This is a genomic window from Mycobacterium sp. IDUB_9, from assembly GCF_055419505.1.
The window spans coordinates 297,590-644,356 of the sequence record NZ_JBVAXU010000004.1 but is presented as its reverse complement, the minus strand read 5'-3'; the positions used below and the strand labels follow the sequence as shown (position 1 = coordinate 644,356).

General features: G+C 66.6%; 327 protein-coding genes, 1 tRNA gene and 4 pseudogenes (1 of these 332 running past the window's edge). 141 read left to right on the top strand and 191 right to left on the bottom strand.

Features of this window, described 5'->3' with window-relative positions; translation table 11 throughout:
- Positions 1–127: 127 nt before the first annotated feature.
- The 16 genes from ACZY08_RS21155 to fadD1 all read right to left on the bottom strand — a co-directional run bounded on the left by ACZY08_RS21155 (position 128) and on the right by fadD1 (position 14,708).
- Positions 128–574, bottom strand: a complete 447-nt coding sequence (locus tag ACZY08_RS21155; protein ID WP_463746550.1) for a DUF2550 domain-containing protein — start codon at positions 572–574, stop codon at positions 128–130.
- Between the two features lie 15 nt (positions 575–589).
- Complete coding sequence (locus tag ACZY08_RS21150; protein ID WP_463746549.1) at positions 590–955, bottom strand: F0F1 ATP synthase subunit epsilon; 366 nt, start codon at positions 953–955, stop codon at positions 590–592.
- A 30-nt stretch (positions 956–985) separates the two neighbouring features.
- On the bottom strand, positions 986–2,413 hold the full coding sequence (gene atpD, locus ACZY08_RS21145; RefSeq protein ID WP_090428634.1) for a F0F1 ATP synthase subunit beta: 1,428 nt from the start codon (positions 2,411–2,413) through the stop codon (positions 986–988).
- 43 nt (positions 2,414–2,456) lie between these two features.
- Entirely contained in the window at positions 2,457–3,380 is a 924-nt protein-coding gene (locus ACZY08_RS21140; RefSeq protein WP_463746548.1) for a F0F1 ATP synthase subunit gamma, read from the bottom strand.
- Between the two features lie 7 nt (positions 3,381–3,387).
- Positions 3,388–5,037 carry a F0F1 ATP synthase subunit alpha gene (gene atpA / locus ACZY08_RS21135; RefSeq protein ID WP_463746547.1) on the bottom strand — a complete coding sequence of 550 codons (1,650 nt, stop codon included), beginning with the start codon at positions 5,035–5,037 and terminating at the stop codon, positions 3,388–3,390.
- A 57-nt stretch (positions 5,038–5,094) separates the two neighbouring features.
- Positions 5,095–6,432, bottom strand: coding sequence for a F0F1 ATP synthase subunit B/delta (locus ACZY08_RS21130; RefSeq protein ID WP_463746546.1), 1,338 nt, complete (start codon positions 6,430–6,432; stop codon positions 5,095–5,097).
- Entirely contained in the window at positions 6,433–6,948 is a 516-nt protein-coding gene (locus ACZY08_RS21125; RefSeq protein WP_463746545.1) for a F0F1 ATP synthase subunit B, read from the bottom strand. It abuts the gene before it with no gap.
- 9 nt (positions 6,949–6,957) lie between these two features.
- Positions 6,958–7,218, bottom strand: coding sequence for a F0F1 ATP synthase subunit C (locus tag ACZY08_RS21120; RefSeq protein ID WP_003888102.1), 261 nt, complete (start codon positions 7,216–7,218; stop codon positions 6,958–6,960).
- Between the two features lie 80 nt (positions 7,219–7,298).
- Positions 7,299–8,084 carry a F0F1 ATP synthase subunit A gene (atpB, locus tag ACZY08_RS21115; RefSeq protein WP_463746544.1) on the bottom strand — a complete coding sequence of 262 codons (786 nt, stop codon included), beginning with the start codon at positions 8,082–8,084 and terminating at the stop codon, positions 7,299–7,301.
- Between the two features lie 10 nt (positions 8,085–8,094).
- Complete coding sequence (locus ACZY08_RS21110; protein ID WP_463746543.1) at positions 8,095–8,541, bottom strand: ATP synthase subunit I; 447 nt, start codon at positions 8,539–8,541, stop codon at positions 8,095–8,097.
- 266 nt (positions 8,542–8,807) lie between these two features.
- Positions 8,808–10,052 (bottom strand): glycosyltransferase family 4 protein, encoded by a 1,245-nt coding sequence (locus ACZY08_RS21105; protein WP_463746596.1) that lies wholly within the window; start codon positions 10,050–10,052, stop codon positions 8,808–8,810.
- 10 nt (positions 10,053–10,062) lie between these two features.
- Entirely contained in the window at positions 10,063–10,725 is a 663-nt protein-coding gene (locus tag ACZY08_RS21100) for an L-threonylcarbamoyladenylate synthase (RefSeq protein ID WP_463746542.1), read from the bottom strand.
- A gap of 30 nt (positions 10,726–10,755) precedes the next feature.
- The gene (gene prmC, locus ACZY08_RS21095) at positions 10,756–11,601 is read right to left on the bottom strand and encodes a peptide chain release factor N(5)-glutamine methyltransferase (RefSeq protein ID WP_463746541.1); all 846 of its coding nucleotides are present in this window, start codon (positions 11,599–11,601) and stop codon (positions 10,756–10,758) included.
- Positions 11,598–12,680, bottom strand: coding sequence for a peptide chain release factor 1 (gene prfA, locus ACZY08_RS21090; protein WP_463746540.1), 1,083 nt, complete (start codon positions 12,678–12,680; stop codon positions 11,598–11,600). The genes prmC and prfA overlap by 4 nt, the downstream gene beginning before the upstream one ends.
- Before the next feature lie 87 nt (positions 12,681–12,767).
- Positions 12,768–13,010, bottom strand: coding sequence for a 50S ribosomal protein L31 (rpmE, locus tag ACZY08_RS21085; protein WP_463746539.1), 243 nt, complete (start codon positions 13,008–13,010; stop codon positions 12,768–12,770).
- Positions 13,011–13,133: 123 nt separating this feature from the next.
- The gene (gene fadD1, locus ACZY08_RS21080; RefSeq protein WP_463746538.1) at positions 13,134–14,708 is read right to left on the bottom strand and encodes a fatty-acid--CoA ligase FadD1; all 1,575 of its coding nucleotides are present in this window, start codon (positions 14,706–14,708) and stop codon (positions 13,134–13,136) included.
- Between the two features lie 142 nt (positions 14,709–14,850).
- Between fadD1 and ACZY08_RS21075 the strand changes: the two genes are divergently transcribed.
- Positions 14,851–15,456, top strand: coding sequence for a TetR/AcrR family transcriptional regulator (locus ACZY08_RS21075; RefSeq protein ID WP_463746537.1), 606 nt, complete (start codon positions 14,851–14,853; stop codon positions 15,454–15,456).
- A 61-nt stretch (positions 15,457–15,517) separates the two neighbouring features.
- Here ACZY08_RS21075 and rho read toward each other — a convergent pair whose 3' ends face one another.
- The 6 genes from rho to argS form a co-directional block, all read right to left on the bottom strand.
- Positions 15,518–17,620 carry a transcription termination factor Rho gene (gene rho, locus ACZY08_RS21070; RefSeq protein WP_463746536.1) on the bottom strand — a complete coding sequence of 701 codons (2,103 nt, stop codon included), beginning with the start codon at positions 17,618–17,620 and terminating at the stop codon, positions 15,518–15,520.
- Positions 17,621–17,933: 313 nt separating this feature from the next.
- On the bottom strand, positions 17,934–18,881 hold the full coding sequence (gene thrB / locus ACZY08_RS21065; protein WP_463746535.1) for a homoserine kinase: 948 nt from the start codon (positions 18,879–18,881) through the stop codon (positions 17,934–17,936).
- A gap of 5 nt (positions 18,882–18,886) precedes the next feature.
- Positions 18,887–19,987 carry a threonine synthase gene (gene thrC, locus ACZY08_RS21060; RefSeq protein WP_463746534.1) on the bottom strand — a complete coding sequence of 367 codons (1,101 nt, stop codon included), beginning with the start codon at positions 19,985–19,987 and terminating at the stop codon, positions 18,887–18,889.
- Positions 19,984–21,303, bottom strand: a complete 1,320-nt coding sequence (locus ACZY08_RS21055; RefSeq protein WP_463746533.1) for a homoserine dehydrogenase — start codon at positions 21,301–21,303, stop codon at positions 19,984–19,986. Before ACZY08_RS21055 ends, thrC begins: the two co-directional genes overlap by 4 nt.
- Positions 21,300–22,685, bottom strand: coding sequence for a diaminopimelate decarboxylase (gene lysA / locus ACZY08_RS21050; RefSeq protein WP_463746595.1), 1,386 nt, complete (start codon positions 22,683–22,685; stop codon positions 21,300–21,302). The genes ACZY08_RS21055 and lysA overlap by 4 nt, the downstream gene beginning before the upstream one ends.
- 35 nt (positions 22,686–22,720) lie before the next feature.
- Positions 22,721–24,370, bottom strand: a complete 1,650-nt coding sequence (gene argS / locus ACZY08_RS21045; RefSeq protein ID WP_463746532.1) for an arginine--tRNA ligase — start codon at positions 24,368–24,370, stop codon at positions 22,721–22,723.
- A 105-nt stretch (positions 24,371–24,475) separates the two neighbouring features.
- On the opposite strand from argS, the gene ACZY08_RS21040 reads away from it, so the two are divergent.
- Positions 24,476–24,548: transfer RNA gene (locus ACZY08_RS21040), tRNA-Arg, on the top strand.
- A gap of 34 nt (positions 24,549–24,582) precedes the next feature.
- Here the strand turns inward: ACZY08_RS21040 and ACZY08_RS21035 are convergent.
- Complete coding sequence (locus tag ACZY08_RS21035) at positions 24,583–24,996, bottom strand: YybH family protein (RefSeq protein WP_463746531.1); 414 nt, start codon at positions 24,994–24,996, stop codon at positions 24,583–24,585.
- 118 nt (positions 24,997–25,114) lie between these two features.
- On the opposite strand from ACZY08_RS21035, the gene ACZY08_RS21030 reads away from it, so the two are divergent.
- The 3 genes from ACZY08_RS21030 (at position 25,115) to ACZY08_RS21020 (ending at position 27,488) form a co-directional block, all read left to right on the top strand.
- Entirely contained in the window at positions 25,115–26,272 is a 1,158-nt protein-coding gene (locus ACZY08_RS21030) for an acyl-CoA dehydrogenase family protein (RefSeq protein WP_463746530.1), read from the top strand.
- 3 nt (positions 26,273–26,275) lie between these two features.
- Positions 26,276–26,947 (top strand): GntR family transcriptional regulator, encoded by a 672-nt coding sequence (locus tag ACZY08_RS21025; RefSeq protein WP_463746529.1) that lies wholly within the window; start codon positions 26,276–26,278, stop codon positions 26,945–26,947.
- A 196-nt stretch (positions 26,948–27,143) separates the two neighbouring features.
- Positions 27,144–27,488, top strand: coding sequence for a hypothetical protein (locus ACZY08_RS21020; RefSeq protein WP_463746528.1), 345 nt, complete (start codon positions 27,144–27,146; stop codon positions 27,486–27,488).
- 69 nt (positions 27,489–27,557) lie between these two features.
- Here ACZY08_RS21020 and ACZY08_RS21015 read toward each other — a convergent pair whose 3' ends face one another.
- The 6 genes from ACZY08_RS21015 to ACZY08_RS20990 form a co-directional block, all read right to left on the bottom strand.
- Positions 27,558–28,286 (bottom strand): ABC transporter ATP-binding protein, encoded by a 729-nt coding sequence (locus tag ACZY08_RS21015; RefSeq protein ID WP_463746527.1) that lies wholly within the window; start codon positions 28,284–28,286, stop codon positions 27,558–27,560.
- On the bottom strand, positions 28,262–29,143 hold the full coding sequence (locus ACZY08_RS21010) for an ABC transporter permease (protein WP_463746526.1): 882 nt from the start codon (positions 29,141–29,143) through the stop codon (positions 28,262–28,264). Before ACZY08_RS21010 ends, ACZY08_RS21015 begins: the two co-directional genes overlap by 25 nt.
- Positions 29,140–30,198, bottom strand: coding sequence for an ABC transporter substrate-binding protein (locus ACZY08_RS21005; protein WP_463746525.1), 1,059 nt, complete (start codon positions 30,196–30,198; stop codon positions 29,140–29,142). The genes ACZY08_RS21010 and ACZY08_RS21005 overlap by 4 nt, the downstream gene beginning before the upstream one ends.
- A 13-nt stretch (positions 30,199–30,211) precedes the next feature.
- Entirely contained in the window at positions 30,212–31,567 is a 1,356-nt protein-coding gene (locus ACZY08_RS21000; protein ID WP_463746524.1) for an LLM class flavin-dependent oxidoreductase, read from the bottom strand.
- 109 nt (positions 31,568–31,676) lie between these two features.
- Positions 31,677–32,048 (bottom strand): hypothetical protein, encoded by a 372-nt coding sequence (locus tag ACZY08_RS20995; protein WP_463746523.1) that lies wholly within the window; start codon positions 32,046–32,048, stop codon positions 31,677–31,679.
- 382 nt (positions 32,049–32,430) lie between these two features.
- Positions 32,431–33,312, bottom strand: coding sequence for an LLM class flavin-dependent oxidoreductase (locus ACZY08_RS20990; RefSeq protein WP_463746594.1), 882 nt, complete (start codon positions 33,310–33,312; stop codon positions 32,431–32,433).
- 42 nt (positions 33,313–33,354) lie between these two features.
- On the opposite strand from ACZY08_RS20990, the gene ACZY08_RS20985 reads away from it, so the two are divergent.
- Positions 33,355–33,777: a VOC family protein gene (locus tag ACZY08_RS20985; protein WP_463746522.1), complete on the top strand. Its 423-nt coding sequence runs from the start codon at positions 33,355–33,357 to the stop codon at positions 33,775–33,777.
- Positions 33,778–33,780: 3 nt separating this feature from the next.
- Here the strand turns inward: ACZY08_RS20985 and ACZY08_RS20980 are convergent, their stop codons facing one another.
- Positions 33,781–34,206 (bottom strand): DoxX family protein, encoded by a 426-nt coding sequence (locus ACZY08_RS20980; protein ID WP_463746521.1) that lies wholly within the window; start codon positions 34,204–34,206, stop codon positions 33,781–33,783.
- Between the two features lie 147 nt (positions 34,207–34,353).
- Between ACZY08_RS20980 and ACZY08_RS20975 the strand changes: the two genes are divergently transcribed.
- Genes ACZY08_RS20975 through ACZY08_RS20965 form a run of 3 tightly spaced genes read left to right on the top strand, consistent with a single transcriptional unit; the run spans position 34,354 to position 37,213 of the window.
- Complete coding sequence (locus tag ACZY08_RS20975) at positions 34,354–35,664, top strand: sensor histidine kinase (RefSeq protein ID WP_463746520.1); 1,311 nt, start codon at positions 34,354–34,356, stop codon at positions 35,662–35,664.
- Positions 35,652–36,296 (top strand): response regulator transcription factor, encoded by a 645-nt coding sequence (locus tag ACZY08_RS20970; RefSeq protein ID WP_463746519.1) that lies wholly within the window; start codon positions 35,652–35,654, stop codon positions 36,294–36,296. The genes ACZY08_RS20975 and ACZY08_RS20970 overlap by 13 nt, the downstream gene beginning before the upstream one ends.
- A 32-nt stretch (positions 36,297–36,328) precedes the next feature.
- Entirely contained in the window at positions 36,329–37,213 is an 885-nt protein-coding gene (locus ACZY08_RS20965; RefSeq protein ID WP_463746518.1) for a DUF4097 family beta strand repeat-containing protein, read from the top strand.
- Here the strand turns inward: ACZY08_RS20965 and ACZY08_RS20960 are convergent.
- Positions 37,210–38,235, bottom strand: a complete 1,026-nt coding sequence (locus ACZY08_RS20960; protein WP_463746517.1) for a nitronate monooxygenase — start codon at positions 38,233–38,235, stop codon at positions 37,210–37,212. The two genes, ACZY08_RS20965 and ACZY08_RS20960, sit on opposite strands and share 4 nt — an antisense overlap.
- Positions 38,235–38,759 (bottom strand): GNAT family N-acetyltransferase, encoded by a 525-nt coding sequence (locus tag ACZY08_RS20955; RefSeq protein ID WP_463746516.1) that lies wholly within the window; start codon positions 38,757–38,759, stop codon positions 38,235–38,237. Before ACZY08_RS20955 ends, ACZY08_RS20960 begins: the two co-directional genes overlap by 1 nt.
- A 225-nt stretch (positions 38,760–38,984) precedes the next feature.
- Between ACZY08_RS20955 and ACZY08_RS20950 the strand changes: the two genes are divergently transcribed.
- The 4 genes from ACZY08_RS20950 to ACZY08_RS20935 all read left to right on the top strand — a co-directional run bounded on the left by ACZY08_RS20950 (position 38,985) and on the right by ACZY08_RS20935 (position 41,578).
- Positions 38,985–39,287: a type VII secretion target gene (locus ACZY08_RS20950; RefSeq protein ID WP_463746515.1), complete on the top strand. Its 303-nt coding sequence runs from the start codon at positions 38,985–38,987 to the stop codon at positions 39,285–39,287.
- Positions 39,284–40,597, top strand: coding sequence for a C2 family cysteine protease (locus ACZY08_RS20945; protein ID WP_463746514.1), 1,314 nt, complete (start codon positions 39,284–39,286; stop codon positions 40,595–40,597). The genes ACZY08_RS20950 and ACZY08_RS20945 overlap by 4 nt, the downstream gene beginning before the upstream one ends.
- Positions 40,597–41,106 (top strand): hypothetical protein, encoded by a 510-nt coding sequence (locus ACZY08_RS20940; protein WP_463746513.1) that lies wholly within the window; start codon positions 40,597–40,599, stop codon positions 41,104–41,106. The genes ACZY08_RS20945 and ACZY08_RS20940 overlap by 1 nt, the downstream gene beginning before the upstream one ends.
- A gap of 88 nt (positions 41,107–41,194) precedes the next feature.
- Positions 41,195–41,578, top strand: a complete 384-nt coding sequence (locus tag ACZY08_RS20935; RefSeq protein ID WP_463746512.1) for a VOC family protein — start codon at positions 41,195–41,197, stop codon at positions 41,576–41,578.
- 6 nt (positions 41,579–41,584) lie between these two features.
- Here ACZY08_RS20935 and ACZY08_RS20930 read toward each other — a convergent pair whose 3' ends face one another.
- The gene (locus tag ACZY08_RS20930) at positions 41,585–42,055 is read right to left on the bottom strand and encodes an Rrf2 family transcriptional regulator (protein ID WP_463746511.1); all 471 of its coding nucleotides are present in this window, start codon (positions 42,053–42,055) and stop codon (positions 41,585–41,587) included.
- 71 nt (positions 42,056–42,126) lie between these two features.
- A complete protein-coding gene (locus ACZY08_RS20925; protein ID WP_463746510.1) occupies positions 42,127–42,723 on the bottom strand; it encodes a cysteine hydrolase family protein in 597 nt (198 codons plus the stop codon).
- A gap of 43 nt (positions 42,724–42,766) precedes the next feature.
- Between ACZY08_RS20925 and ACZY08_RS20920 the strand changes: the two genes are divergently transcribed.
- The gene (locus ACZY08_RS20920; RefSeq protein WP_463746509.1) at positions 42,767–43,237 is read left to right on the top strand and encodes a hypothetical protein; all 471 of its coding nucleotides are present in this window, start codon (positions 42,767–42,769) and stop codon (positions 43,235–43,237) included.
- A gap of 5 nt (positions 43,238–43,242) precedes the next feature.
- On the opposite strand, the gene ACZY08_RS20915 is transcribed toward ACZY08_RS20920, so the two are convergent.
- From ACZY08_RS20915 to ACZY08_RS20900, 4 genes are all read right to left on the bottom strand, one after another.
- Complete coding sequence (locus ACZY08_RS20915) at positions 43,243–43,986, bottom strand: 3'(2'),5'-bisphosphate nucleotidase CysQ (protein ID WP_463746508.1); 744 nt, start codon at positions 43,984–43,986, stop codon at positions 43,243–43,245.
- The gene (gene cysC / locus ACZY08_RS20910) at positions 43,983–45,827 is read right to left on the bottom strand and encodes an adenylyl-sulfate kinase (RefSeq protein ID WP_463746507.1); all 1,845 of its coding nucleotides are present in this window, start codon (positions 45,825–45,827) and stop codon (positions 43,983–43,985) included. The genes ACZY08_RS20915 and cysC overlap by 4 nt, the downstream gene beginning before the upstream one ends.
- 1 nt (position 45,828) lies before the next feature.
- Positions 45,829–46,767, bottom strand: coding sequence for a sulfate adenylyltransferase subunit CysD (gene cysD, locus ACZY08_RS20905; protein ID WP_463746506.1), 939 nt, complete (start codon positions 46,765–46,767; stop codon positions 45,829–45,831).
- Positions 46,768–46,860: 93 nt separating this feature from the next.
- Positions 46,861–48,195, bottom strand: coding sequence for an MFS transporter (locus ACZY08_RS20900; protein WP_463746593.1), 1,335 nt, complete (start codon positions 48,193–48,195; stop codon positions 46,861–46,863).
- 83 nt (positions 48,196–48,278) lie between these two features.
- Between ACZY08_RS20900 and ACZY08_RS20895 the strand changes: the two genes are divergently transcribed.
- A complete protein-coding gene (locus ACZY08_RS20895; RefSeq protein WP_463746505.1) occupies positions 48,279–48,692 on the top strand; it encodes a PaaI family thioesterase in 414 nt (137 codons plus the stop codon).
- 11 nt (positions 48,693–48,703) lie between these two features.
- On the opposite strand, the gene ACZY08_RS20890 is transcribed toward ACZY08_RS20895, so the two are convergent.
- The 6 genes from ACZY08_RS20890 to ACZY08_RS20865 all read right to left on the bottom strand — a co-directional run bounded on the left by ACZY08_RS20890 (position 48,704) and on the right by ACZY08_RS20865 (position 56,771).
- On the bottom strand, positions 48,704–49,195 hold the full coding sequence (locus tag ACZY08_RS20890; protein ID WP_463746504.1) for a beta-class carbonic anhydrase: 492 nt from the start codon (positions 49,193–49,195) through the stop codon (positions 48,704–48,706).
- Between the two features lie 122 nt (positions 49,196–49,317).
- On the bottom strand, positions 49,318–51,261 hold the full coding sequence (locus ACZY08_RS20885) for an ArnT family glycosyltransferase (RefSeq protein WP_463746503.1): 1,944 nt from the start codon (positions 51,259–51,261) through the stop codon (positions 49,318–49,320).
- Positions 51,258–52,544, bottom strand: coding sequence for a bifunctional glycosyltransferase family 2/GtrA family protein (locus ACZY08_RS20880; protein WP_463746502.1), 1,287 nt, complete (start codon positions 52,542–52,544; stop codon positions 51,258–51,260). Before ACZY08_RS20880 ends, ACZY08_RS20885 begins: the two co-directional genes overlap by 4 nt.
- A gap of 55 nt (positions 52,545–52,599) precedes the next feature.
- Positions 52,600–54,435, bottom strand: a complete 1,836-nt coding sequence (locus ACZY08_RS20875; protein ID WP_463746592.1) for an ArnT family glycosyltransferase — start codon at positions 54,433–54,435, stop codon at positions 52,600–52,602.
- Between the two features lie 55 nt (positions 54,436–54,490).
- Positions 54,491–56,089 carry a sensor histidine kinase gene (locus ACZY08_RS20870; protein ID WP_463746501.1) on the bottom strand — a complete coding sequence of 533 codons (1,599 nt, stop codon included), beginning with the start codon at positions 56,087–56,089 and terminating at the stop codon, positions 54,491–54,493.
- Positions 56,067–56,771 carry a response regulator transcription factor gene (locus tag ACZY08_RS20865; RefSeq protein WP_044521442.1) on the bottom strand — a complete coding sequence of 235 codons (705 nt, stop codon included), beginning with the start codon at positions 56,769–56,771 and terminating at the stop codon, positions 56,067–56,069. Before ACZY08_RS20865 ends, ACZY08_RS20870 begins: the two co-directional genes overlap by 23 nt.
- 190 nt (positions 56,772–56,961) lie before the next feature.
- Between ACZY08_RS20865 and ACZY08_RS20860 the strand changes: the two genes are divergently transcribed.
- Positions 56,962–57,369 (top strand): hypothetical protein, encoded by a 408-nt coding sequence (locus ACZY08_RS20860; RefSeq protein ID WP_463746500.1) that lies wholly within the window; start codon positions 56,962–56,964, stop codon positions 57,367–57,369.
- Here the strand turns inward: ACZY08_RS20860 and ACZY08_RS20855 are convergent.
- Both ACZY08_RS20855 and ACZY08_RS20850 read right to left on the bottom strand, forming a co-directional pair.
- Positions 57,366–57,605, bottom strand: a complete 240-nt coding sequence (locus ACZY08_RS20855) for a hypothetical protein (protein WP_463746499.1) — start codon at positions 57,603–57,605, stop codon at positions 57,366–57,368. The genes ACZY08_RS20860 and ACZY08_RS20855 overlap by 4 nt on opposite strands.
- A gap of 411 nt (positions 57,606–58,016) precedes the next feature.
- Positions 58,017–58,280 carry a hypothetical protein gene (locus tag ACZY08_RS20850; protein ID WP_463746498.1) on the bottom strand — a complete coding sequence of 88 codons (264 nt, stop codon included), beginning with the start codon at positions 58,278–58,280 and terminating at the stop codon, positions 58,017–58,019.
- A 162-nt stretch (positions 58,281–58,442) separates the two neighbouring features.
- Here ACZY08_RS20850 and ACZY08_RS20845 point away from each other — a divergent pair, with 162 nt between their 5' ends.
- Genes ACZY08_RS20845 through ACZY08_RS20830 form a run of 4 tightly spaced genes read left to right on the top strand, consistent with a single transcriptional unit; the run spans position 58,443 to position 63,945 of the window.
- Positions 58,443–59,420: an ABC transporter permease gene (locus ACZY08_RS20845; RefSeq protein WP_064879614.1), complete on the top strand. Its 978-nt coding sequence runs from the start codon at positions 58,443–58,445 to the stop codon at positions 59,418–59,420.
- Complete coding sequence (locus tag ACZY08_RS20840) at positions 59,417–60,370, top strand: ABC transporter permease (protein WP_463746497.1); 954 nt, start codon at positions 59,417–59,419, stop codon at positions 60,368–60,370. The genes ACZY08_RS20845 and ACZY08_RS20840 overlap by 4 nt, the downstream gene beginning before the upstream one ends.
- Complete coding sequence (locus ACZY08_RS20835) at positions 60,367–62,211, top strand: ABC transporter ATP-binding protein (RefSeq protein WP_463746496.1); 1,845 nt, start codon at positions 60,367–60,369, stop codon at positions 62,209–62,211. Before ACZY08_RS20840 ends, ACZY08_RS20835 begins: the two co-directional genes overlap by 4 nt.
- A 42-nt stretch (positions 62,212–62,253) precedes the next feature.
- Positions 62,254–63,945: an ABC transporter family substrate-binding protein gene (locus ACZY08_RS20830; RefSeq protein WP_463746495.1), complete on the top strand. Its 1,692-nt coding sequence runs from the start codon at positions 62,254–62,256 to the stop codon at positions 63,943–63,945.
- Here ACZY08_RS20830 and ACZY08_RS20825 read toward each other — a convergent pair.
- Genes ACZY08_RS20825 through ACZY08_RS20805 form a run of 5 tightly spaced genes read right to left on the bottom strand, consistent with a single transcriptional unit; the run spans position 63,938 to position 67,522 of the window.
- Complete coding sequence (locus ACZY08_RS20825; protein ID WP_463746494.1) at positions 63,938–65,188, bottom strand: alpha/beta fold hydrolase; 1,251 nt, start codon at positions 65,186–65,188, stop codon at positions 63,938–63,940. The genes ACZY08_RS20830 and ACZY08_RS20825 overlap by 8 nt on opposite strands.
- A 25-nt stretch (positions 65,189–65,213) precedes the next feature.
- Complete coding sequence (locus ACZY08_RS20820) at positions 65,214–65,480, bottom strand: cytochrome C oxidase subunit IV family protein (RefSeq protein WP_166905767.1); 267 nt, start codon at positions 65,478–65,480, stop codon at positions 65,214–65,216.
- 2 nt (positions 65,481–65,482) lie between these two features.
- Entirely contained in the window at positions 65,483–66,061 is a 579-nt protein-coding gene (locus ACZY08_RS20815; RefSeq protein ID WP_463746493.1) for a cytochrome c oxidase subunit 3, read from the bottom strand.
- On the bottom strand, positions 66,048–66,719 hold the full coding sequence (locus ACZY08_RS20810; RefSeq protein ID WP_463746591.1) for a hypothetical protein: 672 nt from the start codon (positions 66,717–66,719) through the stop codon (positions 66,048–66,050). Before ACZY08_RS20810 ends, ACZY08_RS20815 begins: the two co-directional genes overlap by 14 nt.
- A 44-nt stretch (positions 66,720–66,763) precedes the next feature.
- Entirely contained in the window at positions 66,764–67,522 is a 759-nt protein-coding gene (locus ACZY08_RS20805; RefSeq protein WP_463746492.1) for a hypothetical protein, read from the bottom strand.
- 122 nt (positions 67,523–67,644) lie between these two features.
- On the opposite strand from ACZY08_RS20805, the gene ACZY08_RS20800 reads away from it, so the two are divergent.
- Together ACZY08_RS20800 and ACZY08_RS20795 are read left to right on the top strand one after the other, a co-directional pair.
- Positions 67,645–68,256, top strand: a complete 612-nt coding sequence (locus ACZY08_RS20800; protein ID WP_463746491.1) for a TetR family transcriptional regulator — start codon at positions 67,645–67,647, stop codon at positions 68,254–68,256.
- 45 nt (positions 68,257–68,301) lie between these two features.
- Positions 68,302–69,546 carry an acyl-CoA dehydrogenase family protein gene (locus ACZY08_RS20795; RefSeq protein ID WP_463746490.1) on the top strand — a complete coding sequence of 415 codons (1,245 nt, stop codon included), beginning with the start codon at positions 68,302–68,304 and terminating at the stop codon, positions 69,544–69,546.
- 74 nt (positions 69,547–69,620) lie between these two features.
- Here the strand turns inward: ACZY08_RS20795 and ACZY08_RS20790 are convergent, their stop codons facing one another.
- Genes ACZY08_RS20790 through ACZY08_RS20780 form a run of 3 tightly spaced genes read right to left on the bottom strand, consistent with a single transcriptional unit; the run spans position 69,621 to position 74,954 of the window.
- Positions 69,621–71,117: a GMC family oxidoreductase gene (locus ACZY08_RS20790; RefSeq protein WP_463746489.1), complete on the bottom strand. Its 1,497-nt coding sequence runs from the start codon at positions 71,115–71,117 to the stop codon at positions 69,621–69,623.
- A gap of 37 nt (positions 71,118–71,154) precedes the next feature.
- Positions 71,155–73,797, bottom strand: a complete 2,643-nt coding sequence (locus ACZY08_RS20785) for an AAA family ATPase (RefSeq protein WP_463746488.1) — start codon at positions 73,795–73,797, stop codon at positions 71,155–71,157.
- On the bottom strand, positions 73,794–74,954 hold the full coding sequence (locus tag ACZY08_RS20780) for a metallophosphoesterase family protein (protein ID WP_463746487.1): 1,161 nt from the start codon (positions 74,952–74,954) through the stop codon (positions 73,794–73,796). Before ACZY08_RS20780 ends, ACZY08_RS20785 begins: the two co-directional genes overlap by 4 nt.
- A gap of 119 nt (positions 74,955–75,073) precedes the next feature.
- Here ACZY08_RS20780 and ACZY08_RS20775 point away from each other — a divergent pair, with 119 nt between their 5' ends.
- The gene (locus tag ACZY08_RS20775; RefSeq protein WP_463746486.1) at positions 75,074–75,595 is read left to right on the top strand and encodes a SixA phosphatase family protein; all 522 of its coding nucleotides are present in this window, start codon (positions 75,074–75,076) and stop codon (positions 75,593–75,595) included.
- Here ACZY08_RS20775 and ACZY08_RS20770 read toward each other — a convergent pair.
- Together ACZY08_RS20770 and ACZY08_RS20765 are read right to left on the bottom strand one after the other, a co-directional pair.
- Positions 75,592–76,134: a DUF3558 domain-containing protein gene (locus ACZY08_RS20770; protein ID WP_463746485.1), complete on the bottom strand. Its 543-nt coding sequence runs from the start codon at positions 76,132–76,134 to the stop codon at positions 75,592–75,594. The genes ACZY08_RS20775 and ACZY08_RS20770 overlap by 4 nt on opposite strands.
- Entirely contained in the window at positions 76,134–76,727 is a 594-nt protein-coding gene (locus ACZY08_RS20765; RefSeq protein WP_463746484.1) for a DUF3558 domain-containing protein, read from the bottom strand. Before ACZY08_RS20765 ends, ACZY08_RS20770 begins: the two co-directional genes overlap by 1 nt.
- 116 nt (positions 76,728–76,843) lie before the next feature.
- Here ACZY08_RS20765 and ACZY08_RS20760 point away from each other — a divergent pair, with 116 nt between their 5' ends.
- The 3 genes from ACZY08_RS20760 to ACZY08_RS20750 are packed head-to-tail and all read left to right on the top strand — an operon-like array spanning position 76,844 to position 82,680.
- Positions 76,844–78,589, top strand: a complete 1,746-nt coding sequence (locus ACZY08_RS20760) for an ABC transporter ATP-binding protein (protein ID WP_463746483.1) — start codon at positions 76,844–76,846, stop codon at positions 78,587–78,589.
- Positions 78,556–80,478: an ABC transporter ATP-binding protein gene (locus ACZY08_RS20755; protein WP_463746590.1), complete on the top strand. Its 1,923-nt coding sequence runs from the start codon at positions 78,556–78,558 to the stop codon at positions 80,476–80,478. The genes ACZY08_RS20760 and ACZY08_RS20755 overlap by 34 nt, the downstream gene beginning before the upstream one ends.
- 36 nt (positions 80,479–80,514) lie before the next feature.
- On the top strand, positions 80,515–82,680 hold the full coding sequence (locus tag ACZY08_RS20750) for a molybdopterin-containing oxidoreductase family protein (protein ID WP_463746482.1): 2,166 nt from the start codon (positions 80,515–80,517) through the stop codon (positions 82,678–82,680).
- Here ACZY08_RS20750 and ACZY08_RS20745 read toward each other — a convergent pair.
- Entirely contained in the window at positions 82,677–83,207 is a 531-nt protein-coding gene (locus ACZY08_RS20745; RefSeq protein ID WP_463746481.1) for a hypothetical protein, read from the bottom strand. The genes ACZY08_RS20750 and ACZY08_RS20745 overlap by 4 nt on opposite strands.
- Before the next feature lie 77 nt (positions 83,208–83,284).
- Complete coding sequence (locus ACZY08_RS20740) at positions 83,285–83,488, bottom strand: hypothetical protein (RefSeq protein ID WP_463746480.1); 204 nt, start codon at positions 83,486–83,488, stop codon at positions 83,285–83,287.
- An 86-nt stretch (positions 83,489–83,574) separates the two neighbouring features.
- Here ACZY08_RS20740 and ACZY08_RS20735 point away from each other — a divergent pair, with 86 nt between their 5' ends.
- Complete coding sequence (locus ACZY08_RS20735) at positions 83,575–84,429, top strand: AIM24 family protein (RefSeq protein WP_463746479.1); 855 nt, start codon at positions 83,575–83,577, stop codon at positions 84,427–84,429.
- Here ACZY08_RS20735 and ACZY08_RS20730 read toward each other — a convergent pair.
- The 6 genes from ACZY08_RS20730 to ACZY08_RS20705 form a co-directional block, all read right to left on the bottom strand.
- Entirely contained in the window at positions 84,410–85,615 is a 1,206-nt protein-coding gene (locus tag ACZY08_RS20730) for an MFS transporter (protein ID WP_463746589.1), read from the bottom strand. The two genes, ACZY08_RS20735 and ACZY08_RS20730, sit on opposite strands and share 20 nt — an antisense overlap.
- 53 nt (positions 85,616–85,668) lie before the next feature.
- A complete protein-coding gene (locus ACZY08_RS20725; RefSeq protein ID WP_463746478.1) occupies positions 85,669–86,754 on the bottom strand; it encodes a PLP-dependent cysteine synthase family protein in 1,086 nt (361 codons plus the stop codon).
- Between the two features lie 75 nt (positions 86,755–86,829).
- Positions 86,830–87,213: a putative copper homeostasis (lipo)protein LpqS gene (gene lpqS, locus ACZY08_RS20720; protein WP_463746477.1), complete on the bottom strand. Its 384-nt coding sequence runs from the start codon at positions 87,211–87,213 to the stop codon at positions 86,830–86,832.
- The gene (locus ACZY08_RS20715; RefSeq protein WP_463746476.1) at positions 87,210–89,426 is read right to left on the bottom strand and encodes a heavy metal translocating P-type ATPase; all 2,217 of its coding nucleotides are present in this window, start codon (positions 89,424–89,426) and stop codon (positions 87,210–87,212) included. Before ACZY08_RS20715 ends, lpqS begins: the two co-directional genes overlap by 4 nt.
- On the bottom strand, positions 89,423–90,238 hold the full coding sequence (locus ACZY08_RS20710) for a hypothetical protein (RefSeq protein WP_463746475.1): 816 nt from the start codon (positions 90,236–90,238) through the stop codon (positions 89,423–89,425). The genes ACZY08_RS20715 and ACZY08_RS20710 overlap by 4 nt, the downstream gene beginning before the upstream one ends.
- A gap of 14 nt (positions 90,239–90,252) precedes the next feature.
- Positions 90,253–90,459 (bottom strand): heavy-metal-associated domain-containing protein, encoded by a 207-nt coding sequence (locus tag ACZY08_RS20705; RefSeq protein ID WP_463746474.1) that lies wholly within the window; start codon positions 90,457–90,459, stop codon positions 90,253–90,255.
- Between the two features lie 99 nt (positions 90,460–90,558).
- Between ACZY08_RS20705 and ACZY08_RS20700 the strand changes: the two genes are divergently transcribed.
- Together ACZY08_RS20700 and ACZY08_RS20695 are read left to right on the top strand one after the other, a co-directional pair.
- Positions 90,559–91,275 (top strand): response regulator, encoded by a 717-nt coding sequence (locus tag ACZY08_RS20700; RefSeq protein ID WP_463746473.1) that lies wholly within the window; start codon positions 90,559–90,561, stop codon positions 91,273–91,275.
- Positions 91,272–92,375: a HAMP domain-containing sensor histidine kinase gene (locus tag ACZY08_RS20695; protein WP_463746472.1), complete on the top strand. Its 1,104-nt coding sequence runs from the start codon at positions 91,272–91,274 to the stop codon at positions 92,373–92,375. Before ACZY08_RS20700 ends, ACZY08_RS20695 begins: the two co-directional genes overlap by 4 nt.
- Here the strand turns inward: ACZY08_RS20695 and ACZY08_RS20690 are convergent.
- The 4 genes from ACZY08_RS20690 to ACZY08_RS20675 all read right to left on the bottom strand — a co-directional run bounded on the left by ACZY08_RS20690 (position 92,372) and on the right by ACZY08_RS20675 (position 96,650).
- Positions 92,372–93,028, bottom strand: a complete 657-nt coding sequence (locus ACZY08_RS20690; RefSeq protein WP_463746471.1) for a DUF305 domain-containing protein — start codon at positions 93,026–93,028, stop codon at positions 92,372–92,374. The genes ACZY08_RS20695 and ACZY08_RS20690 overlap by 4 nt on opposite strands.
- A gap of 33 nt (positions 93,029–93,061) precedes the next feature.
- Complete coding sequence (locus ACZY08_RS20685; RefSeq protein WP_463746470.1) at positions 93,062–94,189, bottom strand: adenylate cyclase regulatory domain-containing protein; 1,128 nt, start codon at positions 94,187–94,189, stop codon at positions 93,062–93,064.
- The gene (locus ACZY08_RS20680; protein WP_463746469.1) at positions 94,189–95,472 is read right to left on the bottom strand and encodes a GAF domain-containing protein; all 1,284 of its coding nucleotides are present in this window, start codon (positions 95,470–95,472) and stop codon (positions 94,189–94,191) included. The genes ACZY08_RS20685 and ACZY08_RS20680 overlap by 1 nt, the downstream gene beginning before the upstream one ends.
- A 122-nt stretch (positions 95,473–95,594) precedes the next feature.
- Positions 95,595–96,650, bottom strand: a complete 1,056-nt coding sequence (locus tag ACZY08_RS20675; RefSeq protein ID WP_463746468.1) for a 2,3-butanediol dehydrogenase — start codon at positions 96,648–96,650, stop codon at positions 95,595–95,597.
- 128 nt (positions 96,651–96,778) lie between these two features.
- Here ACZY08_RS20675 and ACZY08_RS20670 point away from each other — a divergent pair, with 128 nt between their 5' ends.
- The 4 genes from ACZY08_RS20670 (at position 96,779) to ACZY08_RS20655 (ending at position 104,061) form a co-directional block, all read left to right on the top strand.
- Complete coding sequence (locus ACZY08_RS20670; protein WP_463746467.1) at positions 96,779–98,608, top strand: flavin-containing monooxygenase; 1,830 nt, start codon at positions 96,779–96,781, stop codon at positions 98,606–98,608.
- Positions 98,609–98,688: 80 nt separating this feature from the next.
- Positions 98,689–99,186, top strand: a complete 498-nt coding sequence (locus ACZY08_RS20665; RefSeq protein ID WP_463746466.1) for a DNA-deoxyinosine glycosylase — start codon at positions 98,689–98,691, stop codon at positions 99,184–99,186.
- A gap of 140 nt (positions 99,187–99,326) precedes the next feature.
- Positions 99,327–102,494: an ATP-binding protein gene (locus ACZY08_RS20660; protein ID WP_463746465.1), complete on the top strand. Its 3,168-nt coding sequence runs from the start codon at positions 99,327–99,329 to the stop codon at positions 102,492–102,494.
- A gap of 55 nt (positions 102,495–102,549) precedes the next feature.
- Entirely contained in the window at positions 102,550–104,061 is a 1,512-nt protein-coding gene (locus ACZY08_RS20655) for an HNH endonuclease signature motif containing protein (protein ID WP_463746464.1), read from the top strand.
- Here the strand turns inward: ACZY08_RS20655 and ACZY08_RS20650 are convergent.
- Complete coding sequence (locus ACZY08_RS20650) at positions 104,037–104,873, bottom strand: AraC family transcriptional regulator (protein ID WP_463746463.1); 837 nt, start codon at positions 104,871–104,873, stop codon at positions 104,037–104,039. The two genes, ACZY08_RS20655 and ACZY08_RS20650, sit on opposite strands and share 25 nt — an antisense overlap.
- 27 nt (positions 104,874–104,900) lie before the next feature.
- On the opposite strand from ACZY08_RS20650, the gene ACZY08_RS20645 reads away from it, so the two are divergent.
- Genes ACZY08_RS20645 through ACZY08_RS20635 form a run of 3 tightly spaced genes read left to right on the top strand, consistent with a single transcriptional unit; the run spans position 104,901 to position 106,266 of the window.
- The gene (locus ACZY08_RS20645) at positions 104,901–105,371 is read left to right on the top strand and encodes a VOC family protein (protein WP_463746462.1); all 471 of its coding nucleotides are present in this window, start codon (positions 104,901–104,903) and stop codon (positions 105,369–105,371) included.
- Positions 105,372–105,380: 9 nt separating this feature from the next.
- On the top strand, positions 105,381–105,818 hold the full coding sequence (locus ACZY08_RS20640; protein ID WP_463746461.1) for an HIT family protein: 438 nt from the start codon (positions 105,381–105,383) through the stop codon (positions 105,816–105,818).
- 4 nt (positions 105,819–105,822) lie between these two features.
- Entirely contained in the window at positions 105,823–106,266 is a 444-nt protein-coding gene (locus ACZY08_RS20635; protein ID WP_463746460.1) for a nitroreductase family deazaflavin-dependent oxidoreductase, read from the top strand.
- Here ACZY08_RS20635 and ACZY08_RS20630 read toward each other — a convergent pair.
- Together ACZY08_RS20630 and ACZY08_RS20625 are read right to left on the bottom strand one after the other, a co-directional pair.
- Entirely contained in the window at positions 106,263–107,312 is a 1,050-nt protein-coding gene (locus tag ACZY08_RS20630) for an LLM class flavin-dependent oxidoreductase (RefSeq protein WP_463746459.1), read from the bottom strand. The genes ACZY08_RS20635 and ACZY08_RS20630 overlap by 4 nt on opposite strands.
- A 13-nt stretch (positions 107,313–107,325) precedes the next feature.
- On the bottom strand, positions 107,326–108,177 hold the full coding sequence (locus ACZY08_RS20625; protein ID WP_463746458.1) for a uracil-DNA glycosylase: 852 nt from the start codon (positions 108,175–108,177) through the stop codon (positions 107,326–107,328).
- 75 nt (positions 108,178–108,252) lie between these two features.
- Between ACZY08_RS20625 and tap the strand changes: the two genes are divergently transcribed.
- Entirely contained in the window at positions 108,253–109,482 is a 1,230-nt protein-coding gene (tap, locus tag ACZY08_RS20620) for a multidrug efflux MFS transporter Tap (RefSeq protein ID WP_463746457.1), read from the top strand.
- A gap of 17 nt (positions 109,483–109,499) precedes the next feature.
- Positions 109,500–110,846 (top strand): FAD-binding oxidoreductase, encoded by a 1,347-nt coding sequence (locus ACZY08_RS20615; protein ID WP_463746588.1) that lies wholly within the window; start codon positions 109,500–109,502, stop codon positions 110,844–110,846.
- Here ACZY08_RS20615 and ACZY08_RS20610 read toward each other — a convergent pair.
- Positions 110,843–111,715 carry a rhomboid family intramembrane serine protease gene (locus tag ACZY08_RS20610; RefSeq protein ID WP_463746456.1) on the bottom strand — a complete coding sequence of 291 codons (873 nt, stop codon included), beginning with the start codon at positions 111,713–111,715 and terminating at the stop codon, positions 110,843–110,845. The genes ACZY08_RS20615 and ACZY08_RS20610 overlap by 4 nt on opposite strands.
- Before the next feature lie 64 nt (positions 111,716–111,779).
- On the opposite strand from ACZY08_RS20610, the gene ACZY08_RS20605 reads away from it, so the two are divergent.
- Genes ACZY08_RS20605 through ACZY08_RS20595 form a run of 3 tightly spaced genes read left to right on the top strand, consistent with a single transcriptional unit; the run spans position 111,780 to position 114,487 of the window.
- Complete coding sequence (locus tag ACZY08_RS20605) at positions 111,780–113,018, top strand: cytochrome P450 (RefSeq protein WP_463746455.1); 1,239 nt, start codon at positions 111,780–111,782, stop codon at positions 113,016–113,018.
- On the top strand, positions 113,018–113,605 hold the full coding sequence (locus tag ACZY08_RS20600) for a TetR/AcrR family transcriptional regulator (RefSeq protein ID WP_463746454.1): 588 nt from the start codon (positions 113,018–113,020) through the stop codon (positions 113,603–113,605). Before ACZY08_RS20605 ends, ACZY08_RS20600 begins: the two co-directional genes overlap by 1 nt.
- 45 nt (positions 113,606–113,650) lie before the next feature.
- Positions 113,651–114,487, top strand: coding sequence for a DUF5995 family protein (locus ACZY08_RS20595; protein ID WP_463746453.1), 837 nt, complete (start codon positions 113,651–113,653; stop codon positions 114,485–114,487).
- 9 nt (positions 114,488–114,496) lie between these two features.
- Here ACZY08_RS20595 and ACZY08_RS20590 read toward each other — a convergent pair whose 3' ends face one another.
- The 3 genes from ACZY08_RS20590 to ACZY08_RS20580 are packed head-to-tail and all read right to left on the bottom strand — an operon-like array spanning position 114,497 to position 118,189.
- Complete coding sequence (locus tag ACZY08_RS20590; protein ID WP_463746452.1) at positions 114,497–115,207, bottom strand: siderophore-interacting protein; 711 nt, start codon at positions 115,205–115,207, stop codon at positions 114,497–114,499.
- A 52-nt stretch (positions 115,208–115,259) separates the two neighbouring features.
- On the bottom strand, positions 115,260–116,453 hold the full coding sequence (locus tag ACZY08_RS20585; protein ID WP_463746451.1) for an acyltransferase family protein: 1,194 nt from the start codon (positions 116,451–116,453) through the stop codon (positions 115,260–115,262).
- The gene (locus ACZY08_RS20580; protein WP_463746450.1) at positions 116,450–118,189 is read right to left on the bottom strand and encodes a DEAD/DEAH box helicase; all 1,740 of its coding nucleotides are present in this window, start codon (positions 118,187–118,189) and stop codon (positions 116,450–116,452) included. The genes ACZY08_RS20585 and ACZY08_RS20580 overlap by 4 nt, the downstream gene beginning before the upstream one ends.
- 111 nt (positions 118,190–118,300) lie before the next feature.
- On the opposite strand from ACZY08_RS20580, the gene ACZY08_RS20575 reads away from it, so the two are divergent.
- Genes ACZY08_RS20575 through ACZY08_RS20565 form a run of 3 tightly spaced genes read left to right on the top strand, consistent with a single transcriptional unit; the run spans position 118,301 to position 123,695 of the window.
- Positions 118,301–118,840, top strand: a complete 540-nt coding sequence (locus ACZY08_RS20575) for an LppP/LprE family lipoprotein (RefSeq protein ID WP_463746587.1) — start codon at positions 118,301–118,303, stop codon at positions 118,838–118,840.
- A gap of 46 nt (positions 118,841–118,886) precedes the next feature.
- Positions 118,887–122,315, top strand: a complete 3,429-nt coding sequence (locus ACZY08_RS20570) for a TM0106 family RecB-like putative nuclease (protein WP_463746449.1) — start codon at positions 118,887–118,889, stop codon at positions 122,313–122,315.
- Positions 122,316–122,327: 12 nt separating this feature from the next.
- Positions 122,328–123,695: an FAD-binding oxidoreductase gene (locus tag ACZY08_RS20565; protein WP_463746448.1), complete on the top strand. Its 1,368-nt coding sequence runs from the start codon at positions 122,328–122,330 to the stop codon at positions 123,693–123,695.
- On the opposite strand, the gene ACZY08_RS20560 is transcribed toward ACZY08_RS20565, so the two are convergent.
- Positions 123,673–125,358 (bottom strand): DHA2 family efflux MFS transporter permease subunit, encoded by a 1,686-nt coding sequence (locus ACZY08_RS20560; protein WP_463746447.1) that lies wholly within the window; start codon positions 125,356–125,358, stop codon positions 123,673–123,675. The two genes, ACZY08_RS20565 and ACZY08_RS20560, sit on opposite strands and share 23 nt — an antisense overlap.
- 79 nt (positions 125,359–125,437) lie before the next feature.
- Entirely contained in the window at positions 125,438–126,736 is a 1,299-nt protein-coding gene (locus ACZY08_RS20555; RefSeq protein WP_463746446.1) for a multidrug effflux MFS transporter, read from the bottom strand.
- A gap of 149 nt (positions 126,737–126,885) precedes the next feature.
- On the opposite strand from ACZY08_RS20555, the gene ACZY08_RS20550 reads away from it, so the two are divergent.
- The 3 genes from ACZY08_RS20550 (at position 126,886) to ACZY08_RS20540 (ending at position 132,937) form a co-directional block, all read left to right on the top strand.
- Entirely contained in the window at positions 126,886–127,629 is a 744-nt protein-coding gene (locus ACZY08_RS20550) for a hypothetical protein (RefSeq protein ID WP_463746586.1), read from the top strand.
- 193 nt (positions 127,630–127,822) lie between these two features.
- Positions 127,823–131,494, top strand: coding sequence for a multifunctional oxoglutarate decarboxylase/oxoglutarate dehydrogenase thiamine pyrophosphate-binding subunit/dihydrolipoyllysine-residue succinyltransferase subunit (locus tag ACZY08_RS20545; RefSeq protein ID WP_463746585.1), 3,672 nt, complete (start codon positions 127,823–127,825; stop codon positions 131,492–131,494).
- A 132-nt stretch (positions 131,495–131,626) separates the two neighbouring features.
- Positions 131,627–132,937, top strand: coding sequence for an MFS transporter (locus ACZY08_RS20540; RefSeq protein ID WP_463746584.1), 1,311 nt, complete (start codon positions 131,627–131,629; stop codon positions 132,935–132,937).
- Positions 132,938–132,946: 9 nt separating this feature from the next.
- Here ACZY08_RS20540 and map read toward each other — a convergent pair whose 3' ends face one another.
- Positions 132,947–133,708, bottom strand: a complete 762-nt coding sequence (map, locus tag ACZY08_RS20535) for a type I methionyl aminopeptidase (protein ID WP_463746445.1) — start codon at positions 133,706–133,708, stop codon at positions 132,947–132,949.
- Between the two features lie 69 nt (positions 133,709–133,777).
- On the opposite strand from map, the gene ACZY08_RS20530 reads away from it, so the two are divergent.
- The 3 genes from ACZY08_RS20530 to ACZY08_RS20520 are packed head-to-tail and all read left to right on the top strand — an operon-like array spanning position 133,778 to position 135,676.
- A complete protein-coding gene (locus tag ACZY08_RS20530; RefSeq protein WP_463746444.1) occupies positions 133,778–134,041 on the top strand; it encodes a helix-turn-helix domain-containing protein in 264 nt (87 codons plus the stop codon).
- Positions 134,042–134,044: 3 nt separating this feature from the next.
- Entirely contained in the window at positions 134,045–134,815 is a 771-nt protein-coding gene (locus tag ACZY08_RS20525; protein ID WP_463746443.1) for a class I SAM-dependent methyltransferase, read from the top strand.
- Positions 134,816–134,851: 36 nt separating this feature from the next.
- Entirely contained in the window at positions 134,852–135,676 is an 825-nt protein-coding gene (locus ACZY08_RS20520) for an SDR family NAD(P)-dependent oxidoreductase (RefSeq protein ID WP_463746442.1), read from the top strand.
- A gap of 2 nt (positions 135,677–135,678) precedes the next feature.
- Here ACZY08_RS20520 and ACZY08_RS20515 read toward each other — a convergent pair whose 3' ends face one another.
- Positions 135,679–136,518 carry a glycine betaine ABC transporter substrate-binding protein gene (locus tag ACZY08_RS20515; protein WP_463746441.1) on the bottom strand — a complete coding sequence of 280 codons (840 nt, stop codon included), beginning with the start codon at positions 136,516–136,518 and terminating at the stop codon, positions 135,679–135,681.
- An 8-nt stretch (positions 136,519–136,526) separates the two neighbouring features.
- The gene (locus ACZY08_RS20510) at positions 136,527–137,762 is read right to left on the bottom strand and encodes an NAD(P)-dependent malic enzyme (RefSeq protein ID WP_463746440.1); all 1,236 of its coding nucleotides are present in this window, start codon (positions 137,760–137,762) and stop codon (positions 136,527–136,529) included.
- 109 nt (positions 137,763–137,871) lie between these two features.
- Between ACZY08_RS20510 and corA the strand changes: the two genes are divergently transcribed.
- On the top strand, positions 137,872–138,975 hold the full coding sequence (corA, locus tag ACZY08_RS20505; protein ID WP_463746439.1) for a magnesium/cobalt transporter CorA: 1,104 nt from the start codon (positions 137,872–137,874) through the stop codon (positions 138,973–138,975).
- Here the strand turns inward: corA and ACZY08_RS20500 are convergent.
- The 6 genes from ACZY08_RS20500 to ACZY08_RS20475 form a co-directional block, all read right to left on the bottom strand.
- Positions 138,972–139,583, bottom strand: a complete 612-nt coding sequence (locus ACZY08_RS20500) for a suppressor of fused domain protein (RefSeq protein ID WP_463746438.1) — start codon at positions 139,581–139,583, stop codon at positions 138,972–138,974. The genes corA and ACZY08_RS20500 overlap by 4 nt on opposite strands.
- Positions 139,580–140,845 carry an ABC transporter ATP-binding protein gene (locus ACZY08_RS20495; RefSeq protein WP_463746437.1) on the bottom strand — a complete coding sequence of 422 codons (1,266 nt, stop codon included), beginning with the start codon at positions 140,843–140,845 and terminating at the stop codon, positions 139,580–139,582. Before ACZY08_RS20495 ends, ACZY08_RS20500 begins: the two co-directional genes overlap by 4 nt.
- Positions 140,846–140,849: 4 nt before the next feature.
- Positions 140,850–141,674 (bottom strand): carbohydrate ABC transporter permease, encoded by an 825-nt coding sequence (locus ACZY08_RS20490; RefSeq protein WP_463746583.1) that lies wholly within the window; start codon positions 141,672–141,674, stop codon positions 140,850–140,852.
- A gap of 43 nt (positions 141,675–141,717) precedes the next feature.
- Positions 141,718–142,608 (bottom strand): carbohydrate ABC transporter permease, encoded by an 891-nt coding sequence (locus ACZY08_RS20485; RefSeq protein WP_463746436.1) that lies wholly within the window; start codon positions 142,606–142,608, stop codon positions 141,718–141,720.
- Positions 142,605–144,002 (bottom strand): ABC transporter substrate-binding protein, encoded by a 1,398-nt coding sequence (locus tag ACZY08_RS20480; RefSeq protein WP_463746435.1) that lies wholly within the window; start codon positions 144,000–144,002, stop codon positions 142,605–142,607. The genes ACZY08_RS20485 and ACZY08_RS20480 overlap by 4 nt, the downstream gene beginning before the upstream one ends.
- Positions 144,003–144,183: 181 nt before the next feature.
- The gene (locus tag ACZY08_RS20475; RefSeq protein ID WP_463746434.1) at positions 144,184–144,690 is read right to left on the bottom strand and encodes a YflT domain-containing protein; all 507 of its coding nucleotides are present in this window, start codon (positions 144,688–144,690) and stop codon (positions 144,184–144,186) included.
- A 127-nt stretch (positions 144,691–144,817) separates the two neighbouring features.
- Here ACZY08_RS20475 and ACZY08_RS20470 point away from each other — a divergent pair, with 127 nt between their 5' ends.
- Positions 144,818–145,489 carry a DUF4190 domain-containing protein gene (locus tag ACZY08_RS20470; protein ID WP_463746433.1) on the top strand — a complete coding sequence of 224 codons (672 nt, stop codon included), beginning with the start codon at positions 144,818–144,820 and terminating at the stop codon, positions 145,487–145,489.
- A gap of 46 nt (positions 145,490–145,535) precedes the next feature.
- Here ACZY08_RS20470 and ACZY08_RS20465 read toward each other — a convergent pair whose 3' ends face one another.
- Positions 145,536–146,501, bottom strand: a complete 966-nt coding sequence (locus ACZY08_RS20465; protein WP_463746432.1) for an HpcH/HpaI aldolase/citrate lyase family protein — start codon at positions 146,499–146,501, stop codon at positions 145,536–145,538.
- 25 nt (positions 146,502–146,526) lie between these two features.
- Here ACZY08_RS20465 and ACZY08_RS20460 point away from each other — a divergent pair, with 25 nt between their 5' ends.
- The 4 genes from ACZY08_RS20460 (at position 146,527) to ACZY08_RS20445 (ending at position 150,989) form a co-directional block, all read left to right on the top strand.
- On the top strand, positions 146,527–147,813 hold the full coding sequence (locus ACZY08_RS20460; RefSeq protein WP_463746431.1) for a magnesium transporter MgtE N-terminal domain-containing protein: 1,287 nt from the start codon (positions 146,527–146,529) through the stop codon (positions 147,811–147,813).
- Positions 147,810–148,355, top strand: a complete 546-nt coding sequence (locus ACZY08_RS20455; protein ID WP_463746430.1) for a DUF1003 domain-containing protein — start codon at positions 147,810–147,812, stop codon at positions 148,353–148,355. Before ACZY08_RS20460 ends, ACZY08_RS20455 begins: the two co-directional genes overlap by 4 nt.
- A 146-nt stretch (positions 148,356–148,501) precedes the next feature.
- A complete protein-coding gene (locus tag ACZY08_RS20450; protein WP_463746582.1) occupies positions 148,502–149,797 on the top strand; it encodes a lytic transglycosylase domain-containing protein in 1,296 nt (431 codons plus the stop codon).
- A gap of 49 nt (positions 149,798–149,846) precedes the next feature.
- Positions 149,847–150,989, top strand: coding sequence for an Mrp/NBP35 family ATP-binding protein (locus ACZY08_RS20445; RefSeq protein ID WP_463746429.1), 1,143 nt, complete (start codon positions 149,847–149,849; stop codon positions 150,987–150,989).
- 11 nt (positions 150,990–151,000) lie between these two features.
- Here ACZY08_RS20445 and tatB read toward each other — a convergent pair whose 3' ends face one another.
- The 4 genes from tatB to sigE form a co-directional block, all read right to left on the bottom strand.
- Entirely contained in the window at positions 151,001–151,402 is a 402-nt protein-coding gene (gene tatB / locus ACZY08_RS20440) for a Sec-independent protein translocase protein TatB (protein WP_463746428.1), read from the bottom strand.
- A gap of 2 nt (positions 151,403–151,404) precedes the next feature.
- The gene (htrA, locus tag ACZY08_RS20435) at positions 151,405–152,901 is read right to left on the bottom strand and encodes a serine protease HtrA (protein WP_463746427.1); all 1,497 of its coding nucleotides are present in this window, start codon (positions 152,899–152,901) and stop codon (positions 151,405–151,407) included.
- Positions 152,902–152,979: 78 nt separating this feature from the next.
- A complete protein-coding gene (gene rseA / locus ACZY08_RS20430; protein WP_463746426.1) occupies positions 152,980–153,378 on the bottom strand; it encodes an anti-sigma E factor RseA in 399 nt (132 codons plus the stop codon).
- 77 nt (positions 153,379–153,455) lie between these two features.
- Entirely contained in the window at positions 153,456–154,235 is a 780-nt protein-coding gene (gene sigE, locus ACZY08_RS20425) for an RNA polymerase sigma factor SigE (RefSeq protein WP_463746425.1), read from the bottom strand.
- Between the two features lie 174 nt (positions 154,236–154,409).
- Between sigE and ACZY08_RS20420 the strand changes: the two genes are divergently transcribed.
- From ACZY08_RS20420 to ACZY08_RS20390, 7 genes are all read left to right on the top strand, one after another.
- Positions 154,410–155,054 (top strand): O-methyltransferase, encoded by a 645-nt coding sequence (locus ACZY08_RS20420; RefSeq protein WP_463746424.1) that lies wholly within the window; start codon positions 154,410–154,412, stop codon positions 155,052–155,054.
- A 118-nt stretch (positions 155,055–155,172) separates the two neighbouring features.
- Complete coding sequence (locus ACZY08_RS20415) at positions 155,173–155,841, top strand: TetR/AcrR family transcriptional regulator (protein ID WP_463746423.1); 669 nt, start codon at positions 155,173–155,175, stop codon at positions 155,839–155,841.
- Complete coding sequence (locus ACZY08_RS20410) at positions 155,838–156,731, top strand: ABC transporter ATP-binding protein (RefSeq protein ID WP_463746422.1); 894 nt, start codon at positions 155,838–155,840, stop codon at positions 156,729–156,731. The genes ACZY08_RS20415 and ACZY08_RS20410 overlap by 4 nt, the downstream gene beginning before the upstream one ends.
- Positions 156,728–158,320: an ABC transporter permease gene (locus tag ACZY08_RS20405; RefSeq protein ID WP_463746421.1), complete on the top strand. Its 1,593-nt coding sequence runs from the start codon at positions 156,728–156,730 to the stop codon at positions 158,318–158,320. The genes ACZY08_RS20410 and ACZY08_RS20405 overlap by 4 nt, the downstream gene beginning before the upstream one ends.
- Positions 158,321–158,339: 19 nt before the next feature.
- Positions 158,340–159,014 carry a methyltransferase family protein gene (locus ACZY08_RS20400; RefSeq protein WP_463746420.1) on the top strand — a complete coding sequence of 225 codons (675 nt, stop codon included), beginning with the start codon at positions 158,340–158,342 and terminating at the stop codon, positions 159,012–159,014.
- A gap of 10 nt (positions 159,015–159,024) precedes the next feature.
- The gene (locus ACZY08_RS20395) at positions 159,025–159,699 is read left to right on the top strand and encodes a methyltransferase family protein (protein WP_463746419.1); all 675 of its coding nucleotides are present in this window, start codon (positions 159,025–159,027) and stop codon (positions 159,697–159,699) included.
- A gap of 83 nt (positions 159,700–159,782) precedes the next feature.
- A complete protein-coding gene (locus ACZY08_RS20390) occupies positions 159,783–160,427 on the top strand; it encodes a DUF4126 domain-containing protein (RefSeq protein ID WP_463746418.1) in 645 nt (214 codons plus the stop codon).
- Between the two features lie 5 nt (positions 160,428–160,432).
- Here the strand turns inward: ACZY08_RS20390 and glgC are convergent, their stop codons facing one another.
- Complete coding sequence (gene glgC, locus ACZY08_RS20385) at positions 160,433–161,647, bottom strand: glucose-1-phosphate adenylyltransferase (protein WP_454791424.1); 1,215 nt, start codon at positions 161,645–161,647, stop codon at positions 160,433–160,435.
- Between the two features lie 100 nt (positions 161,648–161,747).
- On the opposite strand from glgC, the gene glgA reads away from it, so the two are divergent.
- On the top strand, positions 161,748–162,923 hold the full coding sequence (glgA, locus tag ACZY08_RS20380; protein WP_463746417.1) for a glycogen synthase: 1,176 nt from the start codon (positions 161,748–161,750) through the stop codon (positions 162,921–162,923).
- Between the two features lie 20 nt (positions 162,924–162,943).
- Here the strand turns inward: glgA and ACZY08_RS20375 are convergent, their stop codons facing one another.
- The 7 genes from ACZY08_RS20375 to ACZY08_RS20345 all read right to left on the bottom strand — a co-directional run bounded on the left by ACZY08_RS20375 (position 162,944) and on the right by ACZY08_RS20345 (position 168,781).
- Complete coding sequence (locus ACZY08_RS20375) at positions 162,944–163,111, bottom strand: DUF3117 domain-containing protein (protein WP_003885506.1); 168 nt, start codon at positions 163,109–163,111, stop codon at positions 162,944–162,946.
- 183 nt (positions 163,112–163,294) lie between these two features.
- Positions 163,295–163,870 carry a DNA-3-methyladenine glycosylase I gene (locus tag ACZY08_RS20370; protein WP_463746416.1) on the bottom strand — a complete coding sequence of 192 codons (576 nt, stop codon included), beginning with the start codon at positions 163,868–163,870 and terminating at the stop codon, positions 163,295–163,297.
- Complete coding sequence (locus ACZY08_RS20365) at positions 163,867–164,247, bottom strand: DivIVA domain-containing protein (RefSeq protein ID WP_463746415.1); 381 nt, start codon at positions 164,245–164,247, stop codon at positions 163,867–163,869. The genes ACZY08_RS20370 and ACZY08_RS20365 overlap by 4 nt, the downstream gene beginning before the upstream one ends.
- A 132-nt stretch (positions 164,248–164,379) precedes the next feature.
- Positions 164,380–165,330, bottom strand: a complete 951-nt coding sequence (locus tag ACZY08_RS20360; protein ID WP_463746414.1) for a glucosyl-3-phosphoglycerate synthase — start codon at positions 165,328–165,330, stop codon at positions 164,380–164,382.
- Positions 165,327–166,151: a dihydropteroate synthase gene (folP, locus tag ACZY08_RS20355; RefSeq protein ID WP_463746581.1), complete on the bottom strand. Its 825-nt coding sequence runs from the start codon at positions 166,149–166,151 to the stop codon at positions 165,327–165,329. Before folP ends, ACZY08_RS20360 begins: the two co-directional genes overlap by 4 nt.
- A gap of 197 nt (positions 166,152–166,348) precedes the next feature.
- Complete coding sequence (gene fadD6, locus ACZY08_RS20350) at positions 166,349–168,127, bottom strand: long-chain-acyl-CoA synthetase FadD6 (RefSeq protein WP_463746413.1); 1,779 nt, start codon at positions 168,125–168,127, stop codon at positions 166,349–166,351.
- Between the two features lie 93 nt (positions 168,128–168,220).
- Positions 168,221–168,781 carry an LOG family protein gene (locus ACZY08_RS20345; protein ID WP_463746412.1) on the bottom strand — a complete coding sequence of 187 codons (561 nt, stop codon included), beginning with the start codon at positions 168,779–168,781 and terminating at the stop codon, positions 168,221–168,223.
- Between the two features lie 163 nt (positions 168,782–168,944).
- Here ACZY08_RS20345 and ACZY08_RS20340 point away from each other — a divergent pair, with 163 nt between their 5' ends.
- The 4 genes from ACZY08_RS20340 to ACZY08_RS20325 all read left to right on the top strand — a co-directional run bounded on the left by ACZY08_RS20340 (position 168,945) and on the right by ACZY08_RS20325 (position 173,211).
- The gene (locus ACZY08_RS20340) at positions 168,945–169,628 is read left to right on the top strand and encodes a TetR/AcrR family transcriptional regulator (protein WP_463746411.1); all 684 of its coding nucleotides are present in this window, start codon (positions 168,945–168,947) and stop codon (positions 169,626–169,628) included.
- 67 nt (positions 169,629–169,695) lie between these two features.
- On the top strand, positions 169,696–170,067 hold the full coding sequence (locus tag ACZY08_RS20335) for an anti-sigma factor antagonist (protein WP_463746410.1): 372 nt from the start codon (positions 169,696–169,698) through the stop codon (positions 170,065–170,067).
- Between the two features lie 10 nt (positions 170,068–170,077).
- Complete coding sequence (locus tag ACZY08_RS20330) at positions 170,078–172,162, top strand: AAA family ATPase (RefSeq protein ID WP_463746409.1); 2,085 nt, start codon at positions 170,078–170,080, stop codon at positions 172,160–172,162.
- Positions 172,163–172,329: 167 nt separating this feature from the next.
- Positions 172,330–173,211 (top strand): type VII secretion target, encoded by an 882-nt coding sequence (locus tag ACZY08_RS20325; protein WP_463746408.1) that lies wholly within the window; start codon positions 172,330–172,332, stop codon positions 173,209–173,211.
- Here ACZY08_RS20325 and ACZY08_RS20320 read toward each other — a convergent pair.
- The 3 genes from ACZY08_RS20320 to dapE all read right to left on the bottom strand — a co-directional run bounded on the left by ACZY08_RS20320 (position 173,192) and on the right by dapE (position 176,446).
- Positions 173,192–174,814 carry an ABC-F family ATP-binding cassette domain-containing protein gene (locus ACZY08_RS20320; protein ID WP_463746407.1) on the bottom strand — a complete coding sequence of 541 codons (1,623 nt, stop codon included), beginning with the start codon at positions 174,812–174,814 and terminating at the stop codon, positions 173,192–173,194. The genes ACZY08_RS20325 and ACZY08_RS20320 overlap by 20 nt on opposite strands.
- Positions 174,815–174,986: 172 nt before the next feature.
- Entirely contained in the window at positions 174,987–175,352 is a 366-nt protein-coding gene (locus tag ACZY08_RS20315) for an RNA-binding S4 domain-containing protein (protein WP_463746406.1), read from the bottom strand.
- Positions 175,349–176,446, bottom strand: coding sequence for a succinyl-diaminopimelate desuccinylase (gene dapE / locus ACZY08_RS20310; protein ID WP_463746405.1), 1,098 nt, complete (start codon positions 176,444–176,446; stop codon positions 175,349–175,351). The genes ACZY08_RS20315 and dapE overlap by 4 nt, the downstream gene beginning before the upstream one ends.
- Before the next feature lie 10 nt (positions 176,447–176,456).
- On the opposite strand from dapE, the gene dapD reads away from it, so the two are divergent.
- Positions 176,457–177,437, top strand: coding sequence for a 2,3,4,5-tetrahydropyridine-2,6-dicarboxylate N-succinyltransferase (gene dapD / locus ACZY08_RS20305; RefSeq protein WP_463746580.1), 981 nt, complete (start codon positions 176,457–176,459; stop codon positions 177,435–177,437).
- Between the two features lie 440 nt (positions 177,438–177,877).
- Here dapD and ACZY08_RS20300 read toward each other — a convergent pair whose 3' ends face one another.
- Positions 177,878–178,225 carry a VOC family protein gene (locus ACZY08_RS20300; RefSeq protein WP_463746404.1) on the bottom strand — a complete coding sequence of 116 codons (348 nt, stop codon included), beginning with the start codon at positions 178,223–178,225 and terminating at the stop codon, positions 177,878–177,880.
- The gene (locus ACZY08_RS20295) at positions 178,216–179,622 is read right to left on the bottom strand and encodes an acyl-CoA synthetase (protein ID WP_463746403.1); all 1,407 of its coding nucleotides are present in this window, start codon (positions 179,620–179,622) and stop codon (positions 178,216–178,218) included. The genes ACZY08_RS20300 and ACZY08_RS20295 overlap by 10 nt, the downstream gene beginning before the upstream one ends.
- Before the next feature lie 78 nt (positions 179,623–179,700).
- Between ACZY08_RS20295 and ACZY08_RS20290 the strand changes: the two are divergent.
- The 3 genes and pseudogenes from ACZY08_RS20290 to ACZY08_RS20280 form a co-directional block, all read left to right on the top strand.
- Positions 179,701–180,171, top strand: a pseudogene (locus ACZY08_RS20290) (DUF309 domain-containing protein); the annotation flags it as partial.
- Positions 180,172–180,726: an NUDIX domain-containing protein gene (locus ACZY08_RS20285; RefSeq protein WP_463746579.1), complete on the top strand. Its 555-nt coding sequence runs from the start codon at positions 180,172–180,174 to the stop codon at positions 180,724–180,726.
- Positions 180,727–180,760: 34 nt separating this feature from the next.
- Positions 180,761–181,789: an isopenicillin N synthase family dioxygenase gene (locus ACZY08_RS20280; RefSeq protein WP_463746402.1), complete on the top strand. Its 1,029-nt coding sequence runs from the start codon at positions 180,761–180,763 to the stop codon at positions 181,787–181,789.
- Between the two features lie 7 nt (positions 181,790–181,796).
- On the opposite strand, the gene ACZY08_RS20275 is transcribed toward ACZY08_RS20280, so the two are convergent.
- Positions 181,797–182,756: a proline dehydrogenase family protein gene (locus ACZY08_RS20275; RefSeq protein WP_463746401.1), complete on the bottom strand. Its 960-nt coding sequence runs from the start codon at positions 182,754–182,756 to the stop codon at positions 181,797–181,799.
- Position 182,757: 1 nt separating this feature from the next.
- A complete protein-coding gene (pruA, locus tag ACZY08_RS20270) occupies positions 182,758–184,386 on the bottom strand; it encodes an L-glutamate gamma-semialdehyde dehydrogenase (RefSeq protein ID WP_463746400.1) in 1,629 nt (542 codons plus the stop codon).
- Between the two features lie 83 nt (positions 184,387–184,469).
- On the opposite strand from pruA, the gene ACZY08_RS20265 reads away from it, so the two are divergent.
- From ACZY08_RS20265 to ACZY08_RS20245, 5 genes are all read left to right on the top strand, one after another.
- On the top strand, positions 184,470–186,068 hold the full coding sequence (locus ACZY08_RS20265) for a PucR family transcriptional regulator (RefSeq protein ID WP_463746399.1): 1,599 nt from the start codon (positions 184,470–184,472) through the stop codon (positions 186,066–186,068).
- 76 nt (positions 186,069–186,144) lie between these two features.
- Positions 186,145–186,771 (top strand): TetR/AcrR family transcriptional regulator, encoded by a 627-nt coding sequence (locus ACZY08_RS20260; RefSeq protein ID WP_463746398.1) that lies wholly within the window; start codon positions 186,145–186,147, stop codon positions 186,769–186,771.
- A gap of 282 nt (positions 186,772–187,053) precedes the next feature.
- A complete protein-coding gene (locus tag ACZY08_RS20255) occupies positions 187,054–188,148 on the top strand; it encodes an alpha/beta hydrolase (protein WP_463746397.1) in 1,095 nt (364 codons plus the stop codon).
- A gap of 32 nt (positions 188,149–188,180) precedes the next feature.
- Complete coding sequence (locus ACZY08_RS20250; protein ID WP_463746396.1) at positions 188,181–189,050, top strand: phytanoyl-CoA dioxygenase family protein; 870 nt, start codon at positions 188,181–188,183, stop codon at positions 189,048–189,050.
- Between the two features lie 53 nt (positions 189,051–189,103).
- Entirely contained in the window at positions 189,104–190,354 is a 1,251-nt protein-coding gene (locus ACZY08_RS20245; protein WP_463746395.1) for a serine hydrolase domain-containing protein, read from the top strand.
- A gap of 28 nt (positions 190,355–190,382) precedes the next feature.
- Here the strand turns inward: ACZY08_RS20245 and ACZY08_RS20240 are convergent, their stop codons facing one another.
- Together ACZY08_RS20240 and ACZY08_RS20235 are read right to left on the bottom strand one after the other, a co-directional pair.
- Positions 190,383–191,519, bottom strand: a complete 1,137-nt coding sequence (locus ACZY08_RS20240; protein WP_463746394.1) for an alpha/beta hydrolase fold domain-containing protein — start codon at positions 191,517–191,519, stop codon at positions 190,383–190,385.
- 89 nt (positions 191,520–191,608) lie between these two features.
- Positions 191,609–192,274 (bottom strand): alpha/beta hydrolase, encoded by a 666-nt coding sequence (locus tag ACZY08_RS20235; protein WP_463746393.1) that lies wholly within the window; start codon positions 192,272–192,274, stop codon positions 191,609–191,611.
- A gap of 649 nt (positions 192,275–192,923) precedes the next feature.
- Here ACZY08_RS20235 and ACZY08_RS20230 point away from each other — a divergent pair.
- From ACZY08_RS20230 to ACZY08_RS20220, 3 genes are read left to right on the top strand one after another with little or no spacing between them, the layout of a single operon-like run.
- Entirely contained in the window at positions 192,924–194,420 is a 1,497-nt protein-coding gene (locus tag ACZY08_RS20230) for a carotenoid oxygenase family protein (protein ID WP_463746392.1), read from the top strand.
- 9 nt (positions 194,421–194,429) lie between these two features.
- A complete protein-coding gene (locus ACZY08_RS20225; protein WP_463746391.1) occupies positions 194,430–195,617 on the top strand; it encodes a sensor histidine kinase in 1,188 nt (395 codons plus the stop codon).
- The gene (locus ACZY08_RS20220; protein WP_463746390.1) at positions 195,614–196,231 is read left to right on the top strand and encodes a response regulator; all 618 of its coding nucleotides are present in this window, start codon (positions 195,614–195,616) and stop codon (positions 196,229–196,231) included. Before ACZY08_RS20225 ends, ACZY08_RS20220 begins: the two co-directional genes overlap by 4 nt.
- 37 nt (positions 196,232–196,268) lie before the next feature.
- Here ACZY08_RS20220 and dapC read toward each other — a convergent pair whose 3' ends face one another.
- On the bottom strand, positions 196,269–197,369 hold the full coding sequence (gene dapC, locus ACZY08_RS20215) for a succinyldiaminopimelate transaminase (RefSeq protein ID WP_463746389.1): 1,101 nt from the start codon (positions 197,367–197,369) through the stop codon (positions 196,269–196,271).
- Positions 197,370–197,398: 29 nt separating this feature from the next.
- On the bottom strand, positions 197,399–197,722 hold the full coding sequence (gene fdxA / locus ACZY08_RS20210; RefSeq protein ID WP_463746388.1) for a ferredoxin: 324 nt from the start codon (positions 197,720–197,722) through the stop codon (positions 197,399–197,401).
- Between the two features lie 265 nt (positions 197,723–197,987).
- Between fdxA and ACZY08_RS20205 the strand changes: the two genes are divergently transcribed.
- Positions 197,988–200,003 carry an FAD-dependent oxidoreductase gene (locus ACZY08_RS20205; protein ID WP_463746387.1) on the top strand — a complete coding sequence of 672 codons (2,016 nt, stop codon included), beginning with the start codon at positions 197,988–197,990 and terminating at the stop codon, positions 200,001–200,003.
- Between the two features lie 17 nt (positions 200,004–200,020).
- On the opposite strand, the gene ACZY08_RS20200 is transcribed toward ACZY08_RS20205, so the two are convergent.
- From ACZY08_RS20200 to ACZY08_RS20190, 3 genes are all read right to left on the bottom strand, one after another.
- On the bottom strand, positions 200,021–200,692 hold the full coding sequence (locus ACZY08_RS20200) for a helix-turn-helix transcriptional regulator (protein WP_463746386.1): 672 nt from the start codon (positions 200,690–200,692) through the stop codon (positions 200,021–200,023).
- Positions 200,693–200,827: 135 nt separating this feature from the next.
- Entirely contained in the window at positions 200,828–201,376 is a 549-nt protein-coding gene (locus ACZY08_RS20195) for a YceI family protein (protein ID WP_463746385.1), read from the bottom strand.
- A 254-nt stretch (positions 201,377–201,630) separates the two neighbouring features.
- Positions 201,631–204,222: a bifunctional FO biosynthesis protein CofGH gene (locus ACZY08_RS20190; RefSeq protein WP_463746578.1), complete on the bottom strand. Its 2,592-nt coding sequence runs from the start codon at positions 204,220–204,222 to the stop codon at positions 201,631–201,633.
- 202 nt (positions 204,223–204,424) lie between these two features.
- Here ACZY08_RS20190 and ACZY08_RS20185 point away from each other — a divergent pair, with 202 nt between their 5' ends.
- Positions 204,425–205,936: a hypothetical protein gene (locus ACZY08_RS20185; RefSeq protein ID WP_463746384.1), complete on the top strand. Its 1,512-nt coding sequence runs from the start codon at positions 204,425–204,427 to the stop codon at positions 205,934–205,936.
- A 1-nt stretch (position 205,937) separates the two neighbouring features.
- Here the strand turns inward: ACZY08_RS20185 and ACZY08_RS20180 are convergent, their stop codons facing one another.
- Both ACZY08_RS20180 and mshB read right to left on the bottom strand, forming a co-directional pair.
- Positions 205,938–206,360 (bottom strand): hypothetical protein, encoded by a 423-nt coding sequence (locus tag ACZY08_RS20180; RefSeq protein WP_463746383.1) that lies wholly within the window; start codon positions 206,358–206,360, stop codon positions 205,938–205,940.
- A 110-nt stretch (positions 206,361–206,470) separates the two neighbouring features.
- Positions 206,471–207,328, bottom strand: coding sequence for an N-acetyl-1-D-myo-inositol-2-amino-2-deoxy-alpha-D-glucopyranoside deacetylase (gene mshB, locus ACZY08_RS20175; protein WP_463746382.1), 858 nt, complete (start codon positions 207,326–207,328; stop codon positions 206,471–206,473).
- A gap of 79 nt (positions 207,329–207,407) precedes the next feature.
- Between mshB and ACZY08_RS20170 the strand changes: the two genes are divergently transcribed.
- The 3 genes from ACZY08_RS20170 to ACZY08_RS20160 all read left to right on the top strand — a co-directional run bounded on the left by ACZY08_RS20170 (position 207,408) and on the right by ACZY08_RS20160 (position 212,291).
- Complete coding sequence (locus ACZY08_RS20170; RefSeq protein ID WP_463746577.1) at positions 207,408–208,643, top strand: chloride channel protein; 1,236 nt, start codon at positions 207,408–207,410, stop codon at positions 208,641–208,643.
- 518 nt (positions 208,644–209,161) lie between these two features.
- Positions 209,162–210,472 (top strand): hypothetical protein, encoded by a 1,311-nt coding sequence (locus tag ACZY08_RS20165; RefSeq protein ID WP_463746381.1) that lies wholly within the window; start codon positions 209,162–209,164, stop codon positions 210,470–210,472.
- Between the two features lie 574 nt (positions 210,473–211,046).
- The gene (locus tag ACZY08_RS20160; protein WP_463746380.1) at positions 211,047–212,291 is read left to right on the top strand and encodes a hypothetical protein; all 1,245 of its coding nucleotides are present in this window, start codon (positions 211,047–211,049) and stop codon (positions 212,289–212,291) included.
- A 50-nt stretch (positions 212,292–212,341) separates the two neighbouring features.
- On the opposite strand, the gene ACZY08_RS20155 is transcribed toward ACZY08_RS20160, so the two are convergent.
- Complete coding sequence (locus ACZY08_RS20155; protein WP_463746576.1) at positions 212,342–214,222, bottom strand: ABC transporter family substrate-binding protein; 1,881 nt, start codon at positions 214,220–214,222, stop codon at positions 212,342–212,344.
- A gap of 283 nt (positions 214,223–214,505) precedes the next feature.
- Between ACZY08_RS20155 and ACZY08_RS20150 the strand changes: the two genes are divergently transcribed.
- Both ACZY08_RS20150 and ACZY08_RS20145 read left to right on the top strand, forming a co-directional pair.
- Positions 214,506–215,732 (top strand): hypothetical protein, encoded by a 1,227-nt coding sequence (locus ACZY08_RS20150; RefSeq protein WP_463746379.1) that lies wholly within the window; start codon positions 214,506–214,508, stop codon positions 215,730–215,732.
- Between the two features lie 644 nt (positions 215,733–216,376).
- Entirely contained in the window at positions 216,377–217,621 is a 1,245-nt protein-coding gene (locus tag ACZY08_RS20145) for a hypothetical protein (protein ID WP_463746378.1), read from the top strand.
- An 82-nt stretch (positions 217,622–217,703) separates the two neighbouring features.
- Here the strand turns inward: ACZY08_RS20145 and typA are convergent, their stop codons facing one another.
- On the bottom strand, positions 217,704–219,605 hold the full coding sequence (gene typA, locus ACZY08_RS20140) for a translational GTPase TypA (RefSeq protein ID WP_463746377.1): 1,902 nt from the start codon (positions 219,603–219,605) through the stop codon (positions 217,704–217,706).
- Positions 219,606–219,892: 287 nt separating this feature from the next.
- Between typA and ACZY08_RS20135 the strand changes: the two genes are divergently transcribed.
- Complete coding sequence (locus tag ACZY08_RS20135) at positions 219,893–220,159, top strand: hypothetical protein (protein WP_463746376.1); 267 nt, start codon at positions 219,893–219,895, stop codon at positions 220,157–220,159.
- Here ACZY08_RS20135 and ACZY08_RS20130 read toward each other — a convergent pair.
- From ACZY08_RS20130 to ACZY08_RS20100, 7 genes are all read right to left on the bottom strand, one after another.
- Entirely contained in the window at positions 220,156–220,593 is a 438-nt protein-coding gene (locus ACZY08_RS20130; protein WP_463746375.1) for a pyridoxamine 5'-phosphate oxidase family protein, read from the bottom strand. The genes ACZY08_RS20135 and ACZY08_RS20130 overlap by 4 nt on opposite strands.
- A gap of 121 nt (positions 220,594–220,714) precedes the next feature.
- Positions 220,715–221,440, bottom strand: coding sequence for a respiratory nitrate reductase subunit gamma (gene narI, locus ACZY08_RS20125; RefSeq protein ID WP_463746374.1), 726 nt, complete (start codon positions 221,438–221,440; stop codon positions 220,715–220,717).
- Between the two features lie 13 nt (positions 221,441–221,453).
- The gene (narJ, locus tag ACZY08_RS20120) at positions 221,454–222,059 is read right to left on the bottom strand and encodes a nitrate reductase molybdenum cofactor assembly chaperone (protein ID WP_463746575.1); all 606 of its coding nucleotides are present in this window, start codon (positions 222,057–222,059) and stop codon (positions 221,454–221,456) included.
- A 32-nt stretch (positions 222,060–222,091) separates the two neighbouring features.
- The gene (gene narH / locus ACZY08_RS20115; protein WP_463746373.1) at positions 222,092–223,741 is read right to left on the bottom strand and encodes a nitrate reductase subunit beta; all 1,650 of its coding nucleotides are present in this window, start codon (positions 223,739–223,741) and stop codon (positions 222,092–222,094) included.
- Positions 223,738–227,424, bottom strand: a complete 3,687-nt coding sequence (locus ACZY08_RS20110) for a nitrate reductase subunit alpha (RefSeq protein WP_463746372.1) — start codon at positions 227,422–227,424, stop codon at positions 223,738–223,740. The genes narH and ACZY08_RS20110 overlap by 4 nt, the downstream gene beginning before the upstream one ends.
- The gene (locus ACZY08_RS20105; protein ID WP_463746574.1) at positions 227,424–228,602 is read right to left on the bottom strand and encodes a nitrate/nitrite transporter; all 1,179 of its coding nucleotides are present in this window, start codon (positions 228,600–228,602) and stop codon (positions 227,424–227,426) included. The genes ACZY08_RS20110 and ACZY08_RS20105 overlap by 1 nt, the downstream gene beginning before the upstream one ends.
- Before the next feature lie 115 nt (positions 228,603–228,717).
- Positions 228,718–229,116, bottom strand: a complete 399-nt coding sequence (locus ACZY08_RS20100) for a (deoxy)nucleoside triphosphate pyrophosphohydrolase (protein WP_463746371.1) — start codon at positions 229,114–229,116, stop codon at positions 228,718–228,720.
- A 27-nt stretch (positions 229,117–229,143) separates the two neighbouring features.
- Between ACZY08_RS20100 and ACZY08_RS20095 the strand changes: the two genes are divergently transcribed.
- Positions 229,144–229,437, top strand: a complete 294-nt coding sequence (locus ACZY08_RS20095; RefSeq protein WP_441957819.1) for a 4a-hydroxytetrahydrobiopterin dehydratase — start codon at positions 229,144–229,146, stop codon at positions 229,435–229,437.
- Here the strand turns inward: ACZY08_RS20095 and ACZY08_RS20090 are convergent.
- On the bottom strand, positions 229,406–230,614 hold the full coding sequence (locus ACZY08_RS20090; protein ID WP_463746370.1) for a mannosyltransferase: 1,209 nt from the start codon (positions 230,612–230,614) through the stop codon (positions 229,406–229,408). The genes ACZY08_RS20095 and ACZY08_RS20090 overlap by 32 nt on opposite strands.
- A 225-nt stretch (positions 230,615–230,839) precedes the next feature.
- Here ACZY08_RS20090 and ACZY08_RS20085 point away from each other — a divergent pair, with 225 nt between their 5' ends.
- Both ACZY08_RS20085 and ACZY08_RS20080 read left to right on the top strand, forming a co-directional pair.
- Positions 230,840–231,496 (top strand): hypothetical protein, encoded by a 657-nt coding sequence (locus ACZY08_RS20085; protein ID WP_463746369.1) that lies wholly within the window; start codon positions 230,840–230,842, stop codon positions 231,494–231,496.
- Positions 231,497–231,549: 53 nt separating this feature from the next.
- A complete protein-coding gene (locus ACZY08_RS20080) occupies positions 231,550–232,533 on the top strand; it encodes an Rv1157c family protein (protein WP_463746368.1) in 984 nt (327 codons plus the stop codon).
- Between the two features lie 109 nt (positions 232,534–232,642).
- Here ACZY08_RS20080 and ACZY08_RS20075 read toward each other — a convergent pair whose 3' ends face one another.
- Together ACZY08_RS20075 and ACZY08_RS20070 are read right to left on the bottom strand one after the other, a co-directional pair.
- A complete protein-coding gene (locus ACZY08_RS20075; RefSeq protein ID WP_003882209.1) occupies positions 232,643–232,792 on the bottom strand; it encodes a DUF1059 domain-containing protein in 150 nt (49 codons plus the stop codon).
- 105 nt (positions 232,793–232,897) lie between these two features.
- On the bottom strand, positions 232,898–233,485 hold the full coding sequence (locus ACZY08_RS20070; RefSeq protein ID WP_463746367.1) for an HhH-GPD-type base excision DNA repair protein: 588 nt from the start codon (positions 233,483–233,485) through the stop codon (positions 232,898–232,900).
- Between the two features lie 98 nt (positions 233,486–233,583).
- Here ACZY08_RS20070 and ACZY08_RS20065 point away from each other — a divergent pair, with 98 nt between their 5' ends.
- From ACZY08_RS20065 to ACZY08_RS20030, 8 genes and pseudogenes are all read left to right on the top strand, one after another.
- Positions 233,584–233,880: a DUF732 domain-containing protein gene (locus ACZY08_RS20065; protein WP_463746366.1), complete on the top strand. Its 297-nt coding sequence runs from the start codon at positions 233,584–233,586 to the stop codon at positions 233,878–233,880.
- Positions 233,881–233,902: 22 nt separating this feature from the next.
- Positions 233,903–235,102: a sensor histidine kinase gene (locus ACZY08_RS20060; RefSeq protein ID WP_463746365.1), complete on the top strand. Its 1,200-nt coding sequence runs from the start codon at positions 233,903–233,905 to the stop codon at positions 235,100–235,102.
- On the top strand, positions 235,099–235,896 hold the full coding sequence (locus ACZY08_RS20055) for a LytR/AlgR family response regulator transcription factor (protein WP_463746364.1): 798 nt from the start codon (positions 235,099–235,101) through the stop codon (positions 235,894–235,896). Before ACZY08_RS20060 ends, ACZY08_RS20055 begins: the two co-directional genes overlap by 4 nt.
- 121 nt (positions 235,897–236,017) lie before the next feature.
- Positions 236,018–236,329 carry a hypothetical protein gene (locus tag ACZY08_RS20050; protein ID WP_463746573.1) on the top strand — a complete coding sequence of 104 codons (312 nt, stop codon included), beginning with the start codon at positions 236,018–236,020 and terminating at the stop codon, positions 236,327–236,329.
- A pseudogene (locus tag ACZY08_RS20045) lies at positions 236,326–238,040 on the top strand (sodium/solute symporter). Before ACZY08_RS20050 ends, ACZY08_RS20045 begins: the two are co-directional and overlap by 4 nt.
- Before the next feature lie 144 nt (positions 238,041–238,184).
- Complete coding sequence (locus ACZY08_RS20040; RefSeq protein ID WP_463746363.1) at positions 238,185–238,529, top strand: DUF485 domain-containing protein; 345 nt, start codon at positions 238,185–238,187, stop codon at positions 238,527–238,529.
- Positions 238,526–240,169, top strand: a complete 1,644-nt coding sequence (locus tag ACZY08_RS20035) for a solute symporter family protein (protein WP_463746362.1) — start codon at positions 238,526–238,528, stop codon at positions 240,167–240,169. Before ACZY08_RS20040 ends, ACZY08_RS20035 begins: the two co-directional genes overlap by 4 nt.
- A 131-nt stretch (positions 240,170–240,300) precedes the next feature.
- Entirely contained in the window at positions 240,301–241,644 is a 1,344-nt protein-coding gene (locus ACZY08_RS20030) for an acyltransferase family protein (RefSeq protein WP_463746361.1), read from the top strand.
- A gap of 30 nt (positions 241,645–241,674) precedes the next feature.
- On the opposite strand, the gene ACZY08_RS20025 is transcribed toward ACZY08_RS20030, so the two are convergent.
- Together ACZY08_RS20025 and ACZY08_RS20020 are read right to left on the bottom strand one after the other, a co-directional pair.
- The gene (locus ACZY08_RS20025) at positions 241,675–241,845 is read right to left on the bottom strand and encodes a DUF5302 domain-containing protein (protein WP_463746360.1); all 171 of its coding nucleotides are present in this window, start codon (positions 241,843–241,845) and stop codon (positions 241,675–241,677) included.
- Positions 241,846–241,887: 42 nt separating this feature from the next.
- On the bottom strand, positions 241,888–242,331 hold the full coding sequence (locus tag ACZY08_RS20020; RefSeq protein WP_463746359.1) for a PPOX class F420-dependent oxidoreductase: 444 nt from the start codon (positions 242,329–242,331) through the stop codon (positions 241,888–241,890).
- A gap of 31 nt (positions 242,332–242,362) precedes the next feature.
- On the opposite strand from ACZY08_RS20020, the gene ACZY08_RS20015 reads away from it, so the two are divergent.
- The 3 genes from ACZY08_RS20015 (at position 242,363) to ACZY08_RS20005 (ending at position 244,751) form a co-directional block, all read left to right on the top strand.
- Positions 242,363–243,193, top strand: a complete 831-nt coding sequence (locus ACZY08_RS20015; protein WP_463746358.1) for a class I SAM-dependent methyltransferase — start codon at positions 242,363–242,365, stop codon at positions 243,191–243,193.
- A gap of 68 nt (positions 243,194–243,261) precedes the next feature.
- Positions 243,262–244,218, top strand: coding sequence for an alpha/beta hydrolase family protein (locus ACZY08_RS20010; RefSeq protein WP_463746572.1), 957 nt, complete (start codon positions 243,262–243,264; stop codon positions 244,216–244,218).
- 17 nt (positions 244,219–244,235) lie between these two features.
- A complete protein-coding gene (locus ACZY08_RS20005; protein ID WP_463746357.1) occupies positions 244,236–244,751 on the top strand; it encodes a DUF1697 domain-containing protein in 516 nt (171 codons plus the stop codon).
- 4 nt (positions 244,752–244,755) lie between these two features.
- Here the strand turns inward: ACZY08_RS20005 and otnI are convergent, their stop codons facing one another.
- The gene (gene otnI, locus ACZY08_RS20000; RefSeq protein WP_463746356.1) at positions 244,756–245,541 is read right to left on the bottom strand and encodes a 2-oxo-tetronate isomerase; all 786 of its coding nucleotides are present in this window, start codon (positions 245,539–245,541) and stop codon (positions 244,756–244,758) included.
- A gap of 103 nt (positions 245,542–245,644) precedes the next feature.
- On the opposite strand from otnI, the gene ACZY08_RS19995 reads away from it, so the two are divergent.
- Positions 245,645–246,478: a class I SAM-dependent methyltransferase gene (locus ACZY08_RS19995; protein ID WP_463746355.1), complete on the top strand. Its 834-nt coding sequence runs from the start codon at positions 245,645–245,647 to the stop codon at positions 246,476–246,478.
- Between the two features lie 3 nt (positions 246,479–246,481).
- On the opposite strand, the gene ACZY08_RS19990 is transcribed toward ACZY08_RS19995, so the two are convergent.
- A complete protein-coding gene (locus ACZY08_RS19990; protein ID WP_463746354.1) occupies positions 246,482–249,637 on the bottom strand; it encodes a bifunctional cytochrome P450/NADPH--P450 reductase in 3,156 nt (1,051 codons plus the stop codon).
- A 47-nt stretch (positions 249,638–249,684) separates the two neighbouring features.
- Positions 249,685–251,190: a flavin-containing monooxygenase gene (locus ACZY08_RS19985; protein WP_463746353.1), complete on the bottom strand. Its 1,506-nt coding sequence runs from the start codon at positions 251,188–251,190 to the stop codon at positions 249,685–249,687.
- 100 nt (positions 251,191–251,290) lie between these two features.
- Between ACZY08_RS19985 and ACZY08_RS19980 the strand changes: the two genes are divergently transcribed.
- On the top strand, positions 251,291–252,520 hold the full coding sequence (locus tag ACZY08_RS19980) for an Rv1453 family transcriptional regulator (RefSeq protein ID WP_463746352.1): 1,230 nt from the start codon (positions 251,291–251,293) through the stop codon (positions 252,518–252,520).
- 38 nt (positions 252,521–252,558) lie between these two features.
- Here ACZY08_RS19980 and ACZY08_RS19975 read toward each other — a convergent pair whose 3' ends face one another.
- Positions 252,559–252,924: a GntR family transcriptional regulator gene (locus ACZY08_RS19975; protein ID WP_463746571.1), complete on the bottom strand. Its 366-nt coding sequence runs from the start codon at positions 252,922–252,924 to the stop codon at positions 252,559–252,561.
- Between the two features lie 36 nt (positions 252,925–252,960).
- On the opposite strand from ACZY08_RS19975, the gene ACZY08_RS19970 reads away from it, so the two are divergent.
- Complete coding sequence (locus ACZY08_RS19970; protein ID WP_463746351.1) at positions 252,961–253,689, top strand: NAD-dependent deacylase; 729 nt, start codon at positions 252,961–252,963, stop codon at positions 253,687–253,689.
- Here the strand turns inward: ACZY08_RS19970 and ACZY08_RS19965 are convergent.
- From ACZY08_RS19965 to ACZY08_RS19955, 3 genes are read right to left on the bottom strand one after another with little or no spacing between them, the layout of a single operon-like run.
- On the bottom strand, positions 253,686–254,321 hold the full coding sequence (locus ACZY08_RS19965; RefSeq protein ID WP_463746350.1) for a class I SAM-dependent methyltransferase: 636 nt from the start codon (positions 254,319–254,321) through the stop codon (positions 253,686–253,688). The two genes, ACZY08_RS19970 and ACZY08_RS19965, sit on opposite strands and share 4 nt — an antisense overlap.
- Positions 254,318–255,034, bottom strand: a complete 717-nt coding sequence (locus tag ACZY08_RS19960; RefSeq protein WP_463746349.1) for a TetR/AcrR family transcriptional regulator — start codon at positions 255,032–255,034, stop codon at positions 254,318–254,320. Before ACZY08_RS19960 ends, ACZY08_RS19965 begins: the two co-directional genes overlap by 4 nt.
- Entirely contained in the window at positions 255,034–257,352 is a 2,319-nt protein-coding gene (locus ACZY08_RS19955; protein WP_463746348.1) for an MMPL family transporter, read from the bottom strand. The genes ACZY08_RS19960 and ACZY08_RS19955 overlap by 1 nt, the downstream gene beginning before the upstream one ends.
- Positions 257,353–257,506: 154 nt before the next feature.
- Between ACZY08_RS19955 and ACZY08_RS19950 the strand changes: the two genes are divergently transcribed.
- Positions 257,507–258,043, top strand: a complete 537-nt coding sequence (locus tag ACZY08_RS19950) for a DoxX family protein (RefSeq protein ID WP_463746347.1) — start codon at positions 257,507–257,509, stop codon at positions 258,041–258,043.
- Between the two features lie 83 nt (positions 258,044–258,126).
- The gene (locus ACZY08_RS19945; protein ID WP_088305117.1) at positions 258,127–258,258 is read left to right on the top strand and encodes a hypothetical protein; all 132 of its coding nucleotides are present in this window, start codon (positions 258,127–258,129) and stop codon (positions 258,256–258,258) included.
- Positions 258,259–258,338: 80 nt separating this feature from the next.
- Here ACZY08_RS19945 and ACZY08_RS19940 read toward each other — a convergent pair whose 3' ends face one another.
- The 3 genes from ACZY08_RS19940 to ACZY08_RS19930 all read right to left on the bottom strand — a co-directional run bounded on the left by ACZY08_RS19940 (position 258,339) and on the right by ACZY08_RS19930 (position 261,356).
- Complete coding sequence (locus ACZY08_RS19940) at positions 258,339–259,352, bottom strand: NAD(P)H-dependent flavin oxidoreductase (RefSeq protein WP_463746346.1); 1,014 nt, start codon at positions 259,350–259,352, stop codon at positions 258,339–258,341.
- 104 nt (positions 259,353–259,456) lie between these two features.
- The gene (locus ACZY08_RS19935; protein WP_463746345.1) at positions 259,457–260,212 is read right to left on the bottom strand and encodes a 3-hydroxyacyl-CoA dehydrogenase; all 756 of its coding nucleotides are present in this window, start codon (positions 260,210–260,212) and stop codon (positions 259,457–259,459) included.
- Between the two features lie 52 nt (positions 260,213–260,264).
- The gene (locus ACZY08_RS19930) at positions 260,265–261,356 is read right to left on the bottom strand and encodes a CaiB/BaiF CoA transferase family protein (RefSeq protein WP_463746344.1); all 1,092 of its coding nucleotides are present in this window, start codon (positions 261,354–261,356) and stop codon (positions 260,265–260,267) included.
- A gap of 134 nt (positions 261,357–261,490) precedes the next feature.
- On the opposite strand from ACZY08_RS19930, the gene ACZY08_RS19925 reads away from it, so the two are divergent.
- Together ACZY08_RS19925 and tet(V) are read left to right on the top strand one after the other, a co-directional pair.
- The gene (locus tag ACZY08_RS19925; RefSeq protein ID WP_463746343.1) at positions 261,491–262,294 is read left to right on the top strand and encodes an enoyl-CoA hydratase; all 804 of its coding nucleotides are present in this window, start codon (positions 261,491–261,493) and stop codon (positions 262,292–262,294) included.
- Positions 262,295–262,416: 122 nt separating this feature from the next.
- On the top strand, positions 262,417–263,697 hold the full coding sequence (gene tet(V) / locus ACZY08_RS19920) for a tetracycline efflux MFS transporter Tet(V) (RefSeq protein WP_463746570.1): 1,281 nt from the start codon (positions 262,417–262,419) through the stop codon (positions 263,695–263,697).
- Here tet(V) and ACZY08_RS19915 read toward each other — a convergent pair.
- The gene (locus tag ACZY08_RS19915; RefSeq protein ID WP_463746342.1) at positions 263,694–264,281 is read right to left on the bottom strand and encodes a TetR/AcrR family transcriptional regulator; all 588 of its coding nucleotides are present in this window, start codon (positions 264,279–264,281) and stop codon (positions 263,694–263,696) included. The two genes, tet(V) and ACZY08_RS19915, sit on opposite strands and share 4 nt — an antisense overlap.
- 78 nt (positions 264,282–264,359) lie before the next feature.
- Between ACZY08_RS19915 and ACZY08_RS19910 the strand changes: the two genes are divergently transcribed.
- Positions 264,360–265,397, top strand: coding sequence for an aldo/keto reductase (locus ACZY08_RS19910; protein WP_463746341.1), 1,038 nt, complete (start codon positions 264,360–264,362; stop codon positions 265,395–265,397).
- Here the strand turns inward: ACZY08_RS19910 and ACZY08_RS19905 are convergent.
- Positions 265,369–265,890, bottom strand: a complete 522-nt coding sequence (locus tag ACZY08_RS19905) for a gamma carbonic anhydrase family protein (protein ID WP_463746340.1) — start codon at positions 265,888–265,890, stop codon at positions 265,369–265,371. The genes ACZY08_RS19910 and ACZY08_RS19905 overlap by 29 nt on opposite strands.
- A 110-nt stretch (positions 265,891–266,000) precedes the next feature.
- On the opposite strand from ACZY08_RS19905, the gene ACZY08_RS19900 reads away from it, so the two are divergent.
- Together ACZY08_RS19900 and ACZY08_RS19895 are read left to right on the top strand one after the other, a co-directional pair.
- Positions 266,001–267,308, top strand: a complete 1,308-nt coding sequence (locus tag ACZY08_RS19900; RefSeq protein WP_463746339.1) for an MFS transporter — start codon at positions 266,001–266,003, stop codon at positions 267,306–267,308.
- Positions 267,309–267,464: 156 nt separating this feature from the next.
- The gene (locus ACZY08_RS19895) at positions 267,465–268,172 is read left to right on the top strand and encodes a fasciclin domain-containing protein (RefSeq protein WP_463746338.1); all 708 of its coding nucleotides are present in this window, start codon (positions 267,465–267,467) and stop codon (positions 268,170–268,172) included.
- 90 nt (positions 268,173–268,262) lie between these two features.
- Here the strand turns inward: ACZY08_RS19895 and ACZY08_RS19890 are convergent, their stop codons facing one another.
- From ACZY08_RS19890 to ACZY08_RS19880, 3 genes are read right to left on the bottom strand one after another with little or no spacing between them, the layout of a single operon-like run.
- Entirely contained in the window at positions 268,263–269,405 is a 1,143-nt protein-coding gene (locus tag ACZY08_RS19890) for an acyl-CoA dehydrogenase family protein (protein WP_463746337.1), read from the bottom strand.
- A 3-nt stretch (positions 269,406–269,408) separates the two neighbouring features.
- On the bottom strand, positions 269,409–270,203 hold the full coding sequence (locus tag ACZY08_RS19885; RefSeq protein WP_463746336.1) for a crotonase/enoyl-CoA hydratase family protein: 795 nt from the start codon (positions 270,201–270,203) through the stop codon (positions 269,409–269,411).
- Positions 270,200–271,348 (bottom strand): thiolase family protein, encoded by a 1,149-nt coding sequence (locus tag ACZY08_RS19880; protein WP_463746335.1) that lies wholly within the window; start codon positions 271,346–271,348, stop codon positions 270,200–270,202. The genes ACZY08_RS19885 and ACZY08_RS19880 overlap by 4 nt, the downstream gene beginning before the upstream one ends.
- Positions 271,349–271,549: 201 nt before the next feature.
- Between ACZY08_RS19880 and ACZY08_RS19875 the strand changes: the two genes are divergently transcribed.
- Positions 271,550–272,341 carry a FadR/GntR family transcriptional regulator gene (locus ACZY08_RS19875; protein ID WP_463746334.1) on the top strand — a complete coding sequence of 264 codons (792 nt, stop codon included), beginning with the start codon at positions 271,550–271,552 and terminating at the stop codon, positions 272,339–272,341.
- On the opposite strand, the gene ACZY08_RS19870 is transcribed toward ACZY08_RS19875, so the two are convergent.
- The 3 genes from ACZY08_RS19870 to ACZY08_RS19860 form a co-directional block, all read right to left on the bottom strand.
- Positions 272,338–274,071, bottom strand: coding sequence for a DUF3556 domain-containing protein (locus tag ACZY08_RS19870; RefSeq protein ID WP_463746333.1), 1,734 nt, complete (start codon positions 274,069–274,071; stop codon positions 272,338–272,340). The two genes, ACZY08_RS19875 and ACZY08_RS19870, sit on opposite strands and share 4 nt — an antisense overlap.
- A 104-nt stretch (positions 274,072–274,175) precedes the next feature.
- Positions 274,176–274,700, bottom strand: a complete 525-nt coding sequence (locus tag ACZY08_RS19865) for a DoxX family protein (protein WP_463746332.1) — start codon at positions 274,698–274,700, stop codon at positions 274,176–274,178.
- A 22-nt stretch (positions 274,701–274,722) separates the two neighbouring features.
- Complete coding sequence (locus ACZY08_RS19860) at positions 274,723–275,487, bottom strand: SDR family NAD(P)-dependent oxidoreductase (protein WP_463746331.1); 765 nt, start codon at positions 275,485–275,487, stop codon at positions 274,723–274,725.
- Between the two features lie 24 nt (positions 275,488–275,511).
- Between ACZY08_RS19860 and ACZY08_RS19855 the strand changes: the two genes are divergently transcribed.
- Positions 275,512–276,114: a TetR/AcrR family transcriptional regulator gene (locus tag ACZY08_RS19855; RefSeq protein WP_463746330.1), complete on the top strand. Its 603-nt coding sequence runs from the start codon at positions 275,512–275,514 to the stop codon at positions 276,112–276,114.
- Positions 276,115–276,127: 13 nt separating this feature from the next.
- Here the strand turns inward: ACZY08_RS19855 and ACZY08_RS19850 are convergent, their stop codons facing one another.
- From ACZY08_RS19850 to ACZY08_RS19830, 5 genes are all read right to left on the bottom strand, one after another.
- Complete coding sequence (locus ACZY08_RS19850) at positions 276,128–277,348, bottom strand: WS/DGAT domain-containing protein (RefSeq protein WP_463746569.1); 1,221 nt, start codon at positions 277,346–277,348, stop codon at positions 276,128–276,130.
- Between the two features lie 25 nt (positions 277,349–277,373).
- Positions 277,374–278,279: an alpha/beta fold hydrolase gene (locus ACZY08_RS19845; RefSeq protein ID WP_463746329.1), complete on the bottom strand. Its 906-nt coding sequence runs from the start codon at positions 278,277–278,279 to the stop codon at positions 277,374–277,376.
- On the bottom strand, positions 278,276–279,013 hold the full coding sequence (locus tag ACZY08_RS19840; protein ID WP_463746328.1) for a hypothetical protein: 738 nt from the start codon (positions 279,011–279,013) through the stop codon (positions 278,276–278,278). The genes ACZY08_RS19845 and ACZY08_RS19840 overlap by 4 nt, the downstream gene beginning before the upstream one ends.
- Positions 279,010–279,639 (bottom strand): Mce protein, encoded by a 630-nt coding sequence (locus ACZY08_RS19835; protein WP_463746327.1) that lies wholly within the window; start codon positions 279,637–279,639, stop codon positions 279,010–279,012. Before ACZY08_RS19835 ends, ACZY08_RS19840 begins: the two co-directional genes overlap by 4 nt.
- A 127-nt stretch (positions 279,640–279,766) precedes the next feature.
- Positions 279,767–280,408, bottom strand: coding sequence for a TetR/AcrR family transcriptional regulator (locus ACZY08_RS19830; protein WP_463746326.1), 642 nt, complete (start codon positions 280,406–280,408; stop codon positions 279,767–279,769).
- 90 nt (positions 280,409–280,498) lie between these two features.
- Between ACZY08_RS19830 and ACZY08_RS19825 the strand changes: the two genes are divergently transcribed.
- Both ACZY08_RS19825 and ACZY08_RS19820 read left to right on the top strand, forming a co-directional pair.
- Entirely contained in the window at positions 280,499–281,371 is an 873-nt protein-coding gene (locus tag ACZY08_RS19825; RefSeq protein WP_463746325.1) for an alpha/beta fold hydrolase, read from the top strand.
- Positions 281,368–283,918 (top strand): annotated as a pseudogene (locus tag ACZY08_RS19820) (aminotransferase family protein). The gene ACZY08_RS19825 and the pseudogene ACZY08_RS19820 overlap by 4 nt, the downstream one beginning before the upstream one ends.
- On the opposite strand, the gene ACZY08_RS19815 reads toward ACZY08_RS19820, so the two are convergent.
- The 4 genes from ACZY08_RS19815 to ACZY08_RS19800 all read right to left on the bottom strand — a co-directional run bounded on the left by ACZY08_RS19815 (position 283,876) and on the right by ACZY08_RS19800 (position 293,091).
- A complete protein-coding gene (locus tag ACZY08_RS19815) occupies positions 283,876–286,716 on the bottom strand; it encodes a helix-turn-helix transcriptional regulator (RefSeq protein WP_463746324.1) in 2,841 nt (946 codons plus the stop codon). The pseudogene ACZY08_RS19820 and the gene ACZY08_RS19815 sit on opposite strands and share 43 nt — an antisense overlap.
- Positions 286,717–286,756: 40 nt before the next feature.
- A complete protein-coding gene (locus ACZY08_RS19810) occupies positions 286,757–289,585 on the bottom strand; it encodes a LuxR C-terminal-related transcriptional regulator (protein ID WP_463746323.1) in 2,829 nt (942 codons plus the stop codon).
- Entirely contained in the window at positions 289,582–290,214 is a 633-nt protein-coding gene (locus ACZY08_RS19805; RefSeq protein WP_463746322.1) for a sigma factor, read from the bottom strand. The genes ACZY08_RS19810 and ACZY08_RS19805 overlap by 4 nt, the downstream gene beginning before the upstream one ends.
- Positions 290,215–290,319: 105 nt before the next feature.
- Positions 290,320–293,091, bottom strand: coding sequence for a helix-turn-helix transcriptional regulator (locus ACZY08_RS19800; protein ID WP_463746321.1), 2,772 nt, complete (start codon positions 293,089–293,091; stop codon positions 290,320–290,322).
- A 128-nt stretch (positions 293,092–293,219) separates the two neighbouring features.
- Here ACZY08_RS19800 and ACZY08_RS19795 point away from each other — a divergent pair, with 128 nt between their 5' ends.
- Positions 293,220–294,884, top strand: a complete 1,665-nt coding sequence (locus tag ACZY08_RS19795) for an FAD-binding protein (protein WP_463746320.1) — start codon at positions 293,220–293,222, stop codon at positions 294,882–294,884.
- 3 nt (positions 294,885–294,887) lie between these two features.
- Here ACZY08_RS19795 and ACZY08_RS19790 read toward each other — a convergent pair whose 3' ends face one another.
- Positions 294,888–295,058: a hypothetical protein gene (locus ACZY08_RS19790; RefSeq protein WP_463746319.1), complete on the bottom strand. Its 171-nt coding sequence runs from the start codon at positions 295,056–295,058 to the stop codon at positions 294,888–294,890.
- Positions 295,059–295,099: 41 nt separating this feature from the next.
- On the opposite strand from ACZY08_RS19790, the gene ACZY08_RS19785 reads away from it, so the two are divergent.
- Positions 295,100–295,780, top strand: coding sequence for a guanylate cyclase (locus ACZY08_RS19785; RefSeq protein ID WP_463746568.1), 681 nt, complete (start codon positions 295,100–295,102; stop codon positions 295,778–295,780).
- 17 nt (positions 295,781–295,797) lie between these two features.
- Here the strand turns inward: ACZY08_RS19785 and ACZY08_RS19780 are convergent, their stop codons facing one another.
- Positions 295,798–296,196, bottom strand: coding sequence for a VOC family protein (locus tag ACZY08_RS19780; RefSeq protein WP_463746318.1), 399 nt, complete (start codon positions 296,194–296,196; stop codon positions 295,798–295,800).
- Between the two features lie 62 nt (positions 296,197–296,258).
- Between ACZY08_RS19780 and arr the strand changes: the two genes are divergently transcribed.
- On the top strand, positions 296,259–296,669 hold the full coding sequence (gene arr, locus ACZY08_RS19775) for an NAD(+)--rifampin ADP-ribosyltransferase (protein WP_463746317.1): 411 nt from the start codon (positions 296,259–296,261) through the stop codon (positions 296,667–296,669).
- 13 nt (positions 296,670–296,682) lie between these two features.
- On the opposite strand, the gene ACZY08_RS19770 is transcribed toward arr, so the two are convergent.
- Entirely contained in the window at positions 296,683–297,042 is a 360-nt protein-coding gene (locus tag ACZY08_RS19770; RefSeq protein ID WP_463746316.1) for a DUF1801 domain-containing protein, read from the bottom strand.
- Positions 297,043–297,060: 18 nt separating this feature from the next.
- Here ACZY08_RS19770 and ACZY08_RS19765 point away from each other — a divergent pair.
- A pseudogene (locus tag ACZY08_RS19765) lies at positions 297,061–297,390 on the top strand (P-loop nucleotide/nucleoside kinase family protein); the annotation flags it as partial.
- Between the two features lie 194 nt (positions 297,391–297,584).
- Here the strand turns inward: ACZY08_RS19765 and ACZY08_RS19760 are convergent.
- Genes ACZY08_RS19760 through ychF form a run of 4 tightly spaced genes read right to left on the bottom strand, consistent with a single transcriptional unit; the run spans position 297,585 to position 299,764 of the window.
- Positions 297,585–298,076, bottom strand: coding sequence for a pyridoxamine 5'-phosphate oxidase family protein (locus ACZY08_RS19760; RefSeq protein ID WP_463746315.1), 492 nt, complete (start codon positions 298,074–298,076; stop codon positions 297,585–297,587).
- 4 nt (positions 298,077–298,080) lie between these two features.
- On the bottom strand, positions 298,081–298,401 hold the full coding sequence (locus ACZY08_RS19755) for a HigA family addiction module antitoxin (RefSeq protein ID WP_463746314.1): 321 nt from the start codon (positions 298,399–298,401) through the stop codon (positions 298,081–298,083).
- The gene (locus ACZY08_RS19750; protein ID WP_463746313.1) at positions 298,376–298,657 is read right to left on the bottom strand and encodes a type II toxin-antitoxin system RelE/ParE family toxin; all 282 of its coding nucleotides are present in this window, start codon (positions 298,655–298,657) and stop codon (positions 298,376–298,378) included. The genes ACZY08_RS19755 and ACZY08_RS19750 overlap by 26 nt, the downstream gene beginning before the upstream one ends.
- Before the next feature lie 33 nt (positions 298,658–298,690).
- Positions 298,691–299,764, bottom strand: a complete 1,074-nt coding sequence (ychF, locus tag ACZY08_RS19745) for a redox-regulated ATPase YchF (RefSeq protein WP_463746312.1) — start codon at positions 299,762–299,764, stop codon at positions 298,691–298,693.
- Positions 299,765–299,848: 84 nt separating this feature from the next.
- Here ychF and ACZY08_RS19740 point away from each other — a divergent pair, with 84 nt between their 5' ends.
- Entirely contained in the window at positions 299,849–301,027 is a 1,179-nt protein-coding gene (locus tag ACZY08_RS19740) for a DUF6542 domain-containing protein (RefSeq protein WP_463746311.1), read from the top strand.
- A 77-nt stretch (positions 301,028–301,104) separates the two neighbouring features.
- Here the strand turns inward: ACZY08_RS19740 and ACZY08_RS19735 are convergent, their stop codons facing one another.
- On the bottom strand, positions 301,105–302,118 hold the full coding sequence (locus ACZY08_RS19735) for a 4-hydroxy-3-methylbut-2-enyl diphosphate reductase (protein ID WP_463746310.1): 1,014 nt from the start codon (positions 302,116–302,118) through the stop codon (positions 301,105–301,107).
- A 63-nt stretch (positions 302,119–302,181) separates the two neighbouring features.
- On the opposite strand from ACZY08_RS19735, the gene ACZY08_RS19730 reads away from it, so the two are divergent.
- From ACZY08_RS19730 to ACZY08_RS19715, 4 genes are all read left to right on the top strand, one after another.
- Positions 302,182–302,763, top strand: coding sequence for a lipid droplet-associated protein (locus tag ACZY08_RS19730; RefSeq protein WP_463746309.1), 582 nt, complete (start codon positions 302,182–302,184; stop codon positions 302,761–302,763).
- A complete protein-coding gene (xseA, locus tag ACZY08_RS19725) occupies positions 302,760–303,989 on the top strand; it encodes an exodeoxyribonuclease VII large subunit (protein ID WP_463746308.1) in 1,230 nt (409 codons plus the stop codon). Before ACZY08_RS19730 ends, xseA begins: the two co-directional genes overlap by 4 nt.
- A 12-nt stretch (positions 303,990–304,001) precedes the next feature.
- Positions 304,002–304,214 (top strand): exodeoxyribonuclease VII small subunit, encoded by a 213-nt coding sequence (locus tag ACZY08_RS19720; RefSeq protein ID WP_463746307.1) that lies wholly within the window; start codon positions 304,002–304,004, stop codon positions 304,212–304,214.
- Between the two features lie 63 nt (positions 304,215–304,277).
- Complete coding sequence (locus ACZY08_RS19715; RefSeq protein ID WP_463746306.1) at positions 304,278–305,366, top strand: 3-beta-hydroxysteroid dehydrogenase; 1,089 nt, start codon at positions 304,278–304,280, stop codon at positions 305,364–305,366.
- A 1-nt stretch (position 305,367) separates the two neighbouring features.
- Here ACZY08_RS19715 and ACZY08_RS19710 read toward each other — a convergent pair whose 3' ends face one another.
- A complete protein-coding gene (locus ACZY08_RS19710) occupies positions 305,368–305,643 on the bottom strand; it encodes a DUF1876 domain-containing protein (RefSeq protein ID WP_463746305.1) in 276 nt (91 codons plus the stop codon).
- 62 nt (positions 305,644–305,705) lie between these two features.
- On the bottom strand, positions 305,706–307,343 hold the full coding sequence (locus ACZY08_RS19705) for a fatty acyl-AMP ligase (protein ID WP_463746304.1): 1,638 nt from the start codon (positions 307,341–307,343) through the stop codon (positions 305,706–305,708).
- A gap of 373 nt (positions 307,344–307,716) precedes the next feature.
- Between ACZY08_RS19705 and ACZY08_RS19700 the strand changes: the two genes are divergently transcribed.
- The 4 genes from ACZY08_RS19700 (at position 307,717) to ACZY08_RS19685 (ending at position 312,787) form a co-directional block, all read left to right on the top strand.
- Positions 307,717–309,267: an arylsulfatase gene (locus tag ACZY08_RS19700; protein ID WP_463746303.1), complete on the top strand. Its 1,551-nt coding sequence runs from the start codon at positions 307,717–307,719 to the stop codon at positions 309,265–309,267.
- Positions 309,268–309,411: 144 nt separating this feature from the next.
- Positions 309,412–310,965: an arylsulfatase gene (locus ACZY08_RS19695; RefSeq protein ID WP_463746302.1), complete on the top strand. Its 1,554-nt coding sequence runs from the start codon at positions 309,412–309,414 to the stop codon at positions 310,963–310,965.
- Positions 310,966–310,968: 3 nt separating this feature from the next.
- Positions 310,969–311,868: an HAD family hydrolase gene (locus ACZY08_RS19690; protein WP_463746301.1), complete on the top strand. Its 900-nt coding sequence runs from the start codon at positions 310,969–310,971 to the stop codon at positions 311,866–311,868.
- Positions 311,869–311,899: 31 nt separating this feature from the next.
- Positions 311,900–312,787, top strand: a complete 888-nt coding sequence (locus tag ACZY08_RS19685) for a formylglycine-generating enzyme family protein (RefSeq protein WP_463746300.1) — start codon at positions 311,900–311,902, stop codon at positions 312,785–312,787.
- On the opposite strand, the gene ACZY08_RS19680 is transcribed toward ACZY08_RS19685, so the two are convergent.
- Positions 312,784–313,350 carry a TetR/AcrR family transcriptional regulator gene (locus ACZY08_RS19680; RefSeq protein ID WP_463746299.1) on the bottom strand — a complete coding sequence of 189 codons (567 nt, stop codon included), beginning with the start codon at positions 313,348–313,350 and terminating at the stop codon, positions 312,784–312,786. The genes ACZY08_RS19685 and ACZY08_RS19680 overlap by 4 nt on opposite strands.
- 165 nt (positions 313,351–313,515) lie before the next feature.
- Between ACZY08_RS19680 and ACZY08_RS19675 the strand changes: the two genes are divergently transcribed.
- A complete protein-coding gene (locus tag ACZY08_RS19675; RefSeq protein ID WP_463746298.1) occupies positions 313,516–314,715 on the top strand; it encodes a cytochrome P450 in 1,200 nt (399 codons plus the stop codon).
- A gap of 12 nt (positions 314,716–314,727) precedes the next feature.
- On the opposite strand, the gene ACZY08_RS19670 is transcribed toward ACZY08_RS19675, so the two are convergent.
- A complete protein-coding gene (locus ACZY08_RS19670; protein ID WP_463746297.1) occupies positions 314,728–315,003 on the bottom strand; it encodes a hypothetical protein in 276 nt (91 codons plus the stop codon).
- A gap of 397 nt (positions 315,004–315,400) precedes the next feature.
- On the opposite strand from ACZY08_RS19670, the gene ACZY08_RS19665 reads away from it, so the two are divergent.
- From ACZY08_RS19665 to ACZY08_RS19650, 4 genes are all read left to right on the top strand, one after another.
- Positions 315,401–316,480, top strand: a complete 1,080-nt coding sequence (locus ACZY08_RS19665; protein ID WP_463746296.1) for an NAD-dependent epimerase/dehydratase family protein — start codon at positions 315,401–315,403, stop codon at positions 316,478–316,480.
- Entirely contained in the window at positions 316,477–317,250 is a 774-nt protein-coding gene (locus tag ACZY08_RS19660; RefSeq protein ID WP_463746295.1) for an SDR family NAD(P)-dependent oxidoreductase, read from the top strand. Before ACZY08_RS19665 ends, ACZY08_RS19660 begins: the two co-directional genes overlap by 4 nt.
- Before the next feature lie 31 nt (positions 317,251–317,281).
- Positions 317,282–318,130 (top strand): SDR family NAD(P)-dependent oxidoreductase, encoded by an 849-nt coding sequence (locus tag ACZY08_RS19655; protein WP_463746294.1) that lies wholly within the window; start codon positions 317,282–317,284, stop codon positions 318,128–318,130.
- A gap of 65 nt (positions 318,131–318,195) precedes the next feature.
- Positions 318,196–319,434 (top strand): AI-2E family transporter, encoded by a 1,239-nt coding sequence (locus ACZY08_RS19650; RefSeq protein WP_463746293.1) that lies wholly within the window; start codon positions 318,196–318,198, stop codon positions 319,432–319,434.
- On the opposite strand, the gene ACZY08_RS19645 is transcribed toward ACZY08_RS19650, so the two are convergent.
- Both ACZY08_RS19645 and ACZY08_RS19640 read right to left on the bottom strand, forming a co-directional pair.
- On the bottom strand, positions 319,409–320,212 hold the full coding sequence (locus tag ACZY08_RS19645) for a dienelactone hydrolase family protein (RefSeq protein WP_463746292.1): 804 nt from the start codon (positions 320,210–320,212) through the stop codon (positions 319,409–319,411). The genes ACZY08_RS19650 and ACZY08_RS19645 overlap by 26 nt on opposite strands.
- A gap of 23 nt (positions 320,213–320,235) precedes the next feature.
- On the bottom strand, positions 320,236–320,874 hold the full coding sequence (locus ACZY08_RS19640) for a DUF4245 domain-containing protein (protein WP_463746291.1): 639 nt from the start codon (positions 320,872–320,874) through the stop codon (positions 320,236–320,238).
- Positions 320,875–320,929: 55 nt separating this feature from the next.
- Here ACZY08_RS19640 and glpX point away from each other — a divergent pair, with 55 nt between their 5' ends.
- Positions 320,930–321,958, top strand: coding sequence for a class II fructose-bisphosphatase (glpX, locus tag ACZY08_RS19635; protein ID WP_463746290.1), 1,029 nt, complete (start codon positions 320,930–320,932; stop codon positions 321,956–321,958).
- A gap of 18 nt (positions 321,959–321,976) precedes the next feature.
- Positions 321,977–323,392 (top strand): class II fumarate hydratase, encoded by a 1,416-nt coding sequence (locus ACZY08_RS19630; RefSeq protein ID WP_463746289.1) that lies wholly within the window; start codon positions 321,977–321,979, stop codon positions 323,390–323,392.
- 79 nt (positions 323,393–323,471) lie between these two features.
- On the opposite strand, the gene ACZY08_RS19625 is transcribed toward ACZY08_RS19630, so the two are convergent.
- From ACZY08_RS19625 to ACZY08_RS19580, 10 genes are all read right to left on the bottom strand, one after another.
- Positions 323,472–325,193: a sensor histidine kinase gene (locus ACZY08_RS19625; protein WP_463746288.1), complete on the bottom strand. Its 1,722-nt coding sequence runs from the start codon at positions 325,191–325,193 to the stop codon at positions 323,472–323,474.
- Between the two features lie 7 nt (positions 325,194–325,200).
- Positions 325,201–325,845, bottom strand: a complete 645-nt coding sequence (gene dosR / locus ACZY08_RS19620) for a hypoxia response regulator transcription factor DosR/DevR (RefSeq protein ID WP_463746287.1) — start codon at positions 325,843–325,845, stop codon at positions 325,201–325,203.
- Between the two features lie 10 nt (positions 325,846–325,855).
- Positions 325,856–326,302, bottom strand: coding sequence for a universal stress protein (locus ACZY08_RS19615; protein ID WP_463746286.1), 447 nt, complete (start codon positions 326,300–326,302; stop codon positions 325,856–325,858).
- A gap of 9 nt (positions 326,303–326,311) precedes the next feature.
- Entirely contained in the window at positions 326,312–327,292 is a 981-nt protein-coding gene (locus ACZY08_RS19610; protein WP_463746285.1) for an Acg family FMN-binding oxidoreductase, read from the bottom strand.
- Between the two features lie 77 nt (positions 327,293–327,369).
- Positions 327,370–328,254: a polysaccharide deacetylase family protein gene (locus tag ACZY08_RS19605; protein ID WP_463746284.1), complete on the bottom strand. Its 885-nt coding sequence runs from the start codon at positions 328,252–328,254 to the stop codon at positions 327,370–327,372.
- A 72-nt stretch (positions 328,255–328,326) separates the two neighbouring features.
- The gene (locus ACZY08_RS19600; protein WP_463746283.1) at positions 328,327–329,640 is read right to left on the bottom strand and encodes a PhoH family protein; all 1,314 of its coding nucleotides are present in this window, start codon (positions 329,638–329,640) and stop codon (positions 328,327–328,329) included.
- Positions 329,641–329,840: 200 nt separating this feature from the next.
- Positions 329,841–330,668 (bottom strand): acyl-ACP desaturase, encoded by an 828-nt coding sequence (locus ACZY08_RS19595; RefSeq protein ID WP_463746282.1) that lies wholly within the window; start codon positions 330,666–330,668, stop codon positions 329,841–329,843.
- A gap of 76 nt (positions 330,669–330,744) precedes the next feature.
- A complete protein-coding gene (locus ACZY08_RS19590) occupies positions 330,745–332,208 on the bottom strand; it encodes a glycine hydroxymethyltransferase (protein ID WP_463746281.1) in 1,464 nt (487 codons plus the stop codon).
- Between the two features lie 71 nt (positions 332,209–332,279).
- Positions 332,280–332,603 carry a hypothetical protein gene (locus ACZY08_RS19585; RefSeq protein WP_463746280.1) on the bottom strand — a complete coding sequence of 108 codons (324 nt, stop codon included), beginning with the start codon at positions 332,601–332,603 and terminating at the stop codon, positions 332,280–332,282.
- 251 nt (positions 332,604–332,854) lie between these two features.
- Positions 332,855–334,096 carry a DUF885 domain-containing protein gene (locus tag ACZY08_RS19580; protein ID WP_463746279.1) on the bottom strand — a complete coding sequence of 414 codons (1,242 nt, stop codon included), beginning with the start codon at positions 334,094–334,096 and terminating at the stop codon, positions 332,855–332,857.
- A 30-nt stretch (positions 334,097–334,126) separates the two neighbouring features.
- On the opposite strand from ACZY08_RS19580, the gene coaA reads away from it, so the two are divergent.
- Positions 334,127–335,065 carry a type I pantothenate kinase gene (gene coaA / locus ACZY08_RS19575; RefSeq protein ID WP_463746278.1) on the top strand — a complete coding sequence of 313 codons (939 nt, stop codon included), beginning with the start codon at positions 334,127–334,129 and terminating at the stop codon, positions 335,063–335,065.
- Positions 335,066–335,130: 65 nt separating this feature from the next.
- On the opposite strand, the gene ACZY08_RS19570 is transcribed toward coaA, so the two are convergent.
- From ACZY08_RS19570 to ACZY08_RS19555, 4 genes are all read right to left on the bottom strand, one after another.
- Positions 335,131–335,541 carry a hypothetical protein gene (locus ACZY08_RS19570; protein ID WP_463746277.1) on the bottom strand — a complete coding sequence of 137 codons (411 nt, stop codon included), beginning with the start codon at positions 335,539–335,541 and terminating at the stop codon, positions 335,131–335,133.
- 122 nt (positions 335,542–335,663) lie between these two features.
- Entirely contained in the window at positions 335,664–336,089 is a 426-nt protein-coding gene (locus ACZY08_RS19565) for a hypothetical protein (protein ID WP_463746276.1), read from the bottom strand.
- 134 nt (positions 336,090–336,223) lie between these two features.
- Positions 336,224–337,597, bottom strand: a complete 1,374-nt coding sequence (locus tag ACZY08_RS19560; protein WP_463746275.1) for a hypothetical protein — start codon at positions 337,595–337,597, stop codon at positions 336,224–336,226.
- 18 nt (positions 337,598–337,615) lie between these two features.
- The gene (locus ACZY08_RS19555; protein WP_463746274.1) at positions 337,616–338,407 is read right to left on the bottom strand and encodes a (2Z,6E)-farnesyl diphosphate synthase; all 792 of its coding nucleotides are present in this window, start codon (positions 338,405–338,407) and stop codon (positions 337,616–337,618) included.
- 56 nt (positions 338,408–338,463) lie between these two features.
- On the opposite strand from ACZY08_RS19555, the gene trhA reads away from it, so the two are divergent.
- A complete protein-coding gene (gene trhA / locus ACZY08_RS19550) occupies positions 338,464–339,207 on the top strand; it encodes a PAQR family membrane homeostasis protein TrhA (protein ID WP_463746273.1) in 744 nt (247 codons plus the stop codon).
- A 60-nt stretch (positions 339,208–339,267) separates the two neighbouring features.
- On the opposite strand, the gene ACZY08_RS19545 is transcribed toward trhA, so the two are convergent.
- The 4 genes from ACZY08_RS19545 to mca are packed head-to-tail and all read right to left on the bottom strand — an operon-like array spanning position 339,268 to position 342,811.
- Positions 339,268–339,642 (bottom strand): nuclear transport factor 2 family protein, encoded by a 375-nt coding sequence (locus ACZY08_RS19545; RefSeq protein WP_463746272.1) that lies wholly within the window; start codon positions 339,640–339,642, stop codon positions 339,268–339,270.
- A gap of 10 nt (positions 339,643–339,652) precedes the next feature.
- On the bottom strand, positions 339,653–341,683 hold the full coding sequence (locus tag ACZY08_RS19540; RefSeq protein ID WP_463746271.1) for a thioredoxin domain-containing protein: 2,031 nt from the start codon (positions 341,681–341,683) through the stop codon (positions 339,653–339,655).
- Positions 341,643–341,948, bottom strand: coding sequence for a hypothetical protein (locus ACZY08_RS19535; RefSeq protein ID WP_463746270.1), 306 nt, complete (start codon positions 341,946–341,948; stop codon positions 341,643–341,645). The genes ACZY08_RS19540 and ACZY08_RS19535 overlap by 41 nt, the downstream gene beginning before the upstream one ends.
- Positions 341,945–342,811 (bottom strand): mycothiol conjugate amidase Mca, encoded by an 867-nt coding sequence (gene mca / locus ACZY08_RS19530; RefSeq protein WP_463746269.1) that lies wholly within the window; start codon positions 342,809–342,811, stop codon positions 341,945–341,947. Before mca ends, ACZY08_RS19535 begins: the two co-directional genes overlap by 4 nt.
- A gap of 117 nt (positions 342,812–342,928) precedes the next feature.
- Between mca and ACZY08_RS19525 the strand changes: the two genes are divergently transcribed.
- The 3 genes from ACZY08_RS19525 (at position 342,929) to ACZY08_RS19515 (ending at position 344,793) form a co-directional block, all read left to right on the top strand.
- Positions 342,929–343,351: a DUF4307 domain-containing protein gene (locus tag ACZY08_RS19525; RefSeq protein ID WP_463746268.1), complete on the top strand. Its 423-nt coding sequence runs from the start codon at positions 342,929–342,931 to the stop codon at positions 343,349–343,351.
- Between the two features lie 240 nt (positions 343,352–343,591).
- Positions 343,592–344,086: a transcription elongation factor GreA gene (gene greA / locus ACZY08_RS19520; RefSeq protein ID WP_454791596.1), complete on the top strand. Its 495-nt coding sequence runs from the start codon at positions 343,592–343,594 to the stop codon at positions 344,084–344,086.
- A 35-nt stretch (positions 344,087–344,121) separates the two neighbouring features.
- Positions 344,122–344,793: a GOLPH3/VPS74 family protein gene (locus tag ACZY08_RS19515; protein ID WP_463746267.1), complete on the top strand. Its 672-nt coding sequence runs from the start codon at positions 344,122–344,124 to the stop codon at positions 344,791–344,793.
- A 9-nt stretch (positions 344,794–344,802) separates the two neighbouring features.
- Here the strand turns inward: ACZY08_RS19515 and ACZY08_RS19510 are convergent, their stop codons facing one another.
- The 3 genes from ACZY08_RS19510 to ACZY08_RS19500 form a co-directional block, all read right to left on the bottom strand.
- Positions 344,803–345,960 (bottom strand): cystathionine gamma-synthase, encoded by a 1,158-nt coding sequence (locus ACZY08_RS19510; RefSeq protein WP_463746266.1) that lies wholly within the window; start codon positions 345,958–345,960, stop codon positions 344,803–344,805.
- A gap of 25 nt (positions 345,961–345,985) precedes the next feature.
- A complete protein-coding gene (locus ACZY08_RS19505; protein WP_463746265.1) occupies positions 345,986–346,477 on the bottom strand; it encodes a TM2 domain-containing protein in 492 nt (163 codons plus the stop codon).
- Positions 346,478–346,622: 145 nt separating this feature from the next.
- Positions 346,623–346,767: the final stretch of a DUF2189 domain-containing protein gene (locus tag ACZY08_RS19500; protein ID WP_463746264.1), read on the bottom strand. 977 nt of this gene lie beyond the right edge of the window; 145 of the gene's 1,122 nt are visible here — the last part of the coding sequence; the start codon falls outside the window, past its right edge — the gene reads right to left on this strand; its stop codon occupies positions 346,623–346,625.

The following is a 346,767-nucleotide window of genomic DNA, read 5'->3' as shown; positions in this document are numbered from 1 at the left end:
CTTGCGCGAAGACCAAACCAACCGGATGAGCGCTTGCGCGAAGACCAAACCAACCGGATGAGCGCTTGCGCGAAGACCAAACCAACCGGATGAGCGCTTGCGCGAAGACCGAACAGCCCGCAGCGGATCAGTAATTCCGCCGCCGGGCCCGCGGCGAAGGCCGTGATTCGAGCCATGACGTGAACGCCGTCAAGGCTCCCCGATCCAGGGCGATCTCGTAGCCTTGCCGGCGTTCGGGGCTGATGTCGCGCAGTTCGAGAATCACGATCTGATCGGTCATGATGTCGAACTCGTCACCACGCGGTGGACGGCGCGACACCACTTCCAGCCCGCGTCGGCTCAACCGTCGATCAGGCCACCACCGCATGCTGGACAGGCGGTAGAACCCGGCCTCCCCGCCGCGGTAGCGCATCACTCCATGGCGCCAGCCGCTACCCCCGTCGGCGGGGAAATCACGCAGGATTGCGGCGGTTCCACCGACCTGACGCAACTTCCACAAGCGGTAGCTCAAGGCCCCGACCAATAGGAGTAGAACGCAGACGAGCGCGACCATGCCGATCATGGGCGCGCTCATCCGTCGTCTCTGTCGTCAGTCGATCTGGCCGACAGCGCGCAGCCGCGCCCGACCCCAAGCCGCTGTCTTCTCGTCGTCGGACTCAGCATCCCGCTTGGCGGAGTCGGCGTCGATTTCGGATTCGAACTGAGCGTTCTCCACCAGGATCCGAACCGTCTCCTCGGTCACCGACAGGAAACCGCCGTCAACGGCGATCCGCAGATCGTCCTCACCTTCGCGCTCGACCCGCACCATGGCGTCGTCGACGAGCTCCGCAACCAGAGGAATGTGCCGCGGCAGGATGCCGATCTCACCAGCGGTGGTCCGGGTGAAGACGAACGTAGCGGCGCCGGACCAGAGCTCACGCTCGACGGCAACGATCTCAACGTTCAAATCAGCCATTCCACACCACCTCTCGCCGAAGGACTACCGTCACAGCTTCGCGCCGAGGCTCTCGGCCTTCTTCGCCAGGTCGTCCAGACCACCGATGAGGAAGAACGCCTGCTCGGGCAGGTGATCGAACTCGCCCTTGGCCAGCTTGTCGAAGGCCTCGATGGTCTCCTTGAGCGGCACGGTCGAACCCGGCTGGCCGGTGAACTGCTCGGCCGCCATCATGTTCTGGCTCAGGAAGCGCTCGATCTTACGGGCGCGGTACACCAGAACCTTGTCCTCTTCCGACAGCTCGTCGATACCGAGGATGGCGATGATGTCCTGAAGATCCTTGTAGCGCTGCAGGATCCGGATGACTTCCTGGGCGACGCGGTAGTGCTCGTCGCCGACGACGCTGGGGTGCAGGATCGTCGAGGACGATGCCAGCGGGTCCACAGCGGGGAAGATGCCCTTGGAGAACACCGCACGCGAGAGCTCCGTCGTGGCGTCCAGGTGAGCGAACGTGGTGGCCGGTGCCGGGTCGGTGTAGTCGTCGGCGGGCACGTACACGGCCTGCATCGAGGTGATCGAGCGACCACGCGTCGAGGTGATGCGCTCCTGCAGCTCGCCCATCTCGTCGGCCAGCGTCGGCTGGTAACCCACGGCCGAAGGCATACGACCCAGCAGGGTCGAAACCTCGGAACCGGCCTGGGTGAACCGGAAGATGTTGTCGATGAAGAGCAGCACGTCCTGGTTCTGCTCGTCGCGGAAGTACTCGGCCATGGTCAGGGCCGACAGGGCGACGCGCATACGGGTGCCTGGCGGCTCGTCCATCTGGCCGAACACCAACGCGGTGTCCTTGAGGACGTTGGCGTCGGCGAGCTCGACCCAGAGGTCGTTGCCCTCACGGGTGCGCTCACCCACGCCGGCGAACACCGAGGTACCGCCGAAGTTGCGGGCGATACGGTTGATCATCTCCTGGATCAGAACCGTCTTACCCACGCCGGCGCCACCGAACAGGGCGATCTTGCCACCACGCACGTACGGCGTGAGCAGGTCGACGACCTTCAGACCGGTCTCCAGCATCTCGGTGCGGGGCTCCAGGTCGGCGAAGGCCGGCGGCTTGCGGTGAATCGACCAGTGATCGAAGTCCTTGCCGTAGCCGGGCTCGTCGAGGCAGTCGCCGAGGGCATTGAACACGTGGCCCTTGACGCCGTCGCCGACCGGCACCGAGATCGAGGCGCCGGTGTCGCGGACGTCGGTGCCACGCACCAGGCCGTCGGTGGGCTGCATCGAGATGCAGCGCACCAGGCTGTCGCCGAGGTGCTGGGCAACCTCAAGCGTCAGGGTCTTCGCGAGCGCGCCATAGGTGATGTCGGCGTGCAGCGCGTTGAACAGTTCGGGCACGGCACCGCGCGGGAACTCGATGTCCACCACCGGGCCGGTGATGCGGACTACGCGGCCCGCGGTCTTTTCTGCAGTAGCAGTCATTCTCTCTTCGCTTTCCTACGAGGCTCTGTCGTCTTTGGTCCGGCTAGCGCGCGTCGGCCAGCGCGTTCGCGCCGCCCACGATCTCGCTGATTTCCTGGGTGATCTGTGCCTGACGTTCGCGGTTGGCCGCGAGCGTGAGCGCCTTGATCAGATCGTCGGCGTTGTCGGTGGCCGACTTCATGGCGCGCCGGCGCGAAGCCGACTCCGAGGCCGCTGCCTCCAGCAGTGCTGCGTACACCCGGGTGGCGATGTAGCGCGGCAGCAGCGCGTCGAACAGGTCCTCGGCATTCGGCTCGAACGAATACAGCGTGTGCGGACCGGTTTCCGGCTCACCGACGTACTCGACGACCAACGGCGCAACCTGATGAGCCACCGCGGTCTGCGACAGCATGGACCGGAATTCCGTGGACACGATGTGCAGTTCGTCGACGCCCAAGATGCCGTCGGCTCCGGCGTCATCGCCGTCGTCGTCAGCGCCGGACATGAACGCCGACACCAGGGTGTCTGCGATCTCCTTGGCGTTCTCGTAGGTGGGCCGCTCCGAGAACCCGGTCCACGATTCGGTCACCGTTCGCTGCCGGAAGCTGTAGTAGCCCAGAGCTTTCCGGCCGACGACGTAGAGCACCGGGCTCTTGCCCTGGTCCCGCAGCAGCGAGAACAGTTCTTCGGCCCGACGCAGCACGTTGGCGTTGTAACCGCCGCAGAGGCCGCGGTCCGAGGACACCACGAGGACACCGGCCCGCTTGGGGTTCTCCCGCTCGACGAGCAGCGGGTGATCCAGCGCGCTGGCACCCGCAAGCTCGGTGAGCATGTTGGTGATCTCGGTGGAGTAGGGCCGGGCCGCATCGACCCGGGCCTGCGCCTTGGCGATCCGCGACGTGGCGATCAGCTCCTGCGCCTTCGTGATCTTCTTGATCGACGAGGCGGATTTGATACGTCCGCGTAGTTCGCGAAGTGTGGCTGCCATTGGTTACCTAGGCCTTCTTGGGAGCCGGCTTGCGGACCTTGACCGATTCCTTCTCCAGGTCCGCGGGATCCAGTGCGTCGGCATCGGCCTCGTTGACCACCACGGAGCTGCCGTCGGAGGCGGCGAAGCCCTTCTTGAACTCATTGATGACCGAGACCAGCTTCTCCTCGTTCTCCTCGGAGAGCTTCTTGGTCTCCTTGATGCCCTTGAGGATCTCGGAGTGGCTGGCCTTGACATGCTCCAGCAGCTCGTCGACGAAGCGTGTGACGTCCTCGGCCGGAACCGAATCCAGGTGGCCCTGGGTACCGAGGAAGATCGAGACGACCTGGTCCTCGACCGCCAGCGGGCTGTACTGCGCCTGCTTGAGCAGCTCCACCAGGCGCACACCACGATCCAGCTGAGCCTTGGAGGCCGCGTCCAGATCCGAGGCGAAGGCCGCGAAGGCCTCCAGCTCGCGGTACTGCGACAGATCCAAGCGCAGACTTCCCGCAACTTCCTTCATGGCCTTGATCTGCGCGGCGCCACCGACACGCGACACCGACACACCGACGTTGACCGCCGGTCGCACGCCCTGGTTGAACAGGTCGGACTCCAGGAAGCACTGGCCGTCGGTGATCGAGATGACGTTGGTCGGGATGAACGCCGAGATGTCGTTGGCCTTGGTCTCGATGATCGGCAGACCCGTCATCGAACCGCCGCCGAGTTCGTCGGACAGCTTGGCGCAACGCTCCAGCAGACGGGAGTGCAGGTAGAAGACGTCGCCGGGGAATGCCTCGCGGCCCGGCGGGCGGCGCAGCAGCAGCGAGATGGCGCGGTAGGCGTCGGCCTGCTTGGAGAGGTCGTCGAAGACGATCAGCACGTGCTTGCCGTCATACATCCAGTGCTGCCCGATGGCCGAACCGGTGTACGGCGCCAGCCACTTGAAGCCGGCAGGATCCGAGGCAGGGGACGCGACGATGGTGGTGTACTCCATCGCGCCGCCCTCTTCCAGCGCGCGCTTCACGCTGGCGATGGTGGTGCCCTTCTGGCCGATGGCGACGTACACGCAGCGCACCTGCTGCTTGGGGTCGCCGGTCTCCCAGGCCTCACGCTGGTTGAGGATGGTGTCGACGCAGACCGCGGTCTTGCCGGTCTTGCGGTCACCGATGATCAGCTGACGCTGGCCACGGCCGATCGGGGTCATGGCGTCGATGGCCTTGATGCCGGTCTGCAGCGGCTCGGACACGCCCTGGCGCTGAACCACCGACGGGGCCTGCAGCTCGAGGGCACGCCGCTCCTCGGCGGCGATGTCGCCCTGGCCGTCGATCGGCTGACCGAGCGGGTTGACGACGCGACCGAGGAAGGCGTCGCCGACAGGCACCGAGAGGACCTCGCCGGTGCGCTTGACCTGCTGGCCCTCTTCGATCTTCTCGAAGTCACCCAGGATGACGGCACCGACGCTGTGCTCGTCGAGGTTGAGCGCCACACCCAACACACCGCCCGGGAACTCGAGGAGTTCCTGGGTCATGACCGAGGGCAGGCCCTCGACGTGGGCGATGCCGTCACCGGCGTCGACGACGGTGCCGATCTCTTCACGCTCGGTGTCGGCGGAAAACGAGGATACGTAGTCCTCGATGGCACCTTCGATATCAGCAGCCGAGATTGTCAACTCTGCCATGGTTTTTCGTCTTCCTACCTTGATCTTTGGGGTGGTCCTGGGGGTTCGTGGCTCGGGTCAGTCGGGCAACTGGGTCGCAGCGGCGGCCAGTCGGGACGAGATCGAGCCGTCGATCACTTCGTCACCGACGGTGATCGACAGACCACCGAGCAGTTCCGGGTCGACGTGCAACTGCACCGACACCGGATGTCCGTAGATGCGGGTGAGCACCTCCGACAACCGGGTCCGCTGGGCATCGGTCAGGTCAGCCGCAGCAGTCACGTGCGCGACCACCTCACCGCGGCGGGACACTGCGAGCTCGGCGAGGTCGATGACCGCCTCGTCGGCACGCTCACCGCGAAGCAGTCCCACAGTCTGGGTCAGCAGCGCAGCTGCCGTCCCATTCGCACCCGCGTTGCCGCCGAGCACCTTGTCCAGCAAGGCAACCCGGCCGTCGATCGGGGCGGTGTAGTCACTGAGCAGAGCCGAGAGCTTGGGCTCGGCGTCGAGCAGGCGGCCGAACCGGAACAGCTGGTCCTCCACCTCGTCGACCTCGCCGGCAGTCTCGGCGCGCTTGAGCAGCGCCAGACGTGCGGTGTGTTCGATCGCGTCGACCAGGTTCGATTCGGTCGACCAGCGCTGCGAGACGGCAGTCCGCAGCACGTCCAGTGTGGTGCTGCCGACCTTGCCCGACAGCAGACGATCGACCAGCTCGGCCTTGGCGCCAGTCTCGTCCGTCGGCTCGGCCAGATGCCGGTTCAGCGTCGGCTCCGACAGCAGCAGCCTGGCGACGGAGGTCAGCTCCTCGGCCAGGGTGGTCAGGCCGTCGGCGTCCAGACCGCCCGCGACGGAGTCGAACTTTCCGACCACGGCCGTCAGCGACTCGCGGCTCGCCGCGCGCAGTTTCGCCGTGGCGGCGGTGTCGATCACCACTGCCGACGGCGCCATCTGGTCGAGCTCGGCGAGGAACCGGTCGACGGTGGCCGCCTGCGCAGCCGGGTCGGCGACGTGCGCCCGGACCAGAGCGTCGGCCTTGGCCACCGACTCTGATCCGAGACCGGTCCGAAGCTCGCGGATGAGCTGCTGGCGCATCAGCTGAACCTGCTGAGCGCCCTGGGCCTTGATCCGCTCGGCCTCGGTGCCGGCCTGCTCGGCCAGCTGAGCAGTGATCCGCTCGGAGTCCTGCGAGGCCTCGTCGGTCACCTTGGTCGATTCGGCCTTCGCGTCGGCGAGTGCCTTGGCATGCATCTCATCGGCATCGGCGAGCTTCTTGGCCGCATCGGCGCTCTCGGCGAGCGCGACCCGCACGGCCTCCTGCTGCTTCTGCATCAGGCTCCGCACCGGCGGCACAACCCACTTGATGATGATGAATGCGATGACAGCAAAGCCGATCAGCTGCCCGATAAATATCGACATCTACTGCGTCCCACCTGATTTCACGTCGACGCCCAAAATTCGGTTGGCCAGGGTCCGCGAGAGTCCGTCCACCGACGACTCCAGACCCGGCCGCACACCGGCACTCTGGGCAGCAAGCTGCTCATCGGCCTGGCGCACGGTTTCGGCCACTTCGGTGCTGGCTTCGGCACGCTTGGCGTCGACCACCTCGCGACCCGCCGAACGGGCCTCGTCACGGATGGCCGATGCCTGTGTGCGTGCCCCGGCCATCGCCTCGTTGTAATCGGCCTGTGCCGCGGCCACCTGCTCGGCCGATTTCCGATTGTCGGCGGCGGTCTTGGCCAGCATCGCTTCGCGCTCTGCCAGCACCTTGCCGACCGGCGGCACAACCCATTTCGCGATCACGGCGAGCGTGATCAGGAAAATGATCAGCACGGCGAAGAAGGTGCCGTTGGGGACCAGGAAGTTGCTCTGGCCCCCACCGCCTTCCTCGGCTGCCTGGCTCGCAGCCAGGATCGTTGCGCTCAGTTCACCCATGCTGATGGACTACTGCAGGCCCGGGGTGGCGAAGACGAACAGCGCCATGAAAGCCAGGTTGATGAAGTACGCGGCCTCCACCAGACCGACGGTGATGAAGAACGGGGTGAACAGACGGCCCTGGGCCTCGGGCTGACGGGCGATGCCCGAGATCAGCGCGTTACCCGCGATACCGTCACCGATACCTGCGCCGATGGCGCCGCCACCCATGATCAAACCGCCACCGATCAGCGCGCCGGCCGTGATGAGGGCGTTGGGGTCGAGTTCCATTCCTTTTATCCTCCTTGATAACTGGTGGCTGTGCCGCCAGAGGTTCGTGTTGTGTAGTTGTAGAGACTTATCGGATCAGGTCAGTGCGCATTGCCGTCTTCGTGGTCCAGCTCCATCGACTGGCTGAAGTACAGGATCGTCAGCAGCGAGAAGATGAATGCCTGGATCAGGCCGACGAACAGGTCGAAGGTCTTCCAGATCGCGTTGGGTGCCCACTGGATGTACCAGGGGAACATCGCGATCAGCGCGACCAGGATGCCGCCGGCGAAGATGTTGCCGAAAAGTCGGAGGGCCAGCGAGATCGGCTTGGCGATCTCTTCGACGATGTTGATCGGCGCCAGGAACGCGACGTGCCCCTTGACCACCTTGATCGGGTGCCCGATGATGCCGCGCCGCCAGATGCCTGCGGCGTGGTAGGCGAGGAACACGAACAAGGCGAGCGCCAGCACGAAGTTGATGTCGGAAGCCGGCGGCTTGTACCACTCGGCAGCGGCGCCGTCGGGCCCCCCGTACTGCAGCGGCAGCACCGCCAGCCAGTTGGAGATCAGGATGAAGGCGAAGATCGTCACCGACAGCGGCAGCACGAACGGGGCGACCTTCATACCGATCGAACCCTCGATCTGCTGGCGCATCTGGATGGTCAAGGCCTCCCAGAACAGCTGTACACCGCCCGGCACGCCGGTCGAGGTGACCTTGGCCCGCAGGACGAACGCCAGCGCGATCACGATCACCGCGGTGACCGCGGTGGCCAGGATGGTGTCACCGTTGAACGTCATCCCGAACAGCTCGAACACCATGGTGTGGTGGCCGACGTGGATGGCGGGGCCACCCTCTTCGGCAGCGAGCACGGTCGTCGTCTGAGTCATATAGGTCAGCTCAACCCTTCGATTCCGTATCCAAGACATCCAGGCCGTTCGAGCGGATCTTCCGCAGCACGGGGATGCTGGTGCTCATCACCAGCAGAGCCTGGAAAATCGCCAGCCCGAACAGCACCGCGATGCCGCCCGAGGTTTTGAAGACAAATGCGATGCCGAGTGCGATCGCAGTGATGATCAGCAGCCGTGTCGCGGAGTTCACGGCCATCTTCTTCTTGAGCGGGTGATCCTCTGCCGTGATCGATTCGACCGCCCGGCGAACCAGCAGGGCGTTGACCAGACCGAGGCCCAGCCCGACCCCGAAGAAAACTCCGAAGTAGATGTGTCCGGCGAATCCGGCGGCCACGATGGCCAGCGCGGACAGTGCCACGCAAACAATCAGGAGACGCAGCGGCCGGAAGGCCACCGACGGGAACACCAACGGCGCGTTCTGCGCTGGTGTCGTCACCGCTTCACCCCAATCCCGCCGTTACGGAAAGCTGTCCCCTCGGATGCGCCGGCGACGTGTAGCGCCTGGCAAAACCCTGTGCGTGCCCGACGAGAATATCGGAGGGCAACGGGCGGGCTGAAATCACCCACGGGGTAGCTCCCTTTGTCGGTCGTTGATCGGCACCTGACGGTTCGTCGAACCGAAGGGCCGGGCCGGCAACCCGCGAGGTTTTTCGGGTTCTGGCAGCACGGTACCACATGGTAGGCACCCTAAAACGGGGCCTACTACTTTTTGTCGTACTCCCCTTCGTGCTCGTCGTCGGACCCTTCATTCCCGCGTTGCAACAGCGGTATCAGCGTCACCACGATCGCCACCAGAATGGCCGCCACGACCACCGCTCCGGTGTAGCGCGGATCGAAGAAAATGGTCGCCGCAGCGCCGAAGGCGATGATGCCCACCCACAGGTAGATCAGCAGGACCGCACGGCGATGTGAGTGGCCGATCTGCAGCAACCGATGGTGCAGATGCATCTTGTCGGGGCTGAGCGGACTCCGGCCGGCCCGGGTGCGCCGCACGATGGCCAGCAACGTATCCAGGGCCGGCACCAGCATCACGGCGATCACCAGGAGGAACGGCGACATCAGCGCGAAAACATCGCGAGCGCCGTAGGCATTCTGCGAGATCGGCCCGGCCGCCGTCGTCGACGCCGCGCCCAGCATGAGGCCGATGAGCATCGACCCGGAGTCGCCCATGAAGATCTTGGCCCGGTGGAAATTGTGCGGGAGGAAGCCCAGACAGGCACCGGCCAGCACCACCGAGATGACCGCGGGCGGATAGAACAGGACGTCACCGCCGTGGTCACGCAGCAGTCCGACCGAGAACACGCAGATGGCCAGGGCGGTGATGAGCCCGAGGCCGGCCGCCAGACCGTCGAGTCCGTCGACGAAGTTCATCGCGTTGACGATCGAGACCGTGAGTGCGAGCGTCAGCAGTATCGACGAGACCTGGTCGAGCACGATGGTGCCCACTCCCCCGAACGGGATGTAGAGCACGCTCCAGGCCACACCCATCGTGACGAGCACGCTGGCCGCGGTGATCTGCCCGGCGAATTTCGTCAGGGCGTCCAGGCCCCAGCGGTCGTCGATCAATCCGATCGCCATGATCAGCCCGCCCGCCACCACCACTGCAGGCATGCCGGTGGAATAGACGAAACCCCGCGTGAGTGCCGGCAGTTGGGAGGCCAGCAGGACCGCGGCGGCCACCCCGATGTACATCGCCAACCCACCCATGCGCGGGGTGGGTTGCACATGGACGTCGCGCTCACGGGGGTAGGCAACGGCGCCGAGCCGAATGGCGATCACGCGCACCCAGCCGGTGGCGAAATACGTGATGATCGCGGCGGTCAGCCCGACCAGTGCCAGTTCACGCAGCGGTACACCGGCGCCCCGGTCCGACAGAGCGAGAAGCCCCGAATTGACCGCGGGCATCACTGCGTCACCGGCCGACATCACCGATGAACCGTACTGCAGCAAGCTGAGATCACTCCGTAGGTGTTGTTGTGAGCGTGGACGTTTCCACGCCGACGACCCGGGCGATGTCCGCCGCACTGATCGGGCCGGTCCGCAGGATGCGGGGGTGGACGCCAGTGAGGTCGACGATCGTGGACGCGGCCTGTTGTTCGGCCGGCCCGCCGTCGAGGTAGACCTCGACCTTGTCGCCGAGTTGCTCGTGGGCCGCAGCTGCGGTCGACGCGGCAGGGCGGCCCGAGACGTTGGCACTCGACTGGGCCATCGGGCCGACTTCCCGCAGCAGCTCGATGGCCACCGGGTGCATCGGCATCCGGAGCATGACGCTGCCGTTGGCGTCCCCGAGGTCCCACTGCAGGGACGGCGCCTGCGTGACCACCAGGCTCAGTGCGCCCGGCCAGAAGGCACGGATCAGTTCGCGGGCAGCGGGCGGCACCGAATAGACCAGACCGTCGATGGTGTTCCACGACCCGACGAATACACCGACCGGCATGTTGCGCCCGCGGCCCTTGGCGGCGAGCAGACTGCCGACAGCCTCCCGATCGAAGGCATCGGCACCGATCCCGTAGACGGTGTCGGTCGGTAGCACCACCAGCCGGCCACCCTTCACCGCGCTGATCGCCGAGGCGATACCGGCCGCACGCTGATCGGCGTCGGCGCAATCGAAGATGGTCATGTCGGCTCCCCGGTCGGTGCGCGCATCAACTCAGCTTCTCCCAATCCGGGTCGCCGTCACAAAGCGGGGTCGCCCTGCGAGGTCACGGCGCGCGGTGACCGCGGTGAAGTGCCCGTCCCGCGCGAATGACTCGACCGACTGCTCGGACGTGGTGTCGTCGTGCTCGACAGCGCACGACGCACCGTCGCGCAGCCAGCGCGCGGCCAGCGCGACGATCGGCCGGATCACCGACATCCCGTCGGGGCCGCCGAACAACGCGGCCGGCGGATCATGTTGGGCGACTTCGGGTTCCAGGACTGCGGCCTCGGGGATGTAGGGCGGGTTGGACACCAGCAGGTCCACCTTGGCATCGAGTTCGGGCAGCAGACCGGGCGCGGTGACGTCGGCGGCCAGTATTTCGACAGTGGATCCCGCCGCGTTGCGTCGGGCAAATTCCAGGGCCGCGGGCGAGTTCTCGACGGCGAGTACCCGGGCATCGGGCCACTGGGCGGCCAGCCCCAACGCCAACGCACCCGAACCCGTGCAGAGGTCGACGATCACCGGATTTTCGGGAAGTTGTCGTGCACAGGCCCATTCGAGCAGCGCCTCGGTCTCCGGGCGCGGGATGAACACACCGGGGCCGACACTGAGTGTCAACGGGCCGAACGGCGCGGTGCCGGTCAGATGCTGGAGGGGAATCCGGCGGGAGCGGGCGGCGACGAGCTCGTCGTAGGCCTGCTCGAACCGTTCATCGGGATCGTCGAGAGACAACAGTCGGCTGCGGTCGACACCCAGGACGTGTGCGGCCAGTAGTTCGGCGTCGATGCGCGGGGAGCCGATGCCGACGGCGGCCAACCGTGCTGCTGCCGCCGCGACGGCCTGCCGCAGGGGTGTCATGCCTGCTGCTGTAGCCGGGCCTGTTTGTCGGCGGCGCCCAGCGCGTCGAGCAGCGCGTCCATGTCTCCGTCGAGCACCTGGTCGAGATTGTGCGCCTTGAAGTTGATGCGGTGATCCGCGATCCGGTTCTCGGGGAAGTTGTACGTGCGGATCCGTTCGCTGCGGTCGACCGTACGGATCTGGCTGGCCCGGTCGGCCGATGCGTCGGCCGACGCCTGCTCTTCGGCCAGTGCCTGCAGCCGAGCGGCGAGCACGACCATGGCCCGGGCCTTGTTCTGCAGCTGGGAGCGCTCGTTCTGGCAGGTGACCACGATGCCGGTGGGCAGGTGGGTGATGCGCACCGCGGAATCGGTCGTGTTCACGCCCTGTCCGCCCTTGCCCGAGGACCGGTAGACGTCGATGCGCAGGTCGGATTCGTCGATCTGGACAGCCTCGACATCTTCGGGCTCCGGATAGACCAGGACACCTGCGGCCGAGGTGTGCACCCGGCCCTGGGATTCGGTGACGGGCACCCGCTGAACGCGGTGCACCCCACCTTCGAACTTCATCCGCGACCACACGCCGTCTGCCGAGTCGCCCTTGCTCGCGATGGTGATGGTGGCGTCCTTGTAACCGCCGAGGTCCGACCACGTCTCGTCGAGCACCGTGACGGTCCAGCCGTGACGCTCGGCGTACCGGATGTACATCCGCGCCAGATCAGCTGCGAACAGGGCCGACTCCTCGCCGCCCTCTCCGGACTTCACCTCAAGCACGATGTCATCGGCATCGTGGGGATCGCGGGGGGCCAGCTGGTCGGTGAGCTGCGCATCGAGTTCGGCGACCTTGGCGGTCAGCTCGTCCACCTCGTCAGCGAAGCTGGCGTCGTCGGCGGCCAGTTCGCGGGCAGCCTCCAGGTCACCGCGGGCGGTCTCCAGCTTGCGGTAGGTCCCGACGACAGGAGAGATCTGGGCGAAGCGCCGACCCACCTTCCGGGCGGCTGCGGCATCGGCGTGCAGGTTGGGGTCGGACAGTTGGCGCTCGAGGTCGGCGTGCTCAACCAGTAACGCCTCGATCGCCGGGGCCGTATCAGTGCCGGTCACTGTTCACTCCTTCCCGAAATCCGCCGTGAAACGAGAACAGCGCCCGGATCTGACGCAAATGCGACAGATCGGGCGCCGTTGACGTAGCTACTTGTCGGCTGCAGCAGCCTGATCGCCGGCAGGCTTGCGCTTGCCGTACCGCTTCTCGAAGCGGGCCACGCGACCACCGCTGTCGAGGATCTTCTGCTTGCCGGTGTAGAACGGGTGGCACTGCGAGCAGACCTCGACCACGATCTGGCCGGTCTGCTTGGTGCTACGGGTCTGGAAGGTATGGCCGCAACCACAGTGCACCGTGGTCTCGACATACTCGGGGTGAATGCCTGTTTTCATGGTTCCTCTTCAATCGTTGGCCCGGGTCGCCCGCAATTCGGATGGACGTGAACCGGGACCGAGGGTCGGCGGTCCATTATGCCAGGTCAACCGCCAGCATCCTAAACGCCGGATGACCGGCGCCTATTCCCCATCCGCGTCGGGCCGAACAACCGTGTAGGTCGTGCCGTCGCGCTTCCACAGCACCCGGCCAACCGGATCGGAACCGAGGGCGACCAGTTCACGCTTGAGAATCTTGTTTGTCGCCGTGCTGGGCAGGTCGTCGGCCAGCCACACGTACCGCGGCCAGGATTTCGGTGACAGGTCCCGCTGCTGCGCCAGGAATGCGCTGAACTCGTCGGGCGTCAGCCCCTGCCCGTCACGCAGCACGAGAGCGGCCATCACCTGGTCACCGACGAACTCGTCGGGCACCGGATAGACCGCCACCCGGCTGATCACCGGCTGCCGTAGCAGGATTCGTTCGATCGGGGCGGCAGTGATGTTCTCGCCGTCCACCCTCATCCAATCGGCGGTGCGCCCGGCCAGGTAGATCCAGCCGTCGGCGTCGCGGTAGGCAAGATCGCCCGACCAGTACATGCCGTGGCGCAGCCGCTCATCGGTCGCACCCTGGTCGTTGTGGTAGCCGCGGAACATCCCGCTGCCGTTGGTGTTGACCAGCTCACCGGTGGCGGCCTCGGCGTTGATCAGGGCCCCGGTGTCATCGAATTGCGCAGCCGGGCATTCTTCAAGAGTCTCCGGGTCGTAGATCGCCACGCCCGGGAAACCCTGGCCGACGCTGCCGGCCGGGGTGCCCTCGGAACGGGTGATGATGATCGCCAGCTCTGTCGAGCCGAATCCGTCCCACACGCTGCACCCGAACCGGCGGCTGAATTCGTCGATGTCGCGGTCGGCGGCCTCGTTGCCGAACGCCACCCGCAGGGTGTTGTCGTGGTCGTCGGATTGCTCGGCGGTGGCCAGGATGTAGGCCAGTGGCTTGCCGACGTAGTTCATGTACGTCGCGCCGTAACGGCGGATGTCCGGGAGGAACCCGGATGCGGAGAACTGTGCCGGCGCCATGGCCGCGCCCGAGCTGAGCGCCACGCCCCATCCGGCGTACACCCCGTTCGAGTGGAACAGCGGCATGGCCAGGTAGCACGTGTCCGCCTCCGTCAGGTCGTAGCGCTGCACCAGCGCGGCGGCTGAGAACAACACGATGGAGTGCGCCACCTGAACGGCCTTGGGCTCGCCGCTGGTGCCCGAGGTGAAGATCATCATGAAGGTGTCGTCGGGCCCGACCTCGCGGTGCGGGATGAGTTCCTGCGGTGACCAGGCGGTGTCCGATACATCGATGACGGTGACGCCCGGCAGGTCGAGGCCCTCGAGCAGCTGACGATGATGTTGATCGACCAGGACGACCTGACATTCGACCCGGGCGATGTCGCGGGCCAGCGCATCGCCCCGACGGGTGTTGTTGATGCCGCACAGCACATAGCCGCCGAGGCCCGCGGCCGCGAGCGCGGTCAGCATGTCGGGCGTATTGCCCAGAAGGGTGCCGACATGCAGCGGACGCTGCGGGTCGGCCAGCGCAATCAGGGTTGCAGCCTGGGCCTTCGCTTCGGCGATGTGCTCACGCCAGGTCCAGCTCCGGTCGCCGTACCTGATGGCGACCGTGTCGCCTCCTTCGCGTTCCCGGAGCAACTGCTGCAGCGTTTCGGCCATCGAAATGATCCCCAAAGCTCGGTGAAGGGTGAACAGATTAGAAAAACTGTCTACCATGGATGTGGCGCGACACGAAGCACCCTTGGCAGAATCATGTACCTAACTGTCCCGCAATCGCCCCGGAGTTCAGGAGACGCCACAGTTGACCAGCACCACGGCACCGCGCAGCGTGCGAGATCGACTGATCGACGCTGCCGAAGAATGCCTGCGGACCAAGGGTATTCGTGCGACCACCGTCTCGGAGGTCGCCGAGGCCGCCGGAGTGTCCCGCGGCTGGCTGTACCGCCATTTCCCGGACAAGGTGACGCTGCTGGGCGCCGTGATCGTGCGACTCAGTGACACGTTCTGGTCGGAAGCCCAGGCGATGCTCGGGCAGATCGAGGGGCTGGACCGTCAGATTGCCTGGGGTGTCGTCAACGGGCTCAGAGCGTATGACGATCCGGGCGCGGTGTTGATGAAACTCCGGACAGACGAGCCCGAGGAATTCGCGGCCTGTGCGGGCGCCGGCGTGCAGGGCATGATCCCCGACCTCGCCGAGTTCTGGTCGCCCTATCTGGCGGCCGCTCGCGACCGTGGCGAGGTCCGTGCCGACATCGACATTCCCGAAGCATCAGAATGGGTTGCGCGAGTGTTGATCTCGCTGGCAACGGTGCCGGGCAACACGCTGGATCCCAGTGACGAGGACGCGGTCCTCGCCCAGGTTCGGCGCTATCTGATGCCCGGACTGCGCCCGCAGACAACTTCCTGACGGCACGCAAAAGGCCCCCGCGGACGGGGGCCTTGCGCGTCGTTATCCGGTCAGGCCGGGATCAGTCGACATCCATGTTCCCCGGGGCAGTCTTGGAGACCTGCACCAGGAACTCGTAGTTGGTCTTGGTCTTGCGCAGCTGGCTCATCAGCAGATCGATGGCCTGGTGGCTGTCCAGCCCGGACAACACCCGGCGCAGCTTGTGCACGACGGCGAACTCGTCGGTGGAGAGCAGCAGCTCGTCCTTGCGGGTACCGGACGGGTTGACGTCGACCGCAGGGAACACCCGGCGCTCGGCGATCTTGCGATCGAGCTTGAGCTCGGCGTTACCGGTGCCCTTGAACTCCTCGAAGATCACGGTGTCACCCGTGGAGCCGGTCTCGACCATCGCCGTGGCGATGATGGTCAACGACCCGCCGTGCTCGATGTTGCGCGCGGCGCCGAGGAAGCGCTTCGGCGGGTACAGCGCGGTGGAGTCCACACCACCGGACAGGATGCGACCCGAGGCCGGGGACGCGTTGTTGTACGCACGCCCCAGACGGGTGATCGAGTCCAGCAGCACGACGACGTCCTTGCCCTGCTCGACGAGGCGCTTGGCCCGCTCGATCGCGAGCTCGGCGGCCTGCGTGTGATCTGACGGCGGACGGTCGAAGGTCGAGGCGATGACCTCGCCCTTCACCGAACGCTGCATGTCGGTGACCTCTTCCGGACGCTCGTCGACGAGCACCACCATGAGGTGGCATTCCGGGTTGTTGCGGGTGATCGCGTTGGCGATGTCCTGCATGATCGTGGTCTTACCGGCCTTGGGCGGTGACACGATCAGGGCGCGCTGCCCCTTACCGATCGGCATGATCAGGTCGATGACGCGGGTGGTCAGCCGGTCGGGCGTGGTCTCCAGGCGCAGCCGCTGATTCGGGTACAGCGGGGTGAGCTTGGTGAAATCGGGACGGTTCTTGGCCGCCTCGACGGGACCGCCGTTGACACTGTCCAAACGCACCAGCGGGTTGAACTTCTGCCGCGGGTTCTGCCCGCCGCCACCCTCGCCCTCGCGGGCAACCCGGACCGCACCGGTCACCGCGTCACCGCGGCGAAGACCGTTCTTGCGGACCATGTTCATCGACACATACACGTCGTTCGGCCCGGCCAGGTAGCCCGAGGTGCGGACGAATGCGTAGTTGTCCAGGACATCGAGGATGCCGGCCACCGGCTGGACGACGTCGTCCTCGCGCAGTTCGGTGTCGTTGCCACCCTCGGCGCCACGCTCACCACGACGGCGACGGTCGCGGTCACGGAACCGGCGGCCGCGACGGCCCTGACGGCCGTCCCCGTCCCCATCGTCATCGACGTTGGAAGAGGAGTTGCCGCCCCGGTTCTGCTGGTTGTCCTGCTGATCGGACTGCTCGCGACCCTGACCCCGGTCCTGCTTCTGGTCGCGGTCCTGCTTCTGGTCGCGGTCCTGCTTCTGGTCGCGGTCCTGCTTCTGGTCGCGGTCCTGCTTGTTGTCGCGCTTGTCGTCCTGCTTGTTGTCGGCCTTGTTGGCCGCGTCGGACTGCTCGCGCTTGTCGCGCCGATCCTGCCGGTCGCGCTTTTCCTGCCTGGCCGGCTTCTCCTGCGGCTCGGCGGCAGCCTCAGCGTTCTTGACGCCGGCCTCGGCCGCGGAATCGGCCTTCGCCTCAGCCTTGGCGGATTCACCGGCGGCCTCGCTACCAGCGTCTTTACCGGCGTCGTCCTTGACGGCATCGGCGGCCGGGGCACCGGCCTGACGCGTAGAACCGCGGCGCTCACGGCGACGCGTCGCCGGCTGCTCGGCAGCCTCGGCGCCGGCGTCCGGCTGGACGGCGGCGGGGGCCTGCTTGGCCTCGGTGGTGGCACCGTTGGATTCGCCACGGTGGGCGCGAATAGCTGCGATCAGCTCACTCTTACGCAAACCGGACGCGCCTTCAACGCCGATTTCCTTGGCCAGCGCTCGCAACTCAGGCAGCACCATGGTCGACAGCGCCGCGGGCCGGGCGCTCGAAGCGCGCCGCGCGGTGTCGGTTCCGGGCGCAGAGGCAGCAGCCGGCGTTGTGGCGTCAGCGGTCGCAGTGCTTTCAGATGTCACGGCGTTCTGTAGATCCCCAGCGCCATTTGCGCTGTCAGCCGTGAAGAGGTCCGTATCTGTCACGGATTTCCTTTCTTTCCCTCGCGCATCATGTGGTGCGAGGGTTCCCCAAAGGTCGATGCGCGTTCAGCTGAACCGCTGACCGCGTAGCTCACACCGTCGCCTGCGCAACGGCGATCGCCAGGATTCGCCGATATAAGGCGAACCGTCAGTCCACGAGTAGAACACAAGAAGATTGGGTGGTCGTCCTGGTGTCGACGCAGGCAGAGACCCTGCGAGTGCTGGACGAGAGCGAGAATATCTCGCTTTGGTGAAGTAATCAAGCAACGTGGACGCTTGGCGTGTGGCGTTTGCTTCTTCTCGCGCCGCTCAATCGTCAATTCCTGGCGGCCACACCCGACGTCCAGCGGACGCCTGCTCCGACCGACATCTCCCTGACGGTGAACCCGTTGGCAGTGCCGTAATCCATGGCCTCATCAGGCAATCCCACCTGAGAGCTGAGGCCCAGAACCGTAGGTCCGGCCCCGGACAGCACCGCTGCCACCCCACAACGCCGCAGGAGTCCCAGGTATTCCGCGGAGGCCGGCATTGCCGCTGCACGTTGTGGTTGATGCAACACATCCTGCGTGGCGGTCATCAACAGATCGGGCCGCTCGGTCAGCGCCACCACCAGTAGGGCGGCGCGGCTGAGGTTGAAGCGGGCATCGACGTGACTGACCTGCTCGGGGAGCACGGCCCGGGTCTCGGCGGTGGACGACCGCTGCTGCGGCACCGCGGGGAACAGGCGGATATCCGGATGCACCCGCACCGGCACGGCGCGGTACCTCGGCCGGCCGTCGTCATCGGTTTCGGTCCAGGACACCACGGCCCCGCCCAGGACGGCCGCTGCAGCGTTGTCCGGGTGACCTTCGAACTCACTGGACAGCTGGATCAGCTGATCTTCGGTCATCGGATCCGAACCAGCTTGCGCCACAAGGCCATTGACTACCGCCAGGCCACCGACTACCGCAGCGGCCGATGATCCGAGCCCACGCGAATGTGGAATTTCGTTGCGGCAGCGCACGATCAGGCCGGCGGCACGGTGGCCCGTGGCCTGCAACCCGGCCTCGATCGCGCGGACCACGAGATGCGTCGCGTCCAGCGGAACGTGCCCTGCGCCCTCGCCCTCAACCTCTAGCCGGAGGCCGGATTCGGTTGTCTCGACGATGATTTCGTCGTACAGACTCAGCGCCAACCCCAGGCTGTCGAAGCCTGGTCCGAGGTTGGCACTGGAGGCTGCGACAACGGCAGTGGCCGTGAGTCCGGCGGGCAGGGTCTGATTCACCAGGCTCAGACCAGTCCGAGTTTGGCGACGACGGCGACGGGATCGACGGGCACCGGGGTGACGGTGGGCATGTCCTTGAGTGCGGTATCTGGATCCTTGAGGCCGTTGCCGGTGACCGTGCAGACCACTGTCGAGCCGCGCTTGACCCAACCGTCCTCGATCGACTTGAGCAGGCCCGCCACGCTGGCGGCCGACGCGGGCTCGACGAACACCCCTTCGCTTCGGGCGATCAGGTGGTACGCGGCGAGGATCTCCTCGTCGGTGGCCGCCAGGAACCGGCCCTTGGACTGCTGCTGGGCCTCGACCGCACCGGACCACGACGCCGGCGAACCGATGCGGATGGCGGTGGCGATGGTCTCGGGCTCCTTGACCGGCTCACCCAGCACCAACGGGGCGGCACCGGCCGCCTGGGTGCCGAGCATGCGGGGCAACCGCTCCGACAGCCCATCGCGGTGGTACTCGGTGTAGCCCTTCCAGTACGCGGTGATGTTGCCCGCGTTACCCACCGGCAGCGCGTGCACGTCGGGGGCGACGCCCAGTGCGTCGACGATCTCGAACGCGGCGGTCTTCTGCCCCTCGATGCGGTACGGGTTGACGGAATTCACCAGCGCGATGGTCGGGAAATCGGCAGTGATCTTGCGGGCCAACTCCAGACAGTCGTCGAAGTTGCCGTCGACCTGGATGATCTTGGCGCCGTACATGACGGCCTGCGCGAGCTTGCCCATGGCGATCTTGCCCTGCGGGATCAGCACGGCACAGGTGATGCCGGCCTGAGCCGCGTAGGCCGCTGCCGAGGCCGAGGTGTTGCCGGTGGAGGCGCACAGGACGGCCTCCTGACCGCGGGCCAGTGCCTCGGTGACCGCCACCGTCATGCCGCGGTCCTTGAAGGACCCGGTCGGGTTCAGCCCCTCGACCTTGAGATGCACTGTGCAGCCGGTGAGTTCGCTCAGGCGCTTGGCATGGATCAGGGGCGTGCCGCCCTCGAGCAAGGTGATCGGCGTCCAGTTGTCGCCGATCGGGAGGCGATCTCGGTAGGCCTCGATCAATCCCGGCCAGGGCCGGTGCACCGGCCCTGCGCTGGTCTTTCCTTGCGTCCCGGGGTTCATGCGTTCGTTCCTTCCATACGCAGCACGCTGTTGATGGTCTGCACCACGTCGAGATCGGCCAGCGCCTCGACGGTTTCCGAGAGCGCGGCATCGGTGGCCCGGTGGGTGACCACCACGATGCGCGCACCACACGGCCGGCCCTCGTCGTCGACCATGCCCTCCTGGCGCACCTCGGCGATGCTGACCTCGCGCTTGGAGAATTCTGCTGCCACTGCGGACAACACGCCCGGCCGGTCCGAGACGTTCATGTTGACGTAGTAACGGGTGGGGATGAACCCGATCGAGGCGATCGGCAGCTTGGCGTACTTGGATTCCCGCGGACCACGGCCACCCTGGACGCGGTTACGGGCGGCCATCACGACGTCGCCCATCACGGCCGATGCGGTCGGCGCTCCCCCCGCACCCTGCCCGTAGAACATCAGCCGGCCGGCCGCCTCGGCCTCGACCACCACCGCATTGAAGGCGCCGTTGACCGCGGCGAGCGGGTGCGTCAACGGCACCAGCGCCGGGTAGACGCGTGCCGAAACACGTTGCTTGCCTTCATCAGTGGTGAGCCGCTCGCAGATGGCCAGCAGCTTGATGGTGCAGCCGAGCGAACGGGCGGACTCGAAATCAGCCGAGCTCACCTTGGTGATGCCTTCGCGGTAGACGTCGTCGGCGGTAACCCTGGTGTGGAATGCGATGGAGGCCAGGATTGCGGCCTTGGCCGCGGCGTCGTAGCCCTCGACGTCGGCGGTGGGATCGGCCTCGGCGTATCCCAAGGCACTGGCATCGGCCAGCGCCGAGCTGTAATCGGCTCCGGTGCTGTCCATCTCGGACAAGATGTAGTTGGTGGTGCCGTTGACGATTCCGGCCACCCGCAGCACGGTGTCACCGGCCAGCGACTGGGTCAGCGGGCGGATGACGGGGATCGCCCCGGCCACCGCGGCTTCGAAATACAGGTCGACGCGCGCCTTTTCGGCGGCCTGCGCCAGTTCGCCGGTGGACTGTGCCATCAGCGCCTTGTTGGCGGTGACCACTGACTTGCCCTGTTCGAGGGCGGCCAGGATCGCCTTGCGGGCCGGCTTCACCGGACCCATCAACTCGACCACGATGTCCACGTCGTCGCGCGACACCAGTTCGATGATGTCGTCGGTGAGCAGGTCCTCGGGCACGCCACGGTCACCGGAGACCTTGCGTACCCCGATGCCACGCACCTCGAGCGGGGCGCCGATGCGAGCGGCGAGATCGGTGGCGCTCTCGTTGATGATGCGCACCACTTCACTGCCGACGTTGCCCAGCCCCAGTACCGCTACGCCGATGGGCTTCTCACTCATTGACCACTCACCTCCAGGCTCAAAAGATCGTCGACGGTCTCCCGACGGAGCACCAACCGCGCTTTGCCGTCTTTCACGGCCACCACGGCAGGTCGGCACAACAGGTTGTACCGGCTCGACATCGAGTAGCAGTAGGCACCGGTTGCGGCAACGGCCAGTAGGTCACCGGGCACGACGTCGTCGGAGACCCAGGTGTCGCGGACCACGATGTCACCGGTCTCACAGTGCTTTCCGACGATGCGTGCCAGCGTCGCAGGGGCGTCGCTGGCGCGGGACACCAGGCGGGCGTCGTACTCGGCGTCATACAGCGCCGGGCGGATGTTGTCGCTCATCCCGCCGTCGACGCTCACGTAACGTCGCTGCGCGGTGGTGCTGATCGCCACGTCCTTGACGGTGCCGACCTCGTACAGCGTGATGGTCCCTGGCCCGGCAATCGCGCGGCCCGGCTCCACCACGAGCTTCGGAGTCGGCAGGCCGACGGCCTCGGACTCGCTGCGCACGATGGCCTTGAGTTTGTCGGCCAGTTCCTTCATCGGCGGCGGGTCGTCAGACGGGACGTACGAGATCCCCAGTCCCCCACCGAGGTCGATCACCGACATCTGCGAAGTCTTCTCGACACCGAACTCGGAGACGACGTCACGCAGCAGGCCGATCACCCGGTGGGCGGCGACCTCGAATCCGGCCACGTCGAAGATCTGGCTACCGACGTGGCAGTGCAATCCGACGAGACGCAGGTTGTCGGTGGCGAACACCTTGCGCACCGCTTCGATCGCCGCACCGCTGGCCAGCGACAGCCCGAACTTCTGGTCCTCGTGAGCGGTCGAGATGAACTCGTGGGTGTGCGCTTCCACTCCCGGCGTCACGCGGACCAGCACGTCCTGGACGATGCCCGCGGCGCCGGCGACACCGTCCAGACGCTCGATCTCGATCAGGGAATCGACCACCACATGCCCAACCCCGGCCTTGACGGCCATGGTGAGCTCGGCGACAGATTTATTGTTGCCGTGCAATGTGATTCGATCCGACGGGAAGTCGGCATGGAGCGCCACTGCGAGCTCTCCCCCGGTCGCGACATCCAGCGACAGGCCTTCGGCGTTGACCCAGCGGGCGATCTCGGTGCACAGGAACGCCTTGGCCGCGTAGTGCACGTGGTCGCCGCCACCGAAGGCTGCGGCGATGTCGCGGCAGCGCGACCGGAAATCGTCCTCGTCGATCACGAACAGCGGGGTGCCGTACTCGGCCGCCAGATCTGTGACCGCCACTCCGGCGATCGACACCACGCCGTCAGCGCCACGAATCAAGTTGCGCGGCCACACGTTCGGCGCCAACAGCAGGACTTCGTCGGGGCTCTGCGGTTTGACGGGAGCGCCGGGGTGATGGATCTCTTCGGCGTGCCGGGGTCCGGCGGGATGTGCGTTCACATCCGCTCCGGGGCGGTCACACCGAGGATGCCCAGACCGTTGGCGATCACCTGGCGGGTGGCCTCGCACAACGCCAGCCGGGCCGCGTTCAGATCGCCCGGGTCCTCATCGCCCTGCGGCAGCACACGGCAGGCGTCGTAGAACCGGTGGTAGTCGCCGGCCAGGTCCTCCAGGTAGCGGCACACGCGGTGTGGTTCACGCAGTTCGGCAGCAGTCTTGAGCACCCGGGGGAACTCGCCGAGGTTGCGGATCAGGATGCCCTCTTTGTCGTGGGTCAGCAGATCCAGGTGGGCGGTATCCGCGGTGACCCCCAGATCGGCGGCGTTACGGGCCAGCGCCGACAGCCGCGCGTGCGCGTATTGCACGTAGTAGACCGGGTTTTCGCTGGACGCACTGGACCACAGCGCCAGATCGATGTCGATCGGGGTATCCACCGACGAGCGGATCAGCGAGTACCGGGAGGCGTCGACGCCGATGGCCTCGACCAGATCGTCGAGGGTGATGACGGTGCCGGCGCGCTTGCTCATGCGCACCGGCTGGCCGTCGCGGACCAGATTGACCATCTGGCCGATCAGCACCTCGACGGTGTCCGGGTTGTCGCCCAGCGCCGCGGCAGCGGCCTTCAGTCGCGCGATGTAGCCGTGGTGGTCGGCGCCGAGCATGTAGATGCACAGGTCGAATCCGCGCTGACGCTTGTCCAGGTAGTAGGCCAGATCGCCGGCGATGTAGGCCGCGTTGCCGTCGCTCTTGATGACGACACGGTCCTTGTCGTCGCCGAATTCGGTGGTGCGCAACCAGGTTGCGCCGTCCTTCTCGTAGATGTTGCCGGTCTCGCGCAGCTTGGCGATGGCCTGCTCGACGCGGCCGGAGGTGTGCATCGAATCCTCGTGGGTGAACACGTCGAAGTCGGTGCCGAACTCGTGCAGCGATTCCTTGATGTGGGTGAACATCAGGTCCACGCCGATCGCGCGGAACGTCTCCTGCTGCTCGTCGGCGGGTAGGCCCATCACATCGGGACGCTTGGCCAGCACGGAGGCGGCGATGTCGTTGATGTAGGCGCCGGCGTAGCCGTCTTCCGGGGCCGGCTCCCCCTTGGCCGCGGCGACCAACGAGCGGGCGAACCGGTCGATCTGTGCGCCGTGGTCGTTGAAGTAGTACTCGCGGGTGACGTCGGCACCTTGAGTTGTCAGCAGCCGGCCCAGCGCGTCGCCCACTGCGGCCCAACGAGTGCCGCCGATGTGGATGGGTCCGGTCGGGTTGGCCGAGACGAACTCCAGATTGACCTTCTCGTTCAGCTCGGTGGAGTTGCCGTATCCGGCGGCCGCGGTCAGCACGTTCGTGACGATGACACCCTGCGCGGAGGCTTCGATCCGCAGGTTGACGAAGCCGGGCCCGGCGACGTCGGCGGCGGCGATGCCATCGGCCGCGGCCAGGGCGGTGGCCAGCCAGCCCGCCAACTCGCGGGGGTTGACGCCGACCTTCTTACCGAGCTGCAGCGCGAGGTTGGTCGCGTAATCGCCGTGCTCGAGGTTGCGCGGACGCTCGACCGTGACGGTGTCGGGCAGCGCGGCGGTGTCCAGGTCGTGTTCGGCCAGCACCGCGGCGGCAGTGGCCTTGAGCAGCTCAGCAAGGTCAGCGGGGGTCACGAGGGTCCATCCTATGGTCTGGGGTCCCCGCGCCCCGAATCCGTATTCGCTCCCCCATGCGCTACGCTATCCAAGCCCAATCGGCGCAGCTGATCTCCAGCCCGCGCCCCCGTAGCTCAGGGGATAGAGCGTCTGCCTCCGGAGCAGAAGGCCGCAGGTTCGAATCCTGCCGGGGGCACTCTTCAAAATCCGGCTCTACCTGGGTAAACGGGTCACGCGGGGCTATTACTGCCCTTCGACCACGCCCACGCTGTCAGTCGCCAACCGTCGTCACCGTTGCGGAGGGCGACCGTGAATACTCCCCCGTTCTGCACGATCTGTTGGCCCTTGAGGTCGAATGTCATCGTCGTCGGGACGACGACGTAGCCGCAGTCCCCGTTGACATCGACGTGCCGAGGCTCGCCGAGCGTTACGTAATAGCCCGACGCACCGACATGCTCACCTTCAGCAAGGACGTCACGCCACCATTCCTGACTGGCCGTCGACCCCTGCCATACATGCGGAGCCATTCCGTCGAGAATCTGCATCGGATCTGCGCATGCCGCTGCCAACGCATCCACGTCACCCCGATTGAACGCATCGATGTACTCGCCGACCGCCGCCATCGGTTCATTTGGTAGAGGCATCGCAGGTCCTCCTTGCGGTGGTTGCTACTTCAGGAACGCTAGGCCCCACCGTCCGCGGCCGCGTCGGAACAAGAGCTCTATAGAATATTTTCTATAGAATTTGAGGAAGGATGCCACATTGTTCACCTTGTCCGCCGAAGAGCAGGCCATCGTCGAAACCGTCCGCGACTTCGTCGACAAGCAGGTGCGCCCCGTCGTCCGTGAACTCGAACACGCCAACACCTACCCCGAAGACCTCATCGAGGCGATGAAGCAGATGGGCATCTTCGGCCTTGCCATCCCGGAACCGTATGGCTTCGCCGCTGTTTCGATGCCCTGCTACGCCCAGGTCACCGAGGAACTCGCCCGCGGCTGGATGAGCCTGGCCGGCGCGATGGGCGGGCACACCGTGGTGGCCAAGCTGCTGCTGCAGTTCGGCACCGAGGAGCAGAAGCAGCGCTACCTGCCTCGCATGGCCAGCGGGGAACTCCGCGCGACGATGGCCCTGACCGAACCCGGTGGCGGCTCCGACTTGCAGGCCATGCGGACGGTCGCGACGAAGGACGCATCCGGCTATGTGATCAACGGGTCGAAGACCTGGATCAGCAACGCACGCAAGGCCGGACTGGTCGCGCTGATGTGCAAAACCGATCCGGCTGCCTCCCCCGCCCACAAGGGTGTGTCGATCCTGTTGGTGGAGAAGGTCCCTGGTTTCACGGTGTCCAAGGACCTGCCGAAGCTCGGCTACAAGGGCGTCGAGAGCTGCGAGATCAATTTCGTTGACTGCCAGGTGGATTCGGATGCACTACTGGGCGGCGTCGAGGGACGTGGCTTCGCACAGATGATGAAGGGGCTCGAGGTCGGCCGGATCCAGGTCGCGGCCAGGGCAACCGGCGTCGCCCGTGCCGCCTTCGACGACGCACTGCAGTACGCCCAGGACCGGGAGAGCTTCGGGGTGCCGATCTGGCAGCACCAATCCGTGGGCAACATGCTGGCCGACATGGGCACCAAGCTGTACGCCGCACGCAGCCTGTTGCTCGACGCGGCGGAGCGGATCGACGCGGGCGGGCGGTGCGATATGGAGGCCGGCATGGCCAAGTTGTTCGCCTCCGAGACCGCGATGGAGATCGCGCTGAACGCGGTGCGGATCCACGGCGGCTACGGCTACTCCACCGAGTACGACGTCGAACGCTATTTTCGGGATGCGCCGTTGATGATCGTCGGTGAGGGAACCAACGAGATCCAGCGCGGCGTGATCGCGAAGCAGTTGGTCAAGCGCGGCGGAATCGACATCTGAGGCATGACCGCGAACGCGAAGAGACGTACGCCCATGCGGTTGTCCGACGTCGTCTCGGCCCACGTGCGCGAGCTCATCGTTTCGGGGCAACTGCATTCGGGAGAGTTCATCCGTCCGGAGGCGGTCGCCGACGAGCTCGGGGTCAGTGCCACCCCGGCGCGCGAGGGGCTGCTGCAACTTCAGACCGAAGGATTCCTGTCCGTCGAGCCTCGACGTGGCTTCATGGTCACCGCCCTGTCGAGCGACGACATCCGCGACATCTACGACGCCCAGGCGCTGCTGGGCGGGGAACTTGCCGCCCGCACCGCCACGACAATCACGCCGGAGACGGTCGACGAGCTCGAACGGATCCAGGATGCGCTCGAACGTGCCGCTGCTGCCAAGGATTTCGACGAAGAGGAACGGCTCAACCATCAGTTCCACGCCCTGATCTACCGGCTGAGCGGATCACGCAAGATGCGCTGGCTGATCAAGACGACACTGGCGTACGCGCCCCGCAAGTTCTTCGCCGCGGTGGACGGGTGGCCCGAGGCGTCCGCCCAAGATCACCGCGCCATCATCGAGCATCTGCGGGCAGGCGACCCCGAGAATGCCCGGGCCGCAATGGCCCAACACATCCGTAACGCCGGTGCACTGCTGGCCGAACACCTGTCGCAGAACGACGCCTCCGCCTGATCATCACTTCACCCGACAGTGCGGTTTTGGCAAACGAAAGTTTGAATCCATCGACACGCCAGTTTCGAGGGCCCTGCCTGCTGTGAACAGACTGCGGAACCGGTCGCCGAAGCAGCTGAACAAAAGCCTTTGGCAAACTGCCCCAAAGGTATACAGTTGCCGCAACGTTTCAGCATTCCATCGGGGGGACAACAGCATGCAGAAGCTCGTCGCAGCGGCGGTGGCCGCCGCAGCCTTGGGTGCCGGACTCGCACTCGCCGCGCCGGCCGCGGCCGCACCGAACTGCTCCGACATCGTCGACAAGATCAACAGCGAGGACGGCTACGCGCCCACCAGCGGTGAGAAGTGGTCCTGCGCCACCGAGATTCAGGCGAACAAGTGGGCTACCTTCCCGGGCAGCATCACCGGTAAGTGGAGCAACTTCCCCGCCAGCGCCGCCGATAAGTGGGCCAACGCCCCCGGCGACGTCGCCAAGAAGTGGAGCGACTTCCCCAAGAACCTTCAGGACAAATGGTCCGGTGGCGGCGACGAGGAGGAGTAAGCCTCCGAACACCGCCTCACATCAGTGGTGATCCGTTTACAGCGGGTCACCACTGATCTGTTTCGGCTCCTACCCCACTCCGAGTGCGGTGAGCAGTGCCTCGCGATGTGCGACAAACTCGGGGTTGCGGTAGGTGCGTGCGTCGGGCGTCTGAAAATCGAGATCGCGATCGACGACAAAGGATCCGCCGTCGAGCACGAGCACGCGGTCGGCCAGGGTCACGGCCTCGTCGACATCGTGGGTCACCAGCAGCACCCCGGGTTCGTACTTCGCGCACAGCTCTTTGAGCAGATGGTGCATGCGAACCCGGGTGAGGGCGTCGAGAGCGCCGAAGGGCTCGTCGGCCAACAGCAGCGCGGGATTGCGCACCAGTGACCGGGCCAGTGCCACGCGTTGCTGCTCACCACCGGACAGCTCGTACGGCCAGGCCTGCTCGCGCCCGGCCAAGCCGACATCGGCGAGCACCGAACTCGCCCGGTGTCTGATCTCGTGGCCCGACAAACCGAGCGCGACGTTGTCGAGCACCCGCGACCACGGCAGCAGCCGGGAATCCTGGAACACCACCGACACGTCGCGGGCGACGAACAGGTCCCCGGCGCCGGCAACGCCGTGGTCGAGGCCGGCCAGTGCACGCAGCAGCGTGCTCTTACCGGAGCCGCTGCGTCCCAGCAGGGCCACGAATTCACCCTTACGGATCGTCAGGTCAACAGCATCGAGAATCGTTGTGCCGCCGAATGATCGGCTCAGTTGCCGGACAACGGCAACTTCTTCGGTCAGGTTCCCAGTGCGCGCCGCCACGACAAGGCTCTCCTTTCGACGGCCCGAACCGCATAATCCCCGGTGAGCCCGAACACCGCGTAGACCAACAGTCCGACCACCACAACGTCCAGCTGCCCGTACAGCCGGGCCTGGGTCATCAGATAGCCGATGCCACTGGTCGCATTGACCTGTTCGACGACCACGAGCGCGGTCCACGAGATGGTTACCGCGAGCCGCAGTCCGGTGAAGAACCCGGGCAGCGCACCCGGGATCGCCACCTTGCGGATGAACTGACTGCGCGACAGCCCAACGGTTTCGGCCAATTCCACGTGACGCAGGTCGACGCCCTTGAGCTGGGCGGTGGTGTTGATGTAGACGGGGATCAACACACTGGTGGCGATGATGATGATCTTCATGGTGTCACCGATGCCGAACCAGATGATCGCCAGCGGGATGATGGCCAGGGTCGGCACCGCCCGTTTGACCTGGACCGGCCCGTCGACGATGGCCTCCCCGATCCGGCTGAGCCCGGAGATCAGCGAAAGTGCCAAGCCGAGTGTCACTCCGATGGCCAGCGAGATCGACGCCAGTTTCAGGGAAGCCAGGATGTTCGCCGGCAACCGGCCGTCCGACCACATCTCGCCGGCGGTGCGCAGGATGTCCAGCGGCGGCGGCAGGGTGCGAGGATCAAGGATGCCGAGTTGCGAGGTGGCGATCCAGATCGCCAGCAGCAGTAGCGGTCCGATCGCCAGCGACGCGGGGATCGCCCGACCTGGCCCCAACCGGCGCCGCCGCTGCGTTCCCGATCGGTGCTCCAGGTGCGGATAGTCATGGCGCTCGGCCGCATTCGGCTCTGACCTCACCGTCGAACCGGGGGCCGCCTGGACGGTGGTCACTGGTTGCCCGCCGTCGTCGCGTTGAGATGGGCGAAGCGGGAATCGAATTCGTCCTTGGCGTGCAGCTCTTTCCCGGGAAACGCGCCGGCTTGCTGGAGCAGGTCGATGGTCTCCTGCTGGGTGTTGATCAGCCCATCGGTGAATCCCGGCACCGAGGAGCGTCCGTCGGCTGCCGCGATGGCCTTGGCATCCTCCGGACTGACCTTCTGATCCTTGATCAGGTACTCGTCGATCCAGGTCTGCTTGTTGTCGTTGAGCCACTGCTCGGCGCGGTACCACGCGATGACGAACTCGCGGATGGCCGCGGCGCGGGCCGGATCGGACAGTGCTTCCCGGCTGGCGTACACGTAGTACAGACCGGGATAGGCGCCGGGAGCATTGGGGATTTCGATGCTCCCCTCCCCCTTGGTGGAGGCGAGGTAGCGGACGCGGTCCGGTTGCTTGAGCACCGCGGCATTGACCTGGTCGGCACGCAGGCCGTCGGCGAACTCGGCCAGGCCCAGATTGATCGGCTGCACGTCCTTGATGCTCAGGCCGACGGACTTCAGATTGCGCAGCACGACCGCCTGCTGCGCCGTGCCCTCGTTGATCGCGATCTTCTTGCCGGCCAGGTCTTTCAGCGATGCGATGCCAGAGCCCGGTGAAGTCGCCAACACCAGCCCGTTCCCGTCGTACTTCACCGCTCCGACGATCGGCACCCCAGCGTCCGAATACTGCGCGAGGATAGGCGGCACGTCGCCGACCCGACCCAATTGCGCATTGCCGGAACGGATTGCCTCCAGGCGCAGCGGCCCGCTGCTGAAGTTGGCGTAGGTGACATCGGCGCCGAGCCGGTCCTGCTCACCCGAGAGTTTGAACAGTGTCTTGAGCCGGTTCGCGTCGTCAGCCACCACCAGGCTGGTGCCCTTCGGAACCGCCACCGGAATCGGTGCGTCGGCCGACAGGCCGCCGGCACCCGAAGCACCGGATCCGGACGACTGGCAGGCGGCTACCACGCTCGCGACGAGGCCGGCGGCCAGAATCACCCGAGTCACACGGGTCAAGGGATTACGCATATCGGATTCCTTGTCAGCTCGCCGCCGACACGGCCGCATCCGTGTCGGTACTGAATCGGTTGGCGGGCCGGTCCAAACCGAGGTGATCACGGAGTGTGGTGCCGGTGTACTCCTCGCGGAAGATGCCGCGGCGCTGCAACTCTGGGACCACATGGTCGACGAAATCGGCCAGTGACGACGGCAACGCGGGCGGGATGAGGTTGAATCCGTCGGCCGCACCGGTGGCGAACCATTCCTCGATGGTGTCGGCAACCTGCTCGGGTGTGCCGGCGAACAGCCGGTGCCCGCGTCCGCTGCTGAGCCGCAGCAGCAGTTCACGGACGGTGAGGTTCTCGGTTTCGACCAGACGCTTCACCAGAGCGAGCCGGCTCTTGATGAACGTGTCGCCCGGGTCCTCGGACGGGAAGCTCAGTTTCCGTTCGAGATCGTCCTTGGTCACCGCGAAGCCGACGATGGCGCTGAGTTGATCCAGCCCGTAATCAGGCACGGTGAGATCCTCGAAATCGCGCTGACGCTGGTGCGCCTCGGCTTCGGTGCTGCCGATGATCGCCGACAAGCCGGGCAGGACGTGCACCTGGTCGGGGTTGCGACCATGGCGGCGGACGCGCGCCTTGACATCTCGGTAGAAGTCGCGGGCCTCTTCCAGCGTGGGCTGTGCGGTGAAGATGGCCTCGGCGTACCTGGCGGCGAGATCCTTACCGGGCTCGGATGATCCGGCCTGGAACAGCACCGGGTGCCCCTGCGGAGAGCGCGGCACTTCCAGCGGCCCGGCCACGTCGAAGTATGCCCCGGAATGGTTGATGGCATGGATCTTGGCCGGATCCACGAAGCGCGGCGCCACCTTGTCGCCGACGATCGCGTCGTCGTCCCAGCTGTCCCACAACTTCAACGCAACCTGAAGAAACTCGTCGGCACGCCGGTACCGCTCCGCGGGGTCGGGGTGACTCGGCACCCCGAAGTTGGCCGCGGCCGACGCGTTCGCCGTCGTCACGACGTTCCAGCCGGCCCGGCCGCGGCTCACATGGTCCAGCGTGGCAAATCGCCGCGCCAGGCCGTACGGGTCGTTGTAGGTGGTGGACGCCGTCGCGATCAGTCCGACACGCGTGGTGGCCCCGGCGAGCGCGGCGACCAGGGTGACCGGGTCCAGGGCATCGAACGGGCGAAACTCGGTCTGGTCCTTGAGCACTGGATGGTCGGCGAAGAAAACCGCGTCGAGTTTTCCGCGTTCGGCGATGCGGGCCAGTTCGATGTAGTGGGCGATGTCGGTGATGCCCGCCAGATCGGTCTCGGGAAGGCGCCAGGCCGCTTCGTGCTGGCCGATATTGCGCAGAAATGCGTTGAGGTGCAACTGCCGTACGGGCGCAGCCATGGCGACGAGCTCCTTTGGTCTTCCGAACCGGGCTGCGTCTATTTCAGGGGGCGGGCTGCGCTGCGAGAACAGTTAGGATCAGCGAAATTTCAGCTAACCCCGCCGCACATCAGCCCAGGCCGGTCCACTTCTTCAGAACCTTGCCCGGGAAGCCGCCCCACTTCTCGGCCGTCTTACCGGGGAAGGTCGCCCACTTCTCGGCCGTCTTACCCGGGAAACCGCCCCACTTTTCAGCCGTGTCACCGGGGAACTTCGTCCATTTGTCGACGATGGGGCTCTCCGGCAGGTCGACCCCGCCGGTGAGCGCACTCTTGGCGGCGTCGGTGACGGCATCGGTGACCGACGAGGACACGCGATCACACGGCGAGCACCCGACGGTGCTGTTGCCCTTGGAGTCGGCCGAAGCCGGTGCGGACAGCGTCACGGCGGCACCGACGGCCCCCGCTGCCAAGGCCGTGGCGATCAAGCTCTTCTGGATCATGAGTTCCCCAACTGTCGTATCCGCCGCCGCCCGACGGCGACGCCAATTTGACACGCTAGTCCCAGAACCCCGCGAACGCCGCGCCATGTCAGGCGCCCGAGATGGTTTGCTGTAGCTGACCGAACCCCGGGAGTCCGTCAGCTGCGGCCCGTCACACCCCGGCACACGGGCCACCGAAATCGAACAGCAGGTAACCGACAGGTGAACTACTGCTGGGCAAGCGTATTCACCATGTATTTCCCGAAGTTTCAGGGTGGCGCCCACAGCACTGCTCGAGGCCGGCAGCACCGGGAAGCTCCATGCACTTTCGAGACCCAGACCACGTGGCACGCCTCCGAATGATCTTGCTCACGGTTTGCTGAAACAGCCGCGACGGAAGAACTCAGGCGAAGGCTTTGGCCACCTCGGCCACCCGGCGCAGCTGGTCGATATCGGAACTGGTCGGGATCAGGTGCACCTCGTCGGTGCCGATGCCCTCGAACTTGCCGAGCACCTCGATCAGTTCCTCTTCGGTACCGGCCCACCCGGTCATGGGAGCCATGGCGTCGACGTACTCGGCCGGGATCCAGTTCATGTACCGGCGCAGGTGCCGGTGCACCTGGGCGCGGGCCTCCTCGGGCTTACCGATCGCGAACCAGAACGAGGTGGCCAGGTGCGGCTTGGGTTTACCGGCCGCCGCCCACGCGGTCCGGGCGACGTCGAACAACTCGGCCTGGCGAGCCAGATCCAGATCCAGTGTTGTGCCGGCCACGCCGTCCGCCCAGACCGCGGCATCCCGGATGGTCTTGGGCCCGATGGAGCCGATCTGCAGGGGTGGCCCACCGCTCTGAACCGGTGGCGGCCCGACCGGGAGCACCGATTCGGTCACCTTCTCCCCGGCCCACACCCGCTTCATCACCGCGACCCGCTCGGCCATGCCCCGCCGGGTCTGGGACTCCGGGTCGGCGCCGACCGCGTGATAGTCCTCGTGACGGCCGCCGACACCGATGCCCACGGTCAACCGCCCGCCGCTGAGCAGATCGCCGGTGGCCAGGCCTTTGGCCAGCATCACCGGATCGTGCAGCTGCGGCACCACCACCGTGGTGACCAGCCGCACCCGGTCGGTCCACGCCGCCAATGCGCCCAGCAGCGTCAGGCTGTCGGGATTGTCGAAGGCGATGCGCTCACCCCAGCACAGCGACGAGAACGGGCCTTCGTCGATGACACGCGCCCAGGAACGCAGCGTCGTCGCATCCAACTGAGGTTCCATGACCGGCATCGTCATACCCACGCGCACGCACGGATTCTGTCACGTCCGGGTGGCAGCATGAACCCCATGGCCATCACCACGTCCTCGGTCGCACATGTGCGGCTCACAGTCACCGATATCGAAAGGTCCCGGCAGTTCTATGAGAGCGTTTTCGGCTGGCCGGTCCTCATCGAGCTGCCCCAGGACGCCGACGTCGCCACCCGAGCTCGGCTGAGTTTTCTGTCCGGCGGGGTGATCTACGACGCCGGAGCAACGCTGATCGGCCTGCGCCCGGTAGGGCGCGATGCGTTCGACGAGAATCGAACGGGGCTGGACCATCTGGCCTTCCGGCTGAGGAGCCTCGCGGAACTGAACGATGCCGCGCTACACCTCGATGATCTGGCTATCGCGCACGAACCCGTCAAGGACATCGGCCCCTCCTACATCCTGGAGTTCCGCGACCCGGACAACATCGCGTTGGAGCTCACCGCACCCAAGTAGGCTTCAGCGCCGCAGCCCGGCGACCCTGAGCAACTCGGGGCATCGGAGCACCAGTCCGATCCACATCAGCACGCCGAGGTAGACCGCGAACAGCGTGTGGCTGAACAACGGTGCCTCGACCCGCATGTTGGCGGTGACCGCGCCGCCGAGGTAGGCCGTGATGCCAAGCGCGCCCAGCACCGCCGTGCGCGGGACGGCATAGACAATGACGCACGCCGCCAGGACGATTCCCATCACGAGAGCTTGTCCACTGGGAAAACCGAGAGCAGCAGTTCCGTCCTTGACCTGCTGGGGAAGTGTGAACTTGCCGAATGCGTCGAACACGAGAAAGGCGCCGACGAGCCCGCTGATCCCTATTCCGATCTTCCGGCTCAGCGACTTGTCGGCAGGGCCTTGGGCATGGGTGTCGGGAGTAGACAGAACGGCCATGGTTTGCTCCTCGGGTCTCAGGGGTGACAGCGGGTAGACCGGACCACCCGGCCAAACTCATCGCCGGAGAACAGGGGTGGTTATCCCCCAGCCGGCTCTGGGGAAAACGCTGTGTCGCCGGGCCGCACAACTTCGTAGGTTGGAGGCATGGTCGCAATCAGCGAAACCGCCCTGCCCGCACCTGTCCCGTCCGCGTCCGGGCCCGTTTCGAAATCGCGCAACATCGGTGTCGTGCCGACCGCGTCGATGATCACCGGTGCCGCCGTCGCGCTCGTCTGGTTCTGGATTCCGTTGTCCATCATGGTCATCGGGGTCTCATCGATTCCGTCGGTGATCGGATTCCTGCTCGCCGGGGTGGTGTTCATCTACCTGATGCGCGGGGTGGAACGGCTCGAGCGGACCCGCAGTGAAGCCGTGTTCGGTTTCGGAATCGGTATCCCACCCCGCCGACTCTCACCGCATACGGGCTTCCAGGGCTGGGCGCATCAGCTGTGGCTGGACGTCAGCAGTACCCGATTCTGGAAGGGCGTCTGCCACCACTACCTGCGGATGACCTATGACATGCTCGCCACCGGCCTCGCCTTCGCTCTGCTGTCCTTCGCCTTCCTGGGCCCGGCCGCCGCCGACGCCATCCGCCACAGCGACAACGATGCCGGTCTGGTTTTCCTCTCCCCACCGATCGCGTGGCTGCTGGCGATCGTCGCCGTCATCGCCGCGGTAGCCATCCTGGTGCTCGCCCCGGCCGTGGATGCCGCGATCGACCGATGGCTGCTGTCGCCGTCACCCACCGCGGCCCTGGAATATCAGGTGAACGCGCTGGCCGATGCCCGGCAAGGTGCGGTGTCCTCGGCACAGACCGAAAGGCACCGCATCGAGCGGGACCTGCACGACAGCGTGCAGCCCCGCCTGGTGTCCCTGGCCATGACGATCGGCCTGGCGCAGACAAAGCTGGATTCGGACCCGCCCGCCGCCAAGGCGCTGATCGCCGAGGCTCACGACGACGCCAAGGCCGCACTCGTCGAACTGCGCAACGTGGTGCGCGGCATCGCGCCGACGATCCTGTCGGACCGAGGTCTGGACGCAGCACTGTCCTCGGTGGTGCAACGTGCCGAAACCTCTGGGGTACCAACCACATTGCACATCGATCTACCCCGAAGGCTGTCCGATGAAGTCGAATCGGTCGCCTACTTCGTGGTGGCCGAGGCGTTGACCAACATCGCCAAACACGCCAACGCATCGGCGGCGGTGGTCACCGTGCGCCTCGACGACAGCGCCAACGTGCTGCACGTGTCGGTGTTCGACGACGGTCAAGGCGGCGCCGTCGTCGACGCCGGCGAAAATGCCACCGGCCTGCGCGGACTGGACGAACGCGTACGTGCCGCCGGCGGATCCTTCGCGGTGTCCAGTCCCACCACGGGTCCGACGATCGTGACGGCGGTGCTGCCATGCGCATCGTGATCGCCGAGGACTCGGCGCTGCTGCGGGCCGGTATCGAGCGGATCCTGGCCGACGCCGGGCACGAGGTGGTGGCCGGGGTGCCCGACGCCACCAACCTGCTGCGACTCGTCAACGAATACCACCCCGACCTGGCCATCCTCGATGTCCGGATGCCGCCGACGTTCACCGACGAGGGTATCCGGGCTGCGGCCCTGCTGCGCAGCCAGAATCCCGAGTCGCCTGTGCTGGTGCTCTCGCACTACGTCGAGGAGCGTTACGCGGCCGATCTGATCGCTTCGGACACAAGAGGATTCGGGTACCTGCTGAAGGACCGGGTTGCCGACGTACCGGCATTTCTCGACGCCGTCGAGGTGGTGGGTGGCGGCGGCACGGTGCTCGATCCAGAGGTGGTGTCACAAATCCTGGTCCGTTCGGCCCGACACAGTGTCCTGGACCAGCTGACGCCGCGCGAGCGCGACGTCCTGCAACTCATGGCAGAGGGCAGGACGAACTCGGCGATTGCCGCCGCATTGCACATCTCGGTCGGCTCGGCCGAGAAACACATCGCCTCGATCTTCACGAAATTCGACCTCGCTCCCGACGAGAGCGAGAACCGCCGCGTGCTCGCGGTGCTGCGTTACCTCGAGACCTAGACCGAACATCCCCACCGGGAAGGACTTTCATCGTGACCACCATCGCTCCTCCGCCACCGGTCAACCCGCCGCCTCAGCTGACCCCCGGCGGACGCACCGCCTTCCGTCTCGCCCTCATCGCCGCAGCGGCGCTGCTCGTGGCCGGTTCGGTGGCATCGCTGGGTGTCGCGGCGTGGGCCGTGAGCACCGTCCGCGTCGTCACCGATCACGAGGCCCTACCGGGCACGATGCGATCACTCGTGATCGACACCGCTCGAATCCCCTTCGCGATCCGGATCATTGCGGACCGCGAAACCCGGGACGCCGCCGCGGACCTGCGCCTGGTGAACACCACCCACAGTGGTGCACACCGGCTCGAGGTCACCACCGACGGCGACGAGACCCGGATCGCGGTAGTGGGCAACCCTTCCCGTGTCCTGGAATGGGCCCGGGGCGGCGAGATCACGGTCGCCGTACCGCCCGAGCAGGCCCGCCGGCTGACGGTGCGCACCGAGCAGGAGATCGGCGCGGTGATCGCACAGGCGGACCTGGACCAGTTGATCGCCCGCACCACCGACGGTCCGATCATCCTGCGGGGTGCTGCCCGCCGCGTCGAAGCCCACACTGTGAACGGTGAGATCTTCTCCCGCTCCCCTATCGCGGTCACCGAACAGTTCAACGCCACCACGTCTGACGGTGACATCGCCGTCGACTTCGGCGACGCGGCACCGCGGCAGGTCGAGGCGGTGAGCCGCACCGGTGATGTGACGATCGGTCTGCCCGGGCGGGGGCCGTATCTGGTGCATGCCCAGTCCGGGTCCTCGACCCAGGTGCGTGTGCCCGAGACGACCGTCCCCGATACTGCAGTCGCCGAGGTCACGGTGCGCTCCGATGACGGCGACGTGGTCGTCGAGGATGTCGGCCTCGGAGAACGCTAGCGGTCCGGGGTCAACCCTTCGATGATCTCGGCCACCGAACCCGAACGGGCCTGGCGCCACCCGGTTCCCGCCCACACATTGGTGGCCTGTGGATCGCCGGCGGCTACCGAGGCCTTGCGCACCGGGCTGGTCAGGTAATGGATCTCGGGGTAACCCAACGGGGCCTGCCCATCGTGCTCGGTGATGAACCGGTTGCGCAATCCGCGAGCATAGCGACCGGAAAAGGCGCGCGTCACAACGGTTTCAGTGAAATCGGGACTCTGCAGGGCAGCCCGGTGTACGGGGCTAGTACCGGATTCATCGGCCAGCAGGAACGCCGTGCCGAGTTGGGCCGCCACCGCGCCGGCTGCCAGAACGCCCGCAACGTCGCCGGCGCCGATCAGCCCGCCCGCGGCCGCGACCGGAATGTCCACCGCCGCCAGCACCTCGGCGAGCAAATGGTCCAGTGGTTGCGATGCGGGCGAGGCGCCCGGATCGAACGTGCCGCGGTGTCCACCGGCTGCGGGCCCCTGGACGGCGAGGGCATCGACCCCGCGGCTCACCGCCAGCCAGGCTTCGTCCAGCGTCGTCACGGTGCCTACGGTGCTGATCCCGGCGCTGCGCAACCGGGCGATCTCGGTCTCGCCCGGCAGGCCGAAGGTGAACGAGACCACCTGGGGCCGTAGATCGAATACCGCGTCCAACTTGGCGGCCCACGCGTCGTCGTCGTACCTCGGCTCACCGAGTGCCACCCCGTAGCGCCGCGCCTCTCCTGCCAATTCCCCGGCGTACGCCTGGATCTGCTCGGAGGTACCCGCACTGGGCTGGGGCGCGAACAGATTCACCCCGAGCGGTTCGGACGTCAAACCGCGTGCCGCCGTGACCCTCTCGGCGAGCGCGTCGGCCGTCAGATAACCGGCCGCCAGGAACCCGAGCCCGCCGGCGTTGCTGCCGGCTGCGGCCAATTCCGGCGTCGAGGGTCCGCCGGCCATCGGCGCCACGATCACCGGACGTCGCAGCCCGCGAATATCGAATGTGCCCATCACCGCACCGCCTTTCCGAACAACAGGACGTCCTGAGGTTCATCACTGATATTCGGGAACATCGCGTACCGCGCGAGCCTTCCCTCCAGTGACAGACCGCACCGGCGCAGTACGCCGGCCGAACCCGCATTGTCGACATGACAGTAGGCCGCGACCCGGTACACCTTCGGATCCAGATGTACGTCGGCCAGCATCAACAAAACCGCTTCCGACATCAGACCGCGTCCCCACCACTGCCGGGCCAGGCAGTAACCGAGTTCCGCCGAGTACGGCTGCGGGCGTCGCCGAGCACACAGCCCGGCCACCTCGCCGTCGACTTCGATCAACCAGGTCTGCTCGTCACCGACGTTGAACAACGTCGTGATGACACGGCGAGTCTCGGCCACCCCCGAATGCGGGCGCCAGGACAGATACTTCGTCACCTCGGGATCGGAGGCGATCCGGGTGTACAGCGCTTCGGCGTCCTCGACGACCGGTGGCCGCAGCCGCACCTGTGGCCCGGCCAGGATCTGGGTGTTGGGCATGGCTCCATCCTGCACCGTTGCCGGGGCGCGCGGACAATGCGGCACCTCGCGCCGTCGCAAGTCCACTTCACCGGTGACGCGCCTTGTCGCATGACAATCCCCTCAAATCCTCAGCGGAGCAGAACAATTGCCCCCACGCCATCACGGTCTACCCGAGAAGGCGGCCGTCCCGGGTGCCGACAATCGGTGCGCTGCGCGGGCACAGCATCGACTTAAGATGGGAACGTGGGGTTGACGCTTGGGGTAGATCCGACCGCGTTGCACGCGGCAGCCAGCGATATCCGTCAGGTGGGAGCTGACATTCCCGAACTCACGGTCAGCTCGGCGCTGGGTAACACGGGCGCCGCGCTGTCCACACTGGCCACCGGTGAAGCATGTCAGCGGGCGGCAACGGTGCTCGAATCGGCCTGTCAGCGCTTGTCAGGCGGCCTAACCGAGTTGTCTACAAAGCTGCGCACCGCGGCCCAGATGTACACCGACGCCGACGCTCAATCGGGTGCTGCGCTGAAAAAGACGATGAATCGGTGACGGTCACCGTTTCCGCGGTCCAGAACTCACGTCCTGAGCAGTTGGCTGAAGCCGCACAACACGCGGCGCAGTCGGCGACTCGGGTCGACCAGCAGGTTGCGACGCTTCGCGCGAGTCTCGCCCGATTGACGGCAGGCTGGCGCGGTGACGCTTACGGAGCGGCTTCCGCCACTACCGAAAGGCGTATCGCCGAGCACGAGAAAATGGCCGGGACCCTGCGTCGTATGGAGTCGGTGCTTGCCGGCGGAGGCAATCAGCTGACCACCACGCGCACCAACGTGGTGACGCTCGTCGACCAGCTCAAGAGCCAGGGTTGGCAGGTGGCGGATGACGGGACGGTGTCCATCCGCCCTGGCAGCGCTCTGGAACAGTTCGCGAAACTCAACCCGGTCAACGCGATACGACTCCAGACGCTCGCTGCTGACGCCTCAGTCCGGATGAAGACCATGCTCGCCGAGTTCGACACTCAAGATCGCGTGCTGGCCAAGGCGATCCATGCAGCAAGTTCCGATGTCAGCGGTCCATCCGATGTCGGTGGTCCGGGCGATGACGGCGGTGATCCGGCGAAGCGCAAATGGACAGACAAGGACCTGTTTCCTCACGACCCGACGGCCGCCGATATCCAGCAGGACCAAATCGGTGACTGCTATCTCGATTCGACGTTGGGCGCTGTCGCCAACGCCAATCCCCAGAAGATCAAGGATCGCATCAAATACGACGACGGCACGGGCAATTTCGACGTGACGCTGTGGGACGGCCACGAGTGGAAACACATCACAGTCACGCAGGACGACATCAACACCAACATCGACAAGCACGGTGCCAGCCGACTCGACAACGGCGATCCCAACGCTCCGCTGTGGCCGGCTGTCATGGAGTCGGCATACGCGAAGCTCAAGGCACCAGGGTCCAACATGAACGACGCGCTCAACACGATCGGCAAAGGCGGTCAGACCAAGGACGCCCTGGAAGCTGTGACAGGCAACCGGGGCGACACCTTGGTTCCCGCAGATGCCTGGCGCACCGGGGACCACATCGACTCCAGGATCACCGAGGCACTGGCCAATCATCAGCCGGTCACCCTGTCCACCAGCTCCGACGCTGGGCCGTTGGTGCACAATCACGCATATATCGTCGAGAGCATCAGCGGCACCGGAAACAATGCCACGGTGACCCTGCGGAACCCATGGGAATCCAATCCGAACGGAGGAGGACCGCTGATCACCATCCCGATGAGCGTCTTGATGGGATCTGGTACCCCGAGGTGGGGCGACCACCCCGTCAGCGGCATCAACATAGGCAACATGTGATGAGGGCACCGATGTTCGTGTGGATCTTGGTCGTGCTGATCGTCGCCGCCTTCGCGGGCGGCGGCTATGTCTTCTACCAGTACCGAGTCGCGCAGAAGTCGGAGCTTGCTGACATCCCGCCCTACATGATGACCCAGCAGTCGTATCCGATCGATTCGTTGCCGGCGGCCGCGCGCACGTCGGCCGAGGACGCGCTACGGACATTCGTCGCCGGCGTCGAGCCTGGCTTCGCCATCGTGGGAGAGCGGTTCTTCGCGGCAAAGGGACATGTCATAGGAGACGCACTGCGGCACAGCGTAAACGACCACCTAAGCGAGGTATCGAATTACCAGCTGGACGGTCAGGGCGACAGCTCGAACTTCTACATGGTGTGGCGGCGCGACAACCAACTACAGCGCTGGTTCTCCGATCACCGGATCGTGGCGGCCGTGCTGGACGCGCCAGTCGAGTCAGGCGCCACCGACGGGCAAATCTTCGTCTACGGGTACTTCGAGTTGGCGCCGCGCTGAGCTCTGCGAGCGGATCCGACGGTGCATCCGGCGGAAGTTGTGTCGCACCGTTGCCGGGGCGACCCGTCCAACGGTTTACTGGACTGATATGGCAATCACCTTCAACCACACCATCGTCGCCGCCAAGGATCGGCAGGTCTCGGCCGAGTTCTTCACCGAGTTGTTCGGCCTGCCCGGCCCCCAAGAATTCGGTCCGTTTCTCGCCGTGACTCTCAATCACGGCGTCAGTCTTGATTACGCCCAGGTGGGTCCTGACGAGGAAGTCCGGCCGCAGCACTACGCATTCCTGGTGTCCGAGGACGAGTTCGACTCGATCTACGGCAAGATCCGCGACCGCGCCATGCAGCACTGGGCCGATCCGCACGGTCAGCATCCGGGCGAGATCAACCACAACGACGGCGGCCGTGGGGTCTACTTCCAGGATCCGTCGGGGCATTACCTGGAGATCATCACCCGACCGTACGGCGGCTGACCGGCTTCAGCGATGGCCGCGCTCGTGTTCCTGATCGCGGTAGTCGTTGGCCAGCGTGTCCACGTGGCCAGGCAGCGACCCGGCCGCCACATCGGCCAGGCTGGTCTCCTCCAGGACCGAACGCATGCTGGCCCGCAGCGCACGCCAGACGTCGGTCAGCGCCGCCGTCGGGCCGGAGTACGGCAGATCGCCCAGACCGATGTCGCGCACGCTGGCCAGCGGTCCGTCGATGCAACGCAGCACGTCGGCGATGCTGATCTCGCCGGCCGGCCGCGCCAGTTCGTAACCGCCATCGCGGCCTCGGTGGCTGCGGACCAGGCGGTCCGTACGCAACACGGTGAGAATGTCGACGAGGAACTGCGCCGGGATGCCCTGCGCCTTGGCCAGGTCATCGGTTTTGACCAGCTCACCATCATCGACCGTCGCGAGCTGAACCATGGCTCGGACGGCATACTCCGCCTTCGCCGACATCCGCATGCTCAGGATTGTGCCAGTTCAGTCATCGCGCACCGATGTGGGAAGCGGGAGCCCCGGCCGCGTCGTCACGCCTAATCCTGGATACCTGCGGCATCCGGGACGACGATGGCGAACAAATCCGACATCGCGGCCAGGCTCGCCGTCTGCATGACCGCAGCCGGAACCGGTGCGCTGTCCGGGCCGGCGAGCGTGCGGGTGGCGGTCGCAGCGGCCACCACGGTCGGGGCGTAGCCGAGATTGAAGGCGCCACGTGCGGTGGAGTTGACGCACATGTGCGTCATGAATCCGGCCAGCAGCAGGTTCGAGGCCCCCAGGCCCTTCAACCGGTTGTCGAGATCGGTCTGCACGAACGAGTTGGGGAACTGCTTGACCACCACGGGTTCTCCCTCGCGTGGGGCCACTGCTGCGACGATCGCGCCGCTTTCCCCCTCGATGTCATACAGCGAGCCGGGGCCGTCGGAGTGCTGGATGTGGATGATCGGGATGCCCGCACTGCGGGCCCGGTCGAGGAGTTGGGCCGTCTGCTCGAGTGCGGCCTGCACTCCTTCGAGCTCCATGATCCCCTGGGTGTAAGTGTTCTGGCAGTCGATCAGGACCAGGGTGGAATCGGCGAGACGGGCCGGTGCGGCGGGGAGGCTGGCCAGTTCGCGCAGCGTGGGGCGGCTCATTTCGATGAGCCTAGTGATGGGCGGCCGTGGTTAGGCTGCATTGGTGGGACTAGCGGACTGGTCGAGCGGCAAGGTCAGACTCGTGATGCTGGCAGCGGCGGCACCGATCATGCTGGCCATGGTCGTGTCGAAGTATCACGAAGAGACTGTCCGCAGGGAAGATCCGAGTGCCGACTGCATCCACGCGGATCAGGCGGCGCAACAGTTGGCATTCATCCTGCCGGCTGCCGGCCACAAGGGGTTGCCCTGGCACGCCGCCGATGCGGCCCGCGAGGATGCCCTTGCGACTGACGCGGTCGCCGCCATCCGCGATGAGGCCGCAGCCATCGAGGATTGGTCGTTGCGCGGCAGCGTGACGAGACTGGCCGACCATGCCGAAAAGCTCAGGGCCAGTTACCCGCGCGAATTGCAGGCCACGCTGACCGCGCTGCACGAACTCCAGGACGCCTGCCCGAACGTCGCCAGCGGCCCTCCGCCTTCGGACATTTCACCGATACCGCCGGCAATGCCATAGCGCGGTCACCCCGCCGTGACGGCCAGTACCCGCTCAGCCAGCTCCGGCCGGCACACGATTAGGTCGGGCAGCGTCGGATCGGCCGAGTTGTAGACCAACGGCGAGCCGTCGATCCGCGAGGTATGCAGGCCGGCCGCACGGGCCACCGCGACGGGCGCAGCCGAATCCCACTCGTACTGACCGCCGGCATGCACATACACATCGGCGACACCGCGGACCACCGCAGCGACTTTGGCTCCGGCCGAACCCATTTCGACCAGCGTCCCGTCGAGGGCCTCGCGCACGGCCAGTGCCACCGCGGGCGGCCGGGTGCGGGACACCACGACCCGCGGCGCGCCGTCGAACGGACGCGGTGCGGCCACCTCGGGCGTGGACAGCGTGGTGTTCTGGGCCGGCAACGCGACCGCCCCGGCCACGAGTTCGCCCGCACTCCACAGGGCCACGTGCACGGCCCAATCGTCGCGGCCGAGTTCGGAGAACTCCCTGGTGCCGTCGAGCGGGTCGACGATCCATACCCGGTCGGCACTCAGTCGGGTGGGGTCGGCCCGCTCATCGGCCGTGGCCTCCTCGGACAGTACCGAGTCACCGGGAACCAACCTGGCCAACTCGGCCATCAGGAAATCGTGGGACTGCTTGTCCCCGGCTGCCTTTCGCTCGGCAGCCGAGGCATCGGCGAAGTCGGCACGGACGTCGAGCAGCAGATCCCCGGCCCGGGTGGCCAACCGGGCGGCCAACTCATGATCGTTCACGAACGTGATTCCAGCAGCTCGATCACCTGTTGTGCCAGCTCGTCGGTACTGAGGTCCGGAGTGAGCCGCAGATCCGGGTTCTTCGGCCGCTGATACGGGCTGTCGATACCGGTGAAGTGGGTGATCTCACCGGCACGCGCCTTGGCGTACAGGCCCTTGGGGTCACGGCGTTCGCAGTCCTCCAGCGGGGTGTCGCAGAACACCTCGTAGAAGTCCAGCCCGGCATCGGTGGTCACCTGCCGGGCCAGCGCGCGATGCTCTTCGAGCGGGCTGATCGCGGGGACCAGCACAACCTGTCCGGAGTCGGCCAGAATGGCCGCGATGTGAGCCAGGCGGCGCTGGTTCTCGGCCCGATCAGCCATCGAGAAACCCAGGTCCGCGTTCAGCCCGTGGCGCAGGTTGTCCCCGTCCAGAACGTATGCCGGAACACCCTTTTCGAGCAGCTTCTGCTCGACGAGCACTGCCACCGAAGACTTGCCCGAGCCGGACAGACCGGTGAACCACACGGTGCGGCCCTTCGACAGCCGATCCTCGGCGGTGCACAGCGACTCGTGCCGAACTGTGTTGGGGCTCGCGATGTCATGGCGGGTCTCACGCAACACCATGCCGGCGCCCACGGTGCCGTTGGTGGTGGGATCGATCAGGATGAACGATCCGGTGGCGGCATTGCGGCTGTATTCGTCGAGCAGCAGCGGTGCCTGGGTGCGCAGCGAGACACGGCCCAGCTCATTGAGTTTGAGCGCAGTCGCGGACTTGTCCCGGTGCAGGGTGTTGACATCCAGCCGGTAGTCCAGTCCGGTCACCTTGGCCCTGGTGGTGCGCGTGGTGTGCTTGACCAGGTATTCGCGGCCGGGCTCCAGTGACGATGCGTCGGCCATCCAGCACACCGTGGCGTCGAACTCCTGGGTGACCCGGGGCTGGTTGTTGGGCCGGGCGATCATGTCGCCGCGGGAGATATCGATGTCGTCGGACAGGCTGATCGACACCGCCATCGGCGGGAAGGCCTCGTCGACCACGCCGCTCGGGCCGTCGATCTGGGTGATGCGCGTGGGCTTTCCGGCCGGCAGCACGATCACGTCGTCCCCGGGACGCAGCACACCGCTGGCCACCGTACCGGCGTAGCTGCGGTGATCGGCGTGCTCGTGGGTCTGCGGCCGGATGACGTACTGCACCGGGAAACGTACGTCGACGAGGTTGCGGTCACCCGCGATGTAGACGTCTTCGAGGTGACTCAGCAGCGACGGGCCCTCGTACCAGGGCGTCACATCGGATTTGGTCACCACGTTGTCGCCCTTGAGCGCCGACAGCGGGATGGTCGTCACGTCGTGCACGTCCAACCGGGCGGCGAACGCATGGAACTCGTCGCGGATCGCCTCGAAACGTTCCTGGTCCCAGTCGATCAGGTCCATCTTGTTCACGGCCAGCACGATGTGCTGGATGCCCAGCAGCGACGCCAGGAACGCGTGGCGGCGCGACTGCTCGAGCAGTCCGTGGCGGGCGTCGACCAGCACGATCACCAGCTGTGCGGTGGACGCTCCGGTCACCATGTTGCGGGTGTACTGGATGTGCCCCGGGGTGTCGGCGATGATGAATTTCCGCTTGGCCGTGGCGAAGTAGCGGTAGGCGACATCGATCGTGATGCCCTGTTCCCGCTCGGCGCGCAGGCCGTCGGTGACCAGTGCCAGATCGGTGTAATCGTGGCCGCGTTCCTTGGAGGTGCGCTCGACGGCGGCCAGCTGATCCTCCATGACCGCCTTGGAGTCGAACAACAGCCGGCCGATCAGGGTGGACTTGCCGTCGTCGACGGAACCCGCGGTGGCGATGCGAAGAAGCGTTGCCATGTCAGAAATACCCCTCGCGCTTGCGATCTTCCATTCCGGCCTCGGAGATGCGGTCATCGGCGCGGGTGGCGCCACGCTCGGTGAGCCGGGACACCGCAGTTTCGGCGATGACCTCCGAAACCGTTGCGGCCGTGGACTCCACACATCCGGTGCAGGTGACGTCACCGACGGTGCGGAACCGCACGGTCTTCTCGATCACCGGTTCGTCCTTGCGGGGCTGCAGGTACTTGTGCACCGCGAGCAGCATGCCGTCGCGCTCGAACACCTTGCGCTGGTGTGCGTAGTAGATGGACGGCAGCTTGATCTTCTCGGCGCCGATGTAGGACCAGATGTCGAACTCGGTCCAGTTGGAGATCGGGAAGGCACGGATGTGCTCGCCCTTGTGGTGCCGCCCGTTGTAGAGGTTCCACAGCTCGGGGCGCTGCACCTTGGGGTCCCACTGGCCGAACTCGTCGCGGAAGGAGAACACGCGCTCCTTGGCCCGGGCCTTCTCCTCGTCGCGCCGGGCACCGCCGAAGGCGGCGTCGAACTTGTTCTCCCGGATACCGCGCAGCAGCGTGACGGTCTGGATCGGGTTGCGCGACGGGATGGTCTCCACCACGCGACCGGCATCGATGTCGTCCTGCACCTTGGCGACGACCAGGCGCGCACCGTAGTGCTCGACGAGCTCGTCGCGGGCCTCGTAGACCTCGTCGAAGTTGTGGCCCGTGTCGACGTGCATGACCGGGAACGGCAACCTGCCCGGCGCGAACGCCTTGACTGCCAGGTGCAGCATGACGATCGAGTCTTTGCCGCCGGAGAACAGCAGCACGGGCTTCTCGAACTCCGCGGCAACCTCGCGGATGATGTGGATGGCCTCGGCCTCCAGCGACCGGAGGTGGCTCAGCTCGTAGTTGCCGGCCCGTCCGGATTGTTGATCGGTTTTCTGTGCGGCGGTCATCACTTCCCCATTAAGTTGGTAGGAATGGCCAGAATTGCAAGCATGGCCAGGAATCTAGCTGCCCGGTCCCCGCGGTGTCAATGGCGTGCACTGTCACACCCGGTGCCCGCTGACGTGGGCGCCTGCCTGCCGTGGCAGTCGCACGGTCTCGACGATGGTCAGCGCCAGCAACGCACCCAGGATCAGATAGGTCAGCGAATACGAGCTCCACTGGCTGAGCAGCAGCGCCGCCACCGCGATGCCGAGCCCGGCCGCCAACTCCTGCACCGAGGCATTGAGCGTGTTGGCATGCGTCAGGTGTTCCCCGTCGACGTCGGAGAACGCCAGGCTGTTGTAGGCGGTGAAGCCGATCGACCGCAGCGCCCCGCTCAGATAGAGGACGACAGCCATCACGACGACCGGCAGCCCCGGCCGCAACGCGGCCAGCAGGCCGAAACAGGCGACCGACGCCAACCCGTTGACCAGGAGCACGGTCCGGATACCGAACCGACGCATCAACGGTGTGGTCAGCGGCTTGATGGTCAGGTTCCCGGCGAACAGCGCGGCCACCATGACGCCGGCGGCCAGCGGCGTCCAGCCGAACTCCAGCTGGAACTGCAGCGGCAGCAGAAACGGCACCGCGGTGATCACGAGCCGGTACAGCGATCCAGCTGCCACCGTGATCCGCAGCGTATGTACCCGCAGCACCCGCAACTGCATCAGCGGGGACGACGCGGTGAGCAGTCGCCACACCGCGCCGGCCAGCAGCAGGACCGCCGCGGCACCGCACCCGGTGACCAGCCCCCAATCGGTCCCCGAGACCCGGATGTGCTCCAGCGCGATGAGGGCCGCAGCAATCCCCGAGCCGAGCGCCAGCAGGCCCGGCCAATCCAGCCGCCGGACCGTGGACTGTGCCTCGCCGTGGACGAGTTTGATCGCGAGAACGATTCCGATCACGCCGATCGGAATGTTGACCGCGAAGATCCACCGCCAGCTGCCCAGGGTCGCGATCGCCCCGCCCAGCACCGGAGCCAGCACCGGTGCGGTCAGGGCCGGCCAGGTAAGTAGCGCGATGGCCCGGACGAGGTCGGACTTGCCACTGTGCCGCAACACCGCCAGCCGGCCGACCGGCACCATCATGGCGCCGCCGACGCCCTGCAGGATCCGCATCAGCACCAGCATCGGCAGCGACGTGCTCACGGCACACCCGAGGGAGGCCAGCGTGAACACCGCGATCGCCCCGATGAACACCCGCCGGATTCCGAACCTGTCGGCCAACCATCCACTCGCCGGGATCAGTACCGCCACGGTGACCAGATAGGCCGAGATCGCCACGTTGACGTCGATGGCCTCGACGCCGAACGACGCGGCGATCAGCGGGATGGCCGGCGCGATGACCGTGGCATCCAAGATTTCCATGAACAGCGCGCCGGCCACCAGCAGCGCCATACTCCTCGGGAACCGCGGATTCACGGGGCGCTTACCCCGTAGGTAATTGAGGCGCCGAACGCCCGCGGCACACACTGGCGGCCATGAGTATCCAGACCGGCCCCGAGGTCATGGCGCAGTTCCTGCCGCGGTCGCCGTTCGTGGCCAAGCTCGGCATCGTCGCCGAAACGCTCGAGAGCCCCGAGGTCCGGCTGCGGTTGCCGTGGGATCAGTCGAACATCACGATCGCCGACATGGTGCATGGAGGTGCAATCGCCGCATTGGCCGACGTGACGGTGATGGCCGCGGCCTGGGCACAGGCCGAGGTTCCGGATTCGCTTCGCGGAGTGACGGTCTCGATGACGATCAACTATCTGGCACCGGCCCGGGCCACCGATCTGATCGCCCTCGGGCGCGTGCTGCGTCAGGGTAGGTCCCTGGTGAACTGTGACGTCGATATCGTCACTCCTGACGGCGAGGCGGTGGCGAAAGCCATCGCAACGTACAAGGTGGGGTGAGCGGGCACCCGCTACAGGGTCACCTCGTCGAGCTTGCCGGTGGCGACGTCGAAGATGAAGCCGCGCAACGATTCGTGCTTCGTGACGAACGGACTGGCCTCGATGCGACGCAACGACTGACGCACGTCCTCCGCCAGGTCGACGAAGGACTCGGCGGCCCAGTTCGGCTTGATACCGGTCTCGTCCTGGATCTGCTGTTTGAACCCGTCATCGGTGAAGGTGAGCATGCCGCAATCGGTGTGATGGATCAGGATGATCTCCCTGGTGCCGAGCAGCCGTTGGCTGATGGCCAGCGACCGGATCTCGTCGTCGGTGACGACGCCGCCCGCATTGCGGATCACGTGCGCCTCACCGTCACCCAGGCCGAGGATCCGGTAGACGTCCAGCCTGGCATCCATGCACGCGACCACCGCGACGTGCTTGCTGGGCGGCAGCGGCAACGGCCCCGAGAAGGTCGTGGCATAGACCTCGTTGTTGGCCAGGTACTGGTCGGTGACAGACATGAATCGACGCTAACCCCGAGCCGCGACCAGGGCCAGAGGAAGAATCAGGCTGAGCCGATGGATACCCCGAGGCGGCGGCCGTCCTGCCGGGGGGATGTGGACGGCCGCCGCGGTCTGGGGGGTCAGGCGAGCGGTGCCGCCAGGTCGTACACCGGGACGTCGCCGACCACGCTCTTGGAGAAGTGCTGCCTCACCCAGGTGGTGATTTCTCCTGCGCTCCCGCTCGGATCGCGAGGCGGTCCGGGTGGGCCGCCCCGACTGCCCTCGGACCGATCGAGGAAGTAGCGGACCTGGCCGTCGGCGACGTACCGCTGGAACTGCGCGAGCGTGGGCGAGTTGTCACTGCCGGTGAACCCGCCGATCGCCATCAACGACTCGCCGGTCTTGAGCTCAAGATCGCTGACTTGCATCGAGCCCACGCTGGCTGCGGCCCAGCGACCATCGGTACCAGCGATCAACTCGGCCAGTGCCGGGTCGTCGGCCCGCCCGAAGCCAGGAGGCCCTCCTGGACCTCCCGGCCCACCGAAGCCCATGTCCCGGTTGGGGCCCGAGGTCGCCATGGGCCCACCGCCGTGGACCTTGGCCACCGTCTCGATGGTGTAGGCCCCGGTCGCGGCGAGCCCGAAGACCATGGCCGCCAGCGCCACCACGACAGGCACCTTGCCCGGACGGTGGGCAGTGATCGCCAGGGCGACGGCCGTCAGCACCGAGCCGACCAACACGATCCAGCGCAGCGCCGGTAGCCAGTCGGGCGTCCGGTTCAGCAACACGAACGCCCACACCCCGGTCCCGGCCAGCATGACGGCCAGCACCGCACGAGCCGCGAATCGTGCACGAACCCGCCATAATTCGACGACGGAGATCCCCACCAGCGCGGCGACCGCGGGCGCCAGCGCCACGGTGTAATAGGGGTGGATGATGCCGTCCATGAAGCTGAACACCACCGCGGTGACCAGCGCCCAGCCGCCCCACATCAGCAGACCCGCCCGCAGGCCGGCCGTCCGCGCGGTGCGCCTGGTCAGCCACAGTGCAGCCACCAGTCCGAGCAGCGCGGCGGGCAACAGCCACGACGCCTCGGTACCCATGGACATCCCGAACATCCGGCCGATGCCGGGGTCACCGCCGAACATCAGGTTGGGACCCCCGCCGGGGCCGTGCCCGAAACCGGGTCCACCCGGTCCAGGACCGTTGCCGGGCCCTGAGCCCTCCCGGCCCAGGATGCGTTGCAACCCGTTGTAGCCGAATGCCAGTTGCAGCAGGCTGTTGTCGGTCGATCCGGCGATGTAGGGCCGCGAATCCGCCGGCCACAGTGCCACCATCGCGATGTACCAGCCCGACGAGACGATCATCGTTGCCGCACCGATCAACAGAGTGCCCAACCGTTTCCACACGCCGGCCACGGGCGCGGCGACGAGGAACATCAGGGCCAACCCCGGCACCACCAGGAAGGCCTGCAGCATCTTGGTCAGGAAGGCAAAACCGAGCGCACACCCCGCCAACGCCACCCACCCCGCGCTGGCCCGCGCCGACACCGGACCGACCGCACGGACCATGAAGTACGCCGCCAGCACCAACAACAGGACCAACAGTGCATCGGGATTGTCGTAGCGGAACATCGAGGCCGCCACCGGTGTCAGCGCCAGCGCCGTCCCGGCGATCAGGCCGGCGCCGGGGCCGCTGGTGCGCCGCACGGTGGCATAGAGCAGCGCCACCGCACCGACACCCATCAACGCCTGCGGCAGCAGCATGGTGAACTCGTTGAAGCCGAACAGCCTGCCCGACAACCCCATTGCCCACATTGCGGCCGGCGGTTTGTCCACGGTGATGGCGTTGCCGGCATCCAGCGACCCGAACAGCCAGGCCTTCCAGGACTGGGTACCGGCCTGGGCCGCCGCGGCGTAGTAACTGTTCGCCCACCCCGAAGACCCGAGCCCCCAGAAGTAGAGCACCGCTGTGCCGGCCAACAGAGCCCGGTAGGACGGCCGAACCCAGCGCGGGGCCAGGGCCTTCGGTGATTCCGCGATCTGCGCCGCGGCCTCGGGTGGCACGTCAACGGTGGTCGTCATAGTTCTACCCCTCGATTCGGCGCAGCGGCCTGCCCCGTCCGCGAGGGATGGAATACCCACCCCCGCAACAGGACGAAGCGCACCGCGGTGGCCAACAGGTTGGCCGCCACCAATACGGCAAGCTCGACACCGCGGTGCGGCACGGGCGCCACGATGTGCAAGAGTCCCAACGATCCGCTCGTGATGGTCAGCGCGACCCCGAACACCGTCAGACCCTCAAGGTGATGGCGGGTCACGTTGCCCGCCCCGGCGATCCCGAAGGTGAATCGACGGTTGGCAGCGGTGTTTCCGACCGCGGTCACCAGCAGCGCGATCAGGTTGGCGGCCTGCGCACCGACCCCTGCCCGCAGGGCGGTGAACAGCAGCAGGTAGGCCAGCGTGGAGACCACGCCGACCGCGCCGAAGCGCACTGCCTGGCGCAGCAATGACCCGGGGGCAGCCGATTTCCGCGACGATCCGAGCTGTGCGGCGATCGTGTTCACCGGAATCGACCCGTTGGCGAAGCCGCGCAGCAGCCGGCCGATGCCCTTGAGGTCGGCGGTGGCGGTAGCGAGAATGTCCACTCGGCTGTCCGGATCGTCCACCCAGTCGACCGGAACCTCGTGGATGCGCAGGCCGCTGCGTTCCGCGAGCACCAACAGCTCGGTGTCGAAAAACCAACCGGTATCGGCCACATGTGGCAACAACTGGCGGGCAACGTCGGCCCGAATTGCCTTGAAACCGCACTGCGCATCCGAGAACCTCGCCGCCAGAGTCGATTTCAGGATCAGGTTGTAGCAGCGCGAGATGAACTCACGCTTGGCACCGCGGACCACCCGTGAGCCGCGGCCCAGCCGGGTGCCGATGGCCAGGTCGGAGTGGCCGGAGATCAGTGGTGCCACCAACGGCGCAAGCGCGGCCAGGTCGGTGGACAGGTCGACGTCCATGTAGGCGAGCACCGGCGCGTCCGAGGTCGACCACACCGCGCGCAGTGCGCGTCCGCGCCCCTTCTCCTCCAGCCGGACCACCCGCACACCGTCGAGCTCGGCGGCCAGCTCGGCTGCGATGCGCGGGGTTTCGTCGACGCTGGCGTTGTCTGCGATGGTGATGCGGACCGGCACCGCGAAGTTCTCGGCGAGATACCGGTGCAGCCGGCGCACCGAATAGGCGAGCGCGGCCTGCTCGTTGTACACCGGCACGACGACGTCGAGCACCGGCACTCCGGCCTCCCGGGCGGCGAGGCTGGCGTTCGGCCGCGACGCGAAACGAAAACGCTGCTCGGGTTCTTCGACCAAAGTTGTCATGAGTTCATCGTTCTCCGCAGGCTTGTGATCCGGGTTGGGCGAAGCTATGCGCCGGCTATGTGTTCGTCGCACGCTGCGTCAGGTCGTAGAAGGTGACGTCGTCGACGGTGACCGGGTTGTAGTGGGCCTGGACCCATTCCGCGATCTCGATCGCCGCCTGGCTGCCGCTGGGCGTATGTCCGCCGAATCCGCCGGCCATGATGCGGGATCGGATGAAGTAGTGGATGGCGCCGTCATCCACGAGGCGCTGGAACTCCTGAAGTGTGGGTGCGGGATCGGTGCCGTTGAAGCCCCCGACCGCCATCACCGGTGCGCGGGTGGCCAATTGATAACCCGCGGCATTCGACGAACCCACCACGGCCGCCGCCCACTGGTAGCGGTCGGCATCGGCTGCCAGGGTCGCGGTCACCGCCGGCCCGGGTTCGGGAGCTGCGAACATGCCTCCGAATCCCCCACCACCGCGCGATGGACCGACGGACGGTATCGCCCCGGTGTGCGCGCCGGCAGCCGTCGCGATCGAGTACGCGGCCGGACCGGCCAGGCAGGCCACGATCGCCAGCGCCGCCGTCACCCGCACCATCGGGCGCTCCAACCGCCCCACCACGAGCAGCAGTACCGCGGCTCCCACACCGACCACTGCCACCGCAGCCCGCAGCCACGGATACGCATCGTCGTTGCGGGCCAACAGCACCGCGGCTAGGATGGCGGTCACCAGCACCGCACCCGACATCGCCGTGGCGGCTCGGATGTCGGCGCGGCACTTCCACAGCAGCGTGGCGCCGATACCGATCACAGCGCCGATCGCCGGGGCGAGCGCCACGGTGTAATACGGATGGACGATGCCGTTCATGAAGCTGAACACCACCGCGGTGACCAAAAGCCAACCACCCCACAGGATGAGACCGGCACGGGTCGGGTCGGTGCGGGCGGCCCGGCGGGTCAGGTAGAGGCCGGCCGCCAGACAGATCAGCGCCGCGGGCAGCAGCCAGGCGATATCGGCGCCCATCTGCGATGCGAACAACCGGCCCGGGCCGACGTCGAAATTCAGGTTGCCCAGGCCGCCCGTTTCATCGCCGGTCAGCCGGCCCAAGCCGTTGTACCCCAAGGCCAATTCGACGATGCTGTCGTTCTGCGAACCACCGATGAAGGGACGCGATGAGGCCGGCCACAGCTCCACCAGCACCAGAAACCAGCCACCGCTGACGATCATGGCGACCAAGGCCGTGACGACGTCGAGCACACGCCGGCCCAGCGGACGGTTCCCCCCGATCAGCGCCGCCGCGGCGAAGGCCGGCAGAACCAGGAACGCCTGCAGCATCTTGGCCAGGAAGCCGAAGCCGACCGCGGCCCCTGCAGCGACGAACCACCAACGGCTGGCGTTCTTTTCGATCCCGCGCTGCACGCAGTACGCCGCCACGACGAGCAGCAGCACCAGCAGCGCATCGGGATTGTTGAACCGGAAGATCAACGCGGCCACCGGCGTCAGTGCCAGCACTGTACCCGCCAACAGGCCGGCTCGCGGTCCGGCCGCTCGGCGCACCGCCGCGTAGAGTACCGCGACCGCGCCGACCCCCATCAGCGCCTGCGGTACCAGGACACTCCACGAGCTCAGCCCGAACAGGCGCACCGAGAGGTCGATGATCCACAGCGCCGCGGGCGTCTTGTCCACGGTGATGGCGTTGCCGGCGTCGCTGGACCCGAACAGCATCGCGGTCCAGTTCTCGGCGCCGGCCTGGGCGGCGGCCGAGTAGAAGGCGTTGGCCCACCCGCTGATCGACAGATTCCACAGGTAGAGCACCGCGGTGCCGGCCAGCAACAGGCCGAGGGCGATGCGTTGGGCGGTCGAGGTCGAGCTGCGGGGCTTCGACCGGTCGGGTGTCGCCACCTGCACCTCGGCAGCGGGATGCGCGGCAACAAGGGTCACCACTTCATATTTGTCGTGGCTGCTAGGTGCCCGATTGGTCCGTCCTGTGCGTGCCCTGTGAGCTCTCACCCGGGAGACGCACCACGAACTCTGTCGAACCCGCCGTACTGCTCACCTCGATGGTGCCGCCGTGTGCCTTCACCACCGCGGCCACGATCGCCAGGCCCAACCCGGTGCTGCCCTCGCGCCGCGAACGCGACGAGTCGCCGCGGGCGAATCGTTCGAACACGTCGGGCAGCAGTGTCGCGGGTATGCCGGGACCGTCGTCGGCGACGGCCAGGAGAACGGCACCGACGTCGGGTTTCAGCGACACAGTCACCGAGGTACCGGCGGGGGTGTGTGTCCGCGCGTTGGCCAGCAGATTCGCCAGCACCTGATGCAGCCTGGCCTCGTCGCCTTCGACCACCACCGGGTCTTCGGGCAGATCCAACGACCACTGGTGGTCGGGGCCCGCGACGTGAGCGTCGCTGACCGTGTCGACGATCAGCCGGGACAGATCGACACTGTCGCGTTCCAGTGGGCGACCGGCGTCGAGGCGGGCCAGCAGCAGCATGTCCTCGACCAGTTGTGTCATGCGCGTGGTCTCGGACTCCACCCGGTTCATCGCATGGGCCACGTCGCCGGGCAGCTCGTCTCGCTTGCGCTGGGCCAACTCGGTGTAACCCCGGATCGCGGCCAGCGGTGTCCGCAGTTCGTGACTGGCGTCGGCGACGAACTGGCGCACCCGGGTCTCACTGGCGTGCCGGGCCGACAGCGCGCTGGCGATGCGGTCGAGCATCCGGTTCAACGAGGTGCCGAGCTGGCCGACTTCCGTGTGGGCGCTGGCCGGGTCGACCGGGACGATCGGTGTGGGCAACTCCACCTCGCCACGGTCGAGCTCGAGATCGGCCACCCGGCGCGCGGCCGCCGAAACGCGTGAGAGCGGGGCCAGCTGGCGCCGGATTATCAGGGTCCCCGCGGTGGTCGCGGCGATCAGCGCGATCACCGCCAGCACACAGAACATCCCGAGCACCCACAGCAGGGTGTCGTCGACGACAGCAGTCGGCAGCCCGGTCACGATGGTCTGCGGCCCGCCGTGGCGCGGGTGCAGGCCGATCAGCCGGTAGCGGCCCAGCCCGTCGACGTCCACGGTTTCGGGATCCCGGGTGGCCGGAATCTGGGACAGCTGGGCGGCCGCAGCCGCGCTGACCTCGACGCGGTCCCCCTCGGCGGTGATCACCCCCGCGTCCACCGGCCGACTCGGTGCCACCACCGCCCCGACCGTGCGTGCGGCCTGACCCGGTGCGTTGAGGAATCCGGGACCCGGCCCATCCTCGGGGTCGAAGGGAACGCGGTGATGACGACGCATGCCCGGTGGCGGCGGGAATCCGGGTGGCGGAGGCGGCAATTCGAAGATGGCGGCCGAACGCCGGCCGGCCTCGATCAGTTGATCGTCGAGTTGGTTCATCAAAAACCGTTGCAGCGCAAACTCTGTCGCTACGCCGATGCTCGCGCACACCACCGCCAGCAGGGCTACCTGGGTGACGACCAGCCGAGCGCGCAGCGACCAGGTCCGCGGTGACCACCACCGGGTCGCGCTCACCGGCCCGGCCGTCACCTCAGCGGGCGGGCCGGAGGACATAACCCGCACCGCGCAACGTGTGGATCATCGGTTCCCGTCCGCTGTCGATCTTCTTGCGCAGATACGAGACGTACAGCTCGACGATGTTGGACCGGCCGCCGAAGTCGTAACTCCACACCCGGTCCAGGATCTGGGCCTTGCTCAACACCCGCTTGGCGTTGCGCATCATGAAACGCAAAAGCTCGAACTCGGTGGCGGTCAGGGTGATCGGGTCACCGGCGCGGGTCACCTCATGACTGTCCTCGTCGAGTACGAGATCGCCGACGACGATCTTGGCGCCGCCGTCTTCACTGGTCACCCCGGTGCGCCGGAGCAGCGCCCGCAGCCGCAGCACCACTTCCTCCAGGCTGAACGGTTTGGTGACGTAGTCGTCGCCGCCGGCGGTGAGACCGGCGATGCGGTCCTCCACTGAATCCTTGGCGGTCAGCAGCAGCAACGGCAGGCCGGGAATCTGTTCGCGCAGTTTGCGCAGGACGTCAAGACCGCTCATATCGGGCAGCATCACGTCGAGGACGACCACATCGGGCGGGTTCTCCCGGGCCGCGGCGATCGCGCTCGCGCCGTCGCCTGCTGTGGCGATGTCCCAGCCCTCGTAGCGCAACGCCATCGACACCAGCTCGGCCAGTACCGGCTCGTCGTCGACCACCAGGACCTGGATCGGGTTGCCATCGGCACGGCGCATGACGGCGCGCCCGGACTCGGAATCGGTGCCATTGGTCGTCCCGTTGGTCGCAGTGCTCACCCGCTCATTATTCGCCCGCTCGTTAGGCCCAGACTGAGCGCTCTCTATGCGCCAGCTGTGAAGAATCCCCACATCCGGGGCAGAGGCCATACACAGCCGACACCCAGACAGCACCGGCAGCGTGGATCGCATGAGCATCCGACCCACGGTGGCCGCCGTCGGCATCGCAGTGGCTGTTGCGGGGCTCGGCGGCGCGGCCGTCTACGCCGCCACCGATACTCAGGGCCCGGGCGATCACGGCGCCTGGCAACCGCCCGACCGGCCCGATCCCGCCACGATCCACAGCGAGGCAGTGCTGGCCGGCCGCGACGGCGGCTACCGTACGACGCTTGTCCAGACCGGCACGATCACCGACCTGAGCGCATCCTCGGTCACCGTGCGGAGCAACGATGGATTCACCCAGAGCTACTCCCTGCCCGACGCTGCCAAGCCCCCGTTCGGGGTCAACGACCGGGTCCTGATCAAGGCCACCCGCAACGGGTCGGCACCAGCGGACAAGCCGACCGTCGCCAGCATCGGCGAGGCGCCCGGCCGTTAACCGTTGCCGTACCCGTCAGGCAGCTCGACCTTGACCTTCGGCTTCGCGAAAGAGGTCTCGAGTTCGGTGGGCGCCGTTGTCTTGGTTACGGTTTCACCGACATTGACCGCCGGCACCGCCCCACTGCTCGGCGCTTGGGCCATCAGGGCACCGAACGCGCCCATCGCTGCCAGTGCGATCGCTCCGACGCCGGCCATCGCGTACTTCGTCCGCTTACTGCGTTCGTCTCCTGTCACACAGACCTCCCTACCGGGGCCTGTGGACGGGGTAAACCCGACCTCACAGGCACCGGTCGGTGAGATCCGCCGCGATCAGTGTGGTGTGGCAAACCCCGACGGCGTGGTCGCGGAGACCGTAGGCGTGCCCTTCGAAGTCTCGGGGGCCGTCGGCGGAGTCGTCTCGGTGACGGTTTGGCCAGTGGTGATGGCCGGCGGTTCCACCCGCTGCTGCGCGCCGCTTAGGCCACCGCCCAGCCCCACCCCGAGGACCGCCGTGGCTAACCCGCCGATCGCCCCGACCCCGGCTGCGATCAGTTTCAGATTTCGCTGATTGTTTTCCTTCGCGCTACCCAATGCGCTCACCTCCCGCGCGACGTATAGCCGCAGCGGGTGGCGGTGAAACCACTTACCCGGCGCGTATCCGCGCGCTCAGTGCGTGGTGGCGAACCCGGACGGCGGCGTGTACCCCTTGATGGCGGGCACAGCCATCGACACCACCGGCGCGGTCGGCGGCGTCGTCTCCGTACTCGTCTGACCGACGTTCATGTGGGATCCGGAAGCCACTGCTTGCGTACCGGCCCCCATCCCCAGGTGTACGTCCGAGACCGCTCCGAACACGCCCAGCCCCACCACTGCCGCCCCACCGGCGACCGCAGCGATCACTTTCACATTCTTCAGTCCGCTGACCTTCATGTATTTCAGTGAACCCCTGATTTCTATGCCGAGGCTGTGGCTCCACTGTCTATTACCCACCGAGTGCGGGCGCGCCGAACGCACACATCGCCGCGCTGACCGGATTCCGGTTCCCGGCTGCTCTACCCTGTCTGGCATGCAGCCGTGGGCGGGAACAACCGGATGACGCGCTTCCTGGCGCGCCGGCTGCTCAACTACATCGTGTTGCTGGCCCTGGCCTCGTTCCTCACGTTCACGCTGACGTCGCTGAACTTCAAACCCCTCGACAGCCTCGAGCAGCGCAATCCGCGGCCCCCGCAATCGGCGATCGACGCGAAAGCCGCTGAACTCGGCCTCGATCAGCCCATTCCGCTCCGCTACGCGAACTGGGCAGCCGATGCCGTCCGCGGCGACTTCGGCACCACGGTGACCGGCCAGCCGGTGGTCGACGAGTTGTGGCGACGCATCGGGGTGACCCTGCGGCTGCTCGTCATCGGCGCGATTTCGGGCGCCGTGATCGGCGTGGTGGTCGGGGCCTGGGGTGCGATCCGCCAATACCGGCTGTCCGATCGCGTCATTACCGTGCTGTCCCTGCTGGTGATCAGCACGCCGTCCTTCGTGATCGCCAACATGCTGATCCTGGCCGCACTCAACGTGAACTCGATTCTCGGCGTTCAAATTTTCGAGTACACGGGCGAAACGGCGCCGGTGCCCGTCGGCGGCGCCTGGGACCAGTTCGTCGACCGGCTACAGCACCTCGTGCTGCCGACGTTCACCCTGGCGCTGATGGCGATCGCCGGATACAGCAGGTACCAGCGCAACGCGATGCTCGACGTGCTCGGCCAGGACTTCATCCGCACCGCGCGGGCCAAAGGCCTGACCCGGCGTCGCGCCCTGTTCAAGCACGGGCTGCGGACCGCACTCATTCCGATGGCCACCCTCTTCGCCTATGGGGTGGCCGGGCTGGTCACCGGCTCGGTGTTCGTCGAGAAGATCTTCGGCTGGCACGGCATGGGCGAATGGGTGGTGCAGGGCATCGCCACCCAGGACACCAACATCATCGCGGCCATCACCGTGTTCACCGGCACTGTGATCCTGGTTGCCGGCCTGCTCTCCGACGTCATCTACGCGATGCTCGATCCGAGGGTGCGCGTCACATGACCCAGACTTCCGCCCCCACCGGTGATGCCGCCGCGGCCCGCTCGGGCCTGCACACCGAGGAGTTCGCCACCCGGCGCACCCTCGTGTTCCGGCGGTTCCTGCGCAACTGGCCCGCCGTGGCGTCGCTGACACTGCTGGTGATCATGTTCGTGGCCTGCTACGCGCTTCCGTCGGTCCTGCCCTACAGCTATTCGGACCTCGACTACTACGCGCTGCAGGAGCCGCCATCGGCCGACCACTGGTTCGGCACGAACGCCCTCGGCCAGGACATTTTCGCCCAAACCCTGCGCGGTATGCAGAAATCCATGCTGATCGGCATCTGCGTGGCCTTCATCTCGACCATCATCGCCGCCACGGTCGGCTCGATCGCCGGATACTTCGGCGGCTGGCGCGATCGCACCCTCATGTGGATCGTCGACGTGCTGCTGGTGGTACCCAGCTTCATCCTGATCGCCATCGTCACGCCGCGGTTGAGCCAGTCCGATCGGGTGTTCTGGCTGATCGTGCTGCTCTCGGCGTTCAGCTGGATGATCAGCTCACGCATCGTGCGCGGCATGACCCTGAGCCTGCGGGAACGCGAATTCGTCTTGGCTGCCCGCTATATGGGTGTCAGCAGTTGGCGCATCATCGTGCGACACATCCTGCCCAACGTGGCATCCATCCTGATCATCGACACCGCGCTCAATGTCGGCGTGGCGATCCTGTCCGAAACCGGTTTGAGCTACCTGGGATTCGGCATCCAGGCGCCCGACGTATCGCTGGGCACGCTGATCGCCGACGGCACCAAGTCAGCGACCACCTTCCCCTGGGTGTTCCTGTTCCCGGCCGGCGTATTGGTGCTGATAATCCTGTGCGCCAACCTGATCGGTGACGGCTTGCGCGACGCACTCGACCCGGGAAGCGGCCGGTTGCGACGGCGGCGTCGGCAGCGGAAGGACGGCGGCCGATGAGCCGGCTACTCGAGGTATCCGATCTGACGGTGGACTTCCCCACCGATACCGACGCGGTACACGCAGTGCGGGGCCTGAACTTTCACGTGGATTCCGGTGAGGTGGTCGCACTCGTCGGGGAGTCCGGCGCCGGGAAATCGGCCAGTGCCATGGCGGTGGTCGGGCTGCTACCCGAGTTCGCCGAGGTGTCCGGGTCGGTGCGGCTGCGTGGCGAGGAACTGATCGGGCTGTCCGACGCACAGATGTCACGGGTCCGGGGCAACACCATCGGCACCGTTTTCCAGGACCCCATGTCCGCCCTCACCCCGGTCTACACCGTGGGCGATCAGATCGCCGAGGCGCTCGAAGCCCACAACCGCAACCTCGGCCGCCGCGCGGCCCGGTCCCGGGCGGTCGAACTGCTGGAGCTGGTCGGCATCGCCCAACCGGAACAGCGCGCCCGATCCTTCCCGCACGAGTTGTCCGGCGGCGAACGCCAACGGGTGGTCATCGCCATCGCCATCGCCAACGATCCCGACCTGCTGATCTGCGACGAGCCCACCACCGCTCTCGACGTCACGGTGCAGGCCCAGATTCTCGACGTTCTCAAGACCGCGCGCGACGTCACCGGGGCCGGAGTTCTGATCATCACCCACGACCTCGGCGTGGTCGCCGAATTCGCCGACCGGGCCCTGGTCATGTACGCCGGGCGGGCCGTCGAGGACGCTCCGGTGGCCACGCTGTACGAGAAGGCCCGGATGCCCTACACCGTCGGCCTGCTCGGCTCGGTGCCACGCCTGGATGCGGCGCAGGGCACCCGCCTGGTGCCCATCCCCGGTGCACCGCCGTCGCTCACCACGGAGCCGCACGGTTGCCCGTTCGCCCCACGTTGCCCGCTGGCCATCGACGAATGTGAGGCCGCCGAGCCAGAACTCATCGAGTTGGCGCCGGATCACCACGCCGCGTGCATCCGCACCGATCAGGTCAGCGGGCGCAGCGCCGCCGAGATCTACGAGGTACCAGGCGCTGCCGGAACCACCACTGAGAAACGTGGCACCGACGCCGACGTGGTGCTTCGGGTGCACAACTTGTCCAAGACCTACAAGCTGACCAAAGGGGTGGTGCTGCGCCGGCAGGTCGGCGAGGTCCGCGCGGTCGACGACGTCAGCTTCGACCTGCGCAGTGGCCGCACGCTGGGCATCGTCGGTGAGTCCGGTTCGGGCAAATCCACCACCCTGCATCAGATCTTGAATCTGACTGCACCGCAATCAGGTTCGATCGAAGTACTCGGCTCCGACGTAGCCACCCTGAACCGGAGGACGCGCCGCGGACTGCGCACCGATCTTCAAGTGGTGTTCCAGGATCCGGTAGCTTCGCTGGACCCGCGGCTACCGGTGTCTGATGTGTTGGCAGAGCCGTTGACCGCCAACGGTTTCGACAAACCACGGATCGACCAGCGGGTGGCCGAGCTACTGGAGTTGGTGGGCCTTCGGCGCGCCGACGCCGGCCGCTATCCGGCCGAGTTCTCCGGCGGGCAGAAGCAGCGCATCGGGATCGCCCGCGCCCTGTCGTTACAGCCCAAGATCATCGCGCTCGACGAACCCGTCTCCGCGCTGGACGTCTCCATCCAGGCCGGGATCATCAACCTGCTGCTGGACCTGCAGGACCAGTTCGGCCTGGCCTACCTGTTCGTCTCCCACGATCTGTCGGTGGTCAAGCACCTGGCCCACGATGTCGCGGTGATGTACAAGGGCGCGGTCGTCGAACAGGGCTCGGGCGATGAGGTGTTCGCCAACCCACAGCACGCCTACACCCGCAAGTTGCTGGCCGCGGTTCCGCAACCAAAGCCGGTCAACGGTTAGGTATTGCCGCATCCACCGGTGTCGGCATCTAGCATCGACGGGGTGAGCGGGTTCAAGCGGTTCAGGTTCCAGCGTTTCGCCGTCGTCGCAGCAGTCACCGCACTGGCTCTGGCCGGGTGTTCGGGCGGCGAACGGGAAGCCCCGTCGGCCGGCGGCAACGCCGAGCTCGGCACCACCAACGACATCAATCCGCAGGACGTCGCGAACCTGCGTCAGGGCGGCAATCTGCGCCTTGCCCTGACCGAGTTCCCCTCGAACTTCAACCCGCTGCACCTCGACGGCAACACCGGCGACGTCGGCGCGCTCACCAGGGCCACCATGCCGCGCACGTTCGTGATCGCCGCCGACGGATCGGCGACGGTCAACAGCGACTACTTCACCAATGTCGAACTGACGGGCACCAACCCCCAGGTGGTCACCTACACGATCAACCCCAAGGCGGTGTGGACCGACGGCACGCCGATCACCTGGGAGGACATCAAGTCCCAGGCCGAGGCCAACAGCGGCAAGGATCCGGCGTTCGTCATCGCTGCGCCCAACGGCTTCGAGCGGGTGGCCTCGGTGACCCGCGGCGTCGACGACCGCCAGGCCGTGATGACATTCGCCAAGCCCTACGCGGACTGGAAGGGCATGTTCGCCGGCAACGGCCGGCTGCTGCCCAAGAGCATGACCTCCACCCCCGAGGCCTTCAACAAGGGTCAACTCACTGCGCCCGGGCCGTCGGCGGGCCCGTTCATGGTGACCAACGTCGACCGGGGCGCTCAACGGATCACGTTGAGCCGCAACCCGAAATGGTGGGGTACCCCGCCGCTGCTGGACACCATCACCTACCTGGTGCTCGATGACGCCGCCCGCATCCCGGCGCTGCAGAACAACACCATCGACGCGACCGGCACCGCGTCGCTGGACGAACTGACCATCGCCCGTAAGACCGCGGGGATCAGCATCCGACGGGCACCGTCCGCCAGCTGGTACCACCTGACCTTCAACGGGGCACCCGGCTCGATCCTGGCCGACCCGGCGCTGCGCAGCGCGGTCGCCAAGGGCATCGATCGTCAGGCGCTCGCCAACATCACCCAGCGGGGTCTCACCGACAACCCGGTCCCGCTGAACAACCACATCTTCGTCGCGGGTCAGCAGGGTTACCAGGACAACGCCGCGTCGGTGGCGTTCGATCCCGAGAAAGCCAAGGCCGAACTCGACGCCCTGGGCTGGAAAGTGCCTGAGGGACGGCAGTTCCGGGAGAAGGACGGCAAGGAACTCGTCATTCGCAACGTGTTCTACGACGCGGGCAGCACCCGGCAGGTAGCCCAGATCGCGCAGAACATGCTCGGCCAGATCGGGGTGAACCTGAAGCTCGACACCAAGCCGGGTACCGGGTTCTTCACCAACTACATCATCAAGGGCGACTTCGACATTGCCCAGTTCGCCTTCCTCGGCGACGCTTTCCCACTGAGTTCACTGACCCAGATCTATGCGCAGGACGGGGCCAGTAACTTCGGGAAGATCGGCAGCCCGGAGATCGACGCCAAGATCGAGCAGACGCTGGAAGAACTGGACCCGGCCAAGGCACTGACCCTGGCCAACGAGCTGGACAAGATGCTGTTCGACGAGGTGTTCAGCCTCCCGCTGTTCCAGTCACCCGGAAACGTCGCGGTGCGCAGCAATCTGGCCAATTTCGGGGCCCCCGGCCTGGCCGACACCGACTACACCAAGGTCGGTTTCGTCAAGTAGGCCGTTCCCGCGTTTTCGCGGTCGGCACCGCCGACTCCACGGCGGTGGCCGCCGCGATGGCCGATACCGCCGCCCGGATCAGGGGACGCGCAGGCAAGGCGTCCAGTTCATCGCCGGTGGCCGGAAGTTGTTCGGACACACCGTCGCGCACTGCACGGATCACCGCAAAAGCGGCACGTTCCCTGGTGTCGATCACGCTGTGCACCACCGTCGGCATCCGAACCAACACGGCCCCGGGCACCAGTTGCGCGATCCGCTCGGCAACAGCCGGCGGCGTGGTCAGATCCCGGCCGCCGGACAGCACGACGGTGGGCCAGTGAAAGTTCGGCAATTCGGCCGGTAGGTCGAATGGTTCGGCCTCGAACGGTTCGAAGAACTTCGCGCTGCCGATCATGTCGGCCATCTCCAGCGCAGGGTCCAGCGGCAGGCCGTCGGGCACCCCGGCATAGTTCAATTCGCGGAAGGCAATCCGCCCGACGAGGTCTACCTCGTTGCGGTACGGCGCTTTTCGTGCCGATATCCGACTCAGCCGGGCGAGCGCAGACCACACCACCGTGCGCCCGCGCAGCAACAGGTCGAGCTGGCGGCCCAGCAGGTCGGCGCCGCCGAAACCGTACAGCAGACCGGCCAGTTCCCCTCCCCTGGTGGCCAGCGCCCCGTCGGCCACCAGGCGCCGAACCTTGGGTGCCAGGTCCGCGGTCTCCGGGACCGCACCCTCCCACAGGAGACCCCGAATGGCACTGCGCATTGCTTCGATATCGGCGGTGGACAGCAGTGGCGAGTCCAGCACCATGGCCGCCAACCGGTCCGGATGGCGGACACCGAAACCGGCGGCGACATAGCTCCCGTAGGAGGTGCCGTACAGCACCGCGTCGCGCACGCCCGCGTCGTCGAGCACCGCGGCGATGTCATCGACCACCTGCTCGACGGTGATGGCCGCCGGCGGCAGATCCGCACCCGCGTCGGTGTGCCGCGACATCCCGATGCCACGGTGCTCGATCATGATCACGTCGAATCCGGCCGCGGCCGCACGTCTACGCAACGACCGGTACGGCAGGATCGATGCCACGCCGGGGCCGCCCGGGATGATCACCACCGGGTGCGCCGATTTGCGCCCGGCCCGCACGTAGAACAGGTCGAACTGCTCGTCAGAACCCGGACTGACCGGGCGTCGCACCGCCCGCACCCCCGGTAGCGCAGCCAGCTTGTCGTGCACCCGCCTGCGCTTGGCGCTCATCGTCATTGCGCTCCATTGTGCCGCGCAACGCTCAGATCAGATAGATGGCGAAAATCGCCCCGAACAGCACCACCAGCCAGCCGTCCGTGGCGAGTTTGAGCCACTTCGGTGCCGTTCTGACCTCCATGAACTGCCGGATGATCAAACGGGACTTGATCAGTGTCAGCACGAGCACCAGCGCGGTGATCGGCACGCTTGCCCGCAACGCGTCCGAATACTGTGCCGGTGCCAACCACCAGGATCCGACGGTGATGGCGACCAGCACCAGCCACGTCTGAGTCACAGCCTTGTCGGTCATCGTCACCTCACCACGTACAACAGGCCGAAGATGATCACCCAGAGCAGGTCGACCATGTGCCAGTAGACCGCGCCCGCCTCCACGACCGACGCGCGGCGGCGGGACGGGTTGCGTAGCTCCCGCACGATCACGCCCAGCACGATGAGCCCGATCAAGACGTGGATCAGGTGCACACCCGTCAGCACGTAGTAGAACGAGTAGAACATCTCCGAATTGGTGTGCCCGTTCCGGATCTTGACCACCCATTCATAACCCTTGCAGGCCATGAACATCAGGCCGCCGACCCCGCCGGCGCAGGTGAGTCGGACGGCTGCTTCGTGACGGCCGGCACGGGCCGCCAGTACCGCACGAGCCACCAACCACGAACTGGTCAGCAGGATCACCGTGTTGAGGACACCGATCGTGATGTCGAGATGCTGTTGGGCACGCAAGAATTCGTCCGGATGCATGGCCCGGTAGATCATGAAGACGATGAAGTAGCCACCGAAGATGACGAGATCTCCGAGCACCATCACCCACATGTGTCCGTCACCGGGCACGTGCTCCGACGTTGCCCGGGGTTGTGAATCAGTCTGCGTCATTGCATGCCGCCTCACGCATCGCTGCCTGCCTCAGTAACACGATCAATGCCGAGAGCCAGACAGAGAACACCACCACCGCCCACCAGAACGCGATCGACCCGTTCCAGGCGAACGGCCCCGACTGGAACAGGAACATCTGGGTGGCGATCACCTCGGTGATGATCTGCCAGATGGTCACGTAGGCGAACCACGCCGGGAAGATGTTGTTCTTGTCGTAGAGGATGGCGATCGCAAATACCAGGTAAGCCGCCGTAAAACAGCCCAACGAGCCGTTGTAGGAAAGCATCCCGAGGTCATAGAGCAGGCTGATCAGTTCCGGGTCGCGGTCGGGCCGGAAGGCAGCGGTGAGAAAGCACACCGATACCAACAGGAAGCCGGGCACCGCACCGACACCCATGCCGCCGATATAGCCATAGGCGAAAGCCGAGCCCACCGACATGCGCTTGATCTGGTAGGCGACCAGACCGTTGGTCATCGCCGCGCCGCCCAGCAGGATCAGCAGCAGACAGAAACCGACCTTGATGGTCAGCCCGTGTTCGGTGAAGAACGCCACCTTGTCGGCCGCGGTGACATCGGGCCGGGGTGGCGGCGTCACTCGGGTCAGGATGCAGATGATGACACCGAATGCCCCGTACCAGGCCGGGAAGAACCAGGTCATCAGACGCACATCGGGCCTGCCCGGTGGCGCCTGGGTCAGGACGGTCACGCCTGAACCCTTCCTTCGGCGACGCCCTCGGACACCGCCTGGCTGATCACCGCACGGCGCAGCACGAAGAACATCACGATGACGAAGAGGGCGAAAGCACCGTTGCGCAACCAGAAGGACAGCACGCCGTCCCAGGCCAGCGGCCCGGTCTGGAACACCGCCGCGCCGGCGGCGGGGACCATCGCCACCGCGGTGGCCAGCGAGTAATGCCCTACCCAGCGGGGAAACACCGGGGCGGGCCCATTGTCGAAGTGGACCGCGACGGCCAGCAGCACAAACTGTGACACCACCATGCCGACCGGCGCGACGAACACGATCCACGCCAGGTCGTTGAGAAGCATGACCAGCTCGGGGCTGCGGTCCGGACGAAACGCGGCCACCAGGAAGAAGACATTGGACAGCGCGAAGATGGTGGCACCGCTGACCACCGCGGTGAGATAGCAGTAGGCGAATACGTGGGTCTGGCCCTTCATGCGCTTCATCTGGACGACGATCACCATGAAGAACGGCAGAATCAGGATGCCGCACAGGTTGAACGTCACCTGGCTGAACCGGATCCACGCGGTGTGATCGGCGTAGAACTCGGCGACCTGCTGTGCATTCCAGGTCGGCGACATCGGTGGCCAGAAGCCGGGGAACGCCAGCAGCGCCACCACCAGCACCACACCCACCGCCGGCCCGGTCCACAGGCTCACCCACTGGGCCTTGATATTGCCGGCTTTCGGCAGGTCTTGAACCTGCTCCAGGATCTGCACGCCAACCTCCAAAACTGACTCCAGTCAGAACCGATCGTTGTCGAAACCGTAGCGGCAGTCCGGAAGAAATGAAAGACCGATACTGAGTACAGTCAGTTTCCTGATGTCATAGCATCGGGACTGTGCTCACCGGATCGCCACGCAGCCGCAAGGGCCTGCAGACACGGGAGCGATTGTTGGGCGCAGCGATCTCCGAGTTCAAACACAACGGCATGGCCGCGGCCGACACCGCCGCGATCGCGTCGGCCGCCGGCGTCGCTCACGGCACCTTCTTCTTCCACTTCCCCACCAAGGAACACGTCCTGGTGGAACTGGAGCAGCGCGAGCAACTTCGCATGGCGACCGAGCTCAGCCGCTTCTTCGACACGCCGCACGACGTGTGCGCCACCCTGTCCGAATCCGTACGCATGCTCGAGAAACTCGAACGACGCCTGGGCGACCGTCTGTTCAAAGACTTTCTGGCCCTGCACTTTTCCACCACCCGGCCACCGTCGGAGGAATGGGCCCGTCACCCTGTGATCGTCGCGCTGGTCGAGGAGCTACAGCGGGCTCAGGAGCGCGGCGAGATCCCGGCCGAAGTGGACGTGATGCACAACGGCGTGTCATTTCTGGTCGGCCTCTACGCGCTGTTGATCACCATCCCGCACACAGCCGAGGTCCGGGCTCCGGTGATCGCCGAGTACCTGACCACCTACCGGTACGGCTTGCGGGTTCCTGCCTTAGGTTCGGGCTGATCCAAACGCGTGCCCACCGATAGCCGGTGCGGATACAACAGTGCCATGACCACCGTCGAGAACGTGACCCGTGTTTTGCCCGGTACACCGGAATGGGATGACCTGCTGGCCTCGATCGCTGCGGGCGCCAAGGACCGCGACCTCAACGACGAGAATCCCTTCGACCAGGTCGCCGCGCTCAAGCGCGCCGGGTTTGGCACCCTCCGCCTGCCCGAAACCCTCGGCGGCGCCGGATTCACTGTGCCGCAGCTGTTCTCCGCGGTGATCGACGTGGCCAAGGCCGATCCCATCGTGGCCCACATCTTCCGGACCCACTTCTGGTTCACCGAAGAACGCCTGCGCAGCGCCGACGATCCGGTGTCCAAGCACTGGCTGGGCAAGATCGCCGGGGGGAAGCTCTTCGGCAACGCCTTCAGTGAGAAGGGCTCCCTGGCGGTGGGCAGCCTGGTGTTCAATACCCGGCTGCTGGCCGACGCCGACAACCCGGGCGCCTTCCGGCTCACCGGCGAGAAGTACTACAGCACCGGCACCTTGTTCTCGGACTATCTGACCGTGACCGCCACCACCGATCACGACTCGGTGGCCAACGTCCTGGTGCCCACCGACCGTGACGGAGTACGGCTCGTCGACGATTGGGACGGATTCGGCCAGCGCCGCACCGGAACCGGCACCACGACGCTCACCGATGTCGCGGTCGCGGCCGACGAGATTCTGTCCGACACACAATATGACGCCGAACCGGTGCCCACCGTCCAGTACGCCGCGCTGCAGTTGTTCATCCACGCGGTCGTCGCCGGCATCCTGGCCAATGTCGTCGACGACGGTGTGGCGCTGCTGCGCTCGCGAGAACGCAACTTCAGCCACGCCGTCACCGAGCGGCCCACCGACGATCCCCTGCTGCAACGCCAGCTCGGCGTTCTGGCCAGTACGGCCTACGTCGCCCGGGCCGCCGTGTTGGACGCGGCGGCGGCGATCGGCGCTGCCACGGATTCTGCCGTCGACGGCGTGCCCGATGCGCGGCTCGCCGCGGTGCCCGATGCGCGGCTCGCCGCGGAAGCCCAACTCAAGGTCGCCAAAGTCAAAGTGCACCTCGACGACGTCGCCCCCGAGGCCGCCACCCGCCTGCTGGAGCTGGGTGGCGCCAGCGCAGCTTCCCGGCAGCGCAACCTGGACCGGCACTGGCGCAACATCCGCACCATCACGTTGCACAACCCGGTGGCCTACAAGGCACGGGTGATCGGCCAGAACCTGTTGCACGGCACGCCCATTCCGGCCAACGCCTACTTCTGATTCCCTGGTGATTTGTGGAGTTTCAACCGTGCTGAGCGCGGCTGAGACTCCACAAATCGCAGGGTGTGAGTGCCTCAGCCCGCGATCAGGTCGGCCGCTTTCTCGCCGACCAACACACTGGGCGCGTGGGTGTGACCGCGGATGAGCGTCGGCATCACCGATGCGTCGGCGACCCGCAACGCCTCGACTCCCCGGACCCGGAGCTGAGGGTCGACCACGCTGTCCTCATCGCTGCCCATGCGGCAGGTGCCGACCGGGTGATAGAGGGTGTGCGACACCGATTCCAGTGCACGCATGAGTGTCTCGTCATCCAGCGTGGAGGCATTGAGCGGCCGGGCCACCTTGCCGATCACGTCCCGCAGAGCCGGGGCCTGGGCGATCTCGGCAGTGATCCGCAGGCCGGCCATCAGCGCGGTTCGGTCGGCTTCGTCGCTCAGGTAGCGCGGGTCGATGATCGGCTTGTCCATCGGGTCGGCGGAGGCCAGCGTGATGGTGCCACGGCTGCGGGGTTTGAGCAGGATGGGTCCCATCACGATGGCGTGACCGTACGGATCGCCGATGCCCTCGTCGAAGAAGGGAGCCGGAGCGAAGATCAGCTCCAGGTCCGGAAGGTCCAATTCGGCCCGGCTGCGGACGAACCCGTAAGCCTCACCGACATTCGAGGTCAGCATGCCCCGGCGCCTGGCCAGATAGTTGACGAGCTCGAACGGCTTCTCGGCGGCGAACAGGCTGTCGTCGCGGACCTCGAATCCCAACGGAACCACCAGGTGGTCAAGCAGATTGCCACCCACGCCAGGCGCGTGCCGGATCACCTCGATACCGTGGCCGGCCAGCTGATCACGGTCGCCGATGCCCGACAGCATCAGCAGCTGCGGTGAATTGATCGCACCCCCGCACAGGATGACCTCGCGGCGTGCCGTCACCACATCCCGAACACCGCCCTTCTCGAATTCAACTCCGACAGCGCGGTTTCCGGCGAAGACGATCCGGGTGACGGTGGCCTCGGTGACCAGGTCGAGATTTCGGCGGCGCAACGCCGGCTTGAGATAGGCGTCGGCGGTACTCCAGCGGGCGCCGCGACGCTGAGTCACCCTGGTCTCGCGGAACCCGTCGTGCCCGCATTCCCTGGCTGCGGTCAGCCACGCTGCCGTCGAACTGCGCGGACTGCGCTGCGCCGCGACGACAAGCGGCCCGGCCTCGATCCGCTTCAGGTACTTTTCCAGGCTGGCGTAATTCCAGTCGGCACCGGCGTGCTCGCCCCACTCGTCGTAGTCGGCGGGGAAACCCGGTACCCACATCATCGCGTTCATCGACGACGAGCCGCCCAGGGTCTTGCCACGCGGCCAGTAGATCTGGCGACCGCCGAGCTGCGGTTGGGGCTCGGTCAGGTAATTCCAGTCGACTTCGCTGCGGAACAGCTTCGAAAATGCAGCAGGGATATGGATGAATTTGTTGCGGTCGCGCGGCCCGGCCTCCAAGGCCAGCACCGACACGTCCGGCTGGGTACTCAGCCGATTCGCCAGTACCGCGCCTGCCGAACCGGTCCCCACCACGATGTAGTCAGCCTCCACGTGGCGGAGTGTATGGCCCCGGCGCGGCCGATCGCGGCTAATTCGATGTGGTGGTCAACTCGATGTGGTGCGCGCCGCCGACGGCGGCGTACCGCTCCGGGCTGCAGGTCAACACGATGACCTGCCCGTCCCCGCCGACCGCGTCGAACACGGCACCCATCTTGGTCAGCCGGTCCGGATCGGTGAAGCCGAGCGCGTCGTCGATGATGACGGGCACGCTGTCCTCCTTGGCCACCATCGTGGCACCGGCGAGCCGCGCGACGATGGCCAACTGCTCCTTGGCGCCGCCGGACAGCGATTCGTACGGGACCGTCCGGCCGGCCAGCGTGCGGGTCCGAATGTTGAGATCGCTGTCGACCTCGATCTCGAAATCCTCACCGAATACGAGCCGGCCCAGCCGCTGCACCTCGAGGCGGAAGGGATCGGCGTAGCGCTGACGGGTGGCATCGCGGTGGCGCGCCATCACTGAGCGCAGTGTCTCGGCGGCACGGGCCCGACGATGCACCCGAAGGTACTCGGTGTGGGCATGCTCGCGTTCGGTCTCGGCGGTATCGAGGTGCCCCTTGCGCCCCTGGGTGCCGTACACCTTGAGTTGTGCCGCCAGCTCCCGCAGCCCGTTGGCCGCCTCCCGGTGGCGAGTATCCAACACCTCGGCACAGCGGACCGCCTCCTCGAACGCCGCCTTAACCGAATCCGGTGCAGTGGCAGACAGTTCGGTGCGCAGTCCGGCCACACGGACTGCGGTGGCGGTGGCCTCCTCGTCGGTGACCTGGGCCTTCACCGCCAACTCGTCGTCACCGGCCTGCGCCCGCTGGAGCTCCAACCGACCGCCGGCTACCGTCAACTCGGCTTGCGCTGTGGTGAGCTTCTCCCGCAGCACGCTCTGGCGGGTCGACTTCTCCGTCAACTTCTGGGCCGCCGCGGCGACCACCTTCCGGCTGGTCTCACTGTCGGTCACCGCCTTGCGGTGCAGCGCCACCGCGGTATCGAGTTCGCTTCGGGCGGCCGCGATATCGGCGGGCCCGGCCAGCTCGAACAAGCCGGCCTCATCGGGCTGCCCGGCACGCAGTTGCGCCAGCCGGTCTCGCAGATCCGCCAGCTGGTCATCCCCGGTGAGGGCCTCGACCGTGGCGCGCAACCGATCCCGGCTGCCGAGCAGTTCCCGGCGCCGGCCGTCGAGGACCCGTGCGGCATCGACGCCGTCGACGCTGGCTGCCGCCAGCGCGGCGGTCAGCACATTCTGCGCGTCGTCGAGACGGGCCTGTGTCTGCGCGGCCGGGGCTCCCGGCACCACGCGGACGGTGAGTACGCCGGGCACGTCGATCTCGGTGTCGGCGGTGGTGTTGACCGACCACGGTTGGCCGGCCGCCAAGGACACCTGCGCCTCGTCGACCCGGACATCGCGGTCAGCGACTGCCACGAGTTCGATACGCGCCGAGGCGAGTTCGGCCTGCCCCGCCGCGCGTTCCACGGCGGCTGCCGCCGCCTCGATGGCCCGCATCCCCGCATCGTCGAGCTTGATCCCGTCCAGTTCGCGCTTGACCCGGTCGAGATCACGCACGGCGGCGTCGATCTTGCTCAGCCGGGTGGTCAACCGATCGGCCTCGTCACGGTCGGTCATCCGCGCCAGGGTGCCGCGAGCGGCCTCCACACGGGCTTCGCACTCCTGCGCTGCCACCCGAGCCTGTTGGGCCGTGGCTTCGGCAACCTCGTGAACCTCACGGGCCGTGGTGGTTTCATCGTCGGCCACGTCGAGCGCGGCCTGCAGTTCGGTGATCGTGGCGGCCCGCTCGTCGAGGTCGGCACGCAGCCGCCGGCGTGCGGTGAGCGCGGCGGCCGCCGCCGCCTGCGCCACCCGGGCCGCGTCGGCCACCACCTCGGCCTCCTTGAGCCGTTGCACCAACGCGGCAACCGCCTCGGCCGCTTTACGGGCCGCGGCCAGGCCGGCCTGCGCCGCTTCGTGTTCAGCGGACAGTTCGCCGACCTCGATGCTGAGTTCGGCATGCCGGCGCACCGCATCGTCGACCTCAGCCACCGCCGCGGCGCGGTGCGCCACTTCCTCCTCGGCCGCGGCCAGTCGCTTGGTCACCGCAGCCCACTCGCCGGTGGGCCGGCCGGTGGCGGTGAAATAGCGCAGATACTCGACGTCGATGCGTTCGATCAGCAACGGCTCGTCTCCCGAGAGCGCCACCGCCTCACCCGCGGCCACGTCCAAGGCCCGGGCCAGCGCGTCCGAACCAGACAGGTCGACCGGAGCGGTCGAGCTGGACTGCAACACCCGCTGGGCCTGCCACAGGCTGGTGTCCACGGTCTCGGCGAGCATGGCCAGCACCCGCTCGTGCGCCTCGTCGCCGCTGAGCTGCTCGCGTACCGGCGCCAGCACGGTCAGCAGGGTTTCGGCACGCTTGTGAAAACGCTTGCGGTACATGAAACGGTAAGGGCCGGTGGAGATTTCGGCCATCACCTCGGCACCGACATCGGCATGAGTCGGCTTGACCTGCTTGACCTCCTTCTTGCCCGAGCGGTCCTTGGCCTCGAGCAGCAGATCCAGTGCCTCGATCATCGAGGACTTACCGATCTCGTTGGCGCCGCTGACCACCACCACACCGTGATCGGGGAACTCGATCTCGCGGTGGGCGACGCCGCGGTAGTTGGTCAGGACCAGGCGGTGCAGTTTCATGCCGCACTTCCCCGATCCACCAGGCGCAGCAACAACCCCAGCGCCGCCCGCGCGTCGTCGGCTCCGGCCCCGTCGGTACGGGCGGTGGCCACCAACTCGTCCACGGCAGCCGCCGCGAACCCGCCGATACCCAAGTCGTCGAATTCGCCGTCGGCGGGCAGTACCGCGATCTCGGTGTGCCGCTCCCACTCGGTGAGGGCGGCGAACAGCCGGGCGTACCTGTCGAGGCAGGCGTCGAGCGCGGCCTTGTCCGTCACGGTCAGTGAGCCCGTCAACGCCAGGCGCACCACGGTGCGTTCCTTGTCCGCCAACAGATCCAGATTGAGATCCAGATCGGCCACGTCGCGGTCGGTGTCCACCTCACGGCGCAGCGTGATGAAGCGCCAACGGCCCACCCGCTGCGAATCCACCCGCACCGGACGGTGTCGATCGGTCTCGTCGATATCGACCACCAGGACATGCCCCGGATCGGATTCGATGTCGTCGTAGTTGGTCACCTCGGGTGAACCGGAATACCACACCCGGCCGGTCGACCCGACCTCGGTACGGGAGTGCTTGTCCCCCAACGCCACATAATGCACCGCACCGCGCGCCAACGCGTCCTCGACGACGCCCAGCCGGATCACCGACGGCTTGTCCTTGTCCGGATCGAGGATGTCCACCCCGCCGTGGCCCACCACCACCCGGGTGGTCCCGTCGGCGGGCAGATCGGCCAGCACGTCACCCACCAGGTCGGAGGTAGGCGCCTTGGACCGCCACGGAGCGGCAACGATCTGCAGGCCCGGTCGCACCTCGTGCACCCCCGCGCGATCGAGGACCACCACGTTGTCCGGGCATTCCGCGGTGAACAGCGCGCTGGTGTAGACCGAGGCGGCATCGAGCGGATCGTGGTTGCCCGGCAGCAGATACACCGGCACCCCGATGGCACGCATGGCCTCCAGCGACAGGCTGACCTCCCGCGGTGCCAGCTGGTTGTGCTCGAACACATCACCGGACACCACGACGAACTCCGCACCCGTGGCCGCGGCCACCGGGCCGAGGGCCGAGACCGCTTCGCGGCGCGCCGCCGAGTAACGGGGCTGGGCCTCGCCGTCACCGGTGCTGAGGAAGTGACGGGTCATGCCGAGCTGCCAGTCGGCGGTGTGCAGAAAACGCATCGGCCCCGTCCTTTCTCGTCGGCTCATCTTTCGAGCAAGGCGAGTGTAAAACCGGGGGCCGACAAGTCCCGGGACCTGCGGCGGCATGGCCCCGCCCGGTTGCCGATACCGTATGACGCATGGCTAACCCGATTAGTCCGATCAGAACCCTGCTGCTGATGCGCCACGCCAAGTCGGGCTACCCCGACGGGGTCGCGGACCACGACCGCCCGCTGGCCGCGCGGGGCATCAGGGAAGCCGGGCTCGCCGGGGACTGGATCCGGGCCAATATCGCCGAGGTGGACGCAGTGCTGTGCTCGACAGCGACGCGGACCCGTCAGACATTGGAACTCACCGGCGTCGACGCGCCCGTGCAGTACGCCGAACGCATCTACGACGCCAGGCCGGGCACCGTCATCGACGAGATCAACGGTGTCGCGTCACGTTTCGGCAGCGATCCGTCGACGGTTCTGGTGATCGGCCACGAGCCCGCCATGTCCGCGGTGGCACTCGGCCTGGCGGACGGCTCCAACCGGACTGCTGCGGAGAGCATTTCACTGAAGTTCCCGACCTCGGCGATCGCGGTGCTGCGCACCGACGGCCCCTGGGACCAGCTGGCACTGGGCGGCGCGACACTGGTGCGTTTCCACGTGCCCCGCTAGGAGTTGGTGGCCAGCGTCAGTTCCATGAGCTTGGTGGCCATCGGGCAGGCATCGATCCCCGGTGCCTGCGGGTTGACCCACCAGCCGACCACGCCGGCCGCATCGCTGGCCACGCCGCAAGCCCCGTTGAGCCCGTTGGGCCTCATGATGATCGAATCCACGCCGGCGATCCGGCGCTGTTCGATCGCGTACTGCAGCTTCTCCGCGGTCTGACGCTCGTTGTCCAGGCTGCCCTGCTCGTACCAGAACCGGGTGATGTCGACCAGGCCGGCCGGGTTGGCCGCCTGCCAACGACACACCGCGCCGACGAACGTGCTCTGGATGTCCAGCGGATCGGCACCCACGGTCTTGGCCAGGATGTCCGTGGTCAGGACATCACATTCCTTGAGCAGGTTGGGATAGGTCTTCTCGGACTTGTTGTTGCTGGGCCCACCACCGGAGCCCTCCTTGGCCGCGGTCCCGTCAACCGTGGTGGTGCACCCGGTCAGCCCGACGAACACCGCCAGCGCGCCCATGAGCGGGGCAAGCCGTCGCGTCATCATTTGGAATTCACAATCGACTGGCGGGTCAGCTCCTTGGCGACCTCACACGGATCGGGATAGGGCTTCTGGTCGAAGCTCACGGACCACTCGATGAAATCGTCATCGAACTGGATACCGATCTCACACAGGTTCACGTCACCGGCCTTGAGCGGGTTCTCCCCGACGGCGATGAAACCGCCGTGGCCCTCGATGTTGATGTCCTCCACGCTGGTCCGCGACAGCTCCTCGGTCTTGCGTTCCCGGCCGATCGGGCTGCCCCGGAACCAGGTGAACGAGAAGTGCGGGCCCAGGATGCTGCCGCCCTGCAACCACTGGCAGCCCGAGGAATTGGTCGCGGTGTTGACCAGTCCCTGAACTTGGGTCAGCTCCGTCACCGTCTGATCGCTCACGCCGCCGCAGTGTGGAAAGTGCGGACCGTGCTTACCCGCGCCACCGGCACTCGGCGCCTCGGTCTGCGGAACCTGGGGGGACGTGGGCTCGTCGGTCGAGCACCCGGCGAACACCGGGACCATTGCCGCAGCCAATATCGCCAAGGCTCTGGCATTGCGGAGTAGTGGCTTGGTGGCCGTGCGGACCGTCACGCCATGCACTGTAGCTGTAACACCTATGCCCGATAACGACATACCGACTGACCTGGACTTTCGCCGACCCGGACACGGCGGCGGCTGCACACTGCCGTCAGCCCGCGGTGTGCGAGAGTAGCCAGATGCTCTGGGCGCTGCTGCGACAGTACGTGCGGCCGTACCGGCGGCTGCTCGCCATAGTCGCGACACTGCAGGTGATCAGCACTCTGGCGTCGCTCTACCTGCCGACGGTCAACGCGGCCATCATCGACGACGGGGTGGCCAAGGGCGACACCCGGCGCATCGTCGAACTCGGCGCAGTGATGCTCGGTGTCACCGGTCTGCAGGTGGCATGCGCGATCGGCGCGGTGTTCTTCGGATCGCGCGCAGCCATGAGTTTCGGCCGCGACCTGCGCTCGTCGGTCTTCCACCACGTCACCACATTCTCGGCCGAGGAGACCGGCCGCTTCGGCGCCCCGTCGCTGCTGACCCGTACGACCAACGACGTCGGCCAGATCCAGCAACTCCTGCAGATGACCGCCACCATCCTGATCACCGCCCCGATCATGTCGATCGGCGGAATCCTGATGGCGTTGCACCAGGACGCCGGACTGTCATGGCTGCTTCTGGTGAGCGTGCCGGTGCTGGCACTGACCAATTACTGGATCATCAGGCACCTGATGCCGATCTTCCGCCGCATGCAGCGGTTGATCGACGGGATCAACCGGGTGATGCGCGATCAGCTGTCCGGCATCAGGGTGATCCGGGCCTTCGCCCGCGAACCCGTCGAGCAACGGCGCTTCGCCGACGCCAGCGAGGCCCTGTCGACCACCGCGCTGGAAGCCGGGAAATGGCAGGCGCTCATGCTGCCGGCGACCACCCTGGTGATCAACATCTCCAGTGTCGCGCTGATCTGGTTCGGCGGGCTGCGCATCGACTCCGGCCACATGCAGGTGGGCTCGCTGATCGCGTTTCTGGCGTACTTCATGCAGATCCTCATGGCCGTGCTGATGGTCGCCGTACTGGGCGTGATGCTGCCGCGTGCCTCGGTGTGCGCCGAACGCGTGACCGGGGTGCTGGCCACCCGGCCACGGATCACCAGCCCGGCCGATCCGGTCCGTATGCAGACCGTCACCGGCGAGATCGTCTTCGACGACGCGTCGTTCAGTTACCCCGGTGCCGATCGACCGGTGCTGCAGCAGGTTTCGTTGCGCGTGCCGAGAGGAACCACCACCGCAGTGGTGGGATCCACCGGCTCGGGAAAATCCACCCTGCTCGCCATGATCTGCCGTTTCTACGACGTCACCTCCGGTGCGGTCCGCATCGACGGCGTGGATGTCCGGGAACTCGACCTCGAGCTGCTGTGGGCATCGATCGGGCTGGTCCCCCAACGCGGCTACCTGTTCTCCGGAACCGTCGCCGAGAACCTGCGCTACGGCGCCGCTCCGGGAACCGAACTCACCGAGGAACAGATGTGGGAGGCGCTGCGAATCGCGGCGGCCGACGACTTCGTGGCGGCCCACCCCGACGGGCTCGACCGCCCGGTGGCCCAGGGCGGCATCAATTTCTCCGGTGGGCAGCGCCAACGGCTCGCGATCGCGCGCGCCGTGATCCGCAGGCCCGCGATCTATCTGTTCGACGACGCGCTATCGGCACTCGACGTACACACCGATGCCCGGGTGCGCTCCGCCCTGCGCCAGGTGTCGGCCGACGCCACGGTGGTGATCGTGTCGCAACGGATCTCGACCGTGATCGAGGCCGACCAGGTGATCGTGGTCTCCGACGGCCGCATCGTCGGCCTCGGCACCCACGAGACGCTGCTCGCCGACTGCCCCACCTATGCCGAGTTCGCCGCATCGCAGGCGGTCACCGCCGGGGGCCCGCGGTGACCGGGGCCGTGCTGCGCCGCAGCGGCACACCCGCCGCGCCGGTCGAACGCACCCGGGACTTCCGCGGGTCGGCCCTGCGCCTGCTCAAACGTCTGGTGCCGCAACGGGGTCTGGCGATCTCGGTGGTCTTGCTGGGGGTGGGCGGGATCGCGATCGGCGTGATCGGCCCCCGGATTCTCGGTCACGCCACCGATCTGCTGTTCAACGGAGTGATCGGGCGCGAACTGCCCGCGGGCCTGACCAAAGAGCAGGCCATCGCGGCGGCCCGGGCCCGCGGAGACACCACGTTTGCCGACCTGCTGTCCGGGATGAACGTCGTTCCCGGCCACGGGGTGGACTTCGCGGCGGTGGCCCGTACGCTCGCCCTGGCGTTGGGCCTGTATCTGCTTGCCGCGGTGCTGGTTTGGCTGCAGGCCAGATTGCTCAACGTGACCGTACAGCGCACCATGGTGGCGCTACGGGCCGAGGTCGAGGACAAACTGCACCGACTTCCGCTGTCCTACTTCGATTCCCGACAGCGCGGTGAGGTGCTCAGCCGGGTGACCAACGACATCGACAACATGCAGACCTCGGTGTCGATGACCATCAGTCAGCTGCTGACCTCGGTTCTGACGGTGTTCGCCGTGCTGGTGATGATGCTGACCATCTCGCCCCTGCTGGCGCTGCTGACCGTCGTCACGGTGCCGCTGTCACTGTGGGTGACTCGCTGGATCACCCGTCGCTCTCAGCCCTTGTTCGTGGCGCAGTGGCGCAACACCGGTCGGCTGGCGGCTCACATCGAGGAGACCTACAGCGGATTCACCATCGTCAAGACCTTCGGTCATCGGGAGGCGGCACAGCGCCGGTTCGACGAACTCAACGACGAGGTCTACCGGTCCAGCATCGGGGCGCAGTTCTTTTCGGGTCTGGTCGGCCCGGCGACGAGTTTCATCGGCAACCTCAGTTACGTGGCCGTTGCGGTGGTAGGCGGTCTGCAGGTGGCAGGAGGACAGATCACCCTCGGCAGCATTCAGGCGTTCATCCAGTACGTGCGGCAGTTCAACCAACCGCTGGGCCAGGTGGCCGGGATGTACAACACACTGCAGTCCGGAATCGCCAGTGCCGAGCGGGTCTTCGAGCTGCTCGACGCCGAAGAGCAGTCGCCCGAACCGGAGCCGGCCCTGGAAATCCGCAGTGGCCGCGTCGAGTTCGACCGGGTGAACTTCAGCTATCTCCCCGGCACCCCGGTGATCGAGGACCTCTCCCTGCTTGCCGAGCCCGGAAGCACCGTGGCGATCGTCGGACCGACCGGAGCGGGCAAGACCACGTGTGTGAACCTGCTGATGCGCTTCTACGACGTCGATTCCGGCCGGATCCTCATCGACGGTGTGGACATCTCGACGGTGAGCCGGCAGTCCCTTCGATCCTCGATCGGCATGGTGCTGCAGGACACCTGGCTGTTCGGCGGCACCATCTACGACAACATCGCCTACGGCCGGCCGGATGCCTCCGAGGACGAGGTGATCGAGGCGGCCAGGGCGGCCTATGTGGATCGGTTCGTGCACACGCTGCCCGACGGGTACGCCACCCGCGTCGACGACGACGGCGGCGCCATCAGCGCCGGCGAGAAGCAGTTGATCACGATCGCCCGTGCGGTGCTGGCACGACCCCGCATGCTGGTGCTCGACGAGGCCACCAGCGCGGTGGACACCCGCACCGAACTGCTGATCCAGCATGCGATGGCCGAATTACGCCGGGACCGGACGAGTTTCATCATCGCCCACCGCCTTTCGACGATCCGCGATGCCGACGTGATCCTGGTGATGGACGCCGGCCGCATCATCGAACGCGGCACCCACGAAGAACTCATGTCGCGGCATGGCCGGTACTGGGAGATGACGCAGGTTTAGCCTCCAGATTCCATTACAAATTGTAGTGTCGGTGTAATGACCGCCAGTACCGTGCACACGTTCTGCCGGTACTGCCTGGCGTCCTGCGGTCTGGAGGTGACGGTCGAGGACGATCGCGTCGTCAAGATCGCCCCCGACAAACTGAACCCGCACAGCTGGGGCGATTTCTGCGCGAAGGGCCGCACCGCCGGCCAGATGGTGGAACATCCGCGCCGCATCCTCGCGCCGATGCGCCGGGTCGGTGACACGTATGTCGAGGCGACCTGGGACGAGGCGATCGCCGATATCGCACAACGGATGAACCACATCATCGATGCGGACGGCCCGGATGCGGTGGCGGCCTACTACGGCAATCCGGCCGGGTATTCGTCGTCGAATCTGGTGTTCATGAACGCCTGGCTGGACGCCATCGGCACCTACAACCGCTACGCCGTCGGATCGGTGGACCAGAACGCGCTGCACGTGGTGGCCGAGGCCATGTACGGGTCACCGTTGATGGTGCCGGTGTCCGATGTCGACAATTGCGACTACTTCCTGATCGTCGGCGCCAATCCGGCTGTGAGCGCATGGAATTGGGTCGAATCGGTGCCGGGCGGCTGGCGCCGCGCGCTGGCCCGGCAGAAGCAGGGAGCCCGCATCGTCGTGGTGGACCCGATCCGCACCGAGAGCGCGCAGGCCGCGGACCTGCATCTGCCGGTTCGTCCCGGCGCGGACTGGGCGCTGCTGCTGGCGATGGTCAAGGTGATCCTCGACGAGGGGCTCGAGCATCGCGCCGACTGCGCCGAGCTCGCCGTCGGGGTGCCTGATCTACGTGCCCTGGTCGCCGATGCCGACCTCGACGATCTGGCCGCCCGCTGCGATATCGCCCCCGAGCTGATCGAGCGGGTGGCACGCGAATTCGCCTCGGCGCCAGGGGCGATGGTGATCACCCGCACCGGGGTGTCACTGCATACCGCGGGGACGGTGGCCGAATGGCTGGGTCATGTGCTCAACCTGGTCACCGGGCGGATGGACCGCCCCGGTGGGCGCCGCTTCGAACCAGGCTATGTCGACACGCTGCGGCTGGCCGGTCTGGCGGCCACCCGCCCGCACACCAGTAGAGTGGCCGGGCGCGAGCTGGTGGCCGGGGCGCACGCTCTGGCCGAGCTGCCCGACGAGATCACCACGGCGGGCCGCGGCCAGATCCGTGCGTTGCTGATCAATTCCGGTAACCCGGTGATCTCCGGGCCCGACGGGGCCCGGCTCGACGAGGCACTGGGCCAGCTCGAGCTGCTGGTGGCCATCGACCTGGTGCAACGCGAGAGCCACCGGCACGCGCATTGGCTGCTGCCCGCGGTGCACTGGCTGGAACGCGACGATCTGCTGGCCTTCACCAGCGGCATGCACGACGAGCCGTATGTGCAGTACGGCGTGAAGGCCGTCGAGCCACCCGCAGGTGCCCGCGAAGAGTGGCGGGTGTTCACCGACCTGGCGCTCGCCATGCACCGCCCGCTGTTCGGCGCCAAGGGCTTCAACGGCTTCGTCCGCGCGACGCGCCGGCTGGCGGCGCGGACCCGGCGGCCCCGGTTGGCGTTCGGGCCGCACTGGATGGACCGGCTGATCATCCTGACGTCGCGAAAGGTCGACGGACACAAGCTCACCTGGCGCGAACTGAAGGCACACCCGCATGGCCTGGTGCTCGGACCGCGGCAGTTCGGCCGGTTCCGCGAAGCGTTGCGCACCTCGGACCACAAGGTCCATGCGGCCCCCGCGGAGTTCGTGGCACGGGCCCGCGAACTGCTCACCACATCGGATCTCGAAGCGCCGGAAGGATTCCCATTCCTGCTCGGTAACCGGCGCCGACGGCACTCGATGAACTCGTGGCTGAACGAATTGCCCGGCCTGCATCCCGGCGGCAAGGACAACGAGATACTGCTGCACCCCGAGGACGCCGCGGCGCTCGGCGTGACGGCGGGCGACCGGGTGCGGGTGGTCTCACCAGTCGGACAGCTGGAGGTGACAGCGGCCCTCAGCGACCGGCCCCGGCGCGGCGTCGTCGTCCTCGATCATGGCTGGGGCTCAGGGGTATTCGACCCTCGCCACGGGAGCCCACGTGAGTCCTACGGCGTCAACCGCAACCTGCTGGCCGACCGGGCATCGATCGATCCGCTCTCGCAGACCTCAGCACTGGGGTCGGTGTACGTGGGAATCGAGCGGCTCTAGGCGCCGGGACCCTCGACCCGCAGATCGTCGACTGCCTTCATGGCGTCGCGCAGCTTGTCCAGCCACTCCTCGGTGTGCTCACCGACCAGGCGCACCGACCAGGCCAGGGCATCCGAGCGGGACCGGGCCACACCGGCGTCGACCAGGGTGTCGAGCACCTGCCGTTCGGGCTGCTTCAGGCGGGTCATCACCGGTACAGCGATGTGCGTGAACAGGATTCGCTCCGGTTCTGCGTCGCCGGTACTGATTTCCACCCCCCAGGAGACCTTACGGTCGAAACGGCCCTGCGCGTCGTCGGCGATGCGCATGCGCTCGCCGCGCGTCTCCTCCCGGAACCTCGAGGCGCGTCCCGACGCACGGGCTTTGGTCTCGGCTTCTTCCGGATCGGGAAGCCGGCCGATGACGGTGATCTCCTCACGGTCGACGACCACGATCGGATCGCCCGTGAACCAGGTGTCGGGCAATCGGCCCGCGAACCACTCGGCGGCCTCGTCCGCGGACCGGCGATGGTGTTGATGTTTGGTCATGATTACATGATTACACTGTTACACCGCTGATGGGGCGGCGTTCACCCCCGGCGAACACGGGGTGCCGCTTTCCGGGGTCAGTTGCGCTTGAGCAGGAGCGCGGCACCACCGGCCAACACCAGGGCCACCAACAGGAGCCCCGCCCAGCCCGCGCCGGCGATCCACCACACGGCGCCAAGCACAACGATCACCGGTGACACGGCGAACAGCACCATGCCGGGGTGCTGCTTCAAGACCGCGAGCGCGCCCTGGGCGCGGATCGGGTCGATTTCCTTTGCCATGCCACCAGAATGCCAGGGGTTGGCCGCGTTCGTAACTTGTAACCTGGTCTCGATCTCGACTCCCCCACCCGAATCAAGGAGAAACCGTGAGTACACCCGGACAACCCGGTTGGCTGCCCGATCCCGAAGGCCGCTTCGAATACCGGTGGTGGGACGGGCAATCCTGGACCGATCAGGTATCCCATCAGGGCCAGGCCGGCCGGGCGCCGATGGGTGCAATGCCGCAGCAGGAGCAGCCCCAACAGGCTCAGGCTCAACCCCAGGGTGACGGGTTCGCCGGCATCAGCGGGGATCTCGTCGACGGGCGGTTCAGTGAGAAAGAGGCGACCCCGATCGCCAACCAGAACCAGAAGATGCTGCGGGTGCGCCTGGGCGAACCATTCATGGCCCGACAGGGCTCGATGGTCGCCTATCAGGGCAACGTCGACTTCGCGTTCGAAGGCGGCGGCGCAACGAAGTTCATCAAGAAAGCCCTCACCGGTGAAGGCCTTCCGCTGATGCGTTGCCAGGGCTCCGGCGACGTATTCCTGGCCGACCAGGGTTTCGACGTCCACCTGCTGCAGCTGACCAACTCGGGCCTGTCGATCAGCGGCAAGAACGTGCTCGCCTTCTCATCCAGCCTGGACTGGAACATCGAGCGGGTCCGCGGCGGCAGCATCGCCACCGGCGGCCTGTTCAACACCACCCTGCGCGGCACCGGGTGGGTGGCGCTGACCACCGACGGCCCGCCCGTGGTGCTCAACGCGGCCGAGGCGCCGACCTTTGCCGATACCAACGCCGTGGTGGCCTGGTCGGCCCATCTGCAGACGCAGCTCAAGACCAGTTTCAAGGCCGGCGCACTGATCGGCCGCGGCTCCGGAGAGGCCCTTCAGGTCGCGTTCCACGGCAACGGTTTCGTGATCGTGCAACCGTCGGAGGGCGTCACCGTTCCGATGCAGTGAGCGATGCGGGCGCCAGCGCCCCGCCGTCCCGCATCAGCACATAGAGCGCCGCCGCGGACACCAGCCCGATTGCCGTGAGGCCCAGCCACACCAGTTCGGCCAGGCCCGCGGCGCGCGCCGCGCCGATCAGCGAGCCGGTGGCCACGTTGCCCAGCAGGATCCCGATACCCACGACGGTGTTGTAGAACCCGTAGTGGGTGGCCACCAGCCGATCCCCCGACAACGTGACGACGGTGTCCATCTCGAACGGGAACACCGCGGCCGAGCCCAGCGCCAGCAGCGCCGACGAAGCGAGCAGTGCCGCCACCGCGGCGGCGGTACCGAACCGGCCGCCGTCAGGCACCACTGCCATCGGAACGAAGGCCGCCGCCAGTACCAGCAGGCCGACCACCAGGCTGCGCCGCGGCCCCCAGCGGTCGGCGAACCACCGCGTGATGCGGAGCTGCCCGCCCACCGCGATCAGGCCGGACACCACGAATATCGCTGCTACCAAGGATGTTTCGTTGCCTTGCCGCAGCTCGGCCGCTTGCAGCGGCAACGCCAGGTACACCTGGAAGGACAGCACGTAGGTGCCGATCATCGCCACTGCGAACAACAGGAACCCGCGGTTGGCGACGACGCTGCGCCAGTCCTCGAGCACCGAACTCCGCTGCTCGACAGGTTCGGCACAGTGCTTCGGTAGGGCGAGCAACTGAGCCACCGTGAGGACCGCGAATACCCCGGCCGCCACCGCTGCAGTGACCCGGAAATCGAAGACCAGCAGCGCCATTCCGGCCAGCGGACCCAGCAGGATCCCCGCCTGGTAGAACACGTTGAACGTGGCGAAGGCCTCGACGCGGCGGTCCCCGGCATCGGCGGCCAGGTAGGCCCGCACCGCGGGGTTGAACAGGGCTCCGGCGAAACCTGTTGCCGCCGAGGCGATCAACATCGCGGGCAGCGAGTCCGCGACGACGAGCAGCCCGAACCCGGCGGTGCGCAGCAGACACCCGGCGACGATGAGGGGTTTGTACCCCAGCCGGTCGGCCAGGGTGCCGCCGACGATGAACATGCCCTGCTGAGAGAAGTTGCGAACGCCCAGCACCAGCCCCACCGCCCACGCGGCGAGGCCCAGCGGCCCGGCCAGATAACCGGCCAGGTACGGCATCAGCATGTAGAAGCCCAGGTTGATGCCGAACTGGTTGACCATCAACAGCCGGCTCGGTAGGTCGAAACTGCGGAACTGCGCGACGACTCCGCTCACTACGCCACCGCCATCGGGTCGGAGACCGTCTCGCAGCGGGTCCAGGACTGCACCACGCGATCGCCGGGACCCTCGATCGTCTCGGGTTCGTCGGCCGGTTGATGATCGAGCAGGCCGAGCTCCCGGCAATACTCGTCGTTGTACACCGTGTCGAAGTATCGCTGCGGCCCGTCAGGGAACACTGCGGCAATCGTGGTGCCGGCCGGCTGGTTTCGGGCCGCCCAGCCGGCCACCAGACCGACCGCCCCGACGCTCCATCCCCCGCTCGCGTAGTAGGTCGACGCCAACTTCCGGGCGGCCCACACCGCGTCGGCCGGTGCCACCCAGTGGACTTCGTCGAACGCGCCGTAGTCCACGTTGCGGGGGTAGATGCTCGAACCGAGGCCCCGCATGACGCGGGTCGCGGCAGGCTGGCCGAAGATCGTCGAACCGATCGTATCCACCCCGATCAGGCGCAGATCCGGGTTGAACTCACGCAGCACCCGCGCCACGCCTGCCGAATGCCCGCCGGTACCGACCGAGCAGACCAGCACGTCGACACGACCGATCTGGGCGTTCAGTTCCAACGCGAGCGGCCGGTAGGCCTCGACGTTGTCGGGATTGTTGTACTGGTCGGGATACCAGGCGGTGTCGTCGGCAGCGAGCAATTCGGCCACCCGGTCCCGCCGGGCCTGCTGCCAGCCCCCGGTGGGATGTGGTTCGGTGACCGTTGAAACCTCGGCACCGTAGGCCGTCAACATGCGCGCGATGATGGGCTCCAGGCCCGGATCGGTCACCAGGGTCACCGGATGGTGGTAGATCGTTCCCGCGAACGCGAGGCCGAGACCCAAGGTGCCACTGGTTGATTCGATGATGCGGCCGCCCGGTTTCAGATCACCGCGGGCCCGGGCCTGCTCCACCATGTGCATCGCGGGGCGGTCCTTCATACCGCCCGGGTTGAAGCCTTCGAGCTTCGCCCAGAATCCGCGCTCGGCATCGGTGAACGGAGTGGACACCCACAGGGTGGGAGTGTGGCCGACCATGGTGTTGGGCCCACGGTTTCGGCGCAGAATGTGGAACGAACGGGTGGACAGGGCATGGTTCATGAATTCGTCGATTCTGTATCTCCGGCCGCGCCGAAGCGCGGCAGCTGATCTGGACAGTGTTGGAGCACTGGCAGATCAGCGGCGCGCGATACAGATCCTGATCAGAAGCGCTTGACCGGCGACCGGGATTCGGTGACGGTCAGGTGGACCCCGCTGTGACCGCACCGCGGCGCACCCGCACAGCACCGCACAGCCGACGATGAACGTCACCACCGACAAAGCGACCGCTGCAGCGGTGGCCCGGGGCAGCACTGCCGCGGTGAAACCTTCGGGCGCGTGCGGCGCCCAACCATCGCTGACGTGCGGGTGGTCGAGCATCATCAGCTCGGCGCCCTCGCCGAACGCGGCAGCAACCGCATGCGGCAGGTGCGCCGGCTGATCGTGGCCGGGCACCTGCCACTGCCCGGCCAGCGCGGCCGCCCACAGGGCGACCGCCATCATGACTGCCAGCCGTTTCATCGGAATCGTCTCAGCCGCAGGCTGTTACTGACCACGAACACCGAGGAGAACGCCATCGCGGCACCGGCCAGCATGGGGTTGAGCAGTCCGGCCGCCGCCAGCGGCAACGCCGCGACGTTGTAGGCGAACGCCCAGAACAGGTTGCCCTTGATGGTGGCCAGGGTGCGCCGGGACAGCCGGATGGCATCGGCGGCGGCCCGCAGATCACCGCGCACCAGGGTCAGGTCGCTCGCCTCGATCGCCACATCCGTGCCGGTACCCATGGCCAGGCCGAGGTCTGCCTGGGCCAGCGCCGCGGCGTCGTTCACGCCGTCGCCGACCATGGCCACCACGCGGCCCTCCCCCTGCAGCCGTTTGATCACATCAACCTTGTCCTGCGGCAGCACCTCGGCATAAACCTCTTGCACACCAACCTGTTCCGCAATCGCGCGGGCGGCTGCCTCGTTGTCGCCGGTCAGCATGATCGGATCCAGACCGAGGGCACGCAGCTGCCCGATCGCCTCTTTCGAGGTGGCCTTGACCGCATCGGCGACCACCAGCACGGCGCGCGCCTGCCCGTCCCACCCCACGGCAATCGCCGTGCGGCCCAGGGCCTGAGCGTCGCGCATTGCGGTGTCCAGCTCCGGTGGCAACAGTTGAGCCCAGTCGGCGAGCAACTGACGCCGGCCCACCACCAGGGCGTGGCCGTCGACGACGCCCTGCACCCCTAGGCCTGCCACGTTGGCGAAATCCTCCACCGCGGGCAGCTCCCCGATCTTGTCGCGGGCCCCTTTCGCGACGGCCCGCGCGATCGGGTGCTCAGAGCCGTCCTCGACCGCCCCGGCCAACCGCAGCACTTCGGTGGGATCCTCACCGGGCGCGGTGATCACGTCGAGCAGCGTCATCGCCCCAGTGGTCACCGTCCCGGTCTTGTCCAGCACCACGGTGTCCACCCGGCGGGTGGACTCCAGCACTTCGGGCCCTTTGATCAGGATGCCGAGTTGGGCACCGCGGCCGGTGCCGACCAGCAGCGCGGTCGGGGTGGCCAAGCCCAGCGCACACGGGCAGGCGATGATCAGCACCGCCACCGCAGCAGTGAAGGCAGCCGCCACCGATCCGCCGGTACCCAGCCAGAAGCCGAGCGTGCCCACCGCCAGCGCGATGACGATCGGCACGAAGACCGCGGAAACCTTGTCCGCCAGGCGTTGTGCCTGCGCCTTGCCGGATTGCGCGTCCTCGACCAGCCGGGCCATCTGGGCCAATTGGGTATCGGATCCGATCCGGTTGGCCCGCACCACGAGCCGCCCGCCCACATTGACCGTGGCGCCGACCACCTGATCGCCGGAACCGACTTCGACCGGGACCGATTCACCGGTGAGCATCGAGGCGTCCACCGCCGACGAGCCGTCGACCACCTCACCGTCGGTGGCGATCTTCTCGCCGGGCCGGACCACGAACTCGTCGCCCACGGCCAGCGATTCGATGGGAATGCGTTGTTCCACACCGTCTCGCAGGACCGCGACATCCTTCGCGCCGAGTTCGAGCAACGCGCGCAGCGCTGCCCCGGCCCGCCGCTTGGACCGTGCCTCGAAGTACCGCCCGGCCAGGATGAAGGTGGTGACGCCGGCGGCGACCTCCAGGTAGATGTTCCCGGTGCCGTCGGTGTGCGAGATGGACAGCGAGAACGGATGCGTCATCCCCGGCATCCCGGCGGTACCCCAGAACAGTGCGTACAGCGACCAGCCGAACGCCGCGATGGTGCCCATCGAGATGAGCGTGTCCATGGTCGCGGTGCCGTGCCGCAGATTCGTCCAGGCGGCACGGTGGAACGGCAATGCGCCCCACACCACAACGGGTGCGGCCAGGGTCAGCGAGAGCCACTGCCAGTTGGTGAACTGCAGCGCAGGGATCATCGCCATGGCCACGACCGGGACGGTCAGTACGGCCGAGACGATCAGCCGGGTGCGCAACACCGCGGTCGGATCGTCCTCGACATGGTTCTCGCCCGGTTCGGTTGCGGGCAGTTGTGCTGTGTAGCCCGCGGTTTCGACGGCCTCGATCAGCTGTTCAGGCGTCACCTCACCCGCGACGTCGACGGTGGCCTTCTCTGTGGCGAAGTTCACCGTCGCGGTGACCCCGTCCAGGTGGTTGAGCTTCCGCTCGATCCGTCCGGCGCACGAGGCACACGTCATCCCGCCGATCTCCAGTACGACGTGGCCGGTCGCGGTGCTCACGGTGCCCCCTCAACGGTGAATTCGGCGGTGTGCACCGCGTCGCGGTGTTTGAAGTCCAGGAACAACCGGTAGGTACCGGCGCTGGGAAGTGTGGTGTGGAAGGCGATCTGTGGGCCCGGTGCAGTAGCCGGGTCGGCCGCATCGCTCATCGGATGGACGTGCAGGTAAGCCAGGTCCGACGCGCGCACCGCGACCAGGTGCCCGTAGGCGCCCAGGTAGGGCTGCAGATCGGTGACGGGCTTGCCGTCCCGGCTGACCGACAGCGTCAGCTCCGATAGTTGACCGGCCTCGGCCACCCCCGCGAGTGTGACGGTGTACCCGTCGACCGTGGTGGTGTCGGCCTGCCCGGGCAGTGGTTGCGGCTGGTACTTGCCCGCCACGGTCATGTCGGCGCCGACCGTGGCCGCACGGCCGTCGGCCGGTACGAAGTCGGCGAATACCCGGTAGTCACCGGGCTCGGCCAGATCCAGCGGGACACTCCACATGCCGGACTTGTCGAGCACCGGATGTACGTGCTGATAGTCGGCGAGATCGCGGCGCACCACGATCAGGTGCAGCAGCTTTTCGTGGCTCGTGACGTACTCGGTCACCGGGGCGCCGGTGCTGTCGAAGATCCGGAACCGCAGCGGTACCGCGTCGCCGGACGGCAGCGCGGCCTCATCGAGTTGCAGCGTGTAGCCCGCCGCGTGACCGGAGTCATGGCCTGCGGCCGGGGCGCTGCCCGGCATGATCGCCGAGCCGATCCCGAAGGACACAGCGAACACCACGACGAGTCCGACGACGAACCCGATGAGCTTCTGCAGCGCACTCATGATCGTCGGCCGCTTCAGCCCGCGACGGCGTAGCCGGCCTCGGCGACCGCATCGTTGATGGCCGACGGATCCAGCTGGTTGTCGCTGTCGATGGTCACCCGCCCGGTCGACAGGTCGACCTCGACCGTGCGCACGCCCGGGAGACCGCCGACCTCTTCACGCACCGACGTGACGCAATGCCCGCAGGTCATGCCGGTGACGGTGATGGTCTGGGTATTCATGCAATTTCCTCCTGAACCAGCTTCGTTGTTGATTCATACTATACCCCCCTAGGGTATCAATTCCAGCTGTCCCCTGCCCGGCTGCTGCACTATGGGCACATGCAGCAGACACCGGGCGGCTACCGGGCCCTCGTGGTCGACGACGAAGCCCCGTTGGCCGAGGTCGTCGCCAGCTACCTGACCCGCGAACAATTCGAGGTCACCGTCGCACACGACGGGTCCGAAGCACTTCGCCTGGCCCGCGAGGTCGACCCCGACGTGGTGGTCCTCGACCTCGGCCTGCCCGGCATCGACGGCGTGGAGGTCTGCCGATCGCTGCGCACCTTCTCCGACGCCTACGTGGTGATGCTGACCGCCCGCGACACCGAGGTGGACACCATCGTCGGCCTGTCGGTGGGTGCCGACGACTACATGACCAAACCGTTCAGCCCGCGGGAGCTGGTGGCCAGGGTGCGGGCCATGCTGCGCCGGCCGCGCGTCTCCTCCTCCACGGCGACAGATGGCCGGGTGTTCGGTGCGCTGCGTATCGACGTCGACGGTCGCCAGGTTTTCCTCGATGACGAACCGATCATGCTGACGCGCACCGAGTTCGATGTACTCGGTGCCCTGTCGGCTCGACCCGGCGTGGCACTGAGCCGTCGGCAACTCCTCGAATCCGTGTGGGAAACCACCTATGTCGGCAACGAACACCTCGTCGACGTCCACATCGGTCACCTCCGCCGCAAACTCGGCGACGACCCGGCCAATCCGCGGTACGTGATCACGGTGCGTGGCGTCGGATACCGCATGGGCACCGGACAGGACAGCCAGCGATGACCGTCGGCCTGCGTACCCGGCTGCTTTCGGCCCAGGCCCTGGTACTGGTCGCGGGCGCCGGCACCACCGGCCTGGTGGCCGCCATCGTCGGACCGCCGCTGTTCCGCGAACATCTGCACCGCGCAGGGGTTTCCGGTGACTCGGCTGAACAGATGCACGCCGAAGAGGCCTACGTCTACGCCACGGTGATCTCGATCGCGGTCGCATCCTGCGTCGCGATACTGGCGGCCCTGATCGTCACCTGGTACGTCGGCAGGCGCCTGCAGCGGTCGTTGACCGAGGTGGCCGAGGCCGCCACCGCCATTGCCGACGGCCATTACGACTCGCGGGTGCCCCCGGCCCACCTTGGCGACGAATTCGACTCCCTGGCAAGTTCCTTCAACCAGATGGCCGGGCGCCTCGAGGCCGTCGACGCCGGCCGGCGCAGGCTGTTCAGCGACCTTGCTCATGAGATCCGAACTCCGGTTTCGGTATTGGAGGCCTACTTCGAGGCCATCGAAGACGGCGTGAGAACCCTTGACCCCGAGACCGTCTCGATGCTGCGCCAGCAGACCCACCGGCTTGTCCGGTTCGCCGGTGACGCGGCGGCCCTGGCCAAGGCCGAGGAGAGCCCGGCCACGATCACTCCGGTACCGGTGGCGACGCACACCGTGGTGACCGCCGCCGTCGCCGCGGCCCAGGACCGGTTCGACGACAAGGGTGTGACGCTGGATTGGCGCGCAGCCGAGGATCTGCCCCCGCTGTGGGCCGATCCCCACCGACTGGCGCAGATCCTGGGCAACTTGCTCGACAACGCACTGCGGCACACCCCGGCCGGCGGACAGGTGACCATCAGTGCCGCCCCCGGTTCCGAGCGCGGCACCGCCACGCTGACAGTCACCGATACCGGCGAGGGCATCTCCGCCGAACACCTGCCCCATGTCTTCGAACGGTTCTACCGGGCCGACGCCGCGCGCGACCGCGACCACGGCGGATCAGGCATCGGACTCGCCATCGTCAAGGCCCTGGTCGAAGGGCACCACGGCCGGATCGAGGTGAACAGCCCGGTGACCCGTTCGGGTGCCGGGACCACCTTCACGATCACCCTGCCGACCGGTTAGAGCGAACCCAGAATCTGGCGCATGGTGTCGATCTCCTGCTGCTGCGTCTTCACGATGGTGCGAGCCATCTCGATCGCAGCGGCGTACTGACCGTCCTTGATCTCATCCTGAGCCATGGTGATCGCACCCTCATGGTGAGCAATCATGTGCGTCAGGTACAGCTTGGCCGCCTCGGCGCCCTGGGCGTTGCGCAGCGCGGTCATATCGGCTTCCGACACCATGCCCTGCATGGCCGGCATGCCGCCGTGGTTCATGTCGCCGTGGCCCATGTCGCCGTGGCCCTGCTGCGGCATCGGCGGCATCGGCGGGTTGCCCCACTGCTTCAGCCAGCCCTGCATCTGCGCGATCTCCGGAGCCTGGGCCCCCTTGATCTGGGTGGCCAGGTCAGTCACCCGCGCATCGATGCCCGGCTTGGCCAGCAGCACATCGCTCATCTCGACCGCCTGCTGGTGGTGCGGAATCATGTGCTGGGCGAACATCACATCGGCGTCGTTGTGAGCCGAGTTGTCCGCTGTGCCAGGAGCCTGCGGCGTGGCCGCCACCGAACTGGCAGTCGTCGCATCGGCGGCCCCGTCGGTGGACTGGCTGCTACAGCCGGCCACCAGAACCGCCGCGACCACCGCGCCGGCACTAAGCATCATCAGTTTCGTCATGGCTCCAGCGTCCCGAGGGTCGATGTGGCTGCCTTAGTCGTTCGATGAAGATTCGATAAAGGTCGGTGCGATCCGGGCCCGGAAGAGCTTGACGTCGTTCTTGACACCCTTGAGGTGGCGGGCCCCGGCGAACGACCAGCTGAACCGGTCCGCCTCACGGACCGCCGCCTTGGTGGACTCCGCGACCAGCACCGTCCCGGGCCGCGCGGCCCCGGTAACCCGACTGGCCAGATTCACCGAGCCACCGAACCAGTCACCGGCCCGGCTCACCGCCGGACCGGTCGCCAGCCCCACCCGCAACCGCGGGAAGCCCTCGTCGGTTTCGGTGGCCGCCACCAGCTGCAGCGCCGCATCCAGAAGTGACGCCGCGTCCGTGCTGACCAGCATCACCGCATCTCCGATGGTCTTGATCAACCGCACCGGGCCGACCGCCACCTCGCGTGCCGCGTCGGCCAGCCGATTCGCCAGCCGCTCAAGTTCTTCGGGCGCCACCATCTCGCCGAGCCGGGTGAAGCCCACGATGTCGGCGAACGCGATGGTGACCAGCCGCGCGCCGGGCAGCTGGACGCCCTCGGCCCGCTCGGAAGCGCTGACCGCCTCGGTCTCCATCGCGTGGCGCAGTTGCACGAACAGCATGTCGGAGATCATCGGCCCGATCAACGGAGCCGCCTCGGCCACCAGCGCCTCACTCGCCTTGGCGGTTTCCAGTTCCGTTGCCCCGGGCGTCAATACTGCCGCGAGCGCGGCGTGGCGCATCACTTCGGCGGCCCGGCCGAGGCCCTCGGAGAGCACCCGGGTGATCATCACGATCTGATCCGGGGCAATGCCGAGCTCGAGGAAACGCTCGGCGAAACCCACCGCCTCGGCGTCGGCCCGCAGCAACACCGCCGCATCGGGGTCGTCGACAGTCGCCAGCGACATCGCCCGCTGCAACCGCTGCACCAGCTCGACGTCCAGCCCCGTCTGCTCGCTGATCTCGCGGGTCGACACGTAGGTGCCGTCGTCTCCGGCCACGCGGCGCGAGGCCAGCAGCATCGGGGTGTCGGCCTGGCGGATCTGATCGGCGCTGATGCCGCGGGCCAGAAGCCATTCCACGAGCTCGGCACGCTGTGCGCCGGCTTCGCCGTCGAGCCCGTCAAGGAGTGTGGAGTCGGCCACCATCAGGTCAAGGTATACCCACGGGCCACATGAACTGCCGGAGCTGTCGAGGAAGCGAGCAATGAAGTCATGTCCTGGGGGTAACGGACGTCCACGACCACCGAATCCCCGAAGCGGTACGGCTTGCCGGCCACCAGGCCGACGAACTGCTTACGCAGCCGCGACATCTCGGCGCGCACAGTCACCACCCTGGACCGGTCGCCGTAGAGATCCTCGGCGAGCTCCGGCGCCGACCTGCCCTGCTGGCTGGTCGCCAGGACGAACAGGATCTCGGCGTGGCGACTGGAGATACCGCGCCGCCAACTGCCGAACTGGCCGGACATTTCCAGCGACGGTTCACCATCCCGTAGGTCCAGGATGACCCGCGACGGCTCCGCGCTGGGCTCGGCGGCATCGGCCACCCGGACCAGCCATCCGCCCGGCAGCGCCTCAACGTCGCACATCCCCAACGGCGGAATCCACACCCGGCCAGGTAACCCGTTCTCGGGCAACAAGATCCGGTTGTGCAGCGGCAAGGAGTCCACCGCCGCAACCCAGCCCTCGGGATCGACTGCCAGCGCCGGACTGCCCACCCGGGCAAGGATGGGCGCCGCCACTGCACGCAGCCGGTTCAACGTTCTGTCATGCGCCTCGCGCAGCTGCGATTCCGCGAGCCGCGCCACCAGGTCCACCAGGGCAATCGTTGTCGGGTGCACTGTGGAGGCCGGGCCGGATACGTCCACGATGCCGATGACCTGACCGGTACGAGGATCCCGGATCGGCGCCCCGGCACACGTCCACGGGTGGTGGCTGCGCAGGAAATGCTCGGCCGAGAAGATCTGCACCGCTCGATGCGAGGCGAGCGCGGTACCGATCCCGTTGGTGCCCACCGCGTTCTCGCTCCAGGTCGCGCCCTCGATGAAGCCGAGGCGATCGGCGAGGCTGAGCACGCGCGGGGAGCCGGACCGCCACAGCACCCGACCCCGGGCGTCGGCCATCACCAGGATGTTGTCTTCCTCGATCACCGAATCCAGCCCCCGCGATACGTCACCGAGGATGGCGACCAGACCGGACGTTTGCCGCAGCATGTCCAACCCAGCGGTCTCGACGCACGGCGGGGTGTGATGATCCGGGTTTATCCCCCTCGATCGCAACCGATTCCAGGAATCCTCGATGACCGCGCGAGGCCGAGCCGGTGACCGATCACCAGACATCGTGGCGTCGTACACCTCAGACAGCAGTCTGGCGTAACGGCGCGGGTCGTCACCCACGGCAACCGCAGGTTCGGGGATGCGGGGTCCGGGCATCATCGCTGATTGTGCTCCATATCACATCGAGATGCCAACCCTGAATTACCGATACACCACCCCACCGAATCGCGGTCACTCACACCGTCGACGAAAGTCGTTGTTTTCGAAACGATCTCGGGTCACGATTCTTCTCCGTTCGGGTTGACCAGAACTTTCATCTTCTTGCCGGCGTGCAGGGCTTCGAATCCCTCGTCGATCACCTCGTCGATCCCGATGCGCGTCACCCACCCCCTCGTGTCGTACACCCCCTGCGCCATGAGATCGATGACGGCCTCGAAGTCTGTTGACGTGTAACACAAAGAGCCCTGGATGCGGGATTCGTTCATAACCAAGTTGAGCAATGGTGTCGGCAGCGGTTTTTCGTAGATCGCGACGCTGACGGTCGGTTTGCGCGCACCCACGCACGCGGTGGCCGCCGCGATGGCAGGCGCCACCCCCGCAGCATCGAATGCCGCATCGGCGCCCCGGCCGTCGGTCTGATCGGTGATGAACGCCGGGACGTCGAGGGCGGTGGGATCCAGGGTCTTGGCGCCGAGCGACTCGATCCCGGACCTGCGGGTAGGCGAGGGTTCCACGACGAACACGTCATTGAGCCCTTTGCCCCGCAGCGCGAACCACAGGCCGATCCCGATCGGCCCGGCCCCGAAGATCACCGCGGTGTGTAGCGGGCCGACCTCACCGAGGGTCGCGGCGTGATAAGCCACCGACATCGGCTCGACCAGCGCACCGAGCTCGAGAGAGACATTGTCGGGAAGTCGGTGCAACATGTCGGTCGGCACCACGGTGTATTCGGCCATACCGCCGTCGGACATCAGGCCGTGAAAGCCGATCTGCTGACAGATGTTGTAGGTGCCGGCCCGGCACGGTGCGCAATGTCCGCATCGATAAATCGGCTCGACGGCCACCCGGTCTCCCGGCGCGAAGTCGATGACGCCCGCACCCACCTCGGTGATGGTTCCGGAGAACTCGTGGCCCATGGTCAGCGGCAGCTGCCGCCCGGTCAAGGGATGCGGTTCGGTCGGTACGAAAATCGGGCCAGCATAGTATTCATGCAGGTCAGTGCCGCAGATTCCGTTGAAGCCCACCTTGATCTTGACGGTGCCCGGCACGGGGTCAGGCTCGGGGACATCGGCGACTTCGACCTTGTTCGGTCCGTGGTACACGGCTGCTCTCATAGGGCCGTTCTAGGCGACCAGCCGGTTGCGCCGTAAGGGTTGCAAGACGTTGCGGTCTCAAATGCCGGGTCGGTTGCAACCCCGTGCAACCCTTGTTGCAACGTTCGGCACCGTGTGGGCTGGGCCACATGACACAGACCACCGCCGCACCGCTGGCCACACTGTCACCGCAGGACCGGGTCAACGCCTGGCTGGCCGACTTCGAGTCCGCCCTGGCAGATCGGGATATCGACCGCGTTGTCGGGAAGTTCGCCACCGACAGCTTCTGGCGGGACCTGGTCGCCTTCACCTGGAACCTCAAGACCCTCGAGGGCCGGGACAGCATGGCCGACATGCTGACCACACGACTGGACGACACCGAACCGTCCGGGTTCCGGACGGCGGAAACCCCGACCGAGGAATTCGACGGGGACCACGTAGTCACCTCGGCGTTCATCGAGTTCGAAACGGCGGTCGGCCGCGGCAAGGGGCACCTGCGACTGCGGGACGAATTGGGCTGGACCCTCCTGACGACACTCCAGGAGCTCAAAGGCCACGAGGAACGCAAGGGTGCCAACCGTCCACTGGGCGCTGTGCACGGTTCCGATCCCGACACCCGGTCATGGGCCGAGAAGCGTCTCGACGAGGAGCTGACGCTGGGCTACTCCGAGGAGCCCTACACCCTGGTGATCGGCGGCGGACAAGGCGGCATCGCGCTGGGCGCCCGGCTGCGCCAACTAGGGGTGCCGGCCATCGTCGTCGACCAACACGAGCGACCCGGCGACCAGTGGCGCAAACGCTACAAGTCGCTGTGCCTGCACGACCCGGTCTGGTACGACCACCTGCCGTACCTGCCGTTCCCGCCGAACTGGCCGGTGTTCGCACCCAAGGACAAGATCGGCGACTGGCTCGAGTTCTACACCCGGGTCATGGAAGTGCCCTACTGGAGCTCGACCACCTGTCTGTCGGCGGCATATGACGAAGACGAACAGCGGTGGACTGTCGAGGTGAACCGCAACGGCGAGGCGGTGACACTGCGGCCCGTGCATCTGGTGCTGGCGACCGGCATGTCAGGCAAGCCCAGCATCCCCACACTGCGGGGCCAGGAAGTGTTCCGTGGCGACCAGCACCATTCCAGTCACCACCCCGGCCCGGACCGCTACGTCGGCAAGCGCGCTGTGGTGATCGGCGCCAACAACTCCGCGCATGACATCTGTAAGGCGTTGTACGAGAACTACGTCGACGTCACCATGGTGCAGCGATCCTCGACGCACATCGTCAAGTCGGACTCGTTGATGGAGCTCGGTCTGGGTGACCTGTACTCGGAGCGCGCAGTGGCCGCCGGAATGACCACCGAGAAAGCCGATCTGACCTTCGCGTCATTGCCATATGCCATCATGGCCGACTTCCAACGGCCTATCTACGATGCAATCCGCCAGCGCGACAAGGACTTCTACGCACGGCTGGAAGCCGCCGGATTCGATCTGGACTTCGGCGACGACGACTCCGGCCTGTTCATGAAGTACCTTCGCCGCGGCTCGGGCTACTACATCGACGTCGGTGCCTGCGAGCTGGTCGCCGACGGCAGCATCAAGCTCGCGCACGGAGAGGTCGACCGGCTCACCGAAAACTCGGTAATCCTTGCCGACGGCACCGAATTGCCCGCCGATGTGGTGGTTTACGCCACCGGGTTCGGCTCGATGAACGGCTGGGCAGCCGACCTGATCAGCCAGGAAGTCGCCGACCGGATCGGCAAGGTGTGGGGCCTGGGCTCGGGAACCACCAAGGACCCCGGCCCGTGGGAAGGCGAACAACGCAACATGTGGAAGCCCACCCAACAGCCCAACCTGTGGCTCCACGGCGGCAATCTGCACCAATCCCGGCACTATTCGCTGTATCTGGCGTTGCAGCTCAAGGCTCGCTATGAAGGCCTGGCAACGCCGGTGTACGGACTGCAGGAGGTCCATCACCTGAGCTGAAGACCTACGACATGGCGCCCCGAACGTGAATCCCCCCACCGCCGTTCGGGGCGCCCGCGTGCGCGGGTATACATGCGAGGGTGACAGAGCTGCTGCACGGGCTGGACCCCATCGCCGGCCGGGAGCCCCGCGTACTGATCCTGGGAAACATGCCGAGCGTGCTGTCGCTGGCCTCCGGTCAGTATTACGGCAATCCGCGAAACGCGTTCTGGCGCATCACCGGATCCCTCTGCGGGTTCAGCGCCGATGCGCCGTATCAGGATCGGATGGCAGGCCTCCACATACACCGCATTGCCGTGTGGGACGTGCTGCGGTCCTGCCGAAGGGTGGGCAGCCTGGACTCAGCTGTGGAACGGGACAGCATGGTGCCCAACGACTTTGCCGGGTTCTTCGCAGCACACCCCACGCTCCGGCAGCTGGTGTTCAACGGGGCTGCCGCCGAGTCGAACTACCGGCGTCTGGTGGGCACCCCTCCGGTTCCCTGCGTCCGGGCACCGTCGACCAGCCCCGCCCAGACGATGCGCTATGAGGACAAACTGAAGGCCTGGCAGGCCGCACTGGGAGTTCTGGACAGTTAGGCCGGCGTCGTCGCAAGCCGTTGCTCGATTCACTAACCCATGGGAAAAATCCCATCGTGCCAGTGTGGCAACCCGGCCCCTCCGACGTTGCTGCGTTCTATCCTCGATGCAGCGGGTTCTCCGACGGCCGGGGGCTTCGAATGACGGAAACTGCGACATGCCGCGCGTGTGGCACCGAGCCGCGGGCAGGTGCCCGGTTCTGCGACGTCTGCGGCGCACCGGTCAAGGTGGCGCCTAACGCCGAATACAAGCAGGTCACCGTCTTGTTCGCCGACGTGGTTCGCTCCATGGACATCGCAACGACGCTGGGCGCCGAACGGCTCCGCGAGATCATGAGCGAGCTGTTCAACCGCTCCGCCGCGGTAGTCCGCCGCTACGGCGGCACCGTCGACAAATTCACCGGCGACGGCATCATGGCCATATTCGGAGCGCCCGTGGCGCTGGAGGACCACGCTTTTCGGTCCTGCCTGGCTGCATTGGAGATCCATCAGCAGACCGCACTCCTGGCCGTGCAGGTGAAGGCCCGCGATGGCCTCGACCTGCAGTTGCGAATCGGGTTGAGTTCGGGTCAGGTCATCACCGGCGAGGTTGGCACCGACACCATGAGCTACACCGCGATCGGCGAGCACGTCGGCATGGCGCAACGCATGGAATCGGTCGCCCCACCCGGCGGCGTGATGCTCACAAATTCAACCGCAAACCTGGTCAAAGACACCATGAAGCTTGCCGACCCCGAGATGGTGCAGGTAAAGGGCGCCAGCCACAGGACTCGGGCCCGCAGGCTCCTCGAGGTCAATTCCGCACACGACCTACTCAGTGTCGGCGAGTCGAACCTCGTCGGCCGGGGCTGGGAATTGTCCGCCGTAGAGGGCATTCTCGAGCGCTCGGTCCAGGGGCACGGCAGCATCGTCCTGCTGGTCGGCGGGCCCGGGATCGGCAAGAGCCGGCTGGTCAGCGAACTCGCGGCCAAGGCCACTGCGCGCGGGGTCCCGGTGCACTCGACATTCTGTGAGTCGCACACCACCGAAATCCCGTTCCATGCCATCGCTGGACTTCTGAAGGCAGCATTCGGCGTCGCCGAACTCGACCGCGCGGCGGCGCGTACGAAGGTCCGGACCCAGATTCCCGACGACGCCCCGGAAAGCCTGCAGCTGCTCGACGACTTGCTCGGCATCGCCGACCCTGACGTCGTCCCACCGGCGATAGACCCAGACGCTCGGCGGCGCCGGCTCACCACCCTGGTCAACGCGGCATCGCTGGCGCGGACGACACCGGCGGTCTACGTCATCGAGGACGCGCACTGGATCGACGGCGTCAGCGAATCGATGTTGTCGGATTTCCTGTTGGTGACACCGCAAACCCCCTCCATGGTCGTGATCACCTACCGCCCCGAATACCACGGCGCACTGAGTCATGTCCATGGCGCGCAAACGATTGTGCTTACCCCACTGAATGATTCGGAGACCTCCACGCTGATCACCGAGCTACTGGGAAGTGGCGACGGGGTGGCCGACTTGACCGACACCATCGCCGCGCGCGCTGCCGGCAACCCGTTCTTCGCGCTGGAGATCGTGCGCGACCTGACCGAACGCGGTCTGCTCCGTGGCGAGCGAGGTGCCTACGTGCTGTCCGACGGGCACCGTCGCGTGAGCGTCCCTGCCACCCTCCAGGCCACCATCGCCTCGCGCATCGACAGGCTTGAACCGGCGGCCAAGCGAACCCTGTGCGCCGCGTCCGTCATCGGTTCACGGTTCAGCGCCGGTTTGTTGACCTGCCTCAACACCGAGCCGGTGTTCGAGGAGCTGATCGAAGCCGAACTCATCGATCAGGTGCAGTACACGCCTCATGCGGAGTTCGCGTTCCATCACCCGATGGTGCGGACCGTCGCATACGAATCACAGCTCAAGGCCGATCGCTCAGAACTCCACAGGCGTCTGGCCGACACCATCGCCGACCGCGAACCCGGACAAGCCGACGAAAACGCGGCATTGATTGCCGAACACCTGGAAGCCGCCGGTGACCTACGGGCGGCATACGCCTGGCACATGCGCGCCGGGGCGTGGGCCAACAGTCGCGATACCGCTGCGGCGCAAGTGTGCTGGGAGCGCGCCCGCCAGATCGCGGACTTGTTGCCCGCCGACGATCCGGACCGGGCGGCGATGCGGATAGCACCACGCACACTGGTGTGCGGCAATGGCTTCCGAAGCAAGGTAACTGTCTCCGGTGCCCGATTCGAGGAACTTCGTGAGCTGTGCGAGGCCGCCGGGGACAAGGCATCATTGGCGATCGGCATGGCAGGGCTGACCGGTGAACTGATGCTGCAAGGCCGGGTACGCGACGCGGCGCGACAGGTTTCCGAGCACATGACGCTGATCGAGTCGATCGGCGATCCGACACTCACCGTCGGACTGTCCCCCACCCCGATCGCCCTCAAGATCGAGAGCGGCGAAATGGGCGAAGTGCTGCGCTGGTCGCAGACGGCAATCGACCTGGCCGACGGCGACCCCACCAAGGGCAACTTCATCATGGGTTCACCGCTGGCAGCCGCCTTCGCGGCCCGCAGCATCGCGAAATGGGCTCTCGGTCTTGATGGTTGGCGTGCGGATCTGGAACACGCGCTCGCCATGGCACGCACCACGGACAAGTTCTCGCACGCGCTCGTCATCACCTGGACGTACTTCACCACGTTGTCCAGCGGGGTACTGCTCGCCAGCGACGAGGCGATACGTGACATCGACGACGCCCTGCAGATAACCGAAGGAGCAGGCGACGATATCGCGCTCGGCCTCGCCCGCGTGACCATGGGATATGCCTTGCTGAATCGAGAATCTCCGGCGGACCGCGAGCGGGGATTGACGATGCTCGGCGAAGTCCGGCAGATGTGCCTGAGCGGACGGTTCTATCTGTCCGAACTTGTGGGCATCGACGTTTACACCGCACGCGAGCGCGCCAAACGCGGTGACCGCGCCGGCACGATCCGGATACTGCGCCAGGCGATCGACGACCTGTTTCACACCGGGCAGCTTCCGTACAACATCCTGGCGACAGGCATCCTCGCCGAGACCCTCGTGGACAGGGGCGCCAAGGGGGACCTGGCCGAGGCTGAGGCCGCCATCAACAGACTGATGGCAATCCCCGTCGAAGATGGCCTCATCCTTCGCGACATCATGCTGCTGAGGAGCCGGGCCCTGATCGCCCGCGCGAAAGGCGACGACGCCGACTACCGCGAATTCCGCGACCGATACCGAGACATAGCGAGCAGGCTCGGCTTCGAAGGGCACATCGCCCTGGCCGCAGCGTTGCCCTGAGCGCTCACGAAAATCTGCCACGCGCGTGTCGTGGGTGCATGGCATAATCGAACACATGTTCGACACCGATTCTGCTGCTGACCTGATCGACCGGGTCAGCGCCGGGGCGCGGGCCGAATCGGCGGCGATCGCGGGACGCCTGGCCGCGATCGGGGCATTGGATTCGCTGCGCGCACACGAACTGGCCGAATCGATCTTTTGGACCACCGACCCCTTCGCCGAAGTGGCCGCTGAAATCTCGGCTGCCCTGCGGATCAGCCGACACCGGGCCGGCACCCAGATCCACCACGCCCGCGTCCTGCGCGACAAACTGCCCCTGGTCGCAGCCCGCTTCGCTGCCGGGGACATCGACTACCGGGTGGTGCAGATGATCATCGCCCGCACCGGCATCGTCGATCCCTCGGTGTGGGCAGGGTTGGATGAGGAACTGGCCACCCGCGCACACCGATGGATGCGCCTGTCCGAAAACCAACTCCGCGACCGGATCGATCAGTGGATCGCCAAACTCGACCCCAACGGGGTGCGGGTCCCACCCAACATCGCCGAGGAACGGTTTGTTCAGGTCGAGGTGGGCAGCCCGGGCAAGGCCACGGTGTGGGCCAATGTGGACGTCACCGACGGGGCCGCCCTGGATCAACGTCTGGATGCTTTGGCCGACACGGTGTGTGAGCATGATCCCCGCACCCATGCCCAGCGCCGGGCTGATGCGATCGGTCCGCTGGCCCGCCTGCAATCCCAGCTGCAATGCCTGTGCGGGTTACCCGATTGCCCGGCCAGCCAGCAGCGGGCCGCGGCCACTGCCGCAATGGTCCATGTGTTGGCCACCGAGTCGACCCTAGACGGCACCTCTGATGATCCGGGCTATCTGCCCGGCTACGGGATCCTGCCCGCCGAGACGGTGCGCAACCTGGCCGCCAACGCCAAACACAAACCGGTCGTGGTGCCCGCCACTGACACCGGCACACACACCGGCACCGACACACACACCGAGAACACTGCGCAGACGGCCCACACCGAGAACCCTGACACCGGCGCGGGCGAGCCGCAGTACCGCCCGTCAGCAGCATTGTCGGAGTTCATCCGGTTCCGCGATCTCACCTGCCGCTTCCCCGGCTGTGACGCCCCGGCGGTGGTTTCCGATATCGACCACACGGTGCCCTACCCCCTGGGCCCGACACACCCCTCCAACACCAAGCTCTATTGCCGCGCACACCACCTGGTCAAAACGTTCTGCCCCGGCTGGTCGGACCGCCAATTTCCTGACGGCACCATCGAATTCAGCTCACCCACCGGACACACCTACACCACCGAACCCCACGGCGCCGCCCTGTTCCCCACCCTGGCCCAACCCACCGGGAACCTGAACCTCCCCGAACCCGAGCCGCAAGCCCCAGAGACCAACCGCGGCGCGAAGATGCCGACCCGCCGCCAAACCCGCGAACAAGACCGCCAAGACCGCATCGCCGAAGAACGCCGGCTACGCGCCGAAATCAACAACGACCTCGAATTCGAACGCGACTTCCAAGCCTGGATCGCCGAACACTACGAACCACCACCACCCTTCTGAGTACTGATCGCGTACTCACCCGGTGTGCTGCCCAGCATGGACCGGAAGTCGTTGATGAAATGAGCTTGGTCGTACCAGCCGAGTCGCACTGCGAGATCGGCGAAATCGACTCCGGGCACGGTCTCGATCTCCAGCGCCGCCTGCTGCAGGCGGTACCTGCACAGCACCCACTTGACCGTTACCCCGACGTACCGGCGGAACACCCGCTGGGTGGTCCGCGTACTCCACGGTGAGAGCGTCATGACCTGCTCCACGCGATGCAATGACGCGTCGTCACGCATCCGCTCGATCAACGGCACCAACGCCCGGTACGTTTCGTCCAACGGCGCTTCCGAAGCCGAGATCGTGGCATCCAGGCGGGCGCGGACGGTGTCCACGTCCGCCCCCAGAAGCACTGGCGCACCGAATAATTCGTCATCCACCGGAACAACCCGCCCGGTCATTGCGGCAGCGTCACCGCCGAACCGGGCGGTGAAACCGCCGGGCCGGAATCGAGCCCCGACCACCCCGCCCCGACCGCTGATCGTGATGCGGAATACCCTCGGCACCACCCCGTGCAGCAGCGTGCTGGGCAACCGATAACCATGGCGCACAACATCATCACCCCACTCACGGGTGAGATGCATGGCAGGGAAGGTGATCACCGTGCTCTCGAAGGGCCCGGTCTCGTGCCGGTCCCAGGTCACCGACCAGTAATGCTCGACGAATCTCGCGGCCTCCTCCGACGGCGCCCACCGGTGGAGGTCGAAAGCCGAAGCACTGCCTGCACGGCCGACCACGCCGCGCATTGGCGCGTTTTTCCAAGCGGCCACGCACCCCAGCCTACGAAACTGGCTGACATGAGTGTCACACCGATTCCAGCGGGCTACACCAGCCTGACCCCGTTCATCTGCGTCGACGGTGCGGCGGAGGCGATCGCTTTCTACCAGAACGTGTTCGGCGCCACGGTCATAGAGCGGATGGACGGCACTGACGGCACCGTCTCGCACGCCGAACTGGACTTCGGCAACGGCCGGCTGCAACTCGGCGATCCGCAGGAAGCGTTTCAGATCACCGCTCCCCTGCCGGGCGCCTCGGCAACGTACTCGTTGGGGCTCTACTGCCCCGATGTCGACGACGTGGTCGCCCGCGCGGAGAAGGCCGGGGCGACTATTCGCGAGCCCGCGCAGACATTCGTCACCGGTGACCGGTTCGCGTCTGTCCTCGACCCATTCGGTCTGCGCTGGACCGTCATGACCCGCGTCGAGAACTTCACGCCGGCCGAACGCGAACGCCGCGTCGCCGAATGGGCAGCCACCGCCGGCGGCTAACGTGACGGGATGTCTTGCGTGTTCTGCGCCATCGTCGCCGGGAAAGCCCCCGCCATCCGCATCTACGAGGACGACGAGTACCTGGGCATTCTCGACATCAGGCCGTTCAGCCGAGGCCACACCCTGGTGATCCCGAAGCGGCACACCGTCGACCTGACCGACACGCCGCCGGCGACCGTGGCCGCGATGACGAGTATCGGCCAGCGCATCGCGCGGGCCTCCCGTCGGTCCGGGCTGCACGCCGACGGCAACAACATCGTGATCAACGACGGCAAGGCCGCCTTCCAGAGCGTGTTCCACATCCATCTGCACGTGGTGCCGCGCCGCAGCGGCGACAAGCTGTCCTTCGTCAAGGGCATGGTGGTGCGCCGAGATCCGGACCGTGAGGAATCGGGGCGCCTGTTACGTGCAGCGGTGGCGCAGCTCGACGAATCCGCGCAGGATTGAGCGCATGAGCGATCTCCCCCGCGTCGAGCAGGTGGGCTTGCGGCTGTTGCACATCCACGACCTGCTCTACCAGAAGTCCAACGGGCTCATCGGTCACCGGATCCCCGGTATGCCGCCGAGCCTGCTCCTGCACACCACGGGCGCCAAAACCGGCGAACCCCGGATCAATACGTTGAGCTATGCCAAAGACGGCAAGGACTACCTGGTGGTGGCGTCGATGGGTGGTGCGCCGCGTTCACCGGGCTGGTATCACAACCTGAAAGCCCACCCGCGCGTCGAGATCAATGTCGGGACCAAGCGACTCGGTGTCATCGCCAAACCCGTGCTACCGGACGCTCCCGATTATCAGCGGCTGTGGAAGATCGTCAACGACAACAATTCTCACCGCTACGAGGCTTATCAAGCCAAGACCAGCCGGCCGATCCCGATCGTGGTGCTCACGCCCTAGAACAGCTCTTTGGCCAGCAGTTCGAGGGTGGTGTCGCGCGCCGCCGCGGTAGCCGGATCGACACCACGGCGGGCCGAGGCCACGGGGTTGACCATGACCTCGTCGACATCGAACTCTTCGGCCAAGGCCCGGACCTGCTCGGCCGCCTCGGTGGGCGAACCGACCACGGCGCGCCGCAGACCGGAGGACACAATGGCCTGTGCCTGTGGAGTCATGGTGGTCGCCTCGGCATCCTCGACGAGATCGAGGGGGCCGAGCGGCTGGCCGGTGCGCAGCCGGCCCATCATCTGCAGCTGAGGCAGCAGAAGTGCCTCCGCTTCTTCCCTGGTCTCAGCCACCGAGGCGTTGACGGTCAGGAAGGTGACCGGCTCGGGCGCCAGGTCGCTGGGCTGGAATTCGTCGCGGTAGACGGCCAGCGCCTCCGCGGTGCCGTGCCCGGAGAAATGGTGGGCGAACACGTAGGGCAGCCCCTTGGCCGCGGCCAGGTGCGCCGAGTACATCGACGAACCGAGTAGCCACATCCGCGATTCGGTGACCGCCACCGGCGTCGCCTTGAGCACGTAGTTCTCCCGCATCAGGTCACGAGGCAACGGCACCCGGACACCGCGGGCACCCATCAGCGCCACTACGTCGTCGAGGTACTGCGGGAACGCTTCGATATCGCGATCGTCGCGTCCGGCGGCGCCACGAAGGGCCAGCGACGTGACCGGATCCGAGCCCGGCGCCCGACCGATACCGAGGTCGATGCGGCCGGGGTGGGCGGCCTCCAGCAGCGCGAACTGCTCGGCCACCGCCAACGGCGCATGGTTGGGCAGCATCACCCCGCCCGAGCCCAGCCGCAGCTGCGTGGTGTGCGCGGCGAGATGCGCGATCAGCACCGGCGGGCTGGTGGCGGCCACCGCGGGCATGTTGTGGTGCTCGGCGAGCCAGTAGCGCGTGTAGCCCAGCCGGTCGGCGGTCTGCGCCAGGTGAGTCGTGGCAGTCAGCGCATCGGCCGTGGACTGGTCGGTGCGCACCGGGACGAGGTCGAGGACAGAAAGCCGCATGACAACGTCAACGTCACGAGCCGTCCGGTTCGTTCCCGCCCGACTCGGCCACCAGGCATCTGGAGGTGGTGAAGATGTCATCGAGCATGGCCGCCGTGAGCCGGCCCGTGAAGGTGTTCTGCTGGCTGGGGTGGAAGCAACCGAGCAGGGTGACCGAGCCGAACGCGGAGGTCAACGGCACCGTCGCGCCGTGGCCGAACTTGGGCGCCGGTTTGATGTTCGAGCCGATCAACTCCAGTGCGGCTCGCCACGCGAACCCGCCCAACGCGATGACCACTCGCACCGACGGCCCCACCAATCGCCATTCGGCCTGCAGCCAGGGCGCACAGGTGGCCCGCTCGGCCGGGGTGGGCGCATTGGCAGGCGGTGCGCAGCGCACCGCGGCGGCCATGCGGGTGTCGATCAGTTGCATGCCGTCGGCTGCGTCGACGCACATGGCCTGATTGGCCAGCCCGGCCCGATGCAACGCGGCGAACAGGAAATCCCCGGATCGGTCGCCGGTGAACACCCGTCCGGTGCGGTTGGCGCCGTTGGCGGCCGGGGCCAGCCCGACGATGAATATGCCGGGTTGCTCAGCGCCGAACCCGGGGGCCGGCCTACCCCAATATGGTTGATCGGCAAAGGCTTTCCGTTTGGCCACGGCCACCTCTTCACGCCAGGTGACCAGCCGGGGACAGGCCCGGCACACTGAGATCTGTGCGTCGAGGCCCTCCACCGTGGCGGCCCGCGCCGCCAGCCTCCGCGCCTGTGCTGCTGATTTGGCCACCGGGGTGGACGGTGTCGCCGGATCACCAGGCCAGCCCGAGCCCGGCGGCACCGGCGAGGTGAACGAGTCCCCGGTCCGCGGATGTGGGAGCTGGGACATCGACACCCCTCCACTGTGCCGGAAATTCCGTCGCGACGGGTGCGGGCACGCTGCTAGATTCGGCCGCGATAGCCCATGACCGACACCAAGCGCGGCCCACTGCTGCTGATCCTGTTCGCCGCGCTGACGGCCGGGGCGGGCAACGGCATCACGATTGTTGCGTTCCCGTGGCTGGTGTTGCAGCGCAATGGATCCGCGCTCGACGCGTCGGTTGTCGCGATGGCCGGCACACTGCCGCTGTTGGTCGCCACCCTGATCGCCGGGGCCGCCGTCGACTATCTGGGTCGCCGACGCGTCTCGATGATCTCCGATCTGCTGTCGGCATTGTCGGTCGCCGCGGTTCCGATGCTGGCCCTGATATTCGGGGTCGACGCGGTCAATGTCGCGGTGCTCGCGGCCCTGGCGGCGCTCGGCGCCTTCTTCGATCCGGCCGGGATGACCGCGCGAGAGACCATGCTGCCCGAGGCCGCGGGCCGGGCCGGCTGGACCCTGGACCACGCGAACAGCGTGTACGAGGCGGTGTTCAACCTGGCCTACATCGTCGGTCCCGGGATCGGCGGCCTGTTGATCGCCACCCTCGGCGGGATCAACACCATGTGGGTGACTGCGGGGGCATTCTGCTGCTCGATCCTGGCCATCTCAGTGCTGCGACTGGAAGGCGCGGGTACCCCGGACCGCACGGCACTGCCCGAGGGTGCATGGGCGGGAATCGTCGAGGGGTTGCGATTCGTCTGGCACACACCGGTATTGCGCACACTGGCGATCGTCGACCTGGTGGCCACCGGGCTCTACATGCCGATGGAATCCGTTCTCTTTCCCAAATACTTCACCGACCGCGACGAGCCGACCCAACTGGGCTGGGTGTTGATGGCGCTGAGCATCGGCGGGCTGATGGGTGCGCTCGGCTATGCAGTGCTGTCGAAATACATGAGCCGACGGGCCACCATGCTGACGGCGGTGATCACGCTCGGCGTGGCGATGACGGTGATCGCGTTCCTGCCACCGCTTCCGCTGATCCTGGTGCTGTGCGCGATCGTCGGGTTCGTCTACGGGCCGATCGCGCCGATCTACAACTACGTCATGCAGACCACCGCGCCGCAGCATCTGCGCGGCCGGGTGGTCGGGGTGATGGGCTCGCTGGCCTATGCCGCGGGCCCGCTCGGACTGATCCTGGCCGGGCCCCTGGCCGACGCCGCCGGGCTGCACGCGACGTTCCTGGCCCTATCGCTGCCGATGCTGCTGCTCGGGCTCGTCGCGCTGTTCCTGCCGGCGCTTCGTGCGCTGGACCTAGCATCGAAGCCGTGAATGCCGCCGCACTGCCGATGCTGATCGGTGAACTCCCCGAAGGGGTCGTCGTCACCGACCCCGACATCCTGGCCTCCTACCGCCAGGACCGGGCCGCCGATCCGTCGGCAGGCACCCCGCTGGCCGTGGTCCGGCCCACCCGCACCGAGGAAGTTCAAACCGTGCTGCGCTGGGCCGGCGCCCACCGGGTGGCGGTGGTGCCGCGTGGCGCGGGCACCGGATTGTCCGGCGGTGCGACAGCGCTCGACGGCGGCATCGTGCTGTCCACCGAGAAGATGCGGGACATCACCGTCGACCAGGTCACCCGCACAGCCGTGGTGCAGCCAGGTCTGCTCAACGCCGAAGTGAAGAAAGCCGTCGCGGCACACGGACTCTGGTACCCGCCCGACCCGTCCTCGTATGAGATCTGCAGCATCGGCGGCAATGTCGCCACCAACGCGGGCGGCCTGTGCTGTGTCAAGTACGGCGTCACCACCGACTACATCCTGGGCCTGCAGGTGGTGCTCGCCGACGGCACAGCGGTGCGCCTGGGCGGGCCGAGGTTGAAAGACGTTGCTGGCCTGAGCCTGACCAAGCTGTTCGTCGGCAGCGAGGGCACGCTGGGTGTGGTCACCGAGGCGACGCTGCGACTGCTGCCGCCACAGCATTCACCGTGCACCGTGGTGGCCACGTTCGACTCGGTGGAGGCCGCCTCGAATTCCGTCGTGAACATCACCGGCAAGATCCGGCCGTCCATGCTGGAGTTCATGGATTCGGTGGCGATCAACGCCGTCGAGGACAAGCTCAAGATGGGCCTGGACCGCAACGCCGCGGCGATGATGGTGGCAGCGTCCGATGACCGCGGCGCCGCGGGTGCCGACGACGCCGCGTTCATGGCTGACGTGTTCACCGAATGCGGTGCCACCGAAGTGTTTTCCACCTCCGACCCCGACGAGGGCGAGGCCTTCGTCGCGGCCCGTCGTTTCGCCATCCCAGCCGTGGAGGCCAAGGGCTCATTGCTGTTGGAGGACGTCGGTGTGCCACTACCCGCGCTGGCCGAACTGGTCAGCGGGGTCGCTGCGATCGCGGCACATCGGGATCTGCTGATCTCGGTGATCGCCCATGCCGGGGACGGCAACACCCACCCGCTGATCGTGTTCGACCCGGCCGATGCCGACATGGCCGCACGTGCCCAGCTGGCTTTCGGCGAGATCATGGATCTTGCTGTGGGACTGGGCGGCACCATCACCGGCGAGCACGGTGTGGGCCGGCTCAAGCAGCCATGGCTGGCCGGCCAGATCGGACCGGACGCAATGGAACTCAATCACCGCATCAAGCGGGCGCTGGACCCGCAGAACATCCTCAATCCCGGCGCGGCGATCTAGGTCACGCCCAGCAGATACAGCAGTTCCGTTGAACGCCACCAGATCAGCGCGAGGAAGGCCAGCAGCACCGCCACCGAGACCCCGGCCTGGACGGCATTTCGACGCGCAGGCGGGGCATACACATAAGCCGCCGCGATTCCCGCGCCGGTGACCAGGCCGCCGACGTGGCCCTGCCAGCTGATCGCTCCGGTGCCCAGTGCGGGCCCGGCGAACGTGAACACCAGGTTGATGACGACCACCGCGGCGATCATGCGGACGTCGAGGTTGAGTTTGCGGGCCACCACGAAGATCGCCCCGAAGAGGCCGAAGATCGCGCCCGAGGCACCCGCCGTCGCGCTGTTCAACGGAGACAGCAGGTAGACCAGCACCGAGCCGCCGAGCCCGCTGAGCGCGTACAACGCCCCGAACCGCAGCCGGCCCAGCCATTGCTCCAGCGGCGGACCCACCACGTAGAGCGCCCACATGTTGAACAGCAGATGCATGGCGCCGTAATGCAGGAACATCGAGGTCACCAGGCGGTAGTACTGGTCGTGCGCGGCGACGCCCGGCGGCCACAGGGTGAGCTCCTTCTCCAGATTTCCCGCGGCCATCTGCAGGACGAACATCACGACGTTGACCGCGATCAATGCGTAGGTCAGGATCGGCGCCCCGGTACGGGCCACCCCGCCGAACTGGGTGCGCTGCGTCCGCACCGATTTGGCGCCCTCGCCGACGCAGTCCACGCACTGATGGCCCACGGCCGCCGAGCGCATGCACTCCGGGCAGACGGGACGCTGGCATCGCGCGCACCGCACATACGTGGGTCGGTCCGGATGCCGATAACACGTCGGCGTCTGAGCAGGTAGCTGCGGCGTGCCAGGGGTACTCATCACGCCCGAGCCTATCCGGCGGCCGCTATTGACACTGATGCCGTAGATGTCGTACCAATAAGACATGGCAGCGACTTTGTCTCATAGCCCCGCCCGGTTCCAGCCCGCCGACGCCGACACCTGGCCCAACCCTTGGCCCATGTATGCCGCGCTGCGCGACCACGATCCCGTGCACCACGTGGTGCCCGACGAGTCTCCGGAACACGACTACTACGTGCTGTCCCGGCACGCCGACATCTGGGCGGCCGCCCGTGACCACGGCACCTTCTCTTCGGCGCAGGGCCTGACGATCACCTACGGCGAGCTGGACATGATCGGGCTCGCCGACAACCCGCCGTTCGTCATGCAGGACCCACCGGTGCACACCGAGTTCCGCAAGCTGGTCTCGCGCGGGTTCACCCCACGCCAGGTGGAAGCAGTGGAGCCGAAGGTGCGGGAGTTCGTCATAGAGCGCCTCGAGGGGTTGCGCTCGAATGGCGGCGGGGACATCGCCGCCGAGTTGTTCAAGCCGCTGCCCTCGATGGTCGTCGCGCACTACCTCGGCGTACCCGAGTCCGACCGGGATCAGTTCGACGGCTGGACCGACGCGATCGTCGCGGCCAACAGCTCGGCCGGCGGCATCACCGCGGCGATGGGCACCGCCGGCGCCGCGGTGGCTTCGATGATGGGCTACTTCTCCGAGCTCATCGAACGGCGCCGACGCGAGCCCGGCGACGACACCATCTCGCACCTGGTGGCGGCCGGCGTTGGGGCTGACGGCGACATCGCGGGCGTGCTGTCGATCCTGGCCTTCACGTTCACCATGGTCACCGGCGGCAACGACACCACCACCGGAATGCTCGGCGGCACAGTGCAACTCCTACAGCAGCGGCCGGACCAGCGCCGGCTCCTGATCGACGAACCCGAGCTGATCCCGGGCGCGATCGACGAGTTCCTGCGGCTGACCTCCCCGGTGCAGGGCCTGGCCCGCACCGTCACCCGCGACGTCACCATCGGCGACACCACCATCCCGGCCGGGCGCAAGGCGCTGTTGCTGTACGGCTCGGGCAACCGCGATGAGCGCGAATTTGGCGACAACGCAGCCGAACTCGATGTGCGACGCGCACCGCGCAATATCCTGACCTTCAGCCACGGCGCACACTTCTGCCTCGGCGCGGCCGCCGCCCGGATGCAGTCCCGGGTCGCACTGACCGAATTACTCTCGCGCTACCCGGATTTCGAGGTCGATCTGGATTCGGTGGTATGGGCCGGCGGCAGCTACGTGCGGAGGCCGTTGAGCGTGCCGTTCCGAGCAGGGACCTGATGTCCCGCGACTGGTTGTCGGCGCGGCGGTCCGAAGTGGCCGCCGACCACATCCTCGACGCCGCCGGCTCCCTGTTCACCCTCAAGGACGCGGCGACCGTCGGCATGCACGAGATCGCGGCGGCCGCAGGCTGTTCCCGTGCCACGCTGTACCGCTATTTCGAGAATCGCGATGCGCTCTACACCGCTTACGTACACCGCGAGGCACGGTGGTTGTACGAAGAGGTCAGCGAACAGGTGGCCGCGGTCACCGATCCGGCGCAACGCCTGATCGAGGGCGTGGTCACCGCGCTGAAAGCGGTACGCGACAGCCCAGCACTGTCCTCTTGGTTCGCCACCGCGCAGCGGCCCATCGGTGGCGAGATGGCCGAACACTCCGAGGTGATCCGCGCGCTGGTGGAGGGCTTTGTGCGTTCGCTCGCCGGTGGAGCCGGCGGCAACGACCAGGTGGGCCGGCGGGCCCGGTGGCTGGTGCGGGTCATGGTGTCGCTGCTGGTGTTCCCCGGCGGCGACGAGGCAGACGAGCGCACCATGCTGGCTGAGTTCGTCGCTCCGCTGGTCATCCCGGCACAAGCACCTGCCGAGTAGCCGATTGCCGGGCGGCACGCGCCGGCCTGCCCCATACTTTCGACTATGGCCAACCATCCGACGCCGCTGCCGCCGATCCCGGCCGTCACCAGCATCGCGGAGACGGTGACCGCCATCGACACCATCACGGACTGGGCCGTGGAAAACTCAAGCCGATTGGGCTATTTCGCTGCCTTGTACAAGCGGATCACCATCGCGGTCGGTACCGCCGTCGAGGAAGGGGCATTCGAGGACGGGCCTCGGATGGACCGGCTCGACGCGGCGTTCGCGTCCCGGTACTTCGATGCGCTGAACGGCTACTTCCACCCCGACCGGTATCCGAAACCCACCCGGTCGTGGCGGGCCACTTTCGAGTGGGCCGCCAAACCCGCGCCAATCCTGGTGCAGCACATGCTCGCCGGGGTCACCGCCCACATCGTGCTGGACCTCGGAATCGCGGTGCAGGGTCTGGTCGGGGCCAACAAACTGCCCTCGCTCCACAAGGATTTCGACACCATCAACGCGGTGCTGGCCAGCCAGATCGCCGGGGTGGTCAACGACATCAACGAACTGTCACCGGCGCTGGCCGATATCTATGCCGTGCTCCAACAGCATCAGATCTTCGTCCTCAACGAAGCGATCCGGTCCCTGCGTGACAGCGCATGGCGGTTCGCCACCGTACTGGCGCTGGAACCAGGATTCGCGCGGCCGACCACGATCTGGGCGCGAGACCTACAGGTGAGCCGGCAGGCGCAGGCGGTGTTCGACCCACCCAGCCTGGTCGGCGCCTTCGATCTGGCCATCAAGGAGATCGCCGCGCGAGAGAGCCGCGATGTGGCCCACAACGTCGCGGTACTCGACGAGATCGCCGCGACACCCGCCCCGATCCAGACTGCGCTCTAGAACCGGCCGTCAGGCCGCCCAGTAGGCCTGCGCCTTGATGGATTTGCGCGGGATCCCGTACTCCTCCCGGAATACCCGCGCCACCGCCCGAGTGGTGCGGTTGTCGCAGGCGACCCAGCCGAAGTGGTCGGAGGCGTCGAACGCCGATGCGCTGACGGCTTCGAGCAGACCATCCTGGGCGCGGTCCACCCAGGTGATCTCGGCGTCACCGGTGACCGGGAGTTCACGGTCGTCGTCGTGCCCGGCTTCCAGGAAGACGCGGGCCGGAGCGTCGCCGATCGCGTCCAGCAGAGAATTGATGGCAGGCAGCGAGGCGGTGTCGCCGACGATGACGTACCCCGCCGGCGCCGGCTCGGGCAACGCGAAGTCGCTGCCGAGGACCGTCACCTCCAGGACGTCGCCGGGCTGGGCCGCCGCGGCCCAGCCAGTGGCGATGCCGTCGTGCATGGCGAAATCGATGTCGACGGTTCCGGCCTGCGGATCGGGATTGACCAGCGTGTAGCCCCGCTGATGAGCCTTGCCGCCATTGGGAAACCAGCCCCGCACCCACATCGTCGGGTGGACGTGCTGTTCGGCGAGCAGCCGCTGGGCGCGGAAATGCAGTCTCAGGTAGTTCGGCGTGAACTCGGTAGCGCCGGTCACCGTCAGCTCGTAATCTCCGCCCCGCCAAAGCTTGACCAGGGCTCCTTCCAACCCGCGCGACGCCTTCTGCTCGCCCATGTGCACCTCCCGAAGTTCCCGTTGGTTAGGTAAGCATACCCTAACTACAAGATCAGGAGCGGACGCGCGTGAACCGGTGCAGCAACCAGGCCGCCGGAATGGTGAACACCATCGTGAGCACGAACAGGTTGAACATCGACCCGGTGTAGACCGGATCCCGCATCACCTCGACCATGACCAGTTCCATGATCATCAGGTGGATCAGGAAGATCTCGTACGAGATCTCACCGAGAAAGACCATCGGCCGCGAACCCAGAAACCGGTTGTACCAACCGCGGTCGCCGAGCGCGGGCGGCGCCACCAGCAAGGCCGCGATCACCGCGTAGAAAAACGTCTTGACCAACGCCTCGCTCAACTTGGCGGGCGACGTCGTCGGCTCCCCCGCGAGCGGCGTCGACGCGATGAAATAACACACCACCGCCAACGGCACACACACCATGGCGTAGCCGCGCACTTTCAGCTGCCCCAGCACCGTCAGTGCCATCCCCGCCACGAACCAGGCCATGTACGTGGGCAGCCACAGCCGCGCTCCGTCAGGCAGGCCGGTGGAAACGTGCACGATCGTCAGCCATATCGGCGACACCGCGGCCAGCACCGCCAGGCCGAAGAACAGCAGCCCCGGCCGCCAGCGCCGCCGGCACAACACCACCAGCAGCAGATAAGCCACCAGCGGCAATGCAACGTAGAACGCCGCCTCCACCGCCAGGCTCCACATCTGGGTCAGCCCCTGATGCAGATAGGCGAACAGATAGTTGTCCGTGTAGATCTGGGACAGCGTCAGATTGCGGAACAGGCCCATCCAGGTGTGGCCAGGGTTCGGGCCCGCGGTGCGAAAGTGGTACAGCAGGTAGGCGATCAGCACCGTCACCACATAAGCCGGCATGATCCGCCGGACCCGGTGCCATGCGTAACGGCGGACGGACGGCGGTGTGGCGGCGGTGGCCGCGGCTGGATCTGATTCGCGGCTCGCCGCGGCGACCCAGGGCCGGAACAACAGAAAACCGCTGAGCACGAAGAAGATCGGCACACCTATCTCGGCCCGCGAATACACCAGCCCGAGATAGCCCTGCCCGTACTTGCCGGTCGTGTAGGCCGCGTGGGTCAGCACCACCAGAATGGCGGCCACCGCGCGGATCCCGGTCAGTGACGCGACCCGCGAGGACCCCGGACCCCCGGAGGCCACCGCGTCTACCGACTCGAGGCCACCCTGATCCGACGGCTCCTTCACGCTTCCGGAGACCGTCACTTGGTCTTCCGGTGCGGCTTCCCCGAGCGGTCGCGGTGATCAGGACGGCCCTTGTACTCACGCCGCGGCCCACGGTCGGCGCGTTCGACGTGCTCCGGCTCCAGATTGATCAGCATGCCCGAGATGCGAGTGTTCTCCAGCGCTTTGAGCGTCTTGCTGGGCAACTTCTCGGGCAGCTCGACCAGCGAGTAGTCGCCGCGGATGGTGATGTGACCGAACTCGTTGCGGTGCAGACCGCCCTCGTTGGCAATAGCGCCCACGATGTGGCCCGGCCCGACCTTGTGCCGCTTGCCCACCGAGATCCGGTACGTCGCCAGGCCTTCGGGTCGCGGACGCTCCTTGCGCGGGGGCCGATCATCCCGGTCGCGATCCCGCTCTTTGCGCTTCTCCGGCGGCGGCTCGGTCATCAGGAACTGTTCGCCGTTGCGCGATTGCAACGCGAGCGCCGCGGCGATATCGACCATCGGCACGTCGTTCTCGCGCTCGAAGTCCTCGATGATCCGGCGAAACAACTCCAGCCCGTCGGCGTTGAGCGAGTCGGTGATCGAGTCACGGAACTTGGCCACCCGCTGCGCGTTGACATCGTCGACGCTGGGCAGCTCGGCCTCGATGACCTTCGACCGGGTGTGCTTCTCGATCGACTTGAGCAGGTGGCGCTCACGCGGGGTGACGAAAAGCAGTGCATGTCCGGAACGGCCGGCCCGGCCGGTGCGGCCGATGCGGTGCACATAGGACTCGGTGTCGTGCGGGATGTCGTAGTTGACGACATGCGAGATCCGTTCGACGTCCAGGCCGCGGGCAGCGACATCGGTGGCGACCAGGATGTCGATCGTGCCGTCCTTGAGCGCGGCGATCGTGCGCTCGCGCTGGGCCTGGTTGATATCGCCGTTGATGGCCGCAGCCGCGAAACCGCGGGCCTTGAGCCGCTCGGCGACCTCCTCGGTGGCCTGCTTGGTGCGGACGAACACGATCATCGCGTCGCCCTCTTCGACCTCGAGCACCCGCGTCAGCGCGTCCAGCTTGCGCGCACCGGCCACCTGGATGAACCGCTGCGTGATGTTCTCGGCGGTGGCGGTCTTGGCCTTGACCGTGACCTCGACCGGATTGTGCAGGTATTTGGTGGTGATCTTCCGGATGGCCGGCGGCATGGTGGCCGAGAACAGCGCCACCTGCTTGTACTCCGGAGTGTCGGCGAGGATCCGCTCGACCTCTTCGGCGAAGCCCATGGTGAGCATCTCGTCGGCCTCGTCGAGCACCAGGTAGTCCAGGTTCGACAGATCCAGGGTGCCGCGCTCGAGGTGGTCGATCACGCGGCCCGGGGTACCCACCACCACCTGCGCACCGCGCCGCAACCCGGACAGCTGCACGGTGTAGGACGCGCCGCCGTAGATGGGCAGCACGTTGACCGCGGGCAGATGCGCGCCGTACCGGCCGAATGCCTCCGCTACCTGCAATGCCAACTCACGAGTCGGGGCCAGTACCAGTGCCTGGGTGGCCTTGCTCGACGTGTCGATCTTGGACAGGATCGGGATGGCGAAAGCCGCGGTCTTGCCGGTACCGGTCTGAGCCAGGCCGACCACGTCGGAGCCGGCCAGCATCGCCGGAATGGTCGCGGCCTGGATCGCCGAAGGCGACTCGTAGCCGACATCAGTGACTGCCTTCAACACCGCAGGGTCAATCTGCAGGTCGGCAAACGTTGGGGCGGTATCCCCCGAATCCGGTTCTGGCGAGCTCATCGGTTCAGAAGTCTAGTGCCAATCGACGGGAATCCCGGCCGCGCGCCTGCACAAACCCGCCGCGGGGTCGCGGTAGGTTGCCCAACTGTGAAACGGGTCGCAGTGTTCGCGATGGCTCCCGGGGTCGTCTTGACGGCCGTGCTCACGCTCGCAGGGTGCGGATCGGGCGATTCCACGGTCTCGAAAACCCCCGAGGCCAGCGTCAATCCAGCGCCGGTCCAGGCATCGAAACCTGCCGCGAAGGCCGCCCCCACGACGGCACCACCGGCGGCCGACCCGTGCGCGGTGAACCTGGCCGCCCCCGAGATCGCCAAGGCCGTCTCCGAATTGCCCCGCGACCCCCGCAGCAATCAGGCCTGGAGCCCCGAACCGCTGGCGGGCAACTACAACGAGTGCGCGCAGCTGTCGGCGGTGATCGTCCGGGCCAACACCAACTCCGAACACCCCAACACCCGCGCCGTGTTGTTCCACCTCGGCAAGTTCATCCCCACGGGCGTGCCCGACACCTACGGCTTCAACGGCATCGACAAGACGGGCAGCACCGGTGACACCGTGGCCCTGCAGTACTCCGGCGGACTCCACGGGCTGGCCAGCACGGTGAAGTTCCGCTGGAACGGCGGCGGCGTGGAGTTGATGGGCAACGTGGGCTAGCGCCTTCTTGGCGAGAAGTGTCGGGGCGCTGACCTACAGTGGCACCGTGTTCGTCACCGACGAAGGCGCGTCGGGGCCGACGGTCATCTACAGCGCGTCGGACCTGGCTGCGGCCGCCCGCTGTGAATATGCCCTGCTGCGCTCGTTCGACGCGCGGCTGGGTCGAGGCCCCGCGGTGTCATCTGATGACGAATTGCTTGCCCGCACAGCAGAACTCGGCGACGAGCACGAGCAGCGCCACCTCGAACAGCTACGAGCTGACGCATCACCGTCTGGGGTGACGGTAATCGGCCGGCCCGCCTACACGGTGGCCGGGCTGACATCGGCGGCCGCGGCCACCCTCGACGCGGCACAACGTCGGGATCCGGTGATCTACCAGGCGGCGATGTTCGACGGCCGCTTCGCCGGATTCGCCGACTTCCTGATCTGGGACGGCGCCCGGTACCGGCTGCGGGATACCAAACTGTCCCGGTCGGTGAAGGTCGAGGCGCTGCTGCAGCTCGCCGCCTACGCTGACGTGCTGGCCCGCGCCGGAGTCCCGGTAGCCGACGAGGTCGATCTGGTCCTCGGCGACGGCGCGGTGTCCAGCTACCGCGTCGACGAGCTCCTGGCGGTGTACCGGCCGCGGCGCGGCGCGCTGCAGGCACTGCTCGACGGGCATCTCGCCGCCGGTAGCGCCGTGTCCTGGTCCGACGAAAGTGTGCGGGCGTGTTTCGGCTGCCCGGAATGCGAGCAGCAGATTCGCACCACCGATGACCTCTTCCTGGTCGCCGGAATGCGGGCGAACCAGCGCGCCCGGCTCATCGATGCCGGCATCACCACCACCCATCAGCTGGCCGGCCATACCGGCGCGGTACCCGGGCTGGCCCAGCGCATGGTGACGACACTGACCGGTCAGGCCCGGTTGCAGGTGGCGCCGCGGGTGGAAGCCAAGCCGCCGTATGAAGTCGTCGATCAACAACCGCTGATGCTGCTGCCGGATCCGGACAAGGGAGACCTGTTCTTCGACTACGAGGGCGACCCTTTGTGGACCGTCAACGGGCACGAGTGGGGTCTGGAATATCTGTGGGGTGTCCTCGGGGCGGAGGGCAATTTTCAGCCGTTCTGGGCCCATGACCGGGCCAGTGAACGTCAGGTGCTCATCGATTTCCTGGATCTGGTCCGCAAGCGCCGCAAGCGTTTTCCCAAGATGCACATCTACCACTACGCGCCGTATGAGCGCAGCACCCTGCTGCGGCTCGCCGGCCGCTACGGGGTCGGCGAGAACGATGTGGACGACCTGCTGCGCAACGGCATCCTCGTCGACCTTCTTCCGTTGGTACGCAAGAGCATTCGGGTCGGCACCGAGAACTACAGCATCAAGTCGCTGGAGCCGTTGTACATGGGGACCGAACTGCGCGACGGTGAAGTCACCAAGGCCACCGATTCGATCACCGAGTATGCGCGCTACTGCACGCTGCGCGAGGCCGGTGAGCACGACGAGGCGGCCACCGTGCTCAAGGAGATCGAGGAGTACAACCGCTACGACTGCCATTCCACGCACCGGCTGCGGGACTGGCTGATCACCCGGGCGTTCGAAGCCGGCGTCCCGCCGCGCGGCCCCCAACCGGTACGCGACGGCGCACCGATCGAGAAGGCCGACGCCACCGATCGCAAGCTGCTCAAGTTCGCCGGCGACGGAGTCCAACCACGAACAGCTGAGCAGCAGGCGGTGGCGCTCGTCGCCGCGGCCCGCGGTTTCCACAAGCGTGAGGACAAGCCGTTCTGGTGGGGCCATTTCGACCGGCTCAACAATCCGGTCGACGAATGGGCCGACAGCACAGGTGTTTTCGTTGCGGAACAGGCGCAGGTCGTCACCGACTGGCACACCCCGCCGCGTGCCCGCAAACCGCAACGGCAGGTCCTGCTGACCGGCGCCATCGACGCCGGCGAACTGAGCACCGAGGTGTACGCGCTGTACACCCCGCCGGCACCGGCCGGCCTGTCCGACGACCCGGACCGGCGCGGCTTCGGCAGCGCGACCGTCGTCGGCTGCGACAACCCGGAGGCACCCACCGAGGTGCTGATCACCGAACGCCAACCCAAGGACGGCGACACCTTCGCCCAGGTGCCGTTCGCACTGACCCCCGGGCCACCAGTCAACACCCGCCCCCTGCAGGCATCCATCGACAGCACCGCCACCACCGTCGCCGCGGGTCTGCCGAACCTGCCCGCCGACGCGGTGACCGACATCCTGCTGCGTCGCCCGCCACGCACCGTCAGCGGCCGGACGCTGCCCCGCACCGGTGAGACCGCAGCCGATATTACGGCGGCCCTGCTGGATCTGGATTGCTCCTACATCGCGGTGCACGGACCGCCCGGCACCGGCAAGACCCATACCTCGGCGCAGATCATCGCCCGGCTGGTCAACGAAAACCGTTGGCGCATCGGCATCGTCGCGCAGTCCCATGCGGTGATCGAGCATCTGCTGGAGCAGGTGCTCGACGCCGGAGTGGACGCGGTCCAGGTCGCCAAGAAGCGCAAGGTCGCCGACCCGCGGTGGACCGCGATAGGCGAAAACCACTATCCCGCGTTCATCGCCGACCATCCCGGCTGCGTGATCGGTGGTACCGCATGGGATTTCGCAAATGAGACGCGAGTGCCGCGGCAGTGCCTCGATCTACTGGTGCTCGAGGAAGCCGGCCAGTTCAATCTCGCCAACACCATCGCTGTGGCGCCGGCCGCGCGCAATCTGCTGCTACTGGGCGACCCGCAACAGCTCCCCCAGGTCTGTCAGGGCACCCATCCGGCACCGGTCGACGATTCCGCGCTGGGCTGGCTGGTCGAGGGAGCACACACACTGCCGGCCGAACGCGGTTACTTCCTGGATCATTCGTTCCGGATGCATCCGGCGGTATGCGGGCCGGTGTCGCGACTGTCCTATGACGGCCGGCTGCGCTCGCACGAAAAGGTCAGCGCGGCACGCAAACTCGACGATGTCGCACCCGGCGTGCGCGTGCTCGAAGTGCCGCATCTGGGCAACTCGACCGACAGTCCGGAAGAGGCCGGGGCGATCGTCACGGCCATCACCGGCCTGCTGGGCACCACCTGGACCGACGAGTACGGCAGCACACCGCTGGGGCAGGACCACATCCTGGTGGTCACCCCCTACAACGCGCAGGTGACGACGGTGCGTCGGGCACTCGACGCAGCGGGTCTGACCGACGTGCAGGCAGGCACCGTGGACAAGTTCCAGGGCAGGCAGGCGCCCGTGGTGTTCGTGTCGATGACGGCGTCCTCGGCCGCCGACGTGCCCCGCGGAATCGGATTCCTGTTGAACCGCAACCGCCTCAACGTGGCGATCAGCCGGGCCAAGTACGTCGCCTATATCGTGCGCTCACCGCAGCTCACCGACTATCTGCCCGGACAGCCGGACAGCCTGATCGCACTCGGCGCGTTCCTCGCCCTGACCGATTACGACGGTCTGAGCCTGTGATACACCCGACCCGTGACTGAAACGCTTACCGAAACGCTTGCCGGAATCGTCGGTTCCGGCTATGTCACCACCGATCCCGACGTGCTGGACGGCCGCTGTGTCGACCACACGGGGCGTTACCGCGGACAGGCTGCGGCTCTGGTCCGACCCGGCACGGCCGACGAAGTGGCCGCGGTGCTGCGCGCCTGCCGCGACGCGGGAGCGTGTGTCACGGTGCAGGGCGGCCGCACCTCGCTGGTGGCCGGGACGGTGCCGGAGAACGACGACGTCCTCCTGTCGACCGAGCGGCTCACCGAGATCGACGCAGTCGACACCGTCGAGCGGCGGGTCAGCGTCGGCGCCGGGACACCGCTGGCCGCAGTGCAGCGAGCCGCCGCGGCGGCCGGACTCGTGTTCGGCGTCGACCTGGCCGCACGCGAATCGGCGACGGTGGGGGGCATGGCCTCCACCAATGCCGGCGGCCTGCGCACCGTCCGTTACGGCAACATGGGCGAGCAGGTGATGGGGCTGGACATCGCGCTGCCCGACGGGTCGGTGATCCACCGGCACAGCCACGTGCGCCGCGACAACACCGGCTACGACCTGGCCGCACTGTTCGTCGGCGCCGAAGGCACCCTCGGGGTGATCACCGCCCTGGACCTGCGACTGCACCCCACCCCCACCCACCGCGTCACCGCGATCTGCGGATTCGCCGACCTGGACACACTGGTCGACGCCGGGCGCATCTTCCGCGACCTCGACGGCATCGCCGCCCTGGAACTGATCGACGCCCGGGCCAGTGCGCTGACCGCCGAGCGCCTGGGCGTGGCCGCCCCGGTCGAGGGCGCCTGGCAGTTGCTGATCGAATTGGCCGCAGACAGCGACCAGACCGAACGCCTGGCCGACGCGCTGGAAGGCGCCGCCATCTGCGGCGAACCCGCTGTCGGCGTCGACACGGTTGCCCAGCAGCGCCTGTGGCAGGTGCGCGAATCAGTGGCCGAGGTGCTCGGATTGTTCGGCCCGCCACTGAAATTCGACGTCTCCCTACCGTTGTCGGCGATCCGCGGCTTCGCCGATGCAGCCACCGAATTGATCGCCGGCCATGCACCCGACGCCATTCCGGTGCTGTTCGGCCACATCGGTGAGGGCAACCTGCACCTGAACGTGCTGCGCTGCTCCACCGACGCCGAGCCGGGACTGTACGCCGCGATGATGACGCTGATCGCCGAGCACGGGGGCAACGTCAGCTCCGAACACGGCGTGGGTTCACGCAAGCGCGATTACGTGGCGATGTCTCGCACCGACGCCGACATCGCGGCCATGCGCACCGTCAAAGCCGCATTCGATCCGGGCGGCTACCTCAATCGCGCTGTGCTGTTCACTCGTCCCGCTCGGCCATGAACTCGGCGTAGATGTTCTCCCACATCTCGGGGTCCTCAGCCAGCGGCAGCAACCGGAACGAATCGGTCACCGCATCGTCGCCGTCACCGTCGACGCGGTCATGGCTCACGGTGAACTCGACATAGTCGTCGTCATCGTCGTCGCGGGGGTCGAGATAGGGCTCCGGGCTCGGCGCGACCGTGGGCTCGGCGCCGAACCCGAGCAGGAACAACGCCGCCACCACACCGAACAGCGCAACGAACGCAGGCAGCAGCATGGACTGCGACATCGCCGCGGCGAACGGCTCGTGCAGGAACTCCGGCAACTCGGCCACTGCACCCTCACCACGAGGCGCAGCACTTGCCGCACCCGGCAGTTCCGCGCCGATCCGCTGCGTCATGTACGCCGCGATCCCGGCGCTGCCGAGCACCGACCCGACCTGGCGCGTCGCGTTGTACACACCGGATCCGGCGCCGGCCAGGTCCTGCGGCAGGTTGCGCGTCGCGGTGGCCGCCAACGGAGACCAGATGAACGCCATGCCGATGCCCATGACCAACTGCGGCAGCAGCAGCCGCCAGATCGGCGTCGTCGGCGTCATCTCGAACGCCAGCCAGGTCAGCCCGATCGCGATCGCCGAGAAACCGAACCCGATCACCGGTGTCGGATGTGCCCGGTCGACGATGCGGCCCACGACCGGCGCCAACACGCCGCTGGCGATCGCGGTCGGAGCGGTCAACAACGCCGAACGGATCGGCGACAGCCCGCACACGGTCTGCGCGTAGAACATCAACGGCAGGATCATCGCCGTCACCGCGAACCCGACCGTCGCGACGCCGACATTCGCCAGGCTGAAGTCGCGATCCTGGAAGATCCGTAACGGGATCAACGGCTCGCTCGTGTTGACCGCCTGCCAGCACACGAACGCCACCATCACCGCGATACCGACCGCTCCGGTGGCCCACACCCACGGTGCCCAGTCCCGCGACTGGCCCTCCTGCAGCGCGAACACGATCAGGAACATGCCGACGCCGGACAGCACCACGCCGAGGACGTCGAACCGGTGGAGTTGGGTGGGCAGCACCGGCACCAGCCAGACCGCGAGGGCGAGGCCGAGGATCCCGATCGGCACGTTGACGAAGAAGATCCACTGCCAGCCCAGCCCACCGACCAGGACGCCGCCGGCCAGCGGTCCGACCAGGGTGGCCACCCCGGCGGTCGCACCCCACACGCTCATCGCCACGCCGCGCCGCTCCGGCGGGAAGATGCGGGTGATCGTCGACAGAGTCTGCGGGGTCAGCAGGGCCGCCCCGATGCCCTGCACCACGCGGGCCGCGATCAGCATCCCGAGGCTGCCGGCCAGACCGCACCACGGCGAGGCGGCCGTGAACACCGCCAGGCCGGCCAGATAGAGGTTCTTGGGCCCGTACACATCGCCCAGCCGTCCCGCGACGAGCAGCGGCACTGCATAGGCGAGCAGGTACGCGCTGGTGACCCAGATGACGCCGTCGTAGTCGGCGCCGAGCTGCTCCATGATCGTCGGGTTGGCGACCGCGACGATCGTCGCGTCGACCAGGATCATGAAGAAGCCGACCATCATGGCCCACAGCGCGTTCCACGGATTCTCCGGACGCGCGGGCACACTGCCCTGCGGGCTCGGGGTGCGGGCGTTCAGCGCTGGAGACATGTCGAATGTGGTGGGTTGGGCCTGGGTCCGACCTTTGTTGGGTTGTTGGTGGGCGCAGCCGACGCTACCCGGGAGCGGGTCAGGCCGGTTCGACAACCGCCCCTGGAGCTACGTCGAGTGAGTCGCCTGAGTATTCGCCGAGGTCGTCGTCGCCGTTACGCAGACCGACCACCAGCAGCGCCACCAAGGCGATCGCCATTCCCGCCGTCATCACCCACGACAGCGCCAACGCACCATTGCCCAGCGCCCCGATCGCGGGTGCCACCGCGGCACCGAGGCCGAACTGCGCCGCGCCCAGCAGCGCGGCGGCCGTCCCGGCAGCGTCGGGATGCCGCGACAGCGCCACCGCCGGGGCATTGGGGAGCACCAGACCCATCCCGGCCAGGATCGCCAGCACGGGAACGACGAACGCGGCCAGCCCGCCCACGTGCGCGACGGTCAGCACGACGAACACCACCCCGGCAAGGGTCGACCAGCCCAGTGCCGCCACCGTGATGGCCTGTGGCGAGAACCGGCGTAGCAGTACGACGTTGAACTGGGTGGAGCCGATCAGCGCGACCGCGCCCGCCGCGAACACCAGCGCGAATGCCTGCTGGTCCAGGCCGTAGTCGCCCTGCAGGACGAACGGCGCCGCCGAGATGTAGGCAAACAGTCCGGACATGCCCAGAGCGGCGACCAGAACGAGAATGACGAATCGCGCGTCACGCAGAAGCTCGGCGTAGGTGCCGACGATTCCACGCACCGCCAGTGGGCGGCGGTGCGAAACCGGCAACGTCTCGGGTAGGGCGAGCGCCGCCATCGCCAACAGACCTCCGGCCACCACCACCAGTGCGACGAAGACCCAGTGCCAGGACCCGTGCAACAACACGGCCGCCCCCAGCGACGGGGCCAACACCGGGGCGACCCCGAGCACCAGCATCAACCGCGACATCACCGTGGCCGCCACCGTGCCGCTGAACAGATCACCGACCACGGCGATGGCCACCACCGAGGCCGCCGCCGCACCCATGCCCTGCAGACCGCGAGCCACCCCGAGCGTCACGATGTCGGGCGCCAGCACACACAGCACCGAGGCCACCATGTGCAGCACGATGCCCGCCATCAACGGGCGCCGGCGTCCCAGCGAATCCGACAACGGGCCGACGATCAGCTGCCCCAGGGCCAGACCGGCCAGAGTTCCGGTGAGTGTCAACTGCGACACCGAGGAGGAGACCGAGAGCTCCTCGGCGATCCGCGGCAACGCCGGCAGGTACATGTCGATGGTGAGCGGGCCCAGCGCCACCAGGGCGCCAAGGACGAGAATCATCCGGATCCGGCCCGGCATCCGACTGTGCGCAGCTACCGATGTCGTCTGGTCCACGTCGGGCGATGATGCCATGAAGCTGAACAGCCCCGCATCTCGGTTTTTTGTTCCCGTGACAGCCGTCACCCTCGGGCACCGGCAGCCTGTCGTCGTTCGTTCTCCCTGCGTCAGGCCACGGGTTAGCCTGGCAACCAACGATGGGTTCACAACTGGGAGGCCCCGAAGTGTTTGCGCGGTCGAAGTCGCAACTACCGGCGAAGGTCGAGGAGACCGAAGACCCGAGTGCGGCGGCCAAGGTGCTGTCCCAACTGATCGAACGCAGCTCGCGCGTTCAGGCCCCCGCCGTCAAGGCCTACGTGGACCGGTTGCGCAGCCACCAACCCGATGCCACCCCGGCCGAGATCGTCACCCGACTGGAGAAGCACTATCTGGCTGCGGTGATGGCCAGCGGCGCCGCCGTCGGTTCGGCCGCCGCGTTCCCGGGCATCGGAACCCTGGCCGCACTGTCGGCCGTGGCCGGCGAGACGGTGGTGTTCCTGGAGGCCACATCGGTGTTCGTGCTCGCGGTCGCCGAGGTGCACGGCATCCCCGCCGAGCACCGCGAACGGCGCCGTGCGCTGGTGCTTTCGGTCCTCGTCGGCGAGGACAGCAAGCACGCCATCGCCGACTTGCTGGGCAGCGGGCGGACCAGCGGTGCGTGGCTGTCCGACGGCGCAGCAACGCTGCCGTTGCCCGCGGTCTCGCAGCTCAACTCCCGGCTGGTCAAGTACTTCGTCAAGCGGTATACGCTCAAGCGCGGTGCGATGGCTTTCGGCAAGATGCTGCCGGTGGGCATCGGCGCTGTCATCGGCGGGGTCGGCAACCGGCTGATGGGTAAGAAGATCGTTGCCAACGCCCGCCAGGCGTTCGGCGCGCCCCCGCCGCGGTGGCCCGCAACGTTGCATGTGCTGCCGTCCGCTAACCCCTAGGCCCATGGTGACCTCAGGTGGCGCTGAAAGGCGATAGCCTTTATGCGGCGGTCCAGCGGGGTCGACCGCCTACAGAAGAACACAAGCGGCAAGCCTCCTTGTGACGGCGAGCCGGACACAAGAATCGAGGCGAGTGTCTGCCGTGAGCAGTTCACCTTCACCATTCGGGCAGAACGAGTGGTTGGTCGAGGAGATGTATCGCAAGTTCCGCGAGGATCCCTCTTCGGTGGATCCGAGTTGGCACGAATTTCTGGTCGACTACTCCCCTGAGCCCACCACCGACAACACCGTCGCCAACGGTCAGGCGACCGCACCGGCAGCGCCTGCCGCCGCACCGCCAGCAACTCCCGCCCCGCCTGCGGCGCCCACACCGCCTGCGGCGCCCGCACCGGCGGCTGCGCCCGCCAAGGCTGCACCGGCCGCACCGGCCGCACCGGCCAAGCCGGCGAAATCGGGCCCCACACCTGCCGAAGGCGACGAGTCGCAGGTACTGCGCGGCGCCGCGGCGGCCGTCGTCAAGAACATGAACGCCTCGCTGGACGTGCCCACCGCGACGAGCGTGCGGGCCATCCCGGCCAAGCTGATGATCGACAACCGCGTCGTCATCAACAACCACCTCAAGCGCACCCGCGGCGGCAAGGTGAGCTTCACCCACCTGCTCGGCTACGCGATCGTGCAGGCGGTCAAGAAGTTCCCGAACATGAACCGGTACTTCGCCGAGGTCAACGGCAAGCCCGCCGCAGTCACACCGGGCCACACCAACCTGGGTCTGGCCATCGACCTACCCGGAAAAGACGGCAACCGCTCACTGGTCGTGGCTGCGATCAAACGTTGCGAAACAATGCATTTCGGCCAGTTCATCGCGGCCTACGAGGACATCGTGCGCCGCGCCCGCGACGGCAAGCTGACCGCCGAGGACTTCTCCGGCGTGACCATCTCGCTGACCAACCCGGGCACGATCGGCACCGTGCACTCGGTGCCGCGGCTCATGCAGGGCCAAGGCGCGATCATCGGCGCCGGCGCCATGGAGTACCCGGCCGAGTTCCAGGGCGCCAGTGAGGAACGCATCGCCGACCTGGGCATCGGCAAGCTGATCACCCTGACCTCGACCTATGACCACCGCATCATCCAGGGCGCGGAGTCGGGTGACTTCCTGCGCACCATCCACCAGTTGCTGCTGGACGACGAGTTCTTCGACGAGATCTTCCGCGAACTCGGCATCCCGTATGAGCCGGTGCGCTGGCGCGTCGACAACCCGGACTCCATCGAGCACAAGAACGCCCGCGTCATCGAGCTGATCGCGGCCTACCGCAACCGTGGCCACCTGATGGCCGACATCGACCCGCTGCGGCTGGACAACACCCGCTTCCGCAGCCACCCCGACCTCGACGTCAACACCCACGGGCTGACCCTGTGGGACCTGGACCGCGAGTTCAAGGTCGACGGGTTCGCCGGCAAGCAGTACAAGAAGTTGCGCGACGTGCTGTCGGTGCTGCGCGATGCCTACTGCCGCCACGTCGGTGTCGAGTACACCCACATCCTCGAACCCGAGCAGCAGCGCTGGATCCAGGAACGCGTCGAGGTCAAGCACGACAAACCGACCGTCGCGGAGCAGAAGTACATCCTGAGCAAGCTCAACGCCGCCGAGGCGTTCGAGACGTTCCTGCAGACCAAATACGTCGGGCAGAAGCGCTTCTCGCTGGAAGGCGCGGAGACCGTCATCCCGATGATGGACGCCGTGATCGACCAGTGCGCCGAGCACGCGCTCGACGAGGTCGTCATCGGCATGCCGCACCGCGGCCGGCTCAACGTGCTGGCCAACATCGTCGGCAAGCCGTACAGCCAGATCTTCACCGAGTTCGAGGGCAACCTCAACCCGAGCCAAGCCCACGGCTCCGGCGACGTGAAGTACCACCTCGGCGCATCCGGCAACTACATCCAGATGTTCGGCGAGAACGACATCCAGGTGTCACTGACCGCCAACCCCTCGCACCTGGAAGCCGTCGACCCGGTGCTCGAAGGCCTCGTCCGGGCCAAGCAGGATCTGCTGGACCCCGGCCGCGATGCCGACGGCTCCGGCGAGTACCCGGTAGTCCCGCTGATGCTGCACGGCGATGCTGCGTTCGCCGGACAGGGCGTCGTCGCCGAAACCCTGAACCTGGCGCTGCTCAACGGTTACCGGACCGGCGGCACGATCCACATCGTGGTCAACAACCAGATCGGGTTCACCACGGCGCCAACGGATTCACGCTCCAGCGAGTACTGCACCGACGTCGCCAAGATGATCGGCGCACCGATCTTCCACGTCAACGGCGACGACCCGGAGGCCTGTGCCTGGGTGGCACGGTTGGCAGTGGACTTCCGACAGGCGTTCAAGAAGGACGTCATCATCGACATGCTGTGCTACCGCCGCCGCGGACACAACGAGGGCGACGATCCGTCGATGACCCAGCCGTACATGTACGACGTCATCGACACCAAGCGCGGCTCCCGCAAGGCCTACACCGAATCTCTGATCGGCCGCGGCGACATCTCGATGAAAGAGGCCGAGGACGCCCTGCGCGACTACCAGGGTCAGCTGGAGCGGGTGTTCAACGAGGTCCGCGAGTTGGAGAAGCACGCCGCCGAGCCCAGCGAATCGGTCGAGGCCGACCAGCAGATCCCGCAGCGCCTCGCGACCGCGGTGGACAAGTCGCTGCTCGCCCGCATCGGCGACGCGCATCTGGCCCTGCCGGACGGATTCACCGTGCATCCGCGCGTCAAGCCGGTGCTGGAGAAGCGCCGCGAGATGGCCTACGAGGGCAAGGTCGACTGGGCATTCGCCGAGTTGCTCGCGCTCGGTTCGCTGATCTCGGAGGGCAAACTGGTCCGACTGTCCGGCCAGGACACCCAGCGCGGCACCTTCACCCAACGGCATTCCGTGATCGTCGACCGCAAGACCGGCGAAGAGTTCACCCCGCTGCAGCTACTGGCCACCAACACCGACGGCACCCCTACCGGCGGCAAGTTCCTGGTCTACAACTCGGCGCTGTCCGAATACGCCGCAGTGGGCTTCGAGTACGGCTACTCGGTGGGCAATCCCGACGCAATGGTGTTGTGGGAGGCGCAGTTCGGCGACTTCGTCAACGGCGCACAGTCGATCATCGACGAGTTCATCTCCTCCGGCGAGGCCAAGTGGGGCCAGCTTTCCGACGTCGTGCTGCTGCTGCCGCACGGTCACGAAGGACAGGGTCCCGACCACACCTCGGGCCGCATCGAGCGCTTCCTGCAGTTGTGGGCCGAAGGGTCGATGACCATTGCGGTGCCGTCGACCCCGGCCAACTACTTCCACCTGTTGCGCCGGCACGGCATGGACGGCATCCAGCGTCCGCTGATCGTCTTCACCCCGAAGTCGATGCTGCGCAACAAGGCCGCGGTCAGCGATATCCGCGACTTCACCGAGAACAAGTTCCGTTCGGTACTGGAGGAGCCCGCCTACACCGACGGTGAAGGCGACCGCGAGAAGGTCCGTCGCATCGTGCTCTGCAGCGGCAAGATCTACTACGATCTTGCCGCCCGCAAGGCCAAGGACAACCGCGAAGATGTGGCGATCGTGCGGCTCGAGCAGCTCGCCCCGCTTCCGCGGCGCCGGCTGGCCGAGACGCTGGACCGCTACCCGAACGCCACTGAGAAGTTCTGGGTGCAGGAGGAGCCGGCCAACCAAGGCGCCTGGCCGTCACTCGGCCTGACGCTGCCCGAGGTACTGCCGGATTACTTCACCCCGATCAAGCGGATCTCGCGCCGTGCGATGTCGGCTCCGTCCTCGGGGTCGTCGAAGGTGCATGCCGTCGAACAGCAGGAGATCATCGACGAGGCGTTCGGTTAGACGCCAGATCAACGAAATGGTCGCTGCCGCACGCTGGTAGCGACCATTTCGCTTATTTCGACGCGGGTTTCGATCAGGGTGCGCGCAACGGTGGGCTCAGCGTCGGGCGGTGACTAGACAACTAGGGTGACTCTGACGCCCGTCGCCGTACCCACCCAGACCAGCCCGACGACGCCCGCCACCCGCAGCACGGTGCGCACCGCGGTCCTGGCCAGCGTGCTCGGGACGACGATCGAGTGGTACGACTTCTTCCTGTACGCCACTGCTGCGAGTCTGGTGTTCAACCACACCTTCTTCCCGGACCAGAGCTCATTCGTCGGCACGATGCTGGCGTTCGCCACGTTCGCAGTCGGGTTCGTCGTCCGGCCCATCGGCGGCTTCGTGTTCGGCCACATCGGCGACCGGATCGGTCGCAAACGCACGCTGGCCCTGACCATGCTGTTGATGGGCGCGGCCACCGCCCTGATGGGTGTGCTGCCCACCGCGGCACAGATCGGCGTGCTCGCCCCGATCCTGTTGCTGGTGCTGCGCGTGGTGCAGGGATTCGCCCTCGGCGGCGAGTGGGCGGGCGCGGTGCTGCTGGCCGTCGAACACAGCCCCCGGCATCGTCGCGGGCTGTTCGGCAGCATCCCGCAGGTCGGGCTGGCGCTGGGCCTGGCCCTGGGCACCGGGGTGTTCGTGCTGCTGCAGCTGGGGCTGTCGGCCGAGGAGTTCCAGACCTACGGGTGGCGGATCGCGTTCCTGTTCAGTGTCGTGCTGGTGATCTTCGGAGTCGTGGTGCGGTTCCGGGTGGCCGAGACGCCGGCGTTCGAGGAATTGCGCCGCGAGGACAAGCGGTCATCGGTGCCGATCCGGGAGATCTTCCGGCCCCCGGCGCTGCGCTCGACCGTGCTGGGCCTGCTGTCGCGGTGGGGCGAGGGCGCCGCGTTCAACACCTGGGGTGTGTTCACCATCGCGTACGCCACCACCACGCTGCATCTGGGCAAGGTGCCGGTGCTGATCGTGGTGACCGCGGCGGCGCTGCTGATGGCGGTGCTGCTGCCGGTGTCGGGCCTACTTGCCGACCGGTTCAGCCCGAAGGCGGTCTATGCGTCGGGTATCGCCGCCTACGCCGTCGTCGTCTTCCCCGCGTTCGCTTTGTTCAACACCGGCAGCATCACGGCCTATGCGGTGGGAATGTTGTTGGCGTTCGGCGTCATTCACGCCTGGTTCTACGGCGCGCAGGGCACGCTCTACGCCTCGTTGTTCCCGACGCGCACCCGCTACACCGGGTTGTCCACGGTGTATCAGCTCTCCGGCGTCTACGCCTCCGGTCTCACCCCACTGATCCTCACGGCCCTGATCGCCGCGGGCGGCGGGGCTCCCTGGCTGGCGTGCGGCTATCTGGTGGCCACCGCGGTGATCAGTGTCATCGCCACCCTGTTGCTGCGGCCCGAGCACTGATCAGCAGGCTCAACACGTCAGTACCAGTGGGCCCGCGTCGGTGATCGCTACGGTGTTCTCGGTGTGGGCGGTACGGGAACCGTCGGCGGATCGGATGGTCCAGCCGTCGCGGTCGAAAACGATGCGGTCGGTGCCGGCGGCGAACCACGGTTCCAGCGCCAGCGTCATGCCGGCCCGCAGCTTCATGCCGCGGCCGGGCTTACCGCGATTCGGCACATGCGGGTCCTCGTGCATGGTCCGGCCCAGTCCGTGCCCACCGAATTCGAGGTTGACCGGGTATCCGTAATCGGCGGCAACGGCGCCGATGGCGGCCGAGACGTCGCCGAGCCGGTTCCCTGGGCGCGCGGCGGCGGTGCCGGCGGCCAGCGCCTCCTCGGTGGCGCGCACCAACCGCACGTCGGCCGCCGCGGGTGTCCCGACGATCACGGTGCGGGCCGCATCGGCGACCCAACCGTCGATGGACACCGCGAAGTCCATGGTGAGCACGTCGCCGTCGGACAGCCGGTAATCGTGCGGAAGGCCGTGCAGCACAGCATCGTTGACCGACAGGCAGATGACATTGCGAAAAGGGCCACGGCCGAATGAGGGGGCGTAGTCCCAGTAACACGACTCGGCACCGCGGTGCTCGACCATGTCACGGGCGTGGAGTTCGAGGTCGAGCAGGTTCACCCCGACATCGGCGAGCCGGCTCAACTCGGCGAGCACCTCGGCCACGAAGCGCCCGGTGACGCCCATGCGCTCGATCTCGTCGGCAGTCTTCAACTCGATCATGTCGGACCCCTTTTCGGTATTTAAATACCAACCCTAGCGGTATACAAATACCGGCGCTACCGTGGTGACGTGGTCCGCACTCCGCTGAGCCCCGAGCAAGTCGCCGCAGGCCGCCGACTCGGTGCCGCATTGCGCACCGCACGCGGCGCCCGCACTCTCGACGATGTCGCCCGCTCCGCAGGCATCTCCCCCGAGACCCTGCGCAAGATCGAGACCGGCCGCCTCCCCTCCCCGGCGTTCGGCACCATCATCGGCCTGAGCGACGCCCTCGGAGTCCCACTGGAGGAGCTGGCCGAGGTGTGGCGGCCCGCGGTGGCCGCGGCAGCCTCGTAGCCCATGGACTCCCCGGACTACGGATTCGACGGCGACTTCAACAAGGTGTCCGCGCGCACCCAGATCGCGATCTTCGGCGGCGTACTCACCGGACTGCTGAGCACGGCGATCGTCAACGCCGGGCGCGGTCGACGCGGGACCGCCTGGCTCACAGGGGGTTTCGCGGCGCTGCTGGCGTCCACGGTGGCGTTGTTCGTGCACACCACGCGCCGCGGAAAGTTCGCGGTGTGGCGCGACATCCTCGACGACCAGGACCTGCGCGGCGATGAGACGCTTCTCGACCTCGGCTGCGGCCGCGGCGCGGTGCTGCATGCCGCGGCCAGACGACTGCCACGTGGACGCGCGCTCGGCGTCGATCTGTGGCGCGCCGATCAGACCGGCAATTCTCCGGAGCAGACGCTGGCCAATGCCGCGGCCGAGGGCGTCGCCGACCGGGTCGAGGTGCACACCGGCGACATGACCGCCCTGCCTTTCGACGATGCCAGCGTCGACGTCATCGTCAGCAGCCTGGCCATCCACAACATCCCCGATCGCGCGGGGCGATCACGTGCTCTCGATGAGGCTGCGAGGGTGCTGCGCCCGGGCGGCCGGCTGGCCATCGCCGATATCTGGGAAACCCGGCGCCATGCGGAGCGGTTGCGCGCCCGTGGCTGGCAGCATGTGCAGCGACGGAATCTAGGCTGGCGGATGTGGTGGGGCGGCCCCTACGTCGGGACCCACCTCGTGACAGCGATCAAGCCAGCCGACACAGACGGGACCGCGGGTACCGGGTAATGTCGACGCAAGTCGAACGACACAAGGGAGTGTTCTATGGAGGGCTTCGCCGGAAAGGTCGCCGTCGTGACCGGCGCCGGATCAGGCATCGGACAGGCGTTGGCCATCGAACTCGGCCGCTCCGGCGCCAAGTTGGCGATCAGTGACGTCGACACCGAGGGTCTGGCGGTCACCGAGGAACGCCTCAAGGCGATCGGCGCCGAGGTGAAGACCGACCGGCTCGACGTCACCGAACGCGAGGCCTTCCTGCTGTATGCCGACGCGGTCAAGGAGCACTTCGGCAAGGTCAACCAGATCTACAACAACGCCGGTATCGCGTTCACCGGCGACGTCGAGGTCAGCTCGTTCAAGGACATCGAGCGCGTGATGGACGTCGACTACTGGGGCGTCGTCAACGGCACCAAGGCGTTCCTGCCGCACCTGATCGCCTCCGGCGACGGGCATGTCGTCAACGTGTCCAGCTTGTTCGGCATCTTCTCGGTGCCCGGTCAGGCGGCCTACAACTCGGCCAAGTTCGCGGTCCGCGGTTTCACCGAGGCGCTGCGTCAGGAAATGATCGTGGCCAAGCATCCGGTCAAGGTGACGTGCGTGCACCCCGGCGGGATCAAGACCGCCATCGCGCGCAATGCCACCGCCGCCGAGGGGCTGGATCAGAAGGCGCTCGCCGAGTCCTTCGACAAGAAGCTGGCCAACACCACCCCGCAGCGCGCGGCCAAGATCATCCTCGAAGCCGTGCGCAAGAACAAGGCGCGCGTGCTCGTCGGGCCCGATGCCAAGATCCTCGACGTCATCGTGCGAATCACCGGCGCCGGGTACCAGCGCCTGTTCGCCTCGGCGGTCGGAAAGGCCATGCCGAGCTGACGCTAGTGGCCCAGCGGGTTCGCCTGGAGGAACTCATCGGCCACCGCAGCGGGGTCTTTGCCTTCGGTGACCTGCCTGCGCATATCGGCCAACGACCCGGTGTCGAGCACGCCGGCGATCTCGTTGAGCGCCAGGATCTGCCGCTCGTTGAGCGTGTTGCGGCGATAGAGCGGCACCACGTTCTCACCCCGGATCAATGCGGTCTTGTCGGCCAGCACGGTCAGGTCTGAGGGGATGGCCGGATCGGCCGTCGTCGACCAGGCCGCGTTGGTCTTCCCGGCGCGCAGTGCCGCGAACAGGCTTTTCCCATCAGGGAAACTGCCGGCCTCGGGGAGGGCGCAGGACCCCACTGTCTTCGGCATCTCGGCGCCGGCCACCGCACCCGGCCGGACCTTGGCACAGTTCCGCCGCAACGCGCTCAGATCCGTCCCGCCCCAGGATTCTGCCGTCGCCTCGGTAACCACGAGCGCGGGCTTGTCCTGCGCCGACATGGTGTAGTCACCGGCCGCGACACCTTCGGGCAGCGCGGACACCAGATCGCGGTAGACCTGCTCATCTGAGCGCGCCGTGGCCGCCGGATTGAGCTCGGTCAGGAACCGGCCGGTGAACCCTGGTTGCACCGTCACCGATCCGGAATCCAGCACACCCGGCGAGCCGTCGGTCTCGGTCACCGCCGCCGGGGCGCCGTAATAGCGCAGCGCCGCCGCGTAGAGATGACCGAGCAGCGCCGACTCGGGCGCCGGCCCAGCCCCGACCGTGAGCGCGGCGGGAGCCGAGTGGCCACAACCCGCTGACGCCAGCGCGAACAGCACCAGCAGCGCCGACGTCAGCATGCGGCGCATTCGTGAACTCAGGACTCTTCGGGGTCAACCGCCGCCGCGACCGCGGCCGCAACCGCAGGACCGACCCGCGGGTCCAGCGCGCTGGGCACGATGTGGTCGACCGCCAGATCGTCACCCACCACCGAGAAGATCGCCTCGGCAGCCGCCACCTTCATCTTCTCGGTGATCCGACGGGCACCAGCGTCCAGCGCACCGCGGAACACCCCGGGGAAGGCCAGCACGTTGTTGATCTGGTTCGGGAAGTCGCTGCGCCCGGTCGCCACCACCGCCGCATACTTGCGGGCGGCGTCGGGGTGGATCTCCGGATCCGGGTTCGACAGCGCGAAGACGATGCTGTTGGGCGCCATCGTCGCGATGAGCTCCTCGGGCACGACGCCTGCGGACACCCCGAGGAAGACGTCGGCACCGTCGAGCGCCTCGGCCACTCCGCCGGTGAGTTTGCGCGGGTTGGTCCGTCCGGCCAGCTCGGCCTTGAAGCTGTTGAGGTTGTCGCGGCCGGAGTGCACGATGCCCTGCGAATCGAGGACGACGACGTCGGTGATGCCCTTGTTCAGCAGGATGTTGGCGCATGCCACACCCGCGGCACCGGCGCCCGAGATGACCACACGCAACGAATGGATGTCACGCTCGAGCACCTTCGTGGCGCCCAGCAGCGCGGCGAGCACCACGATCGCCGTGCCGTGCTGGTCATCGTGCATGACCGGGCAGTCCAGCGCCTCGATGACGCGGCGCTCGATCTCGAAGCAGCGCGGAGCAGAGATGTCCTCCAGGTTCACCGCGCCGAACGTCGGACGCAGCCGGATCAGGGTTTCGACGATCTCGTCGGGATCTTTGGTGTCGAGCACGATGGGGATCGAGTTCAGCCCACCGAAGGACTTGAACAGCGCGCTCTTGCCCTCCATGACCGGCAGCGACGCCGCGGGGCCGATATCGCCGAGGCCCAGCACCGCTGTGCCGTCGCTGACCACCACGACCAGGCGGTTGGCCCACGTGTACTTGGCCGCGAGGGTGTGATCAGTGGCGATCGCCCGGCTCACCTGGGCGACGCCAGGGGTGTAGGCGATCGACAGCGCACGCTGGGTATCCAGCGGCTCCTTCAACTCGACCGAGAGCTTTCCGCCTTCATGGTGATCGAAGATCTCGGCGTCTTCGATGACAACTTGCGGGGTGCGCTCCGCTGACGAGCGCTCGGGCGAGGAGGCGACTGTACTTTCCGACACGGCGCAAGGGTACTTCAATGCCATTTCTCACATTGTCGGGTTCCCCGCTGGTGAGCGTTACTTAACAGTAACTGCGCGTAGCATTCGGTGTGCCGATCAGGTTGCTGCACACCGCGCAGGAAGGTCGCAGATCATGCCCTCATTCCGCGCCTTGCCGCCGGCTCTGCGCTCGACCGCAAGGACCCGGCCCGCCGACCCCGACGCCAAGTCGATCCACGTTCCGGTCGCCCGGGCCATGGTCGATTGCGGTGTCTACTGCGGCGGCGACCGATTACCCGGCAAATACACCCACGCCGCGGCGCTGAACAAGGTCCGTGAATTACAGGCAGCGGGTCAGAAAGCGTTCGTCTGGATCGGGCTACACGAACCCGACCAATTCCAGATGCAGGCGGTGGCAGACGTTTTCGGATTGCACGAGCTGGCCGTCGAGGACGCCGTGCATGCCCACCAGCGTCCCAAACTCGAGCGCTACGACAAGACCCTGTTCCTGGTGCTCAAGACAATCAACTATGTCGAGCACGAGTCGGTGGCACTCGCGCGCGAAATCGTCGAGACCGGCGAGATCATGATCTTCGTCGGTCCGGACTTCGTCGTGACCGTCCGTCACGGCGAACACGGCGGGCTGGCCGGCGTGCGTAAACGGCTCGAATCCTCGCCTGCCATCCTCAAACTCGGCCCGTTCGCGGTCATGCACGCGATCGCCGACCACGTGGTGGACAGCTACCTCGACGTGACCGATCTGATGGAGACCGACATCGACTCCATGGAGGAGGACATCTTCTCCCCCGGCACGCACACCAACATCGAATGCATCTACCTGCTCAAGCGGGAGGTCGTCGAAATGCGCCGTGCGGTGGCGCCGTTGACCCTCGCGCTGGCGCGGTTGCTCACCGACCACAACGACCTGATCTCGGTCGAGGTGCGCAGGTACATGCGCGACGTGCACGACCACAATGTGCAGGCCTCCGATCGCGTCACGAGCTACGACGAGATGCTCAGCTCGCTGGTGCAGGCCGCTCTCGGCAAGGTCGCCATGCAGCAGAACGTGGACATGCGCAAGATCTCGGCGTGGGTGGCGATCGCCGCGGTGCCGACCGCGATGGCCGGGATCTACGGGATGAACTTCGAGCACATGCCCGAATTACAGTGGACCTGGGGCTATCCCGCCGTGCTGGTGGCGATGGCCGTCATTTGCTTCGCGCTGCACCGCACGTTCCGCCACAACGACTGGCTCTAGCTCGGGCTCGCTGCCCTCCGGGTGGGATCGAGCACGTCCACCCCGTCGGTCCGCCAGGCCTCCCGCATCGCATCCGCCCCCTTCAGACGCACCCAGGCCGCTTCGGTCGCGGTGATCGGGGTGGCCGTGAACACGGTGACGGCGGACAACGGATCGGGCAGGGCCACGTCGCCGATATCGCCGGCACCCAACAGGAATGCACTGAACGGTCCGGAGTCGAACAACGGTGTCTCCAGGTCGATGAGCGCGTCGGCCTCCAGGACCAGCCCCTCCACCGCGGGCGCAGCGGCCAGGACGGCCAGTGATCGAGCCAGCCCGCCCGGCGTCGGCCCCCGCAGCGACAGCACCACCTCGGCCCGGGGACCGTGGATCGGATCGGAGACCAGCTCGGTCGGGTCGAACATCGGGTGACGCGAACAACCCAGCGTCACATAGTGATACAGATCCTGCCCACTACCGCCGCCGCGTAGATCCGGTCCGAACCGCAGGACGTCGATACGCTCGGTGCCCAGGAAGGTGACGCTGGCACTGACGGGCTCCGCGGTGATTCCCGCCACGTTGAAGTGCTCGCCCACAGCGGCGCGAACGGCGGCCAGGACGTCGATCACTCTTCTGTCGGTTCTCCGGCCACTTCGGCCGGCTCGGGTTCCGCGGCCGGCTCAGGTTCCGCGGCCGGCTCGGGTTCGGCGGCCGGCTCGGTGCGGGTCAGGTTCACCCCGGTTTCAGCGTCGAAGATCGCCAACTTCGAGGTGTCGAAAGCCAATTGGATCTGCTGACCGCCCGCCGCCGTGGACTCGGCGGACACCCTGGCCACGAACTCATTGGCACCGGCGCCCGAATCGGCAGCCAACTCGGCCAGCTGCGCCGCCTCGGCGCCGGCACCCTCGATGGTGAAATGAACGTACTTGTCGGCACCGAGTGACTCGACGATGTCGGCGCGCACCGGGAAGCTCAGTGCCCGGATCCGCGCGTACCCGTCGAGCAGCGACGCGTCTTCCAGGTGCTCGGGACGGATCCCGACGATGATGTTGTCCGGCTTGGGCTGACGCTCCAACAGGTCATGCACCTGCTGGGTCAGGGTGACGTCGCCGAACGGCAGCCTCACCCCGACGTCGGTGAATGTGGCCGGGAAGAAGTTCATCGCCGGCGATCCGATGAACCCGGCGACGAACAGGTTCGCCGGGTTGTTGTACAGCTCGTCGGGCGTGCCGATCTGCTGGATCTCCCCGGCCAGCAACACCACAACCCGATCACCCAGGGTCATCGCCTCGGTCTGATCGTGGGTGACGTAGACCGTGGTGGTACCCAGCCGGCTCTGCAGCCGCGAGATCTCGGCGCGCATCTGCACGCGCAGCTTGGCGTCCAGATTGCTCAGCGGTTCATCCATCAGGAATGCCTTGGGACGGCGCACGATTGCCCGGCCCATCGCCACCCGCTGACGCTGCCCGCCGGACAACTGTGCCGGCCTGCGGTCGAGCAGTTCGGTCAGGTCCAGGATCTTGGCCGTCTCCTCGACCTTGGCTGCGATCTCGTCCTTCTTGAGCTTGGCCAGGGTCAGCGGGAAGGCGATGTTTTGCCGCACCGTCATGTGCGGGTATAGCGCATAGGACTGGAACACCATGGCGATGTCGCGGTCCTTGGGCGCCTTCTCGTTGACCCGATCACCACCGATACGCAGCTCACCCGACGAGATGTCTTCGAGCCCGGCGATCATGTTCAGGGTGGTCGACTTTCCGCAGCCCGACGGCCCCACCAGGATGATGAACTCGCCGTCAGCGATGGTCATCGAGAACTCTTTGACAGCCTCCCTGGCACCGCCCGCACCATCGGGGTAACTCTTGGTGACCCGGTCCAACACAATTTCGGCCATCCAATTACCCCTTTACCGCACCGGATGTCAGACCAGCGACGATGCGCCGCTGGAAGATGAGAACAAAGATGATGATCGGGATGGTGATAACCATCGCGCCGGCCGCGATCGAGCCGGTCGGTTCCTCGAATTGGGAGCTACCCGTGAAGTTCGCGATCGCCACCGGTGCGGTGATCGCCCGTTGGGTCGCGGTCAGCGACAGCGCCAAAAGCAGGTCGTTCCACGCGAAGATGAACACCAGGATGGCCGCGGTGACGATGCCCGGGGCCGCCAACGGAGCGATCACCTTGCGGAATGCCTGCGCCGGGGTGGCCCCGTCCATCTTGGCGGCCTTCTCCAGATCCCATGGGATCTCGCGGAAGAACGCCGAGAGTGTGTAAATCGCCAGCGGTAGCGCGAAGGTGATGTAAGGAATGATCAGCCCGGGCCAAGTGTCGAACAGGCCGATACTGCGCCACAGATTGAAAATCGGTGTCACCAAAGAGATCTGCGGGAACATCGCGATCAGCAGGGCCACGCCCACCAGCAACTTCTTGCCGGGGAAGTTCAGCCGCGCCACCGCATAGGCGGCCATGCCGCCGATGGTCACGGCGATCACCGTGGTGATCAGACCGATGCCGATCGAGTTGATCAACGCCGAGGTGAAGATGTTCCCGGTGAAGATGCCCTTGTAGTTGTCGAACGTGATCTGCGACGGAATCAGCTTGCCGTCCTTGACACTCGACGTCGGCTTCAACGACAGCGACAGAATCCACAACACCGGTATCAACGCGTAGAGCACCACCAGGATGTTCACGACCGTCCACCCGGTCGCGCGTCGCGCACCCACCTGCCGGCTCATGAACACTGCCCTCTGCTCTTCGCGCGAGCGCTCATCGGCCCTCCACCTCTGCGCCGGGCGCCGACGCACCGAACAACTTGATGAAGACGAACGCGATGACGGCCACCGACAGGAAGATCAACACGCTGATGGCAGAACCCAGTCCGAGGTTGAACGCCTTGAACAGGTTGTCATATCCCAGGATCGACACCGACCCGGTGCTGTTGGCTCCCCCGGTCAACACATAGATGTTGTCGAAGATCCGGAACGCGTCGAGGGTGCGGAACAGCAGCGCGACCAGGATGGCCGGCTTGATCAGCGGCAGAATCACTTTCACCAACCGCGTCCACGGGCCGGCCCCGTCGACCTCGGCGGCATTGAGTAGATCCTGCGGCACCAGGGCCAGCCCGGCCAGCAGCAGCAGCGCCATGAACGGCGTGGTCTTCCACACCTCGGCCAGCACGATGATGGCCAGCGAGGGCAACTGTTCGGTCAACGGGGCACTGCCGTCGGGCAGGAGGTTGGCGAGGTATCCGGTGCCCGGCGTCCAGGCGTAGTACCAGCTGTAGGAGGCCGCCACGGTCACGATGCCGTACGGGATCAGCACCGCGGTACGGACCACGCCCTTGCCGAAGATGGTGCGGTGCATGACCAGTGCCAGTGTCATACCGAGAACGAACTCGATCGCCACCGAGACAACCGTGATCGCCAGCGTCACCGCGAACGCCGTCCACCAGTACCGGTCGGTGAGGATGGTCTGATAGTTGGCGAACCCGACAAAAGCGGTGTCGTCAGGGGCGGCCAGGTTGTAACGCTGCAGACTCAGCCACACGGCATAACAGATCGGGTACGCGGTCACCGCGATCATCAGGATCACCGCGGGCGCGATGAGCACGAACGCAAGCTTGCGCTCGGAGGCCCGGTTGTCGGTCTTGGTGCTCACGGGATCAGCCCTTTGCCGTCGATGGCCTTCTGCACCTGTTCGGTCAGCTCGTCGGCGGTGTGCTCCGGATCGATGTCGGTGATCGGGGCCAGGGTGGCCGAAATGCGGGTGGACACAGCCTGATACACCGGGGTCGCAGGACGGACCGCGGCGTTGGTCAACTGCTCACGAATGACCGCGTACTGCGGGTACTTGGCCTGGAATGCCGGATCGTCGTACAGCGACTCACGTACCGCGGGCAGGCCGCCCTCGACCGAGGTGTAGCGCTGGTTCTCGACATTGCGCAGGCAACGGATGGCCTCGAATGCCTCGGCCTTGTGCTGGCTGGTCTTGGCCACCGCGAGGTTCAGCCCGCCGATGGTCACCTTCGCCGGCTCGCCCTCGGAGACCCCCGGGTAATTCGCGAAGCCGAACACATCCTTGCTGGCCTCGTAGGCCGACTCGAACTGCTCGTCAGTCGGCGAGAAAGTGCCCAGATCGTTGATGGCATCGGCAAGATCGGCTCGATCGTCGAGCGGAAGGAAGTTCACCCCACCCTTGACGGCATTCTCCAGCAGCGAGGGCAGCACGAACGGCCAGTTGACCTCGAGTGCGGCCTTGCCCTGCTCGAGTGCAAGGCGGGCGGTCGCCTCATCGGTCTGGGTCACCGACGGATCGGCGCCGGACGCGGTGGCCACCGACTTGATGATCTGCAGCGCCTTGACGGTGGCCGCGCGGTGTTCCGGGGTGTCGGTCAGCGTGACGGTCTTGCCGTCCTCAGAGAGCACCTGACCCCCCGCACTGGTCAGCAGGGTGTTGAACCACACGACGAGGCCCTCGTACTGCTTGGCCTGTACCGCAATCCAACTGGGCTTGCCCGCCGCGTGCAGACGCGTCGCCTCGGCGACCATGCCGTCCCAGGTGGACGGTGGCTCATCCATCAAATCGGCCCGATACCAGAGCAGTTGGGTGTTGGTGGTGATCGGAGACGCGTACAACTTGTCTTTCCACCTGGCCGTCTCCAACGGCCCGGGCAGGGTGTTCGACTCTGCGTCGGACTCGGCTTCGCCGGCCGGATCCTCGGACAGCGGCACGGCCCAGCCGGCATCGGCGAATTCGGCGGTCCAGACGACGTCGAGCGCCATGATGTCGAGCGTCTTGTCGTTGCCGGTGAGCCGCCGGGCCAGCTGCAACCGTTGGTCGTCAGCGCCTTTCGGCAAACTCACCTGCTTGATGGTGAAACGGTCGCCGAATTCGGCGTTGCAGCGTTTGGCCACGGCGGTGAACGTCGCCATCTCGTTGGCCGGGGTGTAGTAGTTGATGACGATCCCGTCATCGCCCTTACCGCAAGCCGACACCATCGAGGCCGTCGTCAACGCGGCCACTGCCGCAGCACATAGCCGCCGAGCACGCACCGCTCTGTCTCCCGTCCGAGTCATCTCTCGCCGCCGGAGCGGCCCCCACGACGCCGGAGCGGCTCCCGCGCGCAAACCGTAGAGCCCAGCGGGGCGGATGTCCAACAGTTTGGGCGCGCCGCGTCACAATCGTGACCTGCGGACCTTTGCCACCGTGACCGGCGTGGGGCAGCGCGTCCGGTCAGATGGTCAAGCGTGCCAGCAGATCTCGCCCCTGCTCGGCACCCTGTGGGTCGCACAGGACGTCATAGCGGCCGGCGACCAGCTGCATCGTCGAACTGAAATCTCTTGTGCCGCGAGCCATCGCATAGGGGATCGCCGAGGTGATCAAGCCGAAGAAGACACCCGCGACGAGGCCGGTGAGCAGCGCACTCCACGGATTGGGGCTGAAGAAACCGAGGATCAACCCGATGAACAGGCCCAGCCAGGCACCGGACAGCACACCACCACCGAGCACCTTGGGCCAGCTCAGGCGGCCGGTGACCCGCTCGACCTGCATGAGGTCCACCCCGACGATCGTCACCTGCTGCACCGGGAACTGTTGGTCGGACAAGTAGTCGACCGCACGCTGAGCCTCCGCGTACGTCGGGTAGGAACCGATCGGCCAGCCTTTCGGCGGCGTCGGCAACGCACCACGCGCAGTGGGCGCGGTGCCCGGTGTCTGACCGGACTGAAATGGGCTCGTCATCGAACTTCACTCTCCTCCGCACCGCCTGCCCGGCGGCCGCTCTCGTTACAGCAACGCCCTCACACCGGAATTGGTGCCGGAGTCACGCCCCCTTTGGCGTCATTGTCCGTGCGCTAGGTTGATCAGCATGACAAACGCGGACGGCAACGCGGGCGAAACGCCGCCATCCGACCCCGCTTCCCAACCGTCTGAACCGTTGTCCAACGGCTACGAAGCACCTTCCATCGAGCACTCCCAGGATCGGCCGGATACCGGCGCGGCGCAACCGTCGTACGAGTTCGCGCCGCCGAATACCGAAATCGGCGGACCCCATCCGCCGGCGATCGACTACCCCGCCGACATTCCGTACGACTATCCGCCGCCGCCGGGTCTGCCGCCGTCGTTCCCGGGCGCCCCCAGCTATCCCCCGCCGCCCGGATATCCGCCGCCGCCGGGCTACGGGGCCTTCGGATACCCCGGATATCCCGCTGGCTACGGGATGCCACCCTCGAACCCCACCAACAGCATGGCGATCGGATCGCTGGTCGCCTCGATCCTCTCGCTGCCTCTGTTCGCCGCGTGCGGGATCGGACTGCTCCCCGCCCTGCTCGGTATCGGTCTGGGGATCGTCGCGCTCAACCAGATCAAGCAGAGCGCACAGCCGGGTTTCGGTCCGGGGAGCGCACAGCCGGGTTTCGGTCCGCGGAGCGAGCAGCCGGGCCACGGCCTGGCGATCGCCGGCATCGCGCTCGGCGCATTCGGCACCCTGCTCAACGGGGGCTGGCTACTGTTCTTCCTGGGCGCCGTATTCGCCGCCTAGCCCGGCCTCGCCGCCCCAAACCCGGTGCGGCACAGCATGACTCGATCTAACTCGGTGGGCGGAACGGTTCGGCCTGCCGCGTCATTCCCGCCGCGCGACCCTTGCCCGCGATCACCAGTGCCATCTTGCGGCTGGCCTCGTCGATCATCTCGTCGCCCAGCATGACCGCTCCCCTGGACCCACCGGCCTGCGAGGTGTGCCACTCGTAGGCGTCCAGGATCAACTCCGCGTGATCGTAATCGGCTTGGCGCGGGCTGAAGATCTCGTTGCCCGCCTCGATCTGATCCGGATGCAGCACCCACTTGCCGTCGTAGCCGAGAGCGGCCGAGCGGCCGGCCACCCGGCGGAACCCGTCGACATCGCGCACCTTGACGTACGGCCCGTCGATCGCGTTGATGCCGCGACTACGCGCGGCGATCAGGATGCGCATCAGCACGTGGTGATGGGCATCTCCGATGTCATACCCGTCGGGCTGCCCACCGACCTCCAGAGTGCGCATGTTGAGGCTGGCCGCCATGTCCCCGGGCCCGAGCACCAGCGCCTGCACCCGTGGGGCGGCTGCGATCGCATCGACATTGGTCAGTCCCTGCGCATTCTCGATCTGTGCCTCGATGCCGATCCGGCCGTGTTCCAGGCCGTGAGTGCTCTCCAGCTGTGACAACAGCAGATCGAGTGCCTGGACATGCGCCACCTCGGTCACCTTGGGCAACACGATGAGATCGATGGACGCCCCGGCCGAAGCCACAGTGGACACCACTTCGATCACGTCGGCGTAGGTCCACGGTGTGGTCCAGTCGTTGACCCGTACGCCACGCAGCTGTCCTGCCCAGCCGTCGCCGGCCAACGCCGCCGCGACCTGGGTCCGGGCCGCCGCCTTGGCCTCAGGGGCCACCGCGTCCTCAAGGTCGAGGAACACTTCGTCAGCAGGCAGACTTCTGGCCTTCTCGATCATCTTCAGGCTGCTACCCGGAACCGAGAGGCACGTTCGGCGGGGTCGATACGTGTTCTCCACGACCACAGTCTCTACCCTTTGACTCATGGCGGCGGTGAACAGGGTCTACGCGGCCCGGCTTGCGGGGATGGTGGTGCTGGGCCCCGACGGGGAGTCCATCGGCCGTGTCCGCGACGTGGTGATCAGCATCAGCATCGTCCGCCAGCAACCGCGAGTTCTCGGCCTGGTGGTCGAATTGCTCACCCGACGAAGGATTTTCGTTCCGATCCTGCGGGTCACCGCGATCGAGCCCGGCTCGGTGACACTGGCCACCGGCAGCGTGTCGCTACGCCGCTTCGCCCAACGACCCGGCGAGGTGCTGGTTTTGGGCCAGGTGCTGGAAACCCGGGTGCGCGTCGACGATCCAGACCTGGAGCAGCTGGCCGGAATCGACGTCGTGGTAGTCGATCTGGGCATCGAGCAGACCCGGACCCGGGACTGGGTGGTGACCCGGGTGGCGGTGCGGCCACAACGTCGCTTGGGGCGGCGCACCAACATCCACGTCGTGGAGTGGCAGAACGTGCACGGCCTCACCCCGTCCGGTCTGGCGATGCCCGACCAGGGAGTGGCCTCGCTACTCGAGCAGTTCGACGGACAACGACCGATCGAGGTGGCCGAGGCCTTGCGTGAACTGCCGGTCAAGCGACGCTACGAGTTGTACCGGGCGTTCGACGACGAGCGGCTGGCCGACGTGTTGCAGGAGCTGCCCGAGGACGAGCAGGCCGCGGTGCTACGCCAGCTGAACACCGAGCGCGCCGCCGACGTCCTGGAGGCGATGGATCCCGACGACGCCGCCGACGTGCTGGGGGCGATGACCCCGGCCGATGCCGAGACCCTGCTGCGCAAGATGGACCCCGAGGATTCCGAGGATGTGCGACGGCTGCTGGCCCATTCACCGGACACCGCGGGCGGCTTGATGACCAGTGAGCCGGTGGTGCTGGCACCTGACACCACCGTCGCCGAGGCGCTGGCGCGGATCCGCGACCCCGACCTCACGCCGGCGCTGGCCTCGATGGTCTTCGTCACACGGCCCCCCAGCGCCACCCCGACCGGGCAGTACCTGGGCTGCGTCCACCTGCAGCGGTTGCTGCGCGAACCGCCTGCGGCACTGGTCAGCGGCATCGCCGACACCGATCTGCCCAGCCTGAGCCCGGCCGACTCGCTGGCCGCGGTGACCCGCTACTTCGCCGCGTACAACCTGGTGTGCGGCCCGGTGGTCGATGAGGAGAACCACCTGCTGGGCGCGGTGTCGGTCGACGACGTGCTCGACCACATGCTGCCCGACGACTGGCGTGAACGCGACGAGCCCGAGCTCCCGGCGGCGGGCTCATGAGCGAATCGACGGCGCGCCAGCGGCTGGACACCCCGCGCACGACCCGCGGCTTCGGGCTGCATGTCGACATCGAGGCAGTGGGGGCGTTCAGCGAGTCGATCGCCCGATTCCTCGGCACCGGGCGCTACCTGGCCATTCAGACGATCGTGGTGATCGTCTGGATCGCCCTCAACATCGGTGTATTTGCATTCCAGTGGGATCCGTACCCGTTCATCCTGCTCAACCTGGCCTTCTCGACCCAGGCCGCCTATGCCGCCCCGCTCATCCTGCTGGCCCAGAACCGGCAGGAGAACCGGGACCGGGTCTCACTCGAGGAGGACCGGCGCCGGGCCGAACAGACCAAGGCCGATACCGAGTACCTGGCCCGCGAGCTGGCGTCGCTGCGGCTGGCGGTCGGCGAGGTGGTGACCCGCGATTACCTGCGCCGCGAGTTGGAAGAACTGCGTGAGCTGATCACCGAACTCAGCTTGCCCGCCGATACCGACCGGCCGAGCACGAGCAAAGCCGACGGGGCCGAGCGCCGGTCCAAACGCAGTGGTTGATCACGCTGTCGACCATTGTCGTAACAAGCGAAACCGCGACTATGTATGGTGACTTGGTTCACAACATGGTATTTGGCCAAAGCCGACCGAAGGACGGGTAAGTGCGCGTAGGGGGAGGAGCGGTGATCGCAACCGCTCGGCGCCGTATGAGCCAGCTCGTGCGCTCGCCCGCGCTCGGCGTGGCCGTCCTGGCTCCCATCGTGCTGGTCGCCGGCGCCGGGTCTTCCGCCTCGGATGTCGACATGTCCAACACCGCGGTCACGCCGCTGGCCGCCGTGGAACGCCACGTCGATCGCTCGGGTCCGGCAGTGGTCGCCGCGGCCAGGCCCCCGACCAACTTCCGGATCAAGTCGATGAACACCATCTCGGCTCCTCCGCCTGCTTTCGTCGTCAATTCCCCTGGCGCCCTTGGCATTCCAGGGTCTTCACTCAAGGCGTACCGCAACGCCGAACGGATGATGGCCGCTGCCTATCCCGGGTGCGGTATCAGCTGGAATCTGCTGGCCGGTATCGGACGGATCGAATCCGGCCACGCCAACGGCGGCGCCACCGACGCCCGCGGCACCGCAGTGCGCCCGATCTACGGCCCTGCTCTCGACGGCACCCTGCCGGGCAACGAAGTCATCATCCAGAGCGCTCAGGCCGGACGGGTCTCCTACGTCCGCGCCATGGGGCCGATGCAGTTCCTGCCCGGAACCTGGGCCAGGTACGCCTCCGATGGAGACGGCGACGGCAAGGCCGATGTGCAGAACGTGTTCGATTCAGCGCTCGCGGCCGCCCGCTACCTGTGTAGTGGTGGGCTCAACCTGCGGGACCAGTCGCAGGTCATGACGGCCATCCTCCGGTACAACAACTCGGTGGCCTACGCCCGGAACGTGCTGGGCTGGGCCGCGGCGTACGCCACCGGTGTGGTGCCGGTCGACCTGCCCGAGATCACCGGGTCCATCCCCCCGATCGGCGATTCGCACCTGGACCACGCCGAAGGCCTCGGACCGGGCCTGCCGACTGATGCCACCGGGCTGCCCGCGGGCGATCCGCTGGCCCTGATCCCGCTGCTCAACCGCAACGAGACCGGCACGCAGAACGTCCCCGGATTCGCTCCGGGCCAGGTGCTCGGCCCGCTGCCGGGTCCGGCACAGGCCGTCCCGTCGGAGACGCCGCCGGCCGCCCCGCCGCCATGGGTCCCGCCGTGGGAGCAACCGCGCCAGCCTGCGTGCGTGGTGTTCTGCCTGGGTGAACAGACTCCCCCGCCGGCTCCCGCACCGCCGCTGGGACCGCCCGCTGCTCCGGCCCCTGGACCCGCGCTCGGACCTGGACCTGGACCGCTGCAGACTCCGCCGCCAGGGCCGGTGCCTGCCGCCCCGATCGGCCCACCGATCGAGGCCGCGCCTGCGGCCCCGGGGCTCGGCCCCGCACCGGGTCCGGCCCCAGGTCCGGCCTGACACCGGCCTGAATCCAGCTCGCGGCACCGTCGCCGTAGACTCGGCGGTGATGTCCGAATCTGCCACTGAGCTGCAATCCGCGGTTCGCGCCGCGCTGGCCAAGGTGATCGACCCCGAATTGCGGAAGCCGATCACCGAACTCGGCATGGTCAAGAACATCTCGATCGAGGCCGACCACGGCGTCCATGTCGAGATCTACCTGACCACTGCGGCCTGCCCGAAGAAGACCGAGATCGCCGATCTGGTGACGGCCGCCGTCACCGACGTGCCCGGCACCGGCGCCGTCAAGGTGAGCCTGGATGTGATGAACGACGAGCAGCGCGCCGAACTGCGCACGCTGTTGCGTGGTGATTCCCGCGAACCGGTCATCCCGTTCGCCCAGCCCAATTCCCTCACCCGGGTCTACGCCGTAGCCTCCGGCAAGGGCGGCGTGGGCAAGTCGAGCGTGACCGTCAACCTGGCCGCCGCGATGGCCGCCCGCGGGCTGTCCGTCGGCCTCTTGGACGCCGACATCTACGGCCATTCGGTGCCGCGCATGATGGGCACCGCCGACCGGCCCACCCAGGTCGACTCCATGATCCTGCCCCCGATCGCACACGAGGTGAAGGTCATCTCGATCGCCATGTTCACGCAGGGCAACACGCCTGTCGTGTGGCGTGGGCCGATGCTGCACCGGGCCCTGCAGCAGTTCCTGGCCGACGTGTACTGGGGCGATCTGGACGTGTTGCTGCTCGATCTGCCGCCCGGTACGGGCGATATCGCCATCTCGGTGGCCCAACTGATCCCGGGTGCCGAGATCCTCGTGGTGACCACTCCGCAGATGGCTGCCGCCGAGGTGGCCGAGCGGGCCGGCGCGATCGCGTTGCAGACCCGCCAGCGCATCGCCGGCGTGGTGGAGAACATGTCGGGCCTGCAGCTGCCCGACGGCACCGTCATGCAACTGTTCGGTGAGGGCGGCGGCCGTCAGGTCGCAGAGTCGCTGACCCGTTCGGTGGGCGCCGAAGTGCCGCTGCTGGGCCAGGTCCCGCTGGACCCGGCGTTGGTGGCGGCCGGTGACTCCGGGGTGCCGCTGGTGTTGTCGGCCCCCGAATCAGCGGCAGGCGCCGAGCTGCGCAAGATCGCCGACGGATTGACGGCTCGCAAGCGCGGCCTGGCCGGGATGTCGCTGGGTCTGGATACCGCGCGGCGCTAGAGCGCCGAGCCCTAGGTGGCGTCGGGGTCGAACGTCGGGCCGGCCGGCTTGTCCGTCGGCGTGGCCTCGATCTGGCTGGCGGGCTTGTCGCCCGGCACCGAGGGCTGATTGTTGCGCTCGTCGATGGCGCCGGTCAGGAAAGAATCGTCACCGTCGAGCAAATGCTTGGTGATCGCTGCCCGCGGCGTCATGCCGCGTAGCTTCTGCAGTTCGGCGAGGGGTTCGCGGAGATCGTCGAATTCGGGGCCGAGGTCCTGGCGCAACTGACTGGTGGCTCCGCTGACGTAGTCGCGTGCCTGCTTCAGGGCACCCGAGGTCCACCGGATGGCACCGGGCAGGCGCTCCGGCCCCAGGATCACCAGACCGGCGATCACCAGGACCAGCATCTCCCCCCACCCGATGTTCGCGAACATCGCTACTGCGCTTTTTGATCGTCGCCGATCGGCGTGACCATGAAGGTCATGGGCCGACCATCGCGAAGCACCTCGATCGGCGATTCCTGCCCGATCTTGAGCTGGCGCACCGCAACAACCATCTCATCGGCGTCGGCGACCTTGCGGTCCCCGACCTTGACCACCACGTCGTTCTCCAGGATGCCGGCCCTCTCGGCGGGGCCTCCGGCGTTGACGTTCCGGACCTGCGCACCCGAGGCCACGCTGTTGCTCACGGTCACAGCGGTCAGCAGCAGCGTCGGATGGGCCACCTTGCCGTCCTTGATCAGGTTCTCGACGACCTGCTTGACCTCGTTGACGGGAATCGCGAAGCCGAGGCCACTGGCGCTGTCCGACAAGGACTTTCCGGCCGTGTTGATCCCGATCACCTCGGAGGACATGTTGATCAGCGGGCCACCGGAGTTGCCGTGGTTGATCGAGGCATCGGTCTGGAGCCCGTCGATCACGGTGTCGGTGTCCGAACCTTCGCCCGAGAGCGGCACCGGCCGGTGCAGCGCGCTGATGATGCCGTGGGTGACCGTGCTGCGGAGCCCCAGCGGGGCGCCGGCCGCGATGACTTCCTCGCCGACGCGCACCTTCTCGGAATCGCCCATCCGCGCCACGACGAGGTTGTCGACGTTGTCGACCTTGAGCACCGCCAGGTCGGTCTTGGGGTCGCGGCCGACCAGGTTGGCCGGCACTTCCTTGCCGTCGTTGAACACCACGGTGATCTGGTAGTCGGCGGGCTTGCTGGCGGCGTCGGAGATCACGTGGTTGTTGGTGACGATGTAGCCCTTGCCGTCGACCACGACGCCCGAGCCCTGTGAGCCTTCGGTCTTGCTCTTGGCCTCGATGGTGACAACCGAATCCTCGACCGCCGAGGCGACCGTGGCGAAACGGCCGGCGTCCGGGGACGGGAGGTCACCGGTCTCCAGCGTCACTTTCGAGGTGGTGAAGGCCTGCACGGTCCCCGCGGTCTTCTGTCCGACCCAGCCACCGATCGCACCGACCACGAGCGTGATCAGGAGCAGCACGACCAGCGCGATCCACGACACCCGGCCACCGAACAGCACCTCGCGTGCGCCCAGCTTGCCGACCGGCGCCGGTACGACCGTCGGCGCGAGGGGCGCCTGTGCGGGTGCGCCCAGTGCCGGGACGGCACCCGGATTGCGCCACGGATCGTCGACGTCGTCGCCACCTGCGGTCCGCTCGGCTTCGAGTGCCCCGGCATCGGTGGGATGGCGCTGCAGTGTGTCATCGCTGTCGGAGGGACGGCTGAACGCCTCGGCCAGCACGGGATCCGGCGGTAAGTCCTTGGGGGCGTAATCGCCCTGGTCCTGGTACTTGTCCGCACCGAGGAACGAGCCGTCGACACCGGCGGGCCGGCCGAACGTGCGCTGCGACAACTGGTCGACGGGTGGCCGCTCGACAGGGCGCGGTTCCAGACGGCCGCTCTCGTCGGACTGGTCCTGATTGGTCACCGGTGTATCACTCTCTATCGGAGCGCCCGCCCCAGCCGGATAGGCCGACGCCGGTCACTGATCGCCTTGTGGTCCAGCCTACCGGCGCTTACGCCGACTCCGCGTCGGGTCATCAGCAAACTGAGGCTGTTCACCGGCGTCAGCCGAGGGCTGCGGACTGTGGTGCGGTATCTGCGACAACAGTCCCAACAGGGAATTCGGAATGGCTATCGGACAGGAGTCCCGCAATGCGGCCCGGGCCTGACCCTGGGCATCGACCTCGGCAGCGCAGTCCGGGCAGAGGGACAGGTGGTGTGCGGCCCGCAGGTGGGCACTCATCCGCAGCTCTCCGTCGACGAAGGCCGCGATGGCCTCAGTTGACAGGTGCTCGGTGGAACCGAACTGCCGAGGCGCGCCTACCGGTGCATCGCTCTGCGAGGCGAACTGCGCAGGCAGCCAGGAGAATGCGCGACGGAACACATGTCCCGGGTCGACCATCGCCCAGCTCCTCTCGCCACGACCAAATGTCCTGACCCGAATGTAGCGCGACCTGGCGCGCTGAACACCAACCACCACTAGGCGGATTTGGCGGTTTCCGGCGAGTGCTTCGCCAGATACTCGCGCAGGGCCTGCCGACCGCGGTGAATGCGGCTGCGCACCGTGCCGAGCTTCACGCCCAGCGTGGCGCCGATTTCTTCGTAGGACAGACCCTCAATGTCACACAGGACAACGGCGGCGCGGAACTCCGGCGCCAGCGAGTCCAGAGCGGCCTGGAGATCGGCCCCCAGTCGCGAGTCGTGGTAGATCTGCTCAGGGTTCGGGTCGTCGGCCGGCACCCGGTCGTAATCCTCGGGCAGCGCCTCCATGCGGATGCGGCCGCGGCGACGGACCATGTCCAGGAACAGGTTGGTGGTGATGCGGTGCAGCCACCCCTCGAAGGTTCCGGGCTGGTAGTTCTGCACGGAGCGGAACACCCTGATGAAGGTTTCCTGGGTCAGGTCCTCGGCATCGTGCTGGTTACCCGAGAGGCGGTAGGCCAGCCGGTACACCCGGTCAGCGTGCTGGCGCACCAGCTCGTCCCATGACGGCATGGCCGCATGATCGCCGGTCGCGTCGAAGACGGCGGTGCCGGTCAACTCATCGGACGGCTCCACCCATTCACCTGCGGTGAATTGCTCCAGATGGGCCATTGTCACCGGGGCGGCCTGGGTGGCAGGGTTCGAGGTAACAGCGTTCGCGCTCGTCGGATCCTCCTGATCACAGTTTTCACTCAGCTCAACACGACTGACGACGTCGCTATTCCGATTGCTGTCCTGGTTGTGCTGGGCAGTGCGCCAGCGGGCGCCGTGTTCCATGCGGATACCGTTCCTGATCCCGGTGTGGCAGGCATATGAGCAATCTGAACTTTCCCTGAGAAAGCCGACGATACGTCCGATTACCTGCGCGAACCAGCGAATTTCCGACGGTGATACTTGACACCCACGGGCGTGTCGCGACGACGCCCCCGGCCTCTGGCCTACGCTGCGGGCATGGTCAGCTCCAACCCCGGTCGCGCCGAGGCGATCGTCACGCATGCCGAACGGTCGATCTCCGAAGACGAGATCGTCGCGGCTGCTCGTGAGCGGGCCGAAGAACTCGGCGCCGGCGCGGTGACCCCGGCCGTCGGAGCGTTGCTGAGCGTGCTCGCACGCCTCACCGGGGGCAAGGCGGTGGTCGAGGTCGGCACGGGCGCGGGCGTCAGCGGATTGTGGCTGCTGTCCGGCATGAGCGACGACGGTGTGCTGACCACCATCGACGTCGAGCCCGAGCATCAGCGCATCGCCAAGCAGGGGTTCAGCGAGGCCGGAGTCGGCCCGGGACGTACCCGGCTGATCAGCGGTCGCGCCCAGGAGGTGCTGACCCGCCTGGCCGACGAGTCCTACGACCTGGTGTTCATCGACGCCGATCCGATCGACCAACCTCAGTTCGTGTCCGAAGGCGTGCGTCTGCTGCGCCCCGGCGGCGCGATCGTGCTGCACCGGGCCGCGCTCGGCGGCCGGGCCGGTGACGCCTCGGCCAACGATGCCGAGGTCGGCGCCGTGCGTGAGGCAGCCCGGCTGATCGCCGAGGACGAGCGGCTCACGCCCGTACTCATCCCCTTGGGTGACGGCCTGCTCGCCGCCGCTCGCGACTGACCTTTCTCCCGCGAGCGGGCATTCTTTTCTCCCGCGAGCGGGCATTTCGCGATCTTTACGGATTCCTGACGCGGCATCCCCTTGACCGCACACTGAACGCATGTTTAGCGTATTGAACATGCGTTCAGTCGATGATCGAACAGCGATGGCCCGGATCCGGGATGCCGCGATCGAGCAGTACGGGCAGCACGGATTCAGCGTGGGACTGCGCAGCATCGCCGAGGCCGCGGGTGTCAGCGCCGCCCTGGTGATCCACCACTTCGGATCCAAGGAGGGGCTGCGCAAGGCGTGCGACGCCTACGTGGCCGAGGTGGTGCGCGAAGCCAAAACCGAGTCACTGCAGAGCGCTGACCCCGCGACGTGGATGGCCCAGATGGCCGAGATCGAGTCCTACGCGCCGCTGATGGCCTACCTGGTCCGCAGCATGCAGTCCGGAAGCGATCTGGCGAAGACGTTCTGGCGCACCATGGTCGACAACGCCGAGCAGTATCTGGAGGAGGGCGTGCGGACCGGGCTGCTCAAACCCAGCCGCGACCCACGGGCCCGGGCGAGGTTCATGGCGATATGCAGTGGCGGCGGGTTCCTGCTGTACCTGCAGATGCACGACGACCCGGCGGATCTGCGCCGGGTACTACGCGATTACGGCGAGGACATGATGCTCCCCGCTCTCGAGCTCTACACCGAGGGCCTGATGGCCGACTCGACCATGTACGACGCCTTCCTGCATCAGCGCGAACAAGGCACCCCGTTCAGTTCCACGTCAACCGAGACCAAGGAGCCAGCGTGAACAACTCCGTCGAAATCCGCGGACTGTCGAAATCTTTCGGGCGCACCAAAGCCCTCGATGGACTGAACCTGACCGTGTCCCCCGGTGATGTCACAGGTTTCCTCGGACCCAACGGGGCCGGTAAGTCCACCACGATCCGGGTGCTGCTGGGTCTGTTGCGCGCCGACGGCGGCACGGTCCGGCTCCTGGGCGGCGACCCGTGGCGCGACGCGGTCGCCCTGCACCGCCGGATCGCCTACGTCCCCGGCGATGTCACGTTGTGGCCCAACCTGACCGGAATGCAGGCCATCGACTTCCTGTGCCGGCTGCGCGGCAACGGCGTCGATACGCGGCGCCGCGACGAACTGATCGAACGATTCGAACTGGACCCAGACAAAAAGGCCCGAACCTACTCCAAGGGCAACCGGCAGAAGGTCGCCATCGTCGCGGCGTTCAGCTGCCATTCCGATCTCTACATTCTCGATGAGCCGACCTCGGGGCTGGACCCGTTGATGGAACGGGCATTTCAGCAATGTGTCGCCGAGGTGGCGGGCCAGGGCGCGGCGGTCCTGCTGTCCAGCCACATACTGGCCGAGGTCGAAAAGCTCTGCGACAACGTGACGATCATCCGGTCGGGACGCACGGTGCGTTCCGGCACCCTCGCCGAGTTGCGGCACCTGATGCGCACCAAGGTCACCGCGCGCACCCGCTCCGACGGCCGGGCGCTGCAGAACACCCCCTACGTGCACGACTTCACGAGCAACGATGGCTCGGTGAGCTTCTCGGTGGACCGCACCGACCTCGAATTCACCTTGGAGCACCTGACTGACCTCGGCATCGAAGATCTGACCGTCACACCGGCTTCGCTGGAGGACATGTTCCTGCGCGAGTACCAGGGGGTGACCCGGTGAACACCGCGACCCGCACGAGCACGTCACCATTGACCGGCATCGAAACGCTGCTGCGGCTGGCGCTGCGCCGCGACCGGGTGCGGCTGAGCGTGTGGGTCGCCGTCGTCACCTTGATGATGGTGTACGCCCCCAACGCAATTCGACTGGCCTACCCCGGGGAGGAACAACGCCTGGCCCGGGTCAACCTGCTCAAGACACCCGCCGGGATGATGCTCGGCGGGCCGATGTTCAGTGTCAACGAGACCGACCTCGGCGTGATGATGGCCAACGAACTGACCCTCACTCTGATCATCGCGACCTCAATCCTGTCAATTCTCACCGTGATTCGTCATACCCGGGCCGAGGAGGAGAACGGCAGCGCCGAGCTCGTGTTGTCCTCGGTGGTGGGCCGCTACGCACGGACCGCCGCGGCGCTGGTCCTGGTCGGCGGAGTCAACGCAGTGCTGGCGATCACGATGACGCTGGCGATGGCCTCCACCGGCTTCGCAATCGTCGACACCGCCGCCATGTCTCTGGGCATCACCGGGGTCGCGATGGTGTTCGGTGCGGTCGCCGCCGTCACCGCCCAACTCTGGCGCCAGTCCCGCACTGCGTCGGGCGCGGCGATGGCGGCACTGGCGGTCGCCGCGCTGATCCGTGGGGCCGGTGACGTCATCGACAACTCCGGCAGTGCCTTGAGCTGGTTCTCCCCCATCGCCTGGGCACAGCAGATGCGACCGTTCGTCGATCTGCGCTGGTGGCCGTTCGGGTTGCTGGTCATTCTGGCGCTCGGATTGATGGCAACAGCCGCCGTGCTGGAGAGCCGTCGCCAGTACGACGCGGGCACCATCGCATCCACGGGCGAGAAACCCGACGCCCCCGTCATCACCGGCTCCCTGCGACTGCACCTGACGCTGCAGCGCGGTCAGACGATCGGCTGGGCTCTGGGACTGTTCGTGGCCGGGCTGGTGTTCGGGTCGATGACGAAAGCGCTGTTGGATGCGGCCAAGACCAACGAGTTGATCGCCAGATTGCTGTCCACAACGGGCAATGACGGCATCTACACCACCATGACGCAGTTCCTCGCCGCGGCGGCCAGCGCGTACGTCGCGTCGGTGGTGCTGCGGGTGCACACCGACGAGCAGAACGGGTTGGGCGAGCCGGTGCTGGCCGGTGCGGTGTCACGCCGGCGCTGGCTGCTCGGCGCGGTCGGCTGCGCGCTGGCGGGGGCGGCGGCACTGATGTTCTTCGCCGGTCTCGGCAACGGCATCGGTGCCGGGCTGACACTCGGCGAGCCGGGTACGGTCATCCGCCTCACCCTGGCCGCATTGGCATATCTACCCGCACTGGCGGTGGTGGCCTCGATCGCGGCCATGGCTGTGGCCCTGCGGTCGCCGTGGATCGCCTGGCTGGCAGTCACATTCGTCATCACCGCGCTGTACCTCGGGGCGCTGCTACGGCTCCCGCGCTGGCTGATCGAGCTGTCCCCGGTGGGGCAGACCACCGTGCCCAGCCAGTTCCCCGCCACCGCACTGGTGGTGATGCTGATCGTCGCAACGGTTTTGGCAGCCGTCGCGGGATGGATCTATCGCAACCGCGACGCGGTGTGAATCGAACAGGAGGCAGTTGATGAAACTCGTAGTTCAGACGATCGCTTCGGGCGTGCTCGGGCTGGCGTTCTTCGCGGCCACGCTATTCTGGCCGGCCGGCACGTTCCACTATTGGCAGGCCTGGGTTTTCATCGCCGTGTTCATGGCCACCACCATGATCCCGAGCATCTACCTCGCGGTCAGAGATCCCGCCGCCCTGCAACGACGCCTCCACGGCGGGCCGACCGCGGAAACGCGGATCGTGCAGAAGATCATCATCTGGGCGGTGACCGGATCGGCCTTCGCGGCGTTCATCGTCAGCGCGCTCGACCACCGGTTCGGCTGGTCGGATGTGCCGATTGCGGTGGTCGTCCTCGGCAACATCCTGGTGGCGGTCGGGCTCGTCCTCGCGCAAACGGTGGTCTTCCAGAACAGCTTCGCCGGAGCCAGCATCCGAGTGGAGGACGAACAACCGCTCGTCTCGACGGGTCTGTACGGTCTGGTCCGTCACCCGATGTACTTCGGCGCGGTGCTGATGATGTTCGGCACGCCGCCGGCGCTGGGTTCCTACTGGGCCTTGCTGGTGTCCATCGCCTCGATACCGATTTTCGGAGTTCGGATCGTCGACGAGGAGAAGATGTTGCGCACCGAGCTCGACGGCTACGACGAGTACACCCGGAAGGTCCGCTACCGGTTGCTCCCCTACGTCTGGTGAGGAGGGCGACGTGAAGATCGGGCTACAGGCAGCGGTGTCCGCCGTCGTCGGCTTTGCGGTCTTCGGGATCCTCGTCTTCACGCCTGCCGGCACGTTCGACTACTGGCGCGGCTGGGTTTTCATCGCCGTATTCGCGGCCGTCTCGACATTGCCCAGCATCTACCTCGCCGTACGCGATCCGGCGGCACTGCGACGCCGAATGCAGGCCGGGCCGAGCGCCGAGACCCGGCCGGTGCAGAAATTCGCGAGCGCGATGGCGTTCCTGTTGGTCGCGGTCATCATCGTGGCCAGTGCACTTGATTATCGGTTCGGATGGTCAGCCGTACCCACGATCGTGTCGGTGCTCGGTAATGCGTTGGTAGCGATCGGACTCGGCATTGCGATGCTCGTGATCATCCAGAACAGCTATGCGGCCGCCAACATCAAGGTGGAGGCCGGCCAGACGGTGGTGACCACCGGTCTCTACGGACTGGTCCGCCATCCGATGTACGCCGGCAACGTGATCATGATGATCGGCATCCCGCCGGCCCTCGGCTCGTATTGGGGATTGCTGTTCGTGATCCCGGGCCTGGCGGTACTCGCCATGCGCGTCGTCGACGAGGAGAAGATGTTGCGCACCGAACTCGACGGCTACGACGAGTACACCCGGGAGGTCCGCTACCGACTGCTCCCCTACGTCTGGTGAGCCACGTTCCTGGCGGAACGCGGCCCAGAGCGGATAACGGCGAACTGCCGGGTACCCGGCCGAGTTAGCCGCATACTGCAGTGATGGAACTGTTGACCGGCTTCGGCCTGGCCACTGCGGCGGGGCTCAATGCCTACATCCCGTTGCTGGCCCTCGGCCTGCTGTCACGCTTCACCCATCTGGTGTCACTGCCGGCGGGGTGGTCGTGGCTCGAGAACGGCTGGGTGATGGCGATCGTCGCGGTGTTGCTGGTGGTCGAGGTGGTCGCCGACAAGATCCCCGCACTCGACTCCGTCAACGACACCATCCAGACCTTCGTCCGTCCCACCGCAGGCGGAATCGTCTTCGGGTCGGGCACCGCGTCGCAGACCGCCGCTGTCGCCGATCCGGGCGCGTTCGCCCAGTCCGGCCAGTGGATTCCGGTGGCGATCGGCGCGGTCACCGCACTCGTGGTGTCGCTGACCAAATCGACGGTGCGTCCGGCCGCCAACATCGCCACCGCCGGGGTCGCCGCCCCGGTGCTGTCCACTGTCGAGGACGTCACCAGTGTCGGATTGGTCTTCGTGGCGATCCTGCTCCCGGTACTGGTGCTCGTTGCCCTAGTGGCCCTGATCTGGGGCGCATTCCGGCTGTGGCGGTGGCGCCGACGCCGGGTAGAGGCCAAGGTCGGCGTCAACGCACGTAGCAATGCCACGCGCCGGCCCGCCGCGGTAGATCCCTGGGAGTAGACGCGTCAGATCCAGACGCCCTTGCCGACCGCCACCACGCCGCCCGCACTGATCGCGAACCGTTCCCGGTCCTTGTCGAGGTCCACGCCCACCATCTCGCCCGGACCGACCACCACGTTCTTGTCGAGGATCGCGTGGCGCACCACGGCGCCGCGGCCGATCCGCACGCCCGGCATCAGCACGCTGCCCTCCACGATGGCGCCATCGTCGATCACCACGTTGGAGGACAACACCGAATTGCGTACCGATGCCGCGGAAATGATGCTGCCGGCGCCGACGACGGACTCTTGCGCCGAGCCACCGTTGACGAATTTGGCCGGAGCCAGCATCTCCATCTCGCCTCGGATCGGCCAGCGCTTGTTGTAGAGGTTGAAGACCGGGTGCACCGATACGAGGTCCATGTGTGCGTCGTAGAAAGCGTCCAGAGTTCCGACGTCGCGCCAATAGCCGTGGTCGCGTTCGGTGGCCCCGGGCACCTCGTTGTTGTTGAAGTCGTACACCGCCGCCATCCCGTCGGACACCAGTCGCGGGATGATGTCGCCGCCCATGTCGTGGTCGGAGTGGTCGTCGTCGGCATCGGCGCGGATCGCGTCGATGAGCACCTTCGTGGTGAAGATGTAATTGCCCATCGACACGAAGGTCTGCTCGGGATCATCGGGCGTGCCCGGCGGGTCCGCGGGCTTCTCGACGAAATCCTTGATGCGCCCGGAGTCGTCGGCATCGATGCAGCCGAACGCGCTTGCCTCTGCACGCGGCACCCGGATTCCGGCCACGGTGGCCCCGGCCCCGCTGTCGATGTGGAACCGCAGCATCTGCTCGGGATCCATGCGATACACGTGGTCGGCGCCGAAGATGATGATGTAGTCGGGATCTTCGTCGTAGATCAGGTTGAGCGACTGGTAGATCGCGTCCGCCGATCCCGTGTACCAACGCGGCCCGAGCCGCTGCTGGGCCGGCACCGGGGTGATGTACTCACCGGCCAGACCCGACAGGCGCCAATTCTGGCTGATGTGACGGTCCAGTGAATGCGACTTGTATTGCGTCAGAACGCAGATCCGTAAGTAGCGGGCGTTGACGAGATTCGACAGCACGAAGTCGATCAGCCGGTAGGCGCCGCCGAAGGGAACTGCCGGCTTGGCGCGATCGGCGGTCAACGGATACAACCGTTTGCCCTCCCCCCCGGCCAGAACGATGCCCAGCACATGTGGCAACTCCCTCATGCGTCCAAACCTATCCGCCAACCAGCACCGCGGCCAGCCAATGGCAACAGAAGTCTGCGGCGCGTAGCTAGACCCGCCCAGACCTACTACCGTCTCGGATATGCGGGTGGCCATGATGACTCGGGAATATCCACCCGAGGTGTACGGCGGTGCCGGTGTGCATGTGACCGAACTCGTCGCCCAGCTGCGTCAGCTTTGCGATGTCGACGTGCATTGCATGGGCGCCCCGCGTGACGGGGCCTTCGTGGCGCAACCCGATGCTGCGTTGCGCGGTGCCAACCCGGCCTTGTCGACGCTGTCCGCGGACCTCAACATGGTCAACTCGGCCAGCACACCGGACCGGGCAGCCACGGTGGTGCATTCGCACACCTGGTATGCCGGGATGGCCGGGCATCTCACCGGGCTGCTCTACGGCATCCCCCACGTGCTGACCGCGCATTCCCTGGAGCCGCTGCGGCCGTGGAAGGCCGAGCAACTCGGCGGGGGTTACCGGGTGTCCTCATGGGTGGAGCGCACCGCGATCGAGGCCGCCGACGCGGTGATCGCGGTGAGTTCCGGCATGCGCCACGACGTGCTACGCACCTATCCGGCACTCGACCCGAGCCGGGTCCACGTGGTACGCAACGGGATCGACACCGATGTCTGGTACCCAGCGCCGCCGGCCGACGCCGACTCGGTGCTCGCCGAACTCGGCGTTGACCTGAGCCGCCCGATCGTGGCGTTCGTCGGTCGCATCACCCGCCAGAAGGGTGTGGCCCACCTGGTGGCCGCGGCCCACCGGTTCAGCCCTGAGGTGCAGCTGGTGTTGTGCGCCGGCGCCCCCGACACCCCCGAGATCGCTGCGGAGGTGTCCTCGGCGGTGGCCGAGCTTGCCCAGGCGCGCACCGGCGTGTTCTGGGTGCGCGAAATGCTGCCGATCAATAAGATTCGCGAAATACTTTCTGCTGCAACAGTTTTCGTATGTCCATCGGTGTACGAGCCGTTGGGCATCGTGAACCTGGAAGCGATGGCATGTTCGACGCCGGTGGTCGCCTCCGACGTCGGCGGTATCCCCGAGGTCGTCGCCGACCGACAGACCGGGCTACTCGTGCACTACGACGCCAGTGACCCGCGCTTCTTCGAGATGCGTCTGGCCGATGCGGTCAACTCACTCGTGGCCGAGCCGGAAACTGCCCGAAAGTACGGGGAGGCCGGACGTCAACGCTGCATCGCCGAGTTCTCCTGGGCGCACATCGCTGAACAAACCCTGGAGATATACCGCAAGGTGTCCGCCTGAGCGGACACCTTGCGAGTCGATCAGCTGGTGACGGCCTTGAGCTCGTCGCCCAGCGCAGCGGCCTCGTCGGGAGTCAGTTCGACAACGAGGCGGCCACCGCCTTCCAGCGGTACTCGCATAACGATTCCTCGCCCCTCTTTGGTTGCTTCTAGTGGACCGTCACCAGTCCGGGGCTTCATCGCCGCCATCGAGTGCTCCCTCCAACAGTGCCGACCCGCGTCAGCGGGCCAGGTTGGGGCCGAAGCCGCCCACTCGTTGGCGGCACCCGGCATTGAACTGCTACTGAACTAGCCCTATTGTTCCTTATCCGCGGCGGCGGTTGTACAAAGACCCGTCGGATACCGACCGAAGGCATGTTTTACCGGTCGCAATTACTGTGCCGGAACCCAGCAGGCCGCGACATGGTCGTCGACCATGCCGGTGGCCTGCATCAACGCATATGCCGTGGTGGGGCCGACGAATTTGAAGCCCCGCCGCTTGAGTTCCTTGGCCATCGCGGTCGATTCCGGGGTCACGGCGGGCACTTGGGCCAGGTCAGCGGGCCGCGGCCGGGCCGGTGGGGCGAATGACCACAACAGCTCGCTCAGGTCGACGTCGAGCTCGGTGACGGCCCTGGCATTGGCGATGGTCGCGACGATCTTGGCCCGGTTGCGCACGATGCCCGCGTCGGCCATCAACCGCTCGACATCGTCGTCGGTGTACGTCGCGACCACGGTCGCGTCGAACTCGTCGAACGCGGCCCGGAAATTCTCCCGCTTGCGCAGAATGGTCAGCCAGCTCAGCCCGCTCTGGAAGGCCTCCAGGCTGATCCGCTCGAACAACGCAGCCGAATCCCGCAGCGGGCGGCCCCACTCGGTGTCGTGATAGTCGCGGTAGAGGGTGTCACCCGCGGCCGCGCTACTCGGTGAGACGGCCCAGCCGCAGCGGATCCGGCCGTCCTCGGTCATGACTCCTCCGAGGTGCGGACTTCACCTGCGGTGGCCGACACCTCTTCCTCGTCGGCGGCGTCCTCGTCGTCGAAGTCGTCGGGCACACCGTAGGCGGCGCGCACCGCTGCCAACTCCCCGCGGACCGAGTCGAGCTCGCGGCCCAGTCGATCCAGCACCCAGTCCACCTCGGTGGTCTTGTATCCGCGGACGACCTGGGCGAACTTGATGGCATCCACATCGGCACCGGTCACGCCCGAAGCAGGCAGGACGGTGGCGGTGGTGCCACGAGGAAGCGGCGGCAGCGTCTCACCGCGGCCGAAGATGACGCTGCCCAAGCCGAACAGCACCGTGGCCACCAGAACCAGCACCACCAGGTACAGCAGTATCAGTGTCACGCCCTCGATACTGCCTCACGCATGCGACATCTAGCGCGGGCGCAGGGCGACGATGGGCCACTCACCCGCCGAATGTGCACACAGATCGCGTTCTCAGCGATTTTCGCGATCTGAGCGCACCGTCGGCGCCGATCAATGCGGGCGCAGGGTCACCATCGGTGGGCGGTCGGCCAGCGAGACCGACGACACCCGCGGGGTGAAGTCGTCACCGTCGGCGTAGAACTGCGTCAGCCCCACCCCCGAATCGGTGATCCCGCAGCGGGACAGCAGGGTCGCGATGACCTGCCGGCTCATCGAGGCCAGCTCGGTCAGCGGCCGGTTGCGGTGAGCCCGCACCCCCAAGTTCACCTGGGCGATGGCATCCAGGCCGAGGCGGTCGTAGGTGTCGACCAGCAGGCCGATCTCCACGCCGTAGCCGGGGGCGAACGGCACCGAGGTCAGCAGTTCGCGGGTGCCCGCATACTCGCCGCCGAGCGGCTGCAGCACGCAGTTCAGCTCGGGGCGCAGCGAGGCCAGCAGGGGGCGTGCCACCAGCTCGGTGACCCGACCGCCACCGTTGGCGTCCTCGGCGCCGCTGACCTTGAGCGGCCGCCGGTAGAACCCCTTGACCAGATGTACTCCGTCGGCGGTCAGCAGCGGGCCGAGGAGTTTGGGGACGAACATGGGATCGGGGTCGATCAGGTCGGAGTCGACGAAAGCGATGATGTCGCCGGTCGTGGCGGCCAGCGACCGCCACAGCACCTCACCCTTGCCCGGCTGCGGTGCGATCTCGGGCAGTGCCACCTCGCGGCTGACGACCCTCGCCCCGGCCGCGACCGCGCGGATCTCGGTGTCGTCGGTGGAGCCCGAGTCGAGCACGATCAGCTCGTCGACCAGCCCCCCGAGCAGCGGGGTGATGGTCTCGACCACAGAGGCGACGGTTTCTTCCTCGTTGAGGGCGGGCAGCACCACCGAAACCGTGCGGCCGGCCTTGGCGGCCTCAAGCTCGGCGATGGTCCAACTCGGCCGGTTCCAGCTGTGATCGGTCAGCCAGCGGTGGCCGATGACGCCGTCGATAAATGACAGATCAGGTAGAGCGGTCATGCCAGTCCCCTCACTGTTCGTGCGGGTGCCCGCACTCCCTGGATCGACGCGACCATCTCCAGCACGCGCCGTGTGGGTCCAACCTCATGTACCCGGAACATGGCGGCTCCATCCGCGGCGGCCAGTGCCGTCGCGGCCAGGGTGCCCTCCAGGCGTTCGGTCAGATCCACACCCAGAGTCTCCCCGACAAAATCCTTGTTGCTCAGTGCCATCAGCACAGGCCATCCGGTCTTAACAAGATCTTTTACGTGACGCAACAAACTAAGACCGTGATGAGTGTTTTTGCCGAAATCATGGGTCGGGTCGATCATGATCCGGTCACGAGGCACACCGGTTGCTGCCGCTCGCTCGGCCGCGGCAGTCACCTCGGAGATGACATCGTCGACGACGCCACGTTCGGTGATCCCGTAGTTCACCCGGAACGGCCGGGTGCGCGGCACAGCTCCGCCGGTGTGTGAGCACACCAGACCGGCACCGAATTCGGCGGCCACCTCGGGCAGGCCCGGATCCGCGCCGGCCCAGGTGTCGTTGATCAGATCGGCCCCGGCCGCACAGGCCTGTTTGGCCACCGCCGCGCGCCAGGTGTCGACGCTGATCAACTGGTCTGGGTAGGTACTGCGCAGCCATTCGACGAACGGCACGACGCGGGCGATCTCCTCTTGTGAATCGACCACGCTCCCCGGGCCTGCCTTGACTCCACCCACGTCGATGACGTCAGCGCCCGCCTCGATGGCACCGCACACCGCTTTTTTGGCCGCGTCGTCGCTGAAGGTGGCACCGCGGTCGTAGAACGAGTCCGGCGTCCGGTTGACGATCGCCATGATCAGCGCACGGTCGTGCGCGACCGGGCGCCCGCAGAACAGGCCATTGCTCGTCGACAACACGCCTCCATAGTGCCTGGTGCGGCACCCACGGCAGTATTCGCGCCAGGTTCCGCGCCGTTTTCTGCCTGTTGGTCGTCGCGCGACGCGATCGACAGCCCAGGTGTGGAAATCAGCGCGGAGCTGTACCCGCCGGCTTACTTGGGCCGCTTACCGGCCGTCACTTCCTCGGGGTATTCGGGATAGAAGGGCACGTAGCCCTCCTCACGACCGGCCAACACATACAGCGGATCCTTGACGTCGGTGCCGTAGCCCTGCTTGCGCAGGTCGACCTTCTGGCTCTTGAACGTCGAGGTGTGCGCCAGTTCGGAGACGACACGGACGAACAGCGGCACGGCGTAGGCCGGCAGGTCGCTGTAGAACGCGTCAGCGACCTCCTTGCCGTCGAACTCGTGGTCGGCCTTGAGCTGCAGTGCAGCCATGCCGGCGCGGCCGCCCGCACCGGGCACCTCCACCCCGAACACGGTGCACTCGTCGACGCTCGGGTGCCCGGCGAGCGCGGCCTCGACCTCGGTGGTGGCCACGTTTTCGCCCTTCCACCGGAACGTGTCACCGAGTCGGTCGGCGAATGCGGCGTGGCCCAGGCCCTGGGAGCGCATCAGGTCGCCGGTGTTGAACCAGACGTCGCCCTCCTTGAAGGCGTCGCGGACCAGCTTCTTCTCACTGGCGGCCTTGTCGGTGTACCCGTCGAACGGCTGCAGCGCGTTGATCTTGGACAGCATCAGGCCGGGCTCGCCGCGCTTGACCTTGCGCAACCGGCCGTCGGCGCTGCGGGCGGGTTCGCCGCTGTCGGCGTCGTATTCGACGAAGGCGACCGGGCTGGGGCAGATGCCGGTGGACTTCGAGACGTTGAAGACGTTGACGAAGGCGGTGTTGCCCTCGCTTGCGGCGTAGAACTCGCAGACGCGCGGGATGCCGAACCGCTGGGTGAACTCGTCCCAGATGGCCGGGCGCAGTCCGTTGCCGACGATGACGCGGACCTTGTGTGCGCGGTCGGTCGCCTTGGGCGGCTGGTTGAGCAGGTAGCCGCAGATCTCGCCGATGTAGACGAACGCGGTCGCGCCGTAGTCGATGACCTCGTCCCAGAATCGCGAGGCCGAGAACGACTTGCCCAGCGCCAGTGCCGCGCCGGAGTTCAGTGCCGAACCGACCGAGACGGTCAGCGCGTTGTTGTGGTAGAGCGGCAGGCAGCAGTACAGGGTGTCATCGCTGTGCAGCCGCAATCCCAGACCGCCGAATCCGGCCAGGGCCCGCAGCCAGCGGTAGTGCGTCATGACACTGGCCTTGGGCATGCCCGTGGTGCCCGAGGTGAAGATGTAAAAGGCCTTGTCCTTGGCCAGGACTGCCGACGTGCTGGCCGGGTTGGTGGTCGGCGCGGTGGACGCCAGCCGGCGCAGCTCGTCGACCGTGATCAGCCCGTTGACCTCGGCCCCGCATTCGGTGACGTGCTCGACCAGATCGGCCTCGGCCACCACTGCGGCGGCGTCGAGCAGCCCGAAACTGTGGGCGAGCACCTTGCCGCGCTGGTGGTAGTTGAGCATGCCCGCGACGGCGCCGCACTTGACGATGGCCAGCATCAGCAGCACGGCGTCGGGCGAGTTGCGCAGCATCACCCCGACCACGTCGCCGTGTCCGACGCCTTTGGCGGCCAGCACCGCGGCGTAGCGGTTGACGGTCTCGTTGGCTTCCCGGTAGGTGATGCGCTCATCGCCGAACTTGAGGAAAACCCGGTCGGCGTACTGGGCCGCCCGCTCCTGGAACACCTTGCCGATCGACGTCTTGGCCGTCGGTCGGGCCATCATTCCGGTGACGACACCCCGCACGATGACCGGCGCATCCATCAGCAGACCGGGTACCTGGCTGGCGAGGTCGAGTAGGCCGACGCTGCTCCTGGTGCCCGATTTCTGGTCGGTCATGCGGTGTCCCCCTGCGCGTTGTTATGGGTCTCGAGATGGCTCTCGTGTGGCCAACACCATAGCCGCGCCTGGTAACCGCCGTTACCGCCGGTTCTAGGTAACCGCCTCGCACGCCTCGAGTGCGGCGGCGACCTCGTCGACCACGACCAACCGATCCAGGGCCGCCTCGCTCACGTAACCGGAGGCGACGAGCCCGCGCAACCAGTTCAACAATCCGTCGTAGTGGCCGAAGGGGTCGAGCAGCACCACGGGCTTCTCGTGCATCCCGAGGTAGCCCGCTGTCCAGGCCTCGAAGAATTCCTCCAGGGTGCCGATGCCGCCGGGCAACGCGATGAACGCGTCGGAGCGGTCCTCCATCTCCTTCTTACGTTCGCGCATGGTGTCGGTGACGACCAGTTCAGCGGCGTCCACATCGGCGAGCTCGCGGTGAACGAGCGCCTTGGGAATGACGCCGACCGTATGGCCGTTGCTGGAGCGGGCGGCCCGCGCCACCGCACCCATGGCCGAGACGTTGCCGCCGCCGGAGACCAACGTCCATCCGCGCTTGGCGATCGCCACTCCAACCTCACTGGCCAAGGCCAGCAGCTCGGGATGGGTGGGACCCGAGGCGCAATAGACACACACCGCAAACTCGCGGTCAGATTCACCGGACACGCACACAACCTAGAGGGTGCTGGTGAACCGCCGATGTCGGGTTGGGTGATGTCCGTCGGGTGACGCCCGTTGGGCGATGTCCGTTGGGTGATGGACTCGGCCCACCCCCCGCAGGGAGACTGGACGGAACTCGAAGGGCGATCCTGGTGATTGAAAGACGGCGATGACGGACAGCGACGAACAACCGACACGGTTGAGCCGCGAGTTCATCTTGGATGCCGCGATCGAGCTGATCGATCGCGAAGGTCTGACCAAGCTGACAATGCGTCGGCTGGGAACGGCCTGCGGCGTCGAGGCGATGGCGCTCTACCGGTACGTGCACAGCCGGGGCGATCTGCTGACCGGAGTCGTCAACCACATCGTGGACCGCCTCCACACCGATCAGCTCGCCGCGCGCCGGCAGGAGGACGGTTGGCAGGACTTCCTGGTTCGGCTCGGTCACGGCGTGCGTCAGATCGCCATCGAACATCCCGAGGTGTTCCCGCTCGTAGCGACGGAGGCACCTGAAGCGCCGTGGGTACGGCCTCCGCTGCGGAGCCTGCGCTGGATGGAGACCTTCCTGGAGACCCTCATCTCCTATGGGTTCACCGATGAGGCGGCCGTGGCCGCCTACCGGACGTACACCACGTTCCTGGTGGGTCAATTGCTGCTCGAAGTATCCGCTCGCGGCGTCGCGCTGAGTCCCGCCGAGGCGGTGCTCGACGACGAGCCGCGTGCCGATACGTCGCTGGCCGACTACCCGAACCTCCGACGGTTGCAACCGATGCTTGCCGAGGACCACAGCGTCGACGAGTTCGAAGACGCGTTGGAAGCCTTGCTCGACCGCATCGAAAGCTGGCTGAACTAGCGGTCGACGGAATCATGATCAAAGCCTGTTTACAACGTAAACAGACCCGGCTATGCTCGGTTTCACCGTGGAAACGCACCATGATCACCAGCTGCACTGGACGGCTCGAATCACAGCCGAAGGCCTCATCGTTCAGGTCTTCGGACAGGTGGATGCCCACAACGAATCCACGTGGGCACGCATGCTCGCCGAATCGGCGCGCGCCGCTCCCGAGGGTTCCTTGCTCATCATCGACGGCGGATCCCTCGATTTCATGAGCTGCGGGGCGCTGGTCGCCCTGGCAAAGCAGGCCGTCGACAGCCGCCAGAAAGGTGTCACCCTGCGGCTCGTCACCACGCATTCGAGCATCCGGCGAATCATCGTCGAATTCGGTATGGACGACGCGATCTCGGCGCACCCGGACGTCGATTCGGCGTTGAAAGGCGACTGCCCACCATAGGATTCGGTGGATGGCTGTCGACTGGGTGATCGCACCGCGTGACCGCGCGCTCGACGGCCTGGAGGTCGGCCTGCACGAACGCCGCGGCGCCGCCCTAGTGGGCCCCGCCGGGGTGGGCAAGACATCAGTGGCCCGAACCGCGGCCGAACACCTCGCGCCCGATTTCCGTCGTGTGCTGTGGATCACCGGCACGGAATCAGCTGCGGCAGTTCCCTTTGCGGCGGTCGCGCACCTGATCGACATCCCCTCGGCGGGCAAGACCGCCGACGTGATGCGCGCGGCACGCGAGACGCTCGGATCCCAGTTGCTGGTGGTTGTCGATGACGCGCATCTACTGGACCGGTTGTCCGCGGCGCTCGTGTACCAACTCGCCGTGACAGGCGCGGCCAAACTCATCGTGACCGCGTCCGCAGGGGCGCCCGATGACGTCGCGGCGTTGTGGGCTGACCGGCTGGTGAACCGCGTCGAGATGTCACCGCCGGGCCACGACGACGCCCGGCTGGCCGATCAGGTGGACACGTTTCTCGCCGACCTGCCCGACGACGTGGCAGTGGTCTTGCGACAGCTGGCAGTGCACGATCCGCTGCCACTTACCGATCTGACGGCTCTGACCAGCGCCGATGCCGTGCAGGCGGCACAACACAGCGGCGTCGTTCGCGTCGACGACGATGTGGTGCACTGTGTGCATCCGCTTTTCCTGAGCGCCATGCGGGCAACCATCGGCGGACCCGGCCTGCGACGGTTGCGCAACACGGTGATCCAGCGGTTGGCCACCGCGCCGCGCCCCGGTGTGGTGGACCGGCTGCGGGTGGCGGTGCTGGCCCTCGACAGCGACGTGTCCCTGCCCGCCGATGAACTCGTCGACGCGGCAGGCGAGGCGCTGCGGTTGGGCGACCTGGAGTTGAGCGAACGGCTGGCGCGGGCCGCGACCGTTTCCGGCGATGAATCCAATCCCCGTTTCACGGGTCTCCTGACATTGGCGTATGCGTTGGCCTGGCAGGGCCGCGGTCGCGAGGCCGACGCCGTGTTGGCACAGATCGACCCGGCCGGTCTTTCGGAGGACCAGCTGATGGCGTGGGCGCTGCCGCAGGCGGCCAATCAGTTCTGGATGCTGTCAGAACCCGAGCGCGCCACGGCGTTCCTGAAGGCCACCCGCCGACGGGTGTCGACGCCGCGGGCGCAGACCACGCTCGACGCGTTGGCGGCGACCTTTGCGATGAATGCCGGTGCGCCACAACGAGCTTTGGGCCTGGCACTGGAGGTGCTGGCCTCCCCCGCGGCCGATGACACCGCGGTCGGCTGGGCGGGGTCGACGGCGGCGCTGAGTTGCGCGCGCCTCGGCGCCTTCGACCGGGTGGACGCGATGGCCGAGCGCGCAGTGGCGGCGGGGCATCCAGGCCTGTTGCGGTTCACCAGCGGGTTCGGCCAAACCACCGCGCTGCTGATGACCGGCCAACTGGACCGGGCGCAGGAGCTGGCCCAGCGGATCACCGATTTCACCCAGCTGCTGCAGCCGGGACGCGCCGTCGGCGAGGTGCTGACGGCCGATGTGTTGCTGGTGCGCGGTCAGTTTGACGAGGCGATTGCCTTGTTACGCAAGGCAACTGCCGCGTTAGCGCCGACCGGGTATTCCTGGGGCCCGCTGGCCTGGATGTTGTTGGCCCAGGCGCTCGGGCAACGAGGCATGCCGGTTGAGGCCGGAAAAGCACTGTCCCGTGCGGAATCTCGGCACGGGCTCAAGTCGATGCTGTTCGCGCCGGAGCTGGCACTGGCCCGGGCCTGGACGTGTTCTGCCCGTAAGGATCCGGTGGGCGCGGTGACCGCGGCGCGCGAGGCAGCCAAAGCCGCTGAGCGCGGCGAACAGTCCGCGGTGATGCTTCGCGCCTTGCATGATGGCGTGCGTCTTGGGGATGCGCGCGCCATCGACGCGCTGGCCAGGGTGGATCTGGATTGCGTGTTCGGGCGGCTGACGCTGGACCACGCCCGCGCGTTGTCGGCCGGCGATAGTGCGGCGTTGGCCGACGTCGCCGAGCGGTATCGCGACGTCGGGATGCTCGCGGCTGGGAACGATGCCGCGCGTCAGGCGTCTGCGTGAGCTATAACCTCGCGGCGATCCTTCTGGACCGCCCAGACCTCACTGTCAAGGCGACCCCTCCCACTGGACGCCTTACCTGGTGACCAACGGCGATATTTCGCGCGCAGCACCCACCCATGCCGACAGTAGAATGCGCAGTCAGAACCGCATGATCTCCAGGGGGCTCGATGAACCAGTTGTTCGCCAACACGGATGCCATCCAGGGCTTGCAAGGGATCGTCGGCGGTGTCGGTGACGACATCGGCAGCTTCAAGAATGCCTTCTCGGGCCCGTCGGACCTCGCATCGAGCCAGGGCCCCATCGGATTCCCGGTTCACAATGCTCATGGTGGCGCGATGTCGTCCCGGGACGGCGCGCTCGGTGCCACCCAGGTCGCTGCCGGCCGGATGGCCGATTTGCTCGGCCAGGCGTCGAAGGCCTACGAGCGTGGCGATCTGGCCGCCGCCGAGCGGCTCAAGGCCCAGGCCGATGCGCTCGGCGGAAGCTCCTCGGCATCCACGGGTGGCGGTGGGGGCAGTGCTCCGGCGGCAGGCGGTGGCGGCGCCGACGGTGCGGGCCAGATGATGGGCCAATTCAGCCAGATGGCCGGGCAGATGATGCAGTCGGTCACCCAACCGCTGCAGGGCCTGTCCCAGGCCATGACGCAGGTGCCGCAGCAGGTCATGCAGGGAGTGCAAGGCATCGTCGAGGCCGCCACCCAGGCAGCCGGAGGTGGCGGCGACGCTGCGGCCACAGCAGCGGATGTCGGCGGCGCGGGAGCCGAGGACGCCATCAAGGCCAATGCCACCGGCCATGAGGGCCCCGGGGACGGCCAGGGCAATGGCTCCGACAGCGGCCCGGCTGATCCGCACGACGACAAGCACGATGGCAAAGACGACAAGAACGACTCCGAGCCCGAGCCCGAGCACCGGGCCGAGGCCGGCGCCAGTGCACTTGGTCACCACGAACGACTCGGCGATCGAGCTTCGGCCGGGGTGCGGTCGGAGGACGGTTATGGCGTCAGCACGGTACCGGCCCAGGTCCACAACATCAGCCCGCGCCGACAGTAGCGCTCAGCTCGCCGCCTTCCAGCCGCAGCCAGCGGTCGATGCCGATCGCTTCCAGGAACCGTTCGTCGTGGCTGACCACCACGAACGCCCCCCGGTAGGCGTTCAGCGCCGATTCCAACTGGCCCACGCTGACCAGGTCGAGGTTGTTGGTCGGCTCGTCCAACAGCAGTAACTGGGGTGCGGGTTCGGCATAGAGCACGCAGGCCAGCGTCGCCCGCAACCTTTCCCCGCCCGACAATGCCGCGACCGGCAGGTGGATGCGGTCACCGCGAAACAGAAACTGCGCCAACAGGTGCATCCGCCGGGTGTGTGACAGGCTGGGCGCGGCGGCCGCCAGGCTCTCGGCCACCGTACGGTCCTCGGTCAGCAGATCCAGCCGCTGCGACAGGGAGGCGATGCGCCCGTCACCCCGCTGCACCGTGCCTGAGTCGGGCTCCAATGCGCCGTCGATGATCCGCAGCAATGTCGATTTGCCCGCGCCGTTGGGACCGGTCAGGGCGATGCGCTCCGGCCCGCGGATGGACAACCCAATACCGTTGTCGGCAAACAGTTTCTGTCCGCCACGGCTGATCTGTAGGCCTTCCCCGGCGAAGACCGTGCGCCCAGCGGGCACCACGGTATCGGGCAGGTCCAGCGCAATCACATTGTCATCGCGCAACATTCGTTCGGCTTCGTCAAGACGGTTGCGCGCCTCATCGACCCGTTTGGCGTGCACATCGTCGGCGCGGGCCGCCGATTCCTGCGCATCGCGTTTGAGCTTGCCGGCCACGATCTTCGGCAGACCGGCGTCCTTGACGTTGCGCGCCGCGTTCGACGAGCGTCGGGCGGCCCGCTCCCGCGCCTCCTGCATCTGCCGCTTCTCGCGCTTGAGCTGCTGCTCGGCGTTGCGGATGTTGCCCTCGGCCACCGACTGCGCAGCCTGCACCGTTTCCTGATAAGCGGTGAAATTGCCTCCGTAGAAGATCATTTCGCCGCGGTACAGCTCGGCGATCTGATCCATCCGGTCGAGCAGCACCCGGTCATGGCTGACCACCAGTAGGCAACCCGCATAGCTGTCGAGCGCCTCATACAGCCGCTGCCGGGCCGCACTGTCCAGGTTGTTCGTGGGCTCGTCGAGCAGCAGCACACTGGGCCGCTTCAGCAGTTGAGCCGCCAATCCCAGGGACACCACTTCCCCGCCGGACAACGTGCCCAACCGGCGATCGAGCGCCAGGCCGCCCAGCCCGAGTCGGTCCAACTGGGCACGCGAGCGTTCCTCGATGTCCCAGTCATCGCCGATGGTGGTGAAGACCTCCTCACTGGCGTCACCGGCGGCCAAGGCTGCCAATGCATCCAGCACCGGAGAGATCCCCAGCACCGCCGCTACGGTGAGATCGGCTGTGAACGGCAGGCTTTGGGGCAGATAGCCGACGACGCCGTCGGCCGTCACCGAGCCCGATGAGGGGCGATACTCCCCGGCGATCAGTTTGAGCAGTGTGCTCTTTCCGGCGCCATTGGGGGCCACCAGCCCGGTATGGCCGGGGCCGACGGTAAACGACAGGTCGGCGAACAGCTCGACGTCATCGGGCCAGGAGAAAGACAAATGGGAACAGACGATAGACATGCTGGTACTCCAAGATGATGCGGGCATCACGCACCGCAAAAAGGAACAGGGTGACGAATCGGCTCTCGGGGATCACCCAGAGATGTCGTCAGGTCCCAGCATGTTTTCGGCCCACCTCGGTTGACAGCAGATGCGTTACCCATAGTACGCACGGGTGCAACCGGTTTTCGGTTCAGAACGTTCCGCGCAACTGATCCAGTTGGCGCCGTTCACGTTTCGTCGGCCGGCCGGCACCTCGATCGCGGACCGGAACGGCAGCCACGATCTCTTTGGGCGGCGGTGGCGGGCTGCGGTCGATCAAGCATTCGGAGGCCACCGAGGGCCCGACGCGTTTGGCGATCGGGCGGATGACCTCCACGATCCGCTCCCGCCCGTCCAGCCGGACCCGCACCTCGTCACCGGGGCTGACGTGTTGCGCCGGTTTGGCGGGCACATTGTTGACCCGGACGTGTCCGCCGCGGCAGGCGGCCGCGGCCGCGGACCGGGTCTTGGTGATGCGCACGGCCCAGATCCAGCTGTCGACGCGAACGGTACTCACGTCAGGTAGCGCCGCAGCATGTCGGTGGTGGCGGTGATCGCGGCGACATCGACCCGTTCGTCGACCTTGTGTGCGAGGTTGGGGTCACCCGGCCCGTAGTTGACCGCCGGAATTCCCAGCGCAGCGAACCGCGACACGTCCGTCCAGCCGTACTTGGCGCGAACGTGTCCGCCGGCAGCGGCCACCAGCGCGGCAGCGGCGGGTTTGGCCAACCCCGGCAGGGCGCCCGCGGCGGCATCGGTCAGGTCAATGGTGACGTCGAGCCCGTCGAACACCTCGTGCACGTGGGCGACGGCCTGCTCGACGCTGCGGTCGGGGGCGAATCGGAAGTTGACGGTCACCGATGCGGCGTCGGGGATGACGTTGCCGGCGATGCCACCGTCGATACGGACCGCCGACAGCCCTTCCCGGTAGACACAACCGTCGATGTCGACGTCGCGGGGCTGATACTTGGTGAGCCGGTCCAGCACGGCGCCGAGTTTGTGAATCGCGTTGTCGCCCAGCCATGATCGGGCGGAATGGGCGCGGGTGCCGGTGGCGCCGACGACGACGCGGATGGTGCCCTGACAGCCCGCCTCGATGAAGCCACCGGAGGGTTCGCCGAGGATCGCGACGTCGGCCTGCAGCCAGTCCGGCAACTCGCGTTCGATGCGGCCCAGGCCGTTGGCGCTGGACTCGATCTCCTCGCAGTCGTACATCACCAGGGTGATGTCGTGGCTGGGCTCGGCGATCGTCGCGGCCAGGTGCAGGAACACCGCGTCACCCGACTTCATGTCCGAGGTGCCGCAGCCCCACATCTCGCCGTTCTTGATGTGGCTGGGCAGGTTGTCGGCGGCGGGCACGGTGTCGATGTGCCCGGCCAGCATCACCCGCGAAGGGCGGCCCAGGTTGGTGCGGGCCAGCACCGCATCCCCGTTGCGGACCACCTCGAACCACGGCGCCTGCGCGCGCAGCGCAGCTTCGATCTCGTCGGCGATGCGCTGCTCGTGACGTGACTCGCTGGGGATGTCCACCAAGGCAGCGGTCAGCGCGACCGGATCGGCAGTCAAATCGAGCGATGAGCCGCTTGCGCGAAGAGCCGAAGAGTGCGCCACGGTCCTCGACATTAGTCCAGTACCGTGTAGCAACGTGACTGCAGCATCTGGCGTCGGCCTGGCCACCATCACCGCCGACGGGACCGTCCTTGACACCTGGTTTCCCGCCCCTGAGCTGAGCGCCTCCGGCGAGGCCGGCACGGTGAAGCTGACGGGTGACGACATTCCCGCGGATTTCGCCGGGCTGACCGGCCCCGATGCTGACCGCGGCGTCGAGGTGGTGGCGGTACGCACCACCATCACCTCGCTCGATGACAAGCCCGCCGACGCGCATGACGCCTACCTGCGGCTGCACTTGCTGTCGCACCGGCTCGTGGCCCCGCACGGCGCCAACCTGGACGGCGTCTTCGGTGCGCTGGCCAACGTGGTGTGGACGAACTTCGGGCCGTGCGCGGTCGAGGGCTTCGAGACGGTGCGCGCGCGGTTGCGGCGGCGCGGTGCGGTGACCGTCTACGGCGTCGACAAGTTCCCCCGCATGGTCGACTACGTGCTGCCGTCGGGCGTGCGGATCGCCGACGCCGACCGCGTCCGCCTGGGCGCACACCTCGCCGCGGGGACCACGGTCATGCACGAGGGCTTCGTGAATTTCAACGCCGGCACCCTGGGCACCTCGATGGTGGAGGGCCGGATCTCGGCAGGTGTGGTGGTCGACGACGGCTCCGACGTCGGTGGCGGCGCGTCGATCATGGGCACCCTGTCCGGCGGCGGCAAAGAGGTGATCTCGGTCGGCAAGCGTTGCCTGCTGGGCGCCAACTCCGGCCTGGGCATCTCGCTCGGCGATGACTGCGTGATCGAGGCCGGGCTATATGTCACCGGCGGCACCAAGGTCACGATCTCTGATGGCGGCCAGACTGCCACTACCACCAAGGCCATCGAACTGTCCGGCGCGAACAACCTGCTGTTCCGCCGCAACTCGCTCTCGGGCGCGGTCGAGGTGGTCAAGCGTGACGGCACCGGCATCACGCTCAACGATGCGCTGCACGCCAACTAGATCGGCACGCCGAGTGTGAACAAGGTGGCGAACTTTCGCGGATTATTCGCCATCTCGTTCACGTTGGGCGGGCGACTCAGGTGCACGGTATCCCGTGCGGGCCACCGATCCAGTGACCTGGCGGGGATTGCCACGGGCACCATTTCTTGATCTGCCCTGGCGGTAGGTTGGGGCCCGGATTCCAGTCGACCCAGCCTGGCCCCGGAATCCATGGAATGTTCGGACCGTGACCAGGGTCAGCCTGCGCTGTCGCCGTACCCAGTCCGAAAGATCCGACACCGAGCGCACCGGCGATGATTGCCGTTCCAGCGATCTTCTTGATATTCACGTGTGGCCTCCAATACAACGGCAGGTTGACGTGCACTTTCTGACCCCTCTATCGCCCAAGGTACGCCTTTTGTTAGCGCGCCGGCGGTGGTAGCCCGCTCAAGCACGCGGAACTACTCGGCGGCCAGCACGCAGAATTCATTGCCCTCGGGGTCGGCCAGCACCACCCACGTCTCGTCGCCCTGCCCCACGTCGGCAGGGCGAGCACCCAAACCGATCAGCCGATCCACCTCGGCCTGCTGATCGTCGGGGGTGAAGTCCGGGTGCACCCGGTTCTTGACCACCTTGCCCTCGGGCACGGCCGTGAACAACCACGTGGGCCCTGCACCCGGCGGTGGGGTCAACAGAACGTCACCCTCGGAATCGGTGTGCCGAGGCCAGCCGAGCGCCTCCGACCACCAGGCTCCCAACGCTTCGGGATCCCGCGCGTCAATGCAGATCTCTGAGAATCTCAGTCCCATTGCGCCAGTTCCTTTTTCATCACCTTGCCCATCGCGTTACGGGGCAGGCTGTCCACCAGCCGAACTTCGCGAGGCCGCTTGTGTGCTGAAAGTTGTTGGGCGACAAACTCGATCAGCACGTCGGGCGTAGCATTGCCGACGACGAACGCGACGATGCGCTGCCCTAGGTCCTCGTCAGGCATTCCGACGACAGCGACCTCGTCGACACCGTCATGACCCAGCAGTGCGGTCTCGATCTCACCGGCCCCGATGCGGTATCCGCCGGACTTGATCAGGTCCACCGATTCGCGCCCGACGATGCGATGCATGCCATCGGCATCGATCACCGCGACGTCGCCGGTGCGGTACCAACCGTCGGGGTCGAAGGCGTCGGCGGTGGCCTCGGGCCTGTTGAGGTAGCCGCCGAACACCATGGGGCCCTTGATCTGTAGCCGTCCGATGGTGTCGCCGTCGTGGGGCACCGGGGCGCCGTCGTCGTCGACGAGGCGGGTCTGCACCCCGGCCAGCGGCAGCCCGACCCAGCCGGGCCTACGCTCACCGTCGACCCGGGTGCTGATCGTGATCAGCGATTCGGTGCTGCCGTAGCGCTCTACCGGGGCGTGCCCGGTCAACCGGACCAACTCGTCGAACACCGGCACCGGCAGCGGTGCACTGCCGGAGACCAGCAGTCGCGCCGTCGAAAGAGCCAACGCCGAGTCGAGATCCTTGACCACTCGTGACCACACGGTGGGCACTCCGAAGTACAGCGTGCCCTGGGCCTGTGCGTACGCGGCCGGTGTCGGTTTCCCGGTGTGTACGAAGCGGTTTCCGATCCGCAGCGAGCCGAGCAGGCCCAGCACCAGGCCGTGCACATGGAAGAGCGGCAGCCCGTGCACCAGGGTGTCGGCGGCGGTCCACTGCCACGCTGCGGCCAGCGCGTCGATGTCGTCGGCGATGGCTCGGCGGCTGATCGGCACGCCCTTGGGTGCTCCGGTGGTCCCGGAGGTGTACATGATGATCGCAGTCGAATTCGGTGGCGGTTCGGGATAGCGGTGCCAGGACCGGGCGTGCAGCCGCACGGGGATGTGGGGCAGCCCCTCGGTCTCCTGCGGCCTTTCCCCCAGCCAGGCCTGGGCGCCGGAGTCGGTGAGGATATGCCGGCGCTCTGCCGTGCCGACGTCAGCGGGGACCGGGACCACCGGCACGCCGGCGATCAGGCACCCGATGATCGCGAGAACTGTCGTCGGGGTCGGTGTCGCCAGGACGGCGACGCGCTGCGCGACAGCCACCCGCTCGGCCACTGAGGTAGCGGCGCCGACGAGATCACTGCGGCTCAACACAGCACCGTCGATGGAAACGGCGTCGTCGAGTTCGGCGCCGGCGGCGACGGCCGCGGGATTCAGGGAGGCCAGCAACACTCTTGTCAGGCTACCGGCGTGCCATCCGACGATCCCACGCACTCGACAAGATGCGAAGTTGGCGACAGGCTGGTGCGTATGGGCACGGCTGCGCGCGACCGCGACGACTCCGGTCGGCCCCGCAGCACTCGTCCGCGTGACACACTCGGCCGGCCATTGCCCTACGGCAGTGAAGGCGTCGCACGGATTCCCGATGACCTGGAGCTCTCACCCGCCGAAACTCTCGCCTACGCCCAGGATCTACTCGATCGCGGCCACGCGTTCAACGCTCACGAAGTCCTCGAAGCGGCGTGGAAGAACGGCCCGGAGCACGAACGTGCGCTCTGGCAGGGATTGGCACAGCTGGCCGTGGGCATCACCCACGTGCAGCGCGGCAACCGGAGCGGCGCTGCCGCCCTGCTGCGCCGCGCCGCCGCGCGGCTCTCGCTCGTCGACCAACCGGCGCCCTATGACGTCGACGTCTCCCGCCTGATCGACTTCGCCGGCACCCTCGCCGACGACGCCGAGCAGCCCGGCGATATTTCCGCGCAACGGTTGCGCACCCATCTGGTGACCGCGATTCGGCAGACCGCGACGCGCGAGGTGTACCGGAACAACTGGCTGACGCTGCGCGAGGACGAGATCGTCCGGGCCGACGGCAGCACCGGCGTGTACGCCGTGGTGGACAAACCGACGTATGCCCTGGTGATCCCGTACGACGCCGATGGCGATCGGTTCCACCTCGTCGAACAGTTCCGCTACCCGCTGGGGCTGCGGCGCTGGGAGTTCCCTCAGGGCACCGCGCCCGAGCAAGAACATCTGGACCCGACTGCGCTGGCCCATCGTGAGCTTCGCGAAGAGACCGGGCTGCAGGCCGGAAGTATGCAACGGCTCGGTCAGCTCGATGTGGCGGCCGGAATGAGCAGCCAGCGCGGCTGGGTGTTCCTGGCGACGGACCTGACCGAGGGTGAGCACGAACGCGAGCACGAGGAACAGGACATGCACAGCGCGTGGTTCTCCCGCGAGGAGCTGAACCGCAAGATCGGTGACGGTGAGATCACTGACGCCCAGACTCTGGCGGCATTGACATGTCTGCTGTTGCACGAGAGCAGAATTCGCCGTTGACATCAACTGAGGTTGAGGTTCTAGCGTCGACCGCGTGAGCCAACCAGAGGTGATAGTCGACCAAGTTGTCCTTCGAGACGGGTTCGTTCCGTTGATCGATATCAGCAGCGCCCGAAACGGAGACAAGCGTCAACGTCAGGCGGTGGCCGACGCCATCGGCCGATGCTGTGAAAGCAGCGGCTTTCTCCTGCTGGCCGGCCACGGTGTGCCCGATGCGGTGATCGAGGACGTGAACCGTGCGGTGCGCGAGTTCTTCTCGCTGCCGCGCGGTGTCAAAGAACAGATCGGGGCAGATCCCGCTGATCCACTGGCCCGCGGATTCAGCTGCGCAGGCAAGCTCGCGGCCACCAACGACGGAGCCGACCGGGCGGCCGAGCACGAGTCACCTGACCACGTCGAGAAATTCGTGTATATCCCGCTGGGCAATCCGGAGGGTTTCGACGGGAACGGCTGGACCGACGAACGTGTGTCCGTAGCCGAACGCTGGCCCGACGTGCCGGGATTCCGGACGGCCTACCAACGCTATTACGACGAGATGGCCGTGCTAGCCGGCGAATTGTCGCGGCTGTTCGCGTTGGCCCTGGGGCTGCGCGAAGACTGGTTCGACACTTTGATCGACCGGCACAACTCCAACCTGATGGCCAACCACTACCCGAACGACGACCACCCGGCCGGCCATATCCGGCTGAGCCAGCACAGCGACTGGGGCAACCTCACGATCCTGCTGCAGGACGAATCCCAGAGCGGGCTACAGGTTCTCAACGATCGTGGCGAGTGGCTTGACGTACCGGTGGTGCCGGGCTCGTTCGTCATCAACATCGGCGACCTGCTGGCCCGCTGGACCAACAACCGTTGGGTCAGCACGGTGCACCGCGTGGTGAGCACCGGCGCACCCACGGAACGGTTCAGCCTGCCGTTCTTCCACCAGCCCAATTTCGACGCAGTGATCGAGTGCATTCCGACCTGTGCCACAGCCGACGACCCGCCGCGGTATGAACCGGTGATCTCGGGGCCCTATCTGCTCGACAAGTTCAGGGTCGCCTACGACCTGAGTGCTCGCTGATATTGCTTCAGCGATGCTCGGCCAGGGCCCGCAGGAAGAACATCAGGTTGGCCGGGCGCTCGGCCAGGCGTCGCACGAAGTAGCCGTACCACTCGTTGCCGAACGGAACGTACACCCGCACATGGTTGCCCGCCTCGGCGAGCCGGCGTTGTTCGGCATCGCGGATGTTGTAGAGCATCTGGTACTCGAAACCGTCGACACCGCGGCCGAATTCGTCGGCTAAACCCGGTACCGCGTCGATGATCTCCGGGTCGTGTGAAGCCACCATCGGGTAGCCCGAACCGGCCATCAGCACCCGCAGACATCGCAGGTAGGAGTCGGTGACGTCCGCCGCGTCGCGGTACGCCACCGAGGCGGGTTCGTCGTAGGCACCCTTGCACAGCCTGATTCGAGCTCCCGACGCCGCGAACTCGCGACAGTCGGCTTCGGTGCGGTGCAGGTAGGCCTGTAGAACTGTTCCCAGCCAGTCGAATTCGGTACGCAGGTCACGCACGATCGTCAGGGTCGAGTCGGTGGTTGTGTGGTCCTCGGCGTCCACGGTCACCCAGGCCCCCACGTCACGGGCCTTGACACAGATGGTGTGGGCGTTCTCGTAGGCGATCTTCTCGCCGTCGCGCGGGAGCGCCTGGCCGAGGGCCGACAGCTTGAGCGACACTTCCAACGGTCGCACTTTCGCATCGGTGTCGCCGCGGCGCGCCAGTCCGTCGAGCAGGGTCAGGTAGGCCTGCACGGTACGTTCGGCGTCCTCGGTGCTCGTGGTGTCCTCGCCGAGGTGGTCGACACTGACGAAGCGGCCCGAATCCCGCAGCGCACCAACGGTGTCAAGTGCATCGGGCACGGTCTCCCCCGCCACAAAACGGTCCACCACCTTGCGGGTGATCGGGAGACGTTCGGTCGTGTGGCGCAGCCGCGACGAGTGCGATGCGGCGAGGATCGCCGGGCGGGCAACCCGCTGAAACACGCCCATCTCAGACCCCCATGTGCGGGTAGATGTGGTTGGTGGGCGGCACGAAGGTCTCTTTGATGGAGCGCGCCGAGGTCCAGCGCATCAGGTTCGACGGCGAGCCGGCCTTGTCGTTGGTGCCCGAGGCGCGCGATCCGCCGAAGGGTTGCTGGCCGACGACGGCGCCGGTCGGTTTGTCGTTGACGTAGAAGTTGCCTGCGGCATTCCGCAGTCGGTCGGCGGCAGTGAGCACCGCACCACGATCGTCGGCGATCACCGCGCCGGTCAGGGCGTAGCGGGCGCCGGTGTCCACGACATCGAGGATGCGTTCGTACTCCGCGTCGGGATAGACGTGCACGGCCAGGATCGGACCGAAGTACTCGGTGGAGAAAGCCTCGTCGGTCGGATCGTCGGAGAGCAGGACGGTGGGCCGCACGAAGTAGCCCTCACTGTCGTCATATTCGCCACCGGCGGCGATGGTCACGCCGGCGGCACCCTTTGCCCGCTCGATCGCCGCGACGTTCCTGGCGTAGGCGCGGCCGTCGATGACGGCCCCGCCGTAGTTGGTCAGGTCGGTGACATCGCCATATTTCAGTTCCGAAGTGGCCGAGAGGAACTCGTCACCCATTCGGTGCCATACCGAGCGTGGGATGAAGGCCCGAGAGGCGGCCGAGCATTTCTGCCCCTGGTAGTCGAAGGCACCGCGAATCAGGGCGGTGCGCAGGACATCTGGACGGGCCGAGGCGTGCGCGACCACGAAGTCCTTGCCGCCGGTCTCGCCGACCAGACGTGGATAGGTGTGGTAGCGGTCGATGTTCGCACCGACCTCACGCCACAGGTGCTGGAAGGTGGCGGTCGAGCCGGTGAAGTGGATGCCGGCCAGTCGCGGCTCTGCCAGCGCCACCTCGGATACGGCGATCCCGTCGCCGGTCACCAGGTTGATCACTCCGGGCGGCAGCCCGGCGGCCTCCAGTAGCTGCATGGTCAGGTAGGCCGCGAACGTCTGGGTGGGCGAGGGTTTCCACACCACGGTGTTGCCCATCAGGGCGGGCGCGGTGGGCAGATTGCCTGCGATGGCGCTGAAGTTGAAGGGCGTGATGGCGTAGACGAAACCTTCCAGCGGCCGGTGGTCGGTGCGGTTCCAGACACCGGGGCTGCTGATGGGCTGCTGCGCCAGGATCTCTCGGGCGAACTCGACGTTGAACCGCCAGAAGTCGATCAGCTCGCAGGGGGCATCGATCTCGGCCTGATAGGCGGTTTTCGACTGACCGAGCATGGTGGCCGCGGCGATCTTCTCCCGCCATGGACCGGACAGCAGGTCGGCCGCGCGAAGGAACACCGCGGCGCGTTCGTCGAACGGCATCCGGGCCCAGTCGGACTTGGCGGCCAGTGCGGCGTCGATGGCCGCAGCGGCGTCGGCGTGTTCGGCGTTGGTCAGGGTGCCCAGCTTCGCGCTGTGGCGATGCGGTTGCACGACATCGATGCGCGTGCCGCCGCCCATCGTGTGCTTGCCGCCGATGACATGCGGCAGGTCGATCGGGGCGCCGGCCAGTTCGCCGAGCGCGGTGGTGAGCCGGGCGCGTTCCCCCGAGCCCGGTGCGTAGTCGTGAACCGGCTCGTTGGCCGGCGCGGGCACGTCGGTGATGGCATCCATGAGTCAAGAATCCCCGAAGTGACCCACGTAACACTTGTCCGATCCGACAAGCGTTACCGCGCATATCAGTAGAATCAGACAATATGCGCGCTACCGGTGTCAGCCTGGGCCAACTGCTGTTGGCACTGGACGCCACGCTGGTCCGGCTCGTTCAGGCTCCCCGCGGCCTCGATCTGCCCGTGGCCTCGGCTGCGCTGATCGATTCCGATGACGTGCGCCTGGGCCTGGCCCCGTCCGCAGGTGCGGCCGACGTGTTCTTCCTGCTCGGGGTCTCCGAGGCCGACGCTCTGCGCTGGGTCGACCAGCAGGCCGTGCGCCGGGTGCCCGCTGCAATCTTCATCAAGGAGCCGTCGGGCACCGTCGTCGAACGTGCGGTGGCGGGAGGCATCGCGGTGGTGGCCGTCGATCCACGGGCTCGATGGGAACGGCTGTACCGGCTGGTGAATCACGTCTTCGAGCACCACAGTGACGGCGCGCTTCACGATTCGGGCACCGACCTGTTCGGCCTGGCCCAATCCGTGGCCGAACGCACGCACGGCATGGTCAGCATCGAAGACGCCCAGTCACACGTTCTGGCGTATTCGGCCTCCAGCGACGAGGCCGATGAGCTGCGCCGGCTGTCGATTCTCGGCCGGGCGGGCCCGCCGGAGCATCTGGCCTGGATCGCCCAATGGGGCATCTTCGACGCGCTGCGGTCTCGGCCGGAGGCAGTGCGGGTGGCCGAGCGGCCTGAGTTGGGATTGCGCCCCCGGTTGGCGATCGGCATCTTCGCACCCACCGTCGACGAGCGACGGGCCCCGGCCTTCGTCGGCACCATCTGGGTGCAGCAGGGCAGCCGCCCGTTCGCTGATGATGCCGAGGATGTACTGCGCGGCGCCGCGGTGCTGGCCGCGCGGATCATGGCCCGGCTGGCAGCCACTCCGTCGACCCATGCCGTACGGGTGCAGGAACTGCTGGGGCTGGGTGAGCCCGATGCTCCGGTCGAGGTGGAGTTGATCGCAAGAGAACTGGGGGTGGCCGTCGACGGTCGGGCCGCGGTGATCGGCTTCGACAGCCGCGCCGGAGACGCGAGAAATGCCGGCGGACCGCCCGACACCAGGCTCGCCGACGTGCTGGCGTTGAGCGCCAGCGCTTTTCGTCACGACGCTCAGATGGCGTCGGCCGGGTCCCGCGTCTACGTGTTGTTCCCCAGCACCGGCAAGGCAGTGACGTCGTGGGTGCGGGGCACCGTGGCGGCGCTGCGAGCCGAGCTGGGGCTGCAGCTGCATGCGGTGATCGCCAGCCCGGTGGCCGGGCTGCCCGGCGCTGCGGGTGCTCGCGCCGATGTGGACCGGGTGCTCGACACTGCCGAGCGCCATCCCGGAACTCTGGCCGCGGTCACCTCACTGGCCGAGGCCCGCACCACGGTGCTGCTCGACGAGATCGTCACCGCGATCGCCGCCGACGACCGGCTGATCGATCCACGGGTGCAGACGTTGCGCGCCGACGAGCCGGTGCTCGCCGAGACCCTGGGTGTGTACCTGGACTGCTTCGGCGACGTCACCGCGGCCGCCCAGCACCTGCATGTGCATCCCAACACCGTGCGGTACCGGATCCGGCGGGTGGAGCAACTGCTGGGCGCCTCACTCAACGACGCCGACGTGCGGCTGCTGCTCGCATTGAGCCTGCGTGCCACGACGTGAGCCCAAGCATGGGCCGCCCGCAAGCGGTCACGCAAACCATTTGGAGGCGATTGGTCGTATGACCTATAGTTAGGTCATGCGACCGCTAAATAATGATTCCCCATCGTTTACGCGGACGGCGCGACGAAGGCAGATCGTCGACGCTGCGATTGACGTGATCGCAGAGATCGGCTGGGAGCAGACATCGATCCGCAAGGTCGCTGACCGCGTTGGGATCGCGATGAGCGCAGTGCAGTATCACTTCGGCACCAGAGATGGGTTGGTCGACGCGATAGTCGAGCACACGATTCGTACCGCTATCGCAGCCGTAGGGCCGGCGGTCTCGGCTGAGGTCACCGCCACGGCCAGGTTGGCTGCCTACATCCGGGCGAGCGTCTCGTACTACAACGATCATCGCAGGCTGCTCGCAGCGGTGACGTACATCGAAAACGAGTATCGGCCCGGTGGAGTCGGAGCAGATGAGCGAAAGCTTGATCCTGCACTACGCGAAGAAGCCCGGGTTCTAGATCCGACGGGGAACTTGACTGAAGGGCGAGAATCCGGTGAGTTCAACGATTTCCCGGTGGCGGCAGTGGCCATTGCACTGCGTGCAGCGATTCATGCAGCGGTTGAGAACATCCTCCGTGATCCTCAGTTCGATGCTCTCTCATACGGAGAAGACCTCATCGCAATCTTCGGCCGTGCCGTCGGAGTGAAACGCTGATTCCGGCGGTCCGACGTCAGGTCGCCTCGTCCGCCATGGAGTCAACGGAGCTGCCCACGGTTGCCCGGCGTGGCCGGCACAACATGGGCTACGTGCGATTGCGATCGACAGGGCGGCGGCGTAACTCTCCACGCTCACAAGCTATCTCCGTCAAAATCGCCCTTCCCAGCCTCGATTCCACGCCTTGCACAGGGCCTACCAAGTGGCCGACGCGAAGGAGAAAATATGCTGCGACACTACGATGATCAAGCGCTCCAACGACTCTTGCACGTCGCTGAGTACGTGGAGGTCAACGGTTCCAATGTAGAACTGAAGCGGTCGGTGTCAGATCTCCGGCCCGGCCTGGTGGATCCTTGGGTGCTGAGACATGAGACGGCCGCTCGACCTGAGTTGCCCCGTGCTGCCCGCCGGGTCAATAGCCCGCGGACGCTGCTGCGGCTTCTGTTCCGGCCGGCGTCGATGTTCGTTGACCTCCGGAATCTCGGCGACACTCTGCTCGCAGAGGTGGGAGAGCCGACACCAGATTTGACCTCGCAATCAGTCAACACCGCGTACGAGGATGTCGTTCTGTGGCGGAACGTCAACCGTCTCTGGAGGTATGAGAGTAGCTCGACGTCGAACGAGATGCGTCCTGCGTTCCTGCACCTCCACGGCGGCGGCTTCTTCGCTGGGCGCCCGACTGGGCGAGATCCGTTGCTGAAGTACATCGCCGATCGCAGCGGCGCCGTCGTATTCGATCTGGATTACTCATTGAGTCCCGAATACAAGTTCCCGCACGCGGTCAACGAAGTTTATGCGGCCATCGAACATCTGTACCGCCATGCCGATCGCTACGGCATCGACCGGCAGCGAATTGTAGTCGGCGGTGGCAGTGCGGGCGGAAACCTCACCGCCGCCGCCATGCTCAAGGCTCGAGATCAAGGCGGCCCCCACGTGGCTCGGCAGGTTCTCATCAACCCGGCCCTGCTGCTCGGCAGATCTCGACCCCGAGGATTCCGTTGGCGCAAGGAGGATTACGACATCACACGGCAGACGCGAAAACTCACCGGAAAGATGAAGGATCCAGCCCGAAGCGTCCCGATGGCGGCCATGTCCAAGGTGTACCGAGGCGCTGAGCACGCGGACAATCCGTTGCTGTCTCCCCTGTTGGCTGCAGACCTCAGCGGTGTGCCGGCAGCACTCATATTCACCGCCGAGATGGACCCGTTGCGTTCAGAAGCCGAGTTCTACGCCGGTCAACTTGCGCGGGCAGGTGTTCCAGTCCGAACGATCCGATACATGGGAAGTACTCACACCACGCCTGCGCTGTTCGGGCACGCCCCACAAGCCGAAGCCATCGCACTGGAACTCGTGGCTGTGCTGTCGTCCCAATTTTAGTGTCGCAGCACCAACTTTGGGAAGGAAGAAGGATGGACGAACGACATGTCTTGAAGCGCCATGCGACGGAGTTGACTGACCAGGGATACACCATCATCGAAGGGTTCCTGTCACCCGAGCAACTTGCAGAGACCGAGAGTGCCGGGCTGGGCGTCACCCCGCATTGGACGGGATACGACAACAACGCCGATGAGGAACCTCCATACTTCCTCGAGTTCGCGGACTTTCCGGCACGAATTCAACGAAATGTCATGAGTCGGCGGCTGATCGATTTGATGGAGGATGTCATCAGCACCTCTGACTTGCGAATATCCTTGTCATTCCTATGGTTTCGCTATGCGGACCAGCCCTGGGAAGACCAAGAGCTACACAGTGACCTGATGAACAACTCGCTGGTCTTCCCAAGAAACGACAGTGGATACCGCCAGGTCGAGGGGATCCTCTACTACACCAATGTCACCGCAGACCTCAGTCCCACTTGTGTTTTGCCCAGCAATGTCGACACGCTGCGCGCAGGTGAGCCGCATCTTCGAGCGCGACGCGAGTATGCGCATCTGTACGAGCACGAAGTCACCGTCGAAGTACCCGCGGGAAGCCTGCTGCTCTACAACATGACTACTCTTCACCGCGGTAGTGCGTTCACTGCCGCTGAGGGACACCGTATCTCCCACCACTTCGTGTACCGCTCCTCTGTGTCTGATTGGACGCAGTGGCGGGGTTGGGGTGCCCAGGGCGCCAAGCCTGAGATGGCTTCGCTTCTCACGGAGATCGACCCCCGCGAGAGGCACCTTTTTGGGTTCCCGCTTCCGGGAGACCCTTACTGGACGACCGAAATGATCGAGGGCGTCGCCATGCGGTATCCCGAAATGGACATGGCCCCTTACCAGCAGGCGTTGATGTAAGTCCGGCCGAGCGCTGCGGAACGTCAAGGGCGCAATGTTCAGGAGGGTGCGACATGGCCATTGTCTCGGGTGCCATTGCGAGCGGATTCGCCGAGGTGCAAGAAGCGTTCGCACACAGCGACCTGGGCCGGGGCGGAGGCGCGTTCGCGGCGTACGTCGACGGTGTCGAGGTAGTGGACCTCTGGGCCGGGCAGGCCCGTCCTGACATCCCATGGGAGCGTGACACGCTGGCGACCGCGATGTCCGCGACAAAAGGCTTCGCTGCGCTCTGTGTCCAGATACTCGCCGACCGTGGCCTGCTCGACGTCGATGCGCCCGTAATCCGTTACTGGCCGGAGTACGGCCAGGCGGGCAAGGAGCGGACGCTCGTACGGCACATACTGAACCACACGTCTGGGATGCTGTGCTTTTGCGAGCCGGGAGACCTGCTCGACTGGTCCGGCAACGGCTGGGACGAATACGACGAGATCGCCCGGCGCATCGCCGCGTCGCCCGCGGTGTGGGCGCCGGGTACGCGTATCGGCTACCACGCCATCAGCGTGGGTTGGTTGATCCAGGAGTTGGTTCGCCGGGTGACCGGCATGACTGTCGGCGCCTTCTTCGCGAGCGAGGTCGCAGTCCCCTTGGAACTGGCGATTCACATTGGAACGCCGGAGGCAGAGCAGCGACGTCTGGCCGACAGCATCACCGAGGTACCTGATACGTCGGGAATCAAAAACAAGATCTTGATGGCCCTGGCCAGAAAGCATCTTGGGAATACACATTCGGCGATCTCTCAGGCTTTTGTCCGCATGCACGGCGGGACGCTCGCCGACCACCCCGACTTTTTCAACCTCCCCAGGGTGCGAAAATTGGAAGTCCCCGCCGCCAACGGTAGCGCCGACGCGCGCAGCATTGCACGGTTGTATTCCGCGCTGGCGCAGGGCGGCGAGGTGGACGGCCGCCAAATCGTGTCACCCGCCTCCATCAAACTGTTCGGGTCTGAATGCGTCAGCGGCCCAAGCGCTTTGTGGCCGGACAGGGGCGTGGCCAAGTGGCTCAAAGCACCACAGATGCGGTACGCCCTTGGTTACGAAGGCGACTTCGGCGCGGCACCGAAACCGTGGCGGTTCGGACCCACACCGGAGTCGTTCGGTCACCTCGGCGCCGGTGGGCAACTCGGCTTTGCCGATCCCATTCACCATGTCGCGGTCGGATTCCTGCGCAACCATCACACAGACTGGTCCGTCTCCACCAAGCTCGTCGAAACCCTTTACGCCTGCCTGTCCATTGATGATCGGCAACACCGCCCGGGCGGGTTGTGATCCGAGCCTGCTACACGCGCAACGTGTGTTACGCGCCGTTGCTGCGGAAGTGGTCGAGCAGCCGATGGATCAGCGCCTGGTTGGGAAGATAATTGTGGCCGACCGCGATGGTGTGATCAGCCCACGGCCAGTACTGCGTGGTGACGTCGACGCCCGCATTGGCGGCCCGTTCGACGAACCGTCGGATACCGTCCATCGGCACAAGCCGATCTTCCTCGCTGATCAGGAGGAAAGTGGGTGGCGCCTGGGGCGAAATGTAGGTGGCTGCTTGGACGGCGCGCAGGCGCTCGGGATGCTGCTCGACCGTCCCTCCGATGAAGGTTGCGACCATATCGCGTGTCGCGGGCCCCGTGAGCGGGTCGGGGTTGTCGTAGACATTGGCCGGGTCGACCGCGGGCACCGCTCCACCCACCGCACGCACGTTCGGCACATCACCGCCGCAGGCGGGGCTCAGCTGTCCATTCGCCGCCGCATACGTCGTCGTGATGGCGAGGTTCCCACCGGCGGATGACCCCCACACCGCGAGACGGTTCGCATCGGCACCGTACTCGGCAGCATGATCGGCCGCCCAGACCAGGGCGCAGCCGATCTGAGGCATCGCCGTATCCCACGTTGGATGGCTCGTGGTCGCGAGCGTGTACGCGGGCGAGACTACCCAGTAACCCTGATCGGCGAACCAACGGAGGTCGGCGGACACCTCCTTGGGATCACCGCCGATCCACCCGCCCCCGTGGACGTACACCACGATCGGCGCACCCGACGGCGGCTGTTCAACGCTGTCGCTCGGTCGATACATGTCCATGGTGAGGGGTGCACCGGTGTCGTCGGTCATGTACGTGACTGTCGAGTCTGGTAACGCTGTCTCGAGCGGGAGGGAGAACACCCTTGGCGTGACAGGGACGCCTGCGTCCGCGGCGATCCGCACCTGACTTCCAAAAACAACTGACGTTCCGGCGAGCGCGAGGACCCCTGCGGCGGCGACGATTGGTGCCAGCCGGCGGCTGCCGAGCAACCAGGCAGCCACCGCGAGCAGCGTGCCGACGAGGACGACAATGAGTGCTGGTCCGATGAGCGTGGGCCACACCAATGTCCCCACAGCGCCGAGGTAGGGGACCCGCGGGAGAAAGGTTCCGGCGGTCAGAAGGGCGCTCGGCGCGACGATCACAACGCTGACGGTCAGCAGAGGCAGTTTGAGACGGCGGCGAGGGCGCCGCACCGTTTCGCGAGTGCCCGAAGGCGATGCCTGCTCTCGTGTCATCGGTTGACCAGCCACTCGCCGAATAGGTTCCGGAATCGGGCAGAGTCTGTTCCTGGTTGCCCGAGCCCGAAACCGTGACTGCCCGATTCGAAGATGTGGGTTTCCACCGGTGCACCCGCATCCTTCCAGATCGTTTCAATCTTCTTAGCGTGCTCGACAGCGGGATCGGGGTGAGCCGCGGCGATGAACAAGGGAGTCGATTTCGGCAGTGCGCCGTCCTCCAAGAGGAAGCCGTAGATCGATGCGGCGAAGTCTGGACGTACGTCGGCGCTGCTGGCTTGGAGCACACGCAGGAGCGTGATCGCCCCTGCCGAGAAGCCCATCATGCCAACTCGATTGGGGTCGATTTGGTACTCATCTGCATTGCCAAGAATGACACGCATCGCCTGCATCGCGTCCGCGGCGGCAGCAGAAATAGCGGGATCGATTCCGGCCGTCACGTTGCCCAACAGAAAAGGAACGAGACGCCACAGCCGCGGGTTCTGGACCCGATATTTGAGGACGAACGCAGTGATCCCCCGCTGAGCGAGGAACTCGCCAACTTCTGTTCCTTCTGAATCCCAAGCGAGCGCTGCGAACCCGCCGCCAGGCAGGATCACCATCGATGCTCCGGTGCGTTTTTCGGGGTCTGGGCGGATCACGGTCATGGTCGGGTCGGACACGTTTCTGATCGTTGTGACCTGACGCCAGCCCATGCCTTCATCGCGTGTGCGAGTCTCCGCTGCTCGAACGCCGCAGTCGCCGGGAGGCGTGCCCATCCAGATCGGTCTTACTTCCCAGTCGGGGTCGTCCTCGGGTGCCGGGGATCCGTCCTTCTGCGGAAGTGGAAACTGAGAGAGCGCACCCCCCGCAACGATCACAAGTGCTGCGACTCCGATAAGCCACTTGCCTCGCCGCCTACCCTTGGTGCGCTTGTCAGGGCTCAGTTTGGATTCCTTCGGGGATCCGATTCTGTTGTCGTTCTTCACAAGCTTGTATCCCTCTCAGCGAGGTCGGCCTTGCGGATCGACGTCTGCATCCAACGGGTTTGCGATCACGCCAATGCACAGTCGAGATCTGCGTTGCCGCGCGGTGCGCGGAGACGCCGCCGACTCTCGGAAACTGGTCGTATGACCTAATCATAGGTCAACTGACCAAATACCCGCAACAAGCCCGCCAGGGCCGACCTCGCCGCATACGCGGGTGACACCCGAACCTGGTTCCAGACGAGTGTTCGCTGTCACCGAGGCACGCCCTGTCCATCGTTCGGTTGACAGACGAATCAGCCGTGAAGTCGTCGCGCGGAGGCGACCGGAGGGGCACCGTAGGGGTATGACTACCGAAGCGGTTCAGCAGGAATCCGAGCACCCGTTTCTCAGCGGAAACTTCGCACCGGTGCATGACGAGGTCACCGTCACCGACCTCACCGTCACCGGCACCATCCCGGACTATCTCGACGGGCGCTATCTGCGCACCGGACCCAACCCACTGCGGGCTCCCGATCCAAAGCATCATCACTGGTTCCTGGGCGACGGCATGGCGCACGGGATCCGGCTGCGCGACGGTGCGGCGACCTGGTACCGGAATCGCTGGATCCGGTCGAGCTCGGTGGCCCGTCAGCTGGGCGAAAAATGGGCAGGTGGCGCGCACGCCGGAGGATTCGACTTTCCCGCCAACACCAACATCATCGGCCATGCCGGCAAGACCCTGGTCCTCACCGAGGCGGGTGCACGGCCCTATGAACTCACCGACGAACTCGACACCGTGGGTCCGTCCGACTTCTGCGGCACGCTGTTCGGCGGATTTACCGCGCACCCCAAGCACGATCCGAAAACCGGTGAGCTGCACGCCGTCTCATACAATCCGCTGCGCGGAAACCTGGTGAACTATTCCGTCACCGGTGTGGACGGCAGGGTCCGGCGCACAGTCGATATCGCCCTGCGGACACAGACGATGATGCATGACTTCACTCTGACCGAAAAGTATGTGGTGCTCTACGACCTGCCGGTGCTGCTCGATCTGGCCGGCATGGTCCAGAGCGCTCCAGCGCGCGCCGCGGCGCGGTTGCTCACCGGATTCGCCGCCCGCCATGCGGTCCCGGATTTCGTACTGCGCGCAGCGATGCGCGGATCCGAACGCGCCCCGCTGCCCACGACGGCCATGCCCTACCGTTGGGCGCCCGAGCATGGCGCCCGGATCGGCCTCCTGCCGCGCGAGGGCGTTGCCGCTGACATCCGGTGGTTCGACATCCCGCCCTGCTACGTGTTCCACGCCCTCAACGGCTACGACCAGACCGCGCCCGACGGCGAGCAGGTCGTGCTCGATGTGGTCCGCCATCCCGCGGTGTTCACCACCGGTGACCAATTGTTCACCGATTCGATCACGTTGGACCGCTGGACCATTGACCTTCACACCGGCCGGGTACACGAGCAGCGGCTCGACGACTCCACCCAGGAGTTCCCGCGCGTCGATGACCGACTCACAGGACTGCCGCACCGGTACGGCTATACCGTCAGCCTCCCGTCGGAGCCGGATGCGGCGCCGGCCGCCATCCTGCGCCACGACCTGCGCGAGGGCACCACCGACCGTGTCGACTTCGGGCCCGGGCGTGAACCGGGCGAGTTCGTTTTCGTCCCGTCCGGGCCGGACGCCGAGGAGAACGACGGCGTGGTGATGGGATTCGTCTACGACCGCGCCGAAAACCGCAGCGATCTGGTGCTGCTCGACGGCCAGACCCTGGCACCCGTTGCCACCGTGCATATTCCGGTCCGGGTTCCGCACGGCTTCCACGGCAACTGGGTGGCCACCGAGGGGCCGTCGGGCCGTTAGCATCGGCAGATGACCGAAACCGGTCCATCCGCCACTGACTGGCACTGGATGTGGGAGACCTACGTCTGCGGACTGTGTATCGCGGCGATATTCGCCGTCGTCCTGCTGCGGCACACTTTCGGCGGCAATCTGCCGGTGGCGTGCGGTGCGCTCGCGTCGATGGTGGTGATCGTTCTGGTGTTCGGACGCAACATCATTCGCGATGCAAATCCGATCGCCGGTCCGGTGCGGGCACGAGCGGCAGCGTTCGTGGCAGTGATGATCGGACTGTGGCTCGTCGCGGTGCTGGCAGCACCCCCGGCCGTCGCGGCGATTCCGGCGCTCTACCCACTGATCTTCGCGACGCTGCCGCTGGCGGCGGCATTGACGGTGACCTTCCTGGTGACCCTGGCGCCGTTGGGCGTTGCCGTCGTGAGTCACGGGCCGGGGTGGCCGAGCCTGCCCGCGGTGGCGGCGGTGACCCTGGTGGGCGCGGTAGCGGCACCGATCATCGGCACCACGATCATGACGACCATGCGACAGCGGCAACAGTTGACGGAGACGGTCGCCGAACTGGCGGCCAGCCGGGCCCAGAGCGCGCGGCTCTCACGCGAAGCCGGGGTGGCCGCCGAGCGGGAACGGCTGGCCCGGGAGATCCACGACACCCTGGCGCAGGGGTTCACCAGCATCGTGGCGCTCGCCCAGGCGGTACAGGCCGAGAGCGACTCCGACCCGGCCGCCGCCGCCCGGCATGTGGAGCTGATCCGCAACACAGCACGCGACAACCTGGCCGAGGCCCGCACCATGGTGACCCGGCTGACGCCGGCCGCGTTGGAGGAGGGCACACTGTCCGCCGCGCTGCGCCGCCAGTGCGACCGCCTGGCTGCCGAAACGGGCATCGCCATCGACGTCCGCATCGACGACGATCTACCACAGCTCGGCATGGCCGTAGATGTGGTGCTGCTGCGCAGCGCACAGGAGGCGATGACGAACGTGCGCCGGCACTCCCAGGCCAGCGAGCTACAGGTGCGGCTACAACCCGACGTTGAAGGGGTGCGGCTTTCCTTGTCCGACAACGGCGTCGGACTGCAACCCGATCACCTCGAGGGGTTCGGTCTACGCGGCATGCGGGCCCGGCTGGACCAGGTGGGCGGCACCCTGACCCTGTCCACACCGGAAGGCGGCGGCGTGCGGGTCGTCGTGGCGGTGCCGGCATGACGACGGTCCTACTTGTCGATGACCACCCGGTGGTCCGTGAGGGGCTGCGCGGCATGATCGACGCCGAGGACGATTTGACCGTGGTCGGTGAGGCAGGCTCCGGGGCCGAGGCGATCGGGCTTGCCCACACGCTGCGCCCCGACGTCATCCTGATGGATCTGCGGATGCCCGGGATCGACGGTGTCACCGCGACCGCACGGATTCTGGCCGACGATCCGTCGATCCACATCGTCGTGGTCACCACTTACGAAAGCGACACCGACATCCTTCGCGCCGTCGAGGCCGGGGCCACCGGCTACCTGCTCAAGGACGCCTCCCGCGCCGAGCTGGCCCGCGCCGTGCGCGACGCAGCGCGCGGCAAGACGGTGCTGGCTCCCGGGCTTGCCGACCGACTGATGAATGCGGTCCGGTCGCCGGCGGTGACATTGTCGGTGCGGGAGGCCGAGGTACTGGCCCTGGTGTCCACGGGCGCCACCAACGCCGATATCGGCCGCGCCCTGCACATCAGTGAGGCCACGGTGAAGACGCATCTGCTGCGGGCGTTCCACAAACTGGGGGTGTCCGACCGCACGGCGGCCGTGACGACGGCGATGTCGCTGGGATTGCTGGGGTAACCCCTTGTCTGCTCGCGGGGTTAGTTGGGTGTGGGGATCAGGACAACCGCGCGACGGCAGCGGCGATACGTTCGTCCGTCGAGGTCAACGCCACCCGCACGTGCTGCGCCCCGGCCGGACCGTAGAACTCGCCCGGCGCGACGAGGATCCCGCGCTCGGCCAACCACCTGACCGTGTCTCGGCAGGCCTCACCGCGGGTGGCCCACAGGTACAGGCCGGCTTCGGAATGCTCGATGGTGAACCCGGCCGCCTGCAGTGCCGGCAGGAGAACCGCCCGACGCTGCGCGTACCGCTCGCGTTGTACGGCTTCGTGCTCGTCGTCGTCGAGTGCGGCCACCATCGCGGCCTGCACCGGCGTCGGCACCATCATCCCCGCGTGCTTGCGAACCGCGAGCAGTTCGGCGACCACGGCTGGGTCACCGGCGACGAAGCCCGCGCGGTAGCCGGCCAGCGAGGAGGTCTTGGACAACGAATGCACGGCCAGCAGACCGGTGTGGTCACCGTCGCAGACCGACGGATGCAGGACGCTGAGCGGTTCGGCTTCCCAGCTCAGGCCCAAGTAGCACTCGTCGGAGGCGATGAGCACGCCGCGGTCGCGAGCCCAGGACACCACCTTGCGCAGGTGGTCCAGCGGGAGCACCTTCCCGGTGGGATTACTGGGCGAGTTGAGATAGATCAGCGCCGGACGCTGCGGACCCAGCTGGGTCAGTGAATCGGCGCGCAGCACCTGCGCCCCGGCCAGCAGAGCACCGACCTCATAGGTCGGGTAGGCCAGCTCGGGGACGACGACGGCATCGCCGGGGCCGATCGCCAGCAGCGTCGGCAGCCAGGCGATCAGCTCCTTGGTGCCGATCACCGGCAGCACCGCATCCGGCGCCAGGTCGCTGATGCCGTACCGGCGTCGCAGCGCGGCTTCGGCTGAGGCGCGCAGTGCCGGGGTTCCCGCCGTCGTCGGATAACCCGGGGCGGAACTGGCGGCGGCCAGCGCGTCCCGGATCACCGGCGCCACCGGGTCTACCGGAGTACCTACCGAAAGGTCGACGATTCCGTCGGGGTGCGATCTGGCCAGAGCCGTGACGTCGGCCAGGGTGTCCCACGGGAACTCTGGCAGTGCCGCCGAACGACGCTGTCGCACCACGTCAGTCTCGAAGCCGGATTCGACTGTGCTCAGTCCTCGGCCTTGGCCGGAAGGTCCTTGATCGCCTGCGGATCGTTGTCGGTCTGGCCGACTTTGGAGGCGCCGCCGGGCGAGCCCAGCTCGTCGAAGAAGTCCGCATTGACCTGCGTGTAGCTGCTCCACTGGTCCGGGACGTCATCTTCGTAGTAGATGGCCTCGACCGGGCAGACCGGTTCACACGCGCCGCAGTCCACACACTCGTCGGGGTGGATGTACAGCATGCGTGCACCCTCGTAAATGCAATCGACCGGGCATTCTTCGATACATGCCTTGTCTTTGACGTCGACGCAGGGTTCGGCAATGACGTACGTCACTGATGTCTCTCCTGTCCAGTGGGCTGCTGGGCTCGGTGGTCGGGACTCTGATGAGTTCGACGTCACAGTATGCGTTGCCCATACTTGGACGCTCGTCTCAGTGTGCCCTAACTTCACGCGCCATCCGGTCAAGGGTGGCGCGCGTAGTAACTGATACTAAACGTTGCAGATACACCCCGCCTATCCCGCCCGACCGAATCTTTCGAGTCGCCCCATATCAGTCAATTAGTTGCCTAGGACCGTCGGTCCCACCTACTCTGCGGACATGGGGTTGACCTATCCGCACCTGTTGTCGCCGTTGGACCTCGGCTTCACCACGCTGCGCAACCGCGTGGTGATGGGCTCGATGCACACCGGCCTCGAGGATCGCGCCGGTGACACCGCCAAGCTGGCCGAGTACTTCGCCGAGCGCGCCCGCGGCGGTGTCGGGCTGATCATCACCGGCGGCTACGCACCGAACAAGACCGGCTGGCTGCTGCCGTTCGCCTCACAACTGGTGTCGTCCTCGGAAGCGCGGCGTCATCGCCGAATCACCGGCGCGGTGCACGACGCGGACGGCAAGATCCTGCTGCAGATCCTGCACGCCGGACGCTATGCCTACCACCCACTTTCGGTGAGCGCGTCCGCGATCAAGGCCCCCATCAACCCCTTCCGGCCGCGGGCGCTGCGCGATGTCCAAGGCACCATCGACGATTTCGTCCGTTGCGCTCTACTGGCACGCGAGGCCGGGTATGACGGCGTCGAGATCATGGGCAGCGAGGGCTACCTGCTCAACCAGTTCCTGGCCCCACGCACCAACAAACGCACCGACGCATGGGGAGGCACCCCGGAGAAGCGTCGCCGCTTCCCGGTCGAGATCGTGCGAAAGGTGCGTGAGGCGGTGGGCACCGATTTCATCATCTGCTACCGCATGTCGCTGGCCGACTACGTCGAGGACGGACAGACGTGGGACGAAATCGTGGCCCTGGCAAAGGAAGTCGAGGCTGCCGGAGCGACGATCCTGAACTCGGGCTTCGGCTGGCACGAGGCCCGGATACCGACGATCGTCACCTCGGTACCCAACAGCGCGTTCGTCGATGTCAGCAGTGCCGTGGCCGAGCACGTCTCCATCCCGGTGGTCGCATCCAACCGGATCAACATGCCGCAACCCGCCGAACAGATCCTGGCCGAGACGCACGTGCAGTTGATCTCGATGGCACGGCCCCTACTCAGCGATCCGGACTGGGTACTCAAGGCGGCCGAAGAGCGTGCCGATGAGATCAACACCTGCATCGCCTGCAATCAGGCCTGCCTCGACCACGCCTTTGTCCACAAGAAGGTTTCGTGCCTGCTGAACCCCAGGGCCGGGCGGGAGACGTCGCTGGTGCTCAGCCCGACACGTTGGGCCCGTTCCGTGGCCGTCGTCGGGGCCGGCCCAGCCGGGCTGTCCGCAGCGGTCAACGCCGCCCAGCGTGGCCACCGGGTCACGCTGTTCGAGGCGGGATCGGCGATCGGTGGCCAATTCGACCTGGCCAGAAGGATTCCCGGCAAGGAAGAGTTCAACGAAACCATCCGCTACTACACGACGATGCTCGACAAGTTCGAGGTCGACGTGCGCCTGGAGACTCGAGCCGGGGTCGACGACCTGGCCGGCTTCGACGACGTGGTGCTCGCCAGCGGGGTGATGCCGCGGCTTCCCTCAATTCCCGGCATCGATCATCCGAAGGTTCTCACCTACGCCCAGGCCATCACCGGAGCGCCCGTGGGCAAGTCGGTGGCGGTGATCGGCGCCGGCGGAATCGGCTTTGATGTCAGCGAATTCCTGACGACCGACCAGTCGCCGACACTGAACCTCAAGGAGTGGAAGGCCGAGTGGGGTGTGGCCGACCCCCAGGACGCACGCGGCGCACTCACCACTGCGCTGCCGGCGCCCGCCGTCCGCGAGGTGTATCTGCTGCAGCGCACCAAAGGCCCACAGGGCCGAACCCTCGGCAAGACCAGCGGCTGGGTGCATCGGGCGTCTTTGAAAGCCAAAGGGGTGCATCAGCTTTCCGGAGTGAACTACGAGCTCATCGACGATGACGGTCTGCACATCAGCTTCGGATCCGAGCGTCGAGACCGGCGGGTGCTCCCGGTCGACAACGTGGTGATCTGCGCCGGGCAGGAATCTGTGCGCGATCTCGAAGTGGACCTGCGGCGCAACGGGATCGAGCCCCACATCATCGGAGGCGCTGCCGTGGCAAGCGAACTCGATGCGAAACGTGCGATCAAACAGGGCACTGAGCTGGCCGCCGCGCTCTAGGTACATCTAGGAGCTGTTCAGCCGCTCAGTTGCGCGACGCACCGGTCGGATTCCACGAACGGTCGCAAGCGGTCGACCGTGACCGGCGCATCCCAGGCCGTCATCGCACCCTGCATCAGTCCGAGATGGATCGGGCAGATCACCTCTGGCCGCTCCCGCGCAATCTCCAGAAATGGACAGTGCCGCAACGTGATTTCGTTGCCTGCGGCATCGGACTCGGGGGCGAAGCCGAGGTCGTCCAACAGGCCCGTCAACTTCTCCACCGCGGTTCGGTCGGCCGCATCCGATCGGTCAGCCGCCAACCGCGCACCCATCCTGCGCCCCGCTGCACTGGTGTCCGCACCCGGCACCGCCTCCGCCGCGACCGATTCGGCCAATGCCTCCGCGAGCAACCGGTAGTGCCGCGGACCGCCGGGGTCCATGCCCCCAACGGCGGCGAACAGCTGCGGTGGGCGCCCGGGCTTGTCATGCGCCCCGGCGACGCGGCGGACCTGTTCCTGCTCGAGCAGGGCGTCGAGGTGGAATCGCACGGTGTTCGGGTGCACATCGAGTTGTTCTGCGATGGCCGCGATGCTCATCGGTGCATCAGCGTCGCGCAACACCGCCAGGACGTCGCGGCGTCGTCCACGGGGCGCGTTGGCTGCCCCGCCCGGCGAGCCCAACGGCCCGTTCTGCCCTGACGCGGTCACATTTTGCAGTTTATACAAGATTCGTTTGTGAAAACTGGGGCTCACCAGTACGCGACGATTCCCACCAACGTCACGCTGGAGTGGCTCTCGCGTCCGAGAGCCACTCCAGCGTGACAAGGCGGGTCGATCAGCAGATCAGGCCTGTTTGAGAGCTTCGATTTCGAGCGTGATGGTGACCTTGTCGCCGACGACGGTGCCGCCGGTCTCCAAGGGCATGTCGATGTCGATACCGAAGTCCTTGCGGTTCAGCACGACCGAGGCCTCGAAGCCGGCGACTGCGCCCTGGCCCATGCCGGGGTTCACGCCGTTGTACTCGAGCTTGAGGGAAACCGGCTTGGTCACACCCTTGAGGGTGAAGTCGCCGTCGACGATGTAGTCGTCCCCATCAGGCCGCACGCCGGTGGAGACGAAAGTAGCGGTCGGGTGGTTGTCGGCGTCGAAGAAGTCTGCGGAGCGCACGTGCGCGTCACGCTGCTCGTTGCGGGTGTCGATGGAGTTGACGTCGATGGTGGCACTGACCGACGGGGTGCCGTCCTCTGCGACGGTGACGGCGCCGCTGAACGTCTCAAAGCTGCCGCGAACCTTGCTCACCATGAGGTGACGGACCGAGAAGTTGATCGATGAGTGCACCGGGTCGATGGCCCAGGTGCCTGCGGTCAGGTCGGTGGCTACTGCTGCGGTCATGGTGTCTCCTTGGGTTGTCCGGCCCGGTCGATCCGGCACCTTCACTGGAGACAACCGGACTGCAGTCCGATTCCATTCCCGAATTTCAGAATTCTTCTGTCTTTTCTCGCCGAGCGTGCGTGTCTGCTGCCCGGCACGCCACAAAATCCCCCGCAGTTCGGGCACGCTCAGGCAAGCGCGAGCGTGCACGTGCGTGGGAAAATGTTGACGTTCAGCGGCGCGCCCACCTACAGACACGCACGCTCGCGGTGCAATCAGGCAGCGAGCGGCGAATAATCCGTGGTGCGTTGACGGGCGGGGCGGCCGATCCCCTCGGCGATCGCGACGAGTTCGGCCACCGTCTTGGCCGACCCGTTCTCGGAGCCGGCCATCCGGGAGATGGTCTCCTCCATCAAAGTGCCGCCCAGATCGTTCGCACCGCCACGCAGCATCACCTGGGTGCGTTCGATGCCGAGCTTCACCCACGACGTCTGAATCGACGGGATCCGACCGTGCAGCATGATCCGGGCCAGTGCGTGCACCGCCCGATTGTCGCGGTGTGTCGGCCCGGGACGGGAACCGCCGGCCAGGTACAGCGGCGAGGACTGGTGCACGAACGGCAACGGCACGAACTCGGTGAATCCACCGGTCTGGTCCTGGATGCCGCGGAGCACATTGAGGTGGCCGACCCAGTGCTTGGGAGTGTCGACGTGGCCGTACATCATCGTCGACGACGAGCGCAGACCCACCTCGTGCGCGGTCGTCACGACGTTGATCCACTCCGAGGTCGGCAGCTTGCCCTTGGTCAGGACCCAGCGCACCTCGTCGTCGAGGATCTCGGCGGCCGTGCCGGGAATCGACCCCAGCCCCGCCTCGCGCAGCGAGGTCAGCCATTCCCGCACCGACAAGCCGCTGCGGGTGACGCCGTTGGCGATCTCCATGGGCGAGAACGCGTGCACGTGCATCGACGGCACGCGCGCCTTGACGGCTCGCACCAGATCGGCATAGCCGGTCACCGGCAATTCGGGGTCGATGCCGCCCTGCATGCAGACTTCGGTGGCACCGGCGACGTGCGCCTCCCAGGCTCGGTCGGCCACCTCGCCGGTGGACAGCGAGTAGGCGTCGGCGTCGCCCTTGCGCTGCGCGAAGGCGCAGAACCGGCAGCCGGTGTAGCAGATGTTGGTGAAGTTGATGTTGCGGTTGACGACGTAGGTGACGTCATCGCCGACGACATCGCGGCGCAGCGAATCTGCCAGTGCGGTAACGGCTTCCAGCGCCGGACCATCCGCGGTGGCCAGTGCGAGGTACTCGTCGTCGCTGCAGCCGCCCGGATTGCGCTCGGCCGACCGCAAGGCGGCCAGTACATCGGTGTCGACGCGTTCGGGGGCGCGGGCGGCCAGCTCGTGCACCTTGGCGCGGATCGACTCCCAGTCGCCGAACGCGCTGTCCAGGTCGCTGCGGGTCTCGGTGAGCCTGCCTTCGGAGTCGATCGCGGAGTGCAGATCGGTCCGGCCCAAGGACTCTGATGCTTCGTCAGGCTCCTGCCATGGGCGGCCGACCGGATTGACGTCAAGGGCGAATCCGGTGTCGGGATCAGCCAGCGCATCGACGTGCCCGCGCACGCGTGGATCGATCCAGGCCGCGCCGGCCTGCACGTACTGCGGTTGCGCGGTGAGCCGCTGCACCAGGTCGTAACCGGCGGCGGAGGTGACGCCGGCCAGATCGTCCAGGGCGGGCCAGGGCCGTTCGGGGTTGACGTGATCGGGGGTCAGCGGTGACACGCCGCCCCAGTCGTCGACGCCGGCACCGATGAGCGCCAGGCATTCATCGCGGGACACCAGGTTCGGCGGCGCCTGGATGCGCATCTTCGGGCCCAACACCAGGCGCGTCACCGCGATCGTCGCGATGAAGTCGTCGATACCGGCATCGGGTGTCGACGCCATCGCGGTGTGATCCTTTGCCCGGAAGTTCTGCACGATCACTTCCTGAACGTGCCCGAACTCTTTGTGGGACTTGCGGATTGCGTGCATGGTCTCGGCACGCTCGGTCAGGGTCTCGCCGATGCCGACCAGCAGGCCGGTGGTGAAGGGGACGGACAGCCGGCCGGCGTCGTCCAGGGTGCGCAGCCGCACCGCCGGATCCTTGTCGGGGCTGCCGTAATGGGCCTCGCCCTTGTTCTCGAACAGGCGCCGGGACGTGGTCTCCAGCATCATGCCCATCGACGGGGCGACGGGCTTCAGGCGAGACAGCTCCGACCAGCTCATCACGCCCGGATTCAGATGCGGCAGCAGGCCGGTCTCCTCGAGCACGCGAATGGCCATAGCCCGGACGTAGTCCAGCGTGGAGTCGTAGCCGCGCTCGTCGAGCCACTGCCGCGCCTCGTCCCAGCGATCCTCTGGGCGGTCCCCCAAGGTGAACAACGCCTCCTTGCAGCCCAACTCGGCACCGCGGCGAGCTACGTCGAGAATCTCGTCGGGCTCCATGTACATGCCCATGCCCTGGGCGCGCAGCTTGCCGGGCACGGTCACGAAGGTGCAGTAATGGCACGTGTCGCGGCACAGGTGCGTGACAGGGATGAAGACCTTGCGCGAGTAAGTGACCGGGAGCCGGCCATTGGCCCCGCGCCGTCCCGCCGATTCCAGGCCCGCGTCGCGGACCCGGGCGGCGCTGGCACACAGATCGGCCAGATCCTCGCCCCGGGCCGTCATCGCGATGGCAGCCTCGTCGACGTTGAGGGTCACGCCGTCGCGGGCCCTCCGCAGCACCCGCCGTAAGGCCCCCGATGTAGTAGACGCGCTGGGCACCGGGGATACCGGTGGGACGGCCGGAGTGGGCAGATCGGCGCCGTGCTGGGAGTTCAGAGCCACTTCCGTGTAACCCCGCCGTTGTGCACGATCATCCACGCGTCTCACATTCTGAAACCGATGCGCCCGACATACCGGCCACAGTAGACCGTGCATGTCACCGCAATGCGAGGCCCTTACTGGACACACAACTTAAAGGAGCGACGAACGGGTCGTCGACCACGTAAGTTAATTCCGTCGGGAAGGGGATACCGGAGGAGTCGTGATGTCTGCAAGTGTTCGTTCGTATCTCGTGGCGGGAGCCGCCGCAGCCACCGCCACGGCCATCGCACTCGCCCCGGTACAAGCGGCCCCGGCTGACATCGCCGTCCCTGCGCACCCGACATCGACCGAGCCGCAGCTGACGCAGGCGATGGTCGATCTGCTGGCCGCCGCGAGCCGGATGACCGCCGCGGTAGCGCCCAAGGTGCCCACCCAGCCCGGCGCCCCCGCGCTGGGAGTGGCTCCTGCCGCCGCGACGACCGGTGACGTCAGCGTCCAGAATGCGGCCAGTGACGGCCTGATCTGGGCCTACCAAGGCATCCAGAGCTGGGTCGACTGGGGCGTGAACTACGCGTCCGACCTCGCCTACTGGGTGGGCGGCTGGGGAGTGCCCTTCGCCGGATTGATCGGCGCCCAGATCGATATCTTCTACTACGACCTGATCAGGCCGATCGCCGACGGCTACTTCTACAACTGGCTGGTTCCGGTCGTCAATGATCCGCTGAACCTCGGTGTGTGGTGGAACGGCTTCGTCGACACGGTCGGCGCCGCGATCAATGCCGGCGTCGACTTCGGCGTTCAGGAGTTCAACTACTTCTTCGGTTGGGTCTTCCCCCCGTTGCCCGGCCCGCCGCCGGGCTGGCCCTTCAACACCTTGGCCGCTACCCAGGACCTGTCGGCCGGACTGGCCGCACCCGGGGCCCTCTTCCCCGGCCTGCGCGGACTCGTCGGCGATGTCGTGTTGCCACCCGCGGATTTCGTGACCGATGCCGCGGTGAACACCATCAACGGCGCCTACAACGTCGTGCACAACGCGACCAGCTTCGCGGTCAACGGGGCTGACAATGTGCTCGATTCGTTGCGCCTGAACTTCCTCAGCCGGCAGCTCGACATCAACTACGACCTGGTCAGTGCGTTGTCGAGCCAGGGCATCGGCCTGACCACCGACCTGATCCAGGTACCGGACCGCTACCTCAACGATGTGTTGAAGGACGGCCAGGGGGTACTCGAGGCCGCAGGCACCGAAGCCCGCTTCGTCGGCGACAGCTTCAGCTCGCACGGCAGCAACGCGCTCAACGCCGTGGGCAACTACGTCGACGACCAGATCAACTACTTCACGCCCGGATTCGCGGCGACCGAGACGAGCACCGACGAGGTGACGGACGTTCCGACGTCGGTGCGCGCGTCGCTGCAGGACCCGGTTGATCAGGCGAAGGGCACGACGCCGAAGCTGACGAGTCCGGTCGTCAACCGCAACATCGAGACCAAGACAGCCGACAAGGCGACAGACGTGCAGTCGCGGGTTCAGACCCGGGTCCAGGGTGCGGTCGATGCCGCGAAGAAGGTCGGCGACGACACTCGTGACGCGGTGCGGACCGCCGTCAAGAACGTCGCGCCGAAGCCGAAGGCAAAGAAGGAAAAGACGGCGTCAGCCACGGATTCGAAGCCGAAGGCTTCCAAGCAGTCCAAGGGCTCCGACGACAAGGGCAAGTCGAACAAGGACGGCAAGAAGTAGCTCAGCGGCGGTGCCGCCATCGCAGCATCGCCACCGGTGGTAGCGCACCGGCGGCGATGAATATCAGCGAGCTGAAGGCCATCAGTCCTGGGCCGGCGAAGATGAGGTCTCCGCCCGGTCCGCCGAAGGTCATCGCGACGACGGTGGCCAGCCAGGTCCACAGTGGCAGCGCCGCCATCCGCATGGAGTCGGTCCAATGCATGGCCGCCCAAACGAGCGCGGTGTTGACCGCTCCGGCCGCCAGCGCGCTCACCGGGAACGGGACCGGTCCGATATATGTAGGCAACAGAAGTGCGCCTACGACGGCGGAGATGATGCCGTCAACCGCGAGCAGTGCCAGGACGATACGGCCCAGCACAAGGTCCGAGGGCGGGGTCAGGTGGGAATGCTGTCGAGCAGTCCGACCATCGAGCCCACTACCCACTGGTAGTTGTCAAAACGGTCCTGCCAGTGCTGCAGATTCGGATCCAGATCGGGGTCCATGAATGTCCCTTCGACGCTTCTGAGTGGCGAGCTTACCTCGTCCGGTTTTGGCTATTGCAGATTCAGTCCGGCCAGCAGGTCGGTTTCCCATCCACGCTCGTCCCGCTCCCCCGCATTACCCGACACCAGCACGTAGTGCTCCTCACCGAGCAGCGGCAGGGCGAGGTTGTTGGACAGCGCGAATCCACCCCCATCGGCAGCGACGGTGACCTGCGTCGCGTGTGCGCGCATCGCCGCGACCTTGGCGGGCAACTGGGCCGTCGCGTCGATGACGGCATCGATCTGGTCGTCGGCGTACCCGAAGGGAACATCCCCGACATCGATCCGGATCCACTCCTCTGGCACGTCGTGCAGGCTCTGGAGGCCGGCCCGCATCGCGGTGCTGGCCATGACCGTCCAATAGAACTTGGGCACGGTCCATCCGGCTGCCGCGACGGCCGCGGTGGTGACGCGGTGGGCCTGTTTGTGGTCGGGGTGTCCATACCCGCCGTCGGGGTCATAGGTGACGACGACGTGCGGTCGCTGGTCGTCGATGATCCGAACGAGTTCGCTTACCGCTTCGTCGAAGTCGGCGTCGATGAAGCGCTGTTGCTTGCGTGCGGGTGAACCCTCCATGCCCGAGTCCCGCCATCGACCCGGGCCGCCGAGAAACTGCGGTGCGCCGATGCCGAGCGCGCTCAGGGCCTCGGTCAGCTCGCCGATCCGGTATCCACCGAGTTGATCGGCGTAGTCGGCGGCCAGCCGGCCGTAGCGGTCGCCGATGACCTCTCCTTCCTCTCCGAGGGTGCACGTCACCACACGGACGTCGGCACCGCACGCCGCATAGTGCGCGATCGTGGCGCCGGTGGTGAGGGTTTCGTCGTCCGGATGGGCATGAACGAACAAGAGGCGGGGCATTTCGCTGGGCATCGTGATCGACGATAGCGAGGCACCGTTGGCCGCGCAGAAAGACGCGCACCGCCGCACGTCCGCGCCTACATTCACTCAAGTGACCCGGCGCGAGCTTGAGTTCGGCTGCAGCATCATCGTGATCGGGTTGTTGGCCGGCCTCGCCGGGATGGCGACGACGGTCCTCCTGCACTTCGTCGAACACCTCACCTATGACTTCACGTTCGGTTCGCTGCTCGACGGTGTCACCGGCAGCAGTCCGGTGCGACGAACGGTCGGACCGACGATCGGTGGGGCATTGGCCGGGTTCGGCTGGTGGATCCTGCGCAAGCATTACGCGGTCCCCGGACTGGCCTCGACCATCGCCAATCACCGGCCCATCCCTCGGGTTGCGATGACGCTCGATGCCGCGCTGCAGGTTCTGATCGTCGGCGCAGGTGCGTCCCTGGGCCGCGAGGGCGCGCCCCGTCAGGTTGCCGCGGTGCTCGGTGACGTCGGAACTTCACGGTGGGCGCTGACGCCTCGTGACCGCGAGATTCTGCTCGCCTGCGCAGCGGGTGCCGGACTCGGAGCGGTGTACAGCGTCCCGGTCGGCGGAGCGTTGTTCGCGATCCGGATCATGATGCACACGTGGCACCCGCGAGCCGTCGGCGCCGCATTGATCACCTCGGCGCTCGCCGTCGCGGTGGCTTCACCGGTGACACATGTGCGGGCGCCGCTCGATTGGCCGCAACCCGAACTGTCGTATCTACTCACGGCCTTCGCCTTGGTGCTGGCGCCGCTGGCATTCGCGGTGGGGGCGGCGTTCAACCGGATCATGGCCATGGCGCGGCCCGCTGTTCCGGTCACGTCGTGGCTCGTCATTCCCGGCGTTGCCGCGGCGGGTCTGCTGGTGGGCCTGGGTTCGGTGTGGTTGCCGGAGCTGCCGGGCAACGGCAAGAGCATCCTCACGGTCAGCCTGAACAGTGCCCTGACGGTAGGCGCGGCGGCGGCGATACTGCTGCTGAAGCCGATCCTGACGGCGGTCTTTCTGCGCGCCGGCGCGGTGGGCGGCATGCTCACGCCGGCGTTGGCGACCGGCGCCGCCCTCGGTTCCCTGATCGCCCTCACGATCAACACCTGGACCGAACAGACGGTGAGCGTTGCCGCCGTGTCATTGACCTGTGCCGCCGGAGTGCTCGCAGTGACACAGCGCGCGCCGATCTGGGCTGCACTGTTCGTGTGGGAACTGGCGCGGCCGCCGTACTGGGTACTGCTGCCCTTCCTCGCGGCGGCGCTGGCCGCACACGGACTCCAATCGCTCGTCCAGCGGCGCCACAACGTAATGGTCGACTAACCAGACCGGGCAAACCTCGCAACGAAATCCGTCGTTCTTGAAACTGACTGAGACTGCCACTTAGTTGCCGACGCAAGCACGCTGCGAATACCGAGACCGGTGGTCCCATTAGCGTCCGGCGTCACATGGAGACCGCCTGCGTTTTACAGATCACACTGGAATGTCCACTGTGTGCGCGCTAACTTCACAGCCGACGTCCAGGCGACATTACCGCTGGGTAACCTAGCCGCGCCCACCGTCGAATGCTTCGCTGGCAATCAGTAGGCAGGCCCTGTCATAAGTTTGCTGTAGACGGCACCACATTCGCCGCAATATCGCTACACCGGGTATCGCAACCATGGGACGCGACCTCGGGAAATAGGGACTACCAGCAATATCCCAGATACCCCGCGTTCATTTGCGGGACGGCACACGGGTTCCGATGAGCTGAAAATTGGTTAAGAAAATTTGCAGACAACCGAACTTACTGTGAGGTAACTTCTGCGCCGACGTTAGTTACGCTCCCGTAAGGAGATCCAATGCAATTCGCTTCCCGGTCATACCTGGCCGCGGGCGTGGCACTCGTGGGTGCCAGCGCCATCGCAGTCAGTCCGATGGCTCCGTCCGCCCCCCCGGTGCATGTACCCGTCGCCCTGACCGCCGCCGTGGACAACCCACTGACTGTCTTCGAGCCGGTGGCGGCCGCCACGCAGACAATGATCAGCAACATCATCGAACGCCAGACCACCAATCCGGCCCCGATCCCGCTCCAGCTCATCGACAACGCGGTCGGCGGCTACCAGGCGTTCATGAGCACGCCCCCGGCTTGGCAGATCGCCCAGGTTCTCGCCGGCGGAGTCATCGCGGCCCAGAACTTCGGACCGAATCTTGCCGCGCTCGGCGAAACCACGTCTGCGGCCGGGACCGCGATCAGTGAAGCTCTCGGTGACTTGGCCGCCGGCCTGCCCGCCGGGCTGGAGGCCGCGTTCGCGAAGATCGCCGCCGGTGACGCCGGCGGCGCCCTCGACGGCCTGGTGCAGGATGGGATGCAACCCATCATCAACATTTTGATATTTGGGGTGACCCCGGAGATCAACGCCATCGGGCATGTGCTCAACATTCCGCAGCCCCTCATCGATGCCACGTCCGAGGCCGCACTCGGCGCAGTCATCGGACTGGCCGCTTCCACAATCGGCGTCGGGTACGACCTCGACGGTCAGCCGCGAGCCATTCTGAAGCAGGCTCTCGTCGGAGCTCAGGATGTGGCGAATGCCGTCGCTACCGGCGATCCGGTCAAGATGATCAACGCCGTCCAACACAGCATCGCCGACTTCGCCACAAGCGTGGTCTTCCAAACCGACGCGACGATCTCCATGGGCAACTACATCGAGGACTCCTTCGTGAACGCCCTCAAGCAGATCAAGCCCAAGCCGTTCACCCCTCCGACCGAGGTCCTCACCACCAAGGCACTGGTCGCCCCGGCACCCGCGGCGATCGAAGTCTCGACGCTGAAGGCGGAGCAACCGGAAGCCGCTCCAGTTACCAAAGCGGACAACGCCTCTGGTGCCACTGATGGCGCGGTTGCACCGAAGGCCGACGCCTCGGACGCCGCTGCCGGCGACGACACGACCCCCGCCGTCACCAAGTTGTCGACCAAGGCGCCGAAGGCTGCCAAGGGACAGCCGAAGGCGGACTCCGCCAAGTCCGTCCGCACCCAGGTCAAGTCGGCCGTCAAGAAGCTGACCGACGGCCTGAAGAAGGACAAGGCAGGCCCCAAGAAGAGCGCGGAAAAGAAGGCCGGGTCCTCCAGCGACTCCGCCAAGAGCTCCGACAAGAGCTCCGACAAGTAGCCCGCAGCAACACCGGAAGGCCCTCTCCATCGACACGATGGAGAGGGCCTTCCGCTTCTTTGGAGATTCTCAGCCTCCACTCAGATGTCCATGCCGCAGCGGTGCCCCAGACCCGCATCGACGCAAAGTGACGACCTCCGACTTTTGATTGCCCCAGCAATGACGTGGCGAACTCAGCGGAGGGTCTGCAGCGTGTGAGGCTGCCGGCCCCGGTCCTGCGCGAGAGCCCGGGAGACGGCCGTCATTTTGCGCGTGGAACGGCCGACTACGCAAACAGCAAGATCAAGAATATGAGCGGTGTTTCGCCTGACTTTCACCACCGCGCAGCAGAATCAGCGAACCAGATATATTCAACGGCCGTTGACTGCAGCTGCCGACGACATCGCCGGATTGTGGCTCGAGTCATTTTCAAGATCATCTAATCACCATGCTCTAGCAGCTAGTTGACGTTGCTCATGACCTCGTTAGCCGCCGCGGACCGTGCGGCGGCAACTTTTCAAAATCGCGAATTTGTAAAGTTACTCTCAGGTAGCTTCAGCGTCGTCGGGGATTGGATCCATCTAGAGGAGAAGCAATGCAAGTCGCAGCTCGTCCCTATCTCGCCGCTGGCGTCGCGTTGTTCGGAGCCAGTGCCATCGCGATGAGTCCGGTCGCTCCGCCGATGCCCGACATCACGGTTCCAGCGGTTTCGTCGGCTGAGGTGAACCTGTCGGCAGCAACCGATCCGATCCAGGCCTACGCGGATCTGTTCGCGAACACCCTCGCCAACGTGTCGGCCCTGATCGGCAAGGAGGTGACCGATCCCGCACCTGTCCTGCTACAGGTGATCACGAATCAGCTCACCACCGCGGGTTCGCTCTTCACCGCCTTGGAGGGTTCTGCCACCGCACTGGGCAATGCGCTGGACCCGTCGAACCCGTGGAGCATTCCGTCCCTGCTGCAGGCCTCTCTCACCGATCTCCTCGCGGGCAACATCAACGGCGCGGTGTCCAACCTCTGGAGCGCATTCCTCACCCCTGTCGCAGGCGCCGCTCTTCCGTTGCTCGAACCTGCCATCAACGCCATCAGGCAGCCGGTGCAGAACCTGGCCAATGTGCTGAGCAACCCGGCGATCGTGGCATTGCCCGCCCTCGGACTGATCAACGTGGTTTACCGGACGTTCACGGTGGCCGGAAACGTCGGTCAGGAGATCGTTGACTCTGCCACGGCGGGCGATCCGCTGGGCGTCGTCAACGCGATGCTCAGCGGTCCTGCCGTGATCGGGGATGCATTCCTCAACGGTGACGCACTCGGCGGCGGCGTGTTCGGCCCCAGCCTCGGTCTTCTGACCACGCTGCGGCAGGCCCGCGAGATGATCGCTGCCGCAATAACTCCGCCGGCGCCCGAGGAGGCGCGCACGGTCGCGGACACGCCTCTGAGGTCTGCGGCGAAGGTCGTGACACTGGATGTCAGCCCGAAGGCTGCCGCCGTTTCACCGGCACCTGACGCCACCCCGGTTGAGGCTGCACCCGCCGAAACCGAAACTGCCGCCGACGTTTCCGCCGCTGCGACGAGTCCATCGTCCAGTGTCACCACGCCGGTGGTGAAGGACAGCCTCAAGGCAGAGCCCGGCAAGGCCGTGTCGACCAAGCGGTCCGCGTCGGCCAAACAGGTCCGCGAGGGCATTCAGGGATCCGTCAAGAACGTCACCGACGGGCTGAAGAAGGCCACTGAGGGGCTCAGCGGCAAGAGCGCCAAGGCAGGCAAGCACACTGCGGGCAAGTCCGGCGGAGCGTCATCCTCGTCAGGCTCGGGTGCAAGCTCAAGCGGCGCAGCCTGATTCACCACCGATCAGTGGGCCTCCTCGTGCCGAGGGGGCCCACTGTCCGTCTACCGGCCCTTCGTCCAGCCGCCGGCGTCGCCGACAATCCCGACGGGGACGGCGCCCGTGAGACTGACGTTCTGCACACTCGGTCCGGCGGCGACGATCGTCGTGTCCTGCAGGATCGGAAGAACCGTCGACATGTTCCACAGCCGGGGCTCGACAGCTTGGATCACCTCGGCAATATTCTGCGAACCATCTAGTGCCGCATCGATTTTCGGCTGAATAGTGTGATCACAGATCCCGGTGATATTGCTGGGCGCCTGCACCAGCTCGCCTGAATCCGGAGCCGGTATGGGCTGCGTGGTTGTCGGCGTGGTGGCCGGCGTGGGGGGCGCGACAGTAGTGGTGGACTTCGGCGTCGGCGACGGCGCGATACCGGGAACAGCGGTCGAAACGGAGGTCGCCTCCAACGCCCGGCAGCCGTAGCGCGAAGCCAGGCTGGTGGCCAGGTCTCCCCCGGCCTGATGCCACCCGACGACAGCGTCGATGCGGTTGTTCGTCAACGCATCGCCGTAGAGCGCAACCGGATCCAGGGCCAGCACCGAGGCGTCGATACCGACGTTGCGCAGCTGATCGGCCGCGGTGTTGGCTACGGCCACCGAAGTCGGATCGTTGGATGCCACGCCGAGCACCAAGGACAACGCGGCGCCGTCTTTGGTGATGCGCTGTCTGCCGTTGTCAGGCGAAGGCGGTGCACCCGGTGCAGGCGGCTCGGCCGCCGGCTCGATCTGATAGCCGGCTCCGCGCAATAGGTCCAGCGCGGCCTCCCGTGACATCGCCGGCGGTGCGGTAGGGACGTAGCCGGGATCCGATGGAGAGCGCACCTGGGCCTGCGCCAGCGTCACGGTGTTGTCATCGCCCGCTCCCACCGAGGCCAGCAGGTCGACATCGATCAAGCCCAGGATCGCCTTGCGCACCTGAGCTTCCGCCAGGTTCGGCTGCCCGCCACGCAGGGTCATCTGCATCACCCGCGGGGTCACGATCCTGGCAGTGCGAACATCCGGAATGGCACTCAACTGCGCGAAAGTGGCTGCGCCACCGTGCACCTGGGCCACCTGGGTGTCGCCGTTGCGGATCGAGTCGGCGAGCGCCGCCGGGGCCCCACCCCGGCGGAACAACACCAGGTCGGGCTTGGCCGGCACACTCCAGTACCGGTCATTGCGCGCCAACAGGATCTCATCGCGTTGTGGGTCAATGCTTTCCACCCGGAATTGGCCACCGGTTACCGGCATTGCCCGAGCCAGGCCGGCGCCGAAGCCACCGGGGACATCTTTGATGATGTGGGCCGGGAGGATGTCATTGAACAGTTCCCGCCACGCCGGATAGGGCTGGGAGAAGGTGACCACCGCCTGCTTGCCGCCCTCCACCGATTGCACACCGGTGATCAGGTCATAACCGGCCGGGTCGACGACGCCTGGCTGGCTGACCATCTGGCGCCACAGGTACCAGTAGTCGTCGGCGGCGATGGGCGCATTGTCGGTCCATTGCGCTTCCGGACGGATCTTGTAGGTGACGGTGAACGGGTTCTGGTTGGTGACCTCGGCCGATTCGAGCAGAGTCGTATCGAGCTCCCAGTGCGAACCCGTCGGGGACTTCGGGTCGGGGACGGGCCGGAACGAACTCGGCAGCACCATCGAGGCGACGGCCGCGTTCACCGGGGACTGGTCCGACAGCAGGTGCGGGTTGAACCCCGGACCGATCGAATCGATCGCCATGATGATCTGCGTCGCCTTCAAGGGAGGTGGCGGCGTCGTCTCAGTCGTCTCGGTGCTCTGCGGGGCCGGCGGCGGGCTGACCGTGCAGCCGCTGAACAGGAGCGCCGGCACCGAAATGAGCGCCCCGATCGTCAGGCGGGCGCGGCGGAGGGGTGTCGGCACGCCACTCAGCGTATCGACCGGCTCAAGGCGCTCCCGTCGCGCACCGGCACTGTTCGGCAAAGCGCCCGGCAGCTACCGAAATTGACCAAATGGATACAAGTGATCCAAACCGCAAGTACCACCGAGGCCATCCATTTATGGGACATCAGCAGGCCATATCCGACACCCCGATGCGCGAAACTTTGAGAATTGACGGACACGTAGCAGTTTTACATCCATCTCAGGCGATTCTCAGATAGCGTCTGCTCGTCGGCCGGAGTGACCGACGTCACATCTCACCAAGGAGACCCCGTTGCTACTTGCACTACGGCCTTATATAACGGCGGGCATCGCGATAGCAGGCGCCGGCGTCATCGCCGTCACCCCGATAGCCGCGCCCCCGCCGCACGCCGCGGAGCACTCGATCGAGTTCTCGTCGGTTCAACTCACGTCAGCGGCAGTTCCCGAGGCCCTGCAGACCCTCGACACGCAATCCACCCTCGAAGCGTGGCAGAACTTGATCATCTACACGGGGGCATACCTGTCCGACGCCCTTGTGCCGACCGTGACCAACCCCACGCCGATTTTGAATCAACTACGCGCCAATCAGTTCGCCTACCTGAACTACCTCGCGATCGGCGTCACCTACGGAGCAGCCAACACCCTGCAGATCTTGGCGAACATACCCGGGACCATCGGTACAGCAGCCACGCAGCTGAGGGCGGGCGACCCTGAGGCGGCGATCCTGACGCTGTGGAGTTTCGTGGAGAATTCCGTGCAGCTGGTTGTCACCCCGTTCATGGCTTCCCTGCAGATCCCCGGCGCGATCGCACAGAACATCGCCAATGTCGCCGCCGCCGTCCCGATAATGGCCCTTGGGCTGGGCCTCGACGCGTTCGAAACCGTGAGCAGCACTGTCCGCACCGCTGCAGCCTCCGTCCAGAACATCGTCGACGCAGCAGGCTCAGGCGATCCGACCGCAGTGGCGAACGCGATCTTCGCCGCACCGGCCAACATCGCCACCGCCCTTCTCGTCGGTGACCTCGCGGCAGGAGGCGATACCCCCGGCTTGATCAACGGGGTGTTCAAGAACCTGGTGCTTGCCCGCCAGACGATTGCCGAAGCTCTCGGTGCGCCACCGCTGGAGGCTCCGGAGGACACTTTGGACGTGGCCAAGGCGCCTGCGGTGAACCGCAACGCAAGCATCACGGGCAATACCTCGACAGACACCGAGGCGGTTCAGGAGGTGGCGCCTGCGGCCGACGATACGTCTGACGCGTCGACGCTGCAGGCTGACGAATCTGCCTCTGCACCAAAGGAAAAGCCGGGCGCCGTAACGGTTGACACCAAGACAGCACCGACAGCCAAGGCCATTCGGGCCAACGGGCGTACCGCGGCCAGCGACAGCGTGCGTGAGTCTGCCAAGAACGTCGGCGCCGGAATCAAGAGCGCCACCGACGGGATCAAGAAAGCCGCCCAGGGCCTGAGCGGAAAGAAAGGCAAGAAGCCGAGCTCCGATTCAGGGAGCGCCGCGAACTGAACGACTGAACCGCACAAGGCGCCCTCAACCGGGTTGAGGGCGCCTTCTGCGGTTCTCGAGCGCAACAGCATTGAGATTGCGTCCCGGCGACCCGGCCGCCGCGAGCGCGAATCCTCTGCGAATTTTTTCGCGAAATCCTGCCGCCACCCGACACCAATAACGGCCCGATTACGACACCCTGACCCCCAGATCGCATCCGGTTGCTGCCCAGCATTACTAGTTGGCATCGCGGAGAGTTCTGGCAAAACGCCGCAAATGCGGCGCAAGTGTGATCGCGCCGCGCTACCGAGCGGTGATGGCCGCGCCGTCGCCCGCCAGGGACGAAACATGAATTTTCGCAGGGCATTCGACGGTCCAGCAGCCCTCGCCACGTCGGGCAGCGCGTCGGGCATCAAAGATATTTGAATACGCAGATTCCCATCAGCTACATCGACAACACCGATATCCACGGCATTCTATTGCACAAGGCAACACAAAGTTCGGTTGCCAGCAAACTTCACCAATTCCGAGGTAGTTGCGTATGCAACTACTGAAATTTACCTGAGAAATTCTTACTCAGCGGTTTTCTGCAATGACGTAAATTCTGGCCCACGGGACGAAAACCAACAGAGGAGGGCTCCATGCACGTCGGTGTGAAGCAATCGATGACAGCAGCAACAGCGCTACTCGCGGCCGGCGCAATCACCATCAGCCCGGTCACCGCGCAGGCCCCCGAAGCGCTGCGAGCCGCTCATGCTGCGGACATCAGCCTCTTGGCGAGCCCGGATCCGATTGCTGCGTTCGAGGGCTTCGCCGAGTCCGGGGTGCGTCTCGTCCAAGGTGTCGCTGGGCTACCGTTGGCCGCCATCGCCGCTGCCCTCGCCGTCGCCGATGGCGATCCCCAGGCCTTCTACAACGCGATCCGCCAGGTCATCGACGCCCCGCTATGGGTCATCGACCCCGCCCTGGGCATCAACCAGACGAGCCTCACCGGCAAGGGGCTGGCGGCACTGTTTCCCGACCACGCCAACGATATTCAAGCCTTCCGCAACGACGTGCTGTGGGCGGCAACCAACCAGCTCCGATCAGCGATCGCCGACCTCCTCGGCGTCGCCGACACGAGCACACCCCTCGACGTTCTCACCCCACTCGCCGGTTTCGCCGCAGGCATCGCCGACTCCGGATTCCGACTGGCCCAGGGCCTTGCGCTGGCCCCGCTGGGACCAATCAACGCCATCATGGAAATCGCCGGCGGCGTAGCGCCCAACGTTGCCGTCTACAACATGCTCGACAGTTACATCAGCGCTCCACTGTGGGTGGCCGACTCCTTCATGGGCACCGGCCCGACCCAGCAGGCCATCCCGATCGGCTTGAAGGCGTTGTTGCCCAACCGAGCCGACGGTATTCAGGACTTCCGGAACGACGTGTTGTGGAAGGCGACGAACTCCGTCCGCGAAGTCGTCCGCGAAGCGCTTGGCGTGGACCCGAGTGAGAACCCGAACAATCCGCAGAACACATTGGTCACCAGCAATGTGAACGAACCTCCCGCTCCGAAGACGTTGGTCACCCTCGACGTCAAAACGGCACCGCCGGCGCCGGAGACGGTCACGAAGGAGACTGTGGAGGTCAAGAAGCAGCCCACGGTCGAGAAGACGACACCCCTGGTGAAGACACGGAGTCAGCTTCGCGAGAGCCTCAACTTCAGCACGCACCAGACCGGAGCCACGGTGTCCGGGGACTCGGACACATCGACACCGACCAAGCCCGACACCACCGATCTCCGAACGAGCGTCAATCAGCTCAAGGAGAAGTTCGGCTTAAAGGGTGGCAACGCCAGCCCGACGCCGGGCAAAGCCACTACGAACGACGGCGCCGCCAAAAAGTCCGACTCCAAGACCGACGCGGCCTGAGAACTGTTGCGCCAGTAGCGATATCGCGGGGGATGTCGCTACTGGCGCGCCACGGCTCCTAGTCGCCGGGTAACCCAGAAACCTATCCGCGCGCCTTGGCCCGCGCCTTCGCGCGAGCCCGCAGCGACGCCGTCAGCTCCACCTTGCGCACCCGGACGACCTCAGGGGTCACCTCGACGCATTCGTCCTCGGCGCAGAACTCCATGGCCTGCTCGAGGCCCAGATCCAGCGGGCGCGCAAGCGTTTCCATGACGTCGGCGGTCGACGACCGCATGTTCGTCAACTTCTTCTCGCGGGTGACGTTGACATCGAGATCCTCGGCGCGCGGGTTGATCCCGACGACCTGACCCTCGTAAGTGTCCTCGCCCGGCTCGACGAAGAACTGTCCGCGGTCGGCCAGTTGGATCATCGCGAACGGGGTGATCGAACCGGACCGGTCGCTCACCAGCGAACCGGTGTGGCGGGCCCGGATCTCGCCGGCCCACGGTCGGTAACCGTCGAACACGGCGTTGGCGATGCCGGTGCCGCGCGTCAGGGTCAGGAAGTCGGTCCGGAATCCGATCAGTCCGCGGCTGGGCACGATGAAGTCCATCCGCACCCACCCGGCGGCATGGTTGGTCATCTCTTCCATGCGGCCCTTGCGGGCGGCCATCAACTGGGTGATGGCGCCGACGAACTCCTCCGGGCAGTCGATGGTCATCGCCTCGAACGGCTCGTGCAGCTTGCCGTCGATGTTCCGGGTGACCACCTGCGGCTTACCGACGGTCAGTTCGAATCCTTCGCGGCGCATCTGCTCGACCAGCACGGCCAGCGCCAGCTCGCCTCGGCCCTGCACCTCCCAGGCGTCGGGACGACCGATATCGACGACCTTGATCGACACATTGCCGACCAGCTCTGCATCGAGGCGGTTCTTCACCATCCGGGCGGTCAGCTTGTGGCCGGAGACCTTGCCGGCCAGCGGCGAGGTGTTCGTCCCGACGGTGACCGAGATCGCCGGCTCGTCGACGGTGATGCGTGGCAGCGCGTGGGCGTGATCGGTATCGGCCAGGGTGTCGCCGATCATGATCTCCGGCATGCCTGCGACGGCCACAATGTCGCCGGCGACGGCCTCGTCGGTGGGCGTGCGTTCGACGCCCTCGGTGACCAGCAACTCGGTGATCTTGGCGTTGGTGATGACGGGATGGCCATCGACCTCCCGCATCCAGGCGACCTGCTGACCCTTGCGGATCCGGCCCTTGTAGATGCGGATCAGCGCGAGACGGCCCAGGAAGGCCGAGGCGTCGAGGTTGGTCACGAGCGCCTGCAGCGGAGCCTCCGGATCGCCCTGTGGCGGCGGAATGTGCTCGAGCAGGACATCGAAGAGCGGGTCGAGATTCTCGCCATCGGGGTTCTCGCCATTGGCGGGCTGCGTCGTCGAAGCGATGCCGGCGCGTCCCGACGCGTACAGCGTGGGAAGGTCCAGCGCCTTCTCCGCGGCGGCCTGGGCCTCGTCGTCAAGATCGGAGGCGACGTCGAGCAGCAGGTCGTGGCTTTCCTCGACCACCTCGGCGATGCGCGCGTCGGGCCGGTCGGTCTTGTTGACCACCAGGAGCACGGGCAGGTGTGCGGCCAGCGCCTTGCGCAGCACGAACCGGGTCTGAGGAAGCGGCCCCTCCGACGCGTCGACCAGCAGAACCACGCCGTCGACCATGGACAGGCCGCGCTCCACCTCGCCACCGAAATCGGCGTGACCAGGCGTATCGATGACGTTGATCACCGTCATGGTGCCGTCGGCATGGTGCCGGTGCACCGCGGTGTTCTTGGCCAGGATGGTGATGCCCTTTTCCTTCTCCAGGTCACCGGAGTCCATCAGGCGTTCGACCGCGTCGTCGCCGCGGTGCGTCAAGGCACCCGACTGCCGCAGCATCGCGTCGACTAGGGTCGTCTTGCCGTGGTCGACGTGGGCGACGATGGCGACATTGCGAAAGTTCGGGCGTGAATCCACACCGTCATTCTCGCAGGTTGGCCGGTCGATCACGAAAACGAGAGAGCCCCGTCACGTTGAAGTCCGCAAAAATCGCCGGCCTGAAGCCCAAGAAAAAGTGCTGCAAGAGCAAGCCGCGCTGCAAACGCTGCCCACTGGTTCTGCACAAGGTGCGCAAGGCTGAGCACAACGGATTGCGCGGTAAAGAACTGGACAAGGTCTTCAAACGCGCCAGGAAGTCCTAGGTTTCGCGAGTACCGTTTCAGGTATCCGTCACGTTGCGATAGGCGGGCTTGGAGGTGCCGGTGATGACGGTTTATGAAGCGCTCACGGTCGCTTTGATCATGGTGCTCGCGCTCGGGACCACGGTCGCGATCTATGTGGGCATGGCCAACTGGATCGGCGCCTGCTACATGGTCCGATGCAGCGAATGCCACCACCTCACTTTTGCGTCGGCGAACCGCCCGCAGACTTCCTGCGCGCACTGCCGCCACCCGATGCTGATGCACCCGCTGTACGCGACGCAGCACCCGGGCCACGCCGTGCGGGTCGTCAACGACCCGCTTCGGTACTAGCCGCCGCTCGCCGCACCGTAGTGCGGCATCGCATGGTTCCGGAGCTGACGCCCGGTGATCTTCTCGGACCGTATCCGCACGAAGTGATCGCGCCGCCCCTGCGCCCACGGCTGGACGAACGTCCCGGCGACCTGCACCTGTTCGTCCACGTCGGTGATGTGCTCGGCATGCCCGACGATGGTCACGCTCCAGCCGGTGCGTAGATCGGCGTCGAGCTCGTCGGCTTCGAATGCCACCACCTGATGATCGGTCGCGGCGATCAGCTTGGGCCCGCCGGCCACCCGGATCACCACATCGTCATGCCACACACGGAAGTTGACGGGCTGCACGGCCGGCAATGCGTCCTCGGTGAACACCAACCTGCCGACGCGTACACCCTCCAGCAGATCCAGGCACTGTCTGCGGGTGAGAACGCCGAGTTCAGATCCCTTCATGACGATCAACCTCCGTCTACCGCAAGTGCGGTCACATGCTCGATCGAACAATCGTGCGCCTTGAGTCCCAGGCCGGGGCAGGGTCAAAGGTCCCTACTTCTGGCGCCCGCGGGCGGGAGACTCACCAACCCCGACGCTGCGGCCGTGATCCGACCAACTCACTGCGCTCGGCGACATCGCGGCTGCGGTACACGACGTAGGGCCGGAACAGGTAACCGATCGGGGCACTGAACACGTGCACCAGCCGGGTGAACGGCCACAGGCAGAACAGCACCAGCGCGATCATCACGTGGATGTGGAAGTACACGGGCGCCTGGGCCATCAGGTCCCCGCGGGGCTGGAAGATCCAGATCGAACGGAACCACGGCGAAACGGTTTCGCGGTAGTCGTGCTCGGCGCCCTCCGGTGTCGACCCCATCAGGGTGCAGGCTGATCCCGCGACGATCGCCGCGACCAACACCACATACATCGCCTTGTCGTTGATCGTGGTGGCCATGAACACCGGGCCGGTGGTCCGCCTCCGGTAGATGAGCAACACGATGCCAACCAACGTCGCGATACCGGCGAGGCCGCCCAGGACCACGGCCTGAAGGTGGTAGGCGTGTTCGCTTATCACCAGGTTCATCCACGATTCGGGAATCACCAGTCCGACGACGTGCCCGATGAACACCACCAGCATGCCGAAGTGGAACATCGGGCTGGCGATCCGCAGCATCCGGGACTCATAGAGCTGCGATGAACGCGTCGTCCAGCCGAACTTGTCGTAGCGGTAACGCCACCAGGTGCCGACGGCGACAGTCGCAAGAGTCACGTACGGCACTACGTCCCAGAAGATCTCCCAGTTCATCTCAGCGGTCTCCTTACGCCCTCCGCGGCGGCACGGTCAGTTGAAAAGGTTGCAGTCCAACGGATTCAGCTGGCGGTCCGGCCATCATGAGTTGTGCCACATCGTCGACCGAGACCAGGGACGGAAGAGTCGCGGCGACGGCAGCCACAACCGGCGAGTACGGCGAGCCCCGATCGGCCAGTGCGCGCGCAACCACACCGATCGGTACCCGGTACTTGGCGAGCAGCCGCCGGCCTGCATCGGGGTCGACCGTGGCGGCGAACTCCAGCACCACCGGAAGATGATCGGGCGCCTCACCTTTCGGTATCTCAACCCCCGCGGCACGGTAGGTCTGGGTGAATTCGACCATGTCCGCGCCGCGGTTTCGGGTGTCCCCCGACGTCCAGTAGGTCAGCAGCATGGTGCACCGCTTCTGCAGGTCGAAGGTCTCGACGTACTCTTGCTGTAGCTCCATGGCCGGTCGAAGGCTCAGCCCGACAACGGTTTCGCCGAGCAGCGCCCTGGGCTCACCGGTGACGTGATCCAGCAGGCGGGCTGCGGCCTGCAGCCTGTCGGCATGGCCGTCGTCCGGGTAGGCGAGCATCAGAGACGCCGCCTGCCATACCAGGCGGTCGTGCATCGTGTTGTCGCGAGTCCGGTTGCGACGCTTAATCACTGATCACCTCCCGGGAACATGCCCGACGGTGTTCCCCTGCCGTCCCAGTTGAGCAGGTTGACCCGCGACGGCCGTTCGGCATTGGCGGCCATGCCGCCGCTGGTCTGCCGGTGTTGCAGTGCGTGGAAAGTCTCCACCGCCACCGGGACCGGACCACCGCTGGCCTCACCGAACGGACCCGACTCGTACATCCCCGGCCCGCCCTCGAACGACAGCGAGCACCCGGGCTCCTCCGCGCCGGGTATCGCCTCCGAGCTGTAGGCGGTCGGAATGACGTAACGATCCTCGTATTTCGCCAACGCCAGCAGCCGGTACATCTCGTACATGTGCTCCTCGGTCATCCCGACCGCGGCCGGGATGTGCGGTTGGGTCTGACGACCGAGATTGATGTCGCGCATGTAGGACCGCATGGCCGCCAGCCGGCGCAGCACCCCTTCGACGACGGCGGTGTCGCCCGCCGTGAACAGCCCGGCCAGATACTCGATCGGGATGCGCAACGCTTCCAGCGCCCCGAAGAGATTGCCGACATCCTCGCCGTCGTGCCCATCCCGGCTGACGGCGTCGACCACGGGCGACAGTGGCGGGATGTACCACACCATCGGCACCGTCCGGAACTCCGGATGCAACGGCAGCGCAACACCATAGGTGTGGATGAGCTTGTAGACCGGTGAACGCTGTGCGGCCTCGATCCACTCGTCGGAGATGCCCTCGGCCCGGGCTCCGGCGATCACCTCGGGGTCGGTCGGGTCGAGCAGGATCTGCCGCTGCGCCTCGTAGAGATCCTTGTCGTCGGGCACCGACGCCGCTTCGAGGACCCGGTCGACGTCGTAGAGCACCAGCCCGAGGTAGCGCAACCGGCCCACGCAGGTTTCCGAGCACACCGTGGGCAACCCCACCTCGATGCGCGGGTAGCACATCGTGCACTTCTCGGCCTTGCCGGTCTTGTGGTTGAAATACACCTTCTTGTAAGGACATCCGGACACGCACATCCGCCAACCACGGCACCTGTCCTGGTCGACCAGCACGATGCCGTCCTCGGACCGCTTGTACATCGCACCCGACGGGCAGGACGCCACACACGCCGGGTTCAGGCAGTGCTCGCAGATCCGGGGCAGATAGAACATGAAGGTCTGCTCGAGTTCGAGCTTGATCTGCTCACTGACCTGCTTGAGGACCGGGTCGCCCGGGACGATCTCCGGCGAGCCGGCCAGATCGTCGTCCCAGTTCGCCGACCAGGACACCTTCATCGGCTTTCCGGTGATCAGGCTGCGCGGCGGAGCGGTGGGAAAGTGTTCACCCAGCGGTGCCGACGTCAGGTTCTCGTAGTCATACGTCCACGGCTCGTAGTAGTCGTCGATCGACGGCAACTTCGGGTTCGCGAAGATCCTGGCCAGCTTGGCCAGGCGGCCTCCGTCGCGTAGCCGCAGCCGGCCACGGCGGTCCAGCTTCCACCCCCCGCGCCACTTCTCCTGATCCTGATATGTGCGTGGATAGCCTTGCCCCGGACGGGTTTCGACGTTGTTGAACCAGACGTACTCGGTGCCGGCCCGGTTGGTCCAGGCTTGCTTGCAGGTCACCGAACAGGTCTGACACCCGATGCACTTGTCGAGGTTCATCACCATCGCCATCTGGGCCATGACCTTCACTGGTACTTCACCTCCTGTGACCGGCGGCGAACCACCGTCACTTCATCCCGCTGATTTCCGGTGGGGCCGAGATAGTTCCAGGCAAACGAGTGCTGCGCATACCCGCCGGCCAGATGACTGGGCTTGACCAACAACCGGGTCAACGAATTGTGAATGCCGCCGCGGTTTCCGGTGGTTTCGCTCAGTGGTACGTCGATGGTCCGCTCCTGAGCGTGATAGACGTACACCACCCCTTCGGGCATGCGGTGGCTGACGACGGCGCGGCACACCAGCACCCCGTTGCGGTTCACCGCCTCGATCCAATCGTTGTCTTTCACTTCGATCTTCGCCGCATCGAGCGGGCTCATCCACATGGTGGGGCCACCGCGGGACAGCGAGAGCATGAACAGGTTGTCCTGGTACTCCGAGTGGATCGACCACTTGGAATGCGGGGTCAGGTAGCGCACCGTCAGGCCGATGCCGTCACGGCCCAGCTGCGACTCGCCGAACAATCTCGCCATGTCCAGAGGTGGCCGGTAGATCGGCAGCTGCTCGCCGAGTTCCTCCAACCAGTCGTGATCGACATAGAAGTGCATTCGCCCGGTGAGCGTGTGGAAGGGTTTGAGTTCCTCGATGTTCACCGTGAACGGCGCGTAGCGACGGCCGCCGGTCTCACTGCCGGACCATTCCGGGCTGGTGATCACCGGAACCGGTCTGGCCTGGGTGTCGGCGTAGGTGATCCGGCGCTCCTCGCTTCCCTCGGCCAGGTGCACCAGCCTGCGCCCAGTGCGCTTCTCCAACTCCTTGAAGCCCTCCACGGCAAGCCGGCCGTTCGAGGTGCCCGACAGCGCGAGGATGACGTCGACCATCCGTTCCGCCGTGGTGATCGCGGGCCGGCCCTGTGCCGCACCGGAATCCATCACACCGAACTTCGCGGCGAGCTCGGACACCTCCTGCTCGGGGTGGGTGGTGACGCCCTTGGTGGTCAGGCCCAGGCTCTCGACCAGCGGGCCGAGTGCGGACCACTTCTCGGCGATCGCCGTGTAGTCACGCTCCACGACCGCCAGTGGACCCATGGTCTTACCCGGCACCGGCGTCTCGCCGGTCGTCCGCCAATCATGCTCGGTGCCACCGGGACAGGCCATCGCACCGGGGGTGTCGTGCTGCAACGTTCCCATCACCACATCGGTGCGGGTACCCAGGTGGCGGACTGCCAGAGCACTGAATGCCCGCGCGATCGCGCCGAAAGCCTCGTAGTCCGACCGGGTTTCCCAAGGGGGATCCACAGCGGGGCTGAACGCGTGCACGTACGGATGCATATCCGTGCTGGAAAGGTCGGCCTTCTCGTACCAGGTCGCCGCGGGAAGCACCACATCCGAGAGCAGTGTCGTCGACGTCATGCGGAAGTCGATGGACATCAGCAGGTCGAGCTTGCCCTCCGGGATCTCCTCGGTCCAGGCGACGTCGTTGGGCCGCAAGTCCTCACCAGTGGGTTCGGCTTGCACGTTCGAGGTAGTGCCCAGCAGGTGCCGCAGGAAGTACTCGTTGCCCTTGCTGGAAGAGCCCAGCAGGTTGGCCCGCCAGACATTGAGCACGCGGGGCCAGTTGGCCGGATTGTCCGGATCGGTGACCGCGAGTTTCAGCCCGCCACTTGCCAATTGCTCGGCCACGTAATCGGGGACTTCCTGTCCGGCGGCTTTGGCCTCGTCCACCACATCCAGGCTCGACCGGTCGAACTGCGGGAAGAAGGGCGTCCACCCCATCGCCACTGCCGAGGTCAGCACGTCCATCGTGTGCTTGTCGCGGAACCGACCCCGCCCGACAGGACTGGACAGGGCGTCGGCCCGGTAGCCGTCGTAACGCCACTGGTCGGTGTGGGCGTACCAGTAGGACGTGCCCGCCATCTGCCGCGGCGGACGCGACCAGTCGGTGCCCATCGCCATCGCGGCCCAACCGGTCACCGGGCGGCATTTCTCCTGCCCCACGTAGTGTGCCCAGCCGCCGCCGTTGCGGCCCATCGAACCGGTGAGCAGTAGCAGCGCCAGCACCGCCCGGTAGGTGGCGTCGCCGTGGAACCACTGGCAGATACCGGCACCCATGATGATCATCGACCGGCCGCCGGATTCCTCGGCATTGCGGGCGAATTCGCGTGCCACCCGGATGACCTGCCCCGCGGATACCCCGGTGATCTGCTCCTGCCACGCCGGGGTGTAGGGCCGGGTGGCGTCGTCGTAACCGGTGGGCCAGTCGCCGGGGAGACCGGGACGGTGCACGCCGTACTGGGCCAGCATCAGGTCGAACACCGTGCAAACCAGGTGCTCGCCGACCCGTCGCACGGGCACGCCCCGCTTCAGGGTGGCGCCGGTTCCGTCGACCGTGTCGAAACGCGGCAGCGTGATCTCGGCGGTCTCGAAGATGTCCCCCAACACCGTCATTGCCGGCGTCAGGTTTTCGAGGTCGAGGTTCCACTTGCCGATGCCGTCCTTGCCGAAGCGAAATCCGAGCGAGCCCTGCGGCACCGCGACGCTGTTGCTGACCCCGTCGAGCAGCACCGGCTTGAACGCCGCATTCTCCTGCTCGGCTATAACCCCGCCGAGATCAGCTGCGGTGAGGTTCTTCCCGGGGACCAGCACACCGTCGCGCTCTTCGAGCTTTACCAGAAACGGCAGATCGGTGAACTGGCGCACGTAGTCCACGAAGAACGGAACACGGTTCTGCACAAAGCATTCGTCGAGGATGACGTGACCCATCGCCATCGCCATCGCACCGTCGGTGCCCGCCGCGCACGGCATCCACTCATCGGCGAACTTGGTGTTGTCGGCGTAATCCGGGCTCACCGTGACCACTTTCGTACCCCGGTAACGGACCTCGGCCATCCAGTGCGCGTCGGGTGTGCGCGTCACCGGGACGTTGGATCCCCACATCATCAAATACGATGCGTCCCACCAGTCCCCGGACTCCGGTACATCGGTCTGATCGCCGAACACCTGCGGGGAGGCCACCGGCAGATCGGCATACCAGTCGTAGAACGACGTCATCACCCCACCGATGAGCTCCACGAACCGGGACCCCGCCGCGAACGACACCATCGACATCGCCGGGATGGGCGAGAACCCGGCAACCCGGTCCGGCCCGTAGGTCTTGATCGTGTGCACATGGGCGGCGGCGATCATCTCGGTGGCCTCGGACCAGGTCACCCGGACCAGACCACCTTTGCCGCGGGCCTGGTGATATCGCTTGCGGCGCACGGGATCACCCTGGATGTCGGCCCACGCCAACACGGGATCCTTCAGACGGCCCTTGGCTTCCCGGTACATGTCGACCAGCACGCCTCGGGCGTACGGGTACCGCACCCGCGTCGGCGAATAGGTGTACCAGGAGAACGCCGCGCCGCGCGGGCAACCGCGGGGCTCGTACTCAGGGCGATCGGGCCCGACCGAGGGGTAGTCGGTCTCCTGAGTTTCCCAGGTGATGATCCCGTCCTTGACATAGATCTTCCAGGAACACGATCCGGTGCAGTTCACCCCGTGCGTAGAGCGGACCACCTTGTCGTGGCTCCACCGGTCGCGGTAGAACACGTCGCCCTGACGGCCCCCCTTGCGGGTGACTGTCCGCAGGTCGCCGGAGAACTCACCGGGAGTGAAGAAGCGGCCACTGCGCTCGAGCAGTTCTTCGATCGATCCGCCGACGTGAGGCTTGCTCATCAATTGGCCTCCTTGGCCGGCTCAGGTTCGTGGGCATGCAATCGGAGTGCGGTGTAGCCCAACGCAACCAGTGCCGTTGCCACGAGCAGCAGCAGACCAGCCGTGTAGTCGTGGTCGACCGAATCGTATGTCGCACCCATCACCAACGGCGGGAAGTATCCACCCAAACCACCTGCGGCAGCTACGATTCCGGTGACCGAGCCAACCTCCTTGGCCGGTGACCGGCGAGCCACCCAGGCGAAGACGCCACCGGTGCCGATGCCCAGGAAGATCGCCAAACCGATGAATGTCGCCGCCGACCACACGTCAGGGGGCGGTTGGAACACCGCGACGAAGGCGAGTACCGCGGTCCCGGCGAAGGAGGTGAGCACCACGAATTTGGGGGGTATCCGGTCCGAGAGCGCACCGCCGATCGGCCGGGCCAGCACCGCGGCCAACGCAAATCCCGCGGTACGGGAGCCCGCTTCGACGGAGGAGAACTCGTAGACGTTCTTGATGTAGGTCGGCAGGTAGTTGCTGAACGCCACGAATCCACCGAAGACCACCGCGTACAGGAACGACATCTCCCATGTCACGGGAAGTTTCAGCGCCGACTTGAGTTTCGGCAGCACCGGGTCGGTATTCGGCTGAAAGGCCGGCGAATTGCGCATCGCCACAAGGCACAACACCGCGGTCAGCGCCAGGGCCACCGCGATGATGAGGTGGGTTGGGAACAATCCGAACCACCGCACAAATCTCGGCGTGAAGAACGCCGACAGCGCCGTACCCACCATTCCCATGCCGAACACGCCGGTCGCATAGCCGCGCCGCGACGGCGCGTACCAGTTGTTGGCGAACGGAATTCCGACGGCGAATATGGTTCCGGCAACACCCAGGAAAAACCCGCACACCAACAACATCGGGTAAGACCTGGCCTCGCCCGCCGCACCGACTGCCAGTACCGGCACGATCGAGGCCAGCGTCACCGCGAGGAACATGGTGCGGCCGCCGTACCGATCGGTCATCGCTCCGACCGCTACGCGGCCGAGCGATCCCACCAGTATCGGCGTGGCGACGAGCATCGACGCTTGCGTGGCGCTGAGCCTCATGTCGCCGGCGTAGGTGGTGGACAGCGGCCCGATCATGTTCCAGGCCCAGAAATTGATGGCCGAGACCCAGGTGGCCAGCAACAGATTCATGCTCTGCCCTTGGCCCAGGTACGGCGTGCTTGCCGTGGTCACCCGTCTAGCGAAACATTCACCTACGACGCGCGCGTTGGTTTCACTGAAACGTTATCTACAACATCGGTGTTGTTCAATCGCGTTTCGGGCCGAGCACGGCCGCCAGATCCGCCAGCCAGGCCCGGTCGGCGGGTACCCATGGCAGAGCGTCGAGTTCGTCGGTGGTGACCCAGCGCAGCGCGCGGTGATCGTGCGGTTGCGGGCTGCCGGCGGTCAGCGTTGCCCGGTAGGCGCGCAGCGTCATACCGGACTGCAATGCCACGTCCGCACCCAGACGCGCACCGACACTCACCTCGACGCCCAGCTCCTCCCGGAGCTCGCGCGCCAAGGCGTCGGCGTCACTCTCGCCGGAGGCCACCTTGCCTCCGGGCAGTTCCCACAGGCCGGCAAGCTCCGGCGGCCGTTGCCGTTGGGCGACCAACAGTCCGGATTCCGAGAACAGGGCACCGGCTACGACGATCTGTTCTTCCATCGCGCCTGACGGTATACCGTCGGGCATATGGCCGTGTTATCGAACGATCAGGTCGACGCCGCACTGCCCGATCTGCCGGGCTGGGAACGCGCGGCGGGCGCCCTGCGCAGATCCACCAAATTCCCGACGTTCCTCGACGGTATCGACGCGGTACGCCGCGTGGCTGAATTCGCCGAGGAGAAAGACCACCATCCGGACATCGACATCCGCTGGCGCACCGTCACTTTCGCCTTGGTGACGCATTCCGCCGGCGGGATCACCGAAAAGGACGTTCAGATGGCCAAGGAGATCAATCGGATTCTGTCCGACCAGCCTGGCTGAGCGCGATCCAGGCCAGCGTCGCCAGCGTCGCGACGATGTAGACCAGCCCGGCCCAGGCCAGGTACCAGGGCCGGCCGATTTCCCAGATCGTCGGCTGCGCGAAGCTGAGCAGCCACGGCACACCGACCAGTGTCAGCGCCAGCCAGCCCCAGCCCAGGATCTGCGCTCCGACCCGGTCGGCCAGCGGTCCGTGCAGCAACCAGATCATCAGCGGTATCAGCCAGACCCAGTGGTGCGTCCACGAAATCGGTGAAAGCAGCAACCCGAACAGGCTCACGATCACGATCGCACCCAGCCTGTCGGTGCTGCCACCGATGGCCCGCCAGGCCAGCACCGCAAGGACTGCGGTGACGGCGATGCCGAGCAGCACGGCCGGACCGTATCCCGCGTCGTGGCCGAGGATCCGGGAGATTCCGCCGCGCCAGGATTGGTTGAAGGACGTTCCGATGGGACCGATCCGACTCGCGTCACCGAGCAGTTCGGTGAAGTACCGGCGCGCCTGGTCCCCGATCACCAACGCCGACACCGCCACCGTGCCGAAGAACACCACGGCCGAGAAGGCCGCGGTGCCCCAGCGCCGTGCGCCGAGGAAGTAGAGCCCCGACACAGCGGGCGTGAGCTTCACCCCGGCCGCCACGCCGACCAGCAAGCCCGACAGCCACCAGCGGTTGCTGTAGACGGCATACAGCACCGCCAACACCAGGACGACGTTGACCTGCCCGTAGTCGAAGGTGCTGCGCAGCGGCTCGGTCCAGATGCCGACGGCCGTCCACAACATCGCGACACGCCGGGGCGCCGGGCCGCCCAGCAACAGCTGACTGACCCGCACCACGCCGTACAGCGCGGCGATGATGCCGAGTTGCCAGCAGAACGCGACCAGCCCGAAGGGCAGCAGATGCAGTGGGTAGAACACCACCGCGGCGAACGGCGGATAGGTGAAAGGCAGTGGGAAATCCGGTGTCTGGTCGGCGTAGACGTAGTCATAGAGCGCGCCGGGGCCGTCCAGGGTGGCGGCGCCGCCGACGTAGACGTGCAGGTCGACGAAGTTGGCGCCGTTGGGAACGAGATACGTCCACGCCAGGCGCGCCGCAATGCTGAGGACCAGCAACGCGGGCGCAAGACGGTAGAGCCGCGCGGTTGCTGAGACGTGGGTGGCCGGTTCGGTGTTAACGGACACGACTTTAGCGACCCGCCCGATCTGTCCCCTCGGCGGTTTGTCACGCCGGCGTGGTGCCCGCTCAGCGCGAGGCTCCCGGGCCCGGCGCGTCACGGCCAAGGCACTGCGAGATAACGAATTCAGCCGGTGCAGTAACGGTTGAATAACCGCCACACGTGTCACTTGAGTCCCATCAGTAACGCCGTAGGTTCGCCTTCAGACGTCAAGCAACCGATTGGGAGAACCATGATCTTCACCTGGAAAGCAGTTTCCACCAGCATGATCGCGGCCGCCGGCGCAGTCCCGGTCGCGTTGGCCCTCAGCGCCGCAGCGAACGCCGAACCGGTGGCCCCGGCCCCGGTCCCCGCGCCGAACCTGCCGATCGTCAATCAACTCGCCGGCGTGCCGGCCGCCGCGCCGCAACTGCTGCAGGGTGTGAGCTCCGCGTTGAGCGGCACTCCTGCCGCCGCACCGGCGCCGGCACCGGGAGCCACCGCCTCGGTGACGCTGCCGCAGGCACCCACGGCCGTCTCGCCGGCAGCAGCCAATGCCCCCCTGGGATCTCTGATGCCGGGCTTGCCCACCGCACCGGCTGCCGCACCGGCGGTTCCGGCCGCGACCGCACCTGTCTCGGGCCCGGCCTCGCTGATCCCGTCGGCCGAGCTGACCATCCCACAGGTGCCCGGGATGCCCTTCCCGCTGCCCCAGAAGGTGAACATCCCGGGTGATCTGGCCTCGCTGGCTCCGGTTGCGGCACAGACTGCCCTGCCCGCCGCCGCGGCCCCATTGACCCCGGCAGCGGCGGCAGCTCCGGCTGTTGCGGCTCCGGCAGCTGCCGCTCCCGCTGCCCTCAACCCCGAGGTCGCGGCGCTGGCTCCGCTGTTCACCGCTGGCCTGCCCTGATACCCGAACCGGTCTGACCGCCCGAAACGATTGGGAACGCCATGACACCGCGTATGTCTCTGAAAACGATGTTCGGCACCGCCGCTGCAGTCGGGTCCACCACCCTGTTGCTGTTCAGCAGCGCCGTAGCGAACGCCGATCCGGCACCGCTGCCGATCGACGCGGTGCAGGCGCCCGGGCTGCCGGCTATGGAGAACCTGAGCCCGATCATCCAGCAGGCCGCAGCCGATCCCGGGGGCGCCGTGCAGCTGCTGATGGCGGCCGCGCAGGCGTTCTCTGCCAACAAATCGGAATCGGCTGAATCCCGCAACGTCGCGACAGCGGTCAACCATTTCGCGGCACAACCCGTCGCCGCACCCGAGCATGTTCCTGCTCTGGGCGCCGGCGGCGACGCTCACCTGCCGATGGGTGTCGACCCGGCCCACGCGGCCGGGCCGGCCCCTGAGGCACTGCCGGCTCCGGCTCCCGAAGCCGCACCTGCCCCGGCACCCGCTCCGGCGGCGGCTGCGGCACCGGCGCCCGAAGCGGCACCCGCGCCCGCGGCTGTTCCGGCGGCAGCCACGATCCCCGCCCCCGAAGCGGTGCCTGCCCCGGCGCCGACGCCACCGCCTCCGGGCTTCGGGCCTGACACGCCGACGACGCAGGACTTCATGTACCCGTCGATCAGCAACGGTTGCCTCAAGGACGGCGGAAACGTTCTGGCGACGGCGATCTCGGTTGCCGGCCCGGCCACGATCCCGCTGCCCGGCCCGAAACCCGGCCAGACCGCGTACGTGTTCACCGCAATCGGCACCCCGGGCCCGGCCGCCGAGCAGAAGTTGCCGCTGAACGCCACGTGGGTGAACCTGACGACCGGCAAGTCCGGCAGCGTGACACTTCAGCCTCGCCCGGACCTCAACCCCGAAGGACCGACCACGCTGACCGCGATCGCCGACACGGGCTCCGGCAGCATCATGACCACGGTCTTCGGACAGGTCACGACCACCGAGAAGCAGTGCCAGTTCATGCCCACCATCGGATCCACGGTGGTGCCCTGACCACACCATATGAATGGGGAAACGAAATTCCCGGTCGCTTGCCTCATGGCTGGCGACCGGGAATTTTGTGTGGGCTGTCTTAAGTCTGGGGGCCTGCGTAGGCCGTCGATCAGTAAGCCATGAAGAGGATCATTTCCCGGTCGTACTCGCGCCCGGGGTGCTGCTGGGCCAGATGCGCCTGAGCCTTCTCGACCAGGTCGTCTTCGTCGGTACCGCTGATCGCTTCGCCGCACGGGCAGTTCAGATGTGTCTTCGCCATATCTTCACCATCGCATATGTCGCCCACCGGTATCCGCCGACTGTGCGTACAGATCCCGATTCCGCGCCGACACGCGATCTGCGTGCACGGTCGCCGTCCTGAACCTCAGCCTTTGGCGGCCTTGGCTTCCTTCGCGGCAGCCTTCATCTGCTTCTTGTGCGTGCGCACCTTCTGCAACGACCCGGGGTCGACCACGTCGGCCACCGACATGAAGCTGCCGGCAGTGCCGTAGTCCCCCGCGGCCTCCCTCCAGCCCGTCGGCGTCACGCCGTACTGCTTGCCCAACAGCGCCAAGAAGATCCGGGCCTTCTGGTCACCGAACCCGGGCAGCCGCTTGAGCCGGCGCAGCACCTCTTTGCCGTCGGGGTCGCCCCCGGTCCACAGCGCCGTCACGTCACCGTCGTACTCGTCGACGATGGCCCGCGCGAGGTCCTGCACCCGCTTGCCCATCGACCCCGGAAACCGGTGGATGGCAGGGGTTTGCGATACCAGCGCGATGAATTTGTCCGGGTTGTAGTCGGCGATTTCCCGGGCGTCGACGTCACCGAGACGGTCCGCGATCTTCTTGGGCCCGGCGAACGCGGTCTCCATCGGAATCTGCTGATCCAACAACATCCCGACCAGGAGCGCGAACGGGTTGGACTCCAGCAGGGCGTCGGCCTCCGGGTCTTGGACTAGCTGCAGCTTTCCCACGTCGCCAGTCTAGGACTAGACACGTTTTTGACGTTTGTGTCGGTGGAGTGTGCGAATGTGTACGCGTTAACCGGTGGATATGCCCATAGGAGTTGGACATGAGACGTGTGATTGCGCCTCTTTTCGCAGCCTTCGTGACCGCGATTGCGCTGGCCGCCACGGCCAACGCCATCCCCGACCAGGGCACCCCGGCATTCGATGACTACATGCAGGGCCTGGAGCGCAACGGATTCCACCTGAATCCCGATACCGCGTGGCGCGTCGCTCACCAGGCATGTATGGGCGGCGTACCGGGATACATCGGTTTGGAGCTGGCCGCGCAAGGCGTTTTCGGCCCCGGTTCGGAGCAGCGGGTGTACGACGTGGCCAGAAAGTACGCTTGCCCCGTTCAATAGGCGGTTTAGAGTTGGCCGCACGATGTCCGGCGAGGTTGCAGTCGCGCTGGCCCTGGCGCTGATCTTGGCGGCGGTCGCCGCCGTGGTCGTGGTGCGCACCCGACGGGTGGTGGCCACCCCCACCGAACGCGCCGTCCATGCCGCACTGCACACCGCGGCGCAGGCCGCCCGTGCGTTGCGGCAGGGCCTGGACACCGAATCCGCTCACACCGCGGCGCCCTATCTGCGCGAGCTGACCGGCACCCCGGGGCTTGCCCTGTTCGACGACGATGCGGCACTGCTGGCCCGTGACCACGAGGACCCGGCCATCTGGCAGTCCGGGACCGTCGAGGCCTGTGCCGACACCGCACGGGAATCGATCAGTGCTGGTCGCCGGGTACTGCACACCGAACGGTCGACAGCTGTCGTGGCACAGCCGCTGCTGACCGAGGGCGGCGAGGTACTCGGCGCCCTGGTGGTGCTGGCCCCGGCCAGCCCAGGGCCGGGCATGCTCGGCGCGGTCGGCGAGGTGGCCCGCTACGCCGCCAGCCAGATCGAGCTGGCCGAGCTCGACGCGTCGCGTGCCCGTCTGGATCGGGCCGAGGTGCTGGCACTACGCGCACAGATCAGCCCGCACTTCATCTACAACGCGCTCAACACGATTGCCTCGTTCGTCCGCACCGATCCGGACCGGGCCCGCGAACTGATCCTGGAGTTCGCCGATTTCACCCGCTACTCGTTCCGCGCGGCCGGGCAGTACACGACGCTGGCCGACGAGCTGCGCAACATCGACCGCTATCTGACCTTGGAGCGGGCCCGGTTCGGCACCAATCTGAAGGTACGGCTGCAGGTGGCCCCCGAGGTGCTCAATGTCGTGGTGCCGTTCCTGGCGCTGCAACCCCTGGTGGAAAACGCCGTCCGGCACGGGCTGGCCGGCAACGGCGGCGGATCGGTGGAGATCGTCGCCCGCGATGCGGGCACCGAATGCGTCATCACCGTCGAAGACGACGGCGCAGGCATGGATCCCGACACGCTGCGCGCCGGCCCAGGTGACGCACTGGCCGACCGCACCGGTGAATCCGCCCATGTCGGGCTGACGAATGTGGACCATCGGCTGCGCGCGGCATTCGGCAACGATTACGGTCTTGTGGTCGAGACAGCGGTCGGTGCGGGCACCAAAGTGGTGATGCGCGTGCCGAAGTTCCGCTCAGGGGTCCGAGCCGGCGGAGGTGCGTTGGGGTGAGCTCCCACCTGACCGTGCTCGCCGTCGACGACGAGGCACCCGCCCTCGACGAGCTCGCCTATCTGCTGGGCCGGCACCCCGACATCGGCGCGGTGCACACTGCGTCCGACGCCACCTCGGCACTGCGCGAACTCAATCAGCACACGATCGACGCGGTGTTCCTCGACATCAACATGCCCGGTCTGTCCGGCATCGAATTGGCCGGTGTGCTGGCCAATTACACGAACCGGCCCGCCGTGGTGTTCGTGACGGCCCACGAGGACAAGGCGGTGGCGGCCTTCGATGTGGGCGCCGTCGACTATCTGCTCAAACCGATCCGGCAGAACCGCTTGGACGAGGCCGTGCGCCGCGTTGCCGCCGGGGTTCCCGCCGCGCCGCCCGCCCGGGCCACGGCGGACCAGCCCGAGGACCAGGATTGGAATGTGGTCCCCGCCGAACTGGGCGGCATCACCCACCTGGTGCCCCGCGACAGTATCGGCTGGGTCGAAGCCGAGGGTGACTACGCGCGGCTGCATTCGGCCACCGGCGCCCACCTGGTGCGAATCCCGTTGAGCACCTTGGAGACCCGCTGGCGCGACCACGGGTTCCAGCGCATCCATCGGTCGTACCTGGTATCACTGCGGGAGGTCACCGGGCTGCGTACGGCCGACGGCGCGGTACTGGTGCGGTTGCGCGCCAACGGAACTTCTCCCGCCGTGGAACTTCCGGTGAGCCGGCGGCAGGCCCGTGAACTGCGTGACCGGCTGGTCCGCGATCCGATGCGTTCCCTCAAACCGGCGGGCAACGATGAGTGAGCGTCCTGGGCCCGCCGGGCGGCCTGCCGCCGGGCCCTCTGGGCGGCCCGCCGCCGGGCCCTCTGGGCGGCCCGCCGCCGAACGCCAGCGGGTGGTGCTGGCCCACCGCCGCGGCACCCGGATGGTCCGCACCCGTATCGAGGTGGCCGAACAGACACAGGTGGGCGACGCACTGGTACGCGGCCTGGTGCGCACCCAGTTGGGCCTCGCATTGCGGCTGACCGCCGTGGTGATCACGGTCGTGGTCGCACTCGTACTGCTCAATGCCGCCGTACCGGATCTCGCCGCGCTCACTGTGTTCGGGATCCGGCTCAACTGGCTGATCCTGGCCGGGCTGCTCTACCCGCTGTTGTACGGCGTGGGACGGCTGTACGTGCGGCTGGCCGAGCAAGGCGAGCGGGATTTCGTCCGGGTCGTCGACAGCGAACCATGAGCGGCGCACCGCTGACTGCCGCCGCCCTGTTGGCCTCGGTCGTGGCCACCATCGCCATCGGCTCCTACGGCGTCCGCTTGTCGCGCACCACCTCCGACTTCCTGGTGGCCTCGCGCAGCGTCGGCCCGCAGTGGAATGCCGCCGCGATCTCCGGCGAATACCTGTCCGCTGCCTCATTTCTCGGGGTGGCCGGGCTGATCGCGAAGTACGGCGCCGACGCTCTGTGGTACCCGGTCGGTTTCACCGCGGGCTATCTGGGCGTGCTGTTGTTCGTGGCCGCACCGCTACGGCGTTCGGGTGCCTATACCGTGCCCGACTTCGCCGAGTTCCGGCTCGGCTCGGCCCGCCTGCGCAAGGTGGCCATGCTCGTTGTCGTGGTGATCTGCCTGTTCTATCTGGCCCCCCAGTATCAGGGAGCCGGGCTCGCACTGAAAACGCTTCTGGGCGTTCCGGTCTGGATCGGTCCGCTGCTGGTCGCCGCGATCGTCATCACCAATGTGGTGGCCGGCGGCATGCGGTCGATCACGTTCGTGCAGGCATTCCAGTACTGGCTCAAGCTGACCGCCATCGCAGTCCCGGCCCTGGCGCTCCTCGGGTTGTTCATCGGTGACCGCGGCGAATTGGGCGGTCCGCTGCCACCCACCGTGCAACAGCAGACCACCGTGCAGATCGACACCGCCGTCATGGTCCAGGTGGTCGAACCGGCCGGCATCACCGTGTCCGGCGATCTGGACGGCCGCCACGTCGAGTCCGCCAGGATCAACGCGCCCGGACAACACACCCTCGGTGCGGGCACCACGCTGACGCTGGAGGCCGGCGCCGCCACGCCCGTCGTGGCCGGCACCCCGGGCACCGGCAGTGAGTGGATCGCCTCGGGCGGAGGCCTGGGCGGCGGACATCCGCTCTACCAGGTGTTGTCGATCATCGTCGCGACGTTCCTGGGCACGATGGGCCTGCCGCATGTGCTGGTCCGCTTCTACACCAACCCCGACGGTCGGGCCGCCCGGCGCACCGCGCTCGCGGTGGTGGCATTGCTGTCGGTGTTCTACTTCTTCCCGATCCCCGGTTGTACGTACCGCAGCTGCTCATCACCGGAACTGCCGACGCTGCAGTCCTTTTGGCGCCGGGCGCCGCCGTCGGCGGGATCGGCGGCCAACTACTGGCGGCACTCGTGGCCGCCGGGGCGATCGCGGCCTTCCTGGCCACCTCCTCGGGCCTGCTGATCAGCATCGCCGGCGCCCTGGCCACCGATGTGCTGCGCGGCCGGGTGCGCGATTTCCGGATCGCCGCGGTGGTCGGCGGGCTGATCCCGATTCCGTTGTCACTGATGGTGTCCGGGCTCGAGTTGTCCCGCAGTGTCGGATTGGCCTTCGCCGTCGCGGCGTCCACGCTGTGCCCGTTGCTGGTGCTCGGGATCTGGTGGCGCGGCCTGACGGCGATCGGCGCGGCCTGCGGGCTCGTGGTGGGCGGGTGTGTGTGCGGCGGCGCGGTGCTCGTGGCGATCAGCGGCGGAATCGACGACGGAGTGCTCGGCGGATGGCCCGCGGTGATGGTGGGCTACCCGGCGGCGGTCAGCGTGCCGGTCGCGTTCCTCACGATGATCGTCGTCAGCCTGTTCACCCGGCCTACCCCCGGCGTCGCGCAGATCTTCGCGCGCATGCACGTGCCGGAGCGCCTCGGCTTGGGCGTCGAACGGGTGCCCGCGGGCTGATCGGCCTGCCGCTCAGCCTCCCCGACCGACCGTTCAGCGCAGCGTCCACCGAATTCGGCGTATCGACCGCGATACCCGTCGCATGTGACCCAGCTCTCAATTAGGTTCTCCGCTATCCCACAGTCAACTGTCAGGAGTCCTCGGGTGACCGAAACAGACCTTCCCGAGAGGGTTGCCCCCACCGGGGAGCAGTTCCTCGCCATGCAGGCAAGTCCTGAATTCCAGGAACTGCGTACCCGCTTGCGCCGCTTCGTCTTTCCGATGACCGCGTTCTTCCTGATCTGGTACGCCCTCTACGTCGCGCTGGGTGCGTTCGCCCACGACTTCATGGCCATCCGGGTGTTCGGCAACGTCAATGTCGGCCTGCTGATCGGGCTGGGCCAGTTCCTCACCACATTCCTGATCACCGGACTGTATGTGCGCTTCGCGAACCGGGAACTCGACCCGCGCGCCACCGCCATCCGCGAAGAGCTGGAAGGCACCCGATGACCATCACGACACTCGCCGCAGAGACCGTCGGCAACCCTGCCGCCAACATCGGCATCTTCAGCCTCTTCGTCGTCGTCACGATGATCGTGGTGATCAAGGCCAGCAAGCGCAACGCCACCGCCGACGAGTTCTTCACGGGCGGCCGCGGCTTCTCCGGCCCCCAGAATGGCATCGCCATCGCCGGTGATTACCTGTCGGCGGCCAGCTTCCTGGGTATCGCCGGCGCCATCGCGGTCTACGGCTACGACGGCTTCCTCTACTCCATCGGCTTCCTGGTGGCCTGGTTGGTAGCCCTGCTGCTGGTGGCCGAATTGCTGCGCAACACCGGCAAATTCACCATGGCCGACGTGCTGAGCTTCCGGCTCAAGCAGCGGCCGGTTCGCCTGGCCGCGGCCATCTCGACGCTGACGGTGTCGCTGTTCTACCTGCTGGCTCAGATGGCCGGGGCCGGCGGCCTGGTCGCCCTGCTGCTCGACGTCAACAGCCGGGCCGGCCAATCGATCGTGATCGCCGTCGTCGGCATCCTGATGATCGTCTACGTCCTGGTCGGCGGCATGAAGGGCACCACCTGGGTGCAGATCATCAAAGCCGTATTACTGATCGCCGGCGCGGCGCTGATGACCGTGATGGTGCTGAGCAAGTTCGGGCTGAACTTCTCCGAGATCCTCGGCTCGGCGCAATCGGCCATCTCCGAGGCCACCACCAAGGGCGTCTCGAGCCGCGACGTGCTGGCACCGGGCGCGCAGTACGGCGGATCGCTCACTTCGCAGATCAACTTCATCTCACTGGCGCTGGCGCTGGTGCTCGGCACCGCGGGCCTGCCGCATGTGCTGATGCGCTTCTACACCGTGCCGACCGCGAAAGAGGCGCGGCGGTCGGTGGTTTGGGCGATCGCGCTGATCGGCGCCTTCTATCTGTTCACCTTGGTGCTCGGGTATGGCGCAGCCGCCCTGGTCGGCCCGGACCGGATCCTCGGAGCGGCCGGCGGCGTGAACTCCGCGGCCCCGCTGCTGGCGTTCGAACTCGGCGGGGTGATCCTGCTCGGGGTCATTTCCGCGGTGGCGTTCGCGACCATCCTCGCGGTGGTGGCCGGCCTGACCATCACGGCGTCGGCCTCGTTCGCGCACGACGTGTACGCCTCGGTCTTGCGCAACCGCCACGGAAAAAGCCCAGCGACCGAGGACGAGCAGGTGCGGGTCTCACGGATCACCGCGGTCGTCCTGGGCGTGTTCGCGATCGGCCTGGGCATCCTGGCCAACGGTCAGAACGTGGCGTTCCTGGTGGCGTTGGCCTTCGCGGTGGCAGCTGCGGCCAACCTGCCGACGATTGTGTACTCGCTCTACTGGAAGCGGTTCAACACCCGCGGCGCCCTGTGGAGCATGTACGGCGGGCTGATTTCGACCATCGTGCTGATCGTGTTCTCCCCCGCCGTATCGGGCAGCAAGACCGCGATGATCCCGGGAGCGGACTTCGATTTCTTCCCCCTGGCCAACCCGGGCATCGTGTCCATCCCACTGGCCTTCGCGCTCGGCATCATCGGCACACTCACATCCTCGGACACCGGCGACCCGGAGCTCAACGCCGAGATGGAGGTCCGATCACTGACGGGAGTGGGCGCCGAGAGGGCGGTCAGCCACTAGCTCTACTACTCCGCCGAAACGGCATTCCGGCAGAGGAACTGCGAGTAGCAGCCTGCCGGAATGCTGTTTCGGCGGAAGTTGAGTGGTTCTACCTAGGGACTACGCGGCTGCTGGGCCATAGCGTTTCTGCCATGACCGTTGCTGCTGACCCAGCTGCCGAGAAAGCCCCCGCGAAGGGGCTGTTCCCGTCCCCCGCCGAGGTCGAGGCCCGGACCCCCGTTGAGCGGGACCGGGCCATCGATGTCATCCGGATCGTCTCGCTGGTCGGTGTGGTGTTCGGCCACACCGTGATGGCGACGAGCACGATCCGCGACGACGTGTTCATCTGGAGCAACCTGCTCACCGCATCTGTCGTCTTTCAGGCGCTGACCTGGGTGTTCCAGATCATGCCGTTGTTCTTCTTCGCCGGCGTGGCCGCGTCGGTGCAGCCCTGGCAGCCGGGCTCGTCCTGGGGCGGGTGGCTGCTGCGACGCTGCACCCGGCTGTACCGCCCGGTGTTCTACTACCTCGCCTTCTGGACCGTCACCCTGGCCGTGCTGCGGTTCGTCCTGCCGGAGCATGTCTATGAACCCATCGCCGGCATCTCCATCCAGCTGCTGTGGTTCCTGGGCGCCTATGTCCTGGTGTTGGCGGCGGTGCCGCTGCTGGCCCGCATCACCACGACCGCGCAGATGGCCGGCGCGGTCATCGGGACTTACGCATTCATCGCCGCGATCGACGTAATCCGGATCAATATGGACGGCTACGCCTCGCTGGGCTACCTCAACACCGTGGTGTGGTTGATCCCCGGCGTGTTCGGTGTCGCCTACCGTCGCCACCTGCTGTCGAGCGCCGCCGCGCTCAAGATCGGCGTCGGCATGCTCGCCGTCAACCTGGGACTGCTGTACTTCGGACCCTACGAGCTGAGCCTGGTCGGCATCGAGACCCAGCACCTGAAGAACATGACGCCGCCGTCACTGCTGCTGGCCGGTCACGCAATCATGATGTGCGCGTTCGCGATTGCCGCAGCCCCTGCCATCAACCGGTGGGCGCAGCGGCCGCGGGTGTGGTGGCTCACCGCGATCGGCAACTCCGGTGCGATGACCCTGTACCTGTGGCACATGCCGCTCCTGCTGGGCCTGCACCTGGTGTTCGACTACCTGGGCCTGGACCGCTACGACCCGTCCGCGCCCGGATTCCTGGCCCTGTCGGTGCTGCAGTTGGCGATCATGGCCGTCCTGGTCGCGGTGGCGTTCGTCGCGCTGCGACCGCTGGAGAACTCACCGCTGCCGCTCTGGGACGGCGGCACGGTGAGCGGCACCGGGATCCGCAGCGCCGCGGTGGGCTGGCTGCTGTGCCTGGCCGGGGCGGCCACACTGACCTCGGTCGCGTGGGGTCTGAAGGATCAGGGCGTGTACTGCGTGGCCGTCATGGTGGCGGCACTCGTCGCAGCTCGCTGGTTGGCGTCCGCGCGGCGAATCACTGCTCAATACTGAGTGCGATCCGCCGCGCAGATGAGCCTTGGTCTAGCCGCTCTTACGACGGAATTCGCGCCGGTTCTCCACCGGGCCGTGGGCCCGCGGTTGCTTACGTCCGCCGTCCGCGTGCGATGCACCTCCCGCCGACTGCGCCTTCTTACGTTCCAGCGCCTCCCGGAATTTGCGCTTGTTGTCGTCTTCGGGAGTGTCGTCAGCCATACGCCGCAGCGTAGCCCCACTCCGATGCCATAGTCACGCGTATTACCGGCGGCCCGGCGGCATCCCGTATACGTGGGTGATCGGCAGGGTCAACAACACCCGGCGATCCTCGACCATGGCACGCCGGTAATCGTCCCAGTCCGGATGCTCTCCGGCGATGTTGCGGTACAAGGCAATAAGCCCCTCGACCGTCTCGTCGTCGGGCGCCGCGGCAGGCGGCGTGAGAATCGCATCACCCTCGGCTACCGCATACGACCAGCCGTCGTCGGAGCTGACGTGGATGGAAGCCCGCGGATCACGTCGCAGGTTCCGGGTCTTGGCCCGGGGCTCGGTGATGGACACCTGGATCTGCACTGCCCGCGGGTCGAAGTAGTAGGAGACATTCGACAGCTGCGGACGACCGTCCTGTTTGATCGTCGCGAGAACTCCCATCGAGTTGCCGCCGATCAAGGCCAAAAGCTTGTCGTCGAAAACCTGGCGCCCCATGTGACGAGCCTACGTCTTTACCATCGGTTCGATGAGCCTGATTGACGGCAACACCCTCGACGGTGTCTCGGCGACCTCGTTGTGGACCCTGAGCAACCGCGGACTCGAAGCCAGACGGTCCGACGGCGTGATCCGCGACCCGTGGGCGGTGGCCCTGCGCGACTCGATCGACTACGACTACCGCAAGTTCGGCAGGCCCACCCAGGCCCATGCCCTACGGGCCCGCGCATTCGACATCGAGACCCGCGACTACCTGTCGACGCACCCGAAGGCCGCGGTGGTAGCACTTGCCGAGGGCTTGCAGACCAGTTTCTGGCGCCTCGATCAGGCCGGGCTGGCAGACGAATTGACCTGGTATTCAGTCGATCTACCGCCCGTCATCGCGATCCGCGACAAACTGTTGCCCCATGATGACCGCATCGTGTCCCTGGCCTCGTCGGCGCTCGACCGCACTTGGATGGACCGGGTCGACACACGCGACGGCGTGTTCATCACCGCTGAGGGCCTGCTGATGTACCTGGAACCCGCTGACGTGCGCACCCTGATCGCCGACTGCGCGGCACGGTTTCCCGGCGGGCGGATGATGTTCGACTCGCTTCCGCATTGGGTGAGCAGGCGCACCCTGAAGGGTCTGCGCCTGTCCAACCGCTACATCGCGCCGCCCATGCCGTTCGCGCTGACCGCCGACGAGGGCCTGGCGATGGCGGGGACGGGACCGGGAGCCATCGCCGGGGTGAGATCTGCCCGTGACGTACCCCTGCAGGCCGGCCGCGGCCTGTTCAAGCTGGCCGCCGAGCCGTGGCTGGACCGGATCGGCGTGATCCACCGCATCCGACCTTCCATCACGGTGCTGGACTTCTGACCCGCAGCGTCGAGAAAGAGACCACTGTGCTGACTCCAGGACTGCATGGCAGGCGGTATCGGTGCGCGCTGATCCTGCTCACCGCCCTGTTCGTCGTCGGTCTCACGCCGTCGTGCGCGACGGAAGCGAACCCGGAATCGAAGACGGAAAAGCGGTCCGCACAAGTCGCGGTGGTTCCCGAGGCACTCACCCTGCACGACGTGACCGTCTCCCGCTTCCACTATCTGTCCGACGCACATCCCGCCGGCCGGTACCCCGACCAGAACTGGGCCGACCTGTACCTGCCTGCCGGCGCGCATGCGTTCAACTCGGTCCCGCTGGTGGTGCTCATCCACGGCGGCGGATGGCAGAGCACGATGGGCGCGGGGGTGTTCGCCGGATTGGCCCGCGAGCTCACCAGCCGCGGCATGGCCGTCTACAACATCGAGTACCGCAGGTTGGGATCGGGCGGTGGGTGGCCGACCACTTTCGACGACGTGGCGCACGCCATGGACTACATCGCCGAGATGGCGCTGCAGTATCCGCAGTTGGCCATTGACGACGCACTCGTCGTCGGCCACAGTGCGGGAGCTCAGCTGGCAGTCTGGGCCGGCACCCGGCAGGACCTGCGCGGTGATGAGGTCGGATCCCGGCCTCGCTTCCGGCCGACCAGGGTCATCTCGCTGGCCGGTCCGCTCGACATGGTCTACGCCGCCAACCACGGCGACAAGCGCATCGTCGCGGTGCTCGGCGGCCGCCCGGCAGAGGTACCGCAGCGGTACGCCTCGGTCGATCCGATCCAGAACCTCGACCCGGTGGTGCCGGTGATCGCGGTGCACGGAACCCTCGACACTGTTGTGGCACCGGCCAATTCGCAGCGCTATGTCGCGGCGCTCAAGAAGCGTGGTGGCCGGGCAAGCGTCGAATTGCTCCCGGGTGAGAACCACACGTCGATCGTGTCGACGCGCTCCCCCAGCTTCCAACGGGTGCTGCACCTCATCACCGCCACCGCGAAGGCCGATCTGAACCAGCTGCCGGTGAAGTGACTGATTAGGCTGAAGCCGTGACCCGCTACATCGCGTTCCTGCGCGGCATCAACGTGGGAGGCGTCAATCTCAAGATGGCCGACGTGAAGAAAGCCATGGAGGCGTCTGGGTTCACCGGGGTTCGGACGATTCTGGCAAGCGGAAATGTCTTGCTGGACAGCACTTCCGATGCTGCAAAGGTCCGCACTACGGCCGAGTCTGCACTGCGCGACACGTTCGGCTACGAGGCGTGGGTATTGGTGTACAACATGCCCGCCCTGCAGAAGATCTCCGCCGGTTATCCGTTCGAGCGGGAGGTCCCCGACCACCACTCCTACGTCACCTTCGTGAGCGACGCAGACTTGCTCGACGAGCTCGCGGCCCTGACCCCGGGCGACGACGAAAAGATCCGGCGCGGGGACGGGGTGCTCTACTGGCAGGTGCCTCGAGCCGCGACACTCGACAGCGCCATCGGCAAGACAATGGGCAAGAAGCGCTACAAATCCTGCACGACCACCAGAAACCTGCGCACCCTGGACAAAGTGCTGCGCTGAGGCCTCACCCGCACGCTCTTCGCATCCATCCCAATCCCGCACTGGTGCCGGCGGCGGGACGGTACTCACAACCCACCCAGCCCTCGTAACCGGTCTCATCGATGACCGCGAGCAGGTAGTCGATCGCCAGCTCGCCGCTGTCCGGTTCGTGCCGATCGGGGACTCCGGCAATCTGCACGTGCCCGACACGGCCGGTCGGAATGTCCGAGCGCAGCCGGACCGTCACATCGCCCTCGGTGATCTGGCAGTGGTACAGGTCCAGTTGCACCTTGAGATTCGGTGCCCCGATCTCGCCCACGATCTGGTGCGCCTCGTCCTGCCGGCTCAGCAGGTAGCCGGGCATGTCGCGCTGGTTGATCGGCTCGATCAGCACGTCGACACCGCGACCCGCGGCCTGATCGACGGCCCAGGTGAGGTTGCCGCGGTACACCGCCAGCCGCTCCTCACGGTGGGCACCCGGCGGAACGAGGCCGGCCATCACGTGTACCCGCGCGCAATTCAGCACTTCGGCGTATCCGAGTGCGCGGGCGAACCCGTCGCGGAACTCGGCCTCGCGGCCGGGCAGCGAGGCAATACCGCGTTCCCCTGCCTCGAAATCACCGGGAGGAGCGTTGAACAAGGCCTGACGCAGGCCGCCGGCATCGAGGCGACCGCGCAGTTGCTCGGCCGGGTACTCGTACGGGAAGAGGAATTCCACCGCGGTGAACTCATCGGTCGCCGCGGCGGCGAACCGGTCGAGAAAGGCGTGTTCGGTGTACATCATGGAGAGATTGGCCGCAAAGCGTGGCACGGCAGACTCCTTCCGGCTGAGCCGATCAGCGGTTGACGACATCTTTGCGCGTGCGGTCGACGGCGTTGGCACCGGCCGACAGAACGCGGGTACATTCGCGCCCATGACGGGAACCCCAGGCAAGGTGAGCGGCAGCGCGCTCACCGGTGTCTCCGAGACGGCACTGCTGACCCTGCAGGTGCGTGCGCACGAGGCGCGGCGCCCGGACGGCCTGATCGACGATCCGATGGCAGTGCAACTGGTGGATTCGATCGATTTCGATTTCGCCAAGTTCGGCTACACCCGCCGCCAGGACATGGCGCTCCGGTCGCTGCTGTTCGACCGGACCACCGGCGACTACCTTCGTGAACATCCGCAGGCCACCGTGGTGGCGCTCGCCGAGGGGCTGCAGACCAGCTTCTACCGCTTGGACGCCGCCGGCCTGGGCCATGATTTTCGTTGGTTGTCAGTCGATTTGGAGCCCATGATCGAGCTCCGCAACAAGCTGCTGCCAAAGCCGGACCGCGTCACGCAGTGCGCCCAGTCGGCACTGGACTTCAGCTGGATGGACCACGTCGACACCAGCCACGGAGTGTTCATCACCGCCGAAGGCCTGCTGATGTACCTGCAGCCCGAGGAATCCATGTCGCTGATCCGTGCCTGCGCGCAACGCTTTCCAGGTGGCCAGATGATGTTCGACCTGCCGCCGGCGTTCTTCGCCTTCCTCACCCGCAAGGGGTTGCCGACCTCGATGCGCTACCGCGTGCCCCCGATGCCGTTCAGCTTGACGCCCACAGAGTTCGCCGACCTGGCCAACACCGTCCCCGGGGTGCGGACGGTACGCGATCTGCCGATGCCGTCCGGCCGCGGCGTGATTCTCAACGCCATACTGCAGACACAACACCTGCCGATCTTCGACCCCGTCCGCCCGGTGATGGGTCTGTTGGAATTCGGCTGACGCCTACTGCGCCCACACGTCCTCGACGTAACGATCTGAACTGACCAGATCGGCCAGCCAGCGCACCGCGGCGTCTTCGTCAGCGCCGCTGTTACGGCGGTAGATATCGCGGAATGCCCCGCGCACCGCGGGAGCCATCCGGGCACCGTCGCCACAGACGTACACGTGGGCGTCCATATCCGGGTCTCCCAGCATCGTCCAGACTTCGTCGGCGTCGGCGATGATCCGGTCCTGCACGTACCGGACCTCGTCTTCGGGCCGCCGCGAGAACGCCGGGCGCATCCGCAACACGCCGGCCTGTTCGGCCGACTCGATCTCGTCGCGGAACAGATAGTCGACATCCGGGTGACGTACCCCGAAGAAACACAATGCCGACGTGAACGGTTCGCCCGCGGCCTGCGCCGCCAGCCGGTCCCCGATGAATCCCCGGAACGGGGCGACCCCGGTTCCGGCGGCGACCAGGATGACGTTCTTCGCGGGCTCGGCGCCGGCCCGAAATGCTCGGCGCGCGCTGTCCACTCGCATCCGGATCTGTTGTCCCGGTACGGCTTCGGCGAGGTAACTCGACGACACGCCACGGAACACACCGTAGCCGGAACGGGCCTGTCCCTCGAGCACGCTGACCACCAGTTCGACCTCACGCGGCACCCGGCGGGCCGAGGAAGCGATCGAGTAGTGCCGGGGCGCCATCGGCTCGAACAGCTCCAGCAGTTGGGCCCGCGACAGTTCGGTCGCCGGGAATTCAGCCAGACATTCGGTGACGCACATGGCACGGGTCTCGTGATGCTCGGCGAGTTCGGTCAAGGCCGACCGTTCCGGCGGGCACGGATTGGCTGCCGCCAGGCGCAGCAGCTGACTGCGGCTGGCCGGCTTGCGGAGTTCGACGAAATGGGTGAGCAGCTCACGCACGCTGACTTCACGGTCGACGGCGATGGCACGGCGGGTGCTGCGCCGCGGATTGATCGAGATCCGGCGGTCGAGCCGCAATTCCAGCAATGCGGCGACCTCGTCCACGGCCTCGGGGCTGTTGTCGGGCAGGACCGTGAGGTGATCGCCGGTCTGGTATTCGAGTTCGTCGGGAAGCGCTATCCGGATCAGCCGCTTGGCATTTCCCATGTCGCGGTCGTCGACCAATGCCACGTTCTCGAGCACGGTGGCCGGCTGCACCTCGAAACGCGCATCGATCGCCGACGTCACCGGCCCGTCGATGGCACGCAGTGCGTACAGGGGCTCACCATCGGTGCCCTCGGCGGCCACCGCCGCGCCGCCGGTGGGAGCGAGGGCTTCCCACAGCGTTGCGGAGAAGTCTTCGACGGTCCCGGCGAAATCGCCCGAAGTGTCCGCCTCGCCACGCGGAATGAGCGGTGGGCCAACCAGTTCCGACAGCCGCTGATCGATATGCTTCGGAATGGTCTGGTACGTTTCGGCCCAGTTCCGGTCGCCGACCCCGAGGATCGCATACGGAATCACCGGCTGCGGTTTGGTCTCGGGATCGTCCAGCCATTCGACGAATTGCCGTGCGTCGTCCGTAGGTTGCCCGTTGTACGATGCGGCGACCACCACCAGCGCCCCCTCGCCGGGCAGTGCTCCCGCCGCTGTGTCAAGGGCGGCCACGGTGGTCTGATAACCCAGATCGGTGGCCTCGTCCGCCAGCTGCTGCGCCAGCGATCGGCAGTTGCCGAGGTTGGAGCCGTGCAGCACGGTCACTTTCGCACCGGGCGCGGCGACTGCGCGCGGCCTCGGCGTCGACGATTCCGCAACGGGACCGGCGACGTGCCGGCGGTCCTGCGGTGTCCGCCGCACCAATTGCAGGTGGAATCCGACCGGCTTGCGCAGGAGATCGCTGTGAGTGCGCAACTGGTAGTGGTCGACGTCCAGGAAGCGATACCGGTGCACCAGGGTGGCCAGCGCCATGGTCGCCTCGTGCAAGGCGAACTGACGGCCGATACAGGACCGGGCACCGGTGCCGAAAGGCTTGAACAGGTTGACCGGACGCCCGGCGGCCCGCTCGGCGCCGAACCGGTCCGGGTCGAACAACTCGACGTTGTCCCCCCACTCGGGCTGCCGGTGCAGCGCCGAGGTCATCACCGTGACGACCTCACCCTTGCGCACCGGATACCGGCCGCCGATGACGGTGTCCGCCAATGCCATCCGGTCGAATTCCCGGACCGGCGGGGACAGCCGCAACGTCTCGTCGACGATCTGACGGATGTAGGTGAGCTTGCCGATCTCGTCGAACGCGGGCACATGATCGTCGTCCGTCCCGAACAATCCATCCACCTCGAGGCAGGCCCGGTGCAGCACCGCGGGATCCTTGACGATGCTGTACAAAGCCGTCGGCATCAGGGTCGAGGTGGTGTCCTGCCCGGCGATCAGGAATGTCAGGATCTGGTTGCGGGCGCTGTCGTGATCGAGGCGCGGTGCACCGTCGGCGCCCGGTTCGAGCATCAGAGCGAGCAGATCGTCCAGATCGACCGCGCCCGCGCGATGCCCGGCGATCAACTCGTCGATGAAGGCGAACAGCTTGTCGCGTTCGACGGCGAAGACCGCCCGGTCGCCACCGCCCGGGGTGATGATCTGTGCCAGCGCGGACGCGAAGCTGGACGGGATGTCGGCCAGCCCGTCCTGGTGATAAGAGTCGAACCGCGCCCCGAATCCGGCCAGACCCACGGTGTCCATGGCCAGCTTCGCCAGATCGCCCGCGACATCAACCAACCGCGGCCCGACCGCTCCGGCGGTTTCATCCCACAGCGCGATGAGCTGACGGTTGATATCGAGCATGGCCGGGTGGTAGCTGCGCAGACCGCTGAAGCTGAAACCGGGCATCAGGACGTCATGTGCCTGCTGCCAACCATTTTCACCGGGATACGAGGTGAACAGACCGTTGCCGACCAAGGTCCGGAAGCGGTCCAGCCGGTCGGTGATGCCCTTTTCGAACCGTGTCTCGTCACAGAGTTCGTCGATCAACGCCAGCGAGCACGCATACAGCCGCCGGCTGCCGGTGAAGTCCGCGTAGAACAGGGGCCCGTACTGTTCGGCCAGCACGTCTGCCGGGAGCGCGTAGGGCCGACCGGGAACGGGCCCGGGTGGCAGTTCCGCGCCGACGGCGGAGGACACGCCGGCGATGTCCGGTGGCAGCGCCGGTGAGAACGTATCCATGGGCGTGAGCTTAGCCACGGGACGTGAGCTGTCCCTGAGAATCAGCCTCAGGGAACGAGTTGGGCTGCCGGGTCGGCAAGGGCCGTACGCCGGGATCCGAACCGCAGCGCGGAGTCTACGACGGGCCCGTTACGCAGGGTCTCGGCGTCCACGGTGTAGTTCATCGTCATCTGCCACGGTCCGTCGACGCCCTGGCGGGGAATCTCGTCGATCGCACGCTGGACGTACCCGGCACCGAATTCCAGTAGCGGTCGGGTCTGACCGCCGGTGAACTCCGGTTGCACGGCGTCAAAACCGTTGGCGTCCATGTGCTTCAACAGTCGGCAGAAATGCTCGCAGAGTAACCCGACTTTGAGCGTCCACGACGAGTTGGTGTAACCGAAGGCGAAGGCGAAGTTCGGCACGCCCGAGAGCATGATGCCCTTGTAGGCGACGGTGTCGGCGAGGTCTACCGGTTGGCCATCTATGGTCAGCGACATTCCGCCGAACAGCTGAATGTTGAGACCCGTTGCGGTGACGATGATGTCGGCATCGAGTTCCCGCCCCGATTCCAACAGGATTCCGGTCTCGGTGAACGTGGCGATGCGGTCGGTGACCACCGAGGCGCTGCCATTGCTGATGGCCTTGAACAGGTCGCCGTCGGGCACCGCGCACAGTCGCTGGTCCCACGGGTTGTAGCGGGGCGCGAAGTGCTCGTCGACGGGGTATCCGTCGGGCAACTTGCTGGCGTTGATCTTCTGGATCACCCAGCGAGCGGCGGTCGGGTACTTCTGGCACAGCGTGTAGACGGAGCGCTGCTTGATGACGTTCTTGCGCCGGGCCGCCGCATAGCCCAGGCGATCGCCCAGCAACCGCCTGGCGGTGTTGGCGAAGGCGTCCTTGGCCGGGACGGGGAGCACGTAGGTGGGTGAGCGTTGCAGCATGGTCACGTGCTCGGCGGTCGGCGCCATCGACGGCACCAGCGTCACCGCGGTGGCACCACTACCGATGACGACGACCTTCTTGCCGGTGTAGTCGAGGTCCTCGGGCCAGTGCTGGGGGTGCACGATCCGCCCGGTGAACCGGTCCTGACCTTCGAAGTGCGGGGTGTAGCCCTGGTCGTAGCGGTAGTAGCCACCACCGCAGAACAGCCAGTTCGCCGAGATCTGCACGAGTTCTGGATCCGCGCCGTCGCTGTCGGTCCGCTCGATGTCAACGGTCCAGGTGGCCGTCGCGGAATTCCAGGCCGCGCCGAGCACCTTGTGGTGGAACCGGATGTGGCTGCCGATGCCGTTTTCGGAGACGGTCTCGTGCAGGTAGGCCAGGATCTTGTCGGCCGTGGCGATGGCATGCTCGTCGCGCCACGGCTTGAACTCGTAGCCGAAGGTATGCAGGTCGGAGTCCGACCGGATTCCGGGGTAGCGGAACAGGTCCCAGGTGCCACCTGCGGCGCCGCGGGCCTCCAGGATCGTGTAGCTGCGCTCCGGGTGCTCGCGCTGCAGGTAGTAGGCGGCACCGATGCCGGAAATACCGGCGCCGATGATGAGTACGTCGACGTGATCGGTGTGGGTCATGTCTCAATGGTGGCGGTCAGACCACCGTCACCCAAGGTCGGAAGTGCCAATTATCGCGCTTGTGGTGGTGCACTTTGCACCACCGCTCTACCCTGGGGTGATGGTGTGGCAGCCTCCTTCACCGCGGGTGCAGGACCTGATCCGGCAATGCGCGCAGACTGTCCTCAACCCCCGCCCGGAATGGCTCGACGAATTCGACGCCGCAGTACTTGCCGCCAGTCCGACGATCGCGTCCGACCCCGAGCTCGCCGCCGCAGTCGTGCGCAGCAACCATGCCAACCTGTTCTTCTGGGGCACGGCGAATGTGCGCGATCCGGGCGCGCCGGTACCGCCGAACACCGGACCGGAGCCGCTGAGCATCGCGCGAGAGCTGGTGCGGCGCGGCGTCAGCGGGTTTCCACTCGATGCCTACCGGGTCGGCGAGGGCGTGGCGTGGCGTCGCCTCATGGAGATCGCCTTCGAGCTCACGTCCGACCCGGCCGAACTGCACGAGATGTTGGACGTGTGCTCACAGTCCATCAGCGCGTTCGTCGACGCCACGCTGGCCGGGATCGCCACCCAGATCGACCTGGAACGCGACGACCTGACCCGCGGCACCCACGCCGAGCGGCGCGAGACCGTCGCACTACTGCTCGAGGGCGCACCGATCCCCCGGCAGCGTGCAGAGGCGCGCCTGGGCCATGCGCTGACCGGGACCCATACCGCGGCGGTGATCTGGAGCGAAGACTCCGCGGGCGACCTGTCCGGGTTGGACCGGGCCGCCGAGGCGTTCGGCGGCGACTGCGGTGATCCGCGGCCGTTGAGCGTGCTGGCCAGCACCGCCACCCGCTGGGTGTGGGCGGCGGGTAGCGCCGACATCCGGGACGGCTACCAGGCGCTGATCCGCGCCGCCGGGGACCTGGACGGTGTCCGGATCGCCATCGGTCCGACAGCCGACGGTCTGGATGGGTTCCGGCGCAGCCACTTCGATGCGATCACCACACAGCAGATGATGGCCCGGCTGCACTCCACACAGCAGATCGCGCGGTTCGCCGACGTCGAGCTGGTCGCCCTGACCACCGCTGACCCCGATCGCGCCGCCGAGTTCGTCAACCGCAACCTTGGCGGCCTAGAGACCGCCGACCCTGAATTGCAGGAAACCGTACGGGTATTCGTCAACGAACAGTGCAACGCCTCGCGCGCCGCGGCGCGGCTGTATCTGCATCGCAATACGCTGCTGCGCCGACTGGCCCGCGCCGACGAACTCCTGCCGCGCCCGCTTGCCGAAAACAGCGTCGCGGTGGCCGTCGCACTCGATGTGCTCCGCTGGCACGGCAACCGGACCGGGTGATCCGGCGCCCGATCAATCGAATGCATCGGCCGAGCCGATCAATCGAATGCGGTGTCCAGATAACGCAGCGCATCGGCTTTGCCGATCCCCAACGCATGGGCGGCCTCGGCGAACGAATGCGCGGCGGCGGCCATCGCGGCATCGGCCGGATCGGCCCGTGCGACGAATGTGCCGTACCGCCCCCGGGTCTCCAACACCCCCGCCGACTCCAACTCCCGATACGCCCTGGCCACGGTGTTCACTGCAAGCCCCACCTTGCCTGCCAGTTCACGCACCGTAGGCAGCCGGGTACCCGGCGTCAGGTGCCCCTGGCGAATGCCCTCGATAATCTGGATCCTGAGTTGATCGAACAACGGTTTATCCCCGCTCGAATCAATCAGAACCCAATCCCCCAACTCGACCACATCCTCAGTATCACCCAAACCGACTACGTTGGTGATGTGCAAGTGACTGTCCTCAGTGGTGCCGGGATCTCGGCAGAAAGCGGTGTCCCCACGTTCCGTGACGTCGAGACGGGCCTGTGGGCAAAAGTAGATCCGTACGAGATTTCCAGCATCGAAGGCTGGCAGCGGCATCCGGAGAAAGTCTGGGCCTGGTATCTGTGGCGCCACTACATGATGTCCCACGTGCGGCCCAACGACGGGCATCGGGCCGTGGCCGCCTGGCAGGACTTCGCCGACGTGCACGTCATCACCCAGAACGTCGACAACCTGCACGAGCGCGCCGGAAGCACCAACGTCTATCACCTGCACGGCAATTTGTTCGAGTTCCGTTGCGATGCATGCGGTTCGAGGTTCGAGGGCAACCTGCCCGAGATGCCGGAGCCGGTCGAGACGATCGAACCCCCGGTCTGCCCGTGCGGCGGCCTGATCCGCCCGAGCGTGGTGTGGTTCGGTGAGCCGCTGCCCGACGACGCCTGGCAACGGTCAGTACTGGCGGTCGGCAACGCCGATGTGGTGATCGTGGTGGGCACCAGCTCGGTCGTCTATCCGGCCGCGGGCCTGGCCGAGGCGGCCGTGGCCGCGGGCACCGTGGTGATCGAGGTCAATCCGGAACGCACACCGCTGTCCGACAGTGCCACGGTTTCCCTGCGTGAGACCGCGGCCGGCACTCTGCCGAACCTGCTGCAGCGGTTGCCTACGCTCCTCGGTAGTCGCGACGCCGGCTAGGCAGGCCGGACTGCGCGCCCGATCGCGAACTCCGTCACCGGCAGCGGCACCCAGGCCGGCATCGCAAGTTCACGGTGCGCAACCTCAACCTGGAATCCGCTACCAGCGATGGATTGCTCGGTGTGCCGATGGGTGTGGCAATTGCCGAACAACCGCGGCCAGACGGTGGCATCTGCCACGCGCTGCATCCCGGCCCGCCAGCCACTGCCGGCGACATGCTCCAGGTACCGCAACTCCCCGCCCGGCCGGACAATCGAAAACAGCTGACGTAGAACCGCATCCGGCTGATCGATCGAGCACAGCACCAGTGAACAGACCACGGCATCGAACGGCTCTGCACTGCTGAATTTCTCGGCGGTGTCACTGGTGACGGTCACCGGCACCGGGGCCAGTGCCGCCGCGCCGCGGGCCACTTCGGCAAGATGACGTTCTGGCTCGATGGCGACCACCTCGGTGACCGTCGACGGATACAAGGCGAAGTTCGTCCCGGTGCCCGCGCCGATCTCCAGCACCCGCCCGCTGAGGCCGGCGAGGTTGTCACTGCGCAGTCGACGCAGCGCCGCCGGCTCCGAACTGGACAGGGTCTTCCACACCCGGGCAAAGAACGGGTTGTCCACGGTCCGGTCAGTCACGGTGCTCCTCCGTCGGCGTATTCACTGGCAAATCCCTTCAACCTTGCGATGGTCTCCAACGGCTCGAGATCAGTCCCGATCATCCCCGAGACGATCTGACCGGTACAGACCGCCCGCAGCACGCGATCGGTGAACTCCTCGGCGTCGCCCCACGGCAGATAGGGTTTGGAGATCAGCAGCGCGGCCACCCCGTGCGCTGCAGTCCACAGTTCGAGGGCCATCGTCGTGGCGTCCCCGGGCGGGTAGATCCCCTCGGTGATCAGTGCGTCGATGGCCGCCCGCATGTGCTGGAACGCCGAGCTGTTCAGCGCGGTGTCGACGTCGCTGCCGGGCCGGCCCTCACCCATCGTGGCCAATCGGTACAGCTCGGGTGTGCGCCTGGCGAAGTTCACGTAGGCGTGGCCCTGAGCACGCAGCACCTCGATCATTGAGGAGCGATCGGCTCCGGCCTTTTGGGAAGCCCGCTGCATCTCCTCGTCGAGTTTCTCGAAGTACCGCGAGCACACCGCGTCCAGCAGCGTGTCCTTGTCGGCGAAGTGCAGGTAGATCGACGGCGGGGTGACCCCGACGAGCTGGGCCACCGACCGGATCGACACGGCCTTGGCATGGCCGGTCTCCAGCAGTAATTCGGTTGTGGCGTCAAGGATCTGATCACGCAGAAGCTCACCGGAACCGCGCGGGGCGCGGCGTCGTTTACAGGGTTGGATCGCCACTAGCCGACGTCCGTAACACCGGCCCCGGCAGGTTGGCGTTTTTTCCCGCCTCCGGGAGCATCACCCGGCCCGTTAGGGTCCAGCTCGCCAGGACCTGACTCACTGATCCCGATTCGCTTGTGTAACCGGGCCAACGGTGCCGGCGCCCACCAGTTCCACTGCCCCATCAGGTGCATGAATGCCGGTACCAACAGCATGCGCACCAAGGTGGCGTCGACGAGGACCGCAATGGTCAGGCCCAGGCCGAACATCCGCATGAAGGCCACCTGCGCAGCGATCAGCGCCGCGAACGAGATCGACATCAGCAGCGCGGCGGCCGTCACCACCCGGCCGGTGCGGGCCAGTCCGAGCGCAACGCTCTCGTCATTCCGTTCCCGCTGGGACATCTCGCTGTCGCTGCCGGGCTGCAACCAGTACTCGCGGATCCGCGAGACCAGGAACACCTCGTAGTCCATCGACAGCCCGAATGCGATGCAGAACAACAACACCGGCAGGTTGGCCACCAAGGTGCCCGTCGACGTGGTGCCCAGCGCACCCAGGTGACCGTCCTGGAAGATCCACACCAGCGCACCGAACGCCGCCGACAGGGACAACACGTTGAGCACCAACGCTTTCAGCGGAAGCACGACGCTGCCGGTGAGCAGGAACAGCAGGATGAAAGTGATCGCGGCGATGATGCCGAGCACCAGCGGCAACCGCGACGTAATCGCATCTGAGCTGTCCCGGTTGACCTGCGCGATGCCGGTGAACTGCACCCCGGCCGGCGCGGGCACGGCGTGCAGCGCGTCGAGTTGTGCCTCAGAGGCGTCACTGAACAACGGCACATGGCTACCGACGGTGAGATAGGCACTGCCGTCGGTCATTCCAGTTCCAGAGGTCGGCGGTCCGACCCGGCTACCGTCGACGAACGTGCCGCCGGGTGACGACACCGAGGCACCACCGGCGGCCCGTGACAGATCACTTGCGTAGCGGTCGATCTCGGCGGGCGGCAGCCCCGTCACGTCGGGAAGCACCACGGTGACGGCGGTCGAGGAGTCGACGGCGAAGTCGTTGCGCAACTCGTCGCCGACCTGACGGGCCGACGCCGAAGACGGCAGCACCCGGTCGTCGGGGAAACCCCACTTGATGCCGAGGAACGGTGCGCCCAACATCAGTAGCAGTGCGATGACGGCGAGTCCGACCGGAACCGAGCGCCGCATGACGCGCTTGGTCGTCCGGTACCAGAAGGTCTGCTCGACGGGCTTGGCCACGGGTTCGGGCCGCCCGAGGAGCCGACGGATGAACCGGCGCACGTCGTAGGCGTCCAGTCGATCACCCAGCAGCGCGATGGCCGCCGGGGCCACCACGATGGCCGCGAATGCCGCCAACGCCACCACCGCGATCCCCGCGTAGGCGAACGACTTGAGGAAGTACATCGGAAACAGCACCATCGCCACCATCGACAGCGCCACCGTCATCGCCGAGAACAGCACCGTGCGCCCGGCCGTGACCATGGTGCGTACCAATGCGCGGTCCGGATCGACACCGTCGGCAAGTTCGTCGCGGTACCGGCTGACGATCAACAGGGTGTAGTCGATGGCCAGCGCGAGCCCCATGGCGACGGTGAGGTTGAGCGCGAAGATCGAGACGTCGGTGACCATCGTGAACCCGCGCAGCACCGCCAACGATCCGAGGATCGCGAATCCGCCGACCGCCAGCGGCAGCGCGGCGGCGAGGAGTCCGCCGAACACCCACACCAGCACGAGGAAGCTCAGCGGAATCGCGATGGATTCCATCATCAGGAGGTCTTTTTCGCTCTGGCCGTTGATCTGGACGTAGATCATCGCCTCGCCACCGGCCCGCACGGTCACACCTTTGCGGTCGTGCACCAGTTGATCGGTGAGTTCCTTGGCGTGTTTCTGGGCGCCGCTCTCCCCGCCGGTGATTCCGGCCAGGATGAGCCCGGTCTTGCCGTCCTTACTGATCAATGTGGCTGCCGCGGGCGGCGGCAAGGTCCAGGCCGAGCTGACCTCGGTCACGTACGGCGATGCCTTGAGCCGGCCGGCGATCTCGGTTCCCGCAGCCAGGGCGGCCGTGCCGTTCGCCCCAGCGTTGTCATCGGTGACGCTGATGACCAACTGCATGTCGCCGCGGGCGAACTTGTCCGACAGCAGCTGGGTGGCCCGTGCCGACTCCGACGTCGGGTCCTGGAAACCGCCGGCCGACAGGTTGTTCGCCACCGGGATGCCGAAGATGCCCGCAGCCACCATGACCAACGCCGCCACCACGAGCACACGTCGCGGGGCTGCGATGGCAAGACGAGCGATTCGATGCAGCACGTGGTGTCCTTCCCCAATGGGTATCGCCGTTAAGTTAACAACGGTAAGTTTCCAGCGTCAACGTAGGCCTCGCTCTACACACGACGACCGGCACCGAAGGGTTCACCCCGACGTGCCGCGATGAATTCGGGGGCGTCTGTGCGTCTAATTAGGCATGACGATCACCACCGACGCCGATACCGCGACCACCCGTATGACCGATACCGGATTGCTCATCATGCGCATCGCCACCGGCGCAACCATGCTCCAAGCCGGCCTGATCAAGGCATTCGATTTCGGCACCGCGGTGGAATTCATGGAGTCCAGCGGGTGGCGACTCCCCGCATTCGGGGCGTTCATGGTGACCGCGGCCGAAACCCTGGGCGGCATCGGCCTGCTGCTCGGGATCCTCACCCCGCTCGCAGCCTGCGCGGTGATCGGCGCGATGGTCGACGCCTGGGCCGTGAATGTCGCGACTGACGCCTTCTGGTCCCAGCCCTTCAACGTTCCGTTCCTGGCCGCATTCGCCGCCGCAGCGCTGTTGTTCACCGGTGCCGGTGCGTTCTCGATCGATCACCGGGTATTCGGCCGCTCCAAGGTGTCGCCCAAGGCGGCGGTCGGGCTATTGGTGATCGGCGTCGCAGCCGCCGTGGTGACCTGGATCGCGCTGTACCCCAGCAACCCCATCCACGTCACAAGCCCTACTGGCTAGAAACCTACCGAAAAGTAGGATTGCCACCATTTTCCGAACCGTAACTCAAAGATTCCTTAATAGTGACCCATACGCTCAGTGTCATGTGGATCGACGACACCAGTGCAGATGTCATCAAGGTCGACTTCGAGGCTCTCTACCACGGCGATTTCCTCGTCGAGGGCGACACCTCGGAGCAGTTTGACGACTACCAAGAACTGCCCACCGCAGTATGAGAAAACGCGCGCCCTCAGGGCGCGCGTTTCCCATCTAGAGTTTGCCGTGACTTTGCCCGCTTCGGGCCGCAGTCCTCGCTTCAGGCGAGGACTGTTTCTTTCTCCGACTCGGCCTCGTCCGCGCCGATCATGTTCATCAGGCGCCCGCTGATCAGCAGCTCGGCCTCCGACACCATCCGCGAGACGAGTTCGCCGCAGGTGGGGATGTCGTTGATCAGACCCATCGAAGTTCCGACCGACCAGATGCCTGCGTCGAGATCACCGATCTCATAGACCTTCACGCCGCGTTTGCCGGCCACCAGATCCTTCACGTCCTCGAACTGGCCGCCGTCCTTGAGGATCTGCACCACCTCACGCGAGACTGTGTTGCTCGCGACCCGTGCGGTATTGCCCAGGCTGCGGAAGATCAGCTCAGTGTCCAACTCGGTGCCCGCCACGATCGCTTCCTTGACGTTCTGATGAATCGCCGATTCGGCCGTGCACATGAACCGCGAGCCCATGTTGACACCGTCGGCACCCAGCGCAAGCGCGGCCACCAGGCCACGCGCGTCGGCGAAACCACCCGAGGCGATCATCGGGATGTCGATCTTCTCCGACGCGGCCGGGATGAGCACCAGGCCCGGGATGTCGTCCTCGCCCGGGTGACCGGCGCACTCGAACCCGTCGATGCTGATGCCGTCCACACCGAGGCTCTGCGCCTTGACCCCGTGGCGCACCGAGGTGCACTTGTGCAGCACCTTGATGCCGTTGTCGTGGAACATCGGCAGGTGCGGCGCCGGATTGGAGCCGGCGGTTTCGACGATCTTGATGCCGGAGTCGACGATCACCTGGCGGTACTCGTCATACGGCGGCGGGTTGATCGTCGGCAGAATCGTCAGGTTCACCCCGAACGGCTTGTCGGTGAGCTCACGGGTCTTGGCGATCTCATTGGCCAGATCCGCAGGCGTCGGCTGGGTCAACGCGGTGAGAAACCCCAGCGCCCCCGCATTCGCCACAGCCGCAACGAGTTCGGCGCGGCCGACCCACTGCATGCCACCCTGCACGATGGGGTGCTCGATCCCGAATGTCTCGGTGAACTTCGTCTTCAATGCCATTAGGACTCTCTCCTGTGTTTTCTGCTCTTCGCGCAAGCGCTCATCTGTTCACTCGGCTCTTCGCGCAAGCGCTCATCTGTTCACTCGGCTCTTCGCGCAAGCGCTCATCGCGGAGCCATGCGGATAGCGCCGTCGAGGCGGATGACCTCGCCGTTGAGCATCGGGTTCTCGACGATGTGCACGGCCAGGGCGCCGTACTCATCGGGATCGCCCAACCGGGCCGGATGCGGCACCTGCTGGCCCAGCGACTTCTGTGCCTCTTCGGGCAGCGAGCCCAACAGCGGGGTCTTGAACAGACCCGGCGCGATGGTGCAAACCCGGATCAGCTCACGCGAGAGGTCGCGCGCGATGGGCAGGGTCATGCCGACCACACCACCCTTGGACGCCGAGTAGGCCGCCTGGCCGATCTGCCCGTCGAACGCCGCCACGGAGGCGGTGTTGATGATGACGCCGCGCTCTTCTCCCTTGAGTGGTTCGGTCTTGGCGATGCGCTCAGCGCTCAGCCGGATCACGTTGAACGTGCCGATCAAGTTGACCTCGACCACCTTGCGGAAGCCGTCGAGCGGGAACGCCCCGTTCTTGGACAGAGTCTTGATCGCATTGCCGATGCCGGCGCAGTTGACGTTGATGCGCACCGGGCCGAGCGATTCCGCGACGTCCAGCGCCTCGGTCACCCCCGCCTCGTCGGTGACATCGGTGGCGACGAACTTGGCCCGATCACCCAGTTCGGCCACCACCTCTTCGCCCTTGAGGTCGATCACGACCACCTGCGCGCCTGCGTCCAGCAGCCGCTTGGTGGTGGCCAGGCCCAGGCCGGAGGCACCGCCGGTGACGACGGCTACCGCATCTTTGATCTCCACTTACCGCATTCCTTTCCGGCCGGCGTCGCGCCGACCCACTGATGTGGTTGAACTAAACCCAGTCCCGCAGAACCGATTCGGTGTCGGCGCCGCGCGGGCTCGGCGGGGTCGGCACCGCCGGGGTGCTGCGCGAGAACCGCGGTGCCGGCATCGGCTGCAGGTTCCCCTCGTCATCGAAGAATGTGTCGCGCTCGGCGATGTGCGGCTCGGTGAGCACCTCGGCGAAAGACAGCACCGGCGTCGCACACGCATCGGTACCGGCGAACACCTTGGCCCAGTGGTCGCGGTCGTGCGCGGCGAATGCCTTGGTGAAGGCTTCACGCAGCTCGGGCCAGCGGGCCATGTCGTTCTGCGCCGGGAGGTCGGCGCCGTCGAGGCCCAGACCCTTGAGCAGTTCGGCGTAGAACTGCGGCTCGATCGCACCGATGGCCATGTATTTGCCGTCGGCGGTCTCATAGGTGTCGTAGTAGGGGGCGCCGGTGTCGAGCATGTTGGTGCCGCGCTCATCGGACCACAGGCCGTTGGCGCGGAAACCCCACATCATCTGCATCAGCACGGACGAGCCGTCGACCATGGCCGCGTCGATCACCTGTCCCTTGCCGGAGGTCTGCCGCTCGAACAGCGCAGAGAGGATGCCGACGAGCAGGAACATCGAGCCGCCACCGAAGTCACCGGCGAGGTTCAGCGGTGGGACCGGCCGCTCACCCTTGCGGCCGACCGCGTGCAGCAGGCCGTTGAGGGAGATGTAGTTGATGTCGTGGCCGGCCTGCAGGGCCCGCGGCCCGTCCTGACCCCACCCCGTCATCCGGGCATAGATCAGGCGGTCGTTGACCTTGGCGCAATCTTCTGGTCCCAGCCCCAGGCGTTCGGTGACGCCGGGCCGGTAGCCCTCGATCAGCACGTCGGCCTTCGAGATCAGGTTGAGCACCAGCTCGCGACCCTCGTCGCTCTTGAGATCTGCCGCCACCGAACGGCGGTTGCGCAGCATCGAGTCCCGATCACCGGCGGGCACTCCCCCGCTGCGACCGGGCCGCTCGATGCGCACGACGTCGGCGCCAAGATCGCCGAGAATCATCGCCGCATGCGGGCCCGGGCCGATACCGGCCAACTCCACAACGCGCAAACCTTGCAGTGGTCCTGCCATGCTCTTCCGCCCTTCGCGTGTTAGGCCTTGGTTGACCGGTGACATAGCTTACTTGTATAACCTTCTCGACCGGCATGGCCATAGCCGGCCCCCGCCCGGACCGGCTCTCGGCCCGTCAGACTTAAGGTGCATAGATGACCGTGACCCGCGAATACCCCGACGTCAAAGACCTGACCGTGTCCCTCGAGGGCGGTGTGCTGTCGGTAACGCTGAACCGGCCCGACAGCCTGAACTCCCTGACCCAGGACATGCTCGTGGCGATCGCCGATGCCATGGATCTCGCCGGCGCCGACCCGGAAGTGCGCGTGGTCCGCCTCGGCGGCGCGGGCCGCGGGTTCAGCTCCGGCGCGGGCATCAGCGAGGAAGACCAGAACGCCAAGAGTCACGACGCCGAAGGCGTGCTCGACGCGGCCAACCGCGCCGTCGCCTCCATCGTGGCGCTGCCGAAGCCGGTCGTGGCCGTCGTCCAGGGACCCGCCGCAGGCGTCGGGGTGTCACTGGCCCTGGCATGCGACGTCGTGCTGGCCTCAGAGGCAGCCTTCTTCCTGTTGGCGTTCACCAAGATCGGGTTGATGCCCGACGGCGGCGCCTCGGCTCTGGTCGCCGCGAACATCGGCCGGATCCGGGCCATGCGACTCGCGCTGCTGGCGGATCGCCTCACCGCTGCCGACGCCTACGACTGGGGTTTGATCAGCGCTGTGTACCCGGCCGAGGAATTCGACGCCGCGGTGGACAAGGTCATCGCAAAGCTGCGCTCGGGTCCGGCGGTGGCGCTGCGCGAGACCAAGCAGGCTGTCAATGCGGCCACGCTCACCGAGCTCGAAGGCGCCTTCGCCCGCGAGCGCAAGGGCCAGCTGCAGCTGCTGGTGTCCGACGACTTCCGCGAGGGCACCAAGGCCTTCCAGCAGAACCGGCGCCCGGAGTTCACCCAGTCCTGACTCCGCCGAGCAGACGCAAAACTGCCCTTTCTCGCGTCGAAATGGGCAGCTTTACGTCTGCTCGCGGGCGAAAATCGTTGGACGCAACCCGCTCCGGGTAGGCACCATCGAATGTTGTGAGCATGCAACGCGACATCCAGGCGCCGGTTGATCAGACCGGCGGCTGGCGCGTGCTCGCCCCCTTCCGCATCCGCGAATACCGGCTGCTGATCGCCGCGGTCACGCTGTCGATCTTCGCCGAGGGCATGTGGTCGGTGGTGATGGCCTTGCAGGTCATCGCAATCGACAACGATCCGGCCTCACTGTCGCTGGTGGCCACCTGCCTCGGCGCCGGGCTGGTGGCGTTCGTTCTCGTCGGCGGCATCACCGCCGACCGGATCAACCAGCGCACGATCATCATCGCGGTCGAGACCGTCAATCTGGTAGCGGTCACGACCATCGCGGTGCTGGGCCTGCTCGACGTGCTCAAGATCTGGCATCTGGCCGTCGCGTCGGGCATTCTCGGCATCGCCGCGGCGTTCTTCTTCCCCGCCTACAGCGCGCTACTGCCGCGCATCCTGCCGCCCGAACAACTGTTGGCGGCCAATGGTGTTGAGGGTGTGGTGCGTCCGGTTTTCCAGCGTTCTGTCGGGCCCGCGGTGGCGGGCATGGTGATCGCCGCGACCTTCCCTTCACTGGGCGCCGTGGTGGTGGCGGTGCTGTTCGGCCTGGGCCTGGCCCTGCTGGTCGCGACCCGCCCGGCAGTGGATTCGATTGCAGCACCCGATGATCGAGATCAGCCGCACGTACTGCGTGATCTGCGTGATGGTTTCGCGTTCATGGTCCGCACCCCGTGGCTGCTGTGGACGCTGTTGTTCGCCAGCATGTTCGTGCTCGTCGTCCTCGGGCCGATCGAGGTACTGCTGCCGTTCATCGCCCAGGACCGGTTCGCCGACGGCGCCCGCGCCTACGGATTCATATTGGCGTTCTTCGGATTCGGCAGCGCGCTGGGGGCATTGACGGTGTCCTCGCGCCGGATGCCACGGCGCTACCTGACCACGATGATGCTGATGTGGGGCCTGGGATCGGTGCCGCTGGTGATCGTCGGCGTCACGTCGTCGTTCCCGTTGATGGCCGCGGCCACATTCTGCGTCGGCGTCACCGACGGCGCCGGAATGGTGATCTGGGGAACGCTACTGCAGCGCCGGGTGCCGACGGAGATGCTGGGCCGGGTCTCGAGCCTCGACTTCTTCGTGTCGCTGGCGTTCATGCCGCTGTCGTTCGCGATCGTCGGCCCGCTGTCGAAGGTGGTCTCGATGGAGTCCATCTTCCTGGTGGCCGGGCTGCTGCCTGCCGTGCTGGCCGCGGTGGCGGTGGGGGCTGCGCGGATGCCGCGCGACGAGCTGGCGCACCCGCTGCGCTAGGCGAACACCCCCGCAACGACGGCCGCGATCGCGGCGTCGACCGCACGATGCGCGTCGGCAACCGTGAGAGTTCGCGTGCTGGTGAGGAATTGGTAGTAGAGCGGGGCGGAGACCTGCCGGATGACCGCAGCGGCATCGGTTCCGGCCGGCGCTTCGCCCCGCTCCATCGCATCGGTCACACATCCGGCCCACTCCGCGATTCGCCGGTCGTAGAACAGCTGCAACGCGTCGGCGGTGTGTCGGTCGCAGGTCGCCGCCGCGACAGCGGCCTTGAACAACCTGCCTTGGCGCGCATCGTTGAGGGTGCGACGCACCAGGGTCGCGTTGGCCCGGAGATCACCGCGCAGCGATCCGGTGTCGGCCCGGCGCACCGACTGTTCGGCCATGTCGGCCAGGAGGTCTGCCACCAAGGCCGGAACCGAACCCCACCGTCGGTACACCGTCGACTTGCCGACACCGGCCCGTTCGGCCACAGCAGTCAGTTCCAGACCAGCCAACCCCTCCTCGATGAGTAGGTCGGCCGTCGCGCGCAACACCGCTTCGCGCACCGCCGCGGTGCGCCCGCCCGGTCGTTCAGCTGCCATGCGACTCATCTTAATAGGAATATTATCCCGTTAGCGCCGCGTTCCTTATCAGGAAGACAATCCCGTTAAGGAGTGGTAATGGAATATCGCAGAGTGGGCGACTCTGACCTCATGGTCTCCGAGCTGAGCTTCGGCGCAGCGACTTTCGGTGGCTCGGGCGAGTTCTTCGGCGCCTGGGGCGACACCGGGGTCGACCAGGCACGGGCGATGGTCGATCTGGCCCTGGAGGCCGGCATCAATCTGTTCGACACCGCGGACGTGTACTCCGACGGCGCCTCGGAGGAGGTGCTCGGCGCAGCTCTGCGCGGACGCCGCGACCGCGTGCTGATCTCCACGAAGGCCGCGCTGCCGACCGGCCCCGACGACTGGGGTACCTCACGGGCGCGCCTGTTGCGGGCCGTCGATTCCGCGCTGACACGTCTGCAGACCGACCGGATCGACCTGTTCCAGTTGCATGCCTACGACGCGTTCACGCCGATCGAGGAGGTACTGCAAGCACTCGACACGCTCGTCGAGCAAGGCAAGGTGCGCTACACCGGAGTGTCGAACTTCTCCGGATGGCAGCTGATGAAATCCCTGAGCCTCGCCGAAAAACACGATCGCCCAAGGTATATCGCACACCAGGTGTACTACTCACTGCTCGGACGCGATTACGAATGGGAACTCATGCCGCTGGCGATGGCCGAAGACATCGGCGCGCTGGTGTGGAGTCCTCTGGGCTGGGGCCGGCTCACCGGGAAGATCCGCCGCGGCCGCCCGCTGCCGCAGCGCAGCCGGCTGCACGCCACCGCGGACGCCGGGCCGCCGGTCGACGACGACTTCCTCTACGGTGTCGTCGACGCGCTCGATGCAATCGCCGCAGAAACCGGCAGAACCGTGCCACAGGTCGCACTCAACTGGCTGCTGCGCAGGCCGACGGTCTCGTCGGTCATCATCGGGGCCCGTGACGAGCGGCAGTTACGCGACAACCTCGGCGCGGTCGGGTGGGCACTGGATGCCGAGCAGATCGCGCGACTGGATGCCGCAAGCACCCGCGAGGCGCCGTATCCCTACTTCCCGTACTTCCGGCAAGACGGATTCGCGCGACTCAATCCGCCTCTCGGTGCAAACCGGTGAGATGCGTGTAGGCCGCCGCGTTGAGCTGGTTGTGGCCGACCTCGTCATCACTGAGTTCCCGGCGCACCTTGGCGGGCACACCAGCCACCAGCGAACGCGGCGGCACCACCATGCCCTGGGGCACCACCGCACCGGCGGCGACCAGTGACCCGGCCCCGATCACCGCTCCGTTGAGCACCACCGCGCCCATCCCGACCAGGCTGTCCTGCTCGACGGTGCAGCCGTGCAGCACCACGTTGTGCCCCACCGTCACGCCCGTGGCGATCCGGCACGGAAAACCCGGGTCGACGTGGACGGTCACCCCGTCCTGGATGTTGCTGCCCTCACCGACCTCGATTGGCTCGACCTCGGCGCGCAACGTGGCGCCGTACCAGACGCTGGTACCTGGGGCCAGCGAAACCTGGCCGATCACACTGGCATTGGGGGCAACCCAGGCATCCGGGTCGATCTGCGGGGTATGACCGGCGACGGACACGATCAGCGGCTCTGGCATGCCGGTCATGGTAGACAGCAGCCCGCCGGCTCTCACGGGTGGCATGTTTTTGATGGTGGCTGTCGTTTACCCCTCTGGCCTGGACCGCCATCCTCGGCAACAGTGGTCGGGTGACTCGAAACCTCGGCCGGGCCGCGGTCCCCCAGCGCGTCCGCATCCATTGGGCCTGGGTGGTCGCCGCGGTGAGCTTCGTGGCAATCCTGGGCGCGGCCGGGTTCCGGTCCATTCCGGGCGTGATGATGAATCCGCTGCACCACGAGTTCGGCTGGTCGCACGGCACGGTCGGGCTGGCGATGTCGGTCAACATGATGCTGTACGGGCTCACCGCGCCGTTCGCCGCCGCACTCATGGACCGCTTCGGGGTCCGGCCGGTGCTGACCGTGTCACTGCTGCTGATCGCGACGGGTTCGGCCTGCAGCATCGCCATGACGGCCACTTGGCAGTTGGTGCTGCTGTGGGGCGTCCTGGTCGGGATCGGCACCGGGTCGATTTCGATGGGATTCGTCGCGACCATCGCCACCCGCTGGTTCGAGCAGCGCCGCGGACTGGTCACCGGTGTTCTCACCGCCGCCAGCGCCACCGGACAACTGCTGTTCCTGCCGGTCGTCGCGGCCGTCACCACACAACACGGCTGGCGCTGGGCATCGTTGATCGTCGCGGCCGCCTCACTGGCCGTCGTCCCGCTCGTCGCGGTCTTCATGCGCAACCGCCCCGCCGACCTGGGTCTGGCCCCGTACGGAGCAACTGAGCTTGCCCCGTCCGCCCCGCCGGCGGGCGGCTTCAAGACCGCATTCGACGGTCTCCGCATCGGCGCGCGGACGCGCGTGTTCTGGCTGCTGGCCGGGAGCTTCGCGATCTGCGGAATGACAACCAACGGTCTGATCGGCACGCACTTCATTCCGGCGGCCAACGACCACGGCATGCCCACGACGGTCGCCGCCGGCCTCCTCGCCACCATCGGAATTCTCGACGTCGCCGGCACGGTGTTCTCCGGCTGGCTCACCGACCGCGTGGACCCCCGGCTGCTGTTGTTGGTCTACTACGTGGGCCGCGGCCTGTCACTGATGCTGCTGCCGTCACTGCTCTCGCCGCACGCCGAACCGAGCACCTGGGTCTTCGTCATCTTCTACGGCCTGGACTGGGTGGCCACCGTGCCGCCGACGATCGTGCTGTGCCGCGACTACTTCGGGGATCGTTCGCCAGTGGTGTTCGGCTGGGTCTTCGCCTCCCACCAGATCGGCGCGGCCATCGCAGCGGCTGGTGCAGGGTGGCTGCGGGATCTCAACGGCGATTACGACCTGGCCTTCCAATTGGCCGCCGGCCTGTGCTTCGTCGCCGCGGGACTTTGTCTCAGCATCAGAAAAGCCCAGGTCACAGACACTGAGACGGTCAAAGTGGACAGCTCGGCTTTGCCGTAACCGCAACGTAGCGCTTACCATCCGATGCGGCGCCGCGGGGAACGCTGAGCCGGTGGTGCTCGCGGTCGCTCGCCATAGTCGCGCGGCGAACCGCGTAACGCGGCACCGGCAGCCGACGAATAAAGGCTAGGCCTGAGCGGGAGGAAAACCCACCAAATGAAGACTCGCACCAAGACACTGGGCGTTGCTGCGGCAGTCGCCGCCATCACGGCGTCGCTACCGCTGGCCGTCACCGCCTACGCCGACCCGGCGCCGACGACGACCGCAGCTCCGGTGGTGGAGATCCCCGACCCGCAGGGCTCGGGCTGCGACAACTTCAAGAAGGCCATGCCGGATTGGAAGAGCCTCGCGGATCTGCCGGCCGGCAAGGTTCTGGCCAGCATCCCGGACATCAGCACCTTCAACGCGGCGCTGTCGGGCGGGCTGAACCCTGACGTCAACATCGTGCCGGTGCTCGACAACGGCCCGTACGTGATCTTCGCGCCGACCAATGACGCGTTCGCCGCCATGGAGCCCGGCAAGCTCGACGCGCTCAAGGCCGATCCGGCCGCGCTCACCAGCCTGGACTACTACCACGCGTTCCTCGGCCTGCTCGGCCCCGATGACGTCAAGGGCCAGCGGCCGACCCAGCAGGGCGCCGAGGTCAAGGTGAGCGGCAAGGGCGGCGACATCAAGGTCAACGACACCGCCAAGCTGGTTTGCGGCCCCATCCAGGCGCAGAACGCCCGGATCTACCTGATCGACGCCGTGCTCGATCCCAACACCCCGCCGGAGGCCCTGGTGCCGACCGTCTCGGGCACCAGCACCACGACCACGACGAAGGCCCCGGAAGCCACCCCGGCCGCCGACGCCCCGATCGGCTGATCTCTTTCTCTGCGCGACTCAGCGCGAGCAGACGCAAATGTCCCCGACACGCCGATGTGTCGGGGACATTTGCGTCTGCTCGCGAGAGAACTAGACGCCGAGCTCGCGGCCGATGATCTCCTTCATGATCTCGGTGGTGCCACCGAAGATCGTCTGGATGCGTCCGTCCACGTAGGCACGTGCGACGCGGTACTCCATCATGTAGCCGTAGCCGCCGTGCAACTGCACGCAATTGTCGACGACCTTCTTGGCGACCTCGGTCGCCCACCACTTGGCCTTGGCGGCTTCGACCGCCGTCAGCTCACCGTCGACCACGCCCTGCAGGCAGCGGTCGATGTAGGTCTCGGTGACCTCCAGCTCGGTCTCCATCTCGGCGAGCAGGAACCGGTTGTGCTGGAAGCTACCGATGGGCTGACCAAATGCCTTGCGGTCCTTGGCATATTGCAGCGTCTCCTGGAAGACCGCACGGGCACCATAGATCGCCGAGATGGCGATCGAGAGCCGCTCCGACGGCAGGTTGGTCATCAGGTGGTAGAAACCGCGACCTTCCTTGCCCAGCAGGTTGGCGCCCGGCACGCGCACGTTTTCGAAGTTCAGCTCCGAGGTGTCCTGACTGTGCAGGCCCATCTTGTCGAGCTTGCGACCGCGGGTGAAGCCGTCCATCCCCCGCTCCACCACGAACAACGTGAAGCCCTTGTGCCCGGCCTCCGGGTCGGTGCGGGCCACCACGACGCACAGGTCGCAGTTGATGCCTGACGAGATGAATGTCTTGGACCCGTTGATGATCCAGTCGTCACCGTCGCGCACCGCCGACGTGCGGATACCGGCCAGATCGCTGCCCGCACCCGGTTCGGTCATCGCGACCGCGATGATGGTCTCGCCGCTGGCGATGCCGGGCAGCCAGCGCCTCTTCTGCTCGTCGTTGGTGAGGTCCTTGAAGTACGGGCCGACGACATCGTTGTGCAGGCTCAGCGCCGGGCCGTGCACGCCGGCCTTGGCGACCTCCTCGTCGATGATGGCGTTGAACCGGAAGTCATCCGAGCCGCCGCCGCCGAACTCCTCGGGCATGTTGAAGCCGATGACGCCGTACTTGCCGGCGGCCGTGTATGCCGACCGGTCGACGATGCGCTCGGTCTCCCACTTCTCGGAGTTGGGGACGAGCTCACGCTCGATGTATTCCTTGACCGTCTCGCGGAATGCTTCGTGTTCCGCGCTGTAGATCTGCCGCTTCATGGCTTACCTTGCCTTCCAAACAGGTTCACGCTTCTGAGCGAAGGCCATCGGCCCTTCCTTGGCGTCCTCGGTCTGAAGCAGAGTGGTGAATTCGCGGTTGGTGCGCTTCCATCCGTCCTTGTCACCGGTGATGACGCCCTCGTCGACGCCGTAGGCGACGCGCTTGCTGGCCTGCACGGCCAGCGGTGCGTTGCCGGTGATCCGTTCGGCCAGCTTGAGCGCGGCGTCCACAACGGTGCCGTCGGGCACGACCTGGTTGATCAGTCCCCAGCGCAGCGCGTCGGCCGACGACATCGGCTCACCGGTGAACAGCAGTTCGTTCGCCACCTTGCGGGGCAGCTGCTCGGCGATGCGGAACACGCCACCGGCACCGGCGATCAGGCCCCGCTTCACCTCGGGCAGACCGAATTTGGCGCTTTCCTCGGCGACAATCAGGTCACTGGCCAGGGCCAGTTCGGTGCCGCCGCCCAGCGCGGTGCCGTTGACCGCGGCGATCGTCGGCTTGTCGATGAAATGGCTGACGTAGCCGGCGAATCCATATTCTGAATGCTCGGGGTGAAAGAGGTTCTCACCCCGCGAGATCGCCTTGAGATCGGCGCCCGCGCAGAACGACTTGTCACCCGATCCGGTGAGCACGACCGCGCGGATCTCGGGATCGTTCTGGGCCTGCTCCAGTGCGTCGCCGACGGCGATGCTGACCGAGGCGTTGATCGCGTTGCGCGCCTCGGGCCGGTTGATGGTGATCAGCAGTACGTTGCCGCGCTTCTCTACGAGCGCACCGGGCTGGTTGTCGGTCACAGGAGCTCCAGGATGGTCGCGTTGGCCTGGCCGCCACCCTCGCACATGGTCTGCAGGCCGTACTGAATGTTGTTGTCCCGCATGTGGTAAAGCAGGGTGGTCAGGATACGGGCACCGGAGCCGCCGAGCGGGTGGCCCAGAGCGATGGCACCGCCGTTGGGGTTCAGACGCTCCTCGTCTGCGCCGGTGTCCTTGAGCCAGGCCATCGGCACCGGGGCGAACGCCTCGTTGACCTCGAACGCGCCGATCTGATCGACAGTCAGGCCTGACTTGGCCAGCGCCTTCTGGGTGGCCGGGATCGGCGCGGTCAGCATGATGACCGGATCGGCGCCGGCGAGCACTGCGGTGTGCACCTTGGCAAGTGGCTTGAGCCCCAGGTCTTTTGCCTTGTCGGCGGACATCACCAGCAGTGCGGCCGAGCCGTCGGAGATCTGGCTGGAGTTACCGGCGTGGATCACACCGTCCTCCTTGAAAGCCGGCTTGATGGCGGCCATGGACTCGACCGTGCCGCCGCGACGGATGCCGCCGTCCTCCAGAACTGCGTTGCCGTCCTGATCTGTGATCCCCACGATCTGATCCTTGAAGGCGCCCGCGTCCTGTGCGGCAGCGGCCTTTTCGTGTGACCGCAGCGAGAACTCGTCGAGCTGGGTGCGCGACAGCCCCCACTGCTCGGCGATCATCTCGGCGCCGACACCCTGGTTGGGGGTCTTGTTGTCGTAGCGCGCCCGGAAGGCGTCGGGGTACGGGTGCCCGCCGCTTGCCAGCGACGATCCCATGGGGGTGCGCGACATCGACTCGACGCCACCGGCGACGACGACGTCGTAGTGCCCGGCGACGACGCCTGCGACGGCGAAGTGGAGGGACTGCTGGCTGGAACCGCACTGGCGGTCGACGGTCACGCCGGGAACGGTCTCGGGCCAGCCGGCGGTCAGCAGGGCGGTGCGGGCGATGTCGAGGGCCTGCTCACCGGCCTGCATGACGCAGCCCCAGATGACGTCGTCGACGAGGGCGGGGTCGATGCCGGCGCGCTGCACCAGGCCGTTGAGCACCTGGGCCGACAGCTCCGACGGATGCACACCGGACAGGGCGCCGTTGCGCTTCCCGACAGGTGACCGGACGGCCTCGACGATGACGGCTTCAGCCATGACTTCTCCTTTGAAGGGTTGGGGCGCTACCCCGGTTGGACCCGATGGGGCACTCGAGGTGAAAATATCCCAGTAGGTTTACTAGGTCAACCTACTGGTTGGTAGGGCCTGACATACCGTTTCCTCGGTGTACAGATGGTTTACTGAGTTGTACAGCTGGCCATCCGGCCGGCGCAAAGTTGTCTCACCTGGGAGTGTCTGGTGGCTCGAACCACACCGCTGGCGCCGATGATCGGCCCTGACGCGATCGCACCGCAGGCACCGGTCCGTTCCCCCAAGACCGCCGAGCTCGTCGCAGGCACGTTACGGCGCATGGTCGTCGACGGCCAGCTCAAAGAGGGCGACTTCCTGCCCAACGAAGCCGAACTCATGGAGCACTTCGGGGTCAGCAGGCCGACGCTGCGCGAGGCCGTGCGGGTGCTGGAATCCGAGCGTCTGGTCGAGGTACGACGTGGCTCCCGCACCGGAGCGCGGGTTCGTGTTCCCGGCCCCGAGATCGTCGCCCGTCCGGCCGGGCTGCTGCTCGAACTCTCCGGCGCCGACATCGCCGACCTCCTGGTGGGCCGCGCGGCGATCGAGCCGATGGCCGCCCGCCTGCTCGCCGAGAAGGGTGACGAGGCCGCATTCGCCGAACTTGAGCGCATGCTCGACGAGCACATCCCGAAAGACCATCAGTCAGACCAACTGGCCGCGACCACCGGCGACTTTCACCGCCGGGTCGTCGAGCTGTCGGGCAACGCGACACTCGGCATCATCGCCGGCATGCTGCACGAGATCACCGTGCGCCACCATGCCTTCCTGTTCAAGGAGCGCAGGCCGGTGTCCAAGTCCGACTACGACAAGCTGATGCGGTCCTACCGCAAGCTGATCCAGATCATCCGCTCCGGTGACGGTGACGCGGCCGAGGCGCACTGGCGCAAGCACCTCGACACCGCGCGCATCCTCATGCTGCGGGACATCGAGAGCGTCAAGGTGCGCGACGTCATGCGCTAGTTGTTGTCCGCCGATTCCACGGTGTAGACCGGCAGCTCGTCATCCCAGGGCTGGCGCGTCACCATGTCGGCGACCTTGACGTATCCCCGCTCGAATTCTCCGGTGGCCGCGTCCACGAGCCGGTACTGCTGGGTCTGATGCTGGATCGGCTGAGCGTCGAGCATGACGATGCGCACCTCCCCCGGCTCGAAGTGGCACCGCTTCTGCAGGGCTGCCACCAGTTGCTCGTTGCTCATGTGCCCGTCGCCGAAGTTCCAGCCGATGGCGGTCGAGACGATGCGCTCCCCGTCGGTCAGCGTGTAGTCGTCCTCGTTGTATCCGGCCATCGCCCGGTGCGCCAGGGTAAATAGGGCTCGGCCGTGAGAGTTGAAGCCGCGGAACGCATATCCCATGTACAGATACATCTGGGCGGTCTCCGGGCTGCCGTAGTACCGCTCCATCTGCGCGGCGGGCATGCTGGCGATCGCGACGATGTGCTTCTCGATCTTCTCCGCTGCCGAGGGCTTGACGCACCACAGGGAGGTGTCCCAGTTACCCGCGTAGTAGCGCATACCCGGCAGGAACGAGACCTTGCGCGGGAACAGGTTTCCCAGCACCACCGTGCCCGCGACCACGGCGAACAACACGAGCGGCCACGGGCTGGTGAGATCCCCCAGCCCGATACCGGCGTGCCCGACGAACAGCGCCAGCACCGAGAACATCATGAAGACGTTCCACTCCAGCGGCACGCCCATCGGAATGGAGCTCAGGATGCCGAAGTGGAACACCAGCATGACAAACGCAGCAATGGCGGTCACCCAGCCACCGTGGGAGAAGAACAGCACCAACGGCACCAAACCCTCGATGGCAGTGGAGAAGTGGGCCAAAAACCGCGACGGCCGCCCCGGCCGGAGATCATCGGGGAAGTGCTCGAAGAATCTCCGCTTGATCCAGCGAGGCCGGAACACCGGATTGTTGCTCATCATCGTGGAGATGACGAACGGGAAGTGCTTGTTGAGCTTCGAGGTCGCCGCGCCCAGCCAGATCACCATGCAAACCAGCTTGGCCGCGATGATGATGTCCCCACCGCTGAAGAGAAAGCAGACCGCCAGCGAGCCGTACACCTCGCCGCGGGCGGCCAGGAAGATCACCTTGTCGCGCAGGCCGGCCACGGCCAGCAGACCGATGATCGTGGCGGTCTGCCACACCGGCAGCACGCCGATCTCGCTGCCGAGTTCCGGGATGGGCCCGGTGCCCTGCGAGAACAGGGCGATGACCAACACCACCAGCAGCGCCCCGTACAGCACGACGTCGGCGACGGTGCGGCTGTCCCCCTTGGTCAGTGGCACCCGGGTCGGCCACGGTGGCAGCCGAATCGTCTTGGGCCGCAACCAGTACAGGACCGATCCCATGGGCGGGAAGAACCGGTTGTTGAGTGGGCCGAAGCCGCAGCCGAGGCCGATGACCTCGAACAGCATCGTGTAGAACACAACCTTCTGGTAGACGATCGGCTCCGCATACCAGGCCGCGACGTTCGTGAATCCGTCGACGCCCTGAGTGCCCAAGGCGATCAGCCAGGCACCCAGGATGTACGCCAGGATCTTCACGACATAGAAGAGGTGCAACGCAATCGGAGTCCCGAAGCCGACCTCCGCCCAGTGCCGCGCCATCGGCCGGATCTTCTCCGCGCGGGTGCCCTTGCTCCACTGCTCGAAGTCGATCTCGGGAGATACCTGTTTGAGAAAACCCATGCCGGTCAGACTAGAACGTGTTCTATTCCGTCCTCACGTGAACAGACACATATGTACCCGACACGCCGGTGCACAAGGTGCATATGCGTCTGCTCGGCGGAGATCTAGTTGGTCTTCACCGGCGGGCGGAAGAAGATCACCAGCTGGCCGATGCCACCGGCCAGGCCGAGAACGATGGCGATCGCCAGGCCGCACCAGCCGTACAGCAGGTGGTAGAAGCTGCAGTTGGAGAACAGCAGGTGATCAAGGCTGTAGCGGCCGGCGCCGGTGCCGGCGATCGCCACCGCGGCCACCGCCAGGATCAAGTTGTACTCCCAGCCTTCCTTGACGATGAAGAAGCCGTTGTGCCGGTGCACGGTCCAGGCCGCCACCAGCATCAGCGCCACGAACCCGGCCGCGGGCACCGGGGTGAGCAGGCCCAAAGCCAGCCCGAGGCCGGCGGCGATCTCGGTGCTGGCCGCGACCCTGGCGTGGAACAGGCCCGGCTTCATACCGATGCTGTCGAACCATCCCGCAGTGCCGGGGATCCGCCCGCCACCGAAGAACTTGTTGTAGCCGTGTGCTGCCATGGTGAGGCCGAGAACCACGCGCAGGAGCAGGATCGCAGTGTCGTAAGCGGAGGAAGGCATGTAACAGAATGTAGGACATCTGTTAAGCCGCCGCCCAGCCCCCATCCACACTGAGGATCGCCCCGTGGATGTTGCCGGCGTCTTCACCGGCCAGGAACACGACCGCCGCAGCGACCTCCTCGGGCGTGCTCATCCGCCGCGACGGGATACGGGCGAGCACCGATGCGACGTGATCGACAGCCTCCAGCGCCCGCTCCGTGGCGATGGGCCCCGGGGCCACGGCATTCACCCGCACCCCGCGCGGACCGTATTCGACCGCCCACGACTTGGTCAGCGAGTGCACGGCCGCCTTGGTCGACGAGTACAGCGCCGATTGATCACCTCCGATCAACCCTGTGATCGACCCGACGTTGACGACTGCGCCGTGGCCACGCTCGGCCATCGCCGGCACCAGGGCGCCGGTCAGCAGGAAGGGTGCGATGACGTTGGTCTGATACGACTCGAGCAGTGCTTGCTCGGACACCACGCCGGTGGGTTCCGGCATCCCCCACACCCCCGCGTTGTTGACCAGGATGTCGACCTGACCGCCGGCAGCCTCGGTGGACTGTCGCGCGAGGCGCTGCACCTCGTCTGCCCCGGCCCCGAGATCGGCGGCGACGAACTCGGCCCGCCCTCCGGCTGAGCGGATCTCGGCGACGACGGCATCACCACGCTCCTTGCTGCGGCCGCTGACTATGACGAAGGCGCCCTGGGCCGCGAGAGCCTTGGCGATGGCGACGCCGAGGCCGCCGGTGGAACCCGTGACAAGTGCTGTACGGCCCTGCAGGCGCGTAGTGTTTGGACTCATGAGTCCAGGTATAGGCCGCTAAAAATGGACCTGCAAGTCCAAAAGTTGACGTCCAAGGGCGAGGCCACCCGGCGCCGGATCATCGAGGGCGCCGCCGCGGTGATCCGCAGCCACGGTGTGGCCGCCACCACGCTCGACGACATCCGGGCCCACACCCAGACCTCCAAGAGTCAGCTGTTCCACTACTTCCCCGACGGCAAGGACCAATTGCTGCTCGCGGTCGCCGAACGCGAGGCCCAGATGGTGCTGGAGGATCAGCAGCCCTATCTCGGCGAGTTGACCTCATGGGCGGCCTGGCAACGCTGGCGTGACGCCGTGGTCGAGCGGTATCGACGCCAAGGGCAGAGTTGCCCGCTGAGCCTCTTGATGTCGGAGATCGGCCGTACCACTCCCGGCGCCCAGGCCGTCACCAAAGCCCTACTGCGGCAATGGCATGACGAGATCGCCGCCGGTATCCGGCATATGCAGTCGCAGGGGAAGATGGCCGCCGGTCTGGATGCTGACCAGGTGGGCGCGGCAGTCCTGGCAGGGATCCAGGGTGGCGTCAGCGTGATGTTGGCCTCCGGTGACCTCAGCTACCTGGAGTCCGCCCTGGATGTCAGCATCGCGATGCTGCGCCGCGGCTAGCCCGGAAGGCGGATCACAAGCTGGCTTCGAGCCGGTCGAGGTACCCGTCGACGTCCCCGATCGCCGACTCCGCCGCGAACACGCTGATCGAGATGGTGTCCCCCACACCCGTCACGCAGTGGGTAAGCCCCACCATCGGCGACAACCCGGGAAACGCGGCCGCCAACCGCACCGGCATGCCGCCGAAGCTGAAGTCCGCGGCACCGCAATTCACGCTCGACACCACGGTGTTTCCGGTAACGGTCGACGAACGCACGTCGGGATTGAATTGGCCGATCCCCCAACGCAACAGCGGAGCCGGGGTGGCGGCGAACGCACGCTCCGAGGCCCGCATCGCGGGGTGCCCGGCGCGCTCCCGGCGCGCCGCCAGCTCACCGGCGATAGCGTCGCGCCGCGGCGTCACCGGTAGCGACGGATGCAGGCCCACGCCGACCGTGCCGAAATGGTTGTACGCCTGGCGTGGACCGGATTTCGCCATGGTCACCTCGGCGCCAAGGGTGGCCGGATCCGTCCCGAGCTCATGGAGCTGACCGGCCAGGGCCTCGGAGATGCCGGCCAGGGCACACACTGTCACGGTGGCGCCAGAGAGCTGCGCCCGATCGCGGACAACCGTCCGCATGCTGCGGATACCCGTCGGATGGTCGTTGGTCCGGAGCGGCGGACGGGGCGTCGCGGCCGGCGGCACCCGCCCGGCCTCGGTGTCAGCCACCAGCTGCCGGTACGCACGGGCCGCCTCGACGCTTCGCCACGGCAGCATCGCGGGATTTCCGTGCACCGGTGTCACCGGCGCAACCGGCCCCGGACGGCCGAACATCACCGCCGCCGGACCGCAGGTGCGGCCACCGCCGCCGAGGGCGTGGGTGATCTGCAGGACCGCAACGGTGCCTGCACCGGCCACGCCGGGCATCCCCTCGACTCCGGGGAATACGTGCACCCGCCACGGCGCCAGTTGCGCATCGAGCTGAGCGTCCACCAGCTCACTGACGGCGGCCAGGCAACCCAGCCAGGTCGGCTGATCGAGATCGTGCACCACGAACCGCGATTCGTCGACCCGGGCCGGCGTCCAGGCCGGGTAGTGCAGCCGCGAACTGTCATCGATCCGTTGCGAGAGGTCCGGGCTGGTGCACGCATTGGCGACCAACTCACCGAGTGCGCCCGGCAGGTCGGCAGGTACACCGTCGAATCCGTACAGCAGGAAGGTGTCGTTGGGCATTCTGGACGACATCCAGAACATCTGCGCATCGACCGCAGTGAGTCGGTTAGCCGGCACGTCCGACGAAGTCCAGGATGCGGGCGGCCGTGACGTCCGGCTGATCGAGCTGCAGGAAGTGGCCGCCGGATTCGACGAGGTGGGCATCGCTACCCGCTGGCAGCACCTCGCGCACCCACCGGATGTAATCCGATGTGGCACAGCCATCGTCAGTGCCATGCAGGTACAGCGACGGCAACACCGGAGGCAACAGCCAGTGCTTGTGCAGCTCGGCGTACTGCGCCGGCGGGTTGCTCATGCGGATCGTCGCCCGGTAGTAGCCCAGCGCGGCACGCCACCGGTCCGGCGCACCGATCGCGGCGTCGACATGGCGTAGGTCCTCGGCCGCGTCGTATCCCGGCGACCATGTCTTCCACAGCCGGGGCACCACCCAGGACGCGGAACGCTCAGGAAGCCAAGGCAATTGGAAGTACATCATGTACCAGCTGCGCAGCGCCTGACGCGGCAACCGGGCCAACAGCTTGCCGGCGTCGGGCACCCGGCCCAACGGCTGAAACGATGCCAACGGCGGCACCGACATGATCACGGCCTTCTTGAATGGGCTGTCCGGCAGCGCAGCCACACCCGAAGCGGCCATGGCGCCCCAGTCGTGGCCGATGATCACATCGCGTCCGGTCGGCCCGACCGCCTGCAGCAGGCGCAGCGCGTCGTCCATGAGCGCACCGACATGATAGCTCCCGTCGGCGGGGACCGACGAGGGAACGTAACCCCGCATGAACGGTGCCACCACTTTCCAGCCGGCCTCTGCCAGAACCGGCGCCACCTTGCGCCAGCCGTAGGCCGTGTCGGGAAAACCATGCAGGCACAACGCAACCGGACCATCGTCAGGACCCCACGCCAGCGCCCGCAGTTGCACCGCGGGGGTGGCGACATCGATCCAACGCGGCTCGGTCACAGCGGCACCGGCTCATACTTGGACATCAGCCAGCTGCCACCGTCTTTGACCATCGTGGCCCGTGCCACCGACGGTGTCTTCTCCGGCATGTTGTCTCCCACCTGGACGCTCTGGTTGACGAACAGCACCACCTCGACGCTGTGCGGCTTCGCGGTGACCGTCCCGATCCGCAGCACATCGGCGACGGCAGCGATCCGCTGAGCGTGCGCGGCCGGGATCACCTCGTTGATCATCGCGGTGTAGGTACCGAGGAACTCCCCGGTCATCCGGTCTCGGGCCGCGGTGAGCTGCTGGTCGACAGTTTCGGTCTCATACGACAGCATCTGGACGGTGATCTCTTTGGCCGCTTGAACCGATTCGACTCGGGCCGTGTCGCTTTCGTTTTGCACCACAGTCAGCCACCGGAACACCCCGGAGGCCACTGCCAACACCAACGCGATCGCCGCCAGCACGATCGGCACGCTGATCCGCGAGCGGCCGGGGGACGACTCGGGTTCGGCTGCCGCGACGGGCTCCTCGACGGGCTCGTCTGCGCCGGCGTCGACCGTTTCCTCGACTGCCGCCCCCTCGGGCGCGGTGTCCGCGGGCGCGGTGTCCTCGGGCTCAGGGCCCGCCTCCTCGAGGCTTACCTGTTCAGCGCTTTCCTGTTCAGTGCCTGCCGGCTCGGTGGTCTCCGCAGAATCCGCTGTCGCCTTACGCCGCCCCGCCGGCGGCATCTTGTGCCGGCCGCTCACTGGATGAACTCCACGTTGGAAACCTTCGCCTGGCCATCAATATCCTGCACCGTCAACACCATTCGCCACACCTGCGGAGCTTGCTCGGGCACACCCGCATTCGTAGACCGAACGGTCACGGACATGAGCACGTCGGCCTTGCCATCCGAGTAAGACTCCAAACCCGAGGCGGTCACCGTGCCTACAGACTTCGACTTGATCTGCTTGACCACGTCGAGGAACGACTTCGAACGTCTCTCGAAATCGTCGTAGAACCGTCCGGTCGATGAATCGAGGACCCGCTGGATGTCGTCTTCGGCGTGTTCCCAGTCGATGCTCGTCAGATTGGTCGCACCCTGCCGCGCGGTCTCCACGAACATGTCACGCCGCTGCTGTTCGTGGTGGACCTGGTAGAAGTCGTAGCCCAGCCAACCTGTCAGTGCCGCCAGCGCCACGACCAGCGCCACTCCGACAAGCCCTGTGTATGAGCGCAGGAAGCCCCGCGGCTTGGTTGTCGCGTCCTCGGCGTGTTCACGCTCGTCGTCAGCAGCCTCGTCGTCAGCCTCTTCGACACCCTCGGTTTCAAGGGCGGACTGGCTCGACTTCTCGGTCTCGGCCGGCTCGACGTCGACGCTGTCGTCTGCCATTCATCTGCTCCTCGGTGGCACTGCAGTGACGCGTGCGATGGCACGCGTGCGGTCCAACGTACGTGGCACCGGTCACATCGCAATAAGCGGTACCGGCAGTCCCGGATAGGCCGCGCGGGTGACTCTCCTAGGTGCTGCCGGGCTCCCTGCACGTGATGCGCGCCCCTACCGCGCGCAGCGCAAAGTCCACCACCGCGGCCTGCGTGACCTCGCACTCGCCGTCGGAGATGAGCCGGGACAGCACGTGGCTGACCACCGCGCCGATGGCGACCGCGTCCTGCTTCGGTTTGGCCAGCGGAAACGACCCGTCGTCGAGACCCCTGCGCAGGATGGCCGCCAGTGATCGTTCGCGGTCGTCGTGCCACTGCTCACGGGCCGAGCGATAGCCCTTGGCCGCACGCACCTCGTCCGAATCGAGCACCGTCATGTGCATTGACAGCCGCTCGTCCAACAGCAGGCCGAAAAGTTGGTCGAGCCAGACCCGCAGCTGATCGGCGGGAGAGCCGTTGAATTGCGCGGCGATCCGGTCGAGCCGGCGGGCCAACGAGTCACCCTCACCCCGCATCATGGCCAGGAACAACGCATCCTTGGATTCGAAATGCCGATAGAAGGCTCGGGTGGACAATCCGGTCTTGGCCAGCATCACTGCCACCGGCACCGCTCCGCGATGGGGCTCGGAAAGGCAACTGAAGGCGGCCTCGATGATGACGTCACGCTCGCTGACGTCGCCCACCACCTCATCCGCCGCGGGGCCCGGCTCGATCTGCACGATTGACAATTCTAGAAACAGCGGGTCGCAGATGCGGCGAAAAACCTCCTGGGTAACGTGACTTCCCGGGGCCTGCCGAGAGGAATGTCCGTGAGTACCGGGAAAACCGAGCACAGCGAATCGCGCGTCGTCACGTTCCGCGGCGTCGATGACCTGAATCTGGTCGGCGACGAATGGAACCGGGACGCCGCGTCCGCTGCGGACCGACCAACCGTTCTGCTGCTACACGGCGGTGGGCAGAACCGGTTCTCCTGGAAGAACACCGGTCAGATCCTGGCCGATGACGGCCTGCACGTGATCGCCCTCGACGCGCGTGGTCACGGCGACAGCGACCGCTCACTGAGCGCGAACTATTCGGTGGAGGCGCTGAGCGCCGACGTGCAGCACGTGCTGTATCAGGTCGGCCGCCCGGTGGTGCTGATCGGGGCCAGCATGGGTGGGCTGACGAGCATCCTGGCTGCTCATGAGGCAGGCCCGGAACTGGTCACCAAGCTTCTGCTGGTCGATGTGGTGCCCCGGTTCGAGAAGAGCGGGAGCGCGCGTATCCGCGACTTCATGTTCACCAACGTGAACGGCTTCGACTCGCTGGAGGAGGCTGCCGAGGCCGTCGCGGCCTACCTGCCCTACCGCACCAAGCCGCGCAGCCCCGAGGGCCTGAAGAAGAATCTGCGCCTGCGCGACGGGCGCTGGTACTGGCACTGGGACCCAGCTTTCCTCACCAAACCCGAGGACGATCCGTTCGCCCGCGTCGACAAGCTGGAAACGGCCGCGATGAACCTGTCCATCCCGATCCTGCTGATCCGCGGCAAGCTCTCCGACGTGGTCAGCCCCGAAGGCGTGCAGGACTTTCTGAGGAAGGTGCCCGCCGCCGAATTCGTCGAGTTGTCCGATGCGGGGCACACCGCGGCCGGCGATGACAACGACGCGTTCTCCGAGGTCGTCGTGGAGTTCGTCGGGCGGTGAGCGCCGACCGCGAAACCGTAGGGTTCAACTTTCTGCGCGAGCTTGAGCTGCCCGCACCCCAGGTCGGTGAATCGTCCGCCCGCGACATCCTGGCCGCCCACTTCGGCCTGGTGGCAAGCGTGAAATCGCTGGGCAGCCAACAGGATAAGAATTTCCTGGTGCGTGACGGCGACGCGATACCGGGGTGCTGAAGATCGCGAACCCCGCGTTCAACGAGATCGAGCTGACCGCTCAGGAATTGGCCGCGGATCTGATCGCAGCAGCCGAACCGGATTTGCGCGTGGCGCAGCCGTTGCCCAACCAGCGCGGCGAAAAGCTCACTGCGGTAACCGGTCTGGGCTTGAACCGGAACGACGACACCGCCTACGTGCGACTGCTGCGACACCTGCCCGGCGGAACCCTCATCGAGTCCGGCTACCTGCCGCCGGCCACGATCGCCGAACTGGGTGCACTGGCCGGGCGGGTCAGCCGAGCATTGGCCGCTTTCAGCCATCCCGGCCTCGACCGGATCCTTCAGTGGGACCTGCGTTACGGCGCCGAGGTGGTGTGTCGCCTGGCGGCCCACGTCGATGACGACGCTGCGCGTTCCCGACTCGAGACCGCGGCCGATGAGGCGTGGACACGCATCGCACCACTGGCCGGCACGCTGCCCCGGCAGGCCGTGCACATGGACCTGACCGACGCCAATGTCGTGGTCTCCCGTGACATCGGCGGTGCCGTGCACCCCGACGGCATCATCGATCTCGGCGATCTGGCCGACAGTTGGGCCGTGAGCGAACTGGCCATCACACTGTCCTCGGTACTGCAACATCCCGGAGCCGACCCGGTGGCCGTGCTGCCCGGCATCCGAGCCTTCCACGCCATCCGGCCCCTGAGTGTTGCCGAGGCAGAAGCGTTGTGGCCGTTGCTGGTTCTGCGCACTGCGGTGCTGATCGTCAGCGGAGCACATCAGGTTGGTTTCGACCCGGACAACGACTACCTCACCGAGCAGTCCGACGGCGAGTGGCAGATGTTCGAGTGCGCCACCTCCGTGCCGATGGACGTGATGACGGCGCTGATCAAGGCCGACCTCGGACTGGCTGCACCGTCTGAGCCCATACAGGTTGACCGGCCGATGCTCGCCCTGCCGGGACCGGTGGTGACGCTGGATCTGGGCGCAACGTCCGATGATCTGAGCGACGCCTTCACGGCCGGCGGCTGGGTGAAACCCGACATCGAAGACCGCGCCCGCTGCTCGGATTACCGGCACTACCCGTCGAACATGCCGAGCACGATCTGATGGCCCGGCGCGACCGGGCGTTCGCCCCCGTACAGGAGCACTACTACCGCCGACCGCCGCGGATCGAACGGGGCTGGCGACACTTCCTGATGTCCACCAGCGGGCGTTGTTACCTGGACATGGTCAACAACGTCACGGTGTTGGGCCACGCGCACCCGCAAGTCGCGGCGGCAGCGACCCGGCAGCTGCGCAAGCTGAACACCAACTCGCGGTTCAACTATGCCTCCGTCGTCGAGTTCAGCGAACGCCTCGCCGGGCTGCTACCGGACCCGCTGGACACGGTATTTCTGGTCAACTCCGGATCTGAGGCCAGTGACCTGGCGCTGCGGTTGGCGACCGCGGCGGCCGGGCGCCCCGATGTGGTTGCAATGCGCGAGGCGTATCACGGCTGGACGTATGGCACCGACGCCGTGTCGACCTCCACCGCGGACAACCCGAATGCGCTCACCACCCGGCCGGATTGGGTGCACACTGTCGAATCGCCCAACAGCTTCCGCGGTAAGTACCGCGGAAGCGAGGTCGGGCGATACGCGGTGGACGCGGTGGCCCAGATCGACCAGTTGATCGCCGAGGGGCGCGCACCGGCTGCATTCATCTGCGAGACGGTCTACGGCAACGCCGGCGGCATGGCCCTACCCGACGGATACCTGCCGCAGGTCTACGCGGCGGTGCGCAGGGCGGGCGGATACGCGGTCGCGGATGAAGTGCAGGTCGGCTACGGCCGTCTGGGCGAATGGTTTTGGGGCTTCGACCAGCAGGGTGTGGTCCCCGACATCGTGTCGATGGCCAAATCGGTCGGCAACGGCTACCCCCTGGGGGCGGTGGTCACCAGCCGAGCGATCGCCGACGCCTTCCGCAGCCAGGGCTACTTCTTCTCCTCCACCGGCGGCAGTCCACTGTCATGCGCGATCGGCATGACGGTGCTCGACGTGCTGAACGACGAAGACCTGCAGGGCAACGCGTCCCGCGTCGGCGCGCATCTGAAGTCGCGACTGGAGGAACTGGCCAGGCGGCATCCGATCATCGGCACCGTTCACGGTGTCGGCCTGTACCTGGGTGTCGAGATGATCCGCGATCCCGACACTCTCGAGCCAGCCACCGAGGAAACGGCCCTCATCTGTGACCGGCTGCTGGAACTCGGAGTGATCATCCAGCCGACCGACGACCACCAGAACATCCTGAAAACCAAGCCGCCATTGTGCATCGACATCGAAGCGGCCGATTTCTACGCCGACACCCTGGAGCGGGTACTTACCGAAGGCTGGTGAGCGAGGCTGTCCGACATGCCCCGAAGTTGCCGACGAGAGGTAACCGAGAGCTTGACGAACACTTTCCGCAGGTGCCACTCGACGGTGTGGGTGCTGATGAACAGCTGCTCTCCGATCGCAGCGTTGGTCAGTCCGGCTGCTGCGAGCCGCGCGATCTGTGCCTCCTGAGCCGTCAGAACATCGCCGCCGGCAACCGGCTGTCGGCCCGCCCGCTCCCCCTTCGCGATCAACTCGCGCCCGGCACGATCGGCGAAAGCCCGGGCACCAAAGGCACAGAACATGTCGTGCGCGATGGTGAGCTGCTCCTTGGCCGCCGACCGGCGCTTCCGACGGCGCAGCCATTCCCCGTAGCGCAGATGGGCCCGGGCCAGGTGGACCCTGATGCGGGTACGTCCCAACCGGTCGATCGCCTCACGGTAGTGAGCCTCGGCGTCTCCATCGCCGGCCACCAGAGCCCGTGCACTCGCCAAAGTCCCTAGGGCCCAATCCGTGTCGCGAACCGATATACGCTCGGTGAGGCGCCCGCAGGCCTCCTGCGCAGCGTCGATGTTGCCGATGCGGGTCGCCGCCTCGATCAGTTCGACCAGATACCATCCGTACAGTCCGAGGTCCTCATACTCGGCAGCCTGCCGGGCCGCGGCGAACGCCTCCTCATAGCGGCCCAGACCATTGCAGAGCACGGCGGTCGCATATCGGGCCAGACCCAGCACCCGGCCTTCCCCAGAGGCAGATGCCGTCTCGGCACCAGCCTTGAGCGCATCGAGATGGTCCGGATCACCCTTCCACGCATCCAGCGCAAGAGAGTGATAGCGCAGCGGTGAGTAGTAGCGGGTCGACAGGGAGGTCGAATCAGCCTCCTTCAGAAGGTCTTCGGCGGCAACGAGCTCGCCGGCCAACATGTGCACGACGGCCCGGTAGGCCAGGGTCTCCGGAAGCAGTGCCAACGTGTCGGACGCCCGGACTCGTCGCACTGCCGCCGTGGAGAGCCGGTGCACCAACCCGTCATCCCATAGTTCATAGGCCGTGGACTGCTGGATGATAAGCAGCGCGGGCACCATCCACCGCGACGCCTGGGAATCGGCATCACGACGATGCGCACCCAGCTCCTCCACCGCCGCCGGCAATCCCTCCCCGGCATACGGAACACCGATGATCTGAGCCGTCATGCCCCGCAACACGGTGCCCACCGGCCCAGAACCGGTGGATAGGCTTTCGATACCGCACCGCGCGGTCTCGGCCGTCCGCGCCACGTCCGGGATATCTCCGAGCCGGCCTGCGTACATCGCCGCAGCGAGAGCTTCAAGATGCGTCTCAAGGCTCACCTCAGCGTCGAAGTGCTCGAATTCGACTGCAGCATAACTCATCCGGGATGCGATCTCACTCAACGAAGCCGCCCTGCCGTCGCCGCTGCGCCGCTTGGCGAACTCCATCTGCGCGGACAACCGCGCGGCTCGCGCCCGCTGCAGGCCGGTCATCGGTGCGAGGCCCGCCATGGCGAGCAACTCGTCGGCATCGGAAAAGGCGCCGGCATCGAGCTTGGCCCGCGCTGCGGCCAGCGCGCGGTCACAGCGAAGTTCCGGAACCGATGTCAGGACCGCGGCCCGCTCGAGAAATGTTGCGGCAACCGCCACACCGTTCCTCGCGTGCGCATGACCGGCAGCGACTTCCAGTTGCGCTGCCACCTCATCGTCGGGCCACGTCGCGGCGTTGGCGATATGCCAGATCCGGCGGTCCGGATCGATCTCGATATCGGTGACTTCGGCCAGTACACGGTGCATCTCGCGGCGTACGGACGGGGCGGCAGCGTGGTAAGCGGCCGACCGCGCGAGGGGGTGCAGAAACCGCACATCGGAGTCTATTTCGACCACTCGGGCGGCTACCGCCGGCGCCAGCACGTCGGCAGTGATCCCCAGGCTGTCCGCGACGCGACCCAACACAGCGGCATCGCCGACCGGCTCGGCCGCAGCGGCGAGGAGCAGCTGCCGAGTCGATCCGGGCAGCGCGCGGATCAACTCGACATAGTCGAGTTCGATTCTTTTGGCCCCCGAAGGGGTGTCGCCGCGGCGCAGCGCCCCGGCAAGTTCTGCGGCGGCACGATCACGCGGAAGTGAAACCAAAGCAAGCGGATTACCGTGGGTCTCGGCGATGATCCGATCGCTGACGCGCGGGTCGAGACGGGTCATCATCACCGTGCCCAGCAGGACTCGCGCGTGCTCATCCGACAACGGGCCGATCATGCGTTCGGGCAATCCGCTCAACACGTCTGCCCCGAGGTCACGAGTCGCGAACACCAACCCGGCCCGTTCGGTGGTCAATCGCCTCGCCACAGCAGCCAGAACCGCCAGCGTCACGGGGTCCAGCCAATGTGCGTCATCGACGACCCAGACCAGCGGCTCATCGCGGCAGGCAGCGGTCAGCAAATTCAAAACGGCTGAGTGCACCAATTTTTCGGTCGGCGGCGCACCGGATCCCAGTCCCAGAATCACCACCAGTGCGTCGCGTTGGGCAGTCGGCAGTTCGGCGAGGTGGCCGAGCAGCGGTCGGCACAACTGCTGTAGGCCGGCGAAGTCGAGATCCATGTCGAATGGCACTCCGGTCACCCGTACCGATCGGTAGTGCCCGACCCGCTCGAGAAGATGGTTCAGCAACTCGGTCTTCCCGACACCGACCTCCCCGCGCAGCACCAGAACCCTGCCCCCGCTCCGCACTCCCGTGACCAGATCCTCCAGAACCCGGCATTCGGTATCGCGTCCGATCAGCAGGCGCGCACCGGCATCGTGAAAAGATTTCCGCCACATACACATATCGACCGCACGGCAGCCGATTCTGTGACAGCCTCTAGTTCCCCAGCTTCGACGCGATATGCCGACGGGAACGGATACCCAACTTGCCAAACACTTTTCGCAGGTGCCACTCGACGGTGTGAGCGCTGATGAACAGTTGCGCGCCGATCTCCGAATTGGTCAGTCCGTCGGCGGCGAGCCGGGCGATCTGCATCTCCTGCGCGGTGAGCGACGCGGCGTCGACCGCCCGCCGGCCCGTTGCCCTGGCCGACGTCGCTGCCCCTGCGGCGGCGAGTTCTCGGCGGGCCCGCTCAGCGAACCCGTCGGCGCCCAAGTCGCTCAGCAGGGCGTATGCCTGGCGGAGGCGTTGCCGGGCTTCGCCCCGTCGCTGTTCGCTCCGCAGCCACTCGCCGTACACCAAATAGGCTCGTGCGGTGAGCATTCGGACGTCCGTACGCTCAAGAAACTCGATCGCCTCCCGATAGCGTTGTTCGGCGACGGGACCGTCAGCCACCAGCGCGCCGACGTAGGCCGCCGTGCCGCGCACCCAGTCGGTCCCGCTCACCGCAGCCATGTTCTCGATATGTCGCACCGCCTCGGTCGCCTCGGCCGGCACCCCCGATCGTGCTGCCGCCTCGACCAATTCGACCATCGACCATGTCGACAGTCCAAGCTCCCGTGGATATGCCGATCCACGCCGAGCAGCCAGGAGCGCCTCGTCATACCGGCCGAGTCCGTTGTACAGTACCGCGGCTGCCCACTCCGTCGCCGTCAGTGCCTTGCCCTCGCCGCGCAACAACGGGTCGGAGGTGATCAGATCGATCGCTTGCATCGTGCGCGTCTCGTCGCCTCGCCACGGTTCGACGACCATGGCGCCGTAGTGCGCGAAGAAACTGCTTCCGGTGACCTCGCCCAACGTTGCGGCCTGAGCGACCAGCGCGTCGGACGCGGCCAGGTCGCCCGCATAAACGCGGTTCGACAACCGCAGCAGCAGCGCCGACGGCAGGACGGCAAGTGCGCCGGCGTCCACAGCAAGCTCGACCAACCTGGCCGACAGCGTGGACCAGGCGTCGAATTCCCAAGTGTTGTGCGCCAATCGGCACGCCAAGGGCAGCCAGCCCAACCCATCCGCTGGGGAGAACCCTCCTGTTCGATAGGCCGCGAGGGCACGGTGAACCAGCGGCGCCCCCTGCGCGTAACCCGCAACCGTGATCCGGGAAACGCCTTCCAGGAGCAGATCTGAGCAAGCCGGGTCCGCGGGCCGCCGCATCGCGAGGATCGCAGCCGCCACCTGCTCCACCCCGACCTCGTCAGGCAATCTGCCGGCGGTGAGGGCGGCGTAGAGGGCATCACGGTAGGTCTCGGTTGCCAACGCCGAGTCAAGTGGCTCAAGCTGTTTGGCCGCGCCGAGGAGTGAGGGCAGACCCGCGCTCGCGCTCCGGAACGAGAAGAGACTTCGCCCACGCACGAGTTCGGCGAGGGCATGCTCACGCTGGGTCAACGGCAGCGCCGCGAGGTCGTCGAGAAGTTCGAGAGCCTCACCGAACTCGCCTGCCTCGCTCTTGGCCTGCGCTGCTGCCAGCGACCGGGAGCCACGACGACGCGGATCAGGCGTGAGTTCGGCGGAACGGTCGAGAAATGCGGCCGCCGCGGCAGCACCACCGCGTGCGCGGGCGCGGGCAGCCGCCAGCTCGAGGCCTGCGGCCACACCTTCATCGGGCTGACCTGCCGCACTTGCCAAGTGCCACGCACGTCGATCGGGGTCGTGTTCGGGGTCCGTCGCCTCAGCCAACGCCCGGTGCACCTGCCGGCGCTGCAGTGTCGTCGCCGATTTGTATACCGCCGAGCGCACCAGCGGATGCCGGAACCGGACCATCGTGCCGATGGTGAGTAGCTCGCCCGCCTGAGCTTCGGAGCCGGCGGCGACGGTGTCGATGTTCAACTCCACGGCCGCGCGGCGCAACAACGCAGCATCTCCCACCGGATCAGCCGCGGCGAGCAGCACCAGAAGCTGGGCCCCCGGTGACAACGAACGAAGGCGACGCAAGAAACCCTTCTCGATCTGGCCGGCCAGCGGTTGGTCGTCGATCCGGTCGGTCCACACGGCCACCTGCGCAGCCGTCACCTCACGTGGAAGTTCCAGGAGCGCAAGTGGATTCCCCCGGGATTCGGCCAGAATACGATCGAGCACCCGGTCGTCGACGCGGCCCGGGCAGCCCCGTGCCAGCAGAGTCCGGGCGTCGTGACCGCCCAGGCCCTCGATCCGCAGCGCAGGTAGATCCGCCAGGGCATCGCCCACTACGGGCTCGCGTACTGCGAAGAGCAGCACCACCCGCTCGGCCAGCAGCCGGCGACCGACAAACGACAAGGTCTGAGCGGAAATCCGGTCCAACCATTGCGCATCGTCGATCAAACACACCACGGGCTGCCGCGCCGCCGCTTCCGCCAACAGGCTCAGGACTGCCAGTCCGACGAGGAACCGGTCCGCGGGAGTGCCCGCGCTGAGCCCGAACGCCGTTTCGAGCGCCGACCGCTGTGGGACAGGTAGCCGGTCGAAATGTTTCCGGAAGGGCTCGCACAGCCGGTTCAACCCGCCGAAAGCCAGCTCTGCCTCCGCCTCGATCCCCGCGACGCGCACCACCTGGCATGCGGGCGCGTGGTCGCCCACGTAGTCGAGCAACGCGGTCTTGCCGATGCCGGCTTCTCCCCGCAGGACCAGTGCTGCACTGCGACCGCCCGCCACCGCCGTGACCATGTCGTCGAGGGCCGTGCGCTCCCATCGCCGGCCGACAAGCCGTCCCCGCGTTCCGTCGAGTCGCGCCATCTCCTCGACACGAGGCGTCTCGACGGTCCAGGCCAACCGGCCTGAGGTATCGGGACTCATGCGGCTCGGGAGGCGGCGTAGCCGCCGGCGAGGATGTGCTCCAGATCCCGCCGATCACCGGTGCGCGCGGCCTGCAGGAACGCGGCGGCAAGACGGCGGTGCGCGGCAATCCGGACTGCTGAGACGCGCTCACCGGTGTCGAGGCGGGTCTGGGCCCGGCGAACCAGTTGCCGCGCGTTGGCGACACTGGTCCGCAGCAACGCGGCGATGTCCACGTACGCATAGTCGAACCCTCTGCGCAGCACGTAGGCGCCCAGCTCCCCTGGCGTCAACCTGGCCATCAGCAGCGCCAGCAGCTCCTCGACCAGAGCGGTCTGTTCGGTCCGCGACACGGGCTCGTCGTCGCCGGTGTCGACCAGGTAGTCCAATGGCGACGCGGTCGGTGCTTCGTAGCGGTGCCGGGCCGACTGGATGACGTTGATCGCGAGGTTCGTCGTGGTGGTGGTCAGAAATGCGGCCGGGTTCTCCACGATCGCGCGGTCCGTGCGCTGCCACCGCAGCCAGGCCTCCTGGACCAGGTCTTCGGCGCCACAGGTCTCTCCGGTAACTCCGTAGGCGATACCGAACAGCCGCGTGCGATGGGTGAGAAAGATGTCGAGAGCCATGCCCAGTTCATCCGGTGTCGACATGCCTCCACCCTGGATGCCACGGGGCCTCCGTCGCGCCACGGAACTGCGTGGTCGAGTCCGTGGGCTGTGCACCACGGGACTACGCGGGCCGGCTACGTAGCGGGGCTAGCCCGAAGGTGCCAGGGCACCAGGCAGCTCGCGGCGGGAGCTGATGCCGAGCTTCGTGTACACCTTGCGCAGGTGCCATTCCACGGTGTGTGGGCTGAGGAAGAGCTCCGCGCCGATCTTCGGGTTGGTCATTCCGGCGGCGGCCAACGCGGCGATCTGCGCCTCCTGCGGGGTCAGGCTGGTCGTCGGCCCGGCTTCCCGGCTTCGCACGTGCTCACCGGTGGCCAGCAGTTCGCGCCGCGCCCGTTCGGCGAACGCCGTGGCTCCCATGCCATCGAACATCTGGTGTGCGGTGCGGAGGTGTTCCCGCGCCAGTGCCCGCCGACGGTTCCGGCGCAACCACTCGCCGTAGAGCAGGTGGGTGCGTGCCACCTCGACGACCACGCGGTCGCGGGCAAGTTCCTCGATGGCCGTGCGGTACAGCGCGTCCGCCTCGTCATCGTCGGCGAGCAGGGCTCGGCTGCGCGCGCTGACGCCACGTGCCCAGCCGGAACCGGCCGCGCGCGTCAGTTCAACCAGACGATCGAGCGATGTCTGGGCCGCCCCGAGCTCGCCACACCGCACCGCGGCCTCGACATGCTCGACCAACGACAGCCCGGTGAAGTTGTAGCCGTCGTGCTCGATGCCCGCCCGGGCCACCGCGAGTGCCTCGTCGTACCGCGCCAGGCCGTTGTACAGCACTCCCTGGACATAGCCGGTGACCCCCAGGAGCGAGACCTCGCCGTGTTGGGCAGCACGGGCTTTGGCCTCCGCGATCGGGCCGGCAGCGGCATCCTCCTCACCGCGCCACGCGGCCAGCACCAGCGAGGCGTAGGCGTGTGGGGTTTGTCCGGTCGCGGTGGAGATCGCGTCGGCCTCGTCGATCATGCGGGCGGCCGTGGCGAAGTCGCCATGGTGGATGTAGACGCCACCCAGGTAGATCAGCGCCGGCGGCAACGCCCCGAGCGCACCGATGTCACGGGCGAGCCTCACCGCCCGGGTGGCGAAGGTGTCCCACGCGGGCAGATCCCACCCGTAGTGGATGAACGATTCCAGCGCGACCGGCACGAGCAGCAGCCATCGCATCGTCGCCTCACGGCTGTGCAGGTCCTCCTGCGCGAACGGTTCGAAGGCCCGGCGCAATGCCGGCACACCGGTCTCATAGCCGTCGGCCAGCAGGGTGGCGACGCCGTCCAACAGCAGGTCGGCGGCCTCGGAGTTCGACGGCGGAGCGCCGGAAGCCCGGGCGGCGACCGCCGCGGCCTTGGCGCCGGCGGCTCCGTGGACCCGGCCGGCGAAGACTGTCGCGCTGATCGCCTCCAGATAGGTCTCGCGGGCCAGTGGCGACCCGGCGGCCGCGAATTGCGCGGCGGCGTCGAGCAGCAATGGAGCCGCTTCGTCACTGCGACTGCGGCCGAACAGGATTCGGGCCCGCAGACGTGCCAGCCGGGCCTGGTCCAACGGGTCGAGCGGGCACAAGCTGGCCAGGGTGGCCAACTCGGTCGCGCGATCCGGGGAGGCGGCCGAGAAATGTGCTTCGGCCGCCGCGAGCGCCCGCCGCCCGCGCTGCCAGAGGTCCGGGGTCAGCTCGGTGGCGCGCTCCAGCAGGACCGCCTCGGCCGCCATCCCACCGCGCTGCCGCGCCCGGCCCGCCGCGTGGTCCAAGCCCGCCGCGACCTCCTCGTCGGGCCCATCGGCGGCCTCCGCCGCGTGCCAGGCGCAGCGGTCCGGATCGAGAACCGGGTCGGTGACGGCCGCCAGGGCCCGGTGGACTGCCCGGCGCTCCTCGGGATCGGCCTGCCGGTACACCGCCGAGCGCACCAGCGGGTGGCGGAACCGGACGGACTCGCCGAATTCGATCAGACCGGCCGCCTTGGCGGGCGCGGCATCGGGCGCGATGTCCATCGCCTCGGCCGCGCGCACCAACAGCCGGGCCTCCCCGATCGGCTCCGCCGCCGCGATCAAAAGCAGCGTTCGGGTCGGCGCCGGCAGCATCTGGATCCGGTCGGCGAAGCCCTGTTCTATGCGACTCGACACCGATTCGCGGGCCGTCGCAGTCCCCGCCTCCACGCCGTAGGCGAGCTCAGCGGCACTGCTGCCGCGGTAGAGCTCAAGCAGCGCGAGCGGATTGCCGGAGGTCTCGGCGACCAGCCGATCGCGTACGCGCTCCTCGAGCCGCCCCTCCACCGCGGCCTCCAGCAGTTCACCGGCCGCTGCCGGCTCGAGACCTCCCAGCCGCAGTTCAGGCAGGTTCTTGAGGACCGCCTGGCCCTCTGGATCGCGCACGGAGTAGACCATCGCGACGGCCTCGGCCAACAGCCGGCGCGCCACGAACTCCAACGTCAGCACGGACACCTGATCCAGCCACTGGGCGTCGTCGACGATGACCAGTACGGGCTTTGTCTCTGAGGCCCGGGTGAGCAGGGTCAGAACCGCCAGGCCGACCAGGAACCGATCCGGCGGATCACCGGCGGCCAACCCGAAGGCGACCCGCAGCGCATCCCGCTGCGGCTCGGGCAGCGCATCGACCGTGCCGAGGAACGGTGCGCACAGTTGGTGCAGGCCGGCATAGGCGAGTTCCATGTCCGCCTCGATCCCGCGGGCGGTGGTCACGGTCATCCCCGAGGCCTGGGCCGCCACGAAGTCCAACAACACCGATTTCCCGATGCCGGCCTCGCCCCGGATCACCGCTACCGCCGATTCACCCCGGCGCAGCCCGCTGAGCAGGTCGGTCAACTGCGTGCACTCGCGTTGCCTGCCAACCAGGTTGGGCAACGGGCTGGCACTCATGCGTACGGCTCCTGGCAGGGCTGGGCGGCACGGATGTGCACGGCTGGCGAGAAATCTACCGGGATTGTCACAAACCGTGACGCCGCCCGGTCGGTACTTCTAACCAGTCGTCTGCCCCAGGAGATTCCATGTCACCCCGCGAACATCAGCTCGCCACGTCTGTCCTGGTGGTGGGGGTCGGGGGTGCCGGGTTGCGAGTGGCCATCGAACTCGCCGAGGCCGGCGTGGCGGTCACGGCAGTGGGCAAGCACACACCGGATGACGATCACACCGGTCTGACCCTCAGCGGGATCAACGCGGCGCTGGACACCGGCAACGGCTGGGAACAGCACGCGGCCGACACCCTGCTGGAAAGCCGCCTGCTGGCCGATCCACGCACCGTGCAGCGGGTCGCCCAGGGCGCCGCCCAAGGCATCCACGACCTGGAGCGCTTCGGCATGCGCTTCGAGCGTCACGACGCAGGACGGGCCACCGGGACCCATCCGTACCGGCGCAAGGCCGACGCCGGCGAAGTGCAACGCGTCCTGCGTGAACACGCGGTCCGGCTCGGGATCCCGATCCTCCCGACGGTTTATGTGACTCAGATCCTGGTGAACGACGGAGCGGTCTTCGGCGCCTACGGCTTCGATCTCGTCGACGGCGCACGGTATCTCGTGCATGCCGACGCGGTGGTCCTGGCGACAGGTGGCCACACCCGGATCTGGCGCCGGACATCGGCCCGCCGGGACGAGAACACCGGCGACTCGTTCCGCCTCGCCGCCGAGGCGGGCGCCGGATTGCGAGACGCCGAACTGGTGCAGTTCCGGCCATTCGGCTTACTCGGTCCCGAAAACGCGGCAGGGACACTGATCAGCGATTCGGTGTGCGAAGAGGGCGGTTTACTACTGAACACCGTCGGCGAACGGTTCATGACCCGATACGACCCCGAACGCATGGAGCGCACCAGTCGGGACCGGGCCGCGATGGCGTCCTACGCCGAGATCACGGCGGGGCGCGGTACCCGGACCGGCGGGGTCTGGCTGGACCTGTCGCATCTGCCTGCCGAGAAGGTCATGACCCGACTGCCGCAGGTGTACCAGACCGTGTTGGAGCTCCAGGGGCGCGACGTCACCCGGGACCCGATCGAGGTGGCCCCGACCGCGCACTACTCGTTGGGCGGGGTCGCGGTCCGGCCCCAGGACCACGGCACCGAGGTCGACGGGCTGTTCGTCACCGGCGAAGCCACCACCGGATTGCACGGCGCGGGCCTGCTGGACGGAAACTCCTTGATCGCGGTGATGGTCTACGGCCGGCTGACCGGGCAAGCCGCAGCCGACTACTCGGCGCGGCTCACCGCCCAGCGTCGCTCACTGGCGGCGGTCCGTGAAGCTGAGGCGCGAGTCGACCGACTGCTGGCCGCCGATGGCGGTGAGAACATCCGCGGGTTGCAGCGTGCGGTGCGCAACCTGATGACCGAGCACGCCGGAGTGGTCCGAGACGAGACCGGCCTGCTCTCCGGATTGGCAGCGCTCGGGGAGATCGAGGCGCGCATCGCCGGCGTGGGTGTGCACACCGACATCAGCGGCTTCGCGGACCTGGCGCACGCCTTCGACCTCCGGTCCGCAGTGCTTTCCGCCCGCGCCACGCTCGAGTGTGCGCTGGAACGACGTGAGACCCGGGGCTGCCACATCCGTTCCGACTACCCCGATCTCGACCCGGCGCTGCGGGTGAACCTGGTGTGGTCACCGCACCACGGCGTGCGCCGCGAGCCGGTCGCACCGATACCCACCGACATTGCCGAGTTGATGCAGTAGGAGTCAGCGCTTCGGTTCGCCGTGCTCGGCCTCGGCCAACCGCTGGTGGAGCCGCTCCCGGATGTCCTGCGGCGTGTAGGCCTTGCGACGGCGCTGATCCCGCGCCACCATGACCCCACCCGCCACGACGCCGGCGACACCGGCCATCCCGACCCACTTCCAGATGCTCCGCATGCTCAAAGTGTGCCTAAGCTGCGGTCGTGAAAGCGAATACGGTGTCACTGACCAAGGCACTGGAGGAGACCCGCACTGGCGATATCTGGCTGTTCCGCGGTGGGTCCGGGCCGGACCGGGCAATCCAGACCCTGACCAACAGCCCGGTCAACCACGTCGGGATGACCGTGGCGATCGACGACCTGCCGCCGCTGATCTGGCACGCCGAGCTCGGCGACAAGCTGCTCGACATGTGGACCGGCACCAACCATCGCGGAGTCCAACTCAACGATGCGCGCCAGGCCGTCGAACGCTGGGAGAATTCCTACGGGCAGCGCTGCTGGTTGCGTCAGCTCACCCCGTTCGCGTCCCGCGAGCAGGAGGATCAGCTCCTCAAAGTGATCGCCCGGATGAACGGCACCGCCTTCCCCACCACGGCACGGCTGACCGGGCGCTGGCTGCGTGGACGGGTACCGGTAGTCAGCGACTTCACCCGTGGAATTCCCTTCGTACACAGCAGGGTTCGCGAGTCGGCCGAGCGCAAGAAGGCCCGCACCCGCCAGGTTGGGTTGGAAACCGCCTACTGCGCAGAGACCGTGGCCATCACCTATGAGGAGATGGGCCTGCTCTCCACCGAAAAGCGCTACAACTGGTTCGATCCCGGCTCATTCTGGAGCGGCGACGAATTGCCGCTGACCGCCGGCTACCGGTTGGGCGATGAGATTTCGGTGATCGCCGACTGAGGCGGATCATCTGGGCGTCACACTCCGAATTTGGCACGCGCCTCGTCGGTGACGGGAGTGAACAAATTGACGAGGTTTCCGTCGGGGTCCCGGAAAAGCAGCGCCCGGTTGCCCCACGGCATCGTGGTCGGCTCGGTGACAACGTCGGACAGGTGCGCTCGCAGCCGCTCGTACTCGGCATCCACGTCGTCGACGATGAACTCGACGATGGCGCTTCGATTCGCCGCCGGCTCAGCGGACCCGACGCCAAAGAGGGGCACCGTCTTATCGCTACCGATGGCCAGTGTGCCAACGGGCGTGGGAACCTCAGCGAACAGTTCGTTGGCCCAGACGGCCTCGGCTCCGGTGACTGTCTCGTAGAAAGCGACGAGACGCTTCACATCGGCAGTGATGATGCGGATCGATACAAGCGGCATGCCGCGCACGCTAGATGAGTGCACCGACATCCCCCAGGCCACGACCTTTGTAGCCTGGGGAGATGGGCGGGGCACTGGACGACGGACCGTTCTTTCACGGCACCAAGGCTGAACTGCGGGTGGGCGATCTCCTCACCGCCGGCTTCCGTTCCAACTACCGGCCCGAGGTCGTGATGAACCACATCTATTTCACCGCGTTGCGCGACGGCGCGGGGCTCGCCGCCGAACTCGCTGCCGGCGACGGAGTCCCGCGCGTCTATCTCGTGGAACCGACCGGGGATTTCGAGAACGACCCCAACGTCACCGACAAGAAATTCCCCGGCAATCCCACTCGGTCCTATCGCAGCGCGGCGCCGCTCCGGATCGTCGGTGAGGTGACAGATTGGACTCGACTGACACCCGAAGATCTCCAGATGTGGCGAGACCGGCTCGCCGCAATCCACGCCGACCACCGCGGCGAGATCATCAACTAGTTCGGACTACCTGTCACTCGATCGCCGCCCGGACGATCTCGGCGACACGCTGCTCGGTGACGTCGTCCAGGTCATCGAAGTACCAGGCAGCGGGAATCAATAGTCCGTCCCTGCCTCCCGCGGGGTTGAGCGTGGCTTTCTCGCTCACCCCAAGGCTCATCAGCTCGTCATTGCGGAAGAACACGAGGACGGGGCTGCTCGCAGACCTGGCATAACCGGGCATGCCGTACCAGATGCGGGGCTTGAGTTCGGGTGCGGCAGCGACGATCACGTCGTGCATCCGCTGCATGACGCCCCGCGCAGGCTCATCCATCCCCGCGATCTTGTCGAGGACCTGCTTGAGGTTCTTCTCGTCCTTGTTGGCCACTGTCATGTCCTTTCGTCAACCGGTATGGCCACCGGCGCAATGGAGTTGGCGCGCCGGAAGGCACCACACCCCATTCGGACATGTCCTGATCAGCTCAGACCTCTCCGCAATGATTCAGGCGATCTTTCACCTGGAAGCGCAGAACGTGGCAGGCATCGCCGCCACGTCATTCACGCTAACACGGGGTCACACGTCGAACTGAGGACTCATACCATCGAGACGATGGTCATCCGAAAGTCCACACCGACGCTGATCGCCCTATCGGGCCTCCCGGGAGTAGGCAAGACCACGCTCGCGCACCGTCTCAGCGCTGAGATTGCTGCCGTACATGTACGGATAGACACGATTGAGGCTGCGTTGACACGGCCGCGGGTATCGATCACGCAGTTCGGGCGATCATCTCCGATCTCGGATGACGGCGACACCGTGAGCGAAAGTGAAGAAGATGACGAGATTTCACGAAAATCTCGCACACTTCTTCACTTTCGGCGCCCGGCTGAGCCCTACATCAGTGCGCCAGTTGCGTCGACGGACCATGCGAATCCACGTCAGCGGCAGTGGATTTCCGGCATCATGCCCGGATACCGCACGAATCGCGCTTCACTGAACGTCAGATCGCGCACGTGGCTGAAGTCCGACCAGAGCGCCCGTCCGCCTTTGGTCCATTGAGTGAGACGGACACGCCGGCGGACCGCGTCGAGTTCCTCGGCAGACGCCGCGCGGCGAGGGCCAGCGGTTCCGTAGAGGCGGACGCCGATGGCTTTGCGAAACCGCCCGGCCAGCAAGGAGCGAAGCCAGAAGGCCAGGCCGTTGTCGACCGCCATCAGGCAGATGCGCGGGGTCCGATCGAGGTTCTCCGCAAGGCGTTCGGTGTACTGGTCGAAGTAGAAGCCGGTGCAGTCATCGCGCAGGAACACGGTGCCGATCGGGGTGACCGTCGGGCCGCCCTCTGCGTCGACCGACGCAATGGCGCAGGGACCGGTGGAGCGTTGCACGACATCGCGGATCAGTTCCCATTGGCACGTAAGGCTTTCCGTCATTTGACTATGCCCTCGTCAGCGGAGTGATCGCGGCGACCTGGTCCCTCAGCGCGCGCCGCTCGGTCCGCAATTCGTAGTGCGACTGAAGGTTCATCCAGAACTCTTCGGAAGTTCCGAAGTATCGCGCGAGACGGATCGCCGTGTCGGCAGTAATACCGCGCTTACCGTGCACGATCTCGTTGATCCGACGCGGTGGAACCCCGATGGACACGGCCAGCTTGTTCTGCGTGATCCCGAAGCCCTCGATGAAGTCCTCCATCAGGATCTCCCCTGGATGGATCGGCTCGATCAGATCACTCTCAGTGGTAGTCGACGAGTTCGACATCCTCCGCACCTCCTTCTCTCCAGACGAAGCAGATACGCCATTGCGCGTTCACCCGGATGCTGTGCTGCCCACGACGGTCGCCGACGAGTCGCTCCAAGCGATTGCCCGGAGGGATTCGAAGATCCTCAACGACCTTCGCCGCATGGATCAGCTCCAGCTTCCTCAGTGCTGCGCGTTGGAGCGTCGGGTCCACGCCCTTGACGTACCGCTCGTGCCAGATCTGCTCGGTGTCCCTGTCACCAAACGATCTGATCACCAGAGCATTATATAACGCCTTACGTTATTGACGTTAAACGTTAAACCGGAACTCCACCACGTCCCCGTCGGCCATCACGTAGTCCTTGCCTTCCATGCGGACCTTGCCGGCGGCCTTGGCCGCGGCCATCGACCCGGCCTCGACGAGATCGTCGAACGAGACCACCTCGGCCTTGATGAAGCCCTTCTCGAAGTCGGTGTGGATGACGCCGGCCGCCTTGGGTGCGGTGTCGCCCTGGTGGATGGTCCAGGCGCGTGATTCCTTCGGCCCCGCCGTCAGATAGGTCTGCAGTCGCAGGGTGTGGAAACCGGCGCGGGCCAACGCGTCCAGGCCGCGCTCGGTCTGCCCGATCGACTCCAGCAGCTCTTGGGCGGACTCGTCGTCGAGCTCGATCAGCTCCGATTCGATCTTGGCGTCCAGGAACACCGCGTCGGCCGGGGCCACCAGTGCACGCAGCTCGGCCTGCTTGGCCTCATCGGTGAGTACCGATTCGTCGGCGTTGAACACATACAGGAACGGCTTGGTGGTCATCAGGTTGAGCTCACGGAGCACCGACCAGTCCTTGCCGGTCGAGAACAGCGTTTTTCCGTCATCGAAAACCGCCTGGGCCGCGACCGCGGCATCCAGCACCGGCTTACGTTCCTTGTTGTTGCGGGCTTCCTTCTCCAGCCGTGGCACCGCCTTCTCCAGCGTCTGCATGTCGGCCAGGATCAGCTCGGTCTCGATCACCTCGATGTCCGAGCGCGGATCCACGCGGCCGTCGACGTGGATCACGTCGTCGTCGGCGAACACCCTGACCACCTGACAGATGGCGTCGCATTCACGGATGTTGGCGAGGAACTTGTTGCCGAGGCCGGCGCCCTCGGATGCGCCTTTGACGATGCCGGCGATATCGACGAACGTCACCGGCGCCGGCACCGTCTTCTCCGAGCCGAAGATCTCGGCGAGCTTGTCGAGCCGGGGGTCGGGCAACGGCACCACGCCCTCATTGGGCTCGATGGTCGCAAACGGGTAGTTGGCCGCCAACACGTCGTTACGCGTCAGGGCATTGAACAGAGTCGACTTTCCGACGTTGGGCAAACCGACGATTCCCAGGTTCAGGCTCACAGAGAAGAGAGTCTAGGCCGGTGTGACCGGCACGCCAGCGCGAGCTGGCAGCACGCGGCCAGAGAGAGCCGGTACGGTCAACGTGTGTCAGGACAGCGCGCACAGTCGGCAGTGCCGGCTGACCATCGCTCTGTACACCCGCGATTCGCCGGTGTGCCGTGGTGGGGAGCTGTCCTTTTGGCGATCACGGCTACCGCGATCGGCTTTGCTTTCGACGCCGGTTCGGGTGATCGAGAGCTCAGTTCGGTGTTCGCGATCTGCTATTCCCTCGGTTGCATCCTGGCTGTTCTGGCCGTTCAACAGGCCGGGCTGTTCACCGCGGTGATCCAGCCCCCGTTGATCCTGTTCGTCGCGGTACCCGGGTCGTATTTCCTGTTCCACGGGGGCGAGCTGCAGGGTGCGAAAGACCTGGCCATCAATTGTGGATATCCCCTGATCGAGCGCTTCCCGCTGATGCTGTTCCTCTCGGCCACGGTGCTGCTGATCGGCCTGGGCCGGTGGTACGTCAGCCTGACATCGCGCACGGCGGAAACCGACGACGCGTCCGGGACGGCCACGGGGGCCGAAACGGCCAAGGCGACGGCTGTTGCGGGAATTGTGTCATCTGTCACAGAGAAACTTTCCGGGCTGGTGCTCCGCAAACCGGCCACGGCGTCGATGCGCCGGGGCTGGACCGCCGAGCACGATCCCGCCGCGGAAGCCCCGCCGCGCCGTCGCCCCTCCGAACGGCCGCCACGGCGACGTCCGGCCGGCGCAGAACCCGGCACCGCCGCAGCAGCGGCGGCCGGAGCAGCTGCCGGGCGGCCCCGGGGCGAGCGCAGACCGACCAAGCGCACCGCTCCGCCTCGGCCCCGTCCGAGCCGTGCGGCCGCCGGTGATCCCGGCAACGAACTGGACGGCGCGATTCCCGAGCGACCACGGCGGCCCAGGCCCCCGCGCTCGGCCGAGCCCGGCGCCGGCGAGCCGCGCCGGCGGGTACGCACCCAGCCCCGCGAACCGCGCAAGCAACCTCCGCCCGAGCGACGTGAGGCCGGCGCGTTCGAAACCCCACGTGAGCGCCCGCAGCGCCAGCGTCGTCGATTCGACGATTATCAGCCGTTCGAGGAATCGTTCGATCCGCCCACCGGTTCCGGCCGGTCGACGCACCATCCGGTGTCACGGGTGCGGTACCGCGGTTCTGACGACGAGGATCACCGAGTGGAGCACCGGACGCGACCGCGGTCAGCGGCCCGGGGACGGCACTCCTGGGAGTACGACGACTGAGGCCGTACGACGACTGAGGCCGTACGACGATTGAAGCCGGGCCGCGGCCCGGCTTCAGTCAACGCGTCAACGCGGGATCAGGCGCGCGGCGGACGGATCTCTCGCGGCAGCGCGAACACCAATGTCTCGTTGGCGGTGGTCACCGGCTGCACTGTCCCGTAGCCGTAGTCGGCAAGCCGTTCGAGCACACCGCGCACCAGCACCTCGGGCACCGATGCCCCAGAGGTGACGCCCACCGTGGTGACGCCCTCCAGCCAGCCCGGATCGATGTCCTCGGCGTAGTCGACCAGGTGGGCGGCGTCGGATCCCGCACCGAGCGCCACCTCGACCAGCCGAACCGAGTTGGATGAGTTCTTCGAGCCGACCACGATCACCAGCTCACATTCGGGTGCCATCGCCTTGACCGCGACTTGGCGGTTCTGGGTGGCGTAGCAGATGTCGTCACTCGGCGGATCCTGCAGCGTCGGGAACTTCTCGCGCAGCCGCCGCACGGTCTCCATGGTCTCGTCGACACTCAGCGTGGTCTGCGACAGCCAGATCACCTTGTTCTCGTCGCGCACGGTGACGTTGTCGACCGCGTCCGGGTTGTCGACCACCTGGACGTGGTCAGGCGCCTCGCCGGCGGTGCCAACGACCTCCTCGTGCCCGGTGTGGCCGACCAGCAGGATGTCGTAGTCGTCGCGGGCGAACCGCTTGGCCTCGTTGTGGACCTTGGTGACCAGCGGGCAGGTGGCGTCGATCGTCCTCAGATTGCGTGCGGCGGCCTCGACGTGAACCGTCGGTGCGACGCCGTGTGCCGAGAACACCACGATGGCCCCTTCGGGCACCTCGCTGGTCTCTTCGACGAAGACGGCGCCGGCCTTGGCGAGCGTTTCGACGACGTGCACGTTGTGCACGATCTCGTGGCGCACATAGACCGGGGCGCCGTGCTTCTCGAGTGCGCGTTCCACGGTCTCGACAGCGCGGTCCACACCGGCGCAGTATCCGCGTGGCTCGGCCAGCAGGACCCGTTTGCCGGAGGCTTGCGAACCGCCGCCTGACCTCACCGAGCTGGTGGCACCCGGGATACCCATGTTGATTGTCGGCGGCATGTCTCCAGGGTACGGGGCGACAACGCAACGGAGCCAGCCGTGGCTGTGGCTAGTCTGGTGCTCATGGGAACTGCACCGTACGGGGTCCGGCTGCTGGTGGGCGCGGCGGCGACCGCGATCGAGGAAACCCGCAAGCTGCCCCAAACCATCCTGACCTATCCCATGACGGTGGCCAGCCAGGCGGCCAACCTCGTCATGCACGTCCAGCAGAACCTTGCCGAGTTGGTGGTCAAGGGCGACGAAACGCTCGAGCAGCTGTTTCCGCCCAAGGACGAGCAGCCCGAGTGGGCCACCTTCGACGAGGATCTCGACTCCGACCTCAACGGCGAGACGGCCGGGGAAACTCCGTCCACCGACGGCGACCGGCGCACCGAGGGACGGTTCGCGCTGTACAGCACCGGGGAGCCCGAGTCGGCCGGTTCGACCAACGGCAAGGCCGCACGTGGCTCCGGCTCGGGAGGGACGCCAGACATCGCTGGTGACCTCGGGTACGACGCGCTGACGCTGGCTCAGCTGCGCGCCCGGCTGGCGTCGCTGCGGGTGGCCGACCTTGAGGCACTGCTGGCCTACGAGGAGAACGGCCGGGCCCGGGCACCGTTCGTCACGTTGCTCGCCAACAGGATCACGCGCGCGACCGCGAAGTGACCGAACCGGGCCAGTCGCCGGAGAACCCCTGGCCGGTCCGCGCTGTGGCGACCCGCGTCGCCAAGTGGATCGACCGGCTCGGCACCGTGTGGGTCGAGGGCCAGCTGACCGAGCTCAAGATCCGCCCTGATTCCAAAACCGTCTTCATGGTGCTGCGGGATCCGGCGGCCGATATGTCCCTGACGCTGACCTGCCCGCGCGATCTCGTGCGCAACGCCCCGGTCAAGCTGTCCGAGGGCGCCCAGGTGATCATCTGTGGCAAGCCCAATTTCTACACGGGCCGCGGCACATTCTCGTTGCGGGTCAGTGAGATTCGCGCGGTCGGCATCGGTGAGCTGCTGGCCCGGATCGAGCGGCTGCGCCGGCTGCTGGAGGCCGAAGGACTATTCGACCCGCGACTCAAACGGCCGATCCCGTTCCTGCCCAACACCATCGGCCTGATCACCGGCCGCGCCTCGGCCGCCGAACGGGACGTGACGACGGTCGCCACCACCCGCTGGCCCGCGGTGCGCTTCGCGATCCGCAACACGATCGTTCAGGGTCCCAACGCGGTGCCGCAGCTCGTAGAAGCTCTAGGAGCGCTTGACGCCATGCCCGACGTCGACGTCATCGTCCTGGCCCGCGGCGGCGGCAGCGTCGAGGACCTGCTGCCGTTCTCCGACGAGACGCTGTGCCGGGCCATCGTCGCCTGCCGCACTCCGGTGGTCAGTGCGATCGGCCACGAACCCGACACTCCCCTGTCCGATCTCGTCGCCGACCTGCGCGCGGCCACCCCGACCGACGCGGCCAAGCGGATCGTTCCCGACGCGGTTGCCGAACAGGCTTTGATCACCGATCTGCACCGGCGCAGCGCACGCGCGCTGCGCAACTGGGTGCACCGCGAGCAGCACCACCTGGAGCAGGTACGCAGCCGCCCGGTACTCGCGCAACCCCTGGCGGCGCTCACCGCACGCGCCGACGAGATCACGCGGGCCAGGACCACCGCCCAACGTGACATCACGCGACTGATCGCCGCGGAAGCCGACACCGTCGGCCACCTGTCGGCGCGGCTGACCGCGCTCGGCCCGGCGGCCACCCTGGCCCGCGGCTATGCGGTGGTCCAGGCGGTCCCGGCGTCAGGGGCGCCAACAGTTCTGCGTACGGTGGCCGACGCACCGAACGGCACCCGATTGCGGGTCCGGGTGTCCGACGGGGTGATCTCGGCTGTCAGCGACGGCAGCGAATAGGGGGATGTGAGTATGAAGCCTATTAGTGAACTGGGCTACGAAGAGGCCCGCGACGAACTGATCGCCGTAGTGCACCAGTTGGAGCAGGGCGGGTTGGACCTCGATGCTTCGCTAACCCTCTGGGAGCGAGGCGAGAAGCTGGCACAACGATGCGAAGAGCACTTAGCCGGAGCACGGCAGCGGGTCGAGCAGGCGCTGGCTGCGCGCGAGCCCGAAGAAGATTGATCCAGCAACTATTTTTCTCGATCACGCTCGAAACTGGAACCTGTTTCAGTTAAGCTGCCCGTCATGGGTGACCCATCTCTGACCACTGAACTCGGCCGCGTCCTGGTTACCGGCGGCTCCGGCTTCGTCGGCGCCAACCTGGTGACCGAACTGCTCGACCGCGGATACACGGTGCGCTCCTTCGACCGCGCGCCGTCACCACTGGGCGACCATGCCGGCCTTGAGGTCATCGAGGGCGACATCTGCGACAAGCAGACCGTGGCCACAGCCGTCAAGGACATCGACACGATCATCCACACCGCGGCCATCATCGACCTGATGGGCGGCGCCTCGGTCACCGAGGAGTACCGGCAGCGCAGCTTCGCCGTCAACGTCGAGGGCACCAAGAACCTCGTGCACGCGGCGCAGGAAGCGGGCGTCAAGCGTTTCGTCTACACCGCATCCAACAGCGTGGTAATGGGCGGGCAGGACATCGTCAACGGCGATGAGACCATGCCGTACACCGCCCGGTTCAACGACCTGTACACCGAGACCAAGGTCGTTGCCGAGAAGTTCGTGCTCGGCGAGAACGGCAAGCACGACATGCTCACGTGCGCGATCCGGCCCAGCGGTATCTGGGGCCGCGGCGATCAGACCATGTTCCGGAAGGTGTTCGAGAATGTGCTCGCCGGGCACGTCAAGGTGCTTGTCGGCAACAAGAACATCAAGCTGGACAACTCTTACGTGCACAACCTGATCCACGGGTTCATCCTGGCCGGCCAGCATCTGGTCCCCGGTGGCACCGCACCCGGCCAGGCCTACTTCATCAACGATGGCGAGCCCGTCAACATGTTCGAGTTCGCTCGGCCGGTGCTCGCCGCGTGCGGGCGTCCGCTGCCCACCTTCCGGGTGTCAGGGCGTCTGGTGCACAAGGCGATGATGGCCTGGCAGTGGCTGCACTTCAAGTTCGGTCTTCCTGAACCGTTGATCGAACCCCTTGCGGTGGAACGGCTTTACCTCAACAACTACTTCTCGGTGGCCAAGGCCAAGCGCGATCTGGGCTACGAGCCGTTGTTCACCACCGAGCGGGCGATGGCCGAGTGCATGCCGTACTACGTCGACCTGTTCCGTCAGATGGAAAGCCAGCCGGCCAAGCAACCCGCGAGCGTGTAGCTCAGCGGTACAGATGCACCGGATGGTGCGTCGACTGTTCGATTCGTGCCGATGCGGCATGCAGTAGATCACTACCCAGATTGATGAGGGCACGAGCCGCGGCGATCTCCTCACCGATCATCGGCGCGCCGGGGTCCCTGGGATTTCGGTAGGCATCTCCGGTGGTGGAGATCGTGTCGTCGCGCAGCTGTGCCCGGGCCGAGGCGTGGGTATGGATGTCGTCCTCGGAGAACTCGATCTCGACGATCCATTTGTTGGTCAGATCCTTGTCGTACATGTCGGATACCTCCACCTACAACTGTGCGCCGCGCACACCGAGGATGCCAGCACTTTGGCGGGTCAGTGACCGACCAGGGACAGCGCATACCCCCGACGAAGCTTGCCCGACGGTGTTTTCGGGATCGCTCCCGGCGGCAGGACGACGACGGTGCGTGGCCGTGCATCGACCTCTGTGACGACATGATGGGCGACGTCATGCTGGATACGGCGGACCTCGCCATGGTCATCGAACGCGTGTGATTCCACTGCGACGGCAAAGGACTCCGTCGAACGGCCGGAATGCAGTCGCACCGCAACGGCGCAACCCGGCCGCACGCCGTCGACGCGGCCGGCCGCACGCTCGATGTCGGTCGGATGGATATTGCGTCCGGCCATGATGATGACATCCTTGACGCGGCCACAGACCACGATGTGGCCGTTCTCCGTCAGGTAGCCCAGGTCGCCGGTGTCGTACCAGCCCCGCTCGTCCTGCGCCGGCACAAATCCCGCCGCCGTGGTGTAACCGCGGGTCAGTGATTCGCCGCGGACGTGGATCACTCCGACACCGCGGGCCGGAAGCACTTTCCCGTCCTCGTCGACAATGCGGGCTTCCAGCCCACTGAGCAACGGGCCCAGTGTCGCCAGCCGGCGACGATTACCGTTCTTCGCCGGCACCGCACGTCGCAACGTCGCCAGGATGTCAGCATCCACCTCGTCGACCACCAGGCCGGAGTTGCACTCCGAGAACGAAACCGCGACCGTGGTCTCGGCCATGCCGTACGCCGGCAGAATCGCTTCTGGTCGCAAGCCGAACTGCTTGCCGACAGCGCACAGATCCTCGACGTCGGTCGGCTCGACCTGCTCGGCACCCGACAGCGCCCATCGCAACGTCGACAGGTCGAGCTCGCCGGGTTTGGCCTGTCTACGCAAGCGCTTGGCCAACAGTGCATAGGCGAAGTTCGGCGCGGCGGTCATCGTGCCCTTGTACTTGTCGATGAGCCTCGCCCACAGCAACGCGTCCTGCAGGAAATCCATCGGCGTGATCTTGACCAGCTCCGCACCGAAGTACATCGGAACTGTCAGGAACCCGGTCATCCCCATGTCGTGGAACAGCGGCAGCCAGCTGATGATCACGTCGGTTTCCAGGTCATACTCGGCGCCGACGAACATCGCCTCAGCATTGGCATACAGATTGCGGTGGGTGATTTGAACCGCTTTGGGAGGCCCTGTGGAGCCCGATGTCAGCTGCAACAGCGCCAGGTCGTCCTCGTCGACCTGCACCGGGTCGATCGGCTCCGCACCGAGCAGATCCTCGATGGTGACAACGGTCAGCCCGCGCTCGGCCAGCGCAGGCGCGGCACCCAGAAACGGCTCGGACAGCACAACGGTGTCGGTGTCGATGGCTTTCACCACCTCGGCTGTTTCCGCAGCCCATTTCACAAGGTCGGTGCGAGGGGTGGGTTGGTGCAGCATGGTCAGGCTGGCGCCACGCATCCAAACTGCCTGGGCAGTGGGGGCGACCTCGACCGGAAGCCCGGCCAGCATGGCGATCGCGTCGCCGCGGCCTACGTCTGCCGCAGCGAGGCCGCCCGCGACCCGACGCGCCCGCTGGTGTACCTGTTCCCAGGTACGCCGCACCGGCGCATGTGGTTCACCGGTCACCATCCCCCTGGTACTTGCGTGCGCGTTCGCGTACATCGCCTCGGTGAATCTGCTCATGGATCCCCCTGAACCCATTGCGTCACAGTTCCGCGAGCGACTCGTAGCCGAATGGCGCACCTAGCCATCGGCAGTGCTCCTGCGACAACCAGAGCAACCCAGACGTCGCCCGGACAGTCGGCACGGGTCGAACCCACGATCCCGACAGAATATCCAGCCTGCACCAGGATTCGAGGCCATCTGCCGGTCAACAGATGTTCGTGTCGGCGTTGCCGGACGATATTTGCTTGGACAACAAGGCAATACGTCCGACGAAAGTGAACGCCTCGGTAAATATCCGCTGAGAAGCGTGGTGAAGTCCACCGGCGGCCCACAAAACCACATACCGTCGGTCAGAGACCGAAAAGTCGGGGATGAACAGGAGGACCGCACCATGCCCAACGGCAAGCCGAACATCCTGGTGATCTGGGGCGACGACATCGGAATCAGCAATCTCAGTTGCTACAGCGACGGATTGATGGGCTACCGCACCCCGAACATCGACCGCCTCGCCAATGAGGGCATGCGATTCACCGATTCCTACGGTGAGCAAAGCTGCACCGCGGGCCGCGCTGCATTCATCAGTGGGCAAAGTGTGTACCGCACCGGAATGAGCAAAGTCGGAATTCCTGGAGCCGACATCGGTTGGGCCGCCGAGGATCCGACGATCGCAGAGCTACTCAAGCCGTTGGGCTACGCCACCGGACAGTTCGGCAAAAACCACTTCGGCGACCTGAACAAGTACCTGCCGACCGTGCACGGCTTCGACGAATTCTTCGGGAATCTCTACCACCTGAACGCCGAGGAGGAACCCGAAAGTTACGACTACCCGCACGAAGACCGGTATCCCAGGCTCTACAAGTTGGCCAAGCCAAGAGGTGTTCTGAAGTGCAAGGCCACCGACGAGGTATCAACCGAAGCCGATGACCCCAAATACGGGCCGGTCGGAAAGCAGTCCATCGAGGACACCGGGCCGCTGAACACGAAGCGGATGGAGACCATCGACGAGGACATCGCCGACGCGACGGTCGACTACATCAAACGCCAGCACGGCGAGGGCAATCCGTTCTTCGTCTGGTGCAACTTCACCCACATGCACCTGTACACCCACACCAAGCCAGAAAGCCGTGGGCAGGCCGGGCTGTGGCAGTCGCCGTACCACGACACGATGATCGATCACGACCGCAACGTCGGCACCGTCCTCGACGTCCTCGATGAACTCGGCATCGCCGACGACACCATCGTCATCTACTCCACCGACAACGGCCCGCACCGCAACACCTGGCCTGACGCCGGCACCACGCCGTTCCGCAGCGAGAAGGACACCAACTGGGAAGGCGCCTTCCGCGTTCCGGAGCTGGTCCGCTGGCCCGGAAAGATCAAGGCGGGCACGGTCTCGAACGAGATCATCCAGCACCACGACTGGCTGCCCACTTTGTTGGCCGCCGCGGGTGATCCCGATATCGCGGAAAAGCTCAAGAAGGGCCACAAGGCCGGTGCCGACGGAAACACCGAGTACAAGGTCCATATCGACGGGTTCAACCTGCTGCCCTACCTGACCGGTGAGGAGGAGACCAGCCCGCGGCGCGGCTTCTTCTACTTCTCCGACGACGGAGATCTGGTCGCCATGCGATTCGAGAACTGGAAGATCGTGTTCGCCGAGCAGCGCTGCCAGGGCACGCTGCGAATCTGGGCCGAACCGTTCACTCCGCTGCGGGTACCGAAGCTGTTCAACCTGCGTACCGATCCGTACGAGTACGCCGACATCACGTCCAACACGTACTACGAGTGGCTCCTGCGGCACGACTTCTTCGTGTTCTACGCCACCGCGATGGCCACGAAGTTCCTTGAAACATTTGAAGAATTCAGGCCCCGGCACGCTCCGGCGAGCTTCAGCGTGGATCAAGCCGTCGAGAAGCTGCACGAATTTCTCGCCAAGGACTGACGGGGCTTTTCAGACTTGAATATTCCCTGAGAGGGCGCTCAAGTCCGTCCTCGGCTCTGCCATGGACGCATAACGTCGGGGCCAGGTCGGGAGAACTGGCAGCAGGCGCCACAAACAATCCGATACGAGAGCGAGGCCTGACACATGCCGAACAACCAACCCAACATCCTCGTCATCTGGGGCGATGACATCGGAATCTGGAACCTCAGTTGTTACAGCCGCGGCATGATGGGCTACCAGACGCCGAACATCGACCGCATCGCCAACGAAGGCATGCTGTTCACCGATTCCTATGGCGAACAGAGCTGCACCGCGGGCCGGGCGTCGTTCATCACCGGTCAGAGCGTGTATCGCACCGGCATGAGCAAGGTAGGCATGCCCGGCGTGGACGTGGGACTTCAGAAGGAGGACCCGACGATCGCCGAACTGCTCAAGCCGCTGGGCTATGCCACCGGGCAATTCGGCAAGAACCACCTCGGCGATCTGAACAAGTTCCTACCCACCGCGCACGGATTCGACGAGTTCTTCGGCAACCTGTACCACCTCAACGCCGAGGAGGAACCCGAGCACGAGGACTACCCCACCGCCGAGGAAGCCCCGAAGATGCGGGCCGCATTGCTGCCTCGAGGCGTCATTCACTCCTGGGCCACCGAAGAGGACTCCGGCGAGGTCGACCCGCGGTACGGCCCTGTCGGCAAACAGCGCATCGAGGACACCGGACCGCTGACCAAGAAGCGGATGGAGACCGTCGACGACGAAACGACCTCGGCGTGTGCAGATTTCATCAAACGTCAGCATGAGGCGGACACACCGTTCTTCGTGTGGATGAACCTGACCCACATGCACTTCCGGACCCACACCAAGCCGGAGAGCCGCGGGCAGGCCGGCCGCTGGCAGTCGCCGTACCACGACACCATGATCGATCACGACCGCAACGTCGGTACCCTTCTCGACCTGGTCGACGAACTGGGTATCGCCGAGGACACCATCGTCATCTACTCGACGGACAACGGCCCGCACGCGAACTCCTGGCCGGACGGTGCGACCACCCCGTTCCGCAGTGAGAAGGCCACCAACTGGGAGGGCGCCTTCCGCATTCCGGAGATGGTTCGTTGGCCAGGGAAGATCAAGCCGGGAACGATCTCCAATGAGATTGTGCAGCACCATGACTGGCTGCCCACCTTCCTGGCCGCGGCGGGTGATGCCGACATCGTCGAGAAGCTGAAGAAGGGCCATACGGCCGGGGCCGACGGAAAGACCGAGTACAAGGTTCATATCGACGGGTACAACCTGCTGCCGTACCTGACCGGCGAGGTGGACAAGAGCCCGCGGCGCGGAATGATCTATTTCTCCGACGATGGCGACGTGCTGGGCATCCGAGCGGACAATTGGAAGATCGTGTTCATGGAGCAGCGTTGTCAGGGCACGCTGCAGGTATGGTTCGAACCGTTCACCAAGTTGCGTGCGCCGAAGCTGTTCAACCTGCGCACCGACCCGTTCGAGCGTGCGGACGTGACATCGAACACGTACTGGGACTGGATGATCGACCGTCTGTTCCTCATGTTCTACGGCTCCGCGATCGTGACCCAGTTCCTGGAGACGTTCAAGGAATTTCCACCACGTCAGGAGCCGGCCTCGTTCACCATCAATCACGCCGTGGAGGAGCTCAACAAGTTTCTCGCGACCGGAGGCGGCTAGAACGTGACGGAATTGCGTTCCTGGGCCGACGGCCCGACGAAGTCGGCCATCGTCGACTTCGTGGGCCGCGTCACCGAGCGGGTTGCTCCAGAAAAGCGCGTCGCCGTATTCGACAACGACGGCACGTTGTGGTGTGAGAAGCCGGCCTACATCCAGTTGGATTTCCTGGTCCGACGGCTGGCTGAACAGGCTGCCGCCGACCCGGCACTGGCGGCCAAGCAGCCGTACACGGCTGCGGCTGCCGGGGATCTGGCCTGGTTCGGAGATGCCGTCACCAAGCACTACAACGGTGATGATTCGGCCCTCAAGGTCCTTGCCGGAGGCATACTTTCGGCATACGCGGGCCTGACCGTGGAGGACCATGCCGACCGGATCGCAGCGTTCTTCGCCGAAGCGCAGCACCCGACGTTGAAGCGGCCGTACACCGCGTGCGGCTATCAGCCGATGGTGGAACTGCTGCGTTACCTGGAGGCCAACGGGTTCACCAACTACATCGTGTCCGGCGGCGGGCGTGATTTCATGCGTCCGGTGACGACATCGATGTACGGTGTTCCGCCGGAGCGGGTGATCGGCAGTTCGGTGGGATTGGATTTCGTCGACGGGCAACTCAAGACGACTGCCACACCGGAGTTCCTGAACGACGGCCCGGTCAAGGCGGTGCGCATCTGGGGCAGGATCGGCCGGCGGCCGATCTTCGCCGCGGGCAACTCGAACGGCGATATCCAGATGCTCGAGTACACCTGCGCCGGACCCGGTCCGTCGTTGAGCATGCTGGTGCGCCACGATGACGCCGAGCGCGAATTCGATTACACCGCAGGGGCGGAGAAGGTACTGGGACTCGCCGCCGACCGAGGGTGGACGGTGGCGAGCATGCGTGATGATTGGGCGACGGTCTTTGACTGAGAAATCCTCCCCCTCACCGCAGAGTCGACGTATGACCGCAGCGGATATGGTGTGGATTCCGGCGCAGACGGCGATCCTCGGCTCTGACGCGCACTACCCGGAGGAGGCGCCGGCGCGTGAAGTTGCCACGGCGGGATTCTGGATCCAGCGTCACCAGGTGACCAACGCCGAGTACACCGAATTCGTCGATGCCACGGGCTATCTCACGATCGCCGAGCGTCCGGTGAACCCTGATGACTTCCCGGGGGCCCCGCCGGAGAACCTGGTGCCCGGCTCGATGGTGTTCCGCCGCACCGCCGGCCCGGTGGATCTACGGCACATCAACCAGTGGTGGGCATGGACGCCGGGTGCGTGTTGGAACCACCCACGCGGACCCCGCTCGTCACTGAAAGGTCGTGAGCAGCATCCCGTGGTGCACATCGCCTTCGATGATGCCGCCGCCTACGTGGAGTGGGCGGGGCTGGAACTGCCCACCGAAGCGGAGTGGGAGACCGCGGCGCGGGGCGGGCTGGTGGGTGCCGCGTACACCTGGGGCGACGAACCCGAGCAGCCCGGACAGCAGTTGGCCAACTACTGGCATGGCGAATTCCCGTATCTGCCCGAAACCGGCTACGGCACAACCAAACCTGTCGGCAGCTTCGAGCCCAACGGCTACGGCTTGTTCGACATGGCGGGCAACGCATGGGAGTGGACCACCGACTGGTACGGCGAGGACAGAGCCACCACACCGTGCTGCGCTGCAGACACCTATGACCCGAACCAGCCGCAGTTCCAGATCGGGCGCAGAGTCATCAAGGGCGGCTCGTTCCTGTGTGCCGACAGCTACTGCATGCGGTACCGCCCGGCCGCACGGCGGCCGCAGATGGTGGATACCGGTATGAGTCACATCGGCTTTCGATGTGTCCGTCGCGGCGATTAGGTCTGGGCCTCATCGAACGCCGGGGCGACGAACCGCGTCAGCATCTCCTGCTCGGCAGCCTCGTCGACACCCGGCCAGACCAACAGCGAGAGCACCAGTCGCACGACCCAGGCTGCAGCCGCTGGATCATCCTCGCCCAGTCCGGTGAGTTCGGAGGCGAATGCGGCAGGAACCGGCGACTGCGCCAGATCCGCCATCCCACCTCCGCTGCGGAGTGAGCCGCGCAGCAGATTGAACATCGGGTCAGCCCGAATACGTTGCAGTGCAACAGTAATTGCGGTCAACATCCGTTGCGCTCCGGTCAGTCCCTCGACCGCTCGACGCACCTCGTCAACTATCGAAGCGGCCAACCGGGCCAGCACCGCATCGCGAATCTGCGCCTTGCCACCCGCATGCCGATAGACCGTCGCACGCGAGCAGTGCACCCGTGCTGCCAGCAGATCGATGTCCAGTGCGTCGAACCCGTCGTGGGCGGCCATCTCGGCCGCCGCGGCGTAGATGCGCTCAGCAGCCTCGACACGTCGGTCTCCCCCGACCAACCAGTCTTCGCGCCCGGGAGACATAGTTGCGAACTTATCGCATCATGAGACAAAACGGCGAATAATTCTCAGCCGCCTAGCAGGTCACTGGCCCGCACTGAGACACCCTCGGAGCGCGAGCCCCAGAGGCGAGTATCAACATCTGCCAGCTTCGTTGACTCGCCGAGAATCGCCAGCCAACCTGGCCAAATGCTCCTGGCACACGAACTGTTCGAGCCCGCCTGCCTGCAGGATCCGTATCCGCTCTACGACCGGTTGCGGGCACACGCACCGGTGGCACGCGTGGGCGACTCGGCGTTCTTCGTGGTGACGTCATTCGACGCGGTCGTCGAGGCCACCGCCCGCACGCACGATTTCTCGTCGAACCTCACAGCGACCATGTGGTCCCAGCCCGACGGCACCGTCTCGGCGTTCGGCATGGGCGAGCCCGGCGGCCCCATCCACGTGCTGGCCACCGCCGACGATCCCACCCACTCTGCCCATCGCAAACTGGTGCTGCCCCGAATGGCAGCCAAGCGCATCTCCGAACTCGAGCCCTTCATCACCGCCACGGCCGCAGACCTGCTCGCCGAGGCCGGCGGGGAGTTCGAGTGGATGTCGGCCCTGGCCGACCGGCTCCCCATGTTGGTGGTCGCGCGGCTGCTGGGCGTGCCGGCCGAGGACGTGGATCGGCTGGTGACGTGGGCCTATGCCAGCACCCAACTCTTGGACGGGCTGGTCGATGCCGACCAGCTGACCGCGTCGGGCATCGCGGCGGTCGAACTCGGCGGCTACCTGACCGAACGGTTCGTCGAAGCTTCGGCAAACCCGGGCGAGAATCTGCTGGGCGACCTGGCGACCTACTGTGCGGCAGAGCGCGTGTCCCGTGACTCGGCAGTGTTCATGCTGATCCAGCTGGTGGGCGCGGGAGGCGAATCGACTGCCTCGTTGATCGGCAGCGCCGCCTGGATTCTGAGCCGGCGCCCTGAGCTCGCCGAACTGCTGCGCCAGGATCCCGCAATGATCACGCCATTCCTGGAGGAGGTGTTGCGGTTCGAGTCCCCGTTCCGGGGCCACTATCGGCATGTACTGGCCGATGCCGAACTCGCAGGCGTCTCACTGCCCGCCGACAGCCACCTACTGCTGCTGTGGGGGGCGGCAAACCGGGATGAGGCAGTGTTCGCGGACCCAGACGAGTTCCGGCTGGACCGACCGAACATCAAGAATCACTTGGCGTTCGGCAAGGGCGGGCACTTCTGCCTCGGGGCCGCACTGGCCCGGCTCGAAGCACGGATCGTGATCTCGTCACTACTGAACACCCGAAACACCATTCATCCGGCCGGGGACGCCGAATGGCAACCCAGCCTGTTGGTGCGCCGGTTACGTCAGCTTCCGCTGAGCGTGCGGTGAACTACCCGGAACTCAGGCAGCTTGCGTGTCGAGCGCAATGCTGTCGTCGTCGACGAACACCAGGCCGCCGTCGTCGAGGTTGACTGCCCACCGGCGCGCCGGCTCGACGATTCGCTCACCAGCGACCTCGACAGCGGTCCCGGCCAAGTCGGCGAAATCCTCGACGACCGTGCCGTGCAATTCGTCGTCAGTTCCCGGATACACGACCACCGAGGAACCCACAGCAACCTCTTCGGCAATTTCGCCGGAGTCGCTGTCGTTAACCCCCGTCACGACATCTTCGGACATCCCACACCTCCCCAATTACTGACGCGTGCAACCGAGTACATCACAAACGCCTGCGATTGGCTCACTTTCGCCGATACCTACAGCCACACCTTGCATAGGTCTCGGGCAAATTTCCAAATCCGGTAACGACGACCGTTCCGGCAAATGCGTCACACTCGACGTACAGCATGATTCCGGTCACACTTATCCGCCAACCGTGCCATTGACCAATGCTTTTGAGGCAACCGCAGCAACATTCGCCCTCTCCGGCGCTGCACCAGTACGAGGGCCGTGCCGCCGTTGCTGAGCAACCCCGGGCGAACGGCCCTCGGCGAGGACTCGAACCCTGTCCGGATCGCGGTGACACACACCACACCCCCGTTCGCTAGGGTTGCAACACGTTCTAGCGAGGAGGCCTATGTCCGACGCTGTTTTGGTTACCGGCGCGTTCGGTTTGGTGGGCTCGGCGGTGGTGAAGGCACTGGCCGCCGGCGGACGCACGGTGGTCGCGACCGATCTCGACGTTCCGGCGAACCGCAAGGCGGCTGCCACGCTGCCGGCTTCCGTACAGGTGCGCTGGGCCGATCTGACCGATTCCGCCGCCGTCGATGCACTGGTGGCAGCGGTCGCGCCGGCCGCGATCATCCACCTCGCCGCGATCATCCCGCCGTTCTGCTACATGCGCCGCGGGCTGGCCCGCAAGGTGAACGTCGAGGCCACGGGGTCGCTGCTGCGGGCCGCCGAAGCCCAGCCCACGCCACCCCGGTTCGTCCAGGCCTCAAGCATCGCGGTGTACGGCGCCCGCAATCCGCACCACATCGACGACGTGCTCACCCCCGATACCCCGACCAACGCATCCGACATCTACGGCGCGCACAAGGTCGAGGCTGAAGCCCTGGTCCGGGCCTCGAAGCTGGACTGGTTGATCCTGCGCCTCGGCGGGGTGATGAGCTCGCAGTTCAGCCTCGACATGGACGTCGACCTCATCTCGTTCGAGAGTGTCCTACCCACCGACGGCCGGCTGCAGACCGTCGATGTCCGCGATGTCGCGGCCGCCTTCGTCGCGGCCACCACGGTCCCGACCGACACCGCCAACCACGAGGTGCTGCTGATCGGCGGCGATGCCGAAACGCACCGGCACATCCAGTCCGCAGTCGGTTCGCAGGCGGCCGCGGCGATGGGCATCAAGGGAGGCCTGCCCATCGGCCGGCCCGGCAACCCCGACGATGACGCCGCCTGGTTCGCCACCGACTGGATGGACACCACCCGGGCACAGGAAGCACTCGGGTTCCAGCATCACAGTTGGCCCCAACTGCTGGCCGACACCAGGGCGAACGCCGGGCTGAAGCGCTTCCCGATCGGGCTGGCCGCGCCTCTGATCCGCGCGTTCCTACGGTCGAAGTCGGCCTACAAGGACTACCCCGGGCAGTTGGCCGATCCGTGGAACGCGATCGACAAGAAGTGGGGCGACCATCGACCGGACGGAAATCAGGAATGAGCACTCAACGCGTCGCAATCGTGATCGGCGGGGCCTCGGGGATCGGATGGGCCAGCGCCCAGGCCCTGGCGGCCGACGGCTGCCGCATCGTGGTGGCCGACCGTGACGCCGACGGCGCCGCCGCCCGGGCCGCCCAGCTCGGTGCACCGCACACCAGCTGCTACGTCGACGTCACTGACGAGGACGCGGTGCAGAAGCTCTTCGAGGAAGTTGCCAGCGCCGGCTCTGTTGATGTCGTGCTCAACTGCGCGGGGTTCAGTAACGTCGGCCTGATCACCGACCTGGCGGTCGAGGACTTCCGCTCCGTCGTCGACGTCTGTCTCAACGGCGGGTTCATCGTCGCCAAGCACGCCGGCCGGGTCCTGCCCGAAGGCGGTGTCCTGGTATCGATTTCGTCGCTGAACGGGCGTCAGCCCGCCGCCGGTATGAGCGCATACTGTGCGGCCAAGGCCGGGTTGTCGATGCTGACGCAGGTGGCCGCGCTGGAAATGGGGCCGCGTGGCATCCGGGTCAATGCGATCGCGCCGGGATTTGTGAAGACTCCGCTGACCGATCCCGCAGCGATGATCCCCGGTGTGGTCGAGGACTACATCGAGAACACCGCACTGGGCCGCGGGGGAACGCCCGAGGATATCGCTGCCGCCGTGGTGTTCCTGTGTTCACCGCAGGCGTCATGGCTGACCGGCGAGGTACTCGATCTCAACGGCGGCGCGCACCTCAAGCGCTACCCGGACATCCTCGGCCATGTCATGAAGCTGGCCCAGGCTTGAACACCAGCGAGAAGCCGGAGGCGGATCGCGCATGAAGCCGCGCGTCTCCGGCAAGCAGGCGATCGTCACCGGCGCCGGATCCGGTATCGGCGCGGCGCTGTGCCGCGCGCTGTCGGCCGCCGGCGCCGAGGTGCTCTGCACCGATATCGACGAGGACGCCGCAGCCCGCACTGCGGCCCCGCTCGGCGCACGGTCAGCACGTCTGGACGTCACCGATGCGGCCGCTGTACAGGCGGCAGTCGACGACGTCGTCGAGCGGACGGGTCGCCTCGACCTGATGTTCAACAACGCAGGCATCGTCTGGGGTGGGGACACCGAACTGCTGACGCTGGACCAGTGGAACGCGATCATCGACGTCAACGTGCGCGGTGTCGTCCACGGTGTCGCTGCGGCGTATCCGCAGATGATCCGGCAGGGCCACGGCCACATCATCAACACCGCCTCGATGGCGGGCCTGGCCGCCGCGGGCCAGCTCACCAGCTATGTGATGACCAAGCATGCCGTCGTCGGGCTCTCGCTGGCCCTGCGCTCGGAAGCGGCCGCCCATGGTGTGGGCGTGCTGGCGGTGTGCCCGGCCGCGGTCGAGACCCCGATCCTGGACAAGGGTGCGGTCGGCGGTTTCGTGGGACGCGACTACTTCCTTCAGGGCCAAGGGGTCAAGACCGCCTACGACGCCGACCGGTTGGCCGCCGACACCCTGCGCGCCATCGCGCGCAACAAGGCCATCGTGGTCAAACCCCGTCGCGCCCATGCCTCCTGGCTGATCGCCCGCCTGGCGCCGGGCCTGATGCAGCGGCTCTCGATGCGCTTCGTCGCCTCACAGCGGGCCGGCCAGGCCGCCCGCCGCTCGGCTCTGGGCTCCAGCGTCACGCTGGACTGACGCTCAATGCCGACCGTCACGCCGGCGTGACGATAAGGTCAGCCCAACGGCGGGAAGGGTCGGAGATGAAAGACGAGTTCACCCTCACCCAGAAGCGGGCGCTGGCGGTCTTCACTGTGCTCGCCCTGTTGCTCGGGGTGTATTTCCTGCGCAGCTTCTTCGTCCTGATCGTGATGGCCGCCGTCGGCGCCTACCTGTTCACGCCCCTCTACCAACGTTTTCAGCGCCGCTTCGGCACCGGCCTGTCTGCCACACTGACGCTCTTGGTTGCCATCCTCATGGTGATCATCCCGGTGTCCCTCATCGTGTTCATGGCCATCGTCCAGGTCACCCAGCTGGTCAACACGGTCAGCTCCTGGATCGCCGACACCGACATCAGCACGCTCGGCGACCGGGCCCTGCAACTCGTCAACTCCCTGCTGGGACGGGTGCCTTTCCTGGACATCCACCTCACCGCGGATTCGTTGCGCGACACCGTGGTCAAGCTGTCTCAGCATCTCGGCGAATGGCTGCTCGGCATCCTGCAGGGCGCGGTCGGCGGCATGGTCGGCGCCATCACGTCGTCGATCATCTTTCTTTACGTGTTCATCTCGATGCTGGTGAACAACGCCGAGATGGCCACGCTGATCCGCCGGCTGAACCCGCTCGGCGAGGAGATCACCGACCTGTACCTGGCCAAGACCGGCGCCATGGTGAAGGGAACGGTCAAGGGCCAGTTCGTGATCGCGTTCTGCCAGGGCGTGGCGGGGGCCATCTCGATCTACATCGCCGGTTTCCACAACGGGTTCTTCGTGTTCGCGATCCTGCTGACCGCGCTGTCGGTCATCCCGCTCGGCGGCGGCATCGTGACCATTCCGTTCGGTATCGGAATGATGTTCTTCGGCAACATCATCGGCGGAATCTTCGTGGTGGTGTTCCACCTTTTGGTGGTCACCAACATCGACAACCTGCTGCGTCCGTGGCTGGTGCCCAAGGCCGCCCGGCTCGACCCCGCACTGATGCTGCTGGCCGTGTTCGCCGGCATCTCGATGTTCGGCTTCTTCGGTCTGGTGATCGGGCCGGTCCTGATGATCATCATCGTCACCACCGTCAGCGTGTACCTGGCCGTCTACAAGGGCGTCGAGCTCGAGACCGACGAGCCCGACGAACCGGGCCGGCGGCCATGGCGACGGGTGTGGGAGTGGATCCAGAAACGGCTCGGACGCAAGGACGATGCACCCCGAGACGTGCCCGAAGCCAAGACGGAAACCGACGCTGAACCGTCAGCCGCACCTCCGCCTAATTCGCGCTCAGACGCGCAGTGAGAAACGCGACCACGCGCTTACGCGCCTCATAGGCCGGATGCCCGTCGACCTCGCGTACCTGGTCGGTCAGCACCGAGTGCGCCGCCGCCGACAGACCGTCGGGGTTGCCCTTCTTCGAGTTGATCTCGATGACCTCGAATGCGTCACCGAGGCGGGCCTTGAGAGTGGCGAACCGCTCCCCCGGAGCCAGCTTGTCCTGGCTGAACCGCAGCGCCAGCGCGCACAGGCCGTCATTGGCGACGCGCTGTTCGATGACCTTGAGCTCGGCCTCCGACATGCCCGGGTCACGTTTCTGCGCCGCGGTCAAGGCCACCGGCACCGACGGCTGGCTCAGCACGGGCGCCAGCACGCTGTCGTCCACCGCGGCGGCAAGCGCGAAACCGCCCGTGAAGCACTGTCCGATGACGCCGACACCCTTACCTGGGGTGTTGGCGTTGAGATCGCGGGCCAGTGCCCGCAGGTAGTGCGCGACGGGCCGGTCGGCGTTGGTGGCGAACGCTGAAAACTCCCGTGTCACACAAGCCTTCACCATGACTCCGATGGCGCCTGGGCGTACCGCGGCCGCGCCTGGGGTGCCGAACAGTGATGGTGCGGCCACCGTGAAGCCGTTGTCCACCAGGTGATTGCCAAGCGCGAGTACGCCGGGATGCAGGCCGGGAATCTCGGGAATCAGGACGACACCGGGGCCTTCGCCCTTGCGGTACACGTCGTACGTCTGATCGGCGGCGGTGAACGGGGTGGCGGTCCATCCGGTGAGATCTGCAACTGGCGACGACAACACGGGCTCCATCCGTTAGTGCGTCACGGCCTCTTGAGCGGCAGCGGCGACTGCTTCTGCGTCGCACTCGCCAGCGTACGGTACTCATCGGTACCAGCGGCGCCCGTAATGGCGACCTGTGCCGGTCCGCTCAGCTTCGTCGTCCACACCGGTTCCGGGTCGCTGCTCTCGTAGACCACCCAGGTCACCCCGTCGACGTCCTGGGTACCCGACGCGTATGCATCCGGTTTGATCGAGGCCACCAGCGCGGCTTCGTCGGCATTGCTCTGGGTCAGGCTCAGGTACTTGCCGTCCGGGGCCAGGTAGCCGATGCGTGAGGCCACCGCACGGCCGTGCTGGCCGTTGGGCAGCGTCGCACCGCCGTCGATGCCGTGGCGACTGCCGGAGTTCGGCTGCCAGCCCTCGGGCAGCTGGGGCATCCGGATGGGGATCTTCAGCGCGTCGGCGTCGGCCTGCAGCGCGGCCGGCGCATCGAATTCCGGGGCCGGGCCACGCCCGGGTCCACCGGCCTGAAACGAGCACATGCCCAGCATCCCGGCCAGTACGATGCAGGCCACGACCAGCGGGGCCATCGACCAGAACATGTCCCGGCCGTCCTGCAGTAACCGCGACTTCGCCGGTTTCGGGACCGGGGTCGGCTGGGAGGTCGGCTCGGAGGACATGCTCGCCAGTATCCCAGCTCCCAAACCCTGACCACGTTCTGGGACAATCTGGGCCATGAGTCCCACGCGGGGAGAAGCCCCGGATCGCAACCTTGCCCTCGAACTCGTCCGAGTGACCGAGGCCGGCGCCATGGCAGCAGGCCGCTGGGTCGGCCGCGGTGACAAGGAAGGCGGCGACGGGGCCGCTGTCGACGCCATGCGGGAGCTGGTCAACTCGGTGTCGATGCGCGGAGTCGTGGTGATCGGTGAGGGCGAGAAAGACGAAGCACCGATGCTCTTCAACGGTGAAGAGGTCGGCAACGGCGACGGGCCGGAGTGCGATTTCGCCGTCGACCCGGTGGATGGCACCACGCTGATGAGCAAGGGCATGCCGAACGCCATCTCGGTTCTGGCGGTTGCCGAGCGGGGCGCGATGTTCGACCCGTCGGCGGTGTTCTACATGAACAAGATCGCCGTTGGGCCGGACTGTGCCGACGCGATCGACATCACTGCCCCGATCGGCGAGAACATCCGGCGGGTGGCCAAGGTGCGTGGAGCCTCGGTGAGCGATCTGACCGTGTGCATCCTGGACCGGCCCCGCCATGCCCAGTTGATCGAGGATGCCCGCGCCGCAGGTGCCCGTATCCGGCTGATCACCGACGGCGACGTCGCCGGCGCCATCTCGGCCTGCCGCCCCAACTCCGGCACCGACATCCTGGCCGGCATCGGCGGCACCCCCGAGGGCATCATCGCCGCAGCCGCGATCCGCTGCATGGGCGGCGCGATCCAGGCCCAGCTGGCCCCGACCGACGACGCCGAACGTCAGAAGGCCGTCGACGCCGGCTATGACCTGGACCAGGTGCTGTCGACCGACGACCTGGTCTCGGGTGAGAACGTCTTCTTCTGCGCCACCGGCGTCACCGACGGCGACCTGCTCAAGGGCGTGCAGTACTACCCCGGCGGGTGCACCACCCAGTCCATCGTGATGCGGTCCAAGTCCGGCACCGTCCGCATGATCGAGGCCTACCACCGGCTGACGAAGCTCAACGAGTATTCCGCCATCGATTTCACCGGCGACAAGACCGCCGCCTACCCGCTCCCGTAATTCGCCAGAAAGGGCAACATGAGCACCGATACCGACGGAGCTGTCGAGTACCGCATCGAGCACGACACCATGGGCGAGGTCCGGGTGCCGGTCAACGCCCTGTGGCGGGCGCAGACCCAGCGCGCCGTGGAGAACTTCCCGATCTCCTTCCGCGGGCTGGAGCGCACCCAGATCCGGGCGCTGGGCCTGCTGAAGGCCGCCTGCGCGCAGGTCAACAAGGACCTGGGTCTGCTGGCCGGCGAGAAGGCCGACGCCATCATCGCCGCGGCCGGCGAGATCGCCGACGGCCTGCACGACGACCAGTTCCCGATCGACGTGTTCCAGACCGGCTCGGGCACCAGCTCGAACATGAACACCAACGAGGTGATCGCCTCGATCGCCGCACGCAACGGCGTGACCGTGCATCCGAACGACGACGTGAACATGTCGCAGAGCTCCAACGACACGTTCCCGACGGCCACCCACATTGCGGCCACCGAAGCCGCTGTGCGCCACTTGATTCCGGCACTCGAGGTGCTGCACGAGTCGCTGGCTGCCAAGGCCAAGCAGTGGAAGACCGTGGTGAAGTCCGGCCGCACCCACCTGATGGACGCGGTGCCGGTGACGCTGGGCCAGGAGTTCGGCGGCTACGCCCGCCAGATCGAGGCCGGCATAGAAAGGGTGCGCGGGTGCCTTCCCCGCCTCGGCGAGCTCGCCATCGGCGGTACCGCGGTGGGCACCGGACTCAACGCCCCCGACGGCTTCGGCCCCAAGGTGGTCGAGGTACTGGTCAACCAGACCGGCTTGGCCGAATTGCGCACCGCCGCAGACTCGTTCGAGGCCCAGGCGGCCCGTGACGGGCTGGTCGAGGCGTCGGGCGCGCTGAAGACCATCGCCGCGTCGCTGACCAAGATCGCCAACGACGTGCGCTGGATGGGTTCAGGTCCGCTGACCGGGCTAGGCGAGATCCAGTTGCCGGACCTGCAGCCGGGCAGCTCGATCATGCCGGGCAAGGTCAATCCGGTTCTGCCCGAGGCGGTTACCCAGGTCGCCGCACAGGTCATCGGCAACGATGCCGCCGTCACCGTCGGCGGTCTGTCGGGTGCGTTCGAGCTCAACGTCTACATCCCGATGATGGCCCGCAACGTGCTGGAGTCGTTCACCCTGCTGAGCAATGTGTCCCGGTTGTTCGCCGAGAAGTGCATCGACGGCCTGGTGGCCAACGAGGATCACCTGCGCACGCTGGCCGAGTCGTCGCCGTCGATCGTGACGCCGCTGAACTCGGCGATCGGCTATGAGGAGGCCGCCAAGGTCGCCAAGCAGGCGCTCAAGGAGAAGAAGACCATCCGCCAGACCGTGATCGACCGCGGCCTGATCGGCGACAAGCTGAGCGAGGCCGAGCTGGACAAGCGCCTCGACGTGCTCGCCATGGCGAAGGTGAAGGACGGCGAGTAACCCCTCACCTTCTCTGCGCGAGCAGACAGAAAACTGCCCATTTTCTTCGGAAGATGGGCAGTTTTGCGTCTGCTCGGCATTAATCCGGAAGCGGTGCGGCCCAACGCAACACGGTCCCGCCACCGGGCCGGTCGGTCACGATGAACGTGCCGCCCGCACTCAACGCGCGGGCCCGCAGATTCCCCAGCCCGCTCTCGGTGACCTCGGCGGCGATCCCGCAGCCGTTGTCGGACACCTCGATCGACAGGTCGTCGGCCACCTCCACGACGACAGTGAGTTCACTTGCCCCCGAATGGCGGACCGCATTGCTGATCGCCTCGCGCAGCACCGCCTCGGCGTGATCGGCCAGGGTCGCCTCGACCACCGAGAGCGGACCGACGAACCGCGTCCCGATGTGTACCGGCGCGTCGGCCAACTGGGCGATCACCTCATCGAGCCGCTGCCGCAGCCGCGTCGTACCGTCCTGGGCACCGTGCAGGTCGAAGATCGCGGACCGGATTTCCTGGATCACCGCCTGCAGATCGTCGACGGTGTCGGTGAGCCGTCGCTGCACCTCAGGCGACTGCGTCCGCGGGATAGTGCCCTGTAGCGAAAGGCCCACGGCGAACAGCCGCTGGATCACGTGGTCGTGCAGATCCCTGGCGATCCGGTCGCGATCGGCCAGGATCTCCAGCTCCCGCACGCTCCGCTGCGAGCTGGCCAACTGCCACGCCACCGCGGCCTGGTCGGCGAACGCGGCGGCCATGTCGAGCTGTTCGGCGGTGAAGGACTGGGCTCCGTCAGCGCGCACCGCCACCAGCACGCCGGCAACGGTGTCGATGGTGCGCAGCGGCAGCACCAGCGCCGGGCCACCCGAGCCGTCCAGCTCTAGGCGGTCCAGCCGGTGCGGTGTGCCGTCGCGGAACGCCGCGCCGACTGCGTCGTCGGCCGCCTGGCCCAACGGAATCGAGTCGATCGTGGTCGTGCTGCCCGCGGTCGCGGCCACGACGAGGATGTCGGCCTCACCCGCAGCGACATCGCTGCCGGGCACGGCGACCACGATGCGTTCGGCACCGGTCAGCTTGAGCGCCTCGTCGGCGACCATCCGGAACACCGTGGCCGGATCGGTGCCGCCGAGCAACTCGGTGCCGATGTCGCGGGTGGCCGCGATCCAGGCTTGCCGGTCACGGGACAGCTGGTAGAGCCTGGCGTTCTCCACCGCCACTCCCGCAGCTGCCGCCAGGGCCCCGACGAGCACCTCGTCGTCCTCGGTGAACGGCTGTCCGTTCGTCTTCTCGGTGAGGTAGAGATTGCCGAACACCTCGTCGCGGATGCGCACCGGGACACCGAGAAAGGTCCGCATCGGCGGATGGTTCGGCGGGAACCCGACCGACGCGGGGTGCTGGTGAATGTCCTCGAGCCGGATCGGTTCGGGATCGTCGATCAGCACGCCCAGCACACCGCGCCCCTCAGGCAGATGCCCGATCAGGGCTCGGGTTTCGTCGTCGATGCCCTGATAGACGAACTCCGTCAGCTCATGGTCGTCGCCACGGACACCCAGCGCGCCATAGCGGGCGTCGACCAGCTCGATCGCGGTTCGCACGATGGTGCTCAGTGTGACCTCGAGGTCCAGGCCCGAGGTCACCGCGAGCATGGCTTCGACGAGGCCGTCGATCCGGTCGCGGCCGGTGATGATCTGCTCGACACGGTCCTGGACCTCGGTGAGCAGTTCGCGCAACCGCAACTGCGACAGAGTGTTCCGCAACGACGTGTTGGGCGACTCGTCGTCGGGCCCTGCGCCGTGTCCGGTCACCTCAGCCACGCCGGCATCATCGCTGACGATCGCGACGCTCGATGGTGGAGGCGAAGACCGCGGCCTGGGTGCGACGTTCCATGCCCAGCTTGGCCAGCAACCGCGACACGTAGTTCTTGACGGTCTTCTCGGCGAGGAACATCCGGGCCGCGATCTGCCGGTTGGTCAGACCCTCCGCCAGCAGGTCGAGCAGCACCCGTTCCTGCTGGGTCAGCCCGGCCAACGGGTCGGACCGCTCGGCATCGCCGCGCAGTTTCGCCATCAGTGCGGTGGCGGCGCGGTTGTCCAGTAACGACTTCCCGGCCCCCACGTCCTTGATCGCCTGGGCCAGCTCCATCCCCTTGATGTCTTTGACCACATAGCCGCTGGCGCCGGCGAGGATCGCGTCCAGCATCGCCTCGTCAGAGGTGAAAGACGTCAGCATCAGGCAACGCAGATCGGGCATGCGCGACAGCAGTTCCCGGCACAGTTCGATGCCGTTGCCGTCGGGCAACCGGACGTCGAGCACCGCGACGTCCGGCTTCAGGGCCGGCACCCGGGCAAGCGCCTGGGCCACCGAATCGGCCTCGCCGATCACGTCCAGCTCCGGGTCGGCGCTGAGCAGGTCGATCAGCCCACGGCGAACCACCTCGTGGTCATCGACCAGAAAGACCCTGATCATTCCCCGAGTCTCACAACCGGGGACGCCGGCCGCAAGTGACCACCGTGCAACCCGAGGAGGCCAACGCGGTCCCCAACTCGGGTGAATCGGGCTGGTCGGCACCGAGCACGAGCATCTGGGCCGCCTCCGGGTGTGCCGTCAGGTATTCCGCAGCGCTGCCGTAGCCGTCGATGCTCTGCACATCGAGGTCCGGAAAGCGTTTCAGCGCACGGGCGAGCCGGCGCTCCAGCTGCGCCGCCGACAACCGGTCACGCTCGGCTACAGCGGTCGCGTCGTACATCGCGCGATGCCGGGCTCCCCAAGTGGTCAGCACCCGCAGCGGTGCGCCACGTCCCGCGGCCTCCTCGATCGCGGTGTGCAGCGCGTCGTTGCTGGCGGCGCGGCCGTCGGCTTCGACCACGACGGCCGCACCAGCGGCGGTAGCTGTGGCGGCGGGGGCGATCATGGTGTCGGTCATGGTCATCTCCTATTCGAAGGTCAGGATGGTGTCGACGGGGCGGCGCGCCGTGGGCGGCGGTGCGTCGGTGAGCGTCGGGGCGATGCCGATCCGTACCAGCAGTTGCGGGCAGGCGTCGCGGTCGATCAGGCCGGCGATGATGTCGCGGCTGGCGTGCAACTCGGTCACGTGGCTCACCGGGCAGGTGCTGAGACCCGAGAGCGTGCACTCCAGCAGCAGCGCCGAGAGTGCCTCGCCCGCGTCGAGGGCGTCTACGCGGCTGTACCCGTCAGTGGACAGTACGACCAGCGTGGCTGAATCATCGCGGACGGTGGGCCTCCGATCGCTGTGTGCGGTGACCGGGAAAGTGCGCGCCACTGCCACCCGCTCACTTTCGGCGGCCGAGACCAGGGAGCTCTGCGGGATGCCATCTTCGGTCGCGAACGGCGTTGTCCACCAAGCCAGTTCGGCGTGATAGGCGGAATCGTAGAGACGCAGTGACTCGGTCAGCTCCGCCGCCTCGGCCACGATGCCACGCATGTCCTCGGCCACCACGTCCAGATGTACCGGGCTGTCGGACATCCGCGCCCGCAACAACGTTTCGAAGGAATCCCAGTCCACGTACCCGGTCATCGGCAGGCGATCGGTGCGCCGGGCCAGGATCGCATCGGCCCGCCTGCGGTGGGCATCGGTGACGAAGTCCATCGGCGAGAACTGAAGCGTCGCCAGATGGTCGAGGTCGTTCGGGTTGGGAAAACGATCGACGGCAGTCTCCCAACCGGCCGCGGCCATGGCGACCCGCAGATGGTCCAGCAGCACACCGCAGCTGATGATCGCTTCACGCGAGGACCGGTCGGTCGCGGTCACCACCCGGTTGGGATCGAGATGAAGATGCAGGCAATCACCTTGGGCCACCAGCCGCCACGGTTGGGTGTTGTGCAGGGAAGGTGCCCGCGATGCCAACTGCACCACACGGGTGAGGGTCGCTGTATCGAACATCGTGTGAGGCATGCTGCAAGCCTCGTCGTGCCCGGGCCCGCCGGTTAGGGTCTTTGGTCCTCAACCCGACGCGATGTGTGTCTCAGTTGTCAGGCACCGTTGTTGGGGCCACCCGAATTCGCCCCGGGGATATCGGTGATCGGGAAGTTCGGCATCGGCGCGGGCGACGGTGTCGCGGGCAGCGCGGGGATCTCCTCCGGCGGGATGTCCTTGAGCGCCTCTGCCGGCGGCACGGGCGGGCCGTTGTCCCGGCTGCCGTAACTGGTCCCCGGCTCACGCTCACCGAGCATGTGGCTGACGGTCACCAGGTGATAACCGTTCGCCTTGAGTACCGGGATGAACTGCTGCACCAGGTCGACGGTGGACGAGTAGGTGTCATGAAAAAGTACGACATTATTGGGCCTGATCTGCGTCATCAGCATGTAGCGGGTCGCAGCGATGTTGGCGTCGTTGGCCCAGTCGAACGGGATGACGTCCCAGTTGATGTCGGCCAACCCCTGCTTGCGGGCCTCGGCGAGCACCTGGTCGTTGATCAAGCCGCCCGCTGTGCGCACGAGCTTCGGCCGGTGTCCCGTGGCCTTCTCGATGGCGTCGTTGGCCTTCCTGAACTGCGCCGGGATCTCCTCAGGCGGGATGGTCGTCATGTTGGGGTGTTCCCAGGTGTGGCTGCCCAGCTCCATCCCGGCCTCGACCACCCGCCTGGCACCCTCGGGATTGGCGGCGACCTTGTTGCCAATCTCGAAGAATGTGGCCTTGGCGTCGTTGTCCTTGAGGATCTGCAGGAGCCGGTCGGTGTACGGGCCGGGGCCGTCGTCGAAGGTCAGTGCGATGCACTTCTCCGTCGCGCAGTCCACGTGATCGGGGTCGTCCCGGCGGATGTGCCCGGTGAGCACCCCGACCACCAGGACCACGATGGCGGCGGTCACGCCGACTACGGTCCACCGCCACGCCTGACTATTGGGTAGCCTCGCCACCCCGGCAGCCTACCGGCCTGCGATTTGTGTGCGTTTACCGGCGGTGAGCGCCGGTAAACGCACACAAATCACTCAGGGCAGGGCGCCGGGACTGAACTCCTCCAGCATTTCGGTGACCAGCGCGGCGATCGGCGAGCGTTCGCTGCGCTGCAACGTGATGTGGGCGAACAAGGGGTGACCCTTGAGCTTCTCGATCACCGCCGCGACGCCGTCGTGGCGGCCCACCCGCAGGTTGTCCCGTTGGGCCACATCATGAGTGAGCACCACTCGCGAGCCCGCTCCCAGCCGCGAGAGCACGGTCAGCAGCACATTGCGCTCCAACGACTGCGCCTCGTCGACGATCACGAACGAGTCGTGCAGCGAACGGCCCCGAATGTGGGTCAGCGGAAGCACTTCCAGCATTCCGCGGGAAAGCACCTCTTCCAGCACCGCCGGGCTCGCCAGCCCCTCAAGAGTGTCGAAGACAGCTTGAGCCCAGGGGCCCATCTTCTCGCTCTCACTGCCCGGCAGGTAGCCGAGGTCCTGTCCACCGACGGCATACAGCGGACGGAACACCACGACCTTGCGCTGGGTCCGGCGTTCGAGTACCGCTTCCAGACCCGCGCACAGAGCGAGTGCGGATTTGCCGGTGCCGGCCTTGCCGCCGAGCGAGACGATCCCGACGGATTCGTCGAGCAGCAGATCGAGGGCTACGCGCTGTTCGGCTGACCTTCCCCGGAGGCCGAACACTTCGCGATCACCACGCACCAACTGCACCCGCTTCTCGGCGTTGACCCGGCCGAGCGCCGAAGAGCTGCCACCGAGCAACCGAATTCCGGTGTGGCAGGGCAGATCCCGAGCTTCTGCGACATCGATCTCGCCGTCGGCGAACAAGGTGTCGATTTCCTCGGCCGCCACGTCCAGCTCGGCCATGCCGGTCCAGCCGGACACCACGACATCCTGTGCGTGATACTCGTCGGCAGCCAGGCCAACCGCGCCGGCTTTGACCCGCAGCGGGATGTCCTTGCTCACCAACGTAACTCGCTTACCCTCTGCAGCGAGGTTGGCTGCGCAGGCCAGTATCCGGGTGTCGTTGGTGTCGGTGCGGAAGCCCGCGGGCAGGACTGACGGGTCGATGTGATTCAACTCGACCTGCAGCGAACCGCCTTCTGCCCCAACGGGAATCGGCTGATCCAGCCTCCCGTGCTCAAGCCGCAGATCGTCGAACATCCGCAGCGCCTGCCGGGCGAACCAGCCCAGCTCGTGGTGATGCCGTTTGGCCTCCAGCTCGCTGATCACGACCAGCGGGACCACCACTTCGTGCTCGGCGAACCGGTTGCATGCCCATGGATCGGACAGCAACACGGACGTGTCGAGCACATAGGTACGGACAGGCGAATCAGTCACGTGGCGCTCCTAGAACCCGCGCGGCCCCACACGAGTTGCTCGGTGGACACTGCGGCACCAGGACCGGAGCCGGTCCTCTCGTGATCTAACCGATCGGTACCGTCCGGACAGCAGAGCATGTCGCTAGCCATCGGATTTGACGCTACTCCCGCCGCGGCGGGGTTGCTGGCTGGCGCGCCGCGTGTATGACGCCCGGCGCGTTACGTGTTGATGAACTCCTGGAGTTGGGGTTCATCGGCCAGCCCCCAGGCGGTGATCCGGTCGGAGATGACCTTCGCCAGAGCTGCCTTGTCGAAGATGCCGGACTGGGCCACCAGGGCGACCTTGTCCTGGTAGGCGTCGATGTCAGCGCCGATCACATCGAGCTCACGGGCGCGGGCGGCAACGGCCGCGACAGTCTCGTCGCGGTGGGTGCCCAGCAGGTGCGACACGAGGTTGGCGAAGAACAGCTCGTGGCGCTCCTCGTCGCGGACGATGCGGTCGACCATCGCGCCCAGCACCGGCTCGGTGACCTGCGCCCGCAGGTTGCGGGTGAACACCGCGTGCGCGCGCTCGAAGAACGCCATGAACACCAGCGTCTCGATCTGGCTGTAGCTGTCGGCGCGGTAACCCTTCATCACGTGCTCGACGCGGACGTCCTCGTTTGCCGTCGGGTCGATCTCACGGGTGACGACGAGGTAGTTGCGCAGCGCGACGGCGTGCAGGTGCTCCTCGGCCGTCCAGCGGCCCAGGAACCGGCCCCACTTGTCCTCGAGAATGAAGTGCTCGACGAGCTCGCGGTGATATCCCGAGAGGTTGTCCTTGGTGATCAGCAGGATCTCCAGGGCGTCGGTGACGGTCTTGGGCAACGTCACCTGCGAGGGATCCCAGTCCTGGCCACCGAGGAAGGCGAAATTCTCGCCCTGGTCGAACGGCACGTAATCGTGCGCGTACCAGAGATCCTCGGTATCCAGGTGGCGACGCAGCTCGGCCTCGACAACGGGCTCAAGCTCCAAGGTCAGCGCATTAGCGACAGGTTTCTGTGCCATGAGGTAACTGTAACCCGGGTTTACAGGTTTCTGAAACTCAGCCCACTGTGATTCCGACGGCCCCGCTCAGCCCCGATCAGAGGGTCAGGCCCGGATACAGCGGGTTGGCGTCGAGCAGCTCGGCCGAGGCCGCGTGCACGCGCTCGGCGGTGCCGTCGGCCAGCTTGTACTTGGCTTTTGACGTCCCTTCGGGCTGAGTGTTGGACAGCACCTCGACGATCAGCTCGGCGACGCGATCGAAGTCGTCGGCGCCGAATCCGCGGCTCGTCAGCGCCGGGGTCCCCAGCCGGATGCCGCTGGTGTACCAGGCGCCGTTGGGGTCGGCCGGGACCGAGTTGCGATTGGTGACGACGCCGGCGTCCAGCAGCGCGGACTCGGCCTGCCGGCCGGTCAGCCCGAACGAGCGCACGTCCAGCAGCACGATGTGGTTGTCGGTGCCACCGGTGACCAGACCCGCATCACGTTTGACGAAGCCGTCGGCCAGCGCCTGCGCGTTGTCGGCGACCTGCTGTGCGTAGGACTGGAACGCCGGCTGGCGCGCCTCGGCCAGGGCGACGGCCTTGGCCGCCATGACGTGGCTCAGCGGCCCGCCCAGCACCATCGGGCAGCCCTTGTCGACGGCCGGCGCGAACTCTTCGGTGGCCAGCACCATGCCGCCACGCGGACCGCGCAGCGACTTGTGGGTGGTGGTCGTGGTGACGTGGGCGTGCGGCACCGGGTTCTCGTCACCGGTGAACACCTTGCCCGCCACCAGGCCGGCGAAGTGTGCCATGTCGACCATGAGGGTGGCGCCGACCTCGTCGGCGATCTCACGCATCTTTGCGAAGTTCACCCGACGCGGGTAGGCCGAGTAACCGGCGACCAGGATCAGCGGCTTGAATTCGCGAGCCGCGGCGGCGACGGCGTCGTAGTCGAGGAACCCCGTCTCGGGATTGGTGCCGTAACTGCGCTGGTGGAACATCTTGCCGGAGATGTTCGGCCGGAACCCGTGGGTGAGGTGTCCCCCGGCGTCGAGCGACATGCCGAGCAGTCGCTGGTTGCCCAGCTTGTTGCGCAGCGTCTCCCAGTCGGCCTCGGACAGGTCGTTGACGTGCTTGGCGCCGAAATTGGCGAGCTCGGGTGCCTCGACTCGAGTGGCCAGAATCGCCCAGAAGGCAACCAGATTGGCGTCGATACCCGAGTGCGGCTGTACGTAGGCGTACGGGGCGCCGAACAGTTCGCGGGCATGCTCGGCGGCCAGGGCCTCGACGGTGTCGACGTTCTGGCAGCCTGCGTAGAAGCGGTGCCCGACGGTGCCCTCGGCGTACTTGTCGGAGAACCAGGTGCCCATGGTGAGCAGTACCGCCGGGGAGGCGTAATTCTCGCTGGCGATCAGCTTCAGCGAATCGCGTTGATCGGCAAGCTCTTTGCGGGTGGCTGCCGCGATCCGGGGCTCGACGGATTCGATGACCTGCAACGCAGCCTGGTAAGCGGCACTTGAGGTGTCGGCGTAATCAGCGCCGGAAGCCGCGGGCAAGGTGGAGGACGGGTCTGCTGCCATGCCTTTTAGCCTAGTCGGAGCGGTTGTGGCCGTTGACCGGACCCGGGCCGGGACAACCGGCGGTGGTCAGATCACTCGGCGGTGTGGTTCCAGGCGCCGCCGGCCTTGCCATTGGCATAGCCTCCGCCCGGCCATCCCTTGCTCCAGTCGTGACCGGCCCAGGCACCTCCGGGCCAACCCGTGCTCCAGTCATGGCCGGCCCACGCACCGCCGGGCCAGGGGCTCACCAGGCCAGGCGTGGGCGGGTCCACCGTCTCGCCATTCAGAATCACGACGGGGTCGGCATTGGCCGCCACCGCGGGTCCGACGAATGCGGCCAGCGACATCGAGCCCGCTGCTACGACCACACCGGCCAGGTACTTGACCCGGTTCGATTGCGTGCTTGTTGCAGACATGTCGACTCCCTTGCTGCCGCCTGGTTCCGTCGCACGATGCTCAGCAAACACTCTACTCTTCGGCAACAAGCCCGATCAAGCTGTCGGGCGGGTGGGAATCCTTGACCGGCCGCCGCCCGCATCAAGGTCAGTATTTGCACATTCAACAGTACTTTTCAGCAGCGGATCGACTGCCCGGCCCAAACACTCAGATGGCACGAGCACCGAAAGGCGTGAGCTAGCTCAGCAAAGCAACTGAGCCACTCGCGAGCCTAAACCCCCAGCGTCGACGGGATCAGCGGCTCATCGAGGAGCCGACCGAAGCGCTGGGTCAGCGTGACGCCGGCGGGACGGTCGTCCAACCATCGGCGCAGCAGCCGGTACCCCTCGATGTAGGTGCTCGTATAGGCCCGCCACAACGGCGACGACAGGAACCGCAGCATCTGCCTGGCCCGTACGTCGTCGACCAGAAGCCACCGTTTGAGGAACTCCACCACCTCGTCGACGTCGCGATGCTCGTCGTGCAGCATCAGCGCCGCGTCCTGGCGCACGTCGGCCAGCCCGGCCACCGCCTCCGAGATCACCTCGGCACGCTCCCCGTCGAACCGAAGTCCCACGTCGGCGTAGATGTCGGCAGCCCACGTGCCCCAACCCGGCCCGACGATCGCATGCAACGCCAGGTCGGCCAGACCCTCGGCCATCAGGCACTGCGGGGTGTTGACGAGGAAGATCGTCTGTTCCAGCTGATTGTCGCGGGCGACCAGCCCGGCTTCCTTCCTGCAGTGCTCGGTGTGATGACCGGGGTAAGACTCGTGGGCCACCAGTCGGGGCAGGTTGGCCATCTGCTGTTTGAGGTCGGCGTTGACCGCGACGGTGGACTTGTAGTCACCGAGGTAGTAGTTGAACCCCGACCACGGTTTGTCGGTGACCACCTCGTAGGTGATGGTCTCGGTCTCCGGCAGCGGGTACGCGGCGCGCACCTTGTCGCGCAAGGCCGAGGAGAACGCGTGCATGCACTCCTCCAGCCGGGCCGGCGGGATCTCGTCCCCGCTGCGGTGCGCCTGAATCCGCTCGGCCAGTGGCCCGGCGCCACCGAGTGCCTCATCGAGCTTGGCGTGGGCCTGGCGGTATTTCTCCGGATCGCCCTTGCTGATCCTGACATCGAAATAGGCCTGCACCTCGTCTACGAATCCGACCTGCTCACCGGCGAACTTGCGGCCCGCGCAGTTGAGCGCCCGCAGATGCGCGGCAATGTATTCGGCGCGGTCGCGGTCGAGGTCGTCGGGGATCTGGGCCAGTAGCCGATCCGCTTGCCGAGCAAGATCGGCCGGGTCCGGCGCAGGCTCGTTCTCGACCGCACGGCGTAGTTGTGGGTCACCGGTGAAGGAGTCGACGTAACCGTCCTCGACGCGGTCGAAGCGCAGGCCGAGGAGCAGATATTCGCGAATGAGAGTGGCCGCGTCCGTCACTGTGTCGGTTCCGGAGCCCGTCTTTTTCTCGATCCCGTTAGCCATGCCCCCAACCGTAGATGTAAGACTGATCGGATGCCGCGGCCGAGCGAGCCGAGCCCCTATGTGGAGTTCGACCGAAGTCAATGGCGTGCACTGCGCATGTCGACACCGCTGAAACTCACCGAGGACGAGCTGCTGCGCCTGCGGGGTATGGGCGAGAAACTCGACATTCTCGAGGTCGAAGAGGTCTATCTGCCCCTGGCCCGGTTGATCCACCTCCAGGTGGCCGCCCGGCAGCGTTTGTTCGCCGTAACTTCGGAGTTCCTCGGTGAGCCGCAGCAGAATCCGGACCGACCCGTGCCGTTCGTCATCGGCGTCGCGGGCAGCGTGGCAGTCGGGAAATCGACCACCGCCCGTGTGCTGCAGGCCCTGCTGGCCCGCTGGGGTCACCATCCCCGCGTGGATCTGGTGACCACCGACGGGTTCCTCTACCCCAACAACGAGCTCAACCGCCGGAACCTCATGCACCGCAAGGGGTTCCCGGAGAGCTACGACCGGCGCGGGTTGATGCGGTTCGTCACCGCGGTGAAATCGGGCGCCGACGAAGTCTGTGCGCCGGTGTATTCACACCTGCTCTACGACATCGTGCCGGGCGAGAAGCAGGTGGTGCGGCATCCGGACATTCTGATCCTGGAGGGCCTCAACGTCCTGCAGACCGGACCGGCGCTGATGGTTTCGGACCTGTTCGATTTCTCGGTGTACGTCGACGCACGTATCGAGGACATCGAACAGTGGTACATCTCGCGGTTCCTGACGATGCGCTCGACGGCGTTCGCCGATCCCGCCTCGCACTTCCACCATTACTCGACCCTGACCGATGAGCAGGCGGTGTTCGCAGCCCGTGACATCTGGCATTCGATCAACCGGCCCAACCTGATCGAGAACATCCTGCCGACCCGGCCGCGCGCCACCCTGGTGCTTCGCAAGGACGCCGACCATTCGATCAACCGGTTGCGACTGCGCAAGCTGTAGCGGCTCGGGCATCGGGTCGCAGACAGCGCCCAGAGCCTGGGCCCTGGGCGCTGTACGGCGAAAGATCAGGCCGGGATGCGCTTGACCCCGACGTACTGCCATTCGGCCATCGCCAACGTGTATATGCCGGTGGCGATGATGAATACGACGCCCGCAGTCGTCGGCGCCATGGTGAAAACGGCGACCAGGGCGATCACCGTGCACGTCGCGTTGGCGATCACGGTGCCGATGCCGGCGGGACGCACCCGCTCAATCCCGGCCAGGGCGAACACCGCGATGCCGTAGACGACCGAGAAGATGCCGACGCCGTATTCGACGGATGCCGGCAGCCCGGTGAGATCTGCGAACCACCCGGCCGCGGCCAGCAGTGCGATCCCGCTGATGCCGACAAGGACTGCGTCCAGCCGCATTGCCAGGCGCAGCAGCGAATCGGTTCTCTTGGTGCCTGCGGATCCGGTGGCGGTGATGGCGGTCATGATTCTCCTTCTTTCCGGTGGTGTTCTCGTGTCGTGCAATCACTTCGGGTGGTGGAGCACGGTGCGGGGATACGCGTCGTAACCTCTTCCGCCGGCACCCCCGCACCGGCTCTCCGACGGAGTCACGCCAGGCGGCGCACTCCGCGGTATTGCAGCCAGGCCAGTACTGCGGTGGCACTGACGAATCCGAGTACCAACTCGTTCCCGGTCCCGGTCAACGCCAGCCGGCCGGTCGCGATGGCGACGACCGTGACGATCGCGAAGGCCACGTTGCCGACGAGGACGCCGACGCCGACGCGCCGGACCCGCGACACCGCGGCCAGGCCGTACAGCAGGACGCCGTAGGCGACGAGTGCGCCGCCGACGAGCCACCCGGCCGTGGCCGACAGACCGGCGATGCGGGCCAGCTGATCGGCGGCCATGGACGCCAGCAGGCCAACGCCGGCGCACACGGTGGCATCAGCGCGCAGAGCGAATCTCAGCAGGGAAGCTTCCGAAGCCGAGTCGGTGGTGGAGTCGGCCAAAGGTTGGTTCAGCGTGGCGGTCATGTCGGGCTCCTCGGGACGAGGGTGTCGATTGGTGGGACACCTCCGACCCTGCCCAGCGGGCGCTGCCAGATCGACGCCAAACACTGCCAAGCACTGCCAAACCCAGGTCAGGCGGTTTCTGGAGTGGGAACTCCCTATCGGCCCGTGGAGCCGACTGCCGGCGCCAGATCGCCGCGCAAGTCCGCGGCGATCACGCGCGCCGCCGCGTTCTGCCAGTTGTGCAGTGACCGCTGCGGCACCTCGGTGACGAACCACTGCCAGGCCTGCCGTGCCACCGGGTCCAGCCCAGCAGCGGTGGCGTTCTGCGCATAGGCGCGGACCCCGACGACGTACGGGAAGTACAGCGAGTTGTAGTGGCGCCACTGCTCGGTGGTGCCGAAGTCACCGCTGTCGCGAGGCTTGAGTGCGGCGATGCGGTCGGCCAGCAACGCCTTGAGTTCGTTCGCGCGCTCCAGTGGCTGATCGGGCGCCCCGCGTTGGGTGAGCCGGGCGTCGATGGCGGGCAACGAGGTCAGCGGGCTGGCGACCAGCTTGGACAGATCGCCGTAATGGCCGAGGGCACGACGGGTGAGTCGGGCGAAGGCGTCGTCGTCGATGCCACCCAGCGGGTGATCCGATCGCAGCGGCAGCGCAGCCTCGGTCTGGCGCAACGCTTCACGATCAGCGCGCAGGTCCGGAGACCGCGCGAATGCCAGCCGGTCGAACAGCCCGGCCAGCGGATCGGCCAGCACTTCCACGGCGACCGCGACAGCCAGGCTGGTGAACAGCAGGATCGTCATGACGGTGCGGCCGGTCCCGGCGTCGAGCACATACATGCCGATCAGAGCCTGGGCAGCGAACGGAACAGCGATCACCAGCGTGCCGATGATCGAGCGGCGCATGTCCGCACGTAACGCCTGTCCTTCGTCGAACGCATCCCAGATCGCGACCGCCACGCCGAGCAGAGCGACGTCGAATCCGGTGGAGGCCAACGCCAACCAGCTGGGCACCAACCCGAGCGGGATCACCAGGATCGCGTTGCCCAGTGCGAAGAACAGCGTCGCGACGATGATGAAGCCCACGACAGATCCCGGTTTCGCGCCGCCGACCACCGCCTTGATCATGGCGCCCAGCGAGGACACCGAGATGACCGCGAACATCACCCAGTGACCGGTCCGCAACGGCCCGTCGACGCTGCCCGCCAGCGCCGCCCCGGCGAACGCCAGCACCGCCACGGCGAAGATCGCCGCGATCTCACCCACGCGGGACCGGAACGTATCGGCAGGGCGAGCAAGTTCGACCATCACTGCGAACCAGGCGATACCCGGCACCGCGACGAGATAGATCTCGACGCGACTGAGCGTTTCCGAGCCGGTGACGAGCCGGACCGCATCGAGCGCGACCACGAGCGCGAAACTGGTCAGCCCGATCGCCGCGAGGGCCAGGACGGGCTTACGCGGGTCGCGGGCGAGAAGGTAGAGCCCCAGCCACCAGCTGAGGGTGAAAACCACTGCCGACAGCGCAGCCATGCCTCAAGTCTGGCACGCCTACTTTCCGAAGCGACGATGCCGGGCGGTGTAATCGCGCAATGCGCGCAGGAAGTCGACACGACGGAACGCCGGCCAGTACGCCTCGGTGAACCACATCTCCGAATATGCGCTCTGCCACAACAGGAATCCACTGAGCCGTTGCTCACCCGAGGTGCGGATGACAAGGTCCGGATCGGGTTGGCCCGAGGTGTAGAGGTTCTCCGAGATCCCCTCGACGGTGACGGATTCGACGAGTTGTTCGGCGGTGGCACCGTTGGCAAGTTGCTTCGACAGGAGTGAGCGCACGGCGTCGACGATCTCCTGACGTCCGCCGTAGGCGACGGCGACGTTCACGTGGAACTTCCCGCCCCTGCCGTTCGTCGATTCGACGGCCTCGCGCAATCGACGGGCCGGCTCCTCCCCCAACAACTCCAGGTCACCGACGGTGCGCACAGTCCAGGTGTTCGACGGGGCGCAGATCTCCTCGACCACGTCGGTGATGATCTCCAGCAGGGCGGACAGCTCATCGGGATCGCGCTGCAGGTTCTCGGTCGAGAGCAGATAGACCGTCGTCATCTCGATGCCGGCGGCCTGGCACCAGCGCAGCATCTCGGCGATCTTGGCGGCGCCCATCCGGTAGCCGATGCTGACATCGTCGTAACCTGCGTCACGCGCCCAGCGGCGGTTGCCGTCACACAGCACGGCGATATGGCGAGGTAGCTCGGATTTGGACCGCGTCAGTTCCTGACGCAACCGCATCTCGTAGAGCCGATAGGCCGGTTCCTTGAGCCGCGGGGGAATGATGTCCACGAGAGTCCAGACTACTGTGAGCGTCGGGGTACACCATGGTTCTCAATGGAGGTGACATGACCGCGCCGACTGGTAGCACCAAGCCCTACCGTTCAGCAGCCGCGCTGAACCGGCCTGCAGAAGACCTGCCCGAGGCTGTCGCCGAAGGCGTCGCCCAGTTCCTGGGTCGGCCGCGGGCACGCGGCTGGATCCACGTGTACTCGGCGTTCATCGCGTTCATCGCCGGTGCCGCGCTGGTGTCGGTCTCGTGGTCGCTGGAGTCCACCCGGGCCGGGCTGGCCACGCTGCTCTACACATTCACGATCGTGGCGATGTTCGCCGTCAGCGGCACGTATCACCGGGTGACGTGGAAGTCACCCGGCGCCCGCAAATGGATGAAGCGCCTCGACCACTCGATGATCTTCATCTTCATCGCCGGCAGTTACACCCCGTTCGCGCTACTGGCGCTGCCCGAATCCAAAGGCATGGTGCTGTTCTGGATCGTATGGGGTGGGGCGATCGCCGGTGTGTTGCTCAAGATGTTCTGGCCGTCGGCACCACGCTGGCTGGGCGTCCCGCTCTACATCCTGCTGGGCTGGGTCGCGGCCTGGTTCATCGGGCCGATCATGCACGGAGCCGGGGTGGCCGCGGTGGTGCTGCTGATCGTCGGCGGCGCGCTCTACAGCATCGGCGGCGTGCTCTACGCGCTCAAATGGCCCAACCCGTGGCCCACCACGTTCGGCCATCACGAGTTCTTCCACGCCTGCACCGCGGTGGCAGCGATCTGCCATTACATCGCCATGTGGTTCGCCGTCTTCTGATTCTCTTCGGCAAGAGGCCCCGCACCACGACGAAGTGATGCGGGGCCGAAGACAACGCTTTTAGAGCGTGACGGCGTCGGCCTGCGACCAGTAGGCCTTCATCGCGGTGATCTTGCCCTCGCCGTTGAACACCATCACATCGATGGGCTCGATTCGCATGCTGCTGGTGCCGAAGTCCAGCGTGAGCCGGAAGTGGAAAGCGGCCTCGTGACCGGCCACCCGCAGCGTCACCAACTCAGCCTTGCCTTTGACGTTCTCGACGTTGGCGTAGAAGCCGCGGATGGCAGCGCGTCCGATGTGGACCTCACCGCCGCCCACCGGATCCTCGACGGTCGCGTCGTCCGCGTACAGCTCGGCGATTTCGTCAGCAGTTCCGCTGGAGACCAATTCGAGGTAGCGATTGACGGTCTGGGTGATTTGCTCGGCGTTGGGCATGGCCGCGAGGCTACACGGCACCACTTCCGCCGTCTGGTGGTTGGCCACCCAGTGAGACTGCGAGATCCCCGACCGTCGTGACCGGCAGATCGCACACCGTCCCGCGGCACACGTAGGCGGCGTCGGCGCCGGCCACCCGGTCGCGTCCCCGAAGCAACGGCGAGGAGTCTGCGGCGCCCCCGATCACCAGCGCCCCACCGGGTGCCAACCGGCGCGCGGCGCCCAACAGCGGCGACGACGGATCGCCGGCCACCGCGATCTGGATGGGCCCGCGGACCTGCGCCTCGGCCACCGCCAGCCAGTGCCCACCGGAGCGCGCCGCGCGAGCCAGGATCGGCGAGGCCGACGACAAAGTCGCCTGTGCCGCATCCACATAGCGCTGCGAGCCGATCAGGTACCCCGCCGCCAGCAGGGCCTCGGCGATCAGCGACGCGCCCGACGGTGTCGCACCGTCGATCGCGTCGGAGGGACGCACCATCAGCTGCTCGGCGTCGTCAGCCGTATCGAACCAACGGCCCGGCTGATCGGGATCGGCAAAACGTTCGAGCGCGATATCCAACAGACCAACCGCCTCGTCCAACCCGAACCCGGTGAGCTGGTGCAGCGTCAGCAATGCGGTGGCCAATGCCGCGTGATCCTCGAGAATCGCCGCACTTTCCCCGACCCTGCCGCCCAGGCTGGCTCGGCGCAGCCGACCGTCCACCATGTGGAGGTCCAACAGACGACGTGCGCATTCTACTGCCGCAGAAAGTAATTCGGGCCGCCCGAGGGCCACGGAGGCTTCGGCCAGCGCCGTGATGGCCAGGCCGTTCCAGGCGGTCACCACCTTGTCGTCTCGAGCCGGTTGGGGCCGCAGGGCGCGTGCCGCCGACAATCTGGCGCGCACCGACTCGAAGCGCGCATCGTCGTCCGGGTCGCGGTGCAGTTGCAGCACCGAAGCGCCATGCTCAAAGGTGCCGCGCTCGGACACCCCGAAAAGTGAAGCCGCCCAAGCTCCGTCGTCCTCACCCAATACGGAGCGCAACTCAGCCGGAGTCCACACGTAGGTCAGCCCTTCGTGCCCACCGGCGTCGGCATCCAGCGAGGAGGTGAACATGGCACCCGTACCCAGATCTGATGTGATGAACGCGGCCGTCTCCGCAGTCACCCTGCGCGCCAACGGATCCCCGGTGCGCCGCGTCAGGTGGGCATAGGCGCGCAACAGCAACGCGTTGTCGTAGAGCATCTTCTCGAAGTGCGGCACCACCCACTGCGGATCGACGCTGTAGCGGGCGAATCCCCCGGCCAGCTGGTCGTAGACACCGCCACGGGCCATCGCGGCACATGTCCGCTCGACGGCCCCCAACGCAGCGCCCGAACCCGTGCGTTCGTGGTGGCGCAGCAGCCCTTCCAACAACGCCGAGGGTGGGAACTTGGGCGCACCGCCAAAGCCGCCGTGCGCCACGTCTTCGTCGTTCAGCACGGCGGCCACCGCGTGATTGCACAGCTCGGGCCCCACCGGCGCCCCGCCGCCGGGTAGCCCGGCCGACATCGAGCGCAGTTCGTCGGCGATCTGATCGGAGGCGCGCTCGACCTCGTCTCGCCGGTCCCGCCACGTTTCGGCGACCGCGTCCAAAAGTTGCAGGAACCCGAGCTTCGGGTAGTAGGTCCCGCAGAAGAACGGCCGGCCATCCGGGGTCAGGAAGCAGGTCATCGGCCAGCCGCCCTGCCCGGTGAGGGCGACGGTGGCGTTCATGTAGACCGCGTCCAGATCCGGACGCTCCTCGCGGTCGACCTTGATGCAGACGAATCCGTCATTGAGCACCGCGGCCACGTCGGCATCTTCGAACGATTCATGCGCCATCACATGGCACCAGTGGCAGGCCGCATATCCGATGGACAACAGGATGGGGACGTCCCGCGAGGCGGCCTCAGCGAGCGCCTCGGGCGACCATTGCCGCCAGTGCACCGGGTTGTCGGCGTGCTGGCGCAGGTACGGGCTGGTGGACCCGCCGAGCGCGTTACCCGCTACCGGGCTCACGGGGCGGACCTTGATGGTCATCGGGTGCGCTGTTCACCGCGCCGTCGTCGTCGGTGTTCTCCACCGTGCCTTCGTCGGCAGCCTGGTCGGGCTCGGGGTGTTCCCGGTCGAAGGACTCGGGCAGCTTGCGCAGGTGGCGGTTCATCGACCACACCAGCGCGAAGGTGCCGATCAGCAGCGCCACCGTGACCAAGAGGCCGAGCGGTGTCGCCTTACCGAACTCCGGGCCGGTATTTCGTGGCTCGTCGGCGAGCAGTGTGATCACTGCGGTCAAAGTGTCGATCATTTCTCAATCCCGGTGAACAGGTCGTCTTCCGGCAGATTCACCGGAACACGCGACCGCGCCAACTCGAACTCCTCAGTCGGCCAGAGCCGCTGCTGCCACTCGATCGGCGCATGGAAGAAATCGCCTTTCGGGTCGATCTGGGTCGCGTGTGCGCGCAGCGCATCGTCACGCTGACTGAAGTACTCCGAGCATTCAACACGGGTGGTGACCCGGTTGGCGAACGGGTCATGGTCGGGGTCCCAGTGCTCCAGCCATTTGCCGAAGGGCCCCTGCCGACCGTCCTTGGCGAACTCGTCCTGCAGCAGTTGCATGCGCTCACGCAGGAAACCGTGGTTGTAATACAGCTTCGACACGTTCCACGGCGTCCCGGCATCGGGATACAGCCGGTAGTCGCCGGCCGCCTCGTAGGCCGCCACCGAGACCTCGTGGCAGCGGATGTGGTCGGGGTGGGGGTAACCACCGTTCTCGTCATAGGTGGTCAGCACGTGCGGCTGGAACTCCCGGATCACCCGGACCAGGCGGCCGACCGGCTCGGCGAGCGGCACACACGCGAAACAGCCGTCCGGCAGCGGGGGCATCGGATCACCCTCGGGTAGGCCCGAGTCGACAAATCCCAGCCAGTGATGCTCGACGCCGAGGATCTCCGCGGCCTTGGCCATCTCGTCCCGGCGCACCTCGCTGATCCGGCCGTGGACCTCGGGGAGGTCCATCGCCGGATTGAGTATGTCTCCGCGCTCGCCACCGGTGAGCGTCACGACCATGACGCGCACACCTTCGGCCGCATAGCGCGCGGTAGTTGCCGCACCCTTGCTGGACTCGTCGTCCGGGTGGGCATGTACCGCCATCAACCGCAGTTCACTCATTTCGCTTTCATCTAACTACGGCGCCCTCTTACCTATGCCCGATACCTGGCCCACGACCCCCGACCCGCTCCCTGGGCGTCGGTGGCCAACCTGTCTCGCCCTATAGTTCCAGTTCTGATGATCGAACGCCCTGCCGCCCGATACGGATCCCGCCAATTGTCCCGACGGACCCGGCGAACGATCACGTTTGCACTGGTCGGCCTGGTGGTGGCCGCGGGGGTCATCCTGGCGGTCGTGGCCTTCCAGCGGTTGGGCACCGGCGAGGTGAAAGGCGAGCTCTCGGCCTACGAACTGGTCGACAGCCAAACCGTGTCGGTGACGATCGGGGTGACGCGGCCCGACCCTTCGAGGCCGGTGGTGTGCATCGTTCGGGCCCGCTCGATGGACGGGAGCGAAACCGGGCGACGCGAAATCTTGGTGAGCCCCTCCGATCAGCGGGTGGTGCAGGTGACCGCCGAGGTGAAATCCAGCCGACCCCCCGTGATGGGCGATGTCTACGGTTGCGGGACGGATGTGCCGTCCTACCTGGTAGCGCCCTGAATTTGACGCTGGCAACAAACCACGAACAGCCATTACGTGAAGATTCGTTGGCCGCTCGGTGGTACGATTGTGCGATACACGGTTCCTCGCTGGGGCCGTGTATTGCTGCATTAGCGCTCAGTTAGGCGCTTCCGTCCGCGGCAATACACGCGCCTGCCCCTCGGCCTGGAAACGACGGACTTCGCATGCGAAGAGGGCGTGAGAGCGCCGCACGAGCAAGATAGACAGGAGCGCGAGAACATGACCGACACACAGGTCACCTGGCTCACTCAGGATGCATTCGACCGGTTGAAGGCGGAGCTGGATCAGCTGATCGCCAACCGGCCGGTGATCGCCGCCGAGATCAACGACCGTCGCGAAGAGGGCGACCTGCGCGAGAACGGTGGCTACCACGCCGCCCGCGAGGAGCAGGGCCAGCAGGAGGCCCGCATCCGCCAGCTGCAGGAACTCCTCAACAACGCGAAGGTCGGTGAGGCACCCAAGCAGTCCGGTGTCGCGCTGCCCGGTTCGGTCGTCAAGGTCTACTACGACGACGACAAGAAGGACACCGAGACGTTCCTGATCGCCACCCGCCAGGAGGGCATCAGCGTCGGCAAGCTCGAGGTGTACTCCCCCAACTCACCGCTGGGCAGTGCACTGATCGACGCCAAGGTCGGCGAGTCGCGCACCTACACGGTGCCCAACGGCAACACCGTCAAGGTCACCCTGGTCAGCGCCGAGCCCTATCACGCCTGACGGGTCGACACGGGGGAAGCACTACAGTCGGGGAAATGGCGCAAATCGCCGAAGACCTGTTCTTGCTGTTGCTGGACAACGCAGCTGCCCAACCCGCGCTTGACCGCCATCGCAGGGAGAAAGTACTCAGCGCCGCAGTACTACTGGACCTGGCTTACGCCTGCCGGATCCGCCCTGCCATGGCAGACGAGCCGATCGCGGCCGGCCGGTTGATCGCGTTGGCCGGCGATTGGCCCGCCGATCCGGTCGGCGACCCGGCGTTCCAGCTACTGCAACGTCGGCCGCTTTCGGCGGAGTCTGCGCTGGCCAAGCTGAGCAGGCACACCCAGACCACCCTGGAACAGCATCTCGAACACATCGGGCAGATCCGGCGGGTCCGCATGCCCGGCAAGGGTTTTCCGGGCAAGACCGTCTACTGCTGGCCACTGGCCAACCGGGAAAGGGTCAGCCAGGCGCGGGAGGCCCTGTTGGCCGCACTGTTCGAAGGCCACAACCCCGTACCGGCGATCGCCGCGATCATCTGCCTGCTGCACGCGGTCGACGGCTTGGGCGCGATATTGAGCCTCAATGACCGGGGCTGGCGCTGGGTGCATGCGCGGTCCACCGAAATCGCCACGGGCATCTGGGTGGACGAGACCGCGTCGGCACTGCCCGAGATGAATCTGGCAGTGACGACGTCGGCGTTACGTCCGGCCCTGATGGCCTAGCGCCCGGCGTTACTTCCCGAGCGCTTGCTCCAGGTCGGCCAGCAGGTCGGCAGCATGCTCGATACCCACCGACAGCCGCACCAGGTTGTCCGGTACCTCCAGCTGCGAGCCCGCCGTCGACGCATGCGTCATGGCCCCCGGGTACTCGATCAACGACTCCACCCCGCCGAGCGACTCGGCGAGAATGAAAAGCTCAGTGCGCGAGCACAATTCACGTGCCGCTCGAGGTCCACCGCGTAGCTGCAGGCTCACCATGCCGCCGAAACCGGACATCTGTCGCGCCGCCACATCGTGGTTGGGGTGGCTCACCAGACCGGGATAGAGCACGGTCTCGACCGCCGGGTGCCCGTCGAGGAATTCGGCTATCAGCGCGGCGTTTTCGCTGTGCTGACGCATCCGCAGCACCAGCGTCTTGAGCCCGCGCATGGTGAGGTATGCGTCGAAGGGACCCGGCACCGCTCCAGCACCGTTCTGCAGGAATGCGAATGCCGCGTCGAGTTCCTCGTTGTTGGTCAGCAGCGCGCCGCCCACCACATCCGAGTGCCCACCGATGTACTTGGTGGTGGAATGCAGCACGATGTCGGCACCCAGCAGCAGCGGCTGCTGCAGTGCAGGCGAGGCAAACGTGTTGTCCACCAACACCTTGACGCCGGCGGACGACGCGATCTGGACGATTCCCGGGATGTCGGCAACGGTCAGCAGCGGGTTGGTGGGCGTCTCCACCCAGATCAGCCGGGTTCGCGGGGTGAGTGCCGAGCGCACCGCGTCCAGGTCGCTCAACGGAACCGGGGTGTGGGTGACCCCCCACTGCGAGAACACCTTGTCGATGAGCCGGAACGTACCGCCGTAGGCGTCATCGGGAATCACCACGTGGTCGCCGGGTCGCAACACCGCGCGCAGGGCACAGTCGGTGGCGGCCATACCCGAGCTGAAGGCGCGCCCATAGGCGGCTTCCTCGACCGCGGCCAGCGCCGATTCCAGTGCCTGCCGCGTGGGATTTCCGGTACGGGCGTACTCGAATCCACCGCGCAACCCGCCGACGCCATCCTGGGCGAAGGTCGAGCTGGCGTAGATCGGCGTGTTGACGGCTCCGGTGCCCGGATCGGGACGGTAACCGGCGTGGATGGCTTTTGTGGCCAGACCGTGCCACCTGCGCTGTTCACTCATAACGTGTCGAGCCTATCGCGGCCGTTCAGTTTCGCAGCTTTCGTCCGTACTGGTCGGGAACTGATCGGGTGAACATCATGATCGCATCCACCAGAGCCCAGATCCCGACGCCGACAATCACAAAGATCCCGACGATGAGAATCGATGTGAGGATGCCGAGGATGGTCAGCCCCAGTTGGATCGCGCCGATATTGGTGGAGCCTATGTAGAAACGCCCGACACCGAAGCCACCCAGAAACAGCTGCAACAGACCGGCGGTCACAGCCGATTTGTCAGACAGCGGCTCCCCGGTCTGCGGATCGCGACCGAACGGAGCCGACGGGTCGGCTGGATACGCGCCGTAAGGCTGCGGCTGCCCGGGGTACCCGGCCGGGAAGCCCTGCGGCGGATAGCCTGCGGGCGGGCCCTGAGGCGGATAACCGCCGAATTGCGGAACTCCCTGCGGAGGCGGGAATTGCGGAGGCATGGCCTGCGGCGGCACTCCGTACATGTCTCCGGGTTGATTTGGTGTCGACATAGCGGCCCCGACTTTCTCGAATGCACCGAGCTCCGATATGGATTCGGCTTCGGCAGGCTAGCTGAAATGATGTCACGGAACACAGCGCCCACGGCGCAGGCATTTCTGCCGTACGCGCCGTGGGCGCTGAGGTCGGTTGTTCTACCTACGGGGTCAGCGGTGCCACCGGGCCACCGCTGAGCCGACGCCAGGCGTACACCTGGATGAGCAGGATCAACGGGATGCCCACGATCAGACCGAGCAAGCACGGGATCGACCCGACGATCGCGATGGCAGCCATCACCAGCACA

Coding starts and splice junctions, on each gene's coding strand:
- ACZY08_RS21155 (WP_463746550.1), bottom strand. CDS start 574: ATGAGCGCGCCCATGATCGGCATGGTCGCGCTCGTCTGCGTTCTACTC.
- ACZY08_RS21150 (WP_463746549.1), bottom strand. CDS start 955: ATGGCTGATTTGAACGTTGAGATCGTTGCCGTCGAGCGTGAGCTCTGG.
- atpD (WP_090428634.1), bottom strand. CDS start 2,413: ATGACTGCTACTGCAGAAAAGACCGCGGGCCGCGTAGTCCGCATCACC.
- ACZY08_RS21140 (WP_463746548.1), bottom strand. CDS start 3,380: ATGGCAGCCACACTTCGCGAACTACGCGGACGTATCAAATCCGCCTCG.
- atpA (WP_463746547.1), bottom strand. CDS start 5,037: ATGGCAGAGTTGACAATCTCGGCTGCTGATATCGAAGGTGCCATCGAG.
- ACZY08_RS21130 (WP_463746546.1), bottom strand. CDS start 6,432: ATGTCGATATTTATCGGGCAGCTGATCGGCTTTGCTGTCATCGCATTC.
- ACZY08_RS21125 (WP_463746545.1), bottom strand. CDS start 6,948: ATGGGTGAACTGAGCGCAACGATCCTGGCTGCGAGCCAGGCAGCCGAG.
- ACZY08_RS21120 (WP_003888102.1), bottom strand. CDS start 7,218: ATGGAACTCGACCCCAACGCCCTCATCACGGCCGGCGCGCTGATCGGT.
- atpB (WP_463746544.1), bottom strand. CDS start 8,084: ATGACTCAGACGACGACCGTGCTCGCTGCCGAAGAGGGTGGCCCCGCC.
- ACZY08_RS21100 (WP_463746542.1), bottom strand. CDS start 10,725: ATGACCATCTTCGATTGCGCCGACGCCGATCAGCGTGCGGCCGGTATC.
- prmC (WP_463746541.1), bottom strand. CDS start 11,601: ATGACACCCCTGCGGCAGGCCGTCGCGGCGGCAGCAGCACGGTTGGCC.
- rpmE (WP_463746539.1), bottom strand. CDS start 13,010: ATGAAAACAGGCATTCACCCCGAGTATGTCGAGACCACGGTGCACTGT.
- fadD1 (WP_463746538.1), bottom strand. CDS start 14,708: ATGGCCGAAACGCTGCAGCAGTTGCTCCGGGAACGCGAAGGAGGCGAC.
- thrC (WP_463746534.1), bottom strand. CDS start 19,987: ATGAACCCCGGGACGCAAGGAAAGACCAGCGCAGGGCCGGTGCACCGG.
- ACZY08_RS21055 (WP_463746533.1), bottom strand. CDS start 21,303: ATGAGTGAGAAGCCCATCGGCGTAGCGGTACTGGGGCTGGGCAACGTC.
- ACZY08_RS21035 (WP_463746531.1), bottom strand. CDS start 24,996: ATGCCTCTACCAAATGAACCGATGGCGGCGGTCGGCGAGTACATCGAT.
- ACZY08_RS21025 (WP_463746529.1), top strand. CDS start 26,276: ATGACCGCGAACGCGAAGAGACGTACGCCCATGCGGTTGTCCGACGTC.
- ACZY08_RS21020 (WP_463746528.1), top strand. CDS start 27,144: ATGCAGAAGCTCGTCGCAGCGGCGGTGGCCGCCGCAGCCTTGGGTGCC.
- ACZY08_RS21005 (WP_463746525.1), bottom strand. CDS start 30,198: ATGCGTAATCCCTTGACCCGTGTGACTCGGGTGATTCTGGCCGCCGGC.
- ACZY08_RS21000 (WP_463746524.1), bottom strand. CDS start 31,567: ATGGCTGCGCCCGTACGGCAGTTGCACCTCAACGCATTTCTGCGCAAT.
- ACZY08_RS20995 (WP_463746523.1), bottom strand. CDS start 32,048: ATGATCCAGAAGAGCTTGATCGCCACGGCCTTGGCAGCGGGGGCCGTC.
- ACZY08_RS20990 (WP_463746594.1), bottom strand. CDS start 33,312: ATGACGATGCCGGTCATGGAACCTCAGTTGGATGCGACGACGCTGCGT.
- ACZY08_RS20985 (WP_463746522.1), top strand. CDS start 33,355: ATGAACCCCATGGCCATCACCACGTCCTCGGTCGCACATGTGCGGCTC.
- ACZY08_RS20980 (WP_463746521.1), bottom strand. CDS start 34,206: ATGGCCGTTCTGTCTACTCCCGACACCCATGCCCAAGGCCCTGCCGAC.
- ACZY08_RS20975 (WP_463746520.1), top strand. CDS start 34,354: ATGGTCGCAATCAGCGAAACCGCCCTGCCCGCACCTGTCCCGTCCGCG.
- ACZY08_RS20970 (WP_463746519.1), top strand. CDS start 35,652: ATGCGCATCGTGATCGCCGAGGACTCGGCGCTGCTGCGGGCCGGTATC.
- ACZY08_RS20960 (WP_463746517.1), bottom strand. CDS start 38,235: ATGGGCACATTCGATATTCGCGGGCTGCGACGTCCGGTGATCGTGGCG.
- ACZY08_RS20955 (WP_463746516.1), bottom strand. CDS start 38,759: ATGCCCAACACCCAGATCCTGGCCGGGCCACAGGTGCGGCTGCGGCCA.
- ACZY08_RS20940 (WP_463746513.1), top strand. CDS start 40,597: ATGAGGGCACCGATGTTCGTGTGGATCTTGGTCGTGCTGATCGTCGCC.
- ACZY08_RS20935 (WP_463746512.1), top strand. CDS start 41,195: ATGGCAATCACCTTCAACCACACCATCGTCGCCGCCAAGGATCGGCAG.
- ACZY08_RS20930 (WP_463746511.1), bottom strand. CDS start 42,055: ATGCGGATGTCGGCGAAGGCGGAGTATGCCGTCCGAGCCATGGTTCAG.
- ACZY08_RS20925 (WP_463746510.1), bottom strand. CDS start 42,723: ATGAGCCGCCCCACGCTGCGCGAACTGGCCAGCCTCCCCGCCGCACCG.
- cysC (WP_463746507.1), bottom strand. CDS start 45,827: ATGGCAACGCTTCTTCGCATCGCCACCGCGGGTTCCGTCGACGACGGC.
- cysD (WP_463746506.1), bottom strand. CDS start 46,767: ATGACCGCCGCACAGAAAACCGATCAACAATCCGGACGGGCCGGCAAC.
- ACZY08_RS20900 (WP_463746593.1), bottom strand. CDS start 48,195: ATGGCGCTGCTGGTGGCCGGCGCGCTGTTCATGGAAATCTTGGATGCC.
- ACZY08_RS20895 (WP_463746505.1), top strand. CDS start 48,279: ATGAGTATCCAGACCGGCCCCGAGGTCATGGCGCAGTTCCTGCCGCGG.
- ACZY08_RS20890 (WP_463746504.1), bottom strand. CDS start 49,195: ATGTCTGTCACCGACCAGTACCTGGCCAACAACGAGGTCTATGCCACG.
- ACZY08_RS20885 (WP_463746503.1), bottom strand. CDS start 51,261: ATGACGACCACCGTTGACGTGCCACCCGAGGCCGCGGCGCAGATCGCG.
- ACZY08_RS20880 (WP_463746502.1), bottom strand. CDS start 52,544: ATGACAACTTTGGTCGAAGAACCCGAGCAGCGTTTTCGTTTCGCGTCG.
- ACZY08_RS20870 (WP_463746501.1), bottom strand. CDS start 56,089: ATGTCCTCCGGCCCGCCCGCTGAGGTGACGGCCGGGCCGGTGAGCGCG.
- ACZY08_RS20865 (WP_044521442.1), bottom strand. CDS start 56,771: ATGCGCCGTGCCGATGGCAACCCGATCCAGGTCCTGGTGGTCGACGAC.
- ACZY08_RS20860 (WP_463746500.1), top strand. CDS start 56,962: ATGAGCATCCGACCCACGGTGGCCGCCGTCGGCATCGCAGTGGCTGTT.
- ACZY08_RS20850 (WP_463746498.1), bottom strand. CDS start 58,280: ATGAAGGTCAGCGGACTGAAGAATGTGAAAGTGATCGCTGCGGTCGCC.
- ACZY08_RS20845 (WP_064879614.1), top strand. CDS start 58,443: ATGACGCGCTTCCTGGCGCGCCGGCTGCTCAACTACATCGTGTTGCTG.
- ACZY08_RS20840 (WP_463746497.1), top strand. CDS start 59,417: ATGACCCAGACTTCCGCCCCCACCGGTGATGCCGCCGCGGCCCGCTCG.
- ACZY08_RS20835 (WP_463746496.1), top strand. CDS start 60,367: ATGAGCCGGCTACTCGAGGTATCCGATCTGACGGTGGACTTCCCCACC.
- ACZY08_RS20825 (WP_463746494.1), bottom strand. CDS start 65,188: ATGACGATGAGCGCCAAGCGCAGGCGGGTGCACGACAAGCTGGCTGCG.
- ACZY08_RS20820 (WP_166905767.1), bottom strand. CDS start 65,480: ATGACCGACAAGGCTGTGACTCAGACGTGGCTGGTGCTGGTCGCCATC.
- ACZY08_RS20815 (WP_463746493.1), bottom strand. CDS start 66,061: ATGACGCAGACTGATTCACAACCCCGGGCAACGTCGGAGCACGTGCCC.
- ACZY08_RS20810 (WP_463746591.1), bottom strand. CDS start 66,719: ATGACCTGGTTCTTCCCGGCCTGGTACGGGGCATTCGGTGTCATCATC.
- ACZY08_RS20795 (WP_463746490.1), top strand. CDS start 68,302: ATGACCACCGTCGAGAACGTGACCCGTGTTTTGCCCGGTACACCGGAA.
- ACZY08_RS20785 (WP_463746488.1), bottom strand. CDS start 73,797: ATGAAACTGCACCGCCTGGTCCTGACCAACTACCGCGGCGTCGCCCAC.
- ACZY08_RS20780 (WP_463746487.1), bottom strand. CDS start 74,954: ATGCGTTTTCTGCACACCGCCGACTGGCAGCTCGGCATGACCCGTCAC.
- ACZY08_RS20775 (WP_463746486.1), top strand. CDS start 75,074: ATGGCTAACCCGATTAGTCCGATCAGAACCCTGCTGCTGATGCGCCAC.
- ACZY08_RS20770 (WP_463746485.1), bottom strand. CDS start 76,134: ATGACGCGACGGCTTGCCCCGCTCATGGGCGCGCTGGCGGTGTTCGTC.
- ACZY08_RS20760 (WP_463746483.1), top strand. CDS start 76,844: ATGCTCTGGGCGCTGCTGCGACAGTACGTGCGGCCGTACCGGCGGCTG.
- ACZY08_RS20750 (WP_463746482.1), top strand. CDS start 80,515: ATGACCGCCAGTACCGTGCACACGTTCTGCCGGTACTGCCTGGCGTCC.
- ACZY08_RS20745 (WP_463746481.1), bottom strand. CDS start 83,207: ATGACCAAACATCAACACCATCGCCGGTCCGCGGACGAGGCCGCCGAG.
- ACZY08_RS20740 (WP_463746480.1), bottom strand. CDS start 83,488: ATGGCAAAGGAAATCGACCCGATCCGCGCCCAGGGCGCGCTCGCGGTC.
- ACZY08_RS20730 (WP_463746589.1), bottom strand. CDS start 85,615: ATGGTCAACCAGTTCGGCATCAACCTGGGCTTCTACATGCTGATGCCG.
- ACZY08_RS20725 (WP_463746478.1), bottom strand. CDS start 86,754: ATGAACCATGCCCTGTCCACCCGTTCGTTCCACATTCTGCGCCGAAAC.
- lpqS (WP_463746477.1), bottom strand. CDS start 87,213: ATGAAACGGCTGGCAGTCATGATGGCGGTCGCCCTGTGGGCGGCCGCG.
- ACZY08_RS20710 (WP_463746475.1), bottom strand. CDS start 90,238: ATGAGTGCGCTGCAGAAGCTCATCGGGTTCGTCGTCGGACTCGTCGTG.
- ACZY08_RS20705 (WP_463746474.1), bottom strand. CDS start 90,459: ATGAATACCCAGACCATCACCGTCACCGGCATGACCTGCGGGCATTGC.
- ACZY08_RS20700 (WP_463746473.1), top strand. CDS start 90,559: ATGCAGCAGACACCGGGCGGCTACCGGGCCCTCGTGGTCGACGACGAA.
- ACZY08_RS20695 (WP_463746472.1), top strand. CDS start 91,272: ATGACCGTCGGCCTGCGTACCCGGCTGCTTTCGGCCCAGGCCCTGGTA.
- ACZY08_RS20690 (WP_463746471.1), bottom strand. CDS start 93,028: ATGACGAAACTGATGATGCTTAGTGCCGGCGCGGTGGTCGCGGCGGTT.
- ACZY08_RS20685 (WP_463746470.1), bottom strand. CDS start 94,189: ATGGTGGCCGACTCCACACTCCTTGACGGGCTCGACGGCGAAGCCGGC.
- ACZY08_RS20680 (WP_463746469.1), bottom strand. CDS start 95,472: ATGCCCGGACCCCGCATCCCCGAACCTGCGGTTGCCGTGGGTGACGAC.
- ACZY08_RS20675 (WP_463746468.1), bottom strand. CDS start 96,650: ATGAGAGCAGCCGTGTACCACGGACCGAACAAGGTCGAAGTCGCCGAT.
- ACZY08_RS20670 (WP_463746467.1), top strand. CDS start 96,779: ATGACACAGACCACCGCCGCACCGCTGGCCACACTGTCACCGCAGGAC.
- ACZY08_RS20660 (WP_463746465.1), top strand. CDS start 99,327: ATGACGGAAACTGCGACATGCCGCGCGTGTGGCACCGAGCCGCGGGCA.
- ACZY08_RS20655 (WP_463746464.1), top strand. CDS start 102,550: ATGTTCGACACCGATTCTGCTGCTGACCTGATCGACCGGGTCAGCGCC.
- ACZY08_RS20645 (WP_463746462.1), top strand. CDS start 104,901: ATGAGTGTCACACCGATTCCAGCGGGCTACACCAGCCTGACCCCGTTC.
- ACZY08_RS20640 (WP_463746461.1), top strand. CDS start 105,381: ATGTCTTGCGTGTTCTGCGCCATCGTCGCCGGGAAAGCCCCCGCCATC.
- ACZY08_RS20635 (WP_463746460.1), top strand. CDS start 105,823: ATGAGCGATCTCCCCCGCGTCGAGCAGGTGGGCTTGCGGCTGTTGCAC.
- ACZY08_RS20630 (WP_463746459.1), bottom strand. CDS start 107,312: ATGCGGCTTTCTGTCCTCGACCTCGTCCCGGTGCGCACCGACCAGTCC.
- ACZY08_RS20625 (WP_463746458.1), bottom strand. CDS start 108,177: ATGTCCCAGCTCCCACATCCGCGGACCGGGGACTCGTTCACCTCGCCG.
- tap (WP_463746457.1), top strand. CDS start 108,253: ATGACCGACACCAAGCGCGGCCCACTGCTGCTGATCCTGTTCGCCGCG.
- ACZY08_RS20615 (WP_463746588.1), top strand. CDS start 109,500: ATGCTGATCGGTGAACTCCCCGAAGGGGTCGTCGTCACCGACCCCGAC.
- ACZY08_RS20610 (WP_463746456.1), bottom strand. CDS start 111,715: ATGAGTACCCCTGGCACGCCGCAGCTACCTGCTCAGACGCCGACGTGT.
- ACZY08_RS20605 (WP_463746455.1), top strand. CDS start 111,780: ATGGCAGCGACTTTGTCTCATAGCCCCGCCCGGTTCCAGCCCGCCGAC.
- ACZY08_RS20600 (WP_463746454.1), top strand. CDS start 113,018: ATGTCCCGCGACTGGTTGTCGGCGCGGCGGTCCGAAGTGGCCGCCGAC.
- ACZY08_RS20595 (WP_463746453.1), top strand. CDS start 113,651: ATGGCCAACCATCCGACGCCGCTGCCGCCGATCCCGGCCGTCACCAGC.
- ACZY08_RS20590 (WP_463746452.1), bottom strand. CDS start 115,207: ATGGGCGAGCAGAAGGCGTCGCGCGGGTTGGAAGGAGCCCTGGTCAAG.
- ACZY08_RS20580 (WP_463746450.1), bottom strand. CDS start 118,189: ATGAGCTCGCCAGAACCGGATTCGGGGGATACCGCCCCAACGTTTGCC.
- ACZY08_RS20575 (WP_463746587.1), top strand. CDS start 118,301: ATGGCTCCCGGGGTCGTCTTGACGGCCGTGCTCACGCTCGCAGGGTGC.
- ACZY08_RS20560 (WP_463746447.1), bottom strand. CDS start 125,358: ATGTCTCCAGCGCTGAACGCCCGCACCCCGAGCCCGCAGGGCAGTGTG.
- ACZY08_RS20555 (WP_463746446.1), bottom strand. CDS start 126,736: ATGGCATCATCGCCCGACGTGGACCAGACGACATCGGTAGCTGCGCAC.
- ACZY08_RS20545 (WP_463746585.1), top strand. CDS start 127,823: ATGTATCGCAAGTTCCGCGAGGATCCCTCTTCGGTGGATCCGAGTTGG.
- map (WP_463746445.1), bottom strand. CDS start 133,708: ATGATCGAGTTGAAGACTGCCGACGAGATCGAGCGCATGGGCGTCACC.
- ACZY08_RS20525 (WP_463746443.1), top strand. CDS start 134,045: ATGGACTCCCCGGACTACGGATTCGACGGCGACTTCAACAAGGTGTCC.
- ACZY08_RS20520 (WP_463746442.1), top strand. CDS start 134,852: ATGGAGGGCTTCGCCGGAAAGGTCGCCGTCGTGACCGGCGCCGGATCA.
- ACZY08_RS20515 (WP_463746441.1), bottom strand. CDS start 136,518: ATGCGCCGCATGCTGACGTCGGCGCTGCTGGTGCTGTTCGCGCTGGCG.
- ACZY08_RS20510 (WP_463746440.1), bottom strand. CDS start 137,762: ATGGCATTGAAGTACCCTTGCGCCGTGTCGGAAAGTACAGTCGCCTCC.
- corA (WP_463746439.1), top strand. CDS start 137,872: ATGCCCTCATTCCGCGCCTTGCCGCCGGCTCTGCGCTCGACCGCAAGG.
- ACZY08_RS20495 (WP_463746437.1), bottom strand. CDS start 140,845: ATGGCCGAAATTGTGTTGGACCGGGTCACCAAGAGTTACCCCGATGGT.
- ACZY08_RS20475 (WP_463746434.1), bottom strand. CDS start 144,690: ATGACGAGCCCATTTCAGTCCGGTCAGACACCGGGCACCGCGCCCACT.
- ACZY08_RS20470 (WP_463746433.1), top strand. CDS start 144,818: ATGACAAACGCGGACGGCAACGCGGGCGAAACGCCGCCATCCGACCCC.
- ACZY08_RS20460 (WP_463746431.1), top strand. CDS start 146,527: ATGGCGGCGGTGAACAGGGTCTACGCGGCCCGGCTTGCGGGGATGGTG.
- ACZY08_RS20455 (WP_463746430.1), top strand. CDS start 147,810: ATGAGCGAATCGACGGCGCGCCAGCGGCTGGACACCCCGCGCACGACC.
- ACZY08_RS20450 (WP_463746582.1), top strand. CDS start 148,502: ATGAGCCAGCTCGTGCGCTCGCCCGCGCTCGGCGTGGCCGTCCTGGCT.
- ACZY08_RS20445 (WP_463746429.1), top strand. CDS start 149,847: ATGTCCGAATCTGCCACTGAGCTGCAATCCGCGGTTCGCGCCGCGCTG.
- tatB (WP_463746428.1), bottom strand. CDS start 151,402: ATGTTCGCGAACATCGGGTGGGGGGAGATGCTGGTCCTGGTGATCGCC.
- rseA (WP_463746426.1), bottom strand. CDS start 153,378: ATGGTCGACCCGGGACATGTGTTCCGTCGCGCATTCTCCTGGCTGCCT.
- sigE (WP_463746425.1), bottom strand. CDS start 154,235: ATGGAACACGGCGCCCGCTGGCGCACTGCCCAGCACAACCAGGACAGC.
- ACZY08_RS20420 (WP_463746424.1), top strand. CDS start 154,410: ATGGTCAGCTCCAACCCCGGTCGCGCCGAGGCGATCGTCACGCATGCC.
- ACZY08_RS20415 (WP_463746423.1), top strand. CDS start 155,173: ATGCGTTCAGTCGATGATCGAACAGCGATGGCCCGGATCCGGGATGCC.
- ACZY08_RS20400 (WP_463746420.1), top strand. CDS start 158,340: ATGAAACTCGTAGTTCAGACGATCGCTTCGGGCGTGCTCGGGCTGGCG.
- ACZY08_RS20390 (WP_463746418.1), top strand. CDS start 159,783: ATGGAACTGTTGACCGGCTTCGGCCTGGCCACTGCGGCGGGGCTCAAT.
- glgC (WP_454791424.1), bottom strand. CDS start 161,647: ATGAGGGAGTTGCCACATGTGCTGGGCATCGTTCTGGCCGGGGGGGAG.
- glgA (WP_463746417.1), top strand. CDS start 161,748: ATGCGGGTGGCCATGATGACTCGGGAATATCCACCCGAGGTGTACGGC.
- ACZY08_RS20375 (WP_003885506.1), bottom strand. CDS start 163,111: ATGGCGGCGATGAAGCCCCGGACTGGTGACGGTCCACTAGAAGCAACC.
- ACZY08_RS20370 (WP_463746416.1), bottom strand. CDS start 163,870: ATGACCGAGGACGGCCGGATCCGCTGCGGCTGGGCCGTCTCACCGAGT.
- ACZY08_RS20360 (WP_463746414.1), bottom strand. CDS start 165,330: ATGACCGCTCTACCTGATCTGTCATTTATCGACGGCGTCATCGGCCAC.
- folP (WP_463746581.1), bottom strand. CDS start 166,151: ATGGCGATCGTCAACCGGACGCCGGACTCGTTCTACGACCGCGGTGCC.
- fadD6 (WP_463746413.1), bottom strand. CDS start 168,127: ATGACCGACCAGAAATCGGGCACCAGGAGCAGCGTCGGCCTACTCGAC.
- ACZY08_RS20340 (WP_463746411.1), top strand. CDS start 168,945: ATGACGGACAGCGACGAACAACCGACACGGTTGAGCCGCGAGTTCATC.
- ACZY08_RS20330 (WP_463746409.1), top strand. CDS start 170,078: ATGGCTGTCGACTGGGTGATCGCACCGCGTGACCGCGCGCTCGACGGC.
- ACZY08_RS20325 (WP_463746408.1), top strand. CDS start 172,330: ATGAACCAGTTGTTCGCCAACACGGATGCCATCCAGGGCTTGCAAGGG.
- ACZY08_RS20320 (WP_463746407.1), bottom strand. CDS start 174,814: ATGTCTATCGTCTGTTCCCATTTGTCTTTCTCCTGGCCCGATGACGTC.
- ACZY08_RS20300 (WP_463746404.1), bottom strand. CDS start 178,225: ATGGGACTGAGATTCTCAGAGATCTGCATTGACGCGCGGGATCCCGAA.
- ACZY08_RS20275 (WP_463746401.1), bottom strand. CDS start 182,756: ATGGGCGTGTTTCAGCGGGTTGCCCGCCCGGCGATCCTCGCCGCATCG.
- pruA (WP_463746400.1), bottom strand. CDS start 184,386: ATGGATGCCATCACCGACGTGCCCGCGCCGGCCAACGAGCCGGTTCAC.
- ACZY08_RS20265 (WP_463746399.1), top strand. CDS start 184,470: ATGCGCGCTACCGGTGTCAGCCTGGGCCAACTGCTGTTGGCACTGGAC.
- ACZY08_RS20260 (WP_463746398.1), top strand. CDS start 186,145: ATGCGACCGCTAAATAATGATTCCCCATCGTTTACGCGGACGGCGCGA.
- ACZY08_RS20250 (WP_463746396.1), top strand. CDS start 188,181: ATGGACGAACGACATGTCTTGAAGCGCCATGCGACGGAGTTGACTGAC.
- ACZY08_RS20245 (WP_463746395.1), top strand. CDS start 189,104: ATGGCCATTGTCTCGGGTGCCATTGCGAGCGGATTCGCCGAGGTGCAA.
- ACZY08_RS20230 (WP_463746392.1), top strand. CDS start 192,924: ATGACTACCGAAGCGGTTCAGCAGGAATCCGAGCACCCGTTTCTCAGC.
- ACZY08_RS20225 (WP_463746391.1), top strand. CDS start 194,430: ATGACCGAAACCGGTCCATCCGCCACTGACTGGCACTGGATGTGGGAG.
- ACZY08_RS20220 (WP_463746390.1), top strand. CDS start 195,614: ATGACGACGGTCCTACTTGTCGATGACCACCCGGTGGTCCGTGAGGGG.
- ACZY08_RS20205 (WP_463746387.1), top strand. CDS start 197,988: ATGGGGTTGACCTATCCGCACCTGTTGTCGCCGTTGGACCTCGGCTTC.
- ACZY08_RS20195 (WP_463746385.1), bottom strand. CDS start 201,376: ATGACCGCAGCAGTAGCCACCGACCTGACCGCAGGCACCTGGGCCATC.
- ACZY08_RS20185 (WP_463746384.1), top strand. CDS start 204,425: ATGTCTGCAAGTGTTCGTTCGTATCTCGTGGCGGGAGCCGCCGCAGCC.
- mshB (WP_463746382.1), bottom strand. CDS start 207,328: ATGCCCAGCGAAATGCCCCGCCTCTTGTTCGTTCATGCCCATCCGGAC.
- ACZY08_RS20165 (WP_463746381.1), top strand. CDS start 209,162: ATGCAATTCGCTTCCCGGTCATACCTGGCCGCGGGCGTGGCACTCGTG.
- ACZY08_RS20160 (WP_463746380.1), top strand. CDS start 211,047: ATGCAAGTCGCAGCTCGTCCCTATCTCGCCGCTGGCGTCGCGTTGTTC.
- ACZY08_RS20145 (WP_463746378.1), top strand. CDS start 216,377: ATGACAGCAGCAACAGCGCTACTCGCGGCCGGCGCAATCACCATCAGC.
- ACZY08_RS20135 (WP_463746376.1), top strand. CDS start 219,893: ATGACGGTTTATGAAGCGCTCACGGTCGCTTTGATCATGGTGCTCGCG.
- ACZY08_RS20130 (WP_463746375.1), bottom strand. CDS start 220,593: ATGAAGGGATCTGAACTCGGCGTTCTCACCCGCAGACAGTGCCTGGAT.
- narI (WP_463746374.1), bottom strand. CDS start 221,440: ATGAACTGGGAGATCTTCTGGGACGTAGTGCCGTACGTGACTCTTGCG.
- narJ (WP_463746575.1), bottom strand. CDS start 222,059: ATGCACGACCGCCTGGTATGGCAGGCGGCGTCTCTGATGCTCGCCTAC.
- ACZY08_RS20110 (WP_463746372.1), bottom strand. CDS start 227,424: ATGAGCAAGCCTCACGTCGGCGGATCGATCGAAGAACTGCTCGAGCGC.
- ACZY08_RS20105 (WP_463746574.1), bottom strand. CDS start 228,602: ATGAATCTGTTGCTGGCCACCTGGGTCTCGGCCATCAATTTCTGGGCC.
- ACZY08_RS20100 (WP_463746371.1), bottom strand. CDS start 229,116: ATGGAAGAACAGATCGTCGTAGCCGGTGCCCTGTTCTCGGAATCCGGA.
- ACZY08_RS20095 (WP_441957819.1), top strand. CDS start 229,144: ATGGCCGTGTTATCGAACGATCAGGTCGACGCCGCACTGCCCGATCTG.
- ACZY08_RS20085 (WP_463746369.1), top strand. CDS start 230,840: ATGATCTTCACCTGGAAAGCAGTTTCCACCAGCATGATCGCGGCCGCC.
- ACZY08_RS20080 (WP_463746368.1), top strand. CDS start 231,550: ATGTCTCTGAAAACGATGTTCGGCACCGCCGCTGCAGTCGGGTCCACC.
- ACZY08_RS20075 (WP_003882209.1), bottom strand. CDS start 232,792: ATGGCGAAGACACATCTGAACTGCCCGTGCGGCGAAGCGATCAGCGGT.
- ACZY08_RS20065 (WP_463746366.1), top strand. CDS start 233,584: ATGAGACGTGTGATTGCGCCTCTTTTCGCAGCCTTCGTGACCGCGATT.
- ACZY08_RS20060 (WP_463746365.1), top strand. CDS start 233,903: ATGTCCGGCGAGGTTGCAGTCGCGCTGGCCCTGGCGCTGATCTTGGCG.
- ACZY08_RS20050 (WP_463746573.1), top strand. CDS start 236,018: ATGGTCCGCACCCGTATCGAGGTGGCCGAACAGACACAGGTGGGCGAC.
- ACZY08_RS20035 (WP_463746362.1), top strand. CDS start 238,526: ATGACCATCACGACACTCGCCGCAGAGACCGTCGGCAACCCTGCCGCC.
- ACZY08_RS20030 (WP_463746361.1), top strand. CDS start 240,301: ATGACCGTTGCTGCTGACCCAGCTGCCGAGAAAGCCCCCGCGAAGGGG.
- ACZY08_RS20025 (WP_463746360.1), bottom strand. CDS start 241,845: ATGGCTGACGACACTCCCGAAGACGACAACAAGCGCAAATTCCGGGAG.
- ACZY08_RS20020 (WP_463746359.1), bottom strand. CDS start 242,331: ATGGGGCGCCAGGTTTTCGACGACAAGCTTTTGGCCTTGATCGGCGGC.
- ACZY08_RS20015 (WP_463746358.1), top strand. CDS start 242,363: ATGAGCCTGATTGACGGCAACACCCTCGACGGTGTCTCGGCGACCTCG.
- ACZY08_RS19995 (WP_463746355.1), top strand. CDS start 245,645: ATGACGGGAACCCCAGGCAAGGTGAGCGGCAGCGCGCTCACCGGTGTC.
- ACZY08_RS19990 (WP_463746354.1), bottom strand. CDS start 249,637: ATGGATACGTTCTCACCGGCGCTGCCACCGGACATCGCCGGCGTGTCC.
- ACZY08_RS19985 (WP_463746353.1), bottom strand. CDS start 251,190: ATGACCCACACCGATCACGTCGACGTACTCATCATCGGCGCCGGTATT.
- ACZY08_RS19980 (WP_463746352.1), top strand. CDS start 251,291: ATGGTGTGGCAGCCTCCTTCACCGCGGGTGCAGGACCTGATCCGGCAA.
- ACZY08_RS19950 (WP_463746347.1), top strand. CDS start 257,507: ATGACGATCACCACCGACGCCGATACCGCGACCACCCGTATGACCGAT.
- ACZY08_RS19945 (WP_088305117.1), top strand. CDS start 258,127: ATGTGGATCGACGACACCAGTGCAGATGTCATCAAGGTCGACTTCGAG.
- ACZY08_RS19940 (WP_463746346.1), bottom strand. CDS start 259,352: ATGGCATTGAAGACGAAGTTCACCGAGACATTCGGGATCGAGCACCCC.
- ACZY08_RS19930 (WP_463746344.1), bottom strand. CDS start 261,356: ATGGCAGGACCACTGCAAGGTTTGCGCGTTGTGGAGTTGGCCGGTATC.
- ACZY08_RS19925 (WP_463746343.1), top strand. CDS start 261,491: ATGACCGTGACCCGCGAATACCCCGACGTCAAAGACCTGACCGTGTCC.
- ACZY08_RS19915 (WP_463746342.1), bottom strand. CDS start 264,281: ATGGCAGCTGAACGACCGGGCGGGCGCACCGCGGCGGTGCGCGAAGCG.
- ACZY08_RS19910 (WP_463746341.1), top strand. CDS start 264,360: ATGGAATATCGCAGAGTGGGCGACTCTGACCTCATGGTCTCCGAGCTG.
- ACZY08_RS19905 (WP_463746340.1), bottom strand. CDS start 265,890: ATGCCAGAGCCGCTGATCGTGTCCGTCGCCGGTCATACCCCGCAGATC.
- ACZY08_RS19895 (WP_463746338.1), top strand. CDS start 267,465: ATGAAGACTCGCACCAAGACACTGGGCGTTGCTGCGGCAGTCGCCGCC.
- ACZY08_RS19890 (WP_463746337.1), bottom strand. CDS start 269,405: ATGAAGCGGCAGATCTACAGCGCGGAACACGAAGCATTCCGCGAGACG.
- ACZY08_RS19880 (WP_463746335.1), bottom strand. CDS start 271,348: ATGGCTGAAGCCGTCATCGTCGAGGCCGTCCGGTCACCTGTCGGGAAG.
- ACZY08_RS19870 (WP_463746333.1), bottom strand. CDS start 274,071: ATGGGTTTTCTCAAACAGGTATCTCCCGAGATCGACTTCGAGCAGTGG.
- ACZY08_RS19865 (WP_463746332.1), bottom strand. CDS start 274,700: ATGCCTTCCTCCGCTTACGACACTGCGATCCTGCTCCTGCGCGTGGTT.
- ACZY08_RS19860 (WP_463746331.1), bottom strand. CDS start 275,487: ATGAGTCCAAACACTACGCGCCTGCAGGGCCGTACAGCACTTGTCACG.
- ACZY08_RS19855 (WP_463746330.1), top strand. CDS start 275,512: ATGGACCTGCAAGTCCAAAAGTTGACGTCCAAGGGCGAGGCCACCCGG.
- ACZY08_RS19850 (WP_463746569.1), bottom strand. CDS start 277,348: ATGTTCTGGATGTCGTCCAGAATGCCCAACGACACCTTCCTGCTGTAC.
- ACZY08_RS19835 (WP_463746327.1), bottom strand. CDS start 279,639: ATGGCAGACGACAGCGTCGACGTCGAGCCGGCCGAGACCGAGAAGTCG.
- ACZY08_RS19815 (WP_463746324.1), bottom strand. CDS start 286,716: ATGTGGCGGAAATCTTTTCACGATGCCGGTGCGCGCCTGCTGATCGGA.
- ACZY08_RS19810 (WP_463746323.1), bottom strand. CDS start 289,585: ATGAGTCCCGATACCTCAGGCCGGTTGGCCTGGACCGTCGAGACGCCT.
- ACZY08_RS19805 (WP_463746322.1), bottom strand. CDS start 290,214: ATGTCGACACCGGATGAACTGGGCATGGCTCTCGACATCTTTCTCACC.
- ACZY08_RS19800 (WP_463746321.1), bottom strand. CDS start 293,091: ATGAGTGCCAGCCCGTTGCCCAACCTGGTTGGCAGGCAACGCGAGTGC.
- ACZY08_RS19795 (WP_463746320.1), top strand. CDS start 293,220: ATGTCACCCCGCGAACATCAGCTCGCCACGTCTGTCCTGGTGGTGGGG.
- ACZY08_RS19790 (WP_463746319.1), bottom strand. CDS start 295,058: ATGCGGAGCATCTGGAAGTGGGTCGGGATGGCCGGTGTCGCCGGCGTC.
- ACZY08_RS19780 (WP_463746318.1), bottom strand. CDS start 296,196: ATGCCGCTTGTATCGATCCGCATCATCACTGCCGATGTGAAGCGTCTC.
- arr (WP_463746317.1), top strand. CDS start 296,259: ATGGGCGGGGCACTGGACGACGGACCGTTCTTTCACGGCACCAAGGCT.
- ACZY08_RS19770 (WP_463746316.1), bottom strand. CDS start 297,042: ATGACAGTGGCCAACAAGGACGAGAAGAACCTCAAGCAGGTCCTCGAC.
- ACZY08_RS19760 (WP_463746315.1), bottom strand. CDS start 298,076: ATGACGGAAAGCCTTACGTGCCAATGGGAACTGATCCGCGATGTCGTG.
- ACZY08_RS19755 (WP_463746314.1), bottom strand. CDS start 298,401: ATGTCGAACTCGTCGACTACCACTGAGAGTGATCTGATCGAGCCGATC.
- ACZY08_RS19735 (WP_463746310.1), bottom strand. CDS start 302,118: ATGCCGCCGACAATCAACATGGGTATCCCGGGTGCCACCAGCTCGGTG.
- ACZY08_RS19730 (WP_463746309.1), top strand. CDS start 302,182: ATGGGAACTGCACCGTACGGGGTCCGGCTGCTGGTGGGCGCGGCGGCG.
- ACZY08_RS19720 (WP_463746307.1), top strand. CDS start 304,002: ATGAAGCCTATTAGTGAACTGGGCTACGAAGAGGCCCGCGACGAACTG.
- ACZY08_RS19715 (WP_463746306.1), top strand. CDS start 304,278: ATGGGTGACCCATCTCTGACCACTGAACTCGGCCGCGTCCTGGTTACC.
- ACZY08_RS19710 (WP_463746305.1), bottom strand. CDS start 305,643: ATGTACGACAAGGATCTGACCAACAAATGGATCGTCGAGATCGAGTTC.
- ACZY08_RS19705 (WP_463746304.1), bottom strand. CDS start 307,343: ATGAGCAGATTCACCGAGGCGATGTACGCGAACGCGCACGCAAGTACC.
- ACZY08_RS19700 (WP_463746303.1), top strand. CDS start 307,717: ATGCCCAACGGCAAGCCGAACATCCTGGTGATCTGGGGCGACGACATC.
- ACZY08_RS19695 (WP_463746302.1), top strand. CDS start 309,412: ATGCCGAACAACCAACCCAACATCCTCGTCATCTGGGGCGATGACATC.
- ACZY08_RS19685 (WP_463746300.1), top strand. CDS start 311,900: ATGACCGCAGCGGATATGGTGTGGATTCCGGCGCAGACGGCGATCCTC.
- ACZY08_RS19680 (WP_463746299.1), bottom strand. CDS start 313,350: ATGTCTCCCGGGCGCGAAGACTGGTTGGTCGGGGGAGACCGACGTGTC.
- ACZY08_RS19675 (WP_463746298.1), top strand. CDS start 313,516: ATGCTCCTGGCACACGAACTGTTCGAGCCCGCCTGCCTGCAGGATCCG.
- ACZY08_RS19670 (WP_463746297.1), bottom strand. CDS start 315,003: ATGTCCGAAGATGTCGTGACGGGGGTTAACGACAGCGACTCCGGCGAA.
- ACZY08_RS19665 (WP_463746296.1), top strand. CDS start 315,401: ATGTCCGACGCTGTTTTGGTTACCGGCGCGTTCGGTTTGGTGGGCTCG.
- ACZY08_RS19660 (WP_463746295.1), top strand. CDS start 316,477: ATGAGCACTCAACGCGTCGCAATCGTGATCGGCGGGGCCTCGGGGATC.
- ACZY08_RS19655 (WP_463746294.1), top strand. CDS start 317,282: ATGAAGCCGCGCGTCTCCGGCAAGCAGGCGATCGTCACCGGCGCCGGA.
- ACZY08_RS19650 (WP_463746293.1), top strand. CDS start 318,196: ATGAAAGACGAGTTCACCCTCACCCAGAAGCGGGCGCTGGCGGTCTTC.
- ACZY08_RS19640 (WP_463746291.1), bottom strand. CDS start 320,874: ATGTCCTCCGAGCCGACCTCCCAGCCGACCCCGGTCCCGAAACCGGCG.
- glpX (WP_463746290.1), top strand. CDS start 320,930: ATGAGTCCCACGCGGGGAGAAGCCCCGGATCGCAACCTTGCCCTCGAA.
- ACZY08_RS19630 (WP_463746289.1), top strand. CDS start 321,977: ATGAGCACCGATACCGACGGAGCTGTCGAGTACCGCATCGAGCACGAC.
- dosR (WP_463746287.1), bottom strand. CDS start 325,845: ATGATCAGGGTCTTTCTGGTCGATGACCACGAGGTGGTTCGCCGTGGG.
- ACZY08_RS19615 (WP_463746286.1), bottom strand. CDS start 326,302: ATGACCGACACCATGATCGCCCCCGCCGCCACAGCTACCGCCGCTGGT.
- ACZY08_RS19610 (WP_463746285.1), bottom strand. CDS start 327,292: ATGCCTCACACGATGTTCGATACAGCGACCCTCACCCGTGTGGTGCAG.
- ACZY08_RS19595 (WP_463746282.1), bottom strand. CDS start 330,668: ATGGCACAGAAACCTGTCGCTAATGCGCTGACCTTGGAGCTTGAGCCC.
- ACZY08_RS19590 (WP_463746281.1), bottom strand. CDS start 332,208: ATGGCAGCAGACCCGTCCTCCACCTTGCCCGCGGCTTCCGGCGCTGAT.
- ACZY08_RS19585 (WP_463746280.1), bottom strand. CDS start 332,603: ATGTCTGCAACAAGCACGCAATCGAACCGGGTCAAGTACCTGGCCGGT.
- ACZY08_RS19580 (WP_463746279.1), bottom strand. CDS start 334,096: ATGGCTAACGGGATCGAGAAAAAGACGGGCTCCGGAACCGACACAGTG.
- coaA (WP_463746278.1), top strand. CDS start 334,127: ATGCCGCGGCCGAGCGAGCCGAGCCCCTATGTGGAGTTCGACCGAAGT.
- ACZY08_RS19570 (WP_463746277.1), bottom strand. CDS start 335,541: ATGACCGCCATCACCGCCACCGGATCCGCAGGCACCAAGAGAACCGAT.
- ACZY08_RS19565 (WP_463746276.1), bottom strand. CDS start 336,089: ATGACCGCCACGCTGAACCAACCTTTGGCCGACTCCACCACCGACTCG.
- ACZY08_RS19560 (WP_463746275.1), bottom strand. CDS start 337,597: ATGGCTGCGCTGTCGGCAGTGGTTTTCACCCTCAGCTGGTGGCTGGGG.
- trhA (WP_463746273.1), top strand. CDS start 338,464: ATGACCGCGCCGACTGGTAGCACCAAGCCCTACCGTTCAGCAGCCGCG.
- ACZY08_RS19545 (WP_463746272.1), bottom strand. CDS start 339,642: ATGCCCAACGCCGAGCAAATCACCCAGACCGTCAATCGCTACCTCGAA.
- ACZY08_RS19540 (WP_463746271.1), bottom strand. CDS start 341,683: ATGACCATCAAGGTCCGCCCCGTGAGCCCGGTAGCGGGTAACGCGCTC.
- ACZY08_RS19535 (WP_463746270.1), bottom strand. CDS start 341,948: ATGATCGACACTTTGACCGCAGTGATCACACTGCTCGCCGACGAGCCA.
- mca (WP_463746269.1), bottom strand. CDS start 342,811: ATGAGTGAACTGCGGTTGATGGCGGTACATGCCCACCCGGACGACGAG.
- ACZY08_RS19525 (WP_463746268.1), top strand. CDS start 342,929: ATGATCGAACGCCCTGCCGCCCGATACGGATCCCGCCAATTGTCCCGA.
- greA (WP_454791596.1), top strand. CDS start 343,592: ATGACCGACACACAGGTCACCTGGCTCACTCAGGATGCATTCGACCGG.
- ACZY08_RS19515 (WP_463746267.1), top strand. CDS start 344,122: ATGGCGCAAATCGCCGAAGACCTGTTCTTGCTGTTGCTGGACAACGCA.
- ACZY08_RS19510 (WP_463746266.1), bottom strand. CDS start 345,960: ATGAGTGAACAGCGCAGGTGGCACGGTCTGGCCACAAAAGCCATCCAC.
- ACZY08_RS19505 (WP_463746265.1), bottom strand. CDS start 346,477: ATGTCGACACCAAATCAACCCGGAGACATGTACGGAGTGCCGCCGCAG.